Below are 461,373 nucleotides of genomic sequence, written 5' to 3'. Positions count from 1 at the left end.
GATGATAACGGAATGGACACGGATTATCTGGAAGAAGTTTTGCAACATAAAAAGTTAAAAGCTGTTTATATTATTCCGCATCATCATTGTCCCACAGGCGTTACGATGAGTATGGAGCGCCGCTTAAAACTATTGAATCTGGCCAAAGAATATCGTTTTGCGATTATTGAAGACGATTATGATTTTGATTTTCATTACGACAATAAACCTTATTTGCCATTGGCAAGTATTGATCACAATCAGAATGTGATTTATATTGGATCAATTTCAAAAACTTTTGCGCCCGCATTACGAATTGGTTTCATGATTGGACCACCTGCTTTTATTGAAGCCGCAGCATCTTTAAGAAAAATGATTGACAGACAGGGTGATACTCTTTTGGAAGAAGCTTTTGCCGTAATGTTTGAAAATGGAGAAATGGAACGTCATTTTAGAAAATCTTTAAAGATTTACAAACAACGCAGAAATCACTTTTGTGCAATTCTTCAATCGGATTTTAAAAATCAGATAGAATTTAAAACTCCGGAAGGCGGACTGGCAGTTTGGGCAAATTTTGAGCAAAGTATTAATATCGAAAAAATGTCTGATGCTGCTTTAAAAAATGGACTTTCGATTAGTAACGGGAAATTTTACAAGAATGAATTTTTTCAGTCAAATGGGATAAGAATGGGTTTTGCCTCTTTAAATGAAAATGAAATGGAGAACGCGTTTACTATTCTAAAAAACACCTTAGAATAATTCCGTTGGGCTAGTATTGATTTTTAAATTGGGTTATTTCAGTTTTGGCTTACTCCCTTAATTTTGAATAAAAAACAAAATTATGGAGGCTACTTATCAAATCAAAAAAATTGAAACCGAATTAGAAATTGAACAATGCTGGGACGTTGCTTTTGTTTTAAGACCGCATTTGGATAAAACAAAATGGAAGCCCACTATTACCGAAATGATGAAAAATGAAAAATATAGCATCGCCGGAATAGTAGATCAAAATAAAATTGTTGCCTTTGCAGGTTATCGAATTATGACTTCGCTGCACAGCGGTAACATTATTTACATTGATGATCTTTGTACTCTGGAAGATTATCGCGGAAAAGGTTTTGCGACAGAATTATTAAAACACGTCGAAGAAATTGCCATAGCGCTCAACAAAGATTATGTTGTTTTAGATACCGCTTTTACCAACAATACAGCACAAAAAGTATATCTTAAAAATGGATTTGTCTTGACAGCAGTTCATTTATCTAATAAGTTGAAAAAATGATTTTTTTCAGAGGTTCAAAGGGGCAAAGCCTTTGTCCCTCAAATGTCTAATAATTAAAAAAAATGATTTTTGAGGTTCAAAAGTCCAAAGAGTCAAAGCCTCTGTCGCTCTGAACCTTTGCCCCTTTGTCCCTCAAACAAACCCCTTTTCTTTGTCAATAAAAGCCCATTCTGCCATTGCCTGAATAACGGGCATTAAACCGGTTCCTGCCGGACTTAAACGATAGGTTACAAACGGAGGAACAACTGGTTTTGCTTCTCTGATAATAAGATTATCGGCCTCAAGTTGTTTAAGATGCTGAATAAGCATTTTCTCGCTTACTGCCGGAATCGCTCTTTTAAGTTCGCTATAACGCTGACTTCCGCCAGAAAGATGATATAGAATAATAGGTTTCCAATAGCCGCCTATTTTTTCCATTACATACGTTACGGGGCATTTTTCTAAAGCGTATTGTTTATTTTCCTGAATTGTCGAAGATTCTTTGATTGCTGTCATTGTGCATACTTTAGGGTAAGTACTTGTGTAAAAGTAAGTACAAATATACCTTTGTTTCAGATAATAAAAAAACATACCGTTATGAAAATTACAATATCAGGTTCTTTAGGAAACATAGGAAAACCATTAGTTAAAAAACTTATCGCTTCAGGAAATGAAGTGACCGTTATCAGCAGCAGTTCTGATCGATCTTCTGAAATCGAACAATTAGGCGCAAAACCGGCAATTGGATCGGTTAACGATGTTGCTTTTTTGAAGAATGCTTTTGACGGAGCTGACGCAATTTTTGCTATGACACCGCCAAATATGGGAGGTAATAATATTATTTCTAATACGGTTGCGGCGGGTCACGCTTTCGCGGAAGCGATAAAAGACGCTCAAATTAAACGAGTTGTAATGTTAAGCAGTATTGGTGCCGATTTGCCAAAAGGAACGGGGCCAATTGCGGGACTTCATGAGATTGAAAAAATATATGAGACATTAGAAAATTCAGCTGTAACCTTTTTGCGTGCCGGATTTTTCTTTACCAATTTCTATAATGATGTTCCGATGATTAACGGAGCTGGAATTATGGGGGCAAATTATCCTGCGTTAGCGGTGATTCCGTATGTACATCCCGAAGATATTGCAAGCGCTGTGGCCGAAGAATTACAAAAAATGGGATCGGGTAAAAATGTTCGTTACATTGTAAGTGATGTTCGCACTCCTGGTGATGCAGCAAAAATTTTGGGTACTGCAATTGGTAAACCGGAATTACCATGGATTGAATTTACGGATGAACAATCTTTAAACGGAATGGCTCAGGCTGGATTACCGGAAGAGATGGCAGGTTTATATACCGAAATGGGAACTGGACTGCGAAGTGGTGCAATTGCCGAAGATTTTCTAAAAAATAAAACAGCAGTTGATGGAAAAATTAAACTAGAAGATTTTGCAAAAGAATTTGCGTTGAAATTCTAAAGCTTTTCATTAAAAAAAAAGAGTTCATTTAAAAATGGACTCTTTTTTTTGCATTTATATTCCATAAAATAATGATTTACAGATGATTTGTTTTGTATCAATTTTTTATTTTAGAGGAAAGTTCCATCATGTTTTTACTGATGACATTTTTATCTGAAATTGTTTTGGCCAAGCCAAGAGCCGTTTCAAAATGCTGATAGGCTTTTTTATTGTCAATATCCGTGTATAAATTTCCGAGTAAAGAAAAGTAAAAATGATTATCAGTTAATTGTAGTTTCTCCGCTTCAACTATGGCTTCTTTTTTACTGGTTGCTTTAGACAAAGCATAAGTTCGGTTCAAGGCAACAATGGGCGAATATTCCAGAATAATAAGATTATTGTACAATTCGAGAATATGCTTCCATTTTTCAATAGTATCTTTTTTCTGCGTGTGCCAAAAGGCGATTCCGGCTTCAATATGATATTTTGAAAGTGTATTTCCCTGCGAAGATTTACTTAGAAAATAGGCGCCGCGATCAATTAATTCCTGGTTCCAAAGAGCTTCATCCTGATCCTCATAAAGTATAATTTCACCATTTTCGGATGTTCTGGCTTCAAAACGGGAAGAGTGAAAACACATTAATGCCATTAAAGCATTTACAGTGGGTAAGTTGGTTGTTTCATTCTGAATCAGTAAATAAGTCAGACGCATCGCTTCGGCACAAAGATCTTTGCGTAAAGTTGTATTTTGCGAAGTCGAATAATAACCTTCAGAATAGAGTAGGTAAATCGTTTTTAAAACCGTGTCGATTCGGTCTTTTATTTGAGAAATACTTGGGTTTTGAATCGGAATATTTTCTTCCTTAAGTTTTTCTTTAGCGCGGTTTATTCGCTTGTAAATAACTTCTTTATTGGATAAAAAAGCATCTGCAATTTCACTTATTCCAAAACCACATAATAAATTCAGCGCCAATGCAATCTGAGCTTCATTAGAATTACAAGGATTGCAAACCGTAAAGATCATGGCAAGCTGACTATCGGCGATATTTTGTTCGGATAAATCAATGTCGATTTCCGGATTGTTTAACGGAGCGTTGTATTTTATTTCGGTAACAATTTTCTTTTCAAAAACATCATTTCGTTTAAAATAGTTCTTGGTTTTATTTTTGGCCACCGTATACAACCATGCAGTCGGATTCTCAGGAATTCCTTTTATCGCCCAGGTTTCGGAAGCAGCTAAAAACGTATCACTAACAATATCTTCGGCAATTTCAATATGATGAATGCCAAACAAACCACAAAGAACCGAAACGATCTTTTGGTATTCTGTTCGAAATAAATTAGGGATAAGTTCTTGTTCCATAGCTGGGAGTTATAAATTATGAATTATAAGTTATGAGTTACAAATGGAGTATTATAGTTAAAAGTACTCGGCAAATTATTTAACTCATAACTTATAATTTATAACCCATAATTATTTAGACCGCCATACGTATTTCTACATTTCCGCCGAAATTTAAAACCGGACAATCTTGTGCAATTGCGGCAGCTTCATCATAATCTTTGGCTTTAATGACAATTAATCCGCCAATAGATTCTTTAATTTCAACAAAAGGGCCATCGGTAATTCCTTTATTAGAAGTTACCAGTTTTCCTTGTCCGTCCCAGCGTTGTAAGGGTCTTGCCAGTTTATCCTGTGCCGCCAGACCTCCAAACCAGTTTTGCCATTGTTGTAAATGTTGCTGATATTCTTCGGGAGAAGGTTGTAGTTCTTTTGTAGAAAAATCTCTTCTGAAAATTAATATGAATTCATTCATTTTGTTGCGTTTTTATATGATTTTTAAAAAAGAGAAGCTGTTTTAATAAAGTCATAAATGTACTATTTTTCTATTAAAACAGCTCATTTATTTATCCGAACTGACCTACTCTGTAAGTACCCGGAGTATTGGCAAAAGCAATGTTAATGCGGTTCCATATATTGATTGTACCAATGGCAAGCGTTAAATCAATTAACTCTTCTTCAGAGAATTCTGCTCTTGCAATTTCGTAAATTTCATCAGGAACATCACAAGCATTTACTGCTTCTGCATAAGCAAGCGCAACTCTTTCACGTTTTGTGTAATATGGAGTTTCTTTCCAGGCACTTAATCCAAATAAACGTTGTGTAGTTTCTCCGTGCGCAATCGCTTCTTTTGAGTGCATGTCTAAACAATACGCACAGCTATTAATTTGTGATATTCTAAAATCTACCAACTCCAAAAGAGATGTTTCAAGTGTTGATTTTTTCAAATATCCAGTAATACCAAATAAAGTTGAGATTGCTTTTTGACCTTTTTCGAATACATTAATTCTAGTTTCCATTTTGTATAATTTTAAGTGTTTATACTCTAATGACAACTGAACTTTTGGAATTGGACAAAATTTTGAAAAAAAAGACAAAAAAAATTAAATCCCCAGTATTTGCTGGTTTAATTGAAGGTGTTCCAGCTTTTTACCTACTAAGGTTTTTTCGCCGACAGGCTTAAATCCAAGTTTTAAATACAGTTTTTTGGCATTCGGATTTTCTTCTTCTACAAGCAAGCCTAAAGTCTGATTGTTTTTATGTACAAATTCATCAATTAAAAAGCGAAGTATTTTTGATCCGATTCCTTTTCCCTGATGTTTCGGATTTACACCAAGAGAATCAATATAGAATTCTCCGCTTTGAGTTTCTTCTTCAGGATTAAAATCAGGATTAAAATGAGTTTTCACATAATCAATTACTGGTTGACGCAATTCAATTAAAGACGCACCATTATATAAATTAACTACACCAAGAATTTCATTCTCTTCTTCGGCCACATAACAATTCTGATAAGAATACTGATTGTTTTCTTTTTCGATGAAATACTGCAGAAAATCTTTCGCGGAAGCGTACTCTTTTTTGGCTATAAAATTATAAATGATATCTTCCATTGCCAGTAATAAAATAGGAGCAATTTGTGCGGAGTCGGAGTGGAGTGCTTTTCTGATGATCATTTTGTAGTACTTTTTGTTTAGCAAATTTACTTATAAATATTTTTTTTGCAGAGATTTAAAAAGAGTAAAGCTAATTTTTAACACATAGGCCTCTGAAGCGTGAAACAAAAAAATAGATGAAGAATTTGTACTGATATAGTATAAAATTATACCACTTATAAGATTCTGACCCTGCTTATCTTTGTAGTATACTTTTAATTTAAAATTGAAAAAAGATGAAAGCAATAGGATTTAAAACATCATTAAGCATAGAAGAAAAAGAGAGTTTTATCGCATTTGAAACTCCAAAACCAATTCCCGGAGCGCACGATTTATTAGTAAAGATTGACGCAATTTCTGTTAATCCGGTTGATTTTAAAATTCGCCAAAGTGCAGCAAAAGATACTGTTCTTGAAACGCCAAAAATTATCGGCTGGGACGTTGTTGGAATTGTGCAGGCTGTAGGAGAAAAAGTTACTTTGTTTGAAGTTGGTGATCCGGTTTATTATGCCGGAGATATTACCAAACAAGGTAGTAATGCCGAATATCAGATTATTGATGAAAGAATTGTGGGGAGAAAACCAAAATCGTTAAGTAATGAAGAATCAGCCGTTATTCCTTTAACTGCCTTAACCGCCTGGGAAATTTTGTTTGACAGAATTCGTATTAATCCCGAAAAAGATAAAGGAAAGTCGATTCTGATTATTGGGGGCGCAGGTGGAGTTGGATCAATAGCAATTCAGTTGGCCAAAAAAGTGGCTGGTTTAACTGTAATTGCTACTGCATCACGTCCTGAAACCATAGAATGGTGCAAGAATCAGGGAGCAGATTTTGTAGTAGATCACAAAGATTTAGTTGCATCCGTTCGAGAAGCAGGATTTGAGTATGTTGATTTTATTCTCGATTTTGTAGATACTAATGCCTATTGGGATATTATGGCAGAATTAATCAAACCACAGGGACATATTGCTTCTATTACCGGAAGCAGCGAACCGGTTACGTTAAATAAACTGAAAAGTAAAAGTGTTTCTTTTTCGTGGGAATTGATGTATACACGTTCAATGTTTCAGACAGAAGATCAAATCGAACAACATTATATTTTGAATAAAGTGGCCGATTTATTAGATGAAAAAGTTTTAAAAACTACTTTAAATATAACACTCAATGGACTTACGGCTGATAATTTGAAACAAGCACATCAGCTTTTAGAATCTGGGAAAACGATTGGGAAAATTGCGATAAAATTTTAAACGACTGGTTGTAAAGACATTCCGTTTAATTATCTGGAATTATTTTAAGCAATTTGTTTTTTTGAAACAAAATGTTGTATTTTAGTTTTCTTACAAAGTAGAATTGTAAGTAAATTTTAAAACCAAAACATAATTGTTATGATTTCAAAAAACACAGATTTAGGATTATTAGTATTGCGTATCAGCACTGGAGGTCTAATGCTTTTTCATGGTATTGCTAAAATCCTGCACGGAATTTCTTTTCTTGTAGATACTATGGGCGCATTTGGATATGCGGTTTATATTGGTGAATTTTTAGCACCATTGGCTATTTTACTAGGATTCCGTACCAGAATTGCTTCCGTTTTTTTAGCAATAACTTGTATTGTTGCTGTTGCAGTGGCACATTCGGCAGATATTTTTTCTATTAGTGAGCACGGTGGATATGCAAACGAATTACTGATGCTTTATCTTTTTGGTTCAATAGCATTATTTTTTACCGGAGCCGGGAAATTTGCCGTTTCTAAAAACAATCAGTGGGATTAACTAAAAGTTAGTTATAAATAAAAAAAGCGAGACCGTTTCTCTAAAAGAGGATAGTCTCGCTTTCTCAATTAAAATCAGAAATCAAATTAACCATGAGCAGCAACAGAAACGTCATTCCATTGTTCCCAGGTTGTTAGTTTTTGTTCGTAGTTTTGTTTTACAAAAGGTAATGCCACTCTTCCTAAAAGTAAACGTAAAGGAGGATTTTCAGTTTCAACAAGTTTTACAACAGCGGGAGCTGTAGCTTCTACTTTTCCGAAATCACTTTCTGCTTCAGAGAATGCTTTTTTAAGACCATCATAAGCCGGATTACTTTCGCTGCTTATTCCGGTATGCCAAATGTTTGACGCAAAACCGTTTGGTTCTAATAAAGTTACATGGATTCCGAATTGTTTTACTTCCGTTGCCAGCGTTTCACTTAAACCTTCCAAAGCAAATTTTGAAGCATTATAAAGTCCCATTGTTGGTAAAGTTGCTAAACCTAAAATCGATGAAACCTGAATAATGTGTCCGCTTTTTTGATTTCTCATAATAGGTAAAACCGCCTGAGTTAACCATAAAGTTCCAAAGAAATTGGTTTCAAATTGCTCTCTTGCTTCTTTTTCGTTTGCTTCTTCAATAGCGCCTGTTAGTGCATAACCCGCATTGTTGATTAAAATGTCTATTGAACCAAAGTGTTTTTGTACTTTTTGTACCGTTGCAAATGAATCTTCACGATTGTTTACATCTAGTTGTAAAGGCAAAATTGCGTCTCCGTATTTTGCTTTTAAATCGTTTAAAGTTTCGATATTTCTTGCTGTTGCAGCTACCTGATATCCTTTTGCTAAAAATGCTTCTGTCCAGGCTTTTCCAAAACCTTTAGATGCTCCTGTAATTAAAATTGTTTTTGACATGTTGTTTGTAATTAAATTATTTTTAATGCTTTATATTTTAGTTTTATATGACCGAACGGTCATTTTTATAGTAAAAAAAATTAGAGACTGTTTTGGTCTATTATCGTTTTAAGGGCTTTGGTGATCACTTTCATATTATTATTAGAACCCGACATTCTTGACATTAAATGTCCGCCTTCCATCATGGCAAACGATACAGTTGCAAATTCCTCAGCATTCCATTCCGGATTAAATTCACCATTAGCAATTCCTTTCGATATAATACCGACTAATAATTGCTGTGTAATTTTGATTCCGCTGTTTACTTTTTCCTTTACTACCGGATTGGTATCATCAGCTTCTGTTCCGAAATTTAACAAAGGACAACCTCCAGTAACAGGCGGATTTAACGGATTATTAAAAAAGTCGATATAAGCAAATAAGGCTTCTTTTGCTGTTTTGGTTTTACTCAAAACAGCCTGAAGTTTAGTACTCAGCGTTTTCATATTATGATCAACGGCAGCACAGGCAAGAACTTCCTTATTTTCAAAGTGCACATACATGCTTCCTTTAGATAATTTGGTGGCTTCCATAATATCGCTCATAGCCGTTGCAGCAATCCCTTTTGTATTAAAAATGGGAGCGGCTTTCTCTATGATAAATTGTCTGGTTTCTTCGCCTTTTGACATGATCGTTTTTATTTAACGGTACAAATATATGACCGATTGGTCAGTAAAACAAATTTTTTATGATTTTTTTAATGATCAGAGAGAATTATATCTTTTTTAGGTTTATTAGATTTGTTCATAACCAGCAGTAACAGAGGCAGTGTTATAGCGAAAAACAAGCCAACCAGAAAGAAAGCATCACGATAACTTAATAAGGAAGATTGTTTGGTAATAATGTTTTCCATTAGTTTTAGAGCTTTTGATCTTGCTTCATTATAGGCAAAACCTCTGCTTTGAAAATAACTGATATAAGCATTAATCCTGTTCATTGCTTTTGCATTATCTAAAGTTATATTAGAAACCAAAACATTTCGATGTTCTGCAAACCGATGAACAATGTATGTATTGATGATCGATACGCCAAAAGAACCTCCTAATTGTCGCATCATATTATTGAGTGCCGCACCCTGGCCAACATCTTTATCGTCAAGTGAAGAAACGGCAAGCATCGTTAACGGAACCGTTAATAAAGCCAAACCTAATGCTCTAAATATAAGAGCGCTTGCTACTTCAAAGGCACTGGTATCCAGAGATATTTCAGACATTCGCCAATTAAAATAAATGAATAAAAGAAAACCGGAAGCAATTATAATAACGGGTGAAACGCCTTTTTGTAATAAGGTACCACAGGTTTTTAAAGCAACCAACGCCAATATTGCACCGGGAAGAAGTAATAATCCCGTTTGATATGGAGAAAAATTAAGAAGTCGTTGCGCCACGACCGGACTAATATAAATAGAAATAAACATCCCGAATCCGGTTACAAAGGTCAAAATGGCGGCGATACTCAAAGACTTGCTTTTAAGCACCCGAAGATTAACTACAGGTTTATCTATTTTTAATTCCCAGTAAATAAAGGTAAGTAATGCGATAGCGGCAATAACACTTAATACGATAATATAACGTGTTTCGAACCAATCTTCGACTTCGCCTCTTTCTAAAACCGTTTGTAAGGCACCAACTCCAATTGCTAATAAAGCAATTCCTGTCCAGTCTACTTTTGAAATTTCTGGTTTTACTGGCGGTTCTTTTAAGAGGAAGAAACACGAAATGGCAACCAGAATCCCGATCGGAATATTGATTAAGAAAATCCATGGCCAGTCATAGTTTTCGGTGATGTATCCGCCCAATGTTGGACCAATAGTTGGACCAATAAAAATTCCGGCTCCAAATAATGCGCCTGCTGTTGATTGTTTGTCTTTTGGAAAAAGTTCAAATACAACTACCTGAGAGATTGATAATAATGCGCCACCGCCAATTCCCTGAAAGAATCTAAAAAAGACCAGCATCCAGATATTCGAGGAATGTCCGCACATAAAAGAACAGCAGGTAAATAAAATAACAGATCCAATATAATAATTTCTGCGTCCGAGGCTGGCGCTCAGGAAACTGGTAATCGGAATGATAATTACATTCGCGATAGCATAAGCTGTAATCACCCAGGAAGTATCTTCTAAGGTTGCACCGAGATTTCCGCTCATGTGCGAAAGTGCAACATTGACGATAGAAATATCAATAAGTTCCATAATCGCAGCAAGGATCACGGTAAAAATTAAGAGTTTGCGTTGTAAAGGTGTCATAATAATATTTTATACCGATTGGTATATTTTTAGAGATGAAAAAAGGCTTTAATTAAAGCACTTTTTTTACCACATTGGTTTTAAAAAGATTAGAATAAGCTCTGGCAATCAATCGGGTTTCTGCTTCATTCCAGATTTCGCATTGTGCATTTACAAATTGTTTTCCCTTTTTGATAATGGCTGTTTTGGCAATAATTGTATCGCCAACGTGCGCAGGTGCAAAATAGTCGATGTTAAGATTGATGGTCGTGTAAAAATGTTCTTCGTCTAATGAGAAAAGCGTAGCACCAATACAATCGTCGGCAATTGCAGCTGTAACGCCTCCATGCAGGGATTTTATTGGGTTTGACATTTCTTCCCGTACTACATATTTAAATGTAACAGTTCCGGGCTCAGCAACTAAAACAATAGGTTTCATCCATAACATAAATGGAGAAGGGGATGCTGTAAATTCTTTGTTTAAGTGATCCTGAAGCACTTGTAATCTTGTTTTCATTTTTAATTCGTTTTTAATTAATAGCCTTTCGACTCACTTTTTATTATTTATTATAAAATACCCGTTGGTTGAAATTATTTTTTTAACGCATAGAAACAATAGATTTTAGTTTTAAGTAAAAAAAGGTTAAAGAAAAAACTAGTTTTCACACATAGCTATGTTTATTTAAAAAAGTGAAACGCCTTTTGTAGACAAGAAAAACTATGTCTCTATGTGTTAAAATTAAATTTTGTTACATTTTACCCAACTGGTTATAAAATACCAATTGGTATGTTTTGTTAGATAAAAAAACAATTTTTGCATTGTTACTTTATTCTAAATCTTCTACAATTTTTTGAACCGAAACCATGACGTTCGACAAGTCATTTAAATTTCCGGTTAATTTGCTAATCATAACTGCGCCTTCAATTAAGGCGATTATGGTTAAGGCCGTTCTTTCGGTATTAATAGCTTTGGCTCTAAATTCTCCGTTTAAAATTCCTTGTTCGATAAAGAATACTATTTTTTCCTTCCAATAAATAAGGGTTCTCTCAGCGTATTTTTTAAGGACAGGATGCGTGTCGTCAGCTTCTGTTGCGGTATTTAGAATTGGGCAGCCGCCTTTTGTAACCTTTAAATGCGAATAATCAGAATAAAGTTTCGGATAAACCAGTAATTTATCTTTAAAAGTAGTTTGCTTGTCAATTTCCTGCGAAAAAGCATCTTGTAGTTTTTTGACATTAAATCGAAATGCCGCAATGGCTACTTCATCTTTATTTTCGAAATTACCATAAATACTACCTTTTGTTAATCCGGTACTATCTGTAATATCACTCATAGAAGTACCGCTATAACCTTTCATATTAAAGATTGGAGCCGTTTTTTCTATGATAAATTGTTTCGTTCTTTCAGCCTTACCCATGATTAATCTGATTTAAGACTGCAAATATATACCAATCGGTATTATTTGTTGTTATTTTTTCGAATTATTTTTAAATGAAGCGATTATGAGTCTTAAAGTTTCTCATTTTTATTTTTGATATGGTTGCGATGTGAGATACCCCATTTGATCATTTCAGCGATTATTGGGCCAAAAGACTGGCAATATGGAGTTGATTGATAAAGAATAGGAACGATTGCATCGCGATCTTCGGTTCTTTGGACCAGATTATTCAGTTCCATGTCTTTTAATTCCTTAGACAACATTCGGGACGTAATACCAGGGATACTTTCCTTAATATCTTTAAATCGGTTATTTCCGTTACAAATGGAATTAATGATCGGCAGTTTCCATTTTCCGCCCAAAACATACAAAGTATCCTGAAGCGCCTGAAATTCTTCTTTCTGGTTTCTTTCTGTTGGGATTGTTTTTTCTACCATATAAGTGATGTAAGGAATTTTAGTTTTAAGAATTATAAAAAATCTATATCAAGCAAGAAGAGAACTTTGTTTCTTAGTGCTTTCGTGGCAAAACTCTTCTAACAAAAATATTAAAAAGAAACCAAACCTACGACAGTTATTTGTTGCCAAAAAAATCATAAATAGTGTTTTAAATTTTTATTTATGTATTTAACTACGTAGTTTTGTTGTGTAAAATTTTAGAACCATGAAACCAGTTATTATTCCCATAGAAAACAAATACGAAAATGTCGTAGCCGATTTAATAATCAACATTCAGCAAAAAGAATTTAATGTTCCGATTACTTTAGCAGATCAGCCGGATTTATTCAACATACAGAATTTTTATCACGCAGGCGGTGGCGGATTCTGGGGTGCTTTTATAGACGACGAATTAGTTGGTACAATCGCTTTGGTTAAATTTGATACTCATGCCGCAGCCATAAGAAAGATGTTTGTAAAGAAAGAATTCCGCGGAAAAGAATTTGCAATCGCTCAGCAATTATTAGAGACTTTAATTGAATATTGCCGTACAAACGAAATCAATGATTTATATTTGGGAACGGTATCGTATTTAAATGCAGCTTTGCGTTTCTATGAAAAAAATGGATTTGTAGAAATTCAGAAAGACGCACTTCCGGGTAAATTTCCGTTAATGCATCCGGATAATACGTTCCGTCATTTAAACTTAAAGAAATAAGAAATGAATATTATAGACGAATCAGGTATTTTGGCCATTTCAACGCGATTACAACGCCTTAGCGAGCAATTGCGAAAAGATGGTGCGTTGTTTTATAAATCATACGGAATTGAATTTGAACCCAAATGGTTTCCTGTAATTTATACGCTGTATCATAAAGATACTTTGAGTGTAGTCGAAATTGCCAATGAAATAGGGTATACGCACCCATCGACTATAAGTTTGCTTAAAGAACTGGAAAAACAAAAACTGATTCGCTCTAAAAAAGATAAAATTGACGAACGTAAAAGATTACTTCAGCTTACTGCAAAAGGGCAGGAGCTTATCGAACAAATGAAACCGGTTTGGGATGTAATGAAAACGGTACTTACCGAAATCACCGATAATCAGAATAATTTGCTTCGCGCGATTGAAGAAGCAGAAAACAAAATCATGCATCAGAGTTTTCTGCAAAGAGCGCTTCAGTTGAAAGATGGAGCAAATTAATTATTTGTTGTAAAAATAAAATGTGAGAAGCAAAATGTACAATTGATACATTTTACTTCTCACATTTTACATTTAATTTAAAATGAAATTATTTCGTCACTTTTTTAAATCGCATCATTGGAACGTTGTTGGTAATTAAATTCAATTTTCCGTCTTTGTCAATAGAGTACGAATCGATTTTTTTGATTGTTGATGTAAAAACCTGCTCTCCGCCACCTTCACAGTACATCATAGTTGTTGGGCCTTGTTCGCCAAAAGTCAACGATTGTCCTTTTAAAGTATAAGTAGCAGTATATCCGTTACAACCCGCATTTCCGAAAACCTGTCCCGCTCCCTGATCAAATTTGATATACGGTTTTTTATCCGGAAATAAACCTTCAAAAGCAATACGCGGACCTGTAATATATTCCAATTCCCAGGTTGTATTGTAGATATCAGCAGTTTTTGTAGTGTCTTTCATCGTGTTACAAGAATTAAAAGATAGCGCTAAAACAGCAACGAATAATAGTACGAAGTTTTTCATAAAGTAAGATTTTAGAACATAAATTTAAAGATTTTTAATTGATTTTGCAGTAGAAAATGTATTAAAATTAACCTGTTCCGTAAAATTATAATGTTTTCGTAAAGTAAAAAACAATTGTTTCCATGTTTTGATGAAGCTACACAATCCCGTCCCGAAGCGTCGGGATCGGGAAACGCAGAGTTCGCTAAGGCATTTTAATTCTGAGACGAATCATAGTTTATATTAAGTTCGCAAAGTTATATCTAAATAAAGCTTTGCGGCCTTTTTTCATTTTAATGATTCTCAAAAAAAGCTTCGCGTGCTTTGCGCAAAATCTTTATGTTGGCTGCGGTAAAATTTATATAAGATTTACCCGTTGGGTGCAATTAAAATAGTATAAATTTTGACGCGGATTAGACAGATTCGTTATCACGAAAACGCGGACAAAAACGGATTTGTATAAAGAATTTAAAAAAAATCCGTTTTTGTCCGCTTTTTTACGAAGTAAATCCGTTTTATCCGCGTGCTATTTTATTCAAAGGAGCATTTTTAAATGTAATTTCACCCAACGGGTTAAGATTTTTATTTTCTACCTTCCTTATTTTATAAGCTAAAATGTGTTTTTGTGTATCTTTATAAAATAAAGTTATAAGAATGACCATTCAGCAATTAAAATATATTGTCGCTTTAGACGAAGAACGTCACTTTGCGCGCGCAGCCGAAGTTTGTATGGTAACGCAACCCGGATTAACGATTCAGCTTAAAAATCTCGAAGAAGAAATCGGAATCAAGATTTTTGATCGTAATAAAGTTCCGCTTACTCCTACAGTTCTTGGAATCGAGATAATCAACAAAGCCAAAAAGATTCTTCGTGAAGTAGATGAAATCAGAACTTTTGTGGTCAACGAAAAGAATCTTTTGGAAGGAGAGCTGAAACTTGGTATCATTTCGACATTATCACCTTATCTGATTCCGTTGTTTATTAATGCGATGAAAGAAACGGCTCCAAAAGTGCATTTTATAATAAAGGAAGCCAATACCGGACAATTGATGAAAGATCTGGAAACCGGAGCGCTTGATGTCGTTATTATGGCAACACCAACCGGAAACCCGAATTTAATTGAACATCCCATTTTTAAAGAACCGTTTGTAGCCTATTTAAATCAGACACATCCGCTGGCAAATGAAACTTTTTACGAAATGCAACCCGGAGATAAAACAGAGTTATTATTGCTGCATCATGAATTTTGCTACAACGCGCAACTTTTGGATATCTGCGGATTAAAATCATCCGATAAAATAAAAGAACAATTTACCTACGATATCAGTTCAATAGAAACTTTAAAAAATCTGGTTCGAGCCCATTTAGGATTTGCGATTATTCCGCAGCTTTCTATTTTAAACGACGCACCATCCGGACTTTTTAAACCTTTTAAAGAACCCATGCCGGTAAGAGAAATTAGTTTGGTGGTTTCAGATTCGTTTTCAAAGAAATTATTACTCGAAAAAATGAACGAAGCCATCTGGAATTGCCTTCCCGAATCACTCAAAAAAGATTTTGCGTACAGAAAAATACGCTGGAACGATTCGCCTTATTTTATTAAGGAAGTGAGTAAGTTTATGTAAAGGTTTAAATTCCAATGTTAAAAATTCCAAATTCCAATTGCTGCAAGAGGTTGGAATTTGGATAAACTACCTTTATTATCAAAAGTATATTTCCTCAATATTGTCATTTCGACGAAGGAGAAATCGCAAGCGGGATTCCGCAATGTATGTCGCCAATCTTTGTAGAGTTTCTCGTGGAGATTCTTCGTTCCTCAGAATGACACAATCCTTTATTATCAAAGAATGTTAGCACAAAATTGTCATTCTGAGGAACGAAGAATCTTCGCAAGTAACTTCGAATAGAATATCGCCAATCTTTGTAGAGTTTCTAGTGCGATTCCTCGTTCCTCGGAATGACACACTCCTTTATTATCAACGAGTATTTACGCAAAATTGTCATTTCGACGAAGGAGAAATCTTCGCAAGTAACTCCGGATAGAATGTCGCCAATCTTTGTAGAGTTTCTAGTGCGATTCCTCGTCCCTCGGAATGACAAAACTGATGTAATTTTTTGTTTTCCTAAGTGATCCCGATCCCGACGCTTCGGGACGGGAGAAGGACACACAAGAAACTCCACAAAGATTGTCGCCAATCCATGCAGAGTTTCTATTTAAATTTTTCATTCTTCAAAGTGCCAACATTGAGAAATATTGGAATTTGGAATTTTAAATTTGGAATTTATTTTTTCAAAACAGATGCTTCAATAATCACATTCGCCACTTTTTCAGGCTGAGAAATAAACACTACGTGACTTCCTTTTATTTCTGTAATTTTTGTGTTAGAACGTTTGTACATTGCGCGTTCAATTTCCGGTGCAATACTTTTATCTTCAGTTGCTACAATTCCGTAAGAAGGTTTAGTTCTCCAAGCCGCTTTTGTAATTGGTGTTCCAAAGCCTTTAGCGTAAAAAGTACCTTGCGAAGCATACATAAAATCAGCATCTTCTTTGCTTAAATCTCCTGCAAAACCAGCGTGGAATTTCGCTTTATCATAATAGGCGATACCTTTATCATCCGGAGCCAAAACACCATTTTCAGGAGCAGGAGGCGCAGTTTGAAGCCATTGCACAGAATTTTCGCCATTATCAGGTTGTAAAGCTGCAACATAAACCAAAGCAGCTACTTTTGGGTGATTTCCAGCCTCAGTAATTACAGTTCCGCCCCATGAATGTCCAACCAAAATTGTTGGTCCGTCTTGTTTGTCTAAAGCTAAATTTGTTGCTCTAACATCATCTTCCAAAGAGCTCAGCGGATTCTGAACAATCGTTACATTATAGCCTTTTTTAGTTAAAACCTGATACAAACCTTTCCATCCCGAACCGTCGGCAAATGCACCGTGTACCAATACGACATTTTTAATTTGTGGAGTTGCTTTTTGAGCGTTTGCATTTACTGATGTAAATAATAGAGCAAGAATTATTGCTGCGAATGCGAAATAGTTTTTAAATATTGTTTTCATGTGTAAAAAATTTTAGATTTTAGATTGTTGATTTTAGATTGAATAGAAATTCCTTTTTTTTGCAATCTTGTCATTTCGACCGAAGGGAGAAATCTTCGCAAGTAGCTCTACAAAGATTGATGACATTCTTTGAGGAGTTTCTATCGTGTCCTTCGACTTCGCTCAGGAGGACAAAACTTTGTGTCAAATTGGAATTTGGAATTTCAGTATTGGAATTTAATTTATTTATAATAAAGTGATTAATAATGTAATCTCAGTATTCAGCAATTTCGAAATCGGACAAATTTCTTTTGCTTTTTGAGCTGCTTTCTGAAAATCTTCTTCAGAAATTCCGGGAACTTTTCCGGTAAGTTCCAATTGGATTAAAGTAATAGTTCCGTCTTCAAAAGTTACTTTAGCCGTTGTATCTAAATCTTCCGGTACAAAACCAGCTTCAGATAATAAAAAGCTTAATTGCATGGTAAAACAGCCAGAATGCGCCGCTGCGATTAATTCTTCAGGATTGGTTCCTACACCTTGCTCAAAACGAGTTTTAAAAGATAATTGTGCATTGTCTAAAGTGGTGCTTTGAGTACTAATAGTTCCTTTTCCTTCCATTCCTGTACCTTTCCAGTTTGCGTTTGCTCTTCTTGTAAATTTCATGATTGCTAATGTTTTAAATTATTTTTTAAGATGTTCAAATCGTTTATTTGATTTTGATGAGACAAAGGTATAGGGAAGGTGTTTATTAATCAAATTAATAATTTTTAGTAGTTATAAAAATATTTTATAATCATTGATTTTATTGGGAAGAGATCAAAACTTCGGACATTAACTTTTTTCTCTGAAAATTGAAATGTTATAGAAAAAGGTGGGATTTTGGTTTCAAATTAGAATTTGAAACCAAGTAAACAGCCAATTAGTAGTTTTAGTTATTGCTTGAATTTAATTTTATGCTATTCAATTTTATAGGATATATCAGAAGAATAAATTTTGAATGATTAATCTAATTTTTTAATTTATGAAAAACGCTTTTCTAATCGTTGCAGCTTGTTTGAGTACGATTTTGTTCTCCTGCAAAAAAGATAAAGATCAGGTAAGTTCAGAATCCGGGAAGTCTGAAACTGCTGACACTACATTAATTGCCGATAAAGGCTGGCCACGTGAGGCCGAAAACAATGGTGCCAAACTTGTGTACTATCAGCCTCAGGTAGATGACTGGAAGGATTTTAAAGAAATAACAGCCCGAGTGGCTTTTTCCCTAACTCCAAAAGACGGAAAACAAGTTGTAGGCGTGGCTTCTATAAAAGCAGAAACATTGGTAGATAAAGATAATCGAAATGCTTTTATTAAAAACCTTCAGGTAACTGATATACGATTTCCTGCTTTGGACAAAAAACAAGTTCCGGAAATGGAAAAACTATTTAAAGAAACACTACCACAAAGTGGAGATCCTATTTCTGTAGATCGTATTCTGGCAGATTTAAGTCATACCAAAAGTCCGCCGAAGGGAATCGTGGCTAAAAATGATCCTCCTGCCATTTTTTACAGTACCAATCCGTCGATTTTGTTGATCGTGCAGGGAGAACCGGTTTTGGTTCCAATAGATAAATCAGATATTCAATTTGTGGTCAATACAAATTGGGATGTATTTTATGATAAAACAGGAAAAGATTATTATTTGTTAGCCGAAAATATCTGGTTGACTTCAAAAAATATTCAGGGTAAATGGACAAAAACAACCAAACTGCCTTCGGGTTTAAGCAATTTGCCTTCGGGAGAGAATTATGATGATGTTAAAAAAATGATTCCGCCACCGTCTTCGGGAAATGCTCCTGAGGTTTTCTACAGTAATAAACCAGCGGAATTAATTGCAGTAAACGGGAATCCAAAATTTATTAAAATTGATGGAACCAAATTAATGTATATTGACAATACCGAGAATGATATTTTTGCCAATGAAGCTGATGGACAGTATTATGTATTACTATCAGGAAGATGGTTTAAATCGAAAGAACTTACGGGACCTTGGAGTTATGCGGGAAATAATCTTCCAGCTGATTTTGCCAAAATTCCTAAAAATTCACCTCGCGCTAATGTCCTGGCTTCTGTACCAGGAACACAAGAAGCTAAAGATGCTGTAATGCTGGCGCAAGTTCCTACAACAGCCATTTTGAAAAAATCGGAAGCCGAAGCTAAAGTAAAAGTAAGCTACGATGGTGGTACAGCTCAGTTTAAACCTATTGAAGGTACAAAAATGCAATATGCAAGCAATACTCAGGAGAAGATTATAAAAGTAGGTGACTTGTATTATTTATGTTTTCAGGCCGTTTGGTTTATGTCCACAAGTCCTAACGGACCTTGGAAAACAGCCGATTCTGTGCCGAAAGAAATTTATACTATTCCGCCAAGTTCTCCCGTATATAATGTGACGTATGTTACACAAACCACAACCGATACAACAGTCGAAAGTAGTTCTACTGCAGGCTATTTAGGCGCTTTTATTATTGGTGCAACATTTGGCGCAATCTTGACTTATGGCACAGGATGGTATTACCCGCCTTATATGTATTACGGTGGCTTATATCCAATTTACCGTCCGTATCCTTATGCGTACGGAGGTGGAGCGGTTTACAATCCGTGGACGGGTGGTTATGCAGCCGGAAGACGTGTTTACGGCCCTTATGGTGCTGCGGGAACTTCGGCATGGTATAATCCGGCAACGGGAAGATACGGACGTTCTGCAAGTGTACAAGGCTGGTATGGCGGTCGTACTGCCGCAAGTACCTATAATCCGTATACAGGAAATTATGCAAGAACCAATCAAGGACATAATGCCTATGCGCAATGGGGACATTCTGCTGCTACAAATGGAAATCAATGGGCGCAAAGCGGACATATTACAACCCGACGCGGAACAGCAGTTGCTTATCAAACTTCGGGTGGAAAAGAAGGTGTAATTACACATCACCGTGGCGGAGGAACAACCGTACGTACCAACAATAACCTATACGCAGGACATGACGGACATGTATATAAAAAAGACGCTAACGGAAACTGGAGCCATTACAATAACGGAAATGGTGGCTGGACGCAAGCAGGAACTTTAGGTTCATCCAAAAAAACAGGTGAAGGAATCCAAAATAGAGCAAATCAGGGACTTGGTGCCAATGGAGCAGGGGAACGCATTCAGCATGATAAACCAAATGAAGGTCTTGGAGCAAATGGAGCAGGAGAACGTATTCAGCGTGATAACTTACCAGGTGCCAATCAAAATTTAGGTGGAGAAACCCGAATGGGAGACAGAGCACAAGGCGATAATTTCAATAGACCAGAGCAAACTTTAGGACAACCAAATAAACCGCTGGGAGAAGCAGGTCGTCCTGATATTACAAACGATCTTGATCGATCTGCTATGTCCAGAGACCGCGGCGATATGCAAACCCGAAATTTCCAAAACTTTCAGCATCAAGGTGGCTTTGGTGGTGGCGGATTTAGAGGCGGCGGTGGCGGCGGTTTTAGAGGAAGAAGATAAATAAAAGTAGAGGGGTAATTTTAATTCAAAAAAAATCAGGAATGGGATTAGTAAATTCCAGACCTGATTTTTTTATTCATTACATCATGATAACTAAATTAATTTTACCTTTAAGAGGAATAATGAAAACTTAATGGCTTTATTTTGATATGTTTATAATGTTGAAGCTGTTTTGTAGAATGAGATAGTAATTTCAAAAAATGGGATCAATGAGCAATTATAAACTTCTACTTTTCTTTTTATTAGCGGCACAAATAGTGTTTGGACAAAACAATTCAGACTTCAGTTTAAAACAATTGAGTAAGCAGCATCAGTTTATTAAAATGGATAGTCTTAATACTATAGAAAAAGGTAAAGACTATTATTTCTACAAAGGATTATTTGCCAATGTGTGCAATAAACCGAAGTTGTCGAATGCCTATCTGGACAGTTTGAAAAATAACGAACTAATTAATACGAACGAATTTGCTAAGCTAAAGAGAGATAATTACATAAAGCTCTTTAATTATAATATGGCTTATACCGCTTCTAAAGTACTCACGATAAAATTTAAAGATCATCTCACAGAAGACGAACTTCTCGACGAATTAAATACACAAAGAATCTGGCAGTCTTTAAGAAGTACCCGCGCCCAGAAGATCGAGAAGTTCTCGACAGTTACACTTGCTACAATAAAAGACAAGGCGGGTTTAATTACAACAGAAGTTAAGGGAAATGATACCGAATCTAATTTTGTTTTTGATACCGGAGCTGGAATTAGTTGTGTTACAGAAGGTATGGCAGAAAAAATGGGAATTAAAATCCTGCCCGATAATAACATTTCGGTGGCGAGTTTTACAGGACAAAAAAACAAAGTTCAAATAGGCGTTGCTCCGGAAATTACTTTGGGTGAATTAAAAATTCATAACGCTATATTTTTAGTATATCCCGACACCGCATTTACATTTGCAGATGGTGCGTATGTGATTAACGGAATTATTGGTTTTCCTATCGTAAAGGAGTTAGGAACGATTACCATTGAAGAAAATAAACTTACGTTCTCAAAAGATGTAGAAGCAGATAAAAACGAGAAGAACTTATTTGTAGATGAACTGAGAGCCATCGTAATGTTAGGATATAAAGGTAAAACCCTGCCATTTAATTTTGACAGCGGCGCAAAGGTTAGCCTCTTTAACAAAACATTTTATGAAACCTTCAAAGATAATCTTGACGGTATTGGTAGTTTAGAAACAATTAAATCCTCTGGTGCCGGAGCAGAAGTAGTTTCGACAAAAGTATGGGTTGTAAAAGACCAGGAAATATACCTTGGAAAAAAGAGAATACTACTCCCAAAAATGGAAATTGACCAAAATGATTATGGTGTTTATGGTGCAGTAAATTTTGGAAATATTGGTCAGGATGTACTCGGACAATTTAAAAAGGTGGTGATTAGTTTTGATGGGAATTATTTAAAATTGGAGGATTAGGGGTTTTAGGTTTGCATTGTGCCGAATGTGTTTTGAATTGTGACTTAAAGAAGAAAGAGACAGTTCAGTTCTTTGGTGGAGTATGTTTCTAGCTAAAGAAGAATTTTACTTCAAAGGTTACTTTGCGTTCAATAGCGACACGTCTGTGCTGGCAGAGAAAATGAAAATTTTGAAAATTTTGTTAATCAGGTATATCTACGTGATTTTTAAAATTTTCAAATCGTTACTTTTGAAAAAAAAGACTTCTGTACGGTTTTCCGTAAAAAAATAATAATTTATTTTTTTTATTTTGGTATTGGATTCTGACCCAAAGAAATAATATAAAATTCACATTGAATGGATAAAACTAGTATTGCCAATGATTTAAATTATCTAAATGAAGAAAGAGTAAAACTTTGGGGTAGATTAACACAATTAGAAAAAGAAATAGAACAGAAAACTTCTGATTTTGAAAAAGATGCTAAACAATCATCTAGAAAGGCTTCTGAATTTAGAAATAAAAGTAATGAAGCTAAAGATTTAGCGATTCAGAATGCAGAAATTTCAGCTGAAAAGGTAAAAGAAGCTAAACTTTGTTTAACTAATATTAAATCATTAGAAACTAAATCAGAAACTAGTTTTAAGAAAATTGACAGATTTACAGTTGATTTAGATATTCGTTCAAAAAAGATCGAAGATACTATAGCTACATTAGAAGAAAATTTTGAGAATAATGAAATACTAGTTGAAAAACTTGAAACATTAGAAGGGCATTTTGAAAGTGGAGAAGAAATATTTGGTAAAATAGAAACTTTACAAAAATCTATTCAATCAAGAAAGAGAGATATTGATAATCTTCATAGGGAACTTTTTGGTTATCTAGAGAAAGAAACTAATGAAGAAGGCGTTGAAGTAGAAACAAGAGTTGAAGGATTAAAAGATCAAATCCAAAGTACTTATGAATCATTGGAAGAGGATTTGTCAAGTTTGGAAAAAGATGTTTTGAATATAAGGAGAGAAACTTTAGATAATTATAAAACCTTTATAGAAGAAAAGGAAGCTGACTATTTAGAGAAAGAAAATAAGTGGAATACAGATTATGATTCTGTTCTGGACAAAATTAATAAATTACTTCCCAATGCTTTAACTACTGGTTTGTCATATGCTTATTCTGAAAAAAGAAAAAGTGAAATAAAAGATAGTAGGAAATTTGCAGGTAATTTTAAACAGGCTGCTTTGGGATTAGTAATAGTTTCTATTATTCCTTTTATTTTAAGTGTTTTTTTTATTTTTGAAGGTAAAACCTTAATTGACGTAATTGAATATAGCCCAAGATTTGTACTTGCAATAATTCCTTTATATATTCCTGTTTTATGGATAGCATATTCATCAAATAAAAAATTAAATCTATCGAAAAGATTAATTGAAGAATATACTCATAAAGAAGTTTTGAGTAAAACTTTTGAAGGTTTATCGCATCAAATTAATTCAATTGAAAATGAAGATATATCAAATGATCTAAGAGTAAAATTACTATATAACATTTTGAGCGTAAGCTCTGAAAATCCAGGTAAACTAATTTCTGATTACAATAAATCTGATCATCCATTAATGGATGCCCTAGAAAAAAGTGCAAATTTATCGGATGCTGTAGAAAAACTTGAAAAAATTCCTGGATTATCCAAAATCGCAAAAATATTGGATAGTAAATCAAAAAAAATTTTAAAAGAACAAGCTAATAAAATCGATGATACTCTAGGTGAAATAGTTGAAGAAACTTTAGAATAATATTATGCCAAAATTCTCCGTAAACTACAATAAATCGTTTGAAAGACTTATTGAAAAGCTTCAACTTCTTTTAAAAAATGAAGAAGGATATCTTACTTGTAATAATAATCAAGGAGATTTTCAAGTAAAAACTCCTATCGGAATTTTTAAAGGAAGTTATATTTACAGAAACCAAATAATTTCAGTTAATCTTATAAAGAAACCTTTTTTTATAAGCTCTGGATTAATTGAAAATGAAGTAAAAAAATATCTATTAGAAAATTGAAGACAATTTACAATTTAACAATCAGAAAAATTAGTGCAATTATCTTATCAGGTTTGAGGCTTTTTTTATCAATTTTATTAAAACAAATCAGCAAGATGTTATTTTTTTTTAAGAGTAATTCTTTCATAATTTTTTCTTGGATAATTTTGGTTCTAATAACAATACTTTTTCAAGGCAAAATATCAAGTTTTTTAGCTGAAAATAGTGTCATTAATCATCAAAATGCTAAAGAGAACTATTTTCAAATTGCTTTTATAATATCAATAGTTATAATTCTTATCCGCTATTTATGGTTTTTAATTAAAAATTATAGACTTGCGCGTAAAAATAATTTCATAGTTTTTTATCTAGCTTTAATTTATTTTTCTTTTAGAATTAATAATACTGATTCTTTATATTTTTCGTACTTGAGTGTGAAGAATAATTTATATTATGCTGATATTATACTGTTAATTGCATTTTTATCTCTTTTATTATTTCTTCGAAATCTATTTTTTCAGAATGGGAAATTATATGATATTCTAAGTAATTGGTTTAAGATTGATGGTAAAGAAGATAATTTTTCATCATTTTTAATAGAAGATACTCCACATGATAAGACAGAGGTTAATGACAATGAAAAATTAATAGAGGTTGTTATTAAGGCTATTTTAAATTTAAGACCCAAAAGTTCATTTATAATTGGAATAAATTCAATGTGGGGCTTAGGAAAAACAAGTTTTTTGCAAAGACTTGAGTATAAATTACAATCTGAACAATATACAAATGAATGTAAACCTATTTCTTTTTGGTTTAATGCTTGGCAACATCAAGATGAAAAGTCGATAATTAATAATTTTTTCAATCAATTAAAAACGGAGCTTTCCGAGTTTTCTGGAGATTCAAAAAATTCTATTGAAAACTACTTAAAGGAAATGTTTGCTTTAGTAGATAATAAATATTTTAATGTATTTAAATCGATAACTGAAGGTCTTTTTTCTAATGTAGATTCGATAAAAGATTCATATGAAGAGATAAATAATATTATTAAAAAAATCGATAGGAAAATAATTGTATTTGTAGATGATATAGATAGATTAAATAAAGCTGAAATTCTTGAAACGTTAAGAATACTTAGGAATATTGCTGATTTTAAAAACATAATTTTTATTTGTGGTTTTGATCGGCAATATGTTATTCAGCAATCTCAAATTGATAATTATTATTTAGATAAAATATTCAATTTAGAAGTTAATTTAAATAATCAAAATCAAAAGAGTTTTATTATTTATTTAAATGAACTAATAGAGAACTCGCTGGGTTACAATAGTGCTGATAAAAAGTTATTAATTAAAGCAATTAATGAAATTTTTTATAATGATGATGAATATTTTGATTCCATTTCTGATAACGCAACTCAACTGCAAATTGATGAATTGGAACGACTTAATATAGTACCTTCGTTTTTCTTCGAATCCAGAAGAGATGTGAAAAAGTTTTTTAATGAGTTGTATATAAATATTAGAACATTAGAAAAAATTGATGACATAGATTTAGGAGATTATTTAGAATTGAGATTGCTGCTTTTTAAGTATAAATGGATGTATAAAAATTTTTCTTCAAAAAGAATTGGATCATGGTTAGGAACTGAAAGCAAACTTAAATTTAAATCAACAAATATCGAAAGTCTCTACATACCTCTTGAAACTGATAAAAGAGATAGAATTATAATTTATTCTTTTCTTAAAAAGATGTTTCCAAATGATGATATAGTAGATGATCCAAAAAGGATTTATGTTAAAAGATATTTCCCTATTTATTTGAAAAATAATGTTTTTAATGAATCTTTTTCATTTACTGATTTATATCGTGCTATAGAAGAAATAAATGTTGAAAAGTTGATCTATGATAAGGTGTTAAATAAAGAAAATGAGGAGTTTATTAAAAGTGATATAAAGTATTTTATTACGAATGATGATAATATACAAGATGTTAATCAATATAAACAAGTTATATATTTATTAAAAAAAGAATTGCTTGGCTATTCGAAAGCATTGGAAATTCTTAATATTATTTATTTAGGAGAAACAAAATTTCAAATAGAATTTGAAGAATTATTAGATATTATTTTTACTAATTCGAATGATGCTTTCGGAAGATTCCTTAGTGAACTTAGTTTTTATTATTCTAAAGTACCTAATAATGTTTCGGCACTAAATGAAATTAATTTTGGAAGCTATATAAGTTCAAGAAAGATTAATGCTTTAAGAGTCCTTACAAAGTCAAAAATAAAGGAAATTCTATTTAAGGTTCTTGATAGTGATATTAATAATGATCAAAGCAGACCTATTGATTTATCAATTTTTTTTAACGCTTTTTATGAAAGGTATTATGTCTTTTTTCAATTTGGCGTTTTACTCGAAGAATTTAAGGTAATTATTAAGCAATTTATCGATGATAATTTTACAGAAATTTTTCTTGAAAACTCACCTTCAGAAACTATTAAAAAAATTGATATAATTCGTATTGCGAACATTTTTGAAGACTTGGATGAAAGAGAGAAAATAATTAAGCAAGCTGAATTGTATTCAGAAGATAGAGAAACATGGCATAATTATGATTTAAATATAAAAGATTATGCTATAAAAGGATTAAATAATTTTATTGATTATCTTGAAAAAGTAAGAGAATCGGAATTAATTATCACATTAGATTCTGAATTAGAAAATTTCTTAATATATATGTATACATATCAATCAAAACAATTTTCTAATGCTCCTTCAGGGGATGAAATAGAAGAATTTAAAAATAAAAATAAATGATAGAAATTATTGATCAAGAAATAAGTAAGCAGCTTAATCTAATTCAAAAATTCACAGAAGAATTGCATTTTCAAGAGGTTTGCCAATTTGAATTAAATGAAAAGTTAGAAAATATTCCATGGGAAATACTGATAAATTCAGGTATTTATCTTTTAGAAGTAAAAAATAGTAATAATTATTCCAATTTTGAAGAATGGTTAGCTAATTTTAAAATGAGATGGGAACATGAAGATTATTTAAGAAAATTTACACCTAATTTTAAACTAAAAAGAATTAAAGCGCATAATGAATTGAAAGATTGGATACCATTATATATAGGAAAATCTAAAAATATGAAATCGAGGTTGTATGATCATATTTATAAAGATATAAATAAAACAACATTTGCGATGAAACTTTTGGCTAGAGAAAATATGAAAAATGAAATTTTTAAAATAAGTGTTATAAATCTTGGTCTAAAAAATTACAATACAATAATTCCTCTTATAGAAAACGAATTAAGAAATAGAATAAATCCACTTATTGGAAAGCAATAGTTTTTAGATAAAATTTGTTTGAATTAATTATTGCGTAAAGTTTTAAGAAGACAACTATAGTAGACTTGAGCGAAACAAAAAAACAAAACCCTCAATCTTCTTTCAAAAGATCAAGGGTTTTAATTTTTTTTTTAAGAAACCTTATTCTAGATCCAGATAGGGATTTAGGGTTTCGGCTAGTTCATTGAGCCAATAGAAGTTGTCTTTTAGTTTGGCTTCTTGCAGAACGTTTTCTTTGTCGTTCATCACTTCTAATGCGAGGGTGAAATTTACCTGCCTTAGCGCTTTAGCCATAGACTGCGGATCTATTCTGTCGTTGAAGAAATTCATTAGCCTGATTTCGGCTTCTTTTGAAAGGGTGTTGGTACTCATAACTCTGTAATTTAGGAAATATAAAACCCATGTAGTTAAGGTGTCCTACGCTTACAGAAGCGTTACGGTTGTTTCCAATACCGCCACCATACCACATGGGCAAAAGTTTTTTTGATATCATAATTCTGTAATTTAGGACAGTAAAGATATCAAAAAATGTTTTAAAAAATAAGAAAAATATTACTTTTAAATATTCGGTTCTAAATTAAATTTTCACAAAATCTTCTTATGAAAATGAGTGCCCTAGCCCTGATGGGAAGGAAAATCCTTTTGTGGTGGTGTTCAACACAAAAGATTTGGAAGGACAGCAGGAAATAGCTCCTAAAATTATATACGAATATATGAAATGGAAATTTAAGCTTAAAATTGTCTTTAGAATTTTATAACAGTATACTCGATGATACCGCTAAAAAAGCAATATGTTTTGAGATTTAACTTTGTCCCATTAATTTAAAACATATAAAAATGGACAATTTAAAAGATAAAGTAGCAGTAATAACAGGCGGAAACAGTGGTATTGGTTATGCAACTGCAAAACAGTTAAAAGAGCAGGGCGCTCAGGTTATTATTACCGGTAGACGAAAAGAAGCGATTGAAAAGGCGGCGTTGGAATTGGGCGTTACGTCGGTTGTGGCAGATCAGTCAAATGTTGGTGCTATTGAGGAATTGGTTGCAAAAGTAAAGCAGGATTTTGGTACGGTTGATATTCTGTTTATCAATGCCGGAATCGCAGGTTTGAGTACGATTGAACAAACTTCGGAGGAATTGTACGATAGTATTATGAATGTCAATTTGAAAGGGGCATTTTTTACGCTGAGTAAATTTATTCCGGTTTTAAAAGATGGTGCTTCGGTGGTGTTTCTTTCTTCGAATACTGCGAGTATGCCGGGACCTGGATCTTCGGTTTATTCTTCGAGTAAAACAGCTTTGAATTCGGTTATGAAATCGGCTGCTTTGGAATTGGCGCCACGAAAAATCAGAGTGAATTCGGTTAGTCCGGGACCAACAGAAACCGAGGTGATGAAGAAAGTAGGTTTAGACGAATCAACCGTAAAAGGTATTATGGATGTCGTGGTTGAGAAAGTTCCGCTTAAAGAAATGGGCAAGGCTGAAGATGTTGCCAAAATGGTTTCGTACCTAAGCAGCGACGCAGCAAAATTCATAACCGGTGCCGATTTTATTATGGATGGGGGAATGGTGTTGGCTTAATTTTGTTTCAGGTTTCAAGTTTCAAGTTTAAAGTTGATAATTGGAACGTTGAAAGTTTAACCGCAAAGTACGCTAAGGTTTACGCAAGGTTCGCAAGGTTTTTTTCTCGCAAAGTCGCGAAGCCGCAAAGCCGCAAAGTTTTATATTCTTTGCGACTTCGCGACTTTGCGTGCATTTTAATTCAGTTTTGTTCGTACAGCTTTGCGAACTTTTGCACTTTTTTAAAGGCACAGTATATAAAAGGTCTTAGCGCCCTTTGCGGTTAAACTACCCATATTCAACATGGAAGGCTGTATAATTTAACCGCAAAGACGCAAGGTTCGCAAAGTTTTATTTACAAAGCTTTGCGAACTTTTGTACTTTTTTAAAGGCACAGTATATAAAATATCTTAGCGTGCTTTGCGGTTAAACTACCCATATTCAACACGGAAGGCTGCATAATTTAACCGCAAAGACGCAAGGTTCGCAAAGTTTTATTTACAAAGCTTTGCGAACTTTTGTACTTTTTTAAAGGTACAGTACATAAAATATCTTAGCGTGCTTTGCGGTTAAACTACCCATATTCAACATGGAAGGCTGCATAATTTAACCGCAAAGACGCTAGGTTCGCAAAGTTTTATTTACAAAGCTTTGCGAACTTTTGTACTTTTTTTAAAGGCGCAGTATATAAAATATCTTAGCGCCCTTTGCGGTTAAATACGCACATTTCAACATAACTTAAGCATTGTCCATTTCACCTTGAAGTTTGTCCGTTTGGACTGTTTTCTGATTTCGTAAGAAGGGTTATCGATCTACTTTTGACAAAGAAATTAACCGATAACAATAATTTTAAAATCAAAAAAATGAAAACATTTCAAATAAACAAACAGCTTTTTTTAAATGCATTTGCAGCAGGAACTTTTATTTTGGTGGCATCAACTTCTTTTGCACAGAATAAAGAGAAACAATCAAAAACAGATGCTTCTTTGGTACGGCCGTATCATATTAGCGTTCCGGAAGAAGCGATTACAGATCTTCGCAATCGTGTAAACGCTACAAGATGGCCAGATGCAGAAACGGTAACCGACCAATCGCAGGGTGTAAAATTAAATCAGATTCAGGGTCTTGTAAAATATTGGGGAACAGATTATGACTGGCATAAAGCAGAAGATAAACTAAATGCGCTGCCTCAGTTTGTAACCAACATTGACGGATTGGATATTCAGTTTGTACATATCAAATCGAAGCATAAAAATGCATTGCCATTGATTATTACGCATGGCTGGCCGGGATCGGTTTTTGAACTTCTTAAAGTAGTTGGTCCGCTTACAGATCCAACTGCTTATGGCGGAAAAGCCGAAGATGCTTTTGATTTAGTGATTCCGTCAATGCCGGGTTACGGTTTTTCTGAAAAGCCAAAAGGAACAGGCTGGGGACCTGAGAAAATAGGAAGCGCATGGGATGTTTTAATGAAACGTCTGGGCTATAAATTTTATGTTTCGCAAGGTGGTGACTGGGGTTCTGTAATTGCAGATGCCATGGCACGTCAGGCTCCGGAAGGTTTATTGGGAATTCACGTAAATATGCCGGCTACGGTTCCGGCGGATATTGCTAAAGCATTGAAAGATGGTGATCCCGCTCCTGCAGGATTATCTGTAAAAGAAAAAGCAGCGTTTGCTTCGCTTAATAAATTATACACAAAAGGCGGCGGATATGCCGGAATGATGGTGACACGTCCGCAGACTTTAGGTTACGGACTTACGGATTCTCCGGTTGGTTTGGCTTCGTTTTTCTTAGATAAATTCAACGATTGGACGTACAGCGGTGGAAATGCCGAAAAATCACTTACCAAAGATGAAATGCTGGATGATATTTCTTTGTACTGGTTGACGAATACGGCCAATTCTTCGGCGCAATTATACTGGGAGAATAACAATAACAACTTTAATGCTCTGGAACAAAAAACTGCCGATATAAAAATTCCGGTTGCCATTACGGTTTTTCCGGGAGAGATTTACCAAGCGCCAAAAAGCTGGGCCGAAAAAGCATACAAAAACCTGTCTTACTATAATGAGGTAAACAAGGGCGGACATTTTGCTTCTTGGGAAGAACCACAAATTTTTACGGTTGAACTTCGCTCTGCTTTCAAAGGATTAAGAGGGAAACATTAATTCTGTAATTTATTAAACACATAGAAACATAGATTTATTTTCAACGCAGAAAAGGTATTTGAAGAAATCCAGATTTCGACACATAGTCCCGATCCCGAGACTTCGGGACGGGATGTATTTAAATAAGTGAAACGCCTTGTTAAGCAAAGTAAAACTATGATTCTATGTGTTAAGACAACAACGATAACAAATAATTTATTTAATAAAAATATTATGAAAACAAATAAAAACTTCGGATTAAACATTATTGCTATTCTTGCTTTCGTGGCCTTATTTTCAACTGGTGTTTCGGCGCAAGGAATAAAACGAACTGATTTGCAAAAACACGATTTAAGTATTCCGGGACATGAAACCGTTCAGGCACGTATAGACTTTGATGGTCATGCAGCATTTGGGAAACATTACCATCCGGGTGAAGAAGTAATTTATGTTCTGGAAGGTACATTAGAATATGAAGTAGAAGGTAAGGGAATTGTAACACTAAAAGCGGGAGAAGTTCTTTTTATTCCGGCTGGAGTGGTACACTCGGCAAGAAATAATACCAGCGTAAAAGCTTCTGAACTGGCGACTTACATTGTAGAAAAAGGAAAACCGATTTTAACTTTGAAAAAATAGTTGAAATACGGGTGGTTTAACCGCAAAGAGCGCTAAGATTTACGCAAAGCTGTGCGTAATTTGACCACAGATTAAACGGATCAAACGGATTAACACTGATTTTAAAATCCTTTTTAATCTCATAATCTGTGGCGAAAGATTATACACAAAGCCTTGCGAACCTTGCGGTTAAATCAGCACGTTTGATGCATAACTTATAATTTATAATTCATAACTAAACCATTGTCCATTTCACCCTTTACTTTGTCCACTTGAGCTTTTTTCTCCTTTTAAAACGAGGATTGCCGAGATATCTTTGACAAAGAAATTAACTGATAATCAACTAATCAATAAAACAAAAATTATGAAAACGCTATTAAATATTACAAACAACATTTCAGCAAAATTGGTTTTAATCGCAGTACTTTTTTTGAATGTGACTTTCACCAACGCTCAGGCTCCGAAACAAAATACTATCGAAGTAAATAGTTCTCTTGGAACTCTAAAACAAGTTAATGCCGGTTTATTAAACGTAGGATATACAGAAGCTGGTCCATCAACAGGAACTCCGGTGATTTTACTTCACGGCTGGCCTTATGACATTCACAGTTACAATGAAGTAGTTCCAATTTTGGTTGCAAAAGGATATCACGTTTTTACTCCTTATTTAAGAGGATTTGGAACTACAACTTTTCTTTCTAAGGATACTTTTAGAAACGGTCAGCAAGCGGCACTGGCAAGCGATATAATTGCTTTTATGGACGCTTTAAAAATTGATAAGGCCGTAATTGGTGGATTTGACTGGGGTGCAAGAACTGCGGTAGTAGTATCGGCTCTTTGGCCGGAACGTGTAAAAGGTTTGGTATCTGTAAGTGGTTATTTGGTGGTAAATCTTGAAGCAAATTTAAAACCGCTTCCTCCAACAGCAGAATTAGGATGGTGGTACCAATATTACTTTGCAACCGAAAGAGGTAAAGTTGGATATACTCAAAATACATACGATTTTAATAAACTAATCTGGAAAATTGCTTCTCCGCTATGGAATTTCGACAAAGCAACTTACGATCAAACTGCGCAGTCTTTTGACAATCCGGATCATGTGGCAATCGTGATTCACAATTACAGATGGAGACAATCTCTTGAAGGTGGGGAATCTAAATATGATGCTTTAGAAAAACGTTTGGCAGCAAGACCAGAAATTAAAGTTCCAACGATTACTATTGGTTCTGACTTTGATGGCGCTTTCGCGGATGGAAAAGCGTATGCCAACAAATTTACAGGAAAATACGAGCACAGAATATTAAAAGGTATCGGACACAACGTGCCACAAGAAGATCCGAAAGCATTTGCTCAGGCAATAATTGATGTTACTAAATAATCTTTGATAGTGGGTAAGAGGCTAGAAGAAAGAAGTTAGAGACAAGAGATAAGAGGCAAGAAGCAAGAGATAAGAAGCAAGAAGAAAGAGACAAGATTAAAGTAGCAGGTTCATGTCAAATCTTGCCTCTTGCTTCTTCAATCTTCAATCTTCAATCTTTCATCTCACAATTTCACAATTTCACAAACAAATAAAAAAATAAAACAAATGAAAAATATAGTAACCGCTTTTACAATGTTGTTTCTTCTAAACGGAAGCATCATGTTCGGTCAGAATAGTTTAGATAAAAAAGGTTTTGCCCTTTTAGAATTGTATACTTCAGAAGGTTGTTCGAGTTGTCCGCCTGCGGATGAATTACTAGGGAAACTTCAGGATGAATTAAAAGACAAAAATGTATATGTTCTTGCGTATCATGTTGATTATTGGGACAAACAAGGCTGGAAAGATATTTTTAGCAATGCTGATTATACTAAAAGACAATATGCTTATGCAGATTTTCTGGGGAAAGAGCCTATTTATACACCTCAGGTTATCATAAACGGGAAAACTGATTTTATTGCCTCTCAGGAAACTATAGTTCGTAACGGAATTAAAACGGCACTTTCTACAACTGCAAAAGCGGGTTTAAGTTTAGAAGCGACGCAGAATGATAATACTCTCGCTGTAAATTACAATGTTGAGGAAAATTCAAAAAACAGTCGATTATTGATTGCCTTTGTTCAGAAAGCTGCAAAAAGTAATGTAAAAAGAGGAGAGAATGCGCATCGTGTTTTGTCGCATTATCAAATCGTTCGCCAGTTGCAAAGTGTAGATTTAAACAAAACCAAAAAAGGAACAGCAACAGTGCATTTACCTAAAAACTACAATACGCAAGATTTCGAAATTATCGGATTTGTACAGGATATGAATTCTGGGGCTATTTTAGGAGTAAAACGAGCTTAGAGGTTTGTTTCTCGCAGATTAGTTTTCACGATTTACGTCACCAAATTTGTCATTTCGAGGAACGAGAAATCTCCGCAAGTAGCTCCGTACAGAATGGTGCCAATCTTTGTAGAGTTTCTAGTGCGATTTCTCCTTTCAGTCGAAATGACAAACTTTGTGAAGAAAAAAATCTGCATGAAATAATTTTTCAAAATAAACTTATCTTTGACAGGAAGGATAAAAAAACAATTACAATTATGGAAAAAGTAAAACGCTTTCAGGTTTCGCCTAAAGTGATTTGGGGAAGTTCTATAGCGCTTGCAATTCTGGCTTCGGTGCCTAAATTATTCGACGTTGATTCAACTCCCGGAGACCTTGTTATCAATTCTTCGATTACATTGTTGTTTTCCCTTTTTATATGGTATTATAACATTTACAGTTTGCCTAAATTTTCTTCGCAACGCGTTAATAAAAGCTTATTTAACTGGAAATTATTGTTGAGTGTCGTAATGGGAATTCTGCTGATGGTGATACTGGTAATCGCGCATCAGGAACTTTTTCAGGTCTCAAAAATGGATGCGCCGATTATGTTTGAATTGCGTGGAGTTTTGATTAATCTGATTGTCTATATGTTTTTGCATTTACTTTTTCAGAATTATCAAACCCAGCAAATGGGTGTAGAATTAGAGCGAACAAAAGCCGTACATCTTGGTGCTCAATACGAACTTTTGAAACAACAGGTAAATCCGCATTTTTTGTTTAATAGTCTGAACACACTCAAATCGATGGTAGAAATGCAGGATCCGCAGAGTGCCGATTTTATTCTGAAGTTATCTGATTTTTACCGTTTTACATTAGAAAGCAGAAAAATGGATTTGATACCTTTACGGGAAGAACTTCAGATTCTGGATTCATATGTTTATTTACTGAAAGCCCGCTTTGAAGATGGATTTGAAGTTATAAATGAGATCGACGAAAAACAATACGATTCGGCAATCCCGCCTTTTTCTTTGCAATTATTAATTGAAAACTGCATTAAGCATAATGTGGTTTCGCTGGATAAGCCATTAAAAATCAGATTGTATACTGAAAATGATTTTCTGGTAATTGAAAATCCGATTCAGCTCAAACGTGGCGTATTATCAACCGGAGTTGGTTTAGATAATATTAATCAGCGTTTTATGCATTTGGTGCACAAAGAGATTGAAATTGACAAAAACGACACTATTTTTAAAGTTAAAATACCACTAATTTATGACTATCATAGTAATTGAAGATGAAGTAAAAACGGCCAAAGCATTGGGTCAGCTTATTTTGAGTATCAGACCTGATGCCCAAATTTTATCGTATATTCAGAGTATCGACGGCGCTGTAAGTTATCTTTTAGAGAACGATCAGCCTGATTTGATTTTTATGGATATTCAGCTTGCCGATGGTTTGTGTTTCGAAATTTTTAAAAATGTAGAGGTTTTGTCTCCCGTAATTTTTTGTACCGCTTTTGATGATTATGCCATCGAAGCTTTCAAAGCAAACGGAATCGATTATGTACTAAAACCTTTTTCAAGAGATAGTATTTCGCAAGCCATTAAGAAAGCAGGAGAACTGAAGAATTTCTTTCAGCGCAATAAAAAAATGATGCCCGATTTTGATTATTTGTTAACCAGAACGGGAGAAAATAAAGGGAAAAGCAGTTTTTTGGTATTCAAAAATAATAAGTACCAAACCATTCAAACAGAGAATATTGCCTTTTTCTACATTAAAAATGAAACGCCAACAATCGTAACTTTCGATAAGGCAGAATATCAAATTACACAATCTCTTGATGAAGTTCATAAACTATTGTCACCAATTCAGTTTTTTAGAACCAATAGACAATATCTGGTGAATTTCTCTGCGATTAGAGAAGCAGAACATTATTTCTCAAGAAAATTAATTCTAAAATTGACTATTCCAACCGAGGAGAAATTATTGGTAGGAAAAGAAAAAGCAACAGCATTTTTGAGCTGGCTGGAGAATAGGTAGTCAATAGTACAAAGTCTTAAATTTGTCATTTCGAGGAACGAGACTCGAGTGACAGCGAACAGGCGAAGCAAATCGCACTAGTTTGTCGACAAAGATTGGCGATATGCTGTGTGGAGTTTCTTGTGTGATCTCTCCTTCGTCGAGATGACAAGCTACTGACAGAGAATGTAGTTTGAAAAACCTGAAACAAAGAAAACCTGAAACAAAGAAAACCTGAAACAAAGAAAACCTGAAACAAACTTCTTAAACCTTAGAAGGCGGCAATCCAAACTGTTTCTTAAAAGCAAATGAGAAATGCGATAAATCCTCAAAGCCCACTTCAAGATATACTTCTGATGGGGTTTTTCCTTTTTCTTTAATTTGATAATACGCTTCCTGAAGTCTTTTTTGCAATAGCCATCGACTAGGGGAATTATCGAATATACGTTGAAAATCTCTTTTAAAAGTAGCCAGACTTCGACCTGTTAAATAAGCAAAACGCTCCAGTTGTACATTAAAATGAAAATTCTTTTTCATGAAGGCTTCCAGATCAATTTTTCCTGGTTCACTAAAATCAAACAAAATATCCTTTAATTCCGGTTTGCATTGCAATAAGATATTAATCGCTTCATTCACTTTTAAAGCCTGAAGTTCTTTATTAATCATTTGGTCTTCATTAATGTACGGAATCAAAGAATCCATCAGACTTTTTAGCAATGCAGTTGGTTTCAATTGATAAACCGTTTGCGTTTCCGGATTTTTAATGAGATTGGTTTTTTGATTGTATTGTATCGAATAATCACGCAAAGCAGCCTGAGTCAAATAAATAGAAACAGACTGAAAAGCTGCATTTGGTTCGGGTTGTTTGAGGAATTTAATAAGCTGATTTCGTTTAATAAACCGAAAATCTCCAGGATTAAAAACATATTCTTTTTCACCATCATTTAAAGTAAGAACACCAGAAATCTGAAAACTTATAGCATGTTCCGCAGAAAATTGTTCACCCTCTCTATTTTGACTGAAATAGCAAGAGTAGGCAATAGGCGATGTTTTTTGAGTTGGTTTTGAAGTATCCATAATACAAATTTAGAAAAAATCAGGCAGCACTCTAAGTTGTAGAATGCTGTCTGATTTTGTTAAACGTTTTTTTCACGCTGATTTAAAAGAGTAAAGTTGATATAAACGGATTTTTTCGATCAGTTTGTCATTTCGACGCAAGGAGAAATCACACACGAAATTACGCAACAGTGGTCGCCAATCTTTGTAGAGTTTCTAGTGCGATTTCTCGTTCCTCGAAATGACAATACTTTGAGGTTATTGAACTAAAAAACATCTACGTTAACCCCACAAAATAAACCCTATTCTTTCTTAGTCGTATACCATTTTCCCTGTGCTGTATCGAGAAAACTTCCGGAATCCTGATGATCGGTTGATAAACTTACATTCATCCATTTTTCCATTTCTTGGGTTCTTGCTTCGTCAGCATTTTTAAGAAGTCCGATTGCTTCACTACCTAAAACAAGATGCATTGGCGGATTTGGATGTGAAGCCAGTTCTACCATCACATTTGCCGCTTTTTCCGGATCTCCGACAGGAACAAAATTTCCTCCTTTAAAGAAATCGGTACGTTGTTTGACCATTTCATAGCCTTCAATTTCGTTGGCGTACGTCATAGATGCGCCTGCCCAATCAGTACGGAATCCGCCTGGTTCTACGCTCGTAACGAATATTCCGAGTGGAGCAACTTCTTTAGATAATGCTTCTGTAAATCCGCTTAAACCAAATTTGGCAGCCTGATACATTGTTAAACCGGGATTTCCAACGCGTCCGCCCACAGAACTAATTTGTAAAATACGTCCGGATCTTTGCTGACGCATATAAGGCAATACAGCGCGTGTCACTTCGATTGGCGCAAATAAATTTGTTTCTAACTGGCTGCGAACTTGATTTTTTGTATAAGCTTCTGCTGCACCAATTATTCCGAATCCGGCATTGTTGACCAAAACATCAATGCGTCCAAAATACTGAACGGCTTCGCGAACTGCTTCCTGAATCTGATCGTAATTGTTAACGTCCAGTTGAATAGGTAAAATCTGATCGTTAAATTTTTCTTTTAAATCAGCTAACTGATTAATGTCTCGTGCAGTTGCAGCAACTCTGTCACCGCTATTTAATACTGCTTCAGTAAGATTACGTCCTAATCCTCGAGAACTACCTGTGATAAACCATATTTTATTCATTGTAATTAAGTTTTAAATTCTTTACAAATTTACGTTGCAAGTGAATGTTGTTATTTTGTTGAAAAGCTCAAATTGATTTGTTTAAAAGTTCGAACTTTTTGCCACTAAGATGTTAAGTATTTCGTTTCACGCTCCCGATAGCTATCGGGGTGCAGATTTAAGCTAATGTGCAAAGCTCTTTTTTAGATAAAGTTTTATTTTGTGAAAGCGAAAAAATAATCTCGCAAAGTCACGAAGTCACTAAATTTAAATTTCTTTGTGTCTTTAAGGCTTTGCGAGATTAAAACGAAGAAACTTAGTTTTGTTCTGAAATACTTATTTTATAAGTTGCAGTATACAATCTTCTGAACATAATGTAAGTAACACTTACCATAATAAAAGCGATAATCGCATCGATAGTTGCAGGAAAACCTAAGACAACCAATTTGGATAAGAAAGCGAAAATGATGTCGAAAAATACACCCGCAAATACCCATTCTTTCAATCGCAATAATTTATTCGGAATTAATAAGGTGATAACCCCCGAAACTTTCATCACACCCAGGATATAAATAAAATGTGACGGATAACCCAATTGTTGTGTAATTTCCCAAACCAGTTTGTTGGTTGTTAATTCAAAAAATCCGCTGGCACCAAACCATAAAGAAGTTAAAATAATACCTGTCCAATAAATAATTTTTGTTGTTTTTGCATTCATGATTTTAAATTTTTAAGTTGTTAAACAGGACAAATTTGCGTCAGATCCAATCGATTTCATATTACTAATTTGGTGAAACGGACAAAACGATTTGTCAAATAGACAATCCATAAGTTCATTTGATTTCATAACTTTACAGAGGACTTTTATAAAGCCATAAACCTAATTTTTAATAATGGAAGCCAAAGCCATTTTACAAGAACATATCGCTAAAACTGCTTCGTTGACAGATGAACAATTTGATTACTTATTTTCTCATTTTAAACCTTTGTCTTTTAAAAAAGGACAAACTATAATTACTGCCGGAGATAAAGTGAATTGCGAGTATTTTGTGATTTCAGGTTGTCTGAAAGCTTTCTTTATTAATGATGAAATCAAAATGTACATTTTACAGTTTGCCATGCCAACCTGGTGGGCATCTGATTATAATGCGCTTTATACCCAAAATGTGGCTACTATAAATGTAGATTGCATTACAGATGCAGAGGTTCTTTGTCTTTCAAACGAAGACCGCGAAAAGCTTTGTGCCGAATTTCATCAGATTGAACATTTCTTCCGCTGGAGAACCAATAGAGGATATATTGCTTCACAAAAAAGACTATTATCTTTTATGAATAATAATGTTAAAACCCGTTACGAAGAACTCTTGGCTCTTTATCCCCAATTATACAATTTAGTTCCAAAGCATTTAATAGCTGCTTATTTAGGTGTTTCCAGAGAAACTTTAAGCAGACTTTATAATTCTTAAAACGTTTTTATTTTATAGCCACAGATTATTAGGATTAAAATGATTTTGTTGGGCGTACATTTTTGCTTGATTTTGTGTCATTTCGAGGAACGAGAAATCGCACTAGAGACTCCGCAAAGATGATCGCCAATCTTTGTCGACAAGCTAGTGTGATTTCTCCTCTGTCGAAATGACAATTATATATGCAGAAATCACAAAAACCTTAGCCCCTCAGAACCTCAGCCCCTTTGTCCCTCAAAAAAAAAGATTGTGATCTACATCACGTAACCAATTTTCATATCCGCCGTTCCTTTGCATTGTACTTTTAAATACAATAAAAATGGAAACAATAAATTTTAATATCGTTAGCTCACAAAGCAAAATCGATTGGACCGGAAGAAAAGTTACCGGTGCACATAATGGTACAATTGGTATCAAAGAAGGTAATTTCATCTTAAATGATGGAAAAGTAAAAGGAGGAAATGTGGTTATTGATACCACTTCTATAAAAATCTTAGATATAAGTGATGCTCCAACCAATACACAATTTGCCGGACACCTTGCATCAGACGATTTTTTCTCTATCGAAAAATTCCCGACAGCATCATTTGACGTTATCTCTGCAAGGGAAATTACAGGCAGCACTTTTTATCTTGAAGGAAATCTTACTATTAAAGGAATTACGCATCCTGCAGGATTTGAAGTTGCATTACAAAACAACAGAGATACAATTGCATTAGCAGGTAAACTGATTATTGATCGTACACTTTATGATATCAGATTCCGCTCAGGAAACTTTTTCAAAGATTTGGGAGATACTTTAATTTACAATGACTTTGAGCTTGATTTTGACATCACTGCAGAAGCTAGTTTTTCATCTAAAAATTAAAACCATGCCTTACGTAAAAATCGAATTGACTCGCGAGGGCGTTACCCGCGAACAAAAACAAGAATTAATCAGTGGTATCACCAATCTGATTACAGAAGTATTAAATAAAGATCCGCATTTAACTCATATTGTAATTCAGGAAATCGAACTGGATGACTGGGGTTATGCAGGAGAACAAGTATCAGTATTAAGAGAAAAAGGCATTACTGCCGATAAAAAATAAATATCATGAAAAAACAAACTATTATAGTTACCGGAGCAGCTTCTGGTATAGGAAAAGGAATCGCTAAATATTTTTTAGACAGAGGCGATAATGTAGTCATTAATTCTTTGACAGAAAGTGCATTGCTAAACGCTTATAATGAATTTGGTGCGGGAGAAAATCTGGCAATGTTTGCAGGAGATGTGAGCAAAAAAAGTACCGGAGAAAAATTGGTAAAAATTGCAATCGAGAAATTTGGCTCAGTAGATGTATTGGTTAATAATGCAGGAATCTTTGACAGTAAACCATTTCTGGAAGTTGATGAAGCGTATCTGGATAAATTTTTGACAACAAATCTTAAAGGAACTTATTTTACTACTCAGTCTGTGGTTCCTCAAATGCTAAAACAGCAAGATGGTGTTGTAATTAACATTGGAACACCTTTGGTAAATCACGGTTTAGGCGGATGGCCGGCTTCTGCTCCGGTATCTAGTAAAGGTGCAATTCATGCCTTAACGATTCAATTGGCGGCTGAATTCGGGAAACAAAACATTCGTTTCAATACGGTTGCTCCCGGCGTTATTCGTACACCAATGCACGGAGATAAAGCCGATGCAAATGCGGGTCTGCATTTATTGAACAGAGTAGGAGAGATTGATGATGTTGCCGAAATGGTTTATACCGTTGCAAAAAGTAATTTTATTACCGGATCCATTATTAATGTTGATGGAGGTAAAGCAGCAGGACATAACCTTAATTAAGGTGAAAACTATAGTATTAATAGCTTTAATGTCCTGTTTAACAACGGGACTTAAAGCTCAAAATAATAATAAAATGAAAAATCAAGCAGAAATACAGGCAATTACGGATGCAGTTGAGAATTATTATTTTAAAGGAATTTATGAAGGTGACGAAATACTGTTGGGCAGTATTTTTCATCCGGGAACTTTATTGTTTGGAGACGTAAAAGGTCAGCCTTATTTTAAAACCATAGATTTATATTTAGACGGAGTAAAAAACAGACAAAGCCCAAAAGATTCCGGAAAACCGTTTAAAGGTGAAATTTTGGATATAAGAATTGTAAATTCTACAGCCGTAGCCGAATTAAATGTTAAAATGTATGATTTTAATTATCGGGATTTTTTATCTTTCCATAAGATTAATGGCAAATGGCTGATAGTGAATAAAATGCTGACAGATGTAAATGAATAATTTAAAATTTTGAAGTGATGTGGTACAATACAAAAGCTAAGGAATTATTAGGAATTCAATACCCAATTTTGCAGGGACCTTTTGGAGGAAATTTATCAACGGTTGAATTAACAGCAACAGTTTCCAATGCAGGCGGATTAGGTGGTTTTGGAGCTTATACGTTAAGCCCTCAGGAAATTTATGAGACCGATAAACAGATAAAAGCAGCAACAGACAAACCTTATAACATTAATCTTTGGGTATCCGATCATGATATTCCGCAATCGGGTTTTACAGACGAACAATTTAATAAGACGGCAGCTGCTTTTAAACCTTATTTTGATGAAGTTGGAATTCCGTTACCGGAAAAACCAGCGCCATTTAGTTCCCGTTTTGAAAATCAGTTGCAGGTCATTTTAGATGTACGACCAAAAGTATTTAGCTTTATGTTTGGAGTGCCTTCAGCCGATGTTTTAGAGCAATGCAGAAAATTAGGAATTGTGACAGTTGGTGCAGCTACAACTTTAGACGAAGCTATTTTGCTGGAAAATGCGGGAGTGGATATGATTATCGCTTCTGGTTTTGAAGCCGGCGGACACAGACCTTCCTTTTTAGATAAAGCAGAATCATCCTTAACAGGAACTTTTGTCTTGTTGCAATTAATGCGCGAGAAAATTAAAACGCCAATTATTGCCGCTGGCGGAATTGCAGATGGGAGAGGAGTTGCAGCGGCTTTGACTTTAGGAGCCAGCGCAGCACAAATAGGAACTGCTTTTTTAGCCTGCGATGAATCGAATGCTTTGCCCATTCACAGAGAAATGTTATTTTCTGATGCGGCAAAATACACTACTTTATCACGAGCCTACACCGGAAGATTAGGTCGCGGAATCACCAGCAGAATTGCAAAAGATATGATTGGGAAAGAATCAAGTATTCCGCCTTTTCCGTTGCAGACAACTTTTATGTCTCCGCTTAGAAAGGCAGCGCTTGATCAGCAAAAATGGGATATGATATTGTTTTGGGGCGGTCAGATTTCACCTATCTTAAAACACAGAAAAGCCAAAGAATTGATGTATGCACTTATTGAAGAAACAACTCTTTATTTTGAAAGTTTAAAATAACTTAGATCAGGTTTATATAAAATAGAAAAGCCACTTCGAGAAATTCCTGAAGCGGCTTTTTTTATGATATTTTTTATTTTTGCTGGAGCTGTGTTTTCGTTATAAAACGTTTAATGGTGCTACAAATCCAAGAGCTAAAAGACCTGTTGTATAGTCTTTAACTCCAAAAGCAGATTCGGCATAATTGGTATAATTGTATTTTCTTGCGGTATAAGCCAGATAGAATTTTAAATTCAAATCTTTAAATGGCATGTATTGCACAGTTGGAATTAAACCATAGCTTGTAGATAATTTTGAAGGAGCTGTAGGATCCGGATTATCATTCCAGGAATGGTTACTGTTCATTACCGTTAAAAGTAAATTGAATTTTGGTGCTACCAAATATTCGGCTCTAAGCCAGTTTTCATAATATACTACTTTTTGTGCTGCATAAGGATATTGACTGCTAATGATACTTGAAACAATTCCTAAACGATCAAGGCCTTCATTACGATATTGAACATCAAAATAAAGAACAAATTTATCGCTTGGAGTAAACTTGTTTCCAAAGGCTAAATAGTTCATGTGTGCACCCTGTGCTTCATTAAAGAAACTATAGCTGTAGGTTGTCTCAAATTTTCCACCAAAAAATTTCCCCCTCCAGTTTAGTACTGCTGCTAAAGGAAATTCAGATGGATTAATATCCGGTGGTGCAGAGGTTCCGTATTGTTCCTCATATGTTTTTGTTCTTGAATTCAATACCTGAAAAGATAAGGAATGATTTCCGTTTCCTAAAGTATGTGCAATTCCGGCACCTACTAAAAAGTTATCGGCATATTCAATTACATCATTATACGTTAAGATGTCGATTGGGTTGAAGTCAAATTCATATCCACCCCAATCGGCACATAATTTACCTACCGTAAAACTTGTTTTTGGTGATAAATCAACACGAATAAAAGCCAGATCGACAGCACGGCTGATATTGTCCAGATTTCCCGGTACAGGCTCTCTGGTATATCTGTTACGGAATCTGAAATATACTTTGTCATGAATTTTCCCTTTAATTTCAAATCGAAGCTGATCGACATTAAAATGCGAAATATCATGATTTCCATCTGTAAAATAGCTGTTGTAAGCCATTCGGGAGTTAAAAATAACATCAATATTTTTCAATAAAGATTGTTTTGATACAGGGATGATAGGAGTTAAAGAATCTGATTTCAGTGTATGTCCTTCATCTGTTTGTTTATGCATTGGGTCGCCTTGCCCCATTGCAATAACGGGAAGCAAGGCGATAATCAGGTATATATAATATTTCTTCATAATTACGATTTTTAAAATGTTATAATATAAATGAACCTATTAAAAATCCAACTGCAATGGCGACGCCAATTGTTACAACACCGGGAATAAGAAAACTGTGGTTAATAACAAATTTTCCTATTTTGGTGCTCCCTGTCCGGTCAAAGTTTATTGCTGCCAATAGGGTTGGGTAACCCGGCAAAACAAAATCACTGTTAACAGCAGGAAAAATGGCTATTAAAGCAGATGGTGGTAATCCTAATGCGATACCAAGTGGCATCATGGTTTTTGTTGTAGCAGCCTGACTAAACATTAATGCGCCCATTATAAAGACAGCAATTGCAAAAGTCCATGGATGTTCTGATACGATTCCGCCTAATGCTTTTTGTATCGTATCATTATTAGCATGCATAAAAGTAGAACTCATCCAGACTACTCCAAATACAGATACCACAGCAGATGCCATAGAAGTAAATAAACTTGCTTTGGTAACATCTGTTGTACTTGTTTTGGTGATTAACATCATGGCAGCGGCAGCACTTAGTGTAACGACACTAATAACAGTTACCATTGTTAATGAACCATCTGCATTTACGGCCAGAGATTTAGCTCCTGGCTCAAAATGAGGTACTATTGCCGGAAATGCACCAGCAATTACAATTAGCACAATTGCACATGCAAAAATTAAAACAGAGGTTTTGGCTCCCGGTTTTAATTCGGCTTGTACTCCTTCGGCCGTAGCGTTCATGGTCTGAGCAAACTCGGGATCCTTCATTTTTTCAATAAAAATGGGATCGTTATTAAGTTCTATTCCTTTTTTGAAAACAGAAAAACAGCCTAATAATATTCCGATAATACTTGCCGGAATACAAATGCTCATAATGTCTACTAATGCGCCCGGATAAGCTAATATAACAACCAAAGCAGCCGTTGCAGCACTCATTGGACTTCCTGTTAAAGCAATGTGTGATGCAATAACCGAAATACTCAAAGGTCGCTCAGGACGGATTCTCTTCTTTGCAGAAACTTCTGAAATGATGGGTAATAAGGAATACACAATATGAGCTGTTCCTGCAAACAGGCACAGAAAATAAACGGTAAATGGTGCTATAAAAGTAATGTTTGAAGGATTGCTTCGAATAATCTTTTCGGCCAATTGTACTAAATAATCGAGTCCGCCCGAGGCTTGCAAAGTAGCAGCCGTCGTAACAATTGCCATAATGATTAACATTACATCTAATGGAGGATCTGTAGGCTTTAATTGAAATACAAATATAAAAATTAAAAGACCTACCATACCCATAACGCCAAGACCAATTCCCTTCATTTGTGATCCTATCAGAATCATTCCAATGAGAATTATAAATTCAATCCAAATCATATTTAAAATTTTTAGATTATTATTTCAAAAGACGCTCTTAAGAGAGACGATTAATAATCAAAGAAATTTTGTTGGATTTTAGATCTGTCTGAAGTTTCAGTTAGAGACAGCATTAATAATACTCTGGCTTTTTGCGGATTTAAATCGTCGGCAACAATAAAGCCTAATTCAGCATCTTTTACTTCATTATCTAAAGTAACTCTTCCAGATCCTGCTCTGGCAGAACGACAAACGATAATTCCTTTTTTAGCAGCTTCAGTAAGGGCTTTTCCTACCGGAGCACCAAAGTTACCGTTACCCATACCTGCATAAACAATTCCTTTAGGTCCTGCATTGCTTATACAATAAACACTATTAGCATTGGCATCAGCATAACCGTAAACAATTTCGACCTGTGGAAGTGATTTTAATTTTGTAACGTCGAATTTTTTAGCTGGATTTCTTAAAGACTGGTAGTAATATTTAACTTTTCCGTCATAAATCAAACCAATTGGCCCGTAATTACGAGACTGAAAAGTTTCGATATTAGTAGTACTGGTTTTGGTAACATCTCTTGCATCAAAGATTTTTTCGTCCATTGCCACTACAACGCCTTTATTCTGGCTTGCAGGATCAGCAGCAACGACAATTGCATCCAGTAAGTTTCTGTTTCCATCCTGACTCATTGCAGTAGAAGGACGCATAGCTCCAACCAGTACAACGGGTTTATCATACATTGTTGTAAGATCCAAGAAAGTGGCAGTTTCTTCCATGGTATCGGTTCCGTGAGTAATCACAATAGCGTCTGCTTCATTGTTTTTAAAGATTTCATTGATTCTTTTGGTCAGTTTTAGCCAGGTTTCTACATTCATATCCTGACTTCCAATTGAAGCAATTTGTTCACCGGTGATTTTTCCGTAATTATGAATTTGCGGAACGGCGTTTAACAAATCATCAATTGGCACTTTACCTGCTGTATAAGCCGCTTTTGTAGATGATTCTCCAGAACCGGCAATAGTTCCTCCTGTAGCTAAAATGATAATTCTTTTTTGAGCTGTTGCAGTTTGCGCATATATGGGTAACATCAATACTGATAGCAGCGCGATTACAATAATTTTTTTCATGGTTACAATTTTTGATTAAACAATTTTGGTTTATTTCTGAGTGTGGTTATGCATTTATGAGGTAATGAATTTTGGATTTATAAGGTTTTCTAATGAGTAAATTTCATCCCATTTTTCCTGAGTAATTAGTTTTCGTTCTACAACAGCAATCTGATGCACGCTTTTTCCGGTTTTTAATGCTTCTCCGGCAATGCTGGCACTTTCTTCGTAACCCAAAATCGGATTCAATTGTGTTACAATTCCAATACTGTTCATAACCATATTATAGCAATGAGTTTCATTTGCTGTAATTCCGTTGATACATTTTTCAATTAATACGGTGATGGCGTTTGACAAATAGTCTAAAGAAGTAAACATCGCAAAAGCAATTACAGGCTCCATAACATTAAGTTGTAATTGTCCCGCTTCTGCAGCCAAAGTCAACGTTAAGTCCTGACCAATTACGTAGAAACAAGTTTGGTTTACAACTTCCGGGATTACAGGATTTACTTTACCCGGCATAATGGAAGATCCTGGCTGACGTGCCGGTAAATTGATTTCGTTTAAACCTGTTCTTGGTCCTGAACTCAATAAACGCAAATCGTTGCAGATTTTAGAAATTTTAACGGCAGTTCTTTTCATGGTTCCCATAATCTGAACATAAGCGCCGGTATCTACTGTAGCTTCAATTAAATCAGGAGCCAGAGTCAACGGAATCCCAACTTCTTTAGCCAAGTATTTAACGCATAATTCCGGATATCCTTCAGGAGCATTTACTTTTGTACCAATGGCAGTTGCGCCCATATTGATTTCCAGTAATAAGCTCTGAGCATCTCTTAATCTTCTTACGTCTTCACCAATTGTAGTGGCATACGAATGGAATTCTTGTCCTAAAGTCATCGGAACCGCATCTTGTAATTGCGTTCTTCCCATTTTTAAAACTCTTTTAAATTCGTCTCCTTTTGCCGCAAAAGCCACTTCCAGTTTTTCTACTGTTTTAATAAAACTGTCCATTTTAAGATAAAGGGCAATTCTAAAAGCAGATGGATAGGCATCATTTGTAGATTGCGAACAGTTTACGTGATTGTTGGGATGTAAAAAATTATATTCACCTTTTTTATGTCCCAAGTACTCTAAACCGATGTTTGCAATTACTTCATTTGCATTCATATTTACGGAAGTTCCTGCACCACCCTGAATTAGATCGCTCACAAATTCCTGATTAAATTTGCCGGCAATAACCTGATCGCTTCCGTAGCAGATTGCTTCAGCGATTTTTGGATCTAATGCTCCGCAATCCTTATTGGCCATTGCAGCACCTTTTTTTACATAACCTAAGGCTTTGATAAATAAAGGTTCTTTTGAAATTGGTATTCCAGTAATATTAAAGTTCTCGACCGCCCTAAAAGTCTGGATGCCGTAGTATAGATGATCCGGAATGTCCAATTCACCTAAAAAATCGTGTTCTTTTCTTGTTTGTGACATAATGTATTGAAATTTAATTGTTTTACTTATTTTTTATGAATCGCAATAATTTTCAATTTTAAAAACATCAATCGGAATAAGTTAAGACATTATTCCAACTAATATTGGTCCCCAGGCGGTTAAAAGTATATTGCCCAGAGCATACGGAATGGTATAACCTAATACAGGAAATTTGCTGCCGGATGCATCCTGAACTGCTTTTAATCCAATTGTTGAGGTTCCAGCGCCCGTTTGTGCGCCTAATAAGATAATGGGGTTCATTTTTAGAATATATCGGCCAAAATAAAGACCAATAATATGCGGAATTATTGCAACTGCCAGACCTGCAAATATGATACTTATACCTGTTTCGCGAAGTGCAGAAATAAAACTTGGCCCCGCTGCCAGACCTATAAGTCCAATAAAAGTGGCTAAACCAACATTGTCGAAGATCCATAAAGCCGGCTCCGGAATGCTGCCAAAAAATGGTGTTCTGGAATGTAACCAACCAAAGATAAGTCCCATAACCAGTGCACCTCCGCTTGTAGTTAAAGTGATAGAAACACCAAAAACAGGTAAGGAAAGTAAACCAAGAAGTCCGCCTAATACGATCCCTAATCCAACGAATATAATATCGGTTTCAGGGCTTAAGCGATCGAGGTAACCTATTTCTTTTGCTGCGGCCTCTATATTTGATTTTTTACCGGAGATTTTTACAACATCACCTTTATTAAGAATGGTACTTGGCTCTAAAGGAAGTTCGTGATATTCTCTTATAATCTGATCAATCAATAAACCATTAAAGAATGAACTGTTACGCAATTCTTCGACTGTTTTTCCTGCAATATTTTTATTGGTAATCGTAATATCCATATTAGCCAACGGGAAGCTCAGTAATTCTTCATCCAGAACTTCAGGGCCAATAATTGGCATACCGTCCAGAATTATTCCATGTTGTGCCATAATTACCATTACATCGTCCTGGCAAATAATGGTATTGGGTTTTGGTTCGATTAATTTTTTCTTATGACGAATGCGCTGTACAATTATTCTAAGTCCTTCTTTTGATTTTTCAAACTCGCTGATGGTTGCACCAATCCATTTTTCATTTGTGATTCTGTACGCTCTTATAATCCATCTTTTATAAGCATTGGATGTTCCTGGTTCATATTCTACATCACCACTTATCGATTCTTCAAGTTTGGCACTTTCTTTCACCAAATCAATTCCCAGTAATTTTGGTGCGATTGCCGTTAGAAAAAACACAAACGAAGTTGCACCTATCAAATAAGTTACAGCATAAGCTACTGGTATATTATTGATTAGTCTTGTTTTTTCGGCGTCGGCAAGGTCAAGATGGCTTATCGCTTCTGAGGCTGTACCAATTACAGTAGATTCAGAAAAAGCTCCTGCCAGAAGCCCCGCAGCTGTTCCTACATCATAACCTAATACTGTAGAAAGGGTATAAGCTACCAGTAAACAGGAAAGAGAAATTACAACAGTAAGAAGCAATTGCGGTAGGGCATTTTTCTTAAGTCCCTGAAAGAATTGCGGACCTACTTTATATCCTGTAGAAAACAGGAAAAAATCAAAGAAAATGGTTTTAACAATAGGATCTATTTCGATACCAATTTGGCCAATGAGAACTCCTGCAAACAGGGTTCCTAAGACGACACCTATTTTAAAAGTGCCTATTTTGATATGACCTAATAAAAATCCTAAAGCTAATGCTAAAAAGATAGCTAATTCAGGATGTTCTCGAAGAATAGTTGTAACCATATTGCTGAATTTTTTAGAAATACAATACTGACTCGAAACCTACTGCTTAGAAAAAAGGAAAATTTAGATTTGGGGATTTTTTTCTAAATTTTAATTAAAGGTAATAATTTTTTTAATAATTTTATTAAAACATAAAAATAATTCATTGTATTTCAATTGGTTATAATAATAGGGGAGTTGAGGTGTTTTTTTACTCAGCTGAACGTTATTTTTTCGTTTCTACACCATTAAATTTTTAGCTTGAATAAATTAGAATTTTAATTCAGAAAACTTCAATAATATAATTTAAAAAGATTGGCAAAATGGAAAAGACTTACGCAAAAGGTTATTATTTACTTTATGATCCTAACAATAATAAAGGAACTGCTTTTACCAACAATGAAAGAGAAGTGTATGGTTTAGAAGGCTTACTTCCTGAGACTATAGAAAGTCTCGATAACCAAATTCTTAGGGTCGACAGACAGTTAGAACATTTTGACAAACCTATAAACAAGTACATGTATCTGATGAATTTACTGGATAACAATGTTACTTTGTTTTTTAAAACCATAATGAGCAAACCTTCAAAATACCTGCCTTTGGTTTATACACCAACGGTTGGCGAGGCTTGTCAGAAATTCGGACTTCTTGCCACACGTCCAAGAGCTATCTTTATTTCTATAAATCAAAAAGGGCACATCAAGGAGATTTTGAAGAACTGGCCTTTTACGGATATTCACTTTGCTGTAGTAACAGATGGCGAACGTATATTGGGTTTAGGCGATCTGGGGATTTCAGGAATTGGAATTCCTATTGGAAAACTAATTTTGTATACCAGTTGTGCAGGTGTACCGCCGGAACATACTCTGCCAATTGTTTTGGATGTTGGAACAAACAACGAGGAATTTTTAAGCGATCCGCTTTATCCGGGTTTGAGACAACGACGCGCTACAGGAAAAATATATGATGATTTTATAGAAGAATTTGTAGTAGCAATAAATGAATGTTATCCTAAAGTATGCATTCAGTGGGAAGATTTTGGTGGTGTCAATGCTATTCGTATTCTAAACAAATATCGTAACAGAGTTAGTACTTTTAATGATGATATTCAGGGTACTGCAGCAATTGCAACGGCGGGTTTTATTGCGATAAGTAAATTGCTTAAAAAATCTTTTAAAGAACAGCGTTTTCTATTTTTGGGCGCTGGAGCTGCCGCAACCGGAATTGCCAATATGTTGCTGCAAAAATTTATGAAAGAAGGAATGAAGGAAGCAGACGCCGTAAAACAAATCTGGATGTTTGATATTAATGGACTGGTAATTAAATCGAGATTTGATATTGCAGACCATCAAAGACCTTTTGCCCACGAAAGTGAGCCTTGTGATAATTTTGCCGATGCCGTACTTAGAATAAAACCAACGGCTATTATTGGTGTAAGTACAATTGGTGGTGCATTTAACCAACAGGTAATTGAGAATATGAGTCTGGTAAATGAACGTCCGGTTATATTTCCGTATTCAAATCCAACTTCGCATTCTGAATGCAGTGCAGAAGATGCTTATAAATGGAGTAAAGGAACCGCTATTTTTGCCAGCGGAAGCCCATTTGCTCCCGTAACTTATGAAGGTAAAGTTTTTAAACCCGGGCAGGGAAATAATGTGTTTATTTTTCCGGCAATGGGACTCGCCATATTTGCTACTCAGGCAAGACGTGTTACAGATGAAATGTTGATTGTAGCCGCAGAATCTGTTGCTGAACATATTACAGATGAAGATTTTGAAAATGGTTTAATTTATCCGCATGTCGATGATATTTTGGCAGTTTCTATAAATGTAGCCGAAAAAATTGCCGAAGAAATATTTAATAAAGGATTGGCCGGAGTAGAAAAACCGCGAGATATTCGCAGTTTTATCATTAGCAAAATGTATAATCCCGTTTATAAATAGGCTGGAAATATATTAATTATTCATCTCCTGAATTTTCAGTGGTCGATGGTGCTTTTTTTCTAATGCTGGTACTCAGATAAAAAAACAATCGTATCGTATGATTCATATCATATTGATAACCGGTATATTTTTGCTGATACACGTTCATATAGCCAAAATCAAAGCTCCATTTTGGGTTAAATGCATATTTAATTCCCACAAAAAAGCGATTCTGATCAAAGGTATTGTAGACGGCTTCTTTTCCGAAATTTAAAAGAATCTCATCTGAAATAACCATTTGCGGAAGCTTTGGGTTATCAAAAACAGGGAAGGTAAAACTGGAAAGATAACGGAATCTGTTTGTAAAACGAACTTCGCCACTGGGTTCATCATTTACAATTTTTTCCTGCCATCTTTGTTCACTTCGTAAACGTTGCAGGACACTCACTTTGCCCACCTTTACGTTTAATTGCGCCTGTTGATACAATCTGTTTTCGTCTGCAAAAGTACTCCAGTCGGGATTGGTTGGCGCAAGCCACATATGCGCATAACCAAGGTTGAAAGAAACATTGGAATTGGGAATATAAGTGATTCCGCCTCTGATAAAATAAAAACTGTCTTCGGCTACAAAATCATTTCTTCGGATGTGAAAATCACCAATTATACCCCAATGATCTGCAAATTTGGTGACGGTATTTATTGAAACCCAGGTTTGCACCTGATGGTTGATATCTTTTTCGGTTGCAGTTTGTGCAAATGTTGCCAAGGGAAGCAAAATAATTAGAATTCCAATAAAATTGTTCTTCATATTTAGGACTATTAAAAATTAGTTTTAGTTAATAATAGACTTCTTTTGAATTCGTAAAAAAGGAAAATAATCGGGTAATTTATATAGAGTAAAGATAGTATTATTGATGTAAATTTTTACAATAAAATTGTATTCTGCAGAAAAAATATATTTTATAGTTTACCTAATATCAAATAATTATAGAGGTTGACTAGAATTATTTTTAATACATAGAAATATAGTTCCGTCCCGAAGCTGAGGGGGCAGATTACGCAAAGGGCGCGAAGGTTCTTTTAAAAATTCATTAAGATGAAAAAGTTCGCAAAGCTTTATGTAAACAAAGCTTTGCGAACTTAAAATATAGATGCTGCTTAGCCTCAGAAATAAAAAACCTTAGCGTACTTTGCGTTAAAAAATTAACATAGGAGTTTAGGGGGCAGGTTACGCAAAGAGCGCGAAAGTTCTTTTTAAAATTCATTAAGATGAAAAAGTTCGCAAAGCTTTATGTAGACAAAGCTTTGCGAACTTAAAATATAGATGTTGCTTAACCTCAGAAATAAAAAAACTTCGCGTGCTTTGCGTTAAAAATTAGGATGCTGATTTTACCGCAAAGCACGCAAAGGTTTTACGCAAAGCACACAAAGACTTTTTTAAGAATCATTAAAATGAAAAAGTTCTCAAAGCTTTATGCAGACAAAGCTTTGTGAACTTAAAATACAGATGCTGATTAGCCTCAGAAATAAAAAACCTTAGCGTGCTTTGCGTTAAAAATTAGGATGCTGATTTTACCGCAAAGCACGCAAAGGTTTTGCGCAAAGTACTCAAAGACTTTTTTTAAGAATCATTAAAATGAAAAAGTTCTCAAAGCATTATGTAGACAAAGCTTTGCGAACTTAAAATATAGATGTTGCTTAGCCTCAGAAATAAAAAACCTTAGCGTGCTTTGCGTTAAAAAAATAACATAGGAGTACACGAAGTTTTTTTAAGCATCAGCTGTATTTAAATTTTATTTTATAATGACGAATAAAATTTAAACGCTTAAATTTATGTTTATTATTTTTGAGTAACTTAGTTTATTATGACAAAGAAAATTTTAATAGTAGATGATCATCTGGTGGTACGAAACGGTGTCGCTATGGTTTTGGAAAAACAAATTGAAGATGTAGCGATATCAAATGCTGAAGACTTTTTTGAAGCTATTGCTCTCTTAAAAGATTTTCCTTTCGATCTGATTATTCTGGATATTAATATTCCCGGAGGAAAAAGTACCGGAATGATAAGTGATATTAGAGCCATTCAGCCCACGGTGAAAATTCTGGTATTTTCTGCCCATGAAGAAGAACAATATGCATTAAAGTATATTTCGGCCGGAGCCAATGGCTATTTGAATAAACTTTGCAGTGAAGAAAAAATGATGTTTGCCATCAACTCTATTTTTGAGACTTCGACTTATATTTCTTCCGAAATACTGGCCTTGCTTTTGGAAACCAAACACACTCAAAAATCTATAAATCCAAAAGAAGTATTGTCTAAACGTGAAATTCAGATTGCAGAGTTGCTAATAGAAGGAAATGGGAATCTCGAAATTTCAAATAAGCTAAATATTCATATGTCTACGGTGAGTACCTACAAAGCCAGAGTTTTTGAAAAACTTAAAATTACAAATTTGGTTGAATTAATTAATCTCTTTAAAACCTTCGAATATTAATTGTATTCGACCATTATTTCAATCGTAGTTCCTTCATTAAGTGTACTGTGTATATTGATACTTCCTTCAATAATAAGCAAAAGCTCAATAATCATATGCAATCCCAGATGGTAGTTTTTTGCAATTGGATTTTGGTAAAAATCAAGGTAATACTCAATAAGTTCCCTGCTCATTCCTTTTCCGTTATCGATTATCGTTAACATCAGAACATTGTCTTTTGTACCTGAAAATAATTCGATGTGCCCGTTACTGGAGTTTTTTATTGCATTATCAAGTAAATTATGCACTATAATAGAGAGTGCTTTATTATTGGTTCGAATTTCAAGATCCTGATGTACACTGTTTACAATCTCAATATTTTCGGCTTCAGCAATTTTTCTGAAAATTTGAATTTTCTCCTCAATCAGATCATATAAAGAATAACGCTGGTCTTCCAGTTTTTTTCCTTCAATAAAAATCGAAGAATATTTAATCAGGTTTTCGACATATTCATAAAGCTGAATGGTCGACATTTGAATTGTTCCTAATTGTTTTTTTAGTTTGCTGTCTTCCTGAATGGTTTCATTATCTGCCAAATGGTTGATAGAATTGGTCAGGAATTTTAAAGGACTTTTAATATCATGACTAATACTTTTTACCAGTGTTTCCTGTTGCTTAATTTCTTGCTTAAGATTGTTTCTTGTTGTTTTTAATTTACGAACAGTTGAGGCTAATTTTTTCGTTTTTTGCGCAATAACTTCTTTAAGTCTTATGTTGTTTCGTTTAATGTAATACAATCTTATGTACCATATAAAGAGAATAAATAAAGCGGCCAAAAGGTAAATAAGAATGGTAAACCAAAAAGTTTGGTGAAATTTTGCAGGTACAATTATGGTAATCTTTTTGTAGACATAAGCAGCATTAAAACCAGCTAATGTTCTTATGGTAAGTGTATATTCGCCTGGAGGCAATGTGGTGAAGGATATTGATTTTTCACCTTTTAATTTTTCCCATCGACTGTTTGGTGCTTTATCCAGTTTGGCTTCAAAATTTAAGTTTTCCTGATTGCCATAATACGGATAAGAGATAAAAAACGTTACCCTCTGAAAATTATTTTTTAGTGTAATCGTATCTTTGGGCTGAATGTTTATCTGGTCTACAAGAACCTTATCTATAAATAAAACTTTGCCCGGTAATAAAGGAGATACCTTATACGGATTAAAAAAAACAAAGCCATTCATTGACGGAAGCGCAATTTGATCGTTTTTGAGGAAATTACCGCAAGGCTGGCATCCGCCGTTAAATTCATTAGTTAAAAAGCCATTAAATTTATTGTATTGATGGTAGTAGATAACACGGGTTTTCTTTTTACTGTATTCTAATAATGCTTTTCGCGAAATTTGAAAAAGCCCTTTATTGGTAGGAATCCAGAAAAAACCGTTTTTGTCTTCTATAATACAATGCGAAGAATTGAGATAATTATTTTCGTCTTTCGGGAAAGAATATAAGGTATTATCTGAATACAGAAAAAAACCTTTTTGATAAGTAGTTAGCCAGACCTTTTTTTCGCTGTCTATAAATATACTTCTAATATTTATTTTCTCAGAGTTTTTAACATAAATCAAGTTCTCTGAATTGATCTGATATTTTAGCAAACCATTTGTCGTACCCAGAAACAAAGTATTAAAGTCGTATTGTGCTATAAAATTAATATTGTATTCACTAATCGTGATTAGTTTAACTGAACCATTTTTTACACAATAAAGTTTTGCTTTATGAAATTCATCCTGTCCAACACTAATCCAGATGGTATTATCCTGATCCCGAAATATGGTTTTTATGTTTTGACCAAAATTATACGTAAGATGTTCTTTATAGGCTGATTTTTTTAAATAGCAATGTACATTTTTGTTTCTGCCCACCCATAAATTCTGATCGCTATCTTTTGCAATTGTAATTTCTTCATCCAGAAAAAAACTTTTGTCAAATGAGATACTGTCTACCAGTTTTTTATTACTGAAAATTTGACCTTTTGCCGTTACAATTGTACTGTCATTAAGAGCCAGTGCTCCGTAATACACTTCTGTTTTCTGCACATCTTTTTTCACGGTATTAAATTCAGGAAACGAAATGATACATAATCCGTTTGTACTGCTTCCTAGATATAATTTTTGATTTTTGCGATCAAGATAAACAGAGATAATGTTGCTCTTTTCAAACTCTTTAAAATCTACAACAGGTGTAATTGCTAATTGATCGGATTGATTTCCTAAAAGAGCTATTTTGTTTTTTACAGCAATAAAAACCTGACTTGTAGTAATGTTCCAGAACAGTTTTTGTTTTCCTGTAAAAAGAGCAGAATCCAGCTTTCCTGAAGATTTTCCATTTTTCGAAAAACAATCATAACGACCATCTTCATAAAGATAAAAGAGCGTATCATGGATTACAAAAAAGCGAAATATAGTTTTGCTTTTATACGCTAGTTTGTATATGCTATTCATTTTAGCATCACACAATTCGACATTTTCGGGATCAATAAAAAAGAGATTTCCGTCAGAAAGTTTTATAAAATAGGGTTCTTGCGGATTTATTGTTTTGTTGGAAGGAAGTCCGTCATGCGAGAAAAAGTGTTTTCCGTTTCGGCTTTTGTTTAAAATTGGACTGTCTTTTTTTGTAATGTGAATTTTACCCTGTCTGATCAGAACTTGTTCTTTTTTGCCTTCATTATAACAAACCAGACTGTCTTTTTTAATACTTCCGAAAATATCAAAAAAGCGACTGTATTCTAAATTTGTTGAAGAAGTATTAAAGGTGCGAAAGTCATTGCCATCATAACGAACAAGTCCATTTTCTGTTGTAAGCCAGATAAAATTATATTTATCAGAAACGATAGCATTTACACTGCTTTGAGGTAACTCATTATTATCAGCCGTATACCATTTGGCTATATAATTTTCCTGACAAACTGCTTTAACTGTAGTTAAAAACAGGAAAATACAACAATAGCGAAGATGTGATAATGGCATCATTATGAGATTGGTATAGTTCTTTTATAAGAACAAACATAGCAAACATAATTTATAATTTATAGGGTTGTAGTTTTAAATCTACAACAATGTAGATTTATTGGTACGATACTATAAATCTCTTAATCATAATATACCACTATATTTGTTAGTGTAGCAATCACACTAAAAATAGAGAGCGTATGAAAATAGGTATAGTAGGCGTATCCAGCATTACAATGGATTTTGCGAACAGAGCAGCTCAGTCAGGACACGATGTATTGATTAATCATAACCGTGATAATAATATTATAAGAGAGTGTGTACAAAAAATGGGATCGAAAGTAAAGTTGGTAAATAAAGAGCAGGCTGTAAAAGCTGGTATTATAATATTGTTTGTGCCGCGTGAAGATCTAAAGAGTTTTTTGAGTGATTTGCCGGATATGAGTGAAAAAATTATAATACATACCAATAATCCGATCTTTAGTACAGAATGTTTTTCGAGTACAGTAAAAACATCAAGCGAAATTATAGCATCTCTTTTGCCAGATGCACATGTCGTAAAATTACTGAACATCGTAGAACCCAATATACTATTGCATAAAAATCAAAATCATACGGGGAACGAAATATTTTATACAGGAACAGATACTCAGGCTAAGCGAAAAGTAAAATCTTTTTTCAAAACCCTGGATTTGGCAGGAATTGATTTAGATGACCAATTAGATAGAATGAATTAGTACTAATGAAAATGAAACAATAAACAAGGAACAACAAAAATGCTAAGCTAAATTTTGGGGAACATTTATATACGGTTTTGGTGGTTTGTTTAATGTGGTTTTTTAAAAGCGGTTGAAGATGAAATCTTCAGCCGCTTTTTAGTTTGTGAGACTTTTAAGTAACAGAATGTAAGTTTTAAGGCCTCAGAAAGAGTATTTCTTTGTGCAGATAAAATAAAAGTTTACTTTTACTTCTTATAATATCCTTTCTGCTTGTCACACCAAAATAATCCTTCCTAATTATTTTGACAAGCTGTTGGTTCAGAAAGACATATCCATACTCATTTACATAAATTATAATTTCATGTATCAATTTATAAAATATATTTTGTTGCTTTTTGTAGCATCATTAAGTCTGGTTTCCTGCAAGCAAAAACAGGGAGACAAAATTAAAGTTGGTTTTTCGCAGGCGATGACTACCGATGACTGGCGAAAACAAATGAACAGTTCTATAAAAATTGAAGCTTCGCTGCATCCGGAAGTAGATTTGAGAATCAAAGACGCCAATAATAATGTCGAAAAACAAATCGAAGATATAGAACGCTTTATTTCCAACAAAGTGGATGTTATTATTGTATCGCCAATTCAGTCCAAACCTTTAACCGCAGTTGTGGAAAAATCCATAAAAGCGGGAATTCCGGTTCTTGTTGTGGATCGAAAAATTGAAGGAGAAAGTTACACCGCTTATCTTGGAGCCGATAATATCGAAATTGGCCGAATCGCTGCGCGTTATATTGTCTCGCATAGTAAAGGTTCGGGAACTATTATACAAATTACAGGCGCCAGCGGATCATCTCCTGCTTACGAAAGAACATTGGGTTTCAATCAGATTATCAATGAAAACAAACGCTTTAAGATTGTAAATACTATTCAGGGCAATTGGGAAAAAGAATCGGTTAAAGCACCTTTAAAAACAATTCTTCTGCAAAACCCAAATGTGGAATATATCTTCGCTCAAAACGACAGAATGGCTTTAAGCGCCTGGGAAACAGCTAAGACTTTAGGTTTAGAAAAAAAAATTAAGTTTATTGGTGTTGATGCATTAAATACGGTAAATGGCGGAATTGAGCTAGTAAAAAGCGGCGTTCTTGACGGCACAATTTTATATCCAACCGGAGGAAACGAAGCGTTGAAACTGGCGCTAAAAATGTATAACAAAGAATCAATTGCTAGAAACAATATTCTAAATACGATTGTAATTGATAAAAACAATGCTGAAATTATCGAAAACCAAATGGATAAAGTCGATCAGCAGCAATTGGTAATCGAGTCGCAACAAGGCGCGATTAACATACAGGAAAGAGAATATGCTTCGCAGAATAACTTAGTGCGACTGCTGAGCTTTTTTCTTGTAATTATTTTGAGTTTAACGATTTACAGTATTTATTCGACGATTTCGATCTCAAAAAAGAAAAAAGAACTGGAAAGAATCAATCAAACGGTAATTGATCAGAATAACGAAATTCAGGAAATGGCTGAGATTGCCGCAAAAAGTAATGAAGCAAAACTGAATTTCTTTACGGGATTATCGCATGAATTTAAAACCCCGATTACTTTAATAATGAGTTATGTGGAATCTTTAATCGAAAATGAAAAAATTAAAGGGACTGCATTAATCGATGAAGTGAAATTGATTCACAAAAACTCCAACAGATTATTGCGATTGATCAATCAATTACTGGATTTCAGGAAAATTGAAGAACAAAAATTCACACTAAGAGCTTCAAATACTAAAATTTATGATTTTTCTAATGAAGTAATGGCGAACTTTAAAGGTGAAGCTGCCCGAAGAAATATTGATTTTCAATTAATCTGTAAAAACAAAAATCTGGAACTGTTTATCGATCGCGGTTTAATGGATAAAGTATATTTCAATTTATTGTCGAATGCTTTTAAATTTACGCCTGACAACGGAAAAATTAGCATTTCAATTATCGAAAACCAAGATAATACAGTAAAGATTCATTTTAAAGATTCAGGAATCGGAATTCCCGACGATGAGCTTTCTAATGTTTTTAATCCTTTTTTCAGAGCTTCAAACAACAATAAAAACAGTTCAGGAATTGGTTTGCATTTGTCTAAGGAATTTGTTCTCCTGCATCAGGGAAGTATTGAATTGAAATCAAAACAAGGAAGCGAATTTGTAATTACTTTATTAAAAGGAAACAGTCATTTGCAACCCGGAGAGATTATTCAGAAAGTAGAAAACCTCATTAGTATTCCAAGTTTGATTACAGATAACCTGAGTATTGAACCGGATTTAAAAGAAGTAAATACCATTTCTGATGCCGAAAAACATTCGCTGTTAATCATAGAAGACAATGTAGATTTGGTCAATTTTTTAAAAGCCAAACTTTCAAACGAATATGTAGTTTATAATTCGGACGGAAGCGATGCCATCGAAAAAGCCCTGGAAATTATTCCGGATATTATCATCTGCGACATTAATTTGGTTGATAAAGATGGTTACGAAATTAGCAGGGAACTAAAGAAAGACTTACGTTCTTCTCATATTCCAATTATAATTTTAACGGCGCAAAGCAATAAAGAATCGGTTTTAAAAGGCTTACAAAGTGGAGTAGACCAGTATTTGACAAAACCTTTTAGCCTTTCGATTTTAAAACAATCTATTTCAAGTTTACTTTTCAACAGAGAAAAACTACGTTATTATTATACAAACAATATTTATCGAGTTGAACCAGAATCTAAATTCGGAAATCAGGAACAGACTTTCATTACCAAAATGAATGAGATTATTAAGAAGAATGTCGAAAATCCGAAGTTTTCTGTTGAAGATTTGGCGGATAAATTAGGCGTATCAAGAGTTCAACTGTATAGAAAAGTTAAAGCCATAATTGGAATTAACATTAGCGATCATATTAATAATGTCAAATTAGAGAAAGCAGCAGAGCTTTTAAAGTCAAATGAAATGAATATTTCAGAGATTGCATACTCGCTTGGATTCTCTTCTCCAAATTATTTTTCTACCGCTTTTAAGAATAAATTTGGAATTTCTCCTAAAGAATATAAAACGTCCAATTAATTTACTTCTGAAATTGATTCATTTCAGGTATCATTTTTAAACGTTATGTAACAAAATCGAAACTACAAGGTTTTCGTAAAAGTTTTTTAATATTCGTAAAGCATTGTAAATAAAGGTTTTGTGTTTAAAATATCAATATATCAATATTTAAAGAAATAAATTGTAACATCATTAAAAATAAGTTGTTTTTTTTGCAGATATCTTAGCAACAAGTTTTTAATACATGTACAATGAATAAGATATTGATTTGGTCTGTTACTGCTGCACTGGCAGGTTTTCTTTTCGGTTTTGATACCGTAGTTATTTCTGGAGCTGATAAACAATTGCAGCTTCTTTGGCATTCATCTGATGCTTTTCATGGTTCTGTTGTTATGGCAATGGCATTATGGGGAACTGTAGTCGGGGCTATTTTTGGTGGAATCCCAACTAATAAGATTGGCCGGAAAAAAACCTTGTTCTGGATCGGTATTTTATATTTTGTTTCTGCAATTGGTGCTGCTTTTGCAAATGATCCTTTTGTATTTGCTGCCTTCAGATTTATCGGAGGTCTAGGAGTTGGTGCTTCAACCATTGCTGCTCCGGCTTATGTTTCAGAAATTGCTCCTGCAGATAAAAGAGGAAGACTGGTCGCTTTATATCAATTCAATATTGTACTGGGTATTTTAATTGCTTTTATTTCGAATTATTTTTTAAAAGATATTGGCGAAAATGCCTGGAGATGGATGATAGGCGTTCAGGCAATTCCTTCTGTTATTTATATTCTGACTATTTTGACAATTCCCGAAAGTCCAAGATGGCTTTTGTCTAAAAACCGCGATGAGGAAGCACGCAAGGTTTTATATACAATTGATCCAACGGCAAATATTACTGATTTAATGGATGATTCGAGAGAAAACGGCGTTACCAAACACGAGAATATATTCATGAAAAAATACCGTTTCCCGTTGATTCTGGCTTTCTTAATTGCATTTTTTAATCAGTTTTCGGGAATTAATGCATTTCTATATTATGCGCCAAGAATTTTTGAAGAAGCAGGATTAGGACAAAATACAGCTTTATTAAGCAGTATCGGAATCGGAGTTACCAATCTTATTTTCACCTTGATTGGTGTAGCATTAATTGACAAATTAGGAAGAAAGTTGTTAATGTACATTGGTTCAGTTGGATATATCATTTCGCTCGGATTAGTATCGGCTTCTTTTTATTACAATTGGGGCGGTTTGTCAGTTCCTATTTTCCTTTTCTTGTTTATTGCTTCACATGCCATTGGACAGGGCGCTGTAATTTGGGTTTTTATTTCAGAAATATTTCCAAATCACATTCGTGCCTCAGGACAAGCATTCGGAAGTTCTGTACACTGGGTTTTGGCAGCGATTATTCCGTCTTTAATTCCGATGTTATTTTCAGAAATCGGACCAGAAGTTGTATTCCTTATTTTTACGCTCATGATGGTATTGCAGTTACTATTTGTAATTTTTCTGATGCCGGAAACAAAAGGAATCTCTTTAGAAGTATTAAGTGAAACACTAACTAACAAAAATAACCACAAAAATGAAATCAAAGAAACATCTGCCGTTAGCTCTTTATAGTGCCGTCTTACTGTCGATAACTGGATTTAAACCAACGTCTGCAATTGCACAAACTTCTGAAGTAACTGTATCAAGCTTAGCTGAAGAACAAATGTATCGTCCAAATTTTCATTTTACGCCAAAAAAAGGCTGGATGAATGATCCCAACGGAATGTTTTTCGCCAATGGCTATTATCATTTGTTTTACCAACATTATCCCGACGGAAATAAATGGGGACCAATGCACTGGGGACACGCTATTTCTAAAGATTTAATTAAATGGGAAGAATTGCCAATTGCGATTTATCCTGATAAAGACAAATATATATTTTCCGGAAGTGCAGTGGTTGACACACACAATACATCCGGTTTAGGAACAGGAAAAACAGCTCCGATTATCGCAGTTTATACTTTGCACGATATGACGAAAGAGAAAGAAGGCAAAATTGATGTAGAACAACAGGATATTGCTTTTTCGAATGATAATGGTATTACATGGCAGAAATTTGAGGAAGGAAATCCTGTCGTGAAAAACCCTGGAATTCGTGATTTTCGTGATCCAAAAGTTTCGTGGGATGAAACACACAAACAATGGATAATGGTTTTGGCAGCACAAGATCGTGCACAATTCTACAAATCATCAAATCTAAAAAATTGGGAATTTGTATCTGAATTTGGAAAAAATATTGGTGCTCACGGCGGCGTTTGGGAATGTCCTGATTTCTTCGAAATAAAAGTAGAGGGAACAAAAGAGAAAAAATGGGTTTTAATTGTAAATCTTAATCCGGGCGGACCAAACGGAGGTTCCGGAGTTCAATATTTTGTTGGAGATTTTGACGGAAAAACATTTACAATGGATAATAGTTTTGCTGAAAGAGTAAAAAACGAAAAAGGAGTTTGGACAGATTATGGAAAAGACAATTACGCCGGAGTAACCTGGAATAATGTTCCCACTTCAGACGGAAGACGATTATTTATTGGATGGATGTCAAATTGGGATTATGCGCAGCAAGTTCCAACAACGGCCTGGAGAAGCAGCACAACGATTCCGCGTGAATTGCAATTAATCAAAAAAGGAAACTATTATAATTTGATAAGCAAGCCGGTAAGAGAACTCGATAATTATGTTGCTGAAACTATTAGTGCGAAGAGTTTAAACGGAAAAGGAAATTTAACATTAGTAAAAGACGGTTTCAACGATTTGACTCAAAGTGTTATTAGTTTAGATTTAAAAAATTTAAAACAGAGTAACTACACTTTTAGACTTTCAAATTTAGACGGAGAATCTTTAAGTTTTGGTTTAAACAACAAAGAGAATTATTTGTTTATTGATCGTTCTAAAGCCGGTAAAATTGATTTCTCAGATAAATTTGCTTCAACTGTAAGTAAAGCGTTTTTGGAAGGAAGCCAAAAAAGTGCTGCATTTAAAATTGTTTTAGATAAAACTTCAATTGAAATCTTTTATAACAATGGTGAAAAAGTAATGACGGAAATCTTTTTCTTGAACAAACCATTTTCTGCACTTTCTATTTCATCAAAAGAGAAAATAGAAATAAACAATTTTAAAATTCAGGAATTAAATGTTGCAAAAAGTCACTAAGAAAGAATAACGGAATTCTTTTTAATCAGTAAAAAAAATCACAGTCAAAGCTTGAAAACACTAGAAAGAGTATTGCTTTCGGATCTTTTATGCTTCATTCTGAAATGATCGGTTGTGTAAAAATTACAATCGAAATACTAACTACGTAATTAACCAATTAAATATAACCAAAACCATTAATTTATGAAAAGTAAGATTATTTATTTTCTATTTTTCTTCTTTCCGATGCTGATTATGACGGCGCAGGAAAACGGAATAAAAGGAACGGTAATTTCCTCAGATGACGGAATGCCGCTTCCTGGTGCGACAGTAATTATTTCAGGTACCAAAACCAGTACTTCGACTGATTTTGATGGGAATTTTTCCTTTCCCGATGTTTCTTCAGAGGCTGTTATTGTCGTTTCTTTTATAGGCTATGCACCTCAAACAATTGCTGTTAAAGGACAAAAAACAATCAATGTAACGCTTAAAGTAGACAACAATCAATTGAATGAAGTTGTTGTTACCGGATATTCAAAACAAAAGAAAACGGATATTACCGGAGCAGTGGCTGTTGTAAATATGAAAGACGTTATGAAACAGCCGGAACCCAACCCAATTAAAGCTTTGCAGGGAAGAGTTGCGGGAGTAAAAGTAACATCAGATGGTTCGCCAAGCGGAGGAAATACAAAAGTGGTGATTCGTGGTGTTGGAACTTTAAACAACACAGATCCGCTTTATGTAATTGACGGAATGCCTACAAAATCAGGAATGCATGAATTGAACCCTAACGATATTGAAACTATTCAGGTGCTGAAAGATGCTTCTTCTGCAAGTATTTACGGTTCACGAGCTTCAAACGGTGTAATTATTATTACAACCAAAAAAGGAAAAGAAGGTAAAATGAGAATCAATTTCAGTACGTATGCTTCATTTTCTGATTATTCCAGAAAGTTAGATGTTTTAAATGCGAACCAATTTGGGCAGGCGCTTTGGCAGGCTAATATTAACGACGGTTTAAACCCGAATAATAACAATTTACGCTATCAGTTTGACTGGTCGGTAAATAATAACAAACCGCAATTGAACAAAGTTTTGGTTCCGGAATATTTAGATAATGAGCAAACTTTAAAATCTTCAAATACAGATTGGTATGATGCTATTTCTCAAACGGGAGTTGCCAATTCTTATGATTTATCGGTTTCAAATGCTTCTGATAAAGGGAATTATGTTTTCTCTTTAGGTTATTATGGAAATGAAGGCGTTGTAAAAACTACCGATTTTGAGAGAATCTCAGCAAGAATGAACAGTTCATACAAATACTTCGACGGCAAATTGGTGATTGGAGAAAATTTTAGTTTAAACCGTACCAATGAAGTAACAGATCCGGGAGTTTTAGATCCTGCATTAAGAGCTTTGCCTATTATTCCGGTACATACCGTTGACGGAATAGGCTGGGGAGGTCCGGTTGGAGGAATGAACGACAGACAAAATCCGGTGCGTCTTTTAGAATATAATAAAGACAATAAATATGATTATTTACGTCTTTTTGGTAATGCTTACGCCGATCTGGAAATCATTAAAAACCTGCATATCAAAACCAGTTTTGGTATGGATTACGGCTCTTACAAAAAACGTACGTTACAAAGAAGCTACAAATCGGGTTACTTGCAAAACGATCAGACTTCGGTTACGATTGATCAATCCATCAGCGATAAATGGACGTGGACGAATACGGCAATTTATAGTCTGAATTTCGGAAAAAGCAACTTGAATTTGATGGCCGGAACGGAGATGTACAAAGACACGTACGATACAAATACATTACGTAAAAATGACTTTTTGATCGAAACGCCGGATTATATGTATCCTGATGCAGGAACAGGAGAATCTTTTACAAGCGGAACTTCAACCGTGTATTCTTTGATGTCTTATTTCGGAAAAGCTGATTACGAGTTTGATAATCGTTATTTGGTTTCGGCTACAATTCGTCGCGACGGTTCTTCTCGTTTTGGTAAAAACAATCAATTCGGAACATTTCCGGCAGTTTCTGCGGGATGGAGAATCAGCAATGAAAGTTTCATAAAGGATAAAATAACCGCTATTTCTGATTTGAAATTAAGAGCAGGCTGGGGGCAAACCGGTAATCAGGAAATCAGTAATACGGCGGTTTACTCGCTTTATTTGGCAAGCTATGCAGGCGGAAGTCCGACTTGGGCAACTTCTTACGGAACAGCTTATGATATTGCAGGAAACGGAAACGGATTGCTTCCGTCCGGATTTATTGCTACACAATCAGGAAATGATGATTTGAAATGGGAAACTACAACGCAAACCAACGTTGGTTTGGACTTTGGTTTTTTCAAACAAAAATTAAGCGGATCTATCGATTATTACATCAAAAAAACAGATGATATTTTGGTATTGCCACCGTATTTGGGAGTTATTGGAGAAGGCGGAAACCGCTGGGTAAACGGAGCTTCTATGGAAAATAAAGGTTGGGAATTTTCTTTAGGTTATCACGACGAAACTTCATTTGGACTGAAATATGATATTTCGGGGAATATTTCAGCAAATAAAAATAAGATTACACAATTGCCGGATGAAGTGAAAAACAATTATGGCGGAGACGGATTAAATGATAACATTTTGGGACGACCGATAAATTCAATGTACGGCTATGTTACTGACGGATTATTTACAAGTCAGGATCAGGTTGTTAACTCGGCCATTCAGGAAGGAAAAGGACTTGGGCGAATTCGTTACAAAGATTTAAACGGCGACGGAACAATTACTGACAAAGACCGTACATGGATCGGAAATCCAAATCCGGGATTTCAATACGGAATCAACTTAAACTTAGCTTATAAAAACTTTGATTTTACCACTTTTTGGGAAGGAACTGGAAATGTTGATGTGATTAACAACACAAAATACCAAACCGATTTCTGGAGTGTTGATGATGTTGGATCAAACAAAGGAACACGATTATTGAATGCCTGGTCTTTGGATAATCCAAATTCTACGATTCCCGCACTTACAACGGTTGATAGAAATGCAGAATCCAGATTTTCGACTTATTATGTAGAAAACGGAAGTTATCTTAAACTTAGAGTGCTTCAGTTTGGATACAGTCTGCCAAAAGAGTTGTTGAAAAAATTGAGCATGGACAATTTCAGATTGTATATCAGCGGACAAAACTTACTGATTATTGATTCGAAAAGCTTCAGAGGAGTTGATCCGGAAAATGCAGGATTTGGATATCCGCAGCCAACCACTTTTACTGCTGGTCTTAATTTTACTTTATAATAAAAGATAAAAAAAATGAAAAAAATACTATATATAGCAGGGTTTTTAGTGATAGGTTTCTTCGCTTCCTGTTCTGATTTTTTAGAAAATAATCCCCGTGGAGTATTGTCAGAAGACGATATTGTAACTCCGCAATCTGTTGAAGGATTTATGAATGCCGCTTATGCGCAGTTAGGAAATGACCATTATGATTCTCCGTACAGTTTATGGCCTTTTGGGAATGTTCGTTCAGATGATGCTTACAAAGGCGGAAGCGGTACAAACGACATTCAGGATTTTCACTTTTTTGAAGTTTCCAATAACATCCGTCCTGATTTTGGGGAGTTGGATAATTTTTGGTACATCAGTTATGTGGGCGTTTCAAGAGCCAATAAAGCCTTGAAAGCATTGGAACAAATTTCTGAAGCCGATTATCCGCTGAAAAAAACACGTATGGCTGAAATGCGTTTTTTAAGAGGACATTTTTACTTTATGTTGAAAATCATGTTTAGAAATGTGCCGTATATCACGGAGGATATTCCGATAGAAGATTATAAAACAATTTCAAACAAAGCACTTTCAAACGAAGATCTTTGGAACAAAATTGCAGAAGATTTTCAGGCTGCAGCCGAAAACTTACCGGACACACAGCCGGAAATAGGGCGTGCCAATAAAAAAGCGGCTTACGCTTATTTGGCAAAAACAAGATTGTATCAGGCGTATACGCAGGATGAAACATTTAAAGTTACAGGAATCAATCAGCAGCATTTGCAGGAAGTACTTGCAGCAACTGATAACGTAATTGGAAAAGCATCTTTAGAACCTGATTTTGCCAATAACTTCTTGCCTGGAACCTATGAAAATGGACCAGAATCTATTTTTTCTATTCAGTTTTCTGATAACGACGGAACTTTATACGGAAGATTAAATTTTTCGGATGTACTTTCTACGCCGCAAGGTTTAGGCTGTTGTGATTTTCATAAACCAAGTCAGAATTTGGTGAATGCTTTTAAAACCGGAGCAAACGGTTTGCCAGAATTCGACACGTACAATAATGAAGATTTTGATTATAAAAATATAGATGCCAATACGGTCGATCCAAGATTGTATCATACTGTAGCGATGCCGGGATTACCTTATAAATACGACCCTGAATTTCTATATGTTGAAGCTTGGGTTCGTTCTCCGGGAACTTACGGTTATTTTGCTTCTTTAAAAGAAAACGTGGCTCCAAATTGCAGCTGTGTTGTAAACATCGATCCGTTTTACGGAAACTCAAAAAACAGAATTCAGATTCGTTATGCTGATGTGATTTTGATGCGTGCCGAAGCTTTGATTGAATTAGGAAGACAAGCTGAAGCTTTGCCATTGATCAATGAAATCAGAGAAAGAGCGGCACAAAGTACAGGAAGATTGCCTTATGTGAGCAACTTCAAAATCAATACCTATGTCGACGGAGGCAATTGTAACTGGACACAGGATTTTGCCCGTAAAGCTTTGCGTTGGGAGCGTCGTTTAGAATTGGCAATGGAAGGAAGCCGATTCTTTGACCTTGTTCGTTGGGGAATTACAGATCAGGTTATGAATGATTTTTATGCAAAAGAAAAAACAAAACGTACCTATTATCAGGATGCCTTTTTTGATGCGCACAAAGAAGAATATTGCCCAATTCCGTTGAAGCAAATTAATTTCAGTCAGGGATTGTACAAACAAAATCCAGGTTATTAATCTTTAAAGAATCAGCAATATGAAAAAAGCTTTAAATAAATATTGGACCAAAGTGTCTGTAGTATTGGCAATGATTTTTATGATTACTGCCTGCGAAAATGGATTTGAAACTGGCGGATTTGATGTGAATTCTCCATCCAATGTGCTTTCATTTAAATTAAGTGGAGTTTCAGGAGAAATTGATCAGACTACAGGAAAAATTAATGTTGTAATGCCTTACGGATCAGATATAACGGCCATAAAACCGGAAGTTGTTTTTGAAGCAGGTGCAACATCAAATCCGGAATTAAATTCGGCAATGAATTTTACAAATCCGGTAAAATTCAGAGTGGTTAATGGAAATTTATTCAAAGATTACACTGTAATAACAACCGTTTTGAGTCCGATTAAGAGTTTTACTATTAACGGAGTTGCAGCAACTGTAAATGATATTAGTAAAACAATTACTATGACGCTGCCTGAAAATACCGATTTGACAGCATTAAAACCAGTTATAGAAGTTACAACAGGCGTGACAATTTCACCAGCTTCTGGAGCAACAATTGATTTTACAAATGCAGTGACTTTTGTAATAACCTCAAACGGAAAAAGCGTTAATTATACCGCAAATGTTGGCGTTCCGGTAACAGGATTAACGGTTGCATTTTTAGGAACAGCCGCAACTAGATCCGGAATTACAAATATGGATGAAGTAACGGCTTCAAACTGGTTGTTTGATAATTTCCCGGGAGCCAAATACATTTCTTTTGAAAGTATTCAAAACGGCGCAGATTTAAGTGACATTGATGTAATCTGGTGGCATTTTGATTCGGCTGCAAATTTACCTTCTGTAGCTTATAATCCTGCTGTTACAACTGCATTGAAAAACTTCAGAACAAATGGCGGAAACCTGCTTTTAACTTCGTTTGCTTCTCAATATGTTGATGCTTTAGGTATTGTTCCGTCAGGAAAAGGGCCGAATAATGTTTTTGGAGATTTTCCTCCAAATGGATTTGTAGATGGAAATTCATGGGGAATGTCATTTGTTGGTCATGAAGGTCATCCGATATTTCAGGGTTTAACCACTTTTGAAACCGGAAAAGCCAATTTATTGCAAAGCGGAACTTTCAGATTAAATCATACTGCATGGTGGTTTTTGCCGGAATGGGGCGGATATGATAATGGAGAAGGATGGAGAAACCAAACAGGAGGAACTAATCTGGCAAGTGAAGCCTGGGATAATGCACTGGACGGAAGGGTTACAATTGCAGAGTTTCCAAATTCAGGCACTAATAAAAATGTTATTGTAATTTCAATGGGAGCTTACGATTGGTACAATGAAACCAATAGTAGCGGAGTGCCAAGTCAGGCAAATGAGTTTATTGCAAATATCAAATTGCTTACACAGAATAGTATCAATTATTTAGCGGCAAAATAATCCACTTTCAATTTAATTAAAATGAAATATAGAAATATAATCACAATTGCTTCGATTTTCTTTTCGCTGGTTTCTTGCAGTCAGGACGAAAATTATATTGGAGGTTCAATTTCAGGAGGTAATTCCGAAATTGCGGCTGTTTTTCCTGTTCCGCCTGCACAGTGGATGGGCGGAAACGATCCGTATTACAGCGCAGGTTACACGGGAGATATTATGCCTTTTTTCGACAACGGAAAATTCCATATTTACTTTCTGCACGATGCACAAAATAAACCTGCGGGAAAAGGATTTCATGACATTCATGAATATCAAAGTACAGATTTGGCACATTTTACCTATGAAGGTCAAATGATTCCGTATGGTACAACACTCGAACTTGATTTTGCCGTAGGGACAGGATCTGTTGTCAAAGTGGGTAATCTTTATTACTTTTATTATACAGGACATAATGAAAATCAGGCTTTTATTCAGTCGAATGCCAGAGAAAGTGTTTTGTGCGCAACAAGCACTGATTTGAAAAACTGGACAAAAGTTACGTCTTTTAAAATAACAGCTCCGGCGGGTTATTATAATTATGATTTCAGAGATCCGCATGTATTTTATAATGACGAATTGAAGAAATATTCGATGTTAGTAAGTACACAGACAGAACCGGGAAGGAAAGCTGTTTTGCTTCATTTTACAAGTTCAGATCCTGCATCGGGAAAATGGGATGTTCAGGATCCAATTTACACGACAACTCCCGAAGATAATTATCTGATGATGGAATGTGCGGATATTTTTAAAATGGGAAGTTATTGGTATTTACTATTTTCTGAAAATTGGAGCGGGAACAAAGGAACGCATTACAGAATTTCGTCTTCAATTAATGGTCCGTGGACTAAACCGGAAAATGACAGAATTGACGGAGAGTATTTTTATGCAGGAAAAACAGCTTCTGACGGAAATAAAAGATATGTTTTTGGATGGAACGCCAGAAAAACACCTGAGAATGATTTAGGAAATAAAGATTGGGCTGGAAATATGGTCATTCATGAACTAACTCAGAATGCTGACGGAACCTTAGGAACCCAATCGCCAAAGTCGGTAACGGATTTATTTTCGAAGAAAAACACAACAGTAGAAGTCGATGCAATTTCGGCGAACGCAACTGCCAATAACGGAACTTATTCTTTATCTGGTGAAGCAGAAAAAGCAATGGTAACTTTTAAAAACAATGGAAAAAAAGTTAAAATAAAAGCAGAAGTTACTTTAGCGAAAGCTTCGGGAACAACAGGGTTTGTTTTTCATACCAATGATACGGGAAGTTATTATAAAGTGGTTTTAGATATTGCTAATAGTAAAATAAGCGGTTATAATTCGGCTTCACAAGAAGTAACACGTTTGCCTTTTGCTTTTCAAATCAATACAAAATATACTATTGAAATCGTTGCAGAGGGAAGTGTTGTCGTATTTTACATCAACGGAAAAGCGGCACTTACCAACCGTATTTACGGAAGAGACAAAAATAAATGGGGTTTAATTGCTGAAGGACAAACGAGCACAATCTCAAACCTTCAGGTAACACAACCCGAATAAACATTAATATAAAATAATTTTAGAATGAATAACGGAAAAAACCTTAAGGCGGTGGCATACGGAGAGGTACTTTGGGATGTTTTTGCCAATGAAAAAAAGATTGGCGGAGCACCATTGAATGTGGCTTTGCGTATGAAAACGCTGGGTTGCGATGTGGCCATGATAAGCTGTGTAGGAAATGATGAAGACGGAAAAGCAATAAAAAGTCAGGTAAACCAACTCGGACTGGAAACGGATACTATTGTTGTTTCCGAAGATTTTCCAACCGGTTTGGTAAACGTTACATTAAATGAGCGCGGATCGGCAACGTATGAAATCAGTTATCCGTCTGCCTGGGATAAAATAGTATTGAATGATTTGGCAAAAACTACCGTTGCACAAGCAGATGTATTGATTTACGGAAGTTTGGTTTGTCGCGACAATGTTTCCAGAAGTGCTTTGGAAGAATTGCTTCAAAACGATATTTATAAAGTTTTTGATGTCAATTTAAGGAAACCGCATTATTCGTATGAAATCCTGAACCAGTTGATGCAATCGGCTAACTTCATTAAATTTAATGATGAAGAATTGCTCGAAATTGCAAAAGCTATGAACTCTCCGTTTGAAAGCCTGGAAGAAAATATGGCTTTCATTGAAGAAAAAACAAAAGCAACAGCAATGTGTGTAACCAAAGGAAAACACGGCGCTTTGTTATTGTGGGAAGGAAAAATCTATGAAAACGGTGGTTACCCGATTGAAGTTTCTGATACAGTAGGCGCTGGAGATTCTTTTTTAGCAGCTTTAATCACTTCACTGTTAAGCGGAAAAGAACCTCAGAATTCAATCGATTTTGCCTGTGCCGTTGGAGCTCTTGTTGCTGAAGCGCCTGGTGCAAATCCGGAAGTTTCAAATTCTAAGATTGAAAATTTAATGGCTAGAGTTAAAGTATAATTTTAGATCTTATTATTTAATTACCCCTCTGAAAAACGTATTTTTCTTAGGGGTATTTTTTTTGCTGTTTTTTATTTAAACAAAATATTTAATCATTTGATTAAATATTTTGTTTAAGATAGTAAGGAATTATTTATATTTGCAAATAAAACATTGAAAATGAGTTCGCAAGAGTCTAATAAGAAAGACGTAACTACAGAAGAAAAGATTAAAACAGCCGCCAAAACGGTGTTTTACAAGAAGGGTTTTGCCGCTACACGAACACGCGATATTGCTGAAGAAGCAGATTTAAATCTTGCTTTACTTAATTATTATTTTAGAAGTAAAGCCAAGCTTTTCGAAATTATAATGACGGAAACTTTTACAGGCTTTATAGGAAGTATAAAAGTGATACTGAATGATGACAAAACATCATTAGAAGAAAAAGTAGCTATTATAGCGGATAGATATATTGATTTTATTATCAAAGAACCGGAGATTCCCGTATTTATTTTAACCGAAATACGTAATAATCCGGACGGACTTTTAAAAAGACTTCCCATTAAGGAAATTATTAATGAATCTGTTTTTATTAAACAATTTCAGCAAGCAGTTCAGAATAAAGAAATAGCAGAACCAAATCCGTTACATTTTTTAATGAACCTTTTAGGATTAGTAGTTTTTCCATTTATAGCAAAACCAATGATTATGGGAAGCAGAAATATGCAAACCGAAGATTTTAATGTCTTAATGCAGGAACGCAAAAAGAAAATTCCGGTTTGGATTAAGCTGATGTTTTCAGTGGAATGAATGAAAATAGAGAAAGTTAATCCGTTGGGTGTAATTATTATGAACACATAGAAACATAGATTTTATACATATTGCTAAAAAGATTAAAAAAAGAAACTAGTTTCTAACACATAGCTATGTTTGTTAATGCAAGTGAAGCGCCTTATTATAGGCAAAAAAAAGCTATGTTTCTATGTGTTAAAAGGACACCTAATGGGTATAGAAAGTTAATTTATTAGATGATGAATAGAAGAAAATCATACTTGCTAAAATATTTATTTCTCCTGGGAATGATTAGTACCGTAAAAGCGCAGACTCTGACAGTTGAACAGAGCTATAAACTTGCGGTAGAAAACTATCCCTTAATCAAACAGTACGAACTGATTGAAAAAAGTAAAGAATATACCATAAGCAATGCCAATAAAGCTTATTTGCCGCAGCTAAGTATAACCGCAATTGAAGGTTATGTTTTTGGCGATTTCCCAAGCATGGGATCCGGAGACGACAGCAAATTCAAGTTTATTGGTCTGGCTCAGATAAATCAAACCATTTGGGACGGTGGCGCGACCAAAACCCAGAAAAAGATTATCGAGGCATCTTCTAATCTCGATAAAGCTTCCGTAGAAGTTTCGCTTTATGATTTACGTTCCAGAGTCAATCAGCTTTATTTCGGAGTATTGCTAATTGACGAACAACTGAAACAATTGGAAATACAAAATAAAATCCTGGACAATAATATCGATAAGGTAAAAAAGCTGAATGAAAACGGACTTGCCTATAAAACAGATGTTGATGAAATGAAGGTGGAGCAATTAAATCTAAACCGACAGAAAAAAGATTTTGAATACACCCGAAACGGATATCTCGCGATGCTTTCGTATCTAATTGGTAAAAATATCAACCAGACTCAACTGGAAAAACCTGCCAATACAATTGCTCTTGATAATACAATCAAACGTCCGGAACAACTGCGTTTTGAAAATCAGCGTAATTTAATAAACGCTCAGGCCGATATGCAAAAAGTCAGCCTTATGCCAAAAGTGGGATTACTTGGGGCAGGCGTTTTACTGGCACCCGGAGTAAGTCTTGGAAATAATAAAATCTCTACTGTTGGTGTTGCCGGACTTAGTGTTGGCTGGGATATAAAAGGCTTGTATAAAAATGGCAATGAAAAGGAATTAACCAAACAGGAATTAAATAAAATTGATGTTCAGGAAGAAACCTTTTTATTCAATACAAAATTCCAAATGAATCAGAAAACAGCTGACATCGAAAGACAAAACGCTATTCTAAAAGATGATGAAGCTATTGTAAAACTTCGTCAAACCATTCGTGAAGGCTATCAGTTAAAATACGACAACGGCGCAGGTCCATTAATTGACTTACTGAATGCCACCGAAAAAGAAGGAAATGCTCGTGCTGAAAAAGCGTTACATGAAATTCAGCTGCTGATGAGCAATTACGAATATCAAACCATCAAAGGAAACTAATACGGTATATTATGAAAAAAATACAACTTTTATATCTTCTAATGCCAATGCTATGTTTAACAGCATGTAAAAATACTGAAAATGATTTTGATGCTTCCGGATCTTTTGAAGCCGTAGAAACCATTCTTGCCGCACAGGCAAATGGTCAAATTCTACAATTGAATGTTGAAGAGGGGCAGCAATTAGAAGCCGGACAAAAAGTAGGGTATATTGACAGTACACAATTGCATATTAATAAAATGCAGTTATCGCAAAACAAAAGAGCGATTTTGAGCGGAAAACCACAAGAAAATATCCAAACTGAAAGCTTAAAAAGACAGCTTGCAAATGCAGTTCTCGACCGCAACAGAACGAGCAATTTGGTAAAAGGCGGAGTAGCTTCTCAAAAAATGCTCGATGATGCCAATGCAAAAGTAGCCACATTACAAGCTCAGATTAGTGCTCAGAAAAGTTCCCTTGACATAACCAATGAGAATTTGACAGAACAAGGAAATACTGTTGGAGTTCAGTTAAAAGGAGTCGACGATCAATTGAGTAAAAGTCTTATCGTAAACCCGATTAAAGGAACTGTCCTGGCAAAATATGCTGAGCAGTATGAAATGGCTGCGGCAGGAAAACCGCTTTATAAAATTGCCAATCTGGAAACATTAGATCTTAGAGCCTATATTACCGGTACACAATTACCTCAAATTAAAATAGGACAGCAAGTAAAAGTAAGAATCGATCAGGGTGAAAAAAAGTATAAAGAATATACTGGCACAATAAACTGGATTTCGAATAAATCAGAGTTTTCGCCAAAGACAATTCCAACAAAAGACGAAAGAGCCAATTTAGTATATGCCATAAAAGTTAGGGTAAAAAATGACGGTTACCTGAAGATCGGTATGTACGGAGAAGTTCTTTGGTCAAAGTAAAATAGTTTAACCATATAAGTTATATAAGGTCATATAAAACAATGGTTAAGAAGTAAAAAAAAAGATAACCATATAAGTTATATAAGGTCATATAAATAATGGTAAAGAAGTAAAAAAAATATAACCATATAAGTTATATAAGTATAGTTTTTTTTGACGCCAAACTTAAATACCCTTATATGACTTATATGGTTCAAAAAAGTAATCATATAAGTATAGTTTTTTTGATGCCAAACTTAAATACCCTTATATAACTTATATGGTTTAAAAAAAGCAAAACAAAAATGACCTTATATAACTTATATGGTTCAAAAAAAAGTCTCGAATGCCAGCAGTAACACTAAAAAATATTACAAAAAAGTACGGTGATTTTATCGCGGTAGATGATGTGTCTTTTGAAGTTAAGAAAGGAGAACTCTTCGGACTCATTGGTCCCGATGGTGCCGGAAAGACTTCTATTTTCAGAATCCTGACTACGTTATTGCTTGCAGAAGGTGGAGAAGCAACTGTGGAAGGACATGATGTTGTAAAAGAATTTCAGGAGATACGAAATAAAGTAGGGTATATGCCCGGTAAATTTTCGTTATATCAGGATTTAACCGTAAAAGAAAATCTAACTTTTTTCGCTACTATTTTCGGAACTACAATCGAAGAAAATTATGAATTGATCAAAGATATTTACGATCAGATAAAACCTTTTAATGACAGACGGGCAGGAAAACTTTCTGGCGGAATGAAACAAAAATTAGCATTATGCTGCGCACTGATTCATAAACCCGAAGTACTGTTTTTAGATGAACCTACAACGGGCGTTGATGTTGTCTCCAGAAGTGAATTTTGGGAAATGCTCGCTAAACTGAAAGAACAGAATATTACAATAGTGGTTTCAACACCTTATATGGACGAGGCAAAATTATGTGACCGTATCGCCCTGATGCAAAACGGAAAAATAATGAGTGTTGATACACCGCAGAATATTATAAACAGTTTTCCGAAACCCATATTTGCGGCCAAAGCTAAAAACATTTATAAATTATTACAAGATCTCAGAACCGATACAGCAATAGAAAGCTGTGATGCTTTTGGAGAATTTATTCATGTAACTCTGGTATCAGAAGAAGCAAATGAAGAAAAACTCAAAACCATTGCTCAAAAATATCAGCACGAAGATTTAGAAGCAAAAAAAATAGTACCCACAATAGAGGATAGTTTTATTCGTCTAATGCGCGAACAAAGTGATTTAACAGCATCAAAAGAAATACAAGATGGAAAATAAAGCCATAGTTTGTAAAGATTTAACGAAACAATTTGGTGATTTCAAAGCGGTTGATAAAATAAGTTTTGAAGTCAGCGAAGGTGAAATATTTGGCTTTCTGGGCGCAAACGGAGCCGGGAAAACGACGGCAATGCGTATTCTTTGCGGACTTTCTTATCCGACTTCAGGACAAGCCAGTGTTGCAGGATTTGATGTTTACAAACAACAGGAAAGTATTAAAAAGAATATTGGTTATATGAGTCAGAAATTCTCTTTGTATGATAATCTGACTATTATGGAGAATATAGAATTTTATGGTGGTGTTTATGGTGTTTCACGTCCAGAGATAAAAGAAAGAAGCGCCGAATTGGTCAAAACGCTGGGTTTAGAAAAAGAAGCCAAAAAACTGGTTGGCGGATTGCCATTGGGATGGAAACAAAAACTGGCTTTTTCAGTTGCCGTTTTCCACCGTCCAAAAATTGTTTTTCTCGATGAACCTACGGGTGGCGTTGATCCCATAACCCGCAGACAATTTTGGGATATGATTTATGAAGCTGCCGCCAATGGAATAACGGTATTTGTAACAACGCATTACATGGACGAAGCGGAGTATTGTAATCGCATCAGTATTATGGTCGACGGAAGGGTTGAAGCTATCGATTCGCCAACAGAATTGAAAAAGAAGTTTAATACCAATTCTATGGATGAAGTTTTTTATCAACTGGCACGAAATGCCCAAAGAGCAGCAGATTAATATGAAAAGATTACTGGCTTTTATCCGAAAAGAATTTTATCACGTTTTCAGGGACCGACGTACTTTGTTGATTCTCTTCGGACTTCCTGTTGCGCAGATTGTTCTTTTTGGTTTTGCGCTGAGCAGTGAAGTTAAAAATATTGGTATTGCCATGCAAGACAATTCACATGACATTCATACCGAAAATATTATCAGAAAAATACAATCGAGTTCTTATTTTAATGTTGAAGCTCCGGTTTTAAACTATAAAGATATTGAGAATCGTTTTAAGGACGGAAGTATAAAATGTGCGGTGATTTTTCCCTCTAATTTTGCATCAGATCTGCAAAGGCCTGAAGGTGCCAAAATTCAGATAATCGCCGATGCTTCAGATCCTAATACGGCAACTATTGTAACCAATTATTTAACCGCAATAGTAAATGATTATCAACAGCAACTAAACCCAACAGCAAAGTTAAATTACCAGATTGTTCCCGAATTAAGACAGCTTTATAACGAACAGCAAAATGGTTCGCTTAATTTTATTCCTGGCGTTATTGCCTTGATATTTATGATTGTTAGTACAGCATTAACTTCGGTTTCTGTGGTTCGGGAAAAAGAATTGGGCACTATGGAAATTTTGCTTGTATCACCATTTAAACCCATAATGGTTTTAATTGCAAAGGCAATTCCGTATCTGGTGCTTTCGTTAATCAACTTTATGCTAATATTATTTCTCTCAGTTTATCTTCTTAATGTAGAAATAAAAGGAAGTTTCCTGTTGCTTTTTGCCGAAAGTATACTATTCATTATTACCTGTCTTTCACTCGGATTGCTGATTTCAAATGTTACCGATTCACAGCAAACTGCCATGCTTATTTCTATGATGGGAATGATGCTGCCTACGCTGATACTTACAGGTTTTATGTTTCCGTTAGAAAATATGCCCTGGATATTTCGTATGGTTTCGCATATTCTTCCTTCTCGATATTATTACACTATTGTAAAAGCAGTAATGCTAAAAGGGCTTGGGTTTGAATTTGTATGGAAAGAAACTTTGATACTTTTAGGAATGGCAGTATTTCTATTGACAATTGCGCTGAAAAAATTTAAAATCAGATTATCATGAAAGTGCTACTTTTTATATTACAGAAAGAATTCCGTCAGATATTCCGTGACAAGACCATTCTGGCCATGATGTTTGCAATGCCCATTATTCAATTGATAATTTTGCCATTGGCCGCCAATTTTGAAGTAAAAAGTGTCAATGTAGTTTATGTAGATCATGATCATAGTTCGTATTCGCAGAAATTAATAAATAAAATAGGTTCTTCAGGATATTTTCAAATTGTTGGAACTCCCGATTCGTATTTAAAAGCTTTAAAACTAATAGAAACAGGAGAAGCCGATTTAATTTTAGAAGTTCCCGCAGGATTTGAACGAAACTTAGTCAGAGAAGGCAGTCAGAAAGTATATATTGCCGCTGATGCCATAAACGGAACCAAATCAAATATTGGTTATGCGTATTTAAATGTAGTAATCGCAGATTTTAGTCGTGATCTTGATATCCGAAAAAAAATTCCGCAGCAATCTGCTTCGTTATCACCATCGTTAATTACGTTATCAGGAACCAATTGGTACAATCCAAGAGCCGAATATAAATATTACATGGTTCCGGGAATCTTAGTATTACTGCTTACATTAATTGGCGGTTTTATTACAGCATTAAATATTGTAAGAGAAAAAGAAATAGGAACCATCGAACAGATCAATGTTACGCCTATTCAGAAATGGCAATTTATTCTGGGAAAACTTATTCCGTTTTGGATTGTCGGAATGATTGTGTTTACGGTGGGATTAACCGTGATGTATCTCGTTTACGGAATATTCCCTAAAGGAAGTCTGGCTGTATTGTATTTGTTTGCAGCTGTTTATTTGGTCGCTTTATTAGGATTGGGACTTTTGATTTCAACTTTTGCCGACACACAATTGCAAGCCATGTTTATTGCGTTTTTCTTTATGATGATTTTCATGCTCATGAGCGGATTTTTCACCAGCACTGACAGTATGCCCAATTGGGCAAGGACAATGTCAGAATTTACGCCCGTTACCCATTTCATTAAAGTAGTCCGTCTTATTGTTTTAAAAGGTAGCGGATTAGCAGAAGTAGGAAAAGAACTGGTATATCTTATCATTTTTGCCATTGTTCTTAATGGTTTGGCAATTTATAATTACAGAAAAACAAGTTAAATTTAATCTGCTGAAATGCCTTTACGCATATTTTTTTCTCCCGCAGATTTTGTAGATTTTTCTAATCTTAATTCGTTACGTTGAATTTAATTCTGTACGCAAAATATATCTGTAGAGACGCACTGCTGTGCGTCTAACACATTGTGGATATTTTTTTTCTCTCGCAGATTTCGCAGATTTTTCTAATCTTAATTCGTTACGTTGAATTTAATTCTGTACGCAAAATATATCTGTAGAGACGCACCGCTGTGCGTCTAACCTTTGTGGATATTTTTTTCTCTCGCAGATTTTGCAGATTTTTCTAATCTTAATTCGTTACGTTGAATTTAATTCTATCTGCGAAGTATATCTGTAGAGACGCATGGCAGTGCGTCTAACCTTTGCGGATATTTTTTTTCTCTCGCAGATTTCGCAGATTTTTCTAATCTTAATTCGTTACGTTGAATTTAATTCTGTACGTAAAATATATCTGTAGAGACGCACTGCTGTGCGTCTAACACATTGTGGATATCCGTTGCGGAGACGCACTGCAGTGCGTCTCTACAGAATATTGGGTGCCATTTTCAACTTGATTACAAATTCAATTTTCGATATTGTAAAGGAGAAATCTGCTTTAATTCTTTAAACTTTCGATTAAAATTGGAAATATTATTGAACCCACACAACTCGGCAATTTCCAAAACCGAGAGTTCGCCGCTGGTAGACAGTAATTTCGTCGCCCGCTCGATCCGGACTTCAATTAAAAACTGGAAAAAAGATTTATTTGTTCGCACCTTAAAATAACGGCAAAATGCATTTTTGGTCATACTCGCAATTGAAGCAATTTCATCAAGTGTAATGTTCTTATGAAAATTAGTCATTACGTACTCAAAAACAATCTGCATTCTTTTCCCTTCATTATCAGTTATTTTCTTATGATATAAATAATTAGATAACGGTGCATTTTCAGAAGTAGAAAGCCATTTTACAATATCAAGAAATAAGATAAAGCGAGAATAACTGTCCGCACCTTTTAATTTCTTAAAATACTTGGCTACCTTCTTAGGCGCATTGTGAATGATAAAGCCGTTTTTACTGCTTTCTAAAGTTGGATGAATGTTTCTGAAAGTGGGTAATTCAAAGAAATCCTTCCCAAAAGAATTAAAAGTAAAGAAAAGTGTTCGCATAACAGAAAGTTCATTTTCCTGCACATCACTTCTAAAAACATGGGGTAAATTGCTGCCAATCACCAATATATCGCCTTCTCGGTATTGTGAGATCGTATCACCGGCAAAAACAGCTCCTTCACCTTTTTCGATATAACTGATTTGAATTTCTTCATGCTGATGTAATTTGTCATAAAATGAAACCTCGATATCTTCTTGATAAATAAGGGGTTCCTCTCCAGATTTTGGAATTTTAAATGGGAAAACTTTCATTGGTTAGTTAGTTAATTGGTAATCAAATGTATTATATTTCGCCATAAAAATGATAATATAATATTGTGTTTTTTTTATTTATATGGTATATAGGGTAATATAATATCATTTTGAGGTAATTTATTGAGTGCCTGCTCTATTGATTCTAGATAATTTTGGCCTGTAATAAAAAATCAATATTATGGCGATTCAATGGGATGGCGTTATGCCAGCAGTAACTACAAAATTTACTGCAGATGATAAATTAGACTTCAATATGTTTGAAGTAAATATGAAAGCTCAGTTAGATGCTGGAGTATCAGGTATTATTTTAGGTGGAACTTTAGGTGAAGCCAGCACACTTTTGGAAGATGAAAAAAGAGAACTGGTAAAATACACTGTTTCTCTTACTGAAAATAAAGTGCCTGTAATTATGAACATTGCAGAACAAAGTACAAAAGGAGCAATTTTGGCTGCTAATCAGGCAGAACAAGATGGAGCAAAAGGTTTAATGATGCTTCCTCCAATGCGTTATAAAGCGTCAGATTTTGAAACTGTAGCTTTTTATAGTGAAGTAGCAAAGAATACTTCTCTTCCTATTATGGTCTACAATAATCCGGTTGATTACAAAATCGAAGTTACATTAGACATGTTTGAAGAATTATTAAAACATGATAACATTCAGGCAGTAAAAGAATCAACAAGAGACATTTCAAATGTTACAAGAATGATCAACCGTTTTGGAGATCGTTTAAAAATATTATCAGGAGTTGATACACTGGCATTAGAAAGTTTATTAATGGGATCTGATGGATGGGTTTCTGGTTTAGTTTGCGCCTTCCCTCAGGAAACAGTAGCAATTTACAAATTGGCTAAAGCCGGAAAAATTGATGAAGCGTTAAAAATTTACAGATGGTTTTTACCTTTATTAGAATTAGATATCAATTCATTCCTGGTACAAAATATTAAATTGGCAGAAGTTGCTACAGGAATTGGCAGCGAGTATGTTCGTGCACCAAGATTACCACTTCAGGGAGCAGAAAGAGAAAGAGTTTTGGCGATCATTGCAGAAGGATTACGTACAAGACCAACATTACCAGATTACAAAAATTTATAACAGCATATTCACATGATTGGCTTTGCTTCATTCTTTTTTAAGTAAGTAGAATCTTTTGAGTGAAATTTTAAAAAAATATTTTAACACATAGAAGCATAGATTAGCTTATATATTCCTAAAAGATTTTAAAAAGAAACTTGTTTCTAACACATAGCTATGTTTGTTAATGCAAGTGAAACGCCTCTTTTGAATTTGTAAAAACTATGTTCCTATGTGTTGAATAAAATTATACTCAAAGAAGTAAGCAAAGTATTCATTAATACAATTAAACATGATTACAGGAAAAAATTATATAGGAAGTCAACTTAAGGCGAGCGGGACCAAAACAGTAAAAACGTTTAATCCGGTATTAAATAAGGAAAATCCTTGGGTTTTTACAGAAGCTACTCCCGAAGAAATTGATGAAGCAGTTGTTTTAGCCAATCAGGCATTTGTTAGTTATAAAAAATGTTCTGGATTAGAAAAAGCAAAATTTTTAACTGCTATAGCTGATGAGATTTTAGCTTTAGGAGATGATTTGTTAGTTCAATATTGTAGCGAATCCGGTTTTGCAAGGGGCAGAGCAGAAGGTGAACGAGGCAGAATGATCGGGCAGTTGCATTCGTTTGCCGCTATGCTTACCGAGGGAAGCTGGGTTCAGGCTACAATAGATACAGCAATTACAGACAGATTGCCGGCTCCAAAAGAAGATTTGCGTAAAATGTTGGTACCATTAGGACCAATTGTAGTTTTCGGATCAAGTAATTTTCCATTTGCATTTTCAACAGCAGGTGGAGACACTGCTTCGGCATTAGCATCAGGTTGTCCGGTTATTGTAAAGAGTCACTCTATGCATATCGGAACAGGAGAAATGGTAGCATCTGCCATTATAAAAGCTGCACAAAAAACAAACATGCCAGAAGGTGTATTTTCAAACCTTATTGGAGGAGGAAAAACACTTGGCGCCAGTTTAGTAAAACATCCTTTAGTAAAAGGAGTTGGTTTTACAGGAAGTATCAGTGGCGGACGTGCTTTATTTGATTTAGCAGCACAACGTCCGGAACCAATTCCGGTATTTGCCGAAATGGGAAGCGTTAATCCGGTTATACTTTTACCGGAAGCGTTAAAAAATAACAGTCAGAAATGGGCAACCGCTTACGCAGGTTCTATAACTCTGGGAGCAGGACAATTTTGTACTAATCCGGGATTATTGATCGCTTTAGAAGGGAATGATTTAAACAAATTTGCAGAGCAATTAACAGAAGCTATCGAAAAGATAGAACCAGGCTGCATGTTGCACCCTTCTATACACGCTGACTTTGAAAGCGGAATAAAAACAATGGAAGAACAAAACGGAGTTTCGAAAGTAGCTCATTTTAAGGGAGATGTATTGCCAAATCACGGCGCTCAGACTATTTTGAGAGTAAAAGGCGAAGATTTCCTAAAAAATGAATTGCTAAGACATGAAGTTTTTGGACCATTTTCTATCATAATAGAATGTAACAATATAGCACAATTGATACAAATAGTTGCTAAATTAGAAGGTCAGTTGACAGGAACAATCATTGGCGAAGAAAATGAACCGGAGCAACATACTGATGTTATTGCAGCATTGCAAAATCGTGTTGGACGTTTGATTTTTAACGGTGTTCCTACAGGGGTAGAAGTATGCGCTTCTATGATTCATGGCGGACCTTATCCGGCATCATCCGATTCGCGCTTTACAGCAGTTGGAACTCATGCGGTTTACAGATGGGTACGACCTTTAAGTTTTCAAAACTGGCCAGATGATTTATTGCCGGCTGAATTACAAAATGAAAATCCGTTACAAATTGTACGTACAGTAAATAATGAGTTAATAAAAGAAACTATTAGTATATAATCCGTTAGGTGTAATCTTAAGAAAAACTTTTAACACATAGAAACATAGCATTTTTTGCCTATAAAAAAAGGCGTTTCACTTGCATTAACAAACATAGCTATGTGTTAGAAACTAGTTTCTTTTTTTAATCTTTTTAGCAATAAGTACAAAATACTATGTTTCTATGTGTTAAAATAAATTATACCAACAGGCTTAAAATAAACTATTAGTATATAATAATATTTAGCAGCTGGTTTCAAAGCTTTTGGAATTAGCTGCTCTACTAAACTATAAACAACCAACTATAATAACTAACTATCTCTAATACAAAATGCTTAAAAAAACTTTTTTTTGTGTAGATGCACACACTTGCGGTAATCCCGTGAGAGTTGTGGCTGGTGGAGGGCCAAATCTACAAGGTAATTCGATGAGTGAAAAACGGCAACACTTTTTAAAAGAATTTGACTGGATTCGCAAAGGATTGATGTTTGAACCACGCGGTCACGATATGATGAGCGGAAGCATTTTATATCCGCCAAGTGATCCCGAAAATGACTTTGGAATATTATTTATAGAAACTTCAGGATGTTTGCCAATGTGCGGACACGGAACTATTGGAACTATTACCATTGCCATTGAGGAAGGGCTGGTAATTCCTAAAACTCCGGGTAAAATCAAAATGGAAGCACCTGCAGGTTTAGTCAATATCGAATACCAACAAACAGGAAAAAAAGTAGATTGGGTACGTTTGACGAATGTCAAATCTTATCTGGCAGCAGAAGGATTAACGATAGATTGCCCTGAATTGGGCGAGATTGTTTTTGATGTAGCTTATGGCGGAAATTATTATGCAATTGTAGATCCGCAGCAGAATTTCTCAGGAGTTCAGGATTTTACAGCGAGTAAAATAATTCAGTACAGTCAGGAAGTGCGAGACAGAATTAACGAAAAATATCCAGATTATTTCATTCATCCACAAAATGATACCATTAGAGATGTAACGCATATGTTGTGGACAGGAACGCCAATTGATCCGACATCATCAGGAAGAAACGCTGTTTTTTATGGTGATAAAGCGATCGATCGTTCTCCATGTGGTACAGGAACTTCGGCAAGAATAGCACAATTGCACGCAAAAGGAAAGTTAAAACTGAATGAAGAGTTTATACACGAAAGTTATATTGGAAGTAAATTTATAGCAAAAGTTGTTGAAGAAACTTCTATTGGAGACATTCCGGCTATTGTTCCAAGCATACAAGGATGGGCAAAAGTGTACGGATATAATAATATTATTATTGATGAGAGTGATGATCCTTATGCATTTGGATTTCAGGTAATTTAAAAATGAAATTCATATAAAAAAATGTTTAACCCGTATAGAAACGCAATCCTGATGCCTTGGGAATGAGTTTCTATACGTGTTAAAAAAGCGCCCAATGGGTTTAAATTAAACATATATCAATTGATGGGTCTAAAAAACGGCATCAATGAACTCTTAATTAATTAGAATTTATGAAAAAAATAGGTGTTATTGGTGGTGGAATCATAGGCTTGTGTACAGCTTATTATCTTGCTAAAGAAGGTTATGAAGTAAGTGTTTTTGATGCTTCAGATATGAGTGACGGCTGTTCGTACGGAAACGCCGGAATGATTGTACCTTCGCATATAATACCGCTGGCACAACCAGGTATGATTGCACAAGGTATAAAATGGATGTTTGACAGTCAGAGTCCGTTTTATGTAAAACCGCGTTTGGACACAGATCTTTTAAAATGGGGTTTAAAGTTTTATAAACACGCCAATGCAAGTCATGTCGAAAAAGCAATGCCGGCTTTGCGAGACCTTTCTGTATTTAGTAAAGAGTTATATCAGGATTTAGCAAAAGAAAGTGATTCTTTTTTCTATGAAGAAAAAGGACTTTTAATGCTCTTTAAAAGTGATAAAGTCGAAGAAGAAATGTACCACGAAGGCAAAGAAGCAGAACGCCTTGGACTAGCAGTAGATTATCTTTCGAAACATCAAGTTGAACTTTTAGAAAAAGGAACCAAAACCAATATTACAGGAGGAGTTCATTATAAAGGTGATGCACATTTGTATCCGCAAAAATTCATGGCTTTTATCAAACAGGAATTATCAAAATTAAAAGTTGAAATTCACACCAATACGACCGTAAAAGATTTTGTTTTTGATGGAAATAAAATCGAGAAAATAGTAACAGATAATGGTTTGTTCAGAATAGATGAAGTGGTGTTGGCAACAGGATCATGGAGTCCGTCATTAGCTAAAAAGTTAAAAATTTCAATTTCTATTTTACCCGGAAAAGGATACAGTTTTACTTTAAAAGATAAAGAGCAAAAACCAAGTATTCCATCTATTTTATGCGAAGGAAAAGTAGCTGTTACGCCAATGGCAAACGACATTAGATTTGGTGGAACAATGGAAATTACACATACCGGAGACACTAAAATAAACAAAAACAGATTGCAGGGAATTGTGTCAAGCATCAATGATTTTTATCCGGATATGAAAATCGAAATGCCAAAAACAGAAGACACCTGGTTCGGATTCAGACCTTGTACACCATCCGGAATGCCAATTATTACAAGAGATAAAAAATATGTAAATTTGACCTTAGCTACAGGACACGCCATGATGGGATTAAGTCTCGCGCCGGCAACCGGAAAAATAGTAACAGAAATTATTTCCGGCAAAAGTACGTCTGTAGATATTAACAGGTTTCAAATTTAAAATATGAGATACGATTCTATTCCGGTTTCTTTATTCGTGAATAACCGAGAGCGATTTGCTGCAAAAATGCAGAAAAATAGTCTGGCTATTCTGACTTCAAATGATGTAATGCCCAATAATGCAGATGATGTTATGGGCTTTTCTCAAAACAATGACTTATTCTATTTATCGGGAATTAATCAGGATGAAACCATATTGGTACTTTTTCCTGATGCTTTTAAAGAAGAAAATAAAGCCATTTTATTTGTAAAAGAAGTTACAGAACATACTTTGCTTTGGGATGGAAATTTCTTAACCAAAGAAGAAGTTACGGCGATTTCAGGAATCAAAAATGTAAAATGGGTTCATGAATTTGAAAAGACTTTACAACTTTTCGCTTTTGAAGCTGATGTTTTCTATTTAGGACACAATGAGCACATTAAAAGAGTAACTTCAGAAATAGAAACAAGACAGGATCGTATGATTAAATGGTGCAAAGAAAAATACCCATTGCATCAATACGACCGCGCTGCAAAAATAACCCGCGAACTTCGCCCAATTAAATCTTCAAAAGAAGTTGATTTGATTAAAAAAGCGGTCGCAATAAGTATTCAGGGATTCCACGGAATCTTAAATGCTATTCGCCCTAATATTAAAGAATACGAATTAGAAGCTGAATTATCATACGCAACTTTAAAAAACGGGGGGTCAAGACAAGCTTTCCGATCTATTGTCGCATCGGGAGAAAATGCCTGTTCGCTACATTACAACAGTAATGATAATGTCTGCAAAGAGAATGAAATGGTTTTAATTGATTTTGGATCTTGCTACGCCAATTATAATTCAGACACTACACGATGCATTCCGGTAAACGGAACTTTCAGTCCAAGACAAAAAGCTGTTTATGAATCTGTTTTGCATTGTTTAAAAGAAGGTTCAAAATTGCTAAAACCGGGAGTTTTGTCTAAAGATTACGAACTTCAGATGGCAAAATTAATCGAGACAGAATTGGTTAAACTGGGTTTAATTACCGAAGATGAGATTGCTTCTCAAAATCCTGAAAATCCAGCGTATAAAAAATATTTCATGCACGGAACTGCGCATCATTTAGGACTTGATGTTCATGATGTTGGTTTGTATTCCAGACCTTTTGAAAAAGGAATGGTATTAACCTGCGAACCCGGAATTTATATCAGGGAAGAAGGAATTGGCTGCCGCTTAGAAAATGATTACCTTTTGACAGAAAATGGAAATATTAATTTAAGCGAAGCATTGCCAATCGAAATTGCAGACATCGAAAGTTTAATTCAAAATAAAAAATAATAATATGAAAAAGCATTTACTCCTTTATGTACTTTTTATTTGTACATCTGTTTTTGCTCAGCAGGATATTGACATCAACAATCTGAACTGGTTGCCAAATTCGCATTCTTTTTGGGTAAATAAACAAAACAATGTTGTGGTTTATGATGTCGACAAATTAGACAAACAAACTACAATCTTAACCAGAGAACAATTATCAGGATCTGGTTTTACAGGGGCGATTGAAAAATTGGTATGGAACGATACTAAAACTAAAATTCTGATTTTTACCAATTCAAAAAAAGTCTGGAGAGCCAATACCAAAGGAGATTACTGGTTTTTTGATTTAGCTACCGGAAAAGGAAAACAATTGGGTAAAAACCTGGAAGAATCATCTTTGATGTTTGCTAAATTTTCCAGTGATAATGAAAATGTAGCGTATGTTTCTAAACATAATATTTATGTTGAAAACCTGAACTCAGGAAAAATAGCACCGCTTACTACAGATGGAACAGATAAAATTATCAACGGTACATTTGACTGGGTTTATGAAGAAGAATTAGCTGCCCGTGATGGTTTTAGATGGAATCCTGACGGAAAAAGTATTGCGTTTTGGCGTGTAGATGCAACTTTGACCCGATTTCATTTCATGATTAATAATACTGATTCTCTATATCCGACGATTGTTCCTGTTGAATATCCAAAAGCAGGAGATAAACCCTCTTCGGTAAAAATTGGAGTAGTTGATATTGCTTCTCTAAAAACCAATTGGTTAAATATTCCCGGAGAACCGGATAATAATTATTTAGTTCGAATGAAATGGCTAAACAACCAATCGATAATGGTTGTTCAGTTAAATCGCAATCAAAATCAGGTTACAATGTACGATTGCAACGCAAAATCGGGAGACGCAAGAGTTATTTACAAAGAAGAATCACCTTCGTGGATTGATGTTTTTGATGTTTCGGCAGGAGAATACGATACATTTCCGTGTCAGTTTGTAGATAACGGAAAATCATTTCTATGGAGTTCAGATGCAGATGGATGGATGCATATTTATAAAATAGGTCTGGACGGAAAATCAAAAGAATTGATTACCACTTCAAAATTTGATGCTTATTTTAAAGCTTACAACGAAAAAACAAAAACAATCTATTTTGAAGCAAGTCCAACCGACGCTACACAACGCTATTTGTATGAAACCAATTTAAGTTCGAAGAAAACAAAAAGAGTTACTCCCGAAATTTTTGATGGTACAAATGCTTATGTTTTTTCTACAGATGCAGCTTACGCAAAACATACCAATTCAAACATAAAAAGAGATTACAATGTTAGATTAGTAGCACTTTCGGGTCATAAAAAAATATATCCAAAAGAAACAGATGTTTTTGCCGCTCCAAGACTTAATTTTTCTTTAGAGAAATTTAAAGTAAAAACTGTTGATGGTATTGACATTGACGGAATAATGGCAAAACCATTAGATTTTGATCCTTCAAAAAAATATCCAGTTTTCTTTTATGTATATGGAGAACCTATGGCTTCAGTTGCCAACGATGAACCTTATTTTAATTACTTTATTGGTCAGTTAATTCCAAAAGGATATATCGGAATTGCGATGGACAATAGAGGAACACCAGTAATGAAAGGAACACAATGGAGAAAATCAATTTATAAAAATATCGGAATCATAAACACGCACGACCAGGCAATGGCGGCCAAAGAAGTACTGAAATGGAATTTTATTGATTCAGACAGAGTGGCTATTCACGGCTGGAGTGGTGGTGGAGCTGTGACTTTAAACCTAATGTTTCAATATCCTGATATTTACAAATCGGGAGTTGCAGTTGCGGCAGTTACAGACCAGCATTTTTATGATAATATTTATACAGAGCGTTACATGGGATTACCAGCAGAAAATGAAGCAACTTATATTAAAGCTTCTCCTGTAACTCATGCTAAAAATCTAAAAGGTAATTTATTGTATATTCACGGTACAGGTGATGATAATGTACATTATAAAAATGCCGAAGTTTTAATCAATGAATTAATCAAATACGACAAAATGTTCGATTTAATGATCTATCCAAATCGTTCTCACAGTATTTATGAAGGTGAAGGAACAGCAAGACATTTAACGGATACTTTTGTTCGATTTATTGAAAAAAATTGTCCTCCGGGAGCAAAATAAAAAACAAAATAATCAAATTAAAAAGGAGAGTTTCATTCAAATGAAAACTCTCCTTTTTTTATGCCCTAATTTTTAATCTTTTATAGCGCTGAATGCCTGATTTTACTTCGATTACGAAAATGGTAAGATAATATGTATAAAATTATTAATTTGATATTTATTGGGTAATATAAGCAGGTTTTGCGGTAATATATTATCATAAAATTTATCTAAAAAGCAAAATATTTGCCGTACTAATTATAAAACCATTTTATGAAATTAAAGCTTAATATTAGAAAAATTGCAGTACTCTTTTTCGTACTGTTGGCGCAATTAACATTCGCGCAGGAGCGGGTAGTTACGGGTATCGTTTCAGATGAAAACGGGGTGCCTTTACCAGGGGTAAGTATATTGGTTAAGGGAACGCAAACTGGTTCTCAAACCGATTTTGATGGAAAATATTCAATAAAAGCAGAGGGGAATTCTGTGCTTGTTTTTAGTTTTATCGGTATGCAAACAAAAGAAGTTGCAGCTGCTGATAAAAACGTAAATGTAAAAATGGCTACAAGTTCTAATCAATTACAGGAAATTGTAGTAACGGCATTAGGACTTAAAAGAGAGAAAAAATCTTTGGGTTATGCAACACAGGAAATAAGCGGAGAAGAACTTACTAAAATAAACACAGGTAACGTTTCTAATAATATCTCCGGAAAAATTGCGGGTGTACAAATCAGAAGAAATAATAATATCGGTGGATCTACAAATGTTGTGATTCGTGGTACAACTTCTTTAACAGGAAATAACCAGGCTTTATGGGTTGTGGATGGAATTGTATTAAACAATGACAATACAAATACTGACGATCAGAAACAAAGTGGTAACAGAGGTGGTTACGATTATGGTAACGCAGCTTCAGATATAAACCCTGATGATGTTGAGACAATGAACGTTTTGAAAGGTGCTGCGGCAACGGCGTTGTACGGATCAAGAGCTTCAAACGGAGTTATTATCGTAACACTTAAAAAAGGAAGTAAAAGTAAAGGAGGTTTAGGAATAGATTTCAGCACAGGAGTTAATATCGGAGTTGTAGATAAAGAAACTTTACCGGATTATCAAAACCAATATGGAGGAGGGTACGGTGATTTTTACGGAACTATAGATTTAGGAAGTGGGGTTCATCCTTATTTAGCCACAGATGATGCGGCTTGGGGACCAAAATTTGATCCTTCTTTGTTAGTTTACAATTGGAATTCATTTTATCCTGGCTTGCCAACTTATGGTAAAGCAACACCTTATGCACCGGTAAAAAATAATCCAAACAGCTTTTACCAAAACAGCTTAACGTATATTAATAACATTGCTATTTCAGGTGCTAACGAACAGGGAGATTTTAGATTTGGTTATACCAACTACAATCAACAGCAAGGAATTTTGCCTAATAGTAATAACAGAAAAGATAACTTTAATTTTTCTGCCAGTTATAAAATTGCACCAAAGACTAAAATTTCTGCATCATCAAATTATTTGAAGTCAGATGCAACCGGAATGAATGAGACTGGATATGGTGATGGAGGAAACAACTATTTAAGTAGTGTAAGACAATGGTATACTACAAATGCTGATTTTAATGATCTAAAAGAAGCTTATGAACTGACAGGTAAAAATACTACTTGGAATGTCAAATCTCCTACAGATTTAACAGTTCTATTTCATGATAACCCTTATTTTCAGCGTTATAACAACTATAATACAATGGCAAGAGATCGTTTCTTTGGAAATGTAGTCTTAAAAACAGAAGTAAACAAGTGGTTTGATATTATGGGTAGAGGTGCTGTCGATTTTTATCATCAATTGCAAGAGGAACGTATTGCTGTAGGTTCAAAAAGAACAGAAAATGGTAAAGGACAATACTCAAGATACGATAAAAACTTTCGTGAGATCAATCTGGATTTAGCATTAAATTTTAAAACGGCTATTGCTGAAGGTCTTAATTTTAATGGAATGATAGGAGGTAACTCAAGACGTTCTGTATCTAATACTATTTATGCTCAAACAAATGACGGATTGGTTGTGCCAGGAATTTATGCTTTGACAAATTCTAGTAAATTAATTAATTATCCTACTGAAATTGAGCAAACTATTGGTACTAATAGTGTTTATGGAACGGCAAATTTCTCCTATCTGGATACTTATTTTGTGGAGGGAACCTACAGAATAGATCAATCTTCTACTTTGCCAAAAGAAAATAATACTTATTCTTATCCTTCGATCACAGGAACTTATATTTTTAGTAATCATATTAAGGCAGATTGGTTGTCTTTTGGTAAGTTACGTTTAAATTATGCTGAAACAGGAAATGATGCTCCGTTTGCAGTTACGTCTCAAGTGTACCCAAAAAATAATAATTTCGGAACTGACGGAGTTCGCTTTTCTACAGATAACGATAAAAGTAATTCTAACTTAAAAAGTGAGCTAACAAAAGGAGTTGAAGCAGGTCTTGAACTTAAATTTTTCAAAAACAGATTAGGGGTTGATTTCTCTTATTACAAAACAAATACTACTAACCAGATTTTGTCTATTGAAACACCTACTCAAACAGGTTATACAAGAGCATGGATCAATGCCGGAAATGTGCAAAATAAAGGATTTGAGTTAACAGTAAATGCTACTCCAATTAAAACAAATAATTTTACCTGGCAGACAACAGTAAACTGGTCTACAAATAAAAATGAAGTAATTTCTTTAGGTGAAGCAGATCAGATTTCATTAGGAGGTTTTCAGGGTGTAAGTTATGTGGCAAAAGTTGGTAAGCCAGTTGGTCAGCTTGTGGGGTCTGGTTATACTTATCAGGATGGTCAGAGAATTATTCGCTCAGATGGTAATTATTTACAAACAGCGGGAGCAATAATAGGAGATGTAAACCCGGATTGGATTGGTGGTTTTAATAACGTTTTAACGTATAAAAATATTTCTTTCAACTTCTTAATTGATGTTAAAAAAGGTGGGGATGTATATTCATTAGATCAACAGTACGGACATCAAACAGGAATTTACGAAAGTACAGTTAGTAAAAATCACAATGGAATTCCTCAGCGTGAGACTATTGCAAATGGTGGAGGTATATTGTTAAACGGAGTTAAAGCAGATGGAACTCCAAATGATGTAGTTGCAGATATTGCTGGTGCTGCAGGATATGATTTCTATGGTTCTATGCCACAACAAGAATTTGTTTATGATGCTTCTTATGTTAAGTTACGTGAAGTTGGACTAAGCTACAAGTTTCCAAAAAGATTCTTAACAAATACCTTTATTAATAATATGGTCTTTGCTGTAAACGGAAGTAATCTTTGGATCATTCATAAAAATTTACCTTACGCAGATCCAGAGGCAGGAGCATCTTCGGGTAATTTACAAGGCTTTCAATCAGGGGTTTTGCCAACTACAAAAGAGTACAGTTTTACATTGAAAGTTCAATTCTAAAAAAAATACAGACATGAGAATTATAAAAACAATATTTTTTGCAGGAGTTATTCTATGTTCAATAGCTTCATGTGATAATCTGGATGATATGAACCAGAATAAAAAAGCTTATGAAAAAGCAGTACCTTCTGCGTTGATGACAAGTGCACAGGTGAATTACGCTTTTTTCTTAACAAATGCTTCTGTCAACTCAAATAATTTCAGAGCATATGCACAACAGTGGTCTACTTCGACCTATACAGAGGAAGCGAATTATAATCAGGTTAAAAGAAATTTAGGAAGTAGTCATGCGGTATTACTTTACAGAGATGTTTTACAGGATTTGGTAAACGCACAGAAACAAATTAAAGAGATAAAAGCATTAGGTTCGGTAGAAGAAGCAGTGCAAAAAAATCAGCTTGCCATTCTGGAGGTGCAGATTGTGATGACATATCAAATATTAGTTGATCTGTTTGGAAATGTGGCATACAGTGAAGCTATGGATATTAAGAAATTCCCGCTTCCTAAATATGATGACGCTAAAACAATTTATTTGGATTTAGCAGCTCGTCTAGATGTTGCAATTGGAACTTTAGATACTACGAATGCAAGTTTTGATCCAAAAGCCGATTTGATTTTTCATGGAGACGTTGCTAAATGGAAAATATTAGCTAATAGTGTAAAATTGAAAATGGGACTACATCTTGCTGATGTTGATCCGGCAAAAGCGCAGACTATGGTAGAAAGTGCTTTTAGTTCAGGCGTAATGATTAAAGAAGCTGATACAGCTTTGTTCCAGTACTTCACTTCAACTGTAGATAGAAATCCGTTGTTTAGTACTTTGAATAATGAGAAACAAATTAATGTGGCAGGCTTTTTTGTAGACGAATTAAATGCAAAAGAAGATCCAAGACGTGATTTTTTCTTTGATCCAGCTTCAAAAAAAGGAGGTAAGTATAGAGGAGCGCCTTATGCTCAGCTTGTTAATTACGGAGATTATTCGCTTCCGGGAGTGAGATTGAAAAAAGACACAAATCCTGGAATTATATTCGACTATACAGAAACCTGCTTTTTACTGGCTGATGCTGCAAACAGAGGTTTTAATGTTGGAGGAACTGCAGAATCATACTATAAGAAAGGTATTGAAGCAAGTATGAAATTTTGGGGAGTTGCAAATACGGATATTCAAACTTACTTAAATAGAAGTGATGTTGATTTTGCTACTGCGACAGGAACAGATAAACAAAAAATTGCCTACCAGCTTTGGATTGCTTATTACAACCGTGGTTTTGAAGCATGGACAGAATACAGAAGACTGGATTACCCGGTTTTAGTAGCTCCGCCAACGGCAGTACAAGAAGCAGAAGGCAAGGTTCCGGTACGAACTATTTATTCAACAACTGATAAAGCATTGAATAAGGCAAATTATGAAGCTGCTGCTGCAGCAATCGGAGGAGATTTGATGACAACAAAGATCTTTTGGGATAAATATTAATTTTGAGTTAGTTTTAGTTTTTTTTTAAAAGCCAGCACTTTTTAAGTGCTGGCTTTTTTTTGCACTGCCTTTTTTTACTGGGGTTGAGCTATTATTGTTTTGTGAATTATTTACGAATATTTTTTTATTATGTGTTTTTTTAAGGTTAAAAAGCTGTTAATTATGTATTATTTCTGAATAAGATAATATCATAAAAAAAGCCATGACCTGGGTAACTTTGGTTGTTACTAATTAAAAAACCCAAATAGATGAAATTAAAATTACTACTGTTCATGCTGGTTTTCAGTTCGTTGAAAATTAGCGCTCAGGGGTTACCCTGTAGAACGACCGAAGAAAACGAAAAAGTGTATCGGAATAACCCCCATTCACTTCAGGAGAAAAAAGACTTTGAAACTTTTAGTAAAAACTTTGCGGTCCAGCGTAAAGCTAAAACTTCAAAAATGGCTGTTGCAACTACGTATACTATTCCGGTAGTATTTCATATTTACGGCGATGTACAAAGTGGTAAAACTATTACCTACGAAAAAATTGTAAATCACCTTGCGCAGCTTAATGATGATTTCAATGGTCGAAATGCCGATTATCAAACCGTCGAACCTTTTTTTCAGGCCAGAAGAGGAACTCTGAATATTGAGTTTAAACTAGCTAAAAAAGACCCAAAAGGTGGCTGTACTACCGGTGTTATTTTTCACCCAACCAAAAATGGTTACGGAAATGGTGGGGGTTATGATGATCAAATCGCTGCCGATGCCTGGGACAATACCAAATACATGAATGTCTATATCCAGAATGATTTGTACAACGATGGTGCATTAAATAATTCGGGAGTGGCATGGTATCCAAGTTCAGATATGACAGCAAATAATACAGCTCGTGTGGTTTTTAATGGTGCTTATTTATATGATAACTCATATAGTAAAGAGTTTTCGGCAACATTAACGCATGAGTTTGGTCATTTCCTGAATTTGATTCACACTTTTGAAGGTGGCTGTTCCGGCACCGATGAAGTGGATGATACACCGGCAGAAGACGGAAAGCATACTTTGGCCTGTACACCGGGAACAAACTGTACCGGAGACAAAGTAAATTTCGAAAATTATATGGGATACAATGGCGCCCAGGGCTGCTATAAAATGTATACCCAGGGACAGATTAGCCGTATGTTGGCCGCTTTAGAACATCCTGCACGTAAATCTTTATGGCAAGCTCAGAATTTAATTGATACTGGTGTTAATTCAACTGGAAGTACTTTACTGGCTTCTGCAACAAGTTTAAAAGAAGCATTGGTTAACGATGGTTCATTTACTGCTTCATCAGTAATTACAATAAACGGAACAAAGACTTTCGCTCTTTCTTCCGGAACTATGACTGCCGGAACACATTTTACACATACTTTTCCGGCTGGAATTACACCGGTTTTAACTGTAAATTCAAATAACCAGATTACAGTTACACTTACCGGAAAAGCAACAAATCACGCTGCAACTAATAGCACTTCTGGAGGTATAACTTTTTTACCGGCAGCTTTTACAGGAGGAACGACTGATTTATCCTGTACTTCACTATTCTTTAATTTTAAATTTGCAGATCCTTACGGAATCTTTTTTGTAGATATGCCGGATGTTATAGCATCATCATCGGTTACCTGGAAATATTTTGAGATTGCAAAAGGAGACGATCCAAGATTTGGTGGCTGGAGATATGCTGCCAATGCTTTAAAAATCGAAACGTACGCTAAAAGATTAGTTTGCGAAGCAGGAACAAAAAATATATCCTTATTAGGTTCTAATGTTGCGGTTGGTCCGGCGAGTAATATGACGGCACCGGGAGCTTATCCAAATCAGCTTGACTTAAGAACCGCAAGTTATACCAACTGGGATGGAAAAAGTGGCTACGTAGGTTTTGATTATTTAATCGACGGACAAACTTGCTACGGATGGTTTAAAGTTAAAGTAAATGCAGATGGCGATGGTTATACCATTTCAGAATATGCCTATAATACTCAGCCAAATACGCCAATATATACAGGTGTAACAGATAAAACCGCTGTAGTTTTATCAGATGCAACATTATATGAAGCAGACTTAAATGACGGAAGTGTTTCTGCTACAACCACTATTTCGTTATCAACTAATAACGGAACTTTTACTAAAAGCAGCGGAACTTTTACAGCTGGAACTGACTATACCATTACAGGTGTACCAGCTGGATTAACGGCTGTTTTAACACTTCAGGGAAATAATAAAACGGTTTTATCTTTTACAGGAAAAGCAACAGATCATAATGTAGCAAGTACTGCAACAATTGTGGTTACTTTTAAAGATGCAGCAATAACTGGCGGAATCGCAACATTAGACAATGCAGCAAAAACAGTTAGTTTGAAGTTTGAAGCGCCTTATGGTGTGTTTTATGTGAATAATCCTGATTATGCGGCATCTGCTGCATCAACATGGCAATATTTCAATTTAGGAATTGGAGATAATACAGAATACGGCGCATGGCAATACGCAGCGGCGGCTCTAAAAGTAGAGACTTACGGAAAAAGATTGGTTTGTGAAGCAGGTACAAGAAATATCACTTTTGTTGCTGAAGGAACTTCAATTGGTGCATCAAGCAATTTTGCTGCGCCGGGAGCTTATCCAAATCAATTAGATTTAAGAACTGCGACTTATACAACATGGGATAATAAAACCGGATATGTTGGGTTTGAATATACAAACCGTGGACGTACTTGCTACGGATGGTTCCATGTAAAAGTGGATGCAGGCGGAGTAGGTTATACGGTTCTGGATTATGCTTATAATACAAAACCAAATGAGCCAATTCAGGCAGGAACACAAAGCAGCACTACGGTATTGGCACCAACTAATTTAGCTGCAACTGCCAGTACAACAAGTCCTGAAGTAGTATTAACCTGGACAAACAACGCTACAAATGCAACAAATGTTATAGTGGAAAGAGCGGGTACAGATGATGTATATGCAGAAATTGCAACTCTTGCGAGTACAGTGGCAACGTATACTAATACAGGATTAACTGCCGGAAATACGTATAAATACAGAGTTAGAGCAAAAGCAGCAGCAATATATTCTGCTTATTCAACTGTGGTTACTGTTGCACTTCCAAGTGCGGCATTATGTACGGCACAAGGAGCAAATAGTTATGAATATATTAATTCAGTTACTATCGGAAGTTTTACAAATACTTCAGGTAAAGACAATGGAGGTTATGCCAATTATACTTCTAAAGTGATTACACTAAGTCCTAATTCAAGTACGAATTTTAGTCTTGTACCAGGTTTCTCAGGATCTTCTTATCAGGAATATTGGGCGGTTTGGATTGATTACAATAAAAACAATCAGTTTGAAGAATCAGAAAAAGTAATCAATAATGTTTCAGGACAAGGTACAGTAACCGGAACATTTACTCCACAGGTATTTACAGGAACTACACGTATGCGCGTTGTAATGAGATATTATTATAACCCAACTTTAAATTGCGGAAGTACAGGAGACGGAGAAGTTGAAGATTATACTGTAACAGCAGGAACAGTTGTTCCTCCAAATCCGGCAACTTTACCAACGCCGTCAAATCTTGGAACAGCGGGTGTCTATTCATCAGGATTTTATGCTTCATGGGCAACATCAACTCAGGCTGCTTCATACGAGGTACAATTAAATTCTGCTGCAGGCTGGACGTCTGCCGGAAATTCAACAACCTATTATTTATGGATTCCAAAACAAGGAACTCAAACAGTATATGAATTTAGAGTAAAAGCTATAAACGGAGCAGAATTTAGCGAATGGAGTCTTCCATTTACTGCAAATTTACCAACAGCAGGTTCCGGTGCAGAAGGAACAGATACAATTACTACAACAGGATTTGCAATGTATCCGAACCCGGCTTCTGATATCGTTAATTTTAGTTTTACCAATATTGATGTTTCCAAAGTTAGAATAACTATTTATGATAGTACAGGAAATCAAGTTGCAGAATTGCACAATACTGTTTCTTATACACTTGGACATTTAAGAAAAGGAGTATATATCGTTGTGGCAACAGATGGTAAATTTACCGAAAAGAAAAAATTATTGATTGAATAGTAATTTGGTAGATTTGGTTAAAAGTAAAGACTGTCCGAAAGGTAATTTCGGGCAGTTTTTTAGTTTATGGAGTGGCCTCCGGTTTTAACCGGAGAAAACGGATGAATTTCAATGTCATTAAGTTAAGGAAACAGCCATGCTATTTTATAGAATAAATCTCTCGCAAAGGCGCTAAGACGCAAAGGTTTTGTCATTTTGAGGAACGAGAAATCACACGCGGGATTCCGAAAAGTTTGTCGCCAATCTTTGTCGAGTTTCTTGTGCGATTTCTCGTTCCTCGAAAAGACAATATTGTGTTTAAAACTTTGCGTCTTGGCGCCTTTGCGAGAATAATTTTGTTTTAAAAAAAAAACTTAACTTAATGACATTGTGCTAAAGCCCTTTATATTATACTATTTTAAAACCTTCAGTTGAGACTGTAAGCAATTAAAAAAGTGCAGTGTATTTGGAGATTGCAGCTCTGTAATAGCAAAAAAAGAGGTCGTTTTTTTAGACGACCTCTTTTTGTTTTAAATATGTTCTCTGAAATAATTCATTCCGTAGGAATGCCTCATCGGTAGAATTAAATTTGAATTATGATTATACGTTCCGTAGGAACGTTTGATTAATAAAGCTAATTAGGTGTTCCTATGGAACACAATGCAAAATAATATGATTTTTTCTACTACCAATGAAATATTCCTACGGAATATTAAATATCCGTGTTTTCGTAAGGCGAATCTGTTTAATCAGCGTGCTATTTCGCCCAACGGGTTAAATTATTAGTAATTAATTCCTTGCTGATTATTCCTGAATACCAAACGGATTATCAATACTTTCCATAGGCGTAGTAAACCATTTCGGCCCATTGGCAGTCATATAAAAATGATCTTCGTGTCGAATTCCGAATTGTCCCGGAATGCAAATCATAGGCTCATTACTTACCACCATTCCTTCTCTTAAAATTGTTTGATTTCCTCTTACCAAATAAGGATATTCGTGAATATCTAAACCAGTACCATGACCTACACGATGCGGTAATCCCGGAATTTCATAATCTCCGCTTAATCCGGCTTCCGACAGAACTTTTCTTGCTGCATCATCCACAGAACCACAAGTTGCACCAATCTGAGCAGCATCAAAAGCCGCTTTTTGAGTTGCTTTTTCCAGATTCCATATTTTACGGTGAGCTTCAGTTGGAGTTCCGTAAACAAAAGTTCGGGTAATGTCAGACAAATAACCTTCTAAACGACAACCTGTATCAATTAAAACGATATCATTATCTTTTAAATTTTGCGGAGCACTTACACCATGAGGATATTGTGAGTCATCAGAAAAAAGAACAATACAGAAAAAAGAACCAGACGGAATTCCTGCTTTAATATGGGCATTATTTACAAAATCAATTACCGTTTTAGCTTCAATCCCCGGATGCAAAATACGTGCAGCAGCTTTTAGAACTACCATTGTAATATCTTTTGCCTGTTGGATAATCGCAATTTCATTATCCGATTTATGCATTCTGCAGCCCGCTGTGATTGGTTGTGCAGTTACAAACTGATAATCCGGATTTGTTTTGCTTACACCATCAATTAAAAAATAAGGAGCCGATTCGTCTAAGGCAATTGTTCCGGTTTTAATTCCTTTTCTTTCTAAAATACTGCCAAATAACTGATACGGATTTTCATGTTCTTCCCAGAAATTCAGATTTCCGTCAACCTGTTTGTAAGCTTTAAAAGTACCTTCCTCAAATTTTGGTACAATATATTCGACGCTTCCATCTTCAAAAACCAAAGCACCAACCATTCTTTCAGAAGGATTCCATTTTGTTCCTGTAAAATAGTATAAGTTCGTTCCGGCATGAAAGTAAGCCGCTTTGCAATTTTCTTCTTTTAGTAATGCAGTCGCTTTTTTAATACGTGACTGATACTCTGCTACTGTTATAGGTTTGACATCAAGTGTCATGTTTTGTATTTTGTCTAATTCGATACTTACGGTTGAACCGCCAACTCCAATTGCCATTTGTTTTGTTTTTTTTAGAGGTTTATATGTTATTAATTTCTGATTCCTTCGCCATAATTTTTGAATCAGTTTTGCATTAAAATTAAACTATTATTCCGGGATTGCTGTATCTTGACTACAACTAGTTAAAATATTATAATTTAGGGATAATATAGTATCAGTTTTAGCCTTGTAATGAATGTAATTTTAAAAATTCAATTAAACGATATTACAATGAATAAAAAATGGTCCATTACTTTAATTCTTTTTATTTGTCTGAATTGCTTTTTTGCTTCGGCACAGGAATTGGTAAAAACAACTTCTGGATTACAGCAAAAATTAACTGAATTATTTCCTAAAGCAGTTATCACACCAATAGAAAATTTAGAAAGTTATACAGAATCGTATCAGATCATTTTAGATGAACCTCTGGATCATAAACATCCAGAAAAAGGAACTTTTCAGCATTATATTTATTTGTCGCATGTTGATTTTAATAAACCAATGGTGATTGAAACACACGGTTATAATACCGGAAATATTAAAAGCGAAGTAAGCAGTTTATTGCATGCAAATCAGGTGGCTGTAGAATACCGTTTTTACGGAAAATCAAGACCTAATCCGATTCCGTGGGAATATTTAACAAACGATCAGGCCATTGCCGATTATCATGGAATTGTTACCCAATTAAAAAAACTATATGTAGGAAAATGGATTTCTACCGGAATTAGTAAAGGCGGAGAAACTTCTTTAATCTATAAATCAAAATATCCAAAAGATGTAGATGTTGCCATGCCTTATGTTGCTCCGTTGATTAATACTTGCGAAGATCCCAGAACAGTAGAACATACCAAAACGGTTGGAACACCGGAATGCAGAGCAAAAGTAACTGCGTTTCAAAGAGCAGTTCTGGAAAACAGAGCGGCGGTAATGACTGCTTTTGCTGATTATGCTACGGAGAAAAAAATGAAATTTACTATAGTTTCAATGGAAGAAGCGTTGGAATATGCTACTTTAGAATTCCCTTTTTCGTTTTGGCAATGGGGAGGAAAATGCGATGAAATTCCTTCTGTAAGTGCTTCTCCAAAAGAACTTTTTAATTATCTGAATCAAATTGTGGGTGTAGCAACCTACAACGATAAAATGTATTACAATTATTTGCCATCTTACTATCAGCATTTAAGCGAGTTGGGGTATTACGGATTTGATTTTTCTCCGGTGGCAGATTTATTAAAAGTGGTAAAAAGTACTTCAAATGATCGTTTTGCGCCAAAAGATGTAGTGATCAAATACAATCCGGAGTATATTAAAAAAGTACGCAAATATGTAGAAAACAAAGGGAACAATATTCTTTACATTTATGGTGGTTATGACACCTGGTATTCCTGTTCGCCAACGCCAAAGGCAAATGTAGATGCCCTAAAGATGGTTCTTCCCGGAGGAAGTCATGCAACACGTGTGAAAAATTTCCCTGAAAAAGATCAGGCAATAATTATGGATAAATTAAACAGTTGGTTAAAATAGAATAGTTTATTGTTTGTATGCTAAGAGTTTGTACTTTAATAAAATTGTTGAAGTAAGCACAAGTTTAATAAAGTGATTTAGATTAATTTTTTCTAATTAAAACTCTTAGCTTGTTTTTTTTTAAATTTACTTCTGATATAATTGTCGCGGCAAAAATCAGACTTCCGCCCAAAAGTAATCGCCAGGAAAGGTTTTCTCCCAAAATAAAAAAGGCTCCGATTGCACCAAATACTGGTTCAAACAAATAAATTACAGCCACACGTTCTGCTGATAAATAACGTTGCGAAATATTCGAAACCGTATACATATAAGCCGTAGAAAACAATGCGCAATAAATAACGCCAATCCAGAAAGTATCATTTTTTGGAAACCATTGCGACTGAGAATCTGCAAGCGCAAGAAAGAATGCAAAAAGCGCACAAAATGCAAACATCGGTACAATGCAATATAAAAGGTTTTTTAAAGCGGAATGTTTCTCGACCGTAATCAAATAAACCGCAAATGCAAATGCTCCGGCAATAGTAAATAAATCTCCGGGGTTAATGGTGAATTTTTCTTTTATGGCAATGATGAATAAACCTGTTAAAGCAGTCAAAGCCGCAATCCATATTTTTAATGAAGCATTGGTTTTATAAAGTGCCAATTTTAGTAACGGAATAATGATTACCGTTAATCCGGCAACAAAAGAACATTGTGAAGCGTCTGTATATTTTAATCCTACCGTTTGCAGTTGAATACCCAAAAACATCGGAACAGCAAGAATAAAACCTGTTTTAATATAGTCCCAGTTAGTATCCTTAACGTATTTCCAGAAAATAATACTTAATACAATTACGGCCAGAAAGAAACGATAAAATAAAAAAGTATTGGGCGAATCAGCTCCAATCGCCATTTTGGTAACCGAATAAGAAACACCCCAAAAAGCGGTTCCAATAATTAGTAAAATCAATAAAAGTTGTTTTCTTTCCATTTGTCAGGGAATCAGAAATTTTAAATTAAAACCTTTTTCATCATTAAATCGGTTTGTTCGTCATTTCCTAATCGGAAAATATGGGTGTCAAATTGAACAAAACCATTTTTGGTATAAAAACTAACTGCCCTGAAATTCTTTTCCCAAACACCCAGCCATATATAAGAAGCCTTTATTTCTTCGGCCGTTTGAATCGCCTGAGCATAAAGTTCCTGCGCTACTTTTTTTCCGTGAAATTCCTTTGCTACATAAATACGTTCAATTTCCAAAGTATTATTTTCCTGCTTTTCGGTTTGAGCATCGCCAGTATTTAATTTTAGATAACCAATCACTTGTTCGTTTAATTCTGCCAGATAAAAATATGAAGCAGGGTTAATCAGTTCAGAAGTCAGTTTGTCAATCGCAAAACTTTTATCCAGATATAGAATCATATTTTCATCATCATTTGCATCGTCAAATGTTTCAGAAAAAGTTTGTCTACCGATGGATTGCAGTTTAGTCACATCGTCTATAGTTGCTTTTTTTATTTTTAAAGTATTCATGATAATTTTATTAATGCATTAAAACCTGTTTTTTGTTCTTGATAAATGCGTAAATTGCATCAATGGATTTACAGCAAATTAAATATTTTTTGGCGTTATCACGCGAACTTCATTTCTGGAACACCGCCGGAAAAATGAATATTACACAATCTGCATTAAGTCGCCAGATTCAGTCCTTAGAGAATCAGCTTGGTGTTCAGTTGTTTGAACGTAATAAACGCAATGTCAAACTAACAGCTGCAGGTCAATTCCTAAAAGAAAAATGGGAAGTAGAAATGAGTAAATTGGAATTTATTCATCAATCTGCCCGTCAGATTCAATTGGGAGAGAGTGGCACCATTACCATTTCGCATCCCGATTCTATTTCGGCTTCTATAATGCCGGATATTTTGTCCCGTATTTCTGAAGTATTTCCAAAACTTAAAATCAAATTGGTTCAGGTGCTTTATGAGCATCAGCAGGATTTACTTCGAAATTATAAAATCGATCTTGCTATTACAAGAGATATTAATACTGATAAAGATATTCGTTCGGAAAAAATACATACCGATAATCTGGCAATTGTAGTTCCCGAAAATCATCCTTATAAAACACCGGAAGATCTGACCAAAGAAACGCTTGCTTCTCAAAAGTTTATCTTGCCAACCAATGACGAAGGCAGCAGTTACAGCGACCTTATCCAACGATTGTTTCGTTCTTTTGAGGATGCTCCCGAAGTCTATCTTCATTCCGAATTTGGCTCAGCGATTATCGCTCTGGTCCGAAAAGGACTTGGAATTGCAATCTTACCCGATTCGTATCTTTTTCATGAAATTTCAGGAATTCGATTTATCAAATTACCACTGGAAACCGATTTATATATCAATTGGCGAATGGAAGATCATAATCCGGTTTTAGCCAATGTTTTAAAATTGATTATTCCGTAAACATTAAGCTCTCAACATTTCGATATGCGGAATCCCGTCTTCATCATAAACTTCACCTTGCTCAATAAATCCAAGCGACTGATAGAAGTTTGATAAATGATATTGCGCACTAATTCTGATTGGCGCATTTCCAAATTTTTTCTCACAGCCTGAAATTGACGCTTCCATTAATTTTTTCCCTAAACCTAATCCGCGGTGTGATGGTGCAATAACAACTCTTCCAATAGAGATTTCATCGTAAGATAAACCAGAAGGAACCAAACGTGTTACGCCTGATAACTGGTTATCAACATAGTATAATAAATGAAAACTTTTCTGGTCTTTATTATCCAAATCCTGATACGGACAGTTTTGTTCGACCACAAAAACTTCAGTTCTTAAACGAAGCATATTGTACAATTCGTGATTGGTTAATTCGTCAAAGGATTTAATGGTGTGGCTAAATGTCATTTTATTTTATGCTTTAATTTTTGACAAAGATAAAAGAGTTAATAATGACATAAAATGCTATTTTTTTATCAGGTGATGCAGAAAATGCATTAGTTGTTTTTTGAAATCTCAAATTTTAAATTCCAAAATCCAAAACGCAAAGTTCGGAATTGTAAAACTATGCGAATTCCCACAAACTTGTCATTTCGACGTAAGGAGACTCGAGCGATAGCGACAGACGAAGTAAATCGCACGCGAAACTCCGCAAAGTATACCGCCAATCTTTGTCGACATACTAGTGTGATCCTTCCTTCGTCAGGATGACAAACTGTGTACATTCCCGTAACATTTGTCATTTCGACGTAAGGAGAAATCGCACGCGAAACTCCGCAAAGTATATCGCCAATCTTTGTCGACATATTAGTGTGATCCTTCCTTCGTCAGGATGACAAACTGTGCGCATTTTCACAAACTTGTCATTTCGACGTAAGGAGACTCGAGCGATAGCAACAGACGAAGTAAATCGCACGCGAAACTCCGCAAAGTATATCGCCAATCTTTGTCGATACACTAGTGTGATCCTTCCTCCGTCAGGATGACAAACTGTATCGTAAAGCGATGTGTTAGAAACTAGTTTCTTTCAATTATCTTTTTGAGAAAGGAAAAATCTATGTTTCTATGTGTTTAAAACAAAAAACCTTTGTCAAAGTTTCAAAACTTTGACAAAGGTTTACATAAAGTATATTATTTCAATTAATGAGAAACCGCTTTCAGTCCTACAATAGAACCCACCAAAGTAGTTAAAAAGAACAATCTCCAGAAAGCCGCAGGTTCTTTAAAAACAAAAATTCCCACTAAAACAGTTCCAACCGCTCCAATTCCTGTCCATACTGCGTATGCGGTTCCTAATGGAAGCGTTTCTGTAGCTTTCATTAATAAAATCATACTTATAGTTAAGGAAATGAAAAATCCAATATACCAATAATACATTTCGTTTCCTGATGTTTCTTTTGCCTTTCCTAGGCAGGATGCAAAGGCCACTTCAAATAAGCCCGCGATGATTAAAATAATCCAGTTCATAATAGTTAAATTTTGTGGTGCAAAGTTCTTTTATCCAATTCAGAAAAAATTTAACAAATGATAAAAAATGAAGTTATTTTAATTCTGCTCGGATTCTGCTTAAACTCACTTGTGTTATACCTAGATAGGAAGCAATATGTCCTAATTGTACTCTTTGAATCAGTTCCGGATGGTCTTTTATGAGTTCCAGATAACGTTCTGAAGCATTTTTGAATTGTTTAGAAATTAAACGTTCTTCTGTTTTTATCAGTTCTTTTTCAGCAAATTTTCTTCCCCAATTGGCAATATGTACATCTTCATTAAAAAGTTTTCTAAGATTTTCGGTTTTAAGTTCGTATAATTCGCAATCTTCCAAAAGTTCGATAGTTTCATATCCTGGCTGATCTTCTACGTAACTTTTCATCGAAATTATGGTTTCTCCTTCTTTTCCAAACCAAAAAGTAACCTCATTATCTCTTTCTATAAAAGCTCTGACCAATCCTTTTTTTATCAAATAAATATTCGATTCTATCTTATTGGCTCTTAAAAGAATATGTCCTTTAGGAAAAGCTATCTCGCTAATATTATTTTGCAGCGCCAATTTTGATTGCTCAGGAAGTTCGTGTATATAATCCAGAATATTGGAAATATTCATTGATGATGTTTTTAGTAATTTAGAATAAAGGTAAAAACTAAACTGTAAAATGCGTAGTAGTTTAAAAAAAAAATCCCATTTCAAAATAGAAATGGGATAGAAAATTACCTCTGCGATGAGCTATTATAAACAGAAGTAATTTTTTGACCAACAAGTAATGCTATTTATGTTTTAACCCTTTGGGTGCAATTAAAAATATTTTCTTCAACATATAAAAACGTAGCCCAAGGTTTCAACCTTGGGGACGCAACGATAATCGCCTCTCTTTGTGTACCCAAGGTTGAAACCTTGGGCTATATTAATTTAGGATCGCACTCTTAAACTATCTAGAAAAAGCTTTAAACCATAATCCTGATCATGAGGTGTTGGAACGGGATGTGTATTATTCTAAGTGAAACGCTTTTCGCAAGCTTCTATCCCTTGACGGACGAGATGATATGTTAAAAATAATTGCACCCAACGGGTTATATTTTAATCCAATTTTATCCGGTATAAACACTAATTAATTCCTCCGCCTAACGCTTTGTATAACAATACTTGCGAATTTGCATTTCGCAATTGAATATCTGCAAAATCAAGTTCGGCCTCCAGTTTATTTTTTTGAGCATTAATAATTTCAAGATAATTGGCATAACCGCTTAAATACAAATCATTAGAAACATTTACTGCAATTTCGAGATGATCGATTTCTTTCAGTTTATATTTCAAAACATCTTCAAAAGCTTCATTTCTGTGCAGTAATGCGCTTAGTTCGTTAAAAGCCGTGGTCACCGTATTTTGATATTGAAGAAAGGAAATTTCCTGTCTTCTGTTTGAAACATAAAATTCCTGTTTGATTTGTCCTTTATTAAAAACCGGAGCCGTTAAACCGCCCAGTAATTGCCAGGCGAAAGAACCGGCATCAAATAAGGTGTTGAATGAGAATGAATTAAAACCGGCATATCCGCCCAAATTTACCGTTGGAAAAAAAGCAGCACGAGCTGATTTTGCATCGGCGTTACTGGCTAATAATTCAAAGTAAGCTTCAGAAACATCAGGTCTTTTGTGAATGATAGAATCCACACTGATTTTCTGATTTAAGACTTCCAGATGTCCGGATAAAAAGTCTGAACTTCTTTCAATTTTTCCTCCGTATTCTCCTAAAAGCGTTAGTAAAGCTTTCTCGGTCTGATCGATGCTCAATTTTAATTCTGAAGCTTCGGCATGAATATTATTGTTTTGTGCATTAAATTGCTGCACAGCCAATTCTGTAGCTTTTCCGACAGATCTTTGAGCCGAAACAATATCAAGGGCTTTTTCCTGCGTTTTTAAGTTTTTATCGTAAATCGTTGCTTGCTTGTCTAAGGCAACAAGTTTAAAATACAGATCGGCAACATCGCTTAAAAGTCGGGTTTGTAATAAACGCATTCCTTGTTGCGATGCAAAATAGCGTTGTTGTGCTGCTTTTTTTCGATTACTAAGTTTTCCCCAAATATCAGCTTCCCAGGAAACTTTTGCGCCTAAAAATAAGTTTGGCGAGACATTTTCGTTGATTCTTTGTTTGTCTGTTATATTCTGAGAAAAATTGGTGTCAAAGTTTCCAACGCCATCCATGGTGTATTTTCCATAATGCGTTCCCGAAGCATCAGCCACAAAATCTAAAGAGGGAAGAAGTGCCAGCTTTGCCACTTTTAAATGCGAGTTGGCAATCAGGATTCTTTCCTGCATGATTAAATAATCAGGATTTTTGGCTATCGCTTTTTTTAGTAACTCTTCTAATTTTGGATCTTTAAAAAAGGTTTCTGTTTTAAGCGGAATAAAATCATTGTTTACCGTTTCTTTTCTCTGTGCATCAAAATTCTCCGGAAGCTTTGCTGCATCTAATTTAGTACTGACTTTTGGTGCAGAACAAGCCGTTAAAAGCAAAATACCTGTTATTACAACGGCACTTTTCGTTGTCCTTATAAAATCAGTGTTTTTATATTGATTTAATATGTTTTTCATTGTTTTAATTTATTTTATTCTAAGCTGTCTAAATTTTTATTTTAACACATAGAGACATAGTTTTTTTATTCTCAAAAAGGGAATTCAAAGAAACTAGTTTCTAACACATAGCTGTATGAACATAGCCCAAAGTTTCAACTTTGAGTTTTGGTGGTTATCGTATAGCTATGTTTGTTTAAAATAAGTGAAACGCCTTTCCGCGCTTTCAATCCCGAAGCTTCGGGACTATGTTCCTATGTGTTTAAAAAATTTGACATTAAGACTTACTCATTCGTTTTTCCAATTTCGCAAACAAGATGTAAAGCCCCGGGATAATCACAAGACCAAACACAGTTCCAATTAACATTCCGCCCGCAGCAGCGGTACCAATCGAACGGTTACCAATTGCACCCGCACCAGAAGCAATACATAACGGAATCAATCCTGAAATAAAAGCAAATGAGGTCATCAAAATTGGTCTGAAACGAAGTCTGGCGCCTTCAATTGCGGCTTCGGTAATATCTTGGCCTAATTTATTTTGTGCCATGGCAAATTCTACAATCAGAATGGCATTTTTGGCGAGTAGACCAATCAGCATGACGAGCGCGACCTGGGCATAAATATTATTGTCTAGTCCAACCATTATTAGTGCCAGATAAGAACCGAAAACTCCAACCGGAAGACTTAATAAAACGGGGAACGGTAGTAATAAACTTTCGTACTGTGCCGCCAATAATAAGTATACAAATAGTATACACAAGGCAAAAATGTATATCGTTTGGTTACCCGAAAGAATTTCTTCACGTGTCATACCTGACCATTCTAATTCAAAACGGCTTGGAAGTTTTTCTGCTGCAATTTTTTCAACTGCTGCAATAGCTTCTCCAGAACTGTAACCTTCAGCAGGTTCACCATTAATCATAGCCGACATATACATATTGTAACGGGTTAAGACTTCCGGACCGTAAACTCTTTCTAGTTTAACAAAAGTGGAGAACGGAACCATTTCGCCTTTATCATTCTTTAAATACATATCCAGAATACTTTCCGGATTTTGACGAAACTGCGGACTTGCCTGAACCATTACTTTATACATTTGAGAAAAACGAATAAAATTGGTAGCATAAAAAGAACCTAACATGGTCTGTAAAGTACTCATGGCATTGTCTACAGAAATTCCTTTTTTAGCGGCAAGATCATAATCAATATGGATTAAATATTGCGGGAAAGTGGCGTCAAAACTCGAAAATGAGTTCTGAATCTCCGGCGAAGCATTTAATTCTTTAAGAAACTCTTTGGTAACTTTATCGGTGTTGGCAATGCTTCCTCCGGATTTATCCAGCAAACGAAGTTCAAAACCACTCGTATTACCAAAACCGGGAACCGTTGGCGGTGCAAAAATCTCGATTTGAGCATCAGAAATTCCTTTTGTTTTTTCGGTAAGTTCTGCCATAAATTCGGCTACAGAAATATCACGATCACTCCAGTCTTTTAGGTTAATCATTCCCATTCCGTAAGATGCTCCTGCAATTTCGGTTACAATGCTGTATCCAGCAAGTGTTGTTACGTTGTCGACACCTTTAATTTGTTTTGCAATTTTGGTTACTTCGTCCAGAGCTTTTTCGGTACGTTCGACCGTTGCGCCCTGTGGAGTTGTTACGCTCACGTAAACCATTCCCTGATCTTCGGTAGGAATAAATCCTGATGCTAAAAACTTGCTTGATCCCCAGGTTAATAAACAAAATAAAACCAATAAACCAACCGTAACGGTAGTACGGTCAGCAAATTTGATAAGTACTTTAATATATTTTGAAGTGATGCTATCAAACCAATTATTAAATTTCAGGAAGAATCGATCTAATAGGGATTTTTTTTCTTTATTAGGATCGTGCGCCTTTAGCATAATAGCACATAGGGCAGGAGTAAGGGTAAGAGCGTTGATTCCCGAAATCACAATACTAATCGCCATTGTTAGCGAGAATTGTCTGTAGAAAACTCCGACCGGACCACTTAAAAAGGCAACGGGAATAAATACGGCAGACATAACAATGGTAATTGCAATAACGGCTCCGGTAATTTCTTTCATCGCGCTAATGGTAGCTTCGAGTGGCGCCATATGCTCTTCGGAGATTTTTACGTGTACGGCTTCGACGACGACAATTGCGTTATCGACGACAATTCCTATCGAAAGTACTAAAGCGAAAAGCGTTAATAAATTGATCGAGAATCCCATCATCGACATAAAAGCAAACGATCCGATAAGTGCAACCGGAACGGCTAATACGGGAATCAAAGTCGATCTCCAATCCTGAAGGAAAAGAAAAACGACAAATGCTACTAGAATAAAGGCTTCAATTAAGGTTTTTAAAACTTCATCAATAGATGCATCAAGAAAACGGGAAACGTCATAAGCAATATTAAATTCCATTCCCGGAGGAAAAGAAGAGCCTTTTAATTCGGTCATTTTTTCTTTTACACTTGCAATTACTTCCGAAGCGTTTGAACCCGGACGTTGTTTTAGCATGATCGATGCCGAAGGTTTTCCGTCGGTTTTAGAAACCATTCCGTAACTCATCGCACCAAATTCGATTTTAGAAATGTCTTTTAATCTTAAGATAGTTCCATCGGCATTGGCTCTTAAAGCGATTTCTTCGTATTGACTTGGTTCGAAGAATTTTCCACCGTATTTAATTACATACTGTAATTGATTGTTCATTTGTCCTGAACCTTCACCCACTTTACCGGGTGCGGCAGAAATGTTTTGTTTTTGAAGTGAATTAATTACTTCATTTGCCGAAATATTGTATGAAAGCATCTTTTGCGGATCTAGCCAGACACGCATCGAATATTCTTTTTGTCCCATGATTTCGGCACGTCCGACACCATCAATACGTTTTAATTCCTGCAGGATATTAATATCGGTAAAGTTGAAGATAAACTGCTCGTCCTGAGTTTTGTCTGTACTTGTAATGTTCAAATACATCAACATACTGTTTACCTCTTTTTCGGTTGTAACTCCGGCACGAATAACCTCTTCGGGAAGTTCATCCAGAATGGTCGTAACCCTGTTTTGCACGTTTACGGCGGCCAGATCGGGATCGGTTCCTACTTCAAAGAAAACCTGAATTAAAGTTAATCCATCATTGGAAGTTACGGTTGACATATACGTCATTCCAGGAACTCCGTTTATGGCTCTTTCTAAAGGAAGGGCGACGGCATTGGCCGAAACTTCTGCGTTTGCTCCTGTATATTTTGCTGTAACGGTTACAGACGGTGGTACAATATCGGGGAATTGGGTTATGGGAAGCTGAAACAAAGCCAGTAATCCCAAAAGGACTATCATAACCGAGATGATTAATGACAATATTTTCCTTTTGATAAATAACTCTATCATTTTATTTTTTTTAGATAAATAATTAAATAACTGTTTTACAGGTCGATAAACTACATTTGTTTGATGTTGATTTTATCGCCGTCTCTCAATGATTGTGTTCCTTCTTCTACAATCAGGTCGTCACTTTTAAGACCTTCATTTAGAATATAAACATCATCAAGAGTGGTTTCAATTGTAACATTCGTCATTTTAACTACTCCATCTTTTTTTACCACAAATACATATTGTTTGTCCTGAATAGAAAAAACAGCTTTTTGCGGTATTAATATCGCATTGGTTTTTGGTTCTGAAATAATTAGTTTTCCAGAAGTTCCGTGTTTGATAAAACCTTGCGGATTGTGAAATTTTGCTTTGTACTGAATCGAACCGGTTTCTCTGTTAATTTCTCCATCGGCAGTTCGTAGTTCGCCCTTTTGTCCGTAAACTTGTCCGTTTGGTAATATCAATTCGATATCGCCTTGTTTGTCAAGACTTTTATTTTCCATCATTTGGAAATAAGTGTTTTCCGGAATTGAGAAATAAGCGTAGACATCGTCAAGCTGAGAAACGGTTGTAAGCAATGAACCGTTTTCGATTAAACTTCCTTCTTTAAACGGTATTCTGTCGACAGTTCCGTCAAAAGGCGCGCGGATTGTGGTGAAACTAATTTGCTGGTCTATCGCTTTTTTTTCTGCGACAGCGTGAGCCACTTTCGCGGATGCGGCATCATATTTTGCCTTAGATAATTCTAGTTCTTTATCTGCAATTACCTTTTTATTGAAAAGGGTTTGGGCTTGCTCAAGCTCGACAGTTGCGATTCTTAAATCGGCCATTGAACTTTTGTAAACGGCTTGCGCTTTTAGGAGTTGAATCTGAAGTTCAACATCACTTATTTTAAAAAGGATTTGCCCTTTTTTTACTTTTTGTCCTTCGCTTACGTATACTTTATCCAATAAACCAGGAATACGTACATGAATTTCTACATTGTTTTTTGCGTGTACATCGGCAACAAATTTGCTCGAAACGATAGTGTCTTTTAAGGTGACTTTGTAAACAGGAACTGTTTTTATGTTTGTGGAATTCTTTTTGGATTTATCTCCACACGAGACTAAAACGAATAAAGCTAACGTGCATAAGAGAAAATAATTTTTATAAATACTCATGATTAGGTTTTAAATTTTTGAATAAATAGATCCTCTCCCTTATAAAAAGTATAGGGAGTTTTGATGCAAAATAAATATATGAAATAGGAATATTTTAGGAATTTCCATTTTTTGGAAAGCCTTTAAAGATGTTTTTATGCTTGCGGAAGTTTGTGTAAGATGCCATAAATGCACGACAAATTGCACCGAAAACTTTCGGCACTATAAAAAACAACTAAATTCTGAAATCTAGAATAATTGGTACAAATGCAGATGGGTATGCCTTTGCACCTGGTATATTGAAGCTATACCATAGATTAAACTCTTCTTATATAATTTGAAGTTTACTAAGTTGCTGAAATACGGAGCTTTTATGGTACTTTGTTCTAAAGTAGTGGCTCTGCATTTTATTTTCTTCTTTAGTTTGTAATGAACTTCCAGGTTTTTGGAAGAAGAAAAATCAGAAGAATGGAGTAGTGTGTCGTCTGCTGCAACACTGTCTAAGGTGATGCAGTTGCTAATAGAAACCGGCTGCTGATACGTTTCGATGCCTCTAAAGAAAGTAAGCAGCGATAGTAAAATAATATATATGAACTTGATCGGTTTCATTTACAGCACAGTAGGTATTTTGTATTTTATTCTTAGAAAAGACAGGACTTATTCTTGTTTTAAGTGTGCCAAATATAATAATTTGAAAAGCAAGGGTTCTTAAAATTATCTAAAAAAAAAATGATAAATGTTAGTATTTGGTTTCGGTGATTTTATTTGTAATAATTATTAGTTCACCGGAAAGAAATTTTTTTAACATTTAAATTTTATAAGTTTGCTACATTAAAATAACATGTAATTGAAACAAAATAATATTATGAAAAAGATTTATTTACTGATTATTGTATTTACCTCACAAATAAATTTTGCGCAAAACACTTATCCTTTCCCTGCAAGTGGGAATGTTGGTATTGGAACAAATAACCCTATTGGTTTATTAGATGTAAAAAAGAGCTCTTTAAATGCGGGAGGGCAAGCAGTTTTAAATATAATTGGTTCCACTTGGACAGGTGATGGAGCAAGTTTAGTATTGAACCAACTTTGGAATGATATATATTATAAAACCATTATAGATAATAATGGTAGCAATTACGGGCAGGTAGGTTCAGGTTTAAAAATTCAAACATCATATTGGAATGGTTCAAATGTAAGTACAATTACAGCATTAACCTTGACTCCTACTGGTAATTTAGGTATTGGAAGTTTAAATCCAACAAACAAACTAGACGTGAACGGAACCATTCATTCCAAAGAAGTAAAAGTAGATATTACAGGCTGGTCAGATTTTGTTTTTAAAAAAGAATACAATTTGCCAACATTGGAACATATTGAAAAATACATTACGGAAAAAGGCCATTTAGAAAACATTCCAAGTGAAAAAGAGGTTTTAGAAAACGGAATTAATCTGGGAGAAATGAATGCAAAGCTTTTACAAAAGATTGAGGAATTGACTTTGTATGTAATCGAAATAAAGAAAGAAAATTCAGAAATAAAAAAAGAGAATAGAGATATGAAAAGTAGAATTGAAAAAATCGAAGCAAAATAATATTATGAAAAAGATCTATTTACTAATTACTGTATTTACCTCACAAATAAATTTTGCGCAAAATACTTATCCTTTTCCTGCTAATGGTAATGTGGGTATTGGAACAGCAAATCCTATAAGTAAATTGGATGTTGTTGGTACTGCCATGTTTAGAGAGGGAAATTCTTCTTATTACAGCGAATTAAGCTCTGATGCCAACAATGCTTATTTAAGAAGTTATGGTGTTGCAAATTCTCTTCTAATATATGATATATTAGGTAAGCCAATAGTAATGCAACCCTATATGGGTAATGTTGGTATTGGGACTTTTAATCCTGATGCAAAATTAGTTGTAAACGGAAATGCAAAGGTGAAAGAGAATTTATTTATTACTGGGGCATCTGGAAGCTATACCACAGGAGACAATCCTATTTTATATTTTGGAGCTGTAAGTGACTTTGCTAAAATTAATGTTCCATTTGCAGATAAAATGATTTTCTCGTCCTATCATGGCTATACCTTTAAGACAAGTTTTAATGGATCTTCAGCACTTCCTGCATTAACCATTGATATCATTGGAAATGTTGGAGTTGGTACAGTAAGTCCTGCGAATAAACTTGATGTAAATGGTACAATCCATTCTAAAGAAGTAAAAGTAGATATGACTGGTTGGTCTGATTTTGTTTTTAAAAAGGAGTATAATCTGTTAAAGCTTGAAGAAGTGGAAAAGCATATTGCTGAAAAAGGCCATTTAGAAAACATTCCAAGTGAAAAGGAAGTCTTAAAAAATGGAATCAATCTGGGAGAAATGGATGCAAAACTTTTGCGAAAAATTGAGGAATTGACTTTGTATATGATTGAAATGAAGAAGGAGAATGAAAATATGAAGAAAGAAAATACTGAAATGAAAAAAGACATATTACTGCTTAAAAATAAACTACATTAATTAATGATGAAAAATTTTAAACTTTTTACTTTACTATTAACAACACATCTAATTTTTTCACAAAACAGTGTTCCTTCAACCGGTCTAGTAAATTTTGATACGCAATTAAAGATTGGTAATCAAGTTTCTCCATCTGGAGTGGGACAAATTACTCGTATGATGCTGACTCCATATCGCCATACAGCTGGCCCTTGGAATATTGTTTCTAGGGATAATGCAGATACTGCTTTTTTAGATTTTGATTATGGCACTTGGGGTACTGCATTAACAATGTCCAGTGAGAGAAATATAGGAATCGGCGTTGCTGTTCCAACCGCAAAATTTGAAGTTTCAAACACATTTAATACCAATGCAAATGAAGTGATTTCATCTTTAACTAGATTTGGAACAGGAACTGGAGGAAGTAGTATTGTTCGTTTTGGTTATCATGAGACTTGTGATTTTGAAGTTAATTCCGGATATACTTTGGAGGGCTTACGATTTGGAAGTTATTTTGATCTTAATATCGTAAATAATAAAAAAGGCGGGGACTATGGCGCAATTAATCTTGTAGCAAATGAGAGTGTGAAGATGACGATCAAATCAAATGGAAATGTTGGAATAGGAACTCAGAATCCAAATTCAAAACTCAGTGTGGTAGGGGGGCTGTCTAAACTAACTTTAAGTGGAGTAGATAGGACCTTTGATAATGTTATAAAGTATGGTTACAAATCAGATTTAGAGAGCCAAACTGCTCTAGCAAATCGTTGGCATGGAATTGACGCGACAATAACAGCTGGAGCTCCATCAGATAATAAATTAAAATTTAGACTTTATGCTGGAGGCTCAGCAAATCAAGAACCTGATGATGTTATGGTTTTAGTTGGTAATGGAAATGTTGGTATAGGTGTACCAAACCCAAGCAATAAACTAGACGTAAACGGTACAATCCATTCCAGAGAAGTAAAAGTGGACCTGACAGGCTGGTCAGATTTTGTGTTTAAAAAAGAATACAATCTGCCTACACTTGAGCAAGTTGAAAAACACATCGTTGAAAAAGGCCATTTAGAAAATATTCCTAGTGAAAAAGAGGTTTTAGAAAATGGAATTAATCTGGGAGAGATGGATGCAAAACTTTTACAGAAAATTGAGGAGCTGACGCTTTACATGATTGAAATGAAAAAAGAAAATCAAGATTTGAAGAATGCAGTTGAAAAACAAAATAAAGAAATTGAACTTTTGAAAATAAAAAAATAATAGTAAAAAATGAAGCTAAAATTAGTTATAACAATAATTTTTATTAATACTCTTTCCTCTTATTCTCAGCAAATAGGAAATGGATATGCAGCTCACTTAGTAGATTTTACGACTCCCTTATTTTCAGGAGTATATGGAGGACCTAATGCTATAGGAAAAGCACCAGACAATAGTCATGATTGGCAACATTTGTTGGTTATCAGACACGCTAATTCTGCGAATAATTATCAATTGCAATTATCTTCTACATACAGTGAAAATGATAAATTGTTTTTTAGAAAAATCGACAATTCAACAAATCCAATATGGAATGAATTGGCAACAAGGGGAGTAAATACTTTCATAGGAAACCAAACTGTTCTAGGAGCTTTGCAATTATGGGAAAATAATGAAAGCAGACCAAATGGGCAAAATGCAGAAAGTAAATCAGTTTTAAAATTCTCACGAGCTGGAACCAATGGTTATAGCTGGAATGAATATGCAGAATTTAGAATTGGTCATGGAGGAGGGAGTACTACGGGAAGTAAGCTTGATCTATATATAAATGGAAGTGAAAATACTACATCAACTCCAGAGCAACAAGTAATGACTTGGAATTATAATGGTAATGTTGGTATAGGTACTACAAATCCAACTTCAAAATTAACTGTTGCTGGAAATATTACTTCACGAGAAGTAAAAGTAACTGTTGATGCAGGGGCCGATTTTGTTTTTGAGAAAGGTTATAATCTTCCATCTCTTAAATCTGTAGATGAATTCATTAAAGTAAATAAGCATTTACCAGAAATAGCTTCTGCCGCAGAAATGCAAAAAGATGGGATTAATTTATCTGAAATGAATATCAAGCTTTTACAAAAAATAGAAGAATTAACTCTTTATGTAATTGAAATGAAAAAAGAAAATGAAAATATGAAGAAAGAAAACCAGGAAATCAAGAAAGAGATAGTTGAATTGAAGGCGTATAAAAAATAGAAAAAAGGTTTATACTGATAGCACAAACCTTTTTTATAATTATAAAAACAATTTCTTAGTTTGTTCCGGCAGCTATTTTATCAACCAAAAACAATAATTCACCAGAAACTGGTTTAATTAATTGCATTGGATATAAAGTTGGATTGTAAGCTCCGGTTGTAACTTCTTTTAAAGCATTTATTTTTTTCTCTCCAAAAGCAACTACTACAATTTTTTCTGCTTTATTAATTAGCGGAGCAGTAAGTGTAATACGGTGCATTTTTTGAGGCGCTAAATAATAAGCGTCAACCCATTTGGTTTGTTCTTCCAGGACAGCTTCACCCGGGAAAAGAGAAGCAGTATGTCCATCGTCTCCCATGCCTAATAAGATAAGATCAAATTTTCCTTTTTCACCTAAAACCGTTCTGATAGATTGCTCGTAAGTAACCGCATAATCTTCCGGTGTAACACCGTCTTTATACATCTCGAAAATGTTTTCCTGCGGAATCGGAACGTGACTTAATAAGGTGGAATACGACATTTTTGCATTGCTTAAATCATCATTTAGCGGAACCCAGCGTTCGTCGCCCCAAAAGATAAAAACTTTACTCCAGTCTATTTTGTTTTTGTAAGCATCAGAAGCTAATAGTTTGTAAATCCCCGCAGGAGAAGAACCTCCTGTAAGAACAGCTGTAAATTTGCCTTTTGCAGCGATTGCTTTTTGTGCAGACTCGACAAAAAGGTTGGTTGCAGCAATATTTATTTCTTCTGTGTTATTGTAAATCTGTATCATTTATAACTTCTTCTTTTGTTTGTGTATTCGGAATCCATTTGTGTCCTTGGCGCGCCAACAATTCGTCGGCTTCTTCAGGTCCCCAGCTTCCTGCTTTGTAATTAGGGAAATTGGTTGGAGCAGTTGTTTTCCAAACTTGCTGAATCGTGTCAATAGCGTCCCATGCTTCTTCAACCTGATCCCAACGCATAAATAGGGTAGGATCTCCTGCAAGAGCATCTGCGATTAAGGTTTCATAAGCTTCCGGTGACATTGTGGAACAAGCGAAATAATCAAAAACCATTTCAGCTGGTCGTAATGATAGAGACAAACCTGGCTTTTTGGTCATAAACTGTAGTTTAATGTCCATTGCTGGCTGAATATTGATAATCAATCGGTTTGGTGTCATTCCTTCTTTTCCATATGAAAAAGCAGAATGCGGAACTGGTTTAAACTGAATAATGATAGAAGATTGTTTTTCTTCCATTCTTTTTCCGGTACGCAAATAGAACGGGATTCCCTGCCATCTCCAGTTATCCAGATAGATTTTCATTGCTACGTAGGTTTCTGTATTAGAATCCGGTGCAATCCCTTTGTCCTGACGATATCCCGGAACCGGAACTCCTTTTATTTCACCTGCGTCATACTGACCTCTTACAATATAGTGGTCAACCTCATCTGGTTTAATACGACGAATCGATTTTAAAACATCTGCTTTACGGTTACGAATATCATCTGCGTTTAGTGATGCAGGCGCCTCCATAGCCGTCATGCATAATATCTGAAGCAAGTGATTCTGAATCATATCTTTTAATGCTCCAACACCTTCGTAGAATCCGCCTCGTTCTTCAACGCCAACTTCTTCTGCTACTGTAATCTGAACAAAATCGATAAAATTACGGCTCCATAATGGTTCAAACATCGAGTTTCCAAAACGGAAAGCCAAAATGTTTTGTACCGTTTCTTTTCCTAAATAATGATCAATTCGATAAATCTGCTCTTCTTTGAAAGTCTGCGAAAGCATTTCGTTAAGTGCAATTGCCGACGTTTTATCGTAACCAAAAGGTTTTTCAATAATAATACGATCTTGTTTGGCATTCGCCGCAAGGCCTATTTTCTTGATATTGCTTGAAATAGTAGAGATGAAAGAAGGTGTAATCGAAAGGTAAAAAAGACGATTTGCACGCTGACCAAAATTCTCATCAAAAGCATTTATCTTTTCATTTAAACTCTGATAAGATTCTTCTTTATCAATATCAAGACTATGATAAGTAATATGTGAAAGAAATTTTTCAGTTTCCGGATCGTCAATTCCTTTTCTTCTTGAAAAAAGATTTAGGTTTTCTAAGACATAACTGCGAAAATCTTCATCGCTTTTTTCTGCTCTTCCAAGAGCAATAATCTGAAACTTGTCTGACATGCGTCCGTCGAGATACAGATTTTGAAATGCGGGAAAGAGCTTTCTTTTTGCTAAGTCTCCGGTTCCTCCAAAAATAACAATGATTGTTGGATTTATATTTTTGAATTTACTCATTTTGTGTGTTGTGTTGCTTTAAGTTTCTTATTCAGCCCATTGTGTGTGAAAAACACCCTCAGCATCAATACGCTCGTAGGTATGTGCTCCGAAGTAATCACGTTGTGCCTGAATTAGATTTGTTGGAAGGTTTGCTGATCTGTAAGCATCAAAATAAGCTAATGAATTCATAAGCCCGGAAACAGGTAAACCTTGTTGTACGGCAAACTGAATTACAGCTCTCATTCCTGATTGGTTTTCTGTTAATTTTGATGCGATTCCGCCGTCTAAAAGTAAGTTTGGCAAATCTGATTTTGCTACGTATGCTTTTCTGAAATCTTCTAATATAGTTGCACGAATGATACAGCCACCACGCCAGATTTTGGCAACAGTTTCCAGATTTAATCCGTAGTTGTATTCTTTAGAAGCAGTGTGAAGTTGTGCTAAACCTTGTGCGTAAGTCACAACAATAGAAAAATATAAAGCCGATTTTAAAGCTGCAATAGCCTCGCTTTGCGCAACAGTATTTTCGGCAGCATTCCAAACTAATTTTTTAGCTGCTTCAATTCTTTCCGGTTTGGTTTTAGACATATCGCGCATGTTAACTGCCGCATCAATAGTGGGAACGGGAACTTGCAAATCCATTGCGTTTTGCGAAGTCCATTTTCCAGTACCTTTTGATCTTGCCCAATCAGAGATTTTATTGATTAGTTGTGTGCCGTCTGTATCTTTTTGTTTTAGGATGTTTCCGGTAATTTCGATCAGATACGATCTAAGATCATCGGTTTGGTTCCATTCTGCAAAAGTTTTTTGAATTGTTTCATCATCCAGTTTATAACCTCTTTTCATTAAGTCATAAATCTCAGAAATCAATTGCATAATTCCGTACTCGATTCCGTTATGCACCATTTTTACATAGTTACCCGCAGAACCATTTCCTAAATATTCTACACAAGGTTCTCCATCAACTTTTGCTGCAATTGCTTCAAAAATAGGACGAAGTCTTTCGTATGCTTTTTGATCTCCGCCCGGCATCATAGCAGGACCAAATCTTGCTCCTTTTTCTCCGCCAGAAATTCCCATTCCGAAAAAGTGAATTCCTTTTTCAGATAATTCTAAAAATCTTCTGTCTGTATCAGTAAAATAAGTGTTTCCACCATCAATAATAATATCTCCTTTATCTAAGTGAGGTAATAAACTTGCAATGGCGCTGTCAACTGGTTTTCCAGCGGGAACCAATAACATAATCGCTCTTGGCTGCTGGATAAGTTCTACAAAATGTTTAACATCTGTAGTAGCTTCTATAGTATGTTCTGCATTAGCTTCTTGTTGAAGAGAGTTGACTTTTTCGGTATCTAAATCTAAACCTGCTGCTGCAAATTTATTGCTGGCAATATTTAAAAGGAGATTACGTCCCATAACGCCAAGACCGACGATGCCAAAATCAAATTTGTTCATAATTTTCAAATTATCTAATTTATAGTGTGTTGTTTTTTGAAATATTTAGCGTATTGATTATAAGTAGTTTATTATGTATTAATACGTTGAAATACCCAAAGTTTATTCAAAAGCTTATTGTTAAAGTTCTGGTGCGCTAAGTTAAAAAAAAAGGTTGGAATATTATACGGATTTGCTATGGTCTTTGACACTTTAGTATGGATTTTCGAGTACTCACAATGGTTTTATTTTCAGGTGAAGATAATCTGAAAAAAATAGAGGATGAAAATAAAAATATAGCAGAAATTTTAGTCAAGAATTTCTTTTTATTAAAAAATAGGAGCCAAAAAAAATCGAAAAGACTTCAAAACAAGAAAAACGTGAGTTTATATACATTCTTAGTTTTATAGTTTTACGGGTGTAAATCTTGTTAATTTTTGTTAAGTTTGACTTTTTATAAGTTTTTTCTTTCGATATTATGAAGCTATTTTCGACACTATTTTTATTATTTTCTACTAGTATTTATTCTCAGTCTTTAACAAAAGAACTAATTGATAGTTTAATTGTAACAAGTGATCGGGATAAAAAAGTCGAATTGTGTCAAAAAATGGCAGTGCAGTTGCAGAATTCAGATTGGAATAGGGCTGTCAAATACATCGAGTTGGCAGAAAATGAAGCAAAAAAAACAAAGAAGACAGAGTTAAGCTTGGCTTTTGTTTATCTTACTGCGGGTAAGATGTATGCCTCAAAAGACGTCTTAGATGTTGCTTTAGAATATTACTTAAAAGCATACGAGATTTATAAAAGGCATAATAACTTAGAGCAGGCTTCCAAACTAGAGAATAATCTTGCTATTATTTATTCGCAGGGAAATAATAAAGCAAAATCATTAAAGTATTTCTTAAACGTTTATCACTATCAAACAGTGAAAAAAGATTCTGTTCAGCTTGTTAAGGTTCTTAATAACATAGGAACTTTATATCTCAGTAAAAATTTAGATTCTTCATTATATTATTTTCAGAAGGCTCAATTAATAAATAAATCTATAAATAATAATGATTTAAAGGTTTATGTGTATACCAATCTGGGGCGGACTTATGCGTTGAAAAAAGATTACAGAAACGCAGATTTTTATTTTAATCAGGCATTTTCTTTACAAAATAGAGATATAGGGATTTTAGTAAAGGCTTTTGTTTACGAGTCTTTTGCTGAATATAATTTGCAGGAAAAAAAATATGATGCTGCAATTGATAATGCAAAAACAGCTTTAGAATTATATAAAGATAAAACATATGGTTTTTCGGGACTTAACCTGAATAAAATGCTTTACAAGATATTTGCAATTAAAGAAGATTATAAAAATGCAGTTTACTATTTTGAGAAATACAGTGCAATTAATGATAGTATAAATATTGAGCAAAAGGCTGTAAATCTGGAGCGTATTAAACTAGAAGAAGAGTATAAAGTACACGCGAAAATTAAAGCACTGATTGAAGAAAAAAAGCGATTTAAATTTTATATAATCTCTTTAGTATTGCTTGTTGGGATATTGATTTTAGCTATTTTACTGATAAAATACAAAAAGACTATTTTTAAAAATCAGGTTGAAAAGGAAAAATTAAAATCAAAGGAAAGGGAATTGAAAGAGAATCTCGAGGCAAAAAACAGGGTTCTTATCGGAAAAGCAATGTCTGAAATACATCGTACAGATGACATTAATGAAATTGTAACAGATCTAAAGAAAGTTAAGCTTAAAATGCTTAGTAAAGAAACGCAGCAAGCAATTGATATAGTCCTGAAACGTTTGGAAAAGAATCTGAATACCGATATATGGAACGAATTTGAACTAAGTTTTGAGCAGGTTCATCAATCCTTTTTTGATAAGTTATCAAATGAACATCCTTCACTTTCACCAAAAGACCGAAGATTGTGTGCGCTGTTGTACCTTGATTTAAGTACAAAAGAAATCTCTAAACTTACCGGAAAATCATTTAAAACTATTGAAAATGCAAGAGCAAGACTTCGCAAAAAGTTTGATTTAACTAATGAGAAGGTTAATCTGTCTACCTTTCTGAATACATTTAAAACAGATTAGCTGAAAAATAATTTATTGATTAATAATCTGATAATTAGTGTTTTATTTTGTTTTTAGGGTTTTTCTAATGTTGTTTTTTTTCTATAATAGTGTTTTTGCATTAGTCCTTTTTTTTATTGCGATATATCTTTCATTTATATTTGCTTTTACCACTTCCGAATTTGGCTTAACGAATAAAAATCAATCCCTAAAAAAGATTAAGCAACTTCTATAAATTACCAGAAACAAATAGCGTCCGCTACAAAAACAGAAAAATAATTTAAGAAAACTTCTAAAGTCAAGTCCGTCATTGATTTTTAGAAGTTGCTTTTATGGCTTTACTCCAGACTATAATTAGCATTTAAATTATTTAGCAAATTATTAATCAAAATTTTAAAAAGATGAATCAAATTTACTTTAAAATCAGGTATTTGTTCCTTTTGCTGTTTGTGTTTGCCTGTTCTTCCGGGATGGCTCAAACTCCTTTTCAGAATGTTAAAAAGGATGATGTAAAAACGGCAATTGAAGATCCTAATGTCAAAAAAGATCAGGGTACTGAAAAAAATGATGATGCAAATAATCTCTTCACAAAAAAAGAAGATGGCAGTAAAGGCATTAACCTTTCGGATGAAGAAAGTGAAGCGGTAAAAAAGCAAATAAAAGAAAGCCAAAAACTATTTGGACAAAAAATTAGTACTGCTCAATATCAAGAGAATACAAAATCACCAGCGTCTGATAGTACAAAAGTTAGATCTTACGCTAAATCTTCGGGCTTAACAGCAAAAAATATATTTGAAGTAAAAAAAGGCGACTTTAATTTATCTGGAGCAGATAAAATGCAATTAAAATCAATTTCTGAGAATAATGGCAGAACTCTGATTACTTACCAACAAATGCACAATGCTATTCCTGTAGAAGGAGCTATTTATAAGGTTAGGGAAAATAAAACCAAGATTGATGCATTTGGTTCTACAAGTAAGAAATTACCAGCTACTGTTGCTTACAAAATTAATGCTGCGACAGGTTTAGAAAATGCATTAAAAACGGTTAATGCAAATGAGTATATCTGGGAAAGTAAAAAACTAGGTTCTTTGGTTGACAAAAAAGTTAGTGCAAAACCACAGGGAGAATTGGTTTATGTTGGACCTAATTTTTCTTCTCAGCTTAAAGAATATTATCTGGCCTGGAAATATGATGTTTTTGCAATTAATCCGCAATCCAGTCAGACTATCTATGTTGATGCAAACTCCGGAAAAGTAATTTTGACTATCGATTTGAATCGTGATGTTCATTTCGCAACTAAAATTGAGAAACCTGTTCAAAGTCAGGGTAGAGGCAAATCGCGTTATTCTGGCGATGTTACTTTTAATACTAAACAATATGCAGACGGATACAGACTAGAAGCTTTGCAGGGAAAGTACAATGTGCCTATTTACACTTTGAATATGAACCATGCAGAACGTGCTTCAGATGAAGTATTGACAGATTTTATAGATGAAGATAATATCTGGAATGAATTGCACAACGCCAATCATGATGAAGTTGCCATTGATATTCATTGGGGTATGCAAAAAACAATCGACTATTATCAGAATAAATTCAACAGGAATAGTGTAGATAATAAAGGCATGAACATTATTGGTCTTGCGCATTTAGGTACAAATGTTGAAAACGCTTCATGGACTGGTGGCTGGGCACAGTTTGGAGACGGCAACAATACACCTTATGTTGGCTTGGGGATTACGGCTCATGAACTAACGCATGCAGTTACACAATTCTCTGCCGGATTAATTTATCAGGGAGAATCGGGAGCTTTAAATGAATCTTTCAGTGATATGTTGGGAATTGCGGTTGAATTTTATGTTGGTAAAGAGTCCAAAGAAAATATTTGGCAGCTAGGTAATGAATTATACAAACATGGTAGTATGAGAAACATTCCGAACCCAAAAGCACAAGGTCAGCCCAATACTTATGGCGGAACAAATTGGGCAAACCCACTAAATATTACTTATGATAATGGTGGCGTACATATCAATAGTGGGGTTAGTAATTACTGGTTTTACCTTTTATGCGAAGGAGGACAAGGAGTAAATGATATTGGCAGCAGTTATGATATAAAATCGATTAGTCTGGCTAAGGCAGAAAAAATTGTCTATTTAACGCTTACAGATTATCTATCTCCATCTTCGAACTTTAATGATATGCGCCAGGCTTCATTAATGGCAACAGAAGACTTATACGGATTAGGTTCTGAAGAATATAAACAAGTTACTAATGCCTGGTATGCTGTAGGAGTTGGAGCAGCTTTTGCAGATAAACAGATAGCGTTGGTTGCAGTAGAAGAACCAACTGTTTCCTGTGGTACATTAAAAGGCGATGAACCGTTTTATATTAAAATAAAAAATACAGGGTCTACTGTAATTAAAGCTAATGAAGCTATCAATTATAAGCTTAGATTAATGACAACAGGTTTTGGTGGAAGAATTAGTACCATTTATACAAATAATGGTATCGCTTCACCCTTTACTAAAGATCTTGCAGTTGGAGAAGAAGCCATTATAAAGATTCAGGATAAACTTCCTTATGCAGTAAGTTCTGCCAATCCAAACTATGTAGAGATTAAACTTGATTTTAAACCAGTAGTAGAGTTTGGTGTAAAAGATGGAGTTTCTTTTGTTTCCAGTTTTCTGGTTCTTCCGGCACAAAAAGATTTTGACATACAGCTTGCTGGATTAAATCTTCCAGACTATACCGGTGAAACTTTAAGCTCGAGCTATATGATGGCCGTGAGACTTTATAATTTAGGATGCAAGGATATCCCTGCTGGCGAAAAGCTCAAAATTGGCTATTTAAATAAAGTCGAAGGAAGCCAGATCGTATGGAAAGACATTACACTGGACACAGCTTTTAAAGGAAATTCTGAAATGATAATTCCTTTTGACATTGCGGTAGATTTATCTGCAACAGGGGTACATACTTTTGAAGCTTTTGTAACCTATGACAAAGATCCAGTTTCGACAAACAATAGCACAACAAACGCTGTTTACAATGGTACAATATCACAATTTCCATATAACCAGGATTTTGAAGAAACACCGGGAGGGTGGTATTCAAGATCAATTCTTACCAATCAAAAATTTGTATGGCAAGCTTTCTCTTACTCTTTTAGAGACATCAAATCAAAATATTTATGGGGAAGTATTAAAATGGGAAGTTCAGAAAAAATTGCCAGAAATGCCGATTTTACATTAGAATCACCAATATTTGATTTTACAGGTGTTAACTCTCCTTATGTTGCGTTTGATATGACTTATTTATTTGAAAAAGGATATGATGGTCTAATTGTAGAATATTCAGATGATAAAGGAAAAAACTGGAAAAAAGCCGAAGGTATTGATTACCCTGAAACAGTACATCACAATAATTTGATATCGGGGTCTTGGTTTACCGGAATTAATAATTCACCTAGTAAACAGCCATATAAGATTCTTTTAAATGAACTTGCAGGAAAAAAAGCGGCAATTCGTTTTCGCATTGTAACAGATAAATATGATAGTAGTTATTTAGGCGCTTTAATAGATAATATTAAAGTAAATGATGCTCCTTATGACTTAGAAATTACAGATGCAGAATTAGACGCTGGTAGCTGTGTTGTTAATAACAATGATGTTACGGTAAAGGCTAAAATCGTAAATAATTTTGCAACAAAAGGAGAAGAAGTCATAATAGGAATTAAAATTCTGGATAATGCAAAAAATGTAGTTTTTTCAAAAAGCGAAAAGACAGTATTACAGTTTGCTAAATTTGGGGATACCATAACGTACTCTTTTCCAAATATTAATTTAATAAGTATTGGTGAAAATACCATAATAGTTTCTGTTTTTCCTGAGGATGCAAACAAGGATGTTCATCCTGAAAATAATTCTTTCAAATTTAGTTATGATAACTGGAAAAATGAGGATTTGAAAGTAGCTGTGCTTCCGTATAAAATAGATTTTGAAGATGCGACTAAATATAAAGGATGGAGAACTTCTGAAAATGAAAATAGTATAGGCTGGAGACATGGTACAAGTGTAGAACTGGAATCTCCAGAATGGAGGATTAAAGAGCATACACATTTTATGGCCAGTAATGTTAGCAGGGATTGCGACTGTGATGCTTCAAACGATATGTTGATTTCTCCTGTATTTGATTTGAGTAATTATAAAGAAGCGCACTTAAGATTTGATGGTTTTGGTGATGGTAAAAGGCTTACTGATGGTTACGTAAAAGTGAGTATAGACGGAGGAACAACATGGGAAACGGTATTTAAAATGCCGTATATCAATAACTGGCTTGAATATCAGGTTGATCTAAGTGCTTATGCAGGAAAATCATGTGTTCAGTTTGCGTTTCAACATGATGATAATGGGCAATTTGCTCCCGGTTTTGCAGTAGATAATATTGTAATTAAGGATAAGGCGGATTATTTAGAACTTTCTAATTTAAGTGTTGCTGAAAAGGTTTATCAGGACTTGCCTTCACATGAGTTTTATATAAGTGCAAAGAATTTATCTTATAAAACAGTAGAAAAGGTTACAATCGAATATCAAATTACCCAAAATGGAGTTGCTGTTGGTGAACCAATTTCAGTCGAAAGAAATACTCCATCGTTTCAATATCAGACTATTGTTTATAAAATTGATGGTCTTCCTGAATTAGCACCTGGAAATTATGGAATTACTGTAAAATTAATTGTAGATGCACAGCCAAAAGATTTAGCCGAGAGCCTTACGGGTACTTTTGAGGTTGTGGCAAAAGCACCGGAACTGGATATAGAAACTTTCTCAAATATACCTGCTGGAACTCTATTCGGTACCAAAGGATATGTTTCAAATCAAAGCGATGAAAATTATCCATGGAAAGTAGTGGTGAATCCTGATAATAAATATGTTTCTATTCCGAAAGTAGATCATACTGGTGACACAGCTGCAAAAATGCTTTATAACCAGCTTGAAGCTTATGCAAATTATGGCGAATTGATTTCTCCAATGTATACGTTATCTGATAAAGCGACTGCCTTAGAATTTTATTATGCATTAGAGAGTAACAATAACAATGCTTTTCTTGTGGATATTAAAACCGAGGGAGAGCAATGGAATGAAATATGGAGTGTAACTAAACAAGGAACTTATGCAAATAAAGAATGGCAAAAGGGAATCGTTAATTTAAAAAAATATGCAGGAAAATCTGTTATGCTGCGATTTAGACATGCCAAAGCCGCGGGTTATTCTTATATGGTTTTAGATGATTTAAAAGTAATTACCGATCCAGTTTTAGATGTTTCAGTACAAATATTGTCTCCAAAAGATGTTTGTGGCGGATCTGAGTTTAAAGTGAAGCTTACCAATGAAGGACAAATTGCAGTTGCACCAAAAGCAGTTCAGTTAGATTTAAAATATGTCAATACACTGGAAACGATTTCAGAAACAGTTGAAAATGGAATTCCGGTTGGAGAAAGTATCGAATATACTTTTAAGAAACAGCCCAAATTAGATAAAAGTGGCGATTCGCATATGTTTAATCTTAAGGCAGTTTTAGAAAACGACCAGATTTTAAACAATAATGAAATTAGTAACTACATCTATCAGGAAGTATCAGGAAATTTCAAAATATTCGATAATCCTACCGTATATGGCTACGCAGGAAAAGGAATGTACATTGATGCCGAAACTAATTTTAGAATAAAAAAACTGGATGTTCTTTCGTATAAATGGAACACAGGAGCCGTTTCAAATGCCATTCAAGTCGATAAAGCAGGAGATTATACCGTAACTGTTATCATGAAAAATGGCTGTACACTTACCGAAACAATAAGAGCTGGATTTGATGTTTTTGAATCAGAATTAGTTAGTGGAGAAGTTTGTGGTCCTGAAGTTGTTTTAACTCCCGGCACGTATAAATCTTATGAGTGGTTTGATGGTTCAGATGAATCAACTTATACTACAAAAGAAAGCGGAAATTACTATGTAACAGTTTACAACGAGAATGGTATAGGTAAAATTTTGAGTACAACGATTTCAGTTCTTAAAAACGATGTAATATCGGAAATTAAAGTCGTTGGAGATAAAAAACTGACAAGTTCAGTTGAAGCAGCTTCTTACCAATGGTATTTAAACGGAAGACCAATACCGGATGCAATAGAAAAATCTATAATTACATTCTGGGAAGGAAATTATAGTCTTCAGATAACAAATGGTAATGGCTGTAATAGTATTTCGGCACCGTTTGATTCAAAAGGAATGCTAATTGGAAAAATCACCAATTCTTTCAGGGTATTTCCAAATCCGGTTGTTGATCAGATAACCATCTTCCTTGCTGATAAAGCTGAAGGTGAAGTGCAAATCAAAATTTATGCAATGGATGGAAAAGCGGTGTATACTAAAACATATTCCAGTATTCCGTCCAATATAAATATCAGTACATTAAACGCTGGAGTTTATGTTTTAGAGTGCAGTGTAAAAGACAAGAAATATACTGCCAAGATTATCAAGCAATAACAAATTTACATATAGAATTAAGGTAACTCTCGTTTATGAGAGTTACCATTCTTAAAACTAATAAATGCTATGAAAAAAATAATATTAATAGTATACACTTTATTTTTGAGTATAAGTGTTATAGCTCAGAATGAAAAAGTAAAAGTGGGAGTAAAGGTGGGTGTCAATATTTCGACCCTTACTATTGACCACAGCGAATTGAACTCCTCAAGTAAAACAGGGTTAACAGGAGGTGTAATGGTCGAAATTCCTATGGCTAAAAAATTTGCCCTTCAACCGGAATTGTTGTACAGCCATCAAGGGGTAAAAACTTCCTTTTCTGATGCTGATGTTACAAATTCTGTATTTACCAGTACAATAAAATTAAACTACTTAAATATTCCAGTAATGTTAAAATATTATGTGGTTGATGGTTTAAGTATTCAGGCGGGACCGCAAATAGGAATACTTTTAAAAGCTAACAATACCTATCAGGATAACTTTTTAGGTTACGAAAATCAGGAAAGCTTTAATTTGTATAAGTATTCAAGCGGAATAGATACTGCTGTAAATTTTGGTTTAGGCTATCAATTGATGGATAAATTTTATGCAGACTTAAGATATACAATTTCGTATTCGGATGTTTTTAAAGATGGAAACGCAAATTATTTTATTGACAACGATATGAAGAATAGAGTTTTTCAAATAACCATTGGTTATTTTTTTAATTAAGTTAGTACTACTTCATGTTATTGTAAAAGCCACTCTAAATTTAGAGTGGCTTTTTTTGTTTAGTTAAGTCGTTCAGAAGTTTTTATTCGCAAACAATGCTCCGTTCCCAAAAAGAGTGGATCACCATGTTTTTCAGACCAAAATCCATCCAGTACATCTTTGGTAATACAGCGATAAACCGCAACACCCTTAAATGTTTTATTGTTCTCCCCTTTGTAGTTAAAATTAATGACCAAAATATTGTCTTTAAAAAAGCCATGACCCGTTTGCTTTTGTGTATGATTTATAAGCCATTGCGCCACAATTCTGTTGTTTTCATCTAAGGATAAAGTTAAAGTCCCTTTGTAGGTGATTTGAGCGCTTTCGTCCTGATTACTTCCTGAAACCGAATATGTACCTGTTAAATCCTGTATCGTCATTCTATTGCTAATTCTGTATAGGGCGCAAATATAAAAAGATATTATTGCAGTTAATAAAAGTATAACTGCGTTTGTCTTTTTATTATCGAAAAAGAAATCAAATAAGTATCAAATCGCTTCTATAAGTAAATTCTTCTTGTTTCAAATTAGAAAATGAAACAAAGTTTAAGTTAATATGCAACCTAAAGATGGCTAACTTTGTTTCTAACCCCCAAATAATGAGATACTTTTATAGTATTTTAAATACATCAGCATTTTAAGTTTTCTGTTTTAAGGTTTATTGGCATCACTATTTACAAATCAAACTACTGAAGATTATTATTATGGGTAACCAATTGTTAAGATTTGATTTAATTTTATTTTTAGTATTTATTTTCACTTTCAATTCAAGTGCACAAACTGCATCACTTGAATATTGTTTTGCGATGGCAAAACAGAATAACCTTACCCTAAAACAAGCCAAATCAGGATTAAAAACTGTTGAATATAATCTTCAGGCAGAGAAAAACGCCTATTTCCCAAAAGTAGATCTTTTATCTAGTTATACATACTTAAGCGAACCATTAACCATTAATCTGCAATCGGTTAAAGATGGAATCGTCGAAGGTTCTTCCAAACAAAGTGTCAATACGGCCAATCAGATTTATAATGAAATTACAGGAAATAACTTGTCTCAGGCCGCTCAGGATAAAATTTACAATACATCCAAAACAATAATTGGCGGAATTTATCCCAATTACAATCCTTCATTAAGTGAACAATCTTATTTTTTAGCAGGCGTTGGAGTACGACAGCCGCTTTTTTTAGGAAATAAACTAAACGCCTCAGTTGATCTTGCGCAATCTGTAGTTAATACTGCCGGCTTTAATGTAGAAGCAGTAGATAAAGAACTTGATTTCCTGATTACCGTACAGTATTTAAGAATATTGTACCTCAACTCCTTAATGAAGAAACAGGAAACCATTGTAGATGCTTTGGATAAAAATAAAAATTACGCCGAAGAATTCGTCAAAAACAAGATTTTGCCACCTTATCAAAAAAACTGGACCAATGTAGTTTTGATTCAGGCAAAAAGTCAGTTTAACACCATTGAAAATGAGAAAAAAAATGCCCAGATTGAGTTGAATAAACTTATGGGTGTAGAGCTGGATACTGTTTTAGTTATTTCTGATACGCTGAAATACAATACTATAAATATGGATGAACCTATGAAAGATTTCTGGCAGTCCAATCCGCTTTATAAAATGTCAAACAGTAAGATTGCTTATGCCGAAACTGCAGAGAAAATCAGTAAATCATTAGCATTGCCAAACATATTTGCCGTGGGGAATTTTAATTTATATCAGAAAGATTTGCCCGTTGCAATCCCAAATTGGTTTGTAGCACTAGAATTGCAATGGACATTGTTTAATGCCCAGACCAGCAAACGTGTATTGGCAAGTAAACAATTAATTGACGAAGCCAAACTTGGAGAAGAAAATTCAAGTTTGATGCTAAAGGTAAAGACAAAAGTAGCCAAGAATAAAATGGATTCTCTTGAGAAAGATGTTCTGGCTCTTGAAGCAGCACGCAAAGAAGCACACACCACCAGTAAACTGATTACTGAAAGAATGAAAAATCAGTTATCATCCCCCAAAGATGTAAACGATGCACTATTGGTAGAAACCGATATAGAGAAAGTATATTATACTGCTGTTTTTGGATATTATCTCGCACTCGCAGAATATTTCAACAGTATAGGCGAACCAACTAAAATCACTCAATTTATTAAATAGATGAAAGATATTTTAAAAAATTATTGGGCACTATTAATACCAATTTTGGTAGTGATTATAGCATTGGTCTTTTTTCTGAAAGGCAATAATGACGATGAAAATAACTTTATTGGAATGGTCGATGCTTCAAGCGTAGATGTTGCGGCAGAGTTCCCGGGCAGACTAGATTCCTTATTGGTGAATCAAGGCGATACCGTACACACCGGACAACTCGTTGCAGTACTTCGTTCTAACGAAATCAACGCTATAAAAGCACAAGCTTTATCCGCTATCGATGCAGCAAAAGGACAACAGGAATTACTAACTCAGGGAGCAAGACCGGAACTTATAGAAGCGACTTCAAAACTATATCAGATAAGTCAGGAACAGTACAAATTATTTAGTACGACGTACGATCGTATGGAACGGTTGTACAATGCCGATGTGATCTCCGGACAAGAAAAAGATGTATTTTATTTTAAGTTTCAGGCCGCCAAGAAAGAAATGGAAACCGCAAAGCTAAATTTACAAATGCTAAAAGACGGTACCAGACCGGAACTATTAAAAACAGCCAACGCGATTGTAAAACAAGCCGAACAAGCTTATGAGTTAACCAAAGCACTGGGAGACAATACAAGAGTTTATGCTCCGGCAGATGGTGTGATTTCGAGTCTGGTTACCCATCAGGGAGAAATCGTTTCTATTGGTTATCCGATGATGACGATCGAGAAGAAAAACTCCACCATAATAAAATTCAATATCAGACAGGACAAGGCAAATTTACTTAAAGTAGGCAGCAAAGCTTCTGTAAAAGTTCCCGGTTGCGAACCTGAAGTTTTTGATGTCGTTGTAAGTTCTATCGCCCCAACACTGGAATTTGCCAATTGGGTTCCTTCAAAAGATAAAGGAGAATTTGAACTCAGAACTTTTACAATCGAATTAAAACCTGAGAAATTAGCCCAAATAAAAGGTTTACGCTCAGGTATGACCGCTTCATTACTTCTGCCTTAATGAATACCATTGGAAACATAATCATTCGGGAGTGGAAACGCATTCTAAGTTTAAAAGTATTTTACTTAGTAATGCTCGTTATTCCTGTGGTTTTATTTTCGTTTTATGCCTTTATTTATCAAAAGCATGAAGCCAAACATCTGGCATTTGCAATTTGGGATGAGGATCAAAGCGCTATAAGCAGACAACTCACTTTTTTATTGGCACAGAAAGAATCCCTGCATATTACCCGAAGAGTTTTTAGCGAAGAAGAGGTAAAGCGATTAATTCAGGAAGGAAAGATTTTAGGCGCCGTTCATTTTCCTGCAAACCTTCAAAAAGACATTTACAGCAGACATCCTGGTACAGTGACTTTGTATACCAATGCTGCTTCATTGGTTCCCGCAAAAATGGTTTATAAGGCTGTAGCCGAAGTTATAATTACCGGAAGTACAGGCGTAATTTTGCAAAAGCTGGAAAAGACAGGAATGAAGTCCGATCAGGCAATGGCACTTGCTAATCCGATAAAACTAAATGCTTATCAGCTTTACAATGCCACATACAATTATCAGGAATATCTGGTTCCGGGATTAATTACAGTTGGAATGCAGATGATTCTGATTATTAGTTGTATGCTGGCACTAAATTACGAATGGATCACCGGAACAATGCAGGAATTGTACCAGTGCGCAAATGGTTCTGTTATAGCAGTTATAAGCGGAAAAACAATCGCACATCTTGTAGTGAGCTGGTTTAATTTTATTCTGATTGCCTTTGTAGTGTTTCCTCTTTTTGATATTGGTATTCCCGCCGCAACAGGAAAGTTTTTTGTAATTTATACGATGCTTTCTTTGGCTTGTATTAGCATCGGAATGTTTATATCGGCACTGTTTAAAGACGTAATGCTTTCCGGAGATACTGCTTTATTTTATACATCCCCGGCTTTTGTATTCAGCGGATTTACATTTCCGCGTTGGGCAATGCCGTGGTACGATCAGTATTATGCACTCATAATGCCTTATACCGCATTTTTAGATGGATTTTTTAAGGTGTATTATATGAATTTACCTTTAAAATATGCACAGGGAGATTTCATGAAACTGCTCTTGTTTTGTGTCGTAATGTTTCCCACAGCCATTTTATTATTTCAACGTCAGTTTAATTCCTTGAGAGATGAAAAAGAAGCCACAGCAATCCTTGATTAAACTCTTTTTAAGAGAAGTCAAATTAGTTGGTAAGGATCATAGTTTGCTCCTTACGCTTCTTATTGCGCCGTTGCTTTATGCTTTTTTCTACGGAAGTATTTATATAAATAAAGAAGAGTTTGAAGTAAAACTCGCCGTAGTAGATGATGATCATTCCCAGTTATCACGATTATTGCAGCAAAATATAGACAATTCTCCCATAGTACAATTAGTACATTTCTCTAATCTGAAAGACGCTAAAGAACAAATGTATCAGGGCAATTGTCAGGGCTATTTTTATATTCCCGAAGGAACAGAAACAAATCTCCTGAGTTTAAAACAAAGTAATGTGGTTTTAGCCGTAAATGCCGCACGCTTTTTACCATCAAGTGATTTGTTAATGAATGTGCAGCAAATTTGCCTTACGATAGGCGCGGGAGTTCGGCTTCAGTATTTTCAAAAAAGCGAAGGCATGAGCACAACGGCTTCTATGGATAATGTAATGCCGGTAAATCTGGATTATCGCCCTTTGTTTAACGAAAGATCAAGTTATGGAGCATTTCTGTTACCGGGACTTCTGGCGCTGATTTTACAACAAACCTTATTGATTGGTTTATCTGAAAGTGTAGCAGGAGAACGACAACATTCACGCTTACGCGAATGGCTGAATGGTGGCGTATCAAACGGTATTTGGGGAAAAGGATTATTCTATTTGCTTCTTTTTTGCTCGTATGGCTTTTTCTTTTTAAATGTAAATTACAAATTACTGAATTTACCCATGCGCGGAAACGGTTTTGAACTTGGAATTTTGCTGGTATTGTTTATTGTCACATTAATCCCGATGGCGCAGTTTATAGGTTCCTTATTCAAATCGCAATTGGTTTGTTTGCAAATGATGGCATTTTCGACCTATCCGATATTTTTAATTACCGGATACAGCTGGCCTTTTGAATCGTTGCCGGTTTTATTGCAATGGATATCAGATCTTTTACCAACAACACCTTTTATTTCTATATATACTGGAATTGTGCAATCGGGAGCGGGGTTGTGGGACAATCCGGGAGCTTTATTGCATTTGGTTTTATTATGGGCATTTTACAGTGCCATTTGTTATATCAGAATTACACGTTTAACACAGAGGAAAATTTTAGATTAAATTCATTTATTTTTCTGTAATAATTTGATTATCTTCACTTTATATAAATTTATGTCTATGGATTGGTTTGTACACACACTCAAAGATTACCCGGAATTGGCTGTTTTCCTTACATTGTCGATTGGCTATTTTATAGGAAAATTTAAAATCGGAACTTTCTCGCTCGGAACCGTCACAAGTGTACTGCTTGTTGGAGTTTTGGTCGGACAATGGGATATTGTTATTTCTCCCAATGTAAAATCGGTTTTTTTCTTAATGTTTTTATTTGCTGTTGGTTACAGCGTTGGTCCACAATTTTTTGGCGGATTAAAAAAAGATGGTCTTCCACAAATGCTGTTCGCTGCTATTGTATGTGTATTATGTCTGATATGCCCTTACTTTATTGGTAAACTAATGGGATATGATATGGGATTGACTGCCGGAATGCTCGCAGGATCTCAAACCATTTCAGCCGTAATTGGTGTCGCCTCAGATACCATAAATCAGCTAAATATTCCCGCAGATCAGAAAGCCGCTTTAATCAATAAAATTCCGGTAGCCTATGCCGTGACTTATATTTTTGGAACAGCAGGGTCGGCTTGGTTGTTAGCTTCTATTGGTCCAAAATTACTGGGAGGAAATTTGGTTGAAAAAGCCAAAGAACTCGAAATTCAGCTTGGAGGAGATTCTATTGGTGACGATCCGAGTCTTGCTTCTGCTTACGACAGAGTAATTTACAATGCCTATCAAATTTCGGCACAATCTACTGCATGCAATAAAACAGTAGCAGAGATCGAGGAACAGCTTAAAAATAAAGGACGTTATTTATTTATACAACGCGTTCGTAAAGGAAAAGAAATCATAGACGTAACCCAAGATACCCTTGTTGAAGAAAATGATGTTGTTGCCTTGGGTGGACGCCGTGAGTTTATGATGAATTACGTAGCAGTAAACGAGAAAGAAGTTCTGGATGTAGAACTACTAAATTTTCCAGTGGAAGTTTTAAGCGTCATGATCGTTAAAAAAGAGGTTGTAAACAAAACTTTAGCAGAATTAAGAGGCGAAAAATTTATGCACGGAGTTGTAGTTCGTACCTTAAAACGTTCGGGAATTGATATGCCGATTTTACCTAATACAGCACTAAATAAAGGTGATATGGTAGAAATTGTCGGAACTAAAAAAGAAGTTGATTTTGCCGCTGCACATATTGGTTATCCGGACAGAGCAACCAACAGTACCGATATGGCTTTTGTAGGTTTAGGAATTGTTTTGGGAGGATTGGTTGGTGCGCTTACCATACACGTAAGCGGAGTTCCGTTGAGTTTAAGTACAAGCGGAGGAGCCTTGATTTCCGGACTTGTTTTTGGCTGGCTTAGAGGGCAACATCCTACTTTTGGACGAATTCCGGAACCTGCCTTATGGGTCATGAACAATGTAGGCTTAAATATATTTATTGCCGTAGTAGGTATTACCGCAGGACCAAGTTTTATTGTTGGATTTCAGGAAGCGGGCTGGGGACTTTTTATTGCCGGAGCTGTCGCTACAACAATACCAATGATACTGGCACTTTTTCTGGGCAGGTACGTTTTTAAATTTCATCCGATAATTACATTAGGTTGTGCAGCAGGAGCACGTACAACTACCGCAGCTTTAGGAGCATTGCAAGATGCTGTTAAAAGTAAAACTCCGGCGTTGGGTTACACTGTTACCTATGCCGTGGGGAACACTTTACTAATAATCTGGGGAGTGATTATTATTCTTATAATGAGTTAATGCTATTATTTCTATAAATCTTTAAAAATCTATATTATGGCAATTGATATTTCTAAAATTAAAACATCTCGAGAAGTCGAAAAAACACTGGAGACTCTTAGCCCGTTTGAAATCAAAAACGAATTAATTCATCTGGCAGAAGAAAGTGCTTTGAAATCAACAGCAATTACGCTTAACGCGGGAAGAGGAAATCCAAACTGGATTGCAACAGTACCAAGAGAAGCCTTCTTTTTATTCGGACAATTTGCATTGGATGAATGTCGAAATGTCTTTGAAGAACAAGGAATAATGGCAGGAATTGTTCAGGACAAAAGTGGCGTTGCAGAACGTTTTAAAGCTTTTTTAAGCACACATAAAGAGGCACCCGGAGCTTCACTCTTAGAGAAAACATACCATTACGGTGTAGACAAACACGCTTTTGATGGCGATGCCTGGCTTCGCGAATGGATAGAAGCGGTAATAGGATTTAATTATCCTGTTCCGGATCGTATGTTAAGTCATATGGAAATTATTGTACACGATTATCTCACTCAGGAAATGTGCGGCATTGGTAATGATAAAGGCAAGTACGACATTTTTGCCGTAGAAGGAGGTACCGCAGCCATGTGTTATATTTTTGATTCCTTCATGCAAAATCACCTTACAGAACGCGGAGACAAAATTGCTTTGCTTACGCCAACCTTTACACCTTATATCGAAATTCCAGAATTAGACCGTTATAAGTTTGATGTCGTATACGTGGAAGCAAGCGGAACAGGTGAAAACGGATTCCATACCTGGCAATATCCAAACTCCGAATTAGATAAATTAAAAGATCCGGCGATAAAAGTGGCTTTTATTGTAAATCCAAGTAATCCGCCATCTTCTGCAATGAGCACAGAAACGCTGAATTATATTGCTGATATTGTAAAAAATCACAATCCGGAATTAATGATTATTACAGATGATGTCTACGGAACGTTTATTAATAACTTCAGATCATTAATGGCAGTTATTCCGCAAAATACCATTACTGTATATTCTTTCTCCAAATATTTTGGCTGTACAGGATGGCGCTTAGGAACTATAGCAGTACATCAGGATAATATATTCGACAAAAAAATTGCCAATCTAAGTGCTGCGCATAAAAAAGAACTGCACGAACGTTATTCCTCTTTGAGTCTGGAACCTGAAAAAATCAAATTTATTGACAGATTAGTAGCCGATAGCCGTCAGGTAGCTTTAAATCATACCGCCGGATTATCTTTGCCACAACAATTTCAGATGATGTTGTTTTCTGCGTTCTGTTTATTAGATACACAAGACGTTTACAAATCACTGACACAATCGATTATTAAAAAACGTTTAGCATTATTATGGGAAGGATTGGAAACACCTATTCTTGAAGACCCGTTGCGCGCAGGATATTATTCAGAAATTGATGTTATGGTAGCCGCAAAACATTTTCACGGAGAAGATTTTGCAAAATGGCTTGAGACTCATTTTGAGCCTGTAGATATATTATTTCGTCTTGCTGAAAAAACAGCTATCGTACTTTTGAACGGTGGAGGTTTTGCCGGGCCAGAATGGAGTATACGAGTTTCATTAGCCAATCTTCCAACAGAGAGTTATTTAATACTCGGAAAAAATGTTCGTAAAGTTCTATTGGAATACGTTACAAGCTGGCAAAACGGATTAGAAAAATAAAAACTAAAATAAAATAATTGAATTATGAAAATATTAATTACACTAGTTTTATCGATAGCATTAAGCACGGGTATTTATGCACAAAAATTGCCTAGAATCAAAGTATTGGCAACCGGAGGAACAATTGCCGGAAAAGGAGCTTCGGCAGATCGCTCTGCTTATAAGTCAGGAGAATTACCAATTAAGGATTTAATTGATGCTGTTCCCGGAATCGAAAAAGTGGCAGATATCTCAGGAGAGCAAATCTCCAATGTTGGAAGTCAGGATATGAGCATTGATATTTGGATTAAATTGAATAAAAGAATCAATGAAATCTACAAAAACAATGAAGCAGATGGTATTGTGATCACACACGGTACAGATACTCAGGAAGAAACTGCCTATTTTTTGTCGTTAACCGTTCGTTATGATAAACCAGTAGTTATTACAGGATCTATGCGTCCTGCAACTGCACTTAGCGCCGATGGACCAAAAAACCTGCTCGATGCCGTAACTTTGGCATCTTCTAAACAAGCGGCAAACAGAGGTGTTTTATTGATATTCAATGAATATATTTTTACAGGCCGTGATGCAGTAAAAACAAATACAACACATTTAAATGCTTTTAGTGCGCCAAACAACGGTCCAATTGGTCAGATTTATGATGGAAAAGTAGAGTTATATACCAAAGAAATCAGAAAAGCAAACAAAAATACCCCTTTTGATATTACAGGTTTGACTTCATTACCGGAAGTAGCAGTAGTAGAACTATATGCAGATGCACCTGCAACAGCAATCAAAGCCAACGTAGCGGCTGGTGTAAAAGGGATTATTACAGGAGGTTTAGGAAACGGAAATCTTAATAAAATAAACTCAGATGCAGTCGTAGATGCAATCAAAAAAGGTGTTGTGGTTGCCAGAGCTTCAAGAGTTCCATCAGGAAGAGTAACGCTTCTGGATGAAACCGATGATCAGAAATTAGGAACAATAGTAGCAGACGATTTGATTCCGCAGAAAGCCAGAATTTTATTAATGCTTGGGTTAACGCAAACCAGTGACAGTAAAAAACTGCAGGAATATTTTTTCGAATATTAATTAATAAAATAGGGAAGAAATGTCTCAATGGTTGAAACCATTCGCATGTTCATATTGCGAGGATTCAATAGCAGATTCTAAAACGTGAGATATAGTTTTTCAACATAGCCCATAGTTTCAACTATGGGGACGCTAGGAGGACGCAATCATAAGAATATTTCATAAGAACATTTTACGAGAATGTTCAGAAATTAAAGATCTATTTTCAAAATTAAAATGTGCAAAGCCTCAGGGATATTTGCACATTTTTTTTATCTATAATTTTGGAATTTTCCAGTAATTACAGAAATATTAAACCGGCAAATTCTTCTCAAAAGCAGCCCCGAAAGAAAAGAAAGAATCCGTACTTCCGACCCCTTCAATCTGATGAACCTGCTCGTATAAAATTTTGCGAAGCTCTTCATTATTCTGTGCTACAATTTTAATAAACAAAGCATATTTTCCCGAAACCCAGTGACATTCGATTACTTCCGGAATTTCTTTTAGTTTTTCGGCAATCGAATAGGAATATCGCGCTTCTTTAGTCACGATTCCGGTATAAGTAATCGTTTCAAAGCCAAGTTCTTTGGCTTGTAATTTTACAGAAAAACCGGTTATAACTCCCGCTTCCTGTAATTTCTTAACTCTTAAGTGCACTAACGAATTGGATATGTTTAATTCCTTAGCCAGATCAGAAAATGGAATTCTCGCATTCTCACTCAGTTTCTGGATGATTTCTCTATCTAAATAGTCAGTATTTTCATTCTTCTTACCGTACGCCATCGTTGTAGTTGGTTTATATATTCTATTATTTTGACAATTCTTTTGTTAAAACTCCATTTCAAAGTGTCAAAAATACAAAATATATCTTAAGATATGTCTAATTGTAAATAATCGTACTTGTATACTGTTATAATAACAGTTTAATATATAGATTTGTGTCATAATCACACTATTTTATATAACCAAGATGAATAAAGATCAATTACTTACAAAACTATGGGAGCAATATGCTGATATTACCCCATCTGCAAAAAAAATACATGAATTGCTAGAAAACAGAGGCGAGGAAATTTTCAATGATCATATTGCCATTCGTACTTTCAATGATAAGCGTGTTAATATTGAAGTTTTAGAAAAACCTTTCCTTGAAGTTGGATATGAAGCAAGAGGGGAATATAATTTTGAAAGTAAAAAATTATATGCTAAACACTACGAGCATACTACAGATAAAGATGCTCCAAGGATTTTTATTTCAGAATTAGAATTAGAAAAATGTTCTGCAGAATTACAGGAAACAGTACAAAATATACTAGACAATTGCAATCAGAAGGTTTTTAATGATCCGGAATTGGTTTTAAGCGGATCAGTTTGGAATGGAAATTCTCAGGCAATCTACAAAACTTTATTAGAAGAGTCTGAATATGCGGCTTGGATGTATGTGTACGGTTTCAGAGCCAATCACTTTACAATCAATACTAATGCTTTAAAAGAGTTTAAAACTTTAGAAGAATTAAACAATTTCTTAGAAGAAAGCGGATGGAAACTGAATGCATCAGGAGGAAAAATTAAAGGAACACCAGAGCAATTACTGGAGCAATCAAGCACATTGGCCGATTTGTATCTGGTAAATTTTGAAGAAGGAGCGGTAGAAATTCCGTCTTGTTATTATGAGTTTGCACTTCGTTACCCAATGGCGAACGGAGAATTGTATCAGGGATTTGTCGCTTCATCAGCAGATAAAATCTTCGAAAGTACAGACGTTAAGTTGCAGGAAACTAAATAATAAAAATTTTTGGACGCAATTAATTTTAACACATAGAAACATAGTTTTTTTTGCTTTGAGAAAGGCAATAAAAAAGAAACACATTTCTTAACACATAGCTATGTGCATTAATGCTAAGTGAAACGCCTTTTGTTCGCGATACATATCTATGTCTCTATGTGTTTAATAAAATTTTGCAAAATTACAACCAACCCATTAATAAAGTCGGAATGACAGAAACAGGATTACAATTTGGAATAAAAGAAGTTTTTGACCAATTAGGCATAAAAGAGATTAACAACGGAACTTCAACAGGAGTAAATCATTTTTCAAACGGAGAAATCCTGGAAAGTTATTCTCCGGTAGACGGACAATTAATCGGAAAAATTAAAACATCAACTGCGGCAGATTACGAAAAAGTAATGGAATCGGCGACCGCAGCTTTCAAAGAATTCAGATTGATGCCTGCACCTCAGCGTGGAGAAATCGTACGTCAGTTTGGAGAAAAATTACGTAAAAATAAAGAAGCCTTAGGAAAACTGGTTTCGTATGAAATGGGTAAATCTTTGCAGGAAGGTTACGGAGAGGTTCAGGAAATGATCGATATCTGTGACTTTGCAGTAGGACTTTCACGTCAGTTACACGGATTAACGATGCATTCGGAACGTCCAGGACACAGAATGTACGAGCAATATCATGCTTTAGGAGTTGTCGGGATTATTTCGGCATTTAATTTTCCGGTAGCAGTTTGGGCTTGGAATACAGCCTTAGCGTGGATTTGCGGAGACGTTTGCGTTTGGAAACCTTCTGAAAAAACACCATTGTGCGCTGTAGCCTGTCAAAACATTATTGCTGAGGTTATCAAGGAAAATAACCTTCCAGAAGGTATTTCCTGCTTAATCAATGGCGATTATAAAATAGGAGAATTACTAACGAAAGATACCCGTGTACCTTTAATTTCGGCTACAGGTTCAACCCGTATGGGTAAAATCGTTGCGCAGGTAGTTGCAGGACGTTTAGGAAAATCATTATTAGAATTAGGAGGAAACAACGCTATTATTGTTACTCCGGATGCCGATATTAAGATGACCGTTATCGGTGCCGTTTTTGGAGCCGTAGGAACAGCAGGACAAAGATGTACCTCAACACGTCGTTTAATCATTCACGAAAATATTTATGACAAAGTAAAAGATGCTATTGTTTCGGCTTACCAGCAATTACGCATCGGGAATCCATTAGACGAGAAAAACCATGTAGGTCCGTTAATTGACAAACATGCCGTTGAAATGTACCAACAAGCTTTAGAAAAAGTAGTAGCAGAAGGTGGAAAACTTCTTGTAGAAGGCGGAACACTTTCTGGTGAAGGTTACGAAAGTGGCTGTTATGTAAAACCTGCGATCGCTGAAGCAGATAATTCATTTCAAATTGTACAACACGAAACTTTTGCCCCAGTATTGTACTTACTTAAATACTCGGGAACCGTTGCAGATGCCATCGCAATCCAAAACGGTGTTGCACAAGGTTTATCTTCTGCAATTATGACCAATAATCTAAGAGAAGCCGAATTATTCTTATCGGTTTCAGGATCAGATTGTGGTATTGCCAATGTCAATATCGGAACATCTGGTGCCGAAATTGGTGGCGCTTTTGGTGGAGAAAAAGAAACCGGAGGCGGAAGAGAATCAGGATCTGACGCCTGGAAAGTGTACATGAGAAGACAAACGAATACCATCAATTATACCACTAGTTTGCCTTTAGCACAAGGAATAAAATTTGACTTATAAGCCGGATCAGAACTAAAGCTTAGTATAAAAGTCATCCCAAGGAGAATACCGCATTTTGTCCGGTAATGTATTGTACACATTACCAGGCAAAATGCACCCGCATGAAATTATAATACCTAAAAAACTAAAAAAAAATTATTAACAAAAACCAGGACCAAAATGAAAAAAAAACTAAGTAGGAAGCTTAATTTTATTCCTTTACTGTTATGTCTGTGGCTGCCAAGTCTGACTTTCGCGCAAGCACAAAAGACCATTTCAGGGAAAGTTACAGATGATAAAAATAATACGTTGCCAGGCGTGAGTATTTCTATCAAAGATTCTAAGTACAATGCCGCAACGGATATCGACGGAAATTACACTTTAGTATATTCCTCAACTTTAGTAAATCCGGTAATCGTTTTCTCTTATATGGGATTTATAGGAAAAAGCGAAGAAGTAAATAACCGTGCAGAATTGAATGTGATGCTGCAGGAAGAAACCAATAAATTAAATGAAGTTGTTATTATTGGTTATGGATCTCAAAAGAAAAGTAACGTTACCGGAGCTATTTCTACCGTTAAAAAAGAAAGCCTCGAAACCCGTGCGACAACAAGTCCGGCAGAAGCACTTCAGGGTTTAGTTGCCGGGGTTAACGTGCAAAAAAGCGGTGGAGTTGCAGGAGCTGCGGTGAGCGTAAAAATTCGTGGAGTTAATACTTTTGGAGCAACAGAACCACTTTATATTATTGACGGATTTCAGGGATCTATTAATACCATAAACCCAACGAATATAGAATCTATGGAGGTTCTTAAAGATGGTGCTGCAGCTGCAATTTACGGATCTGTTGCTGCGAATGGTGTAATCATCGTAACGACTAAAAATGGACAGAAAGAAGGTGTAAAAGTTGATTTTAGTTCTTTTTTAAGCATTACAAATCCATCAAAAACATTAGACTTATTAGATGCAGATGGTTATCGTACCGTAAACAAAAGAATGTACGATGAGTACAATAAATATGCAACTTCACCAAAAGCACTTCCGGCTTATATTACAGAACCGTCTGATGTAAATACGGATTGGCAGGACGAAGTTTTCCGTTCCGGATTTACACAAAACTACGGTTTAGGAATTCAGGGAAGACAAGGCGATTTTAAATTTGCATTATACGGAAATTACGTAAAACAAAAAGGTATCGTAATTGATAATGAATTTGGTCAGCAAACAGGAAGCGCAAGAGTTAGTTTCAAAAAATCAATTTTTGATATTGACGGAAAAATGGCTTATGTAGGAACTCAGAACGCATTACCAAATTTTCAGTTGAAAGAAGTATATACAATGGCTCCGCTAGTTCCGGTTTACGACGAAAATGAACAATACGGTTACGGACTGACAAATAAAAATGGTTTACCGGCAGGAACAAATCCGGTTGCCGAAGAACACTTTAAAAAGAGTAATGACGTAGGACAGGACATTACGGCAAATATTGCAGCAACAGCAAACATTGCTCCGTGGTTAAAATACAAACTGGCTTATTCTTATCGTGTAAAAAACACGCAGCAAACAGCTCATTTTCCAGACTACATTGCAAATCCAAAAGAGGTACATCTTTACCCAATGCAAACGGAATTAAGAACAACCTGGAGCGAGCAAATTTTAGACAATATCATTACAATTGATAAAACTTTCGGGAAACATGTTTTTGGTTTAATGCTGGGGAATACGTTCAACAGTCAGGCATCAAACTGGAATGAAGTTAGTGTTGAAGGAAAAACAACAGATTATTCTGTAGAAGACGGACAACTGGTTTCTATTGATCGTCCATCAGGATTTCTTGATCCCGGATTTGAAACCATCGGTGCCGGAAGAGGAGGAACTTATACCGCAGATGGTTCAAAATACCAATACAACAGAGTCTCTTTTTTCAGCAGGTTAAACTACTCTTACAACGACCGTTATTTATTGCAAGTAACCGTTAGAAAAGATGGTTCTTCTAAATTTGGAGAAGACAGCCGTTGGGGAACATTCCCGTCTGTTGCTTTAGGATGGAAAATCGAACAGGAAGATTTTTTTCCAAAAGATATGATTCTTTCTACTTTAAAATTACGTGCAAGCTGGGGACAATTGGGTAACGAAGCTGCTTTAGGATATTACTCTGCAAATACATTAATCAGAGTTGGAAATGATTTAAAAAGTGGTTATGTGCAAGGTGTAGGGGGGAACCCATGGCCGGGAAGTATTGCAACAGCATTAGAAAACAGAAATCTGCAATGGGAAACTACAGATTCTAAAAATATTGGTATTGATTATACTTTGTTAAAAGGAAAAATCAGCGGTTCTATGAACTACTACCACAATGTAACGGATAATTTACTGATTACAAAAAAACTGGCTCCATCTGCGGGAATCGACGATCCGATTCTTAACGTAGGTAAAATCAGCAACAGCGGTTTTGAGTTTGAAGTAAACTACCGCGATCAGGTTAAAGATTTTAAATACAATGCAGGATTAAACCTGACTACACTTAAAAATAAAGTAGTAGAACTGGCAAATGAAGGACAAACAATTTATGGGGAAGGATTAAAATACGGAGACGAACATTTCCCAACCCAAGCACGTGTAGGAAGCCCAATTAGTGGATTTTATTTATACAAAACAGATGGTATTTTCCAATCTGCAGAAGAAGTAGCCGCTCATAATAAAAATGGTGTTTTATTACAACCAAACGCTCAGCCGGGAGATATTCGTTTTAAAGATTTAAACGGAGACGGTGTTATTGACGAAAGTGATAAAGCGTATTCGGGAACAGGATTACCAAAACTGGAAGTAAACTTAAGTTTAGGCGCAAGCTACAAAGGATTTGATTTTTCTGCTTTGATAGGAAGCGGATGGGGTAATAAATTATACAACGGAAACCGTTATTTCTACGAATCTATGAATTCAGGAACCAACATGCTGTCTTCAACATTAAACTCATGGACACCAGAGAATCATAGTAATATGCCACGCGCCGTATTGCAGGATCCTAACGGAAACAGCCGTGAATCAGATCGTTTTCTTGAAAGTGGAGATTTTATCAGAATGCGCCAATTGCAATTGGGATATACTATTCCGAGCAAAATGTTAGGGAAAGCAAAAATCGACAAACTTAGATTTTATATAAGTGCCGAAAACTTGTTTACCATCACCAATTATTCAGGTATTGACCCTGAATTCTCACGTAACTCAGTAATTGATACAGGTGTAGACCGTTTTGTTTATCCATTTACAAGATCATTTGTATCTGGTGTTCAGTATATATTTTAATTCTATTAAATAAGACATTATCATGAAAAAGATATTTTTACTATTATCCACCATAGGTTTATTCACTTTAGCAAGTTGTGATGACTATCTGGATCAACAATCCCCAGATCAGCTTACGTCAGATAATTTCTGGAGAAATAAAGCTGACGCTGAATCTGCTTTGGCTGCGACCTATTCCCAATTAGAATGCGCTACAGACAGATGGTCTTTCGCCGAAATAAAATGGCCGGTTGAAGCCTATCGCGAAGACATTAACGAATTAGGAAGTGATGCATTAAACTACCAAAACTGGGTAGAACTTTCGACTTTTACGTATACAAACGGAAACAGTCAGTTTACCAGTTATTGGAAAATTAATTACAGAGGAATTAGTAATGCCAATCAGGTTATTGATAAATTACCTCAAGTTCCAACAACAAAAATAAGCGACGAAGACCGTAAACAAATCGAAGCCGAAGCCCGATTTTTACGTGCTTATTATCATATGAAACTGATTTTAAACTGGGATCAGATTTATATCAGAAATAAATACATTACAAAAGAAAGTGATTTAAGCATTCCACTATCAACACGTGCAGAAGCATGGGATTTTATTACAAGCGAATTAAAAGCTGTAGCGGCGGTATTGCCTGCAAAACAATCTTCAGATAAAACAGGACGCGCAACAAGCGGTGCGGCCAACAGTTATTTAGGATTTGCTTATTTGACCAGATCGTATGAAGAAACCGCTCAAAAACAAACTTTCCTGAATGAAGCACTTACCGCATTTGGCAAAGTACAAGGATATGAGTTGGTGAAAAATTACGTTTCTATGTTTGACGGAACAACTAAAAATACCAAAGAATCAATCTTTGAACTTCAATTTTCTGAAACTACAGCAAACGGTGCTTTCTACCGTAATGCACTTCACTATTGGATGGCTGCTGCTGAACTTGGCGGATGGGATGAGATTATTCCGAGTGCAATGTTGGTAAACGAATTCAAAAAAGAAGGAAAAATTGCCACTACAGGAAACTACGATTCCCGTATTTACAGTACACTTTTCTTCAAAGATCCGTATTTTAACGATCCTGATAATCCTTTGGTATTAGGAACAACTTACGATGAAAAGTTTGGAGATACAGACAAACCGGTATACCGTAAATTTATTCCAAATACACAGGAAAAAATGAATCAGGAATTTACAGCGATCAACGTTCCTTTAATGCGTTATTCAAACGTATTGTTGATGCAGGCCGAAGTATTAAACGAACTAGGGCGTCCGGCAGAAGCAATTCCGTATATCAACAAAGTTCGTGAAAGAGCAGATATGCCTGCAATGACCGGAACAACAGGAGCAGAGGTAAAAGCACAAATCGAGCACGAAAGAATTTTAGAATTCCCTCTTGAAAATTACCGTTTTTACGATTTACGTCGTTGGGGAAAAACAAAAGATGCACTTGATGCCGTTGGACGTACTGGTTTTGATGCAGCAAAAAACAATTTTTACCCAATTCCATTAACAGAACTGCAAACGAATTAGTCCTCTGTGACACAAAGAATTAAAAGTTTTTTCGCCACGAATTTCACGAATCAACACTAATTAAGCTGATTATTTTTAAAATAATTCGTGCTAATTTGTGGAATTCGTGGCAAACTTTTTTCTGAATACAGTTAACACAAAGAATTCAATTAAAGTTTTTTTTTGCCACGATTCAAGCGATAGCGAACTGACGAAGCAATTTCAAGAATCGATACTAAGTAATTAAGCTGATTATTTTAAAATAATTTAAGCTAATTTGTGGAATTCGTAGCGAACTTTTTTCTGAATACAGTTAACACAAAGAATTCAATTAAAGTTTTTTTGCCACGACCTGAGTGATAGCGTACAGGCGAAGCAATTTCACGAATCAACACTAATTAATTAAGTTGATTATTTTTAAAATAATTTGTGCTAATTTGTGGAATTCGTGGCAAACTTTTTTCTGAGAACAGGTAACACAAAGAAACATTTAGTATATTATTGCTATACAACAACACAACACAAAAACGATACAACATGAGCAAAAAGAAAATACTTTTTATTCTTGCATCCCTTTTTATAATACAATCAGGTTGGTCACAAAAAAGCTATCCTAATTTAGAATCTGCCAAAAACAGTATCAATTACAAAGGAAATCCAACCAATGCAACCGACAGAAAACCGTTGGCATTCTCAGATAAAGGCGCATGGTTTGCCTTTGGATTTTTAGAAACTACAGAAATTCAGGCAGGATTTTCTGGACCTTTTTTAATGACAGAACAAAACGGAGTCTGGTTAAGTTCTTCGTTTGTTTCGCTTGAACTAAAAGACGAAAACAAGCAGGAAGCCATCAACTGGAAAACTTCATTAGTTACCCAAAACAGCTACAACAGCCATTTGGAACAACAGTTTAAGAATGAAAAAGTAGAAGTAAAACAACAATTGGTGTTTTTATCCGGTCATACAGCTTTACAAAAAACAAGCATTACCAATAAAACAGCAAAGGCTATCACCCTTTTTCCGTCTTATAATGCCACACTTTTTTTAGATGATTTACAATTATCAAAAGAGAATAATACTTTAAAAATTACCTCTTCAAAAAGTACAGCTACTGGATATATTCAGTTTTTAAAATCAAATGCGGAAATTGAAGTCAGTAAACAAAGCTATAAAGCGCAAACAGAAAAACTGGTTTTAAAACCAAATGAAACCAAAGAAATTATAGTTTCTCAAACCTTCATTTTTTCACAGTATTCATGGAAAACGGAAAATGAAACGATACAAAAAACAGTTTTTAATACACTGTTAAACAACACACAAAAAGAAAAAGAAAATCTGTTAGCACAATTAATTGCCAAAAAGAAAAGCATTTACAAAGATGCGGTTTATTCTGATTTGGTAGCAAAACTGGTTTTAACATTACAAAACAATACCAGAATTGCTGCAGAAGGATTAAAACACGGAGGCCTTTTTCCAAGTTACAATTACGAGTGGTTTCATGGTTTTTGGGCTTGGGACAGCTGGAAACACGCTGTTGCCGTTGCCAATTACGATCAGGAATTAGCCAAAAATCAAATGCGTGCTTTATTTGATTATCAGGAACCAAATGGTTTTATTCCCGATTGTATTTACAGAAACAATCTTCTTGAAGAAAATAATTACCGCAATACAAAAGCACCGCTTGCTGCATGGGCAATCTGGAAAATTTACGAGAAATCGAAAGACGTTAATTTTATAAAAGAGTTTTATCCGAAGTTGAAATTATATCACAACTGGTGGTATAAAGAACGCGATCACGATCAGGATGGTTTATGCGAATTTGGCTCAACAGATGGAACTGTGATTGCTGCAAAATGGGAAAGCGGAATGGATAATGCTGTTCGTTTTGATGACAGTAAAATCCTGAAAAACGGAGAAAAAGCCTATTCATTAGATCAGGAAAGCGTTGATTTAAATTCGTTTTTATTTGCCGAGAAAAACTATTTAAGTAAAATGGCAGCAGTTTTAAAACTGACAGAAGAAGCTAAAAAATGGAAAGAAGAAAGTGAGGCCTTGAAAGTTAAAATCCAGAATCAGTTTTGGGATGCTGCAACAGGTTGGTTTTACGACACCACAATTGACGGAAAAACACAGATAAAAGCAATGGGATGCGAAGGATATTTGCCAATTTGGGCAGAAGTAGCCACTCCTGAACAAGCTAAAGCAGCAAAAGTAAATATGCTGGATACGGCAAGTTTAAACACTTTTGTTCCGTTGCCAACACTAGCGGCAAATCATCCTAAATTTAAACCGGATAATGGTTATTGGAGAGGGCCGGTTTGGTTAGATCAAAGTTATTTCGGAATAAACGGATTAGAAAAATACGGTTACACAAAAGAAGCAAACGAACTGGCCCACAAATTAATTTACAATGCCGAAGGGGTTCTGGATAAAGGTACATCCATTAGAGAAAACTATCAGCCCATTACTGGAAAAGGATTAGAAGCTTTTAATTTTAGCTGGTCTGCTTCGCATTATTTAATGTTGCTTTTGGAAGATAAAAAGTAAAATCAGCTAAATCTGCGAGAGAATATTTTTAACACATAGAAACAGAGATTTATTTTGCACATAAATAAGGCGTTTCACTTTGCATTAATTAACATAGCTATGTGTTAGAAACTAGTTTCTTTCAAATCACTTTTTTTAAAGAATAAAGCAAATCTATGATTCTATGTGTTTAAATTTAGTTTTATAAATTAGATGCAGAAAGAGTTAACACCAACTATTTAAATTGATTAACACAACAACTACAAAAGTATGTTCAACCACAATATATCTTTCACAAAATTAGTAATGGCAGGACTGCTGATTGCAAATTGCAATTCGGCACCAGTTTTTGCTCAGACTAAAAAAAATACCGTTTCAGAAAATAAAGATCCGCAGCGTTTTTTCTCAAAACCGGATTTAATGCAAATCGGCGTTTATTATTATCCGGAACAATGGCCAAGGGAACAATGGGAACGAGATTTAAAAAACATTAAAAAACTAGGATTTGAGTTTACCCATTTCGCAGAATTTGCCTGGACTTTCATGGAACCTGAAGAAGGGAAATATGATTTTAAATGGCTGGATGATGCATTGGCTATAGCCGAAAAACAAGGCTTAAAAGTAATTCTTTGTACACCAACGCCAACACCTCCGGCTTGGATGGGCGAAAAATATCCTGAGATTTATCTGATGGATGCAAGCGGTCGCCGCAGAGAACACGGTAACAGAGCCAATCAGTCCGTTTCGAATGAAAAATACAGAGAATTTGTAGAAAAGATCGTTACCGAACTTGGAAAAAGGTACGGAAAGAATAAAAATATCATGGGCTGGCAGGTCGATAACGAACCTGGTGCACCGGATGATTTTAGTCCATCGGCACAAAAAGGATTTCAGAAATGGTTAAAAACCAAATACGGAACCATCGAAAAATTAAATGCAGAATGGCTGGGTAGTTTCTGGAGCATTTGCTACAATAACTTTGAGCAAATTGCAATTCCGAATGCTGAGATATATTTTGAAGACAAATTAAGTCCGCACGCGATATTAGATTTTAAAAGATTTACAGCAGATTCACAAGCAGAATATCTGAATTTACAAGCGGAGACACTTCGTAAATACATCGATCCAAAACAATGGGTTACAACCAATTACACCAACGTGGTTTATGGAGCAGACCCAAGAAGAACCGACAAAATGGATTTTGCAACTTATACGATGTATCCCGTAAGCGGAAGAAATCAGTTAGGAGGTCAGAATTTCAGAATGGGGCATCCAAATAAAATTTCAGAAGCCAATGACTATTACAGATCCATAAATGGTGTTACCGGAGTGATGGAAATGCAGCCGGGACAAGTAAATTGGGCAAGTATAAATCCGCAATTACTTCCGGGAACTGTTCACATGTGGATTTCCCAAGCTTTTGGCGGAGGCTGTTCTTTCACTTGTACCTACCGTTACAGGCACCCGCTTGGAAGCAGCGAAATGTATCACGATGGAATTGTTGGAACCGATGGTGTAACTTTAAGTCCAGGAGGAAAAGAGTTTGTGCAATCTATCGAGGATATGAAATTGCTTCGTAAAGAATACAATCCAAAAGCAGTAATTCCGCAGGAACTGGCAAAAAGAAAAACAGGATTTTTATGGAGTCATGAAAATTTATGGGATTTAGAAAATCAAAAACAAACTGAATTCTGGAATACCTGGAGACATAGAAATACGTATACTTCGGCTGTAAAATCGACTGGAGCACCAATGGATTTTATTACAGAAGACAGTGATTTTTCTGCTTATCCGGTTATTGTTGCTCCGGCTTATCAGTTAATCGATCAAAAACTGGTAGACAAATGGACAAAATATGTTGAAAATGGCGGAAATTTAATCCTTTCCTGCCGTACAGGTCAAAAGGATAAAAACGGACATTTTTTTGAAGCCAACTGGAGTGCGCCAATCGTACCGTTAATTGGAGCCGATGTAGACTTTTTTGATATGTTGGTTGAAGATGTAAACGGAACTGTAAATGCAGGAAGTAATTCTTATAAATGGAATGCGTGGGCAGATGTTTTGAATCCGAAAGCGGGAACAGAAGTTTTAGCGACTTATGCAGATCAGTTTTATAAAGGAAAAGCAGCAGCAATTACGAGAAAATTAGGAAAAGGAACAGTTACGTATATTGGCGCAGAAAGTAAAGATGGAAATCTGGAAAGACAAATTGTACGATCTGTTTACGAGAAAGCAAAAATTGCCATCGAAGATTTACCAAAAGGAGTTTATGTAGAGTGGAGAGACGGTTTTTATGTGGGCGTAAACTACACCAATGAACCGATAAACCTGCCAATTCCTGCGGGAAGTAAAATTCTGGTTGGACAAAATCCTTTAGAACCGGCGCAGTCAATTATTTGGAAATAAATTAATAACATTCCTGCAAGGTTTTCAAAACCTTGTAGGTATTAGTTATGAGAACGAAAAGATCGTAGAATCTTAATATACCTACAAGGTCAGAAAAAGACCTTGCAGGATAACAGAAACATACAAAAACAATTTTAACAGAATAACAATGACTTTTTCAGAAGCAATTATTCAGGACTTAGTAAAAGAACATTACGGATTAATCGTAACCGTAAAAGCATTAAATGGATATGATGAATTGAATTTTCTTTTATCAAATGAGAAAAATGAAAAATACATTCTAAAAGTATCCAATGAAAGCCATCCGTTTCCATTTTTAGAAGCGCAGGTAGCCATCATCAGACATCTTACCAAAAGCAGTATTTCAAATTGTTTTCAGCATTTTAGCATAAATAAATACGGAGAAGAACTAACTAAAATAGTACGAGATTCTCAAACTTATTACATAAGAATTCTGAACTTTTTGGAAGGCACTTTCTGGGTGGATGAAAAGAATAAAACCACAGAATTACACCATAATTTAGGTTCTTTTTTAGGAAATATGGATCATGCTTTGGCTAATTTTTCGCATCCGGCAATGCATCGTAATTATACTTGGGATATTAGCCACGCGAGCGAAGCCGGAGACCATTTAAAACACATTCTAAATCACGAGAAAAGACGTATTGCAGGTTATTTTTTACTTCAGTTTGATACCGAAGTTGTACCACAAATTCATCGCTTAAGACACGCCTATATTCATAACGATGCCAATGATTACAATGTATTGGTTCAGGGAAATAAGGTAAGTGGTTTAATTGATTTTGGCGATATGGTGTATACTGCTCTTATCAATAATCTTGCGATTGCCTGCACGTATGCAATGCTTGACGAAAAAGATCCGTTGGCAGTTGCAGCTTCAATTGTTGCCGGATATCATAAATCGTATACACTTACAGAACAAGAACTAGATTTATTATATTACTTAATTGCTGGAAGACTTTGTATCAGCGTAACACAATCTGCTTACAATGCCTCATTAGACAGTAATAATGAACATCATTTTATTACCGAAAAACCTGCCTGGGATTTGTTGTACAAACTCATTCAGATTAACCCAATCAAAGCGCAGGATGCCTTCAGAAAAGCCTGTGGTTTTAGCGGATTAATCAATGATAATGATTATTCAGATTTGCTTGAAATTCGAAAAAAGAAGATTGGACGAAACTTAAGTATCGGGTATAATGACAAATTAAAAATCGTAAAAGGAGCTTTGCAATATTTATATGATGACAAAGGAAGAACCTTTATTGATTGTGTAAATAACCCGTCGCATGTTGGTCATTGTCACCCGGTTGTAGTTAGAAAAATGCAAAAGCAAATAGCAACATTAAATACCAATACCAGATATTTAAACGATGCTATTACTGAATATGCTGAAAAGCTTACGGCAACATTACCAGAAAAATTAAGCGTTTGTTATTTTGTAAATTCAGGAAGCGAAGCCAATGATTTGGCTATTAGAATGAGTCGTCATTTTACCAGACAAAAAGATATTATTGTACTCGATCATGCCTATCACGGAACTTCGACTGTAGCGATGGAAATGAGTCCATATAAATTTGACAGCAAAGGTGGTTCAGGACAAATGCCCTGGATTCATAAAGCAATTAATCCTGATTTATATCGCGGACCTTATAAATATGGGGAACCAAATGCAGGAGAAAAATATGCTGCCGATGTACAACGAATAATTGAAGACTTAAAAAAAGAAGATAAAGCTCCGGCCGTATTTATCTGCGAGACCCTTTTGGGAGTTGGAGGTCAGATTCCGTTACCGGATAACTATTTAAAAACAGCTTACGACTTTGTTCGTGCAGCCGGAGGTGTTTGCATTGCAGATGAAGTTCAGGTTGGTTTCGGTAGAATTGGTGATCATTTCTGGGGATTTGAATTGCAAAATGTAGTTCCGGATATAGTGGTTTTAGGAAAACCAATTGGTAATGGTCATCCGTTGGCAGCAGTAATTGTTACAGAAGAAATTGCAGATGCTTTCAATAACGGACTGGAATATTTTAACACCTTTGGAGGTAATCCCGTTTCCATGACTACAGGATTGGCTGTTTTAGAGGTTATTCAGAACGAAGAAATGCAACAACACGCCTTAGAAACAGGAAATCATTTAATGGAGGGATTAAAAGGTTTAATGGCAAAATATCCAATCATCAGTGATGTTCGCGGACACGGATTATTCATTGGAGCAGAAATGGTAAAAGACAGAACAACGATGGAGCCTGCCGTTCCGGAAATAGATATTGTAGTCGAAAAACTAAAAGCGAATGGCTATTTACTAAGTACAGATGGACCATTGCATAATGTTTTAAAAATAAAGCCACCAATGCCGTTCAATAAGCAAAATGCCGATGAAATGGTGAGACTATTAGATATCGCTTTAAGCGAATTGTAGCAAAAGAAATCTTGCAAAGACGTAAAGTTTTGTCATTTCGACCGAAGGGAGACTCGAGCGATAGCGAATAGACGCAGTAAATCACACTCGGAATTCGACAAAGATTGGCGACTTTGATTGCGGAGTTTCTCGCGAAGATTTCTCCCTTCGGTCGAAATGACAATATCGTGTTTAAGCTTTGTGCCTTTGTACCTTTGCACCTTTGTGCCAAAATTTATATAATAAAATATAAAAATGAATGATAAAACTATCCTTTCCGGGAGTTTGATTAACCTAGAAGGTTTAGAAAAACAATTAGAAGGCAAACTATTTTACAATCACACCATGCGTTTGCTTTACGCAACAGACGCAAGTGCATATAAAGAAATGCCTTTGGCAGTAGCGATTCCGAAAACCAAAGAAGACATTCAGAAAATCATTGCTTTTGCCAGGGAAAATAACAGTAGTGTTATTCCTCGTGCAGCCGGAACCTCGTTAGCGGGACAGGTTGTTGGAAACGGAATTATAGTCGATATTTCGCAGGAATTCACTAAAATTATTTCTGTAAATCAGGAAGAAAAATCAGCTTGGGTAGAACCCGGAGTAATTCGTGATGAACTGAATCTTCATTTAAAATCGTATCAACTTTTTTTTGGTCCCGAAACCTCAACCAGTAATCGTTGTATGATTGGTGGAATGGTTGGAAATAATGCATGTGGTGCTAGGTCAGTTGTTTATGGTTCTACACGTGAACATTTACTTGAAATAAAAGGTTTTCTTGCCGATGGTAATGAAGTCACTTTTGGCTCTTTAACAAATGCCGAATTTGAAGATAAATGCAACGGAATTAATGTAGTAAGTTCATTAGAACAGTCTATTTATCTTAAGGCGAAAGAACTATTATCATCCCAAACAAACAGAGCTTTATTTGAGGCTAATTTTCCTAAAAAATCAATTCCGAGAAGAAATACAGGTTATGCTTTGGATTTGCTTGCAGACAGTAAACCTTTTACAGATTCAGCGGAAAAATTCAATTTCTGTAAATTAATTGCAGGATCTGAGGGAACTCTGTTTTTTTCGACTGCAATAAAACTGAATTTAGTCGATGCATTAAAACCTTACGCAGCTTTGGTCTGTATTCATTTTGAAAGCATAAATGAATCCCTAAAAGCCAATATCGAAGCCTTAAAATTTAATCCCGATAGTGTCGAATTAATCGATCATTATATTCTGGAATGTACTAAGGAAAACAGAGAACAAAGCAAAAATCGTTTTTTTGTAAAAGGAGATCCCCAGGCAATTCTGGCTGTTGAATTTTTAAGAGATTCGCAAGAAGAAGTCGATGCTGTTGCAAAAGAAATGGAAGCGTTGATGCGCTCTAAAAATCTAGGTTATCATTTTCCTGTTGTTTATGGAGAAGATACTAACAAAGTCTGGGCATTAAGAAAAGCGGGATTAGGCTTATTGTCTAATATTCCGGGAGATGCTAAAGCCGTTGCCGTAATCGAAGATACAGCCGTAGATGTTAATGATTTGCCTGAGTTTATTGAAGATTTTAATGCCATTTTAAAAGAACGAAATTTAAACTGCGTGCATTATGCGCATGCGGCAACGGGAGAATTACACCTTCGTCCGATAATCGATTTAAAAACAAAAGAAGGTACCGCGCTCTTTAAAACCATTGCAACCGATATTGCGCATTTAGTCAAGAAGTACAAAGGTTCTTTAAGCGGAGAACATGGTGACGGAAGATTGCGCGGGGAATTTATTCCGTTGATGCTTGGTGATGAGATTTATCAATTATTTATTGAAGTAAAAAAAACGTGGGATCCGTGGGGTGTTTTTAATCCGGGTAAAATTGTGAATACGCCGCCTATGGATACCAGTTTGCGTTATACAGCCGGACAGGAAACACCAATGCCGGAAACCTATTTTGATTTCTCTGAACATAACGGAATTGTGCGTGCCGCCGAAATGTGTAACGGTTCCGGAGATTGTCGTAAAACTGAAAAAAGCGGTGGTACCATGTGTCCAAGTTATATGGCAACGCGCGACGAGAAACATACAACACGTGCGAGAGCAAATATGCTGAGAGAAACCATTACAACCTCAACAAAAGCAAATAAATTTGATGATGAAAATCTTCTCGATGTACTGGATTTATGTCTGAGTTGTAAAGGATGTAAATCAGAATGTCCGTCGAATGTGGATATGGCGAAATTAAAAGCCGAAACTTTGCAGCAATATCATGATAAAAATGGAGTTAAATTTCGTTCCAGATTAATTGGAAATACTCCAAAAATAAACCAATTGTTTGCAGCAATTCCGTGGGTTTATAACTTATCTGCGAAAGGTGTTTTAGGAAATGCAATCAAAAAAGCAACCGGATTTGCCACAGAAAGAAAACTGCCTTTAATGCATAAAATCACTTTTGCCAAATGGATGAAAAATTACCATCAGGAAGGAGATTTTGTCAATGGCACTGTATTCTTATACAATGATGAGTTTTTGAACTATCACGACGTTGAAATTGGGCAAACAGCCGTTAAACTATTGAATTGTTTAGGTTACAGTGTTGAAATTCCTAAAATCGGAATCAGTGGCAGAACGTATCTTTCTAAAGGAATGTTGAAAGAAGCACGAGAAATTGCAGAAAGAAACATTCAGGATTTCGAAAAAACAATTCCAAAAGAAGGTATCTTAATCGGAATAGAACCTTCGGCAATACTAACTTTTCGGGACGAATATCCTGATTTGTGCCGTGGGGATTTAAAGGAAAAAGCAAAAGCATTCGCCTCCAAAACCTTTTTAATTGAGGAGTTTTTAGCAAACGAACTCGATGCAGGCCGAATAACTTCAGTAAGTTTTACGGATAAAACAGAGCGTGTGCGTATGCACGGACATTGTTTTCAAAAAAGTTTGTCATCGCTCGTTCCCCTCAAGAAAATACTTTTACTGCCAAAGAACTACACCGTACTAAATATTCCGAGTGGTTGTTGTGGTATGGCAGGTTCATTTGGTTATGAAAAAGAGCATTATGATATTTCAATGAAAATAGGGGAGTTGGTCTTGTTTCCAACGATCCGTTCCGAAGAAAACGCTACCTTAATTTCTGCTTCCGGAACAAGCTGCAGACATCAGATTGCAGATGGAACAGGTAGAAAAGCGCAGCATCCGGTTGAGATACTTTTTGAGGCTTTGAGATAGTTAATTGCAGTATATATTTTAAGATTATTATTTAACTCGTTGAGTGTAATTATTTTCAACACATAGAAACATAGATTATTTTACATATCACTAAAAAGATTTTAAAGAGAAACTAGTTTCTAACACATAGCTATGTTTGTTAATGCAAGTGAAACGACTTTCTATAGACAAAAAGGGCTATGTTTCTATGTGTTAAAACAGTATTTTTTTAATTACCCCCAGCGGGTTATTTACTTATTATAATTCAAAGTTTTATAATAGCGATGTAAGTGATCATAAATAATGAGTTCATACATTCGTTGTTTAGAGGTATATTGACGATTTACCATCATGTGAATGTGGCTGCTCACAAAATCATAAATTGAAATTTGAATTTTAGCTTTAATTTCTAAATTCTTTTCTGCAATTTGATTTTGCTTTTGGTTAATATTTTCGAAAAATTCAGGGAAATCATTTTTAGAGTTATCTTCTAAAAAGGATTGCATTTCGGGTAATAATGCCCTGAATTTTTTATCCAGTTCTTTTTTCAAAACTTTATCAGCATCAAATTCTTTTTTGAAGGAATGCTGAAGGCTGTCCATTATGTTTAGTTTATCAGAATTAGATAAAGTGAAAGAATTTAGAAAAGAATCAATCGAGTAAAAACTAAATAAAAGTGCCATTTCTTTTTTTAGAAATGTTTTTTTTAACCCCAAATATTGAAGTATCATTTGAGAATCTTTCCAAAATAAAAACTCTGATTCTTCTATAGTATTTTCACCATATCTTTCTAATTCCCGTTTATAAGTATCGGTCTGAATTTTCCAGGATAAATTGTTCTGTAATAATTCGTTCCATACAGGAAACAAAGAATTAATCACCTTTGATAAATGATTCTTATTTTCTATTAAAAAACGAATCCTGAAATGTTCGTCTGTATCTCTGTATCGAATAAAGAACCATTTTTGGATAATTCCTTTCTTTTCAAGTTTTAAGATAATCGGATATAATTTTTCCAATAAAATAAAATCTGCGGTCTGTACACCAGTATAAATTTTATAATACAACCATTCGCTTCCTAAACAAAAATCTCTTTGCATTAAACACGTTCTTTATAAAATGACAATATAAATTGATTGCTAAAACCTTCGCCGTTGCTATTCTTTACAATTGGTTCTTCTGTAAATAAAAACTCCTCCAGGATAGTTTTATTTCGGTTTTGAGTTGATTTTAAAAATAATTGTATTCCGGTTTCAGTTTCGAAATCTAGCAATAATGTATTATCAGAATTAACCCAATTAACGTAACGGGGAATATTTTTAGTCAGTCTCCAATTAGAAAAACTATCCATCAATTGTGTACTTTTCAATAAAGAAGTAAGTTCTGCTTTTACAATAAACCATCGGGCTTTTGAGAGTATTACGCCTCCGTATTCTACTCGTGGAAAATAGCTGTAATGGGATTCTAAAACTCCCCAATTAAAGCTATAAACAGGTTTAATACCTTGTTCCTGTAAAGCACATAAAAAATGATACACAGGAAGAGAATTGCCGGAATAATCGTGTGCGTTGGAAAGGCAAGGTATAATTTCTTTATTTAATTTTTTGGAACGCAGTATAATTTTATCGTTCCTAACAGATAAAAATAAATCATTCAGATGGATCGTATTTTCCTTTTCAACACCTGAATTGGCCAAATAGGTTATTTCAAAATTTCTTAAAGCAGGTCTTCGCAGAATATTTCCGGTTCTGGATTGTGGAATATGAACAACCTCAGCCAAAATTTTATCAGGATAAAAACGTTCTTCTTTTTCAATAATTGTTGCCGCTAATTGATGAATTGCAGGATTGCCATTGCAAAATCTTCCTAACAATTTTGCAGCGCTTAGATTTCCGGTTGATTCTATAGATACTTTTTCGTCCTTATAAATTTCAATCATAGCCGAAATTGTTACCGGAATATTTTCGGGATCAGGATCAAAATCCGGAAAATCATTTTCCGATAACTCTATTTTTTTTGTATTACCAGAAAGAGATTCATTTAGTTTCTCTTCGAGAATATAATCATACGGAGTCCAGATTTGATTTTCGATTTCCTTCTTTTTTGATGTAAAAGAAAACTCCTCCAGTATTTCATGAGAATCTCCCATGTCCTGATGAATAGGGTAGCCTAATCCGGCCTCTGTATCTAATGCAATTGTTAAAGGTATTTCTTGGGATTCATATCTTTTAGAAAAAGCGCTAATGAATTCCTGAAGGTTTCCGGATTGACTTTTTGACTGAATTCCGTTTAAAAATTGTATGGCCTGAGCGACTTTTTTAAGTATATTTTGACTTAAATTATTGGTATAGGTAGTTGTATCTAAATCAGTTTGAAACAGATATTTTGCATCATATTCAAATCCTTTTTTCTGAATTTCATCTTTTATTGTTTGATATTGACTTACAGTTGGTGTCAAAGTACAGTCTAAAGCCAAAGTTTGTTTTTGTACTTTTTCTAAAAATAAATATTCATCTTTTAAATCGGATATTTTCTTTAGAACAGATAAAACTCTGTCATATTCATTATTTCCGGTTATAGCGGTATCTAATTCACTTACCAAAAACTGAAAATCTATTAAATGAAGAATAAAATGTTCCGCTTCTTCTTTTTCAGTATCATCAGCTGCAATAAGTGAAATCATTTCAGTTACTGTTAACCCTGAATTAGTTTTCAAAATTATTTCTTTTAATGTATCAGATTTTCTTAATGCAGTAATACTGTGCTCACGTTTAATTTTGACGTATTTGTATTCGATATATCGGTAAAAATCGCCAAATTCATAAATTGTAGAGTTAGGAAAGTATTTTAAATTAAAAATGGCTTTATCTCGTTTCGCTATATTTTGTAAAGTCGCGATCCAAAACTGCATATCAAATTGTGTAAATCGTTTGTGTTTTTCAGGAAGATCCAAAAGAATATCAGTTTCTGAACTAATGTTCCCTACAGAACAACCTGCAAATAAACCAAAAGGAGTACAACGGGAAGCTATTCTTGCAATGTATTTGAGTAATGTAAGTTCTAAAGCTGATTTTTTTTCATTAAAAGAATCAGCTTTAGAATTTTCCCATTTGTTAAGCTCATTTACCAGTTCCGGTGATGCCAGATTTAATGCTTCTCTGACTAAAGGATTTTTGTAAGTAGCAATTGCCTTTTCACAATTGTAGTTTTGTAAAAGATCCAAATAAACCGAAACAGGAAATAGAGGGGTTCTCAGTACATATTGCGAAAAAGGCAAAATTTTAAATTGTGGTTTCATTTCTTCTTACTAACCTTTTCGGCTAATTGCATCGCATCATAAACGTTTAGAACTTTTCCTGATTTAGATAAATCAGAGAACGGAACTTTTTTATCCTTTGTTCCCGGAAGTATAACTTCTAAAGAGTATACAGTTCCGGAATCCATAATAATTTGTTTGACTTCTTTCGCAGTAAGTTTAGGATAATACGACCAGATTATTGCGGCAGCTCCTGCTACCATCGGTGCGGCAAACGAAGTACCGGAGTCAAATTTATAATGACTATTTTCTGTAGTTGTAGAATATATTTCATCTCCAGGAGCAAAGAGATCTACATTATGTTTTCCGTAATTAGAAAAATCAGAAACAAAAGTACTGTCCAATCTATGCGTGATAGACCCTACACTAAGAAAATTGGAATTTTTCTCTTTAAAATTTTCAAAATCACTGTCATTTGGATAGAATGGATTTTTATCAATGTCAAATCCATCGTTTCCTGCACAATGTACCAGAAGTACATTATGCTCTTCGGCATATTTAAATGCCTCTTCGACCCATTCTTTGTGCAAAGAAAACTCTTTTCCAAAAGACATATTAATTATTTTTGCACCATTATCTACAGCATAATATATAGCCATGGCAATGTCTTTATCTTGCTCATCACCTACTGGAATAACATTTAAGGGCATAATCTTAACATTTTGTGCAATTCCTTTTATCCCTTTATTATTTTCTCTGTTGGCTGCTATAACTCCCGAAACTTTAGTAGAATGATCCTGTATCGATTGATATTCGGGCTTATTACTTACATTGTTATTGCCATATCCTTTTTCTAAAATATTAGGATTATCAGCTATTAAGAGACGATCATTGTAGTCTTTATTTACATTTCTATTTACAACAGAATCAAGATAGATTTGTCTGTCTATTACATCTTTTAAAGTTTTTTCGTCCACTTCCAGACTAATCATCATATAGCTAATTAATGCTCCTAAATCTTTGTCATTGTCATCACGTCTTTGTCTGTATGTTTTATCATTTATTTTATACTTATTGTACATACTGTCCAATTGTTTGTATGTATAATCTTCTTTAGGGAAAAAATATTTTAAAGTATCTTTTACCATGGGATATATGACAACATTATGGTTCAGTGACTTCAACCAATTTTTATAAAATTTATTTTCTTGTTCTAACTTTATTGAAGCTCTATGATATTCGTTGTAATCATATAAATCTTTAAGATCGATTTGAGATTGAGTCTTATCTTTAAACAATGGTTCCCATTCTCTTACTACACGTGCGTACTCATAATTCCCCCACACGACGTAACCTCCATTTTTTGTTCCTTTAAAATTCCAACCGTTTATATCGTCTACATAACCATTATGGTCATCATCGATTCCATTATTTGGAATTTCTTTATCATTTACCCAGATTTGCCCATGTAAATCTTCATGATTCAAATCGATCTGTGTATCTATTACCGCCACAATGATACTTTTACTCTTGGGTTTCTTTTTATTTGAAGTATACCATTTATCTAATGAAATACCAGGAATTCCATCCAAAACGTTGTCTTTCTGGTACCATGTTTGCATTTCTAGAGTAGAGAGTTCTGTTTTAATAGAATTTATTGAAGAAACAGCAAAATCTTTTTTGCTTTTACAGCCAATTAATAAAAAGAGAAATAGAATAAAAAATAAGGTGGATTTCATTTAGGGTTTAATTTTTCTTAGATGTAATTTTCACACCTTTTATTTTCTGTGTTTATTAATTTTTTCGGCAAGTTGCATTGCATTGTAAACATTTAAAACTTTTCCTGATTTAGATAATTCAGAAAACGGAACTTTTTTGTCTTTTGTTCTCATGCTATAATTTTAACTTAATTATTAATAAATCGAATAAATAATTAGGCATTATTATTTACTCGATTTAATTTTAAATTTTTAGCATTTAGCTGAAGGCTCCATTTTTTTTTTAGTGTTTCCAGTATCCATAGAATCATCTCCACCACCTTTAATTAAATGCGTGTTTTTTAATTTAGCTACTTCAAATTTTTCAAGACCAAATTTTTGTGATTCTTTTTTTTCTTTTTTCGTTTTCATCTTTATAAATTTTTAATCTATTACTATAGATGCAAATATAAAGGCTCAACTTCGTATAATAGAAAATAAGTTTGTATGCTTATCGAAATTCCTGAATTTCGAGTTGAGTTTTTTGTTTAAGTTGTTGTTTTTAAGTATTTTGTGTTTGCGTTGCTAAATCTATTTCTTTAATAAAATAAGTAGGCTTTAAACCTGTTTTTTTGTAAAATGCAGTTGAAAAAGATTCTGCATTATTAAAACCGAACTCTAATGCAAGTGCCTGTATAGTATATTTTCTAAGTTTACTATCTTCTTTTAATTTACTTACAGCATATTCAATTCTTAGGTCATTTAAATATTGTGTAAACGTTTTTTCTTTATATACATTGACAATTTTTGATACATATTTGCTATTAGTTTCAAATGTGCTGGATAGTATTTGTATGGTTATATTTGATGTCAGATATCCCTTTTGTTTTTCAAATTGGTTTAGTTTTTCTAAAATTTGACTTACCACTTCTTCGGCTATACCAATATCCTCAATTTTAGTATTGTCAATTTTTAGTTCATTTTCGGTTTTAAGTTTTTGATTGTTTATGATACTTGTTGCGGAGATTAATTTTTCAAATCTTAATCTGTATTGCTTTTTTGTATGATATTGATACAATGCAAATCCACCGACACCAAGAGTTGTCAAAAATAAGAAGCTAAGTCCCCAGCGGGTTTTTATTTTATCTCTGTTTAGAGAGCTGATAAGATTTTCTTTTTCAGAAATTAAGCGCGGGGTATCATATTCCTGATAAACCAATTTATTTAATTCCCTATAATTTTTCTTTAGAGTACTGTCTATTACCATATATTCAGATATATACTTCAATTGATTTTCTTTGTCACCTAAGTTCTTATAATAGTTAATCAAATAAGGGTATCCATCTATAAATTCTGTACTTATTTCATTTGTCATTTTATAGATAGAATCTACTTTAGTAAAGTTTTCTGCTGCTTTTGCTTTCTTACCTAATCCGTCATAAGCTTTACCCATATAAAAATAAGCGGCCAGAACATTGCCAATATCATCATATTTAATCATTTTTGGTAATGCTTTCTTAATACTATCTAATGCTGTATTATAATTCTTCCTTAATACTTGGTTTGCTCCTTCATTTAAAACAAATAGATAGCGATACTGTTCATTATTGGTTATTTTAGATTCATTAAATCCCAATTTATTATAGAAAGAAGTAGAGTCTGTATTCATCATTGATTTATAACAATCTGCAATTCCAAATATGATACTTTGATAATTGGTGGCGAATTTAGGGGCTCTAAAATCTTTAGTTTTGTAATAGTTATAACATTCTTTATAGATCTCTAATGCCTCATTATATTCTTCTAAGTCTTCTGATTTAGTTGTGCCTATATATTCCCTTACTACATAATAATAATCTATATTGGTTTGGAGGGCATTTTTTTCAGCCAGATTGTAATTAAGCATGGCCTCCTTAAACTTAAATTGAAACTTTAGTAAATCGGCTTTTTCGCAGTAAGCGGCTGTAGGGAAAAATTTATCATTCGTTCCTTTTGAATATTTTATAACACTATCAAGATATTGAATCGCTTTATTTTTTTCAGATTTATAATAAAATAGAGCAATTTGATAATTAGCTTTGGCTTTTCGAATATTACTATTTTCCTCTATAGCTTTAGCCATATAAGCATTGGTATATAGTATTTGTTTTTTTTGATTCCCTATATTGTTAAAATACAAATCATGCAAATCATCATAAGATAATTTTTTAAGATCATTTTTGTCAATTTGAGCGAATAAAAAAACCGGAAATAAAAGTATTAGTAAAACTTTTGTTAATCTGTCATTAATCATACATCATTATTTCTTACAAAAATAGAAGAACTTTGATGAAAATGTATTATTATTACTATATTTTTTTGTTTTTGTAACTTGTTGATATGTTGGTGTTTGAAAATAAATAATAATGAAATTCCTGAATTTAGTGTCGATATTCATGAATTTCGATAGCCAACGTTTGTGGGCAATATCATGTTTATCTAGTTTTGGCTTCAGAAAAGTGAGACATTTTTTACAGTAGGACGTCACTGCAAGAATTGTATTGTTTTTCAAAATGTAATTGGCCAAATTATAAGGGATTGATTTAGTTGCTAAGTAACCCATTTAAAACTAAGCAATATGTACTCTAAAATGTTTAATCATTAAATAATAAAATTTATGAAAACAGAAAAAATGAAATTAGGAAACACTGAAGATATACTTACAAGAAATAGTATGGCAAATATTATAGGTGGAAAACTTGTAGTTCGTGACCCAAATGCTGGAAAGGATGCAAGGTTAAATGGTAACACTGGTAGTGCTCCAATGGATAAAAGGCCCGATAATAGTCCAATGGGGGCAGGTACTCCATATGTTAATGAGCAGAATGAATTACTATATTTCGGACAAGCAGTAGCGAATGGTGTGAGATTAGTAGCTAGCGGTGTTTCGTGGGTTGCTGATAATGTAAAGGTTGGCATAGGAACTTTTGGACAACCCACCATCACTTTGAAGTAAAAAAACAAATAAGATATTAAATATCAAATTTAATAATTACCCTACCTTTAATAATTACTGTAGGGTAATTATGCTTTAATTAATATTACAATAAAAAAATGTTTCAGAAAAATATATTCTATTTTTTATTAAGTTTTTCTTTATCAATGGTTGCTTGTGTTCCATTAAAATATTTAGTGCTTGATAATCTAGTTGATCAGGATTTAGCAACAAACTTACTTTTTTTAGGTTTTGGAATATTTTTTGTTCTCTTTGAACGTCTATTCAATTTCAGAAAAAGAGCAAAATTTAGGTATAATATTTACCCTATCAATTTAAATTTTTTGCTGTTTACTATACTAATAGTTTGGATTATGGAAACCCTATTTATTATGCCAATCAATCGCTTTTTTTTTCCAATAAGTGGATTTGGCTTGAAACCTTACTTTATTTTAAGCTCTATAATTATTGCCCCTTTTTTTGAAGAATTAATGTTTCGAAGCATTTTATTACAATCACTTCTAACTAAGTATAGTCAAAGAAAAAGTATTCTTATTTCGGCTTGTTTATTTGGACTCATTCATGTCCAACCTGTTCAAATAATATTCGCAACAATAACTGGTATTATCTTCGGGATCGTTTATGCTAAAAGTAAAAATGTTACGTACACTATTATTTTGCATTCTTTTACTAATGCCATTGTTATACTAATCAAATTTCTGAATTACAAATTTTCCGGTCTAATACTTAATAGCACCATTATCGGAATAAATATTATAATTTCTTCTTTACTATTATATTATATGAATAAGAAATATGGTTTTTCTATAATAAAATTAATTCAAGAAGTGAATAAAGGAGCTAAAAAATAAATAGTGATGATAGAAATTTTTAGAGGTTCATATATTGAAGTAATGGGTGTGAAAAATTTATTAGAAAATAATAATATTTCAGTTTTTATAGTAAATGAATACATGTCGAGTATTCAACCATGGTCTGTTTCTCCAGGTGGTAACGCTTCTGCAATTCTAAAAGTACGAGATGAAGACCTAGACGAAGCTATAAAAATAATTGATGATTTTAATAAGGGAGAATACAATTTCGAGATATAATTTTTCCTTTTTCTCATATCTACAAAAACGACATATTAAGTTTTAAATATAATAAAGAATAACACCCTGAACATTGAAATTTCCAAATTATCTTCAAACAGAAAGCAAGGATTGTGGTCCAACATGCCTGAAAATTATAGCAAAAAGTTATGGTAAAATTATAAATATTCAAGATTTACGAGATTACAGTGAGACAACTAGATTAGGAAGTAATTTAATGTTTTTGAGTGATGCTGCTGAAAAAATTGGGTTCAGGACATTAGGATTAAAAATTTCAGTAAAAAAGCTAGAAGAAGCGCCATTGCCTTGTTTATTGTTTTGGAACAAAATACATTATGTGGTTTTATATAAAATCGTGAAGGATGTCTTTTTTATTTCAGATCCTGCGATTGGATTAATAAATTATAAGAAAGAGGAGTTTTTAAAATTATGGATTGGACACAATGCAGATGAAACTACGAATGAAGGAATAGCTTTATTACTAGAACCAACTCCAAAATTTTTTGGATCTGAATTTGACAAGGATAACAAAAAAGGCTTTGGTTTTGGTCTATTGTTTCAATACGTTACACGTTATAAATCATTTTTAATTCAGCTATGTATTGGATTGTCAATAAGTAGCTTATTACAATTTATTACCCCTTTTCTCACACAAAGTGTTTTGGATATTGGAATACAAAATCATAATATCCATTTCATTTATCTAATTTTGTTTGCTCAACTATTTATTTTTTTTGGGAATACATTTTTGGAACTTATTCGAGGTTGGATTTTATTGCATCTTTCTACTCGTATAAACATTTCATTAATCTCAGATTTTTTTATTAAATTAATGAATTTGCCTATTTCATTTTTTGACGTGAGAATGACGGGTGATATTATGCAACGCATTAACGACCACCATAGAATAGAAAAACTCTTGACCACTTCTTCGTTAAATGTAATGTTCTCTATCGTTAATATGTTTATTATGGGTAGCGTTTTAGCATTTTATAATTTACAAATATTTGTTATTTATTTTGGAGGTAGCTTAGTTTATTTTGGTTGGCTCATCTTATTCCTAAAACGAAGAGAAATTCTTGATTACAAACTGTTTTCAGAAGTAAGTCAAGAACAAAGTAAGGTGATCGAACTTATTAATGGAATGCAAGAAATAAAGTTGCATAATGCCGAGAAGCAAAAGCGATGGGGATGGGAATACGTACAGGCAAGATTATTTCGTGTTTCAATAAAGGGAATGATTCTTGGGCAAACTCAAGAACTTGGGTCATCAATTATAAATCAATTGAAGAATATTTTTATAGTTTTTATATCTGCAAAATTGGTTGTAGATGGAGAGATAACACTAGGAATGATGATGGCAATTAGTTCTATTGTTGGAAGCTTGAATGGTCCTGTTGGACAACTCATCGGCTTCACTCACGAATTACAAGATGCTAAAATATCACTTGCAAGATTGTCCGAAATTCATGATAAAGATGATGAAATACAACAAGAAGAAAATCAGATACATGATATTCCAAAAGATTCTGACATAGTCATAAAAGATTTGTCATTTCGCTATGTCGGTACTGAGGCTCCGGTTTTGGAAAATTTAAATCTTACTATTCCTGCCCATAAAATGACAGCGATTGTAGGAACTAGCGGAAGTGGTAAAACTACTTTAATAAAACTACTTTTAAAATTCTATGAACCTACTAATGGGGAAATAAATCTCGTTCCAACATTTACAAAGAGAGAAAACGTAAAGGTCAGTTTAAAAAAAATAGCTCAAAAAACTTGGCGTTATAATGTTGGTACTGTAATGCAAGAAGGTTTTATTTTTAATGATACCATAGCCAATAATATTGCTATTGGTAGTGATTCAGTTGACAAAAAACGTTTGGTGTATGCATGCGATATGGCTAATATTAATGACTATATTTTAGGTTTACCTTTAGGTTACAACACAAAAATAGGTATGGAAGGTGTTGGAATGAGTACAGGCCAAAAACAACGGTTACTTATTGCTAGAGCAGTTTATAAAAATCCAGAAATGCTATTCTTTGATGAAGCTACCTCCGCATTAGATACTAATAATGAAAAAGAAATCATGCATAAACTAGATGTTTTTTTTAAAAATAAGACTGTAGTAGTAATTGCACACCGATTAACTACTGTAATAAATGCAGATCAAATCGTTGTTTTAGAAAAAGGAAAAATTATTGAAATAGGAAATCATATAGAGTTAATAAAGCAAAAGGGAAGTTATTATGAATTAGTGAGGAACCAGTTACAATTAGGGAATTAAGATAAAAAACAATGAAATAATGTCCGAAAATAAAGATATATTACTGAGAAGTGAAGAGGTTCAGGAAATTCTTACCCGTGTGCCTAATTGGATGATTCGCTGGGGAACAGTTGTTGCTTCTGGAATAATTTTAATGTTGCTTTTTTCTTCTTGGTTTATAAAATATCCTGATATAGTTTTTGCAAAAATTACTATTACAACTAATATTCCACCAGAAAAAGTAATAGCTCGAACTTCAGGCAAAATTGAAACTATTTTGATCTCAAATAAAATGATTGTTAAAAAACATACACCGCTAGCTATCATACAAAATTCAGCTAATTATGAAGATATTTTTTTATTAAAAAAACTATTAAAAGAATATTCAAATGGTATCAATTTTGATTTTAAAAAATTGGAAAATACTCAACTTGGGGATATTGAAAATACTTATGCTCACTTTCATACTGCTTATACTGCTTATAAGTTAAATATTGACCTAAAACCTTTTCAGGTAGAAGGAAATGCTCAAAACATTGAAACGACACAAATTAAAACCCGGCTGAATCTATTACAACAGCAAAAATCAATAAATGAAAGTGAATTATTTTTGCAAAAGAAAGACCTAAACAGATACGAAATTTTGTTTGATAAAGGAGTCATTTCGACACAGGATTTCGAAAACAAGAAATTGAATTATATTCAAAGCGAGAAAAGTTACAGAAGTTTATTAAGCAATATCTCGCAATTAAAGTCAAATTTAAATGATAATCTAAAAAACAGAAAAAACATTACGATAAATGGAACGAAGGAACAAGTTAATTTATTAAGTGAAAAAACGCAAGCCATTTATCAATTAAAAAAAGTAATAAAAGATTGGGAATTACAATATGTATTGCAATCTTCTGTTGCGGGGAAGGTATCTTTTTCACAAATCTGGACTGCCAATCAAACCATTAATGCAGGGGATAATATTTTTTCTATTATTCCTACTATAGACAATGGGTATATAGGAAAATTAAAAGCGGCAGCTTTGAATTCTGGAAAAATAAAAATTGGTCAAGAAGTAAATATTCGACTAGCAAATTTTCCAGATACTCAATTTGGAATGCTAATAGGTAAGATTCAAAATATTTCTTTAACACCGGATAAAGATGGTAATCTATGGATTGATGTACAATTACCTAAAAAACTAGAAACAACTTATCATAAAAAGATTCCGTTTCAGCAAGAAATGTCAGGAAATGCAGAAATTATAACGGAGGATTTAAGACTAATTGAAAGACTGTTATATCAGTTCAGAGATATTTTTAGAAGATAAATTTGCATTTATTGAAGATATAAAAGATGTTATAATAATACTTTATGAATATGGGGCTTGGAAAAGAGAAAGACAAAATCTACAGTTGGGAATTACAGAATTTGTAGAGAAATTGCCAAATGGTTTTGAAACCGAGATTGGGGAAAATGGCGCTATGCTTTCGGGAGGTCAAAAACAAAGAATTGCGATTGCGAGAGCTTTATATAAAGATCCTGAGATATTATTGATGGATGAAGCTACTTCAGCTTTAGATACAAGTTCTGAAATGATTGTCAAACAGGCTATAGAGGATTTTAAAAAGCGTGGTAAAACCATCATTATTATTGCGCATCGTTTAAGTACAATTGCAAACGCAGATCAAATACTAGTTTTGAAAATGGTAAAATCATTGAATCTGGAAAGCATCAAGTCTTATTAGAAAAAAAAGAAAAGTATTTTGAATTATGGAAAAAACAAAGTTTAGTTTAAAAAATACAGCGCTTTTTTGTAATATTACGAGTACAAATAAAAGATGAGTTTAAACACGATTAGGGACTATGTTAAAGCTATATACTTTTCTCGCTGTATGAATAATCCTTAATAAAATCTAAAACAAACAATTATGACAAAGACTAACAAAAACAAAAAATTATGGCTTTTAATGGGACTAAGCTTATTTATTTTAGTTGCTTCAATATGGTTTTTTGAAAAAGGAGCGTTGCTTGGCGCTGCATTGGCAAAATAGTGAATATTAGCCAATAATTTAATTTTTCAATTTCTAAAAAAATATGATTACTAAAGAACTCATAAACGATACTACAGTTTCCGTTTTCCAAAAAGAAAAATATTTAATTCAATTATTCCTTTTTTGCTTATTCTTAGCTATCATAAACGGTTATTTTTTTAATTGGATAAATGATAATTATGTTCATTATGTGAATACGACTGAAAATGGGTTGAAAGATTTTTCATATTGGGAGAAATTTTCGATAGCTGTGATTATTGGCCCCATCTGTGAAACGGGAATTTTGCAGTATACACCAAATAAGATTCTTGAGAAATTAAAAGTAAAAAGTGAAGTTCTGAAAATACTCTTGCCCAGTGTACTTTTTGGATTGTGTCATTTTTATAGTTTAATTTATGTTGTAATGACATTTTTTAGTGCTCTAGTTTTGAATGCATTTTATATAAAAAGTAAATCCAGAAGTTCCTGGTATTTTATTTTGACAGCTTTATTACATTCTTTGTATAATTTATATGGCTACCTATTTGTAAAGTAATTCATATAATAACATTTACTCAGATTATATACCTTTTATTAACTCAAATATTATAGATTTATGAAATTAACATCACCATTGAAAATTATATTTGTTGCTATTTATTTTTTAGTATTTGTATACCTATGCGGATATGCTTTCGGGCTGTTTCTAAAATAGTATTTAGCTATTATTAAACCTTCAATATGGTTTAGTATGTTGTAAGTATTAAAAAGGACTAAATTGAATATGGTATTCGATTTAGTCCTTTTTATTTTAAATTAGAATACATAAGATAAATACTTGATTTTAAATGGAGTACGTTAAATAAAGTGAAATTTTAATTATATTTGTAATAGTATTGTAAATCAATGAATTGAGTCTTTTATTATTAACACTCTTCAACAGAATTTCTGCCTAAATATCATTCAAACGCCTCTAGCACCCCATTGGAACTACGTTTGTGAGACTCGAAAACTATTTTCGTTTTACAAATTATAATCGTCTGTATGACGATCCAAAATAACTCTTAAAAGCTAAATGGTATGTTTGAAAATCTCTTGCAACTTCCGACGCCCTGGCAAATCCTGATGGATCCCGCTTCAATTATTGTCATTTCTATTTTTCTTATTTTAATGACGGTTGAGATTATTTTTCCGGGAAGAAAATTACCTACGGTTAAATATTGGCGTATCAGGGGGATTTTTGCCTTTATTATTTATTTTTTTATTTCGTCTTATTTACCCTTAATCTGGAATAATTATCTGGCAGATTATCAATTGTTTGATATGACATTTTTGGGTAATTATTGGGGCGCTTTAGTTGCTTTGCTTCTTTTTGAACTTGGAGTATATGTATGGCACCGTGCAATGCACAAAAACAATTTATTGTGGCGGGTTTTTCATCAAATGCATCATAGTGCAGAACGCGTTGATACGTATGGAACATTCTTTTTTAGTCCGATGGATATGATTGGATTTACTTTCTTAACTAGTCTTGCCATGGTTTGGATTGGCGGATTTACCGTAGAGGCTACAATTTATGCAATCTATGGCGCAACATTTCTATCGGTAATTCAACATACCAATATTAAAACACCACAATGGGCGGGGTATTTTTTTCAGCGTCCCGAATCGCATTCTTTGCATCATGAGAAAGGAGTTCATGCTTACAATTATTCTGATTTGCCTTTGTTTGATATCCTATTTGGTACATTTCGTAATCCAAAGGAGTTTGCGAAAGAAACCGGTTTTTATGATGGAGCTTCATCCAGGATTGGTCAAATGCTTTTGTTTAAAGATATTCATGCCAATCCGGAATAATAAATGTAATCCGTTGGGTAATATGGTTATAGTATATAGTTACATGATTAAATAAGAATGAATTTTAATCTCTGAAGAAAAAATAAAAAAATCGAATCGTTTTCACCGCAAAGAGCGCAAAGTTTTTTGAGAATCATTACAATGAAAAAGTTCGCAAAGCTTTGTGTAGATATAACTTTGCGAACTTACTATATAGATTTTGATTAGTATCAGAATTAAAATTCCTTAGCGAACTCTGCGCTAATTTTTATTTACCTCCGTCAGAACATAGATGCAATTGTTTTTTTGCTTAATGAAGCCATTATAATTTCAACCAATGGGTTTAATGTAATTATTTAAAAAGCTTCGCCAATTCTAAAATAAACGCCCCAGTCACCTTTACCCACGGCGCCATCTAAACCAACATTGAATTTTGATTTTTTAAATGGATTGTAACGATATCCAACTCCGGCACCTGGATATAATTTCCAGTCAAAACTTGGTGTATCAGAACCGTAAATTGTGGCTATACCTGCAAAACCTACTAAGCCCATTTTTTTGCCAAAATTATAGCGATATTCACCCTGAATATCCATAAGTCCGTCTCCGCGATATTTTCCTTCAGAATATCCGCGAATGTCTGAATTACCTATTGTACTTTGCTGTTCGAAAGCGACATTTCCAAGACCAAATTTTCCGTAGATTCGGGCAGCAATAACATCTTTCCCTTTTCGTGTTGGGAAATATTTATTGCCTTCCATAGAAATACGATTCGAAGCCAGATCATTGTCCATGAATTTTGGATAAGAAGACCAGTCCAGTTTAATTTCATAACCCTGAGTAGGGTAGTAAACGGCATCTCTTGTGTCATACAAAAGATTTACAACTAAAGCATTACTATGCGAAATTGAGGATGGCGAAATATCGTCTTCATAAACTGTATTGTAATGTGAATAGGTATAGGAAAGTCCGCCGTAAAATTTACCAACAATTTTGCGCTGAATACCAAGACTAAAAATGGTTACTTTGGTTCCGTAATCATAAAAATCAGGTTGCTCGACATCATCAACAAAAAACTGAGAATTCTGATTTCCGGTAAAAAAGAAAAATTTTGCGCGCCATTTATCTTCCTTAAGATACCATCTGTTAAATAGTGCCACAAAATAGGATTTGTTTGTGGTATAAATGGCTGACATTCCTGATAATGATTTTGGAGAAATGGTGTCTTTTTCGTTGACTTTATACATCATCATCGGAATGGCACCAAACATAAATTCCAGATTACGATTGTAACTCAGATAAGGCATAACCCTTAATTCTATTTTCTTTTCTTTTTTGGGAATAGAATCGGTTTTTGTTTGCCCGAATGAAGAAGTAATAAAAACGAATAGAAAGAGCAGGAGTAGAAGATTTCTCATTTTTATCAAAAGATTTTGTATCACTTAAATTTTTGCGTGTAATAAATTCAGGACGTCCTGCGATATTCCAAAATAATCAGCGAAGAATTTTGCTGACACTTGTAAATTTAAATAAAATAATCTTAACTCATTGAATTAAATGTTGTTATGTCGTATTTAGTTTTTACTGTGTAGAATATTAATAGGCAGAGAAGCATTCTGTCTCAAAAAAATAAAAATATATTTTTAAGACAGAATACTGCAACTAACGCCTTTAAACTATATTAATTATAAAGATTCGTACCAGTTTAAAACATAATCTGCTACAGTTTCCCAACCCGGTTCTCCGCAGATATAATGGCTTTTGCCACTAAATATTTTAATATCAACACGTCCCGCATTGTCTTTATATTTGCCGGCTATCGTTTGTGTTAAATTAGGAGGGAAGATGTGATCGCTGCCACCGCCAATAAATAAAATAGGCTCGTGAGATTTTTTGAAATCAATATTTGAAAAAGAGTTTAAAACCAATTCTCGACTCACTTTATAACTTTCCGGCACTGCAAGTTTGTCAAAAGCTTTTTGTTTTTCTGCTTCGGGAATTGTATTAAAAAAGGCGTAGTCGTACCATTCTCTACTTCCCATAAAATATTTATTGGTAGAGAAGAAACCGAAAGCAGGTAATACCGTTTTTAGTGTTTGAAACGGAGGAAATACATTTTTTGGAGGAGCTCCGTCAATGCTTACTCCGGCTGCCACTTTTCCTAGTTCGACTAGTTTTAATGCTGCCATTCCTGCCATTGAATGCCCAATTACCAAAGGTTTTTCCGGTAAAGTATTCAATAGTTTGTCGATATTGTTTACCACATCTATAAAACCGGTTTTTACAAGATCCGGATGCACTTTTGCTCTTAATTCAGCAGGATTTCCATCGTGTCCGGGATTAGCAGGCGTATATACTTTATATCCTTTTTGTTCGTAGTACTGTTTCCATTCTGTCCAACTGTTGTCGTTTACAAAATTGCCGTGAATAAGTACAATAGTTTTAGATTTTGACATGATTATTTGATTAATGTTAGAATTTCTTTGAAAATTTCCCGTCGTGAGTCTTTTACAAGTTCATAAAGACACATTTCGACAGTTGTTAAACTGGCACCTTTTTGCTCTAATTTTTTCAGTGCAATGTCAATACTGTCTTTTGATCTGGAAGAAACACAGTCGGTAACAATCTCTGTTTCAAAATTATACGATAATAGCCCTAATGCCGTTTGATAAACACAAATATGAGACTCAATACCACAGATTAACCATTGCTTTCTGCCTGAAACCAAAACTGCCTCTTCAAAATCGTTATCATCAAGAGCATTAAAAGTATATTTTTCGAATGGTCGTTGATTGGGCAGTAACTTTTCCAGTTCAGGAATTGTAGAACCAAGCCCTCTCGGATTTTGTTCTGCCCAAATTATCGGTATAGAGAGTATCTGGCAGCCGCGAATAAGTTTTTCCAGATTCATGACTAATTTTTCACTTTCGTATACAATACGTGCCAATTTTCCCTGAACGTCAATTAAAATTAGTCCGGTGTTTTCCTGTACAAGCATAATTATTTTGAATATTTGTGAAACTAAATTTACAATTTTTATTATTGTAAAATATTGATTTACAATATATTTAAAACGTTATTTAAAGTTTTAGTTCCAAATCCCTTTGATTGCTTTTGCTTCAATGTCTTTTGCAAAGAGTGGTGTTTCTTCGTTATTGTGATGTATTAAATTTTGCAGCATTTCATCGGCAACAGGTTGTAAATCGGTAACATTTAATGAATTCATTAAAGCAAGAAATTCTGTTGTTGCGCTCACCTTAACATTATTAGAAAGTTCACAGCTTGCCGGATTAATATTTTTTATTTTCAGTTCCCAGATAATCTGCAATTTGGTTTTGCCCGCACCTGCAATTGAATCTGAAATTGATTGTACACGACAATGATCTCTCTTACTAATATCTTCTACATAATGCTGAATTAACAGATTTCCTGCAATTTGCTCCACATTTACAGACATTCTTTTTCCATCGGCTGTTATTGAATTTCCCGCGGCTAAATGATCTGGAGAACAGGCTTTATATTCTGAATCTTTTAATGTAAAAAGCCATTCAGTTAAATCGACTCGTTGCAATGGAGTATTAATAATAGCAACGGATGTGCTTTCGGCTAACAGTTTCATTTTAAATAGGCTATAAATTCATCGGTACTTAACAGAGTATGTCCGTAATTTGGAAAATTAGTTTCTACCGTTGCTTTAATTTCTTCCCAATTAAAAGCACCGATTCCGTCTTTTATTAAAGTGACATGATACCCTAATTCGACTCCATAGCGCGCAGTAGAATCAATGCAGGTGTTGGCTCTCATTCCGGCCAAAACAATATGTGTTATGCCATGCTGTTTTAACAGAAAATCAAGATCAGTATTGGCAAATCCGCTGGCTGTCCAGTGATTTTGAGCGACTAGATCTTCTTGTTGTGGTTGTAGATCAGGATGAAATTCGCCGCCCCAACTGTCTTTTTCAAAAAGAGATAATTTGGAACTTCCGAGGTGTGAGGGCGATAAAAAATTCCAGTTTAAATAATCTCCTTTTTGCGTTTTTCTGTGTGGGGCATAAATAATCTGAACTTTATTTTTTCTGCATTCAGCAACCAGCTTAACCAAATTGGGTACCACATTGTTTTCTATCACGGTTTGTTTTACTGTATCCCATAATTTGCCGCCTTCTGAAAGAAAATCATTAAATGGATCAATTAAAATTAAAGCCGTTTTGTTCAATAAATTAGTTTCCATACACTATAGATTTAAAGATTAATCCGTTTACTACTATTTTTATGATGCTAATTTTTTTATTTGACAGTATAGGGTAATGAAAGATTACCACTGGCAACCGTGTAAACTTTGTAAACACCAAGCATCGGTTTAGTTCCCTGACCTTCATGAGAATCTCCTCCGCCAGTGCTTACTTCCATATAACAGCTTACTGCATCAAATTTGAAATTGGTTTTATTGTTGATTCTAAAATCGGGAACAATAACTTTTATAGAATTTCCTTTTGCTACGATATTAAAACCGGGACTATCCATATACATCGCCATTCCCGGATTTGTGGGTGGCAATATTACATTTGGATCTCCCTTTGTAAATTCTTTAACGGAAAGTCCGCCGCCAACGCGTTTATCTTCGACTAATAAAACCCAGTGTGCGTGCCAGATTAAGCCATCATTAAGGTAATTTCCGTCCAGATTTTCATCCCAAAGCGGGGTATCTTCAAAATCAGGATGAGAGGTTAGAGCAAGCGCCACAATTCCTTCGGCTTGACCGAAACCAATATCGGAAGATTTTAAAGTAGTAGGAAAAACATATGCCAAAACCGGAGCGCCATTTAATTGCCCCACTGGTTTAGGCATTGTTTTGCCTGCGGTTCCTTCAACCTTAATATCCCAGATTGTCAGACCTAAATCTGCTTTGTGGGTTATTGTGGCCGATTTTATTTTAAAATCACTGTTGTTGTATGCGACACATTTATCGCAGGCTTTTACAACAGTATAATTTAAAAAGAGTACGATTAACAGTAGTATTGACTTTTTCATGTTAAATGGTTTTAAGGTTTAATTTTCTTAGGAAACCAATTTATATGCCATGCCAATAATATTGCCTGTTCTTAAGGCTTTAGCGCTTTTTTATGAGTTTAAAAGCGCTATATATCGCTAAACAAATTTAGATTAGTGAGATTTCGCCAATTCATTTATCTCCTTTTTTCGTTAATTGGAAATTCTTTTGAAAATTCAATTTTAAGAATAGTTCCGTTATTATTCTCCATAGAAAAAGTGGCATCCAAATCGTCACTTAATCCTTTAATAAGACTCAAACCGAAGGAGTTGATTTTTTTGGCACTGATATCAGTATCAAAACCAATTCCATTATCAGCAATTGTCAGCAGATATTTATTTTCAGTAGTGGCTTCAAGCGTGACATAAATCATTCCGCTTCTGTCTTCCGGAAAAGCATATTTAATTGAATTTGTAATGGATTCATTTAAAATAAGTCCAAGCGGAACTGCCTGAGCAACGTCTAGCTCTAACGGATCAATTTTTAATTCAAATCGAACTCTTTGTCCAAGCGAAAAAGATTCTCTTAAATATTCGACCAGTTCTTTGATGTAATTGGGCATATTGATGGTCGAAATATTCTCTGAATTGTATAATTTCTGGTGAATTAAAGACATAGAATGTATACGATTCTGACTGTTTTTAATCGCAGATAATGCCATGTCATTTTCAAGATAGGCTGACTGGGAATTTAAAAGACTGATAACTGTTTGAAGATTATTTTTTACACGATGATGAATCTCTTTTAAAAGCCATTCTTTTTCATCAAGTAAATGATTCAGATTGATGTTTTTCTGATTGATTTCTTTTTCCTTAAGTTCTAATTCGGCATTATTGCGTTGTTTTAATCTGTATCGGTTGTATAATAATGCAATGAGCAGAACCAACAAAACCAGACTCCAGATTGATAAGGTATTCAACAGTTTTGATTTTTTTAAGGCACTTTCCTGTAAATCAGTTTCTTTATCTAGTAGTTTGATTTTTTGTTCTTTATTTGCTGTTTCGTATTGAATTTTAAGCTCTTCGATCTGTTTGTTTTTTGCATAATCTATAAGAGAATCATTTAGCTTTTTGTACAATTTGTGATGTTCTAGAGCCGATTTAAAGTCACCGTTGAGCGAGTCTATTTTGTATAATGAAACCTGAAGTGCCTGTGAATCGTATTTTTTATTGTATTTTTTTGAAAGTGCATCGATTTTATCTGCATAAAGTTTTGTCTTTTGAAGATTATTTCGATCGCTGTAAAACAATGCAATAGAAGAGTAGGTATTACAAACGTCACGGTAGATCTGCGGGGTATCTAAAGCATCTGCAGCATTTCCTGCTTTTACAAAATATTTTTCGGCATTGCCGTAATTTTTTAATCTCCAGTAGCAATTTCCGTAAGCAAAATTAATCAGCATTTCATCTAATTTGTTCGAAGGAGAATATTTACTTGTTACAGTATTCAAATAAGCAATAGCTTCCTTGTTTTTTCCTTTCAGGGATAATGCCGCGGTAGCTGTTATAAAACTTTTGTACCAACTGCCGCTATTGTAGATATCCTGTCCGTATTTTATACTTTTTTCAGCCATTTTTGTAGCTTCATTATAATGTCCCATTTGCAGGTAAACTAATCCCAGACGCATATAAAAAATATCAGCAAAGGTGAAGTCCTTTGTCTTTTCCATGGTGGTGACACTTTTAAGGGCATAGTAAAATGCACTTTTCACATTGTACTGAACACCTTCTATATATGAAATTGTAGTTTCTCCATATTGCTGTTGTCTAAAGCCGATTTTTCGCATAGCCGCAATATTCTGATACAATATTTTCTTAGCATCGTTAATTTTTCCATGCCAGAAATAGATCGTGCAGATTTTCATTTTTACTTCGATCTTTTTTTCTTCATTTCCGAGAGCAGTGTACAAAGATTCCGCTTCTTTCAGGATTTTTTCTTTTTCAGGATCCAGGTCGTATTGATAAGATGCCTGATTAAGCAAAGCATAGGCAAGTGCTGCTTTGTCATTTTGTTTTCTGCATTCTGAAACAACCTGTGCAAAGCATTTTTTACTTTCGGGATAATTATTAATCTGGAAATAAAATTTCCCCAAAAGCATTAGGCTTTCATGCTGCCATTTTGTTATTTTTAACTGATTGCTAATTTTTATCGCTTCTGTGATGTACAGATTAGCATTTTGTAAATCATCTGGTTTTGCATACGATTTAAATAAATAAAAGTTTCCTAATTGCAAGGCCAACTTTATCTTGTTTTCGCCATTTGATCGGGCAAAAAGTTGCTTTGCAGCAGTGATATTTCCTTTCTCAATCAGATCATTTCCTATTAAGTAAGAACCGTCATTAAAACCTTCATCATAGGCTAAAGAAACGGGTAGTTTATACGCTTTACATGTTATAACTACAGAACTGTCGGCATCAATTTGTCCTTGGTTAGAATTGTATAAATAGGCAGAACAAGTTTGTATCAGTAATCGTTTCTTTTTTAAATCGTAATTTTCTGTAGGTGAAGGATTTTGGGCTCCTGCATGGAATATAATCGCGAATAACAGACAAAAAGAGTAAAATAGTTTCATAGTTGATTCTGAATTAAATTTTAATAGGTTTTGGAGGAACAAATATAGAGACAAACAATTTTTTAATTGTTAGAAAATTATATGAAAATTAATATTAAATGTGATTTTTATTTGGCTAAATTTGAAAAACGCTTAATTTAATTATGATAATTAACTATTTTTGTATCAATAAATTAAACGCAATATAAGGTAAAATTTCCTCACTTATGAAAAAGTCAGCCGATAACGGATATGAAGCAGTTTCTTCAGGATTAAAAAAAAGAATTTTAATTGTGGAAGATCAATTTATTGAAGCGCATGATTTGCAGTTAATTCTTGAGAAAGCAAATTATGAGGTTACAGGAATTACGCGTTCTGTTGAGCAGGCTTTGGAACAAATTGAAATTGAAAAACCGGATTTGGTTTTCCTGGATATTATGCTGAAAGGTTCCAGAAACGGAATTGAACTGGCGCATTATCTTAAGGAAATGTATATTGGATTTATATTTATTTCGGCCAATTCAAGCAAAAGTATTTTAGATCAGGCAAAGACCACGCATCCATACGGATTTATAGTCAAACCGTTTCGGGATCAGGATGTTTTAACGACGCTTGAAATCGCTTTTTATCGTCAGGAATACAGTTTAGAATCTCAGCTCATGCAGCAATTTCAGCTTCAGAAAGGGATTGCAGATATAAAGAATTCTAATTTAAAAAAAGAAGATGCGTTGCTCGCTTTTGGAAAAGTAATTCAGACGTTTGTTCCTTTTGATTATCTGGAGGTAGGTTTTGCAACGACCACACACTATGATAAGCTGGGAATTATTCGAAAAAAATTAGACGAATATCAAATTATTGATTCACGGAAACTTGCTCAGATTGCTACGGTAACTGTTAATGAAATAGACGAAACGTACAGAAAATCAAAAATAGATCAGCAGCCCATTATTTACAGCGAAGAAGCATTGATAAATAATTTGCAGGATGCACCAATAAAAGCTTTAATAGCACACAATTTTGGTATAAAATCATATTTGGTTTTTCCAGTAACTATAGCAACTGTTCAGCACTATCATTTTACTTTTTACAGCCGGAATTTAAATATTTATTCGCAGGAAAATTTAAATCTTTTAAACGCTCTCGAGAATGTTTTTTCTCAGTTTATTAGTAAAATTTATTCGGAACAAACTTTAAGTATTGTTCCTCCAAAAACAGAATCAAAATTGATTCAGCCGGAAGTTGGTACAGAAGGTTTTGAAGGAATTATAGGGAATAGCTCGCAGATGATTTCGGTTTTTAATTATATTCGAAAAGTAGCTCCTTCAGACACATCGGTTTTGGTTTTAGGAGAAAGCGGTACAGGAAAAGAAAAAATAGCCCAGAGTATTCACGCTTTGTCACCGAGAAAAGATAAACCATTGGTGATTATTAATTGTGGTGCAATTCCTGAAAATCTGGCCGAATCATTGCTTTTTGGCCATGAAAAAGGTTCGTTTACAGGAGCTTTGGACAAACGTATTGGCAAGTTTGAAATGGCTGACGGAGGTACTATTTTTCTGGATGAAGTAGGTGAGATGTCCTTAGAACTTCAGGTGAAGTTGTTGCGTGTTTTGCAGGAAAGAGAAATTGAACGAATTGGTAATACTTCGCCAATGAAAATAGATGTTAGAATTATTGCAGCAACCAATAAAAATCTGGAAGAAGAAGTAGCAGCCGGAAGATTCAGAATGGATTTGTATTATCGTTTGCATGTTTTTCCGATTACGGTTCCGCCATTAAAAAAACGAAAAGAAGATATTCCCGATTTAGCACATCATTTTATAAAGGTGTACAGTGAAAAAATCGGCAGAAAACCACTTATTCTTTCTGATTTTGCTTTGCAGCAGATCATGGATTACAATTGGCCCGGAAATATCAGAGAACTGGAACATGTAATGCAACGCGCAATTTTACTTACAGAAGGTAACACCATCAAAGAAATTGAACTTTCTACGTCTTCAAAAATGCATCCTGAACAAGTTACAGAGTCATTTTCGATTAAAACAATATTAGAAAATGAAAGGGATTATATTCTTTATATTCTGAAAAAATGCAACGGGAAAATTTCGGGAGCGGGCGGTGCTGCAGAAATATTAGATATTCACCCTTCGACATTAAATTCTAAAATTAAAAAGCTGGAAATAAAAAGAGAAATCAGCTAGGTAATTTTTGCCAGGCAATCTGCAATAAAAACGGCAATATTCTGCCAGTTTTCCTGTACTATAACAAGATGATTGTTGTCTTTAAATTCTTTATAACAAGTTATAGAATGGATGTTTCTGTACTTTTTATAATTTAAATAATGGAGTGAAGACGAAGTAAACGTATCTCCAGATCCGGATATAAATAAAAGTGGATTATGTTTCTTTTTGAAATTGATTTTTGCTGCTTTAGAAAAAATATCCCGCAATACTAGTTTTGATTCCGGAATCGCAAATTTCTCGTAACTGTTTTTTTGTTCCTCAAAAGGCATTTGGTTTACAAAATTATTCTGCCATTCTTGAAAAGAGATTAAAAACGCCTTTTTTGCAGAGGTAAAAAAGCCTAACGGTTTCCATATTGCTTTAAAAAAGGAAAAATTTATAATACCTTTTGGCGGAATCGAATTTATACAAATTCCCGCTGAACCTAATTCTTTCTGAATCAGTAATTGGGTCAATAGACCTCCGTACGAATGTCCGATTAAGATGGGTTTTTCGGGTAGTTTTTCTATAATTTCAGTATAATAGTCCAGTAAACTTTCCAGATTTATTAATGCAATTTTTGAGTTTGGGTGCTCTTTTCTTAAAATCTCAGCAGATTCATTTTTGTGCGGCCAGGGTGGTGCAACAGTTTTATAACCTTTATTCTCAAAAAAATCTTTCCATTCTTCCCAGCAGGAATGACTCACAAATGCTCCCGTAATAAACATAATCGTCTTTTGCTTAGTTAGATACATAATGTTTTAGTTTAAGATTATTGATAAGAAATTCCGAAGTATTTTGCTCATTGAATCTTAATTGTAAAAACAAAACAAATGCCTTTTTTGTAAAGTATTGATTATAAAAGCTTTTTGATGAAAGAAGAAATACAAATTATTATATATCGTTAAAAAGAAGTTTCAATTATTGAAATATCATAATTTAGATGAGAAACTGGTATTGCAACTCAATTAAGCAAAATTTTTATTAAAAAAGAGAAGGAGGCTTTAACCTCCTTTTTATGAATAGATATATTATAATGCAATTTTTACTTTAAACTAATTTCGCTCAATTCGATTGAAACTAAAATTGGTTCCGGTAAAAGTGGTGTATTATCTTCCAGGCGAACGTAAACTTTTCTGCTGGTTGCAATTTTAATTCCCTGAACATCTATATAATCAGACAAATAATGTGCAGCAGTTGAGTTTCCTAATATATCTGCACTATAGTCATGACGTTTTATGAGTCCATCCTTGTCGATATAAAAGGTCTGGATTTTACTATGTGTGGCAATTTCGGGAGGAAATTCAACCTGTAATCTTCTAAATGTTTCTCCGTTTTCTTCCCAAGGCTCTAATTCTGTTACCTTATATTTTGGGTTTGCAAAAATGAAAGGAGCATTAAAATAAGTCCACATTGCATAACCCGCAAAATACGCCACTTCTAATTTTGACCATGGTGTATCTCTGTCGTGTCCTGAAAATGATGCTCTTGGATTTAAAAGTTCTTCGATTGTTTCGCCTTTTTCATTTTCAATTGCAATTCGGTCAGGCACAAAAGAAGTATGCCAGTTTTTCTTGATAAAAGGATAATGTGTTGTAAATTCTTTTTTGGTATTTGAAGTAATATATATATCGTCAAGAATACCAGCTTGCTGTTTCATTGGCCACAGAACGCCTCCGGTATTAAGTTTTGCCGTAATACTTTCAAATTTGTTCCAGGTTTCAATTCCGCCGTGAGCGTTAATTGTAAATTCTAATAAATTGTTCATGTTGTTGTATTTTTTAATTAAGCCACTTATTATTCGTAGGTTAAAAATTAGTTTTTATGTTGTATTCTGGGGTCTTCGTTTTTGTCCAGATATTCTAATCCGAGCGGACCAAATGCAGAAACCTGAGAAATATATTCCCCGGATTTTGCGAGATGAAAATGAGGTGTATTTCCGGGTAAAACAATTACAGATCCTGGCGCATATGCTTTTAATTTAGTTTCATCAAATTGTTCTCCAATCCCGATATAAAACACACCAGAGATCACGGTATAAATTCGGTCTTCCGGATGTTTGTGTGGCATTATTTTTTCGCCATTTGGCACTTTAACTCTCACAACAAACGGTTCCGGTTTAGCTGGATTACCGACTAAGATTGCGAGTTTTACTTTTTCAGGAAATGCAGGAAAAGATTTCCAGACAATAGTTTCAGCGTTTATAGAATTAAATTCTTTAGTGCTGATTCCCTGCGCGATACTGTTTTGAGAATACCCAATAATAAAAGACAGGATCAAAAAACTTTTAAAAAATACAGAAGGTTTCATAAGCGTTTTTATTAAAAAAAAGATTTGATACAGCTGTTTAGCTATACCAAATCTTTTGTGATGGATTATTTAATCTTTGCTAAAATTTTAGAAGCAACTTGCTCTGATGATTGCGGATTTTGACCAGTGATCAATAGCCCGTCCTCTAGCACGTAGGATGACCAGTCTGCACCTTTAGAATAGACACCGCCATGTTCTTTCAATTTATCTTCTAAAGAAAAAGGAACCACTTTTGTTAATTCAACAGCAGCTTCTTCTGTATTACTAAAAGCAGTTAATTTTTTTCCTGCAATAAAATAGTTTCCGTTTTTGTCTTTAACATTTACTAAAGCGGCTGGTGCGTGACACACAAAAGCAACAGGTTTGTTATTATTGTAAAAACTTTGGATGATTTTAATTGAGTTTTTATCATTTGGCAAATCCCACATTGGACCATGTCCGCCTGGATAAAAAACGGCTTTAAAATCTTGTTCTTTTACAGCTGATAATTTAACGGTTGTACTTAATGCTTTTTGAGCGCTTTTATCTGCATAATAACGTTTAGTTGACGGAGTCTGAAAAGAGGGGTCGTTACTTTTTGGGTCAATAGGAGCTTGTCCGCCTTTTGGAGTTGCAATTACCACTTCAATTCCTTTGTCTAAAAAGTAATAATACGGTGTTGCAAATTCTTCAATCCATGAACCTGTTGGTTTTCCGGTATCTCCCAATTTATCATTAGAAGTTAAAACAAATAAGATTTTTGTTTTCTTATTCTCTTGTGCCAAAGCACTTAATACTGCAAATAATGCAATTACGGCTGATTTAAATATATTTTTCATTTTGTTTTTATTTAAGATTATGCTGCTTAAGCAATTTTAGCAGTTACGTTAATAGTAAGATCAAAGTCGTTGTAGATAAGAGTATCACCAAGATCTTTAAAGAAGTTTCCAGAACGGAATTTAATATTGTATTTAGTTCTGTCAATTACGATTTTACCCGCAAGTGTTGCGCTGTCTGCAGTTGTAGTGATTGCTGCATCAAATGCAACTTCATTTGTAATACCTTTTATCGTAAGATTTCCTTGTACATGGGCAATTTCAGCGATGTTTGATGTTGCTGAAGTGATTACAAATAAAGCTTCAGGATATTCCGCTGAATTAAAAAAATCATCAGATGCTAAGTGACCGGCGAATTGTGCATTCGTAGCGGGATCTGTTACGTCAAGAATTTTAATTGAAGTAGTATCGATAACTACTTTTCCTGATGAAAGTTGACCTTGATTAAAAACTAATTCACCTTCTTTAATATCTATAGTTCCGTTATGAGAACCAGTTACTTTTCTGCCAATCCAGTCAATCTTGCTTTTGGCACTTTCTAATTTAAATTGTTGTGTTTCCATTTTTATGTTTTTAAATAATTAATTCGTTTTAATTATGATGCAAATTTCAGCAGAAGCCGTAAATACACTACGTGACCTAGATCACATTCAAAAAACGGAAAGCAGAAGTACCTTTGACCTTACAATGCAAAAGGATTTTTTAATGATGTTAATTTGTTGAATTTCAAAATCATATTGCTAAGTGTAGTACACAAACTAAATACTATTTAAAATGAAAAATAAAGTAGAAAACGATATTCAAAGTGCCTTAAAAGCACATAAAGGATATTCTCAGGTATTTCAGCAAGACAAGCTAACTTTTGGTTTTATAGCACCTATAGCGGGATATCCAAATGGCCCGATTCCGAATATGAATATTTTTGAAAAAGTAGTGCGTCAGGCAGATGAGAGTGGAGTAGATGTAATCTGGCTACGAGATGTTCCGTTTTTAGATCCTAGTTTTGGCGATGCCGGACAAGTTTACGACCCGATGGTTTATGGCGGATTACTGGCTGGAATGACAAAACGTATCGCCATTGGGACAGCCGGTATTGTATTGCCATTGCGCGATCCTGTTATAGTAACGAAACAAGCCGCGACATTAGATCAATTATCAGGCGGACGTTTTATATTAGGACTTTCCTCTGGTGACCGCAGCAGCGAATATCCGGCTTTTGGAAGTAATTACGATAACAGAGCAGAACGCTACCGTGAAGCCACGGGAATTATTAAAAAGCTCACAGAAGAAAGTTTCCCTAGTTTTAATACAGAATTCTATGGACAGTTTAACGGATCAATAGATCTTATTCCAAAACCTTTAGGACATCATATACCTACAATTGCAATAGGCAGAGCGGGGCAAAGTCTGGAATGGATTGGCGAAAATATGGACGGATGGATTTGGCACGGCGAACCGGCAAGACATGTTGCTTTGAGAAGAAAACACTGGAATGAAGCGACAAACGGAATTGATAAGCCTTATGGTTATGCCCATTTCTTTGATCTTTCTGAAAATCCTGAAGAGGCTTTATCTTTTGGCCCAAATTATATTGGTGGCGGACGAAAAGCGTTAATTGATTTTTGGGCGCAGCAACAGCAGGCTGGATTATCTCACGCAGTGCTTAATCCTAAGCCAACACTTCGTCCTGCAGATGAAATGATTCAGGAATTTGGGGAATATATAATTCCGCAGTTTAGATAAGATATTTAAAATAAAAAAGTGTAAAAAAGAAATCCGTCAATAATTATTGACGGATTTCTTTTTTAATATACTTATTGGATTAAAATAGAATTTCACCAACAGTAAGTTCGAGACAACATGCCGAAACTACAATTAAGGCAATTACAATACAGAATACAGTTTTCATAATCTTCGTTTTTATATAATTAATTAAAGTTTGTTTTTGATGCTGAAGTTATTGCACCGGTGAGTTCATTTTGTGTAAACGCAATCAATTCGTAACCCGATGCATTAAAATTTTCAGGTTTAGAGATGCTAAGATTATTCTCTTTTTTATCTAAGGCAAAACGGGTAATATCATTTACAATCTGAACATGTTGTAACTTTCTTCCTTTGTTTTCACCACGCTCAACTTGAGAAATAGCATTTTTTTGTATTAAGGCGACTATCAGTTTTGTGTCTTTAGCCAGATAATTTGTCTTATATGAAACATTTATTGATTGCTGTTTTACTTCTGCTTTAATTTCTAATGCAGAAGTAAACATGGTCTGAAGTCCATCAGATACCAAATTATAAAGTTCGTTCTCATTACTGCCGGGAAATTCTGACGTGCCGTTTACAACAAATTGTGGCGTATAAATAGTTTGCAAATTTAGCCATTCCTTATATTGTTGCTGGCGAGCGGTAAATGCAGGATTACTAAATTTATCTTTCCATCCCATTCTGTCCCAGTAATCTACATGGTAAACTAATAGATAGACTTGCTTTCCCGAAGTATCGTTTTTTAATTGGGCAATAAGTTCATCAGCCGGAGGACAGCTGGAACAACCTTCCGAAGTAAAGAGTTCGACTACAGCAAAACCGTTTGCATCTGATGTTTTAATTGTAGAATGTCCGCTACGATTTTCATCTTCATTAGGAAAAAGACTAAGAAAAGGTACAAGACAAAGCAGTACTATAGCGAGGATAATTTGAGTTCTTTTTTTCATGGTAATTCATCTTTAATTTTTAAGAATAAAACAAATTTAGAATCGTATTGTCTTTAGAAAAAGAAGAATTACGGCAGTTGGACAGAATGGATATTGAAACAGACAATTGGAAGAATGAAAAATGGGTATTAAAATGATCTTGTCGAAAAAGTGCTTTCTTTCAACGTAATTATTGTTACATCCGGATAAAAAATTGACTTATGTGCTTACAATTTATACTTTTGCCTTTATGAATGACAATTTTATAAATGAGTATTTCGGGATAGGAATACAAAATGGTAAAACGCCTGAAAACTTGGGTGTTTTGTGGCGATCTGCACAAAATTTGGGGGCAACTTTCATATTTACTATAGGTAATCGTTATGCTAAACAAGCCAGTGATACTCACGATGCGGTAAAATCAATTCCTTATTTTCATTATGATACTTTTGAAGCTTTTTTTGAGAACTTACCCAAAGGAGCTCGATTGGTTGGTGTTGAATTAGATGAGAAAGCTACCGATTTAGAAACCTTTGAACATCCAAGACGCTGTGTTTATTTATTGGGAGCAGAAGATCATGGCTTATCCAGAAAAGTGATGGATAAATGCCATCATTTAGTAAAATTTAAATCAGTAAAAAGTTTAAATGTGGCAGTGGCAGGAACTATTATTATGTACGATAGAAATTTGTCTAAGTCACGATCTTAACGTAAGTAAAACAAAAAACGAGTAAAAAAGTTTATGAAAACTTTGGCTTGTAATGCAATTGTACCAAACCGGTGTCAAATGTTTTTACTGATAGTAATTCAAGAATTTGTTCAGGTCTTACGTTATTAAAAAGGCTGGTACCGCTACCTAGTAAAATAGGGATAACAGAAATTATTAATTCGTGGCAATGCTTTATTTTATGATACTTGAGATGCATTTTTCTATAATTTTACTAGCAAAATTACTTTGTCATATTGCACTGAAGCGTTTAGTGACTAAACTATGACGTAATTTGAAATCTGCCAAATTAGGAAAAGAGGGTAAACAACAGCTAAGGTATGGTTTAAATTAAAATGCCAAGTATTTAAATTTAAATACTTGGCATTTTGTTCTGAATAAAACTTTCATTTTTAGAATCTCATTGTTATGAAATTACTGGATCCCTTACATAAAGTAAAAGTTATTATCTTGTTGAATTTTAATATATAAGTGTTTTATTTTATGTTTTGTATACAAGCAGATTTACCATTCACCATTATATCCACCAGCCCTAAATTTTCATTAAAAGTTGTTCTTACATAACTTCCTTTAATAAGAACTACAGCACCGTAGATTTTTCCACTTTTTTCCGATACAAAATTAAAAACCACTCTTTTGTTATCAGGGCTAATACTCAGCTCATAACTTGTAAATTCAGTGTTTTTTATTGCAAATTCCTGTTTAGTGTCTATGATCTTTTCACCAACATAAAAATTGACAACCTTATCACTTAAGCTTATATCCGGATAATATTCATTAACTTTTTTTAGCAATTCATATTGAGCCGGAGTTGCATTCTCACTTTTAGAGGTGATATTTTGTGAAAATGAAGCAATCGAAAACATAAAACCCAGAATTAAAATGTACTTTTTCATAATGTTGATTTTTAAATTTTTTTAAAAGATAGGTTTAGATTATGAAGCAATTTACAAATAATTTTTCACATATATTTGTTATACAGTTGTTTATGTTTTGCGTACTGATGTTATAAATGCTGTCCCATAGCGTTTCTATTGGCTGTCTGCTATACTTTGACAAGTGTATATTGCCGAATAAATACAAAACTATTTTTTTTTGAGTTTATTAACTATGGAGAGCATCAATTTATTTTGAGTAAACAAAAAATCATAGCGTTTTTGTTTTTTATGCGTGCAGAGCAAAAGAATGTTTACAGTTCAAAAAATAACTTTATATTTGTGCTTCAAATCAGGCAAATGAAAAATTTAATTAACATCGTTTCTATTATTATCATTATTATCATTGGATAGTGGTGAAGGGATGTTATATAGATAAATAAAATATAATTTAAAAAGCTTCCCCTTAAAACGGGAAGCTTTTTTTGTTTACACCAAATATGAAAAAAGCAGTTCAACATAACATTATTATTTCTATTATCATTATTCGTATCACATGACGAGTCAGGAATATATTGTCTAATTCAAAAAAGCCTTTCTCAGTACAATGTGAAAGGCTTTTTTATTTCTTTTAAAAAAAACACCAATAAAAAATGCACCATGAAAAATGAATTTACCCTGACTATTTATTCAGAAGACCAGTTAAGATTAATTAATAAACTAAGCGCTATGTTTTTAAGAAAACAAGTTCAGATTGTAAGCCTTAATATGTCTGTATGTGAAATGGATAAAATTTACAGACACACCATTGTTGTCAACGAAACGCTGGATGTGGTTGTAAATTTGGCTGCGCAGATAGAGAAAGTGATAGAGGTTTTTAGATGTTTTTACCATTTGAACGAAGAACTTGTTTGTAGACAGGTGGCATTGTTTAAAATTCCGACAGCTGTATTTTTGACCGGTTCTTTGGATTTTTTGTTACGAAAAAACGATCTTAAAATTTCAGAGATTCAACAGGAGTATGTGATATTACAGGCCACGGCAACAGCTGATGAACTGGAAGCTTTAACTGAAAAATTAAATCCATTGGGGCTGATCGAATTTGTAAGGAGTTCTGGTATTGCAATGGTAAAATCCGGCGGAGGATTTGTTGCGGAAATTTAGGAAAAGAGATGTTTTCTTATTTTTATTCCCTTTTTTTCTTGTTGAAAGTTGACAAAGAGCTGAAATATCCGGATAAAGGAAGTTTTAATCCTGATGTAGATAAGACGATATTTTAAACAGAATCAGCCCATTGTTTTGCAATGCGCTGATTTATTATAAATGTAAACGTTATTTTATATTATTCATTTGACGGTTTTCCAATCGTAGCCAGAATTCCTCCGTCAACATAAAGAATGTGCCCGTTTACGAAATTGCTTGCTTTTGAAGACAAAAAGATGGCAGCACCTTGTAAATCTTCGGGATCTCCCCAACGGTTTGCGGGTGTTCTGCTGATAATAAAATCATTAAACGGATGTCCGTCTACGCGGATGGGAGCTGTTTGGCTTGTTGCAAAATAGCCAGGCCCAATTCCGTTGGTTTGAATATTGAATTTAGCCCATTCTGTAGCCATATTTTTGGTTAGCATTTTCAAACCGCCTTTTGCAGCTGCGTAAGCACTTACAGAGTCTCTGCCTAGTTCGCTCATCATCGAACAGATATTGATGATTTTTCCTCCACCACGTTCAATCATTCCTTTTGCTACATTTTTTGAAACTATGAACGGACTGATTAAATCTACGTTGATTACTTGCGCAAAATCTTTAACTTCCATTTCGATAATGGGAGTTCTTCTTATAATTCCGGCATTATTAATCAAAATATCGATTGGTGCGACTTCGGCTTCGATTTTATTGATTGCGACGATTACGGCTTCTTCATCGGTTACATCAAATAAATAGCCATACGCTTCAATTCCTTCAGATTTATATTCTTCGATAGCTTTATTCAAAGCCTCTTGTGAAAGATCGTTTACCACAATTTTTGCACCCGCATGTCCAAGTCCCATCGCCATTGCCATTCCTAATCCGTGAACTCCTCCCGTAATTAAAGCTGTTTTTCCAGTTAAATCAAATAAGTTAATTGACATTTTTTTGTTTTTTAGTTAATAGTATTCTTCGTTTTTGTTTTAGTTATTTTATGCTAATGCCAAGCGGGTTTTTAAGTTCTTCATTAAATTGATTTAAATAATCAAACCATTGTTTTGAAGTCGTAATTTTTCCTGCTTTGTCCCAAGCTGCACCAGCATAATAAACAATTGGTTCGTTCGTTTTTACACTAGTTTTAGCTAATAATTGTTCTTTATTAACCGACATGCTTTCAGCCGGAATAGTAAATATGGAACCCACAGCTGTTGTACCATCTTTATCAAAAGTAGGTTCCCAATAGCCCAAAATTCCTTGCTGTTCGTTTAGTGAAATCACCCCCGGTTTATCTCTTCGAATAATACCCACAACAACCGGTAAAGGCTTACTGTCATTAAAAGTGTATACATTTTCAATACGATTTAGTTGAGAACCCGCATCAATAGAAATCGTCTTGATAGCCTGAACTTTAATTCCGCCCGCATTCCAGCTGTCATAAATTAATTGAAAAGTAGTACGAAGCGGACCATTATCTAAGATTTTCCATTGATGGTAATTACCCGAATAACGAATCGTATCTTTTATAAAAGGAGCCATATTTCCAGCACCTAAAGTATATCCAACATGATAATAATCTAGTCCGTCGCCGTGATCGATATGGTAATCGTTGCGTTTGTAACGGTCATTCAGAACAAGTTTAGAAGTGCTTTTAACCCAAACATCAAAACCATAAGCATCGCCATCTGTTTTCTCTAAAGCTTTGCCATACGCACGAAAAGCAATTTTATCATTTTCCCAGGCAAAATCATCTAATCTTTCAGGAACAAATCGGGCATAAGTTTTGGAGGCAAATTTTTCTGGTTTTCCTTTTTGAATGAAAAGCTGCAGCGAACTTTTGGCTTTAAGATCTATTTGAACCAATAAATTTTGAATAGCAGATTGGCCCCGATGTTCCAATTGAAACGGAATCTGCTTTTTTGTTCGACTATTAATAACCACAAAATTGGCTGTGTCAATCTGCGGATAGGAGCGCAGTATATTTTCCCATTTTATGGCCGTAACAGCTTCTTTTCTATTAATTGTAGCATTGTTTGTAATGGTAATAGTTGTTTTGTTTTGCGCATTAATATTTGCTGGCAAAACAGCAAGCATTAAAAAGAAAAAGTGTAAAAATTTCATGAGATTTATTTTGATAATTTTATGAATAAATACTTTGAGTTAAGACATAGTTTGGGCTTTCCGAATACAAAATGATATTTTCGGACAGGATTTATAATTCTTAAAAATTGATTTTAAAAAGTTAAGAAGAAGAGAATGTTTTTTGCATTAGTAAAATAGTTATGTTGTAGTTAGTTTTCTTTTGTATTTTCCAATCGAGCCAAATATTCGCTTGGCATGCATCCGTAATGTTGTTTAAAGGCGGTCGAGAAATAAGAAGGCGAGTTAAAACCGCACATATACGTAATTTGCGCGATCGTATAACGCTTGCTCTGCATTAATTCGACAGCTTTCTTGAAACGGATTCTCTTTATAAAATCCATTGCAGATTCGCCTGTAATTGCTTTCAGTTTAATGTAAAGATTAGAACGGCTCATTCCGATTTCACGACTGAAATGATCCACAGTAAACTCAGAATCTGCCAAATGATCTTCGACAATGCGAATGGCTTCTTTTAAAAATTCTTCATCCAAAGTATTAAAAGCAATATTTTCGGGAACCATTTCTTTTCCAACAGAATAATATTCTTTTAAACGCTTACGCGAACGTAGTAAATTGGTAATTTTTGCGGCTAATAACGGTGTCGAAAATGGTTTTGTAATATAATCATCGGCACCCATTTCAAGACCTTTAATCTGTTGGCTTGTTTCGTTTCGTGCCGTTAGAAGCATAAGCGGAATATGCGAGGTATTGATGTTCTGTTTAACGCGTTTACAGAAGTGCAAGCCATCCAATTCGGGCATCATGACATCGCTGATAATTAAATCAAAAGGATTAATTTCTAATAAATCTAATGCCATTTGTCCATTAAAAGCCACTGTTACATCATAAGTTTTACTGAAATAATCCTGCAAATAGTCCAGAATTTCTTTGTTGTCATCAACAATAAGCAATTTGATTGGCTGATTGCTGTCGATTATTTCATTTTCTTCTTCAATTTCAATTTCATTCTCCAATTCATTATCGGTAACAATAGACAAATCGTATAATGATTCTTCAATCTGCGGATCATTTTTATAAACCACATCTAGAATCGGAATCGCAACGGTAAAGGTACTTCCTTGTTCTTCGGCACTTTCAGCACTAATTTCGCCATGATGTAATTCTACCAGACGTTTTGTAAAAGCCAATCCAACACCAGAGCCCAAATTCATTTCTCGGTTGTTTACCTGATAAAAACGATCAAATACTTTTGATAAATTTTCATTACTGATTCCAACCCCCGTGTCAGCGACTTTTATTTGTACCGTGTCATTTTTCTTCAATAATTCAACGTGAATGCTTTGTCCTTCTTTGGTATATTTAAAGGCATTTGAAAGCAAGTTAAACAAGATTTTTTCCATCGCATCTTTATCAAAATAAAATACAAGCTGAGGTTCTGCTGAATGAAATGTATAATGAATGTTGTTTTTTTCTGAAAGCGGTTTAAACGATTCGAAAATTTCCTGCGTAAAACGGACAATATCACTTTTGCCAACTTTTAATGGGCGTGTTCCCATTTCGGTTTTTCGAAACTCAAATAACTGATCCACCAGATTGTAAAGTCGTTTGGCATTAATAAACATTAATTCGTGTTTCTTTTTAGTGATTTTATCAGCAAAAGGCATTTTTATTAATTCTTCTAAGGGCGCTAATATCAAAGTTAAAGGCGTTCTCAATTCATGTGATACATTAGTAAAGAAATCCATTTTTATCTGGTTAATGTAGCTTACTCTTTCTTTCTCAATTCGCTCCAATTTTAACTGCTGAACGGCTTGTATTCTTTCTTTAATAATTTTAAAACCGATATAAGCTGCTGTACCAATAATAGCTAGCAATAACAGTGAAAACCAGATCGTTTTATACCAAGGCGGAAGAATTATAATAGCTAAACTTCGTACTGCGCTCATCTCGCCATTTGGCCCAACAGCTTTAATTTGAAAATTGTATTTTCCTGCAGATAAATTGCTATAGCTTACCTTTAAGTCATCGGTTCTTTGCCATTCTTTGTCAATACCTTCCAATTTATAGAAATAGTAAGTTCTGTTCGAAGAAATATAATTAAACGTATTAAAAAAGATACTGAACTGTTTGTATTCCGGACCAATTTCCAGTTCCTTAACCTGATCAATATGTTGTTCTAAAATATCGGTTTCATCGTCTACGGCAACGGTTTTATTTAAAACTTCCAAAGCTGTAAAACTTAATTTTAAAGGAAGCGGACTCTGTTTAATCATTGACGGGTAGAAATAAGAAACACCTTTTATGCCACCAAAAAGCAGCATTCCGTCTTTGGCTTTGCAAAAAGAATAATCATTAAACTGTTTATTTTGTAAACCGTCGCTTTCATCAAAAGTCTGAACAGAACCTTTGTCTGGATTAAATTTGATTAATCCTGTGTTGGTAGAAATCCACAAGTTGTCCTCGTCGGGAATAATTCCGTAAATGGTTTCTTTAAAGAAATCTTTTCTGGCTTTAAAACTGATAAAAGACTCCTGTGCTTCATCATACAATCGTAAACCTTCACGCGTGCCAATCCAAATGCGGTGTTTTTGATCTTCGGTAATGCAGTTTACAATATCATCGCTTAATTTTCCGTGACCGATGTTGCCAAACAATTGTGTTTCAGGATAAAAAAGCGTTACGCCGTTTGTAGTTCCAATCCAGATTCGTTTTTTGCTGTCTTCGAATAAAAATGTAATATCATCTGATGTTGGCCTTTTTCCCGCTTTATCCAAATGAATATGAGTAAAGGTTTTGGTTTCAGGATGAAATTGATCCAGTCCAGATCTGGTTCCGACCCAGATTCGGCCTTTAGAATCTTTTAAAATACTATATACCAAATTGCCCGCAATACTATTCGGATTGTTTTCGTCGTGGCGAAAGCGCTGTGCCGAACCCGTATTCGGATTTAAAACATTCAATCCGCCGTTGTGTGTGCCGACTAAAACATTTCCGTTTCCGTCAAATTCAATGGCTTTAATGTTATTCGAACTTAAACTATTCGGATTGTTTTCATTATTAGAAAAATAACTGATCGTGTTGGCATTTTTATTCCAATAATTGAGTCCTTTATCGTTGCTGCCAATCCAGAAATTACCTTTTGGATCTTGTTTGATAACGCCAATTACTTCGTCATTTAAAGATGGTTTGCCTGAGTTCTGGCTTAAAAGATTAAACTTAATATCGTTTTTATGATAATAGTTCAGACCGCCGTAATAGGTTCCTAACCAGATTCCGTTTTGTTTGTCTCTAAAAATACAACGCACCGAATTCTGACTGATGGTATACGGCTGCGCTATTTGATGTGAATAATTGCTGAACGAATTGTTTTTGGGATTAAAGATGCTCAGCCCTTTAAAAGTGCCAAACCACAAGTTTCCTTCGGTATCTTTATTGATGCATCGAATATTATTATCGGCTATGCTGTTGTTGCCAGAATTGTGTAGGAGAGAAGTAAGTTGTCCGTTTTGGGCATCATATTGTATTACGCCTTCACCTTCTGTAGCAATCCATAATTTTTTACCTTCAATAAAAACATCATTGATATATGGTTTTTTTGAATTCAGATTAATTTTGGAAAGCTGATGCGATTTTGAATTTAATTTGAAAAGTCCAACATCTGTCCCCAATAAAATCTGTTGCTGCCAAACGCCGATATAAGCGATTTTTTTGATTTCATGCGAAGAAGCATTAAACTTTATTTGGATAAAATTTTTCTCATTTGGAGAAAGCACAAAAACATCGCCAGCAATCGAAGAAGCCCAAACGCGATGTTGAGAATCTTCTGTAATAGAAGAAATATACCATTCGCCAATATTTCGCGGAAGCGGATAATTGGTAAAACTGTCTGTATTGTAATTGTAAACGCTAATGCCTTGATTTCCGCCAACCCATAATTGTCCTTTATGGTCGGTAAAAAGACTTCGAATGTAATACGATTGCAGACTGTTTTTAGCGTCTTTAATGGGTCTGTAGACTTTAAAACCTTTACTGTCATACCGATTTAATCCGTCTTGCGTTCCAATCCAGATAAAACCCAAAGTATCTTGTTTAATGGCAAAAACAGAACTTTGTGACAAGCCTTTATCTACCGAAATCGTTCGGAAATAGCGATCTTGCACCTGCGCATAACTTTTTGTTGCAAAAAGAGTGATGTAGAAAAACGTAAAAAGGACAATCGTTTTCTTCATAAAGGTTTGAATTATAATTTGTTGTTTGGTTTTCTTTTTGTTTTAAGCGAACTTAAAGCTCTAATTTAAACAAAAAGAAAACACTTTATTTTTTAATTTTTATCGTATTTGGCTACATCCGGCAACTCGTCTACAACTTCTTGTTGGTTTACTTTAGAGTTGTACGTTTCTAAGAGTATCGAACTTCCTGCAATTTTTGGAGTATATTTTTTTCCTTCAAATTGAATAGGAAGATTTCCATAACTAAACATTGATTTTACGCTATTTCCCGTAATTTGAAGCGCAGCTGTTTTTTCGCTGTTTAATTGTACTTTAATAGTCCAGTTTCCGACTTGTAAATTGGTTAAACCATCTTTATTTGAAACAGTTTTAATGACTTCTGTTTTGCCATCTTTGATTTGAATAATGGTCAGAAAGCGAAATTTTTGTTTTGGTTCTGATGTGATTCCGGCATGCCATTGATTTTTAAAATCTTTAATTTGGCCTTCGTCGTTTGTGACTTTATTCCAATTGACAGCAGCTTCAAAGAATGTATCATGAACAGCCATTTTCAACGGACTTTCAGCATAAACATTTGTGCTAACATTTCCTAAATCGGTTTTTACCATAAATTGCTGTTGGTTAGAATTTGCTGCGTTTTGACCTTCAATGGTATAATAAGGGCAATGAAATTGGGTTGTCCATTTTACAGGAGTTTTGGCTTCCAGTTCATCATACAAAACAATGTATCCGCCTTCCAATTGCAGCATATGTCTTCTGTATAAAGTGACTCCAGATTCGCCGTAGCCATTTTCTTTGCTTGGAACTACTTTAATTTGTTCAAATCTATTGAGCCAAAATTCACTTTTTATTTCGCCATATGCATTGCTGGCATCACCCAAAGCATATTGAATATGTTTTCCTGAAATTGCTCTCGGAATCCAGCCGTAACCTTCTTCACCAATTTTTTGGTTTAAACTGTCGGCTAGAATAGTATTATAGGCTTTTGAAGATCGGTAATATAAGAGATTATGCTTGTCGCTAAAGTTGCTGTAATAACCCGTTCCGCCAAAAATCACTTTTCCTTTGTAATTGATAGTGAACGCATTTTGTGAAGCGTGACCATGCCCAGAAGAACCAAACGGACTGCTGAACAAATAACTGCTTAACGTTTTGTCGGCATTTGCCAAATCTTCGTGCATGGCAACTACACCAACATCTGCAAATTTGCGTGTTTTGGGTAAATCTGTTGGAGACGAAACAGGTAAATTTCGGTTTGGTTTGAAATTTAAAAGCCTGAAAAGAAGAAAATCATCTGTGCCGTGATAATAGTTAGGATAATCTCTTTTGATTCCGTCAACGTACCAATTTAAGTACGGATTGTCTATTTTATAAGTTAGTGCATCTGCAAACCAAGCTTCGCCTTTTACGATGTATGGAATATTTTCCCACATGTCGCCAATGGCAGTGCTAGCCGATTTGTTCGGATGTGTGTACAACATATAATACGGCAGATTTTGCATCCATGGCAATTTGAAATAATCGACACCGCTAAAATCGCCAAACATCTGAGACAGATAAATAATCGATTTAAAATTAACTCTGAAATAGCCGTTTCCTTCATGCCATCCGCCGTCTGTTGTGCCTAAAACCGGAAAACGTGCCGACCAGACTTCATACATATACGTAAGCCATTCTTTTGCTTCGGGAACATCGTTAATAACGGCAACGGTTGCAATAGCAAGGTTTCGCATTGTAATTTGCCAAACGTGATTATCGCTTACATGCAATTCGAAACGGTTTGGCAAATGATCGTAAACTCTTTTGGCTCTAAGTTTTATTATGTTTTTAAAAAGTTCTTTTTCCTCAGGAGATAAAAAATCATATCCCGCATCGTAAAACCAGCCTAAAGCTTCGAGAACAGCACCGCTTGTAAAATCATCACCCGTTGCCAATCCGTTTGGGTTCATGTTGGCAATGTTTAAAGCTCTTCGTTTAGCGTCTAAAATAAAACGCTTGTCTTTAGTCAATTGATAGGCAATGCATAAATTACGAACAGGATTGCCAACGGCATCACCAAAACCATGATACATTCTTTCAACAATAATCTTTTTTTCTAAAGAATTTTTTCCTGTCGTATCAATAACGCGTTGCGGTTTCTCGGTTGGAAGAGGAGCCAGCATTAATTTTTCCGCGAAAGCGATAAACTTTTTGGCCTCTGGATTATCTAGATTATTTTTATAAAAATCTTCGCCAATAGTTCGCATATCCCATAAAATAGGGTGTGCGCCTTCATTTCGTTTTAAAACTTCGCTCACAGGCGGAGAAACTTTTTGGTTTTTATATTTCGAATCAATAACAAAATCGTAAGTTGGCGACCAAGTCCATTGATTGCTGTTTTTTAAGGCATAAGCATATTTCCAATACCATTTTCCAGATTTTAAAGCCTGATGTAGAGGATAAACCGCCCAACGTTGTTCGTTGCTGGCAATTAGATCTTTAGTAAAGTTTTTATCGCTGGCCAACATCACTTTGTAACGCACGTTTCCAATATTTGGATCTTCGGCAATTTCACTGCCGCTTTCCATTGGTTTAACCATTTCTTTGCCATTTGTTCCAGGCCAAAGAAGGGCAGGAGCGTTGGTAGGAACCGTTATTCCGTTGACGGGATAAGGCCATTCGCGCACTCTTGAATGTAATTTTTCAGCGGTTAATTTGATAACAGCCTCTTGTTTCTGACTGAAAACAGAAAAGACAGTTAAAATTAACGATACTGTATATATTTTTTTCATCATCATTTTTTGTGTTGAATGATTTTATAATCCAGATTGAAAAGAATCGCCGTTCTTTTTGCACCATTGTTTTAAATAACGGCGCATGGCGAGAAGTTCTTTTTTATACGTTTTATTTACGGCTAGATTGGTAATTTCACTTGGGTCGGTTGATAGATTGAAAAGCTGTTCTTTTAAATCGCCTTTGTTGTAAACAATATATTTTAAGTTTTGAGTAATAACAGCACGTCCGCTTATGTTTAAGAGTTCTTCATTGTCGGCAAAATCGGTTTCGATAACCAAAGTGTCGCGAAGTTTTAGCGCGGGATTCTCTATTTTTTTGCTCAAATCAATGCCTTTTAAATAAGGTGGTTTTGAAACTCCTGTAAAACCGCAGATTGTCGGAATTAGATCTGTTCCGTTGCAAACCAGCATTTCATCTGTAGTAGGTTTCCATTGTCCAATTTTTGAAATAATAAACGGAATTTTTGCCGATTCTTCATATAAAATCTGCTTCTGGTTCCAGCTGTGTCCGGCATAACCGTCGCCATGATCGGCAGTAAAAACGATAATGGTATTTTTTTCGATGCCGTATTTTTTTAGCGAAGCCAAAACCATTTCGATATAACCATCTACTTTTTCAATTAAACGATTATAAGCCCAACGGTATTGACGCCATTGATCGGGTGTCCAGTTTACGGTTGGATACGTTCTAAAGCTTACTTTTTGCTGATCGCGAACAATCTTGGGTTCGTGCTCTGGAATTTTCCAATTGGCAGGCAAAGGTGGACATTGATCTGCAGGCGGAGCGCTTTCTAAAACATCCATCTTTAAATCTTCTCCGCGCGCCCATTCGCAAATGTCATGCGGATTTAAGAATGAAGCGACTAATAGAAATGGCGTATTTTTATTTTCTTTTATAAATCTAGCACAAAAGGAAGGTGTTGCAGCATCGTTGTAATCCTGAAAATTAGTATTTTCGATATATTCAAAACCGTGCTGACTTTTTTTGGAAGTTGGAACGGGTAAATGCCATTTTCCAACGTAACCTGTTTTGTATCCTCCGTTTTGGAAAATTTTTCCCATCATGAGTAAATCATCAGGCCATTGTCCGTCTTTTTCTGGAGCATTTCCGATAAAACCAGTTTCATAGGGCATTTTTCCGCTCATTATTGCCGAACGTGAGGGTGAGCACAAAGGTTGTGCGCAATAAGCCTTAGTAAATCGAACGCCGTTTTGAGCCAGTTTGTCCATTGCCGGCGTATGCAGATTTGTGTTTCCGGCATTGCTCATGGCATCAGCGGTCTGCTGATCGGTCATAATAATTAGAATATTCGGGCGATCAGTATTTTGGGCATGATTTGATAACGGAATATGTAGAATTCCGAAAAGGCACCAAACGAATATGTTTTTTTTAAATATCATATCTATTTTTAAATAGCGTATTCTTGATTTTATTAAAACGAAAGTACTTATCCTTATTCTTTTTGACTTTTGAATTTGTTTAAAAGACTATTGGTTTTATCTAAAATAATATTTTTTCATTCTTAAAATAGTTAATGCAGAACCTAAGTCCTGCATTAACTTCCAAAAAAGAACGGTTTCTAAATAGTTAGTAAGCACTTAGCAATTAGATTTTATAACCTCGTTGTGTGAAATGTAACCAGATTTAATTTTAACACATAGAAATAATAGATTTTAGTTTTAAATAAAAAGGTTAAAGAAAAAACTAGTTTTCACACATAGCTAAGCTATGTTTAACCCGTTGGGTGAAATTACATTTAAAAATGCTCCCTTGAATAAAATAGCACGCGGATAAAACGGATTTACTTCGTAAAAACGCGGACAAAATCGGATTTTTAAAAAAAAAACTCTTTATACAAATCCGTTTTTATCCGCGTTTTCGTGATAACGAATCTGTCTAATCCGCGTCAAAATTTATACTATTTTAATTGCATCCAATGGGTTATGTTTATTTAAAAAAGTGAAACGACTTTTTTATGGACAAGAAAAGCTATTGTTTCTATGTGTTAAAATTAAATCTGGTTACATTTCACCCAACAGGTCTTTTATAGATATTTAGTACTTCGGATTTTGGCGTGTGATACTTTTATTTACGTCAGTTTCATTTTGCGGGAATGGATATAACTCATGTTTTCCTGTTACAAAATTGGTGATTGAAGGATAAAAGTAAGTTGGACGTATTTGTTTTACGGCCGCACTAGTTTCTGCCAATTTATCAGCTAGAATTCCCCATCTTATTAAATCTGCTCTTCGCATTCCTTCAAAAGAAAGTTCCCAAGCTCTTTCTTGCTGTAAAGCTTTTAAGAATGCTACTTTATCAAGTCCCGTTGGCAGATTCATTTCTGCTGCTGTTGGTTTTGGCAATAATCTCGCTGTTGCTGTTGCTCCAGAACCTTTTCCGTCGGTGCTTGTAATCGTTACTGTTGGAACAGAAGTATAGCCGTCCCCAGAACGAAGCATGCCGATAGTATTCACTCCTCCGCTGGCAAGATTAATTACTGCCGCTGACGCATCGGTTCCGCCACCGCCTGTAATTTGAATAAGTACATTGGCAGCGTTTGTATATCCAGTTCCTTTGGTTTTTATATCGATGGCAATTCTGCTTCCTTGAATATCGCCTCCAAAAGCTCTTTTGCGAACTTGGTTTACAGCTTCGTAAGCCAATGCATTTGGTCCTTCGTTTAATTCGTTTTCAACTTCGGCACGCATTAAAAGCAAGTCCGAATAACGCATAATGACCCAATTTACGTGTGTATAAACTCTTTCTGCTGTTGCATTAGTCATAAATTCTCTGCTCCATTTTGAAACCGTCCATCTTTCATCCTGATTGGTTGTTAGAAGCGCTACTTTATTCCCAAGATTATTGATCTGATAAGTTGCAATCGAGAAATCTCTTCTTTGGTCTGCGGCATTAAAACTGCTATAAAATGGTTTCGGAACTAAACATCTCGCAATGTTTGAAGGGTAAACGCCATTTGCAGTTGTAGGCCCGTTAAAATTACCAATCCATGAGGCATTGCCAATATTTCCAGCTGGATTGTAAAATGCTACTTGAAATATATTTTCGGTAGGTTCTAAAACATGCTGGCATTGGTTTTTAAACACTTTAGAATAAGAAGGATTCAATTTGTATGGATTTTGCGCCATAACATCGTTGATTTCCTTTTGTGCAATTTTATAATAGTCTTTATAATTGGCAGGACGTTTTATAACTCCGTCTGCACCTAATGAAAATCCTCCTGCAAATAGCGCAACTCTTGCCAACATCGATTTTGCGCCCCACTTATTAATGCGCTCGTCTGTTGGAAGCGATTCTGGCAATAGTAAAGCAGCTTCCTGCATGTCTTTTATAATCTGAGTATAAATTTCCTGACGATCTACCAAAGCACCGCTAAGTTTGTCTCCCGATTGTGAACTTTTTGTTTTGAACGGAACATCTCCCCATAAACGCACCAGTTCTGAATAGTAAAATCCGCGAAGGAATTTGGCTTCTCCTAGAAAGCGGTTTAATTGCTGTTTTTGAGTTTCGGTTCCGTTAGTGAACAAGTCCATTTGCGGAATTCTTTCTATCACGACATTGGCTCTGTCAATTCCTTCATACAGTTTGCTCCAAGCCGCATAAAAAGTATTGGTTTGAGAAATTCCCTGATAATGTGCAATAGTACGCCAATCATCGGCACCAATTCCGCTCATTTGTTCAATATCGGTATCGGCATCAAAAATCAAAGAAATATTCCAGCCATAACTGTCCATAGACGACATGGCTTCGTAAACGCCCAATGTTGCCATGTTGGCTTCATTTACATCAGAGAAAAAATTGGCTGTTGTAAAGTAAGAATAGGGTGTAACTTCTAAATCTTTATCACAAGAATTAAGTGGCAATAGGAGACAGGTAATCCCTGCTAAAACAATTGCTTTGCGTGAAAATATATTGTGTTTCATTTTTCTAAACTTTAAATTATAATGAAATATTTAATCCTGTAACAAAAGATTTGCTTCTAGGATAAGCGCTAAAATCTACTCCTCTTGTAATCGCATTATTCAGCACATTTACTTCTGGATCGTAACCTGAATATTTGGTAAATACATATAAATTATAAGCTGTGAAATAAATTCTTAGGTTTGAAATTTTAGATTTTTGCAACCATTCTTTTGGTAAAGTATAACCAAGGCTTATGTTGTTGATTCTTAAAAACGAACCGTCTTCTATAATATCGCTGTACAAACGTCCTGTTGTATTACCATTAAAAGCTGCATACTTTTTACCAACATTTAGAGCCGCTAGTTCATCAGGATCGGTTACACGTTGTCCTGCCGCATTTATAGTAGTCCATCTGTCTGCGTAAATCGCAAAAGTGTTTAAGTTATCTAAGTTTAATCTCGAATTGTTTAATACATTGGCATTGTAAATATCGTTGCCTACAGTAAAATCTAAGAAAACACTCAAATCAATTCCTTTGTAGCTAAAAGTATTATTAAGACCACCCGTATATTTTGGGTTTGCATTTCCGATAATAGTTCTGTCCAAATCGTTGATTACACCATCAGGTTTTCCGTCAGGCCCATTAATGTCTTTGAATTTGATAAAACCAGGCTGAACCACGATATTATCACTAGGAACGCCAGATTTTAGCGTGTATACTTTTGTTGTGGCATTATAATCAAAATCGCTTACCTGATATAAACCGTCGCTTACATAACCGTACATCGTTCCAACAGGTTTTCCAACTTGAAGAATGTAGTCGTTTTTATCGGTATAACTATTGGTAAGCAACGAAGTTTCTCCTTCGCTTAAGGCTAATACTTTTGTTTTATTAAAAGCAATATTAAAAGTAGTGTTCCAGATAAAATTGTCATTTTTAATGTTGATGGTATTCAATGTAAATTCTAAACCACGGTTAGAAGTTGCTCCAATATTCTGAAACTGTTTTTTGAAACCAGAACTTGCAGGAACTCTTGTATTGTAAAGCAAGTCTTTAGATTTATTCTCGTACAATTCTGTTGTTAAGGAGATTCTTTGTTTAAAAAATCCTAAATCAAAACCAATATTGGTCGATTTTGTAGCTTCCCACTTTAGGAACGGATTTGGAAGGTTATTTTGAAAAGCTGTAATAACCGTTTGGTTGTTTAACGGATAAGATCCTGAATTAAAAATACCCAAAGCAGCATAATTGGCAATTCTGTTGTTTCCTGCTTCACCATAACTCAAACGAAGTTTTAAGTCTGAAAACGCAGGAAGTTTTTGCATGAAATTTTCTTCGATAATTCTCCATGCAAAAGAGGCAGATGGGAAATAACCCCATTGGTTTTCGGTTCCAAATTTAGAAGAACCATCAGCTCTTAAACTGGCAGCAAATAAATACCTGTTTTTGAATGAATAATTGGCTTTTCCGAAGAAAGAAAGCAATTTATCGTCTTCTGCAAAAGTGGTCGGAATTCCGGCAATGGTTCCCAACTGTAATTTATCCCAGCTCAAGTTTACATTCGGAAAAGCCGATGCTGTTGCAGTTACCCCTTCGTTATAATTGTAAATGTATTCCTGACCCAAAGTAGCGTCTAGTTTATGAATTTTGTTGAAAGTATTCGTATAAGTTAATACGTTGTTGTAGTTTAAACGAGTGCCAATATTATGCGTTACACCACCATTTGCACCACCTGATCTAATGGCTTGAATGCCTCGAGAATCGTTGAAAAACTTGCTTTTATTGCTGGTGTCTGTATAACTTACCAGTCCGCGGTAAATTAAGTTTGGTGTAATATTGTATTGCAACTGCAAGCTCATATTGATTGCTCTGTTTATAGCTTCTCTTTTTTGGCTGTCAATTGTAATAAGCGGACTTTGGAATGTTGGAGAATCCTGATTATCTAAAGGATCAACTTCTAAAGTTTTAAGATCTTCATCAGATCCATTTTTTCCAATTGTTGGTCGGTATTGCAATAAATTCTGAAGCATGCTCAATCTGGCATTTCCTCCATCAGAAGTAGAAAGTCCAGTAATTTTCTGATTCGAATAATTTACAATGGCGTTTACAGAGAATTTTTTACTGATATTGTTGATTACATTCAGTTTTACGATATTTTTTACAGAACCCGTTCCAAGCATAATTCCTTCATCATCATTTATAGAATAAAACGCATTGTATTTTGTATCGTTTTCGCCTCCGCTAATGCTTATTTTATGGTATTGATTTACAACAGCATTCCCAAAAACTTCATCTTGCCAGTTGATTCCTTTTCTGTTTTTATAAAGTCCTTCCAATTCATCATAAGTACCGTAAGCGTTTACAAACTTTTGCATTCTGGTATCGTCTGTTGCAGCTTCATAAATTAATTTAGTATAATCATAAGGATTCATGACCTCAAGTTCTTTGGCAATTGTTTTAATACCGCCATAAGTATCGTAGCTAATGCTTAGTTTGCCACCTTTCGCTTTTTTAGTGGTTACCAAAATTACTCCATTAGCACCCTGAGCACCATAAATAGAAGTCGATGCGGCATCTTTTAAAACATCCATAGATTCAATATCCATAGTGTCCAAAAAGCCTAATCCTCCCGTTTGTGCAACTCCGTCGACCACATACAACGGTTCGTTGCTTTGCGTGATAGAAGTTCCGCCTCTAATTTTTAAAGAAGGTTCAGAACCAGGAGTTCCGTCAGACATCGTTACTTGCATACCTGCAATACGTCCTTGTAATGCCTGCGCTACGTTTTGCACGGGAACTTTGGCAAGTTCCTGACCTTTTACAGAAGAAATAGCTCCCGTAAGATCTTTTCTGGCTTTTGTGCCATAACCTACAACTACAACTTCATCTAAATTATTTGCATCGTCAATCAATTTGGTATTGATTTGCGTTCTATTTTTAACTTGCTCTTCTTTAGATTTTGTTCCAATAAAAGAATACACAAGTATGGCATTTGCATTTACCTTAATCTGATAATCTCCGTCCATAGAAGTTACCGTAGCATTTTTAGTTCCTTTTTCGGTAACAGTAGCTCCCGGCATTGGCAGATTTTGAGCATCGGTTACTTTACCTGTTACAGTGATTTTATCCTGCCCATACATCATCTTACATGTGGTTAGCAGTAAGAATAAAAATATAATCCTTTTCATAATTTTGCTTTAAAAGAGGAATAAGCATTAAATCAAATTCCTGTTGATAGTATTTTAAGTTGGTTTTGGTTTTGTTTAATAAATCGCCACTGAATGTTTGTATCGATGCTGTGGAGAAAATTATAACAATTAATTAACTTGAGAAAAGGGGCAGGGGAATTTTACGTTTGGTAAACAGATATATTTTATCTAATAATCTGGTCATGTTTTTTGTATTGGTCATGTTTTCTGATTTTTAATTGAAACAAATATAGAAATCGGGCTTCCATGACAGTTTTGAATGCGTCCAAAATACTATTGAATTTGATTAATACAATATTTAAAAGCCTTTAAAATCAGGGTGTAAGTTGATTTTAGCTGTAATTTGAAGTATTAATTTTCGACGCAAAGCTACTAATTACAGTCAATCTCTATATCGTTTGCGTAAAAATTATAGGTTAGGACAAATGAAATAAAATGTTACGTAAAATGATCTTTAAAGACTTTAATTTGAATATGAGATTTACGTTTGTAAAAAGAGTTTCAGATTAATCTTATTAACCTGTTGGGTGAAATTAAAAATATTTGCTTTAACATATAAAAACATAGCCGGTTGAAACCTTGGTACGCAACGATAATCGCTTCTCTTTGTGTACCCAAGGTTGAAACCTTGGGCTATATTGATTTAGGATCTCACTTTTAAATTATCAAGAAAAAGCTTTAAACCAATAAAAAAAGCGTCTAAAATTTTACTTTTAGACGCTTTGAAGAAGTATAAATGCTTAATTTAAACGAGTTTTAATTTCGCTTTTCTTGCCATCAATTAGAATTGTTAAACTGATAATTCCTTTCTCGAAATCATTGTCCTTATTCGGCTGGATTTTAATTTCTGGTGCTTTGTCTGCGAAAGGATAAAGAATGCTAATGAACTGTTCTGTTTTTGTATCGTTTTTGGCTTTTTCGAAAACAAATGCTGGTCTAGCTATTTCTTTCGCGTAAGCGTAAGAGACTTTACCCGTTTCTTCGTTTAGCGCAATTTTATCTGTATTTAAAGATTGAATTAAAAGATTATTTCCGTCTTCATAAGCTGTGTACACTTTGTTGTTTGTTTTGTCGAAAACAGGCTTGCTGTCTTCTTTTAATTGAAAATGAACGCCTAGTTTTCCCGTGGCATTTCCGATAGCTTTATCTATTATTAAAAAATAGGTATTATCAATAAACAAAACACTTCGCTGATGGTTTAAATTGGCATAACTTGGGTTGGTATACGTTAAAATATCCAAGTTTTTGCCTGTTTGCCACTTGTTCTGATCTGCTTTGGTAATCACCATATTCTGATCGTCTAAAGTTAGCGTACTGTGTACTTTGGTCTGACGATACCAATTTCTTTTTTTAGTAACTTCTTCGTCTCCGCTATAAATGTAACAGCCTGTATCTGGAGTAAAGTTTCGGCCTTTAATCCAAAGTTCAAAAGTTCCGTTGTCTGGCTGCGCGTGAAACTCTGCTGGCGGTCCGGCTTTTACAATCATTACGGTTGCTTTATCCTTCCAACCATTTCTAAAAGTATAAAATCCGCCATTTGGCAATGCATTAGACAGATAATCGGGTAACTTTCCTTCTGCGCCGTCGGTTGCAAAATATTTAATTTGGGCATTTTCAGGAAATACTTTAGACCATATTTTATATTGTTTTAATCTGCTTTCTTTTTCAACCTGCCAAGAATCGCCAAACATCGGATTGTTGTAGTTAGGAAACATCATACTTGCCGAAGCTAAAATCATTTTTTCGATGGTTTGCGCGTACGTAGCGGGAAATTCTTTTTCTACGCCAGCCATTTTAGCCGAATTATAAGCTTTCAAGAAAATATCAATACAAGCAACATGGTAAACAGGAGAAAGTTCCCACTGAATGCCGTCAGGAAGCACTTGAAGTTTTATTTCGCGATTTAGGATTTCGATTCCGCTTTTGCGCCATGCTTCAGCCTGTTTCAATTCTGGAAAAAATGCTCCAGCTCCCAAAATACGTTGTGCTTCAAACAATAAATGATTTCCTTCTTTACTATAATGTTCTGGAATATAAGCGGCTTGTTTATTATAAGAGTTTAAAAACTCCATTAAAAAAGCAGGTGTAAAGTTGGGCGAGTTTACAAATAAATTGAAGGTTGGCGGTAGGCTTTGCACACGATCTGATACTTCTAACGGACGCCAGGCAAAAGAATCGTTTTCTTTAGAACTTCCAAGAAAATTCTTTTTCTCCCAATCGCGAAATTGGGCAATCCATTCTTTGGCGTATTTTTCGTCTCCAGAACTGCGATACGCCATTCCCATTGGAAGCCACCACGTAACTCTGTGCAATTGCCAGCGGACTTCGTTGTCTTTTACTGGCCAATATTCCCAGTTAATGTCTTGTCCGTAATCATAAAAACCGTATCCTTTTTGTGGCTGAAATTTATGCACTAAAGCATTATCTGCTTTTTCCTGATTTGCTTTTCCGATTTCTTTTCCGCGAAAGCGATTTTCATCACCAGCATTAAAATCGGGATGTTTAATAGTTTTTCTAGCGCGATAATAAGAGAGTAATTCTTTTGCTGCATCATCGTATTTGGCGGCATTAAAAGAGCTATTTACTTTTTCTAAACCTTTATAATTTAGGTTTATAATAGCAAAACTTTCTTTTTTTATGGGCGTTTCTTGTGCAGTGCCAAAAAACGAAACCAAAAGGAGAAAGCATGCAGCGATGGTTTTCTTTAAACTTTTCATTTAGGTTTTTAATTAAGTGTGTTAGATAATTTGCAGTTATAATTAAAAAGCTATCTGGTTGATATTATAATACCAAAGATAGCTTTCTATATTTTTATTTTGTTGGTTGCGTTTAGATTTCAATTTTTTTAATCGTCGCATATCTCTTTAATGCCTCGAGATAATAGTAATCTGCATAATCAAGTGGCGTGTCTATTTCTGAATTATAAAGAAAAGCCCCAACGCTGTGTTTCAGTAAAAAGTAATGATTTTCTCCAGCTTTAGCCAAATAAGCATCAGAAGAAAGTGATTTTAGTATTTCTTCGGCGTAAGCTGCATATTTTTTTCCATCTTTTATCTGAGTGCTTAAATCTAACAGGGCAGAAGCGATAACTGCCGCGGCCGAAGCATCTCTTGGAGCAGTTTCTGCGGTATCTAATGCATTGTGAACGTCAAAATCCCAAACAGGAACTTTATCTTTAGGCATTCTTGGATGATTCATGATAAAAGAGGCGATATTTTCTGCCTGTTGTAAAAATTTCGGATTTTTACTGTTTGCATAACACATCGTATACCCATACAATCCCCAAGCTTGTCCACGCGCCCAAGAAGATTCGTCTGTAACACCTTGATGCGTTCCTTTCTTTATTACTTTTCCCGTTTTTGGATCATAATCTACTAAATGGTACGAGCTGTAATCTTTTCTAAAATGATTTTTCATCGTAGTTGTAGCATGTGTATCGGCAGCTTTTGCATAGTCTGGTTTATCAAACTGTTTAGCGCTCCAGTACAAATACTCCAGATTCATCATATTGTCTATAATTACGGGATAATGCAACCAAGGAAAATCCCAGGAACGGATGGTTCCTACTGTTGGGCTAAAACGAGCATAAAGATTTGCGGCACCGTCTGCCAATGCCGGAAGATAGATTTTGTCACCTGTAATTCTGTACGCATTTCCGTAAGAGCAATACAACATAAAACCAACGTCATGTGTGTTTTTGATATTTCTGATGGAATCTAAAGCAAGTGTGAATTTCTTAGCTTCTTCTTCTAAGGCTTTATCACCTGTAAGTTCATATCCGTACCATAAACTTCCCGGAAAAAAACCCGTTGTCCAGTCGGTTATTCCTGCAAGTCTTACTGTGCCGTCGGGATTAACAGATCGGGGATTTTTTCCGGGTTTGTACGTTAGTGCGGCTTTGTTTAATTGAAAATGAATTACCTCAGTAGCTTTTTTAAACCAAAGAGGAGAAGGATCATCTTGTATTGGTTTTGCAAAAGAACTTAATGTGGTAAATGAAAGTGCCAGAATTAGATTGAAGGTTTTTTTCATAGTGTAATCGGTTTATTGATACTCGGTTTTGTTGAATATCTTTAAAGCGAAATTATAAGAGACTACGAAAATCGTGTTTCAGTTTTTGATTTAAATGTTTTGAATTTGTCTAATTGCTTATTAAATTGAATATAAGAATATATATGATGTGTGACAATTTTATAACAAGAGCAGAGATGGTTTTTCTTAATGAATGTTATCAAGTATGTTTCAATAATTGATATTCTCAGACAATAGAATTAAAGTATTTAAGAACATCTTATAATGTGATAAATCCTTGCGGATGAAAAAATCGTGTTAAACTTCCATTATTTATAAATTTGGAAAAGAAAAGTCAAGATTTGTGCTAATCAATCCTGTTTCAACCCCATTAAATTTGCAAGTATAAAGGAACAATCCTCTAGTAATTGAAATCTTCCCGATGAAATTAGCTTATATTTTATTTTTACAAATCTGCCTCTTAACTATCCCAAATAGTTATAGCAATTCTATTGTAAAAAGAATAAATAGTCATGTGGCAACTGAATCAGTTCAGGGGACATTAACTGAGGGAAAAGCTAAATATGAAACAACGCTTTTAGAGTCTAGTCAGTTAAAATTTATCTTATTAGAGAATACTTCTGAAACGGAGAAATGCAGTACTTCTTTGCCTGTATCTCCACTTCATTTAAATAGCAAAAACTCAAAAGACATTTGTTTTGTTTGCACAGAAAGTATAAAACTGAACAATCAAGGAGTATTAGAACGAAATATACCTCCTTTTCGAAACATGTCAAGAAATATCCTATTTCACAGTTTAAAAATCCATCTTTAATTTCTTAAAACTGCTTAATTGAAGTTTGACGCATTGTATTCAGGATAAAAATGTATTTTTTCATTTTGAGTGAATAATTGTGTTCCTATTTTAATAGAAAGTGAAAATACACTTACGATCTATTAAGTACTCTATTTTGCAGTATATAAGACCGGTGCAGGTCTTTCTATAAAATGCACCATTTTATCCAGGTAGATTTCTATTTGGAAAGGGCAAGTATTGCCTTGACTTTCAAACCATTTTTTATTACATCTGAAAAACCATAATCGATCTAAAACAGATCAGTTATGCCGTTTTCTATGCTACACGTTATTTTTTAACTAAAAAAAATATTATGCATTTAACACCTAGAGAAATTGAGAAGCTTATGCTGCATACAGCAGGCGAACTAGCTCAAAAGAGAAAAGCCCGTGGCTTAAAATTAAACTATCCTGAAACCATTGCCCTTATAAGCAGTGAGCTTATGGAATGTGCACGAGACGGTAAGACCGTTGCCGAATTAATGCAATATGGCGCAACGCTTCTTCGCAGAGAAGATGTGATGGAAGGGGTTCCGGAAATGATTCATGATATCCAGATTGAAGCTACATTTCCTGATGGAACCAAATTAGTAACCGTGCACAACCCTGTGCGATAAGAAAAGCAACTATGATTCCAGGAGAAATTATTTTAAAAGATAGTGCTATTATTTGTAATGATAGCCGTGAAACGTTAAAGATAAAAGTTACCAATACCGGAGATAGACCAATCCAAGTAGGTTCACATTTTCACTTTTTTGAGGTGAACAGAATGATGTCTTTTGACAGAGAAAAAGCATTCGGAATGCGATTGAATATTATTGCCAGTACAGCAGTGAGATTTGAACCAGGAGAAGAAAAAGAAGTAGAATTGACTCAATTTGGCGGAACACAACATCTTTATGGGCACAACAATTTAGTAGATGGAGATTTATCTCCGCACAATAAAGCTCTTGCATTAGAACGCTTAGAAGAAGGGAAATTTAAAAATGTGAAATCATGAGTTTAGAAGTAACTAGAAAAAATTATACAAGTATTTTTGGTCCAACTGTAGGAGATCAAATACGTTTAGGAGATACAGATCTTATTATAGAAATCGAAAAAGATTTTTGCTCTTACGGAGATGAAGCCAAGTTTGGTGGAGGAAAAACGGTTAGAGACGGTATGTGCCAGTCTTCAAATGCTTTACGTGACGGAGGTGTTCTTGATTTTGTGATCACTGGTGCGACAGTTATTGACCACTGGGGAATTGTAAAAGGAGATATTGGTATCAAAGACGGAAAGATCGTTGGTGTTGGAAGAGCTGGAAATCCTGATACTATGGACAATATCACGCCAAATATGATTATTGGAGCTTCGACAGAAGTTCATGGCGGTCATGGATATATTGTTACAGCCGGAGGAATTGATACTCACATTCATTTTATCAGCCCTACTCAAATAGAAACAGCTTTATATAGCGGTATTACCACTATGATTGGTGGCGGAACTGGTCCTGCAGACGGGACAAATGCGACAACCGTTACACCGGGAAAACACAACATTAAAAGAATGTTGCAGGCTGCAGAAGCATTTCCTGTAAATGTTGGTTTCTTCGGAAAAGGAAATGTAGCTTCAGAAGCTCCAATTGAAGAACAAATTGAAGCTGGAGCATTAGGAGTGAAAATCCATGAAGACTGGGGAGCAACTCCTGCCGTGATAGACGCTTCTTTAAAAGTGGCTGATAAATACGATGTACAAGTAGCCATTCACACCGACACGCTTAACGAAGCAGGATTTCTTGAAGATACTATGAATGCTATTGCGGGTCGTGTTATTCATACTTTCCATACTGAAGGAGCAGGCGGTGGTCACGCGCCAGATATTATCAAAGCGGCAATGTATCCAAATGTATTGCCTGCCTCAACAAATCCAACAAGACCTTATACTACAAATACAATCGATGAACATTTGGATATGCTAATGGTTTGCCACCACTTGAGTCCGCAAATTCCGGAAGATGTTGCTTTTGCCGATTCACGTATACGTCCGGAAACTATTGCGGCAGAAGATGTACTTCAGGATATGGGAGTGTTCAGTATCATGAGTTCAGATTCTCAGGCTATGGGACGTGTGGGTGAAGTAATCACTCGTACTTGGCAAACGGCAGATAAAATGAGAAAACAAAAAGGATATTTGGCAGAAGATGAAGAAAATAAAAACGACAACTTCCGTGCAAAGAGATATGTTTCTAAATATACTATTAACCCTGCAATTGCACACGGAATTTCTAATTATGTTGGATCAATAGAAGCAGGCAAAATCGCTGACTTGGTAATTTGGAAACCTGCCTTATTTGGGGTAAAGCCAGAAATTATCGTAAAAGGAGGTTTTATTGCTGCAAGCAAAATGGGGGATGCAAATGCTTCTATTCCAACACCACAGCCAATTATCTTACGCAATATGTTTGGAACTTATGGTAAAGCATTAACTGAAACGGTGTTTACCTTTGTTTCTCAGGCAGGTATCGATAATAATATTGCCGAGGAATATGGTTTAGAAAAGCAATTATTAGCGGTTTCAAACTGTAGAAATATTGGTAAAGCAGATATGATTCACAACAATGCAACTCCAGAAATCATGGTCAATGCAGAGAATTATACCGTAACAATTGATGGAGAAAAAATCACCTGCGAACCTGTAGATAAACTTCCTTTAGCACAGTTATACTATCTATTTTAATAAATAACCTGTTGGCGAAAAAATAGTATAAAATTTAATTTTATCACATAGCTATGTGTGTTGAAATTAGTGAAACGCCTTTTTCTAAAGTTTAGAAAAGCTATGTTTCTATGTGTTAAAACTCATTTCGCCCAACGGATTAATAACTATTCTTCTTCTCACTGCGGCAACTTATTCCGTCGCAGTGAGTTCAGAATAAAATAACCAAAAGAATTTTATGAATACTTGGAAAATTAATTTAGAGTTAATTCTACTGTTGGTATGTGCAAGTCTAACAACGGTTCGTGCACAAAAAGGATCTTTAATGCTTTATGGTTCGTTAACTTATAAAGACAATAATAATACAGGGAGCACTTTTGCGGCAAACCCAATCGGAGTGGGATATTTCTTTAATGATCACGTCGTTGCAGGGATGAATTTTGCTATTGACCAAGAGAAAAACGCAGCAGGAAATCTTGCCGATTCTAAACACGAAATTGGTACTTTTTACAGTGATTCCTGGAATATTGGAGAACACTTTGCCATCATTGCTCAGGTAGATGCGCATTATGTATGGGGAACTACGCTTATGAATACTGCGGGATCTTATAATTATGACGGATATCTTGGAAGAATTTATCCAATTGTGGCTGTATTTCTGGGTCACGGATGGGCATTAAAAGCGAAGTTCTGTGAACTATCTTATGAAAATACGACTGGAAACGATGCAAATAAGACGAGTAATAAAACCTTTGTGGCAGGAATAAACGGGTCAACATTCGGATTAGGAGTTTCAAAAAACATCTCCCTTAAAAAATCGAAATAATGATTATACAACAGACAATAGGCAATGCAAAAACACAATCAGTTGAAGGTCTTGAGATCGATCTGCTGGAAATTGAGTGGTTTGAAACTACAAAGCGAATTCAGCGCAAGCGAACAAATTCGGGTGTAGAAATTGCGATTAAGTTTATACAGGAAGGACAGCGATTGAATCAGGATGATATTCTGTATCAGGATGATAAAAAAGTGATCGTTGTAACTATTAAACCTTGCGAAGCAATCGTAATGACACCTTCGTCTTTACTGGAAATGGGTACGATTTGTTATGAGATTGGAAATAAGCATCTTCCGTTATTTATTCAAAATAATCAGATTATGATGCCTTTTGAAATGCCAATGTTTCGATGGCTTGAAGCAAGCGGTTATGCTCCAGAAAAACAAGAGATACAGCTTTTACATTTGTTAAAATCAAATGTAGCGCCTCACGGTCATGGAAATTCGTCTCTTTTTACAAAAATCCTAAATATGGCGGCATCAAATGACTAATATAGAAAATACTTATTTAGGAAGTTTGCTGCATTTGGCAGACCCAACGTTGCCAATTGGAGGATATACACACTCCAACGGATTGGAGACTTATGTGCAGGAAGAGGCAGTGAATTCTGTGATTGCAGCAAAAGAATTTGTGACTAATATGTTAATGTATAACATTAAATATAATGATGCATCTTTCTTAAAACTAGCTTATATAGCGGCAGAAAATAATGATTTAAAAACGATCATAAAACTAGATCAGGAATGCAGTGCATTAAAAAGTCCGCGTGAAATACGAGAAGCAAGCCAGAAGCTGGGAATTCGATTAATCAAGATCTTTCGAAGACAAAAAGCCTTTGATCTCATTAGCGGTTACGAGCAGGCAATTGCCAATAAAGAAGCAACGGCACATTACTGCATCGCTTTTGGATTGTATGCGCAGTTATTGGAAATTCCGCTAGACGAAGCCTTGTTTGCATTTTACTACAATGCTGCGATCGGAATGATTACCAATTCGGTTAAACTGGTGCCTCTTGGACAATTGGACGGACAAGATGTTTTATTCGAATTGCAGCCGCTGATTAAAAAATTGGCAAAAGAAACTTTAACAATAGACAGAGAACTTGTAGGTCTGTGCAGCATTGCTTTTGATATTCGATGCATGCAGCACGAGAGACTTTATTCAAGATTGTACATGTCGTAGAAAAGTCCAAAGTCCAAAGTCCAAAGAAGAAAGAGGAAAGAAGAAAGAGGAAAGAAGAAAGAGGAAAGAAGAAAGAGGAAAGAAGAAAGAGTATAGAAAAAAGAAAAAAAAGAACAAAGAGAAATGGAAACTAGAAAATATGTAAAAGTAGGAGTTGCAGGGCCTGTCGGTTCAGGAAAAACTGCATTGTTGGAACGTTTGAGCCGTAAAATGCTAAACGACTATAATTTAGGCGTAATTACCAATGATATCTATACAAAAGAAGATGCGGAATTTATGGTGAAAAACAGTCTTTTGCCAAAAGAGAAAATCATTGGAGTAGAAACAGGAGGTTGTCCGCACACTGCAATTCGTGAGGATGCGAGTATGAATTTGGAAGCGGTTGATGAATTGGTTTCGCGTTTTCCAGATATCGAATTAATTCTGATTGAGAGTGGTGGAGATAACCTTTCAGCAACCTTTTCTCCCGACCTAGCCGATGTTACGATTTTTGTAATTGACGTTGCCGAAGGAGAGAAAATCCCTCGTAAAGGCGGGCCTGGAATTACAAGATCAGATTTGCTTTTGATTAATAAAATTGACTTAGCGCCTTATGTTGGAGCAAGTTTAGAAGTGATGGAAAATGACGCAAGAAGAATGAGAAAAGGAGCGCCATTTGTGTTTTCAAACCTTAGATCTACACAAGGAATAGACGAAGTTATAGGTTGGATTAAAAAATATGCATTGCTGGAAGATATCGAAGAACCAAACTTAATTCGCTAGTAAAATGGTAAGCACCCTAAAAATTGAAATAGAAGAAAGGGATGGGGAATCATTTTTAAGAGATTCATACGTGACACAGCCTTTCAGGATTATGCCTGTAGGACAGTATCAATCAGATGGAGCTTCATATTTGATGATTATGAGTTCATCGCCAGGAATTTTAAGCGGTGATACTTACGATATACAAGTGCATGTAAAAGAAAATGCCCGTTTGCAATTGCAGTCCCAATCTTATCAGCGATTGTTTAATATGGATGGAAGCGCTTCGCAAATCATGGATGTCAAAATGGAAAAAGGAACTTCGTTTTCTTATGTGCCTCATCCTATCGTTCCTCATGAAGATTCCACTTTTAAAAGCCATAATAAGATTAACATCGAGGATGATTGCGAACTGACGATTAGCGAAATTATTACCTGTGGACGTAAACACCATGGAGAAACTTTTAAATATGCTCATTTTCAGAACCTTGTTGAGGTGTATCATCATGATCGACTTATTCTAAAGGACAATGTGCTGTTGAGACCCGATATTATGCCTTTATCGGCTATGGGTCTGCTGGAGGGCTTTACGCATCAGGGAACTTTAGTGTATCTCAATACAAAAAATGAAGATGTGAAAGAGCATATCGAATTCTTTTTTAAAGAATTGGAAGGATTAGAAAATGTAACATTTGGAATTAGTGAACTGGAAGCTAACGGTTTTGTCATTAGAATTTTAGGAAACGGAGGAGAACAAATGTTTGATTTCTTCAGAAAAGTGCAGGATGTGCTTTGGGAACAAAAAGTAGCATTGCAAATTTAAACAGATTATGGATTCAAATTTAATAGCATTATCAATTACAGCGATCAGCATTAGCTTTTTTCATACGGCTTCTGGTCCAGATCATTACTTGCCATTTATTGTTTTATCGCGATCTAGAAAGTGGAGCCTGTCTAAGACCATTATGCTTACCATAGTCTGCGGTTTAGGACATATTCTAAGTTCGGTCGTTTTAGGATGTATTGGCGTTTTCTTAGGATGGCAAGTCAATAAAATAACCTTTTTTCAGGATTTTAGAGGCAATATTGCGAGTTGGGCATTGCTGTTATTTGGTGCAATTTATCTTGTTTATGGACTTTGGGCCGCATACACGAACAAAGCGCACAAACACTTTGATGTTATGGGAGAAGATGTATTTGTTTTTTCGCACAAACACGGCGAAGTGGTGATGCCAACAAATCGGGTTAAAGTGACGCCTTTGGTTTTGTTTGCCATTTTTGTGATGGGGCCAAGCGAACCGTTAATTCCTTTGCTTTTTTATTCGGGATTGAATCGTTCTGTTACCGAAATTTCTACAATCATCAGTGTTTTTACATTAAGCACAGTTCTAACGATGCTTGGCATGGTGCTTTTAGGAGTTTATGGGTATTCTTTCTTTAAAACAGAAAAACTAGAACGTTATACCCCCGCAATTAGCGGAGCAGTAGTATTGGCCTGCGGTTTCGGGATGGTCTTTTTAGGCTGGTAATTCAAATAATTTTTTACTTCTGGAAGTATATACAAATGAAAAAAATAAAAACAATAGCAGAAACGGTGCTCAAGGGCATTGGTCAAATCATGCTTCAGGAAAGTGCCTGGACAGGTTTATTATTTTTAATTGCAATATTTTATGACTCTCTGCTTATGGGGGCTGGTGCCTTGGTTAGCTGTATAGTGGCAACGGCAACGGCAAAAATCTGCAAGTTCAGCGACGAGAACATAAAAGCAGGTCTATATGGATTTAATGCAACGCTAATTGGAGTTGGTTTGGTGGTCTTTTTTGAAGCCAGTCCGTTAATATGGTTTTTAATCGTTTTAGGTTCAGTATTGAGCACTTTGCTAATGGAATTTTCCATTCGAAAAAAAATCCCCTTTTTCACCTTTCCTTTTATTGTAATTATTGTAGCTGCTGTTTTGACTATTCAGCATTTTGGATTAGCAGTTGCAAGAATACCAACAGTAAATGTAGAGATGCCAGAATTCGAGGTTTTTGCAGTAGCTGCGCACGCTTATAGCGAAGTAATCTTTCAAGGAACAATTGCCGCTGGCTTGCTGTTTTTTATCGGAGTTTTTCTCAATAATCCCACAGCAGCATTATACGGATTTGTAGCGGCAGTAATTGCAGGAGCAATTGCGCATTTTGATCACGATTCTGTAAAATTAATAGAGGATGGAATGTTTAGCTTCAACGCTGTTTTATGCGGAATTGCGTGCAGCGGAACAAAACCAAGAGATGGATTATATGTACTGCTTTCGGTAGTCATAGCAACTTACTTTGACATTTTTATGATGCACAACGGATGGATTACACTTACGTTTCCGTTTGTTTTATCAATGTGGGTAATCGTTCCACTAAAAAAGATGGTAGGCCATTTTGAAAATAAAATGCAAAAACAAGAGCCGACAGTTATTAAATAAAATCTGTTGAGCGAAATTGAACAAAACTTAAACGCATAGAAACATAGGTTTTTATTGCTTCTGCTTAAGATTACAGAAAAAGCAAGCTTTAACACATAGTTCTATGTAAATTATTCTAAGTGAAATGCCTTTATTGACACATAAAAGCGATGTTTCTATGTGTTGAAAATAATTTCTCTAAAGTATTAAATAAAATAAATCGTAATGAGAAACAAACTTTTTGCAGGTATTGTAATAGTATTGTTAACAGTACAATATGGATTTGCTCAAGAAGCAAAAAAGCCAGAAACAAACAAATCAGACGCAGATACCGTGCATCTGAGTAAATTAGTTATTAGTAACGTCCACTTCAGAAAGCAAATAATGAAAGTTGACTTAAAAATGACTCCCGTAAATTCTGCGCAGGATTTATTGCGAAAAGTTCCGGGACTTTTTATTGCCCAGCATGCTGGCGGCGGTAAAGCAGAACAGATATTTTTACGTGGTTTTGATAATGATCATGGAACCGATATCAGCGTTATGGCTGACGGAATGCCAGTTAATATAGTGTCGCATGCGCATGGACAAGGATATGCCGATCTGCATTTTCTGATTCCCGAAACAATCAAAGATATTGATTTTGGAAAAGGAGCTTATTATGCTGATAAAGGAGATTTTAATACCTCTGGCTATGTCAATTTTAGCACATTTGACAGATTAGATAATAACCTTTTCAAAATCGAAGGAGGTTCTTTTAATACCATGCGAGCGGTGACAATGCTTAATCTTTTAGATAAAAAGAACAAGGATAAGAGTTTCTATGTGGCAGGAGAGTTCAATTATTCGGATGGACCGTTTGATGTCAAGCAGGATTTTACACGCGTTAATTTTTTAGCGAAGTACAGCCAATGGATTGATGAAAAACAATACATCTCTATTTTAGGATCGACTTTTACTTCGAATTGGAATGCCTCAGGACAGATTCCGGAAAGAGCAGTAGAACAAGGACTTATTAGCCGATGGGGATCAATAGATCCAACAGAAGGCGGAAGGACATCGAGAACAAATCTTGCTGTAAATTATAGATATTTAGCAAGTGAAAGCGAAGAGTTTTCGAGCAATTTATTCTATTCTAAATATAATTTTAATCTGTTTTCGAATTTCACTTTTTATCTGAATGATCCTGTTTATGGAGACGAGATTCAACAGACAGATAATCGTTCTATTTATGGTTTGGAAAATAAGTATGTTCGAAGATTTGAATTTGAGAATAGCAGTATAAAATGGACGTCAGGCGTAGGTTTTCGTTTTGATGATATCAAGGATTTGCAATTGAACCATGTATATCAACGTGATTTATTATTGAATAGAATGTCTGATGCATCTGCCTCTGAAATCAATGTTCACGGCTATACTTCAATCGATTATAGAATAGGGAAATGGCTTATCAATCCATCAGCGAGGTTAGACTATTTTACTTTTAGTCTGCACGATCGACTTGCTAGTTTACCCGCAGCAAAAGAAGCTTCGGCAGCAAGAATAAGTCCAAAACTGAATATTTCGTATACACAGAACAGCAATGTGGAATGGTATATAAAATCTGGTTTTGGTTTTCACTCCAATGATGTAAGAGTTGTCGTGGCGCAAGATGGAAAAGAAATTCTTCCGTACTCTTTTGGAAGTGATCTTGGCGTTATCCTTCGTCCAACAGCCAATTTAATCATTCAGCCTGCTATTTGGCACATGTATTTGCAACAGGAGTTTGTATATGTTGGAGATGAAGCTGTTATAGAGCCATCAGGTAAATCACGTCGTTACGGATTCGATTTGAGTTTGAGATATCAGCCTTTTTCATGGCTTTATTTAGACGGAGATTTAAATTATGCCCATGCACGCTTTATTGACGAGCCCAAAGGACAGGATTATATTCCGTTAGTTCCAACTTTTACCAGCACAGGAGGTGTGGCGGTAAAACTCCCTTCTGGTTTTTCGGCAAATCTAAGATACCGCTATATGGATTCACGACCAGCTATTGAAGACAATTCGGTAAGAACACACGGCTATTTCGTCAATGATCTTGTGCTGGGTTATGGCAAAAGAAACTGGGAAGTAAATCTGCAGTTTCAAAACATCTTTAATGTTAAATGGAACGAAGCGCAATTTGAAACCGAAACAAGACTTAGAAATGAGAGTAGTCCAGTATCAGATCTGTGTTTTACGCCTGGAACGCCTTTCGCTGTAAAAGCAGGAATAAGTTATAAATTTTAAATTTTAGAAAATATGAAAAAAGTGTCTGCAAAAAGCAAATTGCTATTGGCAGTGGTCGTTTTTGTGGTCACAATTAGTAATTCATACGCACAGTTAAGTCCTCCAGGTTTGGGAGAGGCAAAAAATGCTTCTTGGTTTGCATTTGGAGTCAGGCAATCTTTAGATTCGCTTAAGCAAAAAGAATCCACGACTTATGTGGGAGTTGGATTAAAGAGCAGTCCAGATGAGAATAATCCGTTTTCTAAAATGGCAATTCTGGTCATCAATGAAGAAATTTCTAATCGCTATAAAAAGAACTGGGAATACTCGTATGCGCTAAGCTACAGACGATCTAATAATTACGATTCGGCAGCGCCATACGACGCATTAGATCCTGCAATTGAACAGGAATTTAGAGTTTACGGCCGTTATTCGTACATCATGGAAGGCAACGGACTGAAATGGAAAAATACCGTAAGACAAGAATTTAGGAAATTTTTTAATCCTGATTTTAGTAATGCCGATGAGAATTTTCAGCTTCGAACAAGACTAAAAACACAGCTAACGCTGGATTTGGGAACCAGTAAAACCCATCATCTTATAGGCGGTGCCGAAATGCTTTTTACCATCAGTAAAGAAAATGAGCCAGAGAAACAGTGGTCAAAATTTGATTACAAAGAAAGCAGGTTTACATTTTACTATTCTCTGAGTCCGCATGAAATTCCATTTGTTTTTGATGTAGGCTATATGTATAACCTTCTAGGCAAAGGTGCTGATATTTCAGATGTGAATTATTTGGCCGTAGACATAATTTGGAAAAATCCTTTTGGATCGTAATAGAAAACTTAGTCCATAAAAAAGTAATTATAAAAACAGAAAAACAAACAAATTATGAGTGAAATTAAAAAGAACTCGAGGAACACAGAAAACGCGCCAAAAAGCCCATTTTCTACGCAAACAGTAGCGTTTTCTCATTACAACAATTTCTCGGCACAATTGCCCGTAGATCCTAAAACAGGAGAACTTGTTAGCGGTGGTATTAAAGAGCAGGCAAAACAATGTTTGACAAATATTCAAGCAATTGCAGAAAGCATTGGCCACGTTATGGATGATGCTGTAAAATTAACAGTATTCCTTAAAAATATTTCAGATATCGAGGCAGTTGACGAAGTGTATAAAACATTCTTCAAAAAAGAACTTCCAACGCGCACAACGGTTGCCGTAGCAGCTTTACCATTAGATGGTGCGCTAATTCAGATTGATGCGCTTATCTTAAACGGAGAAGGAACAACACCACAAAAAGCGTTAGATCTTGTTAAAGTAACCAGAAACACAGAAAATGCACCAAAAAGCATTCATGCACATTCAGTAGCATTTTCGCATTATAACAATCTTTCTGCTCAATTGCCAATTGATCCGAAGTCTGGCGAAATTGTAGCAGGCGGAGTAAAAGAGCAAGCAGAACAATCTTTAAAAAACATCAAAGCAATTTTAGAAAGCATTGGGCACGTGATGAATGATGTGGTTAAAACTACTATTTTTCTAAAAGACATTTCGGATGCTGAGATTGTAAGCGAAGTTTTAGCAAAATTCTTCCCAAACTATGTTCCTGCTAGAACAATTGTGAGTGCTTCGGCTTTGCCATTGAATGCTTTAGTGCAGATAGATGTTGCGGTTTCACATGGTGACGGAACGCCTCCGCAACTTCCAGAAGACACACGCTTTTTGGTAATTGAAGCAAACAATACAGAAAACGCACCAAAAGTTCCGTATTCGCATACCGTTGCTTATTCGCATTACAATCATATTGCGGGTCAATTGCCCTTGGTTCCAGAAAACAATCAAATCGTAGGCAGCGGAATCAAAGAGCAAACAGCACAATGTTTAAACAATATCAAAGCAATTGTAGAAAGCATCGATCATAAAATGGACGATATTGTGAAAATCAATATTCAGTTAAAAAATATAGAAGATCTTACGGCTGTAAACGAAATCTCCACTACATTTTTCAACGGAGATTTGCCAGCAAGAACAGTAATTGGCGTTTCGGCAATTCCTGCAAATGCTTTAATTCAAATTGATGCTGTTGTTTCTAATAGCGAAGGTACACCGGCTTAATAGATAGCTGAAAATAATATTTTTTAAGTAGAGTTTTTTAGACTCAAAAAAGCGCTTATCACAGGATTTCAAGGATTCTGTATAAGCGTTTTTGAATAGCTTGCTATTTTTATATTCCGTAGGAATATTTCGTCGGTAGAAAAATATATTGTTTTGCATTGTGTTCCGTAGGAACACCTGATTTTACGGAAATGGATGGCTCTGTTTTATAAATCAAACGTTCCTACGGAACGTATAAACGTAATTTAAATTTTATATCCACCGATGATACATTCCTACGGAATGATTTTTTATAAGGATATTTTTTTTGAGAACATAGGCGTTTATCCTCGTCCTATTCCAAAGAAGTAATATTTTTTTAATCTTTTAAAAACTCCAGTCGGTAATCGGAAGGAGATTGTCCCGTAACTTTTTTAAACATACGCGAAAAATAAGAAGGCGACTGAAAATGCAATTCAAATGCAATTTCTGCAATTTCTTTCGAATTATCCTGCAAAAGAATCTGACTGTGCTGAATCGTAATTTCATTGATCCATTGTTTTGGCGCTTTTCCCGTGGTTTCTTTAACGCATTTGTTCAGGTAGTTATCTGATATCTTTAATAAATTAGAATAAAAATCGATGTTTTTATGCTGAATATGGTTCTTCTGCACCAATTCTCTAAACTGAAAAGAGATAAAGTTGGTGCGATTGAGCGATTTGTGAGATGTATTTTCTGTTCGTATAATTTTTAATAATACTGTTTGTAAAAGTGCTGTAGTGATCGCATTGATTTGTTCGGCTTCGTTTAATTCTTCTTCCAGTAATTCAAATAAACGAACAAGCCAATTGATTTTGTTAGGGTTTATAATTGAAAATGGTGAAGAGTAAAAGAAATTCAAATCACTTGTGCTTAAGGCAATTTCGGTAATGACCTCGTTTTCATATATTACAAAAAAGCCTTCAACATCATCTGATAATTCTAATGTTGCTGTAAAATTTCCTTGTTTAATACTCAACGCCTGATTGGCTTTGATTTCAAAAACAGCTGTTTCCAGTTGTTGTTTTACATATCCTTTTGTGACAAAAATCAGAAAGTTAAAAGTGGTTTGATACGGATTAACGGGTATTACAATTTTCTTTAAATAATTTTCAATTCGATACAGTTGCACATTCGAATTATTAAAAAGATTGTGAGTAGTTATATCTGGAAGAAAGAACTTCTTGTACTCATAATTGCTAATTAATTTAGGGGTATTTTTCATTGAAGCTTGATTTTCTAAATGACTGCGCATCCAAAATCTATAGTTTTTAATACTGAGTTAAAACTAGAAGCTTCATATTTGGATAAGCAGCTAAAAACAAAGCACTAAGGTAAACTAAATTTAGCTATTTATGTTGTCAGTTTTATTGTTTTGTGTTTTTTTTGACATTCTATTATAACAATAGAGTTGCTGGATTTACCAGGGCATAAATCTACTATTGAAAAGAGGTGTGACATTGTTAAAAGTAAGCCAATCTAAGCAGTCAAACTTATGAGAATCCCGGAATAGCGGAACAGCTAAAAAGGAAAAGATATAAAATATCCAAAAAGAAAGTTGTTAAATAAATGCTACTTACTAGCTGGAGAAATATACTGAATGTGAAAATATTTGGATTGTTTTAAAAAAAATTAGCAATTATTAAAGAATAAATCACTGATGATACCGTTTTTATAAAAAAGATATAGTATGGGTTTATTTGATTTTATGATAGTGGAAATTGCAATGGATTTGGGAACAGCAAACACATTGATAATTTATGATGGAAAAATTGTTGTCGACAGCCCTTCCATTGTTGCAAAGGATATTAGAAACGGAAAAATTATTGCTGTTGGTAAGGAAGCAAGTTTAATGCAGGGTAAAACACATGAGAACATTAAGACCATACGACCACTTAAAGATGGAGTTATTGCTGATTTTGATGCTTCTGAGAAAATGATCAACTGGTTTATTAAAAACATTCCTGAAATAAAGAAAAACCTTTTTACTCCGGCACTCCGAATGGTGGTTTGTATTCCAAGCGGCATTACAGAAGTTGAAATGAGAGCTGTAAAAGAGTCCTGCGAAAGGGTAAATGGAAAGGAAGTTTTTTTAATTCATGAGCCTATGGCAGCTGCTATTGGTATGGGATTGGATGTGATGCTGCCCAAGGGAAATTTAGTTGTTGATATTGGCGGAGGTACTACAGAAATTGCTGTTATTGCTCTTGGTGGAATCATCTGCGATAAATCCATAAAAATAGCAGGAGATATTTTTACCGGAGATATATTGTATTATATGAGAACACACCATAACTTGTATATCGGAGAAGCTACAGCAGAGCAGATAAAAATAGAAGTGGGAGCAGCAATCGAAGTACTTGAAAATACCCCAGACGATATGATGGTTCGAGGCAGGGACCTGCTGACGGGCAAACCGAAGGAGGTACAAATCACATCTAGAGAAATTGCAAGAGCATTAGACAAATCAATCCTTAGAATTGAAGATGCCATTATGGTGACCCTTTCGGTTACTCCGCCAGAATTGGCAGCAGATATTTATAATACAGGATTGTATCTTGCCGGAGGAGGAGCATTGCTTCGGGGTCTGGATAAAAGAATTTCCAATAAAACAGATTTGCCGGTCTACGTTGCAGAAGATTCCTTGAGAGCTGTAGTAAAGGGTACAGGTACTGTTTTAAAAAATATAGCTAAATATAAAAGTGTACTTATAAAATAAGACAGGTTTAATTTTGATAGGTTTAATGCTACACTAATGCAAAACAATTCAAAGGCGAGTATAATATTAGCTCCAGAAAAAATTTCGAACCGTTATTATAATATACTAAATATAACTACACCCAACGGGTATTAGCGTGAAATGAATCTTTATACAAATTAGTAAGAGATTTGGTTTAAAGTCAGAGACTTTAAGAAGTTTGCGTTTTTACGAAGTAAATCTGTTTTATCCGCGTTTGTCTAAAGATCAATCGCTCAGCTATACGCAACGATAGCGTGGAAATTCTTTCCGTGCCCGTTGCTATATTAATAAGAACTGATTTTTCTTTTTAATTCTGTTGAGATATACTTTGCGGGCACGGATTGCAAATCCGTGCGATGAGTTTTTTGTAATGTATTTAAACTTAAAGATAACATTGCTTGAATAATAATATATACAAATTTGTATATATACAAATTTGTATATATATTTGTAGCTTAAAAATATGTAAACTATGATTAATAATATAACTGGTTCTCCTGTTGAAGGAGCGAATTTTTTCGGAAGAGAAAAGGAATTGGATCATGCATGGAATTCGATAAAAAAAGGTAATTCCTTGATATTATCAGCACCAAGAAGAGTTGGAAAATCTTCCTTTGCTAAAAAAATGTTGAACACAGCAAAAGGAGAAGGATGGAATGTTTTGGAAATAAATCTTGAAGAGATAAAATCAGAAGAAGGATTTGTTAAAAAATTTATTGATCATTTAACTCAGCAAAGTTGGTGGAATAAGGTAAAAAGTGAATCGGGCGAAAAATTGGAAAAAATTCTTTCTAGTATAAAGACTTCAATTGAATTTGGTGGAGCACAAGCATCTTTAGAATGGAAATCTAATAAAAGTGATGTTTACGAAAAACTAAAATCACTGATTGAACATGATAAGGAAACCTTAATTATGGTTGATGAATTAACTGTTTTGTTAAGTAGTTTTTTAGAAAATGATTCTGAAAACGGAAAGAAGAATGCTGAATTTTTCTTGAATTGGTTGCGCAGTTTTAGGCAGGTTTCCGGTACAAAAATTAGGTGGATTTTCTGTAGTTCTATTGGTATTGATAATTTTACTAATCAGCATAATTTAAGTTATACTTTTAATGATGTTAATTCTTTTCCGTTAGGTGCATTTACACCTTTACAAGCAAACGAATTTGTGCAGGAACTGGCAGTTTCTGAAAATTTAATTTTTTCAGATGAAATTTCAGATTATATACTAGAAAAAATAGGATGGCTATTACCTTATTTTATTCAGATTTTATTCTCAAAAATTAATCATTTAATTAAAGTAAATGACAGGTTAATTTGTATTGAAACAGTAGATGAAGCATACAACCAGTTGATAGATGAAAAAAATTTAAACACTTGGGAAGAAAGATTAAATGATTATGGTGATTTAGAAATTTATGCTCGAGAACTTCTTAAAAAAATGTCAATGAACAAAGAAGGTGAAAGTAGAAATTCTTTATTCTCCGTTTTAAATTCAAAAATTAATGATTCTGATAAAACAGAAACTTTAATTAATAAATTATTGTACATGCTGAAAAATGATGGTTATTTAGTTGATGATGAAATTAAATATGCTTTTCGTTCTCCGCTATTAAGAGATTTTTGGTTTAATAGATTTGTAAAATAATGGATAAGATAAAACACATATCATTAAGTCAATTAGGCTTGTACAATCCACAGAGATTGGATGATGAAGCAGTTCAAAGTTTGTTTGTTGTGAGACAAAAATACTTTCAGTTATTGATAGATAAAATAAGTAAAGAAAACCCCAATAGTATTCCGCAACACTATTTGTTTATAGGTCAAAGAGGAATGGGGAAAAGCACTTTGCTGAAAAGAATAGAGGTAGAATTAAGAAAAGATAATTCCAATTTTGTGCCTTTGCTTTTTCCAGAAGAGCAATACAATTTGAACAATTTATCAGAGTTCTGGCTGAATAGTTTAGATGCCTTAGCCGATGTTTTGGAATTGTTAAAAATGAAAGAGGAAGTAAGATTAATTGACTCAAAAGTTAAAGAGCTTCAAAAAATCAAAAATGTAGAAGATTTAGCTAAACAAGCTTTTCAGTTTTTGATTGAAATGTCAAAAAAAATAGGTAAAAGACCGGTGTTATTAATTGATAATATGAGTTTTATTTTTGATAGATTAGATAAAAGCGAGCAACATACTTTGCGGGCTTGGTTGATGCAAAATGATGCACCAATCCTTATTGGAGCAAGTGCGGTTGAGATTGAAGATACTTATAATTATGGTGCACCTTTTTATGACGCCTTTCAAATTAGTTATCTGAACAAATTAAGTTTTGAAGAGCTTTTGGATATTTTAAATAATCTGGCAAAAGTGACTAATGCGGAAGAAATTTTAGTAAATATTCACGACGAGATAGCTCGTTTAAAAACGATACACCAACTTACGGGCGGGAATCCAAGAACAGCTGTGATGCTTTTTAAAATTATTGTAAAAGGATTTTCAAAAGAAATTAATGATGATTTAGAGGCGTTATTAGATGAAATTACACCATTATATAAAGCAAGATTTGAAGAACTGTCAGTACAAATGCAAATTATTGTTGATGCTATAGCCTTGCATTGGGATCCAATGAATTTGGAACAATTAAGGACGGAAACCAGATTGGAAAATAATCAATTATCTCCTCAGTTGAAACGATTGGTTGAAATAGGATGGATAGAAAGATTGGATGCTTATAAAGCCAAAGGGAATGCTTATCAAATTAGTGAACGATTTTTTAATATCTGGTTTTTAATGCGTAGAAGTAGTCGCAGACAGAAAAAGGAATTGTATTGTTTGTCAAAATTTTTGGAGACTTTTTATGGCGATGATTTGCATATAATGGCTAAGAACAGCTTAAAATTAGAAAGTAAGAGTTTAAATCATATTGTGTATAACTTGGCAATGGCAGAAGTCTTAAAAGATAAAGATTTGAAAAAACAACTTACTGACAAATGTTATAAAGATTTAAAAGATGAGGCTAAAGAAAATCCCGAAGTTTTAAAACAGTTTGGTTTGTTAGAAGGTAATGAAATTGACAAGGAAGAACTAGGATATGTTGAATTAGAAAAAAGTTTCTTGAAAAAATTAACGGAGAATGAAAATGATGTTAAAACATGGATTAAATTAGGAATTCTTTATCAAGAAGATTATTTTGAAGAATATGAAAAGTCAAAAAAAGCGTTTTTGAAAGCGATTGATTTAGATATAAATAATGCAGACTTATGGGTCAATTTAGGAATTCTTTATTTGGAAGACTATTTTGGAGAGTATGAGAAAGCAGAACAAGCACTTTTGAAAGCGATTGATTTAAATAGAAATCATTATTTTGCATGGATTGTTTTAGGGAATATTTATTGCGAAGATTTTTTTAAAGAATATGAAAAGTCAGAGAAAGCGTATTTAAAAGCTATTGAATTGGATGAAAATGATTCTCTCGCATGGGCAAGATTAGGAACTCTTTATCAAAACTATTTAAATGAATATGATAAAGCTCTAAAAGCATATTTGCAAATGGCCATTCTAGATAAAAATGATTCTCAAGCCTGGATTAATTTAGGAATTCTTTATAGAGATGATCATTTTAAAGAATATGGAAAGGCGGAACAAGCCTTTTTAAAAGCTATTGAATTGAATGGAAAGGATTATTTGCCATGGACAGCGTTAGGGACTATCTATCAAAGTGATTATTTTAAAGAATATGGAAAGGCGGAACAAGCCTTTTTAAAAGCTATTGAATTGGATGGAAAAACGTCTGCTCAATATTTCGGATTGGGTTTTCTTTATCAAAATGATTTGAAAGATTATAGTAAAGCAGAAGAAGCTTATTTAAAAGCTATTGAATTTGATGGAAAAGATTCTTTTTCTTGGTTAAGCCTTGGTGTTCTTTATCAAAATGATTTGAAAAATTATAGTAAAGCAGAAGAAGCTTATTTAAAAGCTATTGAATTGGATGGAAAAGATTCTATTTCTTGGGTAAGCCTAGGTATTCTTTATCAAAATGATTTGAAAGATTATAATAAAGCAGAAGAAGCCTATTTAAGAGCTATTGAATTGGATGGAAAAGATTCTATTTCTTGGGTAAACTTGGGTGTTCTTTATCATAATGATTTGAAAGATTATAATAAAGCAGAAGAAGCTTATTTAAAAGCTATTGAATTGGATGGAAAAGATTCTATTTCTTGGGTAAGCTTGGGTGTTCTTTATCAAAATGATTTGAAAGATTATAATAAAGCAGAAAAAACTTATTTAAAGGCTATTGAATTGGATGGGAAAGATTCTTTTTCTTGGGTAAGCTTAGGTGGTCTTTATCGAGATTATTTTGAAGATTATGTGAAAGCAGAGAACGCTTATATAAAGGGAATTGAATTAGTTGATAATGATTTTGAATTATGGAATAGTTTAGGAAATCTTTATCAAGATTATTTACAAGATTATGATAATGCTGAAAAGGCATATTTAAAAGCTATTGAAATAGATCGCATGAATTTTTATTCAAAATTCAATTTAGTTTTTCTCTATAGAGATAAATTGAATAAACAAACGACGGCGGAACAGTATTTTAATCAACTTGAAATTATTCCAGAAATAGAGGATTCTTACTGGCTAAATAAAACTTTGTTTGAATTGTATAAGAGAAATGAAGGTATTGCAAAAGAATATCTTGAAAAAGCATTCAGCCGTTTAGAGGAAGGTTTTCCTTCTAATACTCAAGATGATTGGTGGCGTTTTGGAGCAGTAATTGTTAAATTAGGGTATGCTAATTGGTTTTTATCTGTTCTAGAACATAATGGTTTTGATACTATTTTGGCGCCATATTATGTAGCGATTAAGGCATTAACCGAAAAAAATAGCGAAGATTATCTAAATAGTAAAGCAGTCGAAATACGAGATCCAGCAAGAAAAATAATGAAGATTATTGAGAAGTATTAATTAATGAAATTTAAAACATTTATAAAATGATCTATATTTAAATTATAACATTTATACTTTCGAGTATTTCCAAAACAAAAAAAGAGACTCTAAAGTCTCTTTTTTGTGTTTTAATATATCTTAATAAACAATTATTTACCAATCAATTTCTCAAGCCTAACCATCATTTCCTCTTTCTCCTTCAACATCCTTTCATACAAAGCAATCTTTTCTTCGTGAAGCTTTAAAATTTCTAGCAATGGATTAACATTATAAGTACCACCAGAATTACCGATGAATGCTCCTTCATGAAAAGTATTAGAAATAATATTTATTGCTTGTTCTTCATCAAAATTCTGAAAAGCTTCAACAGGAATTTTTAATACTGCAGAGATTTGTTTTAGCAAATTGTCTTCAATAACCTCTTTCTGTTCCAGCATAGAAATTTTCTTTTGGTTCCAGTCTTCACCCAGATCATAAGCCAATGCTTCCTGCTTTATGTTAAGCATTTCTCTAAAGCGTTTTACGTTTCTTCCCTGATGTATTTTCTGCTCCATAATAAATATCAATTTTTCTAAAAATCCTGAATTTCAAAGATAGAAAAATATACTATAAAAATGCAGCTATTTTTGTAAGATAATATATCTGTTTTTAGAATAGGATATCCTTTTGAAAGAATAGAATTTAGCTTCAGAATTTTAAACATAATTATGATGAAGAATAATGAAACAGCATACGAAACCAGCTTTTGGGCAGGAGATGTAGCAGGAAATCCATTTAAGGTAATTAAAGCCTTTTTTCACTTTGCACATCTGGATTATTACAAACAGAATTTAAGCGAAGTGGTCACGTACAGTTATAAAAATGAAGTCTACAAACAAGACAACCCTTCAGATGTTTTTATCTTGTATACGGCTTTTAGCTCTTTTATAAAAGTGTGTTTTTGCCTAAAAGACAAAAGTAAAAAATGGATGCTAAAAGAATCTTTGCGCTCTGAAACGGTTTTTAGGTTTTCTTCGCTAACGAAAGAAGAATACGATAATCCTTTTATTGTATTTCAAAAAGCATTTAAAGAAAAACCTCCTGAAGAATTTGAATTGTTTCTGCGTCAAATCACGGAGCTTTCCTTATCTCCCCATGCCGATGATCCCGGCGCTGACCTGATGACGCCTTATATTTATTTAATCAAAATGCTGGATGCAGTAGAATTAATGAGAGAAAGGGGAGTGGAGAAAATCAAGAAAAAGAATTTGATGGATTCTGTTGCAACATAAGCGTTTCATAATCCTTAAAAATCAGGATTTTGCAGCGAGCAGTTATAACGATTTATCCTGTTTTTTGTCAAAATTTATTTTATCAATAATCGTAGTTATCTTGCGCTTGAAGGAATCGTATGGGATGAATACAGAGATGAAAATGAAAAACAGAACCTAAAAGGTATTCCTTTTCTAATTTTTAAAGATAGACTGAAATTACAAAATACTGGAAATTCAACAAACCATTAAAAATATTTGGTGAATGTGGAACGGAATATATTCCGTTAATGAAAAAGTAAACACCGCTTATGATTGATACTGCCTAAGCTTTTAGTCGCTAAAAAGGCAAAAACTCCCGAAGGAATATTTTACTTTTTATCCGTGATGTGGCTATAGTATGGACTACATATTCACTTCGGGAATTCTTTACAAGTGGGGGGGCAGCAGAAGTTATAAATTCTCTTTTAAAGTAAAGAATATCAGTGATGTATAAAAAAACAGGTATTTTTACCTGTTTTTTTTTGTAAGAAAACTATATAAATTTACCTCAAGAAATCAACGTATTAATAGCAGCTTTATAAAAGACAAATGACTTTTTTGTTTGTTTTTCTCTTTGTAATAAATACTTATTTTTTGTTGGGAAACTTGTAAGAAACAGTGCCTGGCATACTATTTTAAATACCACTAATTAACTAAAAATATAAAACTTGTTTAATCCAAATATGTAAACCCTATGTCATATCTAAACGTCCCACGTCTTACATTTTCAGGGCAATTTCAGGCCGATCCTTCGACTGTAAATAATGACCCTACACATTTTAACAATGAAACATTTGAACCAAAGTATCAAAATTATGGTTCGGGTCAGGAAAACGGCTGGTGGAATCCTGACGGCACTGGAAACTGGCGATTTCTAGGTTGTAAAATTACCAGTGTTACCTATCAGGATGGTACAAGTACCGATAATCCACTATTAGATCCTATCATTGGCATGTCTATCATGGATACGGATGCGCGTACTGCAGGTAAAATTGTAGATTTAGATACTCAGCAGCAAATGGTTTCTGAGCTTTGGGGTTTTGTTGTACGCATTGTAAGTAATGAGGGTAATACGCTCATGAAAGGAGATTATGAAGTGGCAGCCTTTACCAATATTTGGTTTTCAAGATCGGTTGATCAATCCTTTGACTCGGCAGCAGCAGCAAGTTATCAGTCTATTATAAAAAATATAGATTGGAATTTTGGAATATCTAACTCGAGATATCTAAATGAGTTAAAAGCAGTAAGTGCAGATCAATTATCAATACAGTTTACTGTTGATAGATATGTTGGAGATAATACCTCTGCGCAATTTACATTAGGAAGGATAGCTGGTTCAATAGGACCTTCTAATAGTACCGAACCTAAACATTTTGTATTGGGGAGACAATTATTCCCAAATCCACTTTCTCAAAATTTACCGCAAGGACAATCACAAACTTACAATTTTGCTACTGCATTAGTAAATGAAGAATTGAAACAAGTTGTGCTTGATTTTGGTAATGCAATACAATTTACAACCGGCGGTGTAGTTAATTCAATTACAGATATGCATCTTGTTATCAATACCAACACAGGGATATCTGTCATTGGACAAATCAATTATTCAAGCCCTGACTGGTATATGGGTACATCAGGAATTTTTACTTTTCCCCTTTCAGAAGAACAATTGAATCTTATCAACCAATATCCATTAAGTATTATTACGAACATGGTAGATAGTCTTGATAATGTTTTTAGCTTAAAAAAATCTTTAAGCGGAACACCAATTTATGTGGAATCTGTCGATTACGTTTGTGCTGATAAATTTGTATTCCGCTTAGATCCGGAAGATACTTGTAAGGTTGATTTTTATGCAACTCATCTTGGAAAAGCGCTTCCAAATGCAGTTATTCAGATGCAGGATGATACACAAAAGTTGCTTTTTTCGCCACCACCACCTGTGGTACCAGAAATAGGTACCCCACCTATACCGTATTTTACAGGGAAAAAACCAGTTGAAATTACAACAGATGCTAACGGACAAGCAACACTGGAGTTTGTAGCTCCCGATCCTGGAAATCCCAGAGTATACATTGATGGACAGATATATGGGATTTCGTACAACCTAAGTACACAAACTTTTGCTGATTGTAATCAATCTAATTTTATTAGTCTTTTGATTTACTCGGGTGCTCCAGCCACAGAAATAGTACCTGACTGGGATAACTTTATACAACCCATTATGCAGCAATATGCCAATTTATATCCGTTGATGTCAAAAGGAATCTTTAATCTGGCCGATAGATCGGTGTTTGAAAATAACGCCCAAATATTGCATTTGGTTTTTAGCAAGGATCCGGAAGATCCTAATTATATGCCTGCTACAAGAGATCTTTCTAAATATAAAAAGACCGTTATCCTCAACTATTTACAAGATATTATTAATAAAAATGGAACTAAAGCATAGTATTCATAAATAAAAATCTAATTATGATATTCTTAAAAACACTAAAAATAGAAACGCTTGATGATCTAAAAAATGCGCTCCAAACTGCCATAGAGTTAGAACATTCTACAATTCCGCCCTATTTAACGGCAAAATTTACACTTTTTGAAACTGGTAACGATCAGATAGAGAATTTAATAGGTTCTGTAGTTGGCGAGGAAATGCTGCACTTATCTATTGCCTGTAACATATTAAATGCTGTAGGAGGAAGTCCGGTAATTAATAAACCTGGTTTTATACCATTATACCCGGGGCCTTTACCAGGCTCTGTAGTTGATGGATTACAGGTGCCACTCAAGAAATTTTCATTAGATCTTGTCAAAGATGTTTTTATGTCAATTGAAGAACCAGAAGAACCAATTGATATTCATAATCGTTTATTAGTATCCAATGTAATTACTATTGGGGTGTTTTATACCAAAATAAAAGAAATAATAACAGAACTTGAAGCTGCAGCAAAAGCTGAAGGAAAAACAATATTTGTAGGAAACCCTAATTATCAAATGACCTATGAAAAATTTTATGATTCTTCCTTATTATTTCCAATTGTCGATGAGGCAACTGCTATAAGAGGTATAGACATAATTATCGATCAGGGGGAAGGAACAACAACAGATCCATTTGTGACTCCCGCAGATGACGGAAATGTTCCGGAGCTGGCACACTATTATCGCTTTGAAGAAATTTATAAAGGAAAAACTATACAACCGGACCCTGCCGGAGGGTATATGTTTGGCGAGCCTCTAATTCCTTTTAATCCGGAATTAGTACCTAATATGTGGCCAAATCCTAAAATGAATGATTATCCAAAAGATTCGCAGGCATATATTAATAGTAAGTTTTTTAATTACAACTATACTTCATTGCTTAATAGTTTGCACGAAACGTTTAATGGAGAGCCGGAGAAAATTAATACTGCAATGGGGTTAATGTTTTCTTTGCGATTATATGCTATTAAATTACTGGCCATCCCGGATCCGAATCATCCTGGTTTTGTAGCGGGGCCTAGTTTTGAATATGTTGTTGGAGAATAATTTATAGAATAAAAAAAGTCTAAAATGAAATTCAGGTCAAAAGAAGTCGTCATCAAATTATCAGTGAGTGATATCCTTAAATCTCAAAAATTCTATGAAGAAATTCTGGGATTTAAGGTTGATGAAAAATACACGCTTAATTCTGACGGACATTACGGTATGGAATCTTTTATGCAATTGTATTTAGGCTCCGAGACTCAAAGCGGTTTTATGCTGGGCTTATACAAAGATATTAATGCCCCATTTTATCCATTGCCCGAAACAGGAACTGTGCCAAGTTTTATTGTAGATAACATACAGGCGACACTGGATTATTTCAAATCTAAAAATGTTGTAATAGATGGTACAGAAATTATTTCTAATATTTCAGACGAAGGATACGAGGACAAGTTTTTCTTTTTCAGAGATCCGGATAACAATTCCTTGGTTATCAGAGAGAATATTTTGAAATAAGAGATGTCAAAATAGTGTAATTAGTAAAATTAGGAGACATGATAGCAACATCAGCCCAAACGGATATTGAAGAATCAATAAAAGAAATAATTCAGAGTAAACTTTCAGGATCTGAATTAGACTGGTTTAAAAGAAACATCATTTTTGAAAATTCTGCACAGTTTTTCCAGACATTTGGATTAATCTCCAGAAATATTTCTCCTGTTATTCCACAATGGACCGCAAAGGAAAAGATACAATTAGAAAAATTCTATCCAGGTTTTACACACAGTAATTGGGATTTACAGGAGCTTTGTCGCTGTTTGTTAATGGTTTATCTTCCTGTAGGTCAAAATGTAGAAATAATAAAAAATCTGGCCCAAATGGCTGATATTAAAGAGCTTGTTTGTTTGTACAGAGGACTCTATTTCTTAAAAAATGCTCCCGATTTTATTTTACTGGTTCAGGAGGGAATAAGGACAAATATGGTTGCTGTTTTTGATGCCATTGCGCTGGCTAATCCTTTTGCAGCAAAATATTTGCCAATAGACCCCTGGAATCAACTGGTTTTAAAAGCTGTCTTTATGGGACGTCCGTTGTATCAAATTATTGATTTGGACTTGCGCAAAAGTGAAAAACTGGCCTTAATCGTGCATGATTATATCCACGAGCGCTGGTCGGCAGGCAGATTGGTGACACCAGAAATATGGAGGTTGGTTGCTGGTTATGTTAATCAGGAAATAGCGGCCGATTTACTCAGTGCTATAGAGACCGGTGATACATTAACCAAACCAGCAGCATTAAAAGCTTTAAAAGAAAGTTCGTTTTACAATGAGAGTGAAATCTCTAAAGAATTATTACAAGATAGTGTTATTACATGGCACGAAATAGGAACAAAATATTATTCACAATTAAAATCTTAGTATATGTATTATATCGATCCACATATTCATATGGTATCCAGAACAACCGATGATTATCAGGCTATGCGTGCTGCAGGTGTTGTGGCAGTTATAGAACCTGCATTTTGGTTAGGACAAGCCCGAACAGAAGCTTCCTCATTTAAAGACTACTTTAGTACTTTGGTTGGTTGGGAAAGATTCAGAGCTTCGCAATTTGGGATTAAGCATTACTGTACAATAGGCTTAAATTCTAAAGAAGCAAACAACGAGGCTCTGGCAGAAAAAGTAATGGATTTGTTACCATTATTTGCGGCAAAAGAAGGCGTTGTGGCCATTGGGGAAATTGGTTACGATGACCAGACCCCAGCCGAGGATAAATACTTTAGGCTGCAGATTGAATTGGCACTACAGTTTAAGCTGCCAGTAATGGTTCATACGCCGCATCGGGATAAAAAGAACGGAACAATCAGGAGCATGGATGTGCTTGAAGAGCACGGAATCGCACCACATATGGTAGTGATAGATCATAATAATGAAGAAACTGCCAAACAGGTTTTGGATCGTGGATATTGGGCCGCTTTTACTATTTATCCTAATACTAAAATGGGAAATGAACGAATGGTTGAGGTCGTAAAGCAATACGGATCTGAACGTATCATTGTAGATAGTTCTGCTGATTGGGGTGTAAGTGATCCTTTATCGGTTCCTAAAACGGCGGCTTTAATGCTCGAAAGAGGAATTGCTAAAGAAGATGTGCATTTAACCTGTTATAAAAATGCATTAACAGCTTATGGACAAAGCGGGCAGATGAATGAGGAAGACTGGAAAAACGAAATGGTAATTGCCCAGGACTCTTTGTTTGAAGGGAGCAGTGTTCTTAGAGGACAAGAAGCTCAGGAAATAGTGTATCCTAAAATTATTATAGAGAACTAAATGTCTGGTAAATTATTTTATGTTTTAACCTTATTGCGACCGGCAAATATTGTTACGGCAGTGGCAGATATTCTTGCAGGTATTGCTGTTTCGGGAGTTTTAATTTTGGATAGTGATCATAATCATTTTATAGTCAGGATATTATTGTTAACAGTTTCAACAATAGGTTTGTATGGAGGCGGAATTGTATTTAATGACATTTTTGATTTAAAATCCGATAGTATTAACCGCCCCGAACGAATACTTCCTCGTGGTTTGGTTAGCAAGAATGAAGCTGTTTTGCTTGGATGCCTAATGCTTTTAATGGGGATTGGATTTGCGTTTTTGGTATCAACTTTAAGTGGGGTTTTAGCATTTATTATTAGTCTTTTAGCACTAAGTTATGATAAGATAAGCAAACATTACCCCGTTATAGGCCCATTAAATATGGGGCTTTGTCGGGGAGGAAATTTGCTTTTAGGAATGAGTATCAGTAAGGATGCCGTTTTTAATTATTGGTATATTGGTATTATTCCCATTTTATTTATAGCAGCCATTACACTTACTGCCAAAAAAGAGGCAGGTGGTAATAACAAACCAGCGATACTTCTTGCTTTACTGTTAGATGTTATAGTAGTAGGATTGTTTGTTTATATAGGGCAGCTACTTGAATTTAGATTTTGGATTCTATTACCGTTTCTTCTTTTTTGGTACGGAATTAATTTTTTTGCAAAATATAAAGCTTTTGTTTACAACCAGCCCGCTACGATACAAAAAGCTGTTAAAACAGGAGTCTTATCTTTAATCCCCCTTAATGCCAGTTATGTAGCAGGCTCGGCAGGATTGGTTTATGCACTGTTTGTTTTGGCTTTATTGCCATTGTCTATACTGTTATCCAAAAAATTTGCAGTTACCTGATTATAATTTATATAATATGAAACATCAACACCTACTTCAGCAAAATTTTCAAGTTACATTTAATTATGACATCGTTTTTAGTCGTTCTCTATTTAATGTAAATAATACATCACTTATGGATGTGATGAAGAAAGAACCTGGTTTTCAGCAGCCCAAAGTAACAATTGTAATAGATAAAGGAGTTGTGGATGCTACAAGTCAATTTATTACAAAAGTTATAAAGTATTTTAATGAGTATCAATTTGGCGTTACTGAAAGTAACATACTGGTAGTACAAGGAGGTGAGGATGTTAAGAACACTTCAAAATACATTAAAGGCGTACTGGAATTAATTCATACCAATAAAATAGACAGACATTCTTTCCTTATAGCAATAGGTGGAGGAGCTGTACTGGATGCTGTTGGTTATGCAGCTGCAATAGCACATCGTGGTGTACGGCTTATTCGAATACCTACAACGGTTTTATCACAAAATGATTCGGGTGTGGGGGTTAAGAACAGTATGAATTATTTTGGAAAAAAGAATTTCCTGGGCACATTTGCCCCACCATATGCTGTACTAAACGATTCCGATTTTTTAACTACTTTAAGTGACCGCAATTGGCGATCCGGAATATCCGAGGCTATAAAAGTGGCGCTCATTAAGGATGCTTCTTTTTTTGACTGGATAGAGCACAATACTAAAGCACTCAATACTAGAAATGTTTCAGTTATGGAAACACTTATTATTCGTTGTGCGGCTTTACATACCGAGCATATTTCTAAAAAAGGAGATCCTTTTGAAAAAGGGTCCTCTCGTCCCTTAGATTTTGGACATTGGGCAGCGCACAAAATGGAGCAGCTTACCAATTATGATATTACTCATGGAGAAGCCGTGGCAATAGGTATTTCCCTCGATGTTACCTACTCTTATTTATCACATAAAATTGATAAATCCAGTCTCGATAGAATCTTAAAATGTTTCTTAGCACTTGGTTTTGCAATAAATCATTCTGTTCTTGATACGCATCTCGATGAGTTGGTAAAAGGATTAGATGAGTTTAGAGAACATCTGGGAGGGCAACTTACAATTATGTTATTAAGTGATATAGGAACTGGAGATGAGGTACACGCATTAGATAAGGAATTAATTACCGAATCTGTTCAGTATCTGTTTTCATTTTGTCAATTAAATACCGAAGTATGTTAATCAGTCCAGATGGTCATTTAAGTTATTGTACCAACATTCATTCTGGTGAATCCTGGGAGGCTGTTTTTAAAAGTATACAGACCTATTGTGTACCTCTTAAAAAGAAAGTATCGCCAGATATGCCTTTTGGTATAGGTTTGCGTCTTTCTTATCAGGCTGCAACAGAATTGGTATTAGATGATAACTTATCATTATTCAAAGATTGGTTGTTGCAAAATGAAATGTATGTTTTTACCATGAATGGATTTCCATATGGAAATTTTCACAATGAGCCAGTCAAGGATAAAGTGCATTTACCGGACTGGACAAGCAGTGAGCGTTTAAACTATACAAAATTGCTTTTTACCATCTTGGGGCAACTTTTACCAGAAGGAATAGAAGGAGGGATTTCGACTTCACCGCTTTCATATAAGCACTGGTATAAAACCGAAGCAAGTTTAATTCAGGCCAGACAAATTGCCACAAAACAACTAATCACTATTGTTATACAGTTAGTTGAATTTTACCAAACCAGCGGTATATTTATGCATCTGGATATTGAACCTGAACCAGACGGCATAATTGAAAACAGTGATGAATACATTGCCTTTTTTAGAGATTATTTACTCAAGGACGGGGCTTCAATACTAGCGGCACATCTTTCATGTAGTTTATCCCAGGCAGAAGAACATATACGTAATCATCTACAGCTTTGTTATGATGTTTGCCATTTTGCCATTGGCTATGAAGAAAGTGAAGAGGTGATAAAGAAAATGGAAAAGCATGGTTTAAAGATTGGAAAATTACAAATTAGCGCCGCTCTTAAATGTACAGTTTTATCAGATGCATCTGTTGACGAACTGCAAAGTTGCCTGCGCAATTTTGATGAGCCTACCTATCTGCACCAGGTGGTAATTAAAACGACTGATGAGAGACTGCATAAATTTAATGATTTAAAAAATGGAATAGAAGCAATGAAACGTGATGATTTTATGGAGCTTCGTACCCATTTTCATGTCCCAATATTTATTGAAGATTATCAACTATTGCAATCTACTCAATGTGATATTGTAAATATTTTACAAAATTGGAAAAAGACAGGATTTACCAAACATTTAGAAATAGAGACCTATACATGGGAAGTACTGCCTGCTCATTTGCAACTAGATTTGACACAATCTATTGAAAGAGAATTAAAATGGGTTTTAAACAAAGTAACAGCCGAGGTAAAAGAGCAGATTATCAACACAAACTCACTTTAAATATTAATTCCAAAAACAATGCAAAAAACAGTCGTAATTAATGTAGTAGGACTTACAACTACTTTGCTTGAGGATCCAGAACTTTTTCTGTACCAATGGCTTAAAAAAAAGCACCATTTAAGCATTATTGAACCTGTACTTCCGGCACTTACCTGTTCGGCTCAAACCACTTATTTAACTGGAAAATGGCCCTCAGAGCACGGTATTGTTGGTAATGGATGGTATGACAGAACCGATGCCGAAGTTAAGATGTGGAAACAATCAAACAAGCTCATACAAAGTCCAAGGATTTGGGATTTAGCAAAAAAAAAGGATCCGACATTTACCTGTGCCAATATGTTCTGGTGGTATAATATGTATTCAGATGCAGATTATACGGTTACTCCTCGTCCACAATATTGGGCAGACGGGCAGAAAAAACCGGATTCTTATTCAAAACCGGCTAATTTGCGGGATCGGTTGCAAGAGGCATTAGGGGTGTTTCCGCTCTTTGATTTTTGGGGACCAAAAACATCAATACGTTCCAGTGAGTGGATCGCCAAAGCATCAAAACTGGTCTACGAATGGTACAATCCCACACTCACCTTAATTTATTTGCCACATTTAGATTATTGCTGTCAAAAATTTGCGCCAAAATCATCTGAAATTGACAAAGACGTAAAAGCTATTGATAAAGTATGCAAAGATTTAATAGAGTATTTCGAGGGTAATGGTGCAGAGGTTATTGTTTTGTCCGAGTATGGTATTACCAAAGTAAACGATCCGGTAGATATTAACCGATTTTTACGCAAACAGGGCTATCTGCAGATTAGAGAAGAAAGAGGTTTGGAATTATTGGATGCCGGCCAATCTCGTGCTTTTGCATTAGCAGACCATCAGATAGCGCACATTTATGTAAAAGATAAAAATGATATTCCAGAACTAAAAAAGCTTTTCAAGCAAATAAAAGGTATAGCAAAAGTATTGGATGATGAAGGGAAAACAGAACATCATCTCAACCATGAACGATCAGGCGAGCTTGTTCTTGTTGCAGAACAGGACAGCTGGTTTACCTATTATTACTGGCTAGACGACAAGAAAGCGCCAGACTTTGCAAGGACAGTGGAAATTCATAAAAAGACGGGTTATGATCCTGCAGAATTGTTTTTAGACCCTAAAAAGAAATTTATTTTGCCAAGAATTGTTCTAAAACTGATAAAAAAGAAATTAGGATTTCGCACTCTTATGGATGTAATCCCCCTTGATGCCAAACTGGTAAAAGGATCTCATGGATGCATTCCGGAAAATGAACAGGATAAGCCGGTATTTATCAGCAGTAAAAAGCAAGCAGAGAAAGTGGAAAGCATCTCGGTCTGCCAGTATATTTTAGATACCGTCTTTGCAAAAGAGGCAACGGGAGTATTTGAGCCAACTGGTTGTCAAGAAGACAAAAACAGCTGTGAACTTTTGAATTAGATAGCAATTATATAAGCATTAACGAAAAGAATTACAATTTATCTGATGTCAATATATTATGCAAATTCTTTTAAAAAAAGTGATTTCAATCTGACTGGAAGAAACCTTGCAAATACAAAAAACTTCACTTTTACAAATTATTCAGATAACGCTCTCATACTGTCAAGCTATGAATTGCAATCCTGAAATATTCTGGCAGGAATAAATTTTATATTATGGTTTATTACATATTATTTATGTCAGGTAAGATGAAGGATTTTTGAGATAAATTCTAAACGAAAGACCAAAATAACATTAACTGGCAGATTTTAAATTGTCACCATCTTTAAAATGTAGTCTTCTAAAAACCAAACCGGACAAAATTGTTAATGAACCTACAACCAAAAAAGTATAGCGGAACGCATTATGAATTTCGTTGTGAATGAGCTTAACATCTCCCTGAAAAAATTTAAGTACCAATAATCCCAAAGCAATTCCAAAACCAATTGCGAGCTGTTGATTTACAGAAACCAGTGAATTGCCGCTGCTGGTATGATAAACCCTTAGGTCGGCAATAGAAATAGAATTCATAGAGGTAAACTGTATCGAGTTAAAGAAACCTAAAACGGCAACAATGGGAATGTACCAATAAATAGAAGTATGAATGGAAGGAATGGCCAGTGCACAAATTAACAGACCAATGATAAAAGTGTTGACCATTAAGGTTTTTCGGTATCCGAAAGTATTTAAAATTTTAATTACAAAGGATTTTCCAAATATTGCAGTAAGCGCCATTGGCGCTACGATCCATCCGGATGTAACTGCAGACTGCCCATAGGCAATCTGTATCATCATGGGTAGCAATAACGGAATAGAACTGTAACCCAATCGGGTTGCCAGATTGCCGATCATGCCCACACGAAAAGTCCGGACCTGAAAAAGATTCAATGGGAAAAGAGGATTATTGTCTTTTATGGCATGACGATAATACCAGTATAACATTAGAAATCCAGACATTAAAATGAGCAAGACAGGTGTTACGCGGACAGTATTTCCAAATAATTCTAAAGAAATAGACAAAAGCAGGGACGCAGCTGCAAAAATCAGGAAGCCTTTAAGGTCAAAATCGATTATAGGCGATTTGTAATCCGGCATATATTTCAAACTTAAAATAATGCCAATGATCCCAAAAGGAATGTTTATAAGAAATATCCAGTGCCAGGATAGGTAATCGACCATATAACCGCCAACCAATGGCCCTAAAACCGGACCAATTAAAGCGGGGATAATGGCAAAATTCATTGCCTTTAATAATTCATTTTTTGGAAATGTTCTAATCAAAGCAAGTTTGCCCACCGGAGTCATCAAACTTCCTCCAATACCCTGAATGACCCGGGAAAAAATCAAATGGTTGAGGCTTTGTGAGAGCGCGCAAAACAAAGATCCGATGCTGAACAGCATCAGGGCGAAAATAAATACTTTCCTTGTGCCAAACTTGTCTGACAGAAACCCGCTCACCGGCATGAAAAGTGCTAATGTCAATACATAGCTAATAATAGCATTTTGCATCTCGAGAGGCGACTCATGCAAATCTCTGGCAATTGCCGTTATGGACGTATTTAGAATTGTGGAATCCAGCATCTGCATAAAAATCGAAGTAGCCAGAATAATGGGTAATGCTTTTTTGATTGTTTCAGTAGTTTGCATGCCGGTAATTGCGTTGATAAGTTTTAGCAGCAGTAAATATTCCGTTTACTTTTTAAATGCTTTTTCAAATTGAACATCCATGCAAATTAGTCAAATTTACTGAGTTTTAATAATTAAAAAGTGCATAATTTGACGGTTTTAAGTGTTTTTAAAATTTAATTTTAACCGGTTTCTATGTAGAGTGATGAAAGGCTCCTGTTTAATACATACTCTACAACCTCACTATCCTTATTTTTTGTGTCCATGAAAACGGTTGGCACTGATTTTTCCAGAAAATTTAAAATACGCTTTTAGGCACTTTTATGCAATCTAAAATAACTTTTCTCTTAATAAAATGTTCGTTATAATTGATTTGTCTTTCCGTGTGTAAGTTATTTAAAAACAGGTATTTGTACTTATTTTTTATGTTTTTAAAAGATGTAAATTTGGAGTGTGATTACCAATAAAAAATTAGCTGAAAAACTTTTTTTAGCTTAATTATAATCTGAATCTTAGTACTTGCTTCCTGACTAATTACAGTAAAATGTTTTAGTCCATCTACAAGCCAATATAGTTGCAACCCATATTCTTTAGATCTTAAAATACATTAAAAGAGATGAAATGAAAGAACAGGCTCAAAACAACGGCAATACTGGATTTCTTCAAACTGATGGAGGAAAAACCAAATCTAATGCGATTGAAGTGCCATCAATTTCTTTACCAAAAGGAGGTGGTGCTTTAAAGGGAATCGATGAAAAGTTTACTGTTAATGCTGTAAATGGTACATCTTCATTTTCAATTCAACTTCCATTTTCATCTGCAAGAGGTACATCACCTTCATTAAGTCTTTCTTATAATTCAGGCAGTGGCAATGGTATTTTTGGATTAGGCTGGAGTTTTAGTTTAGGATCAATTAAACGCAAAACAGATAAAGGGTTGCCTCAATATCTTGATTTAATTGATTCTGATACTTTTCTGTTTTCGGGTGTAGAGGATTTAGTTCCTGAATTTGCAAAAGATTCTAATGGAAGTTTTCAGTTAGATAGTAATGGGGACTATGTTATATATGAAAGAATTTCATCTGACGGATTATTTATTATCAGAAATTATAAACCAAGAATTGAAGGTTTTTTTGCTCGTATTGAACGCTGGACAGAAGAGACGACGAAAAGAATTAAATGGCGGGTAATTTCAAAAGATAATGTCACGACACTTTTCGGATGGACAGACAATTCTATTATTCGAAACCCCAAGGATCAGACAAAAATTTATGAATGGTTTCCCGAATTTGTATTTGACGATAAAGGAAACTGCAGCCAGTATATTTATAAGAAAGAAAATGATAATGGTTTTGATGCTTCTTTATTGCATAATAAAAATCGATTTAAAGAGGGCAAAATTACATACACCAATCTTTATTTAGAAAAAGTTTTATATGGCAACAAAACGCCATACAAGAAATTTGAGGATGCATTCCCAAATGAATCTGACTATTTGTTTTCAACGGTTTTTGATTATGGTGAGTATAATGATGTTTCACCTTTCAACAAAATAAAAGACTGGAATTTCAGGTTAGACGCTTTTTCAGATTATAAATCAGGTTTTGAAATTAGAACTACAAGGTTATGCAATAGAGTATTACTGTTTCATCATTTTACGAATTCTAATGAATACGAAGGTTTAGTCAAATCTCTTAATATAGGATATGATAGTACAGCGGAGCAGGATTTTACATTTCTGAAAACTATTACTTCAATCGGTTATATCAAAAAAGGGGATGGTTCCTATTCTTTTAAAAAACTCCCTCCAATGGAGTTTGATTACCAAAAACAGGAATGGAATAATAGTATTAGATCCATTGATGCAGGACAATTAGTACATGCCCCATCAGGTTTGGATCAACAGCAATATCAATTTACCGATTTGTATAATGAAGGTTTGTCAGGCATTCTAACAGAACAAGCAAATGGATGGTATTATAAACACAATTTGGGAGATGGAAAATTTGAAGATGCTAAATTAGTCTCTCCTAAACCTGCTTTTTCTGGATTGGGTAGTAAGATGCAACTGATCGATTTAGATGCTGATGGAGGCAAACAGTTAGTGAGTTTCAATACTGAGCCTAAAGGTTATTTTGAATTAGATGACGATAATGAATGGCTGGGATTTCGTTCATTTAAGGGAATTCCAAATATTGATTTTAACGATTCAAATACCCGATTGCTGGATTTAAATGGTGATGGTAAACCAGAAGTGATTATTTCAGAAGATCAGGTTTTTACATGGTATACTTCCGAAGGTCGAAATGGATTTTCAGCAGCCCAAAGAACACCTAAACCGTTTGACGAAGAAGATGGCCCGCATATTATTTTTGCCGATGCAAAGCAGACAATCTATTTAGCTGATATGTCTGGTGATGGTATGACCGACATTCTACGGATTCGAAATGATGAAATTTGTTATTGGCCAAATATGGGCTACGGGAAATTTGGAGCAAAAGTAGCTTTGGATAATTCACCAATTTTTGATAGTGAGAACGATTTTAATCCATCCTTTATAAAACTGGCAGACATTGATGGTTCAGGAACAACAGACATCATTTATTTAGGCAAAAACAAATTTACTTGCTGGAAAAACCTTAGCGGTAACCGTTTTAGCGTAATTCCATTTGAGATGGAGTCATTCCCAGAAATTAATTCCCAAGCTAAAATTACAGTAACGGATCTGTTAGGCAATGGTGTTGCCTGTATTGTATGGTCGAGCGCATTATCAAAAAATACGTCCTCTCCATTAAAATATATTGATTTAATGAATAGCAAGAAACCACACATCATGGTTTCTTATAAAAACAATTTAGGAAAAGAAGTCTCATTAGAATACACACCTTCCACTAAATTTTACATTGAAGACAAGCTGGCAGGAAAACCCTGGATAACTAAATTGCATTTCCCCATACAATGCATTTCCAAAACCATAACCGAAGATAAAATATCAGGTTACAAATTTGTAAGCAAATACAAATACCATCATGGCTATTATGATCATTCTGAAAGGGAATTCAGAGGGTTTGGAATGGTTGAACAAATCGATGCTGAAGATTTTGAGCATTGGAAAAAAGAAAATGCCAGTACTATTGTTGATGCGACACTGCATCAGGAACCAGTGGTTTCTAAAACCTGGAATCATACGGGAGCTTTTTTGCAAAACGATAAAATTCTGACTCAATTTTCGGAAGAATACTGGTATGAAGAAATGTCCCGGAATGGGTTTGATGTTTCCCATCACGAAACAGCCTTACCAGATGCCCGATTGATAGCTGCTTCTGAAATTGATCCGACAATACTTAAACATCTTTCTGCTCAAGAATGGCGTGAAGCACTTAGAGCCTGCAAGGGAATGGGTTTACGCTCCGAAATTTTTGCAAAAGATGCTATTAAATTTGGAAATACAGCCGAGGCTAAAAGAAAAGAGCTTATTCCTTTTTCGGTAGCTACACATAATTGTGTTATCGAGTTATTACAGCCAAAAGGAAAAAACAAACATGCCATTTTTATAGTAAAAGAAAATGAAGCTATAACTTATAACTACGAACGAAACCCTGAAGATCCGAGAATTTCCCATAACTTAAACATTAAATTGGATAAATACGGCAATGTATTAGATTCAGCTACAGTTGTCTACCCTCGATTGTTAGCAGATCTGACGCTTCCTGCTGAAACACAGCAAGAGCAAAATAAAACGGTTATTATCTATACACAAAATCAGTTTACAAATGATGTCATAAATGCTGATACGCTCCGATTGCGATTACCTTCAGAATCCAAGACATACGAACTAAAAGATGTGCCAAGATCAAATGCATTTTATATTCCAAATGATTTTGATGAAATCCTGACCATATCAAAATCGGCAACAGTTTTATATCACGAAATAGATAAACCAACAATCGCGGGTTTATCACAAAAACGATTGATAGAACACACCAAAACGATTTACAGAAGCAATGATCTGAAAAGCTCTTTGCCTTTGTACAAATTAGAATCTTTAGGCTTGCCCTTTGAGAGTTATCAGTTGGCCTATACTCCTGATTTATTGAGACATATTTACCATGAAAAAGCTGATGATTGGGCACTGCAAAATTTAATGTTAGAAGGCAAGTTTTCCCATGCATTAAATGAAAGCGGTTTAGAGGATGACAATTGGTGGGTACGCTCCGGGACGATTCAGTTTCTTGCAGATTTAGAAGTAGTGATGGATGCAGGCAATAGATTTTATATTCCAATATCATATACAGATCCTTATGGAGCCCTAACAAAAGTAAAATACTATGGAAATTATTTTCTGTTTGTAGAAGAAACCGAAGACGCAATAGGAAATACGGTTAAAGTGAATTTATTCAACTTCAGAACTTTATCGCCTCAACGGCTGAGTGATATAAATACTAACCTGTCAGAAGTAATAACAGATGAATTAGGTTTAATAAAAGCCGTTGCATTAATGGGTAAGGGGAATGAAGCCGATGAATTGGCTGATTTAACCGAAACAACAGATGCAGCGGAATTACTATTGATTAATAACTTTTTTCAAGCTTCTGATTCTGATGATTTAACCAATATTGGGAAAGACTTATTGAATAGAGCAACGTCAAGATTTGTTTATGATTTTGATACTTACATCAATTCGGGCAAGCCTGCAGTAGTAGCGTCAATAAGTAGAGAGCAGCATTATAAGCAAAACAACAATTCACCTGTTCAAATTGGCCTTGAATACTCTAATGGTTTAGGGGAAGTAATAACGAAGAAAGCACAGGCAGAACCTGGGCTTGCCAAAAATGTTATTGTGCTTCCGGATAATACTATTGCCGTTTCAGATATAGATACATCTAAAACTCTTCCTAAACAGCTTCGCTGGATCAGCAACGGCAGAACCATCAAAAATAACAAAGGCAATGCCGTAAAACAATATGAGCCTTATTTCTCGGTAACACATCAATTTGAAGATCTAAAAGAATTGGTTGAAACCGGAGTAACGCCGATCATGTATTACGATGCAGCCGGGCGATTGATAAAAACAGAAATGCCAAACGGCACATTGTCAAAAGTTATTTTTGACAGTTGGAAAGTAAGCAATTATGACCCTAACGATTGTGTATTGGAAAGCGAATGGTATCAAAAAAGGACAGATTCTGCCCATCCGGAATTTATAAATGATCTCAAAGAACAGCAAGCAGCGCTAAAGGCCGAAAAGCATGCCGATACTCCCAGTGTTCAATGTTTTGACACATTAGGACGACCAATTCTGTCAATTGAAAATAATAAAAATGGAGTAACAGGTGTCGACGAATTGCAATATACACGTGTAAAATTAGACACCGAAGGAAACCTGCATTCCGTAACCGATGCTCGGCTTAATGTAGTCATGGAATACAAATATGACATATTGGGTAACAAAGTATATCAGCAAAGTATGGACGCCGGACAGCGTTGGTTATTGATAAATGTATTGGGCAAGCCGTTACGCACCTGGGACGAACGCAATCATGAATTTCAATATTTTTACGATACACTGCACCGACCTTTATATGGCAAAGTTTTGGGTGGCGATGGAGATGTGAGTTTAAATCACATATTTGATAAAATAATTTATGGTGAAGCACAAGCAAATGCTCATCTCAAAAATTTAAAAGGACAGATTTGGCAACATTATGATACAGGTGGTGTAATAGAAACACCCGGTTATAATTTTCATGGTAGACCAACAAGTACCAAAAGAACACTTTTTAAAAAATATAAGGAAGTTGCCAATTGGATCGATGATAATTTGGTTGATGATTTAGAAAATCAATTTTTTACTTTTATTACCGATACCGATGCATTGGGACGCATTACCAAGCAAATTGCACCTGACGGCAGTGTTATTTCTCCTTCTTACAACAAATCGGGTTTATTAGATGGAGAGAGCGTATTACATCCTGACAAAGCACAGGCAAATACCTATATCATAAATATTGACTACAACGAAAAAGGCCAACGGAATAAAATTATTTACGGAAACAATGTAACCAATAAGTTTCATTACGATAAAGAAACATTTCGTCTTAAACGTTTGGAAACTAAGTATCAGAATAATGATCCTTTACAGGATTGGTTTTATACTTATGATCCTGTTGGAAACATTACTCATATAGAAGACAGGAATATACCCGTTGTGTTTTTTAACAACCAAAAAGTAACAGGTATTTCAGAATATACTTATGATGCATTATATCAATTAATTACAGCAAGCGGAAGAGAAAATAATGCTGCACTGACAGTCAATGGTCAGGACAATTGGAATGATGCTCCTTTTATGCACCAATTAAATCCTGGTGACCCAATGGCCGTTCGAAATTATACTCAAAACTATCGCTACGATAAAGTGGGAAATATAATGCAGATGAAACATGTTGCAGCGGGTAATAATTGGACACGCGATTATACTTATGAAACAAGTAATAATCGTTTGAAAATGACACAGGTTGGCAGTGAAATGTTTACTTATTTGCATCATGCACAGCATGGTTTCATAACCACATTGCCTCATTTGCAGGAAATGGGATGGAACTACAAAGAAGAATTAATCAAGACCATTAAACAAAAACGAACCGATGGCGGTACACCCGAAACGACTTATTATCAATATGACGACCAAGGACAACGCATTAGAAAAATAACAGAGAACACTGCCAATGCAGGAGAAACACCAACATTAAAAAACGAACGCATTTATGTGTCGGGTTATGAATTGTATAAAAATCATAGTGGTACCGATGCCGGATTAGAAAGAATTAGTTTGAGTCTAATAGATAAAGGGCATCGTTTTGTAATGGTAGATATGGAAACTAAACCTAAATATATTTTGGGTATTCCCTTTGGCAGAACATCGACTGAATTTACTACACGTTACCAGTTACATAATCATTTAGGATCTTCGGCTTTAGAACTTAACGAAACTGGTGATATTATCTCATATGAAGAATACCACCCATTTGGTACCACTGCATACCAAGCCATGAACGCATCCATTAAAGCCGCTGCCAAGCGTTACCGTTATACAGGTATGGAACGGGATGAAGAAACTGGCTTGGAATACCACAGTGCCCGGTATTATTTGCCCTGGCTAGGCAGGTGGATGAGTAGTGATCCTATTGGGATTGGAGATGGCGTGAATGGGTATATTTATGTTAAAAGTAATCCGATCTCAAATGCAGATACTAATGGGAAATATGACTGGGGAGAAGTCGCTTTAGGATTCGTAGGTGCTGTTGCAATTGTTGCAGTCGTTGCAGTTGCGGCTACTGTAGCAGCTCCAGTTCTTGCAGCAGGCGTGGCATATACAGCTGCGACTGCAACCGCTGTTACAGGAGTAGTAGTTACAGAGGCGGCAGTTGTAACAACTGTTACTGTAGCTGCAACTGCATATGGTGTGGTTGGTGTGAGTCAAACAATAGATCAGGTTCAAAACGCACCAACAGAAAGAGAACGTTCACGAGCACTCGGCAGACTTCCGGTCGAAATAGCCGCAACAGCATTAGGGGTAAGAGGATTAACAGGAGGTTCGCCACCAAGCATACCAGGATTACCAACTATTGAAATGACACCAACTCTTAGCGGGACTGTAGCATTTGAGTTAGTTCCGGCGACCACTGCAATTTCAATTCCAGCAGCAACAAGTGCAACAGGAGGTGCGATTACTCATATGATGATGTCTTCGTCCGGAGATCAAGGAGGAAGTTCTGGCTCCAGTTCTCCAGATGAAAATGTTTGTGAAGAACCCAGAACACCTCCCAGTAGAACATTGTCTCATAAAGGATCAGCAACAAGAATTTTAAGGGAAAATCCCGCTAGAAGTAACCAAACTATTCTGACCGCTAAAGTCAGAACACCCTCAGGAGAAACAATTGATGTTGCTATGCCGAATACACCGAGTAATGGGATAGACCCTCCGTGGCGTCCAGGCCAAAGAGCTCTTGCTGAAGAGTTAGGATATACACCATTAGATCCTCCAGCAAATACGGTACCTGGCTTACATGCAGAAGAAAACCTTGGGGCAAGATTACATGAAATGGGAGGAACTGTAGAGGAATGGGCTATTAGTAGAGGTACCACTGGAAATAGTTTTATCTGTCAAAGTGCAACTTGTCGTCTGTTTACTGAACTCTGGGGGCCTCAACAGTTTTAATAGCAACTGGGAAAAATTTGAGAATAATTCTAAAAACTTGAAAATTATGAAACCTACAAATGACAAAAAAACACATCAAAATACCCTACCCGTAAATGATAAAATATTTCAGGCAGTATATGACTCTCCTTCTTCATTACCGGGAAAGCAAAAATGGGTAACAAAAGAGGAAGATGTTCGCATAATAGAAAAATTATTAGGTATGCCGGACAAAACCATTGGTGCCCCGCTTTGGGTAAGCGGTGATACTAAAAAATGTCCAAAATGCAGACGTGAAATCAATTGGCTGGATATTGTTTCCTCAGCGTTAGATAACGTTCATACTAAAGAAATGATTGCTCAAGTTATTCTTGGCGAAACCAAATTTGTAAATGTAGAAGTTCCAAAAGCTATAGCAAATTTACATTGCTTTAAATGTAAAACAGCTATCGAAAACCTACGCAGTTTTAAATGCCATAATTGGGCATATGCAAAACCAGCTTTGCTTAAAGTGCTGCAGGAAATGGAGAGAAAGCAATAACTGATTTAGAAAACATATAATAACAATATCATGGCAACACAATCTGACAACCAAGATCCAAGTAAAATTAAACTCAATTTTTTTAAATTTGATTTAAAAGCCGGAAACCAGCTCAAAGCATTCGATGCTATTTATAAAATACATCATGGCAATTGGGATGAGGTAAAAAGGAACCTATCCAAAGACAAAAGTTTTACACCGGCAATAGTAAAAAATCTCGAGTTTACACACTACTTGTCTAAATGGAGTAATGACAATAAAGCTGTTGTTGAGCTTTTTCAGAAAGATGACAAATTGCTTTCGATGCGTGATATTGCTTTAAATTTTAATAAAGAAGCTTTTATCCAAAAAGTAAAAAGTATATCGCCAGCAAAATCAAATGACGATAAAAAAGCATTTGCTATCGATTTGCATCATAAACTTTTTGAATTTGAACCTACCGCGGTTGTCGTCAATATGATAAAAGACCCACAAGTACCGGTATTAAATACAGCAGTGGGTACAAAAGTTGCTGCATTATTAGAAAAAAATCCGGATTTTAATATCAGAACTACTTCTGTATATGAAGTATTCAAAAATAATAAAGAGTTAAAAAAAATTCCGGAAGATTTACAACAACCTATTCAGACGGAATTAAAAACTTTACAAAGAATTGTTACGGTTAGTCCCATTGCCGATGCTATTCCGGTTTTGTATGATGCCAAACTCCATACCGCATTTCAAATTTCAGATATACCACCTACTCAATTTAAAACTGCATTGAGCGGTAAAGGATTAGACGAAGGAATATTGCTGCAAATTCATACCAATGCGCAGCATTTACGTGTCCGAAATGAACATGCTTTAATAGCGCTCAAAGAAGCCAGTCAGAATACTGGTATTGATATGATTGATAAAAGCATTAGACTGGGTAATGGTTCTGAAATAAAAAAAGGGCTGGGAGCCATGAAGACAGAAAGTAATGCCATTGCCTATTCTCCAGAGGAAGCTGCTAAAGAGATTATAGAAAAAAATAACTTAACATGGGATATGCTTTTTGGCGATGCTGATATTTGCGAATGTGGCGAATGTACTTCCGTCTACAGCGCTGCGGCATATTATGTAGAATTATTGCAGTATTTGCGCAACAACAATCTCGATCCTAATGCCACGGGAGATGTTGCAATAAAATCCAACCCAAAAAATATTTCCGGAACCCCGTTAGAAAAATTATTTAATCGTCGCCCAGATTTAGGCTGTCTGGAATTGACTTGTAAAAATACCAACACCATTTTGCCTTATGTTGATCTGGCAAATGAAGTCATGGAAAGTTATGTGGCATTCAAACATTTAAAACCTTTTAATGTAGCCGATGAAACCAGCAGTGAGTTGCTTGCAGAACCTCAGCATACAGAATATCAGGCATATTGCATCTTAAAAAATGAAGTATATCCATTTACACTGCCATATCATCAGCCAATTGATGCTACAAGAATATATTTGGATTATTTAGGAACAAGCCGCTATGAAGTAATAGATACTTTTAGAAAAAACAATAGTAGTAACAATGCAGAATTAACTCAATTAAAAGATGAGGTTTTAGACAGGGCTTCTGATTCTGAATTTTTAAATATTACTAAAGAAGAATATATCATACTCACAAAGGAATGCTTTGAAAGTAAAGCTCTGATGAATAAGCTTAAAAATAAAACATTTACAGATTCTGAATATCAGGAACTCATTGGTGTGAAATCTGTTGGTGAATATTATGGCTATGATGATAATGCAACAATGTTGAGTGATAATGGACTCACATTAATTAAAAAAGAATTTTTGCGACGTACAGGAATTGATTATTTCAACCTTGTAGATTTACTTAAAACAGAATATATCAATCCGTTTTTACCCAAAGGGAAATCGAAAAACATAACGGAAAGTCTACATTTTAGCTATCGTTTTTTACAAAATTATGCTAAAATACATGGTATTGATAAAATGGCTGAAGATTTGGTGAAATTAGAAAAATTTGCTGATTTATTGCCAATGATTAAAGATCAGATAGAAATACTAACAAACAAAAAAGTACTAAGCTGTCCTGATTCATGCAAAGATAAAGTAGAAATAAGTGACAAGGATATTATCTGTTGGGTGAAATGTCATTTTGAGAAAATAGGCAAAATGATAGTCATAGAAAGTGGTAGAGGATGTGTGAATGGGAAAATACTCTTTAAGAATGATAAATTATTTGATAATGATTTTAGCATAAGGGTTGAAAATTGTAAAATACTTTATGATGGAGGAAAAGAAGTACTTCCACTTGGTCAAATTGATAAAAAAACAGGAAAAGTCACTTTTTTAAATGAAAATGAAGAAGCAGATCCTAAAAGTTGGGAGCAAATAAAATTTGTAGGTGACAAGGGCGAAAAAGGCCTATTCTTAATAATAGATGCAGAGGTGTATCTCATTTTCTTAGAACAAAAAGACAGTTGTGATTTAAATACGGCCCTATTGCAGCATTTAGACGGAACACCACTTACTGCTGACGAATATGATCGTATACATCGTTTTATACGATTGTGGAGAAAATTAGATTGGACAATTGATGAATTAGATAAAGCAATTATTGGATTAAGTATCCAAAAAACGGTAGACAATGAAGAGGATTTAAGCGAAGATGATTCTATTTGTGATGATTGTAATGATGAATGCGACAGTTCTGATTGTGATGAATGTGATTGCGATGATTGCAGCGAAGATTGCCATCATGATTATGATATTTCAACAACCTTAATACATCAATTGGTAGCTGTAAAAAAACTATTAGATAAAACAGGAATTGAAGTAATAAAGCTACTAGCTTTTTGGACAGATATTAGTGCAGCAGGTGAATATTCCCTTTACAAGAAACTTTTCTTAACACACAACGTGTTAGGCATTGATAAGGTTTTTAAAGCTAATGTAAATGGTAATTATCTTACTGTAAATACTACAATTACAGAGCATTTTCCGGTATTGATGGCAGCTTTAAATTATACAGCCGATGATTTACAAACGGTTATGGAAGCTACAGAAATGACAGATGAATTGACCTTCAGTAATCTGTCAAAACTATATCGTTACCGATTGCTTTCAAAAATTTTAGGCTACAAGATTCCTGCATTTATGGATATCGTTCCTTTATTTGGTACTATATTTAATGACGCCTACAGTACACTTGAATTTATAGAGAATCTATCCCAAATAGATGATGCTGGTTTTACACCACAAGAACTCAATTATATTATTAGAGATTTTGACGATACTAAAAAACCGTTTAAACCTACACAGAAATCAATTTTAATTTTAGCAAAATCCATATATGATGGATTAAACACAATCGACGAAACACAACAGGATGTAAAGCCTGATGAAACTATCACCGAAGCAGCATTACAACAAATCAACCTCAGAGAAAAAGCAACAACAGAATTTGTAAGAGCTAAAGCAAGTTTGCTGTTTGAAACAGATATTGTCGAAAAAGTCATCGGGATATTAGAAGGTACAAATGTATTTATAACCAATGCTCCTAAAAACATAGCGTTTACTCTGGCAGAAGATAAAACACTACAAAATAAATTAAAATATGATAAAATAAATGGCAGTATCCAAATAATAGGGATCTTAACCGAAGCTGAAAGCATTGATTATAAAGCAATCAGTAACGACCCAGATTGGATATCTGCATTGATTAGGGTTGAAAAACAGCAAAATAAGCAATTCAAAGAATTATTGTCTAAAGTTTTTGATACTGAAAAAACAAAAACAGCCGCTCAAAAAGAAGCATTAGAAAAAATAATTAAAACAGGTGACATAAGTTTACCTATTGATAAAATACTTGAAGGAGATCCTGATATCAATACCGCTGCTCAAAAAAGAATAGCTTTTTTAGAAATTTTCATGCCTTACCTGCGTCAGGAACTCAGTCATCGCTTTATTGTAAACACGTTGTCTGGCATAGTAGGTTTGCAACCTAATAGTACCGATATATTGATTACTGATATACTTAAAACAGGGAATATTCCTGTTTCGTTATTCAGTATTTTTGAGAAAATAAAAGAAAGCAGTAAGCCTGTTGAAAATAATTGGAATGGATACCTAATTCCGTCATCAACTGCCACATATACGTTTGTTATTAAAAACAGTGATGCTCAACCTATACTTAGTATTGACGGAACTATATTGAGTTTTACAGTTCAGGAAGATCCCACAAATGAATGGTGGAGCAATGATATTGTGCTCCAATCTGGCAAATTGTATAAATTATCGACTATCGGCGTAGAATTAAAAAATATCTATTGGAGAACAACTGCCTCAGCCATTGCAGCTATTCCATCATCGGCATTAATTCCTGACTTTGCTTCTCAGCAGTGTGAACCCGCATTAATAGCATTAAAAAAAGCAGCTATGCTGGTCACTGGTTTTGATTTAAGTGCAGATGAAATACTGTTTCTGGAAAAAAATAAAGCTCATTTTGATAATCTGGATTTTAACAAGTTGACATTAATCCATTGGTTGAGACTGGAGGGGTATGCCAGATTACGAAACTCTTTGCCTCAATCTGAATTCAACATCTTAGATTTCTGGAATTGGACTTACAATCCATTATCTGATGTAACATCATTAAGCACTAAAATTGCTGAACTAACAGCATGGAAAAAACAGCGAATAGAGAAGTTAATTGCGATAAATCATTTCAATATAACACAACTTCAGGATTATAACAACGAAAAAAATCTATTAAAACTGCAGTCAGCTCTGGCTGTTGCTGATAAGATAAGTGTAGACATTGATTTGCTTTTTGAATGGGCAATTCCTACTTCTAAATTCAACAAATGCAGGATAATTGCCGATAGTATAAAAAATGCAATTCGTGCCAAATACAATCAAACTGATTGGGAACAGGCTGTAAAACCATTGAGCGATAAACTGCGTAATAACCAGAAAGAAGCCTTAATTGGATTCTTGCTGCAACAGCAAACATTGTTAGATTGGGGAGTAACGGATGCAGATAGCCTATTTGAATATTTTCTGATAGATGTTCAAATGGATGCCTGTATGGAAACTTCACGTATTAAACAGGCATTATCATCGGTGCAATTATTTGTACAGCGCTGTTTCTTGGGATTGGAAGAAGAATATAGCGGAATTGCGCCAGATATATTAGATAGAGAACGTTGGGATTGGATGCAACGTTACCGAGTTTGGGAAGCCAATCGTAAAGTTTTCTTATATCCCGAAAATTGGATTGAAAGTAACCTACGAGATGATAAGAGTCCGTTTTTTAAAGAATTAGAAGGAGAATTACTGCAAAAAGATATCAACAAGCAAAATGTCATTGACGCGTTAAAATCCTACCTCTACAAAGTTGATGAAGTGGCTAATATGGAAGTGGTAAGCTTGTATATTGACGGCGAAAAAACATCCGAAAAATGGAACAAGGGAGCAAAATTGCATGTGTTTTCCCGCACCCGCAATGCTGCCTATTTTTATTATTACCGCTATTTGGCTCTGGATGAAATGAATTGGTATCCTTGGGAAAAAATGCAGGTGGATATTCCGGGTTATGATATAGAAGATACAAGCGGGAAAGTTACCGATAATGGTTGTTTTTTAACAGCTGTGGTATGGAATGGACGCTTGCTGATTTTCTTTCCTCAGATTGTAAAAAAAACAAGGCCAGCTAAGAGTGGTAATGATTTAATGAAAACTCTTGGAGATACAACAGTTAATAGTAATTTACCTGTAGAATATTTTGAAATAAAAATGGCATGGAGTGAGTATCGAAATGGTAAATGGACGCAAAAACAATTGAGCAAAGATGTTTTGGCTACAAATCCTAAAGATAGTACTCATGATATTCCGTTTTTTAAATTCATCCCCATTATAAGCGATGATAAAATACTAATTAATGTAGATGATCTTAAAGATACTGATGGAGGTTATCTTGGTGCATTTAAATTTGAAGGAAATACCATAAAAGTTGGATCAGCGATAGGAACGGTATCAATTCCAATTGATTATTTTAATCAGTCGGACGGGAAAATGTACTCATGGCAGCTTAATAGCCCAACTTTTGCCCGCAATCTTGATTTTTCTTTTAATGAAGAATCATCAAAAGAAAAATTAATCTGGAATAATGGCAGTTCTAATACACTAAAATTCCATCATCCTTTTACAAATGATTTAATGGGTAAAATTAATTTGGGGAAACTGGAAGAATTCTTTAATTATAACCTGCAAATAAATGATAAAGAAGATGCTTTTGGCAAATATGACCATGATGGAGATGCAGATACTCCCGAAATATACAATGAGCTCAAACGTCCTTATTCTTTATATAATTGGGAACTATTTCTACATACGCCAATGATGTTGGCTGATGCATTAAGTAAATCGCAACAATTTGAAGAGGCTATGAAATGGTATCATTTTGTGTTTAATCCTATTGCCGAAGGTTCTGATGATAAACGTTTTTGGCAATTTACGCCATTCAAAGAAACAAACAGCCAAAGAATTTTAGATGGCATTTTTAATAATCTCAAACCAAATAAGGCCGACCAAACCATTAACGAATGGCGTAACAAACCTTTTATGCCACACTTGGTAGCTCGTAACCGTCCGGTGGCATACATGAAATGGGTCGTAATGAAATATATTGATAATCTGGTGGCGTGGGGCGATTATCTATTCCGACAAGACACTATCGAAAGTATTAATCAGGCAACACAATTGTATATTTTAGCCATGCATATTATGGGACCTCGTCCGATGATTATTCCTAAGCGCGGAATTACAAAACCGCAAACTTATATTGGCTTACTAGACAAATGGGATGCTTTTGGGAATGCCATGGTAGAGTTGGAATTAGCAGCTCCATTCAGCAATCAAACTGCGTTGCCTTTTGGCGCAGTAAATGGCGAGTTAGCGTTTGCAAATATATACGGTTTGGCTTCTTCGCTCTATTTCTGCATACCGAACAATCCTAAACTTATGGGCTATTGGGATACCATTGCCGATAGATTATATAAAATACGCCATTGTGAAAATATCGATGGGGTATTCCGAAAATTACCATTGTTTGAACCGCCAATTGATCCTGCATTATTAGTAAAAGCTGCGGCACAGGGATTGAGCATTGCCTCAGTAATAAATGATTTGAATACACCAATGCCTAACTATCGTTTTTATTATTTGCTCCAAAAAGCATTGGAATTGTGTGGAGAATTAAAAGCTATGGGGAATGCATTGCTTTCCGTAATCGAGAAAAAAGACAACGAAGCCATTGCGCTAATACGTTCCAGACATGAAAATGCAATGCATAATCTGGTCATGGAAATTAAAAAAATGCAATTGGAAGAGGCGCAGAAAAATATGGATGGTCTGGAACAGAATCGTAAAGGTCCTGAACATCGCATGAAATACTATCTGCAGTTGATAGGGGAGGATTTAGGTAAAATACCGGGATTGGATGCCGAATTTACTGAAATTGTCAATAGCATAGAAGCTCCTGTGGATGAAAGCGGATTGAAACTTATACCTTTTGAGAAAGAAGATATGGATAAGGCCAGTGCTGCTGCCGATTGGCAAACTGGTATTGGAGTAGTAGAGACATTGGCTTCGGTTTTCCATGCATTACCAACGATAAATGGTCACGGTACACCTTTAGGAGTAGGGGTTGCTGTATCTTGGGGATTTCCTAACTTGGCAAATGCTACATCAGCGGTTGCTAGAGGTTTACGAATTTATGCAGATCATCTTTCTTACCAATCTTCATCAGCTGGTAAAAAAGGAAATTTCAAACGTGCTTTACAAGAACGCGTTATGCAAGCTAATTCTGCAGGTTATGAACTGAAACAAATAGACAAGCAAATAACAGCTCAGAAAATCCGTATCGCCATTGCCAATCAGGAAATTGCCAACCAACAAAAAATGATCGATAATGCACTGGAAATAGAAGATTTTTTAAAAAATAAATATACTAATGAAGAATTGTATACCTGGATGCGCGGTAGTCTAAAAACATTGTACCATCAGGTATATAGTCTGGCGCATGAGCTGTCTAAAAAAGCTGAAAAAGTATATCGCTTTGAACGAGGTATAAGCAATTCTAATTTCATACAATCTGGCTATTGGGATGCCGGACGAGATGGCTTACTCGCTGGAGAACAACTTTATGTAGGATTAAAACAAATGGAAGCCGCTTATCAGAACGAGCGCGGGTATGATTATGAAATCACAAAACATGTTTCTTTATGCTTATTAAGCCCATTGGCACTTATCCAGCTTAGGGAAACAGGCAAATGCGAGTTTGAAATACCTGAAGTATTGTTTGATATGGATTATCCCGGACAATACAAACGTCGTATTAAGTCGGTATCAGTATCAATGCCATGCATTGCAGGGCCTTATACGGGAGTTAATGCCAAATTTAGCCTGCTGGAAAATAAATTCAGAAATACCGCAGTAGGGGGTAAAACGTATCAAGAGGATACGGAGGATACAGATGACCGTTTTAGCACCTACCGAATTCCGATTAATGCTATTGCAACCAGTACTGGTCAAAATGACAGCGGTATGTTTGAATTGAATTTTAAAGACGAGCGTTACCTGCCATTTGAAGGTGCTGGTGCTGTTAGTAAATGGCGTCTTGAATTACCGGAAATTCGCCAATTTGACTACGCAACTATTACCGATGTTATTGTGCATATCAAATATACAGCCATTGAAGGCGGAGAAAGATTAAAGCTAAATGCCACAAAGACCGTATTTAAACAACTGGAAAACATTAAGCAGCAATTGAATGAAACTGGTTTGCATTTGGCTCTAAATATGAAACATGATTTACCAAATGAGTGGCTTTTATTCAAGAAATCTGGTGTAGTTGAACTGAATATTGGCAAAGTAAGATTACCCTATTTGGCCCAGTCTATTAATTCGGTGCATATAGAACAAGTAATGTTCTTAGCAAAAGTTAAAGGAAATCCGGTCAGTTTTGCACTCAATATTGATGAAACCGAAACAATAGATCTTTCCAAAGTAAGTGAATTGAATTTGTGTCGTGGCATCAATTCGGATATTAAACTTGATGTGCCTTTTAGTTTATCGGTTGCTGACGCAGACAAATTGAAATTGGAAGAAGTAATAATGGTTGTGAAATATGGCTTTTGAAAATTAATGGAATTTAGAAAAAAATCGTTAATAGTTTATACCGAGCGTTAGATCAATTAGGCAATACAGTAGATTTTCTTTTAATCAGAAAAAGGAAGAGGATGACTGTGAAGCCATTTCTAATTAAAGCAATTAGTATTACTCCCGATCTCCGAAGAGTTCAACTGAAAAGCTGGCAAATGTCTGTAGCAGGATAAAATAGGATTTTGTCGCCTCTATAACTAAAATTTGGTTTTGATAGTTGCGACAGAACCATAATTTCTGGAATAAATAAAACTAAATACCATTTAATAAACGGCTATTTTCCCTGTTTGAACTGCGCCTGAACTTGTAATTATTTTGTAGATGTAAATTCCTGATGAAGTATTTTTTAGATTGATGTTATTGGTTATTGCAACTAAGGGATATACCATTGTGTTTTGTCCGTTGATATTGTAGAGATAGAAAATACCTTTCTCATCTTTTGGGCCTTCAATAAATAATTCTTCATTTTTACGTAATAATGTGGGGTAGATATAAAATAAAGCACTGCCTGAATAATTAGTATCAAGAATTGGAGAGCTTACTGTATTGGTATTTTCTAAAATTAAATTTATTTTGTATTTATTATTGCCATCAGCTGGTTCATTATCGAAAAAACTGAATGTTTTTAAACTGACGTCGTTTATTGTACCGATAACACTCTCGGCATTATTAACTATTTTTACCAGTTCGATCCTTTTGATATTGTACAAGCTAAAAAGGCTGGCATCAATCTTTATTTTATTTTTCTGATAAACTTCGGCAAAAGCCAGCTCAAAATAACAATTTGAGTTTTGAGCATAATGTAATGTTGATTCACTTTTTATTCCTTCGTTATGGTCAAATACAGGAGAAACAGTGTAAATATTTCCATCTGTATAAGTATAATCAGTTGTTGTTATTTGCTCTTTAAATTCTAAATGATCTCCTGTAAGTTTATAAATATTAAAAGAAGCAACACCTGCAGGTTGATCCCAATTTATTTCTGTTGTACCGTTGCAAACTAAGCTGGTACGAATATTTAAATCATATGAAATAATAAAGTCATCAGAAATATAATCGGTATCATCGATGGTCATTTTTAATTTTGCTTTAGAGAATCTTTTTTCTGAAGGAGTATAGGTAAATTGTCCCGAATCGAGATTGATATCATTTGCGATAATTTCCCATGTTTGCCCATTATTATAACTGATAGACAATTTTCCGGAGGTAGCCGAAAAAGAAGAATCCCATTTAAAAGGTGAAATTGTTTTGCCGTTATAAGGAAAATTATCATTTGCAACGGGATAATTCCATTGAAATTGATTTTTCAATTCATATTCATAAGCAATGCTGTAGGACTGGGAAGTATTTGAAACGTATGAACCTTTGATATTGATCGTACAGGATCCCGATATGGGGTTTTCGATGGTAACCTGTTCTATATTGTTAAGCTTGTCTTTTCCTCTCACAGCAGGCTGTTCAGGTGCATTAGGATCGAGTATCCAGGGTAAAAAAGCAGTGTTGTCTGCCGTAATAACTTCTAAGTCTAAATCGTTTATCAGACTTATATTACTGTTGATCGCAGCTGGAAGATCATTCCAGACGAGTGTTATTTTTAAGTTTTTTGCATTTTCAGGAACTTTAAAGCTATGTGCCCCGGTCTGGCCGGAGGTCAGGCTGCCAGATATGATTCTGTTCTCGCTTATCGTTTTCAGGCATTTATCAGTATTGATATTGCCGTAACCATAAGTAAAATCGGGGCCTTTGTAGCCTAGATCTTTTGCACTATTAATCAAAATTGCTTTTGTCATAGCATTGGTCAGCATGCTGTTGTTTATGTTTTTATAATGTTGCTTCATAAGCGTAATAATTCCTGCAGTCAATGCTGAGGAATTTGAAGTTCCTTGTGTACTAAACGCTACCAGGTCTGGTTTTATTCGGCCGTCGTAAGCCGGTCCTTTTGAGGAAAAGGGCATAATTACTTCGTTTTGATCAATACATCCCAGTACAATACCATTTTTGGATTGCTTAAAGTTTCCGGTAATAGATTTATAGCCCTGAAGCCCTGTATTTCCAGAAGAGAAGCAATGGGTTAAATCTGTATTTAAGAATAATTGATTGTCATAGGCATTAGCAAGCGATCCATAAAAATTCTCAATGACTGTCCCGTAAGAATGATTTGCGGTCGTGGCTCCCTGTAAAGTTTCGATCTCATCAGGAAAAATATTCAAAAAATCAGATGATAGGAGCTTTGTTTTTTGTGCAACACCTTTTGCTAATACAGAACTATTTCCAATACCACCAACTATTGTAGCCATTGCCGTTGCATGATCTGATACAACAATAGATTGTATTGTAGAGGTAATATGCTTATTTAAAAGATCAATATCATTTACATCAAAAAAATCATCTTTTATTACTACAATTTGATCTTCACCGCTCAAAAAAGGAAAATCTGCGTGAGCCATATTGATACGGTTAATACTAAAATTTTGATCTGTTATTTTAGATTCCGCTTTTGGCAGCAGTGATTCCTCTGAAATAGACGATACACGACTCAGGGCTGCAACTTGATCCATAATTTTTTTGGAATCACTTTTTATCATTACAAGATGTTTATCAAGTATTACGAGATCAGAAATGTCTATTGATTTTAAGTCAGAAATTAATCTTTGAAGAGAATCAGAGGCAATTATATACGGTTTGTCTTCTTTATGAGTTGAAAAATTAGATGGCAGTTTCCATAAATTATTAACGGGGCGAATATCTAGTAAAGTCTTGTTAAATCCGGCACTTTGATTTTCGATAATACAAAAAGCACTGTCGAGCTTTTTTACTATTTTATAGTGGTTTTGATGTGCATTTTCTAAAGAAGTAAAATAATATTTTTCCAATTTTATTTTATTTTCCTTTTTTATGTACTGTGTCCATTTATCAGAGCTTTGCGAGAAACTGATTGTGGTTATCATAATAAGTAAAAAAGTAATCTTGATCTTCATTTACTGCAGGTTTTTAAGGCAATTGGGGTTATTTGGTAACTCATTGTAATTGAGTAAAGAGAAACTCTATAAGGGTGTGATTTGAAAATCTATCTACTGCATATCATTCAAAGTTATTAAAATATTTGTAAAAAAATTATTATTTTTTACTGTGCCCATTCTTACTCATTTGCTCAATTACTATTTCTTTGGCAAGTGAAATTTTATTTTTAGATCTCATTCTAAACTCTAAAATCAGTTTTCAATGCCTGTTGAACAAAATTATAGTTGTGAGCGATTTTTACATTCTTAATGAGTTGATTTTTAGTTTTCTACCGGATTTGTTGGGCTGGCGCAATCATCCGATAAATATTGTTAAAAATTTTGATTAAATTATTATAACAAATAATGTTAAATTTGTTAAATACTTGTTTTATAAGTATTTTAAGATTAAAATTTATATAAATTTGATAACAAATATTACAATATTTTGTAAAAGTCCCCTTATTTATCAATTTATTTAACAAATTAAACTAATTATTATGAAAAAAATTAAATCAATAATTGTTTTGTCATTTATCGCATCACTGCTATTATCTTGTAATAAAGACGACGAAGCCAAACCATCAGGTCAACAGTCACTTAAAGTAACACCAGAGGTGTTAAACAAACTGAAATCACTTTCTTTAAATACTTCAGATGTTCAGGTAATTCAGAATACTACTCTGGAGGGTACAACTGAGGATGCGTTTTTGGTAGAAGGTGATATTATCATCACACAAGAGCAATTAAGTAAAATGGATCTTCACGGAGGTATTACTACAGAACAATACCGTACTACTAATTTAGTAAGTACTCCAAAAACGATAAAAGTAGTTGGATTATCAGGCACTGGTACTACAGCGCTGAGCACCAACATGCGTAATGGACTGCAGGCAGCTATAAACAGATACAATAATTTAGGATTGTCTATCAAATTTACACTAACTTTTAGTTCAAGCACTTCAGGTGCAAACATTGTAGTGCGGAGACAATCCGGATCTGCTGGCGGTGTAGCCGGTTTTCCTTCAGGAGGAAATCCATATAATTCAGTTACATTATATTCCGGATTGGATACTTATTCAGTAAATGTAAATGCTCACGTGGCAGCACATGAAATAGGACACTGTATTGGTCTTCGTCATACAGACTGGTTCAGCCGTCAAAGCTGCGGACAGAATTCAAACGAAGGTACTGCAGGTGTTGGAGCAATTCTTATCCCGGGTACACCTTCAGGATATGATGCTACTTCGTATATGAGAGCATGTTTTTCTTCAAACGAAACAGGAGCTTTCAATGCTAATGACATTACAGCTTTGAATTATTTATATTAAAAAACCACATTAGGGACTCTTACAAAATAAAAGAGGCTGTTTCATAATTTATGAACAGCCTTTTTTGCATGTCTTCAAATTTATAAAGTAATTATCTATTTAACTATTAATCCTCATACGTTATCAGACTCTGCTCTAATATTTTTAACTTTTTGTGAGAGAAAAAGTATCGTTTATAATAGAAAAAAGGCATAAAAAAATCCCATTTCGTTTGAAATGGGATTTTAATTTTGTGACCCCAAACGGACAAATTTCGCATCATTTTATGGAAGATTTGAAGATATTGGCTTACCGTATGTAGTGTCTGTCTTCCATTGGCTTTGTAAATTTGGTTTATATGTCCTGTTGGTGTTTAATGTAAAAATTTTAAAAAACTAAATTAGTTTATAGCAGAAAAGGTATAAAGTCTACAAGGTTGATCAAAAAAATATATTCAACACATAGAAACATAGATTTTTTTAGCTAAAAAGAATGCAAAAAAGAAATATATTTCTTGCACATAGCAATCTATGTGTATTTTAAATAAGTGAAACGCCTTTTTTGAAGGTTCGGAATCTATGCTTCTATGTGTTAAAATTAATTACATCCAACGGGTTAATAATTCACGTATCTAATAATATTAATAAACTTTAGTTATCATTTCATCTATAGGCAAACGAACTTTTTTCGTAGCTGCCATATAGTCTTTTTCAGAATCCCGATATCCTAAAGCGAGGATAACTGTAGAATGCAGCCCTTTTTCTTTCAAACCCAAAATGGCATCGATAGTTGCGGCATTAAATCCTTCGATAGGAGTCGCATCCACTTTCAATTCTGCCGCAGCAATAAGTGCAGTTCCAAGTGCAATATAAGCCTGTTTGGCCGCCCAATGGGCATTTTGTTCTGCATTAATAGCGCTGAAATAGGAATGCAGTCCATTTCTAAATTCTGATAAGGCACCAGCATCAAGACCTCTTTGCTTTTCTGTCATTGCTATATAATCATCAATGTAAGTCGAAGACATGTTATTGAATGCAGCAAAAACCAACAAATGAGAGCAAGAGCTAATCTGTCCATTATACGAATCAGCGCCTAATTTTTTTTGAATTTCCGGATTGCTTACAACAAAAACACGGTAAGATTGCAGACCGCAAGAAGATGCTGAAAGATTTATCGCCTCTAAGATCTGATCGACCTTATCTTCTGTTACTTTAATGTTATTGTAAGCTTTTGTGGCGTAGCGCCATTTTAAATTTTCTATCAAATTCATTGCTATGTCTATCTTAATTTTTGACAAATATAAATGATATTGTTTTCTTTTTCGAGGCTTGAATTGCTGTGGTAAACTTCAAATAAGTCATATCTTAGTTCTTTAAAGAATAATTATCTGTTTTTCTTTATTATTATATTTATAAAAAGATTAATAATCTTAAAAATAGTATTGAAAAAGAATAATTATCTGATTTTTTTTGTTTAGTAGAATATTAAATCTTTTATTTTCAAATTTGCAGGGTAAAAAAACTAAACCTTGTCATCAAATGAAAGCGAACATACAAGAAGATTTGAGAATAATCGAAAAGCAGGATATTGAAAACGCCCAGAATACAATCCAAAATGATTTTGCATTCACACTAAAGAGCACTTGTTTAGATGAAAACTATCACCCCTCAAGTGAAACGCGTTTGACAACCAATTTTGCAAACCTGGCCAGAGGAGGTAATCGTCAACAAAACTTACGTAATGCATTAAATATGATTAACAATCGATTCAATGCATTGGCTCATGTGGATAATCCAAAAGGGGATCGTTATCTTGTAGAACTTGAAATCATCACAGTAACGATGAATATTGATGATAAGAATGGTATTAACAAGCTGCCGTTGATTGAAGTTTTAAAAACGAATATTTTTGACCACAAGACTGGCAAGCGTATCGAAGGTATTGCCGGGAATAATTTTTCGTCTTATGTTCGTGATTATGATTTCAGTATTTTATTGATCGAGCACAATAAAAACAAACCTGATTTTTGTATTCCTGAAAATTTTGGTGATTTGCACGGAAAACTTTATAAGTGCTTTGTCAATTCAGCCACTTATAAAGAGCACTTTAAAATGTCACCGATCATTTGTCTAAGTGTATCGAGCAACAAAACGTATACTCGCACTGAGTATCAGCATCCAGTTTTGGGTTTTGAGTATCTGCAGGATCAGTATTCTATCACTGATGAATATTTCTCTAAAATGGGCTTAAAAGTTCGGTTTTTCATGCCTTCGAATACTGTGGCACCGATGGCTTTTTATCACTCCGGAGATCTACTTGCTGATTATACTGACCTTGGACTAATCAGCTCAATCAGCACGATGGAGACTTTTCAGAAGATTTATCGCCCTGAAATTTACAATGCAAATTCAGTGGCTGGGAAAATCTATCAACCTACTCTTAAACACGAAGATTATTCATTGACTCGAGTGGATTATGACCGCGAAGAACGCAGCCGATTGGCTGTTGAACAGGGTAAATATGCAGAAGAGCATTTCATTAAGCCTTACAAAAGTCTCTTAGAACAATGGTCTGCTAATTTTACCCTTTAATTGATCACAACGCACTAAAATTATACTATTATGAAGAAATTATTATTACCTACCTCAATTGTTGGAAGTTTACCCAAACCTGCCTGGCTTGCACCACCCGAAAAACTTTGGTCACCATGGAAATTAGAAGGCGATCAACTGCTTGAAGGGAAACAAGATGCTTTGCGCATTTCTCTGCAGGAACAACAATTGGCAGATCTGGATATCATTTGTGACGGCGAGCAGACACGCCAGCATTTTGTAACGACTTTTATCGAGCATTTAAGCGGGGTAGATTTTGAAAATCGCAAAACAGTAAAAATCCGTAACCGTTATGACGCGAGTGTTCCAGTGGTGGTAGGTGAGGTTGCGCGTCAAAAAGCAGTTTTTGTGGAAGATGCTAAATTTTTACGTAAACAGACTAATAAGCCAATAAAATGGGCATTGCCAGGCCCGCTGACAATGGTAGATACCTTGTACGACGACCATTATAAAAGCCGTGAAAAATTGGCATGGGAATTTGCGAAAGCACTCAATGAAGAAGCAAGAGAACTTCAAGATGCAGGGGTAGATATTATCCAGTTTGATGAACCTGCATTTAATGTATTTTTTGATGAAGTAAACGATTGGGGAATGGCAGCACTAGAAAGAGCCATTGAAGGTTTACACTGTCAAACTGCGGTTCATATTTGCTATGGTTATGGAATACAGGCAAATACTGATTGGAAAAAGACATTAGGTTCAGAGTGGCGACAATACGAAGAAATTTTTCCGAAAATTCAAAAATCTAAAATTGATATTGTGTCATTAGAATGTCATAACTCCAATGTGCCTTTAAATTTAATGGAACTTGTTCGCGGTAAAAAAGTAATGGTCGGTGCTATTGATGTGGCAACCAACACTATCGAAACACCAGAAGAAGTAGCTAATACCTTGCGTAAAGCTCTTGAGTTTGTAGATGCCGAAAATCTTTACCCTTCTACAAACTGCGGAATGGCCCCGCTATCACGAAACATAGCCGGAGGTAAGTTAAGTGCTTTAAGCGCAGGAGCAGAAATTATACGCAAAGAACTAGGGATTTAGTCTTTATATATTAATTAAGGGAGTCCGTGTCTCTACGGAGGAATAATATTTAAAACACATTGAAGAAATTATTAGAAGTATTAAAAAAAGCAGGTTTCGACGGTTTCCTGTTAATGATAGCCACCATGATTCTGATGGCTTATTTTTTGCCAAAGCCAGGCATGGTCAAAGAACCTGTTTCGCTGGAGGAGATTGCCAATGCTGGCGTTTCCTTTATTTTCTTGTTTTATGGCATGCGACTGAGTGTTGAGAAACTAAAAGCTGGACTTTCGAACTGGAAAATGCACATTGTCGTCCAGTTGACAACCTTTTTATTTTTTCCGCTCATAGTTTTGGCATTTCGCCCGTTGTTTGTTAATAACGGCTTCGAGCTGCTTTGGTTGGGTGTGTTTTTTCTGGCAGCATTGCCGTCCACAGTTTCCTCTTCGGTGGTCATGGTTTCCATTGCAAAGGGAAACATTCCCGCAGCCATTTTCAATGCGAGTATTTCCAGTTTGATTGGAGTAGTCGTAACGCCGCTCTGGGTTGGTCTGTTTATAGCTTCTGCCACAGGCGATTTTGATGTTACTCAAATCGTCATAAAGTTGATTCTGCAAGTCTTACTGCCAGTCATCATTGGTATAAGCCTCAATTCCCGTTTCGGCGCCATTGTCGAAAAATACAAAAAACAGCTCAAATATTTCGATCAGGCAGTTATTCTAACGATTATTTACACGTCGTTTTGCAAATCATTTTCCGAACATCTTTTTGAAGGCTTCACCGCCCTTGAACTTACTGGACTCGCTGCAGGGATGGTGGCGTTGTTTTTTGCCGTATTCTTTTGTGTCGGACTACTCAGCAGTCTGCTTGGTTTTTCAGATGAAGATCGTATTACTGTCTTATTCTGCGGGTCTAAAAAGTCATTGGTACACGGCACGGTTATGTCAAAAGTACTTTTTCAGCACAGTACTATCACTGGCATCGTATTGCTGCCGCTCATGCTTTACCATGCCTTGCAATTGATTGCCGCCAGTATTATCGCTCAGGGTATGGCTCGACGAAAAGAAGTAAAATAAGATTTTTGTATTGTTTTTGGTTATATTTGAAGAATTTTATTCTGACTTATAAATAAATTAAACCAAAATATTCTATGGAGCAAATAGACGATATTGATCTTCAGTTATTAAATATACTACACGATAATTCTAAATACACGGTAAAAGAATTGGCAAAGATGGTAAATCTTTCGGCATCGCCAGTTTTTGAGCGAATTAAAAGATTGGAGAATAATGGTTATATTAAAAAATATATAGCCTTGTTAGATGCAGAAAAACTAAACAGAGGTTTCATCGTTTTTTGTAATATCAAACTTAAACAGCACGATCGTAATATTGGAAATCAGTTTGTTAGTGATATTATGAAAATAGAAGAAGTTGTGGAATGTTATAATATCTCAGGAGATTACGATTTTTTAATGAAAGTTTCCGCCAAAGACATGAAGCATTATCAAGATTTTGTGTTTAATAAATTGGGATCAGTTGAAAGCATAGGGAGTACCCAAAGTACCTTTGTTATGTCGGAGATAAAAAATTTGTATGGGTAGTTCCGCGATGGCTTATTTATTTTAAATAGGCTAAAGATTCCTTATGAAAAATCGAACCATAAAATATTAGATCGTAAAGGCTTGAAAAATCTACATTTTGCGCATAAAAAAAGAGACAACTAGTAATTAGTTGTCTCTTTTTGTGACCTCGACTGGATTCAAACCAGTAACCTTCTGAGCCGTAATCAGATGCGCTATTCAGTTGCGCCACGAGGCCTTTTTTTAGTAATCATTTGGCTAATTTTTCGTAGCTTTGTTGATTGCTTATTGCGGGTGCAAAGATAGACATAAATGTGAGATAAACAAGAGAAAAATAACATAAAAATAAAAAAAAATGCAGTTCGAAAATTATATACGTGATATTCAGGGTTTTCCAAAAGAAGGAATTTTATTTAAAGATATCACACCTCTACTAATTAACCCGGAAGCGCGAACAAATTGCCTTAAAATTTTACTCAATTCTTTAAAAGATCAAAAAATTGACAAAGTGGTCGGAGCAGAAAGTCGTGGTTTTTTCTTCGGGATATTATTGGCTCAGGAATTAAATGCAGGCTTTGTTCCTGTTAGAAAGCCCAAAAAGCTGCCTTTTGAGACCATTTCTGCCTCATATGAACTCGAATATGGTTCTGATAGTTTAGAGATGCATACAGACGCTATAAAGAAGGGAGATCGTGTTTTAATTCATGACGACGTTTTGGCTACAGGAGGAACGGCAAAGGCTGTTTGCGAACTTGTAGAAAAATTGGGTGGTGAAATTGTACAATGCAATTTTTTAATGGAACTGAGCTTCTTAAATGGTAAGGAAAAAATTAAAGAGTATCCGATTTTTTCTGCTCTTGTTTATTAAAGAGTAAAATAGCAAATAAAAAAAATCCCAATTCTAAAATTAGAATTGGGATTTGATTTTTTATAAGAGATTCTTTTATCTCAAAGTTGCTCCAAGCTCAGTTTCGAAAGTGTGTTGCAATTTCGACATGATTTTATCAATTTGAGTGTCGGTAAGCGTTTTTGTATTGTCCTGAATCGTAAAACTCAAGGCATACGATTTTTTACCTTCAGGAAGTTTGTTTCCTTCGTAAACATCAAATAAATTAACGTCTTTTAAAAGTGATTTTTCTGTTTGCTTAGCCAGGTTAAAGATGCTTTCGTAAGTTGTACTCTTGTCAATTAATAAAGCTAAATCTCTGCGTACTTCAGGATATTTAGGAATTTCACTGTATTTAATTTTTCCGGTGATAATTTTTAAAACTAAATCCCAGTTAAAATCAGCAAAGTAAACATCTTGTTTTATTCCGAAATGTTTCAGGATCGACTTTTTAACTACACCCATTTCTACCAAAGTATCGTTGTTGTAGCAAATTGCTGTTCCTTCAGAAAAAATGTCTGACTGCACCGGAGCATTGGTAATTTTATCAATTCCCAAACGAGACAAAATTCCTTTTACATATCCTTTTAATAAAAAGAAATCTGTTGCTTTTTGTGGGTTTGTCCAGCTTTCTTTATTTCTGTTTCCAGAAAGTAACAAAGTCAAATGTTTGTGCTCTTCGTATCCGTTTAGATATTTATGATATGTTTTTCCGAATTCAAATAATTTTAAATCCGAATTTTTTCTGTTGATGTTATACGATATCGCTTCTAAACCAGAAAACAATAAAGACTGACGCATTGTAGATAAATCACTACTCAACGGATTAAGCATCGTTACATTATGTTCTTCTTTTAATGAAGTTGATAATTTAGCGTAAGCAGCAGTCGTTAGCGAGTTGGCCATCATCTCGTGGAAACCCTGTGAGTTTAATTGTGAAGCGATTACATTTTGGACTTTATAATCTTCCGTTCTTGGCGAATTTGCAACAGTAGCATTGAATTTTTTAGAAAAATTAATGTTGTTATAACCGTAAACTCTTAAGATTTCTTCGATTACATCAATTTCACGCTGAACATCAACACGGTATGCCGGAATTGTTAATCCTAAACCAGAATCAGAAACGCTGTTTACTTTAATATCTAAAGAAACTAATATTTTCTTGATTGTATCTTTTGGAATTTCCTGTCCGATGATTTTAGAAACATGGCTGAAATTCAACAAAACAGAAAAATCTTCTACTTTTTTAGGGAAAACTTCCACAACATCAGAAGTTATTTTTCCACCAGCAACTTCCTGAATTAATAGTGCAGCACGTTTTAAAGCATATTCTGTAATGGTTGGGTCAATTCCTCTTTCAAATCTAAAAGAAGCATCTGTATTTAATTGGTGTCTTTTTGCTGTTTTACGAATACTTACAGCATCAAAATAAGCACTTTCTAAGAAGATAGAAGTCGTTCCTTCTGTAACCCCTGATTTTTTTCCGCCAAAAACACCCGCAATACAAAGCGGACCTTTTTCATCACAAATCATTAAGTCTTCTGCGTGCAATGTTCTTTCAACATCGTCTAAAGTGACGAATTTTGTTCCTGCCGGTAAAGTTTTTACAATTACTTTTCCGTTTATTTTAGCGGCATCAAAAGCATGAAGAGGCTGTCCTAATTCGTGTAATACATAATTAGTAACATCGACAATATTATTTTTTGGAGTTAAGCCAATCGCTTTTAAACGATCTTGTAACCACGCAGGAGATTCCTGAACAGTGATTCCGGAAATTGTAACACCGCAATATCTTGGAGCTAAAGTTGGTTCTTCAACATTAACATCAATTTTAAGTGTACGCATATCTACTCTGAAATTGCTCACAGAAGGTGTAATCAATTCGATATTTACTCCACGTTGTAACATTCCAGCTCTTAAATCACGTGCAGTTCCAAAATGACTCATCGCATCCGCACGATTTGGAGTTAATCCAATCTCGAATACTTCATCATTTACAATTTTAAAAACTTCTGCTGCCGGAGTTCCGGGAACCAGATCAGCATCAAGAACCATGATTCCGTCATGACCTGTTCCTAAGCCTAGTTCATCTTCAGCACAAATCATTCCGTGGCTTTCCTGTCCGCGAATTTTTCCTTTTTTAATAGTAAATTCAGCTCCATCTTTATCATATAAAACAGTTCCAATAGTAGCAACCGGAACTTTTTGGCCTGCCGCAACATTGGCAGCACCACATACAATTTGTATTGGAGCTTCTAAGCCAACGTTTACTGTAGTAACTCTTAAACGATCAGCATCAGGATGTTTTTCGCAAGTAAGTACGTGTCCTACAACAATTCCTTCTAAACCACCTTTTATAGATTGGTATTTTTCAACAACTTCTACTTCCAGACCTAAATCAGTCAGTAATTCTGAAGTTTGTTCTGAAGTCCAGTCAGTTTTAATAAATTGTTTTAACCAGTTGTAAGATATTTTCATGTTAGTGTATTATTCTTGTATTGAGGATACAAATATAAGAATTGCGAATTGTAGTAAGAAACAATTTATTTGGTTTTTTTAAGATGCTGTTAATGAATGGAAAAGTTTGTAAAAGTGCATTTTGTGTAATTTTTGTATTAAAATTTTACTAAAAAAGTAGTAAAAGTTCGCAATAAAATCAAATATGTAATATTTGTGCTAATAGATGAACGAAAAGTGCTATTCTGTTTCAAAAGATGAAACTAATTTTGAGAAGAATCAAAAAATACTACTTATGAGCACAACAGCAAAAAGACCTGAATTTAAGGCAAAATACGACAATTATATCAATGGAAAATTTACTGCACCTGTAACAGGTGAATACTTTGATGTTGTTTCTCCTATTGATGGAAAAGTCTTTACAAAAGCAGCACATTCAGGAAAAGAAGATCTTGAGAAAGCAGTTGATGCAGCTTACGAAGCATTTAAAACCTGGGGAAAAACCTCTGTAACAGAACGCAGCATTTTATTAAATAAGATTGCACAAAAAATTGAAGATAATTTAGAATATATAGCAACGGTAGAAACGATTGATAACGGAAAGCCAATTCGCGAAACACTTGCAGCAGATATTCCGCTGGCAATTGATCACTTCAGATATTTTGCAGGAGTAATTCGTGCCGAAGAAAGCTCAATTGCAGAATTGGATTCGCAAACCGTTTCAATTGCATTAAGTGAGCCTTTGGGGGTTGTAGCACAAATTATTCCTTGGAATTTCCCAATTTTAATGGCTGTCTGGAAAATAGCTCCGGCTTTGGCAGCAGGAAACACAATTGTTTTAAAACCTGCCGAAAGTACTCCGATTTCAATTATGGTTTTAATGGAATTAATTGGAGATATTCTTCCTCCGGGAGTTTTAAATATAGTAAATGGTTTTGGTGCAGAACTTGGTCGTCCTTTAGTGACCAATAAAAAAGTAGCCAAAGCAGCTTTTACAGGATCTACAACAACAGGACGTTTGGTTATGCAATATGCGACAGAAAATATTATTCCGGTTACGTTGGAATTAGGAGGGAAGTCGCCTAATATTTTCTTTCCGTCTGTAGCAGATCACGATGATGATTTCTTCGATAAAGCGATAGAAGGTGCTGTTTTATTTGCTTTAAATCAGGGTGAAATCTGTACTTGTCCTTCTCGATTATTAATTCACGAGGATATTTATGACAAGTTTATTGCTAAAGTTATTGAAAGAACCGAAGCTATTATAGCAGGAAATCCTCTGGATAAATCGACTATGATTGGAGCACAGACTTCTATTGTTCAGAAGGAGAAAATTATGTCTTATATCAAATTAGGAAAAGAAGAAGGTGCTGAATTATTGACCGGAGGTGATGAAAATAAACTGGGAGGAGAACTTGAAGGAGGTTATTATATTAAGCCAACTTTATTTAAAGGGCATAACAAAATGAGAATTTTTCAGGAAGAAATTTTCGGGCCAGTATTAGCCGTTACGACTTTTAAAACTACCGAAGAAGCGATCGAAATTGCAAACGATACGATGTACGGTTTAGGTGCCGGAGTATGGACACGTGATGCACATGAAATTTATCAGGTTCCAAGAGCGATTCAGTCTGGTCGTGTATGGATAAATCAATATCATTCTTATCCTGCTGGAGCGCCATTTGGTGGATATAAACAATCCGGAATTGGCCGTGAAAATCATAAAATGATGCTTAGCCAGTATCGTCAAACTAAAAACATGCTGATTTCTTACGATAAAAAGAAATTAGGATTCTTTTAAATTGTTATTAAATTGGTTGTAAAAGGTAAGTTCGGGGACTTACCTTTTTTTATTAATAAAACCTATTGGGTGTAATTAATTATAAATTTTGACGCGGATTAGACAGATTCGTTATCACGAAAACGCGGATAAAAACGGATTTGAATAAAGAAATTAAAAAAAATCCGTTTTTGTCAGCGTTTTTACGAAGTAAATCCGTTTTATCCGCGTGCTATTTTATTCAAAGGAGCATTTTTAAATATAATTACACCCAACGGGTTAATAAATAGTATTATGATAAAAAGAATTGAAGCAACAAGTGAAGCAATAGAATTAATTAAAATTCTGAAAGAAAAACATGGTGAGCTAATGTTTTACCAAGCTGGCGGATGCTGTGAAGGAACGCAGCCGCAATGTTTTGAAAAAGGCGGCTATTATCAGCGAATGGGTGATGTATGCATCGGAAGTATTGAAGATACAGAATTTTGGGTCGATAAAGATTTATTTGAATATTGGAAACACGCTCATTTTACCCTAAAAGTAATTGATGCATTTGGAGTAGGTGGTTTTTCACTGGAAACGCCGCTCAAAAAAACTTTTCAAATCGATTACAGAATTTTTTCAGATAAAGAAGAAAAAGAGCTGGAACCGATAAAGGTTTTTGATTGACTTGTTAAGGTTTTAAGATGCTAAGGTTTTGAGGTTCGGAGGTATTAAGGAACTGCTTTTTTTAGATACTAAGCCACTAAGATGGTAAGGTTTTGAGATACCAAGATACCAAGATACCAAGATAACAAGAGAAAAAAACTTAGCACCTTAGCGCCTTAGTACCTTAGCCCCTTTAATTAATATAAAGTAACTGATACTGTTTCGGAGTGATTCCTTCGTGTTTCTTGAATAATCGGGTAAAATAGTTGGCGTCTTCAAAACCGGATAAATAACACACTTCGTTAATTTGAATTCCGGGATTTCGTAATAATTTTTTGGCATGTTTGATTTTTTCATTCAAAACATACTCAATCGGACTCATGCCTAATTCACGTTTAAAAAAGCGATAGAATGACGTAGTACTCATACAAGCTTTGTCGCTTAAAATTTTCAGGCTTATGTTTTCTTTCAGATTTAATTTGATGAATTCCGTAACTTCAAAAATTGGATTATTGGAAGAAATTTTAACTCCTTCATCAATTGATTTTACAGTCTGCGTCTGAATAATTCGGATCAGCAATTCCTGCAAAGTTAAGTCGGCAAGAGCATCTTTGGTGATAGCAGTGCTCATACATTCCTTAATTAATTTGTTGATTGTTGTGGCAAGATCAACATTATTGTAAAAAAAGTAATTCTGATAATTCAATTGCCAAAAGGTATTGCTGCCTTCTTTAGGATAACGTTCGTTTAAAAAGTTTAAAGTGTCGTTGATTTTGCTATTGTCAATTGCGAGGGCAAGGCATTGCGTCGGGTTTTCTCTGGAAGCTTCCGGAAAATCTATTTTCATCTCAATATTTGACGGAATAACGACTGTTTCTCCCGGTAAATAATCAAAGCCGGGATCGTCAAACAAATGCATTATTTTTTTTCCACGTAACATACTGGTTACTACAAAATCATTAAATTTTAAAGGAACCAATTTGGAAGATTCGTAAGTCTCAAAAAGATTTAACTCGCAGTTATTCAGCGTATAAACACTTCTGTTCTCAACAAGAGTTTTTAATGATTTTTCGTTTGATAACTGAGGCGGATGGATTAAAACACGTTGATTCTGCATTTTTATTAAATTTTGAAGATGTCTTTAAATTTAATAAAAATATGTGTAACACTATCAGATTTAACGTTTTATTAAATCAATTCTTCAACATGTTTTTTGATGTTTTCTGACATTTTTCTGGTTGGGAGATCATTTTCGTCATTTCCGAACGGATCTTCAATTTCTTCAGCAATAAGTTCTAAACTCGCCAATACATAAAATATAAAAACTACTACCGGCGCAACGAGGTAACCTAAACTTACAGAATATCCAAAAGGCAGGGTCATGGTGTAAAAGAAGATAAACTTTTTTATAAAAGCACTGTAAGAGTAGGGAATAGGCGTATTTTTGATACGCTCGCAAGCACCACAAATGTCTGTAAAAGCAACTAATTCTTCATTTAAAATTATGAGCTGCTCTCCGGATATTTTTTTTGCATCATACAAATCATTGATTTTATGATACATTATTTTTTTTAACTGATTGGGTTTGTGTTTATGATGATCAATTTGCAAATCTGCATCTTCAAAAAGCTGCTTGCTCGTGTCTTCATCTTTTAAATGCTGATTAAGTATAGCGGCATACATCGGAATGAATTTTCTAAAAAACTTTTTGTCATTTTCATCTTTTAAAATCGCCGAAAGTTTTATAGCGAGGTTACGGCTGTTATTTACAAGTCCGCCCCAAAGTTTACGGCCTTCCCACCATCTGTCATAAGCTGTATTGGTTCTGAAAACTAGCAAAAGCGAAATTACAAAACCAAGCATTCCGTGCATGATTGGAATGTTGTGAATATAATCGTTTTTGGTTACCTTAAAATAATGAAGTTCGAGGTAGCATACTACTGAAGCATAAATTCCAATTGCAATCATAATCGTAAACAGTTTGCGAACTGTATCTGATTTATGAAAATGGAAGATAAAAGAAAACCACTCTTTGGTATTGTATGCGATCATTTATGTTTGTTTTTGGAAACAAATTTACTTTAAAAATTAATATTTCCTGCTAATTCTCTCAAGGCAATTTCAGATAATTTTGCCTGATATTGTGCATTGCTGTAACGCACTTTTGCATTGACATAATTAAGCTGTGCAGTTCTGAAATCAAGAGTTGTAATGGTTCCAATTCTAAATTTATCCAAAGTAATGTCTAAGTTTTGTTTGGCAATTGTTACATTATCTTCTTCTAAATTAGTTAATTCTAAATTGGTTAAATACGTTTGAAACGCAGTGCTCAATTGAGTATCCAAAATCATAGTTTGCTGTTCAATAGCAATTTGTGAGTTTTCGATTTCCATTTTCGCCACTTTTTCATTACGATGTTGATTCAGACCATCAAATAAATTCAGCCTGGCGTTAAAACCGTAATTAAAACCTTTTGAAGAAGATGCACTTGTGAAACCTAAACTCGACTGATTCTCTGTAAAATTGTATCCGGAAGTTAAATTTACAACTGGATAACGATCTGCTTTTACTTGTTTAAGTTGGAGTTCAGCAATTCGTTTATTAATAATTTGAGTTTCTACAGCAGGATTTTGCTTATGTGCTAATTCTGCTAAATCTGCTAAAACCAGAGCATTGTCAACACTTATTAAGTCGGTAACTGTAAAATCTATTTTTGGATTACGAGCCAAATATTGGTTCAATAAAATTTTGGCATTTGCATAAGATTCTTTTTGTCTTAGTAAAGAAACCTGATCTGTATTTAAATCGACTTGTGCATTTAAAACCTCCAATTTTGAAGCTTTTCCAATACTGAAACGATTTTGGGCTAATGTCAATCTTTGCTTAGAAATTACGATCGTAGTATCTAAAGCTGACAATTGATGTTGTTGCTGAACAAGATCGTAATAAGCTGAATTAACCTGTACGATTTTAATCAAAACGGTTCTTCTCAATTCAGAATCTCCTAAATTTTGAAGTTCTTTTAACTGATCTAATCTCGCAAACATTTTCATTCCGTCAAAAACAGTCCAGTTAAGTCCCACTCCATAAGTTAAGCTATTGTTTTTAGCATTGTTTAATGATGTTGAAGTTCCGTCCTGACGTGTTTGTGATGAATTGGTAACGCTATTGTTGTCCGTAATTGTGGCTGCCGCAACAGGAAGCATTCCCGCATTTCCGATTGTAACATTTGTTTCGCTTATTTTTGAATTGTTTTTGGCAATTCTAATTTCAAAATTGTTTTCTAAAGCAATTTTGGTAGCATCTTCTATAGTCAGAACTTCCTGCGCATTTGTTTGTACAATGCATAAGAAGAGAAGGAGTAAAGTGCTGTATAAATTTTTAATATTCATGTTTATGTTCTTTTACCAAAGAATCAGGAACTTTATAAAGAAAAGTGTTCTTGATTTTTAGCTTTTTATTTTATACTTTCTTTTTCGTATTCGTCGATATGGTCGAATTCCGGATAATGTTTTCTAGCTTTAGACCACATTAAATAAATAGCCGGAATTACAAAAAGTGTCAGCGCAAGAGAGAAAATTGTTCCTCCAACAATTACAACTCCCATTCCAATTCTACTTGTAGAGGCTGCTCCAAGTGACATTGCAATTGGCAATGCACCTAAAGCAATTGCTAAACTTGTCATTAAAATTGGACGTAAACGCGCTTCAGATGCTTCCAGAATTGCTTCTAATTTTGGTTTTCCCTGTTCTCGAAGCTGATTTGCAAATTCGACAATTAAAATACCATTTTTAGTAACCAGACCAATAAGCATTACGGTACCAATCTGACTAAATATATTCCAGGTTTGGTTGAATAACCAAAGCGAGAATAAAGCCCCGGCAACCGCCATTGGTACAGTTAAGATAATAATAAACGGATCAATAAAACTTTCAAACTGAGCTGCCAAAATCAAAAAGATCAATAGTAAAGCCAATCCGAAAGCGAAAGAAGTATTAGAACTACTTTCAACGAAATCTCTCGATTCTCCACTTAAATCGGTGGTGAAACTTTCATCTAAAACTTTAGCCTTAATTCGGTCCATTTCCTGAATACCGTCACTGATACTTTTTCCGGGTGCTAAACCTGCAGAAACTGTAGCCGACATATAACGGTTGTTGTGATACAATTGTGGCGGATTACTTTGTTCTTCTACATTTACAACGTTGTCCATTTGTATTAACTGACCTTTGTTGTTTTTTACAAACATCGACGTTAAATCCAAAGGTTTAGAACGGTCTTTCTGATCAAACTGACCAATAACCTGATATTGTTTTCCGTTTTTAATGAAATAACCAAAACGTTGTCCGCTTAAAGAAAGTTGTAAAGTTTGGGCAATATCTAAAATAGAAATCCCTAAACTTTCAGCTTTTTCACGATTGATACTTACATTAATTTCAGGTTTGTTGAATTTTAAGTTTACGTCTGTAGTAGAGAAAACATCGCTTTTTCCAACTTCTTCCATAAATACCGGAATTTTTTCTCTTAGCTTTTCAAAATTTGGAGCCTGAATAATATACTGAATCGGCAAACCACCACGTCGGTTTACTGCAATTGTAGGTTGCTGAATTACTGCGGTTTTAGCCTCAGGATATTTTTTTGTCCATTTGGTTAATTTATCGGCAATATCTTTTTGAGAAAGTTTTCTTTCGTCCGGTTCTTTTAACGAAAGTCGAATAAAACCGGTATTGGTTGCCGAAGCTCCAAAACCAGGCGCTGTAATAACCAAACTTACTTTTTTCTCCGGAATAGAATCGTCTACCAGTTTTGAAATCTCCTGCATAAAACGATCTGTATATTCATAAGATGAACCTTCAGGTGTTGTCATACGCATTGTAACAGAACTTCTGTCATCATAAGGAGCGGTTTCTTTTGGAAGTATGGTGAAGAATAAATAAATCAATCCAAAACAAGCAATCAGAATCGGGAAACTAATCCATTTTCTGTCCATGAATTTGGTTAGCGCCTCAGCATAACTGCTGTTCATTTTTTCGAAAAAAGGTTCAGTTCGAATATAGAATTTTGATTTTTTCTGTTCTCCGCCTTTCATTAAATAAGCGTTCAACATTGGCGTTAATGTCAGGGATACAAAGGCAGAAATTAAAACTGCGGCACCAATGACAACACCAAATTCCCTAAAGAGTCGGCCTACGAAACCTTCTAAGAAAATAACAGGTAAAAATACGGCTGCCAGCGTAACAGAAATCGAGATTACAGCATAGAATATCTCATTAGATCCTTTAATTGCAGCTTCAATTGGCGACATTCCTTCTTCGACTTTTTTAAAGATATTTTCGGTAACTACAATTCCATCATCTACCACTAATCCTGTGGCTAATACAATCGCTAATAAAGTCAATACGTTGATGGAGAATCCGAAAAGCCACATAATAAAAAACGTGGCGATTAACGATACAGGAATATCAATTAAAGGTCTGAAAGCAATTGCCCAGTCTCTAAAGAACAGATAAATAATAATGATTACCAGAATAATCGAAATACCTAAGGTTTCGGCAACTTCAAGTACTGATTTCTTTACGAAAATCGTATTATCAAGGGCAATATTCAGCTTGATATCTTTAGGCAAATCCTTTTTTAAAGCTTCGTATTTTTTATAGAACTCAGAAGAAATATCTAAATAATTGGCTCCTGGCATCGGAACTATAGCTAAACCAATCATTGGCAAGCCAGACTGACTCAATTTTGTTTCTATGTTTTCCGGACCTAAAGACGCAATTCCAACATCGCTGAAACGAACAATTTTATCTCCGTCAGTACGAATGATAATGTTATTGAATTCTTCCGGTTTAGAAAGATTTCCAACGGTTTTAACGGTTAATTCGGTGTTGTTTCCAGTTAGTTTTCCTGAAGGTAATTCAACGTTTTGTGCATTCAATGCTGTACGAACATCAGCAACGGTACAGCCATAAGCGGTAAGTTTTGCAGGATCAATCCATAAGCGCATCGCATAACGTTTTTGACCCCAAATCTGAACGCCACTTACGCCGGGAATAGTTTCCAGACGTTGTGAAATTACATTCTCCGCATAATCACTTAATTCTAAGGAATTTCGTGTGTCACTTTGTACCGTCATCGAAATAATAGCATCACTATCAGCATCGGCTTTTGATACAACTGGTGGCGCATCAATATCTTGCGGTAAGCTTCTAATGGCTTGTGAAACTTTGTCACGAACATCATTTGCAGCTTCTTCTAAATCTTTATCCAGATTAAACTCTATGGTAATATTGCTACTTCCCTGATTGCTTGAGGAAGTAATATTTCTAATTCCGTCAATGGCATTTACTGCTTTTTCAAGCGGTTCTGTAATTTGTGATTCAATAATATCAGAATTGGCTCCGGTATAATTGGTTCTGATGGAAACCTGCGCCGGATCAATTGAAGGAAATTCACGGACACCTAAAAACGTATAACCAATGAAACCGAATAAAATAATCAAAAGATTCAGTACAATTGTTAAAACGGGTCTCCTTATACTTGTGGTTGATAAACTCATATATGATTTATGATTTTAGATTTTAAAATGCTGATTTTAGATTTATTGCTAAATGGTACAGCGTTTTTTAAATCTATATTATTAAGTCTTGTAACTTTCGTCTTTAAGACTTTTGACTTTAGGCTACTTTACTTTAACTTTTATCGGTGCATCATTTTTTAACGACATAACACCACTTGTTACAAGAGTATCACCAGCTTTTAATCCGGATAAAATTAAAATAGAAGAATCTGTACGCGTTGTTGCTTCAACCATAACTTCTTTTGCTTTACCCATATTGGAGATAAAAACTTTTTTTCCGTTTTGTACAGGAACTATAGCTTCAGAAGGCACAACAATAGCATCTTTAATAATGTTTAAAGGCAATTTAATGTCTGCGAAGGTCCCGGGGAAAAGTTTTCCGTCACTATTCTCAGCAATAGCACGAATTTGTAAAGTACGGGTTGCAACTGCTACTTCCGGCTCAATTGCATATATTTTTGCATTGTAAACTTTCTCGGAACCAGAAACGGTAAATTCAATGTTTGAGCCCGTATTTACTTGTGTTGCATATTTTTCAGGAATAGAAAATGTAATTTTCAGCTTGCCTGTATTGACTAGTTTTGCTACTAAAACGGTTGGAGTAATATAAGTTCCCGGAGAAATAGAACGCAAACCAATTTTTCCTGAAAAAGGAGCTTTTACAGAAGTTTTGGAAATTTGCGCTTTTATTAATTGGGTTTGTGCTTTTGCAGAAGCGTAATCAGCGTTTGCAACATCAAATTCTTCCTGGCTTATGGCTTCTTTTTGTAAAAGCAGTTTCGCTCTTCTTTCATTTTCGCCAGCAAGACCTTCTCTGGTTTGAGCTTGTCTTAATTGTGCTTTTAATTCAATATCATTCACCTTAAACAAAACCTGACCTTTATTTACAAAACTTCCTTCGTTAAAATAAATGCCTTCAACAATTCCGGAAACTTCACTTCTAATCTCTATTTGTTCATTTGCTTCAATAGAACCCGATAAAGACAAGTTGTTGTCAAAAGTTGCCGTTTTTACAACAATTCCTGTTACGGTAGTAGGAGTATCCTTGTCGCCGAACTTCTTTGATTCTTCATTTTTGCTTTTGTTGGATACTATTCTGTAAGTAATAAATCCTCCTAAAACAATAATTATCAAGGCATAGATTAGGTTTTTTAGTTTCATAAATTTTGGTGAATGTGAATTTTTTGGTTTTTGTTTTTTGCAGCTAACAAATTTAACTTTTTGTGTTGAAAACGAAAGAGCTGAACAGTTTATTTAACATTTGTATGTACAATTTTTAATCATTGTATCTTTTTAGACTTTCTAACATAAAATTGGTTTAATCTTAATTGAAAAAAAACACCTAATTTTTTTTGTTTTCGCTGTAAATAGATGAAAATAAGGTAACTAATCTTAGTGTTAAAGTGTTTTTATGTAAGTAAATATATCTGAAAAGCGTAAAAATACGCGTTTTAAAAGTGCGTAAAATCTTTCTTTTAAGGTTTTTGACGCATTTTAACTGATTTTTTTTGTAGTTAATCGATTTTATTTGTAACATTGATAAGGTTAAACAAAAGAAAAAGTATTTTGTACGAAATTTAACTTTTGTGCTTTTTAAATGTTAATTTCTGTAAGTGTTTTATTTGTTTATGGCTTTAATTTTTAATTTTTAAAGATTTTTAGTTAACAACTGTTTATATTTTGAATCAAAAAATCAATATTTATGAAGAAAAAATTACTTCTTGGCCTTTGGTTCTCTTTATTGTTAGGTGCTATTGTTGTTTTGTTCTGGCAAAATGAGTTCAAATATAGTTTGCCAACACCCATTCCTGAAAATTATCATAAAGTCGCAATGGGAAGCAGAATTGATTTAAAATGCTGTGTTAATGATTCCAGACCGGTATTTATTCATTTTTTTAACCCGGATTGTCCTTGTTCCCGTTTTAATATTCCTCATGTAGCGGGATTAATCAAAGAGTATGGCGATCGTATTAATTTTAAAATTGTTGTTTTAAACAAAGAAAAGACTTTTACGATTGAAGAAATTCAGGACAAGTTTGACGCTAAAATTCCTGTTTATTTTGATACCGAAATGGCAAAAAGCTGCGGTGTTTTTTCAACTCCTCAGGCAGTTCTGATAGATAGTTCCCAAAAATTATATTACCGAGGCAATTACAATAAAACAAGATATTGTACTAATGCCGACAGTAATTATGCCCAACAGGCAATAGATTCTTTGTTAAGTCATACAAATGCCCCATCATTTGATGCTTTGGCTCTAAGAGCGTACGGATGTTCGTTACCAAAATGCACTAAATAAATCTAACCCTAACATTACCTAAATCTATGAAAACGAAAGCTAGTTTGAATGAGCAGGATTACCTGCACAGTTTTATGTCTACAATGACACAAAAATCGGACACGATTATTAATTACGTTCTTGCCATTTATTTCCTCCTCGGGATTGCCCTGTCTTTTAAATACGACACTTGGGAGATAGGAGTGGGAGTTGGAACTTTGAACTTACTGGCTTATTATTCGGCTAAATTTTTCATGAAGAATTCCAAATTTTACCAATATGTGCTTTCTGTAGTTCTTGCTATTTTTATGGCACAATATATTTATCAGATGCATGGTATGTTCGAGATGCACTTTACAGTTTTCATTGCCAGCACAATCTTAATTATTTACCAAAACTGGAAACTTCAGATTCCGTTAACGCTTTTGGTTGTATTACATCATGGAGGTCTGGCTTATTTGCAAAACTACGTTTACAATGATACTGCAGGACCACAAATCTATTTTTCTCAGGTTAATTTTGATACCGAAACATTTCTGGTTCACGTTGTTCTTGCGGCTGTGGTATTCTTTATGAATGGCTACTGGGCTTACTATTTTAAAGAACACAGTGAGAACCATATTTCTAAAATCTCTGATGAATATGAATTGGAAAATATCAAATTGGCATCGGCAAAATATAGTTCGTTATCTGCAACAAAAGAATACAACGATTTTATTCATAAAACAACTATCGATTTAAAAATGCCGGTAAGTTCAGTTTTAAAACTAATTGATGTTTCTAAAGGACATACTGATAATGACAAGCTTTTGAGTTATTTGGAGATGATGCGTGAGAGTGCTAAAAAAATCGATGATTTGGTGAATGATATTCATTTTAAATCAACAAATAACAGAACATCGTAAGCGCTAAAAAAATCAATTAATGTGTTTTAAAAAATGATATACGGTAAATTCTTTTGAAAGTTGATTTCGAAGCTGAATTTGAAATGGAAATGTGTATCTGAAATAAAGGCATATTGATGATTTGTTGAAGACGTGTCTCATTAGAATAAAGTTGTAAAAGAACCCGAGATCATATACAAAACCACAAACACACATTAATTTTAAATACAAAATTTATGGACACCAGAACTACCCGCCCAACTCCGTCAGACAGAGAAGTTGACTGGAATAAAAATAAAGTACTGCTAAGTAAAACTGATACAAAAGGAACCATTTTATATGCCAATGAAGATTTTATTGACGTTTCTGGTTATGATGAGTTTGAGCTTATTGGACACGCGCATAATATAATACGTCATCCGGATATGCCCAAAGTGATTTTTAAATTTCTATGGGATAGTATTAAATCAAGCAAAAATATTCATGCCATCATTAAGAATATGTCTAAAACGGGGCGTTATTATTGGGTAATTACCGATTTTAAAATCATAGCCGATGCTGATGGTGAAATTGTTGGCTATTTCGGAACCAGAAAATCTGTTCCCGAAGATATTATTGTCAAGTTTATAGAGCCTTTGTACAAAAAACTGTTACATATTGAAGAGGCGAGCGGTATGTTGGCATCAGAAGAGTATCTGGTAGGTTTTCTGGAAGAGCGAAAAAAAACGTACATGGAATATATTGATCATCTTGTAGCAACAGGAAAAGATGATAAAAACAAAATAAGTAAAGGCTTGTTTAATGGTTTTTTTGAAAAGAAAGATACTCCTAAAAAGAAATAATTTTTAAGATAAACTTCATTGTGTCAGACAGAATATTCAAACTAAAATTTGCACCCCAACAAATCTAATCACCTTAGAAAAGTACCTGAGTATTTTGATTTATAATTTGATACAATGAAGTTTTTTTGTTTTTTTTTGTTCCATGTTTCAGGTTTCAAGTTTCAGGTTGAAAACCTTTGAAGCTTTGCACCTTTGTCCCTTTGAACCTTAACTAATATAATTCCAAATATTTTTCTTCTTAGTCAATTCCAGAAAAACAGCTTTTAAAATAGCATGTTCCGGTTTTTGTAAAGGACCATCTTCTTTTAGAATTTTCATAGCGTAGTTTCGGGCGAGACTCAAAATATCACGGTCACGAACAATATCTGCAATCTGAAGATTTAAAACACCACTTTGCTGTGTACCCATTAAATCGCCTGGACCACGAAGTTTAAGGTCAACCTCTGCAATTTCGAAACCATCATTGGTACCAACCATAGTTTCCATACGGGTTTTACTATCAGAACTTAATTTATGACTCGTCATTAATATGCAATAACTTTGTTCGGCACCACGACCAACACGTCCGCGTAACTGATGTAATTGCGATAAACCAAAACGTTCCGCACTTTCTATAATCATTACACTCGCATTTGGTACATTTACACCAACCTCAATTACAGTTGTAGCCACCATAATATTGGTTTTTCCTTCCGAAAAACGTTTCATTTCCGCATCTTTTTCTGTCGGTTTCATTTTTCCGTGCAGAATCGAAATCGAATATTGCGGTAACGGAAAATCACGTGAAATACTTTCGTAACCATCCATTAAATCTTTGTAATCCATTTTTTCAGATTCCTGAATTAAAGGATATACAATATAAATTTGTCTTCCAAGCGCAATTTCATCGCGAAGAAATTTCCATACTTTCAAGCGATTTGAGTCGTAACGATGCACGGTTTGAATTGGTTTTCTTCCCGGTGGTAATTCATCAATTACAGAAATATCCAGATCACCATATAAACTCATCGCGAGAGTTCTCGGAATTGGCGTTGCCGTCATTACCAAAACGTGAGGCGGAATCTCATTTTTCTTCCACAATTTAGAACGTTGTTCTACGCCAAAACGATGCTGTTCATCAATTACAGCCAAACCTAAATTCTGAAATTTCACTTTATCTTCTAATAAAGCATGCGTTCCAATTAAAATTTGGAGCGTTCCGTTTTCAAGTTCTTCATGAATAATTTTTCTTTCAGAAGTTTTAGACGAACCGGTTAATATTTTGATGTTGATATTTAAAGTATTAGCAAATTCAGATAATCCAATAAAATGCTGATTGGCCAGAATTTCGGTTGGTGCCATCAAACAAGCCTGAAAGCCATTGTCTATAGCCAGAAGCATACTCATAAAAGCAACAATTGTTTTTCCGGAACCAACATCTCCCTGTAGCAATCGGTTCATTTGGGCGTTGCTTCCCATATCGGAACGGATTTCTTTTATTACTCGTTTCTGCGCATTTGTAAGTTCAAAAGGCAAATGATTTTGATAAAATTCATTAAACAATTCGCCTACTTTTGTAAACGGATGTCCCTTAATTTTATGCTTTCGGATTAAGTTTTTGGTAATTAATTGTAGCTGAATAAAAAACAGTTCTTCAAATTTTAACCGGAATTGAGCTTTCGCTAAAGCATCAGTACTTTTAGGAAAATGAATATTGAATAAAGCAGCTCTTTTCGATATTAACTTAACTTCCTCCATTAAATAAGGCGGAAAAGTTTCGGTAAATAAAGCCTGAGTTTCAATAAACAATTGTTCCATTAGTTTATTAATGGTACGATTTGAAATTCCGCGATTAGCCAAAGTTTCTGTCGAAGGATAAACAGGCTGCATAGCAGATCGCAAACTTTTTTCATGTTCGCTAAAAAGTTCAATTTCAGGATGTGCCATACTGAATTGGCTTCCGTACAAGGAACATTTTCCAAAAATAACAAGCTGTTCGTTGAGTTTTAAACTTTCACGAACCCATTTATGTCCCTGAAACCAGTTTAAATCAATCTGCCCGGTATCATCTACAAATGTGGCAACCAAACGTTTTTTGTTTTTAGCAAACTCAACGGTTTTAATGTTAATGATTTTACCAATTATCTGAACTTCAGATCCCGTATTTTGTAGTTCGTTTATCTTATAATATCGCGTTCTGTCAATATATCTGTTCGGAAAAAAATTGACCAAATCTCCATATTTATGAATCCCCAGTTCCTTGCGAAGCAGCTGACCACGGCTTGGGCCAACACCTTTTAAGTATTCGATAGGGGTTTCGAGAAGATTATTAGACATTATTGAAATTTAGATTTTAGATTGCAGAATTTAGTTAAACCAGTTGGGATTTGGTCCCGATGCTTCGGGATTAAATTGGAATTTAATTCAAAAGCGAAGATAGATTTTAATTGGGGAATTTAAAAATGAATTGTAGTTTTCAGCTATTTGAATATTTTTTTTTTAAATTGGATTGTCTGACGCAACCTTTTAAAGAATTCAAAGTCTTAGTAATGGGACATTAAATTTGAAAATAATTTTGTGATGGTATCATAAACGATTTACTTAAACAATGCTTACTAACTCAAATTGTTTAAAGCTCCGTCGGTTTTCTGGCGGAGTTTTTTTTATTCTTTTATTTTATAGAAAGAAGATAGAAGATTTTAAGTAGAAAAAAATATTTTTCAAGTATTTGAATATTAAGTTGTTGTTAATTTTATAGATTAAGACGCAACCATTTTATTAGTATTAAATCTTAATACTAATTAACCTTTTTAAACCTTAAAACATGAAAAAAATTGGACTCTTATTACTACTATTTGTCTCGCTTGCTTCTTGCTCTAATGACAATTCAGATAACAAAGCTGTTGCTAATCCGGAATACTATGGAAAATGGATTCGCGTTTCTGATCCTGCTGCTAATAGTATTGCCGTTAATAGCATCGGGCCAGAGATGTATTATGTATTTAATGCAAACAAAACTTTTGTTAAGACGATACCCTATAGTAATAACACCTCTTTTTCTGGTAAATTTGAAATAGTGAAAGATGCAACAGGAACTCATTTTGTTTTGACTTATCCAAGCAATAATGATTGGATATCAACTTGTACTAGCGGTATTCTAAAAGAAAATTTAAAATTGAATGAATCTGGTAAATTGGTAGATGAGGCAGGAATGTGTGATCGTTATGCAACATTTACAAAAGCGAAATAAAAACCGTAAGTTTGTGTTTTATTTAAAAGTATTCAGTTTTAGAATTGAATACTTTTCTTTTTTAAACAAATTTAGAGTATGACTACACATTTAGCACTTTTGCGCGGTATCAACGTTTCCGGCCACAATATGATGAAAATGGAAGCTTTAAAATCAATGTTGGAGAATATTGGTTTTAAGAATGTTCGAACGTACCTGCAATCCGGAAATGTTTTTGTTGATACAGAAGAAGAAAGCGCTTCAAAAGTTGGTTTTATGATCAAACAGGAAATTTTTAAAGTTTTCGGCCATGAAGTTCCAACGGTTGTCATTACTAAGAGTGATTTGGAAGCTTGTTTTGCAAATAATCCGTTTTTGAAAGCAAAAGATGTTGATACCAAGAAGCTTTATGTGGCTTTTGTGTCTGTTGCTTTGAAAAAAGAAAACATCAACGATTTAAAAATTAGTCAGTTTAAGCCAGACGAAGCCAGTATTGATGAAAACAGGATTTTTATTAAATATGATATTGGTGCCGGAAAAACTCGTTTTGATCAAAAATATATTGAGAAAAAACTAAATGTAGTCGCTACAATTAGAAACTGGAACACGGTTACTAATCTTTTAAATATGTACGCTGAATAATGAAAAAGAATTTATTTTTTATGTTTTTTGCTTTTGTAATGCTTTTTGGTTCTGCGGCTTTAGCACAAAATTCAGATACTACAAAAGAGGATTTCAATTCTTTCTTTAATAAGTTCAATTCAGATTCAAAATTCCAGCTTAGCAGAGTAATTTTTCCATTAAATGTAAAACAAAATAATGATGATTTGGAGTTAGAAAATTTTACTGTATCAAAGGAAAAATACAGCGTTTTGCATCTCAACAAAAAAGCCAGTAAAATTGATTATACACAAAAAGTGATTTTACATAAAAGCAAAGCTGTGATTCAGCTTCGTGGTATTGACAACGGAATTTATATCGATTATATCTTTGAATTAAAAAATAACATTTGGGAGCTTAAAACCTGGAGTGATATGTCTACTTAATCTCAATTTTATTAGACACTTTTTTTAGGTATAAGGTATCCGCATTATGTAACGCTCCTTTCTTTGTGCCGCCGCCATATGTATTCATAAGCTGAATTTGCTGCGATTGATAACCTTCTTTTTCGATTACTTCAAAAACAGATAATGGAGGTGCCTCATAACCAAAAAAAGTAAATTGATGATAACGTTTTTCAGTCAATAAAAAATAGCCATTTTGTTGACTTAAAACTTCACCTACTTTACAGTTTTCAATTGGCATTTTGGAATCTGCATCATAAATGTAACCTACAATCTGAGGTCTTTTACATCTGCTGACAAGGCAGCTTTGCAAAGAGAAAGAGATAAAAAGTACAATAATTATAGAGAGCAGTTTTTTATAGTGCATTTGAATTATTTTTGAATCAGATCACAATACCAGAAACCATAGTCAAAAGCATCAGAAGTATTAGTGTCACAAGCCGTGTTTGATGAATCCTGATTTTTTGGAGCTTCGTATTTGCGATATACTATTTCTCCAATTTCGAAATTTATAGGTTCAGAGAATAGTGGACCATCAAAAGCAAAAGTGTGAAATTCTCCGTTTTCTCCGCAAACATCTACATTATCCGGCAAATCATTAATAAAATCCTGATCGATAATTCGGCCTACAAAACTTTTGTCTAAATAGCGTTCGTTGACACAAACCACAATAGTTTTAAATCCAAGCGAAATAAACTCCTGAATTAAATCTTTGGTTGGAATTTTCCAGATAGGAAAAACTCCTTTAAATCCTAATTTGGCCAATTGATCTTCACGATATTTGCGTAAATCTTCCAGAAAAATATCGCCAAATACCGAATGTGTAATACCTTGGTCTTTAAGACCTGACAAGGTTTTGGTCATTACATCTTCGTAAACCTCCATTGTTGGCATTTCCGGAACTTCTAAGATTTTTAGAGGTATTCCGATACTTTTTGCCTGCGCTTCCAGTAATTCAACCCGCACGCCATGCATCGAGATTCTTTGAAATTGTTGGTTAACGCTCGTTAGTAAACAATCAATTTTATATTCAGGATTTTGCAGAATTTTATATAAAGCAAGCGCAGAATCTTTTCCGCTGCTCCAGTTAAATAAGGCTTTTATAGGTGTTGGCACGTTTTATTTGTTTTATAGGGTAAACTTACAAATTTCATTCTATTTGTTGGTCAAACCTTTGTAACTTTGGGATTTTGCCACAAATTTTTATTCAATGAAATATATTTTTCTATTATTCACCTCATTACTCTTTGCACAGCAAACCAAATATGTTGATTTTAAAACGGTTTCTGCACAGTTATCTTTAAATCCAAAAGAAAAAACAGTTTCAGGTTCTGTCAATTATACTTTCGCAGTTTTACAACCGATTGATACTATAAAAATCGATGCTAAAAACATGGAATTTTCTAAGGTACAAGTCGATAACAAAGACGTTGTATTTGTAAATTCCGGTAAACAATTACAAATTATGGGCAATTTTCAGAAAGGAGAAAATCATTTGACTTTTGAATATACGGCAAAACCCAAACAGGCTTTGTATTTTATAGATATTGAAAATAAAGAAGTTCAGATTTGGACGCAAGGGCAGGGAAGATACACCAGCAATTGGTTTCCGAGTTTTGATGATGTAAACGAAAAAGTAATTTTTAGTTTGGGGATCTCGTACGATAAAGATTATCAGGTTATTTCAAACGGCATTTTAAAAGAAAAAAATACAAAAGGCGATTTATTGCAATGGCAATACGAAATGGAAAAACCAATGAGCTCTTATTTATTAATGCTTGCCGTGGGTAAGTATGATAAAAAAGAGTCGAAAGCTAAATCCAATATTCCGCTGGAATATTATTTAGAAAACAAAGATTTAGCACGTTTTGAACCAACATTTCGTTATTCAAAACGTATTTTCGATTTTTTAGAAAAGGAAATTGGCGTTAAATATCCATGGGAAATATACCGACAAATTCCGGTTCGTGATTTTTTGTATGCCGGAATGGAAAATACAACTTCTACGCTTTTGGCAACACGATATGTAGTTGATTCAACTGGTTTTACCGATCGAAATTATACCAATGTAGATGCGCACGAATTAGCACACCATTGGTTTGGGGATTTAATTACGGCAGAAAGCAGCAAGCACCACTGGCTTCAGGAAGGATTTGCAACTTATTTTGCAGCCTTGGCTGAGCGCGATATATTTGGAGATGATTATTTTTACTCTAAACTTTATGATACGGCACAGCAAATTAAATTTGCTTCGAGAACAGATTCAATTCCTGTTTTAAATCCAAAGGCAAGTTCGCTTACTTTTTACGAAAAAGGAGCATGGACGCTTTTTGTTTTACATGAATCGATTGGCGATAAAGCGTTTAAAAAAGCCATAAAAAGCTATTTAAAAAAGTACGCTTACCAAAATGTAAATACACAAAATTTCTTTGACGAGATAAAAAAAGTTTCCAGTTTTGATTTGGATAAATTTCAAAAAACCTGGCTGGAATCTACTGTTTTTGATACGTCGACAGCAAATGCTTTGCTAAGCAAAAACAAATCGATTCAGGTTCGATTGGAAGTTGATAAATTGAAAAAGACACCTTTGGCAGAGAAAAGGGAATTCTTTATTAAAACTTTAAATTCGGATGTTTATCATACTGTAAAAGAAGTGATTATTGATCAGTTAGAAAATGAAAAATACGAAGCAAAAAAAGAATTATTGCTTCTGGCAATGAAAAGCAATGATGTTCAGATTCGCCAGACTGTTGCAGAAACGTTAACCAAAATTCCAGAAGATTTTAGAACGGAATACGAAACTTTATTAGACGATAAATCATACCAAACCCAGGAAGTTGCTTTGTATTGGTTATGGAGAAATTTTCCTGATCGTCGCACAGAATATCTAAATAAATCGAAAAACTGGATAGGTTTTAATGATTATAATCTTCGTACATTATGGCTTTCGTTAGCCTTATCTACAACAAATTACACTGATAATCCTGATGAATTGGTAAACGAATTAATTGCTTTTTCTTCTACAAAATATGAAGCAACAACACGTCAAAATGCTTTAGAGAAACTAATCGCTTTTAAAATTATCAACGATCAGGTTTTGAGTAATTTAGTTGCCGCTACAACTCATCACATGTGGCAATTTTCAAAGTTTGGAAGAGATACAGTCAGATTGTTATTAAAAAATCCGGAAATGCGTGCTTCGTTTGAAAGAATTTTGCCTAATTTGACCTCCGATGAGCAGTTTCAGCTGAACCGATTATTGAAAGAATGAGAAGAGATGAAAGAGGATAGAATATAGAGACAAGAAGAAAGAAGAAAGAAGATAGAAGCAAGAAGAAAGACTGAAAAAATATTATGTATAGTCTTGCTTCTTGACTCTTTTTTCTTTCAAGTCTCTTTCAACTACCAAATCTTAAAAAAAATAAACCTACAATACCACATATGAGAGCATTAGTTATTTCTGGCGGCGGGAGTAAAGGCGCATTTGCCGGCGGAGTTGCACAGTATTTAATCGAAGAGAAGAATCATGAATATGATTTGTTTTTAGGGACTTCTACAGGAAGTTTATTAATTCCGCATTTAGCTTTAGGGCATATTAAAAAAATACATTCGGTTTATACTAATGTTACTATGGCAAGTATTTTTAATATTTGTCCGTTTGTGGTAAAAAATAAAGAAGGAGTTGATATTGTAACGATAAATCACTTCAATGTTTTGCGTCAGTTTTTTAAAGGAAAAAGAACTTTTGGCGAGAGTAAAGGTTTGAAAAAATACATTCGAAATAATTTTTCATTATCGGACTTTAATAAGCTTAAAAAGCTGAAAACCGATGTAATTATTACCGTAACTAATTTCACCAAAAATGAATCAGAATACAAATCAGTAAAAGATTGTAGTTACGAAGAATTTATAGAGTGGTCCTGGATTTCCAGCAATTATGTTCCGTTTATGAGTTTGGTGGAAAAAGATAATTATGAATATGGTGATGGCGGATTCTCGAGTTTGGTTCCGATTCGTGAAGCGATTAATCGTGGCGCAACCGAAATTGATGTGATTATTTTAGAAACTGAGGTTAATATGGACAAAACAGTTATTGGAAAAAATCCGTTTTCGCTAATGATTGATTTGTTCCGCATTGCCTTAGATCAGGTAGAAAAACATGATATTGCTATAGGAAAATTGATGGCAAATAATAAGAATGTAAAACTTAATTTATATTACACCCCAACAAAACTGACTGATAATGCGCTTATTTTTAATAAAGAAGTGATGAAAGAATGGTGGGAGCAAGGGTATGAATACGCGCAGAATAAGTCAGAGGTTATGAGTGATAACCGATAATTTTAAATTGTTGATTTTAGATTTTAGATTGCTGTCCAATAATCTAAAATCTAAAATCTGAATTCTAAAATATTAATCCCAAAGTTCTGCAACTTCGTTTTTGATATAACCTAAAGCAGCATTGCTTGGTGATTGTTTTTCTAATAAATCATTTAAGATTACTTCACGTAGTTTATCAGCGCTGTCAACTCTGTCGCTCATAGCAGCTTTGCGAATCATTTGAATGGTTGAATTTTTTGCTGTCGTGATGATTGTCCAGCATTCATCAGACATATAAATTTGCTGTGTAAGATTGTGTTCAAATTCTTGTTCAATCTGATCAATTACAAAATTCTCATAATCGTGTTTGTCCTGAGAAATCGGTGCGATTCTAATTAGTAATTTAGTTAGATTAATACGTTCCAAAAACAACGTCATACGCTCATAAGCTTGTAAACGTATTGGCAAAGATTGTTTTTGATATTCTCTACTTAATAAAAATGCACGTTTTTTATCGTTGTTTTTGATATGCAGTTCAAAAAAACTGTAAGCAACAAAGCCTGTTACAATTGCAGGTAAAGTATAACTGGCTAATTCTATAATTCTTGTAAAATCCATTTGGGTTAAATTTTTTAGCAAAAATATACTTTTTGAGGAGAAATCCACTTTAAATTTTTGGTAATAAACAAAACGGAAGCCTTACTTTTGCAACTAGTTTTTTAAACCTACTGAAACATATTTTTAATGGATTCTTATATAATTATATTTCTTTGTTTAGCTGCTTTTGCCGCAGGATTTATTGATGCAATCGTTGGTGGCGGCGGATTAATCCAGACGCCAATGGGATTGATTTTACTTCCAAATTTACCAGTCTCAACCGTCATCGGGACACTTAAAATCCCCGCTTTTTCAGGAACTTCTTTTGCTGCTTTTCAGTATTTAAAGAAAGTGGTTATAGAATGGAAATTGCTATTAATTATGATGTGTCTGGCGGTTCCTTCTGCATTTTTAGGCTCGACAATTCTAACAATGGTGAGTAACGATTTTATGAAACCACTTTTGTTGGTAGTCTTGTCTTTATTATTCATTTATACTTACGCAAAGAAAAACTTCGGACAACATGTTGCCAAAGATCATTCAGCAACGACACAAATAATTTATGCTGTAGTTATTAGTGTAATAGTTGGTTTTTACGACGGATTTATTGGTCCCGGAACCGGAAGTTTTTTTGTTGTAGCTTTTATAGCTCTTTTGGGTTTTGATTTTTTACACGCTTCCGCGAATGCTAAAATGGTCAATCTGGCGACTAACTTTGGTTCGATTTGTCTGTTTATGATAAAAGGAAAAATCATTTGGACAATCGCAATTCCTATGGCAATCAGTAATGGTCTTGGCGGTTGGCTGGGCGCAAAACTGGCAATCAATAAAGGAAATGGTTTTATTAGAATTTTCTTTTTGGTTGTAGTTGTCGGAACGTTGATTCGATTTGCTTATGATGTGTTTTTTAAATAAAGGTACTAAGTTGCTAAGGTTCTGAGGGGCTAAGTTTTTTTTGCTTTTAATTAAATTGATTGGCTATAATAATGGATGAAGTGATAAAGATACTAGTGGAAATTGATGATTTTTATAAAGAAGATTTGATTCAAGTATTTGAAAAAAGTGAAGATGACAAATATTCTGTAGAGGCGCACTGCAGTGCGTCTCCGCAACGAATATCCTCAATATGTTAGACGCACTGCGGTGCGCCTCTACGATGTTAGAATTAAATAAAGCTCAATTTTACCCAACTTGTTAACTTTGATTTTTTTAGTATATAAAGTAATGCCAATTGTTTGTCTTTAGCCCCGATAGAGGCGATATCCTCGCAGTGAAGCGGAGAGATATAGCCGAAAGCGGGAACTCATGCCAGAAAAAATGCCCTTTGTTTGGCTTTAAGTAAAACAAAAAACTTAGCCCCTTAGAATCTCAGAACCTTAGTAGCTTATTAATTCTTTAATTCTTATTTTTGCATAAAAGGAGATAAATTACATGCAGAAATATATTGACCAGCTCAACGAAGCGCAGAGAGCGCCTGTTTTAAAGAAAGACGGGCCAATGATTATTATTGCTGGTGCAGGTTCGGGAAAAACTCGTGTTTTAACGATTAGAATTGCCTACTTAATGGCTCAGGGAATTGATGCTTTTAATATTTTGTCGCTGACTTTTACCAATAAGGCAGCGCGTGAAATGAAACACAGGATTTCGGATATTGTAGGTGCATCTGAAGCGAAAAATCTTTGGATGGGAACTTTTCACTCGATTTTTGCGCGTATACTTCGTGCAGAATCAGATCATTTAGGATATCCATCCAACTTTACTATTTATGATTCTCAGGATTCGGCGCGATTGATTTCTTCGATTATTAAAGAAATGCAGCTGGATCGTGATATTTACAAACCAAAACAGATTTTAGGGCGTATATCTAGTTATAAGAATAGCTTGATTACCGTAAAAGCCTATTTTAATAACCCTGAATTGGTTGAAGCCGATGCAATGGCAAAAAGACCAAGATTGGGTGAAATTTATCAGCAATATGTAGAGCGTTGTTTTAAAGCCGGTGCGATGGATTTTGATGATTTACTATTGAAAACCAATGAATTGCTGACTCGTTTTCCGGAAGTTTTGGCAAAATACCAAAATCGTTTCCGTTATATTCTGGTTGATGAGTATCAGGATACGAATCACTCTCAGTATTTGATTGTAAGAGCTTTATCTGATAAATTTCAGAATATTTGTGTGGTTGGAGATGATGCGCAGAGTATTTATGCATTCCGTGGAGCGAATATTAATAATATTTTGAATTTCCAGAAGGATTATGAGGGTGTAATAATGTTTCGTTTGGAGCAGAATTACCGTTCGACGCGAAATATCGTGGAAGCAGCAAATACAGTGATGGAGCATAACAAAACCAAACTGGATAAAGTGGTTTGGACAGCAAATGATTTTGGACCAAGGATTAAAGTTCACCGAAGTTTGACTGATGCTGAAGAAGGACGTTTTGTAGCCAGTACCATTTTTGAGCAAAAAATGCAAAATCAATTGCATAATGGTTCTTTTGCGATTTTATACCGTACCAATGCACAGTCACGTGCCATGGAGGATGCTTTGAGAAAACGCGATATTCCGTATCGAATTTATGGTGGATTATCATTCTATCAGCGTAAGGAAATTAAAGATGTTTTATGCTATTTGCGTTTGGTAATTAATCCAAAGGATGAAGAAGCTTTAATACGTGTAATTAATTATCCGGCACGTGGAATTGGAGATACAACTGTTGAAAAGCTTACCATTGCGGCAAATCACTATAAACGTTCGATTTGGGAAGTAATGGTGAATATTGATAAAATCGACTTGAAGTTAAATTCCGGTACGAAGCAAAAATTGAATGATTTTGTAACGATGATTCAGAATTTTCAGGTTATCGATCAAAATCATGATGCTTTTTACATAACGGACTACGTGGCTAAGAAAACTGGTTTAGTTCAGGAACTTAAAAAAGATGCAACTCCGGAAGGAATGGCAAAAATTCAGAATATCGAGGAACTTTTAAATGGTTTAAAAGATTTTACTGAAGGACAAAAAGAAATTGACGGAGCAAGAGGAGCATTATCTGAGTTTATGGAAGATGTGGCACTTGCAACTGATTTAGATAAAGATACAGCAGATGAAGATCGTGTTGCATTAATGACAATTCACTTAGCTAAAGGATTAGAGTTTCCTCATGTTTTTGTGGTTGGTATGGAAGAAGATTTGTTTCCGAGTGCTATGAGTATGAGTACTCGAAGTGAATTGGAGGAAGAACGTCGATTATTTTATGTAGCTTTAACTCGTGCAGAACATCAGGCATATTTAACTTATGCGCAATCTCGTTACCGTTGGGGAAAACTGACAGATAGTGAACCATCGCGTTTTATTGAAGAAATTGATGGTCAGTTTTTGGAATATCTGACTCCGGCTGAAACAAATTACAGATATAAATCACCGATTGATGGTGACATTTTTGGAGATATAGATAAATCTAAATTGCGTTTGTCAAAACCAATAGGAAGTACGCCGCCAAAACATGTAACAGATAATAATCCGAAACCGGATCTTAATATTCGTAAGCTGAAACCTGTTACGGGGACGAATCCTAATGCAGCTGCTCCTAATTTATTTGATAATAAATTAACAATAGGAAATGTGGTAATGCATGAACGTTTTGGTAAAGGTGAAGTAGTAAATTTAGAAGGTGTTGGCGCTGATAAAAAAGCCGAAATAAAATTTGAAGTTGGCGGAATTAAGAAATTGTTGCTACGATTTGCTAAATTAGATGTAGTTGGCTAAAAAGTTTAAAGTTTCATGTTTCAAGTTATAACGAAACGTGAAACCAGAAACTTGAAACAAATTTAAACTTGAAACAAAAATAGTTATGGCTGAATTTATAAAAATATACCCCGATAAACCAAGTGAAGCTGCAATTGCAAAAGTGGTAAAAGTGCTTCAGAATGGTGGTTTGGTGATTTATCCAACAGATACTGTTTACGGTTTAGGTTGTGATATTACCAATTCCAGAGCTTTAGAAAAAATTGCAAAAATTAAAGGAGTTAAGTTAGAGAAAGCTAATTTTTCCTTTATTTGTCATGATTTGAGTAATTTATCTGATTATGTACGTCAAATAGATACTTCGACATTTAAAATATTAAAGAGAGCGCTTCCTGGGCCTTATACGTTTATTTTACCGGGAAATAATAATTTACCAAAAGAGTTTAAAAAGAAAACTACCGTTGGTATTCGTGTTCCTGATAATAATATTATTCTGGAAATTGTGAGACAATTAGGGAACCCGGTTGTTTCAACGTCTATTAGAGATGAAGATGATGTAATTGAGTATACTACTGATCCTGAATTGATTTTTGAAAAATGGCAAAATCTTGTAGATTTGGTAATTGATGGAGGGTATGGTGATAATGTTGGTTCTACAATTGTTGATTTATCTGAACATGAGCCAGTTATAGTAAGAGAAGGTAAAGGTGATATAGGAATTTTGTAAAAAAAAACTTAAATCGTATAAAAGTTAAAAAATTATAACTAATTTTATTTCTGTTAAATTTAGTTAGTTAATTAAAAATAATGCTATTCTTGATTTATATTTAATTGGTTATTAAAAAAATTAAGGATACATAAAAGCAGGTCGATTGACCTGCTTTTTCTGTTTTTATACTATGTGAAACAAGAATTATTTTGCTTGTTTTTTCATTTCTTTTTCGATCATATCGTAGAACTGATCGATTTTTGGCATAACCACGATACGAGTTCTTCTGTTACGAGCTTTGTTTTCTGGAGAATCATTTGCAACTAATGGTACATATGAACTTCTACCTGCAGCAATTAATTTAGCTGGATTAACTCCAAGATCATTTGTTAAAACACGAACGATAGAAGTAGAACGTTTAACACTTAAATCCCAGTTGTCTAAGATAATTCCGTTGCTTTTGTAAGGAACGTCATCTGTGTGACCTTCAACCATACATTCGAAGTCTGGTTTGTCGTTTACCACTTTTGCAACTTTAGCTAAAACAGATTTTGCTTTATCACTTACGTCGTAGCTTCCGCTTTTAAATAACAATTTATCAGCGATAGAGATAAATACAACTCCTTTTTCAACATTGATTTCGATATCCGGATCGTTGATTCCAACTGCACCTTTTAAACTTGTAACTAAAGCTAAAGTTACACTGTCTTTTTTAGTAAGTGCATCCTGAAGTCTAGAGATTTTTAAATCTTTTTCTTTTAAACTTTCTAGAGATTTTTCAAGGTTTTCAGCTCCTTTCGTAGTTAAAACCGTTAAATCTTTTGAGCTGTTAATTAAGTCTTGATTATGTTGTTTGTAGCTTTCAGCTGTAGCAGCTAATCCGGCTTTTTCTTCTAAACAAGAATTCAATTTTACAGTGCAAGAGTTTAATAGATCTTGTGTCTCTTTGTTCTTAGCTTCTAATGCTGCGTATTGTTTTTTCGATACACACGAAGTTAAGGCCATTAATACTGATAGTGCGATAACTATTTTTCTCATAGGTATTATATTTAATTAAACGTTGATTACAAATTTAGTTTTTAATATTTTGTTTACTGTTAAAGATTTCTTTAAAAACCAGTATTTTCTTTATGTAATACAAGTAAACGATACTTTTTACGGTATAGTATCGCTGTATTTGAAAATCTTTTCGCTTTTTTAGATACTTTAAAGATATGCAATAAAATGCAAAATGTGCCTTTACAATGGCAAAAGTATGTTTGAACTTACCTTGTGTAAGAAAACGGATACCCGCAATACCATCCAGAATCATACGGAAGAAAATCACAAAAAATAACCCTTTTTTAGGTAAATTTTTAACAAGCATTAATAATGAATTTCTAAAATTCAAAAATGTCTTTTTGGGATTTCCTTGCTGTAAAGTTGCGCCTCCAACATGATAAACTACAGATTGTGAGTTGTATTTTATAATATGTCCTTCATTTGCTGCGCGCCAGCATAAATCTATTTCTTCCTGATGGGCAAAAAAAGTTTCATCAAAACCATGTAGTTCATCATAAACCTCTTTTCTAATAAAAAAGCAGGCCCCTGAAGCCCAGAATAATTCGCAATTATCATCGTATTGACCATTGTCTTTTTCTAAAGTATCAAAAATACGTCCGCGGCAAAAGGGGAAACCATATTTATCTATAAAACCTCCGGCTCCTCCGGCATATTCAAAATATTCTTTGTTTTTATAGTCAAGAATTTTTGGCTGAATAATGGCGGTTTGTTTTTCTGCGTCAAAAGTTTCTATTATTGGGTTAAGCCAATTTTTAGTAACCTCAATATCTGAATTTACTAATGCATAAATTTCGGCATCAATATTTTTCAGGGCAACATTATAGCCTTTTGCAAAACCATAGTTGCCATCATTTTGGACTATTTTAACGGATGGGAAATTTTGCCTGACGAAATTAATAGAATCGTCTGTTGAAGCATTGTCTGCTATATATATAGGTGCATTCTCTGAAAATTGAAGAACTGAAGGTAAAAATTGTTCAAGCAATTTTACTCCGTTCCAGTTCAAAATGACAATTACTATTTTATCCAAAGGTAAATTTGTATTTATATTTTGTTTTATTTTTTTATTTCGTAATCTGGAAGGCTTCTTAAAAACTCATATTTTTCGTTTTCAAAATCCATCTGACAATAAAAATGGTTTAGTCCGTTTGTCACATTCAAAAACCGTGCCTGCATTGTCATATTATAACGGGCAATTTGATCAAAAGTTGCCTGCGATATTTTTACTTCGGGTGCTTTACACTCTACTAATATATGTATAGAGCCGTCTGGGTTAAATACAACTACGTCATATCTTTTTCGTAATCCGTTGACTGTTAAAACTTTCTCTACATTTATGAGTGATTTTGGGTATTTTTTTTCATTCATTAAATAATGAACAACATGTTGGCGAACCCATTCTTCGGGGGTAAGAATGATAAATTTTTTTCTGATTTCATCAAAAATAGACACTTTATTTTCGCTATTTTTGAATCGAAAAGTATAAGTAGGGAAATTTAGCTTTAACATAAAGCAAAAATAGAAAATAGTTTGAGGTTTCATATCAACTTTAAACTAGAAACAAATTTTAAATGGACGAAGTTGTAAAAATTGTCAACGATATTAAGGCAGGAAATATTAAACCTATTTATTTTTTAATGGGTGAAGAACCTTATTATATAGATAAGTTATCTGAATATATTGAGCAGAATGTATTGGCTGAAGAGGAGAAGGGGTTTAATCAGACTGTTTTATATGGTAGAGATGTTTCGGTTGAAGATATTGTTTCAACGGCCAAGCGCTATCCTATGATGGCTGATCGTCAGGTTGTTATTGTAAAAGAAGCGCAGGATTTATCCCGAACAATAGATAAAATAGAATCTTACGTTAATAATCCTATGGAGTCAACGGTTTTGGTTTTTTGCTATAAATACAAAACTCTTGATAAACGTAAAAAAGTTACCAAATTATTAGCACAAAACGGAATCGTTTATGAAAGTAAAAAACTGTATGAAAATCAGGTTGGTGACTGGATAAAACGTGTTCTGGCGGGTAAAAAATATACAATTGACCAAAAAGCGAATGCAATGTTGGTCGAATTTTTGGGAACTGATTTAAGTAAAATAAACAACGAATTGGAAAAACTTCAGATTATTTTACCGCAGGGAACAATGATTACGCCTCAGCATATCGAAGAAAATATCGGATTCAGTAAAGATTATAATGTGTTTGAGCTAAGAAAAGCAATTGGCGAACGTAATCAGCTTAAAGCGTATAAAATTGCAGAGAATTTTGCTCACAATCCAAAAGAATATCCGCTTGTCATGACTACCGGACTTGTTTTTGGTTTTTTTGTTCAGCTTTTAAAATATCATGGTCTTAAGGATAAAAATCCAAAAAATGTCGCGGCTGCAATTGGCGTAAATCCTTATTTCCTGAAAGAATACGATTTGGCATTAAAAAATTATCCAATGCGAAAAGTGAGTCAGATCGTTGGAGCTTTACGTGATATTGATGTAAAAAGTAAAGGTGTAGGTGCCAATGCTTTACCGCAATCAGATTTGCTTAAAGAAATGCTTTATAAAATATTTAATTAAGCCGTAATAATTCACGATATTTGCCTTTCGAAAAAAATAAATCAGATTAAAAAATAATTACACAATTATGGGAATGAATAAAAATACCGTTTTAGGATGGGCTACTTTTATAATGGTACTTATGGGATTGTTGCTTATAGGTCTTGGAATCTTTAGATACAGCGATGTTTCAGGTTGGGGATTTGCTGCTGTTGGAGTTGGCTTTTTTGCTAATGCATGGGTTTTTAATGCGCTTAAAGGCAGGGTTTAAATTTTTAGTTTGTTGTTTATAGTTTGTTGTTATGGCTAGGATAGATAAATTTGAAGATTTAGAAATTTGGCAAAAAGCTAGAGAATTATGTCAATATGTTGAGTTATTAATTCAAACAACAACTTTAAAAACAAATTATTCATTAAAAGATCAAATTGATAGGAGTTCGGGATCTGTAATGGATAATATTGCAGAAGGTTTTGAAAGAAATGGGAATAGAGAATTTATACAATTTTTGAGTATTGCAAAAGGTTCAGTCGGAGAAGTAAAATCACAATCTTACAGAGCTTATGATAAAAAACTGATTTCAAAAGAAGAACATTTGAAATTAAATGAAATGAGTGAAATAGAAAAAAATAAAATAGGAGCGATGATGAATTATTTAAGAAATTGCGAAATCAAGGGACTTAAATTTAAGTAATTCAACAATAAACTAAAAACAATTAACAATTAACATAATATGTCAGACGATAAGAAAGTAATTTTCTCAATGCAGAAATTGAGTAAAACCTATCAGGGAGCAGACAAACCGGTACTTAAGAATATTTATTTAAGTTTCTTTTATGGAGCTAAAATTGGTATTTTAGGACTTAACGGTTCTGGTAAATCTTCTCTTTTAAAAATTATTGCAGGAGTTGATAAAAACTATCAGGGTGATGTTGTTTTTCAACCAGGTTACACAGTAGGATATTTAGAGCAAGAACCAATTTTGGATGATTCTAAAACAGTTATCGAGATTGTTCGTGAAGGAGCTGCAGAAACTATGGCGGTTTTAGAAGAATACAATCAAATTAATGATTTATTTGGTCTTGAAGAAAATTATTCAGATCCAGATAAAATGGATAAATTGATGGATCGTCAGGCAGCTTTACAGGACAAAATTGATGCTCTTGGTGCTTGGGAAATCGATACTAAATTAGAAATCGCCATGGATGCTTTACGTACTCCAGAAGGTGATACACCAATTAAAAACCTTTCAGGAGGTGAGCGTCGTCGTGTAGCTTTATGTCGTTTGTTATTGCAACAACCAGATGTATTGTTATTAGATGAGCCTACCAACCACCTTGATGCAGAATCAGTTCTTTGGTTAGAGCAACACTTAGCTCAATATGCAGGAACTGTAATTGCAGTTACGCACGACCGTTATTTCTTAGATAATGTTGCTGGATGGATTCTTGAATTAGACAGAGGAGAAGGTATTCCATGGAAAGGAAATTATTCTTCTTGGTTAGATCAAAAATCAAACCGTATGGCTCAGGAAGAGAAAGTGGCTTCTAAAAGGAGAAAAACTTTAGAACGTGAGTTGGAATGGGTTCGTCAAGGTGCAAAAGGTCGTCAGACAAAACAAAAAGCACGTTTACAGAATTACGATAAATTATTAAATGAAGACCAAAAACAATTGGATGAAAACCTGGAAATCTACATTCCAAATGGTCCACGTTTAGGTACAAATGTTATTGAAGCGAAAAATGTAGCGAAAGCTTTTGGTGAAAAATTATTATATGATAATTTGAACTTTACTTTGCCACAAGCGGGAATTGTTGGAATTATTGGGCCAAACGGTGCTGGTAAATCTACCATTTTCAAAATGATCATGGGTGAACAAGCTACAGATAGTGGAGAGTTTTCGGTTGGAGAAACTGTAAAAATCGCTTACGTAGATCAGTCACACTCTAATATTGATCCGAATAAATCTATTTGGGAAAACTTTGCAGACGGTCAGGAATTAGTTATGATGGGCGGAAAGCAAGTTAACTCAAGAGCTTATTTATCACGTTTCAATTTCGGTGGTGGAGAGCAAAACAAAAAAGTATCAATGCTTTCTGGTGGAGAACGTAACCGTTTGCACTTAGCAATGACATTAAAAGAAGAAGGTAACGTACTTTTACTGGATGAGCCTACGAATGATCTTGACGTAAATACGCTTCGTGCTCTTGAAGAAGGTTTGGAGAATTTCGCTGGTTGTGCTGTAATTATTTCGCACGACAGATGGTTCTTAGACAGAATTTGTACGCACATTTTAGCTTTCGAAGGTGATTCTGAGGTATATTTCTTTGAAGGAAGTTTCTCTGATTATGAAGAAAACAAAAAGAAACGTCTTGGTGGTGATTTAACTCCAAAACGTCTGAAATACAGAAAACTAATTAGATAATAATAAGTTTTAAATATGTAAAAGCCTCAAATTATTTAATTTGAGGCTTTTTTTATTACTTACTAAGATTGTTTTTTATTATTCCATAAATTCAAAAGTAGCAAACTCCTGTGGTTGATGAAAACCAAATTCCAGGCTTTTATAGGGGTGTAAAGCCAGATACTCAGTGGTTGTTCCATAATCAATTCTGAAAAGATTTCCTTTCCATTTTGTTCCGGTTTTTGGTTTTGAAAAATTGCCATTTTCGATTTTTTCCAGACTGGTAAAAGGAATTTTAATTTCGGCACAAAAACTTTCATTAGTTGTTTTGCTTACTGCTTCAAGTCCTTCTATATTAAAGTCCATTGAAGTGTTCCATCCGCCACAATCCGGTGAAATGCATTTTAGTAACATATCATAGTGAGTTGAAAAAGCATTTACTCCAATCTCAATATAATTTTGTCCATCTCCATCAGGATCAATAAAAATTTCTACTAAATCATCTGTATTGAAAATTTGAGAATCTTTTGGCTGATTGGAACCAACAATCTTGGAATCTTCTGAACGATAGGCTATATAAAGGTTTTCCTCATTCCACGAAAGTGAAACAAATGTGTTTTGAGTAGCTTTTTCTCCTGAATTATGAATTACGAACGGACCTTGAAAAGGTTTTTTCCAATCTGATAAATCACCATCAATACTTATTTTTTCATTTGTTTTGGAAATAATTATATTTTGCGAATTTGCTGTGATCGTACACATAAAAGCAAAAAATGAAAATATCGTAAATGATCTCATATTGAAAGGAATAATAATTAGAAAAGACTAAAATAAGCAAACAATAATAAATTTGCTTATTATTTTTTTAAACAGAAATCATAAAATTTTAGAATACTTAATCTGAATGTTTACATTTGTTATCTATTAAACAGGGTGAGTGCCCTTATTTACTACAAAATTATTAATAATGAGAAAATACTTTGGTGGCGCTTTTTTCGCCTTTCTAATTGGTTTCGGCGCAAATGCGCAAGGGCTTCTAAATAAGTCAGAAACTGTTTTTACACATCAGGATACTTTACGCGGAAGCATTACTAAAGAAAGAGCCTGGTGGGATTTAAAATATTATCATTTAGATGTAAAAGTAAATCCATCAGATAAAACAATAAAAGGTTTAAATACGGTACGTTATACTGTTCTAACAGAGAATGATAGAATGCAGATCGATTTGCAGGAACCAATGCAGATTTACAAAGTAACTCAGAATGGAAAAGAACTGAAATTTGAAAGAGATGGAAATGCTTTTTTTATTCAGTTAACCGCAAAACAAAAAGTTGGAGAAACGAAAGAAGTGGTGATTTCTTTTGGAGGAAAACCAAAAGAGGCTGTGAGAGCACCTTGGGATGGTGGATTCTCCTGGAAAAAAGATAATAACGGAAAAGATTTTATTGCTACATCTTGTCAGGGGTTAGGAGCGAGTGTTTGGTGGCCATGTAAGGATCATATGTATGATGAAGTAGAAAATATGCTTATCAGTGTGAATGTTCCGGGAGATTTAACAGAAGTTTCTAATGGAAGATTGCAAAGTATTAAAAAAGAGAAAGATGGTACTAAAACCTTTAATTGGTACGTGTCAAACCCAATCAATAATTATGGTGTAAATATCAATATTGGTGATTACGTTAATTTCTCTGAAAAATTTAAAGGAGAAAAAGGTGATTTAGATTGTAATTATTATGTTTTAAAAGATAATTTGGCTTTAGCTAAAGAGCAATTTAAAGATGCGCCAAGAATGCTAAAAGCGTTTGAAAACTGGTTTGGACCATATCCATTTTATGAGGATAGTTATAAATTGGTAGAAGTTCCGTATTTAGGAATGGAACATCAAAGTTCTGTAACTTACGGAAATCAATACAAAAAAGGGTATTTAGGAAACGATTTAAGTGGAACCGGCTGGGGATTAAAATTTGATTTTATCATCATTCACGAGTCTGGTCATGAGTGGTTTGCTAATAATATTACCTATAAAGACATTGCTGATATGTGGGTTCATGAAAGTTTTACCAACTATTCTGAAAGTCTTTTTGTTGAATATTATTATGGTAAAGAAGCAGGAGCGGAATATGTGATTGGATGCAGAAAAAACATTCATAATGATACGCCAATTACAGGGCATTATGATGTAAATAATGAAGGATCCGGAGATATGTATCCGAAAGGAGCAAATATGCTGCATATGATTCGTCAGGTAATAAATGATGATGCAAAATGGAAATCTATTTTAAGAGGTTTAAATAAAACTTTTTACCATCAAACGGTTACCGGAAAACAAATTGAGGATTATATCAATGAACAATCAGGAATTAATTTCAACAGAGTTTTTGCCCAATATTTAACTACAACACAAATTCCGGTTTTTGAATATATGTTTAAAAACGGAACATTTGGCTATCACTGGACAAATTGCGTAACTAAATTTGATTTGCCTGTAAAAGTAAAACTAAACGGAGTTGAAACCTGGTTAAAACCAACTACTGAATGGCAATCTGTAAAAACAACAGATGAAAAACGTACACTGGAAGTTGATAAGAATTTTTATGTTACGACTTCTAATATAATTGAATAGAAATTCGATAATTCTCAATTTTTAAAATCCCAAATTCCAATTGTTGGAGTTTGGGATTTTTACGTTTAGTAAACCCGACAGGTTTTTAAAACCTGTCGGGTTTGTTGTATATAAACTTTGCGCAAAGTGTGTCATTTCGACGTAAGGAGACCCGAGCGACAGCGAGTAGGCGAAGCAAATCGCACGCGGGATTCCGCAAAGTTTGTCGCCAATCTTTGTAGAGTTTCTGGTGCGATTTCTCCTTACGTCGAAATGACAAAAAAAAGCCTGAAAGATGAATCTTTCAGGCTTTTTTTATATTGGAATTTGGAATTTTTTAAATTGGAATTTTAAAAAAAACTATCGGCTATTCAACTTCGCTTTTTCCTTAATAATATCAGCGATTTTCCGGTTTTCAATTTTACTTTCGAGCCAGGAAATAATATCCAGATATAAAAAAGCTCTTTTTTCGTAAGTGTTCTTCTCAAGCTCTACAAAACGAGCGTGCATTTTTTTAAATTCCTTTTTAATATCAGTTGGATAAAAATTATTCAGGTTTCTCAAAAACTTAATAATTTCCTTTTGAACTTCATGTAAGTCGTTCATTTTTAGTAGAAACTTATACGTGTTTTTCAGATGATTTTCCAGGTAATAATCTTTTCCTAGTTCATAATGTGCAATCAATGATAAAAGTCTTGCAAAGCACATTAAATCCTCACGCATCGTCAGGTTTTTATTATTGATAATCTTATCGAGATAATTAATACACTCATTGTATTTTTCATTCCCAAAATAGATAGAAGCAATTTTGTAGAAAAATAACATTTCGTGATGTTCATCAAGATGTTCACTATGAAGTTTTAATTTATCTAAAATTTCCGGAATCAAATATTCACTCTCTTCAAAAGTGCCTTCCAGAATATGCAGATTTAATTTATTGTTATAAACATATAGAAATGATAGCGATGCAATGTTGTCATTTACCGGAAATTTATCATCTGCAATGGTTTCTTCTAGAAGAGATAAATATTTCCTGAAATTTGACTGATACTTCAGCATATAAAGCGACTCCAAAAAGTAATGATTTCCTTTAAGGAAAAATACCGGATTCTGGTAAATCATATTTGGGTTGTCATAAAATAGCTGCACCCATTTATAAGCATATTTATAACTCGCCAAAAAGTCCTGCACTAAGAAACTGCGCCATAAATTGGCATTGTAAAACCAGTATTTTTCACGAAAACCAAACTTAGTTTCATCTAGTTTTGCAATATGTTTGTTAAAGTAATCGTCAATGTATTTGTATTCTTCATCATTTTTTACGTATCCTGTTTTTAGCATGATTCCGTAAAGCTGTAAAGACAGATTTGATAATTTACTAGAAATAGTATTGCGATAATTCAACTCCTTTGCCTGAATAACCAATTCATCGGCGCGGCCCTGGATACTTCTCGTTATGTATTGCGATTCGATTAGTTTTTCGAATTCTACAATTTCATAAGCCATATATTTTTCATCATTCTCGAGCGCTATTTGTTTTGTTTTATCCAGAATTTTTAAACTCTGTTTATACAATCCTTTATTATATAGAATTCCTGCAAAATCTATTTGCTCGCGTAATTGATAACGAATATTCTGGCTGGGAATATTTAAACGTATACTTACCAGAATTTGTTTGTATAGATATGATTTTAAGTTAGATAACTGTATTTTTTTTATAGCACCACTCTTTAGAATCAGTTTTTCATCATAGGATTCAGACTTGTCTAAAATGTTGAATAATTCGATAAATTTTGTGTTCGAACTTGTCTCTAATCGACTCGCAAAAATTTTAAATTGTCTTTTTTCAGATTTGGAAAGCGATTTAATCAGAACAAATAAGAAATCTTTTTGATGGTTAGCCATTGTAAAAAATAATAATGTAACTTATTAATTATCAGTTATTTGGTAGAATATAAAATGTTTTATGAACAGTATAATTTCAATAAAACGAATTTCGTACTGCATAAGTACAATATATATTTGTTATCACAATGTGAAATTACATTAAATTAATGAATATGAATAGAGAGAAAGTTCAAATTTTTGACACCACTTTGCGTGATGGTGAGCAGGTCCCGGGATGTAAGTTAGATACTAAACAAAAATTAGTTATCGCAGAACGACTAGACAAAATGGGAGTTGATATCATCGAAGCAGGTTTTCCTGTGTCAAGTCCCGGCGATTTTTTATCGGTCTCTGAGATTTGTAAAATTGTAGAAAATGCAACTGTCTGCGGACTTACAAGAGCCGTAAAAAATGACATTGATGTTGCTGCAGCAGCTTTAAAGCATGCTAAGAAACCTAGAATCCACACTGGAATCGGAACATCTGAATCTCACATACTCCACAAATTACAAACTACGCCTGAAGATATTATTGCAAGAGCAAAATTTGCTGTAGCACATGCTAAAACATATGTAGAAGATGTTGAGTTTTATGCAGAAGATGCTGGTAGAACTGACAATGCTTTCCTTGCAAAAGTTTGTGAAGAAGTAATTAAATCCGGAGCTACAGTATTAAATATTCCTGATACAACAGGATATTGTCTTCCTGAAGAATACGGGGCAAAAATTAAATATTTAAAAGAAAACGTAAAAGGAATCGAAAACGTAATCCTTTCATGTCACTGTCATAATGATTTAGGAATGGCTACTGCAAATTCAATCGCAGGAGCAATTAATGGTGCAAGACAAATCGAATGTACTATTAATGGTATTGGTGAAAGAGCCGGAAATACTGCTCTTGAAGAAGTGGTAATGATTTTTAAACAACACCCGTACCTAAATTTAGATACAAACATTAATACAAGAGAATTGAACGAAATGAGTCGTTTGGTTTCTGAAAGTATGGGAATGATTGTACAGCCAAATAAAGCGATTGTAGGAGCAAATGCTTTTGCGCACAGTTCTGGAATTCATCAGGATGGTGTTATTAAAAACAGAGCAACTTACGAGATCATGGATCCGCTTGATGTGGGTGTAAATGAATCTTCAATTATTTTGACAGCAAGAAGCGGAAGAGCTGCTTTGGCTTACCGTGCTAAAAAAGTAGGTTACGAGCTTACAAAAGTACAATTAGACATTGTATATGTTGAGTTTTTGAAATTTGCTGATATTAAAAAAGAAGTTATAGATGCTGATATTCATCAGATTATTGAAGCTTGTAAAATTCAGGGAGAGTTGATCAGAAGCTAGTTTATTAGAAAAAGACTAAGAAGAAAGAAGAAAGAAAAATAGAAAAATAAAGATTTAAATCATAAAGAACGAGACGTTATGAATTTGAAAATAGCAGTTTTACCAGGAGACGGTATTGGACCGGAAGTAATTTTACAAGCCAAAAAAGCATTATATGCTATCGGTGAGGTGTACAATCATGAATTTGTTTTTGAAGAAGCACTTATAGGTGCAGTTGCAATTGACAAAACAGGAAACCCGCTCCCGGAACAAACGCTAAATCTTTGTCTTAATACCGATGCTGTTTTGCTTGGTGCTATTGGCGATCCAAAATATGATAACAATCCGAATGCGAAAGTTCGCCCGGAGCAAGGATTATTAAAATTGCGTAAGGAATTAGGTTTGTTTGCAAACATACGTCCAATCAAGCCTTATAAAGCATTAATTGAATCTTCTCCTTTAAAAAGAGAAATTATTGAAGGTGCAGATTTTACAATTTTCAGAGAATTAACAGGTGGAGCTTATTTTGGAGCAAAAACACTTAATGAAGAAGGAACAGTTGCTTCAGATTTATGTGAATATTCAGAAGAAGAAATCACCAGAATTACCCATTTAGCTTTTAAATCGGCTCAAAAACGACGCAAAAAGTTAACTATGGTTGACAAAGCAAATGTTTTGGAAACTTCCAGATTATGGAGAAAAGTAGTTCAGAAAGTGGGAGAAAGTTATCCTGATGTTGCTTTAGATTTCTTATTTGTAGATAACGCTGCAATGCAGTTGATTTTAAATCCGAAACAATTTGATGTGATTCTAACAGAGAATTTGTTCGGAGATATTTTATCCGATGAAGCAAGTGTAATTACGGGATCTATTGGTTTGCTTCCATCAGTTTCTTTAGGAGAAAAAAATGCTTTGTTTGAACCAATTCACGGTTCTTATCCGCAGGCAAAAGGAAAAAATATTGCAAATCCGATTGCTTCGATTTTAGCAGCAGCGCTTTTGTTGGAACATTTTGGATTAACTAAAGAAGCTCATGTAATTTACAAAGCGGTAGAAAAAGCAATAGAATTTAAAGTGGTTACGGTTGATTTAAAACCGGATTCAAAATTCGGTACTAATGAAGTAGGGGACTTTGTTTCTAATTTTATTTTCAGCAAAGATGACTTGCTTTATTTTAATAATGACAATGTAAGTATTGGACAATCGACAATTGTTTAATATTTTTTGTTAAAACGTATAAGAAATAACAAGAAGTGTTCAAAATGTTGAGATTTTATTTTTTTAGTACTTAAAGTTTTTATACTTTTGGCTCACTGAAAAGAAAAAAAATGCAAAACTCAATTATTATTATTACTTCTGTCGTTGTTGTCAATGTGATTAGCACATCTGCGTTAGGAATGGTATAAATATAATTGAACAAACTATATTATAAACCTTCCAAATACTGGAAGGTTTTTTTTTGAACAAAAATTAAAATAAAATAATACATAATGGAATTAAATAAGTACAGCAAAACCATCACTCAAGATCAAACACAGCCTGCGGCGCAAGCCATGTTATATGGTATTGGTTTAACTGAAGAAGATTTGAAAAAAGCACAAGTTGGTATTGTGAGCATGGGTTACGATGGTAATACATGTAACATGCACTTGAACGATTTAGCAAAAGATGTTAAAAAAGGTGTTTGGGATGCAAATCTGGTCGGACTTATTTTTAATACCATTGGTGTTAGTGACGGAATTTCAAACGGTACGGAAGGAATGCGTTACTCACTAGTTTCTCGTGATGTAATTGCCGATTCTATTGAAACAGTTGCCGGAGCACAATGGTACGATAGTATTATTGCGATTCCTGGCTGTGATAAAAATATGCCTGGAGCACTTATTGCAATGGGAAGATTAAACCGCCCGTCGATGATGGTTTACGGAGGATCTATTCATTCAGGAAAATGGAAAGGAGAATCTTTAAATATCGTTTCTGCTTTTGAGGCTTTAGGTAAAAAAGTAAAAGGCGAAATTACTCCGGAAGATTTTAAAGGTGTTATTCAGAATGCTTGTCCAGGCGCTGGTGCTTGTGGTGGTATGTATACTGCAAATACTATGTCTTCTGCAATAGAAGCATTAGGAATGAGTATGCCATACAGTTCTTCTAACCCTGCTTTAAGTCAGGAAAAAAGAGATGAATGTCTTGCTGCCGGAGCTGCAATTAAAATTTTATTAGAAAAAGATATTAAGCCAAGAGATATTATGACTCGTAAAGCTTTTGAAAACGCTATTACAATTGTAGCGGTTTTAGGAGGTTCTACAAATGCGGTTATGCACTTAATTGCAATGGCACATTCTGTTGGTATTACAATCACTTTGGATGATTTTCAGGCTATTAATGACAGAACTCCGGTTCTAGCTGATATGAAGCCAAGTGGAAAATATATGATGGAAGATATTCATGAAGCTGGAGGTATTCCAGGAGTAATGAAATATTTATTAAAAGTTGGATTGATTCATGGAGATTGTTTGACAGTAACAGGAAAAACAGTTGCAGAAAATTTAGCTTCTACTCCGGATTTGCAAGACGGACAAGAAGTTATTCATGAAATTCAAAAAGCGTTAAAACCAACAGGAAATATTCAGGTATTATACGGAAACCTTGCTTCAGAAGGAGCTGTGGCAAAAATTAGCGGTAAAGAAGGAGAATACTTTGAAGGACCAGCTGTCGTATTTGAAGGAGAATTTGAAGTAATTCCAGGTCTTGAGGCCGGAAAAATTAAACCAGGAAATGTAGTCGTCATTAGAGGTTGTGGACCAAAAGGTGGTCCGGGAATGCCGGAAATGCTAAAGCCTACATCTGCGATTATTGGAGCCGGATTAGGAAGCACTTGTGCACTAATCACAGACGGTAGATTCTCGGGCGGTTCGCACGGTTTTGTGGTAGGACACGTTACACCAGAAGCTTATGATGGTGGTGGTATTGCACTAGTAAAAGATGGAGATATAATTGCCATTGATGCAGTGAAAAATACAATCGACCTAAAGATATCTGACGAGGAATTTGCAGCTAGAAAAGCAGCTTGGGTTCAGCCAGCTCTAAAAGTTGACAGAGGAGTTTTGTTTAAATATGCCAAATCGGTTTCAAGCGCATCAACAGGTTGCGTTACCGATAATTAATTAAATAACAATTACAAAAATCAATTTCAATGATAATAACAATTTCAAAAATCAATATCAATTGCAATAAAAAATAGAAATACAAAAGATCAATTTAAAATTTATAATTGAAATTGATTTTAAAATATTGCCATTGAATTTGATATTGATTTTTGACATTGCCATTGAAATTGATAAAAACAATATACTATGAGAATATCAGGGGCAGAAGCCGTTATAAGATGTTTATTAGAAGAAGGAGTAGATTTAGTTTATGGTTATCCTGGAGGAGCAATCATGCCGGTTTACGATGAATTATATAAATTTCAGGATCAGTTACACCACGTTTTAGTACGTCACGAACAAGGTGCAACACATGCAGCTCAGGGTTATGCAAGAGCTACAGGAAAAGTAGGTGTGGCAATTGCTACATCTGGACCGGGGGCAACTAATTTAGTGACTGGAATTGCAGACGCTCAGATTGATTCAACTCCTATGGTTTGCATTACAGGACAAGTTGGTAGACATTTACTAGGTTCAGATGCATTTCAGGAAACCGATATTATCGGAATTTCAACTCCGGTTACAAAATGGAATTTCCAAATAACTGAGGCTTCTCAGATTCCGGAAATTATTGCAAAAGCATTTTATATTGCACGTTCTGGACGTCCAGGACCAGTATTGATTGATATTACTAAAAATGCTCAGTTTGATGAGTTTGATTTTAGGTACGAAAAATGCACAGGAATCAGAAGTTACGTTCCGGTTCCGAAATTAAATTTAGATAAAGTTGCTCAAGCTGCGGCTTTGATAAATAGTGCTAAAAAACCATTTATTGTTTTTGGACAAGGAATTATCCTTGGTCAGGCGGAAGCGGAGTTCAAAGCAGTAATTGAAAAATCAGGAATTCCGGCTGCATGGACAATTTTAGGATTGTCTGCATTACCAACGGATCATCCATTAAATGTTGGTATGTTGGGAATGCATGGAAATTACGGACCTAATTTACTGACTAACGAATGTGATGTTTTAATCGCTTTCGGAATGCGTTTTGACGACCGTGTAACAGGAGATTTAAAAACGTATGCAAAACAGGCAAAAGTTATTCATTTTGAAATCGACCCAGCCGAAATTGATAAAAATGTTAAAACTGAAATCGCTGTTTTAGGTGATGTAAAAGAAGCTTTAGCGGCATTATTGCCATTAATTGAAGAGAAATCTCATGATGCATGGCATAATGAATTTAAGGAAAAACATCAAATAGAATTTGATTCGGTTATAAAAGAAGAATTAAATCCAACAAATGGTAAAGGAATCTCAATGGGAGAAACTTTAGAAATGATCAATAAACATTCAAAAGGGGATGCAATTATTGTTTCAGATGTTGGTCAGCACCAGATGTTTGCCTGCCGATATGCCAAATTTAATTCAACAAAAAGTAACATTACATCCGGTGGTTTAGGAACTATGGGGTTTGCACTTCCAGCTGCAATTGGAGCAAAAATGGGAAAACCGGAGCGTGAAGTTGTTGCTATTATTGGTGATGGTGGATTTCAAATGACGATTCAGGAACTGGGAACAATTTTTCAGACTCAGGTTCCGGTAAAAATCGTGGTTTTAAATAATGAATTTTTAGGAATGGTACGTCAATGGCAGGAATTGTTCTTTGACAACCGATATGCTTCAACAAAAATGATTAATCCAAATTTTGTTGCCATCGCAGAAGGGTATCATATCAAATCTAAAAAAGTAACACAACGAGAAGATCTTGATGCAGCGGTAGCAGAAATGCTTGCTTCAAAAGATTCTTATTTCTTAGAAGTCATGGTAGAAAAAGAGAATAATGTATTCCCAATGATACCAACAGGAGCTTGTGTTTCAGCAATTAGATTAAGCTAAGAAAAGTTTCAAGTTTTAAGTTTCAAGTTTCACGTTCCTAGCAGAACTTGAAACTTGAAACCTGAAACGAAAAAAAAACTAAAAACAAAATGGAAGATAAAACATTTACCATATCGGTATACTCAGAAAATAATGTGGGTTTGTTGAATAGAATATCAGGGATATTCTTAAAGCGTCACATTAATATATTAAGTCTAAATGTTTCTGAATCAGAAATAGAGAATGTTTCAAGATTTATCATTGTAGTAAATACTACTGAGAAATGGGTTCAGAATATTGTTGGACAAATTGAAAAACAAATTGAAGTTATAAAAGCATTTTATCATACAGATGAAGAAACTATTTATCTTGAAAATGCATTGTTTAAAATCGCTTCAAGTTTGTTGTTTGATGAAAAACAAATTCAGAACATCATCAAAGAAAGCCAGTCTACAATTGTAACGGTTTCTCGTGATTTCTTTGTGATTTCAAAATCAGGAAGACGTTCAGAAATTGAAGAGTTATACGCAAAGTTCAAACCATACGGAATTATGCAGTTTGTACGTTCAGGAAGAATTTCGGTTTCTAAAGAGAAAATGGAAATCTCAACAATGCTTGAAACATTCAAGTAAAAAAGTAAAAAGATTTTTAATCACAACTAGTTATAAATTAATCAATTATTAAATTTCATTTCATTAAATATTTTAAAACAAAATGGCAAATTATTTCAACACATTACCACTTAGATTACAATTAGAACAATTAGGAGTTTGCGAATTTATGGAGCAGTCTGAATTTGCAGACGGTATTGCTGCATTAGCTGGAAAAAAAGTTGTCATTGTAGGCTGTGGAGCACAAGGTTTGAATCAAGGTTTAAACATGAGAGATTCAGGTTTAGATATCTCTTATGCATTACGTGCAGATGCAATTGCTGAAAAAAGAGCTTCTTATAAAAACGCTACCGAAAATGGTTTTAAAGTGGGAACTTATGAAGAATTAATCCCAACTGCAGACCTTGTATGTAACTTAACACCAGATAAACAACATACTGCTGTAGTTACTGCAATTATGCCATTAATGAAAAATGGATCGACTTTGGCATATTCTCACGGTTTTAATATCGTTGAAGAAGGAATGCAAATTCGTAAAGATATCACTGTTATTATGTGTGCTCCAAAATGTCCGGGTTCTGAGGTTCGTGAAGAATATAAAAGAGGATTTGGTGTACCAACTTTAATTGCTGTTCACCCGGAAAATGATCCAAACGGATTTGGTTTAGATCAGGCAAAAGCGTATGCTGTAGCAACAGGAGGACACAAAGCAGGAGTTTTAAAATCATCATTTGTTGCTGAAGTAAAATCAGATTTAATGGGAGAGCAAACAATTCTTTGTGGATTATTGCAAACAGGATCTATTTTATGTTTTGATAAAATGGTTGAAAAAGGAATCGACGCTGCTTATGCTTCAAAATTAATTCAGTTTGGATGGGAAACTATCACCGAAGCTTTGAAACATGGTGGTATTACAAATATGATGGATCGTCTTTCTAATCCTGCAAAAATTGAAGCTTACGAGCTTGCAGAAGAATTAAAAGACATTATGCGTCCGTTATTCCAAAAACACCAGGACGATATTATCTCTGGAGAATTCTCTAGCACTATGATGGCTGACTGGGCTAATGATGATGTTAACTTGTTGAAATGGAGAGCTGCAACCGGAGAAACTAACTTCGAAAAAACGGCACCACAAGAAGCTCCAATCTCTGAGCAAGAATATTTTGATAACGGAGTATTAATGATAGCAATGGTTAAAGCGGGTGTTGAGCTAGCTTTTGAAACAATGACTGAGGCTGGAATTATAGAAGAATCAGCTTATTATGAGTCATTACACGAATTGCCTTTGATTGCTAATACAATTGCAAGAAAGAAATTGTTTGAAATGAACCGTGTAATTTCTGACACTGCAGAATATGGTTGTTATTTATTTGATCACGCATGTAAGCCATTATTAACTGAGTTCATGAAAACTGTTGAAACAAATATAATCGGAAAACCATTTTCAACTTCAAACGGAGTAGATAATGCTGTATTAATAGCTGTAAACAAAGAAATTCGTCAACATCCTATCGAAGAAGTAGGAGCATGGTTGAGAGAGTCTATGACAGCAATGAAAAAAATTGGATAATAAATTGGGAATTACCACACATTCGACTGTGATGGGATTTGCACTGTATCTCTGTTTTATATAATATTTTGAATTAGTAAGCACTTATTAAGAAAAAAGATATAGATGCATATTGCATTCACTTAGCTTCTGTGAGAAAGTAAGTTAAGTGATGCTATTCCCTAAATGAGGTATATTTAGAAATAAATATACTTGTTTAAATTTATTTTTTAATTAATAAAGATGCTTCTATTTTCAAAATAGAAACGGAAACGTAGTGTACTAATTACGAAATTAATTGTTATTGAAATTGTTAAAATTAAAAAGGCGTGGTATTTATTTGCCACGCCTTTTTTGCAATATGCATTTTAATGCTAAAATGTATATTTTTATATTAAACACATAAAAACGAGATTTTTTTTTTAATATGTGTTTTTTTTTGCCAAAATTTATGAATTAAATAATTTTAAGAATACACTGAGATTTAATACATTTATAAAAAAATTCCAAAAACGTATGAGTTATTATAAAATTGAAAATTTAGAACAATATTTTAAACATTACAATAAGTCAATAAGGGAACCGAGAAAATTTTGGGGTAAAATCGCAGAAGAAAATTTTACTTGGTACCAACAATGGGAGAAAGTAGTTGATTTTAATATGGGAGATGCTGAAGTAAAATGGTTTACTGAAGCTAAGGTTAATATCACAAAAAACTGTATAGACAGACATTTAAGCAAAAGAGGCGAAAAAACGGCTATTATTTTTGAACCGAACGATCCTTCTGAAGAAGCTTTACATATAACATATAACGAATTATACGAGCGAGTTTCAAAAATGGCGAATGTATTGCGTGAGCAAGGTGTTCGTAAAGGAGATAGAGTTTGTATTTATTTACCAATGATTCCTGAACTTGCCGTAGCTGTTTTAGCTTGTGCAAGAATTGGAGCGATACATTCTGTTATTTTTGCAGGATTTTCAGCTTCAGCTGTTTCTGCAAGAATTAATGACTGTGAATGTAAAATGGTTATTACTTCTGACGGAGGTTACAGAGGAAACAAAACAATTGATCTTAAAGGAATTGTAGACGAGGCTTTAGACTCTTGTCCTTCAGTAACAAAAGTTTTAGTAGCGAAAAGAACTAAAACAGAAGTAAAAATGAAAGAAGGTCGTGACGAATGGTTACAACCTTTATTAGACGCAGCTATGGATAATAGTGTTGCAGAAATTATGGATGCTGAAGATCCTTTATTTATTCTCTATACTTCAGGATCTACTGGTAAACCAAAAGGTATGGTGCATACTACTGCCGGATATATGGTTTACACAGCTTATACTTTTAAAAATGTTTTCAGCCACGAAGAAAATGATATTTTCTGGTGTACTGCAGATATTGGATGGATTACAGGTCACTCTTATATATTATACGGACCATTATTGAATGGGGGAACAACAGTTATTTTTGAAGGAGTTCCGTCTTACCCTGATTTTAGCCGTTTTTGGGATATTATCGAAAAACATAAAATCACACAATTCTATACAGCACCAACAGCGATTCGTTCTTTAGCAAAAGAAAGTTTAGATTATATTCAAAAATATCCTCTAAAATCACTTAAAGTTATTGGATCTGTTGGAGAGCCAATCAACGAAGAAGCTTGGCACTGGTTCAATGACCACGTGGGAGATAAGAGATGTCCGGTTGTAGATACTTGGTGGCAAACAGAAACTGGTGGAATTATGATTTCTCCAATTGCTTTTGTAACGCCTACAAAACCAACTTATGCAACTTTACCATTACCTGGAATTCAGCCAGTTTTGATGGATGAAAAACGTAATGAAATTGAAGGAAATCAAGTTGTTGGTAGTTTATGTATTAAATTCCCATGGCCTGGAATTGCCAGAACAATCTGGGGAGATCACGATCGTTACAAAGAAACTTATTTCTCTGCTTTCCCTGGAAAATACTTTACAGGAGACGGAGCTTTAAGAGACGAAGTTGGATATTACAGAATCACGGGTAGAGTGGATGATGTTGTAATTGTTTCCGGTCATAATTTAGGAACAGCACCAATTGAAGATGCTATCAACGAACATCCGGCAGTTGCAGAGTCTGCAATTGTAGGATTCCCACATGATATAAAAGGAAATGCTTTATACGGTTATGTAATCCTGAAAGAAACTGGAGAAGTTAGAGACAGAACGAACTTAACCAAAGAGATCAACCAATATATTGCAGACCATATTGGACCAATTGCAAAATTAGATAAAATTCAGTTTGTGTCTGGTTTGCCAAAAACACGTTCAGGAAAAATTATGCGTAGAATTTTGCGTAAAATAGCCGAAGGTGATTTCTCTAATTTTGGAGATACATCAACTTTATTGAATCCTGAAATTGTTGAAGAAATTATGAAGGAAAGAATTTAATTTCTACACTACATAAAAATAAAAATGCCTCTTAAAATTTTAAGAGGCATTTTTATTTTTATGTAGTCTTTTAGTTTGAAGTCAAAGTTGTCATTTCGAGGAACGAGAAATCTTCACAAGTAACTCCGTTCCAAAAGAAAACAATCTTTGTCGAGTCTCTAACGAAGATTTCTCGTTCCTCGAAATGACAAGATTGCGTGTATTTGGCATTTTCTAAAAGTTTAAACTTTGTAAATATTCTATAATTATTTAATACCCAATCTCGATTTTAATTTTAAAAACAAAAGCGAAATTCTATAAGCATCTTCTGCGGATGAATTTCTGTCGCTTTTTGGGATTTTATAAATTTCGCATAAATCGTCCAATGAAAATTGCTTGTCATTAATATCGGTAAGTTTTCGGTACATCATATCAACATCCAGAGCTTCATTTTTTAATCGGCCACAATCTAAACGTTCTAATGCAGAATTGATCATTTCAATATCGAAATTAATATGATGGCCAACCAAAATAGAATTTCCAATAAAATTGATAAAAGCTTCCAGAGCTTCAGACTCCTGCATTTTGACCATTTTACTTTCTATGATAAATTCATTAGAAAGTCCGTTGTCCTGCAAAAATTTGTATTGCAGTAAAACAGATTCAAAATTATCCTTAATCATAATGCTGTCATCGACAACTGAAAATGCGCCTAATGATAAAATGACATCTTTATCCGGATTTAACCCTGAAGTCTCTGTTGATAATACAACAAATCTGTTAGGTTTAGTTTCGAATTTAGATAGATAATCCTTCCAAAATTCAGGATATTCTTTATTAATATTTTTAATCCAGTCTAGCATATTTATGAGAATTGCGTAAGTTGAAATTTACTCTTAATAAGTTCCTCAAGGTCTTTCATTGGGGTTAAAGCATTTTTTAACTTTTCTTTGTCTGTTTTAGACATTTCTCTAATATTAATATATTGTCCTGAATCATCATTTTTCAAGCCTTCAACAGTTCTGAATTTTGAAAGCGTTAAAAAGGCTTCCGCACAACTCAGGTATATTTCGGCATTTTTAGAATCTGTAATAGCTAATTGTTTAAATCTTAAATAAGTATTCTTGATTCCTTTAATATTAGCATTCAAAATTAATAAACGTGCAGCATCAATTAAAGGCATTAAAGCACGGGTTTTAATGTCAAATTTAGTTTTATGCGGACCTTCTTCTTCAACAATAAATTTCTTGAAAAAGCTTAAAGGAGAATTCTTCTTTAAAGCATCATTTCCTAAAAAGTCAAAGAATAAAGTATTGTTTACGGCATTCTTGAAAATAACATTTTCGATCACTTCTTCAATTTTTGGTTCTCCAAAAACAATTTCATAATCAAAGAAAATACTACTTAAATCATTACTGTTTTCACCTGGAGTATTCATCCAACTGTTGTATTGTTTTGTCCAGTCAGTCAATGATTTACACCACAGCATATTACTTCCCATATGTCCGTTTGGACAGAATTCGTAACCAACTTTTTCAAGTATAGAAGTGGCTCTTTTTGCCAATCTTAAAAAGTAATCTTTTACTTCTCTGTATTTCTCCGGAGCAACATCTTCAAAAATCAAAATACTATCCTGATCTGTAAGTAAAAGTTGTTCCTTACGTCCTTGACTTCCAATGCTTAACCATGCAAAACGAGCAGGAGGTGAGCCTAAATCTAAAATTGACAATTCTACAGAACGTTTTATGATTGCCAGGTTAATTTCACTTGCAATATTACTAACATGCGAAATCGGAATATTTTTCTGAATCGAATTCTGAATCAAATCAGACAATCGATCACGAATTTGTTTTAAGTCTTTTGGTAACTGCGAGCGTTTAATCTCTTTAATTAATACACCAGGGTTACTGGCTTGAGCTACAATTAAATCGTGTTCAGAAATTATACCTTTTACAGCAGATTTACTTGTACCGTCTTTAGTTACACATAAATGAGTTACATTGTGTTTTAGCATCAGCAATTGTGCTTCGGCCAAAGATACATTCTCAATTACGGTCACAACAGGCGACGACATAATTTTATCAATAGATTCGGTAATTGGGTAACGACCGGTTGCAATTTTTGATGCAAGATCGGTAGCAGTAACAATTCCAATAGGTCTGTTTTTTTCACCACAAACAATAATATTGTCCACCATAGCCTCAGTCATTAAGATGGCAACATCTTTAACAATATGATTTGCTTCGGTTGTTAAGGGAGAATTATTGTACGTAAGCGACTGAATATATTGCATTTCCGATTGCTGATCTACATAAAAAGAAGTATCAGAAATCATTTTTCCATTAGAGTTAACGCTGTCTTTTGTATGTCTTGAATTTGTTGCAAAACTCTCCAGTAAAAAGTTTAAAACATCAGAATTATTGGCCACAAAAGGTCTAAAAACTGCAATAGGAATAGCGTATATAATGCTTTCTTCACGAGCTTTAGCCGTCATCATATAGTTATTTTTGGCAAAGAAAGGTCTTAAACCAAAAATATCACCCTCATGACATTTATTAATAATTGTTTCTTCGGCATCTGCAATTGTGGTTAAATTGATTATACCGGAAGCTACAACATAAAAGCTATCATGAAGCACATCATTATTCTGAAATAATACAGTGTGTTTCTCTAAATTTAGTACGCGAATATTGGTTGCAATATCAGATAATTCCTGAAAAGTTAAATTATCAAATGGCGGATATTCTTTTAAAAAGTCTGCAATATGCTCAGCAATAGTATTCATACGTTTGTTGATTTTTCTAAAGTATCAAATGTAAAAATAATAAAATAAAGTCTTACAATGACAGCATCTTTAGCAGAATATAGTTAATTTAAGTAAATGTTAAAAATTGCCGATTTGAAAGCTTTAAAATGTTTTTTTTACGTTTAAATTCTTAAATATCGTTGTAATGTTTATTCTGTTGAGATTTTATTATTTAGAATTTCTTACAGTATTCATTTACAATGTGTTAAAAGTAGAGTGAATGATAATTTTAGCGTTATAAGATTAAATGTTTTTCAGGCATTCAAATAAAGGTCAAGTAGAGTTTGAAAATATTCTATTTTACATAATATAAATTATAGTTCAAAAGTATATATACAGAAATAGATGAGGCAGCCGTATTATTCGGCTTATTTGCCATTGTATGAACATCTTATCATTGAATCATCTTTCGTCATAATTCTCGTATTTGAAAAACTCTTTCATTCTCTTTCAAATTTGTTACTATTATCGATACAAAATTCTCTCATTTCAAAAATCAATTTGTTTATTTTCGAATATCGCATTTATGTGTGCTTATAGATATCTGTGTTCTTCAAATTTTTCATATTTGAGAGTTTATTCTAATTTTTCTCAAATAACGGATTTATAAACATATTCATAGTTATTGGGTTTTTAAAATTAAAAATGATCGACAATCTGTACGGTTTCAAATTTCGCGTATTTCAGAAATTATTTTATTTTTTCTGAAATATTGAATTTTCACGAAGGCTTTGATTTATACTTTTTTTAAAATTAAAAAATGATCGACAATCTGTACAGTTTCAAATTTCGCGTATTTGAGAATTTATTTTATTTTTTCTGAAATATCGAATTTTCACCAAGGCTCAGATTTATATTTTTTTAGAATTAGAAATAAATCGATAATACTGAAATTATACGTGATGTATATTTTAAAAAATAGAAATCATATTTGTCAATATCGCTTTAATTATTTTAAGTAAAAATCCTATATTTGACATTTAAGAGATATACCAACATGGAAGATAAAAAAATACACCAAGGTCGAAATATAAAACGTTTCCGTGAAATGTTAGGTATTAAGCAGGAAGTTCTTGCTTATGAATTAGGCGATGACTGGAATCAAAAAAAAATCTCTCTTTTGGAATCGAAAGAATTGATAGAAAATAATATTTTAGAACAGGTTGCTAAAATTCTGAAAGTACCTGCGGAAGCTATCAAGAATTTTGATGAAGAACAAGCTATAAATATCATTTCTAATAATGCTTCTTTTGATAATTGTCAACAGCCAGCTTTTTTTAATAACCAGCCTACTTTCAACCCTCTTGATAAAATGGTGGAGCTTTATGAACGTATGTTGGAACAACAAAAAGAAATGATTGATAAATTGGAAAAGTTGATTCAGGGAAAGTAAAAAAATATATTAAAACGAAAAAGCATCACAAGTTTGTGATGCTTTTTTAGTTCCGTATAGTTGGAAATTTCAAGCTTTGAAGTATAATAGTTGATCCAAATGAAATTACAATAATAGAATTGCTAATAATAAGAAGTACTTTTTCGTAATTTTTTAAAATTTTAGAATAATAAATCGGTTTTACAGATTTTATACGTCTGTAAATTCAAAATTTACCATAAATACCATTTAAGAACAACTAAAAGTTATGAAAACTCTACCTTTGTAAAGAAATTATTGCACTTTTTTTAACAAAATGACTACAAAAAAATATTTACAGCTTATTCTTATTCTAGGTTCTCTAACGGCGCTTGGTCCTTTTTCAATCGATATGTATTTGCCTGGTTTTTCAGATATTGCAAAAGATCTGAACACAACTGTGGCTAAAGTCTCGATGAGTTTGTCGAGTTATTTTATCGGAATATCAGCCGGACAATTACTTTACGGGCCTTTATTAGATCGTTTTGGACGTAAAAAACCTTTATTTATGGGGCTTTTAGTCTATATTTTGGCCTCTTTAGGCTGTATTTATGTTAGTAATATTGACTCTTTTATCTTTCTGCGTTTTGTACAAGCCATAGGAAGTTGTGCTGCAACTGTAGCTTCTGTAGCTATGGTACGTGATTTGTTTCCTGTAAAAGATATACCAAAAGTATTTTCATCCTTAATGCTTGTTGTGGCACTGTCACCAATGTTAGCGCCAACAATTGGAGGTTACGTTACAGAAGATTATGGCTGGAATTGGGTTTTCTTTATTTTAATGTGCATGGGAATTTTAATTCTTATTGCTTCGCAAGTTGGTTTGCCAGATACTTATAAACCAGATCCATCCATTTCTTTAAAGCCAAAACCAATTATAAGTAATTTTTCAAAGGTAATAAAAGAGCCTCAGTTTTATACGTATGCCTTTACGGGCGCTATTGCATTTTCGGGCTTATTTTCATACGTGGCGGCCTCTCCTATAATCTTTATGGATATTTATCATGTTGATGGTAAAACGTATGGTTGGATTTTTGCCTTCATGTCGGTTAGTTTTATTGGTTCAAGTCAATTAAATTCGGTTTTATTGAAAAGATTTTCAAGCGAACAAATGATATTTGGAGCCTTAATTGCGCAATCTGTTATCAGTATAGTTTTCCTTATTTTGTCGGTAAACAATCTTCTGGGATTATATGAAATTATCGCAATGCTATTTTTGTTTTTAGCGTGTTTAGGAATTTCAAATCCAAATACAGCAGGACTAACTTTGGCGCCATTTGCAAAAAATACAGGAAGTGCTTCGGCTTTAATGGGCGCAATACAATTAGGTTTAGGAGCTTTAGCTTCATTTGCAGTCGGAATTTTTGTAAAAGATTCTGTTGCACCAATGGTTGCTATCATGACAACCACTACAATAACGGCCTTTATAATTCTAAATATCGGAAAGCGTTTTATCAAACATAAAGTTGAACTGGGTGCTGAAGATGATATTGTTGTAGTTCATTAATGTTTTAAATTCCAAATTTTTTTGAAATCCCAATTTTTAAATTCCAAATTCCAAAATTGGGATACTCTTATAAGCAAAAAGCCAGAAATCAAGATTTCTGGCTTTTTTATTGGAATTTGGAATTTTAAAAATTTGGAATTTAAAACATTCTATTCTGCAGATTGTCTTTTGTCAGGTCTGATAATCATACGAAGAGACTGATCTCTTGCAAAATAAGCGACCATCCAGTTCCAGAACGTATTGAGTCTATTTCTGTATGTTATTAAAGAAATCAGGTGAATAAACAACCAGATTACCCAGGCAAAAAAGCCTTTAAAATGCCATTTCGGACTTGGTAAATCTACAACTGCTTTTGCTTTTCCGATAATTGCCATAGATCCTTTATCATTATAAGCAAAAGGTTTCAAAGGTTTGTCGGCAACCATTTTCATAAAGTTTTTGGCTAGATTTATTCCTTGCTGAATGGCTACTTGCGCCACTTGTGGATGTCCGTCCGGAAAATTTTTATCTCCCGCTAAAATTGCAGTATCACCAATGGCATATACATTTTCTAATCCGTTTACTTTGTTAAACTCATTTGTAGCCATACGTCTGCCGCGTCCATAACTTTCTGTTGGAATTCCATCAAAAATCTTTGCAGAAACACCCGCAGCCCAAATTAAGTTTTTGGTTTTGATTGTTTCTCCGTTTTCAAAAAACACAGTATCATCAACATAATCTTTTACACGACTATTTAATTTTACTACAACGCCCAATTTTGTTAAAGCTTCAAGTGTATCTTTTTGAGAAGCTTTACTCATTGGAGATAACAATGCGTCGCCGCCATCAACCAAATAAACATTACTTACAGAAGTATCTAATTCCGGATATTCCTTAAGTAAAATACTTTTTCGCATTTCGGCAAACATTCCTGAAACCTCTACTCCTGTCGGCCCCCCTCCTGCTACTACAATTGTAAGTAATTTGCGACGTTTGCGCATATCTTTGCAAATTGCAGCTTTTTCGAGATTTTTAAGTAAGGCATTACGCATTTCGATGGCATCATTTAAGGTTTTCATCGGGATGGCGTTCTTCATTACGTTTTCCATACCAAAATAGCTGGTTTCTGCACCGGTTGCAAATACCAGATAATCGTAGGTTAATTCTCCATTGTTCAGTATAACTTTATTTTCGGCAGGAACGACAGAGACTAATTCCCCTAAACGAAATTGAAGATTTTTTTTGCCTGCGAAAAATTTTCTAAAAGGATAACTAATACTTGAAGGCTCTAAAAATGCGGTCGCAACCTGATATATAAGTGGAGGAAAAAAGTTATAATTGTTTTTGTCTACAAGCGTTACCTGTATCTGAGGATGGTTTACAAGTTCCTTTGCGAGATTAATTCCCGCAAAGCCTCCTCCTATTATGACTATGTTCATATATGTTGTAATTAGTAGGATTATAGAATAATTCCTTATAAATATACAACTTTAATGTGCAATGACAATTGTCAGTTTTGTTACTTTTTGAATTTTTTAACAGGTTTTTCAACTACATCGATTTTGTTTTGAAGGACATAATTGGCTAATAATTTTTCAATAAGTTCGTCTTTGGTAAGATGATGAAAAACAGTTTTAACTTTGGTTTTTAAATCTGTCGAAATATCGTGATTTGGTTTTGTCTTGAAGATTTGTTTTGCCCATAAAAGCGTATTATTTTCCTCTAAACTCAAAGCAGATGGTTTTTCGAATTTGGTGAATTTAATACCCAATTCTTTTTCAAAATCTGGAATTTCGACAACTTCTTCTTCCTGTAAAACAGTTAAAGATAAACCTTTTGCTCCTGCTCTTGCAGTTCTACCGCTTCTATGAACGTAATTTTCGTAAGTATCCGGTAAATGGTAATTTACAACATACGAGATTTCTTTTACATCGATTCCTCTTGCAGCCAAATCGGTAGCAACCAGAATATTGATATGTCCTTCACGAAATTGTTCCATAATACGGTCACGAATTCCCTGCGTTAAACTTCCGTGAATTGCTCCCGAAGAAAAACGATTTATAGCCAGATTTTTGGCTAATTTATTTACTGCAGCTTTAGTTTTACAGAAAATAATTCCGCGTTCACCATCTCTTGAATTTAAAAAGTGCATCAAAACATCCAGTTTTTCAATTGGATCTACCACAATATATTTGTGATCAATTCCTTGATTTCCTGTAGTTTCCATGCTAGCACTTATTTGAACTACATTTTTGTTCAAATAATTCTGCACCAATTGTTTAATTGTTCCCGGTAAAGTTGCAGAGAATAATAAAGTACGGTGTTTTTTGGGAAGTTCTGCAACAATCTCGTCCAGACTTTCCTTTAGAATTGAAACCATTTCATCGGCTTCGTCTAAAACTAAATATTGTGTTTGTTTAAGATCAACTGCTTTTCTCTGTATCAAATCGATTAAACGCCCAGGAGTAGCAACAATAATATGAGTTGGAGTGCTTAAACGCTCGATTTGAGGTTTAATCGGGATTCCTCCACAAGTTGCTGCGATGGATATATTTGGAATATATTTTGAAAAATCTTCTAAATTTCTAAAAATCTGATGCCCAAGTTCACGTGTCGGAACTAAGATTACGGCCTGAACCACTGGCGATTCAGTATCAATTAATTGTAATAAAGGTAATCCGAAAGCGGCAGTTTTTCCTGTTCCTGTTTTGGCTAAACCAACAACATCCAGGTTTTCAGATAAAAGCAACGGAATTGTTTTTTCTTGAATTTCTGTTGCTTCAACAATATTTAATTCGCCTAAAGCTTTTAAAATTGGTGCTGAAATTCCTAATGTTGAGAATTGTTTAGACATAACTTAATTTTAGATTACTGATTTTAGATTTTAGATTTGTTTCAGATTGTTATTAAACAAACTGAAACTAAAAATCTTTGTCAAAGTTTGAAACTTTGACAAAGATCATGCAATATTTTAACTCAGCCCAGTGTGACAACATGAAACTTGAAACCTGAAACTTTTTTAAACCTTTATTCTCAATCCGGTTCGTTCATGATTTTTTCACGATACTTTTTACCAACCAATAAAGTTAGTCTTTGCTTGTAATCGTCAAGAAGCCATTCGCGATAGTTTTTACTACATTGACTTAAACATTTTGCATAACGTTTAATTCTGCACTCGATATCATCTTCCAGTTCTCTTGATAAAGCTTTTGCTTCCTGAAGTGTTTCAGTATTATCAACACACATTGCTGCATGTTGTTCTAAAGATTTATCCAATACTATTTTTGAACGTAAATTTTGCTTAATAGCCAGTTTATGCTCTTCATCCACATCAAAAGTAACATCAGCAGTTTTACTGAATTTAGCTCTTAATTCCGGAGGCATAGTATATTTAAAGAACATTTCGATCTCTGTATCGTCTCTTAAATTTTCAAGATAGAATTCTGGAGATTTAAAAATGTGTTGCCAGTTTACAGGCTCACTCCATAAACCAAAACGAGCAGCATTGTTTCCTAAATCGATAACCGTAAATTCATCTTTTCCAGGTAATTTACGAGATCCACGACCAATCATCTGGTAGTATAAAGTTAACGATTTTGTTGCTCTGTTTAGAATGATAGTTTCTACTGTTGGCTCATCAAAACCTGTAGTTAAAATTCCAACCGAAGTCAAAATAGCATCCGGAGTTTTCTTAAACCACTGCAATATATCTTTACGTTCTTCTGAACTACTTGTATTATCAAGGTGTCTAATGTCGTAACCTGCTTCTCTAAATGTTTCATATACATATAAAGAAGTGTGGATACCATTATTAAAAATCAAGGTCTTTTTACCAACAGAACGTTCTGTATAAGCATGCAAAAGTTTTTCCTGCATCAAAGTATTGGTATACAAATCATCTGAAGATTTTACGGTATAATCTCCGTTGATACCTACTTTTAATGAAGTCAAACCAACATCATAACTATACGTTGTTGCTCTTGCAAGGAACCCTTTGTCTATCAATGAACTAATTGTGTCTCCAACAATAAGCTCATCATAACTTTGGTGCATTGGTAATTTTATATTCGAACTCAATGGTGTTGCAGTTACTCCAAGAATAAAAGCATTTTTAAATGAGTTTAATAATTTTCTGAATGAATTGTAATGCGCCTCATCAATAATAACCAAACCAATATTATCCAGATGCAGTTTTTCATCATTAATACGGTTTTTTAAAGTCTCAACCATGGCCACAAAACAAGAAAAATCATTTTGATCCGGTAATTCTTTTACTTTACTATTGATTATTTTATTGCTTACACCAAACCCTTTCAGCATTTTTGAAGTTTGCTTACAAAGCTCTATACGGTGTGTCAGGACAACCACTTTTTTATCGTTATTAGATAAATAACGACGTACAATTTCTGAGAAAATTACTGTTTTCCCACCACCTGTTGGCAATTGATACAATAAATGATGTTTTTGAGGAGCATTGTCTAAACGATCAAAAATGGCATCAATATCGCCTTTTTGGTATGCATAAAGTTCTTTTTTCTCTTCTCTTTCTATTTCTAAAGTGTTTTGAGACATTGTTTATTTTTGGATTTTTGCAAAAATACACCGAAAAAACAGTTATTCATCTTATTTTAACCTAAAATAAATGTTTTTTTTAAACTAAGATTTTTTATGGGAAGTGCTTTTAGAGGTCTATTTTGTCTAAAATTGCCTCAAATTCGTATCTATTTTTCCATTTTTGTTGCAAAGTCTCTTCATAAATGGACTGAATTCTTGATTTAAATTCATTTAAGATTCCGTTTGAAATCGAAAAAGTCACCGCTTGCTCAAAAGAATTCAATATACTTTTGTAGAATAATTCCTGCTTTATAAAATTTTGCGAAGAGTATGTTTGTGCAATTTCAATATTGTAAAGCATAAGATCTGCAATTACAAATGAGTCAACTCCTAAAGAAATAAAATGTTTGATCATTTTCTGGGCTACGGAGCGACGCATTTTTGCTTTCGGACGCCATTTTGCACCCGGTTTTTTGATAGGAAAGTATTCGTGCGAAATTTTAACCTTCGATTCCTGCAAAAGTTTGTCTTCTTTCGGGTTAAAAACAAAATCGTAATAGACTTTTACCGGGCTGAATTTTTCGTACAATTCAATAAGTTGTTCCTCGAGTTGTTCTTTGGTTAAATCGGCTAAATATTTTTTTAAATCGCGTTTGCTCATTATCAAAGTTTAAGATTACAAAAGTAAATTACTTTCCTGACACATAACTCAAAAACCAACCATAATACTTAATTTTGCCACTTTAAATTCAAAAATACATCTATATGCTCAAGATTTTTAAAGTTACTGCCATTTTAGAAGGAATCTCTTATTTAGTATTATTTGCTAACATGCTTATTATCAAAACTAATAATCCTGAACTTTACCATACCTTATTACGTCCTTTAGGAATGACACATGGGGTTTTATTTATTGGTTATATTATTCTTGCGTTTTTATTAAAAAAATCTCAAAACTGGGATTTAAAAACGTTTGGAATTATCCTTATTGCTTCTCTTATTCCTTTTGGAACTTTTTATATAGAGAAAAAGTATTTAGAAAATAATGCATAAGCTTTTGGATAAAATATTTAACTTTTTATATCCGATTTTTAGAGATTGGGGAATGAGCCGCAACTTTGCGTCTTATATCAGTCTTGTTTTTAATATAGTCATTATGGTGGCTATGGCTTATGCCATTTATTATATTGCCAAATTTGTTTTGGTTACTTTGACCGCAATTTTTGCGCAAAAAACCAAAACAAAATTTGACGATTATTTAATACATAATAAAACCACAAAGTACACAGCCTATTTAATTCCGTTTTTCTTTATTTATAAAGCGGTTCCTATTATTTTGGATAAGTATGATTACTGGCAAATACTTTTTGCGAAAATCGTTGGTATTTATATTGTTTTGATCAGTTTATGGATTATCCGAACAATTTTTAATGCTTTACGCGATTATTTAAAACAAAAGCCGGAATACAGCGATAAACCAATCGACAGTTTTGTTCAGGTTATTATGATTGTGCTCTGGATTTTTGGAGTTGCCATGATTATTTCGACTTTATTCGGAATAAAGAAAGGCGAATTGCTAACCATTTTAGGAACACTTTCGGCTATTATTATCTTGATTTTCAGGGATACAATCTTAGGATTTGTGTCGAGTGTTCAGGTTGCCATTAACGATATGGTTCGTATTGGAGACTGGATTACCATGGATAAATTTGGTGCCGATGGTGATGTAATCGAAATAAACCTGACGACTGTAAAAGTCCGAAATTTTGATAACACGATTACCACAATCCCAACTTATGCCTTAAGTTCAGATTCTTTTCAGAACTGGCGCGGAATGCAGAAATCAGCCGGACGTCGTATTAAAAGGCATGTTTTGATTAAAAGCAGTACAATTCGCTTTTTGACTAATGAAGATTTGAATCAGATGAAAAAAGTACAGCTGATCTCTTCTTATATCGAAAGCAGACAGGCTGAAATTGAGAAATACAATGATTTGCGAAGTGTAGACAAAACCCTGGCATTAAACGGTCGGAATATGACCAATTTAGGTTTGTTCAGAAAATATATCATGCAATATTTACTAACGCATCCGGGACTGAATAAAGACATGCATATTATGTGTCGTCAATTACAATCGACCGCACACGGAGTTCCGTTAGAGATTTATGCTTTTTCAAGCGATAAACGCTGGGCAAACTACGAATATATTATGGCCGATATTTTCGATCACGTAATGGCTTCCGTAGAATATTTTGATCTTGAAATATTCGAATTGCCATCAACTATAGGGAGAATCGAATAATTTTTTTTGTTTCAAGTTTCAAGTTTTGGACTTAAACGCAAAGAACGCTAAGATTTACGCAAAGTTCGCAAAGTTTTTAAACAAAGCTTTGCGAACTTTTGCATTTGCCTTAAGCTTTGTATAAAAAAAACTTTGCGCACTTTGCGTTAAAAAATATACGCAGATAATTTAAACTTGAAACTTCAAAACATTAAACCCGACAGGTTTTTAAAACCTGTCGGGTTTGCTTAAACTTGAAACTTGAAACTTGAAACTTGAAACTTGAAACTTGAAACTTGAAACTTGAAACAAAATCTTCCTACTCTTCAATCTTTTCAAAAACAAAAGCAGAGTTTTCATATTCAATCGGGATTCCAGGCATAAAACAAGGAAGATTAAAATAAATTCCTATTACCCCTTTTCCCATATATAATTTGTTTTCTTTTTTTAGCAAAGCTATAGGAATACGTTTCCAGCTTCCTCCGTTGGAAATAAAATGAAAATCACCTCTTAATGTATCTCCTCTAAGATCGCCTCTTACATCGCCGGAATCTTTGCCTGTTTTATGATACAGTATTTCATAACGGCCATAAAATCGCTTATCATTTATTTTGATATCAAGAATAGCCGTGTCAGCTTGATGTACGGCACGGTAAATAGCATGTTTGTAAATATCCTTGTTTTCCTTAGAATTACAGGAAAACAATAATACAAACAGCGGAAAAATTAGAAATAAATTTTTAGTCATTTTGATTCACGGAGAGTTAGATACGGTCTTTTACAAATTCAATTTGTGTTTTGCCATGCGCTTTTGGCTTGCCATTTTCATCCAGATTTACCATCGTTGTTTCGTCGATTGTAATGATAAGATCGCGAGTCATCATGTTTCGAACCGCACATTTTAAAATTACAGAAGTGTTTCCGAATTTTACAACATCAATTCCAATTTCGACAATATCACCTTGTCTGGCAGAGCTTCTAAAATTGATTTCAGACATATGTTTGGTTACAACTTTAGGATTTTGAAGTTGAATAATGGTGTACAAAGCCAATTCTTCGTCAATCCAGGCTAATAACTTTCCGCCAAATAAAGTTCCGTTCGGATTTAAATCTTCGGGTTTAACCCACTTTCTGGTATGAAATCTCATAAATATATTTTTATTGAATCAAAAATAGACTTTTTGTATTATAATTTTTTCTAAATTTAAAGAAAAAACATGGCAGATAGAGACACTTTTTTAAGAGAATTCAGAGGCGAAACTTTAGGAACCGTAAGTGCGCAATCTTCAGCAGATGAGTTGTTTCAAAATCAGACGATTAGACCAATTCTGAAATTGCAGAATGATTTATTTATAGCCGTTTTTATCAACTACGTCAATAAAAACAAAGCCGATTTCTATTCGTACACCGTCGAGAAAAAGCTTCAGACGATCGAAAATTCCATTCAGAAAGATATTAAGTTCAGAAATTCTTTAAAAGGAATTGTTATGGCGCTTTTTACCATTGAAGAATACGATACGTATATTCAAAACTCCTCAAGTTTAAACAAACGTATGATGAATTTATTAATCGACCGATTGAAAAGTCAGGTGCAATTGTTTGAAGTAGAATCGAATTAGAAGTAGGGTTTAAATGGAGATAAAAATTATAGAAGACAAAAAGCAAAGTCTATATGCTTATAAAAATGATCAGTTGTTATTTTATTCTACAATTAAATTTAATTGGCTACGAAAGAATTTAGTCAGGATTTTTGATTCAAATGATCAACTTGTCTTAGAACTCCAAATTTCTGAAACACCATTTGGTTCTGCTAAGTTTAAGATTTTATTTCAAAATAAAGGCTTAATAAAAGATGTAACCGAAATTACTAAAACAAATATATTATTTGATGGTAATAAAAAAATAAGAAAGACAAGTGAAAATCTGTTTTCATTTAATTTAAAATCTTCTTATTTTCTTGAAAAAAGTAAAATTGCTGATGTAGAAGGGAAATTCTGGACGACTACTCAAAAATTCTATATAGATTTCGATTCTGAATATGAAGAGTTTTTAAATCTGGTAATAATACACATTTTGGCGACTAGAACTGGATATAATTCTAATTCTGTTTAATACTTTATTGTAAGCAATGTTTCATCAATTCCGCACTAAATTCCCTTTAACCGACGAAAAGTGGAATGAATATATCAATTACTTCAATCGGATTGAGGTATCGGCAAGAACAATTCTTTTAGAAGAAGGCGAAATTTCAAAGAAGCTGTTTCTCATCGAAAAAGGCTGTGTCAGGGTTTGGTTTAATAACAATGGAAAAGATCTGACGACGCAATTCTTTTTCGAAAATCAAAGTGTTGCTTCTATCGAAAGTTTTATGAAAAAGCTTCCGAGCCAGGCGACTATAGAAACCATTGAACCTTCTATTTTATGGTGGATTCACAAAGATAATCTGGATAAAATTCTCGAAGAAATAAAGGAGATTCCAGAACTTCGTGAACGATTAATTGATATGCTTTTTCAACGCACTTTTGATTATATGAAGTATTTTGTTTCTTTTATAAAAGACTCTCCTACGCGACGTTATCTTAATTTAATTGAAGAAAGACCTCAAATCGTTCAACGTGTCCCACAACATTATATTGCTTCTTATCTTGGTGTAACAACGGTTCATTTAAGTCGATTAAAAAGTAAAATGGTACACAAATAACAGCCAAATTATATTTGATAACAAATGTTATCGTCTGCCGGTACTATCCCATCTAATTTTGCCTCATAAAATTAAATAATTATGAAAGCAGCAGTAGTTTATAAAAAAGGCGAAATGCCAAAATATGCAGAATTTGTAGAGCCAATTGTACAAAACGAAAATCAAATTTTACTTTCGGTAAAAGCAGTTGCCATTACTAATCTTGATAAAGGAAAAGCCAGCGGAAAACATTATTCGTCTAAAAATGATGATAAGAATGGTTTTGTAGTGGGCAGTGATGCTGTTGGTTTATTAGAAGACGGAACCAGGGTTTATGCCCGCGGAATTAATGGCACAATTGCAGAAAAAGCAATTATCGATAAAAATATACTTGTTCCGTTACCTGACGGAATTAGTAATGCCGTGGCAGCTTCATTACCCAATGCAGTGGCAGGTTCGGCTATGGCGCTTAAGTTTAGAGCAAATATTAAAACTGGAGAAACGGTTCTTATAAACGGAGCAACTGGTTTTACAGGTCAAATGGCAATTCAGATTGCGAAACATTATGGAGCAAAACGAATAATTGTTACCGGAAGAAACGTAAAAAAACTTGAAAGCCTTTTAGAATTAGGCGCTGATGAAATTATTTCTCTTAAACAAGATGACGAAACCATTATTGAAAAGCTAAAAGAAATTCACATGGAAACTCCTATTGATATCATTTTGGATTATTTATGGGGACATTCAGCAGAATTGATTCTTACCGCTTTAAAAGGAAATGGTTCTTTTACCCATAAAGTTCGTTATGTAAATATCGGAGGAATGGCGGGCGACTCCATTCAGCTCTCAGCAGGAATTTTGAGAAGCGTAGATCTTCAATTATCCGGTTCGGGATTAGGAAGCTGGTCAAAACAAGAGGTAAAAGTATTGTTCTCAGAAATACTTCCGGAAATGTTCCTTCTCGCTGCTCAAAACAAACTGAAAGTTAATATTGAAGAAGTTCCTTTGGTCGACATTGAAGAAATGTGGAACAAAGAAGTTTCCGATGGAAAAAGATTGGTGGTTGTGATTTAAGAAAGGGACTAAGGTTCTAAGGCGCTAAGGGACTAAGTTACTAAGGTTTTAAAGCATGAAACTTAGCATCTCAGTGCCTTAGAACCTCAGAACCTTAGTACCTTAGTATCTCAGCACCTCAAAAAGAACCTCTTCAAATCTGCTTTTAGCTAAAAATTGATCTTCTAATGCTTTTGTAAACGGAATTGGAGTATCTAAACTGGCTACTCTTTTTACCGGAGCATCCAGATATTCAAAACAATTTTCCATAATTAAAGCCGAAATATCACTTGCAATTCCGCCAAACAGAGTGTCTTCCTGATATATTATTGCTTTTCCGGTCTTTTTGACTGATGCAAAAATAGTTTCGGTATCCAAAGGTTGTAAAGTTCTTAAATCGATTAAATCGGCTTCTATTTCAGGATTTTTGGCTAAAGTTTCTAAAGCCCAATGAACTGCAGCTCCAAAAGCAATAATAGTAACTGCACTTCCTTCTTTTATCAAAGCTGCTTTTCCAAACGGAATCGTGTAATAATCTGTCGGGACATCCTGATAAATACTTCTGTATAATAATTTATGTTCAAAATATAATACCGGATTCGGGTCGTTAATTGCAGTATTTAGTAAACCTTTTGCATCATAAGGAAAAGCAGGATAAACAACTTTTAACCCGGGAGTTTTGGTAAACCACGCTTCGTTTGTTTGTGAGTGAAACGGTCCTGCCTGAGTTCCGCCGCCGCAAGGCATGCGTACCACTACATCGGCATTTTCTCCCCAGCGATAGTGTGATTTTGCCAATAAGTTTACAATCGGGTTAAAACCTGTAGAAACAAAATCAGCAAATTGCATTTCTACAATGGCTTTGTAACCATTAATAGATAAACCCATTGCGGCCGAAACAACGGCACTTTCGCAAATTGGTGTATTGCGAACGCGATCTTTTCCAAATAAATCAACAAAACCTTCTGTGATCTTAAATGCCCCGCCATACTCTGCAATATCTTGTCCCATAATAACAAGATTTTCATGTCGCTCCATAGATTGTTTTAAACTACTGCTTATGGCATCAATAAAGCGAATGTTTTCAGATTGACCTTCACTTTTAATTTCTTCGTAATTAAAAGGTTGGTAAACATCATCTAATTCTCCGCTATAAGTTGGAACTATTTCCGGTTCTGCATTGGAGAGTAATAAATTATCTTCAATTTCCTGTTTAATTTGTTCTCTTATTTCAGCATCATTTTCTTCCTTAAGCACGCCTTCATTCAAAAGAAACATTCTAAAATTATCTACAGGATCTTTAGTGGCCCATAATTTTTGTAATTCCTCAGGAACATATTTTGTGCCGCTGGCTTCTTCATGACCCCGCATTCTAAATGTTTTAAATTCAAGTAAAACTGGTCTTGGATTTCTCTGCATGTCGGCTTTTAGTTCGGTGATTTTATTAAAAACCTCCACAATATTATTTCCGTCAATAATCCAGCTTTCAATGCCGTATCCAATTCCTTTATCGGCTAAATTTTCACAGAAATACTGCTCATTTGTAGGAGTTGATAATCCGTAGCCATTGTTTTCAATTACAAACATAACCGGCAGTTTCCAGACTGCAGCAATATTTAGTGCCTCATGAAAATCGCCTTCACTTGTAGCTCCTTCTCCGGTAAATACAGCGGTAACTTTATTGTTTTTTTTAAGATTATTGGCAAGGGCAATTCCGTCAGCAATTCCTAACTGAGGGCCTAAATGAGAAATCATTCCAATAATATTATATTTTTGAGTTCCAAAATGAAAACTGCGGTCTCTTCCTTTAGTAAAACCACTTTCTTTTCCCTGCCATTGCGAAAAAAGCCTGTGCAATGGAATACTTCGGGTAGTAAATACGCCCAGATTGCGGTGCATTGGCAATATATATTCAAATTCATTCAGAGCGGCTGTGATTCCAACTGAAATTGCTTCCTGCCCTATTCCTGAAAACCATTTTGATACTTTACCCTGACGAATAAGAATTAGCATCTTTTCTTCGATCATTCGAGGTTTCAGGATTTTTTTATATAAGTCTAATAATTGCGAATCGGTTAAGTTTTGTCTGTAGAAGATCATTCAGGTCGTTTTTATTATTTCAAATATAATGATTATAACAATTTTAACATTAAATGTTATAAAAATTTAAACATTATTTTAGATTTTTAATTCAATAAATTAGAAAAACAGAGCGATAAAAATGCTTTTAAAATTTTATAATTTCGCGCAAATATATAAGATTTTTCTTGTTTTTAAATAAAATTAAACAGATTTGAATGTAAAAAACATTCAGGTTTAAAATGAAATAACTTATGTTCTGGTTGTTTCAGTTAGGAAAAGGCTTGTAAAGAAATCATTAAATTAAGTAATATAAAGTATTTTTATAACAACTTTTATAATTCAAATATAAAAAATTCTACCTTTGTTATCGAAAGGTCTTAAATGGCCTTTTATCTTAAAATAAAAAATGTAAAGTATGCAAAACATTCCTAGTGTAGACTTACGTGATTTCCTTTCGGACGACCCGAAACGTAAACAAAAATTTGTAAATGAAATCGGCAGTGCATTTGAAAACATTGGCTTCGTAGCCCTAAAAGGTCACTTTTTAGATGATCAGTTGGTAGACGAACTTTATGGTGAAATTAGAAAGTTTTTCGCCTTGCCAATAGAAACTAAGCATAATTATGAAATTCCTGGTATTGGCGGACAAAGAGGTTATGTATCTTTTGGAAAAGAGCATGCTAAAGGACGCAAAGAGGGAGATTTGAAAGAATTCTGGCATTTTGGTCAATATGTTGATGCAGATTCTAAATATGCATCAGAATATCCAGAAAATGTTGATGTAAAAGAATTGCCTCGTTTTAATGTTGTTGGTAAAGATGCTTACCAAATGCTTGAAAAAACGGGAGTTTATGTGTTGAGAGCTTTAGCTTTACATTTAGGTTTAGATGAGTTTTATTTTGATAATTATGCAAAAGACGGAAACTCAATTTTAAGACCAATCCATTACCCGCCAATTACTACTGAGCCGGAAAACGCAATTCGCGCAGCAGCTCACGGTGATATCAACTTGATTACACTTTTAATGGGTGCGCAAGGAAAAGGACTTCAGGTTCAAAACCACGATGGCGAATGGATTGATGCTATTGCAGCAGATGATGAATTGGTGATTAATGTTGGTGATATGTTGTCAAGACATACCAATAATAAATTAAAATCGACAATTCACCAGGTAGTAAACCCGCCAAGAGAATTATGGGGAACTTCACGTTATTCTATCCCGTTTTTTATGCATCCTGTAAGCGACATGCGCCTGGATTGTTTAGAAAACTGTATTGATGCCGAAAATCCTAAGAAATTTGAGGATATTACAGCGGGTGACTACTTATACGAACGTTTAGTAGATTTAGGTTTAATTAAAAAATAAAACTAAATAAATTTCAATATTAAAATTCCAAATTCCAAATCTCACTGGAATTTGGAATTTAATTTTTAAGACCAAATGATTGGAATTTATTTCTAGAATAAAAATTTATGGATTTTAAAGATCAATTAAAAAATTTATTTCCGGATCACGTAGAATCAAATGAGCCAGAAGAAGTTCAGGAGCAGGAACATGTTTTGTATGTTCAGAAAGAGCCAATGATCTGTAAATTTGAAAAACGCAAAGGAAAAGCAACTACAATAATAGAAGGCTACGAAGGATCTGATGAAGATTTTAAAATTCTGGCCAAAGAAATTAAAACAAAACTTAGTGTTGGCGGTACTTTTAAAGACGATTCAATCATTATACAAGGTGATTATCGCGACAAAATTATGGCTATCCTAAAAGAAAAAGGATTTAAAACTAAACGAGTTGGAGGGTAATAATTTTAGATTTCTGATTTTAGATTTTAGATTGTTTAATTTGGAATTTGGAATTTAAAAAATTGGAATTTAAAAAAATTAGCATCTCAGAACCTCAGAACCTTAAAAAAAAAATGATACAAGCATCAGAATTAATACTTAATCCGGACGGGAGTGTTTATCACTTAAATCTTCGTCCTGAACATATTGCACACGATATAATATTTGTTGGAGATCAAAACAGAGTAGAAAAAATCACTCAGTTTTTTGATTCAATAGAATTTTCAACTCAAAAAAGAGAATTTAAAACCCAAACGGGAATTTACAAAGGCAAAAGAATCAGCGTAATGTCAACAGGAATTGGTCCTGATAATATTGATATTGTGGTTAATGAGCTGGATGCTTTGGTAAATATTGATTTAACTACACGTCAGCCAAAAGAAAATCTAACTTCTTTAAACATCATCAGAATTGGAACCTCAGGTTCTTTGCAGGCTGATATTCCGGTAGATAGTTTTGTAATGTCAAAATTTGGACTTGGACTAGACAATATGCTTCGCTCCTATTTAATAGATGAAGTTTCAAATCATGCTATTGAGGATGCTTTTGTTCAGCATACTAATTGGGATATTCGCAAAGGAAAACCTTACGCTATTACATGCTCAGAAAAATTAGAAAAAATTATAGAATCTGATCGCATTTTTAAAGGAATTACAGCAACTGCCGGAGGTTTTTACGGACCACAAGGACGTGTTTTACGTTTAGATATTCAGGATGCAGAATTAAACAATAAAATGGATAATTTTGATTTTGACGGTACCAGAATAACTAATTTAGAAATGGAGACTGCAGCAATTTACGGACTTTCTTCTCTGTTAGGACATAATGCCTTATCTTTAAATGCTATTATTGCAAATCGCGCTTCAGGAACTTTTAGTGAAGATCCATATAAAGCAGTTGATGAACTGATTAGTTATACATTGAATAAACTGGCAGGGAATTAATTAAGAGAATTTGTTCATTTAAAAATTAGGCAATTCATGCAAAACGCTATTCTTAAATTTGAAAAATTACTGAACGAAAGTGTACTTTATTTTCCAACAATTAGTACAGATAAATTAGAAGAAAGAAAACCCGGGAAATGGTCTAAAAAAGAAATTCTAGGGCATTTAACGGATTCTGCTATTCATAATCTGGTGCGTTTTACAGAGATTAACTATGTAGAAAAGCCTTATAAACACAGACCCTATAGTCAATTAGATTTAGTAAATTTAAATCAGTATCAAATAATGGATATTGATGAATTGACACAATTATGGTTTGTTTTGAATAAGCAAATTATCAGGCTCATGAAATCTGTTGATAAAGAAGCTTTAGATTATAAAATTGTTTTAAGCGATGCATCTGTTATTGATTTGAAGTTTCTGATGACAGATTATGTAGAGCATTTAGAACATCATATTAATCAGATAAAATCTTAGATTATGTTTTTAAGGGTGGCACGACATACCAATAACTTGGAGGCAATTGAAAATTTTTACGTCGATGTGCTGGGTTTTGAGCAATTGGGCGGTTTTCAGAATCATAATAATTATGACGGACTTTTTATTGGAAAATCAGGTTTAGACTGGCATTTTGAATTTACACAATCTGATGCTAAAGCAAAACTAAACTTTGATGAAGAAGATGTAATTGTGCTTTACCCAAAAACAATTTCAGATTATAATGAGCTTATAGACAAATTAATACATCATAATATTTCAACTATAACTGCAATCAATCCTTTTTGGAATGAGAACGGAAAAATGATTCAGGATCCGGATGGTTATCGTATTGTAATATCACCACTAAAAGCTGTAATAAGCGAAATTTAATAATGCAGGAGACACACAAAAAAATCTTATTTAAGTACTATAGCAACTATTTAGAAGATAACGTTTCAGAAACCATGTGGGCTGAAATTATAGATTTGGATAAAGGACTTTTTAAATTGGATAACATTCCTTTTTTCGGACCACTGATTGCTACGGATGATTTATTTTATGCTGAATTTGATGAAGCAGAGGAACGCTTTGTTTATAAAGAAACCATCGAAAATTCGGGCAATTCAATTATTCAGATTTTGATTTTAGAAAAAGGGTTTGATATAGAGATCATCAGAGAAAAATTAAAAGCAATAAGTTGTTTATCTGAAGGATTGAATGGTAATTTTATTGCTGTTGAAGTAAATCGCGATTTAGATTATTCAATTGTAAGAAGTGTTTTGAATGATTACGAAGCCGAGGAAATCATCGAGTATGCTGAACCTTGCCTGTCTGATAAACACCGAACGGATTTATTAAAGAACTAAGCAGCGTAATACATTACCCAGACCAAACTTAACTTAAACTATACTAGAATGAAAACTGTAAAAATTGTAGGTGTTCCTGAACACTTCAATTTGCCATGGCAATTATGCATTGAAAATGGTGAATTTGAAGCCGAAAATATTGATTTGCAATGGAAAGATATTCCTGAAGGTACCGGAAAAATGTGCCAGATGTTGCGAGATGGTGAAGCTGATATGGCTGTAATCTTAACAGAAGGAATTATAAAAGATATCGTAGCAGGTAATCCAAGTAAAATTGTTCAGATATATGTGCAGTCTCCTTTAATTTGGGGAATTCATGTTGCTGCAAAATCAGATTTTCAAACTGTAAAAGATTTAGAGAATAAAAAGGTTGCAATTTCAAGATTAGGTTCTGGATCTCAGTTAATGGCTTATGTAAATGCACATGAGCAAGGTTGGGAAACTGATACTATTGAATTTGAAATTATTAATACAATAAATGGAGCTGTAGAAGCACTAACAAACGGGACAGCCGATTATTTTATGTGGGAGCGTTTTATGACCAAACCACTTGTAGATAAAGGAATTTTCAGACGTGTTGGCGATTGCCCTACGCCATGGCCCTCTTTTGTAATTACGGTTCGTGATGAATTCCTGAAAAAGAATCCTAAAATTGTAGAGAAAGTTCTTGAAATTATAAACAAAACAACAGTTGATTTTGCTGACATTCCGGAAATAGATAAAACCTTAGCAGGTCTTTTTGATCAAAAGGTTGAAGATATCCAGGAGTGGCTAAAATTGACCCAATGGTCTCAGAAAAACTTAACAGAAAAAGCATTTATCAAAATTCAAAATCAATTATTTGATCTGGGAATTATTGAGAAAAAGAGTACTTTTGTTGAAACGGTAAAAGCGCTTTAAAAACTGCTTTTAATTCTTATGATGAAATTCCCTAAAATTGACTTTCCGCGATTAAAATCCAAATTACAGGTGAAATCACCTTGGGATAGGATTATTATTATGCTGTTGAGTCTTTTAATTACCATTCCTATTTTCATCATTCTCCATCAAAATCTGCGTGATCTGAATTGGTCTTTCAATTTAGATCGCGTTATTATATTTATTCTGGTATTTGCGTCGATTTTCTTTTTACTGATGCTTTTGCGAACCATTATAATATTATGCGTTGCCGTATATTTATTGGTATTGTTTTACGGAACTGTTATTGGCAATTATGGTTTCAGCGAGATTTCCGAGGACTATAATTCTATGGTTTATACCATGTCAGACAATCCTTTTCCGCAAGATATAATTGTGGCTAAGCTTCTTCCTTTTCCAAATAAATCAAAAATTGTAAATGCAATTGAATACCAGAATCCAAAAGTTCGAAATTTTGCTATAATGGCAACTACAAAGCATTTTAAAGGTATTCGTGGCTATTCAGATTATCGCACCACGATTCAGTGTTTTGCGGTATTTAAAGAGATCAACAGCCGTTGGAATTACGTAAACGATCCTAAAGAAGGCGACTACATCGCAACCGCCAGCGAATCACTTGAATATTTTTCCGGTGATTGCGACGATCATTCCATATTAATGGCTGCCGCTATACGTGCAATTGGCGGTACACCAAGACTTATACATACAAAAGGGCATATTTATCCTGAAATATTAATCGGTTCCCTTATTGATCTGGAAAAAGTCAATTATCTTATAAAAAATGTACTTTTTGTAAAGGAAAGTAGTGGAAAAAAAATCCACTATCATATTGATGAACGTGGACAGGTTTGGATGAATTTGGATTATACAGCCAAATATCCGGGCGGCCCATTTCTGTACGAAGAAATTTTAGGAGAACTTACACTGAACTAAAATCTACAGAATACCAATTCATTTTTTCCTTCCCAAATAAGCATAAATTTTGTTTTTTATAAACAATACAACCCTATTGTTTACTCTGTTTAGTACCAGTTTGTTAGATAAACTGTGCTTTTTAAGCGGTTTTTAAAATTAATCAGGAAAGTATTTATAAATATTTGATTACAAGTGTTTTGAATATAGTTTTTTTTTGTAACTTTTCCTGTCTAATTTTTAATCACAGAATCATGAAAAAATCTAAATTATTTATCTTCGGAGTTTTATTATCAGCAGTATTAATTATTTCATGCAACAAAGCAAAAAGAAATGAACTAGTAAATTCCTGGAAAGTTACAGAAGTTGAAGCCAAAACCCCCCTTTCTGACTCAGCGAAAAATGTGATTATAGAAAACGGAACATTAACGTTTACTCAGGATGGTCACGTAACCGGATATTTACTTAGAGAGATTACAGATGGTACTTATGCTTTAACTAAAAAAGGAAAAAGCTTAGTAATTAAAGATGAAACCGGAACTCCATGGCCATGCGAAAGCACAATTACCGACGACCAGCTAATTTTGGATACCAAAGAAGTAAAATTAACCCTTAAGAAAATCTAAACTATAGTTTTAATTTCTTAAACAAATGCATAACCAAAAAAGATATTTAAAAACTCCTAATAATCACTTTTAGGAGTTTTTTATTTTATGGCACTAAATGCAATAATAATTTATTACCAATACTAAAATCCAAATACAGATGAATACAAGAGTCAAAGTTTTAATACTATCAGCCCTCTTTAGTTTAGTAATATCAAATGAAAAAGTTGCTGCATGTACACGAGTTGTATATGAAGGCCTTAACGGCACAATTTTAACAGCACGATCAATGGACTGGAAAGGTGAAATTCCGGCAAATTTGTGGGTCTTTCCAAGAGGAATAGACAGATTTGGCGAGGCCGGAAGCAATTCGGTTAAATGGAAATCAAAATACGGTAGCGTAGTAACAAGTTCATGGGATATTGCTTCCTCTGACGGTATGAACGAAAAAGGTCTAGTTGGCAATTTGTTATGGCTTGCGGAGTCTACTTATCCTCAGTTTGAAAAAAACGGAAAAACAAAAGGTCTTGCTATCTCACTTTGGCTGCAATATGTTCTTGATAATTTTGCAACAGTTTCTGAAGTGGTAAAAGCATTAGAAAAACAGGAGTTTACAGTAACTTCTTCTCACATTCCGGGAACCAGTATTTTTGCCACAGTACATTTATCTGTTTCTGATTCATCTGGTGATAATGCTATTTTTGAATATATCAACGGAAAGCTTGTAATACATCATGACAGGAAATATGTGGCAATGACAAACTCTCCCATTTTTGAAGAACAATTGGCAATTAATACCTATTGGAAAGGAATTCCTGGAACAATTATGCTTCCGGGAACTAACAGGGCCGCAGATCGCTTTACAAGAGCTTCTTATTATATAGATGCAATTCCTAAAACGGATAATATGAGAACGGCGCTCGCAAGTGTTTTTGGTGTAATTAGAAATTGTTCTGTACCCTTAGGGATTTCTTCTGAAACAGAACCTAATATATCATCAACAAGATGGAGAACTGTTGCAGATCAAAAGAATCTGATCTACTATTTTGATAATGTGCTAAATCCAAATGTAGTTTGGGTTGAATTTAGTAAACTTGATTTTAGCGAAAAAGCCAAAGTAAGGAAACTAAGTCTGGCTAATAATGAAAATTATTCCGGTGAATCTTCTATGAATTTTAAAGAAACCAAACCGTTTCAATTTGCAGGATTGGATTAGATAGAAAAAGCAAAACCCCCTAGAAAAAAATCTAAGGGGTTTTTAAATATTAAATAGTAGTTAATTAGTGTTATAGACCTCTGGTTAACCAGCCTTTTTTATTTGCTGTTGCAATGGCATATGGTGTAATCCAGAATAAACTGAAAGTATAAAATATACTATAAGAATATGCCCAGAAAGCTTCAGACAAACTGTATCGTTTAGCATAAAATAATACAGAGAAACTCGAAACAATAAAAATACTTAAAAGTGTTGAGCTTAAAAATAATATTGGATGAAGGGCAATGAAATACAGCATGAATAATAAGAACGGATATGCCATCACGATTTTTAGAGATTGATTCAGGAACAAAAGTCTGGCTCCGAATTTTGATTCGTTTCTAAAATCTTTAAAAACATACTGAGCCATCATGATATTCTCACGCACATTGCTTCTGCCCCATCTTATAAACATTTTGTATAAACCTTTATATTCTTCCGGTACATTCGTTAAAACATAAGCATTTCTTTGAAACAATACATGAAGACCTTGTTTTAAGATCATATTGGTCATAGCTCTGTCTTCTCCAATATCAGACGGTTGTCCCATAAAAGTTTGGTTAATCCATTCCGGAAGACAAGCAAAAACGGCATCTCTTCTATAGGCCGCAGCGGCTCCAGGTGTACAAAGTACAGACCCCAACATGCTTTCGGCAGAACGCATAAACTCAAAACTCATTACAAAACTTACGTTTAGCATTTTAGGCAATAATGCTTTTTTATTATTTAAAACATGAACGTTTCCTGCAACTGCTCCACATTTTTTATCTACCACAAACGGACTTACTAAATTACGCAGGGTATCTTTTTTTACAATAGAATCACTATCAACAGTTACAAAAATTTCTCCTGTTCCAAGTTCAAATCCACGGTATAGTGCGTGACGTTTTCCTTTGTTTTCAGGTTGCTGAAAAATAGTAAGACGGTCACCTAACTTAATTTTAGCTTGTTGCATCCAGTACCAGGTATCATCTTTACTTCCATCGTCTATGGCTAATAATTGCATTTTTTGTTCCGGAAAATCACTGTCGGCAAGACTTAGTAAAGTATCCCAAACTAGTTTTCCTTCGTTATATGCCGGTACAATTACCGTACAAGTTGGCAATAATTCGTCAGATACAGACTCGATTGGTTTGTAACGGAAATACAGATACAAGTTATAAAAGAATGATCCCGTCTGGAAAAAGAATAATACAGTTGCCAGAATTAGAAACGGAAATCCCCAGGAAGAATTTATTCTCTCTAATTGAAACTGATCAAAATCAGATTGGAAAGTATAGACTAAAAAAGCTCCTGCAAGCATTAGTAAAAAAGTACCCGCAAGTACTAAAGAACCAAGAGGATTTGACGCTTTTTTGTCTGTTTTTTTTGAAGTTGCATTACTAACCGTAAAAACGGAATTATGTAAATTTTCTTTTGAACTTAAATTGCTGTTTGCAGAATAAAATTGTTCTGAAATAATTGTTTCACTTTTCATTTGGGCTATCGCTTTTATCTTAAAATGGCTTTTATTTTTAATTGACTTTTCTGATCTGAAATTTGATCAAATCTAATTTTGAACAGAAAAGGACAATAACCCATTTTACAAGCGCCGTGCCAATGTCATTTAAAAGTGACTGTGAGTGGTTTAGCTATTTTTGGTACAAAACCGAATGTGTAAAGTTTATACACTTTGTAAAAAGTTTACACCTGAAATTTAAAAAGTGAACCTTCAAAATCGGGCGAAATTGAAGGTTTAAAGTATTTTTAAAGCGTAAGTTTTACTCTATTTTATTCTTTTTATCCTTTAGAATTTTTCCCTCTTTGGTAAATTCCAAATCGATATTATTTGTTAAATCAACATCGAGATCTTTATGACCATAATCGATATGAGTGATTTTTTCGTTGGGATAATGTTTGGCTACATAATCTTTAACCGCTTTCGGAAGAAATCCTGTCGGAATTGGTTTGTCTTCGCCATCAACTTCCCGATACGAACCATCTTTCCAGAATTCAACCTCAGTTCCGTCTTTCAGTTTAACTTCATAACCTTTTTCTCCATGCTCAGCATCTTTCTTGGCTATATCAACGCTGGTATGACTAAAATATTGTTTCAGAAATTGTTGTGATTCTTTAGGCAATTCCGATATTTCGATTTTCTTTTGTGCATTTACTGTTAACGCTAAAATGAATACGAGACCAGTAAGTATATGATTTGTCTTCATGATTTATTGTTTTTAAATTTGTATGTAACTAATTTACAACAACTAAGCCGTATATTTGAAATAGTTTAAAATTAGTTGCATTAAAGGATTAAGAATTAGATAAAAATATAATTTTACAATTATGGAAGATCAAAATAAATCATCAGACAAAACACCAAAAGTGACAGGAGTTGGCGGAATTTTCTTTTTTTCGGAGAATCCGAAAGAAACCAGAGAATGGTACGCTAAAAATTTAGGATTTGAAGTTAACGATTGGGGTTCTACATTTGAATCCAGAAATAGTGACAATCCTGACGCTAAAGAAGTTTTACAATGGAGTCCGTTCAAAAAAGATGACGCCTATTTTTCGCCTTCAAAAAAAGAATTTATGATTAATTACAGGGTTCAGAATATCGAAGGTTTAATAAGTAAATTAAAAGAAAACGGCGTAACTGTATTAGATGATATTGTAACGTATGATTATGGCAAATTTGCACACATAATGGATGCAGATGGCAATAAAATAGAACTTTGGGAACCCGTTTAGATAAACTCCTGCAAAGACATTATAATTAAACCAAAAGCCTTCAGAATCAGCTTTGATTTTGAAGGCTTTTATTTGTTTATCTGATTTGTAATTACATTCCCGGCCAATACAAAAAGTTGAATTTATGATCGTCAGGATCGGCAAAACCAAAGGTATAACCCACTTCATAGTTTTCCGGTTCAGAAAAAATAGTTCCGCCAACTTGTTTTACTTTTTCGTACCAGTGGTCTACATCTTCCCTGCTCTCTGCTGATAAAGAAAATATAATTTCATTTTCTGTTTTAGTGTTTGATAATTTGCCTCGTAAGGCGTTTTCAAACCTTTTGGTTGTAAAAAAGTTGATGATAAAATTATTTTCGGCAAAAATAAAGCTTACCAATTCGTCTGTTTCCTGACCATTTTTTTTGAATCCCAAATCGGTATAAAATTTAATCGTTTGTTGCAAATCGTGTGAAGCCAAGTTTCCCCATATCATTTTAGTTTTCATAGCTTTAGTTTTATTTGAATTGATTTACAGCTAAGTTACTCAATTAATTCTAAGTGCTTTAGGAGAAATCGTAATCTGATGAATCCAATATTTTGATTTTACTGCTAATTTGTATAATTTGCAGCGACACCAAATCAGGTACTTATGCCTTATATAACTAAATTTCACAACTATTACTTTAATGACTACAAGCCAAAACGCAACCACAATTAAACCAACTAAACAACATTTTGAAATTCTTGACGGATTAAGAGGAATTGCTGCTCTCGCAGTTGTAATTTTTCATTTTATGGAATGGATTTTTATTGATCCAAGTCAGAATTTTATCGGACATGGATTTCTGGCTGTTGATTTCTTCTTCTGCCTTTCGGGATTTGTAATTGGATATGCTTATGATGATCGCATTGCCAAAATGGGACTTCGTAAATTTTTTATTGCCCGAATTATCAGGCTTCATCCGCTGGTTGTTGCAGGATCTATATTAGGATTACTCGCCTTTTTATTTGATCCGTTTGGAGGTCATTTAGAGTTGTACAGTACTGGAAAAATCATTTTGGCATTTATTTGTTCGTTATTCATGATTCCGCTGCCTGTAATCGCAGATCGAGGTTTTAACCTCTTTAGTTTCAATGCGCCGGCTTGGTCATTGTTCTGGGAATATGTCGCCAATATTGCTTATGCCTTTATTTTATACCGCGTTAAACGTAATTATTTATTGATTTTAACGATACTTTCGGCTTTTGCGATTTGTTATGTAGGATACAATTCCGGAAATTTAGTAGGCGGCTGGAGCGGACCAACTTTTTGGGATGGCTGTGCCCGAATTTCGTATTCTTTCCTGGCCGGATTACTTATTTATCGCTTTAACTGGATCATTAAAAATAATCTTGGTTTTATTAGTTTGTCAGCATTGTTGGTGTTGGCTTTTATTATGCCTTTTTCTGAGTGGAATTGGATAACAGAACCTTTAGTAGTTTTATTTTACTTTCCGTTATTGATTGCTTTAGGAGCGGGCGCCGTTTTAAAACCTGCTTTCAAAAAGGCTTGTATCTTTTCAGGAAATATCTCCTACCCTTTATATATGACACATTACGTTGTATTATGGATGTTTGGAAATTATATCACAAACAATAAACCTGATGCAACTCAACTGACTTTAATTGTTGTTCCATCGGTGATATTATTAGTAGGATTCGCCTATTTGGTAATGGTGGTTTATGATATTCCGGTAAGGAAATATTTAAGTGATAAATGGAATAAAAATTAAGAGAACGATTTATAATGGAAACACAATTAATAAAAAAGTTAATAGAAGCATTTAAAAGTAAACTGGACATTCTCGATGAGTTTATGAATGTTGGTGCAACTAGTACTGAAATAAAGGATTTAGAAACTTTTATTGGTCAAAAACTGCCTGAATCTTATATTGATCTATTGCAAACTTATAATGGAGAAAAACGCATTCTATGTTTCATGGCAGGTTTTGGATATCTTGAAATAGATGACGTTAAAATGCAATGGGAATTTTTTAAAAATGCTCCAGATTGCAATGCGGAAGGCATTACACAGATAAATAAGATCAAAAACACTTTATATTCAGTAAAAAGAGTTCCTTTTGGACACGATGGTTCAGGAAATTTTTTATGTATAGATTTTGATCCCGAAACAGAAGGTTTACCAGGGCAAATACTTTATTTACCAACAGGTGATCCAGAACCAATTTCGGTAATTGCTGATAATTTTGATGCTTTTTTACTTTTTCTAACAGAAAAAATCGAATCTGAAGCTTTAAAATTAACCGATGAAAGGGAAGATTGGGACGAAGAAGACTGGGAAATGGCAGATATTTATTTTGAAAATACCTGGAAAGATGACTGGACTGATATTGCTGAAGAATATGAGAGGAAATTGAAATAGTAAGCAAAATATCTGAAGAAAATGTCTCATTTAAAACCATCTTTTGAAAAAGTTATTTCGTTTAATTTTAAATCTTTGCACAAACTAATTTACTATTAGTATATTTACACACTAACCCTATAGGATAAAAGAAATATAATGACACAGAGAGTAGCAAAAACGTATCAAATAATGTTTTTTGTTATCTTCGTGATTATCCCAATAAGAGCTCAGGAAAAAAACGATTTGTCTCAACAGTTCCTTATGAATATTGAGCTAAGACCACGAGCTGAGTTTACATCAAATTATATTCTTCCACCCAATGATTCTATAGATCCTTATTTTTATATTACACAGAGAAACAGGATTTCTATGCAATATGAAAGGGAAAAATGGCTTATAAAATCTGACTTACAGGAAATTCATCTTTGGGATCAGGAAAATAAATTTTCAAAAGTGGCCAGTATCAATTTTTATCAGTTGTATTTTGAAACCAAATTTAAAGCATTTAATATTCGGTTAGGCAGACAAAGTATTTTACTCGACAATGGCAGACTCTTCTCTGATGCACCTTGGGCACAGCAAGGACGTGCCCACGAAGGAATACGTATAATGAAATATTCAAAGCAAATTGCCAATGATTTTTTCGTTCTATTTACCCGAAATTACGGCACAGAGTTCGAATCGTATTATTCTCCAGTTATGGCTAATAAATACAAATACCTGCTCGTAAATAATTTGAGTTACAATTCTGGCAAACAATTTTCTTTTAACTGGATGACTGCTGTTGATTTTTTAGAAAGCGCAAACTCAGAAAACCTCTATTCGCGTGCTACTACAGGCGGACGAATTGAGTTTAAAGAAAAACAGTGGTATTATACCTTAAATTCTTATTTGCAGTTTGGACGTAATCCAAAAGGACAAAAATTGTTTGCCTATTATTTTCAACCGGAAGTTAGATTCTCTTTACCCCGATTTTCGTGGCGTTTGGGTGCTGAAATAATAAGCGGAAGCAGCTCGAATTTAGATAAAAACTCCTCTGCTGATTTTGATGTTTTATATGGCGTAACCTGGAAGTTTAATGGAAATATGAATGTATTTACCCGTTTCCCAACTGATGTGGGCGGAAAAGGTTTAATAAATCCTTATTTATTTACTACAATTCCTTTAAATAATAAGTTATCACTTCGCTCCGATTTCCATCTTTTTTATACTCAATATCCTCTGACAAATAATCTTAAACAGGAAATGAGTCAGTTTCTTGGGTTTGAAAATGATATTTCACTAAAATATTTTCCATTAAAAGAATTAGAGATAAATTGTGCTTTCTCATTTTATAAATCAACGGATTCAATGAAATATCTTCCAAAAATACAAGATGAAACTAAACTTGCCTTTTGGAGTTATCTTATGGTTTCTTATTCTTTTAATGCAGTTAATTTAAAGCGGTATAAAAAGTAATTGTTTAGTATCTTCGTTAAACAAAAAACAACCAACATAAATGGAAATATTAGTAATTACCGGACCTCCCTACTCAGGAAAAGGAACGCAATGCGATGTACTAAAAGAAATTCTGGGTTTCGAACATATTTCGACTGGCGACAGATGCAGAATAGAAAAACAAAATGGGACTGAAATTGGAAATATAATGTCTCAGTATGAAGAAAAAGGAAATTTAGTTCCGGACGCTATAATGAAAGACCTTTTTAGTAAAATTCTGGACGAAAATAAATCAAAAGCCGGAATTATTCTCGATGGATATCCTAGAACAAAACCTCAGGTTGATGATTTGCTTGAATTGGTTGAATCGAAAAACATGAAAATTGGAAAAGTTCTAAATATTGATGTTCCAAAATCGGAACTATTAATCAGAGCAAAAAAGAGAGCCGAAACATCGAATAGAAAAGACGATAAAGACCCTCAGATTCATTTAAAACGTATTGATGTTTTTGAAGAAGCAACCAGACCAGCCATTGAATATATGAAATCAAAACTGAATGTATTGACTTTTGACGGTCTTGGAACGATTGAAGAAATTACTGAACGTATAAAAGCTAGTATATAACGAATGTTATTTTGCAAAACGTTAAAAAAAAAAAGCATCTGTATCTACAGGTGCTTTACTTTTAAATTGGGTATAAAATTTATTATTCGCAAAAACTAAATCTTGCTTATGGCTTCAAACAAGAAACCTAATAAAAGAGCTATGGCCCAAAATCAAGAAGACTGGGAGAAAAAGCGCCCCAGTTATATAATAATAGCTATAATTAGTCTTGTTTTAGGGGCATATTATTTAATCAATGTGCTAAATGATAACTATATAATAAAGCCATCAGATCTTGAAACGATAGAAAACTTGATTGTTGAAGGAAAACCCGAGTTTAAAGAAACAAAAGGTAAACACTCCAAAAAATGGATTGAATTTAAATGTGAGAACAATACAACCACATTTAAAATTGCAAGTTATGATTACCGCTGCATAATTGATAAGGAAATATTAAATGGGATAAATAGTAAGGATACAGTTACTGTTCAAATTCTAAAAACTGATTTAGATCTTGTTAATACTGATGCGCCCTGCGAAATCCATTCGTTGATTGATAAGAATAAAGAATATCTCGATATTAGCTGTAGAAATACTGAAGATCAAAAAGATGGAGAATTAGGGTATATACTATGTTCTGCAATTACAGTCATGACAGGATCTGTTTTTTTATTTAAAAAGAAGCCGGAATTTTTTGATCATGTAGATCCGCGCGTCCCGATTTGGATCGTAATTATAGTACTATTTCTTATTTTTAGATAGCTGTTATTTTTAACAAAGAGTTTTTGCCACAAATAAATTATCCCCAAATTATGTTTCAAAATATCGTAAATAAAATGTTTCAAAGTAAAGAAAATAAGCCTTTAGCGATTCAATGTTTATGGAATTCAGATTATGAGTACATTGGTTTAAATATTGCAATTGTATTCAAAAAAAAGGGCAGTTTTAGTGCAAAAGAAATTGTTGAATTAGAATATAAAAATTTTGATTCAAGTGAAGCTATGGTGATTGAAGCTAGAAAAATTGCAAGTCAATATGTTGATAAATATGGCATTGAACTCTACTTTCCTTCTCCGGATAATTGGTCCAGAGATTGTCCTAATTGGTGGGATTATAAAACGTCTCCAAAATGTGAAGATTGCAAAACTCCAATTATTCCAACAACCAGTGTTTATCTGCCTAAAGAAGTTTGTTATCCTTGTCATTTAAGAAGAGAAACAAATAAAAGTATAATAGAGGCTGAACCTTATGACCAGGGAGTTCAGATGTATTTATCTAAGAATGGCGAATATGAAAAAATTGGCTATTGTACAAATTTTGAAAGTTTTCCTATATCATCATTTATTAAACATGTGGTAGAAAGTCAAACGTCGACTGATAAAGTGATTAATGTTGTTAAGCTTAGAAAATTGGAAATGTTAGAACTCAACGATAATCTAAAAAAAGCGCTGGTTGAGAAATTAGACAATTATACTAAACCTGTAATTACAGAGCAAGCGAAGGCTTTTACCAGAACGCATAAAGTTGAGTTTAACGGAACTGAGTATGAATTAGAATATAAATTTAATCAGGAACATCGTGAGATTTTTGACTTTATTAATAGTTTAGAAAGAAATAAAAAGGCATTAGATGATGATTACTCGTATGAAATATATTTTAAAAAAGGAATTACACACAGAGACGATGCTATATTGCGGTTTATAAATTATATCAAAAAAGGCAAAACAGATTTACTGAGTATAAATGAACATTATGATAAAATATTAACAGAAATTGAAATAGCTAAAACTGTGGAAAAACTAAAAAGAATTGGCTGTATAGAAATTCTCGAAAATGAAATTTCAATAACGACAACTGGAAAAAATATAGTGTAAAGTCAAGTGCATTCAGTAAAAAAAAACTCCTTAATTTCTTAAGGAGTTTTCTGTGTAAGATATATAACATTATCTAATCATTTTTATAAAAGCGCTATAAGGAGCTTCTTTAATTGAGGTTCTCATGTAAAACATATTTTCATCCTGTTCATTTAAATCGTACTGAATTAAACCTGCATCACAATAATAAAGTAAAAGATTATCATCAGTTGGAAATTCGATATTTGAAATAGGCAAAGTTGTTAGTTTTTTGTCCATTAACAAATCGCCATTATCCAAATGCATCTGAAAAAGCTTTGGTTTACGGGTATATCCCCAAAGATTATCATTTTCGTAGGTTATGTATTCGATATTATCATCTTTAAAATCTGTTTTCCAAACCTGAGTTCCCGCTTTTGAATCTACACAGTATACCGAAGATACATTTGTGCCTTGCGCCGCAAAATAGATCTTTTTGTCTACGCAAAAGATACGTTGTTTGATACTAAATTGATTCTCATCAAATTTAAATTCCCATACAATATCCGGTTTGTTTGGACTTAAAGCAAAAAGCACATTTTTATCATTGGCTACAAATATATTTTCGCCATCGGTAACTGGTTTTCCTGTTAAAGCTTCCTCAAAAGTTTTTTGATAGATTACCTTTCCTGTATTGGCTTCAAAACTATACAAAGAGTTTCCGCTTTGGGCAAATACTTTATTGTCCAGATAAAGAACCGAAAGATGATTATCCGGAGCATCTAGCTTGTGTTTCCAGATTAAACTTCCGTTTTTTATATCAAGAGCATAAATAGTGCTAATGTCACTTTGTGTTGTAATAAACAATTTTCCGTCGTTTATAGTTGGTGTCTGATCTTTAAGTAAAACTTGATCTGCACTGCTTCCTAGTTTTGATTTCCAGAAGATTGACCCCGTTTGATTGTCTATGGCAAAAACTTCACCATTAATAAACGGAACGTATACAACCCCATCTTGCAGCGTTACGGCATTGGCGCACATTTCGGTGTAGGCATTGGTTGCTTTTACTGTCCAGACAATTGTTTCAGATTCTAAATCAAATGAAAAAAGATTACCATCGTAATCGTAAATCAGGATTGAAGCTTCGTCTAACGGAACTTTTTTAAGCGGACTCAAAGCTTTATTAGTAAAAACATCACTAGAAGTCGAAACTTTATCTGCAGGAATTGCGGTCTGATCGGGTTTTGGCGTAACTGGAACTTGACCAAACATATTTACAATAGTAAATACAAGCAAAAGAGTTATTAGTTTTTGTTTCATTTTTAAAATTTGGGTTTGATATTTTGATTTGTGTATATCATAAAAAAACTCCTTATTTTTCTAGGGAGTTTTGTAGGTTTCCTTAATAATCTTCAGGTTTAATTTTTAAGGATTTATTTTATACTATTTGTTTGAAACCAGTTTTTCCAGAATCTTAATTTGTTCATCTTTAGATTTTAGAAGTTCAAGATTCAGGCGTTTAATTTCTTCTAAAGCTTCAATCCATTTATCCATCGGATTTACATTAAAAGTTGCATTTTGACCTGTATTTAAGAAAGCTCCATTATCAAATGTGTTAGAAATAATGTTTATCGCTTGTTCTTCATCAAAATTCTGAAACGCTTCAACAGGAATTCTCAATGCACTTGAGATTTGTTTGAGCAAATTATCTTCAATTACATCTTTTTGCTCCAGCATAGAAATTTTCTTTTGATTCCAGTCTTCGCCAAGATCAAAAGCCAATCCCTCTTGTTTAATGCCAAGCATTTCTCTGAAACGTTTTACGTTTCTTCCCTGATGTATTTTTTGTTCCATAATGAATGTCAATTTACTAAAGGCTCAAATATAAAGCCATTTTAGATTTAAATTTTGAATTTCAAAGATAAAAAAATAACCTTTCAATTACTGATTTTGTCAGATATTATATCCGCAATCTGTAACGGTTATATTTCTAAAATTGGAATCTGTTTATCTGTATTTTTGGTGATTGGAATTAGAGTTTTTGAATAGGGTTTGATGATACCTATGATAAAACAATAATTGTTTGGTCAGGAATATTTTGTTGTTTTTAAGAAAGTTTCTGTATATTAGTTTAACATAAACTACAATTTTAGGAGAGTTAAATTACATTTAACAAGCATTTGCATGAATAACAAAAGAAAAAGTATAATTCGGATTTTATCAGGAATAAGTTTTCTAATTTTCTTTTTACCCTTTTTTCAAATGTGTTCAGATCAAAATATAAAAGAAGGCTCTTCTTTTATAAAAGTGTATTCGCACGCCAAAACCAAAAAGAATAAAGAAATTGCATTTAAAGAAGCAAAAAAAGGTTTCTCATTAAGTGGTTATGATTTAGCAATGTCATTTGAATCAGTATTTTTTTCCTTTACATTGATTCTCTTTATTAATATAACTCTTTTAGTTTGTTTTTTTAGAAATCATTATAATCAATTATTCCTGTGCTTTTTAAATATCGCATTGATAATATTATCACTTGTAACTGTTTCTATATCATTTTGGTTTTTTTCGCAAATTAGATATGGATTTTATTTATACATAATTAATTCATTGGCATTGTTTTACTTCGTATATAAAGAACAAGAAGCGTTATAAAAATAAAACTTCTGTTGATTATTAAGGGTTTGAAATGTTTTTATATTCACTTAAAGAAATTTTAAAATAGTATGAAATTAAAGTTGATTATCCTATTTACCGTATTACTTATATCATGTTCATTTATAGGGTTTAAAAATCAATATATTAATACTGGTTTTTCTGAAACGTGTTTAAAAATTAGCAGTGAATATGCAACGCAATATGATCATGGAAATGTGTTGAATAACAAAACTAAAAAGTTTTTAGGTTTACCGGAATTTAGTAAAATATTAAAATCGGTTTCAAAATACGATTTAGATAAAAACGCAAAATATATAGTTGAGAAAAGTAATCTGGGGAAAATCGAAAAGATAACCTGGAAAAATACTGCAAAAAAGATTGAACTCAAAAGTCTCGAAAAAATAACTTTTAAAACTGTAATTGAACAAGAATTTAGCGGAGGAAAATATAGAAATGAATTTAAAATTGTTGATTACATAATAACTAGAAATGTAAATCCAAAGAAAATACATTTAAGAATAGCGGAGAATGAATTTGAAGAAATTACAATTGACGATGTGAAATATATTGGGTTTTTCGAAAGTAGGTTATTAGGAATTGATGATGCAGAAGAAGAGTTAGATAATCTGTTAAATAAAAAATAAGAAGGAACTTACCATAAAACACCATTTTAGTTTCTAAAATCGAAAATGCTTTTTCCATCATAACGATACACTCCGTTCATAGACCCAAACCAAATATTTCCATCATGAGTCTCCAGAATACCAAAAAGGCCGTTTCCGCCTGATTTAATTTCAGTTACAGCAGGTTTTTTATCAGATAAAGATTTTTCGTCATATCGAAAAAGTGCCCAAACACCGCTATTATCCTTTTGTGAACTAGTCCAAATATTTCCCTCTTTGTCCTCCATTATATAACCAACAAAATTCTTTGTAAAATTGGTAAATGTATTGCCATTATAACGCCAAAGACCATCGGGGCCGCCAAGCCAGATATTCCCCTTTTTATCTTCGATTAAAGTACGGACATTTTTGAAAGGTTTGTTATTATGCGTGAAAACTGAAAATGTATTTCCATCATAAGTAAAGGTGTTATTTCTTGTTGCAAACCAAAATTTACCCTTTTTGTCTTCAATAATCGCATTAACTTCATAAGGTTGTCTATTCAGGAAAGTTTTCCCTGTTTGATCCTCATTCATGTCATTTCCATTTATAATGAAATTTCGAAAGGAATTACCATCAAAACAACTTGCCCCTCCGGAAACACCAAACCAGATATTCCCTTTTTTATCTTCATAAATACTTGTGACTTCATTATTAAGAAGACCTTCTTTGGTTGTAAAATTCTGAAACGTTTTACCATCATAATAATAAACACCCGAACCTATAGATCCAAACCAAAAGTTCCCTTTTTTATCTTCTAAAACAGAAAAAAAGCGCGCTGGAATCAATTTACTTGTAATATTGGCAAAAGACTTTCCATCGTACCGAAAAACACCATCAAATGCAGCAATCCAAATATTGTTCTTTTTGTCTTGTATGATATTTCGGCTTATTGATTGAGACCCGTAGGGAGTAATTATATCTGTAGTCTTGTGATCGATAATGATTTTTTCTCCTTCTGGTTGGCTTTTTTTGCAAGAAGTGCAAAGGGCAAATATCAATAGTAAAGTATAAAAATGTAAATATCTCTTCATTGTGTCTGATATTGGTTTAGATTCTATTTAACCCGTTGGGTGAAATTAAAATATTATAAATTTTAACGCGGATTAGACCGATTCGTTATCACGAAAACGCGGACAAAAACGGATTTGTTTAAAGAATTAAAAAAAAATCCGTTTTTGTCCGCGTTTTTACGAAGTAAATCCGTTTTATCCGCGTGCTATTTTTTTTAAAGCAGCATTTTTAAATGTAATTTCACCCAACGGGTTCTATTTATATTAAAAATAGAAATAATTCTTAATAAATCATCAAATGGCTTTAATGGTTTTTAAGAGTCTGTTTATAAACCATTTTTAAGATGATTTAAATGAACTTTTTAAAAATTCCTGATTTATTCTTTTTTTCTTTTCTTCATCAATTTGCTTCCTATAGTAAAAAGACCAATTATTATTAAAAAATGAATCAAGTAAGACTTCGGTTCACCATTTCCGTTTATCACAGAAAAAACACGATTCCATCTAATTTTATTAATACCAGAGGCATTTTTTTCCCAGCTAAACCAAATAAATACAGGTTTGCCAATTATGTGATCAAAAGGAACATATCCCCAATATCTCGCATCAAGAGAATTTTGACGATTATCTCCCATCATCCAGTAATAATCTTGTTTAAAAGTATAAGTATTGCTTATTTTTCCATTTATTAGAATCTCTTTACCATTAATTTTTAAACTGTTATGTTCATATTCTTCGATAATACGCTTATAAAAAGGTAGTGTTTTTATGTTTAGTTGTATCGTTTTTCCCTTTTTAGGAATATAAATAGGTCCAAAATTGTCTACATTCCAACCTAAAGAAGGAATATGAGGAAATACATTTCCATCCTCACCTTTTGGCGTCAATTGTTTTGTAACTTTTGCTACAACAGGGTTTTGGGCTATTAGTTTAGCTTCTTCATCTGTCAATGTCAACAGATATCCACCTGTATTAGTAAGTGCAAAATATCCGTTTTCGTACTGTAGACCTTCTCTGGCGCCATAGGTATGTCTAAGCTCATCCTGGCTTATAGCCTGCCCTTTTGTATCAATTAAAAAATTATACTGAGGTTTTGCGCTTTTTGGCATTACTGATATTTTACCATTAATGTAAATATTTCCATCGCGAATTTCTAAAGAGTCTCCAGCGATTCCAACGCATCGTTTTACTAAGTTTGTTTTTTTATCAATTGGTTTATAATAGTTTCGATCCGGATGAAAATTATCCATATTTCGCAACGTGTCTGCCGGCTGATTAAAAACTACAATTTCATTACGTTCAATATTTTCAATTGCCGGAAGCCTGAAATAAGGCAGTTCAAACTTATTTAACCAAGATGTTTCCTTTTTAGTAAAATCATCATTGAACAAATAGGATTTTTTACCCAAAAAAGGAATTGAATCGTGCACCATTGGAAGTGCTACAGTAGTCATTGGTACTCTTGCGCCGTAATTAAATTTGGTTACAAATAAAAAATCGCCTGTATATAATGTTTTTTCTAATGATGAAGATGGAATCGTAAAAGGCTGTATGATGTAAGTGTGTACCAACGTAGCAACAATGATGGCAAATACAAGAGATCCTATTGTATCTTCTGCTTTAGATATTGGTCGTAAATCTCTATTTTCAAGATAAGTAAGATCTTTTGAAGTATAGTTTAAATATGCAATATAAAAACCTAATGTTAGCAAAACCAGTATTGTATCTTTTAGGGAATCTTTTCCAAAACTTCTAATGATTGCGATCCAAAATACAGGAATCATCAAAAGATTTATAATAGGAATAAATAGTAAAATCACCCACCAACCCGGGCGTTTTACAATTTTCATCATTACAATTAGATTATAAATCGGTATAAAGGATTCTATTGGTTTTCTTCCTGCTTTTATATAAAGTTTCCAGGTAGATAATCCATGGATGATTTGCATGATTAAAATAAAAACAAGCCATTGTGATAAATTCATATTTCTGAAGTTTTATTAGTTATTTTTTTTTACTCAATCTCTTTTGATTCAGTATATGTAGCTTTTTATATAATTTGTTACATAATTATAAAACATAAGAAAGGTGCGTTTTATAATCCAATTGCTTTTTAAGGAGTTTGGGGCTGTAAATTTGTGAAGGTGTAATAAAGTAAAAAAACGCCCTAATTTCTTAAGGAGTTCATATTAATTCAGTACTCGATTTTATACTCAAATAGAAATAATTTTTATGTATATCACATCAAATGATTTCGATTATTTAAACAAATTTTTATAAAACCAATTTGAATTTCTGTTTATCTAATCTTGACCTAATTAACTGGAATGAAGATATTTCTTATATTAGCCAAGAGGAAATCTACTGCATGGTTTAAAACTATTTTAACTTGTAATTGTTTCATATATTAATAATTGAATCACAATCTTAAAAATTAAAAAAATTGACAGATAAATATCTAAACTCAAAAATGAAAAAAGGTTATTGGAAAGGTCATTTTTTGGGTTTGCTACTTTGTTTAATTATCGCAATTTATACCTTAATAAAATATACTCCTGAGAATAATTCAAAAAACATTTGTTTGATTTTGTTTGTTCTGTGTGTAATAATTTCCGTTTTTATTTTATTCAATTTATTTTCAATAAAAAGATACGGAATCATAGAAAACAGGTTAATTCAATCTTCCCTTATAAGAAATGAAAAAAAAGTTTACGACCTCGATGATATTGTAAGTTGGACTGAAAAACAATTAAAAGGAAAATTTAATAAGTGGGAACAAATAATATTATATTTTAAAAATGGAGAAAAAACAATAATATCAAGTGACTATTTTGAAAATTATTCTGAAATAAAACAACAAGTCACAAAAGATAAAAAACGGGATACTGCACGGGAAAAATTAACAGAAAGAAAAAGGGAAAAAGAACTAGCTATTATCTTTTTGATAATCAGCTTTTTTCTCTTTTATGGCGCATATGATGCTTTACATATTGAGGATATAAAATCTAAAGACATAATTGTTTTTGGTGATATTACATCAGGAAAAATTGAATATGTAAAAAGTAAACACAGCTATATTAATATCAGAATAGAAAAATATCCTGATTTGGTTTTCCATATAAGTAATAAGAATTTAAAAGCAACTTTTGTAAATGATTTATTGAGTACTGTAAATAAGGGAGATTCTATATTTCTTGGTATTAATAGAAAAGATTATCGGGAAAAATTAATAAAGATTGATTCGCTATCAATAAGTGATAAGTATTTCTTTAATGAAAATATTGGTATTGAAAGTATTAGATCAAAAAAAAGTGATTTTTTAAAATTATCAGATAATAATCTAAATAAATCAGAAAGCAAATATTGGAATTCTTTTGTACTTGGACTTTTTGGAGTCTTTTTCTTTTCAATTTCTATATTTGGTTTTTATAAAGAAAAAAAACAGAATTAAGAGAAACATAAACTTGTTACTATTATTTTAATCAGAAAGAGGCAAGTAAAAAAAAAGCACTGAAAATAATTGATTTTCAGTGCTTTTTCGATTCTTTAAAATTTACTTATGTTATCTCAATTGAGTTGTATCTACTCTTGTTGGCGTATCTTTTCCACTAATAATAGTAGAAGAACTTATTGCAATTGATTTTATTATTTGGGTCATGTTATCAATGTCTAACGTTTCAAATTCGTCATCGACTGTGTGATACGTTAGTTCATTATCCATTTTTGAAGTAGAAATGGTATGAGCGGGAACACCAAGCTTGGCTAATGTAGCGTTGTCTGAGCGGTAAAATAATTGTTGATCTGGATAAGGATCTGAATAAAAGGTGAAATTTGTTCCTGTTAAATTAGTTTGCAAAATCTGTCCCATATTCGACTTTTCAAAACCTGTGATGTAAGCAGAGTTTTTACCCCACTTAGATTCTGTTCCAATCATTTCAATATTAAACATCGCAATAACTTGTTCCGGGACAAGCTGTTTAGAAAAATATTTGGCTCCATAACCACCAATTTCTTCCGCTACAAATGTGGTAAAAATGATAGTACGCTCGTTGTTATTTAGTTTTTTAAAATATTTAGCAAGCATAATTACTGCTGTTGTTCCAGCGGCATCATCATTTGCACCATTATAAATAGAATCTGTCGCAGAATGTGGCGTACCTTCTTCAGGAGATCCTACTCCCAAATGATCATAGTGCCCTGAAAAAATCACATACTCGTTTGGTTTCGTTTTTCCGGGTAATATGCCAACAACATTATTCAATGTTTTTTTTGAGATTGTATTCGTTAATTCAACCGAAAAAGTGGTTGCTTCTGTGGTGCCAAAAACAAACATAATCGTATTGTTTCCAGGATTAGCATTTATTCGATCAATATGTTGAATATTTGGTAAAACATTATCAAATGAAGGGTCTAATAGCACCAAAAGGTTTTTCGAACTTTTATAATATTCATTGAATTTCTCACCAAGGTTATCCCTTTTATTGATTTTTACAATAGAAATATCGCTTTTTTCAGTTAAAGAAACCTGAGGAAGGTAGGAGAATGTAACAACTTGATTGTTATTTATTTCTTTGCCATCAATAGTAATTTTTGAAGAAACCGCCTTGGAGGCAGTCAACGAAAATTCTTGTCTGTAATTCGTCGCTGCATTGAAGGTTTTCAAACCAATTTTTTTAAACTCAGATTCTATAAAGGCGGATGCTTTGTCTATACCGGGAGTAAAAGTTCTTCTACCCTGCATATCATCGGCAGAAAGTATTTTTTCTATACGAGTTACTTCCTTATTCGTAATGATTTTATCAATCGATTGTCCATGCACATTAAAACATTGACTTAGAATAAAGATACTTACAATAATTTTTTTCATATTTTACTTTTAAAATAACATTTTGGTTAAGCCAAAAGTACAATTTTATCAGTTGTTTTGCATTTAGGAATGGCTTTTATCTTAAGAATTTTAAGCCGATCAAAAAAGAAATAGTAACGTAATTGTTATTCAAAATATAAAATAAATTAAGCCTTTGAGTGGAATTGAAGTGCATATGTTGAGAAAGAATCAGATGATTTTTACTTGATTTCATGCTCAGGTTTTATTAAAATTATTCTTTTAGTTTAGCATAAATGTCAAGACTTATAAACTCGTCATTTTTAATTTCACAGTTTTTCATAGTTCCTTCGTATTGAAAGTCCAGTTTAGCCATTGCATTTTTACAATTTTTATTTTCCGATTCAACAAATCCTTCAATTCTATTAAGTTTCAGATGGTCAAATCCATAGTTACAAATTAATGGCATTGCCTCTTTCATAATTCCTTGACCCCAAAATTCTGAAAGTAACCAAAAACCGATTTCGGCTTTTTTATGTTCTTTGCTCCAATTATTTAGTCCGCCTGCGCCGTAAAATGTGCTGTTATCAGCTGAGCAAACAGCAAACCAAATTCCCGTATCGTTTTTTTCAAGGTCAGCAAAAAATATCATTTGTTCATTAGTTGCTTCCAATGTTTCAAAACTTACGCCATAGTATTTAATAATTTCCGGATGTGAAAGTCCTTTGAAAACATTTTCAAGATCGCTATCTGCAAATTGTCGAAGTAAAAGCCTTTCGGTTTTTATTATTGGAAATTCTTTCATCATACTTTTTACTCTTTTTATGAATATTGGTTTTTGTTGTCGTAAACTGACGACTAAATTATATATCTATCTCATTATGTTTGATATACAATATATAAACAATAAAATTTATAAAAAAGGATATAAAGCAAAAAACTCCAAAATCATAAGACTTTGGAGTTTATAAGGTTTCTTTCTGCAAATATTATTGTATAATAATTATTTATTAAGCAATTTCTCAAGCCTCATCATCATTTCTTCTTTCTCCTTCAACATTCGCTCGTATAAAGCAATTTTTTCTTCGTGAAGTTTAATGAACTGATCAATTTGATTAACCGTTGAGTTGTAAAATACCGACGCAGGTTGTTGGCAATTATCAAAAGTATTAGAAATAATATTTATCGCCTGTTCTTCATCAAAATTCTGAAAAGCTTCAACAGGAATTTTCAAAACTGCTGAGATTTGTTTAAGCAAATTTTCTTCAATTACATCCTTTTGCTCTAGCATAGAAATTTTCTTCTGGTTCCAGTCTTCGCCCAGATCATAAGCTAATCCTTCCTGTTTTATGTTAAGCATTTCTCTAAAACGTTTTACGTTTCTTCCCTGATGTATTTTCTGTTCCATAAATAAGTATTAGATTTCTAATTATCAAATATAAGAAAAAACTCCAAAATCATAAGACTTTGGAGTTTTTGAAATTTTGTGGGCGATGAGGGGTTCGAACCCCCGACCCCCTCGGTGTAAACGAGGTGCTCTGAACCAGCTGAGCTAATCGCCCTATTTTACTAGGTTGCTATCATTTCGTGATTGCGAGTGCAAATATACAGCTTGATTTTGTATTTGCAAGTGTTTTTATAAAAAAAATAAAATAATTCTATATAATCGTACTTCTCTGCGTTGTGTACCACTTCTTGCGCATTGTAAATTTAATTTATATCCTTTTAAGTTGAGCGTTTTAAAACTGTTTTTACTTTTTAGTAGTTTTTGAGTCGTTTCTTTCCGTGCTATCGAAGTTTCAATTGTTTTTATATTTCTTCATCCATGTATTTCCAATATTCTAATCCATATTTTTCCATCAATAAATGACGTTTCTTAAGATGATTAGATATTGTTTCAAAATCTTTTTGATTACATAGACCTAGTTTTGTGTGAATTTTAGGTCGTGTATCTCTAAGAGTTTCTTCTTTGTGTAAATTGAAAAATATTTTTGGTATTTCATTTTCAAAACTAAAAACCAACAAGTGCTTGTGTCCATCTTCAACAGTATCGATTGGTACCCAGCCCTCATAAATTGACTGAGTTAAAATGAATTTTTCTAAAACAAATTCATCTGGATTGTCATAGTTAAAAATACAATCAAATTCTTTCTTTAGCTTTAAATCTGCATAAGCATAAAGGGCAAAGACAATAATTTCATTGTCTTTTTTTTTCCAGGTTATGTATTTTTGATATAATTCATTTTTATCGCGATTTGTAAATCGTCTGATTGTTTCCTTTTGTGATAATTCAATTCCTTTGTCTGATAAGTATGTGTCACAGAATAAGAATCGTTCGTTTTTTTTGCAATCTTCTTCATTTCTCATTTGAACTTTTTTTATTAAATAAAGATTTCTCGTGAGTCCAAAAGTATATAATAATGAGCATAAAAAACTCCTTAATTTCTTAAGGAGTTTCTTGGTGGGCGATGAGGGGTTCGAACCCCCGACCACTTCCGATGAAAAATCGGAATGCTTTGAACCAGCTGAGCTAATCTTTTTTAAAAACTAGTTCCTGAATTTTAATTCTGCTTTTCCAGGATTTAATCTGTAACTCTCTTTTATGTGCGAGTTCTTTGCTTTCATAATTTTCTGTGTAAACAACTTTCCAATCATTTGTATTTCCGGTAAAGCCTTTGCTTTTTTGATTGTGTCTAATTAATCTTGCTTCTATATCGGAAGTAAATCCAATGTAGAATTTATTCTTGTGTTCACTAAATAATATATAAACTGTAAAATTCATAAAAAGGATATAAAGCAAAAACTCCAAAATTATAAGATTTTGGAGTTTTTGGAATTTTGTGGGCGATGAGAGCTTGTTCCGATTTTTCATCGGAAGGTTCGAACCCCCGACCACTTCCGATGAAAAATCGGAATGCTTTGAAACCAGTTGAGCTAATCTTTTTTAAAAACTAGTTCCTGAATTTTAATTCTGCTTTTCCAGGATTTAATCTGTAACTCTCTTTTATGTGCGAGTTCTTTGCTTTCATAATTTTCTGTGTAAACAACTTTCCAATCATTTGTATTTCCGGTAAAGCCTTTGCTTTTTTGATTATGTCTAATTAATCTTGCTTCTATATCGGAAGTAAATCCAATGTAGAATTTATTCTTGTGTTCACTAAATAATATATAAACTGTAAAATTCATAAAAAGGATATAAAGCAAAAAACTCCAAAATCATAAGACTTTGGAGTTTTTGGAATTTTGTGGGCGATGAGGGGTTCGAACCCCCGACCCCCTCGGTGTAAACGAGGTGCTCTGAACCAGCTGAGCTAATCGCCCTATTTTACTAGGTTGCTATCATTTCATGATTGCGAGTGCAAATGTACAGCTAGATTTTGTATTTGCAAGCATATTTTAGAAAAAAATGAAATACTTTTTGAAGATATTTTTTACTCATCTCAATTACAGCTTTTTAAAAATTAAATAAAAATTACGTTTTAGTTAATTTTAGTTAAAAACAAGCGTACAACGGCGTAATTTAGAATAATCTTTTGTAATCATTGGCTATAGTCATACATTTGCATACCTTAATTGTATATTCCAATGGCAAGATTTCAAGAAAATGATTTACCGAAAGCTAAATTAGACTCTAACTCCCTTCAAAAAGCACTTAAAATTTTTAAATACGGTAAAAATCACAAATGGAAATTCTTCCTGGGTTTGATTTTTCTTTTATTAACCAGCGCCACTGCCCTCGCCTTTCCTAAATTAATGGGAATGCTTGTAGATTGTGTTACCAATAAAAATCTTGCAAGAGCAAACGAAATCGCAGTTGGACTAATGGGAATACTGGTACTTCAGGCTATTTTCTCTTTTTTCAGGATTTCACTTTTCGTAAATTTTACCGAAAATTCATTATCAAACATTCGTTTCGCTTTATATGAGAACTTGGTAAAGCTGCCAATGTCATTCTACTCGCAAAAACGTGTTGGGGAATTAAACAGTAGAATTAGTGCTGATATTTCGCAATTGCAGGACACATTTACTACAACTATAGCAGAGTTTTTACGTCAGTTTATTTTAATTATCGGAGGATTTGTAATCTTAGGAAGCATTAGTCCAAAACTGACTTTAATGATGCTGGCAATCGTTCCAGTTGTAGCAATTGCAGCCGTAATCTTTGGAAGATTTATTCGTAAATACGGAAAAAAAACACAGGATAAAGTTGCGGAAAGCCAGGTAATTGTTGAAGAAACACTGCAGGGAATAAGTAACGTAAAAGCATTTGCCAACGAATGGTACGAGATTCAGCGTTATAAAAACAAAATCAAAGAGATTGTAAAAATCGCGATCAAAGGCGGTCAATACAGAGGTTATTTTGCTTCGTTTATTATATTATGTCTTTTTGGTTGCGTGGTTGCTGTAGTTTGGTACGGAATTACATTAACTATTAAAGGAGAAGTTGAAGGCGTTGGAGATTTGATCTCGTTTGTTCTTTATACTACTTTTATTGGCGCTTCTTTTGGTGGAATTGCCGAGATGTATGCGCAAATTCAAAAAGCGGTTGGTGCAACCGAGCGTGTTTTTGAATTATTGGAAGAAACTCCGGAAGCAATTAATGCAAATCAGCACGCTTCTATTGAGAAAATAAAAGGAAATGTTGCTTTTAAAAACGTTGCTTTTCATTATCCATCAAGAAAAGAAGTTCAGGTTTTAAAAGATGTTAATTTCTCTGCTGAATTTGGACAAAAAATAGCGATTGTAGGTCCAAGTGGTGCCGGAAAATCTACTATATCATCTTTACTTTTAAGATTTTACGATATCACTTCAGGAGAAATTCTGGTTGACGGAAAAAACATCTACGATTATGATTTAGAAAATCTTCGTGGTAATATGAGTATTGTTCCGCAAGATGTAATTTTGTTTGGAGGGAGTATTAGAGAGAACATTGCTTACGGTAAACCGGATGCTTCAGATGACGAAATTATAGCTGCTGCCAAACAGGCAAATGCATTTAACTTTATAGATGGTTTTCCTGAGAAGTTTGAAACTTTGGTTGGAGAACGTGGAGTTAAATTATCAGGCGGTCAGCGTCAGCGTATTGCGATTGCAAGGGCTTTGCTTAAAAACCCAAGTATTTTGATTCTGGATGAAGCGACGTCGTCTTTAGACAGTGAAAGCGAAAAACTTGTTCAGGAAGCGCTTGAAGTATTAATGGAAGGAAGAACAAGTATTATCATTGCGCACAGATTATCGACTATTAGAAATGCAGATAAGATTCTTGTTTTAGACAATGGAGTAATTACCGAAGAAGGAACGCATCAGGAACTAATCAATCTTGAAAACGGAATCTATAAAAACTTAAGCAACTTACAGTTTAGTAACTCTTAGTTAAATTCCAATTTTTTAAATTCCAAATTTCAATTAAAAACTTTATTTCAAACCCGACAGGTTTTTAAAACCTGTCGGGTTTAATTTTTACGTAACAAAAAAACTCCAATCAAAAGATTGGAGTTTTTTATATGTATAAATTGAATACTAAGAAACTGTGTACTGAACACTATTTCCCTTTTCTTCTTTTACGTTCTGCTTTAATCATAGATAATTCGCGGCTTGTTTGTCCGGCTACCGAAGTATTTTCTTCTGCACGACGAATTAAGTATGGCATAACATCTTTTACAGGACCAAACGGAAGGTATTTTGCAACATTATATCCATTTTCAGCTAAGTTATAACTAATGTTATCACTCATTCCGTATAATTGCCCGAACCAAATTTTGTTATCATTTTTTGCGATACCTTTTTCAGCCATCATTTCCATTAATTTGTATGAACTCAATTCGTTGTGAGTTCCAGCAAAAATGGACATTCTTTCTAAATGCTCTAACATATAATGTACAGCAGCATCGTAGTTTACGTCTGTTGCTTCTTTAGAAACACAGATTGGAGAAACATATCCTTTTTCTTCCGCTCTTTTGTTTTCTTTTTCCATATAAGCACCACGAACTAATTTCATTCCAATATAGAATCCTTCAGCTTTAGCTACTTCATGCAATTTTTTTAAATAATCCAAACGATCCCAACGGTACATTTGCAACGTATTAAATACGATTGCTTTCTCTTTATTGTATTTACGCATCATTTCGGTAACCAAATCATCTGCAGCATCCTGCATCCAGCTTTCTTCACCATCAATTAATAAGGCAACATCTTTTTTATGCGCTTCACTACAAATTTTATCAAAACGAGCTACTACTCTATCCCATTCTGCTTGTTCTGTTGGAGACAAAGTTTGTTTTTCTCCTAATTTTTCATACAACTCAAATCGACCCAAACCAGTTGGTTTAAAAACAGCAAACGGAATAGCGAGTCTTTCTTTTGCAAATTCCACTGTTCTCAATGTCATTTCCAAAGCTGCATCAAATTGCTCTTCTTCCTCTTTTCCTTCAACTGAATAATCTAAAACAGACGATACACCTTTAGTAAACATTTTGTCAACTACAGAAAGGCAGTCGTTTTCGTTGACACCACCACAAAAATGGTCAAAAACAGTTGCTCGTATTAATCCTTCTACTGGTAAATGAGCTTTAATTGCAAAATTAGTTACAGCAGTCCCTATTCTTACTAAAGGCTCACTGTCAATCATTTTGAAAAGAAAATAAGCTCTATCAAGTTCCGTATCACTCTTTAGGGAGAATGCAACTTGTGTGTTATCGAATATCTTTTCCATTAAATTTATTTTTTATGCAAATATATAGAGTGTTTTGAATATTTTTCACTAAATGATATGATATTTTTTCATTTTATCAATCCAACGACAGGTTGAATTATTTTTTTTAACAAAAGTAAGATTTTACTTCTTTTTTTTGATTACTTTTGCAAAAATAATAATCGATTCAAGTATGAAAAGTATTAGTAAAAACCTTGAAAGCATTGCAGACAACATTGTCATCTTATTTGTTGTGGCGCTCTTCTTAATTGATTTTATACCACGCAGTGAAAGTGAAGATATTATTTACTCTCAGTTCTTCTATTTAGCAGGATTAAATTTCATCATTGCTTTATATATATCTTTTAAAGCGAAATTTATAAGTTCTGATATTATAACAACGTTTAAAAAATCATCTGTATTTTGGCTTTTTAGCACTTTTGTAATTTTATGTGGCTTGTCAATTATAACAGCAATCAACACAACGTTGGCAATAGAAAAATTGACAGAGCTTATAATTGCATTCTGTTTGTTAGTTAATTTTACGATGCTCTTAAAAAACAGACTTCATCTTATCCCTAAGATTATTTTAATTATATGTATAGTCGCATTTCTACAATCAGTTATCGAACTATACAATTTTAAAAGGAATTTTGATAAAGTCTCTATTTCCGTTGCTCTTTCAGATTTGGCCGTAAGAACAGGAAATATCAATATTTTGGCTGCGAGTTTAACCATAAAAATTCCATTTTTACTACTAGGTTTCACGCATTATCTAAGAAAAAAGAGAATCTTTTTATTTATTACCCTACTCCTTGTTACAACTACCATTCTTTTAACTGCTGCCAGAACTGCGATTCTGAGTACGATTTTAGTATATGTGCTTTTTATAGTTTATAATTTAAAAATCAATTCATTTAATAAAGCAACTCTTCTAAAAGTAGCAGGCTTAATTATTCCTGTTATAATTGCATTAGGAATAAGCAGTTCAATATTTAAAAAAACAGAAAATAGCCGATATGTTTCGGTAGCGGGAAGGCTTGAGCAGATTAATACTAGTGACGCCTCTGCAAATGCTCGTTTGGTTACCTGGCAAAATACCTTTGAGCTGGCTAAAACAAAACCTTTGACAGGTGTTGGTTTAGGCAATTATAAAATAGAATCTATTCCCTACGAAAAAGAGCAAAATGACAATTCAACTATTTCGCTTCATACGCACAATGATTTTCTTGAACTAATGGCAGAAACTGGTTTTGTAAATGGATTTATTTACATTGCCATGTTTATAATGATTGTTTTCATTAATGCAAAAAGATTTTTCAAATCTGAAGATAGAGAAATTCAGTCTCTCGCCATGCTAACCTTGATGGCTACTGTAGTTTACGGAATGGATGCGCTATTAAACTTCCCGATGTTTAGAGCTACGATGTTGATTTTTTTATGCATCATTATAATCTTTACTATAATTAATGTAGCCCCTACAAAGAACAGCGATGAGAAATTGATAAAAAATAACTTCTATTGGCTTTTTGCAATAGTAAGTGCTGGAACAATTTATTTTGCCTTTTTAGGATACAAAGCGTCTGGTTTAGAATATTTAATCAAAAAAGACGATGGCAATGGATATAAGAATGCTGTGCTTACAGGTGATGAAGTAATTAACAGTATTCCAAAATTCAAGAACACGCTTACAACAGCCGAATCTTTTTATGAATACGCGGCTATTTATTACTACAATGAAAATAAGATGGATCAGTCTTTAAAATACTTGACAAAAGCAGATAAGATAAACCCCTATTTTGGAAGAATTCTTTTTTATAAAATGCTTATTGCTAATAAAAAAGGCAATATAGACAGTGCTTTTGTTTACGGTAAACAAGCTTTTTATATGCGTCCGAGAAATATTAATTTTTATACGATGTCGCTTCAGTTTGCACGAGCAAAAAACGATACAACAGAGATTTTCAAAGAGCATCGTCTGTTTACAAAATACAGAAATATTCCGCAGGCGTGGGATCTGGCGGCCACCGAACTTAAAAATGCCAATTACGATAACAACAAACTTCTTAATTTTTTAGATAAAGGAATAAAGCAATTTCCTAATGATAGTACGCTTTTGGAGAAAAAAAGCAACATAATATCTGTGGAGTATATTGGTAAAGCTCAAGCTTTCTTAAATGCAAAGAACAAAGAAAAAGCATTAGAATTTTACAATAAAGCCCTTAAAGCTGATCCCAAAAATGCGGATATCATGCAGTATCTAGGCTTTTTTTATTATAACGCAGGAGATTATAAGCAATCTGCAAATTATTTCTTGAAGGCATTAGAGCTTAGAGAATTTAACAACGGAAGAACAGAATTTTTTATCGCAAACTGTTATCTCTATCTAAAAGATAAAGTAAATGCCTGCAAATATTATGAGATTTCCAACTCCAAAAACTTTCCGGACGCAAAGCAACAACTCATTCAAAACTGCAAATAGAACTTTGATTAATAAAAAGGGATCTGATAAGAAAGAAAATTCTTTATCAGATCCCTTTTTGCATTGATTTTTTAAACAATAATAGAGAGATTTAGAATATTTTTTAGTTAAAAATGCCTTATTTTTGTGCTTTCAATTAACTAAAAGAACTATGCAATCTATTCAAGCCAATAATTATTTCGTACATTTTAACCAAAATGCTTACGAAGCATTAAACAAACATTTAAGAGATACAAAATACTCTAAATTATTTATTATTGTAGATAATGATACAAATGAGTATTGCTTACCTAAGTTCTTGCCTTTACTTGAAACGGATTTAAATATCGAAATTATAGAATTTGAAGCTGGTGAAGCAAATAAAAATATAGAAACCTGTATTCAGATCTGGAACGTACTTACTGAACTTGGTGCCGACAGAAAATCGCTTGTGATTAATCTTGGTGGCGGTGTTGTTACAGATTTGGGAGGTTTTGTGGCTTCGACTTTCAAAAGAGGAATGGATTTTATCAATATACCTACTACCCTATTATCTATGGTTGACGCTTCTGTTGGAGGAAAAACCGGAGTTGATCTGGGAAATCTTAAAAATCAAATCGGAGTAATCAATGTTCCGCAAATGGTTTTGATCAATACACAATACCTGGAAACATTACCACAAAGCGAAATGAGATCGGGACTGGCAGAAATGCTAAAACACGGACTTATATATGATGCCGCTTATTGGAAACAGTTTTTAAATCTAAATGCAATTGATTATACCTTTTTGGATGAATTGATTTACCGTTCGGTCGAAATAAAGAACGAAATCGTAATTCAGGATCCAACAGAAAAGAATATTAGAAAAGCATTGAATTTCGGACATACCTTAGGACATGCCATAGAAGGATACTTTTTAGAAAGTGAAACCAAAACAACTTTGCTGCATGGTGAAGCGATTGCTATTGGAATGATTTTGGAAAGTTACATTTCATTGCATAAAAATTTAATATCTTCAGAAGAATATACAGAGATTAAAACGGCTATTAAAAGCATTTATGACGATGTAAAAATCGAAGAAAATGACATTGATCCGATACTTGAACTTCTTATTCACGACAAAAAAAATGAGTATGGTTTAATTCAGTTTGCCCTTATTGAAGGAATCGGGAAAATTAAAATTAACCAATCTGTTGAAAATAAATTGATTCTAGACGCGTTTCAGGATTATAAATCTTAAACTTTTTTTAATCAAAAGCATTGCTTTAGGTATATATTATTTTTTACATTTGCCACAATGAAAACAAACAATAAACAAAGACAATTTAGTTCTTATAGAAACCGTCTCAACAGTTCTTTACTTAGAATGTTGAACCGTTTTTATAATAGTAAAAGTCCGTTCTGTTTTGATGTTTTCCAATGCTCAAAAGCAGAACACGAAAAACTGCAAATTATATTTGCGAATATTAGAGTTTGAATTTTAGTTTTAGCGCCAAATCACTAAAAATAAAAATTACAAATAAAAATATTTAAATATAAATGAATACAAAATATTCTGATCTAATTAATCAAACATATTACTTTCCACAAGAGGAATTTAAACTTAATAAAGACAATCTTCAATTTCATAATATCGATTTAATGAAATTGGTTGAACAATATGGTACACCTTTAAAGTTTACTTATTTGCCCCAGATTTCTGAAAACATCAATAAGGCGAAATCCTGGTTCAGAAAATCAATGGAAAAAAACAAGTACGAAGCAAAATATTACTATTGCTATTGTACAAAAAGTTCTCATTTTGAATATATTATGAATGAGGCTTTCAAGAATAACATTCACATAGAAACATCATCAGCATTTGATGTTAATATTGTGGAGAATTTATTAGAAAATGGTAAAATCAACAAAAGTACTTATGTAATTTGTAATGGTTTTAAAAGAGATGAATACATTAATAATATTGCACGATTAATCAATAACGGACATAAAAATACTATTCCGATTATTGATAATTATGAAGAATTAGATTTACTTCAGTCAGAAATTAAAGGAAAATTCAAAATTGGAATCCGTATTGCTGCCGAAGAAGAGCCTAAATTTGAGTTTTATACTTCAAGATTAGGAATTGGATACAAAAACATAGTTTCGTTTTACAAAAAACAAATTCAGGAAAACGATAAATTAGAGCTTAAAATGCTTCACTTTTTTATCAATACCGGAATCAACGATACATCATACTATTGGAATGAGCTTGTAAAATGTATTAAAGTATACATTGCATTAAAAAAGGAATGCCCTACTCTTGATGGATTGAACATTGGAGGTGGTTTCCCAATTAAAAACTCACTTGCTTTTGAGTACGATTATCAATATATGATTGATGAAATTATCAATCAGATTAAAATAGCTTGTGATGAAGCAGAAGTAGATGTTCCGAACATTTTTACAGAATTTGGTTCATTTACAGTTGGAGAAAGCGGTGGCGCCATCTATCAGATTTTGTATCAAAAACAACAAAATGACAGAGAGAAATGGAATATGATCGATTCATCTTTTATTACCACTTTGCCAGATACATGGGCTATAAACAAACGTTTTATTATGCTGGCAATTAATCGCTGGAATGACACATACGAGTGGGTTTTATTAGGAGGACTTACTTGTGATAGTGACGACTATTACAATTCAGAACAAAATATGAATGCGATTTATTTGCCTAAATACAACAAAGAAAAGCCACTTTATATTGGTTTCTTTAATACTGGTGCGTATCAGGAAACTATTGGAGGTTACGGAGGTTTACACCACTGTTTGATTCCGCAGCCTAAACATATTCTAATTGACCGTGATGAAAATGGAATTTTAGCAACAGAAGTTTTCTCAGAACAACAAACTTCTGATGATGTGTTGAAGATTTTAGGTTACAAGAAAAAAATGTAAAAATAAAACTGCAAAATAAATGTTAATTTCTAGAAAAATTATTAATTTGCAGTATCAGTTAAAAAAGGTTAAAAGCTTTTAATTCAAAAAAAAATAAAAAAACAAAGGAAATGAAAGGACCAATCAGTCAGTTTATTGAAAAACATTATTTACACTTTAATTCTGCTTCGTTAGTAGATGCAGCCAAAGAATACGAACAACAATTAGCCAATGGCTCAAAAATGTTGGTAAGTATGGCTGGAGCGATGAGTACTGCAGAAATTGGTAAAATTTTTGCGGAAATAATTAGACAAGATAAAGTACAAATTATTTCATGTACTGGAGCCAATCTAGAAGAAGATATCATGAATTTAGTAGCGCACTCTCACTACGAGAGAGTTCCTAACTACCGTGATTTGACACCAGAAGACGAATGGGCTTTACTTGAAAGAGGACTAAACCGTGTTACAGATACTTGTATCCCTGAACATGAAGCATTTAGACGTTTACAAAAGCATATCTACAAAATCTGGAAAGATGCTGATGATAAAGGAGAAAGATATTTTCCACATGAATTCATGTACAAAATGTTATTATCCGGTGTTTTAGAAGAATACTACGAAATTGACTTAAAAGACAGCTGGATGTATGCCGCTGCCGAAAAAAATCTTCCAATTATTGTTCCTGGATGGGAAGACAGTACAATGGGAAATATTTTCGCATCATACGTAATTAAAGGAGAATTGAAAGCTTCTACAATGAAATCTGGTATTGAATATATGACTTTCCTTGCAGATTGGTATTCAAAAAACAGTCAAAACGGAATTGGTTTCTTCCAAATTGGTGGTGGTATTGCAGGAGATTTCCCTATCTGTGTTGTACCAATGTTATACCAGGATATGGAAATGCATGATGTTCCTTTCTGGAGTTATTTCTGCCAAATTTCAGATTCAACAACTAGTTACGGTTCATATTCAGGAGCTGTTCCAAACGAGAAAATCACTTGGGGTAAATTAGACATTAAAACCCCTAAATTTATTATAGAATCGGATGCTACAATTGTTGCACCGTTAATTTTTGCCTATTTATTAGATTTATAGTATATTTTTATGAAAAGAGTTATAGTAGACTACGCTAAATTGACCAACGAAATTTTAAATCTTTTGGTTGAGAAATTTCCTGATGGTTATGACGATTCGGATGTTATCCGTTTTAGAAACGCTAAAAACGAATTAGTAGAAGCTGTTGAAGTTCGTACTGAAGATACTATTTATTTAGTAAAAATTAGTACTAAGCTTGCTGACAGAATCGAAAATTATGATGAAGACGATGACATGGATCTTGATGTAGACACAATCGAACCAGTTAAAGGCCTTGATCTTGATGATGATGCAGATGACGACGATGATGATGACAATCAGGATAAACCGGACAGCGATGGTGGAGACGATGACGATGATGAAGACAAAGATGCAGATGATGTTGCCGACGAAGATGATGAAGACGATGAAGATTAATCATTCTTTTTAAATATAGAAAAGGAACTCAATTCGAGTTCCTTTTTTTATTTTACAGAAGTATTTAAAATTATAAGAATTTTACTATATTTATTGAATTCATTTTCTTCAGTAAACAATTAACTATATGACTTCAGAATTATTACATGCCAAGCTAAAAGAAAATTTCGGTTTCGAAAAATTCAGACCCAATCAGGAAACTATTATAACTACCATTTTCTCAGGTCAGGATACATTAGCAATTATGCCAACCGGAGGTGGTAAATCAATATGTTTTCAATTGCCAGCACTTTTGTTGCCTGGAATTACAATTGTTATATCCCCTTTGATTGCCTTGATGAAAGATCAGGTTGATAGTTTAAAAACCAACGGAATAGCAGCATGTTATATTAACAGTAGTCAGTCTGCAGAAGAGCAGCAATATTATATCGACAATTTAAAATCAAATAATTTCAAACTTGTTTATATTGCTCCCGAAAGTTTATCTTATTTAGACACTATTTTTAATCAATTAACAATCAGCTTGATTGCTATAGATGAGGCACATTGTATATCATCCTGGGGTCATGACTTTAGACCGGCTTACACCAATTTAGGATATTTAAAAAACCGCTTCCCTTCTACTCCGGTTCTCGCACTAACTGCAACTGCAGACAAAGCAACCCGTGTGGATATTGCGAATCAATTAAATTTAAAAAATCCGAAAATATTTGTCGCTTCATTTGATCGTAAAAATCTAAGTCTGGAAGTTCGTCCGGCTTTAGACCGTGTAAAACAAATTGTAGATTTTGTAGAAAATAAGCCTAATGAATCCGGGATAATTTATTGCTTAAGCAGAAAAACAACAGAGGAACTGGCAGAGAAATTAAGCAACAAAGGAATTTCGGCAAAAGCTTATCATGCAGGATTAGATAATAAAGTTCGTTCGAAAACACAGGATGAATTCATTAATGACGAATGTCAGGTTGTTTGTGCGACCATTGCTTTCGGAATGGGAATTGATAAATCGAATGTTCGTTGGGTAATTCATTACAATCTCCCAAAAAATATTGAAGGCTATTATCAGGAAATTGGTCGTGCCGGTCGGGATGGATTGCCTGCTGAAACTGTTTTGTTTGAAAGTTATGCCGATGTAATTCAATTGCAGAAATTTGCTTCTGAAGGATTGAACTCAGATGTGCAGCTTGCAAAATTGGATCGTATGAAACAATACGCTGATGCATTAAGCTGTAGAAGAAAAATTCTGTTGTCTTATTTTGGAGAACTAGTTACGGAAAATTGTGGCAACTGTGATATCTGTAATAATCCGCCAACATTTTTTGACGGAACAGTTTTAGCACAAAAAGCATTATCGGCAATTACCAGATTACAGGAATCTGAGCCTCTGGCAGTAATTGTAGATTTTTTGCGCGGCTCGAGAAACGCGTATATCTACGAAAAAAATTATCAAACGCTAAAAACGTACGGAATTGGCGCTGACATTTCGTGGTACGACTGGAATCAATATTTAATTCAGTTGATTAATCTTGGATACTGCGAAATTGCGTTTCATCAGCATAATAAAATTTTACTGACTCCTTTTGCTAAAAAAGTTCTCTTCGAGAACGAAAAAGTAAAACTGACAACAGTCGTTAAAAAAGTAATTGACAAAAATGAAATAAAACAAGAGAAAGCCAAAGCTACCAAAAATTCTCTTTTTGAAACGTTGCGAAAATTACGCTATGAAATTGCGCAGGAAGAAGAAGTTCCGGCTTATGTAATTTTTAGTGATGCATCATTAAGGCAGATGGAAATTTTGAGACCAATGACTGATGATGAGTTTTTAGCAGTTGAAGGTGTTGGTAAAGCAAAACTGGAAAAATACGGATCTGATTTTATAAATGCGATAACAGAATTTTACAGAAACAAATCTGTTGTTAAAAAGGAAAAAAAAGGCAGCACTTATAATAAAACTTTAGAATTATTTGAAAACGGAATTTCTGTAGAAGAAATTGCCGAAAGAAGAAATATTAGTCAGACAACTGTAATTTCGCATTTAGCCAAATTATATGTTGATGGACATAATTTAGATTTAAGTCAGTTTGTTTCTGATGATGAAATTATCAGAATTGAAAAAGCTCAAATTGAATTAGAAAAACCAAATGCCTTAAAACCGTATTTTGATTATTTCGAAGAAAAAATGTCTTACGATAAAATTAGATTTGGTTTGGCATTTATTGAGCGAAAATTTCAAATTAAGTAATTTTTTGTCATTTCGATTCCGAAGCTTCTGGAGAGAAATTGCACACGAAACTCGATATAGATTGGGGTTTTTAAAATAGATTACCTTTTTATCAAAACCACATATTTTATAAAAACTAACAAACCCGACAGGTTTTTAAAACTTGTCGGGTTTACTTATTCTATAAATTGAAAATCTTATAAATATCTTTCCTTAAAAACTTTTTGATGATGCTTTTGATGTCCGATAATTACAAAACCCAAAGCACGAACAGAAATTTGATTGTTTGAAGCCGTTCCAATTCGTTTAAGTTGTTCTTCAGATAAACTCTTGTAAAACAATAAATTTGAATGTCTTAACGCCGAAAGTTCAGTTAATAAATCCTGAATACTTCTTCCGTTTGAATTAGTGCTGTTTGCATAATCATCCTCTTCAAAACTTGGCAAAGGTGTTTTGTCATTTCTCGAAAAACGCAAAGCACGATAAGCAAAAATTCGTTCGCAATCTATGATATGCTGAATAATATCTTTAATTGTCCATTTTCCTTCAGCATAACGATAGTCAAATTTATCCATAGGGATATCCTGAACAAATCGGATAAAAGCATGAAGAGAAACTTCTAATTCTTCAATTAGATTTACATTTCCTGCTTCTTTAATATAATTTGCAAATCCGCCGGAATATTCATTTTCTGATAATTGATCTGAATTCATTTCTTTTATTTTTTAAGCTGAGTTTCTACTAGCGTTTGTATTTCCAAAAAGAGATCGGGTTACGATTTTTTCATAAACTTTAATCAAGTCTTCGTTTCCGGAATTATCTTTATTTAACTCATTAATTCTTAATAACGCATATTGTTGTATTGTTAACAATGGCAACACAATACGTTCTCTTATTTGTATCGATGCTATACCGTCAGGATAATTTTCCATTAAGGTTTTATGATCTGCAATTTTAAGTAAAAGACGTTTTGTTTCTGAAAACTCATCGTAGATAATTTGCCAGAATTCACCAAATTCAGGGTCATTTTTCATGTAAGCAGTTAATGGCAAAAATGATTTTGCCAAAGACATCATACTGTTTTCAAGCAAAGTTTTAAAGAATAATGAATTGTGGTATAAATCACTTACTTTATCCCATTGTCCGCTTTCTTCAAAATATCTTAAGGCAGAACCAACTCCAAAAAATCCTGGTACATTTTGTTTTAACTGACTCCATGATCCTACAAACGGAATCGCTCTTAAGTCTGCAAAATCAAGAGATTCTGATTTACTTCTTTTAGAAGGACGGCTTCCGATATTGGTTTTAGAATAATATTTAAGCGTACTCATTTTTTCCAGGTAAGGAATAAACTTTGGATGATTCTTAAAACTTAAATATTTCTCATATCCTAAATCGGCTAATTGGTTTAGAATTTGAGTTTCATCTGCAGAAAGCTCATTTTTCTCTTTTCCAAAAACCTGATTGGTAACACCGGCACTTAATAAGTTCTCAATATTATATCGGCAAGAATCCAGAGTTCCAAAATTAGAACTAATAGTTTGACCCTGCACTGTAATCTGAATCTCGTTATTTTCGATTTTTGGACCTAGCGAAGCGTAAAATTTATGCGTTTTTCCTCCTCCACGTGCTGGTGGTCCACCACGTCCGTCAAAGAAAATAGCTTTTATTCCGTACTTTCTTGAAATTTCAGTCAAACAAATTTTTGCCTGATAAATACTCCAGTTCGCCATTAAATATCCACCATCTTTGGTACCGTCAGAAAAGCCTAACATGATTGTTTGTTTGTTTCCTCTGGCCTGCAAATGTTTAGAATATTCCGGATTTGTATACAATTGCTCCATGATTTCATGTGCATTTTGTAAATCGTCAACCGATTCAAAAAGCGGAATAATATCTACTGATGGATTTTCCCATTCATTCAGACGAATCATGGCAAAAGTTTCCATTACATTTAATGCACTTTCGTTATTACTAATAATGTAACGATTTGCTCCTTCTTCACCATTATTTTCCTGAATGGTTTTAATTGCCTGAACAGATTCTAAAGTAGATCTTGTAATTTCGTTTTCAAAATCAGCAGGATTTAATTTTCCTTTTACTTTTGATAAAACAGCGATTTTTTCATTTTCAGTTAAATCGTAGTAATTCTGAGGAAAAACTGTTGAACCTGAATTCAGATAATAACTCACCACATCTTTGAATACTGCATTGTGAATTTTACTATTCTGACGAATATCTAAAGTTGCAAAGTGAAATCCGAATAAATTGATTTTTACTAAAAGTGCCTCCAACTCATCTAAATATAATGATTGATGTTTTTCGACAATTATAGTTCTAATCTTGTTTAACTGTGTTAATAATTCATCCAAAGTGATATAGATTTCACCTTTAGAATAAAAAACAGAACGATAAAGTTTATGTTCAAGTTCTGCTACCAAAGTATCTACATCTGCGAAAGTTAGCTTGCGTTTTAATTTTCTCATTTCAACGTAATAGCATTTCAAAATAGAAGTACGTAAACGTTCTGCAACTTTAAGCGTTATTTCGGTAGTAACAAAAGGATTTCCGTCACGGTCACCTCCTGGCCAGAAACCAAGTTTAATTAATTGATTCTGAATGGCATTTCCGTTAAGTATATTTTTTTGAAGATAATGTACAATTTCTCCAGATGTTTCGTAAAATACATTTTCAAGATACCAGATCAAACTTACCGCCTCGTCATAAGGATTTGGCTTTACATTTTGAATGAAAGGTGTTTTTCCTAATTGTGCAAGTAATTGTTTAATTTCTAATAAATTGTTTTGACGAATCGCTTCAGTCAAATCATTTATAATACCTAAAACCGGTCCTGGATAAAATTGTGTTGGGTGTGCCGTTAAAACTGTTCTAACGTTGAAATTTTCCAGAAACTCGCTCAGTTCGTCATCTTTTTCCTTTGCATCCGACTTTTCTTTGATATCACGCAAAGATCCACGTCCTTCCATATTATTAACTTCAGGAAAAGCAGCATCTTCGATTGCATCAAATAAAACAATTTGACGCTCTATATATTGAATAAATCGAAACATAAGATCGATTTTTTCTTTTTCAGAGGCATTATTCAGAAATTTATTTGAGAAAAAATCAAATATTTCTTTTGGTGTTTCTTGTTTTTTAAAACCCGTTTCGCAAGTTTCTGTAAATAATGGAAGTAATACTCCGGTATTATCAATAGAATCAAATGGTAATGTTATAAATACACTATTGTAAATGTGGTATTTAGAGAGAACGTCCTGATTGAAACGTTCAATTTTTGGTAACGTGTACATAATTGTGTTGTAGTTGGTTGGTTAATAGGTCATAAAAAAACCCCAAGAATAAACTTGAGGTTATATTTTATAATATAGCATTCAAGAAAATATTACATATTTTTAAAAATAGTATGCATCAAACGCTTCTTATCGTTTATACTTTCTTCTAATGAAATCATTGTTTCTGTTCTGTAAACACCTTCAATGTCATCAATCATAAAGATAACTTCTTTTGCGTGCTTAGTATCTTTTGCTCTGATTTTGCAAAAAATGTTGAACTTACCTGTTGTTACAGAAGCAACTGTAACGAAAGGAATTTGGTTGATTCTCTCTAAAACAAATTTTGTTTGAGACGTATTATTAAGGAATACACCCACATAAGCAATAAATGAATACCCTAATTTATCATAATCTAAGGCTAATGAAGATCCCATGATAATTCCGGCATCCTCCATCTTTTTTACTCTAACATGTACTGTTCCAGCAGATATCAATAGTTTTTTTGCAATGTCAGTAAACGGAACTCTCGTATTGTCTATTAACATATCTAAAATCTGGTGATCTACTTCATCTAAACGAAATTTACTCATAATTCTTTAATTAATATTACTAATTGCTATTACAAAGTATAAAAATATATATAAAAAACAACAAATTCACATAAAAATTAACTTTTTATCAATCCGTTAACAAATTTAACATTTTTATTTAAATAAAAATCTGCTTTTTGATTCACTTTTGGCAAATTACCGTAATCATCAGAATATTCCGCTTCTTTGGCATCATATTCAAAATGTCCGAAATAATTTTCTAATTCGCCCACTTCAACTATATAAGCGTTAAAGTGAATCTTATTTTCAATCAATTCTTCTTTGTATTGTGCGACAAAATTCGTAATAATTTCGATACCATCATAATTTATTTTGACATTTTTATACATAAAATCATAAAAAACGACTTTATTTTGTGAAATATTCAAATAATCTTGAATTCTATTATCAACTAAATCGTTTGCGGAAAGTAATTCGAAGCTTGTGAAAAGTGAGAAAAATAAGAACTTTCGGGTGATTTCGCGCTCGTAATCGCCTGCATAATGCCCTGCTTCAAATAATATTGTCGGAACTCCTAAAAATTGAAAAGTATCACCTATACAATTGATATTAAATGAATCATCAAATCGACCAATCTGACCTGGAATGTGTTTTTGCAATTCGTCATTGATTCCTGCAATCAGATTTATGGCTTTTAATCTGTTTTCATTTATCTCACGTTCTTCATTATAGGATGGAGCTAAAAACGATAAAGTAGCCGGTTTTCCAGTATCGCCTGCGCCAAAAATTGTTCTTTGATCATGTAGATTAAAACAATAATCAGGTTTTAATTTTTCAAAAACATTTCTTAGTACGTTACTTTCGGGCTGTGTCAGGTTTTGAGAATCTCTATTCAAGTCGACTTTGTTAGCGTTCTCACGAGTATAAAGTCTGGCTCCGTCAGGATTTAAGATTGGAATACATAAAAAAGTAAAAGTAGAAAGCATTTTTTCTGCAATTTCAGATTTACCATTTAAGACATTAATAAAGTCAAAAAGTGCTTTTGTGGTCGTGCTTTCGTTACCATGCATTTGCGACCATAAATAAATACGCGTTTTTCCTGTACCAATTTCGTAACTATATATAGGTTCTCCTAAAACTGATTTCCCAATAATCTGAACTTGATTGTTGGTATTTAATCTGTCTAATATTGGTTGAATATGATCTAAAGTTAAGTAACGACCAGCGATCGAATCTTCTTTGTATTGGCTAAATAATTCTTCTAAATTCATTATGTTTCGATTAGTTTACAAAAGTAAACATCTTTAGTTTTACAAATGTAAACAATTAAAATTAATGAAAATTTAGAAATGTAAACAGGATAAACAGGGAATTTCCTTCTCTTAATAATACATTGATTGACAAAAGTTAATTCTTAAATTTTAAATATTTAAATATCAGTATTTCAATGTTTTAAATGTATTAGTATAAAGCTTTACTTTGCTTTTATTTTAATTAATTGCTGGGTTTAGAACACTATAATTGCTTATTAAATTCATTTTAGTTACATTTGTAAACAATATAATTTTGAACTACAATTTACAATGGTAAACATCGATGATTTTGTAAAACGTCTTGAAAGTATTCTGGATTATTACGGTTTAAACGCTTCTTCTTTTGCCGATAAAATTGGCGTGCAAAGATCCAGCATGTCGCACCTACTCTCTGGCAGAAACAAACCAAGTCTTGATTTTGTAATGAAAATTTTAGATGTTTTTCCTGAAGTAGATTTGTACTGGATTTTAAATGGAAAGGGAAGTTTTCCAAAACAAGAAAATGAAAATGTAATATTGAACTCAGAAGGTTCTTCTTCTGAAATTAAAAATATACCCTACTCTACTCCTTTCACTGAAAATTTTGCAGGACAAGATTTATTCTCTCAAATAAATGAGGAACCTGAAAAACCTTCGATAAAAAAAACAGAACAGAATAAAAGCTCCAACTTAAACTCTGAAGAAGGAGAAATCGAAAAAATTATATTTTTCTATAAAGATGGAACTTTTAAAGTGTATACACCCTGATTTAGAATTTTGCCGTATTTGAAAAATTTTAAAAATATTTTTCGTTTAAGCGATTCTCACGAGATGTAAAAAAGATTGAAATTTTAGTACTGCAAACCATTTTCAGGGATTTTACCTTTTACACCTTTATAGTGCTCTTTTAAAACCTCGAAGTCTGCATCATAATTCCCTGTTGGATAAAATGGTTTTCCTAAATTAACTTCTTTCTTGCCCCAATCAAAAGCTACGGGAACAATGGGAACATTTGCTTTTAAGGCAATATAATAAAAACCGGTTTTTAATTCTTTAACTCCTTTTCGTGTTCCTTCTGGCGCAACTGCTAAACGGAAAACTTCTTTGCGATCAAAAATTGCCGCAATTGAATCTACTTTATTTAATCCGCCTGAACGATCCAGAGGTTCACCACCAACATTTTTAAAGTAATAATTAAAAGGAAAACGGAATAATTCTTTCTTACCAACCCAATTCATTTCTAAACCAGAAATTCCGCGGGTAAAAATACCAAGATAAAAATCATGATTACTAGTGTGTGGCATAACCATCAATACACACTTCTTTACTTCTGCATTTTCCAATCCTACTATCTTCCAGCCCATTAGCTTGAAAAAGATGAATTTGTATAATTGTTTCTTCATTTAAATTTGATATTTCATGCAAAATAAAAGATTTAAAATGGTATTTTTGAGTAAAAGCACTACAAAATGATTCAAAAACTCTTCAGTTATTTTATTCCAGTAAAAATATTCAAAAAAAAGTCCGCAAGAAGTAAAGTGATTGAAGTTACCTGGGCAAATGGAGAACTGGTTTTAGATTCTGAAAATACAAATTACTCCTACGGAAGTCTGCAGCGTATATTAAGGTATGGTCTTCGAAATATTGGTTATAAAAATATTATCGATATGAATCATATTTTGCTTTTAGGTGTAGCTGGCGGAAGTGTTATAAAAACCCTCGTTGATGAAATTGCTTATAAAGGAAAAATTACGGGAGTCGAAATAGATCCTGATATGATTGAAATCGCAAATAAGTATTTTGATTTAAATAAAATTCAGCAATTGGAAGTCGTTATAGATGACGCTTTTGAATTTGTTTTGAAAACCAAACACAAATACGATTTAATTATTATTGATATTTTTGAAGATATTAAAATGCCCAATTTTTTGTTTGAAAGCTTCTTCAGTGCACATATTTGCTCACTTTTAAGCAATAAGGGATTTGTTCTTTTTAATACCATGATTTTAGATGAAACACACAATATAAGAAATCGTAAGTACGTTTCAGAAATAAACACTAAATTGTTTGCCGCTAAAATGCTGCCCCGCATTGAAGTTCATAACGAATTAATAATTATTGAAAAAGTAGTCTAAACTTAACCTTTATGAAAACCCTTGCCTCTATTTTAAACGCCTTACCACCTACTAAAGTTATCGATTCAAGTATTGATTTTTCTAAATATATTCCATTAGATTTATCAGTCACCAACCAGGAATTGGTTAAAAGTAATCCTGAAAATGCAAAAGAATTTGAAGAATTTATTTCCAATTATTTAAAAAAGAACAATGCCGAAGTCGCTTTTGGCGGATATATAGAAGGACGGACTTTGTATAAAAGAAGTACCATTTTTAGAAATAACTCAGTTCCGGAACGCAACATTCATATTGGCCTGGATTTATGGACAAAAGCAGGAACATCTGTTCTAGCGCCACTTGACGGAAAAGTTCATAGTTTTAAAAACAACATTGGTTTAGGCGACTATGGGCCAACAATTATTCTGGAACATGAAATTGAAGAGGAAAGATTTTATACTTTATATGGACATTTATCGTTAGAAAGTATTGAAGATTTAGCGGTTGGTCAGTTTTTCAAAAAAGGAGAACAAATCGCTACGATGGGTCAAGCAGCTGTAAATGGCGATTATGCCCCTCATTTACATTTTCAGATCATACAAAACATTCAGGATTATGTCGGGGATTATCCTGGAGTATGCAATACAAGTGACCTTAATTTTTATATTGAAAACTGCCCCGACCCAAACTTATTATTAAAAATAACATAAATAGTTATGAAGAAAGCAGGATTGATTATATGTTTGTTACTCTTAATTGGATGTAAATCGAAAACAGTAAGCAGAGATACTGATGATTTGAAAATTAAGAAAGTAGATGTTTCTGATGTTAACTCAAATCAGCAAAAGAAAGCCTATGAATTAGGTAAACGCGTATTAGAAACCTGCAATACTTCTAAGTTTAAACCATTTAATGAAACCGAAGTAACAAAGTCGGTAATGGAAAATACTACAGAAGAAAGATTAACCAAGACCTGTCAACGTTTTAGACAGTATTACGGAAGTTTTATTGATTTGAAATTAGATGGAGTTTACAAAACCAAACAAGAAGTAATTTATCGTTACCATGCTTTATACAGTAAAAAGGTAGCCAACAAAGAACTTCGCATTTTTGTAGACGAAAACAATTTGATTTCTGCAATAAAATCAATGGATTGGGATGAAAAATTTGATTCAAAAATAAACGAATAAAAAAATCTGCTCTATGAATTTAAAATTATCACTACTTATTTTACTTTTAATTTCTACGTTTGCCAATGCTCAGGAAACCATGACAATCAAAGGCTCTCAGTCTTTTCATGCTACACAAAGCTATACTTTTATTTGCGAAAAGTATGTTTTAACAGGAGAAGCAAATGTTCAGATTGCCAAAACAGATAAAGGTGGTGTTTTAAAATTGACCATAGCAACATCAGATGATAAAGCCAAAATTGCAGGAGGTCTATATGTAGATTTAGCAAACGGAGATGTAATTCCGTGTGTAGATAAAAATGTAAAAGAATCTGCAGACGGAAAAACTACAGCGTATTATTACTTCACTCCGGCAGAAATGAATAAATTAAAAAAGAATGATATCTATGCGATCAGGTTTATCATTGCAGGAAATACAAGTGCTTTTGGCAATCAAACCGGATATTTTACGGCAGTAAACAAAATGAACTATTTTTCAACGGCATACGATAAATCTAAAAAAAGTTTTGATACAGCAAAAGAAATAAGTGTACTATAAAGAAATATTTTAAACTAATAAGTCTTATATTTATGGTTAAATCTATTTTTAATGAACGCAAACGAAACTTTAATCGCCAAATTCTATACCGCTTTTGCAAACGCTGATGCCAAAACAATGAGCGAATGTTACCATCCAAAAGTCCATTTTATTGATCCCGCTTTTGGTTTATTAAAAGAAGATCAGGTATCTAAAATGTGGGAAATGCTTCTTTTAAAAAGTAAAGGAAATTTAAAAATCGAATTTTCAGATATCAAAGCAGATGAATTTTCAGGATCTGCACAATGGATCGCAACTTACAATTTTTCTAAAACCAATAGAAAAGTAATCAATAAAATCAGAGCCGAATTTATTTTTCAGGATGGATTGATCATCAAGCATACAGATAATTTTGATGTCTGGAAATGGTCAAAACAAGCCTTTGGGCCAACAGGTTATTTATTGGGATGGACAGGATTCTTTCAGAAAAAAATCCAGGAACAAGCGTTGTTGTCCCTTAATAAATTTCAGGAATCCAAGTAAGATTCCTGAAATTAACAGAATCTATTCTGTCATTTGCGAGTTGCAAATAATATAAAATGTTTTGCCCTTGCTAATTAATCTAATACTAGTGTTATAAATCTGAATAACAATGAAAGAACTTGTACACAAAAAATTAAATCAATTACAAGCAACAGCAATCTGCGGAAACGATATTAGTTCCTCCTGTTTGTACGTATCGGCACTTACTATTTTGTATGCCGGACAGTATGCCTGGATTTCCCTTTTAATAGTAGCAGTCGTTTTATATTTATTCAGAAAAATTTATGGTGAAGTCGTTGGTGCAATTCCATTAAATGGAGGTGCTTACAATGTATTGCTAAATACTTCTACCAAACGTTTGGCATCATTGGCAGCCACATTAACAGTTTTGTCCTATATGGCAACAGCCGTTATTTCTGCTTCAGAAGGAATGCATTATCTGCACGGAATTTTCGAAGGTCTAAACGTAACCATTGCGACAGTCTTAGTTTTAATTCTTTTTACTTTCCTCGCTATTTTAGGAATTGGAGAATCTGCTTTTGTGGCAGTTATCATTTTTGTGACCCATATTGCAACTTTAAGCCTTTTGGTTTTAGCCTCCTTATGGTTCGTTTTAAATAATGGATTAGACACATTTCATCTCAATTGGCAAACGCCTATTGCGTACGGAAGCATAAAAACAGCCTTATTTTTAGGATTTTCTGCTGCAATGCTTGGAATATCCGGGTTTGAAAGTTCTGCTAATTTTGTAGAAGAACAAGAACCAGGTGTTTTTCCAAAAACCTTACGTAACATGTGGGGACTTGTTAGTTTCTTCAATCCTGTAATTGCCATTTTGTTAATCAGTATAATTCCGCTTACACAAGTTGGAGAAAATAAAGAATCACTTTTAGCCTTTTTAGGAGAAACAACCGGAGGATCATGGCTGGCATGGCTTATTTCTATTGATGCTGTTTTGGTACTTTGTGGTGCAGTTTTAACCTCATTTGTTGGTGTTTCCGGATTGTTAAACCGAATGACATTAGATCGTATTCTTCCTAATTATTTTTTAAAACAAAACAAAAGAGGTTCACATTACAGAATTGTAATTAGTTTTTTAATCCTTTGTATTTCGGTGCTTTTTGCCACAAACGGACATTTAGAATCACTTGCCGGAGTTTACACTTTTTCTTTTCTGGCTGTAATGGCATTGTTCGGAATAGGTAATTTGTTGCTTAAATTCAAACGCCGAAAATTACCAAGACCAGAACGCGCTCGCGGAATTAGCGTTGTAATTGCAGTTCTTTTTATCATTGCAGCTTTCATCGGAAACATGAAACTCAACATTGCTTCATTTTACACTTTTCTTCAATACATGGTTCCTTCCTTAATTTTTGTCGGAATCATGCTTAATCGCGTTATGCTTATAAAACTTCTCATCGATGCCTTAGAATATTTCTACCAGCCACTCCGACGAATGGTTATTGTGAGCAACAGATATCTCCAGAATTTAAGTGTAAAAATCAATTCGCAGGAATTTGTATTTTTTACCAAAGGCGATGATATTGCGATTCTAAACAAGGTATTACAATATGTAGAAGGTAATGAAACCACCAAAAAACTAAAAATTGTTCATGTTACCAATGACTTTGTAAATAGTGAGGCAATACGACGAGATTTAGAAGTTTTAGATCGTGCTTACGATGATCTTTCTATTGAATACCTTGAAATTAAAGGTGTTTTTGGTCCTGAAATAATTGACGAACTTTCACAAAAATGGAACATCCCTAAAAACTTTATGTTTATCGGTTCTCCCGGAAATAAGTTTTCCTATCGAGTTTCAGATCTTGGCGGCGTACGATTAATTATGTAATTGATTTTTTTTAGAAGCAGAAAATCTAGTTTTTTCATAAGATATTTTGTCCCGCTATTCGTTTCAATCTTTTATGCTGAACACCAGCATAAAAGGATTTTCACTGCTATCGGGGCTAAACGACAAGTATATCTTTTATCAGAAACAACAAACCCGACAGGTTTTTAAAACCTGTCGGGTTTACTTTACGATTATTTTTTTTTAAGATTTAAACCATCTTTCGACTAATTCATCTTCAAACGAAGTGACATTTTTATGAATAAACTCGTTTGTGTTTTTATTACAATAAACAACAAACCCGACAGGTTTTAAAAACCTGTCGGGTTACTTTGCGATTATTTTTTTTTAAGATTTAAACCAGCTTTCTACCAATTCATCTTCAAACGAAGTGGCATTTTTATGAATAAACTCATTAGTGTTTTTATTATAAGAATAATCTAAAGCCCAAGATTCGTGATTTTTAGCCAAATCTTTAATGCTTTCGCATACATAGGCAATTTCTTCATCTGTTGTAGTTGGGTGAATTGACATTCTAATCCATCCCGGTTTTTTAATCAAATCACCTATTGTAATTTCATTTACCAGTTTATTAGAAGTTTCCTGATCAACATGCAATAAAAAATGCCCGTAAGTTCCCGCACAACTGCATCCGCCACGAGTCTGAATTCCGAAACGGTCATTCAGTAATTTTACTCCTAAATTAAAGTGGAGGTTTTCAATAAAAAAAGAAACTACACCCAATCTGTTTTTATGTTGTCCGGCTAAGATTTTAATATTTTCAACAGGATCCAATTCATTAAAAACAAAATCAACAATCTCATGCTCACGCTGTAGGATGTTTTCGATTCCCATTTCTTCTTTCAGCTCAATTGCCAATGCTGTTTTAATTACCTGAAGAAATCCTGGAGTACCTCCATCTTCGCGATCCTCTATATTCTCAATATACTGGTGTTCTCCCCAAGGATTTGTCCAGCTAACTGTTCCTCCTCCAGGGCAATCCGGAATCATATTGTTGTATAACTTTTTATTAAAAATCAAAACTCCTGATGTTCCCGGTCCACCAAGAAATTTATGTGGCGAAAAGAAAATCGCATCCAGATAAGCCTCAGGATCTGCAGGATGCATGTCAATTTCTACATAAGGTCCAGAACATGCAAAATCTACAAAACAAACCCCGTTGTACTGATGCATTAATTTTGCAGCTTCATGAAAAGGAGTTTTTAAGCCCGTAACATTCGAGCAAGAAGTTATAGAAGCAATTTTTATCGTTCTGTCTTTATATTTCTCTAATAGTGTCTCTAAATTATCAAGGCTAAAAAGACCTTTATCGCAAGACGGAATAATCTCAACATCGGCAATAGTTTCTAACCATGAAGTCTGATTAGAATGGTGTTCCATATGCGAAATAAAAACAATTGGCTTTTTTTCGGCAGGAACTGTAGTGCATGATTTCAGGTTTTCAGGAATTTTTAAACCCAAAATACGCTGAAATTTATTTACAACACCCGTCATTCCCGTACCATCTGTAATTAAAACATCATCAGTATTGGCATTAGTATGACGCTTAATGATGTTTCTGGCATGATGATACGCTTTTGTCATGGCAGTACCTGACACAGTAGTTTCAGTATGAGTATTAGCCACAAAAGGTCCAAATTGATTTAAAAGTTTCTCCTCAATTGGTCTGTAAAGTCTTCCGCTGGCAGTCCAGTCGGTATAAATAATTTGTTTTTTGCCAAATGGCGAATTAAATTCCTGATCTATGCCAACAATATGCTTTCTGAAATCCTGAAAGTAAGTTTCAAGACTGATGGTACTATTTTTGCTATTCATTAGTGTGCCTATGGTTTGACTGCAAATATATCGTTTTTTTGTAGAATTGAGAATTTATCAATTATAAACTTCAAACATTGAATAAACTTTTGGTATCTTTAGTTAAAAGGTCTTTTTTTAAACAAATTATCACAATATTCTATCGGATTAATAGGCAATAGAAAATAAACAATACTTTTTATATGAAAAATTTATCAGTTGCCACCTTTGGCGGTGGATGTTTTTGGTGTATTGAAGCTGTAATTCAGCGATTAAAAGGCGTAGAATCTTTAAAATCAGGATATTCTGGAGGTTTTATAAAAAATCCACCGTATCGCGAGGTTTGTACTGGCAGAACCGGACATGCCGAAGTAATACAAGTTACCTACGATCCTGACATAATTTCATATCACGATTTAATCTTTATATTCATGACAAGTCATGATCCTACAACACTTAATCGTCAGGGAGCAGATGTTGGTACACAATACCGTTCTATTGTTTTATATCATGATGCAGAACAAAAAGCAATCGCAGAACAGGTTTTTGAAGAAGTAAAACCTTTTTATGAAGACCCAATTGTTACGCAATTAATTCCTTTTGAAGTGTTTTACGAAGCAGAAGAAGATCATCAGAATTATTATAATGACAATCAGGACGCGAGATATTGTCAGATTGTGATCGATCCGAAGGTTCAAAAGCTTAAAAAAATGTACGCCGACAGATTAATCGATTAAATTAGTTTTTGTCACGGCTTATATGAATTAAACTAGATTTTATCCATATAAGCTGTGGCAGAAAAAAGGAAGAAGCAAAAATGAAAAATCTTAAAATAAATAATAGGTTTACTACCGAATTGCCCGCAGATCCTGAGGTTACAAATGAAACTCGTCAGGTTAAAAATACGGTATTTTCGTTTGTAAATCCAACAAAACCTGGCAACCCGAAGTTGATTCACGCTTCTGAAGAAGTGGCGGAAATGGTGGGAATTTCAAAAGATGAAATTGCATCAGAGGAATTTCTAAATGTCTTTTCAGGAAAAGAGATTCTTCCGGAAACAAAACCATTTGCAATGTCATATGCAGGACATCAGTTTGGAAACTGGGCTGGTCAACTAGGAGACGGACGTGCTATTAACTTAACCGAAGTTGAGCATGACAATCAGTTTTTTATGCTTCAGCTTAAAGGAGCGGGAAAAACTCCGTATTCCAGAACTGCAGATGGTTTGGCTGTTTTACGCTCGTCTATAAGAGAATATTTATGTGCGGAAGCCATGTTTCATTTGGGAGTTCCCACTACCCGATCGCTTTCTTTAATGCTTTCCGGAGATCAGGTGTTGCGTGATGTTTTATACAACGGTAATCCTGCGTACGAAAAAGGTGCAATTGTTTGTCGTGTTGCGCCATCATTCATCCGATTTGGAAGTTTTGAAATGCTAACAGCCAGAAATGAGCTGAAAAACTTAAAGCAATTTGTAGAATATACCATCAAACAATATTTTCCGGAGATAAAAGGAGAGCCCAAAGAACAATATTTGCAATTGTTCCAAAAAGTTGCCGATAAAACCCGCGAAATGATTTTGCATTGGCAGCGAGTTGGTTTTGTACATGGTGTAATGAATACTGATAATATGTCGATTCACGGTATTACAATTGATTACGGGCCTTATGGCTGGCTGGAAAATTACGATCCAAGCTGGACGCCAAATACAACCGACAGCCAAAACAGAAGATATCGTTTTGGGAATCAACCGCAGATTGCGCAGTGGAATTTATATCAATTAGCCAACGCATTTTATCCTTTGGTAAATGAAGCAGAACCTTTAGAAAAGATATTAGAATCTTTTATGATTGATTTTAATTCTGATTATAAAGAAATGTTTCTAAGTAAATTAGGTTTATTTACTTCAATTGATGCTGATGATAAACTAATTTCAGGACTTGAAGCTGTTTTACAACTTTCGGAAACGGATATGACTATATTTTTCAGAAATTTAAGTAAAGTCTCTAACGAGGATTCTGTTGAAAAAGCAATGGAGAAAATTGAATTTTCGTTCTATAAAACAGAAGAAATTTCAGGAGAAATTTTAGAAGCCTGGAAAAAATGGTTTACTATTTATCTTGAAAGATTGAAATCTGAAACCGTATCTGATGAAGAACGTTCAGTGAAAATGAATGCAGTAAATCCGAAATATGTATTGCGTAATTATATGTCGCAATTGGCAATAGACGCGGCAGACAAAGAGGATTATTCCTTAATAAACGAATTGTATACTCTTTTGCAAAAACCATATGAGGAACAACCTGAATTTGAAAAATGGTTTGCAAAAAGACCCGATTGGGCAAGATCCAAAGTAGGATGCTCGATGTTGTCTTGTAGTTCTTAATTTAAAGAGTTTAAGTTTTTTTTTGCCACGAATTACACGAATTGGCACGAATAGTATTTGAAATTAAAAATTCGTGAAAATTTGTGTAATTTGTGGCTATTTTTTTACCTGGAAGTAATATGATCTATGATCAAATTTGCGTGGATTCTGGAATTTTCTATAAACCATTTATGTGTTTGCATTCCTCCGCAAACAACTCCAGCAAGAAATAAACCTTCAACATTGGTTTCCATAGTTTCAGGATTATAAACTGGAATTTTTAATTCATCATTAGAAAGCTGAATTCCGGTATTTTCAAGAAAATTCAAATCGGGTTTATATCCGGTTAAGGCCAGAACAAAGTCATTTTCAATAACAACTTTTCCGTTTGGAGTTTCTATTTCCACTTCATTATTCCTAATTTCAGTGATATTTGACTCAAAATAGGCTTTAATACTAGCTTCGGCAATTCGGTTTTCGATATCAGGTTTTACCCAATATTTTACCCTGCTGTTTATTTCGTTTTTACGAATAACCATTGTTACGTTAGCGCCTTTTCGCCAACATTCTAAAGCCGCATCAACCGAAGAATTATTGGCTCCCACGACTAATACATTTCTAAAAGCATATTCGTGCGCTTCTTTGTAGTAATGACGCACTTTTGGCAGCTCCTCGCCTTTTACATTCATTGTTATTGGAATGTCGTAAAACCCGGTTGCAAGAACAACATTCTTTGCTTTATAAAGATTTTTATCCGTCAAAACCTCAAAAACAGAATTTGCCGTTTTTTTAATTTCCGTTACTTTTTCAAACAGTTTGATAGAAAAATTAAAATAACGATGAATGTTTCTGTAATATTCCAAAGCTTCCTGACGTCCTGGTTTTGGTGCTAAACAATTAAAGGGAATTTCGCCAATTTCAAGTCTTTCAGCAGTTGAGAAAAAAGTCATGTACAAAGGATAATTGAAAATACTGTTGACTATAGCGCCTTTTTCAATAATTACATAACTCAGGTTTTTCTTTTGGGCTTCAATTGCACAAGCTAATCCAATTGGGCCGCCTCCAACAATAATTAAATCGTATTGTTCTGTCATAAATTATTTATTTCCCCAGTTTTTAAAAGGATTCTGACTTAAATAAGCGTTATAATATCTCTTATCATCTGTTACTTCTTCTCCAAGCCAGTCAGGTTTTTCAAAATCGTCTTCTTCAGAATCTAATTCAATTTCAGCCATTACCAGACCTTCATTTTCACCATAAAATTCATCTACTTCAAAAACATATTTTCCAGCCTGTATTTCATAGCGGGTCTTTTCAATTTTACCTTTTTCGCAAAGCTTCATTAATTCAACAGCTTCTTCAAGCGGAATCTGGTTTTCCCACTCAAAACGTGACATGCCGCCCTGATGACCCAAACCTTTTATAGTGATAAAAGCTTTGTCACCTTTTATTCTGACACGCACTGTTCTTTCAGGAATAGAACTTAAATATCCTTGAGCAATTTTATTTTGAGCAAAAGCCTGTTCTTTAAAATCATCTGATTTTACAAGAAACTTTCTTTCTATTTCCAGCATTTTTATCTAAATTAATTACACTGCAAGTTACTCATTTAAATTCAGTCCTGAAATCGGAATTTTAAATTTATAAAGTTTCCTTTATCTTGTTTCATTTTTGTGATCCGTTTTAAAATGCAACCAATTTGATTGATTACTAATATGTTACGTATGTATATTTTCGTTAAATTTGATTGAATCTTAATTCTATCACTTATGTCTAAAAAAGCACTTTACCTCTTAGGTATTGTTTTAACAATTATTCTGGGTACATTTTTGTACGTAAAGTTTTGTTGTAATTGCAATATGGAAAAACCGGCAACTGATACCGAAAAAGTACCAGTAGTTATCGAAAAGGAAAGTATTTCTGTTCCTTTTGTTCTTAATGGTTCCGGAATTGATTATCATACCAATGATAACCTCAAGTTTTTGAAAAACAGTTCTGCATTAATCCAGCCAGTCAGCGATTCTGTGACTATTGGGATTAATAATCTAAAAACATTCCTGACCGCAAACACCAAACAAAAGGTGACTATTACGGGTTATGCTACTTCTGATGAAACAAATACAACAAAATTTGAGAATCTTGGACTTGCAAGGGCAAATGATGTTAAGAATTATTTTGTTTCGCAAGGTTTACCTGCTGCTCAGTTTGATACAAAAGGTGAAATTAGAGATACATGGAAAATGAGTCTCGACACGCTTTTAGGACCAGCCGAATATCGATTTGAAGCCATCGATACTACTACTGCTGTCGCTACTGATGAATGGAGTATTTTAAAAGACAAAATCAATGCTGATCCGTTGATTCTGAACTTTAATACCAATAAATCGAGCGATAAACTAAACGATGCCAAAAAGCAGAAAGTAGATGATATTGTGAAATATATGGAACATGTAAAAGATGCGACAATTGTAGCGGTTGGACATTCTGATAATGTTGGAAATCGTGATGCTAATATTATTCTTGGACAAAAAAGAGCTGAATTCTCTAAAAACTATTTGGTTAAAAAGGGAATTGATGCTGCCAGAATTACTACGGAATCTAAAGGGCCTGATGAACCTGTAGGTGATAATACAACCGCCGAAGGCAAAGCAAATAACAGAAGAACTGTAATTACAATTAAATAACTAATCAAAATATACGATCATGAATATACCTTGTATCTTAATACCGGCGCTAGTTGGTTTAATCTGTGGAATTTTGGGTTACTTACTAGGAAAAATGAATTCAAAAGGAGATGATTCACTTTCTCTTTCTTTACAGGAAGATTTGGATGCCTGCAAAGCCAATACAAAAAATCTAAATGCTAAAATTGCTTCGCTTGAAGCCGATCTGGCAGCTGCGAAAGCTAAAATTACAGCAGCTCCACAATCGTTTGCCGCAACAGCATCGACTATTGTATTTGATGCCGCATTGGCTGCAGCTGTGTTTGGAAAGAAAATTAAAGAAAATGATCTGAAAGTTGTAGAAGGCATTGGTCCAAAAATCGAAGCATTGTACCATAGTGCCGGAATCACAACCTGGCAACAATTATCTGAAACTTCAACAGAAAAATCTCAATCAATTTTAGATGGTGGTGGTGAAAACTATGCAATTCATAACCCTAGTACCTGGGCAAGACAGGCATTATTGGCTGATCAGGGAAAATGGCAGGAATTAAAAGACTGGCAGGATAGTTTACTTGGAGGAAAAGAGTAAATTTAAAGGTGCAAAGGTACAAAGCAGCAAAGGTTCAAAGCCTGTGTCACTTTGTACCTTTGTCACTTTGTGCCTTTAATAAGTTACTTTGCTGAGAATTTCAGAATCCCAATTTTTAGAATTATTGTACCACAATTGTCCTTTTGAAACTTCGAGCGGACAATCAAAATTATTGGTATAAAGTGCTCCGGTTCCTAATCCCTGTGGCATTGGGGAGTTTTGCAAAAATGTCCATTGTGCAATTGCATTCAAACCAATATTGCTTTCTAAAGCAGAAGTAATCCACCAGCCAATATTGTATTTTTCTGCCAAAGTGATCCATTCCTGTGTTCCTCTAAATCCTCCAACAAAACTCGGTTTAAGGATAATATACTGAGGTTTTATTTTTTTCAATAAACTTTCTTTTTCTTCCAATGAAAAAATACCTATCAATTCTTCATCTAATGCTATAGGAAAAGGTGTTTCTAAACATAAATCTTTCATTGCCTGAATATTCCCTTTTTTAATAGGCTGTTCAATGCTATGTAATTCAAATCGATTAAGTTGATTTAGTTTATCTAAAGCTTCGTTTAATGCAAAAGCGCCATTTGCATCTACTCTTATTTCTATTTGTTCTGCAGAAAAATGACTTCTGATATATTGCAGTAATTCTAATTCTTTATCAAAATCAATAGCACCAATTTTTAATTTTATGCAATCAAAACCGTTAGCTAATTTGTCCTCAATTTGTTGTTTCATGAATGCAGCCTCTCCCATCCAGACCAAACCATTTATGACAATTGATTTTGAATTACGGGTAAAATCAGAAGGAAATAACAAATAAGGATTTTCACTTTTAAGAGACAAAAAGGCCATTTCAATTCCAAATTGAATAGAAGGAAATTCTAGAAGAGATTCCCAGAGTGCGATTTCTCCTAAATGGATATTTTCGCAAGCCCATTTTAGCTTTTCCTCATAATCATCGCGATCATCAGCGCTTAAACCTCTTAAAATGCCACACTCTCCAATTCCTGTTTTACCATTTTCTTCAAGTACAATAAACCAGGTTTCTTTTTCAGTCATAATGCCGCGAGACGTTCCGGACGGAACTTTAAACTCGAGCATGTATTTATGGTAAGTTGCTTTCATTTTTTAGGTTCTAAGATTCTAAGGTACTAAAATGCTAAGTTTAGAAGGTGCTAAGATGCTTAGAGACTTAGTACCTTAGAACCTTAGAACCTTAGAACCTCTTTAATTATAAAGATTTAAAACTCTCTCGAAATCTTTTGATGGTAAACCAGCCTTTTGAAAAACAGTAAAATCAAGTTTAGTTTTGTCTTTCCAGCTTAAACTGTCGGTTACATTTTGATTCTGATATTTTTTGTAAATCGCTTTTGCATCACTATAATTGTTGCTTACCAAATATAGATGTGCTAAATTTAATTTAACCAATAATTCAGTATCATCGACTTTCTCTCCTTCTTGAAGGAATTTCAATGCTTTAGCATATTGTTTGGTTAAGATATAACAGTAACCAATCGAGCTATAGTCTACTGCAGTTCCTTTTCCGTCGTTTATTATGGTATTTAACTTCGGAATTGCTTCATTGTACTTTTCTTGTTTAATTAAAGCAGATGTCTGAGTTCTTAAATCATTAAATACGTTTTTAGAAATATCAGCATCTTTATAACAAGTATTTCCGAAGTCTTTGTAAACTTTTGTTTTTTCAATCGCTAATAATTTCTGAAATTCTGTATAACGGTATTGTTTGATGATTTTATCTAAAATACATACGCAAAAATCATCAGAATTGGCCATTTTCTGTGCCATTGTCGATGTTTTGCACAAACTGATGATTTCGTTTTTATTGTCTTGATTCCATCCTCTGTTTAGTTTGGTATCTACCCAAGGCACCACTTCTAAAACAATTTTTTGATTTAAAAGCCAGTTCTTGCTATGAAAACCAAACCATATATTGCTAACATTTTGTCCTAAACAAGAAGATTTGTCTAATGACAATCTTTTAGCATCTTTGCTTAATGCCTCTTCTTGTGAGAAACAGGATTTATCTGTTTTTCCGTCTTCAATATATTTCTTTGAACTTTCTGAAGAAGTAAATAATGCGTAAGTACAGGTGTCATCACCAGAAATTTTAGACATTAAAAACACGGCTCCGGCTGAACCCTGACTAATTCCGGTTGGATCCGGAATTGATTTTAGCACAGAAACCAAACTGTTTGCCATTTGCTGATTTTCGTCCAGAAGTGTAATTCTGTATACAATTTCGGTTGTTCCAACAGGTAAATCTTCTGTTTTAAGAACAATTCTGTCACGGGCAGAAACTACAATTTCTTTTGTTGTTGCACGCTCTTTGTCCCAATAACCATCTTTTTGGGCAAAAGCATTAAATGAAAGAACGACTAAAAGAGATAGGATCGTTTTTTTGAAAGTCATATTACAAAATTTATTTAATGCCATTAATCATAGTCTGAATTCTGTTTTCGGCCTCTGCCTTGGTAATTCCTTCATAAAAATCTTTTACAAACGGATGATCAAAATCCTGATGTGGAAAAATTATCGGTCTGCTGTTTCCTTTCTGAGTCACTACTGTTGTAGGAATACTTCCAGAAAACTCATACTCTTGAATTTTATTGTTTAACCAGCCAAAATATTGTGTTTCATGATTTTCGTTGTCATAATTTGCCAGATAATCTTCGAAGCTTTTTTCGCTTAAAGAAACCCAAAGACCATATTCCAGATCTTCGCAATGATCGTTTACTTTCTGGATTAAAACGCAACGAATAAACCGATCAACCTGATCCGGGTGTTTGATAACACAAAAATCTTCATCGATTACAGCGATTTCTTCTTTATCTTGTTCTGAGAGGTAAGAATAAACGTCTGGCGAAACATAGCCTAAAGCAGGCCAGCCTTCATGCTCCTGACCACAGCATTCGCAAATATATTTTGAATCTTCCATTAATGATTTTATTATGAAAACAAGTGCCATAGCCCCGATAGAGGCGTTATCCTTTTTGAGGCAATTTTTCTTTGCCTCAAAAAGATATAGCCGAAAGCGGGATTAGCTCCTTATTATAATTCTATTGATTCACCAATTTCAAGCAACATTAAATCTTTTCCCTGGTCAAAAAACTTACGGATAGCTTCTTCGTGATTGATTTCGATATAACCAAATGTATCAAAATGATAGCCTAAAATTTTATCGCATTCTATAAAGTCAGAAGCAATTATGGCATCTTCAACATCCATTGTAAAGTTGTTTCCGATTGGAAAAATGGCCAAATCTAATTTGGTACGCAACGGAATTAGTTTCATATCCATTGTAAGTGCAGTATCACCGGCAATGTAGATGTTTTTATGTTCGCCTTCGATTACAAAACCACCGGGATTTCCTCCGTAGGTTCCGTCAGGAAATGAACTTGAATGAATTGCATTTACATATTTTACTTTTCCGAAATCAAATTTCCAGCTTCCGCCATGATTCATTGGGTGTGCATTTAATCCCTTTTTTGCATAATAACTTGTAATTTCTGCATTTGAGACAATCGTTGCGTTGGTATTTTTAGCAATAGTTTCAACATCTAGAACGTGATCACTATGTGCATGTGTCAATAATATATAATCAGCTTTTAGCGTATTGATGTCAATTGCCGAAGCTTGTGGATTTCCTGTGATAAAAGGGTCAACAATAATATGTTTTCCTCCTACTTCGATGCCTAAAGAAGCGTGTCCGTAAAATGTAATTTTCATTTTTGTAAAATTTTAATGTTGAACTTTATTTTATCTTCCACCTAAAAACAGGTTAACAATGATGTCTGAAATTAAAGAAATCATACATACAGTAAGTAATATTGAAAGCAGGAAAGTACTTAATGCCAGTTTTTTTAATTCTGGATCTAAAAGTTTAGGATCCTGATTTTTAGAAACCGTAATTAAATGTTTGGTTAAAGGAATATAAGCCAGTAAAAATAAATACTGATCAAAACGATAATCGCTTAAGATTGCGAAAATAACCACTAAAAGCATTGCTGTAATAATCAATGTAAAGTGATAAATTTTGGCTTTTGCTCCTCCAATTTGAACTACAATGGTGTTTTTTCCGGATTTTCTGTCTGATTCCTCATCTCGCATGTTGTTTAAGTTTAAAACTCCAACGCTTAGTAAACCAATTGAAATGGCAGGAAGTATCAAAAGCGGATCTATTTCTTTTGAGTATAAAAAGTTAACACCTAGAGTACTTACTAACCCGAAGAAAATAAAAACGAATACATCTCCAAATCCTTTATATCCATAAGCTGAATTACCAACTGTATAACGAATTGCCGAAATAATCGCCGCAATTCCTAACAGTAAGAAAAAGATCGAATATCCGAAATTGTCTTTCCCAAAAGCGAAATAAATAAGGGTAATCGCAGATAATAAAGTCAAAAATGAGGTAATTATGATGGCTTTTTTCATTTCCTGTGGTGTAATCACACCACTCTGAATAGCACGTTTTGGACCAATACGGTCAGCATTATCGGTACCTTTTACACCATCTCCGTAATCATTGGCAAAATTAGATAAGACCTGTAAACCAAGTGTTGTTAAAAGGGCAAAACCAAAAATTTTCCAGCTAAATACTTCTGTTGGTGTATTGATGGTTTCTGTGGGGTTTGAAAGTGCATAAATACTTCCAACTATAATTCCGGAAACAGATAAAGGTAATGTACGTAATCTTGCGGCTTCAATCCAGTGTTTCATTCTATTTTTAGTTTATTTAGTTTCAGGTTTCAAGTTTCAGATTTTTACAGAATGTGTAACATGAAACTTGAAACCTGATATAATTCTATTAATTTATGGCAACCATTTATTTTCACCAAAGTTTGGCTTTCTTTTTTCTAGGAATGCATTTCTTCCTTCTTTTGCTTCTTCTGTCATATAAGCTAAACGCGTTGCTTCTCCGGCAAAAACTTGTTGACCAACCATTCCGTCGTCTGTTAAGTTCATAGCGAATTTTAGCATTTTTATAGACGTTGGCGATTTTTGCAGAATTTCCTGTGCCCACTCATAAGCGGTATCTTCCAATTCATCATGAGGAATTACAGCATTTACCATTCCCATATCCATTGCTTCTTGTGCTGAATAGTTTCTTCCTAAAAAGAAAATCTCTCTTGCTTTTTTCTGTCCAACCATTTTAGCAAGGTAAGCAGAACCATAACCACCATCAAAACTAGTTACATCGGCATCTGTTTGTTTAAAAATAGCGTGTTCTTTACTCGCTAAAGTCATGTCGCAAACTACGTGTAAACTGTGTCCGCCACCAACTGCCCAACCCGGAACTACTGCAATAACAACTTTTGGCATAAAACGAATTAATCGCTGTACTTCAAGAATGTTCAAACGGTGTTGCCCGTCTTCACCTACATAACCCTGATGTCCGCGCGCGTTTTGATCGCCACCGCTGCAAAAAGAATAAACCCCGTCTTTTGTAGAAGGACCTTCTGCAGAAAGCAAAACAACTCCAATTGAAGTGTCTTCCTGTGCATCATAAAAAGCCTGATATAGTTCTGAGGTTGTTTTAGGACGAAAAGCATTTCTAACATTTGGTCTGTTAAAAGCAATTCTGGCAACTCCGTTACATTTTTTATACGTTATATCTTCAAATTCTCTGGCAGTAATCCAATCCATTTCTATTTGTTTAGTTTTAAATAATTATAGTGTAAAAATAACGCATTTTTACATTTTGACCTACTCAATTTGCTTTTAGTCTATGCTAAAATTAGATCTAATGTTAACAATTGGTATTTACTTACAAAAAATAACACTTTTTAACATTAGGTTTAAAAAAATATAAGTAATTTTACATCCTAGAAATCAACGAGATACAAATTATTTTGTTGATATAAGATTGATTTTCTTTCACTGATTTATTAACCTAAAAAATGATTTTTTTGAGAAAATTTAAAAAATTTGTCGCTCATTTTTTTACGGTTCTGATTAGTAAAAAAGCCATAAATAATGAGCAAATGATTTATTCATTTGTTGAAACTTCAAAAAGGAGATAGTAGCACCTAAGGTTAAACACTAGAATTGTTTAGTAATTAGTATCAAGATTGATTACGAAAAGAGGAAAAATACTAACCGAAACTTTCTAAAAGTTATTTTATCAAACCAAATGGATTAGCCGCGAAATCGAGATTTTGTGATGAAGATAGATGTAAAGATCGTTTAAAGACATACCCATAAAAAGAAGTGATTTCTAAAAGTAATAAAGTTGTTGCTTTTTTAATGGATTCGAAATTATTTTATTTCTGTTTTTTTTTAATTACAATTTTTTTTAAAACTAGAATAAAAAGGGAAAGGCTGCTTGTAATGAGCAGCCTTTCCTGTTATATTAGTAAAATTCCAAAAAATAAATTCCAAATTCCAATACTAGTTTTGTACTGGAGTTTGGAATTTTAAATTTTAAAACATTGGAATTTAAATTCTTAATTTTCTTTTATCAGATAAATTCCGTCTTCTTTAATTTCAATAAGTTTTTCCTTGTATAAAGCCCCAATAGCTTTTTTGAAGGTTTTTTTACTCATTTTTAATACCGTTTTAATATCTTCCGGATGCGAATTATCATTTAGACGTAAAAAACCACGATTAGCTCTTAGTTCGTCTAATATTTTTTCTGCATTTGGTTCAATACTTTGGTAACCTTGTACTTGTAAAGCAACATCAATTTTATTGTCAGGACGAATGTTTTTAATGAATCCTATCATTCTGTCGCCAGTTCTGATTGCATCATCATAAACTTCATCTTTATACAATAAACCTTTGTGTTGTTCATTGATAATCACATTGATTCCTAATTCTGTAATATGCGAAACTATCAGATCAACTTCTTCGCCTTTTTCAACCGTTAGTTTTTCATTACTTAAAAACTGGTTCAATTTACTTGAAGCCACCAAACGATTGGTTTTTTCGTCTATATAAAGGTAAACTAAATAACGTTTTCCTTTTTCCATTGGGCGTGCCTGCTCTTTAAACGGAACAAGAATGTCTTTTTCCATTCCCCAATCCATAAAAGCACCAACATTATTAATGTAATTTACTCTTAAAAGAGCAAATTCATTCAGTAAAATATAAGGTTCAAGAGTTGTAGCAACTGGACGTTGCTCGTGATCCAGATAAACAAAAACGACAAGTTCATCGCCTATTTCAAATTTATTCGGAACGTATTTGTTTGGTAATAAAATATCGTGTATTCCATCTGGGTCTTTTTCAGGATTTCCTAAAAATAAACCCACTTTTGTATCACGTAATATAGTTAGTGTATTGTATTTTCCAATTTCGATCATATTCATATTATTCTAAGTTGATAAGCAACTAAGTTTCTATGGCGCAAATGTACGAAGTTTGAAAGTGTAACGCGAATAATGTTTTACATAAAAAACAAAAAGCGTTATGATGATAACGCTTTTCTAATTTTGGATTGTCTTAAAATCTATTTGTAAATACTTTCTTTTTTAAAATGTACTGTAAGTAAATAATAAACAACTGCTCTGTATTTATGTTTATTAGATTTACCGTATTTTTCCAGAACAGCATTTAAAGCTGCATCTAATTCGGGACCTGCTTTTAAACCCAATTTCTTAATAAGGAAATTATGCTTTACAGTATCCAGTTCTGATTGTTGAGTTGCAGCAATTGTAGATGCATCATCATTATAAATTGCTGGCCCGCAGCCAATAGTAACTTTAGTTAATAAGTCCATATCTGCAGTTACACCACATTTTTCTTTTAGATCTGTCGCGTATTTTTTGATTAACTCTTCTCTTTTGCTCATAATATATTTAGTATTGGGTTATAATTAGACGCCAATATTAAAAAATATTAGAATGCAAAATAAAATTTTAACACAATTTAACTTACAATTTTATTTAGTTCTTTAAAGTATTCTTTTAAAATCACATCGTTTTCGTGAGTTGGTGTAAAAATTTCCAGTATGCAAGGAGATTCATTTTCGTTATAAAAATTATCTAAACTAATCTCTAGAGATTTTGAATCATTGGCAGTGAAATATTTTAGACCATACATTTTAGCTAAATGTTCGGCAGTTAAATTATGAGAGGTTTCGAAATACGTATTAAAAACGGGTTTTTCCTGATGTCCTGGCAAAATTCTGAAAATTCCTCCTCCTCCATTATTCACTAAAATAATTTTGAAGTTTTTAGGAATATAAGCATTCCATAAAGCATTGCTGTCATACAAAAAGCCAATATCACCGGTAATAAAAACAGTTGGTTTTGAGTTTCCAACTGCAGCACCTATTGCTGTAGATGTGCTACCATCAATACCGCTTGTTCCTCTATTACAAAATACTTCGATTGAAGGATCAATGTCTATTAATTGTGCATATCGAATAGCAGAACTATTACTTATTTGCAATTGACTATATTTTGGCAGTGTTTCTATAACTTTTTCAAAGACTTTAAAATCTGAAAAAACAGTTCTTTCTAAATACTCCGCTCTTTTTATTGTTCTAAGATGGTAGATTTTACTGATTTTAGCGAAATAATCACTTTCTATACTCTTTGTTTTTGATAACAACCCAGTAAAGAAATCATTCGGGTGCATCTCAAAGTGCTTCGTTAATGCATTAAAAGTATCGTAGGCACGTAAAGTATCAATGTGCCAGTGATGCAAGGGTTTGTATTTACGTAAAAAAGCTTTGATTCTTTTTGAAACAATCATTCCGCCAAATGTTACTAAAACTTCGGGCTGAAAGGCATTGAAATCATGATCGTCAAAAGGCGTTATTAGTGTATCAATACTATTAATAAAGCTGGGATGATGTAAATTTGATGTTGTTTCTGTCAATACAACAACAGATTGATGTGCAGCAAGTTTTTCTATAACTTTCTCATCCAGATTATTCACTTCATTTACACCAACCAGAATAAGTTTTCGTTTGGCATTATTCCAGATTGAAACAAAATCAGCTTCGTTTTCAATAGTTTTAGTTCCAATTGTTTCTTCTATTGCTGTGATTTTTGGATGAACCGAAAGTGTATCTGTCGTTTCATATAAAGGTTCTTCAAAAGGGGCATTAATATGAACCGGACCTTTTTGAAGAATAGAAGTTTCTATGGCTTTATTGATTTTTAAATCATTTTCTTCAGAAGCTTCTTCGGTTAGATTAGCATTAAAAACAGAATGATTTATAAAAACATTTTCCTGACGAATGGTTTGTCCGTCTCCAATATCAATTTTACTTTGAGGACGATCTGCCGAAATTACAATTAACGGAATCTGACTGTAAAATGCTTCTGCAACAGCCGGATAATAATTTAATAACGCAGATCCCGAAGTACAAACAACTGCTGTTGGTTTTTGAGTTTGTTGTGCAATTCCCAAGGCAAAAAACGCTGCACAGCGTTCGTCAGCAATACTATAACATGTGAAGTTTGGGTGTTGTGCAAAACCAATGGTTAGAGGTGCATTTCTTGAACCTGGAGAAATTATAATATTGGTGATTCCTTTTGCTAAACAAATTTCTATAATGCTTTGTGCAAGCGCTATTTTGGGGTAAATCATTCTTACGGTGTATTATTTTATAAAGAAAATCTTGATTCAGGATTTCTTTTCAAGAACACAAAGTTACGAACTTCGGGTTTGATTTAACTTATAAATGGGAATATATTAAGAACCATTATCAAAAAAGGGAATATATTTGTAAAAGTGAATTATTGACAAAACTCAAAGTAATATGCGTTTCTTATATATATTCTTTTTTATACTTTCTTTTCAATCTATAAAATCTCAGAATCAATTTGTTCCTGAAGATACTCCTTATCAAAAAGCACTGGAAACAGCCAAACTAGAAGGCAAGCCACTTTTTGTAATGCTTTATGCAGATTGGTGTCCGCATTGTAATTTAATGAAAAAAGAAGTTTTTAGTGACCCAAAAGTGATGGAGTTTCTAAAGAAAAACTATGTATGTGCCTGGAAGAATATTGAAAAGGAAGAAGGAATTGCACTTAAAAACAAATTCAATACCAAGTCATTGCCAACATTCCTGTTTATTGATCCTGCAGACGAAACTCTTCTGTATGCCTTAAAAGGAGAAATGAAAACACCAGAATTTTTGGCTGAAGCTAATAATGCCTTAAATCCTAAATTGCAGCTTCCCTATTTGGAAAAGATATTTCTGGATGATCCTTCTAATTCAGATAAGTTTTTTACTTATTTGAATGCATTAAAAAAGGGAAAAGACAGAACAGATTTAGCGATTCCAACGCATGTATATTTAAACACACAATCAGACGCACAATTAGTGAGTGAAACCAATTGGCGCGTTATTGCAAATGGCGTAACAGATATTAAATCAAGGGAATTTCAGTACGTTCTAAGTCACCAAAAGGAATTTGCTGCTGTAGCTTCGCAAAATCGTGTTGATCGTAAAATAGAAAGTATTGTAACCGAATTACTTCGTCCTTTGGTTGACAATCTGGACACTGTAAATTATTATAAACAAAGAGAAGTTGCAAAATCTATCCGTTTACAAAAAACAGATTCATTGGTTTTTAAGTTTGATCTCACTCTTGCTGAAAGAACTGAAAAATGGCAGTTTTATAAAAAAGTAACTCTTGAAGATACCCAAAAACTAGTTTGGAATGATGCGAGCTTTCTGAAAGACATTGGAAATACTTATCTGAAACACATAAAAGACACGGAAAGCCTTAAAAAATCAATTTTCTGGGTGAAACATTCTTTAGAATTAAATGATTCATATGATGGAAATTTATTGCTGGCCCGACTTTATAATAAAATAAAGGACAAAAAACTTGCTCTGCAATATGCAAAAGACGCCAAGGAAATTTGCACCGAAATGACCTGGAATACAAAAGAAGTCGACACTTTGTTGGCGGAATTAAATACAAAATAACCTTTTACATTTAATATGGAATTAAAGCTTAGACCGGCAACTGTAAATGATTTAGAAAAAATTCTGGAAATTGTAAATCATTCGATTTTGCATACTACAGCAAATTATAGCTATGAAGTTCAGACTCTTGATGTTCAGACCAAATGGTTTGAGGATAAAAAAGCTAAAAATCTTCCGATAGTTATTGCTGATTTAAATGGTGAAGTGGTTGGTTTTGGAAGTTACGGTCAGTTTCGTGAAAAAATTGGTTATCAATATACTATTGAGCATTCTGTTTATGTGGTTGATCATGTAATTGGAAAAGGAATTGGTTCTAAATTATTGACAGAATTAATTCGCTTAGCTAAAGAACAAGGCTATCACGTTATGATTGGTGCGATCGATGCCGATAATGCCGGAAGTATTGCTTTTCACGAGCGATTTGGTTTTGTTGCCACAGGAACCATTCGCGAAGTAGGTTACAAATTTGATCATTGGCTTGATTTAGTTTTTATGCAATTGATTTTAAAGTAATTTTTGAGATAAGAAACTATGCTAAATCTTCCTGAAAACAAAAAAATAATCCTCTTTGATGGTGTTTGTAATTTATGCGACAGTGCTGTACAGTTTATCATAAAACACGACAAAAAAGACCTTTTTAGGTTTGTGTCCCTGCAATCTGATTTCGGAAAAGAAATATGCAACTACATTGGGGTAGATCAAAGCAAAATTGACAGTATAATTTTATATAATCCCGGCGTTGCTTATTATTACAAATCGTCGGCAGTTATTGAAATTGCTGAAGATCTTGGAGGTATTTACAGCCTTTTGTCAATATTTGAAATTTTCCCTGAAAAACTTCGGAATATCATTTACGATTTTATTGCTAAAAACAGGTACAAATGGTACGGCAAAAAAGAAAGCTGCATGATTCCAACTCCGGAATTGAAGGCTAAGTTTTTATAGAAATTTGCGTTTTTTGTCATTTCGAGGAACGAGAAATCGCACACGGAACTCCACAAAGCATATCGCCAATCTTTGTTGAATCTCTAGTGCGATTTCTCCTTACGTCGAAATGACAATTTTACTTCTGACGTTTCTTTAAAACCTCAATAACATCATTTAATTGAAAACCTTTTGCCTGCAATAAAATCAAATAATGAAACAATAAATCAGCGCTTTCGCTAAGGAATAAATCGTCGTTATCATCTTTGGCTTCGATAACTACTTCTACAGCTTCTTCACCTACTTTTTGCGCAATTTTATTAATTCCTTTTTCGAATAAAGAAGCTACATAACTTTTCTCAGAATCAGCATTTTCTCTTCTGGTTTTGATTGTATCTTCTAGTTGAGAAATAAAACCGTAATTAGCAGTATTTGGTTCTTGCCAGCAAGTGTCAGCTCCCGTGTGACATGTTGGCCCAACAGGTTTTGCCTGAATTAAAAGTGTATCGCCGTCGCAGTCATTTTTGATGCTTACTAAATTCAAAAAGTTGCCACTCTCCTCGCCTTTTGTCCAAAGTCTTTGTTTTGAACGGCTGTAGAAAGTTACTTTTTGAGTTTCAATTGTTTTTTGAAGCGATTCTTCGTTCATATAACCCAGCATCAAAACATTTTTAGTTTCTGAATCCTGAATTATCGCCGGAATTAATCCGTGTGCGCTTTTGATATCTATTTCCATTTTTATTTTAGATTTTTGATTTCAGATTTTAGATTTCCTAAAAATTGAAATTGTTTTTTGATATATATTATTGAATTGGAATTTGGAATTTAAAAAATTGGAATTTACAACCTAACTTCTATGTTGTTATTTTTTAACTCTTGTTTCAAAGCTTTTATTTCGATTTCTTTAAAGTGAAAAACACTTGCTGCCAGAGCTGCGTCGGCTTTTCCAACTTTAAATGAATCTACAAAATGCTGAATATTTCCGGCACCTCCCGAAGCAATAATCGGAATATTTACTAATTCTGAAAGTTTAGCTAAAGCCTTGTTTGCAAAACCATTTTTGGTTCCGTCATTATCCATTGAAGTAAATAAAATTTCTCCAGCTCCTCGTTCTGCAACTTCAACAGCCCAATCGAAAAGGTTTAGTTCCGTTGGCACTTTTCCGCCCACTAAATGCACGATCCATTGTCCGTCGATTTGTTTGGCGTCGATTGCAACGACAACGCACTGACTTCCAAATTTCTGAGCCAGATCATTTATCAATTGCGGATTTTTAACTGCCGATGAATTAATCGAAACTTTATCAGCTCCGTTATTCAGCAGAATATCAACGTCTTCAACAGACGAAATTCCACCTCCAACCGTAAACGGAATATTGATTTTTTCCGCTACGCTTCGCACCATATTTACAAGTGTTTTACGTCTTTCTTCAGTTGCCGATATATCCAGAAAAACCAATTCATCGGCACCTTCAGCCGAATAAATTTCAGCTAACTCTACAGGATCTCCGGCATCGCGTAAATCAACAAAATTCACGCCTTTTACCGTTCTTCCGTTTTTTATATCCAAGCAAGGTATAATTCTTTTTGCTAACATTTTTTTAATGTGTTAATTAGATAATTAGTCAATTAGATAATTTTATGCGGTTGCTAAATAATTATCTAATTTTCTAATTGGCTCATTTTCTAATTATAAAATCCTCTAGTTGTTTCAAGGAAATTCTTCCTTCGTAAATCGCTTTTCCGATAATTGTTCCCTCACAACCCAATTCAGCTAATTTTGGCAATTCATCGAAAGTTGAAATTCCGCCCGAAGCGATTAACTTTACGCCGGCTGCTTCTGCTAAAATTTTACTATATAAATCGAAACTTGGACCTTGAAGCATTCCGTCTTTGGCAATATCCGTGCAAATAACATACTGAATCCCTTTTGTTTGATAGTCCTGAATAAACGGAACCAAATCTTCATTGGATTCTTCAAGCCAGCCTGAAACCGCGATTTTTTCGTCTTTTGCATCAGCTCCTAAAATGATTTTATCTGAACCGTATTCTGAAATCCATTTTTCGAATATTGCTCTGTTTTTTACCGCAATACTTCCTCCGGTAATTTGATTTGCACCACTTTCAAAAGCAATTCTCAAATCATCATCAGATTTTAATCCGCCACCGAAATCAATTTTTAAATTGGTTTGTGTAGCAATTTGTTCTAATATCTTATAATTGACAATTTTACTCGATTTTGCACCGTCAAGATCTACTAAATGCAGATATTCTATTCCGTGCGCTTCAAATGATTTCGCTACTTCAAGCGGGTTTTCGTTGTAAATTATCTTGGTATCATAATCACCTTTGGACAAGCGAACGCATTTTCCGTCAATGATATCTATGGCTGGTATTATTCTCATTTTTATTAAGTCTTAAAGTTTGAAAGTCTAAAGTCGTAAAGTCCTTTTCTAACGTCCAAAAATTGATATTTAATTGATTTTTGATATTGTAATTGAAATTTGGGATTTAATTATTGGAATTTAACTTCAAAAAGTTCCCAAGGATTCTCTCCCCAACATCACCACTTTTCTCCGGGTGAAATTGTGTTCCGTAAAAATTATCTTTTTGTAAAGCCGATGCATATTCAACATCATAATTGGTCGTTGCAATAGCTTCAGAGCAATTTGGTGCGTAAAAACTGTGAACCAGATACATGAATTCATTTTCTGAAATTCCTTTAAACAAATCGGTTTTTAAACCATAAATCTGATTCCATCCCATTTGAGGTACTTTTACGTTGTTTGAAAATTTCAAAACGTCAACATCAAAAATCCCTAAACCTTTTGTGTTACCTTCTTCGGTTTTATTGCACATCAACTGCATTCCTAAACAAATTCCTAAAACGGGCTGTTTCAATTGCGGAATCAAATTATCTAAACCGCTTTCACGAAGTTTAGTCATTGCAGAACTCGCCTCGCCCACGCCAGGAAAAATCACTTTATCAGCCAATTTAATTTCCTCCGGATTATTACTCAAAACAGCTTTAAAACCCAATCTTTCAATAGCAAACATAATGCTCTGAATATTTCCTGCTCCGTAATTTATGATTACTATTTTCATTTAAAAAGCTTTAAGCTTTAGGCTGTACGCTTTAGGCTTATTGCCTATTGCCTACAGCTTATAGCATTTTACAACATTCCTTTCGTTGAAGGCAAAATCATTTTTTCTGTATCTCTTTTTACAGCCACTTTTATTGCTTTCGCGAAAGCTTTAAAGATTGCTTCGATTTTATGATGTTCGTTAGTTCCTTCGGCTTTTATGTTTAAATTGGCCTTTGCACCATCTGTAAACGATTTAAAAAAGTGATAAAACATTTCTGTTGGCATTTTTCCAACCATTTCACGTTTAAATTCCGTTTCCCAAACCAACCAGTTTCTTCCTCCAAAGTCAATTGCAGCCTGTGCTAAACAATCATCCATAGGCAAACAAAATCCGTAACGCTCAATTCCTAATTTATTTCCTAATGCTTTCGCGAAAACTTCTCCTAAAGCAATTGCAGTATCTTCTATTGTATGGTGCTCATCAACTTCTAAATCACCTTTTACAAGGATTTCAAGATCCATTTGACCGTGACGCGCAATCTGATCTAACATGTGATCGAAAAATGCAATTCCGGTTTCGATTTTACTTTTCCCTGTTCCGTCAAGATTTAAATTGATGTAAATATCGGTTTCATTCGTTTTTCTTGTAATTGAAGCTGAACGTGCTTCCAATTTCAAAAATTCATAAATTGCTTTCCAATCCATTGATTGTAATACAATTGTATCGTTTAATTCCTCGCGTTTTGATGAAATTTCATTACTTCCAAATCCATCTGTATTATTCATAAAAATGGCTTTTGCACCAAGATTTTTAGCCAATTCAACATCCGTCAGACGATCACCTAAAACAAAAGAATTCTCTAAATCGTACTCTGAATTATTCAGATATTTTGTCAGCATTCCGGTTCTTGGTTTACGTGTTGGCGCATTATCTTCCGGAAACGATCTGTCTACAAAGATTTCATCAAACAAAACTCCTTCGTTTTCAAAAGCTCTTAGAATGAAATTTTGCGTTGGCCAGAAAGTTTCTTCAGGAAAACTATCTGTTCCTAATCCGTCCTGATTGGTTACCATTGCCAGTTCGTAATCTAATTCGCTGGCAATTTTAGCCAGATATTGAAATGCTTTCGGATAAAACTCTAGTTTATCTAAACTATCTAATTGTAAATTTTCAGGTTCTAAAACAATCGTTCCGTCACGATCGATAAAAAGTACTTTTTTCATGTGTTTTTTATTTTTTTGCCACTGATTACACAGATTTTAAGGATTTTTCTTTTGCCACGAATTACACGAATTGCACTAATTTAATTCATGTTAATTAGTGAAATTTGTGGCAAAAGAATTAAGCGAAAACAGAATAAAAAATCTTTTAATCTGTCAAATCTGTGGCTATATCTTTTCTTATTAGAAGCATCTGGCGGTTTCACCAAAAACTTCTTGATTAATATTTAAATTCTCTTTCAATAAAATAATAAGATGGTTTCCCATCAGAACTAAGTCCGTCTTCGAGATACATTTCTGTCCAATTATTTACATCGTATTTTTGATAATTGTATCGTATTGAAACTTTAAATTCTGTTTCACGCACTGGAAAACTTGATTTTGAATAAATCTCAGTGATTAAATTTTTATCATTGTATTTATAGGCATAAGCATTGTACTCATCATCATAAGCAGTTGACTCTGTACTAATGTTATTTTTTGCGTCATATTCGTAAGTAGTAATTTCATCCGGAGCGGTTTTTAAAGTTCCATTTTCAGTTCTAAACTCTAATTTTCTTACGGCCAAATTATTTAAATACTCATACTTTTTACTAACAAAAAGTACATCAGAATCATCATAAATATTTTCTTTAACCAGTTTGTTTTTGTCATAAATAAACTTGGTTTTGTCTTTAATTCCGCCTTCTTCGTTGTAATTAATGGTTTCTATTTTCTGATTCTCTTTATTGTAGCTGTTCTGAGGAATTTCCCATTTTTCTGCGGGAAACATGCCTTGTTTTATAATTTCACCATGAGCATTAACACCATAAACATCATCGTGCAAATATTTTCCTTTTACAAAACCTGTTTTTGTTTTCTTTGCTTCATACCACGTTTCTTTATATTCTTTAGGATTACCTTTTAATTCAGCAAAAGCGTTCTGGCTATCTTGAGCATGAACATTGAAAAAAATAAAGAAAAATAAGAGGTAAAGAAATTTCATAGTTTGTTTTTAAAATTGTTATCGTAAGTATTTAAATAAGTTTTAATTCTTTAATCAATATAGTGTTTTCTTCTTTTGTACCAATAGTAAAACGAAGACAATTTTCGCATAAAGGCTGCGTCGTTCGGTTACGAATTACAATTCCTTTTTCGATTAACTGATCGTATCTTTTATTTGCATCATCCACTTTCGCTAGAATAAAATTGGCTTCTGTTGGATATACTTTTTCTACAAAACTTACTTCAAGCAATACTTTAAGTAATTCTTCTCTCTGCTCAATAATAGAAGCAATCTCTTGTTTTATTTTATCAGAATCTTTTAAGCGCTCAATAGCTCTTTGCTGTGTTAGTTCGTTTACGTTATATGGAGGTTTAATTTTGTTTAAAACCGAAATAACTGCTACAGAAGCATAACAAATTCCTAAACGAATACCGGCCAAGCCATACGCTTTTGAAAGTGTTTGAGTAATCACCAAATTGGGATAAGAATCAATTTCTGCCAGCCAGCTTTCTTTGTCTGAAAAGTCAATATAAGCTTCATCAATTACAACTAAACCTTTAAAATTTTGAAGTAATTTTATCACACTTTCATCAGAAAATGAATTTCCTGTTGGGTTATTTGGTGAACATAAAAAGATGATTTTTGTATTCTCATCTACCGCTTCTAAAATTTTTTCAACCTGAGGCTGAAAATCTGTTGTCAACAGAATTTCTCTGTTTTCTACTGCATTTATATTAGCCAATACGCAATACATTCCGTATGTTGGCGGTAACGAAATAATATTGTCTTTATTAGGTTCGCAGAAAGCTCTGAAAAGTAAATCTAAAACTTCATCACTTCCGTTTCCTAACAAAATCTGATTTTGCTTTACTAAATTGTTTTTCGCCAGAATTGCTTTAACCGAATTCTGCTGTGGATCCGGATAGCGGTTCACTCCATTTTGAAACGGATTTTCATTAGCATCCAAAAAAATCATTTCGGCGGTATCAAAATCTTCAAACTCATCACGCGCAGACGAATATGGCTTTAAAGATTTTACGTTTTCGCGTGTTATAGTATTTATATCGAAGGTACTCATTGGTTCATTTTTTGCTCCTGCAAGGTTTCCAAAACCTTGTAGGTATTAATCATAAGTTTATAAATAGTAAATCATTTTAGACCTACGAGGTTTTGGAAACCTCGCAGGACTGGAGACGTAAGGTTACAGCATTTTTATGCGCCTGCAAACCTTCGGCTTCAGCCATAAGTTCGATTGCTTTTCCAATATTTAAAATTCCGGTTTTGGTGATTTTCTGAAAAGTCATTGATTTCATGAAACTATCCAGATTTACTCCGCTGTAATTTTTAGCGTATCCGTTTGTTGGCAATGTATGATTCGTTCCTGAAGCATAATCTCCGGCGCTTTCCGGCGTATAATTTCCAATAAAAACAGAACCTGCGTTTACAATTCCGTTGCAGTAAAAATCATCATATTCAGAACAAATAATAAAGTGCTCCGGACCATATTCATTAATTAAATCTAATGCAATCTGATCGTTTTCTACATAAATTAATTTGGAGTTTTCAATTGCTTTTTGAGCTATTGCTTTTCTTGGAAGAACCTCTAATTGTGACTGGACTTCTTCTTCTACTTCATTAATCAGTTTTCTTGAAGTCGAAACTAAAATTACCTGGCTGTCTGTACCGTGTTCCGCCTGTGATAATAAATCTGAAGCCACAAACGCAGGAACGGCAGTATCATCTGCAACAATTAATAATTCTGATGGACCCGCCGGCATATCGATCGCTACGCCAAATTGAGTTGCCAATTGTTTTGCAACGGTTACAAACTGATTTCCAGGACCGAAAATTTTATATACTTTAGGTATAGATTGTGTACCAAATGTCATTCCGGCAATAGCCTGGATTCCTCCTACTTTCAAGATTTTGGTTACACCGCATAAATTTGCCGCATATAAAATAGCGGGATTTATTTTTCCGGTTTTATCTGGTGGAGAACATAAAACAATTTCTTTACAACCTGCAATTTCAGCTGGCACGGCCAACATTAAAACGGTGGAGAATAAAGGAGCTGTTCCGCCCGGAATATACAAACCAATCTTCTGAATTGGTCTTTTTTCCTGCCAGCAATTTACGCCTTCAACAGTTTCGATTGAAATTCTGTCTGTTTTTTGTGCGCTGTGAAATTTGTAAATGTTTGATTTTGCTAATTGAATCGCTTCTTTTAGCTCATTCGGAATTAGTTTAATAGCTTCTTCTATTTCATTTTCAGAAACTTCGTAATTGTCTAAATTGATTCCGTCAAAGATTGAAGTGTACTTTGCTACAGCTTCATCGCCTTTTTTCTGAACTTCTTTGAAGATTTCTTTTACCGTAACCTCAATATCATCAATGGTTTGAGTCGGTCTTTTTAATATTTCTGACCAGGTTTCTGGTTTTGGACTGTCTATTTTATTCATTTTTTTTCATGCTTTAAGCTTTAAGCTATAGGCTATAAGCTAATTAACTTTGTTTATTTCATGCTTTAAGCTTTAAGCAATATGCTTTAAGCTTTTTTTCACTTTGTGATTTTGGCTTAAAGCTTACAGCCTAAAGCCTACAGCGGGCGAATGCCCTACAGAACCATTTTCTCGATTGGACAAACCAGAATTCCTTCTGCTCCAACTTCTTTCAACTGATCGATTACGTCCCAAAAAGTATCTTTGTCAATAACCGAGTGAACGCTGCTCCAGCCTTCCTGCGCTAATGGCAAAACGGTTAAACTTCTTAAAACCGGAAGGATTTTTCCAACGGCATCAATTTTGTCGTTTGGAACGTTCATTAAGATGTATTTTGAGTTTCTGGCTCTTAAAACGGCCTGAATTCTGAATTTTAAAGTGTCAATGTGTTTTTGAATTTCCGGAGAGACTTTCGGTGAAACTGCCAGAACTGCTTCACTTTTCAGGATAACTTCAACTTCTTTTAGGTTATTTTTAAATAACGTACTTCCGCTTGAAACAATATCTACAATCGCATCGGCAAGACCAATGTTTGGAGCAATTTCTACAGAACCAGAAATTTGGTGAATATCTACTGAAATACCAAATTGTCCGAAAAAGTCACTTATTGTGTTTGGATAAGAAGTTGCAACGCGTAAACCTGCCAAATCCTGAACAGAATTGTATTCGAAAGCTTTAGGAACGGCTACAGAAACTTTGCATTTTGAGAATCCTAATTTTTGAACTACTTCGATTCCTTTTCCTTTTTCTACTAAAAGATTGTCGCCCACAATGGCTAAATCTACTACTCCGTCTATTAAGTATTGTGGAATATCTGAATTTCTTAAGTATAAAACTTCAAGGGGAAAGTTTGAAGCTTCGGCTTTTAGCTGGTCGATTCCATTGTTGATTGATATTCCACAATCTTTTAGGATTTGAATGCTGTCTTCGTTTAAACGACCTGATTTTTGAATTGCAATTTTTAAAGTACTCATTTTTTAGTTGTTTGTTGAATTAATAGTTTGAGTACAAAGAATTGGAATAAAAAAACCCGTTTGATGTACTCAAACGGGTTTTAAAATATGATGATTTACACACATACCATTAACACATCGCCTGAGAGCAATAATGAAAATGATGATGATGTAATTGATTTGAAAACATGTTTTGGTTTGTTTTATAATTCTTTGATTCGGTTGCAAATATACTAGTTAATTTCATAAAAAAGCAACTTTTAATATAACTTAACGATAGTTTATTGTTAAAAAACGGTAAAGACCCCGATTTTACTGGTGATTTTTAATCTACGATAACGTTTTCATATTTTCAGGAAAACTTAAAATTACCGTTGTACCTTTTTCTAATTCGCTTTCAATTTTAAACTTAATATTCAATAATCCAGTTATTCTTTTTACAATTGACAAACCTAGCCCAGTTCCTTTAATCTGAGGATGATCTGTAGAATTTGATCTGAAAAACGGACTAAAAATGGCTTCTAAATCTGCCTTAGCTATGCCGATTCCGTTATCTGTTATTTTACAGATTGTTTTATCATTTTGCTTTATAAGAGATATCGAAACTTCTCCGCCATCATTAGAATATTTAATAGCATTCGAGATTATATTTCTCAAAATTGTTATGACTAAGAAATTATCCGATTGAATATAAAAATCTTCTTGGGCATCAAACTTAACGTTAATTCCTCGCTTGTTAATTTTCTCAGAATTTAGAGTTAAAACATCTAAAAGTATTGAATTCAAATAAACCCATTCTATAGTAATGCTTTGCTTTTGGTTTTCAAAACGAGCCATTAAAAGCAGCTGATCTACCAATGTATTTAGATGATCTACTTCATTTATACAATAATTTATTTTTTCTTTATACTCGCTTGTATCGCGTGGTTTACGTATTAGTACTTCAAGTGTTCCTTTAATAACAGTAAGCGGTGTTCTTAATTCATGTGATGCATCAGAAGTGAATTGTTTTTCGCGTTCTATGGCGTCTTCAATTCTGTTTAAAAGACTGTTTATGGTTTTTGAAAGCGTGTATAATTCATCACGGCTTTTAGGTAAAGGAATACGGGCTTTCAGATTGTCTTTGGTAATAATTTTCGAAGTATTTATAATTGCATTTATTGGTTTTATACTTCGTCCGGCAAAGAATCTGGCAATAAAAAACAACAGTACTAAAATGACAAGAAATGATAAACTCATGATATCAAACAAATTATTTAACACCATTTTCGAATCAGACAAAGACATTGCTACTATTAGATATCCAATTTTTTTGTTCTGAACGTTTAATAAAACCTGAATTTGTCTAACATCGTGATCTCCCATTTTGGTATCAAACAATTCATAATCTTCAACAGAATCTTTAAATTCTAAAGTTTGAGTTTTTAGATTAGGGGCTTTTTCGATAATTTTTTTGTTTAAATCTAAAAACTCTACAAAAACCGGATTTACATCAACAGTATTATGTTCACGTTCATTCCATTCTTCTTCATCAATTAAGATTACTTTATTGTTTTCAACTTTAATTTCTTTAAGATGATTTTCAATTTCTACCTTTATATTTTCATCAATATGACTGTAAACGGTATGTTTTACAATTGAATAGATAAAAGAGAAAACTACCACAACCAAAAGGCCGGTAATAATAATATAGTTTAATGCTATTTTATTTTTAAAGGAAAGCTGTATCATTTATAGGTCGTTGGCGATATAACCGATACCGCGGATTGTTTTGATGTAATCTTCTTCAATTTTCAAATTGAGTTTTTTTCTGATGGCATTCATGAATACGTCTATTACACCGGTGTCATATTCAAAATTAATTTCCCAAACATCTTTAAGTATCTGATTTCGTGTGCAGACTTTCCCTTTATTCTGGATTAAATACGTCAGCAATTCAAATTCTCTTTGCGTAAGAGCAACTTCTTCTTCATTTTTAAGAACAATATGTTTCGTCAAATCAATGGTGATTGTTCCTAAAGTCAGTTTTTCGGTTACTTTTTTATTTCTGAAGTGAATTTTGACTCTTTCAACCAATTCTTCAAAACTAAAAGGCTTTTTTATATAATCATTTGCACCAGCTTTCAAGCCCTCTATAGTTTCCTGAACGGTATCTTTTGCAGTTAAAAAAATAATTGGCGTGGTTTGATCTTTGATTCTGATTGCCTTGCACAGATCTAAACCATTGATTTTTGGCAACATCCAGTCTAATAAAATTAAATCAAATTTATGATTCTGAGTTAATTCAAAACCTTTAGAACCATCATTTGCTGTTGTAATCTGATATCCTTCTTCCTGCAATCCCTGCTGCAAAAATTGTACAATACCCAATTCATCTTCAACGATTAAAATATGCATCTATTTTTCTTTTGATTTATACTTGTTTTAAAAACTTTTGTTTGTCAAAGATAGAAAATTTTCAGGTTTAGAAATTGCTTTAAACCTCTAGAATAAACCAATTTAATCATCTTAAGTAAACTTTAAGTTAACACTAAGCAAGGTAAAAGCATAACTTCATCTCTTGCTAATAAATGCGAATTAATTTTGTAAAAAAATAAATACCATGGCTTTTTATAAAAAATTGTCACCATTTTACAATCTTGCATTATTTTACTTTGCGATTAGTTTTTTACTGCGAATTGTTCTGTTCTTTCACCCTATAACACAAACATCGTTTAGTATTCTTGAGAGTCTGAAAATCTTTAGTTTAGGTCTTCTTTCAGATTTCTTTGTTTTTGTTGTTGCCAGTAGTTTTCTCTGGTTGTATCTTATTTTTATTTCTAATTCGAAATATTATAAGCCTTACGGATATATTATATTAGGCGTTTTTGCGGCTTTATTTCTTTATGTAGCATCAGGAAAAAGTATTTTTGATGAATACGGCGGAGCATTACCTCGAATTGTACTTATATTTATAGGCATTAAAACGCTTCTTTTTTCTTTGTTACTTTTTCTTCCTAAACTAAGAGACAAGATTAGATTCTGGTTGTTTGCTTTTGTTATTTTTCTGTATGTATTATTAATACTTCAGAATGGTTTGAGCGAGTACTTTTTTTGGAATGAATTTGGGGTAAAATACAACTTTATTGCGGTAAACTATTTAATTTATACCAATGAAGTTATAGGCAATATCATGCAGTCTTACCCTGTTGTGCCTATATTTTCTGCTCTTTTTATTGTTACTGCAATTGTGACGTATTTTATTCTGAAAAGATCTAAAAACTACTTAAATGATATTCCGGATTTTAAGGAAAAAATCAAAATTTCTGGTGTCTATATCGTGCTGTTTTTAATTTCTTTAGTTGCAATTCCATCTTTAGCTAAAACAGAGAATTCTAAAAATGTTTTTGTTAACGAATTACAAGCAAACGGAATCTATAAATTCTATCTGGCCTTCCAAAACAACAAATTAGATTATTTCAAATTTTATAAAACGTTACCGAATCAGGAGGCTTTTGCAATTTTAAAAAAGCAATTTCCTGGAATTTCGGGAGAAAATACAAGTCGTAAAATAACTGGAGATTCAGCTGAAAACAGAAAAAATGTTGTTTTAATCACGATTGAAAGTTACAGCGCCGATTTTATGAAGGCTTACGGAAATGAGCAAAGTATTACGCCTTTTCTGGATAGTCTGGCGCAAAAAAGTTTGCAGTTTACCAACTTATATGCGGCAGGAAACAGAACTGTTCGCGGACTTGAAGCTGTTACATTATGTCTGCCACCAACAGCGGGAGAAAGTGTTGTAAAAAGAGAAGACAATAAAAACAAATTCTCTACAGGAACTGTATTTAAAGAGAAAGGATACAATGTAAACTTTATGTATGGCGGAGATGCTTTTTTTGATAATATGCAGGATTTTTATTCCGGAAACGGTTATAAAATTGTAGATAAATCGAGCTTTTCTCCGGAAGAAATCACATTTTCTAATGTTTGGGGCGTTTGCGATGAAGATATGTACAACAAAGCAATAAAGGTTATGAATGCTGAATCTAAAGAGAATAAACCTTTCTTTAATCATATCATGACGGTGAGCAACCACCGACCTTTTACTTACCCAAATAATAAAATTGATATTCCCGGAGATATCAAATCCCGTGATGGCGGTGTGAAATATACCGATTATGCTTTGAAAAAATTCTTTGCAATGGCGAGTAAACAGCCTTGGTTTAAGAATACTGTTTTTGTAATTGTTGCAGATCACTGTGCGTCAAGTGCCGGAAAAACACAACTTCCGTTAGACAAATATAGAATTCCTGCTTTTATTTATACGCCAAACGGGAAACCTGCGCAATACACACAATTGATGTCGCAAATTGATTTAATGCCTACGCTATTTGGTTTATTGCATTTTAATTATGAAAGTAAATTTTTTGGGCAGGATGTTTTTAAACCGGATTATAAACCAAGAGCACTTATTGCAACCTATCAGGATTTAGGACTGATAAAAGACAATGTGTTAACTATTTTATCACCAAAACAACAAGTAAAACAATTTGCTTTGAAGTTGAAACCAAAACCAGGAGTTGCTCCGGAATTTCAGCTTAATTATGAAGAAACGCCATTAAAAGAAATACGAACTGATTTGATTAATGATGCAGTTTCTTATTATCAATCGGCATCTTATATGTTGAAGGAAAAAAAGTATCAAAAGTAAATTTCAAGTTCATAGCCTGAATATAGGAATAACAACATAAAAAAAGCCTCAAATTTTGCAATTTGAGGCTTTTCTGTATTTAGATTTATTTAGAAATTCTAAAACTAAATTTAGTCGTTTTGATTTTTCATTCCGAATAAATCTCCTTTTTGGTACAGTTTTAAATCTTCTTGCAAGGCAGGAAAGTTTCTTTGTGTAACTACTGGAGCATCTAAGTCGCTTAAATCTGGTTTTCCTGCATTTACCCATGCAGTATACCAAAAACTAGCAGTTGCAGTAATGGCTTTTCTCATTTGACTTTCAACCATTCCGTTTAAATCTTTGTGCAATTTTGCAGAATAATCATCAGAGAATTTAGCTGTATTGTATTTTGTTTTTAAAACTTTTCCATCAGCATCCATTTCAAAAACTTTGTTTTCAGGGGTTGAAGTTCTTAATTTCTTATCGATATCAAGCAACGGCTGAACCAAACTGTGTGTATCATTGATCATATCCCATGTTGCTTTATGAACATCTGGATAATAAGCAGCCTGCGGAACGTTTAATTTATAGTTTTTAGCAAATAATTCAGGTAATCTGCTTTCCCAAAGCGAATGAATTCCTTTTTGATCGCTCAATTGTCCGTCATGATTTGCAGAGGTATGCAATGGCATGTGTGCATCACCAATATAGTGTCCTAAATCTGCTGCAAGAAACAAAATTTCGGCTCTGTTTTTCTCTTTAAAAGCTTTAGTTAATTTTACCATCATATCTTCGATGTACCAAGGTAAAATTCCATTATCGTTCAAAAACTTAGCATCATACTTTTCCTTTGCTGCTTCCATAGTTTGCGGAATACTTTCTACAGGACCAAAGTTTTCCATATCAAAATAATGTCTTGGATTTTCGTCTTTATAATTTAAAGCATATTTACGAATATCCGGAACAGAAGCTTCCTGTGTAATAAAGTCGATGTGATTGTAAAAGAAAACCTGAACCGATTTGGGTAATGCCATCACAGCAGCTTTGTTAATTCTTTCATGGCCTACAATTCCCCATGACAAGGTGAAAAAACCAATAATTAAAGCAAAAAGGGCAATTAATTTTGGTTTCATTTTAAAGTTCTTCATTTGTTTTTTTTATTTGAGGGGGTAAAATTACCTTATTTTATAGATAATTCAAAAGAGAACCATTTAAGATTGCTCAAATTTTTGTTTTTTAAATTTTAGAGCTTAAAAATTGCAGTCTTTTTAAATTGAACTTCAGGGTAATTGCCTATTTTTGTACTACTTTTTATATAAAAAAATATTTATGCGCCTTAATTACTTTTATCTGTTATTTGTTCTTTTTACTACTTTTAGTCCTGCTCAGGAACAACCGGATGTGCTGTTGAAAAATGTAAGCGACACAATTCTTAATACTAAAAGAACACTAAAAATAGCAGATCCTCTTAATAATATTAAGGTGATGCAAAAATTGTTTCCGGGAAAATTATACAATCTTGCTGATAAAAATACGTTTGTAAGCTGGAATTGTAAAAACTGTAAACCTGCTCCTTTTGCTGATGTTAATGAAGTTGAAGGTGATCAGTTATTTCCATATGAGCGTGGCGTTGCTACACGAATTCTTTCCAGTATTGACTATTCTGATTCTAAAGGAAATCAGTTTAGGATTCTCACCTTTAATCATTCCGCTTATGATGAAGATGGTTTGCAGACAGGTCGTTTCTCCGGTGGATTATTGGGTATTGCTAAATTTGCGAAAAATGGAAATGTTTGGGAGATGAGATCCTTTCAGCCTGCTGTAGCAGCATTTGGATCTTTTGCACAATGTCCGACACCAAAACTTGTTGAGATTGGGGAAGATCAATATGCATTATCTCTTGTTCATGCTAATGGCGGTGCAGGTGCTCCGTATAATGGCTATTTTTATCTAATTGCAGGATTTGACGGGAAATATCAGTCTTTGATGGAAGTTAGTGATTACTCCCTCACAAACAGTAGTAGTTCAGATTGGTCAAGTACATTTAAAGTAGTTACAGACAATAATAAAAAGTTTTTCAGGGATTTTATTATTACAACGACCGGTTCGTACAAAAAAGCCAAAGGCACAGAAGATGATTTTGAGGTTGATCTGCCGGAAGAACTGGCAACAATGGGAAAAACTAAAAAACAATTTAATTTTGTGATTGAAAGACATTTTTCATTTAAAGGAAAGTTTTATAAAATGACCAATAAACCAATTGTAAAATTTTCTAATATAAAATAGATTTTAAAAAATTTTCTAAAATTTAAAAGCCAAAGATCTCAAGTGATATACCTGAAATCTTTGGCTTTCTTTTATTTAATCTTTCGAGTGAAATTATACATCCTTATCTGTTTATAAAAATTAGTTGCCCCCATCTTTACATGGAGGTTCATATAACCCGTTGGGTGAAATTAAAATAGTATAAATTTTGACGCGGATTAGACAGATTCGTTATCACGAAAACGCAGATAAAAACGGATTTGCATAAAGAATTTAAAAAAAATCCGTTTTTGTCAGCTTTTTTACGAAGTAAATCCGTTTTATCCGCGTGCTATTTTATTCAAAGGAGCATTTTTAAATATAATTTCACCCAATGGGTTAAAATAAATAAATTTCCACACATAGATGAACTATGTGCATTTAAATTAGTGAAACGCCTTTTTTAAAGCTGCAAAATACTATGTTCCTATGTGTTGAAAATAATTACACCCAACGGGTTTTTATAATTATTGCAAAGAAGACAATAAGAAAGAGACAAACTAAATAATAGCTCCACTTTATACAGATTTGGCTAAAGCCTATCCTGTGGACAATTTCTAAAATCCCCTGGTTGAAACCAGGGGCAATAGAAAACAACTATTTGGAGCAATTTATTTTACTATAAGAGCTTTATTTACAATTTATTATAAACAATATTAAAATAAGAAGATTTACTATAGGTTTTCGGGCTTCCGCTTGTAAAAGGCTGAAATTGTGGTGTGATCATGTTCATAGAGCCACCGTCGCCATTCCAAACCCAGCCTAAAATTGTCCAGCCTTTACTCTTTGCATAATCTACAATTCCGGACCAGTCTGCACCAGAACCGCCGCTGTTACCAAACTCGCCAATCATGCAAGGTCTTCCTGCTGAAGCCAAATCGTCGATATCGGAAGTATTCATATATCTTCCTTTCCCTTGATTGTATGCGCCTGGATAAATATGTGCCGAAAGAATAATTTTGGTATCATTAATTTTTGTTTGTCCGCTAGAACAGCCTTTTACAGCGCATGCAGCAGTCGCGGTTTCTTGTCCCCAGCCCGGAATATCTATAATAATGGTACCGCTGTATACTTTTCTAACTTCTGTAATTGCAGTATTATACGCCGATGCAAATGCGGCTGGTGTAATAGTATGACTTCCCCATTCGTTGGTTAGGTTTATAATAAAATTTCCGCCTAAATAACTGTAGTTGTTTTTCCACCAGGTTGCTGCAGCATTTAATTCTGCGGTACTGTCAGAGCCCAATACGCTCGATTTATGATAGGTCACAATAACCGTATACCCGTTTGCTTTCGCTTCAGAAATCCATCTTTTGGCATTTGTTTCTTGTCCAGGCTCTACTTCTATTCTAACGGTTTGAATTTTGGTATTTTGTTTCATTAAATTCCAGCCTAAATCACAATTCCCACCGTTGTAATAAGAAGGCTGCAAATTTACGCCGTTTCCAATATCTCCAAATGTAGAACTTGTTTTGGCTGTTGCTTCTGGAATTGTTTCTAATACCGTTGTTTCTGTTGATGCAGTCTGATTCACAGAAACGGGTTCATTTGTTTCGCTTTGATCACAACTCGCAAGTAATGAAGTGCTTAAAATTAAAAACAGAAGGTTTGCTGTTTTCAAAAATTTTGGTTTTTTCATAAGTAAAGTTTTTTAGAGTTAACGAAGATTCTAAGGTTATAAAGAATCTTCGTTACAAATGTTTACTTTTAAGTAAGATAAAACCGATTCTATTTTGTCAAATAACAATACGAATATTGCATTTAAAACTGACTAAAATAAATTTTATACCGAAATAGCGTTAAAAATATACAGCAATGACAATTGTGACCTATTAAAAACAAATTATAAATAATGAAGTTACAGCTATGAAAATCCATAGAAAAACACCTTGTAGCAAAGGCTTCACTCCTACTGTTTTTAAAGTACTAATGTTTAACGTAGCTCCAATTAAAAACAAGGTAATTGTTAATCCAACTTTTGCCAGGTGAACAATACTGCCAGAAAATAGAGTTACAGCTGGTACATAAGAATTAATAAGCATTGCAACTACAAACAATCCGATGAAATATGGAATTTTGATTTTTGCTTTTGTACCCTGAGTTTCACTTTTGAAAGTGAATGCAGCTAAAAGTGATATCGGGATAATCCATAATGCTCTCGCTAATTTTACGGTTGTGGCAACTTGTAAAGCTTCAACTCCGTATTTATTTGCTGCACCTACAACAGAACTTGTATCATGAATGGCTATAGCGCACCATAATCCGAATTCTTTTTGAGACAAATCAAGTTGATGACCAATAAATGGGAATGCGAACAAGGCAACTGAATTTAATATAAAGATGACACCTAAAGCAATAGAGGTCTGATTTTCATTTGATTTAATTACGGGAGCAATTGCTGCAATGGCACTTCCTCCGCAAATTGCAGTTCCACAAGAGATTAAATGTGATGTTTTTCTTTCTGTTTTTAACCATTTTCCTAATAGTAAACCAAAAATTAAAGTACTAAAAATGGAGAATACGGTTAAGAGAAAACCTTCTTTTCCTACTGAGACTGCGCTAGCAACGTTCATTCCAAATCCTAAACCTACTACAGAGAATTGCAATAAAAAAGAAATTGCTTTACCGTTGAATTCTACAAATGGATTTCCGAAGACATTAACCATTATAACACCAAATAATAAGGCAATTGGTGGGGATATTATAGAAAAAAGGCAAAGTATGATGATACCGGCAAAAATAGCCAGTTGTAAATAATGATTAACTTGTACTAATTGTGACGATGTGTGATTTGTTGTTTTCAAAATAAAGATATTTGATATTTCTTCTGCAAAGTTCGCCCCTTTAATTTGAAACCGCCAATCGTAAAATGCAATCGGCTATAACTTCATGTTATAGTAATCTGACATATTCTGAATAAACATCTCTGATAATGCGTCGGATTTCCCCATTAAGGTAATAACATAAAAATATCGTTCGATAGATAAATTGGCAATGTCCAAAACCATTAATTCGTTATTTTTTAGTTCTTTACTCACTGCATGGATGGACATAAAAGCAAAACAATCTGAATTTAATAAATACGATTTTATACTTTCTGTACTACCCAATTGCATTTCGATCTGTAAATCTGAGAAGTTCAGGTTGATATTTTTCAACGCATATTCTATAACTTCAAGTGTGCCTGATCCGCGTTCACGGGTTATGAATTTCATTGATTTTAAATCGTTTACTGAAATTTCATTCTGTTTTGCAATAGGATTTTTGCTGCTGCAGACTAAAACCAATTCGTCTTTTAAGAACTGGGTATATTTTATAGATTGATTTTTGGATTGTCCTTCGACAATTCCAATTTCAATTTCTTTATTGATTAAAGCGGTTTCTATTTGTTCTGTGTTTCCATTTAGCAAATTGACTTTTATATCTTTTTGCTTTTGATGAAAACGTGCCAAAACGGGAGAAATAATATATTGAGAAATGGTTGTACTTGCTCCTAGTCGCAATGATCCCTGACGCTCGCTGATAAAGGAACTCATTTCAAAATCAATCTCCCGATATATTTCAAGTATATTTTTGGTGTGTTTTAAAAGAATTTTCCCGGCAGCTGTTAAAGCGATTTTTGAACCGTTTCGTTCAAAAAGTTTGGTTTTGTACTTTTCCTCAAGCTCCTGAATATGTTTTGAAACGGCTGGCTGCGAAATATACAACTCTGTCGCCGCTTTAGTAAAATTAAGGCGAAGCGCAACGGTGTAGAATACTTTTAACCTGAAATCCATAATCAAAAATTTTTAATTTGTAATCAACTTTCCTCCGCAATATCTTTTTTGCAATAAAATAATTTTAAAATCTATAACAAAAGTTCAGGTCGATACTCAAAATGCATTGTGTCATAATGTTTCCAATTTCCTCCCCAAATAAAGCCATATTTTTCAAAAATTGAAACTAGCTTGAGGGGAATTTGATTTCTATACGAAAGAATAACTTCTTCATTTTTACATTTACAATCCCATTGCCAATAATTAGAATTTTTGACATTAATATCTATTGTCATTCCATAACTATGCATACTCAAACGATTTGTTCCTGAAATTTTTCTCCAACTAAATGTACCTCCAATAGCATTAATGTATTTTTTAAATTCCGGGTTATTATCTAATTCTGCTGAGAGTTTTTTTACGATTTTATCAATTCCATTTACGGTTGTAACTTTTATTTTCTGATTGACTAATTTCGGGCACCAAATAATTTCAGTCATTTTTGATTCAACTTCTGATTTTGAATTTCCGTAAATTTTCTTAAAAAAAGCTTCATTTCGAATTCTTCCTGCATCTTCCTTTGGAATTAAATTCTTATCTGCTTTATTATAAACAAACTTAAATTGATCCTCAATATCAGGATTATCTAATAATTCTTGATTCGTTTTATTTTTAAAATCATCATAAATTAAATTTGATTTATCACTAAAAATAATTTTATTGTCTTTATAACCCACAATTTGATCTGGATATGCTTTAATTAATTTTTGAACATTCAATGAAATTTCCTGAGAAAAAACATTTTGAAATATAAGGACTAAAAAAAAGAATCGTCTCATTTAAAAACGTTTTAATTGTGATAAACTAAAAGTCCATTCGGGGGTTTTTAGAGAAGTTACTAAATCAGCAGCGTACCAAGGACTCAAAGAACTATTATTTGGGTTTTTCAATATTTGAATTTCCTGTGCCGGCATATAACTTTGTGCTAAAAGCATAATTTTTTGATTGTTTTTTGGATTCACAGCCATATCAACTACAATAACAGCGTGACCTGGAAAGCCTCCTTTTATAAAAACATCCCCTATTTTTATGTCTGAAACATTAATTGGTTTCAGTTCTTTTTCTAACGAAGCTGTTCCTGCATACATAAAAACCGTCTCTAAGTATCTCCAATAAGTTTCATAACTGTCAGATGGTTTTGCAGTTTTAACCCAACTAGTTTTGTTTCCTTTAATTGTAATTCTGTAGCCTGCGGCCCATTTACTAAAATCAACTCGAAAACCATTTGTAAAATTAAAATGTATTTTATCGTATTGTTTTTGGCTATAAAAATAATCCGCTCGTAAACGCATCACGGCATCAGCACATTGATGCAAATCCTGTTTTCCAATGGGTAAATCCACAACCGCATCATAAACATTTCGATTTGGTTTTATAGTTCCATCAAAATACAAAACATTTGAACCCAATGGTTTTAATGGAAGATTTCGTAAAAAAAAATCAAACGAAGTTTTAGATTCCTCTTCTCTCACAAATCCCTGAGGCAGCTGGAAACGTTGTTGAATCGTGTTTCCTAAAAGATTGTTTTCGCTGGTATTATTTGTCTCTGAAAATGAAAAAAAACAAAAAATTACCATCAAAATTGCTGCAATAAAAAAGAATTTAACTTTCATAATTTTAGAGTTTTAATTTATATCCGCAAGATTCCAAAATTCTAAAAGGAATTCAATTATATTTCATCATAATAATCCATTATATTTTCTAACGAACCATTCTGTCGTTAATAAAGCAGCAATTAAAATCAATAACCAAACCCAGTCAATTATTGGAGTTTTGGTGGTTACATTTTTTTCTATTGATTTGTATTCTTTATTTTCCAAAAGTGCATTGATTAGATTTTCTTCCTGATTTTCAAAGAAAGCTTTTCCATTGGTTTGTAATGCAAGTTGTTTTAATTTTAAAACGTCAGGATTTACAAATTGTTTTTCGATATCAAAATCTAAAATTTCAAAATGACTGGAATACGAAGTATTTGAATTTAATTCTTTTACGGTAAAATTATACTTTCCTGCAGCAAATCCGTCCAGATTGGCGGAGAAAGAATTGTTCCCTTTTAATAAATCGTAGTTTTTGCTTTGTTTAGTTTCAGCATTTGTTATCGTAATTGTAAGTCTGGCTTTTTCGTCAAACTCATAATTTTTATTGAAATACTGCGCATTTATAATGATTTCATCACCTGAATTATAGAAATTTTCATGCGTAACCACTAATGATTTTTTTGATGCCGAAGTTGCCAAATATTGAATGATCTTATCGATAAAAACATCATATTTCTCAAAGCTCTGATTATCTATATGGCTTTGTAAACGCCATTTCCAGCTGTTTTCTCCTAAAAGAAAAGCAGTTCTTTTTCCCTGATTTTCGGCAAAAGCCAATAAAGGCGCATTGGTAGAAACGTTTCTGATTTTAGACGATAGTAAAACGGAAACATTTCCGCTTGTTGTCACGGTTCCGAATAGATTTTGCAACGGAGGGAAATTCTCAAAACCAATATTATCTATTGCAAACGAATTAAACTGAGATTGAAATTCAGATAAATAATCTTCAATTTGTCCGCTCATTTTAAAAACCAGATTGTTTTGTTGTTGATTTAAATAATTGAAATCGGTACTATTTCCGGTAATAATAAACGTATTTCTCCCTGCTAGTTTATTGTTGTCAAATACGGCTTTAAAAGCGGTTGTTGGCTGATACAAAACTAAAACAGAAGCTTCTTGTAACTGGCTAATATCATTTGGTTTAACCAATATTACTTTACGTTGTGCATTAACTTCTATAGCGCGTTTTAAAGCAGCTATATCGGGATGATTTATTGCTGAAACTATTGCAATTGTCGATTTTTGATCGATAATTTCGACAGCAAAATTTTTAATATTGTTGTAGCTATTCTTCTCTTTTGCATTGGAAGAAATGTTAGCTTTAAATATTTGTAATCCAACTTTATCTGCCGGTAAAAGTAAATTTACTGTCGCTGTCTTTTTTGAAGCTGAAAAAGAAACTTTCTCTTTTGCTACAATTGAATTTCCTTGCGAAATTGTAAAATCTGCAGTAGTTGCTTTGTCTCCTGCGTATTGAAGAAAAACTTCAACAGGAAATTTATTTTTATGAAAAGCGTATTTGTTTACGTTAAGCTGATTGATTTTTAAATCAAAAAATGTGGTTGTATCTCCCACAACCAAAGGATAAACTTTATTGACAGGATCAAATCGATATACGTAATCGTTTCCTGTAGTCTGATTTCCGTCTGTGATTACAACGGTTGGAAAAATCAGGTTTTTATTGATGCTTTTTAGGTTTTTGGCAACTTCATCAAGATTAGTTTGTTTTCCTTTAAAATCGAGTTTGTCTAAAGGTTTAAAATCGGCATCAAACTGATAGGACTGAATTTCAAATTTCTCCTTTATAGCAGGATTTGAAATTAGTTTTTGATACAGTTCTGCTACTTTTTTATCTGATTTTAAAGCTTCAATTGAACTCGAATTATCTACGGCAATTGCCAAAGGTGTTTTTGTAATCTCAAGAGAACTCTTTGATATGATTGGGTTTATAAGTAAAACCAATAATCCGAAAATGGCTAAAAAACGTAAAAAAGCCAAAAACCAAATCAGATTTGATTTGTTTTTGGCTTTAAAAAAATATTGAAAATAAGACAACCCACCCGCTATTACTAAAGAAAGTAATAATAATAAAATCGTGTTTGAAGTCATATTTATTTAGTGCTTATAAGATTTAATAATTCAAAGATTTCATTTACAAAACCTTTGTCCCGATAGTTATCGGGATTGCAACTTAGAACCTCAGTACCTTAGGTTAGCATTCCTCCACAAACATTAAGAACTTGTCCAGTAACGTAAGCACTCATATCTGAAGCTAAGAAAAGACATGCATTTGCTACATCTTCGGTAGTTCCTCCGCGTTTCAACGGAATTCCGTCTCTCCATCCTTTTACTACATCTTCAGGTAATTTTGCCGTCATTTCAGTTTCGATGAAACCTGGAGCGATTGCGTTGCAACGAATATTACGAGAACCTAATTCAAGTGCTACAGATTTAGTAAAACCAATTGCACCTGCTTTTGAAGCTGCATAATTAGTTTGTCCTGCATTTCCTGATACTCCAACAACTGAACTAATGTTGATGATCGAACCAGCGCGTTGTTTCAAAAATGTTTTCTGAATTGCTTTTGTCATATTGAAAACAGATTTCAGGTTCACATCAATTACCTGATCAAAATCGGCTTCAGACATACGCATAAGCAAGTTGTCTTTTGTAATTCCGGCGTTGTTTATCAAAATATCAACAGTTCCAAAATCAGCTAAAACAGCATCAACAAAAGTTTGTGCTTCATTAAAATCGGCAGCATTAGACTGGTATCCTTTTGCTTTAACTCCTAAACTATTTAACTCAGCCTCAAGTGCTTCTGCAGAAGCAACAGATGAACTATATGTAAATGCTACGTTTGCACCGTGTTTAGCGAAAACTTCTGCAATTCCTCTTCCGATTCCGCGGCTAGCGCCCGTAATGATTGCTACTTTTCCTTCTAATAATTTCATATTAAGGTATTCGTTTATATTTTTTGAAATACAAATATAGATTATTTGGGCGTTTAATAAAATTTGTGATGTAAAAATTGGTAGAGAATTGTCTTTTCTTAACTAAAAAAAGCAGCTCAACTGAGCTGCTTTTTCCTCCAAAATTAAAAACAAAACTAGAATTAGTAAATAGGATTTTGTCTCGTTACCAAAAAGACAATTACTAATAATAATGCGATTATTAACATTCTGAAAATTGAAGACTGAAACTTTTTTGTATCGTTCTCTTTGTCTTCTCTTTTCTGCTTTATGAGGTTATAAATCATTATAGGAATTATTACTGCAATAGACAGATATAAGTAGTTTCTGTAATAATCTCTGTAAAATTCTGAAATGGCAAGTAATACTAACCCCCATAAAAAAAAGATAACATTGGTTGCTGTAAGATGTTTTTTCATAATTTACTTTATTCAGAAGAAAGCATCTCTGTCTGGAGACACTTTCTTTAGTTTAAAATTATAATTTATAAGTTGTCATTCTAAAACTACTGCTTGCGCTTGTAAAGGTGTAAATTGTGTTCGTATAAGTCAGTTTAAAAGCTTCTTTCTTCACATAAATACCATTAGGATCTAACAAGAATTTTTCAAAATCTACCAAGAATGGCGGAACTGTTCCTGATCTGTGTTTTAAAATAATCTTTTTACCTGCTGCATCTTCTACTACATTAATTCGGTGAATAAAAGTTGCTCCGCTTGCAAATGTATAATAGATAATGTTTCCTTGTGTTGCATGATTAAAATAGAGCTGTACACCAGTCAATTCATCATCACCATCTAATTGCGCATTTACACCTGCAAAAGCATCTTTAAACTGCTTGGTGTTTGTAGGCGCGTCTGCGGTTGTATCATCTGCGAAATAACCAAATCTCGATGCTGGCTGACCCGCAAGTAAAATTTTATAATCATCAGTCAATACTGGTGGAGTAAAAGTGAATTTGATCGTAGCACTTACCCCGTTTGTACCTGTTGCAACAAAGTTTTCTGTTGCGCTGTCATAAATAAAATCAGATAATTTTTGACCTTTTACTTCAAGTTCCGGTTTTACTGTTATTCCTGTTGGTGTTAACTGGTAGGCAATATTATAGCCTTTTGCCGTAGCGCTTTCTAACGAATTTGCTACTGCAAAGCGCGCATCGTAATTTACATCAAAATCGTAATGAGATACAGTTGAACCATCATTAATATCTAATAAACGGAATATTTTACTTGACATATTTTCTGCCATTACAGTATTCTTTGCCAAATCTGTCCAATCCTGAGCTATTGCTTTTTTGAAACGTATTTCTTTAAAGTCTCTGTTGGTTCTAAAAATGATTTCGCCATTTTCCACTCCATAATAAAAGAACTGAAAATCTCCCAAATATCCTTTACCAACAAGTGCTGCGGTCGGATAATTATCTGATTGTGATAAAAGATGTATTCTGTTTGCTGTGGTAAAAACCAAACTCACTGTACTACCTAATTGTAAATCATACTGACTTTGGTGAACATCGGTATCGCTATCAAAATCGGATGCCATGTCTACTTTTCCATTCGGTAAAAATTTAAAAAGATGTGTCCAGCCTCCTAATTGTGTATTATCAGTATAATAAACTAATTTCCATCCTTCTGTAGAAGAAAGTAAAACGTCATTTAGTTCTTTTTTTCTACTATTTTGTCTTTCAAGTGGTGATTCATCAAATTTAGGATCAGCTTCGGTACTTGTACATGCACCTAATATAACTGCCACAAGTGCCAGAATTAGATACTTATATATATGTTTTACTTTCATAATATTGTTTTTATATTAATTATTACTTGTTTTAATCTTCGATAACAGCATCTGTATTCTTTTGCGCTTCATCTCTAAGAGCGTAGAAATCCATTCCAAAGTTGTCTTTGTAATATTGCACTACAATGGCTTCTTTTTTCTTTAGATTCGCTTTTGCCGTTGCATCTGTAACACTTGCCAAAATAGCTGCATATTCTGCTTTTGAGCTTGTTAAGATTGTTGCTGCAGTTTCTGCAAAATCTTCGTAAATGCTTAATCTCGCATAACTGGTAATGAAACCTAAGGCTCTTGAACTTGCTGCACTGTAGATGTACCAGCTAGAGGTATATCCTGCCGGAGTTAATTTCGCCCAGGCTTGCTCATCAAAAGGTTTAGTTTGGTTTAAGATGTGTACATACTCATGTTGAATTGTATGAATAAATTGTGTAACATCTGGTCTGCTTGAACGATCTAAGTAATCTAATTGGAAAAGAGTTACTCTCTGCCCGCCTTCTGCCAAACCTAAAGTAATGGTACCAGAAGTGTTTAAGTTTGTTCCTCCAACCAAAACGAATTCTCTTGGCGAAATTTTCTTTACGAAATCTGCTCCACCAATAGTAGAATAACTGTCGATCCAGATTTTTTCAACAACTTCAAGTGCTGGCTGTACTCTGTCTATAGTTGGCGGAAATAAATAACGGTTGTCATCTACTAAATTCTGATTCCACTCATAATATACTTTTATGTTGTATGGATCAAGAAAAGTAGTACCAATCCAGTTGTCTAATTCTGTTTTGCTTTTTACTGTATAATCTAATTGCGATTCTGTTGGTTGATCTTCATGAGCACAAGCCACAAATAACATCGCTCCCGTAATCATTGCAATCGCTCTATATCTTTGTAATATTTTCATAATAATTGAATTAAAATTTTTATCTAGGATTTTTCTCGATGCCAGTGTCAGATGCTCTTTGCGGAATTTGCAAAGCTCTGCGTTTATCATCTTTCGTTAAGATATTGGTTTTAACAGGTTGCCCGTTTTCTTTGGTAACATGTTCTACTACCAGATTAAAACGTTTCACATCAAACCATCTTAAACCTTCTTGGATAAATTCTCTTCTTCTCGCTTCTGCAATCGCTTTAATATAAGAAGCCTGTACAGGTGTTAAAGTGTAGAAAGGAGTATATTCGTCTGCAACAGCCGGATACATCGCTGTAATGTTAGCTTCTGTAATCTTGTCTGTAGTTGCATTAAATCCTGCCGTTCTTAATCCTAATAAATATTGTAATTCAGCATTTGCTTCATCAAATTGATTTTTCATTACATGTGCCTCAATTCTATTCAGGAAAAACTCATCGTTACTTAATAATACAACACCTGTAAAAGCTTCACCAATTCCGGCAGTTACGTTAGTATACTTAAAGTATTCATAGAATTTAGGGATAATCACATTATTCTCATAAAATGATGAAGTATAGATTAACCAGCTTTTACCCCAGATGTTGGTTTCAGCTCCTAAAATTTCATCCGATCTGTTATCTGCTAAGTAAAATCTATTTTGATATCCTCTGCGCGCTGTTGAGTTTGGATAAGCTACCAATAAATTTGTTGGCTGCTCTACTTTTGAATATTCAAGAGATTTTTGAGCTGAAGGTGCCGCATTAAAAGCAACATAATCTCTTAACGTTGTTGGTTTAGAGCCTAATGCTTTAGAATAATCCAATACTTTGTCCCAGTCTCCTTTTACTAAATAAAAACGGCTAGCAAATGCTTTTGCAGCATCAACATTAAAGTGATATTTAGGTTCTTTGTAATTATTGGTGATATATTTCATTCCTTCAGTAATATCCTTCTCAATAAAATCGAAAACTTCTTTAACTGAATTACGTTTGTATGTAACCAATAATTCTGTCTCTGGTTTTGTGATATACGGAATCCCTAAATCTGTTGCAGCAGTTGCAGGATTGTATCGGTTTGACCAAAATGAAACCAGCATAAAGTGGTTGTAAGCTCTTGCTAATAAAGCTTCTCCTTTTTGCGGATTTAAACTTTCAGGGCTCCCAAGTTCTTCAATTGCAGTCAAAGCCTGATTTGCAGAAGCAATAGCTTCATAAGATCCGTTCCAGAAATCTGCTTCGGTATCAGGGCCTAATTGCGTTTGCATTTCCCAGTTATAACTTTGTCTGTTATCTACATCAGAAGATTGCGTTTCGCTGTCGAATACGTTATCAGACATTGTTTCTCCAATTAAAACATAACTTTTATTTGGATAGGCTGTAACTAATAATTCTGATATTTTTTCAGGCGTATCTATTTGGGTTCTGTTATCTGGAATTTCAGAAAGAAACTCATCACAGCTATTTAGACTGATCACTAATAATAATGAAACTGCTATTTTTATATTTTTCATGTTTAATGCTATTAGAATGAAACATTTATACTAAATGTGTACTGAGAAGTGATAGGAAATGCTACACCTCCGGTATTACGAAACTCAGGATCCTGACCGTTTAATCTTTTATCTGAATAGATCAACCATGGGTTTACTGCTGATCCTTTTAAAGTAAAAGTGCTAAGACCTAATTTTCTTTTGTAATCACTTGGGAATTCCCAGCTAAGTGAAACGTTTTTCAATCTCACAAAATCACCATCAGCAACTCTCACATCAGAGAAGTTATAAGTATTGTAGGCAATTTGTAAATCTCTGTCGCCGTAATTTCTGTTCAATAATTTATCTGCAATAACAGGAACGTTTGTTCTGTTTTCATCACCCGGGTTAATCCAACGGTTGGTAAACTCTTTAGTAAATACGGTTAAATCATTGTATTCGTTACTGTAAACAGGGTTTAAACGAACTTTATTTCCTCCTGAACCTACTACAAATACGTATAATGACCAGCTTTTGTATGTGAATGTATTTGCTAAACCAACAGATTTGTTTGGCTCGATAGAACCTTCATATTTCAAATAATTGGTAACATCTTTAGTATCCTGAAAATCTGCTCCTGTAATATTATTTTCTGCTCCTTCTTGTAAATTAAACGTTGGTAATCCCTGATTGTTTAATCCTGTAAACTGGTAAGAGTAAATAGAGTTTCTTGGGTGTCCTACTGTATTTCCTCCGTTAGAATCTACTAAGTCAAATGCAGATGGTTTGTTAGCCAATTTTGTAATTTTTTGATCATAAACAGAAAAATTCAATGTTGTAGACCATCTAAAGTTATTTGTAATGATGTTTTGAGTTGTAATTCCAAGCTCAAGACCTTTAGTTTCCATATCAGCATTATTTCCTTGCTTGATAGCTTCTCCACCAACACCAGATGTAATTACATAATCAATTAAATCAAATGCTTTACGACGGTAAATATCAGTTACCAAAGACACTCTGTTGTTGAACATACCTAAATCTACTCCAATGTTAGTTTCGTATTGTTTTTCCCAAGTCAGGTCTTTATTCTGTAAATCTTCAATTGTAATTGCGTTTTCTCTGTCAGAAAGATTAAAACGATCGGTTATAAAACTTTTGTAAATCGCTAATGAGTTCGTTGCCGGACCAGCAGTTGCCGTTAATCCGTAAGAAGCTCTCAATGCCAATGTATTGATTGTTTCATTGTTTTTTAAGAAGTTTTCTTCAGCAACATTCCATTTACCACTCACAGTGTAAGTTGGTAACCATCTTGAGGAGCCCGTGTCTCCTTGTCTGTTAGATCCATCATAACGACCTGTTAACGAAGCAGTATAACGACGATCATAAGTGTATCCAACTTTTCCGAAGAAACCAACTGTTCTTTCTCTTTCTTCTCCAAAATCATAATAAGAATCTCCTCCGTTTACAATTTTTTCGATAATTCTTGGATCAATAAATGGTGTTAAACCTTTATCATACTGAATACCAGCAGCTGTAAAACTGTCATTGTTTCTGTCTACAGATCTAAGCTCTGTACCAAAGAAACCTTCAAGTTCATGTTTATCTTTAATAGTATTTCTATACGTAATACTATTTCTGATGTTGTAAGAAGTCATATCGTTAGTATATTTTCTAAGAAAACCACCACTTGGCAATACAGACACTTTTGGCGCTGTTAAGTCGTTTGGATTTTGATATAAAAACACGTTATCTTTTTGAATCTGTGTATTTACATTATTTCCAACACCTGCGTTGTATGCTCCAACAACATTTGATCCTTCGTAAATTTTGTGTTCTCTTGAAGTATTAGCGTAACGAGCTGAACCTGTTAAATTATAAGTCAGGTTTTTGTTGATTTTATAATCCAAATCAAGTTGAAAACGCATGTCATTAACTTTAATATCTAATGTGTTGTTTTCTAACTCATTGACAATATTCATTGGAGCCCAGTTGTTTTGGTAGTATTCCAAATTGCCATTATCATCATAAGGTCTTAAAGTTCTGCTTGTACTTAACACATAATTAAATGGGTTAATATCAAAATCTCTTGTTGTTTTACCAAATACAAGATCTTTTTTACTCTCATAAGCTCCAGGAGCTTGTTGATTACGAATAGATCCTAAAGCAGATAAAGTAACATTTAATTTGTCGTTGATGTAGAATGTACCTTTAAGGTTTGAAGACAATTGTTTTACATTATCAGCAACTGTCCATCCCGGATCTGTGTAATAACCAAGAGAAGCATAAAAAGTATTATTTTTTCCTCCTCCAGAAAAACTTAATGAGTGATTTTGAGTAATCGATGGTCGGAATAAAACATTAAACCAGTCTGTATTTGCCAATTCGTATTTCTTTAGGAATTGATTAATATTTGGCTGTTCATTTTTAACTCCAAACTGACCATTTGATTCATTATAACGGTTGATTTCTTTAGCTAAAATATTATAAGCCCCACCAAATCTTCCTGTATAAGAAGAACTTAAATCTAAATATCCTTTTTGTCTCATTTCCTGAAACACACTCATAGATTCCTGAGAATTTAAGATATCGTATTGTGTATAACTTGGAACAGTTCTAACCGTATTTTCTACAGAATAGCTCACTTTTAAAGGAGAATCTCTACGTCCTTGTTTTGTAGTCACAACCACTACTCCATTTAGCGATCTTGATCCATAGATTGACGTAGCCGATGCATCTTTTAGAATTTCAATACTTTGAATATCATTTGCATTTAAACCTGCAACAGAAGAACTTAATAATGTAGCAGAATTCCCCGATGCCAAATCTGCGAAAGTAACATTAATAATATCCTCCTGCACAACGCCGTCAATTACCCATAATGGTTTTGTATCTCCAAAAATGGAAGACGAACCACGCACTGTAATTTTTGGAGCTGTACCAAAAGTTCCTGTAACATTTTGTACGGTAACCCCGGCAGCTTTTCCTTCGATCATTCGGCTTACGTCAACAACACCTTCAACTTTTAACTCTGTACCCGAAATTTTACTAATTGCTCCTGTAAAAGTTCTTTTAGACGTTTTCTCATATCCTGTTGTAACCACAACCTCTTTTAGATTTTGTCCTAATTCATTTAAAACAATAGTTGGTGCAGTATTTCCAATTCCTATTTCTTTGGTCTCCATACCTACGTAAGAAATAAGAAGTCTGTCACTATTTGCAGGCATTTCGATGCTAAAATTACCATCGAAGTCTGTTAATACTGCCGTTTTTGTTCCTTTTGCCATTACTGTAGCTCCAGGAAGTGGTACTCCACTTGCATCTGTTACTTTTCCTTTAATGATTGGTCCGGCTGTTAAAGCCTCAAAAAGTGAATCATGATTATCTGCATTTGCGAAAGGATTTGCTCCTGCCGTTTTTTGCAAAATGATCTGATTGCTTACTTCTGAAAAAGTAATATTAAAAGGTACCAAAATGCGACTCAGAATACTCGAAAGAGTTTCCTGATTTGCTTCGATACTAATTTTATTATTTAGTTGCGGAAGTCTTGAATTATACGAAAATTTAACATGTGCAGACTTTTCGATTTTAGACAGCGCATTGTCAAGAGATAAATTCTCGACTGTAATGGTAACCTTAGTATCTAATTTCTTTTGTCCACTTACATTATTTGCCACTGCAAAGCTTGAAAACACAAGTGCTAAGACAAACTGAAATAGTGTTATTTTCATGATTCTATGGAGTAATCGTTGTTTAACAACTGGTTTTTTCATAATTTTGATTTGTTTTTGATTAATACTAATTGCATGTATTTGAAGAAACTCATGAATTGCTCTTTACAGAGAGAAATTCAACCCTAATAAGTGTCGATAATGTTACAGCATTTCGGCACTTTTTTTTATGTTATTTTTTTTACATAGGCATTATACTGGTTTATTTTTGGTTGGTTATAGTTTATAATTTTGAAAAATTAAAAAAGAAATTCTTGACATTTTTATAGAAAAATGACAGATTTACTTTAAAAAAATTATTGATTGGAAATAAAAATTCTGGCAGTGTAATTACAGTTACACCAAAAAATTAGTTACATCCGTCTGAAGTTATCGTAATCTGATTTCCATTCATCTCGAAATTGGTATTGTTTCCGAGGCTTTTACAGACAATTTTTAGTTTTTCAGTCAAGGGCTGATCGCTTAAAGAGGTTGTCAAATGGCAATCGATTAATTTACTTTTTGGATAATCGATATCGACGAGATAGGCTTGCTCAATTGTTTCAAAAATCTGAGAAACCGGAATATCATTAAATTCAAAACTTAACTGCTCTATATTCCCTACACTCTTGGTTAGTACAACATCTTGTGTAATGTCTGTGATTTTCTTAAACTTTAAATCACTTCTCTGAAACCGAAGCGCCTGATTGGGTAATAAAACAATTTCTTTATGATCTGATTTAGCAATTAAATCATTCGATTTTACTTTTACTTTACCTGTTCGTACCAGAACTTCAACGTCTGGCATATCTGAGTAAGCTTTTACTCTAAAACTGGTTCCCACAACTTTTGTGACAATTTCGTTGGCGTAAACAAAAAATGGTTTCTTCGGATTTTTACTAATTTCAAAAAAGCCCTCTCCTGATAAATATACTTTTCGTTCGTTTCCGATAAAAATTTTAGGATAGCTTAATTTACTATTTGGCTGAAGTAAAACAGAACTTCCATCAGAAAGTGTAATAATTTGAGGTTTACCTGAATTATTAGTTTGTTCCACCAATCCTTCACTATCCTCACTAACCAACTCGTTGTAAGTAATAACATTGTTGGTTGATTTAAAATAAGTATTATAAATCCAGGCCGAACCAAGACAAATAAATAATGTTGCTGCTACACCAGAAAGAAAGTGTTTTCTAAAGAAATTGATTTTAAAGCCCTGAACCGTTTTTTTGTTTTCTTTCTCACGAATTTTAAGCCAGGTATTTTGCAACGCTCTGTGAATATCAGAGGCCGAGAATTCTTTTTCCGGCACTTTCATAGCAAGAAGCAATAATCTTGCATCTTCTACTAATTTAGCACGCTGAAGGCTTTCAAGAGTCCATTCTTCCCAGCCATCTTCATCTGTTTTAAATAAAATCCAGGCCTGAAATGACTCGTCAGATAAAAAATCTTCAATTTGGGTATATGTATTACGTTTTTGCATCTAAAAATAAGGTTACAAAAACATAGAGGACAGCACTCTTATTATATACTCACCAAATTGTGATTTTTTTTAATTTTTTTTAAATAAAATTAAAAACTACTTGCAGACAAAAGAAGAAATAAGGAAAAAGTACCCTTCCATTCTTTGCGAAGACTAAGTAAACCGCGGTGTAACAAATTACTTGCCGATTGATAATTTACATCCAGCATCTCTGCAATTTGCTCCACAGTTAACCCCTGATGGTAACGAAGATAGATCGCTTCTTTCTGTCTGGCTGGTAAATCGTTTAATAATTTATTCAAATGAAGCACTTTTTCTTTAGCAGCATAGTCATCATCAATAAGATCATGCTCTACAGAAAACTCCAAAAGAAAGGCAATTGAATCTGTGCTTGTGGTTTTTCTAAAAATGTGATCACGCTCATATAAACGCGCAATTCTTTTACGAACACTGGATAATAAATACGCTTTTACAACTACTGTACTTTGTAGTGAATTTCGATACACCCAAATATCTGTAAATACATCCTGAATACAATCCTGCACTTTTTCTTCGTTTGGAGAAAGAGAGTTTCCATAACGAACCAGATCTGCATAATAGCGCTCAAATAACAATGAAAACGACTTTTCATCACCATTGATCAAATTATTCCAAAGCGTATTATCATCAAAAACATTAAATTGCAAAGTTGTAGTCTTCATCTTGATTTGGAGTAGTATTCTTTTAAAAAAGCTATTAAACAATACAAAGAATATAGTTTTTTAACATTATCCTTTCATTTTGTGCGTTAAATATATAAAAGCAAAAATACAAAAACAATTATTTTACACAAAAGAGACAGTTTCGTAACGTACAAAACTGTCTCTTTTTACTGATTTAAAAGGGGTTTAGACGAAAAATTAAATTATATATTAATTTTACCAAACCAATTTAACAAGATTTTACTCGATATATTATTAGTCTATTTTTTAATAAACTTAATATTTGAAATTCCTTTATTAGTTTTAACTTTTAAGATGTAGTTCCCAGTTTTTAATTTCGAAACATCGATTTTTGAAGTATTCGTTGCATCAGGAACAGCAATAATCAACTGCCCCAATATGTCATAAACATACATTGCTTGTTTTTCAATTTCATTTTTTGAATCAACATTTAGAATTCCTTTTACCGGATTTGGATGAATACCTAAATAGTCAGAAAATTGAAAATCCTGTACACTTAATGTTTTAAAAGTAGAAGTCGCGTTATTGGTTAAAATCGGAAAATTGTAATCAAAATAAATATTAGCTTCGTTTGTAAATGAATCCCCTACTTTCAAAGTCGGTAATGTTTTTATTTTAAAAGCAATATATCCGTCATTATTAGCATCATCATAAGGAAGATTAATATTTTCGAAAATAAATTCTACTTTGTTACCATCAGAAATTTTTGTTGCAAAAGAATGACTTGAACTTGTTGGAACTAAAGTTGAAATATCAAATTTTGACAAATCAATCAAATCTTTTACTACAATATTTTCTGCTGGATAATTTCCTGTATTTTCAAACCGAATCATATAATGTACATATTGTCCAATTAATTCCGGTTTTATAACGTTTCCTTCTAAACAGGTTTTATCATTTGGATCATATGATCCTACAACTTTTTGGTTAAATTCAAAAGTATTATCTAATGGTGTTTCGTCAGTTTCAGAAAGAATTAAAGCTACGTTATATTTTAAAACATCATCAATATTTACTGCTGGGGTTTCTGTAGGAGCGTTTACGTTAAATGTTATTGCAATTTCTTTAGATTCATAAGGCTTTAAATTAGAGAAATCCCAAATTAAATTATTTGGTGTTTGATTTGAAATCGGAAGACTGGTAGCTATTAAATCTAAAACAGAACCATCAAAGACAAGATTAATTTTACCTGATTGTGTAACGGTTCCTTTATTCTTAAAAATGATTTTATACTTTACATCAAAACCCGGTCTTGCATCTTCAATTGGCAGAATATTTACTTCTAAATCGTTATGCAGTCCATTTGGCACTATACAAAAATCTTGATTTAAAGGACTTATCTGTGCTGGAAAAACAATATCTACTGAAGCCGGTGAAATAGTAAAATAGTTTTCATTTTCAATAACCGGAACAATTTTATATGAACCTTCAAGAAGCTTAAAAGAATATGCTCCATTTGCATCAGCACTAAAATTTTCTCGTTTACTGCCGTTTAAAATTGAAAAATTTAAGTACGGAATTCCAATATCGGCAGCATCACAGCCGTTATTATCAATGTCAATTTGATTTTTACCCTGAAATGTATAGCTTACCCCACCTGGCTCAAATGAACAATAATTTCCAACTAAACAATTTGTATATTGATAGGACGCTATTTTTTCTGTAACAAACGTCAAATTAGATTCTTCATCACAAATATATTGAAGATTGGGACAATTTGATAAATTTTGGCCATTATACCCCAGTGAAGTTAAAGCACTTTCTAAAAAATCGAAATTTTTCGTAGTTCCGTTTTTTATATTAAGAAACTCTAAGTTGGGACAATCTGAAATATTTACATCTTTTAAATTTTTCAAATTACTTATATCTAAAGTTTTAATAGCTGTATGTCCTATCCATAACGCTTTTAAAAGTTCGGAATTAGATAAATCAACAGAGGTTAGCGGGTTTATTCCTCCATAACAGTCTGTAAGTTTTTTAGAATTTGAAAAATCAATAGTTTCTATTTTATTATTCCAAAAATCAAAATATCGAAGTCCGTCTAATTTTGCAATATCTAAAGTGGTTAATAAATTCTCAGCGCATTTTAAAAACCACAAATAAACAGAGTTTGGTAATTTTAATTCCGTAAGTTCATTTTTATAACAAACCAGTTCTTGTAGTATTAAACTATTTGAAAGGTCCAAACTACTTAAATTATTATTGTTCCCTTCAAATATAGCAAGACTCGTGAGATTCAGAAGATTCAGTGAAGTAAGTTTGTTATTGTGACAAACAAGACTACTAATCTTGTTTAAATCTGAAAGGTTTAAAAGACTAATTGAATTAAAGCTACAATTTAACCTCTCTAGTTTATTTAAACCAGTAAGATCTAAAGAATTAAGATTGTTTGTGGAGCAATCTAATTGTTTTAAATTAGTAAAGTTTTTCAATTCATCTAATGATGTAATATTGAAATTCTTTAAATCTAAATAAGTAACGTTTAAAGCTTCATCTGTTTCAATTTCTCCATTACTATTAGAATCTATTGTAAAATAATTAGAACTCAAATTTTTGGCAGTTGTATTATTTGCATTTGCCTGAAGCAGTTTGGTCTTAAAATTAGCATCAGTAAAAGAAATAATTTGCGAATTAACCGAAGAAAAAATGCACAAAGTCAGTAATAACAAGTAGTTCTTTATCATAGGTTTAGTTTGTTTTTTGGTGCTTAAATATATAAAACCAAAAACACAAAACAAATAAAAACATAAAAAAAGCCTTACTAATTAAAATAAGGCTTCAGAGAGTTTTTTTCTATCGGATTAGAATGCCACATTCCATCTTGGCAATTTTCCACTTGCGTCTAAGAAGTTTTGTAAAACCTGTCCTTCAACTGCAGTTGGAATTGCTTTTGCATCTGCATTAAATGTTTCGTACCAAACTACTTCAAGAGCGTCAATACTTTCTAATTTCATTTGCGCTGGCCAGGAATATTTTCTTCCCGTTTTTGCAAATTGGTGTCCGTTTACAATTTTATCATAAAGTCCGCCATTTTTGCTTTTTAAAGTTCCGTCATTTTGAACAGTTCCTGTAGAACCAACCATGATCAATTCTTTTTCAGCTCCTTCAACAGCGTAAACTACAAAAATTCCAGCGCTTCCTTCCGGAGCGTTACAAACTTGCTCTAAACTATCTTCAATTGTAAAAGTAAAACTGTTGCTTACTTTAAATTTTTCTAAATCTTTACTCATATTTTTTGTTTTATGCTTCTTAAAATACTATCCCGATAGCTATCGGGACAAAGATGCTAAGATTTTTCTATTTATACCTCAGTATTTTAAAATGGAAAAAAGTCTCAAGTAAATATTGAGACTTTTTTGGAATTTTATTATTTCGAGACTTGAAGATTATCCAAGTACTTCTTTTACTTTTTTACCAATTTCAGCTGGTGAATCAACAACGTGAATTCCGTTGTCTCTCATGATTTGTTTTTTAGCAGCAGCTGTATCATCAGAACCACCAACAATAGCACCTGCGTGACCCATTGTTCTACCAGCAGGAGCAGTTTCTCCAGCGATAAAACCAATAACTGGTTTACGGTTACCATCCGCTTTTACCCATCTTGCAGCATCAGCCTCAAGTTGACCTCCAATTTCACCAATCATAATGATTACTTCAGTTTCTGGGTCATTCATTAATAATTCAACAGCTTCTTTAGTTGTAGTTCCAATAATTGGATCTCCACCAATACCAATAGCTGTAGTGATTCCTAAACCTTGTTTTACAACCTGGTCAGCAGCTTCGTAAGTTAAAGTTCCAGATTTAGATACGATTCCAACAGTTCCTTTTTTGAAAACGAAACCTGGCATAATACCAACTTTAGCTTCACCCGGAGTAATTACACCTGGACAGTTTGGACCAATTAATCTAGAATTTCTTTCTTTAACATAATTATTTGCTTTAATCATATCTGCTACAGGAATTCCTTCTGTAATAGCAATAATTACTTTAATTCCCGCATCAGCAGCTTCCATAATTGCATCAGCAGCAAAAGCTGGCGGAACAAAAATGATAGAAGTATCAGCACCAGCTTGATCAACAGCATCTTTTACTGTATTAAAAACCGGACGCTCTAAATGGCTTGTTCCTCCTTTACCCGGAGTAACACCACCAACAACATTAGTACCGTACTCAATCATTTGAGAAGCGTGGAAAGTTCCTTCGCTTCCTGTAAATCCCTGAACAATTATTTTGGAATCTTTATTAACTAAAACACTCATGATATATATTTTATGTAGTTTTTAAAATTGTGATGCAAAAATAAGGTTTTGTAATCTATTTTTGCCTCTTTATTGTCAAAAAAATATTAAGAAAATTGACTCATCTGATAACCTCTATAAAGTTTATCATCTTTTATTTGCCAAATCGTCGAAAAATGAGCTAATAACATCTCTTCTCTTGGATTTTCAATTGTCTTTACGAAATGCGAATAACGAATAGAAACTAAATCGTCTTCTGCAAGAATATGGCTAATTCTAACTTTAGAACGCACATATGCTCGGTTAAGCTCATTGGCCATTTCAAGCATCGAATCATAATTCATCTGAATTAATCCTTTGCTGCTATTCCAATCTAATAAAACATCAGGATGCAAATACGTTTTAAGAATTTCGCTATCAATTAGGGCATCTGACTTATAAAATTTTTGAACAAATTCTTTAATAGACATATTATTTCAATTTATTTAGAATTTCAGGAATCTTTTTGATATTGGCCAATTGCTTCAACTTTTCTCTTGATTCTTCGATTGGAGTTCCAAAATAAGATTTTCCACCTTCAACCGATTTTGTAACACCCGTTTGTCCCATAATAACAGCCTTCGCTCCTATCGTGATTCCGCTGGTTGTACCTACCTGTCCCCAAATGGTAACTTCATCTTCAATAACAACACAACCAGCAATACCGGTTTGCGATGCAATTAAACATTTTTTTCCAATAACAGTATCGTGTCCAACATGCACCTGATTGTCTAATTTGGTTCCTTCGCCAATTGTAGTATCTCCGGTAACCCCTTTATCGATAGTACAAAGTGCTCCGATTCCAACGTTATTTTCAATAACTACTCTACCTCCTGAAATTAACTGATCAAAGCCCTCCAGACGTTTTTTGTAATAAAATGCATCAGCACCCAAAATGGTTCCTGCGTGAATAATTACATTGTCGCCAATTACAGTATGATCGTAAATGGAAACATTAGAATGTATCAGGCAGTTTTTACCTATTTTGACATGATTACCAACAAAACTATTAGGTTGAATTAAAGTGCCCTCACCAATTTCTGCAGAAGTTGAAATGGCAACATTTGCAAATTGAAAAGGTTTAAAATGTCTGGTTAAAACGTTAAAATCTCTGAATGGATCATCAGAAATTAAAAGTGCTTTACCTTCCGGACAATCTACTTTTTTATTAATTAAAACAATAGTAGCAGCCGATTGTAAAGCTTTATCGTAGTATTTTGGATGGTCAACAAAAACTATATCTCCTGCTTCTACAACATGTATTTCGTTCATGCCTGAAACCGGAAAGTCTTTATCTCCTATAAATTCGCAATTAAGCAAACTTGCAATTTCTTGTAAAGAATAAATCTTCGGAAATTTCATATTTTTTGATTAGTAAATGTATAAATTAGAAAATGAGTCAATTAGAATATGAATATACAAAATTTTGCCAATCCACAAATTATCTAATTGACTCATTGTCAAATTATCTTAATTAAAAGATTACTCTTTTACACGTTCCATGTAAGAACCTGAAGCTGTATCAATTTTAACTTTATCACCTTCGTTGATAAACAAAGGAACGTTGATAGTTGCCCCTGTCTCAACTGTAGCAGATTTTGTTGCGTTTGTTGCAGTATTTCCTTTTACTCCCGGCTCTGCGTAAGTAACTTCAAGAACTACAGAAGATGGCATATCTACTGATAATGGTAAATCTGTTTCTGTATTTACCTGAACCATTACGCTTGTTCCTTCTTTCAGTAAATCCGGAGCATCCAGAATATTTTTATTCAAAGAAATTTGCTCAAAAGATTCTGTATTCATAAAATGAAACTCATCTCCTTCAGCATATAAAAATTGGTAATTATGCGTTTCTACACGCACGTCTTCAATTTTGTGTCCTGCAGAAAATGTATTGTCTAATATTCTTCCTGTAGTTAAACTTCTTAATTTCGTTCTAACGAAAGCTGGACCTTTTCCAGGTTTTACGTGAAGAAATTCTACTATTTTGTAGATATCGTGATTAAATTTAATACACAATCCGTTTCTAATATCTGATGTAGATGCCATTTGTTTTTGTTTTATTTTATATTGTTTAATCGTTTAACCGTTTATTTGTTTCGATTAGACGATTAAACAAATGAACGATTAAAATTTTTACTTTTAATAGTTTCCTGAATAACCTTTCATGATTCCTCTTGATGAATTTCTGATAAAGTCCAGAATTTCATCTCTCTCAGGAGTAGCTTCCATTTCCGCTTCAATAATACTTAAAGCTTGTGTCGTATTGTAATTTTTTTGATATAAGATTCTGTAGATTTCCTGAATTTCTCTGATTTTCTCAGTAGTAAATCCTCTTCTTCTTAATCCAACTGAATTAATTCCAACATAAGACAAAGGCTCTTTTGCTGCTTTTGTATAGGGTGGTACATCTTTTCTTACCAAAGATCCACCAGAAATCATTGCATGATCTCCAATATGAATAAACTGGTGAATTGCAGCCAAACCACCAATTACGGCATGATTACCTACAACAACGTGTCCTGCCAAAGCAACACCATTTACAATAATTGCATTGTTACCAATTTCGCAATCGTGAGCAATGTGAGCATAAGCCATAACCAGACAATTGTTTCCAAGAATAGTTTGTCCAGATGCTACTGTACCTCTATTAATAGTTACACATTCTCTAATTGTACAGTTATCTCCAATGATAGCAAGAGAATCTTCTCCGCCAAATTTTAAATCTTGTGGCACCGCAGAAATAACTGCTCCTGGAAAAATATTGCAATTTTTACCAATACGAGCACCTTCCATGATGGTCACATTTGAACCAATCCATGTACCATCACCAATAACAACATTATTGTGAATTGTTGTAAAAGGCTCAATTACAACGTTTTTAGCGATTTTAGCGCCAGGATGAACATATGCTAATGGTTGATTCATCTGTATGTTTTATATTTTAAATTAAAATAATCTAATTCGAGGGCAACAAACCTAAACAATAAATTTGATTAATTATTGCTTTCTTGCAATTTGTGCCATTAATTCTGCCTCGGTCACTAATTTTCCGTTTGCGTATGCATTTGCCTGCATATGACAGATCCCTCTTCTGATAGGAGAAATCAATTCACATTTGAAAATTAACGTATCACCCGGCAATACTTTGTGTTTGAATTTAACATTATCAATTTTCATGAAATAAGTTAAATAATTTTCAGGATCCGGAACTGTACTTAAAACTAAGATCCCTCCTGTTTGTGCCATTGCTTCAACAATTAAAACTCCCGGCATAACTGGTGCTTCAGGAAAATGTCCAACAAAGAAATTTTCATTCATTGTAACATT

364 protein-coding genes and 3 tRNA genes (2 of these 367 only partly in view) are annotated in these 461,373 nt (G+C 34.0%); 201 read left to right on the top strand and 166 right to left on the bottom strand.

What is annotated here, in order from left to right:
• Nucleotides 1–738: the 3' portion of a MocR-like pyridoxine biosynthesis transcription factor PdxR gene (gene pdxR / locus KHA98_RS09240; protein ID WP_213257481.1), read on the top strand. Its footprint begins 723 nt before the window's first position; the window shows 738 of its 1,461 coding nt (coding positions 724–1,461); the start codon falls outside the window, past its left edge; it ends in the stop codon at nucleotides 736–738.
• 82 nt (nucleotides 739–820) lie between these two features.
• Nucleotides 821–1,261 carry a GNAT family N-acetyltransferase gene (locus tag KHA98_RS09235; RefSeq protein WP_213257479.1) on the top strand — a complete coding sequence of 147 codons (441 nt, stop codon included), beginning with the start codon at nucleotides 821–823 and terminating at the stop codon, nucleotides 1,259–1,261.
• A gap of 132 nt (nucleotides 1,262–1,393) precedes the next feature.
• Here KHA98_RS09235 and KHA98_RS09230 read toward each other — a convergent pair whose 3' ends face one another.
• On the bottom strand, nucleotides 1,394–1,756 hold the full coding sequence (locus KHA98_RS09230) for a winged helix-turn-helix transcriptional regulator (protein ID WP_317192571.1): 363 nt from the start codon (nucleotides 1,754–1,756) through the stop codon (nucleotides 1,394–1,396).
• Nucleotides 1,757–1,837: 81 nt separating this feature from the next.
• Here KHA98_RS09230 and KHA98_RS09225 point away from each other — a divergent pair, with 81 nt between their 5' ends.
• Nucleotides 1,838–2,716: an NmrA family NAD(P)-binding protein gene (locus tag KHA98_RS09225; RefSeq protein ID WP_213257477.1), complete on the top strand. Its 879-nt coding sequence runs from the start codon at nucleotides 1,838–1,840 to the stop codon at nucleotides 2,714–2,716.
• 97 nt (nucleotides 2,717–2,813) lie between these two features.
• Here the strand turns inward: KHA98_RS09225 and KHA98_RS09220 are convergent, their stop codons facing one another.
• From KHA98_RS09220 to KHA98_RS09205, 4 genes are all read right to left on the bottom strand, one after another.
• Entirely contained in the window at nucleotides 2,814–4,058 is a 1,245-nt protein-coding gene (locus tag KHA98_RS09220) for an RNA polymerase sigma factor (protein ID WP_213257475.1), read from the bottom strand.
• Nucleotides 4,059–4,173: 115 nt separating this feature from the next.
• A complete protein-coding gene (locus KHA98_RS09215; protein WP_213257473.1) occupies nucleotides 4,174–4,512 on the bottom strand; it encodes a YciI family protein in 339 nt (112 codons plus the stop codon).
• 91 nt (nucleotides 4,513–4,603) lie between these two features.
• Nucleotides 4,604–5,056, bottom strand: coding sequence for a carboxymuconolactone decarboxylase family protein (locus KHA98_RS09210; RefSeq protein ID WP_213257466.1), 453 nt, complete (start codon nucleotides 5,054–5,056; stop codon nucleotides 4,604–4,606).
• 84 nt (nucleotides 5,057–5,140) lie between these two features.
• Nucleotides 5,141–5,713 carry a GNAT family N-acetyltransferase gene (locus KHA98_RS09205; protein ID WP_213257464.1) on the bottom strand — a complete coding sequence of 191 codons (573 nt, stop codon included), beginning with the start codon at nucleotides 5,711–5,713 and terminating at the stop codon, nucleotides 5,141–5,143.
• 215 nt (nucleotides 5,714–5,928) lie between these two features.
• On the opposite strand from KHA98_RS09205, the gene KHA98_RS09200 reads away from it, so the two are divergent.
• Both KHA98_RS09200 and KHA98_RS09195 read left to right on the top strand, forming a co-directional pair.
• Nucleotides 5,929–6,942, top strand: a complete 1,014-nt coding sequence (locus KHA98_RS09200; protein WP_213257462.1) for a zinc-binding alcohol dehydrogenase family protein — start codon at nucleotides 5,929–5,931, stop codon at nucleotides 6,940–6,942.
• Between the two features lie 138 nt (nucleotides 6,943–7,080).
• Nucleotides 7,081–7,467 (top strand): DoxX family protein, encoded by a 387-nt coding sequence (locus tag KHA98_RS09195; RefSeq protein WP_213257461.1) that lies wholly within the window; start codon nucleotides 7,081–7,083, stop codon nucleotides 7,465–7,467.
• A gap of 86 nt (nucleotides 7,468–7,553) precedes the next feature.
• On the opposite strand, the gene KHA98_RS09190 is transcribed toward KHA98_RS09195, so the two are convergent.
• From KHA98_RS09190 to KHA98_RS09165, 6 genes are all read right to left on the bottom strand, one after another.
• Complete coding sequence (locus tag KHA98_RS09190; protein ID WP_213257459.1) at nucleotides 7,554–8,360, bottom strand: SDR family NAD(P)-dependent oxidoreductase; 807 nt, start codon at nucleotides 8,358–8,360, stop codon at nucleotides 7,554–7,556.
• 80 nt (nucleotides 8,361–8,440) lie between these two features.
• Nucleotides 8,441–9,028, bottom strand: coding sequence for a TetR/AcrR family transcriptional regulator (locus tag KHA98_RS09185; protein ID WP_213257457.1), 588 nt, complete (start codon nucleotides 9,026–9,028; stop codon nucleotides 8,441–8,443).
• Nucleotides 9,029–9,096: 68 nt separating this feature from the next.
• Nucleotides 9,097–10,647, bottom strand: coding sequence for a DHA2 family efflux MFS transporter permease subunit (locus KHA98_RS09180; RefSeq protein WP_213257454.1), 1,551 nt, complete (start codon nucleotides 10,645–10,647; stop codon nucleotides 9,097–9,099).
• Nucleotides 10,648–10,699: 52 nt separating this feature from the next.
• On the bottom strand, nucleotides 10,700–11,143 hold the full coding sequence (locus KHA98_RS09175; protein ID WP_246522248.1) for a PaaI family thioesterase: 444 nt from the start codon (nucleotides 11,141–11,143) through the stop codon (nucleotides 10,700–10,702).
• A gap of 310 nt (nucleotides 11,144–11,453) precedes the next feature.
• Nucleotides 11,454–12,044, bottom strand: a complete 591-nt coding sequence (locus KHA98_RS09170) for a TetR/AcrR family transcriptional regulator (RefSeq protein ID WP_213257452.1) — start codon at nucleotides 12,042–12,044, stop codon at nucleotides 11,454–11,456.
• A 92-nt stretch (nucleotides 12,045–12,136) separates the two neighbouring features.
• Nucleotides 12,137–12,502, bottom strand: coding sequence for a winged helix-turn-helix transcriptional regulator (locus KHA98_RS09165; RefSeq protein ID WP_213257450.1), 366 nt, complete (start codon nucleotides 12,500–12,502; stop codon nucleotides 12,137–12,139).
• A gap of 226 nt (nucleotides 12,503–12,728) precedes the next feature.
• Between KHA98_RS09165 and KHA98_RS09160 the strand changes: the two genes are divergently transcribed.
• Nucleotides 12,729–13,220 (top strand): GNAT family N-acetyltransferase, encoded by a 492-nt coding sequence (locus KHA98_RS09160; protein ID WP_213257448.1) that lies wholly within the window; start codon nucleotides 12,729–12,731, stop codon nucleotides 13,218–13,220.
• A gap of 3 nt (nucleotides 13,221–13,223) precedes the next feature.
• Nucleotides 13,224–13,706 carry a MarR family winged helix-turn-helix transcriptional regulator gene (locus tag KHA98_RS09155; protein WP_213257446.1) on the top strand — a complete coding sequence of 161 codons (483 nt, stop codon included), beginning with the start codon at nucleotides 13,224–13,226 and terminating at the stop codon, nucleotides 13,704–13,706.
• An 88-nt stretch (nucleotides 13,707–13,794) separates the two neighbouring features.
• Here the strand turns inward: KHA98_RS09155 and KHA98_RS09150 are convergent, their stop codons facing one another.
• On the bottom strand, nucleotides 13,795–14,229 hold the full coding sequence (locus KHA98_RS09150) for an META domain-containing protein (protein WP_213257444.1): 435 nt from the start codon (nucleotides 14,227–14,229) through the stop codon (nucleotides 13,795–13,797).
• A gap of 633 nt (nucleotides 14,230–14,862) precedes the next feature.
• Here KHA98_RS09150 and KHA98_RS09145 point away from each other — a divergent pair.
• On the top strand, nucleotides 14,863–15,834 hold the full coding sequence (locus KHA98_RS09145) for a hydrogen peroxide-inducible genes activator (RefSeq protein WP_213257442.1): 972 nt from the start codon (nucleotides 14,863–14,865) through the stop codon (nucleotides 15,832–15,834).
• Nucleotides 15,835–16,491: 657 nt separating this feature from the next.
• Here the strand turns inward: KHA98_RS09145 and KHA98_RS09140 are convergent.
• Together KHA98_RS09140 and KHA98_RS09135 are read right to left on the bottom strand one after the other, a co-directional pair.
• Complete coding sequence (locus KHA98_RS09140) at nucleotides 16,492–17,271, bottom strand: alpha/beta hydrolase (protein ID WP_213257440.1); 780 nt, start codon at nucleotides 17,269–17,271, stop codon at nucleotides 16,492–16,494.
• A gap of 225 nt (nucleotides 17,272–17,496) precedes the next feature.
• Nucleotides 17,497–17,913: an OsmC family protein gene (locus KHA98_RS09135; RefSeq protein ID WP_213257438.1), complete on the bottom strand. Its 417-nt coding sequence runs from the start codon at nucleotides 17,911–17,913 to the stop codon at nucleotides 17,497–17,499.
• 358 nt (nucleotides 17,914–18,271) lie between these two features.
• Here KHA98_RS09135 and KHA98_RS09130 point away from each other — a divergent pair, with 358 nt between their 5' ends.
• From KHA98_RS09130 to KHA98_RS09110, 5 genes are all read left to right on the top strand, one after another.
• Nucleotides 18,272–20,785, top strand: a complete 2,514-nt coding sequence (locus KHA98_RS09130; RefSeq protein ID WP_246522246.1) for a hypothetical protein — start codon at nucleotides 18,272–18,274, stop codon at nucleotides 20,783–20,785.
• 209 nt (nucleotides 20,786–20,994) lie between these two features.
• On the top strand, nucleotides 20,995–22,251 hold the full coding sequence (locus KHA98_RS09125) for a retropepsin-like aspartic protease (protein WP_213257436.1): 1,257 nt from the start codon (nucleotides 20,995–20,997) through the stop codon (nucleotides 22,249–22,251).
• Between the two features lie 336 nt (nucleotides 22,252–22,587).
• Nucleotides 22,588–24,018: a hypothetical protein gene (locus KHA98_RS09120; protein WP_213257434.1), complete on the top strand. Its 1,431-nt coding sequence runs from the start codon at nucleotides 22,588–22,590 to the stop codon at nucleotides 24,016–24,018.
• Between the two features lie 261 nt (nucleotides 24,019–24,279).
• Nucleotides 24,280–27,084, top strand: coding sequence for a KAP family P-loop NTPase fold protein (locus KHA98_RS09115; protein WP_213257432.1), 2,805 nt, complete (start codon nucleotides 24,280–24,282; stop codon nucleotides 27,082–27,084).
• Nucleotides 27,081–27,620, top strand: a complete 540-nt coding sequence (locus KHA98_RS09110) for a hypothetical protein (RefSeq protein ID WP_213257430.1) — start codon at nucleotides 27,081–27,083, stop codon at nucleotides 27,618–27,620. Before KHA98_RS09115 ends, KHA98_RS09110 begins: the two co-directional genes overlap by 4 nt.
• Before the next feature lie 141 nt (nucleotides 27,621–27,761).
• On the opposite strand, the gene KHA98_RS09105 is transcribed toward KHA98_RS09110, so the two are convergent.
• Nucleotides 27,762–27,992, bottom strand: a complete 231-nt coding sequence (locus KHA98_RS09105) for a hypothetical protein (protein ID WP_213257428.1) — start codon at nucleotides 27,990–27,992, stop codon at nucleotides 27,762–27,764.
• Nucleotides 27,993–28,457: 465 nt separating this feature from the next.
• On the opposite strand from KHA98_RS09105, the gene KHA98_RS09100 reads away from it, so the two are divergent.
• The 7 genes from KHA98_RS09100 to KHA98_RS09070 all read left to right on the top strand — a co-directional run bounded on the left by KHA98_RS09100 (nucleotide 28,458) and on the right by KHA98_RS09070 (nucleotide 36,266).
• Nucleotides 28,458–29,201 (top strand): SDR family NAD(P)-dependent oxidoreductase, encoded by a 744-nt coding sequence (locus KHA98_RS09100; RefSeq protein ID WP_213257426.1) that lies wholly within the window; start codon nucleotides 28,458–28,460, stop codon nucleotides 29,199–29,201.
• An 842-nt stretch (nucleotides 29,202–30,043) separates the two neighbouring features.
• Nucleotides 30,044–31,351: an epoxide hydrolase family protein gene (locus KHA98_RS09095; RefSeq protein WP_213257424.1), complete on the top strand. Its 1,308-nt coding sequence runs from the start codon at nucleotides 30,044–30,046 to the stop codon at nucleotides 31,349–31,351.
• Nucleotides 31,352–31,564: 213 nt separating this feature from the next.
• The gene (locus tag KHA98_RS09090; protein WP_213257422.1) at nucleotides 31,565–31,966 is read left to right on the top strand and encodes a cupin domain-containing protein; all 402 of its coding nucleotides are present in this window, start codon (nucleotides 31,565–31,567) and stop codon (nucleotides 31,964–31,966) included.
• Between the two features lie 343 nt (nucleotides 31,967–32,309).
• Nucleotides 32,310–33,323, top strand: coding sequence for an alpha/beta fold hydrolase (locus tag KHA98_RS09085; RefSeq protein ID WP_213257420.1), 1,014 nt, complete (start codon nucleotides 32,310–32,312; stop codon nucleotides 33,321–33,323).
• Between the two features lie 207 nt (nucleotides 33,324–33,530).
• Complete coding sequence (locus KHA98_RS09080) at nucleotides 33,531–34,265, top strand: DUF1223 domain-containing protein (protein WP_213257418.1); 735 nt, start codon at nucleotides 33,531–33,533, stop codon at nucleotides 34,263–34,265.
• A 236-nt stretch (nucleotides 34,266–34,501) separates the two neighbouring features.
• Nucleotides 34,502–35,518 carry a sensor histidine kinase gene (locus KHA98_RS09075; protein ID WP_213257416.1) on the top strand — a complete coding sequence of 339 codons (1,017 nt, stop codon included), beginning with the start codon at nucleotides 34,502–34,504 and terminating at the stop codon, nucleotides 35,516–35,518.
• Nucleotides 35,499–36,266, top strand: coding sequence for a LytR/AlgR family response regulator transcription factor (locus KHA98_RS09070; protein WP_213257414.1), 768 nt, complete (start codon nucleotides 35,499–35,501; stop codon nucleotides 36,264–36,266). The genes KHA98_RS09075 and KHA98_RS09070 overlap by 20 nt, the downstream gene beginning before the upstream one ends.
• A 243-nt stretch (nucleotides 36,267–36,509) precedes the next feature.
• On the opposite strand, the gene KHA98_RS09065 is transcribed toward KHA98_RS09070, so the two are convergent.
• From KHA98_RS09065 to KHA98_RS09055, 3 genes are all read right to left on the bottom strand, one after another.
• Nucleotides 36,510–37,322, bottom strand: coding sequence for a helix-turn-helix domain-containing protein (locus KHA98_RS09065; RefSeq protein WP_213257412.1), 813 nt, complete (start codon nucleotides 37,320–37,322; stop codon nucleotides 36,510–36,512).
• A gap of 281 nt (nucleotides 37,323–37,603) precedes the next feature.
• Nucleotides 37,604–38,485, bottom strand: a complete 882-nt coding sequence (locus KHA98_RS09060; protein ID WP_213257409.1) for an oxidoreductase — start codon at nucleotides 38,483–38,485, stop codon at nucleotides 37,604–37,606.
• Between the two features lie 295 nt (nucleotides 38,486–38,780).
• Complete coding sequence (locus KHA98_RS09055) at nucleotides 38,781–39,182, bottom strand: DoxX family protein (RefSeq protein WP_213257407.1); 402 nt, start codon at nucleotides 39,180–39,182, stop codon at nucleotides 38,781–38,783.
• Between the two features lie 175 nt (nucleotides 39,183–39,357).
• Between KHA98_RS09055 and KHA98_RS09050 the strand changes: the two genes are divergently transcribed.
• The 6 genes from KHA98_RS09050 to KHA98_RS09025 all read left to right on the top strand — a co-directional run bounded on the left by KHA98_RS09050 (nucleotide 39,358) and on the right by KHA98_RS09025 (nucleotide 43,312).
• Complete coding sequence (locus tag KHA98_RS09050; protein ID WP_213257405.1) at nucleotides 39,358–39,930, top strand: Crp/Fnr family transcriptional regulator; 573 nt, start codon at nucleotides 39,358–39,360, stop codon at nucleotides 39,928–39,930.
• Between the two features lie 319 nt (nucleotides 39,931–40,249).
• Nucleotides 40,250–40,798, top strand: coding sequence for a YceI family protein (locus KHA98_RS09045; RefSeq protein WP_213257397.1), 549 nt, complete (start codon nucleotides 40,250–40,252; stop codon nucleotides 40,796–40,798).
• 4 nt (nucleotides 40,799–40,802) lie between these two features.
• Complete coding sequence (locus KHA98_RS09040; protein WP_213257395.1) at nucleotides 40,803–41,021, top strand: tautomerase family protein; 219 nt, start codon at nucleotides 40,803–40,805, stop codon at nucleotides 41,019–41,021.
• Between the two features lie 5 nt (nucleotides 41,022–41,026).
• Nucleotides 41,027–41,761 (top strand): SDR family NAD(P)-dependent oxidoreductase, encoded by a 735-nt coding sequence (locus KHA98_RS09035; protein WP_213257393.1) that lies wholly within the window; start codon nucleotides 41,027–41,029, stop codon nucleotides 41,759–41,761.
• Nucleotides 41,762–41,834: 73 nt separating this feature from the next.
• Nucleotides 41,835–42,212: a nuclear transport factor 2 family protein gene (locus tag KHA98_RS09030; protein WP_246522243.1), complete on the top strand. Its 378-nt coding sequence runs from the start codon at nucleotides 41,835–41,837 to the stop codon at nucleotides 42,210–42,212.
• Nucleotides 42,213–42,229: 17 nt separating this feature from the next.
• Nucleotides 42,230–43,312, top strand: coding sequence for an NAD(P)H-dependent flavin oxidoreductase (locus KHA98_RS09025; protein WP_213257384.1), 1,083 nt, complete (start codon nucleotides 42,230–42,232; stop codon nucleotides 43,310–43,312).
• Between the two features lie 99 nt (nucleotides 43,313–43,411).
• Here the strand turns inward: KHA98_RS09025 and KHA98_RS09020 are convergent, their stop codons facing one another.
• From KHA98_RS09020 to aspT (KHA98_RS09000), 5 genes are all read right to left on the bottom strand, one after another.
• Complete coding sequence (locus KHA98_RS09020; RefSeq protein ID WP_213257382.1) at nucleotides 43,412–44,617, bottom strand: porin; 1,206 nt, start codon at nucleotides 44,615–44,617, stop codon at nucleotides 43,412–43,414.
• A 19-nt stretch (nucleotides 44,618–44,636) separates the two neighbouring features.
• The gene (locus KHA98_RS09015; protein ID WP_213257380.1) at nucleotides 44,637–45,977 is read right to left on the bottom strand and encodes an anaerobic C4-dicarboxylate transporter family protein; all 1,341 of its coding nucleotides are present in this window, start codon (nucleotides 45,975–45,977) and stop codon (nucleotides 44,637–44,639) included.
• Between the two features lie 50 nt (nucleotides 45,978–46,027).
• Nucleotides 46,028–47,080 (bottom strand): type II asparaginase, encoded by a 1,053-nt coding sequence (locus KHA98_RS09010; protein WP_213257378.1) that lies wholly within the window; start codon nucleotides 47,078–47,080, stop codon nucleotides 46,028–46,030.
• A gap of 54 nt (nucleotides 47,081–47,134) precedes the next feature.
• A complete protein-coding gene (gene aspA, locus KHA98_RS09005) occupies nucleotides 47,135–48,544 on the bottom strand; it encodes an aspartate ammonia-lyase (protein WP_213257376.1) in 1,410 nt (469 codons plus the stop codon).
• An 81-nt stretch (nucleotides 48,545–48,625) separates the two neighbouring features.
• Entirely contained in the window at nucleotides 48,626–50,302 is a 1,677-nt protein-coding gene (aspT, locus tag KHA98_RS09000; RefSeq protein ID WP_213257374.1) for an aspartate-alanine antiporter, read from the bottom strand.
• A 302-nt stretch (nucleotides 50,303–50,604) separates the two neighbouring features.
• Here aspT (KHA98_RS09000) and KHA98_RS08995 point away from each other — a divergent pair, with 302 nt between their 5' ends.
• A complete protein-coding gene (locus tag KHA98_RS08995) occupies nucleotides 50,605–52,227 on the top strand; it encodes an NAD-dependent malic enzyme (RefSeq protein ID WP_213257372.1) in 1,623 nt (540 codons plus the stop codon).
• A 16-nt stretch (nucleotides 52,228–52,243) separates the two neighbouring features.
• On the opposite strand, the gene KHA98_RS08990 is transcribed toward KHA98_RS08995, so the two are convergent.
• On the bottom strand, nucleotides 52,244–53,014 hold the full coding sequence (locus KHA98_RS08990; RefSeq protein WP_213257370.1) for a DUF2490 domain-containing protein: 771 nt from the start codon (nucleotides 53,012–53,014) through the stop codon (nucleotides 52,244–52,246).
• A gap of 1,057 nt (nucleotides 53,015–54,071) precedes the next feature.
• On the opposite strand from KHA98_RS08990, the gene KHA98_RS08985 reads away from it, so the two are divergent.
• Nucleotides 54,072–54,701 (top strand): response regulator transcription factor, encoded by a 630-nt coding sequence (locus tag KHA98_RS08985; protein WP_213257368.1) that lies wholly within the window; start codon nucleotides 54,072–54,074, stop codon nucleotides 54,699–54,701.
• Here the strand turns inward: KHA98_RS08985 and KHA98_RS08980 are convergent.
• The gene (locus KHA98_RS08980) at nucleotides 54,698–57,709 is read right to left on the bottom strand and encodes a sensor histidine kinase (protein ID WP_213257366.1); all 3,012 of its coding nucleotides are present in this window, start codon (nucleotides 57,707–57,709) and stop codon (nucleotides 54,698–54,700) included. The two genes, KHA98_RS08985 and KHA98_RS08980, sit on opposite strands and share 4 nt — an antisense overlap.
• Nucleotides 57,710–57,888: 179 nt before the next feature.
• On the opposite strand from KHA98_RS08980, the gene KHA98_RS08975 reads away from it, so the two are divergent.
• From KHA98_RS08975 to KHA98_RS08900, 16 genes are all read left to right on the top strand, one after another.
• Entirely contained in the window at nucleotides 57,889–58,425 is a 537-nt protein-coding gene (locus tag KHA98_RS08975) for an NAD(P)-binding domain-containing protein (protein WP_213257364.1), read from the top strand.
• A gap of 343 nt (nucleotides 58,426–58,768) precedes the next feature.
• Nucleotides 58,769–61,507 carry a substrate-binding domain-containing protein gene (locus KHA98_RS08970; RefSeq protein ID WP_213257362.1) on the top strand — a complete coding sequence of 913 codons (2,739 nt, stop codon included), beginning with the start codon at nucleotides 58,769–58,771 and terminating at the stop codon, nucleotides 61,505–61,507.
• A 230-nt stretch (nucleotides 61,508–61,737) separates the two neighbouring features.
• Complete coding sequence (locus KHA98_RS08965) at nucleotides 61,738–63,096, top strand: sugar porter family MFS transporter (RefSeq protein ID WP_213257360.1); 1,359 nt, start codon at nucleotides 61,738–61,740, stop codon at nucleotides 63,094–63,096.
• A complete protein-coding gene (locus KHA98_RS08960; protein WP_213257358.1) occupies nucleotides 63,059–64,675 on the top strand; it encodes a glycoside hydrolase family 32 protein in 1,617 nt (538 codons plus the stop codon). Before KHA98_RS08965 ends, KHA98_RS08960 begins: the two co-directional genes overlap by 38 nt.
• A 183-nt stretch (nucleotides 64,676–64,858) precedes the next feature.
• Complete coding sequence (locus tag KHA98_RS08955; RefSeq protein ID WP_213257356.1) at nucleotides 64,859–67,963, top strand: SusC/RagA family TonB-linked outer membrane protein; 3,105 nt, start codon at nucleotides 64,859–64,861, stop codon at nucleotides 67,961–67,963.
• 15 nt (nucleotides 67,964–67,978) lie between these two features.
• Nucleotides 67,979–69,670 carry a RagB/SusD family nutrient uptake outer membrane protein gene (locus tag KHA98_RS08950; RefSeq protein ID WP_213257354.1) on the top strand — a complete coding sequence of 564 codons (1,692 nt, stop codon included), beginning with the start codon at nucleotides 67,979–67,981 and terminating at the stop codon, nucleotides 69,668–69,670.
• 19 nt (nucleotides 69,671–69,689) lie between these two features.
• Nucleotides 69,690–71,087, top strand: coding sequence for a DUF4960 domain-containing protein (locus KHA98_RS08945; RefSeq protein ID WP_213257352.1), 1,398 nt, complete (start codon nucleotides 69,690–69,692; stop codon nucleotides 71,085–71,087).
• 21 nt (nucleotides 71,088–71,108) lie between these two features.
• A complete protein-coding gene (locus KHA98_RS08940) occupies nucleotides 71,109–72,665 on the top strand; it encodes a glycoside hydrolase family 32 protein (RefSeq protein WP_213257350.1) in 1,557 nt (518 codons plus the stop codon).
• A 24-nt stretch (nucleotides 72,666–72,689) separates the two neighbouring features.
• The gene (locus KHA98_RS08935) at nucleotides 72,690–73,595 is read left to right on the top strand and encodes a carbohydrate kinase family protein (protein ID WP_213257348.1); all 906 of its coding nucleotides are present in this window, start codon (nucleotides 72,690–72,692) and stop codon (nucleotides 73,593–73,595) included.
• Nucleotides 73,596–73,754: 159 nt separating this feature from the next.
• Nucleotides 73,755–74,384, top strand: a complete 630-nt coding sequence (locus KHA98_RS08930; RefSeq protein WP_213257346.1) for a TetR/AcrR family transcriptional regulator — start codon at nucleotides 73,755–73,757, stop codon at nucleotides 74,382–74,384.
• A gap of 269 nt (nucleotides 74,385–74,653) precedes the next feature.
• Complete coding sequence (locus tag KHA98_RS08925; protein WP_213257344.1) at nucleotides 74,654–75,853, top strand: TolC family protein; 1,200 nt, start codon at nucleotides 74,654–74,656, stop codon at nucleotides 75,851–75,853.
• A gap of 11 nt (nucleotides 75,854–75,864) precedes the next feature.
• Nucleotides 75,865–76,767 carry an HlyD family secretion protein gene (locus tag KHA98_RS08920; RefSeq protein ID WP_213257342.1) on the top strand — a complete coding sequence of 301 codons (903 nt, stop codon included), beginning with the start codon at nucleotides 75,865–75,867 and terminating at the stop codon, nucleotides 76,765–76,767.
• 325 nt (nucleotides 76,768–77,092) lie between these two features.
• Nucleotides 77,093–78,043 (top strand): ABC transporter ATP-binding protein, encoded by a 951-nt coding sequence (locus KHA98_RS08915; RefSeq protein ID WP_213257340.1) that lies wholly within the window; start codon nucleotides 77,093–77,095, stop codon nucleotides 78,041–78,043.
• Complete coding sequence (locus KHA98_RS08910; protein WP_213257338.1) at nucleotides 78,033–78,776, top strand: ABC transporter ATP-binding protein; 744 nt, start codon at nucleotides 78,033–78,035, stop codon at nucleotides 78,774–78,776. Before KHA98_RS08915 ends, KHA98_RS08910 begins: the two co-directional genes overlap by 11 nt.
• A gap of 1 nt (nucleotide 78,777) precedes the next feature.
• Entirely contained in the window at nucleotides 78,778–79,884 is a 1,107-nt protein-coding gene (locus KHA98_RS08905) for an ABC transporter permease (RefSeq protein WP_213257751.1), read from the top strand.
• Nucleotides 79,881–81,005 carry an ABC transporter permease gene (locus tag KHA98_RS08900; RefSeq protein WP_213257336.1) on the top strand — a complete coding sequence of 375 codons (1,125 nt, stop codon included), beginning with the start codon at nucleotides 79,881–79,883 and terminating at the stop codon, nucleotides 81,003–81,005. Before KHA98_RS08905 ends, KHA98_RS08900 begins: the two co-directional genes overlap by 4 nt.
• A gap of 572 nt (nucleotides 81,006–81,577) precedes the next feature.
• Here KHA98_RS08900 and KHA98_RS08895 read toward each other — a convergent pair.
• On the bottom strand, nucleotides 81,578–82,423 hold the full coding sequence (locus KHA98_RS08895) for an AraC family transcriptional regulator (protein WP_213257334.1): 846 nt from the start codon (nucleotides 82,421–82,423) through the stop codon (nucleotides 81,578–81,580).
• 181 nt (nucleotides 82,424–82,604) lie between these two features.
• On the opposite strand from KHA98_RS08895, the gene KHA98_RS08890 reads away from it, so the two are divergent.
• The 9 genes from KHA98_RS08890 (at nucleotide 82,605) to KHA98_RS08850 (ending at nucleotide 100,612) form a co-directional block, all read left to right on the top strand.
• Entirely contained in the window at nucleotides 82,605–83,519 is a 915-nt protein-coding gene (locus KHA98_RS08890; RefSeq protein ID WP_213257332.1) for a dihydrodipicolinate synthase family protein, read from the top strand.
• Nucleotides 83,520–83,790: 271 nt separating this feature from the next.
• Nucleotides 83,791–85,380, top strand: coding sequence for an aldehyde dehydrogenase (NADP(+)) (locus tag KHA98_RS08885; RefSeq protein ID WP_213257331.1), 1,590 nt, complete (start codon nucleotides 83,791–83,793; stop codon nucleotides 85,378–85,380).
• 310 nt (nucleotides 85,381–85,690) lie between these two features.
• Nucleotides 85,691–86,701 carry a 4-hydroxyproline epimerase gene (locus tag KHA98_RS08880; RefSeq protein ID WP_213257329.1) on the top strand — a complete coding sequence of 337 codons (1,011 nt, stop codon included), beginning with the start codon at nucleotides 85,691–85,693 and terminating at the stop codon, nucleotides 86,699–86,701.
• A 170-nt stretch (nucleotides 86,702–86,871) separates the two neighbouring features.
• Nucleotides 86,872–88,107, top strand: coding sequence for an NAD(P)/FAD-dependent oxidoreductase (locus KHA98_RS08875; protein ID WP_213257327.1), 1,236 nt, complete (start codon nucleotides 86,872–86,874; stop codon nucleotides 88,105–88,107).
• A gap of 3 nt (nucleotides 88,108–88,110) precedes the next feature.
• Complete coding sequence (locus KHA98_RS08870; RefSeq protein ID WP_213257325.1) at nucleotides 88,111–89,409, top strand: aminopeptidase P family protein; 1,299 nt, start codon at nucleotides 88,111–88,113, stop codon at nucleotides 89,407–89,409.
• 4 nt (nucleotides 89,410–89,413) lie between these two features.
• The gene (locus KHA98_RS08865) at nucleotides 89,414–91,576 is read left to right on the top strand and encodes a S9 family peptidase (protein ID WP_213257323.1); all 2,163 of its coding nucleotides are present in this window, start codon (nucleotides 89,414–89,416) and stop codon (nucleotides 91,574–91,576) included.
• A gap of 252 nt (nucleotides 91,577–91,828) precedes the next feature.
• On the top strand, nucleotides 91,829–95,035 hold the full coding sequence (locus tag KHA98_RS08860) for a SusC/RagA family TonB-linked outer membrane protein (RefSeq protein WP_213257321.1): 3,207 nt from the start codon (nucleotides 91,829–91,831) through the stop codon (nucleotides 95,033–95,035).
• A 13-nt stretch (nucleotides 95,036–95,048) separates the two neighbouring features.
• Complete coding sequence (locus KHA98_RS08855) at nucleotides 95,049–96,509, top strand: SusD/RagB family nutrient-binding outer membrane lipoprotein (protein WP_213257319.1); 1,461 nt, start codon at nucleotides 95,049–95,051, stop codon at nucleotides 96,507–96,509.
• Between the two features lie 248 nt (nucleotides 96,510–96,757).
• Nucleotides 96,758–100,612 carry a M43 family zinc metalloprotease gene (locus KHA98_RS08850; protein WP_213257317.1) on the top strand — a complete coding sequence of 1,285 codons (3,855 nt, stop codon included), beginning with the start codon at nucleotides 96,758–96,760 and terminating at the stop codon, nucleotides 100,610–100,612.
• Nucleotides 100,613–101,395: 783 nt separating this feature from the next.
• On the opposite strand, the gene KHA98_RS08845 is transcribed toward KHA98_RS08850, so the two are convergent.
• Nucleotides 101,396–102,613, bottom strand: coding sequence for a M24 family metallopeptidase (locus tag KHA98_RS08845; RefSeq protein ID WP_213257309.1), 1,218 nt, complete (start codon nucleotides 102,611–102,613; stop codon nucleotides 101,396–101,398).
• Nucleotides 102,614–102,826: 213 nt separating this feature from the next.
• Here KHA98_RS08845 and KHA98_RS08840 point away from each other — a divergent pair, with 213 nt between their 5' ends.
• Nucleotides 102,827–104,116, top strand: coding sequence for a S28 family serine protease (locus KHA98_RS08840; RefSeq protein ID WP_213257307.1), 1,290 nt, complete (start codon nucleotides 102,827–102,829; stop codon nucleotides 104,114–104,116).
• A gap of 82 nt (nucleotides 104,117–104,198) precedes the next feature.
• Here the strand turns inward: KHA98_RS08840 and KHA98_RS08835 are convergent, their stop codons facing one another.
• Nucleotides 104,199–105,086, bottom strand: coding sequence for a DMT family transporter (locus KHA98_RS08835; RefSeq protein WP_213257305.1), 888 nt, complete (start codon nucleotides 105,084–105,086; stop codon nucleotides 104,199–104,201).
• Nucleotides 105,087–105,106: 20 nt separating this feature from the next.
• Nucleotides 105,107–105,628 carry a GNAT family N-acetyltransferase gene (locus tag KHA98_RS08830; RefSeq protein ID WP_213257303.1) on the bottom strand — a complete coding sequence of 174 codons (522 nt, stop codon included), beginning with the start codon at nucleotides 105,626–105,628 and terminating at the stop codon, nucleotides 105,107–105,109.
• 62 nt (nucleotides 105,629–105,690) lie between these two features.
• Between KHA98_RS08830 and KHA98_RS08825 the strand changes: the two genes are divergently transcribed.
• The gene (locus tag KHA98_RS08825) at nucleotides 105,691–106,554 is read left to right on the top strand and encodes a LysR family transcriptional regulator (protein ID WP_213257301.1); all 864 of its coding nucleotides are present in this window, start codon (nucleotides 105,691–105,693) and stop codon (nucleotides 106,552–106,554) included.
• A gap of 3 nt (nucleotides 106,555–106,557) precedes the next feature.
• Here the strand turns inward: KHA98_RS08825 and KHA98_RS08820 are convergent, their stop codons facing one another.
• From KHA98_RS08820 to KHA98_RS08790, 7 genes are all read right to left on the bottom strand, one after another.
• Nucleotides 106,558–107,004 carry a GNAT family N-acetyltransferase gene (locus KHA98_RS08820; protein WP_213257299.1) on the bottom strand — a complete coding sequence of 149 codons (447 nt, stop codon included), beginning with the start codon at nucleotides 107,002–107,004 and terminating at the stop codon, nucleotides 106,558–106,560.
• A gap of 732 nt (nucleotides 107,005–107,736) precedes the next feature.
• The gene (locus KHA98_RS08815) at nucleotides 107,737–108,063 is read right to left on the bottom strand and encodes a DMT family transporter (protein WP_213257297.1); all 327 of its coding nucleotides are present in this window, start codon (nucleotides 108,061–108,063) and stop codon (nucleotides 107,737–107,739) included.
• A 73-nt stretch (nucleotides 108,064–108,136) separates the two neighbouring features.
• Entirely contained in the window at nucleotides 108,137–108,697 is a 561-nt protein-coding gene (locus KHA98_RS08810; RefSeq protein ID WP_213257296.1) for a Crp/Fnr family transcriptional regulator, read from the bottom strand.
• Between the two features lie 498 nt (nucleotides 108,698–109,195).
• Entirely contained in the window at nucleotides 109,196–110,680 is a 1,485-nt protein-coding gene (locus KHA98_RS08805; RefSeq protein WP_213257294.1) for a TolC family protein, read from the bottom strand.
• A gap of 256 nt (nucleotides 110,681–110,936) precedes the next feature.
• Nucleotides 110,937–114,053 carry an efflux RND transporter permease subunit gene (locus KHA98_RS08800; RefSeq protein WP_213257292.1) on the bottom strand — a complete coding sequence of 1,039 codons (3,117 nt, stop codon included), beginning with the start codon at nucleotides 114,051–114,053 and terminating at the stop codon, nucleotides 110,937–110,939.
• Nucleotides 114,054–114,103: 50 nt separating this feature from the next.
• The gene (locus tag KHA98_RS08795; protein WP_213257290.1) at nucleotides 114,104–115,195 is read right to left on the bottom strand and encodes an efflux RND transporter periplasmic adaptor subunit; all 1,092 of its coding nucleotides are present in this window, start codon (nucleotides 115,193–115,195) and stop codon (nucleotides 114,104–114,106) included.
• A 228-nt stretch (nucleotides 115,196–115,423) separates the two neighbouring features.
• Nucleotides 115,424–115,783, bottom strand: a complete 360-nt coding sequence (locus KHA98_RS08790; RefSeq protein WP_213257288.1) for a hypothetical protein — start codon at nucleotides 115,781–115,783, stop codon at nucleotides 115,424–115,426.
• A 256-nt stretch (nucleotides 115,784–116,039) separates the two neighbouring features.
• Between KHA98_RS08790 and KHA98_RS08785 the strand changes: the two genes are divergently transcribed.
• The 4 genes from KHA98_RS08785 to KHA98_RS08770 are packed head-to-tail and all read left to right on the top strand — an operon-like array spanning nucleotide 116,040 to nucleotide 119,901.
• Nucleotides 116,040–116,768: a hypothetical protein gene (locus tag KHA98_RS08785; RefSeq protein WP_213257286.1), complete on the top strand. Its 729-nt coding sequence runs from the start codon at nucleotides 116,040–116,042 to the stop codon at nucleotides 116,766–116,768.
• A gap of 4 nt (nucleotides 116,769–116,772) precedes the next feature.
• Nucleotides 116,773–117,693: a hypothetical protein gene (locus KHA98_RS08780; RefSeq protein ID WP_213257284.1), complete on the top strand. Its 921-nt coding sequence runs from the start codon at nucleotides 116,773–116,775 to the stop codon at nucleotides 117,691–117,693.
• A gap of 3 nt (nucleotides 117,694–117,696) precedes the next feature.
• The gene (locus KHA98_RS22890) at nucleotides 117,697–118,929 is read left to right on the top strand and encodes a hypothetical protein (protein ID WP_246522240.1); all 1,233 of its coding nucleotides are present in this window, start codon (nucleotides 117,697–117,699) and stop codon (nucleotides 118,927–118,929) included.
• 9 nt (nucleotides 118,930–118,938) lie between these two features.
• Entirely contained in the window at nucleotides 118,939–119,901 is a 963-nt protein-coding gene (locus KHA98_RS08770; RefSeq protein WP_213257282.1) for a hypothetical protein, read from the top strand.
• A gap of 55 nt (nucleotides 119,902–119,956) precedes the next feature.
• Here KHA98_RS08770 and pgl read toward each other — a convergent pair whose 3' ends face one another.
• From pgl to gndA, 3 genes are read right to left on the bottom strand one after another with little or no spacing between them, the layout of a single operon-like run.
• Nucleotides 119,957–120,673, bottom strand: coding sequence for a 6-phosphogluconolactonase (gene pgl / locus KHA98_RS08765; protein ID WP_213257280.1), 717 nt, complete (start codon nucleotides 120,671–120,673; stop codon nucleotides 119,957–119,959).
• Nucleotides 120,654–122,186: a glucose-6-phosphate dehydrogenase gene (gene zwf, locus KHA98_RS08760; RefSeq protein ID WP_213257278.1), complete on the bottom strand. Its 1,533-nt coding sequence runs from the start codon at nucleotides 122,184–122,186 to the stop codon at nucleotides 120,654–120,656. The genes pgl and zwf overlap by 20 nt, the downstream gene beginning before the upstream one ends.
• 27 nt (nucleotides 122,187–122,213) lie before the next feature.
• A complete protein-coding gene (gndA, locus tag KHA98_RS08755) occupies nucleotides 122,214–123,623 on the bottom strand; it encodes an NADP-dependent phosphogluconate dehydrogenase (RefSeq protein ID WP_213257276.1) in 1,410 nt (469 codons plus the stop codon).
• A 457-nt stretch (nucleotides 123,624–124,080) separates the two neighbouring features.
• On the opposite strand from gndA, the gene KHA98_RS08750 reads away from it, so the two are divergent.
• The 3 genes from KHA98_RS08750 (at nucleotide 124,081) to KHA98_RS08740 (ending at nucleotide 132,926) form a co-directional block, all read left to right on the top strand.
• On the top strand, nucleotides 124,081–125,697 hold the full coding sequence (locus tag KHA98_RS08750; protein ID WP_213257275.1) for a tetratricopeptide repeat protein: 1,617 nt from the start codon (nucleotides 124,081–124,083) through the stop codon (nucleotides 125,695–125,697).
• A 380-nt stretch (nucleotides 125,698–126,077) separates the two neighbouring features.
• Complete coding sequence (locus tag KHA98_RS08745) at nucleotides 126,078–132,215, top strand: M4 family metallopeptidase (protein ID WP_213257273.1); 6,138 nt, start codon at nucleotides 126,078–126,080, stop codon at nucleotides 132,213–132,215.
• Nucleotides 132,216–132,284: 69 nt separating this feature from the next.
• Nucleotides 132,285–132,926 (top strand): porin family protein, encoded by a 642-nt coding sequence (locus KHA98_RS08740; protein ID WP_213257271.1) that lies wholly within the window; start codon nucleotides 132,285–132,287, stop codon nucleotides 132,924–132,926.
• Between the two features lie 59 nt (nucleotides 132,927–132,985).
• On the opposite strand, the gene KHA98_RS08735 is transcribed toward KHA98_RS08740, so the two are convergent.
• On the bottom strand, nucleotides 132,986–133,345 hold the full coding sequence (locus KHA98_RS08735; RefSeq protein ID WP_213257269.1) for a hypothetical protein: 360 nt from the start codon (nucleotides 133,343–133,345) through the stop codon (nucleotides 132,986–132,988).
• A 323-nt stretch (nucleotides 133,346–133,668) separates the two neighbouring features.
• Here KHA98_RS08735 and KHA98_RS08730 point away from each other — a divergent pair, with 323 nt between their 5' ends.
• Genes KHA98_RS08730 through KHA98_RS08700 form a run of 7 tightly spaced genes read left to right on the top strand, consistent with a single transcriptional unit; the run spans nucleotide 133,669 to nucleotide 142,941 of the window.
• Nucleotides 133,669–135,120: a TolC family protein gene (locus KHA98_RS08730; protein ID WP_213257268.1), complete on the top strand. Its 1,452-nt coding sequence runs from the start codon at nucleotides 133,669–133,671 to the stop codon at nucleotides 135,118–135,120.
• Nucleotides 135,121–136,110: an HlyD family secretion protein gene (locus tag KHA98_RS08725; protein WP_213257266.1), complete on the top strand. Its 990-nt coding sequence runs from the start codon at nucleotides 135,121–135,123 to the stop codon at nucleotides 136,108–136,110. It abuts the gene before it with no gap.
• Nucleotides 136,110–137,294 carry an ABC transporter permease gene (locus KHA98_RS08720; protein WP_213257264.1) on the top strand — a complete coding sequence of 395 codons (1,185 nt, stop codon included), beginning with the start codon at nucleotides 136,110–136,112 and terminating at the stop codon, nucleotides 137,292–137,294. The genes KHA98_RS08725 and KHA98_RS08720 overlap by 1 nt, the downstream gene beginning before the upstream one ends.
• Nucleotides 137,263–138,429 (top strand): ABC transporter permease, encoded by a 1,167-nt coding sequence (locus KHA98_RS08715; protein ID WP_213257262.1) that lies wholly within the window; start codon nucleotides 137,263–137,265, stop codon nucleotides 138,427–138,429. Before KHA98_RS08720 ends, KHA98_RS08715 begins: the two co-directional genes overlap by 32 nt.
• A gap of 57 nt (nucleotides 138,430–138,486) precedes the next feature.
• Complete coding sequence (aspT, locus tag KHA98_RS08710; RefSeq protein WP_213257260.1) at nucleotides 138,487–140,181, top strand: aspartate-alanine antiporter; 1,695 nt, start codon at nucleotides 138,487–138,489, stop codon at nucleotides 140,179–140,181.
• Between the two features lie 36 nt (nucleotides 140,182–140,217).
• On the top strand, nucleotides 140,218–141,867 hold the full coding sequence (gene aspD, locus KHA98_RS08705; protein ID WP_213257258.1) for an aspartate 4-decarboxylase: 1,650 nt from the start codon (nucleotides 140,218–140,220) through the stop codon (nucleotides 141,865–141,867).
• A gap of 24 nt (nucleotides 141,868–141,891) precedes the next feature.
• Entirely contained in the window at nucleotides 141,892–142,941 is a 1,050-nt protein-coding gene (locus KHA98_RS08700) for a type II asparaginase (RefSeq protein WP_213257256.1), read from the top strand.
• Nucleotides 142,942–143,232: 291 nt separating this feature from the next.
• On the opposite strand, the gene KHA98_RS08695 is transcribed toward KHA98_RS08700, so the two are convergent.
• A complete protein-coding gene (locus tag KHA98_RS08695; RefSeq protein ID WP_213257255.1) occupies nucleotides 143,233–143,703 on the bottom strand; it encodes an Lrp/AsnC family transcriptional regulator in 471 nt (156 codons plus the stop codon).
• 187 nt (nucleotides 143,704–143,890) lie between these two features.
• On the opposite strand from KHA98_RS08695, the gene KHA98_RS08690 reads away from it, so the two are divergent.
• The 8 genes from KHA98_RS08690 (at nucleotide 143,891) to KHA98_RS08655 (ending at nucleotide 161,816) form a co-directional block, all read left to right on the top strand.
• Entirely contained in the window at nucleotides 143,891–144,706 is an 816-nt protein-coding gene (locus tag KHA98_RS08690) for a DUF1338 domain-containing protein (RefSeq protein WP_213257253.1), read from the top strand.
• A gap of 209 nt (nucleotides 144,707–144,915) precedes the next feature.
• Nucleotides 144,916–146,469 (top strand): L-piperidine-6-carboxylate dehydrogenase, encoded by a 1,554-nt coding sequence (gene amaB / locus KHA98_RS08685; RefSeq protein WP_213257251.1) that lies wholly within the window; start codon nucleotides 144,916–144,918, stop codon nucleotides 146,467–146,469.
• Between the two features lie 159 nt (nucleotides 146,470–146,628).
• Complete coding sequence (locus KHA98_RS08680) at nucleotides 146,629–149,751, top strand: SusC/RagA family TonB-linked outer membrane protein (RefSeq protein WP_246522236.1); 3,123 nt, start codon at nucleotides 146,629–146,631, stop codon at nucleotides 149,749–149,751.
• 22 nt (nucleotides 149,752–149,773) lie between these two features.
• Nucleotides 149,774–151,273: a RagB/SusD family nutrient uptake outer membrane protein gene (locus KHA98_RS08675; protein WP_213257249.1), complete on the top strand. Its 1,500-nt coding sequence runs from the start codon at nucleotides 149,774–149,776 to the stop codon at nucleotides 151,271–151,273.
• 516 nt (nucleotides 151,274–151,789) lie between these two features.
• On the top strand, nucleotides 151,790–153,799 hold the full coding sequence (locus KHA98_RS08670) for an MGH1-like glycoside hydrolase domain-containing protein (protein WP_213257247.1): 2,010 nt from the start codon (nucleotides 151,790–151,792) through the stop codon (nucleotides 153,797–153,799).
• Nucleotides 153,800–154,048: 249 nt separating this feature from the next.
• Nucleotides 154,049–156,184, top strand: coding sequence for a beta-galactosidase (locus tag KHA98_RS08665; RefSeq protein WP_213257245.1), 2,136 nt, complete (start codon nucleotides 154,049–154,051; stop codon nucleotides 156,182–156,184).
• A gap of 148 nt (nucleotides 156,185–156,332) precedes the next feature.
• Complete coding sequence (locus KHA98_RS08660) at nucleotides 156,333–158,630, top strand: aminotransferase class III-fold pyridoxal phosphate-dependent enzyme (protein WP_213257243.1); 2,298 nt, start codon at nucleotides 156,333–156,335, stop codon at nucleotides 158,628–158,630.
• Nucleotides 158,631–158,864: 234 nt separating this feature from the next.
• Nucleotides 158,865–161,816: an FAD-binding and (Fe-S)-binding domain-containing protein gene (locus tag KHA98_RS08655; protein WP_213257241.1), complete on the top strand. Its 2,952-nt coding sequence runs from the start codon at nucleotides 158,865–158,867 to the stop codon at nucleotides 161,814–161,816.
• Nucleotides 161,817–162,046: 230 nt separating this feature from the next.
• On the opposite strand, the gene KHA98_RS08650 is transcribed toward KHA98_RS08655, so the two are convergent.
• The 5 genes from KHA98_RS08650 to KHA98_RS08630 form a co-directional block, all read right to left on the bottom strand.
• Complete coding sequence (locus KHA98_RS08650) at nucleotides 162,047–162,895, bottom strand: thiopeptide-type bacteriocin biosynthesis protein (protein WP_213257240.1); 849 nt, start codon at nucleotides 162,893–162,895, stop codon at nucleotides 162,047–162,049.
• The gene (locus KHA98_RS08645) at nucleotides 162,895–165,093 is read right to left on the bottom strand and encodes a lantibiotic dehydratase family protein (protein WP_213257238.1); all 2,199 of its coding nucleotides are present in this window, start codon (nucleotides 165,091–165,093) and stop codon (nucleotides 162,895–162,897) included. Before KHA98_RS08645 ends, KHA98_RS08650 begins: the two co-directional genes overlap by 1 nt.
• Nucleotides 165,090–166,790, bottom strand: coding sequence for a S8 family serine peptidase (locus KHA98_RS08640; RefSeq protein WP_213257236.1), 1,701 nt, complete (start codon nucleotides 166,788–166,790; stop codon nucleotides 165,090–165,092). Before KHA98_RS08640 ends, KHA98_RS08645 begins: the two co-directional genes overlap by 4 nt.
• 231 nt (nucleotides 166,791–167,021) lie before the next feature.
• A complete protein-coding gene (locus KHA98_RS08635; RefSeq protein ID WP_213257234.1) occupies nucleotides 167,022–167,180 on the bottom strand; it encodes a hypothetical protein in 159 nt (52 codons plus the stop codon).
• A gap of 130 nt (nucleotides 167,181–167,310) precedes the next feature.
• Nucleotides 167,311–169,041: a helix-turn-helix domain-containing protein gene (locus tag KHA98_RS08630; RefSeq protein WP_213257232.1), complete on the bottom strand. Its 1,731-nt coding sequence runs from the start codon at nucleotides 169,039–169,041 to the stop codon at nucleotides 167,311–167,313.
• 363 nt (nucleotides 169,042–169,404) lie between these two features.
• Here KHA98_RS08630 and KHA98_RS08625 point away from each other — a divergent pair, with 363 nt between their 5' ends.
• The 9 genes from KHA98_RS08625 to KHA98_RS08590 all read left to right on the top strand — a co-directional run bounded on the left by KHA98_RS08625 (nucleotide 169,405) and on the right by KHA98_RS08590 (nucleotide 176,984).
• The gene (locus KHA98_RS08625) at nucleotides 169,405–169,743 is read left to right on the top strand and encodes a hypothetical protein (protein WP_213257224.1); all 339 of its coding nucleotides are present in this window, start codon (nucleotides 169,405–169,407) and stop codon (nucleotides 169,741–169,743) included.
• Between the two features lie 98 nt (nucleotides 169,744–169,841).
• Nucleotides 169,842–170,594 carry a CPBP family intramembrane glutamic endopeptidase gene (locus tag KHA98_RS08620; protein WP_213257222.1) on the top strand — a complete coding sequence of 251 codons (753 nt, stop codon included), beginning with the start codon at nucleotides 169,842–169,844 and terminating at the stop codon, nucleotides 170,592–170,594.
• Between the two features lie 6 nt (nucleotides 170,595–170,600).
• Complete coding sequence (locus tag KHA98_RS08615; protein WP_213257219.1) at nucleotides 170,601–170,834, top strand: putative signal transducing protein; 234 nt, start codon at nucleotides 170,601–170,603, stop codon at nucleotides 170,832–170,834.
• 73 nt (nucleotides 170,835–170,907) lie between these two features.
• The gene (locus tag KHA98_RS08610) at nucleotides 170,908–173,124 is read left to right on the top strand and encodes a peptidase domain-containing ABC transporter (RefSeq protein ID WP_213257217.1); all 2,217 of its coding nucleotides are present in this window, start codon (nucleotides 170,908–170,910) and stop codon (nucleotides 173,122–173,124) included.
• Nucleotides 173,125–173,143: 19 nt separating this feature from the next.
• Entirely contained in the window at nucleotides 173,144–174,424 is a 1,281-nt protein-coding gene (locus KHA98_RS08605) for an HlyD family secretion protein (protein WP_213257215.1), read from the top strand.
• Entirely contained in the window at nucleotides 174,381–174,842 is a 462-nt protein-coding gene (locus tag KHA98_RS08600; protein ID WP_379731616.1) for an ATP-binding cassette domain-containing protein, read from the top strand. The genes KHA98_RS08605 and KHA98_RS08600 overlap by 44 nt, the downstream gene beginning before the upstream one ends.
• Before the next feature lie 183 nt (nucleotides 174,843–175,025).
• Nucleotides 175,026–175,148, top strand: a complete 123-nt coding sequence (locus KHA98_RS22995) for a hypothetical protein (RefSeq protein WP_262898986.1) — start codon at nucleotides 175,026–175,028, stop codon at nucleotides 175,146–175,148.
• 43 nt (nucleotides 175,149–175,191) lie between these two features.
• Nucleotides 175,192–175,683, top strand: a complete 492-nt coding sequence (locus tag KHA98_RS08595) for a CPBP family intramembrane glutamic endopeptidase (RefSeq protein WP_213257213.1) — start codon at nucleotides 175,192–175,194, stop codon at nucleotides 175,681–175,683.
• A 524-nt stretch (nucleotides 175,684–176,207) separates the two neighbouring features.
• Nucleotides 176,208–176,984: a sterol desaturase family protein gene (locus KHA98_RS08590; protein WP_213257211.1), complete on the top strand. Its 777-nt coding sequence runs from the start codon at nucleotides 176,208–176,210 to the stop codon at nucleotides 176,982–176,984.
• Nucleotides 176,985–177,319: 335 nt separating this feature from the next.
• On the opposite strand, the gene KHA98_RS08585 is transcribed toward KHA98_RS08590, so the two are convergent.
• The 7 genes from KHA98_RS08585 to KHA98_RS08555 form a co-directional block, all read right to left on the bottom strand.
• Entirely contained in the window at nucleotides 177,320–178,381 is a 1,062-nt protein-coding gene (locus KHA98_RS08585) for a BamA/TamA family outer membrane protein (RefSeq protein WP_213257209.1), read from the bottom strand.
• Between the two features lie 267 nt (nucleotides 178,382–178,648).
• Nucleotides 178,649–179,419 (bottom strand): alpha/beta hydrolase, encoded by a 771-nt coding sequence (locus KHA98_RS08580; RefSeq protein ID WP_213257207.1) that lies wholly within the window; start codon nucleotides 179,417–179,419, stop codon nucleotides 178,649–178,651.
• A 2-nt stretch (nucleotides 179,420–179,421) separates the two neighbouring features.
• Complete coding sequence (locus tag KHA98_RS08575; RefSeq protein WP_213257205.1) at nucleotides 179,422–179,961, bottom strand: hydrolase; 540 nt, start codon at nucleotides 179,959–179,961, stop codon at nucleotides 179,422–179,424.
• A 90-nt stretch (nucleotides 179,962–180,051) separates the two neighbouring features.
• On the bottom strand, nucleotides 180,052–180,582 hold the full coding sequence (locus KHA98_RS08570; protein ID WP_213257203.1) for a hypothetical protein: 531 nt from the start codon (nucleotides 180,580–180,582) through the stop codon (nucleotides 180,052–180,054).
• Nucleotides 180,579–181,193: an isochorismatase family cysteine hydrolase gene (locus KHA98_RS08565; protein WP_213257201.1), complete on the bottom strand. Its 615-nt coding sequence runs from the start codon at nucleotides 181,191–181,193 to the stop codon at nucleotides 180,579–180,581. The genes KHA98_RS08570 and KHA98_RS08565 overlap by 4 nt, the downstream gene beginning before the upstream one ends.
• A 56-nt stretch (nucleotides 181,194–181,249) precedes the next feature.
• On the bottom strand, nucleotides 181,250–181,993 hold the full coding sequence (locus KHA98_RS08560; protein WP_213257200.1) for a hypothetical protein: 744 nt from the start codon (nucleotides 181,991–181,993) through the stop codon (nucleotides 181,250–181,252).
• A gap of 155 nt (nucleotides 181,994–182,148) precedes the next feature.
• Nucleotides 182,149–184,584: a sensor histidine kinase gene (locus tag KHA98_RS08555; RefSeq protein ID WP_213257199.1), complete on the bottom strand. Its 2,436-nt coding sequence runs from the start codon at nucleotides 184,582–184,584 to the stop codon at nucleotides 182,149–182,151.
• A 206-nt stretch (nucleotides 184,585–184,790) separates the two neighbouring features.
• Here KHA98_RS08555 and KHA98_RS08550 point away from each other — a divergent pair, with 206 nt between their 5' ends.
• Nucleotides 184,791–186,764, top strand: a complete 1,974-nt coding sequence (locus tag KHA98_RS08550) for a sigma 54-interacting response regulator (RefSeq protein ID WP_213257198.1) — start codon at nucleotides 184,791–184,793, stop codon at nucleotides 186,762–186,764.
• Here the strand turns inward: KHA98_RS08550 and KHA98_RS08545 are convergent.
• The 5 genes from KHA98_RS08545 to KHA98_RS08525 form a co-directional block, all read right to left on the bottom strand.
• Nucleotides 186,761–187,540 carry an alpha/beta fold hydrolase gene (locus KHA98_RS08545; protein WP_246522233.1) on the bottom strand — a complete coding sequence of 260 codons (780 nt, stop codon included), beginning with the start codon at nucleotides 187,538–187,540 and terminating at the stop codon, nucleotides 186,761–186,763. The two genes, KHA98_RS08550 and KHA98_RS08545, sit on opposite strands and share 4 nt — an antisense overlap.
• 290 nt (nucleotides 187,541–187,830) lie before the next feature.
• Entirely contained in the window at nucleotides 187,831–188,553 is a 723-nt protein-coding gene (locus KHA98_RS08540; RefSeq protein ID WP_213257197.1) for a hypothetical protein, read from the bottom strand.
• 47 nt (nucleotides 188,554–188,600) lie between these two features.
• Nucleotides 188,601–189,095 carry a cupin domain-containing protein gene (locus KHA98_RS08535; protein ID WP_213257196.1) on the bottom strand — a complete coding sequence of 165 codons (495 nt, stop codon included), beginning with the start codon at nucleotides 189,093–189,095 and terminating at the stop codon, nucleotides 188,601–188,603.
• 65 nt (nucleotides 189,096–189,160) lie between these two features.
• Nucleotides 189,161–189,913 (bottom strand): type 1 glutamine amidotransferase domain-containing protein, encoded by a 753-nt coding sequence (locus KHA98_RS08530; protein WP_213257195.1) that lies wholly within the window; start codon nucleotides 189,911–189,913, stop codon nucleotides 189,161–189,163.
• Nucleotides 189,914–189,939: 26 nt separating this feature from the next.
• Nucleotides 189,940–190,473, bottom strand: coding sequence for a YceI family protein (locus KHA98_RS08525; RefSeq protein ID WP_213257193.1), 534 nt, complete (start codon nucleotides 190,471–190,473; stop codon nucleotides 189,940–189,942).
• Between the two features lie 211 nt (nucleotides 190,474–190,684).
• On the opposite strand from KHA98_RS08525, the gene KHA98_RS08520 reads away from it, so the two are divergent.
• Nucleotides 190,685–191,653: an LLM class oxidoreductase gene (locus KHA98_RS08520; protein ID WP_213257191.1), complete on the top strand. Its 969-nt coding sequence runs from the start codon at nucleotides 190,685–190,687 to the stop codon at nucleotides 191,651–191,653.
• A 185-nt stretch (nucleotides 191,654–191,838) separates the two neighbouring features.
• On the opposite strand, the gene KHA98_RS08515 is transcribed toward KHA98_RS08520, so the two are convergent.
• The gene (locus KHA98_RS08515; protein WP_213257189.1) at nucleotides 191,839–192,621 is read right to left on the bottom strand and encodes a DUF1223 domain-containing protein; all 783 of its coding nucleotides are present in this window, start codon (nucleotides 192,619–192,621) and stop codon (nucleotides 191,839–191,841) included.
• A gap of 229 nt (nucleotides 192,622–192,850) precedes the next feature.
• Between KHA98_RS08515 and KHA98_RS08510 the strand changes: the two genes are divergently transcribed.
• A complete protein-coding gene (locus KHA98_RS08510; protein ID WP_213257746.1) occupies nucleotides 192,851–193,309 on the top strand; it encodes an RNA methyltransferase in 459 nt (152 codons plus the stop codon).
• 494 nt (nucleotides 193,310–193,803) lie between these two features.
• Here the strand turns inward: KHA98_RS08510 and KHA98_RS08505 are convergent, their stop codons facing one another.
• On the bottom strand, nucleotides 193,804–194,223 hold the full coding sequence (locus KHA98_RS08505; RefSeq protein ID WP_213257187.1) for a hypothetical protein: 420 nt from the start codon (nucleotides 194,221–194,223) through the stop codon (nucleotides 193,804–193,806).
• A gap of 639 nt (nucleotides 194,224–194,862) precedes the next feature.
• Between KHA98_RS08505 and KHA98_RS08500 the strand changes: the two genes are divergently transcribed.
• A complete protein-coding gene (locus tag KHA98_RS08500; RefSeq protein WP_213257186.1) occupies nucleotides 194,863–195,366 on the top strand; it encodes an acetolactate synthase small subunit in 504 nt (167 codons plus the stop codon).
• 178 nt (nucleotides 195,367–195,544) lie between these two features.
• Here KHA98_RS08500 and KHA98_RS08495 read toward each other — a convergent pair whose 3' ends face one another.
• The 9 genes from KHA98_RS08495 to KHA98_RS08455 form a co-directional block, all read right to left on the bottom strand.
• Nucleotides 195,545–196,333 (bottom strand): gluconate 5-dehydrogenase, encoded by a 789-nt coding sequence (locus tag KHA98_RS08495; protein WP_213257185.1) that lies wholly within the window; start codon nucleotides 196,331–196,333, stop codon nucleotides 195,545–195,547.
• A 43-nt stretch (nucleotides 196,334–196,376) separates the two neighbouring features.
• Entirely contained in the window at nucleotides 196,377–197,507 is a 1,131-nt protein-coding gene (locus KHA98_RS08490) for a DUF4861 family protein (protein ID WP_213257184.1), read from the bottom strand.
• 170 nt (nucleotides 197,508–197,677) lie between these two features.
• Nucleotides 197,678–201,718 (bottom strand): hybrid sensor histidine kinase/response regulator transcription factor, encoded by a 4,041-nt coding sequence (locus tag KHA98_RS08485; RefSeq protein ID WP_213257183.1) that lies wholly within the window; start codon nucleotides 201,716–201,718, stop codon nucleotides 197,678–197,680.
• Nucleotides 201,719–201,810: 92 nt separating this feature from the next.
• Nucleotides 201,811–204,489, bottom strand: a complete 2,679-nt coding sequence (locus tag KHA98_RS08480) for a DUF4962 domain-containing protein (RefSeq protein WP_213257182.1) — start codon at nucleotides 204,487–204,489, stop codon at nucleotides 201,811–201,813.
• Nucleotides 204,490–204,513: 24 nt separating this feature from the next.
• Complete coding sequence (locus KHA98_RS08475) at nucleotides 204,514–205,893, bottom strand: sulfatase family protein (protein ID WP_213257180.1); 1,380 nt, start codon at nucleotides 205,891–205,893, stop codon at nucleotides 204,514–204,516.
• A gap of 654 nt (nucleotides 205,894–206,547) precedes the next feature.
• The gene (locus KHA98_RS08470) at nucleotides 206,548–208,434 is read right to left on the bottom strand and encodes a RagB/SusD family nutrient uptake outer membrane protein (RefSeq protein WP_213257178.1); all 1,887 of its coding nucleotides are present in this window, start codon (nucleotides 208,432–208,434) and stop codon (nucleotides 206,548–206,550) included.
• Between the two features lie 16 nt (nucleotides 208,435–208,450).
• Nucleotides 208,451–211,603 carry a SusC/RagA family TonB-linked outer membrane protein gene (locus KHA98_RS08465; protein ID WP_246522231.1) on the bottom strand — a complete coding sequence of 1,051 codons (3,153 nt, stop codon included), beginning with the start codon at nucleotides 211,601–211,603 and terminating at the stop codon, nucleotides 208,451–208,453.
• A gap of 761 nt (nucleotides 211,604–212,364) precedes the next feature.
• Nucleotides 212,365–214,341 carry a heparin-sulfate lyase HepC gene (gene hepC / locus KHA98_RS08460; RefSeq protein ID WP_213257176.1) on the bottom strand — a complete coding sequence of 659 codons (1,977 nt, stop codon included), beginning with the start codon at nucleotides 214,339–214,341 and terminating at the stop codon, nucleotides 212,365–212,367.
• A 112-nt stretch (nucleotides 214,342–214,453) separates the two neighbouring features.
• Nucleotides 214,454–215,656 carry a glycoside hydrolase family 88 protein gene (locus KHA98_RS08455; RefSeq protein WP_213257174.1) on the bottom strand — a complete coding sequence of 401 codons (1,203 nt, stop codon included), beginning with the start codon at nucleotides 215,654–215,656 and terminating at the stop codon, nucleotides 214,454–214,456.
• Nucleotides 215,657–216,077: 421 nt separating this feature from the next.
• Between KHA98_RS08455 and KHA98_RS08450 the strand changes: the two genes are divergently transcribed.
• The 14 genes from KHA98_RS08450 to KHA98_RS08385 all read left to right on the top strand — a co-directional run bounded on the left by KHA98_RS08450 (nucleotide 216,078) and on the right by KHA98_RS08385 (nucleotide 228,750).
• A complete protein-coding gene (locus KHA98_RS08450) occupies nucleotides 216,078–216,470 on the top strand; it encodes a hypothetical protein (RefSeq protein WP_213257172.1) in 393 nt (130 codons plus the stop codon).
• A gap of 334 nt (nucleotides 216,471–216,804) precedes the next feature.
• The gene (gene ureA / locus KHA98_RS08445; protein ID WP_213257170.1) at nucleotides 216,805–217,107 is read left to right on the top strand and encodes an urease subunit gamma; all 303 of its coding nucleotides are present in this window, start codon (nucleotides 216,805–216,807) and stop codon (nucleotides 217,105–217,107) included.
• Between the two features lie 11 nt (nucleotides 217,108–217,118).
• Entirely contained in the window at nucleotides 217,119–217,490 is a 372-nt protein-coding gene (ureB, locus tag KHA98_RS08440; RefSeq protein ID WP_213257168.1) for an urease subunit beta, read from the top strand.
• Nucleotides 217,487–219,208 (top strand): urease subunit alpha, encoded by a 1,722-nt coding sequence (ureC, locus tag KHA98_RS08435; protein ID WP_213257166.1) that lies wholly within the window; start codon nucleotides 217,487–217,489, stop codon nucleotides 219,206–219,208. Before ureB ends, ureC begins: the two co-directional genes overlap by 4 nt.
• A 217-nt stretch (nucleotides 219,209–219,425) precedes the next feature.
• On the top strand, nucleotides 219,426–220,013 hold the full coding sequence (locus tag KHA98_RS08430) for a hypothetical protein (protein WP_213257164.1): 588 nt from the start codon (nucleotides 219,426–219,428) through the stop codon (nucleotides 220,011–220,013).
• The gene (gene ureE / locus KHA98_RS08425; protein WP_213257162.1) at nucleotides 220,013–220,516 is read left to right on the top strand and encodes an urease accessory protein UreE; all 504 of its coding nucleotides are present in this window, start codon (nucleotides 220,013–220,015) and stop codon (nucleotides 220,514–220,516) included. The genes KHA98_RS08430 and ureE overlap by 1 nt, the downstream gene beginning before the upstream one ends.
• Nucleotide 220,517: 1 nt before the next feature.
• Nucleotides 220,518–221,207 (top strand): urease accessory protein UreF, encoded by a 690-nt coding sequence (locus tag KHA98_RS08420; protein ID WP_213257742.1) that lies wholly within the window; start codon nucleotides 220,518–220,520, stop codon nucleotides 221,205–221,207.
• Nucleotides 221,208–221,330: 123 nt separating this feature from the next.
• On the top strand, nucleotides 221,331–221,969 hold the full coding sequence (gene ureG / locus KHA98_RS08415) for an urease accessory protein UreG (protein ID WP_213257160.1): 639 nt from the start codon (nucleotides 221,331–221,333) through the stop codon (nucleotides 221,967–221,969).
• A 4-nt stretch (nucleotides 221,970–221,973) separates the two neighbouring features.
• Nucleotides 221,974–222,771: an urease accessory protein UreD gene (locus KHA98_RS08410; protein WP_213257158.1), complete on the top strand. Its 798-nt coding sequence runs from the start codon at nucleotides 221,974–221,976 to the stop codon at nucleotides 222,769–222,771.
• 7 nt (nucleotides 222,772–222,778) lie between these two features.
• Nucleotides 222,779–223,477 (top strand): hypothetical protein, encoded by a 699-nt coding sequence (locus KHA98_RS08405; protein WP_213257156.1) that lies wholly within the window; start codon nucleotides 222,779–222,781, stop codon nucleotides 223,475–223,477.
• Between the two features lie 35 nt (nucleotides 223,478–223,512).
• A complete protein-coding gene (locus tag KHA98_RS08400; RefSeq protein WP_213257154.1) occupies nucleotides 223,513–224,406 on the top strand; it encodes an urea transporter in 894 nt (297 codons plus the stop codon).
• Nucleotides 224,407–224,610: 204 nt separating this feature from the next.
• A complete protein-coding gene (locus KHA98_RS08395) occupies nucleotides 224,611–226,653 on the top strand; it encodes a TonB-dependent receptor (RefSeq protein ID WP_213257152.1) in 2,043 nt (680 codons plus the stop codon).
• Nucleotides 226,654–226,665: 12 nt separating this feature from the next.
• Nucleotides 226,666–227,469, top strand: a complete 804-nt coding sequence (locus KHA98_RS08390; protein WP_213257150.1) for a DUF2490 domain-containing protein — start codon at nucleotides 226,666–226,668, stop codon at nucleotides 227,467–227,469.
• 54 nt (nucleotides 227,470–227,523) lie between these two features.
• Entirely contained in the window at nucleotides 227,524–228,750 is a 1,227-nt protein-coding gene (locus KHA98_RS08385; RefSeq protein ID WP_246522228.1) for a RidA family protein, read from the top strand.
• A gap of 358 nt (nucleotides 228,751–229,108) precedes the next feature.
• On the opposite strand, the gene KHA98_RS08380 is transcribed toward KHA98_RS08385, so the two are convergent.
• Nucleotides 229,109–229,993: a helix-turn-helix domain-containing protein gene (locus KHA98_RS08380; RefSeq protein ID WP_213257148.1), complete on the bottom strand. Its 885-nt coding sequence runs from the start codon at nucleotides 229,991–229,993 to the stop codon at nucleotides 229,109–229,111.
• 465 nt (nucleotides 229,994–230,458) lie between these two features.
• Between KHA98_RS08380 and KHA98_RS08375 the strand changes: the two genes are divergently transcribed.
• The 3 genes from KHA98_RS08375 (at nucleotide 230,459) to KHA98_RS08365 (ending at nucleotide 236,467) form a co-directional block, all read left to right on the top strand.
• Nucleotides 230,459–231,487, top strand: a complete 1,029-nt coding sequence (locus KHA98_RS08375; RefSeq protein WP_213257147.1) for a rod shape-determining protein — start codon at nucleotides 230,459–230,461, stop codon at nucleotides 231,485–231,487.
• Between the two features lie 493 nt (nucleotides 231,488–231,980).
• The gene (locus tag KHA98_RS08370) at nucleotides 231,981–233,153 is read left to right on the top strand and encodes an ATP-binding protein (protein WP_213257145.1); all 1,173 of its coding nucleotides are present in this window, start codon (nucleotides 231,981–231,983) and stop codon (nucleotides 233,151–233,153) included.
• Nucleotides 233,153–236,467 carry a tetratricopeptide repeat protein gene (locus KHA98_RS08365; protein ID WP_213257143.1) on the top strand — a complete coding sequence of 1,105 codons (3,315 nt, stop codon included), beginning with the start codon at nucleotides 233,153–233,155 and terminating at the stop codon, nucleotides 236,465–236,467. The genes KHA98_RS08370 and KHA98_RS08365 overlap by 1 nt, the downstream gene beginning before the upstream one ends.
• Before the next feature lie 131 nt (nucleotides 236,468–236,598).
• Here KHA98_RS08365 and KHA98_RS08360 read toward each other — a convergent pair whose 3' ends face one another.
• Nucleotides 236,599–237,003, bottom strand: a complete 405-nt coding sequence (locus tag KHA98_RS08360; RefSeq protein WP_213257142.1) for a helix-turn-helix domain-containing protein — start codon at nucleotides 237,001–237,003, stop codon at nucleotides 236,599–236,601.
• A gap of 153 nt (nucleotides 237,004–237,156) precedes the next feature.
• Here KHA98_RS08360 and KHA98_RS08355 point away from each other — a divergent pair, with 153 nt between their 5' ends.
• From KHA98_RS08355 to KHA98_RS08310, 10 genes are all read left to right on the top strand, one after another.
• Nucleotides 237,157–237,720 (top strand): hypothetical protein, encoded by a 564-nt coding sequence (locus KHA98_RS08355; RefSeq protein WP_246522226.1) that lies wholly within the window; start codon nucleotides 237,157–237,159, stop codon nucleotides 237,718–237,720.
• A gap of 715 nt (nucleotides 237,721–238,435) precedes the next feature.
• The gene (locus tag KHA98_RS08350; protein ID WP_213257141.1) at nucleotides 238,436–240,190 is read left to right on the top strand and encodes a hypothetical protein; all 1,755 of its coding nucleotides are present in this window, start codon (nucleotides 238,436–238,438) and stop codon (nucleotides 240,188–240,190) included.
• 23 nt (nucleotides 240,191–240,213) lie between these two features.
• Nucleotides 240,214–241,263 carry a ferritin-like domain-containing protein gene (locus tag KHA98_RS08345; protein ID WP_213257140.1) on the top strand — a complete coding sequence of 350 codons (1,050 nt, stop codon included), beginning with the start codon at nucleotides 240,214–240,216 and terminating at the stop codon, nucleotides 241,261–241,263.
• A 24-nt stretch (nucleotides 241,264–241,287) separates the two neighbouring features.
• Nucleotides 241,288–241,716, top strand: a complete 429-nt coding sequence (locus tag KHA98_RS08340) for a VOC family protein (protein ID WP_213257139.1) — start codon at nucleotides 241,288–241,290, stop codon at nucleotides 241,714–241,716.
• Between the two features lie 38 nt (nucleotides 241,717–241,754).
• Nucleotides 241,755–242,618: an EboA domain-containing protein gene (locus tag KHA98_RS08335; protein WP_213257138.1), complete on the top strand. Its 864-nt coding sequence runs from the start codon at nucleotides 241,755–241,757 to the stop codon at nucleotides 242,616–242,618.
• A 3-nt stretch (nucleotides 242,619–242,621) separates the two neighbouring features.
• On the top strand, nucleotides 242,622–243,530 hold the full coding sequence (locus KHA98_RS08330) for a TatD family hydrolase (protein ID WP_213257136.1): 909 nt from the start codon (nucleotides 242,622–242,624) through the stop codon (nucleotides 243,528–243,530).
• Nucleotides 243,531–244,427, top strand: a complete 897-nt coding sequence (eboC, locus tag KHA98_RS08325) for a UbiA-like protein EboC (RefSeq protein ID WP_213257134.1) — start codon at nucleotides 243,531–243,533, stop codon at nucleotides 244,425–244,427. It abuts the gene before it with no gap.
• A 16-nt stretch (nucleotides 244,428–244,443) separates the two neighbouring features.
• Nucleotides 244,444–245,616 carry a 3-dehydroquinate synthase gene (locus KHA98_RS08320; protein ID WP_213257133.1) on the top strand — a complete coding sequence of 391 codons (1,173 nt, stop codon included), beginning with the start codon at nucleotides 244,444–244,446 and terminating at the stop codon, nucleotides 245,614–245,616.
• Nucleotides 245,610–246,857 (top strand): metabolite traffic protein EboE, encoded by a 1,248-nt coding sequence (gene eboE, locus KHA98_RS08315; RefSeq protein ID WP_213257132.1) that lies wholly within the window; start codon nucleotides 245,610–245,612, stop codon nucleotides 246,855–246,857. The genes KHA98_RS08320 and eboE overlap by 7 nt, the downstream gene beginning before the upstream one ends.
• Before the next feature lie 18 nt (nucleotides 246,858–246,875).
• Complete coding sequence (locus KHA98_RS08310) at nucleotides 246,876–248,312, top strand: alkaline phosphatase family protein (protein WP_213257131.1); 1,437 nt, start codon at nucleotides 246,876–246,878, stop codon at nucleotides 248,310–248,312.
• 294 nt (nucleotides 248,313–248,606) lie between these two features.
• Here the strand turns inward: KHA98_RS08310 and KHA98_RS08305 are convergent, their stop codons facing one another.
• Nucleotides 248,607–249,998, bottom strand: coding sequence for an MFS transporter (locus KHA98_RS08305; RefSeq protein ID WP_213257130.1), 1,392 nt, complete (start codon nucleotides 249,996–249,998; stop codon nucleotides 248,607–248,609).
• A gap of 600 nt (nucleotides 249,999–250,598) precedes the next feature.
• Here KHA98_RS08305 and KHA98_RS08300 point away from each other — a divergent pair.
• Genes KHA98_RS08300 through KHA98_RS08290 form a run of 3 tightly spaced genes read left to right on the top strand, consistent with a single transcriptional unit; the run spans nucleotide 250,599 to nucleotide 267,903 of the window.
• On the top strand, nucleotides 250,599–258,197 hold the full coding sequence (locus KHA98_RS08300; protein ID WP_213257129.1) for a SpvB/TcaC N-terminal domain-containing protein: 7,599 nt from the start codon (nucleotides 250,599–250,601) through the stop codon (nucleotides 258,195–258,197).
• Nucleotides 258,198–258,243: 46 nt separating this feature from the next.
• Complete coding sequence (locus KHA98_RS08295; RefSeq protein WP_213257128.1) at nucleotides 258,244–258,717, top strand: hypothetical protein; 474 nt, start codon at nucleotides 258,244–258,246, stop codon at nucleotides 258,715–258,717.
• A gap of 30 nt (nucleotides 258,718–258,747) precedes the next feature.
• Nucleotides 258,748–267,903 carry a Tc toxin subunit A-related protein gene (locus tag KHA98_RS08290; RefSeq protein WP_213257126.1) on the top strand — a complete coding sequence of 3,052 codons (9,156 nt, stop codon included), beginning with the start codon at nucleotides 258,748–258,750 and terminating at the stop codon, nucleotides 267,901–267,903.
• Nucleotides 267,904–268,190: 287 nt separating this feature from the next.
• On the opposite strand, the gene KHA98_RS08285 is transcribed toward KHA98_RS08290, so the two are convergent.
• Nucleotides 268,191–270,905, bottom strand: coding sequence for a S8 family serine peptidase (locus tag KHA98_RS08285; RefSeq protein ID WP_213257119.1), 2,715 nt, complete (start codon nucleotides 270,903–270,905; stop codon nucleotides 268,191–268,193).
• Between the two features lie 521 nt (nucleotides 270,906–271,426).
• Here KHA98_RS08285 and KHA98_RS08280 point away from each other — a divergent pair.
• Nucleotides 271,427–272,257 carry a M57 family metalloprotease gene (locus KHA98_RS08280; protein WP_213257117.1) on the top strand — a complete coding sequence of 277 codons (831 nt, stop codon included), beginning with the start codon at nucleotides 271,427–271,429 and terminating at the stop codon, nucleotides 272,255–272,257.
• Nucleotides 272,258–272,876: 619 nt separating this feature from the next.
• Here KHA98_RS08280 and KHA98_RS08275 read toward each other — a convergent pair.
• The gene (locus KHA98_RS08275; protein ID WP_213257115.1) at nucleotides 272,877–273,506 is read right to left on the bottom strand and encodes a nitroreductase family protein; all 630 of its coding nucleotides are present in this window, start codon (nucleotides 273,504–273,506) and stop codon (nucleotides 272,877–272,879) included.
• A 268-nt stretch (nucleotides 273,507–273,774) separates the two neighbouring features.
• Between KHA98_RS08275 and KHA98_RS08270 the strand changes: the two genes are divergently transcribed.
• From KHA98_RS08270 to KHA98_RS08255, 4 genes are all read left to right on the top strand, one after another.
• Complete coding sequence (locus KHA98_RS08270; RefSeq protein WP_213257113.1) at nucleotides 273,775–274,827, top strand: DUF1852 domain-containing protein; 1,053 nt, start codon at nucleotides 273,775–273,777, stop codon at nucleotides 274,825–274,827.
• 30 nt (nucleotides 274,828–274,857) lie between these two features.
• A complete protein-coding gene (locus KHA98_RS08265; RefSeq protein ID WP_213257111.1) occupies nucleotides 274,858–275,889 on the top strand; it encodes a methionine synthase in 1,032 nt (343 codons plus the stop codon).
• Between the two features lie 59 nt (nucleotides 275,890–275,948).
• Nucleotides 275,949–276,944, top strand: coding sequence for a bile acid:sodium symporter family protein (locus KHA98_RS08260; RefSeq protein ID WP_246522223.1), 996 nt, complete (start codon nucleotides 275,949–275,951; stop codon nucleotides 276,942–276,944).
• Nucleotides 276,945–277,018: 74 nt separating this feature from the next.
• Complete coding sequence (locus KHA98_RS08255) at nucleotides 277,019–277,471, top strand: Lrp/AsnC family transcriptional regulator (RefSeq protein WP_035644147.1); 453 nt, start codon at nucleotides 277,019–277,021, stop codon at nucleotides 277,469–277,471.
• A gap of 143 nt (nucleotides 277,472–277,614) precedes the next feature.
• Here KHA98_RS08255 and KHA98_RS08250 read toward each other — a convergent pair.
• A tRNA-Arg gene (locus tag KHA98_RS08250) sits at nucleotides 277,615–277,688 on the bottom strand.
• A gap of 117 nt (nucleotides 277,689–277,805) precedes the next feature.
• On the opposite strand from KHA98_RS08250, the gene KHA98_RS08245 reads away from it, so the two are divergent.
• A complete protein-coding gene (locus KHA98_RS08245; protein ID WP_213257109.1) occupies nucleotides 277,806–278,318 on the top strand; it encodes an adenine phosphoribosyltransferase in 513 nt (170 codons plus the stop codon).
• A 75-nt stretch (nucleotides 278,319–278,393) separates the two neighbouring features.
• On the opposite strand, the gene pheT is transcribed toward KHA98_RS08245, so the two are convergent.
• Nucleotides 278,394–280,814 carry a phenylalanine--tRNA ligase subunit beta gene (pheT, locus tag KHA98_RS08240; RefSeq protein ID WP_213257108.1) on the bottom strand — a complete coding sequence of 807 codons (2,421 nt, stop codon included), beginning with the start codon at nucleotides 280,812–280,814 and terminating at the stop codon, nucleotides 278,394–278,396.
• Nucleotides 280,815–281,088: 274 nt separating this feature from the next.
• On the opposite strand from pheT, the gene KHA98_RS08235 reads away from it, so the two are divergent.
• Nucleotides 281,089–282,594 (top strand): aldehyde dehydrogenase family protein, encoded by a 1,506-nt coding sequence (locus KHA98_RS08235; protein ID WP_213257107.1) that lies wholly within the window; start codon nucleotides 281,089–281,091, stop codon nucleotides 282,592–282,594.
• A 273-nt stretch (nucleotides 282,595–282,867) separates the two neighbouring features.
• Entirely contained in the window at nucleotides 282,868–283,242 is a 375-nt protein-coding gene (locus KHA98_RS08230; protein WP_213257106.1) for a DUF779 domain-containing protein, read from the top strand.
• Between the two features lie 172 nt (nucleotides 283,243–283,414).
• Here KHA98_RS08230 and KHA98_RS08225 read toward each other — a convergent pair whose 3' ends face one another.
• From KHA98_RS08225 to KHA98_RS08205, 5 genes are all read right to left on the bottom strand, one after another.
• Nucleotides 283,415–284,338 carry an AraC family transcriptional regulator gene (locus KHA98_RS08225; protein ID WP_213257105.1) on the bottom strand — a complete coding sequence of 308 codons (924 nt, stop codon included), beginning with the start codon at nucleotides 284,336–284,338 and terminating at the stop codon, nucleotides 283,415–283,417.
• A 71-nt stretch (nucleotides 284,339–284,409) separates the two neighbouring features.
• On the bottom strand, nucleotides 284,410–285,273 hold the full coding sequence (locus tag KHA98_RS08220; protein WP_213257104.1) for a bestrophin family protein: 864 nt from the start codon (nucleotides 285,271–285,273) through the stop codon (nucleotides 284,410–284,412).
• Between the two features lie 29 nt (nucleotides 285,274–285,302).
• On the bottom strand, nucleotides 285,303–286,613 hold the full coding sequence (locus tag KHA98_RS08215; RefSeq protein WP_213257103.1) for a TolC family protein: 1,311 nt from the start codon (nucleotides 286,611–286,613) through the stop codon (nucleotides 285,303–285,305).
• A 65-nt stretch (nucleotides 286,614–286,678) separates the two neighbouring features.
• Nucleotides 286,679–289,777, bottom strand: coding sequence for an efflux RND transporter permease subunit (locus KHA98_RS08210; protein WP_213257102.1), 3,099 nt, complete (start codon nucleotides 289,775–289,777; stop codon nucleotides 286,679–286,681).
• Nucleotides 289,778–289,900: 123 nt separating this feature from the next.
• Nucleotides 289,901–290,959, bottom strand: coding sequence for an efflux RND transporter periplasmic adaptor subunit (locus tag KHA98_RS08205; RefSeq protein WP_213257100.1), 1,059 nt, complete (start codon nucleotides 290,957–290,959; stop codon nucleotides 289,901–289,903).
• Between the two features lie 541 nt (nucleotides 290,960–291,500).
• Here KHA98_RS08205 and KHA98_RS08200 point away from each other — a divergent pair.
• The 3 genes from KHA98_RS08200 (at nucleotide 291,501) to KHA98_RS08190 (ending at nucleotide 293,802) form a co-directional block, all read left to right on the top strand.
• Nucleotides 291,501–292,097, top strand: coding sequence for a DUF6436 domain-containing protein (locus KHA98_RS08200; protein ID WP_213257098.1), 597 nt, complete (start codon nucleotides 291,501–291,503; stop codon nucleotides 292,095–292,097).
• A 26-nt stretch (nucleotides 292,098–292,123) separates the two neighbouring features.
• Nucleotides 292,124–292,981, top strand: coding sequence for a hypothetical protein (locus KHA98_RS08195; RefSeq protein WP_213257096.1), 858 nt, complete (start codon nucleotides 292,124–292,126; stop codon nucleotides 292,979–292,981).
• Nucleotides 292,982–293,196: 215 nt separating this feature from the next.
• Nucleotides 293,197–293,802, top strand: coding sequence for a PAS domain-containing protein (locus KHA98_RS08190; protein WP_213257094.1), 606 nt, complete (start codon nucleotides 293,197–293,199; stop codon nucleotides 293,800–293,802).
• Nucleotides 293,803–294,009: 207 nt separating this feature from the next.
• On the opposite strand, the gene recG is transcribed toward KHA98_RS08190, so the two are convergent.
• Nucleotides 294,010–296,118: an ATP-dependent DNA helicase RecG gene (recG, locus tag KHA98_RS08185; protein ID WP_213257092.1), complete on the bottom strand. Its 2,109-nt coding sequence runs from the start codon at nucleotides 296,116–296,118 to the stop codon at nucleotides 294,010–294,012.
• A 487-nt stretch (nucleotides 296,119–296,605) separates the two neighbouring features.
• Here recG and KHA98_RS08180 point away from each other — a divergent pair, with 487 nt between their 5' ends.
• From KHA98_RS08180 to KHA98_RS08170, 3 genes are all read left to right on the top strand, one after another.
• Nucleotides 296,606–297,031 carry a hypothetical protein gene (locus KHA98_RS08180; protein WP_213257090.1) on the top strand — a complete coding sequence of 142 codons (426 nt, stop codon included), beginning with the start codon at nucleotides 296,606–296,608 and terminating at the stop codon, nucleotides 297,029–297,031.
• A gap of 78 nt (nucleotides 297,032–297,109) precedes the next feature.
• Nucleotides 297,110–297,652 (top strand): DUF1697 domain-containing protein, encoded by a 543-nt coding sequence (locus KHA98_RS08175; protein WP_213257088.1) that lies wholly within the window; start codon nucleotides 297,110–297,112, stop codon nucleotides 297,650–297,652.
• Complete coding sequence (locus KHA98_RS08170) at nucleotides 297,652–298,056, top strand: DUF4348 domain-containing protein (RefSeq protein ID WP_213257086.1); 405 nt, start codon at nucleotides 297,652–297,654, stop codon at nucleotides 298,054–298,056. Before KHA98_RS08175 ends, KHA98_RS08170 begins: the two co-directional genes overlap by 1 nt.
• Here the strand turns inward: KHA98_RS08170 and KHA98_RS08165 are convergent.
• A complete protein-coding gene (locus KHA98_RS08165) occupies nucleotides 298,049–298,441 on the bottom strand; it encodes a hypothetical protein (protein ID WP_213257084.1) in 393 nt (130 codons plus the stop codon). The two genes, KHA98_RS08170 and KHA98_RS08165, sit on opposite strands and share 8 nt — an antisense overlap.
• A 5-nt stretch (nucleotides 298,442–298,446) precedes the next feature.
• Nucleotides 298,447–299,190, bottom strand: coding sequence for a Dph6-related ATP pyrophosphatase (locus KHA98_RS08160; RefSeq protein ID WP_213257082.1), 744 nt, complete (start codon nucleotides 299,188–299,190; stop codon nucleotides 298,447–298,449).
• A 94-nt stretch (nucleotides 299,191–299,284) separates the two neighbouring features.
• Here KHA98_RS08160 and KHA98_RS08155 point away from each other — a divergent pair, with 94 nt between their 5' ends.
• The gene (locus KHA98_RS08155; protein WP_213257081.1) at nucleotides 299,285–301,345 is read left to right on the top strand and encodes a M1 family metallopeptidase; all 2,061 of its coding nucleotides are present in this window, start codon (nucleotides 299,285–299,287) and stop codon (nucleotides 301,343–301,345) included.
• A gap of 170 nt (nucleotides 301,346–301,515) precedes the next feature.
• A complete protein-coding gene (locus tag KHA98_RS08150) occupies nucleotides 301,516–302,415 on the top strand; it encodes a patatin-like phospholipase family protein (RefSeq protein ID WP_213257079.1) in 900 nt (299 codons plus the stop codon).
• 72 nt (nucleotides 302,416–302,487) lie between these two features.
• On the opposite strand, the gene KHA98_RS08145 is transcribed toward KHA98_RS08150, so the two are convergent.
• A complete protein-coding gene (locus tag KHA98_RS08145) occupies nucleotides 302,488–303,012 on the bottom strand; it encodes a DUF7935 family protein (protein WP_213257077.1) in 525 nt (174 codons plus the stop codon).
• A gap of 126 nt (nucleotides 303,013–303,138) precedes the next feature.
• On the opposite strand from KHA98_RS08145, the gene KHA98_RS08140 reads away from it, so the two are divergent.
• The 3 genes from KHA98_RS08140 (at nucleotide 303,139) to KHA98_RS08130 (ending at nucleotide 307,465) form a co-directional block, all read left to right on the top strand.
• The gene (locus KHA98_RS08140; RefSeq protein ID WP_213257075.1) at nucleotides 303,139–303,906 is read left to right on the top strand and encodes a sulfite exporter TauE/SafE family protein; all 768 of its coding nucleotides are present in this window, start codon (nucleotides 303,139–303,141) and stop codon (nucleotides 303,904–303,906) included.
• A gap of 516 nt (nucleotides 303,907–304,422) precedes the next feature.
• Nucleotides 304,423–306,759: an ATP-dependent helicase gene (locus tag KHA98_RS08135; protein WP_213257073.1), complete on the top strand. Its 2,337-nt coding sequence runs from the start codon at nucleotides 304,423–304,425 to the stop codon at nucleotides 306,757–306,759.
• 85 nt (nucleotides 306,760–306,844) lie between these two features.
• Nucleotides 306,845–307,465, top strand: a complete 621-nt coding sequence (locus KHA98_RS08130; RefSeq protein WP_213257071.1) for an L-threonylcarbamoyladenylate synthase — start codon at nucleotides 306,845–306,847, stop codon at nucleotides 307,463–307,465.
• Between the two features lie 186 nt (nucleotides 307,466–307,651).
• Here the strand turns inward: KHA98_RS08130 and KHA98_RS08125 are convergent, their stop codons facing one another.
• The 3 genes from KHA98_RS08125 to KHA98_RS08115 are packed head-to-tail and all read right to left on the bottom strand — an operon-like array spanning nucleotide 307,652 to nucleotide 310,018.
• On the bottom strand, nucleotides 307,652–308,485 hold the full coding sequence (locus KHA98_RS08125; RefSeq protein ID WP_213257069.1) for an OmpA/MotB family protein: 834 nt from the start codon (nucleotides 308,483–308,485) through the stop codon (nucleotides 307,652–307,654).
• A gap of 34 nt (nucleotides 308,486–308,519) precedes the next feature.
• Entirely contained in the window at nucleotides 308,520–309,539 is a 1,020-nt protein-coding gene (locus tag KHA98_RS08120) for a glycosyltransferase family 2 protein (protein WP_213257067.1), read from the bottom strand.
• Nucleotides 309,540–309,565: 26 nt separating this feature from the next.
• Nucleotides 309,566–310,018: a type I restriction enzyme HsdR N-terminal domain-containing protein gene (locus tag KHA98_RS08115; RefSeq protein WP_213257065.1), complete on the bottom strand. Its 453-nt coding sequence runs from the start codon at nucleotides 310,016–310,018 to the stop codon at nucleotides 309,566–309,568.
• Nucleotides 310,019–310,080: 62 nt separating this feature from the next.
• Between KHA98_RS08115 and holA the strand changes: the two genes are divergently transcribed.
• The 4 genes from holA (at nucleotide 310,081) to ettA (ending at nucleotide 313,487) form a co-directional block, all read left to right on the top strand.
• The gene (gene holA, locus KHA98_RS08110; protein ID WP_213257063.1) at nucleotides 310,081–311,085 is read left to right on the top strand and encodes a DNA polymerase III subunit delta; all 1,005 of its coding nucleotides are present in this window, start codon (nucleotides 310,081–310,083) and stop codon (nucleotides 311,083–311,085) included.
• Between the two features lie 67 nt (nucleotides 311,086–311,152).
• Complete coding sequence (locus tag KHA98_RS08105; protein WP_095951261.1) at nucleotides 311,153–311,335, top strand: CAL67264 family membrane protein; 183 nt, start codon at nucleotides 311,153–311,155, stop codon at nucleotides 311,333–311,335.
• A 31-nt stretch (nucleotides 311,336–311,366) separates the two neighbouring features.
• Complete coding sequence (locus KHA98_RS08100) at nucleotides 311,367–311,756, top strand: four helix bundle protein (RefSeq protein ID WP_213257062.1); 390 nt, start codon at nucleotides 311,367–311,369, stop codon at nucleotides 311,754–311,756.
• 39 nt (nucleotides 311,757–311,795) lie between these two features.
• Nucleotides 311,796–313,487: an energy-dependent translational throttle protein EttA gene (ettA, locus tag KHA98_RS08095; protein ID WP_031454670.1), complete on the top strand. Its 1,692-nt coding sequence runs from the start codon at nucleotides 311,796–311,798 to the stop codon at nucleotides 313,485–313,487.
• Between the two features lie 78 nt (nucleotides 313,488–313,565).
• On the opposite strand, the gene KHA98_RS08090 is transcribed toward ettA, so the two are convergent.
• A complete protein-coding gene (locus KHA98_RS08090; RefSeq protein ID WP_246522222.1) occupies nucleotides 313,566–314,228 on the bottom strand; it encodes a carbohydrate-binding family 9-like protein in 663 nt (220 codons plus the stop codon).
• 205 nt (nucleotides 314,229–314,433) lie between these two features.
• Between KHA98_RS08090 and KHA98_RS08085 the strand changes: the two genes are divergently transcribed.
• A complete protein-coding gene (locus tag KHA98_RS08085; RefSeq protein ID WP_213257058.1) occupies nucleotides 314,434–316,089 on the top strand; it encodes a M1 family metallopeptidase in 1,656 nt (551 codons plus the stop codon).
• 339 nt (nucleotides 316,090–316,428) lie between these two features.
• Here the strand turns inward: KHA98_RS08085 and KHA98_RS08080 are convergent, their stop codons facing one another.
• The gene (locus KHA98_RS08080; RefSeq protein ID WP_213257056.1) at nucleotides 316,429–317,973 is read right to left on the bottom strand and encodes a hypothetical protein; all 1,545 of its coding nucleotides are present in this window, start codon (nucleotides 317,971–317,973) and stop codon (nucleotides 316,429–316,431) included.
• 155 nt (nucleotides 317,974–318,128) lie between these two features.
• Between KHA98_RS08080 and KHA98_RS08075 the strand changes: the two genes are divergently transcribed.
• The 7 genes from KHA98_RS08075 to acs all read left to right on the top strand — a co-directional run bounded on the left by KHA98_RS08075 (nucleotide 318,129) and on the right by acs (nucleotide 328,891).
• Complete coding sequence (locus tag KHA98_RS08075; RefSeq protein ID WP_213257055.1) at nucleotides 318,129–319,304, top strand: 2-isopropylmalate synthase; 1,176 nt, start codon at nucleotides 318,129–318,131, stop codon at nucleotides 319,302–319,304.
• Between the two features lie 78 nt (nucleotides 319,305–319,382).
• A complete protein-coding gene (gene leuB / locus KHA98_RS08070; RefSeq protein WP_213257054.1) occupies nucleotides 319,383–320,501 on the top strand; it encodes a 3-isopropylmalate dehydrogenase in 1,119 nt (372 codons plus the stop codon).
• A gap of 272 nt (nucleotides 320,502–320,773) precedes the next feature.
• A complete protein-coding gene (gene ilvD / locus KHA98_RS08065; protein ID WP_213257053.1) occupies nucleotides 320,774–322,447 on the top strand; it encodes a dihydroxy-acid dehydratase in 1,674 nt (557 codons plus the stop codon).
• Nucleotides 322,448–322,636: 189 nt separating this feature from the next.
• A complete protein-coding gene (ilvB, locus tag KHA98_RS08060; protein WP_213257052.1) occupies nucleotides 322,637–324,325 on the top strand; it encodes a biosynthetic-type acetolactate synthase large subunit in 1,689 nt (562 codons plus the stop codon).
• An 89-nt stretch (nucleotides 324,326–324,414) separates the two neighbouring features.
• Nucleotides 324,415–324,936 (top strand): acetolactate synthase small subunit, encoded by a 522-nt coding sequence (ilvN, locus tag KHA98_RS08055; protein ID WP_213257051.1) that lies wholly within the window; start codon nucleotides 324,415–324,417, stop codon nucleotides 324,934–324,936.
• Between the two features lie 82 nt (nucleotides 324,937–325,018).
• A complete protein-coding gene (gene ilvC, locus KHA98_RS08050) occupies nucleotides 325,019–326,488 on the top strand; it encodes a ketol-acid reductoisomerase (protein ID WP_213257050.1) in 1,470 nt (489 codons plus the stop codon).
• Between the two features lie 495 nt (nucleotides 326,489–326,983).
• Entirely contained in the window at nucleotides 326,984–328,891 is a 1,908-nt protein-coding gene (gene acs / locus KHA98_RS08045; protein WP_213257049.1) for an acetate--CoA ligase, read from the top strand.
• 245 nt (nucleotides 328,892–329,136) lie between these two features.
• Here the strand turns inward: acs and KHA98_RS08040 are convergent, their stop codons facing one another.
• The gene (locus KHA98_RS08040; protein WP_213257048.1) at nucleotides 329,137–329,733 is read right to left on the bottom strand and encodes a 3'-5' exonuclease; all 597 of its coding nucleotides are present in this window, start codon (nucleotides 329,731–329,733) and stop codon (nucleotides 329,137–329,139) included.
• Between the two features lie 2 nt (nucleotides 329,734–329,735).
• The gene (locus tag KHA98_RS08035; protein WP_213257047.1) at nucleotides 329,736–331,655 is read right to left on the bottom strand and encodes a DUF294 nucleotidyltransferase-like domain-containing protein; all 1,920 of its coding nucleotides are present in this window, start codon (nucleotides 331,653–331,655) and stop codon (nucleotides 329,736–329,738) included.
• Nucleotides 331,656–332,673: 1,018 nt separating this feature from the next.
• Between KHA98_RS08035 and KHA98_RS08030 the strand changes: the two genes are divergently transcribed.
• Both KHA98_RS08030 and KHA98_RS08025 read left to right on the top strand, forming a co-directional pair.
• On the top strand, nucleotides 332,674–333,069 hold the full coding sequence (locus KHA98_RS08030) for a helix-turn-helix domain-containing protein (protein WP_213257046.1): 396 nt from the start codon (nucleotides 332,674–332,676) through the stop codon (nucleotides 333,067–333,069).
• A gap of 295 nt (nucleotides 333,070–333,364) precedes the next feature.
• On the top strand, nucleotides 333,365–334,594 hold the full coding sequence (locus tag KHA98_RS08025; RefSeq protein ID WP_213257045.1) for a multidrug effflux MFS transporter: 1,230 nt from the start codon (nucleotides 333,365–333,367) through the stop codon (nucleotides 334,592–334,594).
• 149 nt (nucleotides 334,595–334,743) lie between these two features.
• Here the strand turns inward: KHA98_RS08025 and KHA98_RS08020 are convergent, their stop codons facing one another.
• The 4 genes from KHA98_RS08020 to KHA98_RS08005 form a co-directional block, all read right to left on the bottom strand.
• A complete protein-coding gene (locus tag KHA98_RS08020) occupies nucleotides 334,744–336,012 on the bottom strand; it encodes an NAD(P)/FAD-dependent oxidoreductase (RefSeq protein ID WP_213257044.1) in 1,269 nt (422 codons plus the stop codon).
• Nucleotides 336,013–336,092: 80 nt separating this feature from the next.
• Entirely contained in the window at nucleotides 336,093–337,427 is a 1,335-nt protein-coding gene (locus KHA98_RS08015) for a DEAD/DEAH box helicase (RefSeq protein ID WP_213257043.1), read from the bottom strand.
• A 179-nt stretch (nucleotides 337,428–337,606) separates the two neighbouring features.
• Nucleotides 337,607–339,145, bottom strand: a complete 1,539-nt coding sequence (locus KHA98_RS08010) for a DEAD/DEAH box helicase (protein ID WP_213257041.1) — start codon at nucleotides 339,143–339,145, stop codon at nucleotides 337,607–337,609.
• A gap of 109 nt (nucleotides 339,146–339,254) precedes the next feature.
• The gene (locus KHA98_RS08005) at nucleotides 339,255–339,788 is read right to left on the bottom strand and encodes a DUF6155 family protein (protein ID WP_213257039.1); all 534 of its coding nucleotides are present in this window, start codon (nucleotides 339,786–339,788) and stop codon (nucleotides 339,255–339,257) included.
• A gap of 104 nt (nucleotides 339,789–339,892) precedes the next feature.
• On the opposite strand from KHA98_RS08005, the gene KHA98_RS08000 reads away from it, so the two are divergent.
• Both KHA98_RS08000 and KHA98_RS07995 read left to right on the top strand, forming a co-directional pair.
• Entirely contained in the window at nucleotides 339,893–340,180 is a 288-nt protein-coding gene (locus tag KHA98_RS08000) for a DUF3817 domain-containing protein (RefSeq protein WP_115845746.1), read from the top strand.
• Complete coding sequence (locus KHA98_RS07995) at nucleotides 340,173–341,429, top strand: mechanosensitive ion channel family protein (protein WP_213257038.1); 1,257 nt, start codon at nucleotides 340,173–340,175, stop codon at nucleotides 341,427–341,429. The genes KHA98_RS08000 and KHA98_RS07995 overlap by 8 nt, the downstream gene beginning before the upstream one ends.
• Before the next feature lie 298 nt (nucleotides 341,430–341,727).
• Here KHA98_RS07995 and KHA98_RS07990 read toward each other — a convergent pair whose 3' ends face one another.
• Both KHA98_RS07990 and KHA98_RS07985 read right to left on the bottom strand, forming a co-directional pair.
• Nucleotides 341,728–342,156: a hypothetical protein gene (locus KHA98_RS07990; RefSeq protein WP_213257036.1), complete on the bottom strand. Its 429-nt coding sequence runs from the start codon at nucleotides 342,154–342,156 to the stop codon at nucleotides 341,728–341,730.
• Nucleotides 342,157–342,172: 16 nt separating this feature from the next.
• On the bottom strand, nucleotides 342,173–342,556 hold the full coding sequence (locus KHA98_RS07985) for an acyl-CoA thioesterase (protein ID WP_213257034.1): 384 nt from the start codon (nucleotides 342,554–342,556) through the stop codon (nucleotides 342,173–342,175).
• 69 nt (nucleotides 342,557–342,625) lie between these two features.
• Here KHA98_RS07985 and KHA98_RS07980 point away from each other — a divergent pair, with 69 nt between their 5' ends.
• The 4 genes from KHA98_RS07980 (at nucleotide 342,626) to KHA98_RS07965 (ending at nucleotide 345,162) form a co-directional block, all read left to right on the top strand.
• Nucleotides 342,626–343,027, top strand: coding sequence for a glyoxalase (locus KHA98_RS07980; protein WP_213257032.1), 402 nt, complete (start codon nucleotides 342,626–342,628; stop codon nucleotides 343,025–343,027).
• Nucleotides 343,028–343,040: 13 nt separating this feature from the next.
• Entirely contained in the window at nucleotides 343,041–343,520 is a 480-nt protein-coding gene (locus KHA98_RS07975; RefSeq protein WP_213257029.1) for a hypothetical protein, read from the top strand.
• 16 nt (nucleotides 343,521–343,536) lie between these two features.
• Nucleotides 343,537–344,109, top strand: a complete 573-nt coding sequence (locus KHA98_RS07970) for a Crp/Fnr family transcriptional regulator (RefSeq protein ID WP_213257028.1) — start codon at nucleotides 343,537–343,539, stop codon at nucleotides 344,107–344,109.
• 81 nt (nucleotides 344,110–344,190) lie between these two features.
• The gene (locus KHA98_RS07965) at nucleotides 344,191–345,162 is read left to right on the top strand and encodes a quinone oxidoreductase family protein (protein ID WP_213257026.1); all 972 of its coding nucleotides are present in this window, start codon (nucleotides 344,191–344,193) and stop codon (nucleotides 345,160–345,162) included.
• Between the two features lie 102 nt (nucleotides 345,163–345,264).
• Here KHA98_RS07965 and KHA98_RS07960 read toward each other — a convergent pair whose 3' ends face one another.
• Nucleotides 345,265–347,241, bottom strand: a complete 1,977-nt coding sequence (locus tag KHA98_RS07960) for an alpha-ketoacid dehydrogenase subunit alpha/beta (protein WP_213257024.1) — start codon at nucleotides 347,239–347,241, stop codon at nucleotides 345,265–345,267.
• 397 nt (nucleotides 347,242–347,638) lie between these two features.
• Here KHA98_RS07960 and KHA98_RS07955 point away from each other — a divergent pair, with 397 nt between their 5' ends.
• The 10 genes from KHA98_RS07955 to KHA98_RS07910 all read left to right on the top strand — a co-directional run bounded on the left by KHA98_RS07955 (nucleotide 347,639) and on the right by KHA98_RS07910 (nucleotide 355,009).
• On the top strand, nucleotides 347,639–348,589 hold the full coding sequence (locus tag KHA98_RS07955) for an isopenicillin N synthase family dioxygenase (protein ID WP_213257022.1): 951 nt from the start codon (nucleotides 347,639–347,641) through the stop codon (nucleotides 348,587–348,589).
• Nucleotides 348,590–348,696: 107 nt separating this feature from the next.
• Nucleotides 348,697–349,029 (top strand): translation initiation factor, encoded by a 333-nt coding sequence (locus tag KHA98_RS07950; protein ID WP_193845677.1) that lies wholly within the window; start codon nucleotides 348,697–348,699, stop codon nucleotides 349,027–349,029.
• 113 nt (nucleotides 349,030–349,142) lie between these two features.
• Nucleotides 349,143–350,012, top strand: coding sequence for a nucleoside phosphorylase (locus KHA98_RS07945; protein WP_213257021.1), 870 nt, complete (start codon nucleotides 349,143–349,145; stop codon nucleotides 350,010–350,012).
• A 36-nt stretch (nucleotides 350,013–350,048) separates the two neighbouring features.
• Complete coding sequence (locus KHA98_RS07940; protein ID WP_213257020.1) at nucleotides 350,049–350,489, top strand: DinB family protein; 441 nt, start codon at nucleotides 350,049–350,051, stop codon at nucleotides 350,487–350,489.
• Between the two features lie 3 nt (nucleotides 350,490–350,492).
• Nucleotides 350,493–350,882, top strand: a complete 390-nt coding sequence (locus tag KHA98_RS07935) for a VOC family protein (RefSeq protein ID WP_213257019.1) — start codon at nucleotides 350,493–350,495, stop codon at nucleotides 350,880–350,882.
• A gap of 2 nt (nucleotides 350,883–350,884) precedes the next feature.
• Nucleotides 350,885–351,358, top strand: coding sequence for a DUF4265 domain-containing protein (locus tag KHA98_RS07930; RefSeq protein ID WP_213257018.1), 474 nt, complete (start codon nucleotides 350,885–350,887; stop codon nucleotides 351,356–351,358).
• 48 nt (nucleotides 351,359–351,406) lie between these two features.
• A complete protein-coding gene (locus KHA98_RS07925) occupies nucleotides 351,407–352,258 on the top strand; it encodes a substrate-binding domain-containing protein (RefSeq protein ID WP_213257017.1) in 852 nt (283 codons plus the stop codon).
• Between the two features lie 18 nt (nucleotides 352,259–352,276).
• Complete coding sequence (locus tag KHA98_RS07920) at nucleotides 352,277–353,209, top strand: transglutaminase-like domain-containing protein (RefSeq protein ID WP_213257015.1); 933 nt, start codon at nucleotides 352,277–352,279, stop codon at nucleotides 353,207–353,209.
• A 233-nt stretch (nucleotides 353,210–353,442) separates the two neighbouring features.
• Complete coding sequence (locus tag KHA98_RS07915; protein ID WP_213257013.1) at nucleotides 353,443–353,814, top strand: hypothetical protein; 372 nt, start codon at nucleotides 353,443–353,445, stop codon at nucleotides 353,812–353,814.
• Between the two features lie 139 nt (nucleotides 353,815–353,953).
• Nucleotides 353,954–355,009 carry a linear amide C-N hydrolase gene (locus tag KHA98_RS07910; RefSeq protein WP_213257011.1) on the top strand — a complete coding sequence of 352 codons (1,056 nt, stop codon included), beginning with the start codon at nucleotides 353,954–353,956 and terminating at the stop codon, nucleotides 355,007–355,009.
• A 70-nt stretch (nucleotides 355,010–355,079) separates the two neighbouring features.
• On the opposite strand, the gene KHA98_RS07905 is transcribed toward KHA98_RS07910, so the two are convergent.
• On the bottom strand, nucleotides 355,080–356,525 hold the full coding sequence (locus KHA98_RS07905) for a glycosyltransferase (RefSeq protein ID WP_213257009.1): 1,446 nt from the start codon (nucleotides 356,523–356,525) through the stop codon (nucleotides 355,080–355,082).
• 283 nt (nucleotides 356,526–356,808) lie between these two features.
• Nucleotides 356,809–357,252: a PepSY-like domain-containing protein gene (locus tag KHA98_RS07900; RefSeq protein WP_213257007.1), complete on the bottom strand. Its 444-nt coding sequence runs from the start codon at nucleotides 357,250–357,252 to the stop codon at nucleotides 356,809–356,811.
• 121 nt (nucleotides 357,253–357,373) lie between these two features.
• Here KHA98_RS07900 and KHA98_RS07895 point away from each other — a divergent pair, with 121 nt between their 5' ends.
• Nucleotides 357,374–357,778: a VOC family protein gene (locus KHA98_RS07895; protein WP_213257005.1), complete on the top strand. Its 405-nt coding sequence runs from the start codon at nucleotides 357,374–357,376 to the stop codon at nucleotides 357,776–357,778.
• Between the two features lie 91 nt (nucleotides 357,779–357,869).
• Here KHA98_RS07895 and KHA98_RS07890 read toward each other — a convergent pair whose 3' ends face one another.
• On the bottom strand, nucleotides 357,870–358,265 hold the full coding sequence (locus KHA98_RS07890) for a VOC family protein (RefSeq protein ID WP_213257003.1): 396 nt from the start codon (nucleotides 358,263–358,265) through the stop codon (nucleotides 357,870–357,872).
• 181 nt (nucleotides 358,266–358,446) lie between these two features.
• Between KHA98_RS07890 and KHA98_RS07885 the strand changes: the two genes are divergently transcribed.
• From KHA98_RS07885 to KHA98_RS07860, 6 genes are all read left to right on the top strand, one after another.
• Nucleotides 358,447–359,532, top strand: coding sequence for an acyltransferase family protein (locus KHA98_RS07885; RefSeq protein WP_213257001.1), 1,086 nt, complete (start codon nucleotides 358,447–358,449; stop codon nucleotides 359,530–359,532).
• A gap of 14 nt (nucleotides 359,533–359,546) precedes the next feature.
• A complete protein-coding gene (locus tag KHA98_RS07880) occupies nucleotides 359,547–360,182 on the top strand; it encodes an SMI1/KNR4 family protein (protein ID WP_213256999.1) in 636 nt (211 codons plus the stop codon).
• 138 nt (nucleotides 360,183–360,320) lie between these two features.
• Nucleotides 360,321–361,622 (top strand): hypothetical protein, encoded by a 1,302-nt coding sequence (locus KHA98_RS07875; RefSeq protein WP_213256998.1) that lies wholly within the window; start codon nucleotides 360,321–360,323, stop codon nucleotides 361,620–361,622.
• Between the two features lie 40 nt (nucleotides 361,623–361,662).
• Nucleotides 361,663–362,226 (top strand): adenylate kinase family protein, encoded by a 564-nt coding sequence (locus KHA98_RS07870; RefSeq protein WP_213256996.1) that lies wholly within the window; start codon nucleotides 361,663–361,665, stop codon nucleotides 362,224–362,226.
• A gap of 108 nt (nucleotides 362,227–362,334) precedes the next feature.
• The gene (locus KHA98_RS07865; RefSeq protein ID WP_213256994.1) at nucleotides 362,335–362,967 is read left to right on the top strand and encodes a hypothetical protein; all 633 of its coding nucleotides are present in this window, start codon (nucleotides 362,335–362,337) and stop codon (nucleotides 362,965–362,967) included.
• Nucleotides 362,968–363,041: 74 nt separating this feature from the next.
• Nucleotides 363,042–364,079 carry a hypothetical protein gene (locus KHA98_RS07860; RefSeq protein WP_213256992.1) on the top strand — a complete coding sequence of 346 codons (1,038 nt, stop codon included), beginning with the start codon at nucleotides 363,042–363,044 and terminating at the stop codon, nucleotides 364,077–364,079.
• 69 nt (nucleotides 364,080–364,148) lie between these two features.
• Here the strand turns inward: KHA98_RS07860 and KHA98_RS07855 are convergent, their stop codons facing one another.
• The gene (locus KHA98_RS07855) at nucleotides 364,149–365,357 is read right to left on the bottom strand and encodes an outer membrane protein assembly factor BamB family protein (RefSeq protein WP_213256990.1); all 1,209 of its coding nucleotides are present in this window, start codon (nucleotides 365,355–365,357) and stop codon (nucleotides 364,149–364,151) included.
• A gap of 123 nt (nucleotides 365,358–365,480) precedes the next feature.
• On the bottom strand, nucleotides 365,481–365,891 hold the full coding sequence (locus KHA98_RS07850) for a helix-turn-helix domain-containing protein (protein ID WP_213256988.1): 411 nt from the start codon (nucleotides 365,889–365,891) through the stop codon (nucleotides 365,481–365,483).
• A gap of 869 nt (nucleotides 365,892–366,760) precedes the next feature.
• Here KHA98_RS07850 and KHA98_RS07845 point away from each other — a divergent pair.
• Nucleotides 366,761–367,336 carry a hypothetical protein gene (locus KHA98_RS07845; protein WP_213256986.1) on the top strand — a complete coding sequence of 192 codons (576 nt, stop codon included), beginning with the start codon at nucleotides 366,761–366,763 and terminating at the stop codon, nucleotides 367,334–367,336.
• A 26-nt stretch (nucleotides 367,337–367,362) separates the two neighbouring features.
• Here the strand turns inward: KHA98_RS07845 and KHA98_RS07840 are convergent, their stop codons facing one another.
• Both KHA98_RS07840 and lepB read right to left on the bottom strand, forming a co-directional pair.
• A complete protein-coding gene (locus KHA98_RS07840) occupies nucleotides 367,363–368,388 on the bottom strand; it encodes a ligand-binding sensor domain-containing protein (protein ID WP_213256984.1) in 1,026 nt (341 codons plus the stop codon).
• Between the two features lie 356 nt (nucleotides 368,389–368,744).
• On the bottom strand, nucleotides 368,745–370,352 hold the full coding sequence (gene lepB, locus KHA98_RS07835; RefSeq protein ID WP_213256982.1) for a signal peptidase I: 1,608 nt from the start codon (nucleotides 370,350–370,352) through the stop codon (nucleotides 368,745–368,747).
• A gap of 485 nt (nucleotides 370,353–370,837) precedes the next feature.
• Here lepB and KHA98_RS07830 point away from each other — a divergent pair, with 485 nt between their 5' ends.
• Nucleotides 370,838–371,818: a hypothetical protein gene (locus KHA98_RS07830; RefSeq protein ID WP_213256980.1), complete on the top strand. Its 981-nt coding sequence runs from the start codon at nucleotides 370,838–370,840 to the stop codon at nucleotides 371,816–371,818.
• A 111-nt stretch (nucleotides 371,819–371,929) separates the two neighbouring features.
• Here the strand turns inward: KHA98_RS07830 and KHA98_RS07825 are convergent, their stop codons facing one another.
• From KHA98_RS07825 to KHA98_RS07790, 8 genes are all read right to left on the bottom strand, one after another.
• On the bottom strand, nucleotides 371,930–373,234 hold the full coding sequence (locus tag KHA98_RS07825) for a M20/M25/M40 family metallo-hydrolase (RefSeq protein ID WP_213256978.1): 1,305 nt from the start codon (nucleotides 373,232–373,234) through the stop codon (nucleotides 371,930–371,932).
• 232 nt (nucleotides 373,235–373,466) lie between these two features.
• Nucleotides 373,467–374,000, bottom strand: a complete 534-nt coding sequence (locus KHA98_RS07820) for a GNAT family N-acetyltransferase (protein WP_213256976.1) — start codon at nucleotides 373,998–374,000, stop codon at nucleotides 373,467–373,469.
• A 195-nt stretch (nucleotides 374,001–374,195) separates the two neighbouring features.
• Nucleotides 374,196–374,600 (bottom strand): helix-turn-helix domain-containing protein, encoded by a 405-nt coding sequence (locus KHA98_RS07815; RefSeq protein WP_213256974.1) that lies wholly within the window; start codon nucleotides 374,598–374,600, stop codon nucleotides 374,196–374,198.
• 79 nt (nucleotides 374,601–374,679) lie between these two features.
• Nucleotides 374,680–374,754: transfer RNA gene (locus KHA98_RS07810), tRNA-Val, on the bottom strand.
• A 247-nt stretch (nucleotides 374,755–375,001) separates the two neighbouring features.
• Nucleotides 375,002–375,559, bottom strand: coding sequence for a hypothetical protein (locus KHA98_RS07805; protein ID WP_213256972.1), 558 nt, complete (start codon nucleotides 375,557–375,559; stop codon nucleotides 375,002–375,004).
• 163 nt (nucleotides 375,560–375,722) lie between these two features.
• A complete protein-coding gene (locus KHA98_RS07800; RefSeq protein ID WP_213256965.1) occupies nucleotides 375,723–375,974 on the bottom strand; it encodes a GIY-YIG nuclease family protein in 252 nt (83 codons plus the stop codon).
• Between the two features lie 152 nt (nucleotides 375,975–376,126).
• Nucleotides 376,127–376,378: a GIY-YIG nuclease family protein gene (locus KHA98_RS07795; RefSeq protein ID WP_213256965.1), complete on the bottom strand. Its 252-nt coding sequence runs from the start codon at nucleotides 376,376–376,378 to the stop codon at nucleotides 376,127–376,129.
• A 60-nt stretch (nucleotides 376,379–376,438) separates the two neighbouring features.
• Nucleotides 376,439–376,513 (bottom strand) — tRNA-Val (locus KHA98_RS07790).
• 264 nt (nucleotides 376,514–376,777) lie between these two features.
• Between KHA98_RS07790 and KHA98_RS07785 the strand changes: the two genes are divergently transcribed.
• Complete coding sequence (locus tag KHA98_RS07785) at nucleotides 376,778–378,565, top strand: ABC transporter ATP-binding protein (protein WP_213256963.1); 1,788 nt, start codon at nucleotides 376,778–376,780, stop codon at nucleotides 378,563–378,565.
• 169 nt (nucleotides 378,566–378,734) lie between these two features.
• Here the strand turns inward: KHA98_RS07785 and KHA98_RS07780 are convergent, their stop codons facing one another.
• The gene (locus KHA98_RS07780; RefSeq protein ID WP_213256961.1) at nucleotides 378,735–379,904 is read right to left on the bottom strand and encodes a proline dehydrogenase family protein; all 1,170 of its coding nucleotides are present in this window, start codon (nucleotides 379,902–379,904) and stop codon (nucleotides 378,735–378,737) included.
• Between the two features lie 172 nt (nucleotides 379,905–380,076).
• On the opposite strand from KHA98_RS07780, the gene KHA98_RS07775 reads away from it, so the two are divergent.
• From KHA98_RS07775 to recQ, 6 genes are all read left to right on the top strand, one after another.
• Nucleotides 380,077–382,365 carry an O-antigen ligase family protein gene (locus KHA98_RS07775; RefSeq protein ID WP_213256960.1) on the top strand — a complete coding sequence of 763 codons (2,289 nt, stop codon included), beginning with the start codon at nucleotides 380,077–380,079 and terminating at the stop codon, nucleotides 382,363–382,365.
• A 151-nt stretch (nucleotides 382,366–382,516) separates the two neighbouring features.
• Nucleotides 382,517–383,584, top strand: coding sequence for a 3-dehydroquinate synthase (gene aroB, locus KHA98_RS07770; RefSeq protein ID WP_213256959.1), 1,068 nt, complete (start codon nucleotides 382,517–382,519; stop codon nucleotides 383,582–383,584).
• Nucleotides 383,585–383,883: 299 nt separating this feature from the next.
• Nucleotides 383,884–385,287 carry a type III PLP-dependent enzyme domain-containing protein gene (locus KHA98_RS07765; RefSeq protein ID WP_213256958.1) on the top strand — a complete coding sequence of 468 codons (1,404 nt, stop codon included), beginning with the start codon at nucleotides 383,884–383,886 and terminating at the stop codon, nucleotides 385,285–385,287.
• 110 nt (nucleotides 385,288–385,397) lie between these two features.
• Nucleotides 385,398–386,366 carry a deoxyhypusine synthase family protein gene (locus KHA98_RS07760; RefSeq protein ID WP_056209248.1) on the top strand — a complete coding sequence of 323 codons (969 nt, stop codon included), beginning with the start codon at nucleotides 385,398–385,400 and terminating at the stop codon, nucleotides 386,364–386,366.
• A gap of 9 nt (nucleotides 386,367–386,375) precedes the next feature.
• The gene (locus KHA98_RS07755; RefSeq protein ID WP_213256957.1) at nucleotides 386,376–386,783 is read left to right on the top strand and encodes a DNA primase; all 408 of its coding nucleotides are present in this window, start codon (nucleotides 386,376–386,378) and stop codon (nucleotides 386,781–386,783) included.
• Nucleotides 386,784–386,910: 127 nt separating this feature from the next.
• On the top strand, nucleotides 386,911–389,025 hold the full coding sequence (recQ, locus tag KHA98_RS07750; protein WP_213256956.1) for a DNA helicase RecQ: 2,115 nt from the start codon (nucleotides 386,911–386,913) through the stop codon (nucleotides 389,023–389,025).
• Between the two features lie 176 nt (nucleotides 389,026–389,201).
• On the opposite strand, the gene KHA98_RS07745 is transcribed toward recQ, so the two are convergent.
• From KHA98_RS07745 to KHA98_RS07730, 4 genes are all read right to left on the bottom strand, one after another.
• Complete coding sequence (locus KHA98_RS07745) at nucleotides 389,202–389,717, bottom strand: DinB family protein (RefSeq protein ID WP_213256954.1); 516 nt, start codon at nucleotides 389,715–389,717, stop codon at nucleotides 389,202–389,204.
• Between the two features lie 12 nt (nucleotides 389,718–389,729).
• The gene (locus KHA98_RS07740) at nucleotides 389,730–392,315 is read right to left on the bottom strand and encodes a phosphoenolpyruvate carboxylase (protein WP_213256952.1); all 2,586 of its coding nucleotides are present in this window, start codon (nucleotides 392,313–392,315) and stop codon (nucleotides 389,730–389,732) included.
• A 92-nt stretch (nucleotides 392,316–392,407) separates the two neighbouring features.
• Complete coding sequence (locus KHA98_RS07735) at nucleotides 392,408–392,887, bottom strand: Lrp/AsnC family transcriptional regulator (protein ID WP_007805990.1); 480 nt, start codon at nucleotides 392,885–392,887, stop codon at nucleotides 392,408–392,410.
• Nucleotides 392,888–392,964: 77 nt separating this feature from the next.
• Entirely contained in the window at nucleotides 392,965–394,119 is a 1,155-nt protein-coding gene (locus KHA98_RS07730; protein WP_213256950.1) for a M14 family metallopeptidase, read from the bottom strand.
• 312 nt (nucleotides 394,120–394,431) lie between these two features.
• Between KHA98_RS07730 and KHA98_RS07725 the strand changes: the two genes are divergently transcribed.
• The gene (locus KHA98_RS07725; protein WP_213256948.1) at nucleotides 394,432–394,908 is read left to right on the top strand and encodes a helix-turn-helix domain-containing protein; all 477 of its coding nucleotides are present in this window, start codon (nucleotides 394,432–394,434) and stop codon (nucleotides 394,906–394,908) included.
• A gap of 83 nt (nucleotides 394,909–394,991) precedes the next feature.
• On the opposite strand, the gene KHA98_RS07720 is transcribed toward KHA98_RS07725, so the two are convergent.
• Entirely contained in the window at nucleotides 394,992–395,543 is a 552-nt protein-coding gene (locus KHA98_RS07720; RefSeq protein ID WP_213256946.1) for a 1-acyl-sn-glycerol-3-phosphate acyltransferase, read from the bottom strand.
• Nucleotides 395,544–395,609: 66 nt separating this feature from the next.
• Between KHA98_RS07720 and KHA98_RS07715 the strand changes: the two genes are divergently transcribed.
• The 6 genes from KHA98_RS07715 (at nucleotide 395,610) to KHA98_RS07690 (ending at nucleotide 400,356) form a co-directional block, all read left to right on the top strand.
• A complete protein-coding gene (locus KHA98_RS07715; protein WP_213256943.1) occupies nucleotides 395,610–396,275 on the top strand; it encodes a spermidine synthase in 666 nt (221 codons plus the stop codon).
• Nucleotides 396,276–396,286: 11 nt separating this feature from the next.
• Entirely contained in the window at nucleotides 396,287–396,964 is a 678-nt protein-coding gene (locus KHA98_RS07710; RefSeq protein ID WP_213256941.1) for a peptidoglycan DD-metalloendopeptidase family protein, read from the top strand.
• 6 nt (nucleotides 396,965–396,970) lie between these two features.
• A complete protein-coding gene (locus KHA98_RS07705; protein WP_213256939.1) occupies nucleotides 396,971–397,444 on the top strand; it encodes a hypothetical protein in 474 nt (157 codons plus the stop codon).
• A 13-nt stretch (nucleotides 397,445–397,457) separates the two neighbouring features.
• Nucleotides 397,458–397,982 carry a hypothetical protein gene (locus KHA98_RS07700; RefSeq protein ID WP_213256937.1) on the top strand — a complete coding sequence of 175 codons (525 nt, stop codon included), beginning with the start codon at nucleotides 397,458–397,460 and terminating at the stop codon, nucleotides 397,980–397,982.
• A 51-nt stretch (nucleotides 397,983–398,033) separates the two neighbouring features.
• Entirely contained in the window at nucleotides 398,034–398,504 is a 471-nt protein-coding gene (locus tag KHA98_RS07695) for a nuclear transport factor 2 family protein (protein ID WP_213256935.1), read from the top strand.
• Between the two features lie 109 nt (nucleotides 398,505–398,613).
• Nucleotides 398,614–400,356, top strand: coding sequence for an APC family permease (locus KHA98_RS07690; protein ID WP_213256933.1), 1,743 nt, complete (start codon nucleotides 398,614–398,616; stop codon nucleotides 400,354–400,356).
• Nucleotides 400,357–400,701: 345 nt separating this feature from the next.
• Here KHA98_RS07690 and KHA98_RS07685 read toward each other — a convergent pair whose 3' ends face one another.
• On the bottom strand, nucleotides 400,702–402,189 hold the full coding sequence (locus KHA98_RS07685; protein WP_213256931.1) for an aminotransferase class V-fold PLP-dependent enzyme: 1,488 nt from the start codon (nucleotides 402,187–402,189) through the stop codon (nucleotides 400,702–400,704).
• Nucleotides 402,190–402,371: 182 nt separating this feature from the next.
• On the opposite strand from KHA98_RS07685, the gene msrA reads away from it, so the two are divergent.
• On the top strand, nucleotides 402,372–402,905 hold the full coding sequence (msrA, locus tag KHA98_RS07680; RefSeq protein ID WP_213256930.1) for a peptide-methionine (S)-S-oxide reductase MsrA: 534 nt from the start codon (nucleotides 402,372–402,374) through the stop codon (nucleotides 402,903–402,905).
• 80 nt (nucleotides 402,906–402,985) lie between these two features.
• A complete protein-coding gene (locus tag KHA98_RS07675; RefSeq protein ID WP_213256929.1) occupies nucleotides 402,986–404,554 on the top strand; it encodes a protein adenylyltransferase SelO in 1,569 nt (522 codons plus the stop codon).
• Nucleotides 404,555–404,658: 104 nt separating this feature from the next.
• Here the strand turns inward: KHA98_RS07675 and KHA98_RS07670 are convergent, their stop codons facing one another.
• Nucleotides 404,659–405,627, bottom strand: coding sequence for a YpdA family putative bacillithiol disulfide reductase (locus KHA98_RS07670; RefSeq protein WP_213256928.1), 969 nt, complete (start codon nucleotides 405,625–405,627; stop codon nucleotides 404,659–404,661).
• Between the two features lie 3 nt (nucleotides 405,628–405,630).
• Nucleotides 405,631–406,107: a CYTH domain-containing protein gene (locus KHA98_RS07665; RefSeq protein ID WP_213256927.1), complete on the bottom strand. Its 477-nt coding sequence runs from the start codon at nucleotides 406,105–406,107 to the stop codon at nucleotides 405,631–405,633.
• Nucleotides 406,108–406,302: 195 nt separating this feature from the next.
• Between KHA98_RS07665 and KHA98_RS07660 the strand changes: the two genes are divergently transcribed.
• The gene (locus KHA98_RS07660; RefSeq protein WP_213256926.1) at nucleotides 406,303–407,217 is read left to right on the top strand and encodes an OmpA family protein; all 915 of its coding nucleotides are present in this window, start codon (nucleotides 406,303–406,305) and stop codon (nucleotides 407,215–407,217) included.
• 19 nt (nucleotides 407,218–407,236) lie between these two features.
• A complete protein-coding gene (locus tag KHA98_RS07655; protein ID WP_213256925.1) occupies nucleotides 407,237–407,788 on the top strand; it encodes a hypothetical protein in 552 nt (183 codons plus the stop codon).
• A 75-nt stretch (nucleotides 407,789–407,863) separates the two neighbouring features.
• On the opposite strand, the gene KHA98_RS07650 is transcribed toward KHA98_RS07655, so the two are convergent.
• The 9 genes from KHA98_RS07650 to menD all read right to left on the bottom strand — a co-directional run bounded on the left by KHA98_RS07650 (nucleotide 407,864) and on the right by menD (nucleotide 417,355).
• Nucleotides 407,864–408,916, bottom strand: a complete 1,053-nt coding sequence (locus KHA98_RS07650) for an o-succinylbenzoate synthase (RefSeq protein ID WP_213256922.1) — start codon at nucleotides 408,914–408,916, stop codon at nucleotides 407,864–407,866.
• 102 nt (nucleotides 408,917–409,018) lie between these two features.
• On the bottom strand, nucleotides 409,019–410,221 hold the full coding sequence (locus KHA98_RS07645; RefSeq protein ID WP_213256912.1) for a tetratricopeptide repeat protein: 1,203 nt from the start codon (nucleotides 410,219–410,221) through the stop codon (nucleotides 409,019–409,021).
• A 10-nt stretch (nucleotides 410,222–410,231) separates the two neighbouring features.
• A complete protein-coding gene (locus KHA98_RS07640; protein ID WP_213256911.1) occupies nucleotides 410,232–410,747 on the bottom strand; it encodes a DUF2199 domain-containing protein in 516 nt (171 codons plus the stop codon).
• Between the two features lie 113 nt (nucleotides 410,748–410,860).
• Nucleotides 410,861–411,538, bottom strand: coding sequence for a metal-dependent hydrolase (locus KHA98_RS07635; protein ID WP_213256910.1), 678 nt, complete (start codon nucleotides 411,536–411,538; stop codon nucleotides 410,861–410,863).
• A 30-nt stretch (nucleotides 411,539–411,568) separates the two neighbouring features.
• On the bottom strand, nucleotides 411,569–412,531 hold the full coding sequence (menA, locus tag KHA98_RS07630) for a 1,4-dihydroxy-2-naphthoate octaprenyltransferase (RefSeq protein WP_213256909.1): 963 nt from the start codon (nucleotides 412,529–412,531) through the stop codon (nucleotides 411,569–411,571).
• Nucleotides 412,532–412,624: 93 nt separating this feature from the next.
• Nucleotides 412,625–413,458: a 1,4-dihydroxy-2-naphthoyl-CoA synthase gene (locus KHA98_RS07625; RefSeq protein WP_035681238.1), complete on the bottom strand. Its 834-nt coding sequence runs from the start codon at nucleotides 413,456–413,458 to the stop codon at nucleotides 412,625–412,627.
• Between the two features lie 800 nt (nucleotides 413,459–414,258).
• Nucleotides 414,259–415,116: a CvfB family protein gene (locus tag KHA98_RS07620; RefSeq protein ID WP_213257734.1), complete on the bottom strand. Its 858-nt coding sequence runs from the start codon at nucleotides 415,114–415,116 to the stop codon at nucleotides 414,259–414,261.
• A 146-nt stretch (nucleotides 415,117–415,262) separates the two neighbouring features.
• The gene (locus KHA98_RS07615; protein ID WP_213256908.1) at nucleotides 415,263–415,604 is read right to left on the bottom strand and encodes a DUF2853 family protein; all 342 of its coding nucleotides are present in this window, start codon (nucleotides 415,602–415,604) and stop codon (nucleotides 415,263–415,265) included.
• Nucleotides 415,605–415,681: 77 nt separating this feature from the next.
• On the bottom strand, nucleotides 415,682–417,355 hold the full coding sequence (gene menD / locus KHA98_RS07610) for a 2-succinyl-5-enolpyruvyl-6-hydroxy-3-cyclohexene-1-carboxylic-acid synthase (protein ID WP_213256906.1): 1,674 nt from the start codon (nucleotides 417,353–417,355) through the stop codon (nucleotides 415,682–415,684).
• A gap of 172 nt (nucleotides 417,356–417,527) precedes the next feature.
• Here menD and KHA98_RS07605 point away from each other — a divergent pair, with 172 nt between their 5' ends.
• Genes KHA98_RS07605 through KHA98_RS07595 form a run of 3 tightly spaced genes read left to right on the top strand, consistent with a single transcriptional unit; the run spans nucleotide 417,528 to nucleotide 419,651 of the window.
• Nucleotides 417,528–418,706: a thioredoxin family protein gene (locus tag KHA98_RS07605; RefSeq protein ID WP_213256904.1), complete on the top strand. Its 1,179-nt coding sequence runs from the start codon at nucleotides 417,528–417,530 to the stop codon at nucleotides 418,704–418,706.
• A gap of 15 nt (nucleotides 418,707–418,721) precedes the next feature.
• Complete coding sequence (locus KHA98_RS07600) at nucleotides 418,722–419,219, top strand: GNAT family N-acetyltransferase (protein ID WP_213256902.1); 498 nt, start codon at nucleotides 418,722–418,724, stop codon at nucleotides 419,217–419,219.
• A gap of 18 nt (nucleotides 419,220–419,237) precedes the next feature.
• The gene (locus tag KHA98_RS07595; protein ID WP_213256900.1) at nucleotides 419,238–419,651 is read left to right on the top strand and encodes a thiol-disulfide oxidoreductase DCC family protein; all 414 of its coding nucleotides are present in this window, start codon (nucleotides 419,238–419,240) and stop codon (nucleotides 419,649–419,651) included.
• 118 nt (nucleotides 419,652–419,769) lie between these two features.
• Here the strand turns inward: KHA98_RS07595 and hisIE are convergent, their stop codons facing one another.
• The 11 genes from hisIE to KHA98_RS07540 all read right to left on the bottom strand — a co-directional run bounded on the left by hisIE (nucleotide 419,770) and on the right by KHA98_RS07540 (nucleotide 430,769).
• Nucleotides 419,770–420,372, bottom strand: coding sequence for a bifunctional phosphoribosyl-AMP cyclohydrolase/phosphoribosyl-ATP diphosphatase HisIE (gene hisIE / locus KHA98_RS07590; protein WP_317192573.1), 603 nt, complete (start codon nucleotides 420,370–420,372; stop codon nucleotides 419,770–419,772).
• Nucleotides 420,373–420,470: 98 nt separating this feature from the next.
• Nucleotides 420,471–421,226: an imidazole glycerol phosphate synthase subunit HisF gene (gene hisF, locus KHA98_RS07585; protein WP_213256898.1), complete on the bottom strand. Its 756-nt coding sequence runs from the start codon at nucleotides 421,224–421,226 to the stop codon at nucleotides 420,471–420,473.
• An 82-nt stretch (nucleotides 421,227–421,308) separates the two neighbouring features.
• On the bottom strand, nucleotides 421,309–422,034 hold the full coding sequence (gene hisA / locus KHA98_RS07580) for a 1-(5-phosphoribosyl)-5-[(5-phosphoribosylamino)methylideneamino]imidazole-4-carboxamide isomerase (protein ID WP_213256897.1): 726 nt from the start codon (nucleotides 422,032–422,034) through the stop codon (nucleotides 421,309–421,311).
• A 106-nt stretch (nucleotides 422,035–422,140) separates the two neighbouring features.
• Entirely contained in the window at nucleotides 422,141–422,734 is a 594-nt protein-coding gene (hisH, locus tag KHA98_RS07575; protein ID WP_213256896.1) for an imidazole glycerol phosphate synthase subunit HisH, read from the bottom strand.
• A gap of 68 nt (nucleotides 422,735–422,802) precedes the next feature.
• Nucleotides 422,803–423,939 (bottom strand): bifunctional histidinol-phosphatase/imidazoleglycerol-phosphate dehydratase HisB, encoded by a 1,137-nt coding sequence (hisB, locus tag KHA98_RS07570; protein ID WP_213256895.1) that lies wholly within the window; start codon nucleotides 423,937–423,939, stop codon nucleotides 422,803–422,805.
• 217 nt (nucleotides 423,940–424,156) lie between these two features.
• Entirely contained in the window at nucleotides 424,157–424,921 is a 765-nt protein-coding gene (locus KHA98_RS07565) for a hypothetical protein (RefSeq protein ID WP_213256894.1), read from the bottom strand.
• Between the two features lie 31 nt (nucleotides 424,922–424,952).
• The gene (hisC, locus tag KHA98_RS07560; RefSeq protein ID WP_213256893.1) at nucleotides 424,953–425,999 is read right to left on the bottom strand and encodes a histidinol-phosphate transaminase; all 1,047 of its coding nucleotides are present in this window, start codon (nucleotides 425,997–425,999) and stop codon (nucleotides 424,953–424,955) included.
• A gap of 82 nt (nucleotides 426,000–426,081) precedes the next feature.
• A complete protein-coding gene (gene hisD, locus KHA98_RS07555) occupies nucleotides 426,082–427,380 on the bottom strand; it encodes a histidinol dehydrogenase (RefSeq protein ID WP_213256892.1) in 1,299 nt (432 codons plus the stop codon).
• Between the two features lie 155 nt (nucleotides 427,381–427,535).
• Complete coding sequence (hisG, locus tag KHA98_RS07550; RefSeq protein WP_213256890.1) at nucleotides 427,536–428,393, bottom strand: ATP phosphoribosyltransferase; 858 nt, start codon at nucleotides 428,391–428,393, stop codon at nucleotides 427,536–427,538.
• 309 nt (nucleotides 428,394–428,702) lie between these two features.
• Nucleotides 428,703–430,103, bottom strand: coding sequence for a sensor histidine kinase (locus KHA98_RS07545; protein ID WP_213256888.1), 1,401 nt, complete (start codon nucleotides 430,101–430,103; stop codon nucleotides 428,703–428,705).
• Entirely contained in the window at nucleotides 430,104–430,769 is a 666-nt protein-coding gene (locus KHA98_RS07540; RefSeq protein ID WP_213256886.1) for a response regulator transcription factor, read from the bottom strand. It abuts the gene before it with no gap.
• 205 nt (nucleotides 430,770–430,974) lie between these two features.
• On the opposite strand from KHA98_RS07540, the gene KHA98_RS07535 reads away from it, so the two are divergent.
• Nucleotides 430,975–433,065 carry an LTA synthase family protein gene (locus tag KHA98_RS07535; RefSeq protein ID WP_213256885.1) on the top strand — a complete coding sequence of 697 codons (2,091 nt, stop codon included), beginning with the start codon at nucleotides 430,975–430,977 and terminating at the stop codon, nucleotides 433,063–433,065.
• A gap of 110 nt (nucleotides 433,066–433,175) precedes the next feature.
• Here the strand turns inward: KHA98_RS07535 and KHA98_RS07530 are convergent, their stop codons facing one another.
• The gene (locus KHA98_RS07530) at nucleotides 433,176–434,174 is read right to left on the bottom strand and encodes a zinc dependent phospholipase C family protein (protein ID WP_213256884.1); all 999 of its coding nucleotides are present in this window, start codon (nucleotides 434,172–434,174) and stop codon (nucleotides 433,176–433,178) included.
• 181 nt (nucleotides 434,175–434,355) lie between these two features.
• Here KHA98_RS07530 and KHA98_RS07525 point away from each other — a divergent pair, with 181 nt between their 5' ends.
• Complete coding sequence (locus tag KHA98_RS07525; RefSeq protein ID WP_213256883.1) at nucleotides 434,356–435,312, top strand: hypothetical protein; 957 nt, start codon at nucleotides 434,356–434,358, stop codon at nucleotides 435,310–435,312.
• 652 nt (nucleotides 435,313–435,964) lie between these two features.
• Here the strand turns inward: KHA98_RS07525 and KHA98_RS07520 are convergent.
• From KHA98_RS07520 to KHA98_RS07415, 22 genes are all read right to left on the bottom strand, one after another.
• Complete coding sequence (locus tag KHA98_RS07520; protein WP_213256882.1) at nucleotides 435,965–436,969, bottom strand: glycoside hydrolase family protein; 1,005 nt, start codon at nucleotides 436,967–436,969, stop codon at nucleotides 435,965–435,967.
• A 193-nt stretch (nucleotides 436,970–437,162) separates the two neighbouring features.
• Nucleotides 437,163–438,134 carry a YeiH family protein gene (locus KHA98_RS07515; RefSeq protein ID WP_213256881.1) on the bottom strand — a complete coding sequence of 324 codons (972 nt, stop codon included), beginning with the start codon at nucleotides 438,132–438,134 and terminating at the stop codon, nucleotides 437,163–437,165.
• Nucleotides 438,135–438,209: 75 nt separating this feature from the next.
• Entirely contained in the window at nucleotides 438,210–439,106 is an 897-nt protein-coding gene (locus KHA98_RS07510; RefSeq protein WP_213256880.1) for a LysR family transcriptional regulator, read from the bottom strand.
• A 71-nt stretch (nucleotides 439,107–439,177) separates the two neighbouring features.
• Nucleotides 439,178–439,924, bottom strand: coding sequence for a M15 family metallopeptidase (locus KHA98_RS07505; protein WP_213256879.1), 747 nt, complete (start codon nucleotides 439,922–439,924; stop codon nucleotides 439,178–439,180).
• Nucleotides 439,925–440,758 (bottom strand): DUF4846 domain-containing protein, encoded by an 834-nt coding sequence (locus tag KHA98_RS07500; RefSeq protein WP_213256877.1) that lies wholly within the window; start codon nucleotides 440,756–440,758, stop codon nucleotides 439,925–439,927.
• Nucleotides 440,759–440,824: 66 nt separating this feature from the next.
• A complete protein-coding gene (locus KHA98_RS07495; RefSeq protein ID WP_213256875.1) occupies nucleotides 440,825–442,852 on the bottom strand; it encodes a hypothetical protein in 2,028 nt (675 codons plus the stop codon).
• Between the two features lie 98 nt (nucleotides 442,853–442,950).
• Nucleotides 442,951–443,697, bottom strand: coding sequence for a 3-oxoacyl-[acyl-carrier-protein] reductase (gene fabG / locus KHA98_RS07490; RefSeq protein ID WP_213256873.1), 747 nt, complete (start codon nucleotides 443,695–443,697; stop codon nucleotides 442,951–442,953).
• A 161-nt stretch (nucleotides 443,698–443,858) separates the two neighbouring features.
• Complete coding sequence (locus tag KHA98_RS07485; protein WP_213256871.1) at nucleotides 443,859–444,134, bottom strand: hypothetical protein; 276 nt, start codon at nucleotides 444,132–444,134, stop codon at nucleotides 443,859–443,861.
• A 58-nt stretch (nucleotides 444,135–444,192) separates the two neighbouring features.
• Nucleotides 444,193–445,506 carry a DUF4302 domain-containing protein gene (locus tag KHA98_RS07480; protein ID WP_213256869.1) on the bottom strand — a complete coding sequence of 438 codons (1,314 nt, stop codon included), beginning with the start codon at nucleotides 445,504–445,506 and terminating at the stop codon, nucleotides 444,193–444,195.
• 31 nt (nucleotides 445,507–445,537) lie between these two features.
• Complete coding sequence (locus KHA98_RS07475; RefSeq protein ID WP_213256867.1) at nucleotides 445,538–446,398, bottom strand: zinc-binding metallopeptidase; 861 nt, start codon at nucleotides 446,396–446,398, stop codon at nucleotides 445,538–445,540.
• 19 nt (nucleotides 446,399–446,417) lie between these two features.
• The gene (locus KHA98_RS07470; RefSeq protein ID WP_213256865.1) at nucleotides 446,418–447,896 is read right to left on the bottom strand and encodes a RagB/SusD family nutrient uptake outer membrane protein; all 1,479 of its coding nucleotides are present in this window, start codon (nucleotides 447,894–447,896) and stop codon (nucleotides 446,418–446,420) included.
• A gap of 11 nt (nucleotides 447,897–447,907) precedes the next feature.
• The gene (locus KHA98_RS07465) at nucleotides 447,908–451,624 is read right to left on the bottom strand and encodes a SusC/RagA family TonB-linked outer membrane protein (RefSeq protein ID WP_213256863.1); all 3,717 of its coding nucleotides are present in this window, start codon (nucleotides 451,622–451,624) and stop codon (nucleotides 447,908–447,910) included.
• Nucleotides 451,625–451,931: 307 nt separating this feature from the next.
• Nucleotides 451,932–453,044, bottom strand: a complete 1,113-nt coding sequence (locus KHA98_RS07460) for a FecR family protein (protein ID WP_213256861.1) — start codon at nucleotides 453,042–453,044, stop codon at nucleotides 451,932–451,934.
• Between the two features lie 89 nt (nucleotides 453,045–453,133).
• Nucleotides 453,134–453,745 carry an RNA polymerase sigma factor gene (locus KHA98_RS07455; RefSeq protein WP_213256859.1) on the bottom strand — a complete coding sequence of 204 codons (612 nt, stop codon included), beginning with the start codon at nucleotides 453,743–453,745 and terminating at the stop codon, nucleotides 453,134–453,136.
• A gap of 260 nt (nucleotides 453,746–454,005) precedes the next feature.
• Nucleotides 454,006–456,450: a T9SS type A sorting domain-containing protein gene (locus tag KHA98_RS07450; protein WP_213256857.1), complete on the bottom strand. Its 2,445-nt coding sequence runs from the start codon at nucleotides 456,448–456,450 to the stop codon at nucleotides 454,006–454,008.
• A gap of 117 nt (nucleotides 456,451–456,567) precedes the next feature.
• Nucleotides 456,568–456,996 carry a hypothetical protein gene (locus KHA98_RS07445; RefSeq protein ID WP_213256855.1) on the bottom strand — a complete coding sequence of 143 codons (429 nt, stop codon included), beginning with the start codon at nucleotides 456,994–456,996 and terminating at the stop codon, nucleotides 456,568–456,570.
• A gap of 156 nt (nucleotides 456,997–457,152) precedes the next feature.
• Nucleotides 457,153–458,025: a succinate--CoA ligase subunit alpha gene (gene sucD, locus KHA98_RS07440; RefSeq protein ID WP_213256853.1), complete on the bottom strand. Its 873-nt coding sequence runs from the start codon at nucleotides 458,023–458,025 to the stop codon at nucleotides 457,153–457,155.
• An 86-nt stretch (nucleotides 458,026–458,111) separates the two neighbouring features.
• Nucleotides 458,112–458,474 carry a nuclear transport factor 2 family protein gene (locus tag KHA98_RS07435; protein ID WP_213256851.1) on the bottom strand — a complete coding sequence of 121 codons (363 nt, stop codon included), beginning with the start codon at nucleotides 458,472–458,474 and terminating at the stop codon, nucleotides 458,112–458,114.
• Between the two features lies 1 nt (nucleotide 458,475).
• Nucleotides 458,476–459,405 carry a UDP-3-O-(3-hydroxymyristoyl)glucosamine N-acyltransferase gene (locus KHA98_RS07430; protein ID WP_213256849.1) on the bottom strand — a complete coding sequence of 310 codons (930 nt, stop codon included), beginning with the start codon at nucleotides 459,403–459,405 and terminating at the stop codon, nucleotides 458,476–458,478.
• Nucleotides 459,406–459,525: 120 nt separating this feature from the next.
• Nucleotides 459,526–460,092, bottom strand: a complete 567-nt coding sequence (efp, locus tag KHA98_RS07425) for an elongation factor P (RefSeq protein WP_213256847.1) — start codon at nucleotides 460,090–460,092, stop codon at nucleotides 459,526–459,528.
• A 93-nt stretch (nucleotides 460,093–460,185) separates the two neighbouring features.
• Nucleotides 460,186–460,971: an acyl-ACP--UDP-N-acetylglucosamine O-acyltransferase gene (gene lpxA / locus KHA98_RS07420; RefSeq protein WP_057122992.1), complete on the bottom strand. Its 786-nt coding sequence runs from the start codon at nucleotides 460,969–460,971 to the stop codon at nucleotides 460,186–460,188.
• A 72-nt stretch (nucleotides 460,972–461,043) separates the two neighbouring features.
• On the bottom strand, nucleotides 461,044–461,373 hold the final stretch of the coding sequence (locus KHA98_RS07415; protein WP_213256845.1) for a bifunctional UDP-3-O-[3-hydroxymyristoyl] N-acetylglucosamine deacetylase/3-hydroxyacyl-ACP dehydratase. It continues 1,059 nt past the right edge of the window; 330 of the gene's 1,389 nt are visible here — the last part of the coding sequence; its start codon lies off the right edge, out of view — the gene reads right to left on this strand; its stop codon occupies nucleotides 461,044–461,046.

It is taken from the genome of Flavobacterium branchiicola, from assembly GCF_018383905.1.
GTDB classification, from domain to species: Bacteria; Bacteroidota; Bacteroidia; order Flavobacteriales; family Flavobacteriaceae; genus Flavobacterium; species Flavobacterium branchiicola.
This window is presented reverse-complemented; position numbering and strand designations above follow the sequence as displayed.

Coding starts and splice junctions, on each gene's coding strand:
- KHA98_RS09235 (WP_213257479.1), top strand. CDS start 821: ATGGAGGCTACTTATCAAATCAAAAAAATTGAAACCGAATTAGAAATT.
- KHA98_RS09230 (WP_317192571.1), bottom strand. CDS start 1,756: ATGACAGCAATCAAAGAATCTTCGACAATTCAGGAAAATAAACAATAC.
- KHA98_RS09225 (WP_213257477.1), top strand. CDS start 1,838: ATGAAAATTACAATATCAGGTTCTTTAGGAAACATAGGAAAACCATTA.
- KHA98_RS09220 (WP_213257475.1), bottom strand. CDS start 4,058: ATGGAACAAGAACTTATCCCTAATTTATTTCGAACAGAATACCAAAAG.
- KHA98_RS09215 (WP_213257473.1), bottom strand. CDS start 4,512: ATGAATGAATTCATATTAATTTTCAGAAGAGATTTTTCTACAAAAGAA.
- KHA98_RS09210 (WP_213257466.1), bottom strand. CDS start 5,056: ATGGAAACTAGAATTAATGTATTCGAAAAAGGTCAAAAAGCAATCTCA.
- KHA98_RS09205 (WP_213257464.1), bottom strand. CDS start 5,713: ATGATCATCAGAAAAGCACTCCACTCCGACTCCGCACAAATTGCTCCT.
- KHA98_RS09200 (WP_213257462.1), top strand. CDS start 5,929: ATGAAAGCAATAGGATTTAAAACATCATTAAGCATAGAAGAAAAAGAG.
- KHA98_RS09195 (WP_213257461.1), top strand. CDS start 7,081: ATGATTTCAAAAAACACAGATTTAGGATTATTAGTATTGCGTATCAGC.
- KHA98_RS09190 (WP_213257459.1), bottom strand. CDS start 8,360: ATGTCAAAAACAATTTTAATTACAGGAGCATCTAAAGGTTTTGGAAAA.
- KHA98_RS09185 (WP_213257457.1), bottom strand. CDS start 9,028: ATGTCAAAAGGCGAAGAAACCAGACAATTTATCATAGAGAAAGCCGCT.
- KHA98_RS09180 (WP_213257454.1), bottom strand. CDS start 10,647: ATGACACCTTTACAACGCAAACTCTTAATTTTTACCGTGATCCTTGCT.
- KHA98_RS09175 (WP_246522248.1), bottom strand. CDS start 11,143: ATGAAAACAAGATTACAAGTGCTTCAGGATCACTTAAACAAAGAATTT.
- KHA98_RS09170 (WP_213257452.1), bottom strand. CDS start 12,044: ATGGGTAAGGCTGAAAGAACGAAACAATTTATCATAGAAAAAACGGCT.
- KHA98_RS09165 (WP_213257450.1), bottom strand. CDS start 12,502: ATGGTAGAAAAAACAATCCCAACAGAAAGAAACCAGAAAGAAGAATTT.
- KHA98_RS09160 (WP_213257448.1), top strand. CDS start 12,729: ATGAAACCAGTTATTATTCCCATAGAAAACAAATACGAAAATGTCGTA.
- KHA98_RS09155 (WP_213257446.1), top strand. CDS start 13,224: ATGAATATTATAGACGAATCAGGTATTTTGGCCATTTCAACGCGATTA.
- KHA98_RS09150 (WP_213257444.1), bottom strand. CDS start 14,229: ATGAAAAACTTCGTACTATTATTCGTTGCTGTTTTAGCGCTATCTTTT.
- KHA98_RS09145 (WP_213257442.1), top strand. CDS start 14,863: ATGACCATTCAGCAATTAAAATATATTGTCGCTTTAGACGAAGAACGT.
- KHA98_RS09140 (WP_213257440.1), bottom strand. CDS start 17,271: ATGAAAACAATATTTAAAAACTATTTCGCATTCGCAGCAATAATTCTT.
- KHA98_RS09135 (WP_213257438.1), bottom strand. CDS start 17,913: ATGAAATTTACAAGAAGAGCAAACGCAAACTGGAAAGGTACAGGAATG.
- KHA98_RS09130 (WP_246522246.1), top strand. CDS start 18,272: ATGAAAAACGCTTTTCTAATCGTTGCAGCTTGTTTGAGTACGATTTTG.
- KHA98_RS09125 (WP_213257436.1), top strand. CDS start 20,995: ATGAGCAATTATAAACTTCTACTTTTCTTTTTATTAGCGGCACAAATA.
- KHA98_RS09120 (WP_213257434.1), top strand. CDS start 22,588: ATGGATAAAACTAGTATTGCCAATGATTTAAATTATCTAAATGAAGAA.
- KHA98_RS09110 (WP_213257430.1), top strand. CDS start 27,081: ATGATAGAAATTATTGATCAAGAAATAAGTAAGCAGCTTAATCTAATT.
- KHA98_RS09105 (WP_213257428.1), bottom strand. CDS start 27,992: ATGAGTACCAACACCCTTTCAAAAGAAGCCGAAATCAGGCTAATGAAT.
- KHA98_RS09100 (WP_213257426.1), top strand. CDS start 28,458: ATGGACAATTTAAAAGATAAAGTAGCAGTAATAACAGGCGGAAACAGT.
- KHA98_RS09095 (WP_213257424.1), top strand. CDS start 30,044: ATGAAAACATTTCAAATAAACAAACAGCTTTTTTTAAATGCATTTGCA.
- KHA98_RS09090 (WP_213257422.1), top strand. CDS start 31,565: ATGAAAACAAATAAAAACTTCGGATTAAACATTATTGCTATTCTTGCT.
- KHA98_RS09085 (WP_213257420.1), top strand. CDS start 32,310: ATGAAAACGCTATTAAATATTACAAACAACATTTCAGCAAAATTGGTT.
- KHA98_RS09080 (WP_213257418.1), top strand. CDS start 33,531: ATGAAAAATATAGTAACCGCTTTTACAATGTTGTTTCTTCTAAACGGA.
- KHA98_RS09075 (WP_213257416.1), top strand. CDS start 34,502: ATGGAAAAAGTAAAACGCTTTCAGGTTTCGCCTAAAGTGATTTGGGGA.
- KHA98_RS09070 (WP_213257414.1), top strand. CDS start 35,499: ATGACTATCATAGTAATTGAAGATGAAGTAAAAACGGCCAAAGCATTG.
- KHA98_RS09065 (WP_213257412.1), bottom strand. CDS start 37,322: ATGGATACTTCAAAACCAACTCAAAAAACATCGCCTATTGCCTACTCT.
- KHA98_RS09060 (WP_213257409.1), bottom strand. CDS start 38,485: ATGAATAAAATATGGTTTATCACAGGTAGTTCTCGAGGATTAGGACGT.
- KHA98_RS09055 (WP_213257407.1), bottom strand. CDS start 39,182: ATGAATGCAAAAACAACAAAAATTATTTATTGGACAGGTATTATTTTA.
- KHA98_RS09050 (WP_213257405.1), top strand. CDS start 39,358: ATGGAAGCCAAAGCCATTTTACAAGAACATATCGCTAAAACTGCTTCG.
- KHA98_RS09045 (WP_213257397.1), top strand. CDS start 40,250: ATGGAAACAATAAATTTTAATATCGTTAGCTCACAAAGCAAAATCGAT.
- KHA98_RS09040 (WP_213257395.1), top strand. CDS start 40,803: ATGCCTTACGTAAAAATCGAATTGACTCGCGAGGGCGTTACCCGCGAA.
- KHA98_RS09035 (WP_213257393.1), top strand. CDS start 41,027: ATGAAAAAACAAACTATTATAGTTACCGGAGCAGCTTCTGGTATAGGA.
- KHA98_RS09030 (WP_246522243.1), top strand. CDS start 41,835: ATGAAAAATCAAGCAGAAATACAGGCAATTACGGATGCAGTTGAGAAT.
- KHA98_RS09025 (WP_213257384.1), top strand. CDS start 42,230: ATGTGGTACAATACAAAAGCTAAGGAATTATTAGGAATTCAATACCCA.
- KHA98_RS09020 (WP_213257382.1), bottom strand. CDS start 44,617: ATGAAGAAATATTATATATACCTGATTATCGCCTTGCTTCCCGTTATT.
- KHA98_RS09015 (WP_213257380.1), bottom strand. CDS start 45,977: ATGATTTGGATTGAATTTATAATTCTCATTGGAATGATTCTGATAGGA.
- KHA98_RS09010 (WP_213257378.1), bottom strand. CDS start 47,080: ATGAAAAAAATTATTGTAATCGCGCTGCTATCAGTATTGATGTTACCC.
- aspA (WP_213257376.1), bottom strand. CDS start 48,544: ATGTCACAAACAAGAAAAGAACACGATTTTTTAGGTGAATTGGACATT.
- aspT (WP_213257374.1), bottom strand. CDS start 50,302: ATGGTTACAACTATTCTTCGAGAACATCCTGAATTAGCTATCTTTTTA.
- KHA98_RS08995 (WP_213257372.1), top strand. CDS start 50,605: ATGGAAAAGACTTACGCAAAAGGTTATTATTTACTTTATGATCCTAAC.
- KHA98_RS08990 (WP_213257370.1), bottom strand. CDS start 53,014: ATGAAGAACAATTTTATTGGAATTCTAATTATTTTGCTTCCCTTGGCA.
- KHA98_RS08985 (WP_213257368.1), top strand. CDS start 54,072: ATGACAAAGAAAATTTTAATAGTAGATGATCATCTGGTGGTACGAAAC.
- KHA98_RS08980 (WP_213257366.1), bottom strand. CDS start 57,709: ATGATGCCATTATCACATCTTCGCTATTGTTGTATTTTCCTGTTTTTA.
- KHA98_RS08975 (WP_213257364.1), top strand. CDS start 57,889: ATGAAAATAGGTATAGTAGGCGTATCCAGCATTACAATGGATTTTGCG.
- KHA98_RS08970 (WP_213257362.1), top strand. CDS start 58,769: ATGTATCAATTTATAAAATATATTTTGTTGCTTTTTGTAGCATCATTA.
- KHA98_RS08965 (WP_213257360.1), top strand. CDS start 61,738: ATGAATAAGATATTGATTTGGTCTGTTACTGCTGCACTGGCAGGTTTT.
- KHA98_RS08960 (WP_213257358.1), top strand. CDS start 63,059: ATGAAATCAAAGAAACATCTGCCGTTAGCTCTTTATAGTGCCGTCTTA.
- KHA98_RS08955 (WP_213257356.1), top strand. CDS start 64,859: ATGAAAAGTAAGATTATTTATTTTCTATTTTTCTTCTTTCCGATGCTG.
- KHA98_RS08950 (WP_213257354.1), top strand. CDS start 67,979: ATGAAAAAAATACTATATATAGCAGGGTTTTTAGTGATAGGTTTCTTC.
- KHA98_RS08945 (WP_213257352.1), top strand. CDS start 69,690: ATGAAAAAAGCTTTAAATAAATATTGGACCAAAGTGTCTGTAGTATTG.
- KHA98_RS08940 (WP_213257350.1), top strand. CDS start 71,109: ATGAAATATAGAAATATAATCACAATTGCTTCGATTTTCTTTTCGCTG.
- KHA98_RS08935 (WP_213257348.1), top strand. CDS start 72,690: ATGAATAACGGAAAAAACCTTAAGGCGGTGGCATACGGAGAGGTACTT.
- KHA98_RS08930 (WP_213257346.1), top strand. CDS start 73,755: ATGAGTTCGCAAGAGTCTAATAAGAAAGACGTAACTACAGAAGAAAAG.
- KHA98_RS08925 (WP_213257344.1), top strand. CDS start 74,654: ATGATTAGTACCGTAAAAGCGCAGACTCTGACAGTTGAACAGAGCTAT.
- KHA98_RS08920 (WP_213257342.1), top strand. CDS start 75,865: ATGAAAAAAATACAACTTTTATATCTTCTAATGCCAATGCTATGTTTA.
- KHA98_RS08915 (WP_213257340.1), top strand. CDS start 77,093: ATGCCAGCAGTAACACTAAAAAATATTACAAAAAAGTACGGTGATTTT.
- KHA98_RS08910 (WP_213257338.1), top strand. CDS start 78,033: ATGGAAAATAAAGCCATAGTTTGTAAAGATTTAACGAAACAATTTGGT.
- KHA98_RS08905 (WP_213257751.1), top strand. CDS start 78,778: ATGAAAAGATTACTGGCTTTTATCCGAAAAGAATTTTATCACGTTTTC.
- KHA98_RS08900 (WP_213257336.1), top strand. CDS start 79,881: ATGAAAGTGCTACTTTTTATATTACAGAAAGAATTCCGTCAGATATTC.
- KHA98_RS08895 (WP_213257334.1), bottom strand. CDS start 82,423: ATGAAAGTTTTCCCATTTAAAATTCCAAAATCTGGAGAGGAACCCCTT.
- KHA98_RS08890 (WP_213257332.1), top strand. CDS start 82,605: ATGGCGATTCAATGGGATGGCGTTATGCCAGCAGTAACTACAAAATTT.
- KHA98_RS08885 (WP_213257331.1), top strand. CDS start 83,791: ATGATTACAGGAAAAAATTATATAGGAAGTCAACTTAAGGCGAGCGGG.
- KHA98_RS08880 (WP_213257329.1), top strand. CDS start 85,691: ATGCTTAAAAAAACTTTTTTTTGTGTAGATGCACACACTTGCGGTAAT.
- KHA98_RS08875 (WP_213257327.1), top strand. CDS start 86,872: ATGAAAAAAATAGGTGTTATTGGTGGTGGAATCATAGGCTTGTGTACA.
- KHA98_RS08870 (WP_213257325.1), top strand. CDS start 88,111: ATGAGATACGATTCTATTCCGGTTTCTTTATTCGTGAATAACCGAGAG.
- KHA98_RS08865 (WP_213257323.1), top strand. CDS start 89,414: ATGAAAAAGCATTTACTCCTTTATGTACTTTTTATTTGTACATCTGTT.
- KHA98_RS08860 (WP_213257321.1), top strand. CDS start 91,829: ATGAAATTAAAGCTTAATATTAGAAAAATTGCAGTACTCTTTTTCGTA.
- KHA98_RS08855 (WP_213257319.1), top strand. CDS start 95,049: ATGAGAATTATAAAAACAATATTTTTTGCAGGAGTTATTCTATGTTCA.
- KHA98_RS08850 (WP_213257317.1), top strand. CDS start 96,758: ATGAAATTAAAATTACTACTGTTCATGCTGGTTTTCAGTTCGTTGAAA.
- KHA98_RS08845 (WP_213257309.1), bottom strand. CDS start 102,613: ATGGCAATTGGAGTTGGCGGTTCAACCGTAAGTATCGAATTAGACAAA.
- KHA98_RS08840 (WP_213257307.1), top strand. CDS start 102,827: ATGAATAAAAAATGGTCCATTACTTTAATTCTTTTTATTTGTCTGAAT.
- KHA98_RS08835 (WP_213257305.1), bottom strand. CDS start 105,086: ATGGAAAGAAAACAACTTTTATTGATTTTACTAATTATTGGAACCGCT.
- KHA98_RS08830 (WP_213257303.1), bottom strand. CDS start 105,628: ATGAATACTTTAAAAATAAAAAAAGCAACTATAGACGATGTGACTAAA.
- KHA98_RS08825 (WP_213257301.1), top strand. CDS start 105,691: ATGGATTTACAGCAAATTAAATATTTTTTGGCGTTATCACGCGAACTT.
- KHA98_RS08820 (WP_213257299.1), bottom strand. CDS start 107,004: ATGACATTTAGCCACACCATTAAATCCTTTGACGAATTAACCAATCAC.
- KHA98_RS08815 (WP_213257297.1), bottom strand. CDS start 108,063: ATGAACTGGATTATTTTAATCATCGCGGGCTTATTTGAAGTGGCCTTT.
- KHA98_RS08810 (WP_213257296.1), bottom strand. CDS start 108,697: ATGAATATTTCCAATATTCTGGATTATATACACGAACTTCCTGAGCAA.
- KHA98_RS08805 (WP_213257294.1), bottom strand. CDS start 110,680: ATGAAAAACATATTAAATCAATATAAAAACACTGATTTTATAAGGACA.
- KHA98_RS08800 (WP_213257292.1), bottom strand. CDS start 114,053: ATGATAGAGTTATTTATCAAAAGGAAAATATTGTCATTAATCATCTCG.
- KHA98_RS08795 (WP_213257290.1), bottom strand. CDS start 115,195: ATGAGTATTTATAAAAATTATTTTCTCTTATGCACGTTAGCTTTATTC.
- KHA98_RS08790 (WP_213257288.1), bottom strand. CDS start 115,783: ATGAAACCGATCAAGTTCATATATATTATTTTACTATCGCTGCTTACT.
- KHA98_RS08785 (WP_213257286.1), top strand. CDS start 116,040: ATGAAAAAGATTTATTTACTGATTATTGTATTTACCTCACAAATAAAT.
- KHA98_RS08780 (WP_213257284.1), top strand. CDS start 116,773: ATGAAAAAGATCTATTTACTAATTACTGTATTTACCTCACAAATAAAT.
- KHA98_RS22890 (WP_246522240.1), top strand. CDS start 117,697: ATGATGAAAAATTTTAAACTTTTTACTTTACTATTAACAACACATCTA.
- KHA98_RS08770 (WP_213257282.1), top strand. CDS start 118,939: ATGAAGCTAAAATTAGTTATAACAATAATTTTTATTAATACTCTTTCC.
- pgl (WP_213257280.1), bottom strand. CDS start 120,673: ATGATACAGATTTACAATAACACAGAAGAAATAAATATTGCTGCAACC.
- zwf (WP_213257278.1), bottom strand. CDS start 122,186: ATGAGTAAATTCAAAAATATAAATCCAACAATCATTGTTATTTTTGGA.
- gndA (WP_213257276.1), bottom strand. CDS start 123,623: ATGAACAAATTTGATTTTGGCATCGTCGGTCTTGGCGTTATGGGACGT.
- KHA98_RS08750 (WP_213257275.1), top strand. CDS start 124,081: ATGAAGCTATTTTCGACACTATTTTTATTATTTTCTACTAGTATTTAT.
- KHA98_RS08745 (WP_213257273.1), top strand. CDS start 126,078: ATGAATCAAATTTACTTTAAAATCAGGTATTTGTTCCTTTTGCTGTTT.
- KHA98_RS08740 (WP_213257271.1), top strand. CDS start 132,285: ATGAAAAAAATAATATTAATAGTATACACTTTATTTTTGAGTATAAGT.
- KHA98_RS08735 (WP_213257269.1), bottom strand. CDS start 133,345: ATGACGATACAGGATTTAACAGGTACATATTCGGTTTCAGGAAGTAAT.
- KHA98_RS08730 (WP_213257268.1), top strand. CDS start 133,669: ATGGGTAACCAATTGTTAAGATTTGATTTAATTTTATTTTTAGTATTT.
- KHA98_RS08725 (WP_213257266.1), top strand. CDS start 135,121: ATGAAAGATATTTTAAAAAATTATTGGGCACTATTAATACCAATTTTG.
- KHA98_RS08720 (WP_213257264.1), top strand. CDS start 136,110: ATGAATACCATTGGAAACATAATCATTCGGGAGTGGAAACGCATTCTA.
- KHA98_RS08715 (WP_213257262.1), top strand. CDS start 137,263: ATGAAAAAGAAGCCACAGCAATCCTTGATTAAACTCTTTTTAAGAGAA.
- aspT (WP_213257260.1), top strand. CDS start 138,487: ATGGATTGGTTTGTACACACACTCAAAGATTACCCGGAATTGGCTGTT.
- aspD (WP_213257258.1), top strand. CDS start 140,218: ATGGCAATTGATATTTCTAAAATTAAAACATCTCGAGAAGTCGAAAAA.
- KHA98_RS08700 (WP_213257256.1), top strand. CDS start 141,892: ATGAAAATATTAATTACACTAGTTTTATCGATAGCATTAAGCACGGGT.
- KHA98_RS08695 (WP_213257255.1), bottom strand. CDS start 143,703: ATGGCGTACGGTAAGAAGAATGAAAATACTGACTATTTAGATAGAGAA.
- KHA98_RS08690 (WP_213257253.1), top strand. CDS start 143,891: ATGAATAAAGATCAATTACTTACAAAACTATGGGAGCAATATGCTGAT.
- amaB (WP_213257251.1), top strand. CDS start 144,916: ATGACAGAAACAGGATTACAATTTGGAATAAAAGAAGTTTTTGACCAA.
- KHA98_RS08680 (WP_246522236.1), top strand. CDS start 146,629: ATGAAAAAAAAACTAAGTAGGAAGCTTAATTTTATTCCTTTACTGTTA.
- KHA98_RS08675 (WP_213257249.1), top strand. CDS start 149,774: ATGAAAAAGATATTTTTACTATTATCCACCATAGGTTTATTCACTTTA.
- KHA98_RS08670 (WP_213257247.1), top strand. CDS start 151,790: ATGAGCAAAAAGAAAATACTTTTTATTCTTGCATCCCTTTTTATAATA.
- KHA98_RS08665 (WP_213257245.1), top strand. CDS start 154,049: ATGTTCAACCACAATATATCTTTCACAAAATTAGTAATGGCAGGACTG.
- KHA98_RS08660 (WP_213257243.1), top strand. CDS start 156,333: ATGACTTTTTCAGAAGCAATTATTCAGGACTTAGTAAAAGAACATTAC.
- KHA98_RS08655 (WP_213257241.1), top strand. CDS start 158,865: ATGAATGATAAAACTATCCTTTCCGGGAGTTTGATTAACCTAGAAGGT.
- KHA98_RS08650 (WP_213257240.1), bottom strand. CDS start 162,895: ATGCAAAGAGATTTTTGTTTAGGAAGCGAATGGTTGTATTATAAAATT.
- KHA98_RS08645 (WP_213257238.1), bottom strand. CDS start 165,093: ATGAAACCACAATTTAAAATTTTGCCTTTTTCGCAATATGTACTGAGA.
- KHA98_RS08640 (WP_213257236.1), bottom strand. CDS start 166,790: ATGAAATCCACCTTATTTTTTATTCTATTTCTCTTTTTATTAATTGGC.
- KHA98_RS08635 (WP_213257234.1), bottom strand. CDS start 167,180: ATGAAAACGAAAAAAGAAAAAAAAGAATCACAAAAATTTGGTCTTGAA.
- KHA98_RS08630 (WP_213257232.1), bottom strand. CDS start 169,041: ATGATTAATGACAGATTAACAAAAGTTTTACTAATACTTTTATTTCCG.
- KHA98_RS08625 (WP_213257224.1), top strand. CDS start 169,405: ATGAAAACAGAAAAAATGAAATTAGGAAACACTGAAGATATACTTACA.
- KHA98_RS08620 (WP_213257222.1), top strand. CDS start 169,842: ATGTTTCAGAAAAATATATTCTATTTTTTATTAAGTTTTTCTTTATCA.
- KHA98_RS08615 (WP_213257219.1), top strand. CDS start 170,601: ATGATAGAAATTTTTAGAGGTTCATATATTGAAGTAATGGGTGTGAAA.
- KHA98_RS08605 (WP_213257215.1), top strand. CDS start 173,144: ATGTCCGAAAATAAAGATATATTACTGAGAAGTGAAGAGGTTCAGGAA.
- KHA98_RS22995 (WP_262898986.1), top strand. CDS start 175,026: ATGACAAAGACTAACAAAAACAAAAAATTATGGCTTTTAATGGGACTA.
- KHA98_RS08595 (WP_213257213.1), top strand. CDS start 175,192: ATGATTACTAAAGAACTCATAAACGATACTACAGTTTCCGTTTTCCAA.
- KHA98_RS08590 (WP_213257211.1), top strand. CDS start 176,208: ATGTTTGAAAATCTCTTGCAACTTCCGACGCCCTGGCAAATCCTGATG.
- KHA98_RS08585 (WP_213257209.1), bottom strand. CDS start 178,381: ATGAGAAATCTTCTACTCCTGCTCTTTCTATTCGTTTTTATTACTTCT.
- KHA98_RS08580 (WP_213257207.1), bottom strand. CDS start 179,419: ATGTCAAAATCTAAAACTATTGTACTTATTCACGGCAATTTTGTAAAC.
- KHA98_RS08575 (WP_213257205.1), bottom strand. CDS start 179,961: ATGCTTGTACAGGAAAACACCGGACTAATTTTAATTGACGTTCAGGGA.
- KHA98_RS08570 (WP_213257203.1), bottom strand. CDS start 180,582: ATGAAACTGTTAGCCGAAAGCACATCCGTTGCTATTATTAATACTCCA.
- KHA98_RS08565 (WP_213257201.1), bottom strand. CDS start 181,193: ATGGAAACTAATTTATTGAACAAAACGGCTTTAATTTTAATTGATCCA.
- KHA98_RS08560 (WP_213257200.1), bottom strand. CDS start 181,993: ATGAAAAAGTCAATACTACTGTTAATCGTACTCTTTTTAAATTATACT.
- KHA98_RS08555 (WP_213257199.1), bottom strand. CDS start 184,584: ATGAAACTATTTTACTCTTTTTGTCTGTTATTCGCGATTATATTCCAT.
- KHA98_RS08550 (WP_213257198.1), top strand. CDS start 184,791: ATGAAAAAGTCAGCCGATAACGGATATGAAGCAGTTTCTTCAGGATTA.
- KHA98_RS08545 (WP_246522233.1), bottom strand. CDS start 187,540: ATGTATCTAACTAAGCAAAAGACGATTATGTTTATTACGGGAGCATTT.
- KHA98_RS08540 (WP_213257197.1), bottom strand. CDS start 188,553: ATGAACAATTTATTAGAATTTACAATTAACGCTCACGGCGGAATTGAA.
- KHA98_RS08535 (WP_213257196.1), bottom strand. CDS start 189,095: ATGAAACCTTCTGTATTTTTTAAAAGTTTTTTGATCCTGTCTTTTATT.
- KHA98_RS08530 (WP_213257195.1), bottom strand. CDS start 189,913: ATGAAAAATATATTTAAATCAGCCGTAATTGCATTATTTGCAGTATTA.
- KHA98_RS08525 (WP_213257193.1), bottom strand. CDS start 190,473: ATGGAAACACAACAATTTAAATTAGAAAGTGCCAAAAGCAAGATTGAC.
- KHA98_RS08520 (WP_213257191.1), top strand. CDS start 190,685: ATGAAAAATAAAGTAGAAAACGATATTCAAAGTGCCTTAAAAGCACAT.
- KHA98_RS08515 (WP_213257189.1), bottom strand. CDS start 192,621: ATGAAAAAAAGAACTCAAATTATCCTCGCTATAGTACTGCTTTGTCTT.
- KHA98_RS08510 (WP_213257746.1), top strand. CDS start 192,851: ATGAATGACAATTTTATAAATGAGTATTTCGGGATAGGAATACAAAAT.
- KHA98_RS08505 (WP_213257187.1), bottom strand. CDS start 194,223: ATGAAAAAGTACATTTTAATTCTGGGTTTTATGTTTTCGATTGCTTCA.
- KHA98_RS08500 (WP_213257186.1), top strand. CDS start 194,863: ATGAAAAATGAATTTACCCTGACTATTTATTCAGAAGACCAGTTAAGA.
- KHA98_RS08495 (WP_213257185.1), bottom strand. CDS start 196,333: ATGTCAATTAACTTATTTGATTTAACTGGAAAAACAGCTTTAATTACG.
- KHA98_RS08490 (WP_213257184.1), bottom strand. CDS start 197,507: ATGAAATTTTTACACTTTTTCTTTTTAATGCTTGCTGTTTTGCCAGCA.
- KHA98_RS08485 (WP_213257183.1), bottom strand. CDS start 201,718: ATGAAGAAAACGATTGTCCTTTTTACGTTTTTCTACATCACTCTTTTT.
- KHA98_RS08480 (WP_213257182.1), bottom strand. CDS start 204,489: ATGAAAAAAATATATACAGTATCGTTAATTTTAACTGTCTTTTCTGTT.
- KHA98_RS08475 (WP_213257180.1), bottom strand. CDS start 205,893: ATGATATTTAAAAAAAACATATTCGTTTGGTGCCTTTTCGGAATTCTA.
- KHA98_RS08470 (WP_213257178.1), bottom strand. CDS start 208,434: ATGAAACACAATATATTTTCACGCAAAGCAATTGTTTTAGCAGGGATT.
- KHA98_RS08465 (WP_246522231.1), bottom strand. CDS start 211,603: ATGAAAAGGATTATATTTTTATTCTTACTGCTAACCACATGTAAGATG.
- hepC (WP_213257176.1), bottom strand. CDS start 214,341: ATGAAAAGTTTAAAGAAAACCATCGCTGCATGCTTTCTCCTTTTGGTT.
- KHA98_RS08455 (WP_213257174.1), bottom strand. CDS start 215,656: ATGAAAAAAACCTTCAATCTAATTCTGGCACTTTCATTTACCACATTA.
- KHA98_RS08450 (WP_213257172.1), top strand. CDS start 216,078: ATGAAATTAGCTTATATTTTATTTTTACAAATCTGCCTCTTAACTATC.
- ureA (WP_213257170.1), top strand. CDS start 216,805: ATGCATTTAACACCTAGAGAAATTGAGAAGCTTATGCTGCATACAGCA.
- ureB (WP_213257168.1), top strand. CDS start 217,119: ATGATTCCAGGAGAAATTATTTTAAAAGATAGTGCTATTATTTGTAAT.
- ureC (WP_213257166.1), top strand. CDS start 217,487: ATGAGTTTAGAAGTAACTAGAAAAAATTATACAAGTATTTTTGGTCCA.
- KHA98_RS08430 (WP_213257164.1), top strand. CDS start 219,426: ATGAATACTTGGAAAATTAATTTAGAGTTAATTCTACTGTTGGTATGT.
- ureE (WP_213257162.1), top strand. CDS start 220,013: ATGATTATACAACAGACAATAGGCAATGCAAAAACACAATCAGTTGAA.
- ureG (WP_213257160.1), top strand. CDS start 221,331: ATGGAAACTAGAAAATATGTAAAAGTAGGAGTTGCAGGGCCTGTCGGT.
- KHA98_RS08410 (WP_213257158.1), top strand. CDS start 221,974: ATGGTAAGCACCCTAAAAATTGAAATAGAAGAAAGGGATGGGGAATCA.
- KHA98_RS08405 (WP_213257156.1), top strand. CDS start 222,779: ATGGATTCAAATTTAATAGCATTATCAATTACAGCGATCAGCATTAGC.
- KHA98_RS08400 (WP_213257154.1), top strand. CDS start 223,513: ATGAAAAAAATAAAAACAATAGCAGAAACGGTGCTCAAGGGCATTGGT.
- KHA98_RS08395 (WP_213257152.1), top strand. CDS start 224,611: ATGAGAAACAAACTTTTTGCAGGTATTGTAATAGTATTGTTAACAGTA.
- KHA98_RS08390 (WP_213257150.1), top strand. CDS start 226,666: ATGAAAAAAGTGTCTGCAAAAAGCAAATTGCTATTGGCAGTGGTCGTT.
- KHA98_RS08385 (WP_246522228.1), top strand. CDS start 227,524: ATGAGTGAAATTAAAAAGAACTCGAGGAACACAGAAAACGCGCCAAAA.
- KHA98_RS08380 (WP_213257148.1), bottom strand. CDS start 229,993: ATGAAAAATACCCCTAAATTAATTAGCAATTATGAGTACAAGAAGTTC.
- KHA98_RS08375 (WP_213257147.1), top strand. CDS start 230,459: ATGGGTTTATTTGATTTTATGATAGTGGAAATTGCAATGGATTTGGGA.
- KHA98_RS08370 (WP_213257145.1), top strand. CDS start 231,981: ATGATTAATAATATAACTGGTTCTCCTGTTGAAGGAGCGAATTTTTTC.
- KHA98_RS08365 (WP_213257143.1), top strand. CDS start 233,153: ATGGATAAGATAAAACACATATCATTAAGTCAATTAGGCTTGTACAAT.
- KHA98_RS08360 (WP_213257142.1), bottom strand. CDS start 237,003: ATGGAGCAGAAAATACATCAGGGAAGAAACGTAAAACGCTTTAGAGAA.
- KHA98_RS08355 (WP_246522226.1), top strand. CDS start 237,157: ATGATGAAGAATAATGAAACAGCATACGAAACCAGCTTTTGGGCAGGA.
- KHA98_RS08350 (WP_213257141.1), top strand. CDS start 238,436: ATGTCATATCTAAACGTCCCACGTCTTACATTTTCAGGGCAATTTCAG.
- KHA98_RS08345 (WP_213257140.1), top strand. CDS start 240,214: ATGATATTCTTAAAAACACTAAAAATAGAAACGCTTGATGATCTAAAA.
- KHA98_RS08340 (WP_213257139.1), top strand. CDS start 241,288: ATGAAATTCAGGTCAAAAGAAGTCGTCATCAAATTATCAGTGAGTGAT.
- KHA98_RS08335 (WP_213257138.1), top strand. CDS start 241,755: ATGATAGCAACATCAGCCCAAACGGATATTGAAGAATCAATAAAAGAA.
- KHA98_RS08330 (WP_213257136.1), top strand. CDS start 242,622: ATGTATTATATCGATCCACATATTCATATGGTATCCAGAACAACCGAT.
- eboC (WP_213257134.1), top strand. CDS start 243,531: ATGTCTGGTAAATTATTTTATGTTTTAACCTTATTGCGACCGGCAAAT.
- KHA98_RS08320 (WP_213257133.1), top strand. CDS start 244,444: ATGAAACATCAACACCTACTTCAGCAAAATTTTCAAGTTACATTTAAT.
- eboE (WP_213257132.1), top strand. CDS start 245,610: ATGTTAATCAGTCCAGATGGTCATTTAAGTTATTGTACCAACATTCAT.
- KHA98_RS08310 (WP_213257131.1), top strand. CDS start 246,876: ATGCAAAAAACAGTCGTAATTAATGTAGTAGGACTTACAACTACTTTG.
- KHA98_RS08305 (WP_213257130.1), bottom strand. CDS start 249,998: ATGCAAACTACTGAAACAATCAAAAAAGCATTACCCATTATTCTGGCT.
- KHA98_RS08300 (WP_213257129.1), top strand. CDS start 250,599: ATGAAAGAACAGGCTCAAAACAACGGCAATACTGGATTTCTTCAAACT.
- KHA98_RS08295 (WP_213257128.1), top strand. CDS start 258,244: ATGAAACCTACAAATGACAAAAAAACACATCAAAATACCCTACCCGTA.
- KHA98_RS08290 (WP_213257126.1), top strand. CDS start 258,748: ATGGCAACACAATCTGACAACCAAGATCCAAGTAAAATTAAACTCAAT.
- KHA98_RS08285 (WP_213257119.1), bottom strand. CDS start 270,905: ATGAAGATCAAGATTACTTTTTTACTTATTATGATAACCACAATCAGT.
- KHA98_RS08280 (WP_213257117.1), top strand. CDS start 271,427: ATGAAAAAAATTAAATCAATAATTGTTTTGTCATTTATCGCATCACTG.
- KHA98_RS08275 (WP_213257115.1), bottom strand. CDS start 273,506: ATGAATTTGATAGAAAATTTAAAATGGCGCTACGCCACAAAAGCTTAC.
- KHA98_RS08270 (WP_213257113.1), top strand. CDS start 273,775: ATGAAAGCGAACATACAAGAAGATTTGAGAATAATCGAAAAGCAGGAT.
- KHA98_RS08265 (WP_213257111.1), top strand. CDS start 274,858: ATGAAGAAATTATTATTACCTACCTCAATTGTTGGAAGTTTACCCAAA.
- KHA98_RS08255 (WP_035644147.1), top strand. CDS start 277,019: ATGGAGCAAATAGACGATATTGATCTTCAGTTATTAAATATACTACAC.
- KHA98_RS08245 (WP_213257109.1), top strand. CDS start 277,806: ATGCAGTTCGAAAATTATATACGTGATATTCAGGGTTTTCCAAAAGAA.
- pheT (WP_213257108.1), bottom strand. CDS start 280,814: ATGAAAATATCTTACAACTGGTTAAAACAATTTATTAAAACTGACTGG.
- KHA98_RS08235 (WP_213257107.1), top strand. CDS start 281,089: ATGAGCACAACAGCAAAAAGACCTGAATTTAAGGCAAAATACGACAAT.
- KHA98_RS08230 (WP_213257106.1), top strand. CDS start 282,868: ATGATAAAAAGAATTGAAGCAACAAGTGAAGCAATAGAATTAATTAAA.
- KHA98_RS08225 (WP_213257105.1), bottom strand. CDS start 284,338: ATGCAGAATCAACGTGTTTTAATCCATCCGCCTCAGTTATCAAACGAA.
- KHA98_RS08220 (WP_213257104.1), bottom strand. CDS start 285,273: ATGATCGCATACAATACCAAAGAGTGGTTTTCTTTTATCTTCCATTTT.
- KHA98_RS08215 (WP_213257103.1), bottom strand. CDS start 286,613: ATGAATATTAAAAATTTATACAGCACTTTACTCCTTCTCTTCTTATGC.
- KHA98_RS08210 (WP_213257102.1), bottom strand. CDS start 289,777: ATGAGTTTATCAACCACAAGTATAAGGAGACCCGTTTTAACAATTGTA.
- KHA98_RS08205 (WP_213257100.1), bottom strand. CDS start 290,959: ATGAAACTAAAAAACCTAATCTATGCCTTGATAATTATTGTTTTAGGA.
- KHA98_RS08200 (WP_213257098.1), top strand. CDS start 291,501: ATGAAGAAAAAATTACTTCTTGGCCTTTGGTTCTCTTTATTGTTAGGT.
- KHA98_RS08195 (WP_213257096.1), top strand. CDS start 292,124: ATGAAAACGAAAGCTAGTTTGAATGAGCAGGATTACCTGCACAGTTTT.
- KHA98_RS08190 (WP_213257094.1), top strand. CDS start 293,197: ATGGACACCAGAACTACCCGCCCAACTCCGTCAGACAGAGAAGTTGAC.
- recG (WP_213257092.1), bottom strand. CDS start 296,118: ATGTCTAATAATCTTCTCGAAACCCCTATCGAATACTTAAAAGGTGTT.
- KHA98_RS08180 (WP_213257090.1), top strand. CDS start 296,606: ATGAAAAAAATTGGACTCTTATTACTACTATTTGTCTCGCTTGCTTCT.
- KHA98_RS08175 (WP_213257088.1), top strand. CDS start 297,110: ATGACTACACATTTAGCACTTTTGCGCGGTATCAACGTTTCCGGCCAC.
- KHA98_RS08170 (WP_213257086.1), top strand. CDS start 297,652: ATGAAAAAGAATTTATTTTTTATGTTTTTTGCTTTTGTAATGCTTTTT.
- KHA98_RS08165 (WP_213257084.1), bottom strand. CDS start 298,441: ATGCACTATAAAAAACTGCTCTCTATAATTATTGTACTTTTTATCTCT.
- KHA98_RS08155 (WP_213257081.1), top strand. CDS start 299,285: ATGAAATATATTTTTCTATTATTCACCTCATTACTCTTTGCACAGCAA.
- KHA98_RS08150 (WP_213257079.1), top strand. CDS start 301,516: ATGAGAGCATTAGTTATTTCTGGCGGCGGGAGTAAAGGCGCATTTGCC.
- KHA98_RS08145 (WP_213257077.1), bottom strand. CDS start 303,012: ATGGATTTTACAAGAATTATAGAATTAGCCAGTTATACTTTACCTGCA.
- KHA98_RS08140 (WP_213257075.1), top strand. CDS start 303,139: ATGGATTCTTATATAATTATATTTCTTTGTTTAGCTGCTTTTGCCGCA.
- KHA98_RS08135 (WP_213257073.1), top strand. CDS start 304,423: ATGCAGAAATATATTGACCAGCTCAACGAAGCGCAGAGAGCGCCTGTT.
- KHA98_RS08130 (WP_213257071.1), top strand. CDS start 306,845: ATGGCTGAATTTATAAAAATATACCCCGATAAACCAAGTGAAGCTGCA.
- KHA98_RS08125 (WP_213257069.1), bottom strand. CDS start 308,485: ATGAGAAAAATAGTTATCGCACTATCAGTATTAATGGCCTTAACTTCG.
- KHA98_RS08115 (WP_213257065.1), bottom strand. CDS start 310,018: ATGTTAAAGCTAAATTTCCCTACTTATACTTTTCGATTCAAAAATAGC.
- holA (WP_213257063.1), top strand. CDS start 310,081: ATGGACGAAGTTGTAAAAATTGTCAACGATATTAAGGCAGGAAATATT.
- KHA98_RS08105 (WP_095951261.1), top strand. CDS start 311,153: ATGGGAATGAATAAAAATACCGTTTTAGGATGGGCTACTTTTATAATG.
- KHA98_RS08100 (WP_213257062.1), top strand. CDS start 311,367: ATGGCTAGGATAGATAAATTTGAAGATTTAGAAATTTGGCAAAAAGCT.
- ettA (WP_031454670.1), top strand. CDS start 311,796: ATGTCAGACGATAAGAAAGTAATTTTCTCAATGCAGAAATTGAGTAAA.
- KHA98_RS08090 (WP_246522222.1), bottom strand. CDS start 314,228: ATGTGTACGATCACAGCAAATTCGCAAAATATAATTATTTCCAAAACA.
- KHA98_RS08085 (WP_213257058.1), top strand. CDS start 314,434: ATGAGAAAATACTTTGGTGGCGCTTTTTTCGCCTTTCTAATTGGTTTC.
- KHA98_RS08080 (WP_213257056.1), bottom strand. CDS start 317,973: ATGGCTAACCATCAAAAAGATTTCTTATTTGTTCTGATTAAATCGCTT.
- KHA98_RS08075 (WP_213257055.1), top strand. CDS start 318,129: ATGAATAGAGAGAAAGTTCAAATTTTTGACACCACTTTGCGTGATGGT.
- leuB (WP_213257054.1), top strand. CDS start 319,383: ATGAATTTGAAAATAGCAGTTTTACCAGGAGACGGTATTGGACCGGAA.
- ilvD (WP_213257053.1), top strand. CDS start 320,774: ATGGAATTAAATAAGTACAGCAAAACCATCACTCAAGATCAAACACAG.
- ilvB (WP_213257052.1), top strand. CDS start 322,637: ATGAGAATATCAGGGGCAGAAGCCGTTATAAGATGTTTATTAGAAGAA.
- ilvN (WP_213257051.1), top strand. CDS start 324,415: ATGGAAGATAAAACATTTACCATATCGGTATACTCAGAAAATAATGTG.
- ilvC (WP_213257050.1), top strand. CDS start 325,019: ATGGCAAATTATTTCAACACATTACCACTTAGATTACAATTAGAACAA.
- acs (WP_213257049.1), top strand. CDS start 326,984: ATGAGTTATTATAAAATTGAAAATTTAGAACAATATTTTAAACATTAC.
- KHA98_RS08040 (WP_213257048.1), bottom strand. CDS start 329,733: ATGCTAGACTGGATTAAAAATATTAATAAAGAATATCCTGAATTTTGG.
- KHA98_RS08035 (WP_213257047.1), bottom strand. CDS start 331,655: ATGAATACTATTGCTGAGCATATTGCAGACTTTTTAAAAGAATATCCG.
- KHA98_RS08030 (WP_213257046.1), top strand. CDS start 332,674: ATGGAAGATAAAAAAATACACCAAGGTCGAAATATAAAACGTTTCCGT.
- KHA98_RS08025 (WP_213257045.1), top strand. CDS start 333,365: ATGACTACAAAAAAATATTTACAGCTTATTCTTATTCTAGGTTCTCTA.
- KHA98_RS08020 (WP_213257044.1), bottom strand. CDS start 336,012: ATGAACATAGTCATAATAGGAGGAGGCTTTGCGGGAATTAATCTCGCA.
- KHA98_RS08015 (WP_213257043.1), bottom strand. CDS start 337,427: ATGTCTAAACAATTCTCAACATTAGGAATTTCAGCACCAATTTTAAAA.
- KHA98_RS08010 (WP_213257041.1), bottom strand. CDS start 339,145: ATGTCTCAAAACACTTTAGAAATAGAAAGAGAAGAGAAAAAAGAACTT.
- KHA98_RS08005 (WP_213257039.1), bottom strand. CDS start 339,788: ATGAGCAAACGCGATTTAAAAAAATATTTAGCCGATTTAACCAAAGAA.
- KHA98_RS08000 (WP_115845746.1), top strand. CDS start 339,893: ATGCTCAAGATTTTTAAAGTTACTGCCATTTTAGAAGGAATCTCTTAT.
- KHA98_RS07995 (WP_213257038.1), top strand. CDS start 340,173: ATGCATAAGCTTTTGGATAAAATATTTAACTTTTTATATCCGATTTTT.
- KHA98_RS07990 (WP_213257036.1), bottom strand. CDS start 342,156: ATGACTAAAAATTTATTTCTAATTTTTCCGCTGTTTGTATTATTGTTT.
- KHA98_RS07985 (WP_213257034.1), bottom strand. CDS start 342,556: ATGAGATTTCATACCAGAAAGTGGGTTAAACCCGAAGATTTAAATCCG.
- KHA98_RS07980 (WP_213257032.1), top strand. CDS start 342,626: ATGGCAGATAGAGACACTTTTTTAAGAGAATTCAGAGGCGAAACTTTA.
- KHA98_RS07975 (WP_213257029.1), top strand. CDS start 343,041: ATGGAGATAAAAATTATAGAAGACAAAAAGCAAAGTCTATATGCTTAT.
- KHA98_RS07970 (WP_213257028.1), top strand. CDS start 343,537: ATGTTTCATCAATTCCGCACTAAATTCCCTTTAACCGACGAAAAGTGG.
- KHA98_RS07965 (WP_213257026.1), top strand. CDS start 344,191: ATGAAAGCAGCAGTAGTTTATAAAAAAGGCGAAATGCCAAAATATGCA.
- KHA98_RS07960 (WP_213257024.1), bottom strand. CDS start 347,241: ATGATCTTCTACAGACAAAACTTAACCGATTCGCAATTATTAGACTTA.
- KHA98_RS07955 (WP_213257022.1), top strand. CDS start 347,639: ATGCAAAACATTCCTAGTGTAGACTTACGTGATTTCCTTTCGGACGAC.
- KHA98_RS07950 (WP_193845677.1), top strand. CDS start 348,697: ATGGATTTTAAAGATCAATTAAAAAATTTATTTCCGGATCACGTAGAA.
- KHA98_RS07945 (WP_213257021.1), top strand. CDS start 349,143: ATGATACAAGCATCAGAATTAATACTTAATCCGGACGGGAGTGTTTAT.
- KHA98_RS07940 (WP_213257020.1), top strand. CDS start 350,049: ATGCAAAACGCTATTCTTAAATTTGAAAAATTACTGAACGAAAGTGTA.
- KHA98_RS07935 (WP_213257019.1), top strand. CDS start 350,493: ATGTTTTTAAGGGTGGCACGACATACCAATAACTTGGAGGCAATTGAA.
- KHA98_RS07930 (WP_213257018.1), top strand. CDS start 350,885: ATGCAGGAGACACACAAAAAAATCTTATTTAAGTACTATAGCAACTAT.
- KHA98_RS07925 (WP_213257017.1), top strand. CDS start 351,407: ATGAAAACTGTAAAAATTGTAGGTGTTCCTGAACACTTCAATTTGCCA.
- KHA98_RS07920 (WP_213257015.1), top strand. CDS start 352,277: ATGATGAAATTCCCTAAAATTGACTTTCCGCGATTAAAATCCAAATTA.
- KHA98_RS07915 (WP_213257013.1), top strand. CDS start 353,443: ATGAAAAAATCTAAATTATTTATCTTCGGAGTTTTATTATCAGCAGTA.
- KHA98_RS07910 (WP_213257011.1), top strand. CDS start 353,954: ATGAATACAAGAGTCAAAGTTTTAATACTATCAGCCCTCTTTAGTTTA.
- KHA98_RS07905 (WP_213257009.1), bottom strand. CDS start 356,525: ATGAAAAGTGAAACAATTATTTCAGAACAATTTTATTCTGCAAACAGC.
- KHA98_RS07900 (WP_213257007.1), bottom strand. CDS start 357,252: ATGAAGACAAATCATATACTTACTGGTCTCGTATTCATTTTAGCGTTA.
- KHA98_RS07895 (WP_213257005.1), top strand. CDS start 357,374: ATGGAAGATCAAAATAAATCATCAGACAAAACACCAAAAGTGACAGGA.
- KHA98_RS07890 (WP_213257003.1), bottom strand. CDS start 358,265: ATGAAAACTAAAATGATATGGGGAAACTTGGCTTCACACGATTTGCAA.
- KHA98_RS07885 (WP_213257001.1), top strand. CDS start 358,447: ATGACTACAAGCCAAAACGCAACCACAATTAAACCAACTAAACAACAT.
- KHA98_RS07880 (WP_213256999.1), top strand. CDS start 359,547: ATGGAAACACAATTAATAAAAAAGTTAATAGAAGCATTTAAAAGTAAA.
- KHA98_RS07875 (WP_213256998.1), top strand. CDS start 360,321: ATGACACAGAGAGTAGCAAAAACGTATCAAATAATGTTTTTTGTTATC.
- KHA98_RS07870 (WP_213256996.1), top strand. CDS start 361,663: ATGGAAATATTAGTAATTACCGGACCTCCCTACTCAGGAAAAGGAACG.
- KHA98_RS07865 (WP_213256994.1), top strand. CDS start 362,335: ATGGCTTCAAACAAGAAACCTAATAAAAGAGCTATGGCCCAAAATCAA.
- KHA98_RS07860 (WP_213256992.1), top strand. CDS start 363,042: ATGTTTCAAAGTAAAGAAAATAAGCCTTTAGCGATTCAATGTTTATGG.
- KHA98_RS07855 (WP_213256990.1), bottom strand. CDS start 365,357: ATGAAACAAAAACTAATAACTCTTTTGCTTGTATTTACTATTGTAAAT.
- KHA98_RS07850 (WP_213256988.1), bottom strand. CDS start 365,891: ATGGAACAAAAAATACATCAGGGAAGAAACGTAAAACGTTTCAGAGAA.
- KHA98_RS07845 (WP_213256986.1), top strand. CDS start 366,761: ATGAAATTAAAGTTGATTATCCTATTTACCGTATTACTTATATCATGT.
- KHA98_RS07840 (WP_213256984.1), bottom strand. CDS start 368,388: ATGAAGAGATATTTACATTTTTATACTTTACTATTGATATTTGCCCTT.
- lepB (WP_213256982.1), bottom strand. CDS start 370,352: ATGAATTTATCACAATGGCTTGTTTTTATTTTAATCATGCAAATCATC.
- KHA98_RS07830 (WP_213256980.1), top strand. CDS start 370,838: ATGAAAAAAGGTTATTGGAAAGGTCATTTTTTGGGTTTGCTACTTTGT.
- KHA98_RS07825 (WP_213256978.1), bottom strand. CDS start 373,234: ATGAAAAAAATTATTGTAAGTATCTTTATTCTAAGTCAATGTTTTAAT.
- KHA98_RS07820 (WP_213256976.1), bottom strand. CDS start 374,000: ATGATGAAAGAATTTCCAATAATAAAAACCGAAAGGCTTTTACTTCGA.
- KHA98_RS07815 (WP_213256974.1), bottom strand. CDS start 374,600: ATGGAACAGAAAATACATCAGGGAAGAAACGTAAAACGTTTTAGAGAA.
- KHA98_RS07805 (WP_213256972.1), bottom strand. CDS start 375,559: ATGAGAAATGAAGAAGATTGCAAAAAAAACGAACGATTCTTATTCTGT.
- KHA98_RS07800 (WP_213256965.1), bottom strand. CDS start 375,974: ATGAATTTTACAGTTTATATATTATTTAGTGAACACAAGAATAAATTC.
- KHA98_RS07795 (WP_213256965.1), bottom strand. CDS start 376,378: ATGAATTTTACAGTTTATATATTATTTAGTGAACACAAGAATAAATTC.
- KHA98_RS07785 (WP_213256963.1), top strand. CDS start 376,778: ATGGCAAGATTTCAAGAAAATGATTTACCGAAAGCTAAATTAGACTCT.
- KHA98_RS07780 (WP_213256961.1), bottom strand. CDS start 379,904: ATGGAAAAGATATTCGATAACACACAAGTTGCATTCTCCCTAAAGAGT.
- KHA98_RS07775 (WP_213256960.1), top strand. CDS start 380,077: ATGAAAAGTATTAGTAAAAACCTTGAAAGCATTGCAGACAACATTGTC.
- aroB (WP_213256959.1), top strand. CDS start 382,517: ATGCAATCTATTCAAGCCAATAATTATTTCGTACATTTTAACCAAAAT.
- KHA98_RS07765 (WP_213256958.1), top strand. CDS start 383,884: ATGAATACAAAATATTCTGATCTAATTAATCAAACATATTACTTTCCA.
- KHA98_RS07760 (WP_056209248.1), top strand. CDS start 385,398: ATGAAAGGACCAATCAGTCAGTTTATTGAAAAACATTATTTACACTTT.
- KHA98_RS07755 (WP_213256957.1), top strand. CDS start 386,376: ATGAAAAGAGTTATAGTAGACTACGCTAAATTGACCAACGAAATTTTA.
- recQ (WP_213256956.1), top strand. CDS start 386,911: ATGACTTCAGAATTATTACATGCCAAGCTAAAAGAAAATTTCGGTTTC.
- KHA98_RS07745 (WP_213256954.1), bottom strand. CDS start 389,717: ATGAATTCAGATCAATTATCAGAAAATGAATATTCCGGCGGATTTGCA.
- KHA98_RS07740 (WP_213256952.1), bottom strand. CDS start 392,315: ATGTACACGTTACCAAAAATTGAACGTTTCAATCAGGACGTTCTCTCT.
- KHA98_RS07735 (WP_007805990.1), bottom strand. CDS start 392,887: ATGAGTAAATTTCGTTTAGATGAAGTAGATCACCAGATTTTAGATATG.
- KHA98_RS07730 (WP_213256950.1), bottom strand. CDS start 394,119: ATGAATTTAGAAGAATTATTTAGCCAATACAAAGAAGATTCGATCGCT.
- KHA98_RS07725 (WP_213256948.1), top strand. CDS start 394,432: ATGGTAAACATCGATGATTTTGTAAAACGTCTTGAAAGTATTCTGGAT.
- KHA98_RS07720 (WP_213256946.1), bottom strand. CDS start 395,543: ATGAAGAAACAATTATACAAATTCATCTTTTTCAAGCTAATGGGCTGG.
- KHA98_RS07715 (WP_213256943.1), top strand. CDS start 395,610: ATGATTCAAAAACTCTTCAGTTATTTTATTCCAGTAAAAATATTCAAA.
- KHA98_RS07710 (WP_213256941.1), top strand. CDS start 396,287: ATGAAAACCCTTGCCTCTATTTTAAACGCCTTACCACCTACTAAAGTT.
- KHA98_RS07705 (WP_213256939.1), top strand. CDS start 396,971: ATGAAGAAAGCAGGATTGATTATATGTTTGTTACTCTTAATTGGATGT.
- KHA98_RS07700 (WP_213256937.1), top strand. CDS start 397,458: ATGAATTTAAAATTATCACTACTTATTTTACTTTTAATTTCTACGTTT.
- KHA98_RS07695 (WP_213256935.1), top strand. CDS start 398,034: ATGAACGCAAACGAAACTTTAATCGCCAAATTCTATACCGCTTTTGCA.
- KHA98_RS07690 (WP_213256933.1), top strand. CDS start 398,614: ATGAAAGAACTTGTACACAAAAAATTAAATCAATTACAAGCAACAGCA.
- KHA98_RS07685 (WP_213256931.1), bottom strand. CDS start 402,189: ATGAATAGCAAAAATAGTACCATCAGTCTTGAAACTTACTTTCAGGAT.
- msrA (WP_213256930.1), top strand. CDS start 402,372: ATGAAAAATTTATCAGTTGCCACCTTTGGCGGTGGATGTTTTTGGTGT.
- KHA98_RS07675 (WP_213256929.1), top strand. CDS start 402,986: ATGAAAAATCTTAAAATAAATAATAGGTTTACTACCGAATTGCCCGCA.
- KHA98_RS07670 (WP_213256928.1), bottom strand. CDS start 405,627: ATGACAGAACAATACGATTTAATTATTGTTGGAGGCGGCCCAATTGGA.
- KHA98_RS07665 (WP_213256927.1), bottom strand. CDS start 406,107: ATGCTGGAAATAGAAAGAAAGTTTCTTGTAAAATCAGATGATTTTAAA.
- KHA98_RS07660 (WP_213256926.1), top strand. CDS start 406,303: ATGTCTAAAAAAGCACTTTACCTCTTAGGTATTGTTTTAACAATTATT.
- KHA98_RS07655 (WP_213256925.1), top strand. CDS start 407,237: ATGAATATACCTTGTATCTTAATACCGGCGCTAGTTGGTTTAATCTGT.
- KHA98_RS07650 (WP_213256922.1), bottom strand. CDS start 408,916: ATGAAAGCAACTTACCATAAATACATGCTCGAGTTTAAAGTTCCGTCC.
- KHA98_RS07645 (WP_213256912.1), bottom strand. CDS start 410,221: ATGACTTTCAAAAAAACGATCCTATCTCTTTTAGTCGTTCTTTCATTT.
- KHA98_RS07640 (WP_213256911.1), bottom strand. CDS start 410,747: ATGGAAGATTCAAAATATATTTGCGAATGCTGTGGTCAGGAGCATGAA.
- KHA98_RS07635 (WP_213256910.1), bottom strand. CDS start 411,538: ATGAAAATTACATTTTACGGACACGCTTCTTTAGGCATCGAAGTAGGA.
- menA (WP_213256909.1), bottom strand. CDS start 412,531: ATGAAACACTGGATTGAAGCCGCAAGATTACGTACATTACCTTTATCT.
- KHA98_RS07625 (WP_035681238.1), bottom strand. CDS start 413,458: ATGGATTGGATTACTGCCAGAGAATTTGAAGATATAACGTATAAAAAA.
- KHA98_RS07620 (WP_213257734.1), bottom strand. CDS start 415,116: ATGATCGAAATTGGAAAATACAATACACTAACTATATTACGTGATACA.
- KHA98_RS07615 (WP_213256908.1), bottom strand. CDS start 415,604: ATGAGCAAAAGAGAAGAGTTAATCAAAAAATACGCGACAGATCTAAAA.
- menD (WP_213256906.1), bottom strand. CDS start 417,355: ATGATTTACCCCAAAATAGCGCTTGCACAAAGCATTATAGAAATTTGT.
- KHA98_RS07605 (WP_213256904.1), top strand. CDS start 417,528: ATGCGTTTCTTATATATATTCTTTTTTATACTTTCTTTTCAATCTATA.
- KHA98_RS07600 (WP_213256902.1), top strand. CDS start 418,722: ATGGAATTAAAGCTTAGACCGGCAACTGTAAATGATTTAGAAAAAATT.
- KHA98_RS07595 (WP_213256900.1), top strand. CDS start 419,238: ATGCTAAATCTTCCTGAAAACAAAAAAATAATCCTCTTTGATGGTGTT.
- hisF (WP_213256898.1), bottom strand. CDS start 421,226: ATGTTAGCAAAAAGAATTATACCTTGCTTGGATATAAAAAACGGAAGA.
- hisA (WP_213256897.1), bottom strand. CDS start 422,034: ATGAGAATAATACCAGCCATAGATATCATTGACGGAAAATGCGTTCGC.
- hisH (WP_213256896.1), bottom strand. CDS start 422,734: ATGAAAATAGTAATCATAAATTACGGAGCAGGAAATATTCAGAGCATT.
- hisB (WP_213256895.1), bottom strand. CDS start 423,939: ATGAAAAAAGTACTTTTTATCGATCGTGACGGAACGATTGTTTTAGAA.
- KHA98_RS07565 (WP_213256894.1), bottom strand. CDS start 424,921: ATGAAATTTCTTTACCTCTTATTTTTCTTTATTTTTTTCAATGTTCAT.
- hisC (WP_213256893.1), bottom strand. CDS start 425,999: ATGAGTACCTTCGATATAAATACTATAACACGCGAAAACGTAAAATCT.
- hisD (WP_213256892.1), bottom strand. CDS start 427,380: ATGAATAAAATAGACAGTCCAAAACCAGAAACCTGGTCAGAAATATTA.
- hisG (WP_213256890.1), bottom strand. CDS start 428,393: ATGAGTACTTTAAAAATTGCAATTCAAAAATCAGGTCGTTTAAACGAA.
- KHA98_RS07545 (WP_213256888.1), bottom strand. CDS start 430,103: ATGATACAGCTTTCCTTTAAAAATAAAATAGCATTAAACTATATTATT.
- KHA98_RS07540 (WP_213256886.1), bottom strand. CDS start 430,769: ATGCATATTTTAATCGTTGAAGATGAATTGGGTATTGTACAATTTTTG.
- KHA98_RS07535 (WP_213256885.1), top strand. CDS start 430,975: ATGGCTTTTTATAAAAAATTGTCACCATTTTACAATCTTGCATTATTT.
- KHA98_RS07530 (WP_213256884.1), bottom strand. CDS start 434,174: ATGAAGAACTTTAAAATGAAACCAAAATTAATTGCCCTTTTTGCTTTA.
- KHA98_RS07525 (WP_213256883.1), top strand. CDS start 434,356: ATGCGCCTTAATTACTTTTATCTGTTATTTGTTCTTTTTACTACTTTT.
- KHA98_RS07520 (WP_213256882.1), bottom strand. CDS start 436,969: ATGAAAAAACCAAAATTTTTGAAAACAGCAAACCTTCTGTTTTTAATT.
- KHA98_RS07510 (WP_213256880.1), bottom strand. CDS start 439,106: ATGGATTTCAGGTTAAAAGTATTCTACACCGTTGCGCTTCGCCTTAAT.
- KHA98_RS07505 (WP_213256879.1), bottom strand. CDS start 439,924: ATGAGACGATTCTTTTTTTTAGTCCTTATATTTCAAAATGTTTTTTCT.
- KHA98_RS07500 (WP_213256877.1), bottom strand. CDS start 440,758: ATGAAAGTTAAATTCTTTTTTATTGCAGCAATTTTGATGGTAATTTTT.
- KHA98_RS07495 (WP_213256875.1), bottom strand. CDS start 442,852: ATGACTTCAAACACGATTTTATTATTATTACTTTCTTTAGTAATAGCG.
- fabG (WP_213256873.1), bottom strand. CDS start 443,697: ATGAAATTATTAGAAGGAAAAGTAGCAATCATTACGGGCGCTAGCCGC.
- KHA98_RS07485 (WP_213256871.1), bottom strand. CDS start 444,134: ATGAAAAAACATCTTACAGCAACCAATGTTATCTTTTTTTTATGGGGG.
- KHA98_RS07480 (WP_213256869.1), bottom strand. CDS start 445,506: ATGAAAGTAAAACATATATATAAGTATCTAATTCTGGCACTTGTGGCA.
- KHA98_RS07475 (WP_213256867.1), bottom strand. CDS start 446,398: ATGAAAATATTACAAAGATATAGAGCGATTGCAATGATTACGGGAGCG.
- KHA98_RS07470 (WP_213256865.1), bottom strand. CDS start 447,896: ATGAAAAATATAAAAATAGCAGTTTCATTATTATTAGTGATCAGTCTA.
- KHA98_RS07465 (WP_213256863.1), bottom strand. CDS start 451,624: ATGAAAAAACCAGTTGTTAAACAACGATTACTCCATAGAATCATGAAA.
- KHA98_RS07460 (WP_213256861.1), bottom strand. CDS start 453,044: ATGCAAAAACGTAATACATATACCCAAATTGAAGATTTTTTATCTGAC.
- KHA98_RS07455 (WP_213256859.1), bottom strand. CDS start 453,745: ATGAAGACTACAACTTTGCAATTTAATGTTTTTGATGATAATACGCTT.
- KHA98_RS07450 (WP_213256857.1), bottom strand. CDS start 456,450: ATGATAAAGAACTACTTGTTATTACTGACTTTGTGCATTTTTTCTTCG.
- KHA98_RS07445 (WP_213256855.1), bottom strand. CDS start 456,996: ATGAGTAAAGATTTAGAAAAATTTAAAGTAAGCAACAGTTTTACTTTT.
- sucD (WP_213256853.1), bottom strand. CDS start 458,025: ATGAGTGTTTTAGTTAATAAAGATTCCAAAATAATTGTTCAGGGATTT.
- KHA98_RS07435 (WP_213256851.1), bottom strand. CDS start 458,474: ATGTCTATTAAAGAATTTGTTCAAAAATTTTATAAGTCAGATGCCCTA.
- KHA98_RS07430 (WP_213256849.1), bottom strand. CDS start 459,405: ATGAAATTTCCGAAGATTTATTCTTTACAAGAAATTGCAAGTTTGCTT.
- efp (WP_213256847.1), bottom strand. CDS start 460,092: ATGGCATCTACATCAGATATTAGAAACGGATTGTGTATTAAATTTAAT.
- lpxA (WP_057122992.1), bottom strand. CDS start 460,971: ATGAATCAACCATTAGCATATGTTCATCCTGGCGCTAAAATCGCTAAA.